Source organism: Ensifer sesbaniae, from assembly GCF_013283665.1.
GTDB classification, from domain to species: Bacteria; Pseudomonadota; Alphaproteobacteria; order Rhizobiales; family Rhizobiaceae; genus Ensifer; species Ensifer sesbaniae.
Genome location: NZ_JABEKU010000001.1, coordinates 3,087,987 through 3,534,006, shown reverse-complemented (window position 1 = coordinate 3,534,006; position 446,020 = coordinate 3,087,987). Strand labels below are relative to the sequence as shown.

The 446,020-nt window shown below is 63.0% G+C and carries 436 protein-coding genes, 5 tRNA genes, 3 pseudogenes and 2 riboswitches (2 of these 446 only partly in view); of the genes and pseudogenes, 239 read left to right on the top strand and 205 right to left on the bottom strand.

Annotated features, from left to right (window positions below):
• The 5 genes from ndvB to BHMPCIPO_RS17205 all read left to right on the top strand — a co-directional run.
• On the top strand, positions 1-2,190 hold the 3' portion of the coding sequence (gene ndvB, locus BHMPCIPO_RS17225; RefSeq protein WP_173517893.1) for a cyclic beta-(1,2)-glucan synthase. Its footprint begins 6,438 nt before the window's first position; the window shows 2,190 of its 8,628 coding nt (coding positions 6,439-8,628); the start codon falls outside the window, past its left edge; it ends in the stop codon at positions 2,188-2,190.
• A 368-nt stretch (positions 2,191-2,558) separates the two neighbouring features.
• The gene (locus BHMPCIPO_RS17220; protein ID WP_173517892.1) at positions 2,559-3,713 is read left to right on the top strand and encodes an OpgC family protein; all 1,155 of its coding nucleotides are present in this window, start codon (positions 2,559-2,561) and stop codon (positions 3,711-3,713) included.
• 176 nt (positions 3,714-3,889) lie between these two features.
• Positions 3,890-4,471 carry a TetR/AcrR family transcriptional regulator gene (locus tag BHMPCIPO_RS17215; protein WP_173517891.1) on the top strand — a complete coding sequence of 194 codons (582 nt, stop codon included), beginning with the start codon at positions 3,890-3,892 and terminating at the stop codon, positions 4,469-4,471.
• Between the two features lie 13 nt (positions 4,472-4,484).
• Entirely contained in the window at positions 4,485-4,751 is a 267-nt protein-coding gene (locus tag BHMPCIPO_RS17210; RefSeq protein WP_173517890.1) for a YciI family protein, read from the top strand.
• 18 nt (positions 4,752-4,769) lie between these two features.
• Entirely contained in the window at positions 4,770-5,375 is a 606-nt protein-coding gene (locus tag BHMPCIPO_RS17205; RefSeq protein ID WP_173517889.1) for a DNA-3-methyladenine glycosylase I, read from the top strand.
• Between the two features lie 66 nt (positions 5,376-5,441).
• On the opposite strand, the gene BHMPCIPO_RS17200 is transcribed toward BHMPCIPO_RS17205, so the two are convergent.
• Positions 5,442-7,199: a glucan ABC transporter ATP-binding protein/ permease gene (locus BHMPCIPO_RS17200; protein WP_173517888.1), complete on the bottom strand. Its 1,758-nt coding sequence runs from the start codon at positions 7,197-7,199 to the stop codon at positions 5,442-5,444.
• Positions 7,200-7,579: 380 nt separating this feature from the next.
• On the opposite strand from BHMPCIPO_RS17200, the gene BHMPCIPO_RS17195 reads away from it, so the two are divergent.
• Positions 7,580-8,320, top strand: coding sequence for a helix-turn-helix transcriptional regulator (locus tag BHMPCIPO_RS17195; RefSeq protein WP_173517887.1), 741 nt, complete (start codon positions 7,580-7,582; stop codon positions 8,318-8,320).
• Positions 8,321-8,438: 118 nt separating this feature from the next.
• A complete protein-coding gene (gene pyc, locus BHMPCIPO_RS17190; RefSeq protein ID WP_173517886.1) occupies positions 8,439-11,897 on the top strand; it encodes a pyruvate carboxylase in 3,459 nt (1,152 codons plus the stop codon).
• 196 nt (positions 11,898-12,093) lie between these two features.
• Here pyc and BHMPCIPO_RS17185 read toward each other — a convergent pair whose 3' ends face one another.
• The 4 genes from BHMPCIPO_RS17185 to BHMPCIPO_RS17170 form a co-directional block, all read right to left on the bottom strand.
• Positions 12,094-12,855 (bottom strand): amino acid ABC transporter ATP-binding protein, encoded by a 762-nt coding sequence (locus tag BHMPCIPO_RS17185; protein ID WP_173517885.1) that lies wholly within the window; start codon positions 12,853-12,855, stop codon positions 12,094-12,096.
• Entirely contained in the window at positions 12,852-13,532 is a 681-nt protein-coding gene (locus tag BHMPCIPO_RS17180) for an amino acid ABC transporter permease (protein WP_173517884.1), read from the bottom strand. The genes BHMPCIPO_RS17185 and BHMPCIPO_RS17180 overlap by 4 nt, the downstream gene beginning before the upstream one ends.
• Before the next feature lie 105 nt (positions 13,533-13,637).
• The gene (locus BHMPCIPO_RS17175) at positions 13,638-14,411 is read right to left on the bottom strand and encodes an amino acid ABC transporter substrate-binding protein (protein ID WP_173517883.1); all 774 of its coding nucleotides are present in this window, start codon (positions 14,409-14,411) and stop codon (positions 13,638-13,640) included.
• A complete protein-coding gene (locus tag BHMPCIPO_RS17170) occupies positions 14,408-14,659 on the bottom strand; it encodes a hypothetical protein (protein WP_173517882.1) in 252 nt (83 codons plus the stop codon). Before BHMPCIPO_RS17170 ends, BHMPCIPO_RS17175 begins: the two co-directional genes overlap by 4 nt.
• Before the next feature lie 24 nt (positions 14,660-14,683).
• On the opposite strand from BHMPCIPO_RS17170, the gene BHMPCIPO_RS17165 reads away from it, so the two are divergent.
• From BHMPCIPO_RS17165 to ispG, 4 genes are all read left to right on the top strand, one after another.
• Entirely contained in the window at positions 14,684-15,466 is a 783-nt protein-coding gene (locus BHMPCIPO_RS17165; protein ID WP_173517881.1) for a DeoR/GlpR family DNA-binding transcription regulator, read from the top strand.
• Positions 15,463-15,849, top strand: coding sequence for a VOC family protein (locus BHMPCIPO_RS17160; protein ID WP_246304339.1), 387 nt, complete (start codon positions 15,463-15,465; stop codon positions 15,847-15,849). Before BHMPCIPO_RS17165 ends, BHMPCIPO_RS17160 begins: the two co-directional genes overlap by 4 nt.
• Before the next feature lie 29 nt (positions 15,850-15,878).
• On the top strand, positions 15,879-17,063 hold the full coding sequence (locus BHMPCIPO_RS17155; RefSeq protein ID WP_173517880.1) for an MFS transporter: 1,185 nt from the start codon (positions 15,879-15,881) through the stop codon (positions 17,061-17,063).
• A gap of 194 nt (positions 17,064-17,257) precedes the next feature.
• Complete coding sequence (gene ispG, locus BHMPCIPO_RS17150) at positions 17,258-18,511, top strand: flavodoxin-dependent (E)-4-hydroxy-3-methylbut-2-enyl-diphosphate synthase (RefSeq protein ID WP_173517879.1); 1,254 nt, start codon at positions 17,258-17,260, stop codon at positions 18,509-18,511.
• A 42-nt stretch (positions 18,512-18,553) separates the two neighbouring features.
• Here the strand turns inward: ispG and BHMPCIPO_RS17145 are convergent, their stop codons facing one another.
• The 3 genes from BHMPCIPO_RS17145 to BHMPCIPO_RS17135 form a co-directional block, all read right to left on the bottom strand.
• Positions 18,554-19,195, bottom strand: a complete 642-nt coding sequence (locus BHMPCIPO_RS17145; RefSeq protein WP_173517878.1) for a LysE family translocator — start codon at positions 19,193-19,195, stop codon at positions 18,554-18,556.
• Between the two features lie 83 nt (positions 19,196-19,278).
• Positions 19,279-20,334 (bottom strand): histidinol-phosphate transaminase, encoded by a 1,056-nt coding sequence (gene hisC / locus BHMPCIPO_RS17140; RefSeq protein WP_173517877.1) that lies wholly within the window; start codon positions 20,332-20,334, stop codon positions 19,279-19,281.
• 4 nt (positions 20,335-20,338) lie between these two features.
• Entirely contained in the window at positions 20,339-21,253 is a 915-nt protein-coding gene (locus tag BHMPCIPO_RS17135) for a polyprenyl synthetase family protein (protein ID WP_173517876.1), read from the bottom strand.
• 178 nt (positions 21,254-21,431) lie between these two features.
• On the opposite strand from BHMPCIPO_RS17135, the gene mtgA reads away from it, so the two are divergent.
• The 5 genes from mtgA to BHMPCIPO_RS17110 all read left to right on the top strand — a co-directional run bounded on the left by mtgA (position 21,432) and on the right by BHMPCIPO_RS17110 (position 24,546).
• Complete coding sequence (gene mtgA / locus BHMPCIPO_RS17130; protein WP_376741664.1) at positions 21,432-22,172, top strand: monofunctional biosynthetic peptidoglycan transglycosylase; 741 nt, start codon at positions 21,432-21,434, stop codon at positions 22,170-22,172.
• Positions 22,173-22,275: 103 nt separating this feature from the next.
• Entirely contained in the window at positions 22,276-23,019 is a 744-nt protein-coding gene (locus BHMPCIPO_RS17125) for a DUF1868 domain-containing protein (protein ID WP_173517875.1), read from the top strand.
• Entirely contained in the window at positions 23,020-23,667 is a 648-nt protein-coding gene (locus tag BHMPCIPO_RS17120) for a glutathione S-transferase family protein (RefSeq protein WP_173517874.1), read from the top strand.
• Between the two features lie 145 nt (positions 23,668-23,812).
• Positions 23,813-23,998: a 50S ribosomal protein L32 gene (gene rpmF / locus BHMPCIPO_RS17115; protein WP_026186748.1), complete on the top strand. Its 186-nt coding sequence runs from the start codon at positions 23,813-23,815 to the stop codon at positions 23,996-23,998.
• 146 nt (positions 23,999-24,144) lie between these two features.
• Positions 24,145-24,546: a hypothetical protein gene (locus tag BHMPCIPO_RS17110; RefSeq protein ID WP_173517873.1), complete on the top strand. Its 402-nt coding sequence runs from the start codon at positions 24,145-24,147 to the stop codon at positions 24,544-24,546.
• Between the two features lie 102 nt (positions 24,547-24,648).
• Here the strand turns inward: BHMPCIPO_RS17110 and phaR are convergent, their stop codons facing one another.
• Positions 24,649-25,227, bottom strand: coding sequence for a polyhydroxyalkanoate synthesis repressor PhaR (gene phaR / locus BHMPCIPO_RS17105; RefSeq protein ID WP_173517872.1), 579 nt, complete (start codon positions 25,225-25,227; stop codon positions 24,649-24,651).
• 224 nt (positions 25,228-25,451) lie between these two features.
• Here phaR and BHMPCIPO_RS17100 point away from each other — a divergent pair, with 224 nt between their 5' ends.
• From BHMPCIPO_RS17100 to BHMPCIPO_RS17065, 8 genes are all read left to right on the top strand, one after another.
• On the top strand, positions 25,452-26,633 hold the full coding sequence (locus tag BHMPCIPO_RS17100) for an acetyl-CoA C-acetyltransferase (RefSeq protein ID WP_173517871.1): 1,182 nt from the start codon (positions 25,452-25,454) through the stop codon (positions 26,631-26,633).
• A gap of 13 nt (positions 26,634-26,646) precedes the next feature.
• Positions 26,647-27,006, top strand: a complete 360-nt coding sequence (locus tag BHMPCIPO_RS17095) for a hypothetical protein (RefSeq protein WP_173517870.1) — start codon at positions 26,647-26,649, stop codon at positions 27,004-27,006.
• A 17-nt stretch (positions 27,007-27,023) separates the two neighbouring features.
• On the top strand, positions 27,024-27,749 hold the full coding sequence (locus tag BHMPCIPO_RS17090) for a beta-ketoacyl-ACP reductase (RefSeq protein WP_173517869.1): 726 nt from the start codon (positions 27,024-27,026) through the stop codon (positions 27,747-27,749).
• A gap of 640 nt (positions 27,750-28,389) precedes the next feature.
• Entirely contained in the window at positions 28,390-31,431 is a 3,042-nt protein-coding gene (locus BHMPCIPO_RS17085; protein ID WP_173517868.1) for a helicase-related protein, read from the top strand.
• 8 nt (positions 31,432-31,439) lie between these two features.
• On the top strand, positions 31,440-31,853 hold the full coding sequence (locus BHMPCIPO_RS17080; RefSeq protein WP_173517867.1) for an Hsp15 family ribosome-associated heat shock protein: 414 nt from the start codon (positions 31,440-31,442) through the stop codon (positions 31,851-31,853).
• 309 nt (positions 31,854-32,162) lie between these two features.
• Positions 32,163-32,501 (top strand): ferredoxin FdxA, encoded by a 339-nt coding sequence (gene fdxA / locus BHMPCIPO_RS17075; RefSeq protein WP_173517866.1) that lies wholly within the window; start codon positions 32,163-32,165, stop codon positions 32,499-32,501.
• Between the two features lie 408 nt (positions 32,502-32,909).
• Positions 32,910-33,479, top strand: coding sequence for a CarD family transcriptional regulator (locus BHMPCIPO_RS17070; protein WP_173517865.1), 570 nt, complete (start codon positions 32,910-32,912; stop codon positions 33,477-33,479).
• A gap of 521 nt (positions 33,480-34,000) precedes the next feature.
• The gene (locus tag BHMPCIPO_RS17065) at positions 34,001-34,867 is read left to right on the top strand and encodes an RNA polymerase factor sigma-32 (RefSeq protein ID WP_057254889.1); all 867 of its coding nucleotides are present in this window, start codon (positions 34,001-34,003) and stop codon (positions 34,865-34,867) included.
• Between the two features lie 334 nt (positions 34,868-35,201).
• Here the strand turns inward: BHMPCIPO_RS17065 and BHMPCIPO_RS17060 are convergent, their stop codons facing one another.
• The 4 genes from BHMPCIPO_RS17060 to thiB form a co-directional block, all read right to left on the bottom strand.
• A complete protein-coding gene (locus tag BHMPCIPO_RS17060) occupies positions 35,202-36,713 on the bottom strand; it encodes a M48 family metalloprotease (RefSeq protein WP_173517864.1) in 1,512 nt (503 codons plus the stop codon).
• A gap of 282 nt (positions 36,714-36,995) precedes the next feature.
• The gene (gene thiQ, locus BHMPCIPO_RS17055; RefSeq protein ID WP_173517863.1) at positions 36,996-37,715 is read right to left on the bottom strand and encodes a thiamine ABC transporter ATP-binding protein; all 720 of its coding nucleotides are present in this window, start codon (positions 37,713-37,715) and stop codon (positions 36,996-36,998) included.
• Positions 37,712-39,340 (bottom strand): thiamine/thiamine pyrophosphate ABC transporter permease ThiP, encoded by a 1,629-nt coding sequence (gene thiP / locus BHMPCIPO_RS17050; protein WP_282439049.1) that lies wholly within the window; start codon positions 39,338-39,340, stop codon positions 37,712-37,714. The genes thiQ and thiP overlap by 4 nt, the downstream gene beginning before the upstream one ends.
• A 7-nt stretch (positions 39,341-39,347) precedes the next feature.
• Positions 39,348-40,358, bottom strand: a complete 1,011-nt coding sequence (gene thiB, locus BHMPCIPO_RS17045) for a thiamine ABC transporter substrate binding subunit (protein ID WP_376741663.1) — start codon at positions 40,356-40,358, stop codon at positions 39,348-39,350.
• A 148-nt stretch (positions 40,359-40,506) separates the two neighbouring features.
• Positions 40,507-40,624, bottom strand: a riboswitch (TPP riboswitch).
• Positions 40,625-40,770: 146 nt separating this feature from the next.
• Between thiB and BHMPCIPO_RS17040 the strand changes: the two genes are divergently transcribed.
• From BHMPCIPO_RS17040 to BHMPCIPO_RS17020, 5 genes are all read left to right on the top strand, one after another.
• Positions 40,771-41,256 (top strand): GNAT family N-acetyltransferase, encoded by a 486-nt coding sequence (locus BHMPCIPO_RS17040; protein WP_173517862.1) that lies wholly within the window; start codon positions 40,771-40,773, stop codon positions 41,254-41,256.
• Between the two features lie 84 nt (positions 41,257-41,340).
• Positions 41,341-41,991 (top strand): thiamine diphosphokinase, encoded by a 651-nt coding sequence (locus tag BHMPCIPO_RS17035; RefSeq protein WP_173517861.1) that lies wholly within the window; start codon positions 41,341-41,343, stop codon positions 41,989-41,991.
• Positions 41,992-41,994: 3 nt separating this feature from the next.
• Positions 41,995-43,824: an ABC-F family ATP-binding cassette domain-containing protein gene (locus BHMPCIPO_RS17030; protein ID WP_173517860.1), complete on the top strand. Its 1,830-nt coding sequence runs from the start codon at positions 41,995-41,997 to the stop codon at positions 43,822-43,824.
• 78 nt (positions 43,825-43,902) lie between these two features.
• The gene (locus BHMPCIPO_RS17025; protein WP_173517859.1) at positions 43,903-44,394 is read left to right on the top strand and encodes a MarR family winged helix-turn-helix transcriptional regulator; all 492 of its coding nucleotides are present in this window, start codon (positions 43,903-43,905) and stop codon (positions 44,392-44,394) included.
• Complete coding sequence (locus BHMPCIPO_RS17020; protein ID WP_246304336.1) at positions 44,391-45,608, top strand: multidrug effflux MFS transporter; 1,218 nt, start codon at positions 44,391-44,393, stop codon at positions 45,606-45,608. The genes BHMPCIPO_RS17025 and BHMPCIPO_RS17020 overlap by 4 nt, the downstream gene beginning before the upstream one ends.
• Positions 45,609-45,664: 56 nt before the next feature.
• Here the strand turns inward: BHMPCIPO_RS17020 and BHMPCIPO_RS17015 are convergent, their stop codons facing one another.
• A complete protein-coding gene (locus BHMPCIPO_RS17015; protein WP_173517858.1) occupies positions 45,665-46,888 on the bottom strand; it encodes an argininosuccinate synthase in 1,224 nt (407 codons plus the stop codon).
• Between the two features lie 170 nt (positions 46,889-47,058).
• On the opposite strand from BHMPCIPO_RS17015, the gene BHMPCIPO_RS17010 reads away from it, so the two are divergent.
• The gene (locus tag BHMPCIPO_RS17010; RefSeq protein ID WP_173517857.1) at positions 47,059-47,700 is read left to right on the top strand and encodes a LysE family translocator; all 642 of its coding nucleotides are present in this window, start codon (positions 47,059-47,061) and stop codon (positions 47,698-47,700) included.
• 258 nt (positions 47,701-47,958) lie between these two features.
• Here the strand turns inward: BHMPCIPO_RS17010 and BHMPCIPO_RS17005 are convergent, their stop codons facing one another.
• From BHMPCIPO_RS17005 to BHMPCIPO_RS16975, 7 genes are all read right to left on the bottom strand, one after another.
• Positions 47,959-48,753 carry an ABC transporter ATP-binding protein gene (locus tag BHMPCIPO_RS17005; protein WP_173517856.1) on the bottom strand — a complete coding sequence of 265 codons (795 nt, stop codon included), beginning with the start codon at positions 48,751-48,753 and terminating at the stop codon, positions 47,959-47,961.
• Positions 48,750-49,628, bottom strand: coding sequence for an ABC transporter permease (locus BHMPCIPO_RS17000; protein ID WP_173517855.1), 879 nt, complete (start codon positions 49,626-49,628; stop codon positions 48,750-48,752). Before BHMPCIPO_RS17000 ends, BHMPCIPO_RS17005 begins: the two co-directional genes overlap by 4 nt.
• 208 nt (positions 49,629-49,836) lie before the next feature.
• Positions 49,837-50,790 (bottom strand): ABC transporter substrate-binding protein, encoded by a 954-nt coding sequence (locus BHMPCIPO_RS16995; protein WP_173517854.1) that lies wholly within the window; start codon positions 50,788-50,790, stop codon positions 49,837-49,839.
• Positions 50,791-50,932: 142 nt separating this feature from the next.
• Positions 50,933-52,117, bottom strand: a complete 1,185-nt coding sequence (gene rlmN / locus BHMPCIPO_RS16990) for a dual-specificity RNA methyltransferase RlmN (RefSeq protein WP_490243275.1) — start codon at positions 52,115-52,117, stop codon at positions 50,933-50,935.
• A 337-nt stretch (positions 52,118-52,454) separates the two neighbouring features.
• The gene (locus tag BHMPCIPO_RS16985) at positions 52,455-52,958 is read right to left on the bottom strand and encodes an invasion associated locus B family protein (RefSeq protein WP_173517852.1); all 504 of its coding nucleotides are present in this window, start codon (positions 52,956-52,958) and stop codon (positions 52,455-52,457) included.
• A 396-nt stretch (positions 52,959-53,354) separates the two neighbouring features.
• Positions 53,355-53,732 carry a YkvA family protein gene (locus BHMPCIPO_RS16980; RefSeq protein WP_173517851.1) on the bottom strand — a complete coding sequence of 126 codons (378 nt, stop codon included), beginning with the start codon at positions 53,730-53,732 and terminating at the stop codon, positions 53,355-53,357.
• A 48-nt stretch (positions 53,733-53,780) separates the two neighbouring features.
• A complete protein-coding gene (locus tag BHMPCIPO_RS16975; RefSeq protein WP_173517850.1) occupies positions 53,781-54,098 on the bottom strand; it encodes a 4a-hydroxytetrahydrobiopterin dehydratase in 318 nt (105 codons plus the stop codon).
• 87 nt (positions 54,099-54,185) lie between these two features.
• Between BHMPCIPO_RS16975 and BHMPCIPO_RS16970 the strand changes: the two genes are divergently transcribed.
• Positions 54,186-54,662: a low molecular weight protein-tyrosine-phosphatase gene (locus BHMPCIPO_RS16970; protein WP_173517849.1), complete on the top strand. Its 477-nt coding sequence runs from the start codon at positions 54,186-54,188 to the stop codon at positions 54,660-54,662.
• On the opposite strand, the gene thpR is transcribed toward BHMPCIPO_RS16970, so the two are convergent.
• Together thpR and BHMPCIPO_RS16960 are read right to left on the bottom strand one after the other, a co-directional pair.
• A complete protein-coding gene (thpR, locus tag BHMPCIPO_RS16965) occupies positions 54,599-55,189 on the bottom strand; it encodes an RNA 2',3'-cyclic phosphodiesterase (RefSeq protein ID WP_173517848.1) in 591 nt (196 codons plus the stop codon). The genes BHMPCIPO_RS16970 and thpR overlap by 64 nt on opposite strands.
• A 114-nt stretch (positions 55,190-55,303) precedes the next feature.
• Positions 55,304-55,945 (bottom strand): arylesterase, encoded by a 642-nt coding sequence (locus BHMPCIPO_RS16960; RefSeq protein ID WP_173517847.1) that lies wholly within the window; start codon positions 55,943-55,945, stop codon positions 55,304-55,306.
• A gap of 65 nt (positions 55,946-56,010) precedes the next feature.
• On the opposite strand from BHMPCIPO_RS16960, the gene BHMPCIPO_RS16955 reads away from it, so the two are divergent.
• The 4 genes from BHMPCIPO_RS16955 to BHMPCIPO_RS16940 all read left to right on the top strand — a co-directional run bounded on the left by BHMPCIPO_RS16955 (position 56,011) and on the right by BHMPCIPO_RS16940 (position 60,926).
• Positions 56,011-56,736, top strand: a complete 726-nt coding sequence (locus BHMPCIPO_RS16955; protein ID WP_173517846.1) for an ABC transporter ATP-binding protein — start codon at positions 56,011-56,013, stop codon at positions 56,734-56,736.
• Positions 56,733-59,285, top strand: coding sequence for an ABC transporter permease (locus tag BHMPCIPO_RS16950; protein WP_173517845.1), 2,553 nt, complete (start codon positions 56,733-56,735; stop codon positions 59,283-59,285). Before BHMPCIPO_RS16955 ends, BHMPCIPO_RS16950 begins: the two co-directional genes overlap by 4 nt.
• 224 nt (positions 59,286-59,509) lie before the next feature.
• Positions 59,510-60,247 (top strand): Bax inhibitor-1/YccA family protein, encoded by a 738-nt coding sequence (locus BHMPCIPO_RS16945; RefSeq protein WP_173517844.1) that lies wholly within the window; start codon positions 59,510-59,512, stop codon positions 60,245-60,247.
• A gap of 121 nt (positions 60,248-60,368) precedes the next feature.
• Positions 60,369-60,926, top strand: a complete 558-nt coding sequence (locus BHMPCIPO_RS16940) for a GNAT family N-acetyltransferase (protein ID WP_173518202.1) — start codon at positions 60,369-60,371, stop codon at positions 60,924-60,926.
• A gap of 223 nt (positions 60,927-61,149) precedes the next feature.
• On the opposite strand, the gene BHMPCIPO_RS16935 is transcribed toward BHMPCIPO_RS16940, so the two are convergent.
• The 3 genes from BHMPCIPO_RS16935 to acnA form a co-directional block, all read right to left on the bottom strand.
• On the bottom strand, positions 61,150-61,554 hold the full coding sequence (locus BHMPCIPO_RS16935) for a DUF2794 domain-containing protein (RefSeq protein WP_065374081.1): 405 nt from the start codon (positions 61,552-61,554) through the stop codon (positions 61,150-61,152).
• A gap of 310 nt (positions 61,555-61,864) precedes the next feature.
• Complete coding sequence (locus BHMPCIPO_RS16930; protein ID WP_173517843.1) at positions 61,865-62,638, bottom strand: DUF1223 domain-containing protein; 774 nt, start codon at positions 62,636-62,638, stop codon at positions 61,865-61,867.
• A gap of 213 nt (positions 62,639-62,851) precedes the next feature.
• Positions 62,852-65,542, bottom strand: coding sequence for an aconitate hydratase AcnA (gene acnA / locus BHMPCIPO_RS16925; protein ID WP_173517842.1), 2,691 nt, complete (start codon positions 65,540-65,542; stop codon positions 62,852-62,854).
• A 269-nt stretch (positions 65,543-65,811) separates the two neighbouring features.
• On the opposite strand from acnA, the gene ccmA reads away from it, so the two are divergent.
• The 5 genes from ccmA to BHMPCIPO_RS16900 all read left to right on the top strand — a co-directional run bounded on the left by ccmA (position 65,812) and on the right by BHMPCIPO_RS16900 (position 68,886).
• Complete coding sequence (gene ccmA, locus BHMPCIPO_RS16920) at positions 65,812-66,462, top strand: heme ABC exporter ATP-binding protein CcmA (RefSeq protein WP_173517841.1); 651 nt, start codon at positions 65,812-65,814, stop codon at positions 66,460-66,462.
• A gap of 51 nt (positions 66,463-66,513) precedes the next feature.
• The gene (gene ccmB, locus BHMPCIPO_RS16915; protein WP_173517840.1) at positions 66,514-67,173 is read left to right on the top strand and encodes a heme exporter protein CcmB; all 660 of its coding nucleotides are present in this window, start codon (positions 66,514-66,516) and stop codon (positions 67,171-67,173) included.
• A 164-nt stretch (positions 67,174-67,337) separates the two neighbouring features.
• The gene (locus BHMPCIPO_RS16910; RefSeq protein WP_173517839.1) at positions 67,338-68,108 is read left to right on the top strand and encodes a heme ABC transporter permease; all 771 of its coding nucleotides are present in this window, start codon (positions 67,338-67,340) and stop codon (positions 68,106-68,108) included.
• Positions 68,105-68,281, top strand: a complete 177-nt coding sequence (ccmD, locus tag BHMPCIPO_RS16905) for a heme exporter protein CcmD (protein WP_173517838.1) — start codon at positions 68,105-68,107, stop codon at positions 68,279-68,281. The genes BHMPCIPO_RS16910 and ccmD overlap by 4 nt, the downstream gene beginning before the upstream one ends.
• A complete protein-coding gene (locus BHMPCIPO_RS16900) occupies positions 68,278-68,886 on the top strand; it encodes a DsbE family thiol:disulfide interchange protein (RefSeq protein ID WP_173517837.1) in 609 nt (202 codons plus the stop codon). Before ccmD ends, BHMPCIPO_RS16900 begins: the two co-directional genes overlap by 4 nt.
• Before the next feature lie 27 nt (positions 68,887-68,913).
• On the opposite strand, the gene BHMPCIPO_RS16895 is transcribed toward BHMPCIPO_RS16900, so the two are convergent.
• From BHMPCIPO_RS16895 to BHMPCIPO_RS16870, 6 genes are all read right to left on the bottom strand, one after another.
• Positions 68,914-69,507: a DUF2585 domain-containing protein gene (locus tag BHMPCIPO_RS16895; RefSeq protein ID WP_173517836.1), complete on the bottom strand. Its 594-nt coding sequence runs from the start codon at positions 69,505-69,507 to the stop codon at positions 68,914-68,916.
• Positions 69,504-70,136, bottom strand: a complete 633-nt coding sequence (locus BHMPCIPO_RS16890; protein WP_173517835.1) for a septation protein A — start codon at positions 70,134-70,136, stop codon at positions 69,504-69,506. The genes BHMPCIPO_RS16895 and BHMPCIPO_RS16890 overlap by 4 nt, the downstream gene beginning before the upstream one ends.
• A gap of 99 nt (positions 70,137-70,235) precedes the next feature.
• Positions 70,236-71,717, bottom strand: a complete 1,482-nt coding sequence (gene ftsY, locus BHMPCIPO_RS16885; RefSeq protein ID WP_446661675.1) for a signal recognition particle-docking protein FtsY — start codon at positions 71,715-71,717, stop codon at positions 70,236-70,238.
• A 321-nt stretch (positions 71,718-72,038) separates the two neighbouring features.
• The gene (gene mtaB / locus BHMPCIPO_RS16880) at positions 72,039-73,313 is read right to left on the bottom strand and encodes a tRNA (N(6)-L-threonylcarbamoyladenosine(37)-C(2))-methylthiotransferase MtaB (RefSeq protein WP_173517833.1); all 1,275 of its coding nucleotides are present in this window, start codon (positions 73,311-73,313) and stop codon (positions 72,039-72,041) included.
• A complete protein-coding gene (dapF, locus tag BHMPCIPO_RS16875) occupies positions 73,310-74,221 on the bottom strand; it encodes a diaminopimelate epimerase (RefSeq protein ID WP_173517832.1) in 912 nt (303 codons plus the stop codon). Before dapF ends, mtaB begins: the two co-directional genes overlap by 4 nt.
• Before the next feature lie 92 nt (positions 74,222-74,313).
• Positions 74,314-75,327 (bottom strand): MBL fold metallo-hydrolase, encoded by a 1,014-nt coding sequence (locus BHMPCIPO_RS16870; RefSeq protein WP_173517831.1) that lies wholly within the window; start codon positions 75,325-75,327, stop codon positions 74,314-74,316.
• A 117-nt stretch (positions 75,328-75,444) separates the two neighbouring features.
• Between BHMPCIPO_RS16870 and BHMPCIPO_RS16865 the strand changes: the two genes are divergently transcribed.
• The 6 genes from BHMPCIPO_RS16865 to trmD all read left to right on the top strand — a co-directional run bounded on the left by BHMPCIPO_RS16865 (position 75,445) and on the right by trmD (position 80,014).
• Complete coding sequence (locus BHMPCIPO_RS16865) at positions 75,445-75,921, top strand: MarR family winged helix-turn-helix transcriptional regulator (protein ID WP_173517830.1); 477 nt, start codon at positions 75,445-75,447, stop codon at positions 75,919-75,921.
• Positions 75,922-76,273: 352 nt separating this feature from the next.
• A complete protein-coding gene (ffh, locus tag BHMPCIPO_RS16860) occupies positions 76,274-77,839 on the top strand; it encodes a signal recognition particle protein (protein WP_173517829.1) in 1,566 nt (521 codons plus the stop codon).
• A 13-nt stretch (positions 77,840-77,852) separates the two neighbouring features.
• Entirely contained in the window at positions 77,853-78,188 is a 336-nt protein-coding gene (locus BHMPCIPO_RS16855) for a chorismate mutase (RefSeq protein WP_057254921.1), read from the top strand.
• 37 nt (positions 78,189-78,225) lie between these two features.
• Positions 78,226-78,600: a 30S ribosomal protein S16 gene (rpsP, locus tag BHMPCIPO_RS16850; protein ID WP_173517828.1), complete on the top strand. Its 375-nt coding sequence runs from the start codon at positions 78,226-78,228 to the stop codon at positions 78,598-78,600.
• A gap of 146 nt (positions 78,601-78,746) precedes the next feature.
• Positions 78,747-79,310, top strand: coding sequence for a ribosome maturation factor RimM (rimM, locus tag BHMPCIPO_RS16845; protein WP_173517827.1), 564 nt, complete (start codon positions 78,747-78,749; stop codon positions 79,308-79,310).
• An 11-nt stretch (positions 79,311-79,321) separates the two neighbouring features.
• The gene (trmD, locus tag BHMPCIPO_RS16840; protein WP_173517826.1) at positions 79,322-80,014 is read left to right on the top strand and encodes a tRNA (guanosine(37)-N1)-methyltransferase TrmD; all 693 of its coding nucleotides are present in this window, start codon (positions 79,322-79,324) and stop codon (positions 80,012-80,014) included.
• Here the strand turns inward: trmD and BHMPCIPO_RS16835 are convergent.
• Positions 79,996-80,742, bottom strand: a complete 747-nt coding sequence (locus tag BHMPCIPO_RS16835) for a sulfite exporter TauE/SafE family protein (protein WP_173517825.1) — start codon at positions 80,740-80,742, stop codon at positions 79,996-79,998. The genes trmD and BHMPCIPO_RS16835 overlap by 19 nt on opposite strands.
• Positions 80,743-81,069: 327 nt before the next feature.
• Between BHMPCIPO_RS16835 and rplS the strand changes: the two genes are divergently transcribed.
• From rplS to BHMPCIPO_RS16810, 6 genes are all read left to right on the top strand, one after another.
• Positions 81,070-81,588 carry a 50S ribosomal protein L19 gene (rplS, locus tag BHMPCIPO_RS16830; RefSeq protein ID WP_173517824.1) on the top strand — a complete coding sequence of 173 codons (519 nt, stop codon included), beginning with the start codon at positions 81,070-81,072 and terminating at the stop codon, positions 81,586-81,588.
• A 125-nt stretch (positions 81,589-81,713) separates the two neighbouring features.
• Positions 81,714-82,523, top strand: coding sequence for a basic amino acid ABC transporter substrate-binding protein (locus tag BHMPCIPO_RS16825; RefSeq protein WP_173517823.1), 810 nt, complete (start codon positions 81,714-81,716; stop codon positions 82,521-82,523).
• Positions 82,524-82,552: 29 nt separating this feature from the next.
• A complete protein-coding gene (locus tag BHMPCIPO_RS16820) occupies positions 82,553-83,350 on the top strand; it encodes an amino acid ABC transporter permease (protein ID WP_210266588.1) in 798 nt (265 codons plus the stop codon).
• A gap of 39 nt (positions 83,351-83,389) precedes the next feature.
• Positions 83,390-83,518, top strand: coding sequence for a hypothetical protein (locus tag BHMPCIPO_RS33470; RefSeq protein ID WP_282439048.1), 129 nt, complete (start codon positions 83,390-83,392; stop codon positions 83,516-83,518).
• Positions 83,519-83,592: 74 nt separating this feature from the next.
• The gene (gene leuC / locus BHMPCIPO_RS16815) at positions 83,593-85,002 is read left to right on the top strand and encodes a 3-isopropylmalate dehydratase large subunit (protein ID WP_173517821.1); all 1,410 of its coding nucleotides are present in this window, start codon (positions 83,593-83,595) and stop codon (positions 85,000-85,002) included.
• A 143-nt stretch (positions 85,003-85,145) separates the two neighbouring features.
• The gene (locus BHMPCIPO_RS16810) at positions 85,146-85,682 is read left to right on the top strand and encodes a SixA phosphatase family protein (RefSeq protein ID WP_173517820.1); all 537 of its coding nucleotides are present in this window, start codon (positions 85,146-85,148) and stop codon (positions 85,680-85,682) included.
• Positions 85,683-85,704: 22 nt separating this feature from the next.
• On the opposite strand, the gene BHMPCIPO_RS16805 is transcribed toward BHMPCIPO_RS16810, so the two are convergent.
• Entirely contained in the window at positions 85,705-86,253 is a 549-nt protein-coding gene (locus BHMPCIPO_RS16805) for a L,D-transpeptidase family protein (RefSeq protein ID WP_173518201.1), read from the bottom strand.
• Positions 86,254-86,396: 143 nt separating this feature from the next.
• Between BHMPCIPO_RS16805 and BHMPCIPO_RS16800 the strand changes: the two genes are divergently transcribed.
• A complete protein-coding gene (locus BHMPCIPO_RS16800) occupies positions 86,397-87,080 on the top strand; it encodes a response regulator transcription factor (RefSeq protein ID WP_034802783.1) in 684 nt (227 codons plus the stop codon).
• Positions 87,081-87,176: 96 nt separating this feature from the next.
• On the top strand, positions 87,177-87,632 hold the full coding sequence (locus BHMPCIPO_RS16795; RefSeq protein WP_173517819.1) for a cyclic nucleotide-binding domain-containing protein: 456 nt from the start codon (positions 87,177-87,179) through the stop codon (positions 87,630-87,632).
• A gap of 133 nt (positions 87,633-87,765) precedes the next feature.
• Here the strand turns inward: BHMPCIPO_RS16795 and BHMPCIPO_RS16790 are convergent, their stop codons facing one another.
• From BHMPCIPO_RS16790 to tesB, 6 genes are all read right to left on the bottom strand, one after another.
• Positions 87,766-88,572 carry an exodeoxyribonuclease III gene (locus tag BHMPCIPO_RS16790; protein ID WP_173517818.1) on the bottom strand — a complete coding sequence of 269 codons (807 nt, stop codon included), beginning with the start codon at positions 88,570-88,572 and terminating at the stop codon, positions 87,766-87,768.
• Positions 88,573-88,768: 196 nt separating this feature from the next.
• A complete protein-coding gene (locus BHMPCIPO_RS16785) occupies positions 88,769-89,431 on the bottom strand; it encodes an outer membrane lipoprotein carrier protein LolA (RefSeq protein WP_246304335.1) in 663 nt (220 codons plus the stop codon).
• A gap of 134 nt (positions 89,432-89,565) precedes the next feature.
• A complete protein-coding gene (locus BHMPCIPO_RS16780; protein ID WP_173517816.1) occupies positions 89,566-92,235 on the bottom strand; it encodes an FtsK/SpoIIIE family DNA translocase in 2,670 nt (889 codons plus the stop codon).
• A gap of 239 nt (positions 92,236-92,474) precedes the next feature.
• Positions 92,475-93,902: an ammonium transporter gene (locus BHMPCIPO_RS16775; protein WP_173517815.1), complete on the bottom strand. Its 1,428-nt coding sequence runs from the start codon at positions 93,900-93,902 to the stop codon at positions 92,475-92,477.
• A gap of 27 nt (positions 93,903-93,929) precedes the next feature.
• Positions 93,930-94,268, bottom strand: coding sequence for a P-II family nitrogen regulator (locus tag BHMPCIPO_RS16770; RefSeq protein ID WP_034802765.1), 339 nt, complete (start codon positions 94,266-94,268; stop codon positions 93,930-93,932).
• Between the two features lie 234 nt (positions 94,269-94,502).
• Positions 94,503-95,387 (bottom strand): acyl-CoA thioesterase II, encoded by an 885-nt coding sequence (gene tesB / locus BHMPCIPO_RS16765; protein WP_173517814.1) that lies wholly within the window; start codon positions 95,385-95,387, stop codon positions 94,503-94,505.
• Between the two features lie 85 nt (positions 95,388-95,472).
• Between tesB and BHMPCIPO_RS16760 the strand changes: the two genes are divergently transcribed.
• Positions 95,473-96,687, top strand: a complete 1,215-nt coding sequence (locus BHMPCIPO_RS16760; protein ID WP_173517813.1) for a ubiquinone biosynthesis hydroxylase — start codon at positions 95,473-95,475, stop codon at positions 96,685-96,687.
• 244 nt (positions 96,688-96,931) lie between these two features.
• Here BHMPCIPO_RS16760 and BHMPCIPO_RS16755 read toward each other — a convergent pair whose 3' ends face one another.
• The 4 genes from BHMPCIPO_RS16755 to BHMPCIPO_RS16740 form a co-directional block, all read right to left on the bottom strand.
• Positions 96,932-97,120: a Trm112 family protein gene (locus BHMPCIPO_RS16755; protein ID WP_043626122.1), complete on the bottom strand. Its 189-nt coding sequence runs from the start codon at positions 97,118-97,120 to the stop codon at positions 96,932-96,934.
• A gap of 15 nt (positions 97,121-97,135) precedes the next feature.
• A complete protein-coding gene (locus BHMPCIPO_RS16750; protein WP_173517812.1) occupies positions 97,136-97,816 on the bottom strand; it encodes an LON peptidase substrate-binding domain-containing protein in 681 nt (226 codons plus the stop codon).
• 191 nt (positions 97,817-98,007) lie between these two features.
• Complete coding sequence (gene trxA, locus BHMPCIPO_RS16745; protein ID WP_173517811.1) at positions 98,008-98,976, bottom strand: thioredoxin; 969 nt, start codon at positions 98,974-98,976, stop codon at positions 98,008-98,010.
• A 58-nt stretch (positions 98,977-99,034) separates the two neighbouring features.
• Positions 99,035-99,544, bottom strand: a complete 510-nt coding sequence (locus tag BHMPCIPO_RS16740; protein ID WP_173517810.1) for a prolyl-tRNA synthetase associated domain-containing protein — start codon at positions 99,542-99,544, stop codon at positions 99,035-99,037.
• Positions 99,545-99,796: 252 nt separating this feature from the next.
• On the opposite strand from BHMPCIPO_RS16740, the gene BHMPCIPO_RS16735 reads away from it, so the two are divergent.
• Positions 99,797-99,871 (top strand) — tRNA-Gly (locus BHMPCIPO_RS16735).
• A 292-nt stretch (positions 99,872-100,163) separates the two neighbouring features.
• Here the strand turns inward: BHMPCIPO_RS16735 and BHMPCIPO_RS16730 are convergent.
• The 9 genes from BHMPCIPO_RS16730 to BHMPCIPO_RS16690 form a co-directional block, all read right to left on the bottom strand.
• Positions 100,164-101,180, bottom strand: a complete 1,017-nt coding sequence (locus tag BHMPCIPO_RS16730) for an aldose epimerase family protein (RefSeq protein WP_173518200.1) — start codon at positions 101,178-101,180, stop codon at positions 100,164-100,166.
• 140 nt (positions 101,181-101,320) lie between these two features.
• Positions 101,321-102,505, bottom strand: coding sequence for a vWA domain-containing protein (locus BHMPCIPO_RS16725; protein ID WP_173517809.1), 1,185 nt, complete (start codon positions 102,503-102,505; stop codon positions 101,321-101,323).
• 9 nt (positions 102,506-102,514) lie between these two features.
• Positions 102,515-103,441, bottom strand: a complete 927-nt coding sequence (metA, locus tag BHMPCIPO_RS16720; protein WP_173517808.1) for a homoserine O-acetyltransferase MetA — start codon at positions 103,439-103,441, stop codon at positions 102,515-102,517.
• 61 nt (positions 103,442-103,502) lie between these two features.
• Positions 103,503-103,580, bottom strand: a riboswitch (SAM riboswitch).
• Between the two features lie 115 nt (positions 103,581-103,695).
• The gene (locus BHMPCIPO_RS16715) at positions 103,696-104,121 is read right to left on the bottom strand and encodes an NUDIX hydrolase (RefSeq protein WP_173517807.1); all 426 of its coding nucleotides are present in this window, start codon (positions 104,119-104,121) and stop codon (positions 103,696-103,698) included.
• The gene (locus BHMPCIPO_RS16710) at positions 104,118-104,957 is read right to left on the bottom strand and encodes an AAA family ATPase (protein WP_173517806.1); all 840 of its coding nucleotides are present in this window, start codon (positions 104,955-104,957) and stop codon (positions 104,118-104,120) included. Before BHMPCIPO_RS16710 ends, BHMPCIPO_RS16715 begins: the two co-directional genes overlap by 4 nt.
• 113 nt (positions 104,958-105,070) lie before the next feature.
• Positions 105,071-105,451 (bottom strand): RidA family protein, encoded by a 381-nt coding sequence (locus tag BHMPCIPO_RS16705; protein ID WP_173517805.1) that lies wholly within the window; start codon positions 105,449-105,451, stop codon positions 105,071-105,073.
• 10 nt (positions 105,452-105,461) lie between these two features.
• Positions 105,462-106,067, bottom strand: coding sequence for a 3-isopropylmalate dehydratase small subunit (gene leuD / locus BHMPCIPO_RS16700; protein ID WP_173517804.1), 606 nt, complete (start codon positions 106,065-106,067; stop codon positions 105,462-105,464).
• Between the two features lie 152 nt (positions 106,068-106,219).
• Positions 106,220-106,651: a VOC family protein gene (locus BHMPCIPO_RS16695; protein WP_173517803.1), complete on the bottom strand. Its 432-nt coding sequence runs from the start codon at positions 106,649-106,651 to the stop codon at positions 106,220-106,222.
• Between the two features lie 204 nt (positions 106,652-106,855).
• Positions 106,856-107,110 (bottom strand): hypothetical protein, encoded by a 255-nt coding sequence (locus tag BHMPCIPO_RS16690; RefSeq protein WP_173517802.1) that lies wholly within the window; start codon positions 107,108-107,110, stop codon positions 106,856-106,858.
• A 125-nt stretch (positions 107,111-107,235) separates the two neighbouring features.
• On the opposite strand from BHMPCIPO_RS16690, the gene BHMPCIPO_RS16685 reads away from it, so the two are divergent.
• Together BHMPCIPO_RS16685 and BHMPCIPO_RS16680 are read left to right on the top strand one after the other, a co-directional pair.
• Positions 107,236-108,141, top strand: coding sequence for an HpcH/HpaI aldolase/citrate lyase family protein (locus BHMPCIPO_RS16685; protein WP_173517801.1), 906 nt, complete (start codon positions 107,236-107,238; stop codon positions 108,139-108,141).
• Positions 108,138-108,344: a DUF1737 domain-containing protein gene (locus BHMPCIPO_RS16680; RefSeq protein ID WP_173517800.1), complete on the top strand. Its 207-nt coding sequence runs from the start codon at positions 108,138-108,140 to the stop codon at positions 108,342-108,344. The genes BHMPCIPO_RS16685 and BHMPCIPO_RS16680 overlap by 4 nt, the downstream gene beginning before the upstream one ends.
• A 272-nt stretch (positions 108,345-108,616) precedes the next feature.
• Here BHMPCIPO_RS16680 and BHMPCIPO_RS16675 read toward each other — a convergent pair whose 3' ends face one another.
• A complete protein-coding gene (locus BHMPCIPO_RS16675; RefSeq protein ID WP_173517799.1) occupies positions 108,617-109,051 on the bottom strand; it encodes a metallopeptidase family protein in 435 nt (144 codons plus the stop codon).
• 170 nt (positions 109,052-109,221) lie between these two features.
• On the opposite strand from BHMPCIPO_RS16675, the gene BHMPCIPO_RS16670 reads away from it, so the two are divergent.
• From BHMPCIPO_RS16670 to bfr, 5 genes are all read left to right on the top strand, one after another.
• Positions 109,222-110,175: an ImuA family protein gene (locus BHMPCIPO_RS16670; protein WP_173517798.1), complete on the top strand. Its 954-nt coding sequence runs from the start codon at positions 109,222-109,224 to the stop codon at positions 110,173-110,175.
• Positions 110,060-111,643: a Y-family DNA polymerase gene (locus tag BHMPCIPO_RS16665; protein WP_246304443.1), complete on the top strand. Its 1,584-nt coding sequence runs from the start codon at positions 110,060-110,062 to the stop codon at positions 111,641-111,643. The genes BHMPCIPO_RS16670 and BHMPCIPO_RS16665 overlap by 116 nt, the downstream gene beginning before the upstream one ends.
• The gene (locus BHMPCIPO_RS16660; RefSeq protein ID WP_173517797.1) at positions 111,640-114,999 is read left to right on the top strand and encodes an error-prone DNA polymerase; all 3,360 of its coding nucleotides are present in this window, start codon (positions 111,640-111,642) and stop codon (positions 114,997-114,999) included. The genes BHMPCIPO_RS16665 and BHMPCIPO_RS16660 overlap by 4 nt, the downstream gene beginning before the upstream one ends.
• A 373-nt stretch (positions 115,000-115,372) precedes the next feature.
• Positions 115,373-115,684 carry a (2Fe-2S)-binding protein gene (locus tag BHMPCIPO_RS16655; RefSeq protein ID WP_173517796.1) on the top strand — a complete coding sequence of 104 codons (312 nt, stop codon included), beginning with the start codon at positions 115,373-115,375 and terminating at the stop codon, positions 115,682-115,684.
• Positions 115,650-116,141, top strand: coding sequence for a bacterioferritin (bfr, locus tag BHMPCIPO_RS16650; RefSeq protein WP_173517795.1), 492 nt, complete (start codon positions 115,650-115,652; stop codon positions 116,139-116,141). The genes BHMPCIPO_RS16655 and bfr overlap by 35 nt, the downstream gene beginning before the upstream one ends.
• Before the next feature lie 238 nt (positions 116,142-116,379).
• Here the strand turns inward: bfr and BHMPCIPO_RS16645 are convergent, their stop codons facing one another.
• The 10 genes from BHMPCIPO_RS16645 to obgE form a co-directional block, all read right to left on the bottom strand.
• Positions 116,380-116,907: an RNA pyrophosphohydrolase gene (locus BHMPCIPO_RS16645; protein ID WP_173517794.1), complete on the bottom strand. Its 528-nt coding sequence runs from the start codon at positions 116,905-116,907 to the stop codon at positions 116,380-116,382.
• A 50-nt stretch (positions 116,908-116,957) separates the two neighbouring features.
• On the bottom strand, positions 116,958-118,166 hold the full coding sequence (locus BHMPCIPO_RS16640; protein WP_173517793.1) for a divergent polysaccharide deacetylase family protein: 1,209 nt from the start codon (positions 118,164-118,166) through the stop codon (positions 116,958-116,960).
• 347 nt (positions 118,167-118,513) lie between these two features.
• Positions 118,514-119,836, bottom strand: coding sequence for a S41 family peptidase (locus BHMPCIPO_RS16635; protein ID WP_173517792.1), 1,323 nt, complete (start codon positions 119,834-119,836; stop codon positions 118,514-118,516).
• Positions 119,826-121,223: a murein hydrolase activator EnvC family protein gene (locus BHMPCIPO_RS16630; RefSeq protein ID WP_173517791.1), complete on the bottom strand. Its 1,398-nt coding sequence runs from the start codon at positions 121,221-121,223 to the stop codon at positions 119,826-119,828. The genes BHMPCIPO_RS16635 and BHMPCIPO_RS16630 overlap by 11 nt, the downstream gene beginning before the upstream one ends.
• A gap of 159 nt (positions 121,224-121,382) precedes the next feature.
• Positions 121,383-121,865 (bottom strand): 23S rRNA (pseudouridine(1915)-N(3))-methyltransferase RlmH, encoded by a 483-nt coding sequence (rlmH, locus tag BHMPCIPO_RS16625; RefSeq protein WP_173517790.1) that lies wholly within the window; start codon positions 121,863-121,865, stop codon positions 121,383-121,385.
• Positions 121,866-122,128: 263 nt separating this feature from the next.
• Positions 122,129-122,575, bottom strand: coding sequence for a ribosome silencing factor (rsfS, locus tag BHMPCIPO_RS16620; protein WP_173518198.1), 447 nt, complete (start codon positions 122,573-122,575; stop codon positions 122,129-122,131).
• 87 nt (positions 122,576-122,662) lie between these two features.
• Positions 122,663-123,250, bottom strand: coding sequence for a nicotinate-nucleotide adenylyltransferase (locus BHMPCIPO_RS16615; protein ID WP_173518197.1), 588 nt, complete (start codon positions 123,248-123,250; stop codon positions 122,663-122,665).
• Between the two features lie 37 nt (positions 123,251-123,287).
• A complete protein-coding gene (locus BHMPCIPO_RS16610; protein WP_173517789.1) occupies positions 123,288-124,571 on the bottom strand; it encodes a glutamate-5-semialdehyde dehydrogenase in 1,284 nt (427 codons plus the stop codon).
• Positions 124,564-125,733, bottom strand: coding sequence for a glutamate 5-kinase (gene proB / locus BHMPCIPO_RS16605; protein ID WP_173517788.1), 1,170 nt, complete (start codon positions 125,731-125,733; stop codon positions 124,564-124,566). The genes BHMPCIPO_RS16610 and proB overlap by 8 nt, the downstream gene beginning before the upstream one ends.
• A 1-nt stretch (position 125,734) precedes the next feature.
• Positions 125,735-126,757, bottom strand: a complete 1,023-nt coding sequence (gene obgE, locus BHMPCIPO_RS16600) for a GTPase ObgE (protein WP_173517787.1) — start codon at positions 126,755-126,757, stop codon at positions 125,735-125,737.
• A gap of 146 nt (positions 126,758-126,903) precedes the next feature.
• On the opposite strand from obgE, the gene BHMPCIPO_RS16595 reads away from it, so the two are divergent.
• Positions 126,904-127,764 carry an endonuclease/exonuclease/phosphatase family protein gene (locus BHMPCIPO_RS16595; protein WP_173517786.1) on the top strand — a complete coding sequence of 287 codons (861 nt, stop codon included), beginning with the start codon at positions 126,904-126,906 and terminating at the stop codon, positions 127,762-127,764.
• Positions 127,765-127,801: 37 nt separating this feature from the next.
• Here the strand turns inward: BHMPCIPO_RS16595 and BHMPCIPO_RS16590 are convergent, their stop codons facing one another.
• The 4 genes from BHMPCIPO_RS16590 to rplU all read right to left on the bottom strand — a co-directional run bounded on the left by BHMPCIPO_RS16590 (position 127,802) and on the right by rplU (position 129,820).
• Positions 127,802-128,386: a GNAT family N-acetyltransferase gene (locus BHMPCIPO_RS16590; protein ID WP_173517785.1), complete on the bottom strand. Its 585-nt coding sequence runs from the start codon at positions 128,384-128,386 to the stop codon at positions 127,802-127,804.
• The gene (locus BHMPCIPO_RS16585; RefSeq protein ID WP_173517784.1) at positions 128,383-129,015 is read right to left on the bottom strand and encodes a GNAT family N-acetyltransferase; all 633 of its coding nucleotides are present in this window, start codon (positions 129,013-129,015) and stop codon (positions 128,383-128,385) included. The genes BHMPCIPO_RS16590 and BHMPCIPO_RS16585 overlap by 4 nt, the downstream gene beginning before the upstream one ends.
• 127 nt (positions 129,016-129,142) lie before the next feature.
• Complete coding sequence (rpmA, locus tag BHMPCIPO_RS16580) at positions 129,143-129,412, bottom strand: 50S ribosomal protein L27 (RefSeq protein ID WP_037470908.1); 270 nt, start codon at positions 129,410-129,412, stop codon at positions 129,143-129,145.
• A 33-nt stretch (positions 129,413-129,445) separates the two neighbouring features.
• Complete coding sequence (rplU, locus tag BHMPCIPO_RS16575) at positions 129,446-129,820, bottom strand: 50S ribosomal protein L21 (protein ID WP_057254969.1); 375 nt, start codon at positions 129,818-129,820, stop codon at positions 129,446-129,448.
• Positions 129,821-130,111: 291 nt separating this feature from the next.
• On the opposite strand from rplU, the gene BHMPCIPO_RS16570 reads away from it, so the two are divergent.
• Positions 130,112-130,201, top strand: a tRNA-Ser gene (locus tag BHMPCIPO_RS16570).
• A 120-nt stretch (positions 130,202-130,321) separates the two neighbouring features.
• Here BHMPCIPO_RS16570 and BHMPCIPO_RS16565 read toward each other — a convergent pair.
• The 4 genes from BHMPCIPO_RS16565 to BHMPCIPO_RS16550 form a co-directional block, all read right to left on the bottom strand.
• Positions 130,322-131,998: a flotillin family protein gene (locus BHMPCIPO_RS16565; protein ID WP_173517783.1), complete on the bottom strand. Its 1,677-nt coding sequence runs from the start codon at positions 131,996-131,998 to the stop codon at positions 130,322-130,324.
• 33 nt (positions 131,999-132,031) lie between these two features.
• The gene (locus BHMPCIPO_RS16560) at positions 132,032-132,661 is read right to left on the bottom strand and encodes an OB-fold-containig protein (protein ID WP_173517782.1); all 630 of its coding nucleotides are present in this window, start codon (positions 132,659-132,661) and stop codon (positions 132,032-132,034) included.
• A gap of 5 nt (positions 132,662-132,666) precedes the next feature.
• The gene (locus BHMPCIPO_RS16555) at positions 132,667-133,800 is read right to left on the bottom strand and encodes a PspA/IM30 family protein (protein ID WP_173517781.1); all 1,134 of its coding nucleotides are present in this window, start codon (positions 133,798-133,800) and stop codon (positions 132,667-132,669) included.
• Between the two features lie 161 nt (positions 133,801-133,961).
• Entirely contained in the window at positions 133,962-134,471 is a 510-nt protein-coding gene (locus BHMPCIPO_RS16550) for a hypothetical protein (RefSeq protein ID WP_173518196.1), read from the bottom strand.
• Positions 134,472-134,875: 404 nt separating this feature from the next.
• On the opposite strand from BHMPCIPO_RS16550, the gene BHMPCIPO_RS16545 reads away from it, so the two are divergent.
• On the top strand, positions 134,876-135,037 hold the full coding sequence (locus BHMPCIPO_RS16545; RefSeq protein WP_173517780.1) for a hypothetical protein: 162 nt from the start codon (positions 134,876-134,878) through the stop codon (positions 135,035-135,037).
• A 199-nt stretch (positions 135,038-135,236) separates the two neighbouring features.
• Here the strand turns inward: BHMPCIPO_RS16545 and BHMPCIPO_RS16540 are convergent, their stop codons facing one another.
• Positions 135,237-136,547: an amidase gene (locus BHMPCIPO_RS16540; RefSeq protein WP_173517779.1), complete on the bottom strand. Its 1,311-nt coding sequence runs from the start codon at positions 136,545-136,547 to the stop codon at positions 135,237-135,239.
• Positions 136,548-136,807: 260 nt separating this feature from the next.
• Here BHMPCIPO_RS16540 and BHMPCIPO_RS16535 point away from each other — a divergent pair, with 260 nt between their 5' ends.
• The 3 genes from BHMPCIPO_RS16535 to BHMPCIPO_RS16525 all read left to right on the top strand — a co-directional run bounded on the left by BHMPCIPO_RS16535 (position 136,808) and on the right by BHMPCIPO_RS16525 (position 141,229).
• Positions 136,808-138,370, top strand: coding sequence for an alkaline phosphatase D family protein (locus BHMPCIPO_RS16535; protein WP_173517778.1), 1,563 nt, complete (start codon positions 136,808-136,810; stop codon positions 138,368-138,370).
• Positions 138,371-138,569: 199 nt separating this feature from the next.
• Positions 138,570-140,396, top strand: coding sequence for a translational GTPase TypA (gene typA / locus BHMPCIPO_RS16530; protein ID WP_173517777.1), 1,827 nt, complete (start codon positions 138,570-138,572; stop codon positions 140,394-140,396).
• A gap of 326 nt (positions 140,397-140,722) precedes the next feature.
• Entirely contained in the window at positions 140,723-141,229 is a 507-nt protein-coding gene (locus BHMPCIPO_RS16525) for a GNAT family N-acetyltransferase (protein WP_173517776.1), read from the top strand.
• Positions 141,230-141,268: 39 nt separating this feature from the next.
• Here BHMPCIPO_RS16525 and BHMPCIPO_RS16520 read toward each other — a convergent pair whose 3' ends face one another.
• Entirely contained in the window at positions 141,269-141,868 is a 600-nt protein-coding gene (locus tag BHMPCIPO_RS16520; RefSeq protein WP_173517775.1) for a hypothetical protein, read from the bottom strand.
• Between the two features lie 158 nt (positions 141,869-142,026).
• On the opposite strand from BHMPCIPO_RS16520, the gene ppa reads away from it, so the two are divergent.
• Positions 142,027-142,560, top strand: a complete 534-nt coding sequence (gene ppa, locus BHMPCIPO_RS16515; protein ID WP_173517774.1) for an inorganic diphosphatase — start codon at positions 142,027-142,029, stop codon at positions 142,558-142,560.
• 57 nt (positions 142,561-142,617) lie between these two features.
• Here ppa and BHMPCIPO_RS16510 read toward each other — a convergent pair whose 3' ends face one another.
• Complete coding sequence (locus BHMPCIPO_RS16510) at positions 142,618-142,935, bottom strand: DUF167 domain-containing protein (RefSeq protein WP_173517773.1); 318 nt, start codon at positions 142,933-142,935, stop codon at positions 142,618-142,620.
• A 2-nt stretch (positions 142,936-142,937) separates the two neighbouring features.
• On the bottom strand, positions 142,938-143,231 hold the full coding sequence (locus tag BHMPCIPO_RS16505; protein ID WP_113535285.1) for a YggT family protein: 294 nt from the start codon (positions 143,229-143,231) through the stop codon (positions 142,938-142,940).
• Between the two features lie 134 nt (positions 143,232-143,365).
• On the opposite strand from BHMPCIPO_RS16505, the gene BHMPCIPO_RS16500 reads away from it, so the two are divergent.
• A complete protein-coding gene (locus BHMPCIPO_RS16500; RefSeq protein ID WP_173517772.1) occupies positions 143,366-144,607 on the top strand; it encodes an MFS transporter in 1,242 nt (413 codons plus the stop codon).
• 29 nt (positions 144,608-144,636) lie between these two features.
• Here the strand turns inward: BHMPCIPO_RS16500 and BHMPCIPO_RS16495 are convergent, their stop codons facing one another.
• The 6 genes from BHMPCIPO_RS16495 to hemC form a co-directional block, all read right to left on the bottom strand.
• Positions 144,637-145,377, bottom strand: coding sequence for a glutamine amidotransferase (locus tag BHMPCIPO_RS16495; protein WP_173517771.1), 741 nt, complete (start codon positions 145,375-145,377; stop codon positions 144,637-144,639).
• A gap of 1 nt (position 145,378) precedes the next feature.
• Positions 145,379-145,858, bottom strand: a complete 480-nt coding sequence (locus BHMPCIPO_RS16490; RefSeq protein ID WP_173517770.1) for a tellurite resistance TerB family protein — start codon at positions 145,856-145,858, stop codon at positions 145,379-145,381.
• A gap of 26 nt (positions 145,859-145,884) precedes the next feature.
• Entirely contained in the window at positions 145,885-147,537 is a 1,653-nt protein-coding gene (locus BHMPCIPO_RS16485; RefSeq protein ID WP_173517769.1) for a heme biosynthesis protein HemY, read from the bottom strand.
• Between the two features lie 11 nt (positions 147,538-147,548).
• Positions 147,549-148,823 carry a COG4223 family protein gene (locus tag BHMPCIPO_RS16480; protein ID WP_173517768.1) on the bottom strand — a complete coding sequence of 425 codons (1,275 nt, stop codon included), beginning with the start codon at positions 148,821-148,823 and terminating at the stop codon, positions 147,549-147,551.
• Between the two features lie 156 nt (positions 148,824-148,979).
• Positions 148,980-149,690, bottom strand: a complete 711-nt coding sequence (locus BHMPCIPO_RS16475) for a uroporphyrinogen-III synthase (protein WP_173517767.1) — start codon at positions 149,688-149,690, stop codon at positions 148,980-148,982.
• Positions 149,691-149,694: 4 nt separating this feature from the next.
• Complete coding sequence (hemC, locus tag BHMPCIPO_RS16470) at positions 149,695-150,624, bottom strand: hydroxymethylbilane synthase (protein ID WP_173517766.1); 930 nt, start codon at positions 150,622-150,624, stop codon at positions 149,695-149,697.
• Positions 150,625-150,698: 74 nt separating this feature from the next.
• Between hemC and tsaD the strand changes: the two genes are divergently transcribed.
• From tsaD to BHMPCIPO_RS16440, 6 genes are all read left to right on the top strand, one after another.
• Positions 150,699-151,793, top strand: coding sequence for a tRNA (adenosine(37)-N6)-threonylcarbamoyltransferase complex transferase subunit TsaD (gene tsaD, locus BHMPCIPO_RS16465; protein WP_173517765.1), 1,095 nt, complete (start codon positions 150,699-150,701; stop codon positions 151,791-151,793).
• 39 nt (positions 151,794-151,832) lie between these two features.
• Positions 151,833-152,816, top strand: a complete 984-nt coding sequence (locus BHMPCIPO_RS16460) for an NAD(P)H-dependent glycerol-3-phosphate dehydrogenase (RefSeq protein WP_173518195.1) — start codon at positions 151,833-151,835, stop codon at positions 152,814-152,816.
• Positions 152,817-152,893: 77 nt separating this feature from the next.
• Complete coding sequence (locus tag BHMPCIPO_RS16455; RefSeq protein ID WP_173517764.1) at positions 152,894-153,187, top strand: YciI-like protein; 294 nt, start codon at positions 152,894-152,896, stop codon at positions 153,185-153,187.
• Between the two features lie 6 nt (positions 153,188-153,193).
• Positions 153,194-153,625 (top strand): EVE domain-containing protein, encoded by a 432-nt coding sequence (locus BHMPCIPO_RS16450; protein ID WP_173517763.1) that lies wholly within the window; start codon positions 153,194-153,196, stop codon positions 153,623-153,625.
• Positions 153,626-153,691: 66 nt separating this feature from the next.
• Entirely contained in the window at positions 153,692-154,357 is a 666-nt protein-coding gene (locus BHMPCIPO_RS16445) for a class I SAM-dependent methyltransferase (RefSeq protein ID WP_173517762.1), read from the top strand.
• Between the two features lie 51 nt (positions 154,358-154,408).
• Positions 154,409-154,822: a DUF1761 domain-containing protein gene (locus tag BHMPCIPO_RS16440; protein WP_173517761.1), complete on the top strand. Its 414-nt coding sequence runs from the start codon at positions 154,409-154,411 to the stop codon at positions 154,820-154,822.
• 20 nt (positions 154,823-154,842) lie between these two features.
• Here the strand turns inward: BHMPCIPO_RS16440 and BHMPCIPO_RS16435 are convergent, their stop codons facing one another.
• A complete protein-coding gene (locus BHMPCIPO_RS16435; RefSeq protein ID WP_173517760.1) occupies positions 154,843-155,649 on the bottom strand; it encodes a hypothetical protein in 807 nt (268 codons plus the stop codon).
• A 305-nt stretch (positions 155,650-155,954) separates the two neighbouring features.
• Here BHMPCIPO_RS16435 and sdhC point away from each other — a divergent pair, with 305 nt between their 5' ends.
• The 17 genes from sdhC (at position 155,955) to lpdA (ending at position 173,724) form a co-directional block, all read left to right on the top strand.
• Positions 155,955-156,347 (top strand): succinate dehydrogenase, cytochrome b556 subunit, encoded by a 393-nt coding sequence (sdhC, locus tag BHMPCIPO_RS16430; RefSeq protein ID WP_173517759.1) that lies wholly within the window; start codon positions 155,955-155,957, stop codon positions 156,345-156,347.
• An 18-nt stretch (positions 156,348-156,365) separates the two neighbouring features.
• Entirely contained in the window at positions 156,366-156,746 is a 381-nt protein-coding gene (gene sdhD, locus BHMPCIPO_RS16425; RefSeq protein WP_173517758.1) for a succinate dehydrogenase, hydrophobic membrane anchor protein, read from the top strand.
• A gap of 7 nt (positions 156,747-156,753) precedes the next feature.
• Entirely contained in the window at positions 156,754-158,595 is a 1,842-nt protein-coding gene (gene sdhA, locus BHMPCIPO_RS16420; RefSeq protein ID WP_173517757.1) for a succinate dehydrogenase flavoprotein subunit, read from the top strand.
• Positions 158,596-158,613: 18 nt separating this feature from the next.
• Positions 158,614-159,393 carry a succinate dehydrogenase iron-sulfur subunit gene (locus BHMPCIPO_RS16415; RefSeq protein ID WP_173517756.1) on the top strand — a complete coding sequence of 260 codons (780 nt, stop codon included), beginning with the start codon at positions 158,614-158,616 and terminating at the stop codon, positions 159,391-159,393.
• 303 nt (positions 159,394-159,696) lie between these two features.
• Positions 159,697-160,242 carry a protease inhibitor Inh/omp19 family protein gene (locus tag BHMPCIPO_RS16410; protein WP_173517755.1) on the top strand — a complete coding sequence of 182 codons (546 nt, stop codon included), beginning with the start codon at positions 159,697-159,699 and terminating at the stop codon, positions 160,240-160,242.
• Between the two features lie 59 nt (positions 160,243-160,301).
• Complete coding sequence (gene zapE, locus BHMPCIPO_RS16405) at positions 160,302-161,456, top strand: cell division protein ZapE (protein WP_173517754.1); 1,155 nt, start codon at positions 160,302-160,304, stop codon at positions 161,454-161,456.
• A 183-nt stretch (positions 161,457-161,639) separates the two neighbouring features.
• Positions 161,640-162,605: a malate dehydrogenase gene (gene mdh / locus BHMPCIPO_RS16400; protein ID WP_173517753.1), complete on the top strand. Its 966-nt coding sequence runs from the start codon at positions 161,640-161,642 to the stop codon at positions 162,603-162,605.
• 112 nt (positions 162,606-162,717) lie between these two features.
• Positions 162,718-163,911: an ADP-forming succinate--CoA ligase subunit beta gene (gene sucC / locus BHMPCIPO_RS16395; protein WP_173517752.1), complete on the top strand. Its 1,194-nt coding sequence runs from the start codon at positions 162,718-162,720 to the stop codon at positions 163,909-163,911.
• Positions 163,912-163,928: 17 nt separating this feature from the next.
• The gene (gene sucD, locus BHMPCIPO_RS16390) at positions 163,929-164,831 is read left to right on the top strand and encodes a succinate--CoA ligase subunit alpha (RefSeq protein WP_173517751.1); all 903 of its coding nucleotides are present in this window, start codon (positions 163,929-163,931) and stop codon (positions 164,829-164,831) included.
• Positions 164,832-165,072: 241 nt separating this feature from the next.
• Positions 165,073-168,069: a 2-oxoglutarate dehydrogenase E1 component gene (locus BHMPCIPO_RS16385; protein ID WP_173517750.1), complete on the top strand. Its 2,997-nt coding sequence runs from the start codon at positions 165,073-165,075 to the stop codon at positions 168,067-168,069.
• Between the two features lie 56 nt (positions 168,070-168,125).
• Complete coding sequence (gene odhB, locus BHMPCIPO_RS16380; protein WP_173517749.1) at positions 168,126-169,361, top strand: 2-oxoglutarate dehydrogenase complex dihydrolipoyllysine-residue succinyltransferase; 1,236 nt, start codon at positions 168,126-168,128, stop codon at positions 169,359-169,361.
• A gap of 155 nt (positions 169,362-169,516) precedes the next feature.
• Positions 169,517-169,930 (top strand): MAPEG family protein, encoded by a 414-nt coding sequence (locus tag BHMPCIPO_RS16375; RefSeq protein WP_173517748.1) that lies wholly within the window; start codon positions 169,517-169,519, stop codon positions 169,928-169,930.
• A gap of 32 nt (positions 169,931-169,962) precedes the next feature.
• Complete coding sequence (locus tag BHMPCIPO_RS16370) at positions 169,963-170,388, top strand: VOC family protein (protein WP_173517747.1); 426 nt, start codon at positions 169,963-169,965, stop codon at positions 170,386-170,388.
• Positions 170,385-171,026 carry a LysE family translocator gene (locus BHMPCIPO_RS16365; RefSeq protein ID WP_173517746.1) on the top strand — a complete coding sequence of 214 codons (642 nt, stop codon included), beginning with the start codon at positions 170,385-170,387 and terminating at the stop codon, positions 171,024-171,026. The genes BHMPCIPO_RS16370 and BHMPCIPO_RS16365 overlap by 4 nt, the downstream gene beginning before the upstream one ends.
• 2 nt (positions 171,027-171,028) lie before the next feature.
• A complete protein-coding gene (locus BHMPCIPO_RS16360; RefSeq protein ID WP_173517745.1) occupies positions 171,029-171,544 on the top strand; it encodes a hypothetical protein in 516 nt (171 codons plus the stop codon).
• Positions 171,541-172,293 (top strand): SDR family oxidoreductase, encoded by a 753-nt coding sequence (locus BHMPCIPO_RS16355; RefSeq protein ID WP_173517744.1) that lies wholly within the window; start codon positions 171,541-171,543, stop codon positions 172,291-172,293. Before BHMPCIPO_RS16360 ends, BHMPCIPO_RS16355 begins: the two co-directional genes overlap by 4 nt.
• A gap of 24 nt (positions 172,294-172,317) precedes the next feature.
• Positions 172,318-173,724: a dihydrolipoyl dehydrogenase gene (lpdA, locus tag BHMPCIPO_RS16350; RefSeq protein WP_173517743.1), complete on the top strand. Its 1,407-nt coding sequence runs from the start codon at positions 172,318-172,320 to the stop codon at positions 173,722-173,724.
• Positions 173,725-173,860: 136 nt separating this feature from the next.
• Here the strand turns inward: lpdA and BHMPCIPO_RS16345 are convergent, their stop codons facing one another.
• Complete coding sequence (locus BHMPCIPO_RS16345; protein WP_173517742.1) at positions 173,861-174,355, bottom strand: acyl-CoA thioesterase; 495 nt, start codon at positions 174,353-174,355, stop codon at positions 173,861-173,863.
• A 222-nt stretch (positions 174,356-174,577) separates the two neighbouring features.
• Between BHMPCIPO_RS16345 and BHMPCIPO_RS16340 the strand changes: the two genes are divergently transcribed.
• Positions 174,578-175,066, top strand: a complete 489-nt coding sequence (locus tag BHMPCIPO_RS16340; protein ID WP_173517741.1) for a DUF2867 domain-containing protein — start codon at positions 174,578-174,580, stop codon at positions 175,064-175,066.
• 27 nt (positions 175,067-175,093) lie between these two features.
• Here the strand turns inward: BHMPCIPO_RS16340 and BHMPCIPO_RS16335 are convergent, their stop codons facing one another.
• The gene (locus tag BHMPCIPO_RS16335; protein WP_173517740.1) at positions 175,094-176,191 is read right to left on the bottom strand and encodes a TraB/GumN family protein; all 1,098 of its coding nucleotides are present in this window, start codon (positions 176,189-176,191) and stop codon (positions 175,094-175,096) included.
• 99 nt (positions 176,192-176,290) lie between these two features.
• Positions 176,291-177,226: a tyrosine recombinase XerC gene (locus BHMPCIPO_RS16330; RefSeq protein ID WP_173517739.1), complete on the bottom strand. Its 936-nt coding sequence runs from the start codon at positions 177,224-177,226 to the stop codon at positions 176,291-176,293.
• 134 nt (positions 177,227-177,360) lie between these two features.
• Between BHMPCIPO_RS16330 and BHMPCIPO_RS16325 the strand changes: the two genes are divergently transcribed.
• Positions 177,361-178,284 carry a lysophospholipid acyltransferase family protein gene (locus BHMPCIPO_RS16325; protein WP_173517738.1) on the top strand — a complete coding sequence of 308 codons (924 nt, stop codon included), beginning with the start codon at positions 177,361-177,363 and terminating at the stop codon, positions 178,282-178,284.
• 62 nt (positions 178,285-178,346) lie between these two features.
• A complete protein-coding gene (locus tag BHMPCIPO_RS16320; protein ID WP_173517737.1) occupies positions 178,347-179,480 on the top strand; it encodes an AAA family ATPase in 1,134 nt (377 codons plus the stop codon).
• Between the two features lie 50 nt (positions 179,481-179,530).
• Here BHMPCIPO_RS16320 and fsa read toward each other — a convergent pair whose 3' ends face one another.
• Entirely contained in the window at positions 179,531-180,184 is a 654-nt protein-coding gene (gene fsa / locus BHMPCIPO_RS16315) for a fructose-6-phosphate aldolase (RefSeq protein WP_173517736.1), read from the bottom strand.
• A gap of 179 nt (positions 180,185-180,363) precedes the next feature.
• Between fsa and BHMPCIPO_RS16310 the strand changes: the two genes are divergently transcribed.
• From BHMPCIPO_RS16310 to BHMPCIPO_RS16275, 8 genes are all read left to right on the top strand, one after another.
• Positions 180,364-182,580: a primosomal protein N' gene (locus BHMPCIPO_RS16310; RefSeq protein ID WP_173517735.1), complete on the top strand. Its 2,217-nt coding sequence runs from the start codon at positions 180,364-180,366 to the stop codon at positions 182,578-182,580.
• Positions 182,581-182,730: 150 nt separating this feature from the next.
• Entirely contained in the window at positions 182,731-183,117 is a 387-nt protein-coding gene (locus BHMPCIPO_RS16305; protein WP_173517734.1) for an AGROH133_08824 family phage infection protein, read from the top strand.
• 258 nt (positions 183,118-183,375) lie between these two features.
• Positions 183,376-183,942: a F0F1 ATP synthase subunit delta gene (locus BHMPCIPO_RS16300; RefSeq protein ID WP_173517733.1), complete on the top strand. Its 567-nt coding sequence runs from the start codon at positions 183,376-183,378 to the stop codon at positions 183,940-183,942.
• A complete protein-coding gene (gene atpA, locus BHMPCIPO_RS16295) occupies positions 183,942-185,471 on the top strand; it encodes a F0F1 ATP synthase subunit alpha (protein ID WP_173517732.1) in 1,530 nt (509 codons plus the stop codon). The genes BHMPCIPO_RS16300 and atpA overlap by 1 nt, the downstream gene beginning before the upstream one ends.
• Positions 185,472-185,498: 27 nt before the next feature.
• Complete coding sequence (locus tag BHMPCIPO_RS16290) at positions 185,499-186,380, top strand: F0F1 ATP synthase subunit gamma (RefSeq protein WP_173517731.1); 882 nt, start codon at positions 185,499-185,501, stop codon at positions 186,378-186,380.
• Positions 186,381-186,404: 24 nt separating this feature from the next.
• Complete coding sequence (gene atpD / locus BHMPCIPO_RS16285; RefSeq protein WP_173517730.1) at positions 186,405-187,922, top strand: F0F1 ATP synthase subunit beta; 1,518 nt, start codon at positions 186,405-186,407, stop codon at positions 187,920-187,922.
• A gap of 117 nt (positions 187,923-188,039) precedes the next feature.
• Positions 188,040-188,441 (top strand): F0F1 ATP synthase subunit epsilon, encoded by a 402-nt coding sequence (locus BHMPCIPO_RS16280; RefSeq protein WP_173517729.1) that lies wholly within the window; start codon positions 188,040-188,042, stop codon positions 188,439-188,441.
• Between the two features lie 281 nt (positions 188,442-188,722).
• Positions 188,723-190,150, top strand: a complete 1,428-nt coding sequence (locus BHMPCIPO_RS16275) for a mannose-1-phosphate guanylyltransferase/mannose-6-phosphate isomerase (RefSeq protein WP_173517728.1) — start codon at positions 188,723-188,725, stop codon at positions 190,148-190,150.
• A gap of 157 nt (positions 190,151-190,307) precedes the next feature.
• Here the strand turns inward: BHMPCIPO_RS16275 and BHMPCIPO_RS16270 are convergent, their stop codons facing one another.
• Positions 190,308-191,411, bottom strand: coding sequence for a saccharopine dehydrogenase family protein (locus tag BHMPCIPO_RS16270; protein ID WP_173517727.1), 1,104 nt, complete (start codon positions 191,409-191,411; stop codon positions 190,308-190,310).
• 125 nt (positions 191,412-191,536) lie between these two features.
• Here BHMPCIPO_RS16270 and BHMPCIPO_RS16265 point away from each other — a divergent pair, with 125 nt between their 5' ends.
• Positions 191,537-191,968 carry an Lrp/AsnC family transcriptional regulator gene (locus tag BHMPCIPO_RS16265; protein ID WP_173517726.1) on the top strand — a complete coding sequence of 144 codons (432 nt, stop codon included), beginning with the start codon at positions 191,537-191,539 and terminating at the stop codon, positions 191,966-191,968.
• Positions 191,969-192,004: 36 nt separating this feature from the next.
• Here the strand turns inward: BHMPCIPO_RS16265 and BHMPCIPO_RS16260 are convergent, their stop codons facing one another.
• Positions 192,005-192,931: a DUF6030 family protein gene (locus BHMPCIPO_RS16260; RefSeq protein WP_246304334.1), complete on the bottom strand. Its 927-nt coding sequence runs from the start codon at positions 192,929-192,931 to the stop codon at positions 192,005-192,007.
• Positions 192,932-193,205: 274 nt separating this feature from the next.
• Between BHMPCIPO_RS16260 and BHMPCIPO_RS16255 the strand changes: the two genes are divergently transcribed.
• Positions 193,206-194,111: an aminoglycoside phosphotransferase family protein gene (locus BHMPCIPO_RS16255; protein ID WP_173517725.1), complete on the top strand. Its 906-nt coding sequence runs from the start codon at positions 193,206-193,208 to the stop codon at positions 194,109-194,111.
• A gap of 327 nt (positions 194,112-194,438) precedes the next feature.
• The gene (locus BHMPCIPO_RS16250) at positions 194,439-195,188 is read left to right on the top strand and encodes a F0F1 ATP synthase subunit A (protein ID WP_173517724.1); all 750 of its coding nucleotides are present in this window, start codon (positions 194,439-194,441) and stop codon (positions 195,186-195,188) included.
• Positions 195,189-195,227: 39 nt separating this feature from the next.
• Here BHMPCIPO_RS16250 and BHMPCIPO_RS16245 read toward each other — a convergent pair whose 3' ends face one another.
• From BHMPCIPO_RS16245 to BHMPCIPO_RS16230, 4 genes are read right to left on the bottom strand one after another with little or no spacing between them, the layout of a single operon-like run.
• Positions 195,228-196,079, bottom strand: a complete 852-nt coding sequence (locus tag BHMPCIPO_RS16245; RefSeq protein WP_173517723.1) for a metal ABC transporter permease — start codon at positions 196,077-196,079, stop codon at positions 195,228-195,230.
• Entirely contained in the window at positions 196,076-196,936 is an 861-nt protein-coding gene (locus BHMPCIPO_RS16240) for a metal ABC transporter permease (protein ID WP_173517722.1), read from the bottom strand. Before BHMPCIPO_RS16240 ends, BHMPCIPO_RS16245 begins: the two co-directional genes overlap by 4 nt.
• Positions 196,933-197,868, bottom strand: coding sequence for a manganese/iron ABC transporter ATP-binding protein (locus tag BHMPCIPO_RS16235; protein WP_173517721.1), 936 nt, complete (start codon positions 197,866-197,868; stop codon positions 196,933-196,935). The genes BHMPCIPO_RS16240 and BHMPCIPO_RS16235 overlap by 4 nt, the downstream gene beginning before the upstream one ends.
• Entirely contained in the window at positions 197,865-198,770 is a 906-nt protein-coding gene (locus BHMPCIPO_RS16230) for a metal ABC transporter substrate-binding protein (RefSeq protein ID WP_173517720.1), read from the bottom strand. Before BHMPCIPO_RS16230 ends, BHMPCIPO_RS16235 begins: the two co-directional genes overlap by 4 nt.
• Before the next feature lie 121 nt (positions 198,771-198,891).
• Here BHMPCIPO_RS16230 and BHMPCIPO_RS16225 point away from each other — a divergent pair, with 121 nt between their 5' ends.
• Positions 198,892-199,320, top strand: a complete 429-nt coding sequence (locus BHMPCIPO_RS16225) for a Fur family transcriptional regulator (protein ID WP_173517719.1) — start codon at positions 198,892-198,894, stop codon at positions 199,318-199,320.
• A 224-nt stretch (positions 199,321-199,544) separates the two neighbouring features.
• On the opposite strand, the gene BHMPCIPO_RS16220 is transcribed toward BHMPCIPO_RS16225, so the two are convergent.
• The gene (locus tag BHMPCIPO_RS16220; protein WP_173517718.1) at positions 199,545-201,029 is read right to left on the bottom strand and encodes a nucleobase:cation symporter-2 family protein; all 1,485 of its coding nucleotides are present in this window, start codon (positions 201,027-201,029) and stop codon (positions 199,545-199,547) included.
• A 297-nt stretch (positions 201,030-201,326) separates the two neighbouring features.
• Here BHMPCIPO_RS16220 and BHMPCIPO_RS16215 point away from each other — a divergent pair, with 297 nt between their 5' ends.
• The gene (locus BHMPCIPO_RS16215; RefSeq protein WP_173517717.1) at positions 201,327-201,782 is read left to right on the top strand and encodes a hypothetical protein; all 456 of its coding nucleotides are present in this window, start codon (positions 201,327-201,329) and stop codon (positions 201,780-201,782) included.
• Positions 201,783-201,896: 114 nt separating this feature from the next.
• On the opposite strand, the gene BHMPCIPO_RS16210 is transcribed toward BHMPCIPO_RS16215, so the two are convergent.
• The 8 genes from BHMPCIPO_RS16210 to BHMPCIPO_RS16175 form a co-directional block, all read right to left on the bottom strand.
• Positions 201,897-203,618, bottom strand: coding sequence for an ABC transporter substrate-binding protein (locus tag BHMPCIPO_RS16210; RefSeq protein ID WP_173517716.1), 1,722 nt, complete (start codon positions 203,616-203,618; stop codon positions 201,897-201,899).
• A gap of 81 nt (positions 203,619-203,699) precedes the next feature.
• A complete protein-coding gene (locus tag BHMPCIPO_RS16205; protein WP_173517715.1) occupies positions 203,700-204,122 on the bottom strand; it encodes a DUF2160 domain-containing protein in 423 nt (140 codons plus the stop codon).
• Positions 204,122-204,940 carry a carbohydrate ABC transporter permease gene (locus BHMPCIPO_RS16200; RefSeq protein ID WP_173517714.1) on the bottom strand — a complete coding sequence of 273 codons (819 nt, stop codon included), beginning with the start codon at positions 204,938-204,940 and terminating at the stop codon, positions 204,122-204,124. The genes BHMPCIPO_RS16205 and BHMPCIPO_RS16200 overlap by 1 nt, the downstream gene beginning before the upstream one ends.
• 22 nt (positions 204,941-204,962) lie before the next feature.
• Complete coding sequence (locus BHMPCIPO_RS16195; protein ID WP_173517713.1) at positions 204,963-205,829, bottom strand: carbohydrate ABC transporter permease; 867 nt, start codon at positions 205,827-205,829, stop codon at positions 204,963-204,965.
• Positions 205,830-205,831: 2 nt separating this feature from the next.
• On the bottom strand, positions 205,832-206,902 hold the full coding sequence (locus tag BHMPCIPO_RS16190) for an ABC transporter ATP-binding protein (RefSeq protein WP_173517712.1): 1,071 nt from the start codon (positions 206,900-206,902) through the stop codon (positions 205,832-205,834).
• A gap of 21 nt (positions 206,903-206,923) precedes the next feature.
• Positions 206,924-207,994: an ABC transporter ATP-binding protein gene (locus BHMPCIPO_RS16185; RefSeq protein ID WP_173517711.1), complete on the bottom strand. Its 1,071-nt coding sequence runs from the start codon at positions 207,992-207,994 to the stop codon at positions 206,924-206,926.
• 138 nt (positions 207,995-208,132) lie between these two features.
• Positions 208,133-209,650, bottom strand: a complete 1,518-nt coding sequence (glpD, locus tag BHMPCIPO_RS16180) for a glycerol-3-phosphate dehydrogenase (RefSeq protein WP_173517710.1) — start codon at positions 209,648-209,650, stop codon at positions 208,133-208,135.
• A 132-nt stretch (positions 209,651-209,782) separates the two neighbouring features.
• Positions 209,783-210,547: a DeoR/GlpR family DNA-binding transcription regulator gene (locus tag BHMPCIPO_RS16175; protein WP_077967971.1), complete on the bottom strand. Its 765-nt coding sequence runs from the start codon at positions 210,545-210,547 to the stop codon at positions 209,783-209,785.
• A 173-nt stretch (positions 210,548-210,720) separates the two neighbouring features.
• Here BHMPCIPO_RS16175 and BHMPCIPO_RS16170 point away from each other — a divergent pair, with 173 nt between their 5' ends.
• The 7 genes from BHMPCIPO_RS16170 to BHMPCIPO_RS16140 all read left to right on the top strand — a co-directional run bounded on the left by BHMPCIPO_RS16170 (position 210,721) and on the right by BHMPCIPO_RS16140 (position 219,253).
• The gene (locus BHMPCIPO_RS16170) at positions 210,721-211,488 is read left to right on the top strand and encodes an SDR family NAD(P)-dependent oxidoreductase (RefSeq protein WP_173517709.1); all 768 of its coding nucleotides are present in this window, start codon (positions 210,721-210,723) and stop codon (positions 211,486-211,488) included.
• A 202-nt stretch (positions 211,489-211,690) separates the two neighbouring features.
• Complete coding sequence (locus tag BHMPCIPO_RS16165; protein WP_173517708.1) at positions 211,691-212,587, top strand: LysR family transcriptional regulator; 897 nt, start codon at positions 211,691-211,693, stop codon at positions 212,585-212,587.
• Positions 212,588-212,767: 180 nt separating this feature from the next.
• Positions 212,768-213,247 carry a formate dehydrogenase subunit gamma gene (locus tag BHMPCIPO_RS16160; protein ID WP_173517707.1) on the top strand — a complete coding sequence of 160 codons (480 nt, stop codon included), beginning with the start codon at positions 212,768-212,770 and terminating at the stop codon, positions 213,245-213,247.
• Positions 213,244-214,800: a formate dehydrogenase beta subunit gene (locus BHMPCIPO_RS16155; protein WP_173517706.1), complete on the top strand. Its 1,557-nt coding sequence runs from the start codon at positions 213,244-213,246 to the stop codon at positions 214,798-214,800. The genes BHMPCIPO_RS16160 and BHMPCIPO_RS16155 overlap by 4 nt, the downstream gene beginning before the upstream one ends.
• A gap of 232 nt (positions 214,801-215,032) precedes the next feature.
• The gene (fdhF, locus tag BHMPCIPO_RS16150; RefSeq protein ID WP_173517705.1) at positions 215,033-217,912 is read left to right on the top strand and encodes a formate dehydrogenase subunit alpha; all 2,880 of its coding nucleotides are present in this window, start codon (positions 215,033-215,035) and stop codon (positions 217,910-217,912) included.
• Between the two features lie 278 nt (positions 217,913-218,190).
• Entirely contained in the window at positions 218,191-219,030 is an 840-nt protein-coding gene (gene fdhD / locus BHMPCIPO_RS16145) for a formate dehydrogenase accessory sulfurtransferase FdhD (RefSeq protein ID WP_173517704.1), read from the top strand.
• Positions 219,020-219,253 (top strand): formate dehydrogenase subunit delta, encoded by a 234-nt coding sequence (locus tag BHMPCIPO_RS16140; RefSeq protein ID WP_173517703.1) that lies wholly within the window; start codon positions 219,020-219,022, stop codon positions 219,251-219,253. Before fdhD ends, BHMPCIPO_RS16140 begins: the two co-directional genes overlap by 11 nt.
• A gap of 559 nt (positions 219,254-219,812) precedes the next feature.
• Here the strand turns inward: BHMPCIPO_RS16140 and BHMPCIPO_RS16135 are convergent.
• The 3 genes from BHMPCIPO_RS16135 to rocF all read right to left on the bottom strand — a co-directional run bounded on the left by BHMPCIPO_RS16135 (position 219,813) and on the right by rocF (position 222,728).
• Positions 219,813-220,292 (bottom strand): chemotaxis protein CheW, encoded by a 480-nt coding sequence (locus BHMPCIPO_RS16135; protein WP_173517702.1) that lies wholly within the window; start codon positions 220,290-220,292, stop codon positions 219,813-219,815.
• A gap of 284 nt (positions 220,293-220,576) precedes the next feature.
• Positions 220,577-221,782: an ornithine--oxo-acid transaminase gene (gene rocD, locus BHMPCIPO_RS16130; RefSeq protein ID WP_173517701.1), complete on the bottom strand. Its 1,206-nt coding sequence runs from the start codon at positions 221,780-221,782 to the stop codon at positions 220,577-220,579.
• A 22-nt stretch (positions 221,783-221,804) separates the two neighbouring features.
• Positions 221,805-222,728, bottom strand: a complete 924-nt coding sequence (gene rocF / locus BHMPCIPO_RS16125) for an arginase (protein WP_173517700.1) — start codon at positions 222,726-222,728, stop codon at positions 221,805-221,807.
• A gap of 155 nt (positions 222,729-222,883) precedes the next feature.
• Between rocF and BHMPCIPO_RS16120 the strand changes: the two genes are divergently transcribed.
• Positions 222,884-223,318, top strand: a complete 435-nt coding sequence (locus BHMPCIPO_RS16120) for an Lrp/AsnC family transcriptional regulator (RefSeq protein WP_173517699.1) — start codon at positions 222,884-222,886, stop codon at positions 223,316-223,318.
• A gap of 110 nt (positions 223,319-223,428) precedes the next feature.
• The gene (locus tag BHMPCIPO_RS16115) at positions 223,429-223,911 is read left to right on the top strand and encodes a VOC family protein (protein WP_173517698.1); all 483 of its coding nucleotides are present in this window, start codon (positions 223,429-223,431) and stop codon (positions 223,909-223,911) included.
• Between the two features lie 66 nt (positions 223,912-223,977).
• Here the strand turns inward: BHMPCIPO_RS16115 and BHMPCIPO_RS16110 are convergent, their stop codons facing one another.
• From BHMPCIPO_RS16110 to BHMPCIPO_RS16085, 6 genes and pseudogenes are all read right to left on the bottom strand, one after another.
• A complete protein-coding gene (locus tag BHMPCIPO_RS16110; RefSeq protein WP_173517697.1) occupies positions 223,978-224,769 on the bottom strand; it encodes an APH(3') family aminoglycoside O-phosphotransferase in 792 nt (263 codons plus the stop codon).
• Between the two features lie 5 nt (positions 224,770-224,774).
• Positions 224,775-224,963, bottom strand: coding sequence for a hypothetical protein (locus BHMPCIPO_RS16105; protein ID WP_173517696.1), 189 nt, complete (start codon positions 224,961-224,963; stop codon positions 224,775-224,777).
• Positions 224,960-227,776 (bottom strand): annotated as a pseudogene (locus tag BHMPCIPO_RS16100) (translocation/assembly module TamB domain-containing protein); the annotation flags it as partial. The pseudogene BHMPCIPO_RS16100 and the gene BHMPCIPO_RS16105, both read right to left, overlap by 4 nt.
• A 1,578-nt stretch (positions 227,777-229,354) precedes the next feature.
• Positions 229,355-231,268, bottom strand: a complete 1,914-nt coding sequence (locus BHMPCIPO_RS16095; RefSeq protein ID WP_173517694.1) for an autotransporter assembly complex protein TamA — start codon at positions 231,266-231,268, stop codon at positions 229,355-229,357.
• 335 nt (positions 231,269-231,603) lie between these two features.
• Positions 231,604-231,966, bottom strand: a complete 363-nt coding sequence (locus BHMPCIPO_RS16090; RefSeq protein ID WP_173517693.1) for an MFS transporter — start codon at positions 231,964-231,966, stop codon at positions 231,604-231,606.
• Between the two features lie 129 nt (positions 231,967-232,095).
• Positions 232,096-232,353: a YMGG-like glycine zipper-containing protein gene (locus BHMPCIPO_RS16085; protein WP_065774087.1), complete on the bottom strand. Its 258-nt coding sequence runs from the start codon at positions 232,351-232,353 to the stop codon at positions 232,096-232,098.
• Between the two features lie 431 nt (positions 232,354-232,784).
• Between BHMPCIPO_RS16085 and BHMPCIPO_RS16080 the strand changes: the two genes are divergently transcribed.
• The 4 genes from BHMPCIPO_RS16080 (at position 232,785) to hemA (ending at position 238,054) form a co-directional block, all read left to right on the top strand.
• Positions 232,785-233,273 (top strand): (2Fe-2S)-binding protein, encoded by a 489-nt coding sequence (locus BHMPCIPO_RS16080; protein WP_173517692.1) that lies wholly within the window; start codon positions 232,785-232,787, stop codon positions 233,271-233,273.
• A gap of 80 nt (positions 233,274-233,353) precedes the next feature.
• Entirely contained in the window at positions 233,354-235,699 is a 2,346-nt protein-coding gene (locus tag BHMPCIPO_RS16075) for a xanthine dehydrogenase family protein molybdopterin-binding subunit (protein ID WP_173517691.1), read from the top strand.
• A gap of 13 nt (positions 235,700-235,712) precedes the next feature.
• Entirely contained in the window at positions 235,713-236,510 is a 798-nt protein-coding gene (locus BHMPCIPO_RS16070; protein ID WP_173517690.1) for an FAD binding domain-containing protein, read from the top strand.
• A gap of 329 nt (positions 236,511-236,839) precedes the next feature.
• Positions 236,840-238,054 (top strand): 5-aminolevulinate synthase, encoded by a 1,215-nt coding sequence (gene hemA, locus BHMPCIPO_RS16065; protein ID WP_173517689.1) that lies wholly within the window; start codon positions 236,840-236,842, stop codon positions 238,052-238,054.
• A gap of 144 nt (positions 238,055-238,198) precedes the next feature.
• Here the strand turns inward: hemA and dxr are convergent, their stop codons facing one another.
• Positions 238,199-239,374 carry a 1-deoxy-D-xylulose-5-phosphate reductoisomerase gene (gene dxr / locus BHMPCIPO_RS16060; protein WP_173517688.1) on the bottom strand — a complete coding sequence of 392 codons (1,176 nt, stop codon included), beginning with the start codon at positions 239,372-239,374 and terminating at the stop codon, positions 238,199-238,201.
• A 324-nt stretch (positions 239,375-239,698) separates the two neighbouring features.
• Between dxr and BHMPCIPO_RS16055 the strand changes: the two genes are divergently transcribed.
• The 3 genes from BHMPCIPO_RS16055 to BHMPCIPO_RS16045 all read left to right on the top strand — a co-directional run bounded on the left by BHMPCIPO_RS16055 (position 239,699) and on the right by BHMPCIPO_RS16045 (position 241,215).
• Positions 239,699-240,421: an META domain-containing protein gene (locus BHMPCIPO_RS16055; RefSeq protein ID WP_173517687.1), complete on the top strand. Its 723-nt coding sequence runs from the start codon at positions 239,699-239,701 to the stop codon at positions 240,419-240,421.
• 139 nt (positions 240,422-240,560) lie between these two features.
• Positions 240,561-240,722, top strand: a complete 162-nt coding sequence (locus BHMPCIPO_RS16050; RefSeq protein ID WP_173517686.1) for a Thivi_2564 family membrane protein — start codon at positions 240,561-240,563, stop codon at positions 240,720-240,722.
• 124 nt (positions 240,723-240,846) lie between these two features.
• Positions 240,847-241,215, top strand: a complete 369-nt coding sequence (locus BHMPCIPO_RS16045) for a VOC family protein (protein WP_173517685.1) — start codon at positions 240,847-240,849, stop codon at positions 241,213-241,215.
• 110 nt (positions 241,216-241,325) lie between these two features.
• On the opposite strand, the gene BHMPCIPO_RS16040 is transcribed toward BHMPCIPO_RS16045, so the two are convergent.
• Entirely contained in the window at positions 241,326-241,685 is a 360-nt protein-coding gene (locus BHMPCIPO_RS16040) for a BA14K family protein (RefSeq protein ID WP_173517684.1), read from the bottom strand.
• A 311-nt stretch (positions 241,686-241,996) separates the two neighbouring features.
• Between BHMPCIPO_RS16040 and BHMPCIPO_RS33675 the strand changes: the two are divergent.
• Positions 241,997-242,107, top strand: a pseudogene (locus BHMPCIPO_RS33675) (LysR family transcriptional regulator); the annotation flags it as partial.
• A gap of 54 nt (positions 242,108-242,161) precedes the next feature.
• Here BHMPCIPO_RS33675 and BHMPCIPO_RS16030 read toward each other — a convergent pair.
• A tRNA-Arg gene (locus tag BHMPCIPO_RS16030) sits at positions 242,162-242,238 on the bottom strand.
• A 228-nt stretch (positions 242,239-242,466) separates the two neighbouring features.
• On the opposite strand from BHMPCIPO_RS16030, the gene BHMPCIPO_RS16025 reads away from it, so the two are divergent.
• From BHMPCIPO_RS16025 to metH, 4 genes are all read left to right on the top strand, one after another.
• Positions 242,467-243,363 (top strand): ROK family protein, encoded by an 897-nt coding sequence (locus tag BHMPCIPO_RS16025; protein WP_173517683.1) that lies wholly within the window; start codon positions 242,467-242,469, stop codon positions 243,361-243,363.
• A gap of 5 nt (positions 243,364-243,368) precedes the next feature.
• Entirely contained in the window at positions 243,369-243,863 is a 495-nt protein-coding gene (locus BHMPCIPO_RS16020) for a heme-degrading domain-containing protein (protein ID WP_173517682.1), read from the top strand.
• Positions 243,864-243,866: 3 nt separating this feature from the next.
• On the top strand, positions 243,867-245,036 hold the full coding sequence (locus BHMPCIPO_RS16015; RefSeq protein WP_173517681.1) for an AGE family epimerase/isomerase: 1,170 nt from the start codon (positions 243,867-243,869) through the stop codon (positions 245,034-245,036).
• A 193-nt stretch (positions 245,037-245,229) separates the two neighbouring features.
• Entirely contained in the window at positions 245,230-249,000 is a 3,771-nt protein-coding gene (metH, locus tag BHMPCIPO_RS16010; RefSeq protein ID WP_173517680.1) for a methionine synthase, read from the top strand.
• Positions 249,001-249,069: 69 nt separating this feature from the next.
• Here metH and BHMPCIPO_RS16005 read toward each other — a convergent pair whose 3' ends face one another.
• Positions 249,070-249,876 (bottom strand): alpha/beta fold hydrolase, encoded by an 807-nt coding sequence (locus tag BHMPCIPO_RS16005; RefSeq protein ID WP_173517679.1) that lies wholly within the window; start codon positions 249,874-249,876, stop codon positions 249,070-249,072.
• A gap of 243 nt (positions 249,877-250,119) precedes the next feature.
• Between BHMPCIPO_RS16005 and BHMPCIPO_RS16000 the strand changes: the two genes are divergently transcribed.
• Positions 250,120-252,333, top strand: a complete 2,214-nt coding sequence (locus BHMPCIPO_RS16000) for an adenylate/guanylate cyclase domain-containing protein (protein WP_173517678.1) — start codon at positions 250,120-250,122, stop codon at positions 252,331-252,333.
• A gap of 29 nt (positions 252,334-252,362) precedes the next feature.
• Here BHMPCIPO_RS16000 and BHMPCIPO_RS15995 read toward each other — a convergent pair whose 3' ends face one another.
• The 8 genes from BHMPCIPO_RS15995 to BHMPCIPO_RS15960 all read right to left on the bottom strand — a co-directional run bounded on the left by BHMPCIPO_RS15995 (position 252,363) and on the right by BHMPCIPO_RS15960 (position 260,926).
• Positions 252,363-252,866 carry a YHS domain-containing (seleno)protein gene (locus BHMPCIPO_RS15995; protein WP_246304332.1) on the bottom strand — a complete coding sequence of 168 codons (504 nt, stop codon included), beginning with the start codon at positions 252,864-252,866 and terminating at the stop codon, positions 252,363-252,365.
• A 29-nt stretch (positions 252,867-252,895) separates the two neighbouring features.
• Complete coding sequence (locus BHMPCIPO_RS15990; protein WP_173517677.1) at positions 252,896-253,486, bottom strand: ankyrin repeat domain-containing protein; 591 nt, start codon at positions 253,484-253,486, stop codon at positions 252,896-252,898.
• Between the two features lie 133 nt (positions 253,487-253,619).
• Positions 253,620-254,279: an aspartate/glutamate racemase family protein gene (locus BHMPCIPO_RS15985; protein ID WP_173517676.1), complete on the bottom strand. Its 660-nt coding sequence runs from the start codon at positions 254,277-254,279 to the stop codon at positions 253,620-253,622.
• Complete coding sequence (locus BHMPCIPO_RS15980; protein WP_173517675.1) at positions 254,276-255,739, bottom strand: MFS transporter; 1,464 nt, start codon at positions 255,737-255,739, stop codon at positions 254,276-254,278. The genes BHMPCIPO_RS15985 and BHMPCIPO_RS15980 overlap by 4 nt, the downstream gene beginning before the upstream one ends.
• A gap of 293 nt (positions 255,740-256,032) precedes the next feature.
• Positions 256,033-256,875, bottom strand: a complete 843-nt coding sequence (locus tag BHMPCIPO_RS15975) for a MurR/RpiR family transcriptional regulator (protein WP_173517674.1) — start codon at positions 256,873-256,875, stop codon at positions 256,033-256,035.
• Positions 256,876-257,008: 133 nt separating this feature from the next.
• On the bottom strand, positions 257,009-257,929 hold the full coding sequence (ppk2, locus tag BHMPCIPO_RS15970) for a polyphosphate kinase 2 (RefSeq protein WP_173517673.1): 921 nt from the start codon (positions 257,927-257,929) through the stop codon (positions 257,009-257,011).
• Between the two features lie 213 nt (positions 257,930-258,142).
• Positions 258,143-259,621, bottom strand: a complete 1,479-nt coding sequence (locus BHMPCIPO_RS15965; RefSeq protein WP_173517672.1) for an aldehyde dehydrogenase family protein — start codon at positions 259,619-259,621, stop codon at positions 258,143-258,145.
• Positions 259,622-259,684: 63 nt separating this feature from the next.
• A complete protein-coding gene (locus BHMPCIPO_RS15960) occupies positions 259,685-260,926 on the bottom strand; it encodes an MFS transporter (protein ID WP_173517671.1) in 1,242 nt (413 codons plus the stop codon).
• A gap of 221 nt (positions 260,927-261,147) precedes the next feature.
• Between BHMPCIPO_RS15960 and BHMPCIPO_RS15955 the strand changes: the two genes are divergently transcribed.
• The gene (locus BHMPCIPO_RS15955) at positions 261,148-261,624 is read left to right on the top strand and encodes a LysR substrate-binding domain-containing protein (RefSeq protein WP_173517670.1); all 477 of its coding nucleotides are present in this window, start codon (positions 261,148-261,150) and stop codon (positions 261,622-261,624) included.
• Between the two features lie 71 nt (positions 261,625-261,695).
• Here the strand turns inward: BHMPCIPO_RS15955 and BHMPCIPO_RS15950 are convergent, their stop codons facing one another.
• The 7 genes from BHMPCIPO_RS15950 to BHMPCIPO_RS15920 all read right to left on the bottom strand — a co-directional run bounded on the left by BHMPCIPO_RS15950 (position 261,696) and on the right by BHMPCIPO_RS15920 (position 269,234).
• Positions 261,696-262,700 (bottom strand): Tim44 domain-containing protein, encoded by a 1,005-nt coding sequence (locus tag BHMPCIPO_RS15950; protein ID WP_173518193.1) that lies wholly within the window; start codon positions 262,698-262,700, stop codon positions 261,696-261,698.
• Between the two features lie 260 nt (positions 262,701-262,960).
• Complete coding sequence (locus BHMPCIPO_RS15945; RefSeq protein WP_173517669.1) at positions 262,961-264,556, bottom strand: GMC family oxidoreductase; 1,596 nt, start codon at positions 264,554-264,556, stop codon at positions 262,961-262,963.
• Positions 264,557-264,649: 93 nt separating this feature from the next.
• The gene (locus BHMPCIPO_RS15940) at positions 264,650-265,645 is read right to left on the bottom strand and encodes a branched-chain amino acid ABC transporter permease (RefSeq protein WP_173517668.1); all 996 of its coding nucleotides are present in this window, start codon (positions 265,643-265,645) and stop codon (positions 264,650-264,652) included.
• Entirely contained in the window at positions 265,638-266,525 is an 888-nt protein-coding gene (locus tag BHMPCIPO_RS15935; protein ID WP_173517667.1) for a branched-chain amino acid ABC transporter permease, read from the bottom strand. Before BHMPCIPO_RS15935 ends, BHMPCIPO_RS15940 begins: the two co-directional genes overlap by 8 nt.
• Positions 266,526-266,528: 3 nt before the next feature.
• A complete protein-coding gene (locus tag BHMPCIPO_RS15930; RefSeq protein ID WP_173517666.1) occupies positions 266,529-267,230 on the bottom strand; it encodes an ABC transporter ATP-binding protein in 702 nt (233 codons plus the stop codon).
• 1 nt (position 267,231) lies between these two features.
• The gene (locus tag BHMPCIPO_RS15925; RefSeq protein WP_173517665.1) at positions 267,232-268,014 is read right to left on the bottom strand and encodes an ABC transporter ATP-binding protein; all 783 of its coding nucleotides are present in this window, start codon (positions 268,012-268,014) and stop codon (positions 267,232-267,234) included.
• A 14-nt stretch (positions 268,015-268,028) separates the two neighbouring features.
• On the bottom strand, positions 268,029-269,234 hold the full coding sequence (locus BHMPCIPO_RS15920) for an ABC transporter substrate-binding protein (protein WP_173517664.1): 1,206 nt from the start codon (positions 269,232-269,234) through the stop codon (positions 268,029-268,031).
• 228 nt (positions 269,235-269,462) lie between these two features.
• Between BHMPCIPO_RS15920 and BHMPCIPO_RS15915 the strand changes: the two genes are divergently transcribed.
• Positions 269,463-270,407, top strand: a complete 945-nt coding sequence (locus tag BHMPCIPO_RS15915; RefSeq protein ID WP_173517663.1) for a LysR family transcriptional regulator — start codon at positions 269,463-269,465, stop codon at positions 270,405-270,407.
• A gap of 663 nt (positions 270,408-271,070) precedes the next feature.
• On the opposite strand, the gene BHMPCIPO_RS15910 is transcribed toward BHMPCIPO_RS15915, so the two are convergent.
• The gene (locus BHMPCIPO_RS15910; RefSeq protein ID WP_173517662.1) at positions 271,071-271,646 is read right to left on the bottom strand and encodes a TetR/AcrR family transcriptional regulator; all 576 of its coding nucleotides are present in this window, start codon (positions 271,644-271,646) and stop codon (positions 271,071-271,073) included.
• A gap of 97 nt (positions 271,647-271,743) precedes the next feature.
• Between BHMPCIPO_RS15910 and BHMPCIPO_RS15905 the strand changes: the two genes are divergently transcribed.
• Positions 271,744-272,532 carry an SDR family NAD(P)-dependent oxidoreductase gene (locus BHMPCIPO_RS15905; RefSeq protein WP_173517661.1) on the top strand — a complete coding sequence of 263 codons (789 nt, stop codon included), beginning with the start codon at positions 271,744-271,746 and terminating at the stop codon, positions 272,530-272,532.
• 249 nt (positions 272,533-272,781) lie between these two features.
• Positions 272,782-273,711: an aldo/keto reductase gene (locus tag BHMPCIPO_RS15900; RefSeq protein ID WP_173517660.1), complete on the top strand. Its 930-nt coding sequence runs from the start codon at positions 272,782-272,784 to the stop codon at positions 273,709-273,711.
• A gap of 187 nt (positions 273,712-273,898) precedes the next feature.
• Here BHMPCIPO_RS15900 and BHMPCIPO_RS15895 read toward each other — a convergent pair whose 3' ends face one another.
• From BHMPCIPO_RS15895 to BHMPCIPO_RS15835, 13 genes are all read right to left on the bottom strand, one after another.
• Entirely contained in the window at positions 273,899-276,460 is a 2,562-nt protein-coding gene (locus tag BHMPCIPO_RS15895) for a GcvT family protein (RefSeq protein WP_173517659.1), read from the bottom strand.
• Positions 276,461-276,797: 337 nt separating this feature from the next.
• Positions 276,798-277,178, bottom strand: a complete 381-nt coding sequence (locus BHMPCIPO_RS15890) for a cytochrome C oxidase subunit IV family protein (protein ID WP_173517658.1) — start codon at positions 277,176-277,178, stop codon at positions 276,798-276,800.
• Positions 277,179-277,187: 9 nt separating this feature from the next.
• Complete coding sequence (locus BHMPCIPO_RS15885) at positions 277,188-277,910, bottom strand: heme-copper oxidase subunit III family protein (protein WP_173517657.1); 723 nt, start codon at positions 277,908-277,910, stop codon at positions 277,188-277,190.
• An 11-nt stretch (positions 277,911-277,921) separates the two neighbouring features.
• The gene (locus tag BHMPCIPO_RS15880; RefSeq protein WP_173517656.1) at positions 277,922-278,626 is read right to left on the bottom strand and encodes a cytochrome c oxidase subunit 3; all 705 of its coding nucleotides are present in this window, start codon (positions 278,624-278,626) and stop codon (positions 277,922-277,924) included.
• Positions 278,623-280,401: a cytochrome c oxidase subunit I gene (gene ctaD, locus BHMPCIPO_RS15875; RefSeq protein WP_173517655.1), complete on the bottom strand. Its 1,779-nt coding sequence runs from the start codon at positions 280,399-280,401 to the stop codon at positions 278,623-278,625. The genes BHMPCIPO_RS15880 and ctaD overlap by 4 nt, the downstream gene beginning before the upstream one ends.
• A gap of 108 nt (positions 280,402-280,509) precedes the next feature.
• Positions 280,510-281,352, bottom strand: a complete 843-nt coding sequence (locus BHMPCIPO_RS15870) for a cytochrome c oxidase subunit II (RefSeq protein ID WP_173517654.1) — start codon at positions 281,350-281,352, stop codon at positions 280,510-280,512.
• Between the two features lie 240 nt (positions 281,353-281,592).
• Positions 281,593-281,979, bottom strand: a complete 387-nt coding sequence (locus BHMPCIPO_RS15865) for a c-type cytochrome (RefSeq protein ID WP_173517653.1) — start codon at positions 281,977-281,979, stop codon at positions 281,593-281,595.
• A gap of 201 nt (positions 281,980-282,180) precedes the next feature.
• Positions 282,181-283,248 carry an ABC transporter ATP-binding protein gene (locus tag BHMPCIPO_RS15860; protein WP_173517652.1) on the bottom strand — a complete coding sequence of 356 codons (1,068 nt, stop codon included), beginning with the start codon at positions 283,246-283,248 and terminating at the stop codon, positions 282,181-282,183.
• 9 nt (positions 283,249-283,257) lie between these two features.
• Entirely contained in the window at positions 283,258-284,091 is an 834-nt protein-coding gene (locus BHMPCIPO_RS15855; RefSeq protein ID WP_173517651.1) for a carbohydrate ABC transporter permease, read from the bottom strand.
• Positions 284,092-284,096: 5 nt separating this feature from the next.
• Positions 284,097-285,032: a carbohydrate ABC transporter permease gene (locus BHMPCIPO_RS15850; RefSeq protein ID WP_173517650.1), complete on the bottom strand. Its 936-nt coding sequence runs from the start codon at positions 285,030-285,032 to the stop codon at positions 284,097-284,099.
• Between the two features lie 96 nt (positions 285,033-285,128).
• On the bottom strand, positions 285,129-286,391 hold the full coding sequence (locus tag BHMPCIPO_RS15845; protein ID WP_173517649.1) for an ABC transporter substrate-binding protein: 1,263 nt from the start codon (positions 286,389-286,391) through the stop codon (positions 285,129-285,131).
• A gap of 68 nt (positions 286,392-286,459) precedes the next feature.
• Positions 286,460-287,632 carry a PLP-dependent transferase gene (locus BHMPCIPO_RS15840; RefSeq protein WP_173517648.1) on the bottom strand — a complete coding sequence of 391 codons (1,173 nt, stop codon included), beginning with the start codon at positions 287,630-287,632 and terminating at the stop codon, positions 286,460-286,462.
• Positions 287,629-288,345 carry a FadR/GntR family transcriptional regulator gene (locus BHMPCIPO_RS15835; RefSeq protein WP_173517647.1) on the bottom strand — a complete coding sequence of 239 codons (717 nt, stop codon included), beginning with the start codon at positions 288,343-288,345 and terminating at the stop codon, positions 287,629-287,631. The genes BHMPCIPO_RS15840 and BHMPCIPO_RS15835 overlap by 4 nt, the downstream gene beginning before the upstream one ends.
• 142 nt (positions 288,346-288,487) lie before the next feature.
• On the opposite strand from BHMPCIPO_RS15835, the gene BHMPCIPO_RS15830 reads away from it, so the two are divergent.
• Positions 288,488-288,745 carry a hypothetical protein gene (locus BHMPCIPO_RS15830; RefSeq protein WP_173517646.1) on the top strand — a complete coding sequence of 86 codons (258 nt, stop codon included), beginning with the start codon at positions 288,488-288,490 and terminating at the stop codon, positions 288,743-288,745.
• Between the two features lie 130 nt (positions 288,746-288,875).
• Here BHMPCIPO_RS15830 and BHMPCIPO_RS15825 read toward each other — a convergent pair whose 3' ends face one another.
• Together BHMPCIPO_RS15825 and BHMPCIPO_RS15820 are read right to left on the bottom strand one after the other, a co-directional pair.
• A complete protein-coding gene (locus BHMPCIPO_RS15825; protein ID WP_173517645.1) occupies positions 288,876-289,979 on the bottom strand; it encodes a M24 family metallopeptidase in 1,104 nt (367 codons plus the stop codon).
• A 330-nt stretch (positions 289,980-290,309) separates the two neighbouring features.
• The gene (locus BHMPCIPO_RS15820) at positions 290,310-291,002 is read right to left on the bottom strand and encodes a GntR family transcriptional regulator (RefSeq protein ID WP_173517644.1); all 693 of its coding nucleotides are present in this window, start codon (positions 291,000-291,002) and stop codon (positions 290,310-290,312) included.
• Positions 291,003-291,177: 175 nt separating this feature from the next.
• Between BHMPCIPO_RS15820 and BHMPCIPO_RS15815 the strand changes: the two genes are divergently transcribed.
• The 4 genes from BHMPCIPO_RS15815 to BHMPCIPO_RS15800 all read left to right on the top strand — a co-directional run bounded on the left by BHMPCIPO_RS15815 (position 291,178) and on the right by BHMPCIPO_RS15800 (position 295,445).
• Positions 291,178-292,545, top strand: a complete 1,368-nt coding sequence (locus tag BHMPCIPO_RS15815; protein ID WP_173517643.1) for a glutamine synthetase family protein — start codon at positions 291,178-291,180, stop codon at positions 292,543-292,545.
• The gene (locus BHMPCIPO_RS15810) at positions 292,542-293,855 is read left to right on the top strand and encodes an NAD(P)/FAD-dependent oxidoreductase (protein WP_173518192.1); all 1,314 of its coding nucleotides are present in this window, start codon (positions 292,542-292,544) and stop codon (positions 293,853-293,855) included. The genes BHMPCIPO_RS15815 and BHMPCIPO_RS15810 overlap by 4 nt, the downstream gene beginning before the upstream one ends.
• A gap of 393 nt (positions 293,856-294,248) precedes the next feature.
• A complete protein-coding gene (locus tag BHMPCIPO_RS15805; protein WP_173517642.1) occupies positions 294,249-295,163 on the top strand; it encodes a transglutaminase-like domain-containing protein in 915 nt (304 codons plus the stop codon).
• Positions 295,164-295,295: 132 nt separating this feature from the next.
• The gene (locus BHMPCIPO_RS15800) at positions 295,296-295,445 is read left to right on the top strand and encodes a hypothetical protein (protein WP_173517641.1); all 150 of its coding nucleotides are present in this window, start codon (positions 295,296-295,298) and stop codon (positions 295,443-295,445) included.
• 13 nt (positions 295,446-295,458) lie between these two features.
• Here BHMPCIPO_RS15800 and BHMPCIPO_RS15795 read toward each other — a convergent pair whose 3' ends face one another.
• Both BHMPCIPO_RS15795 and BHMPCIPO_RS15790 read right to left on the bottom strand, forming a co-directional pair.
• Positions 295,459-295,851: a YybH family protein gene (locus tag BHMPCIPO_RS15795; RefSeq protein ID WP_173517640.1), complete on the bottom strand. Its 393-nt coding sequence runs from the start codon at positions 295,849-295,851 to the stop codon at positions 295,459-295,461.
• Between the two features lie 67 nt (positions 295,852-295,918).
• Positions 295,919-296,536, bottom strand: a complete 618-nt coding sequence (locus BHMPCIPO_RS15790; protein ID WP_173517639.1) for a TetR/AcrR family transcriptional regulator — start codon at positions 296,534-296,536, stop codon at positions 295,919-295,921.
• Between the two features lie 115 nt (positions 296,537-296,651).
• Between BHMPCIPO_RS15790 and BHMPCIPO_RS15785 the strand changes: the two genes are divergently transcribed.
• The 7 genes and pseudogenes from BHMPCIPO_RS15785 to BHMPCIPO_RS15755 all read left to right on the top strand — a co-directional run bounded on the left by BHMPCIPO_RS15785 (position 296,652) and on the right by BHMPCIPO_RS15755 (position 303,839).
• Positions 296,652-297,749: an ABC transporter substrate-binding protein gene (locus BHMPCIPO_RS15785; RefSeq protein ID WP_173517638.1), complete on the top strand. Its 1,098-nt coding sequence runs from the start codon at positions 296,652-296,654 to the stop codon at positions 297,747-297,749.
• A 77-nt stretch (positions 297,750-297,826) separates the two neighbouring features.
• Positions 297,827-298,741, top strand: a complete 915-nt coding sequence (locus BHMPCIPO_RS15780; RefSeq protein ID WP_246304329.1) for an ABC transporter permease — start codon at positions 297,827-297,829, stop codon at positions 298,739-298,741.
• Positions 298,742-298,743: 2 nt separating this feature from the next.
• On the top strand, positions 298,744-299,535 hold the full coding sequence (locus BHMPCIPO_RS15775; protein WP_173517637.1) for an ABC transporter permease: 792 nt from the start codon (positions 298,744-298,746) through the stop codon (positions 299,533-299,535).
• Positions 299,532-300,629 (top strand): ABC transporter ATP-binding protein, encoded by a 1,098-nt coding sequence (locus BHMPCIPO_RS15770; RefSeq protein ID WP_173517636.1) that lies wholly within the window; start codon positions 299,532-299,534, stop codon positions 300,627-300,629. The genes BHMPCIPO_RS15775 and BHMPCIPO_RS15770 overlap by 4 nt, the downstream gene beginning before the upstream one ends.
• Before the next feature lie 4 nt (positions 300,630-300,633).
• Positions 300,634-301,368, top strand: a complete 735-nt coding sequence (locus BHMPCIPO_RS15765; RefSeq protein WP_173517635.1) for an MBL fold metallo-hydrolase — start codon at positions 300,634-300,636, stop codon at positions 301,366-301,368.
• A 16-nt stretch (positions 301,369-301,384) separates the two neighbouring features.
• Positions 301,385-302,818 (top strand): aldehyde dehydrogenase family protein, encoded by a 1,434-nt coding sequence (locus BHMPCIPO_RS15760; protein ID WP_173517634.1) that lies wholly within the window; start codon positions 301,385-301,387, stop codon positions 302,816-302,818.
• 129 nt (positions 302,819-302,947) lie between these two features.
• A pseudogene (locus BHMPCIPO_RS15755) lies at positions 302,948-303,839 on the top strand (DMT family transporter).
• 78 nt (positions 303,840-303,917) lie between these two features.
• On the opposite strand, the gene BHMPCIPO_RS15750 reads toward BHMPCIPO_RS15755, so the two are convergent.
• Both BHMPCIPO_RS15750 and BHMPCIPO_RS15745 read right to left on the bottom strand, forming a co-directional pair.
• Positions 303,918-305,096, bottom strand: a complete 1,179-nt coding sequence (locus BHMPCIPO_RS15750) for an aminotransferase (protein ID WP_173517633.1) — start codon at positions 305,094-305,096, stop codon at positions 303,918-303,920.
• A 74-nt stretch (positions 305,097-305,170) separates the two neighbouring features.
• On the bottom strand, positions 305,171-306,217 hold the full coding sequence (locus tag BHMPCIPO_RS15745) for a LysR substrate-binding domain-containing protein (RefSeq protein ID WP_173517632.1): 1,047 nt from the start codon (positions 306,215-306,217) through the stop codon (positions 305,171-305,173).
• 224 nt (positions 306,218-306,441) lie between these two features.
• On the opposite strand from BHMPCIPO_RS15745, the gene speB reads away from it, so the two are divergent.
• The 11 genes from speB (at position 306,442) to BHMPCIPO_RS15690 (ending at position 316,428) form a co-directional block, all read left to right on the top strand.
• Positions 306,442-307,503: an agmatinase gene (speB, locus tag BHMPCIPO_RS15740; protein ID WP_173517631.1), complete on the top strand. Its 1,062-nt coding sequence runs from the start codon at positions 306,442-306,444 to the stop codon at positions 307,501-307,503.
• 92 nt (positions 307,504-307,595) lie between these two features.
• Positions 307,596-308,390: a transporter substrate-binding domain-containing protein gene (locus BHMPCIPO_RS15735; RefSeq protein ID WP_173517630.1), complete on the top strand. Its 795-nt coding sequence runs from the start codon at positions 307,596-307,598 to the stop codon at positions 308,388-308,390.
• 61 nt (positions 308,391-308,451) lie between these two features.
• A complete protein-coding gene (locus BHMPCIPO_RS15730; RefSeq protein WP_173517629.1) occupies positions 308,452-309,120 on the top strand; it encodes an amino acid ABC transporter permease in 669 nt (222 codons plus the stop codon).
• Positions 309,117-309,764: an amino acid ABC transporter permease gene (locus tag BHMPCIPO_RS15725; RefSeq protein ID WP_173517628.1), complete on the top strand. Its 648-nt coding sequence runs from the start codon at positions 309,117-309,119 to the stop codon at positions 309,762-309,764. Before BHMPCIPO_RS15730 ends, BHMPCIPO_RS15725 begins: the two co-directional genes overlap by 4 nt.
• Positions 309,765-309,837: 73 nt before the next feature.
• Positions 309,838-310,917, top strand: coding sequence for an ABC transporter substrate-binding protein (locus BHMPCIPO_RS15720; protein WP_173517627.1), 1,080 nt, complete (start codon positions 309,838-309,840; stop codon positions 310,915-310,917).
• Positions 310,918-311,041: 124 nt separating this feature from the next.
• Entirely contained in the window at positions 311,042-312,079 is a 1,038-nt protein-coding gene (locus BHMPCIPO_RS15715; RefSeq protein WP_173517626.1) for an ABC transporter ATP-binding protein, read from the top strand.
• Complete coding sequence (locus tag BHMPCIPO_RS15710) at positions 312,076-312,930, top strand: ABC transporter permease (RefSeq protein WP_173517625.1); 855 nt, start codon at positions 312,076-312,078, stop codon at positions 312,928-312,930. The genes BHMPCIPO_RS15715 and BHMPCIPO_RS15710 overlap by 4 nt, the downstream gene beginning before the upstream one ends.
• Positions 312,927-313,727 (top strand): ABC transporter permease, encoded by an 801-nt coding sequence (locus tag BHMPCIPO_RS15705; RefSeq protein ID WP_173517624.1) that lies wholly within the window; start codon positions 312,927-312,929, stop codon positions 313,725-313,727. Before BHMPCIPO_RS15710 ends, BHMPCIPO_RS15705 begins: the two co-directional genes overlap by 4 nt.
• Positions 313,724-314,503 carry a carbon-nitrogen hydrolase family protein gene (locus BHMPCIPO_RS15700; protein ID WP_173517623.1) on the top strand — a complete coding sequence of 260 codons (780 nt, stop codon included), beginning with the start codon at positions 313,724-313,726 and terminating at the stop codon, positions 314,501-314,503. Before BHMPCIPO_RS15705 ends, BHMPCIPO_RS15700 begins: the two co-directional genes overlap by 4 nt.
• Positions 314,504-314,687: 184 nt before the next feature.
• A complete protein-coding gene (locus BHMPCIPO_RS15695; RefSeq protein WP_173517622.1) occupies positions 314,688-315,641 on the top strand; it encodes a ring-cleaving dioxygenase in 954 nt (317 codons plus the stop codon).
• Positions 315,642-315,864: 223 nt separating this feature from the next.
• Positions 315,865-316,428, top strand: a complete 564-nt coding sequence (locus tag BHMPCIPO_RS15690) for an NADPH-dependent FMN reductase (RefSeq protein ID WP_173517621.1) — start codon at positions 315,865-315,867, stop codon at positions 316,426-316,428.
• A gap of 12 nt (positions 316,429-316,440) precedes the next feature.
• Here BHMPCIPO_RS15690 and BHMPCIPO_RS15685 read toward each other — a convergent pair whose 3' ends face one another.
• The 5 genes from BHMPCIPO_RS15685 to cysQ all read right to left on the bottom strand — a co-directional run bounded on the left by BHMPCIPO_RS15685 (position 316,441) and on the right by cysQ (position 320,846).
• Positions 316,441-317,997 (bottom strand): VOC family protein, encoded by a 1,557-nt coding sequence (locus BHMPCIPO_RS15685; RefSeq protein WP_173517620.1) that lies wholly within the window; start codon positions 317,995-317,997, stop codon positions 316,441-316,443.
• A 92-nt stretch (positions 317,998-318,089) separates the two neighbouring features.
• Positions 318,090-318,947 (bottom strand): SDR family NAD(P)-dependent oxidoreductase, encoded by an 858-nt coding sequence (locus BHMPCIPO_RS15680; protein ID WP_173517619.1) that lies wholly within the window; start codon positions 318,945-318,947, stop codon positions 318,090-318,092.
• A gap of 99 nt (positions 318,948-319,046) precedes the next feature.
• On the bottom strand, positions 319,047-319,280 hold the full coding sequence (locus tag BHMPCIPO_RS15675) for a hypothetical protein (protein ID WP_173517618.1): 234 nt from the start codon (positions 319,278-319,280) through the stop codon (positions 319,047-319,049).
• Entirely contained in the window at positions 319,250-319,762 is a 513-nt protein-coding gene (locus tag BHMPCIPO_RS15670; RefSeq protein ID WP_173517617.1) for a Dps family protein, read from the bottom strand. The genes BHMPCIPO_RS15675 and BHMPCIPO_RS15670 overlap by 31 nt, the downstream gene beginning before the upstream one ends.
• Positions 319,763-320,069: 307 nt before the next feature.
• Positions 320,070-320,846, bottom strand: coding sequence for a 3'(2'),5'-bisphosphate nucleotidase CysQ (gene cysQ, locus BHMPCIPO_RS15665; RefSeq protein ID WP_173517616.1), 777 nt, complete (start codon positions 320,844-320,846; stop codon positions 320,070-320,072).
• 230 nt (positions 320,847-321,076) lie between these two features.
• On the opposite strand from cysQ, the gene BHMPCIPO_RS15660 reads away from it, so the two are divergent.
• The 11 genes from BHMPCIPO_RS15660 to BHMPCIPO_RS15610 all read left to right on the top strand — a co-directional run bounded on the left by BHMPCIPO_RS15660 (position 321,077) and on the right by BHMPCIPO_RS15610 (position 334,675).
• Complete coding sequence (locus BHMPCIPO_RS15660; protein ID WP_173517615.1) at positions 321,077-322,327, top strand: sarcosine oxidase subunit beta family protein; 1,251 nt, start codon at positions 321,077-321,079, stop codon at positions 322,325-322,327.
• Between the two features lie 74 nt (positions 322,328-322,401).
• Positions 322,402-322,680 carry a sarcosine oxidase subunit delta gene (locus tag BHMPCIPO_RS15655; RefSeq protein ID WP_173517614.1) on the top strand — a complete coding sequence of 93 codons (279 nt, stop codon included), beginning with the start codon at positions 322,402-322,404 and terminating at the stop codon, positions 322,678-322,680.
• Positions 322,677-325,634, top strand: coding sequence for a sarcosine oxidase subunit alpha family protein (locus tag BHMPCIPO_RS15650; protein ID WP_173517613.1), 2,958 nt, complete (start codon positions 322,677-322,679; stop codon positions 325,632-325,634). The genes BHMPCIPO_RS15655 and BHMPCIPO_RS15650 overlap by 4 nt, the downstream gene beginning before the upstream one ends.
• 10 nt (positions 325,635-325,644) lie before the next feature.
• Positions 325,645-326,199 carry a sarcosine oxidase subunit gamma gene (locus tag BHMPCIPO_RS15645; protein WP_173517612.1) on the top strand — a complete coding sequence of 185 codons (555 nt, stop codon included), beginning with the start codon at positions 325,645-325,647 and terminating at the stop codon, positions 326,197-326,199.
• A gap of 253 nt (positions 326,200-326,452) precedes the next feature.
• Entirely contained in the window at positions 326,453-328,879 is a 2,427-nt protein-coding gene (locus BHMPCIPO_RS15640; RefSeq protein ID WP_173517611.1) for a GcvT family protein, read from the top strand.
• Positions 328,880-329,164: 285 nt separating this feature from the next.
• Positions 329,165-330,067, top strand: coding sequence for a branched-chain amino acid ABC transporter permease (locus tag BHMPCIPO_RS15635; protein ID WP_173517610.1), 903 nt, complete (start codon positions 329,165-329,167; stop codon positions 330,065-330,067).
• A 4-nt stretch (positions 330,068-330,071) separates the two neighbouring features.
• Positions 330,072-331,457, top strand: a complete 1,386-nt coding sequence (gene livM / locus BHMPCIPO_RS15630) for a high-affinity branched-chain amino acid ABC transporter permease LivM (protein ID WP_173517609.1) — start codon at positions 330,072-330,074, stop codon at positions 331,455-331,457.
• Positions 331,457-332,350, top strand: coding sequence for an ABC transporter ATP-binding protein (locus tag BHMPCIPO_RS15625; RefSeq protein ID WP_282439043.1), 894 nt, complete (start codon positions 331,457-331,459; stop codon positions 332,348-332,350). Before livM ends, BHMPCIPO_RS15625 begins: the two co-directional genes overlap by 1 nt.
• On the top strand, positions 332,347-333,072 hold the full coding sequence (locus BHMPCIPO_RS15620; protein WP_173517607.1) for an ABC transporter ATP-binding protein: 726 nt from the start codon (positions 332,347-332,349) through the stop codon (positions 333,070-333,072). The genes BHMPCIPO_RS15625 and BHMPCIPO_RS15620 overlap by 4 nt, the downstream gene beginning before the upstream one ends.
• 24 nt (positions 333,073-333,096) lie before the next feature.
• The gene (locus BHMPCIPO_RS15615; RefSeq protein WP_173517606.1) at positions 333,097-333,441 is read left to right on the top strand and encodes a DUF6867 family protein; all 345 of its coding nucleotides are present in this window, start codon (positions 333,097-333,099) and stop codon (positions 333,439-333,441) included.
• Positions 333,442-333,556: 115 nt separating this feature from the next.
• Positions 333,557-334,675, top strand: coding sequence for a branched-chain amino acid ABC transporter substrate-binding protein (locus tag BHMPCIPO_RS15610; RefSeq protein ID WP_173517605.1), 1,119 nt, complete (start codon positions 333,557-333,559; stop codon positions 334,673-334,675).
• A 190-nt stretch (positions 334,676-334,865) separates the two neighbouring features.
• Here BHMPCIPO_RS15610 and BHMPCIPO_RS15605 read toward each other — a convergent pair whose 3' ends face one another.
• A complete protein-coding gene (locus tag BHMPCIPO_RS15605) occupies positions 334,866-335,156 on the bottom strand; it encodes a hypothetical protein (RefSeq protein WP_173517604.1) in 291 nt (96 codons plus the stop codon).
• Between BHMPCIPO_RS15605 and BHMPCIPO_RS15600 the strand changes: the two genes are divergently transcribed.
• From BHMPCIPO_RS15600 to ureG, 13 genes are all read left to right on the top strand, one after another.
• A complete protein-coding gene (locus tag BHMPCIPO_RS15600; RefSeq protein ID WP_173517603.1) occupies positions 335,149-335,982 on the top strand; it encodes an urease accessory protein UreD in 834 nt (277 codons plus the stop codon). The genes BHMPCIPO_RS15605 and BHMPCIPO_RS15600 overlap by 8 nt on opposite strands.
• Positions 335,983-336,103: 121 nt before the next feature.
• A complete protein-coding gene (locus tag BHMPCIPO_RS15595) occupies positions 336,104-336,406 on the top strand; it encodes an urease subunit gamma (protein ID WP_034794185.1) in 303 nt (100 codons plus the stop codon).
• A 60-nt stretch (positions 336,407-336,466) separates the two neighbouring features.
• Entirely contained in the window at positions 336,467-336,721 is a 255-nt protein-coding gene (locus BHMPCIPO_RS15590; RefSeq protein ID WP_173517602.1) for a DUF1272 domain-containing protein, read from the top strand.
• Positions 336,722-336,731: 10 nt separating this feature from the next.
• Complete coding sequence (locus BHMPCIPO_RS15585) at positions 336,732-337,037, top strand: urease subunit beta (protein WP_173517601.1); 306 nt, start codon at positions 336,732-336,734, stop codon at positions 337,035-337,037.
• Positions 337,034-337,447: a lysozyme inhibitor LprI family protein gene (locus BHMPCIPO_RS15580; protein WP_173517600.1), complete on the top strand. Its 414-nt coding sequence runs from the start codon at positions 337,034-337,036 to the stop codon at positions 337,445-337,447. Before BHMPCIPO_RS15585 ends, BHMPCIPO_RS15580 begins: the two co-directional genes overlap by 4 nt.
• A gap of 3 nt (positions 337,448-337,450) precedes the next feature.
• Complete coding sequence (locus BHMPCIPO_RS15575; RefSeq protein WP_173517599.1) at positions 337,451-338,095, top strand: Urease operon accessory protein; 645 nt, start codon at positions 337,451-337,453, stop codon at positions 338,093-338,095.
• A 3-nt stretch (positions 338,096-338,098) separates the two neighbouring features.
• Positions 338,099-339,811 carry an urease subunit alpha gene (gene ureC / locus BHMPCIPO_RS15570; protein ID WP_173517598.1) on the top strand — a complete coding sequence of 571 codons (1,713 nt, stop codon included), beginning with the start codon at positions 338,099-338,101 and terminating at the stop codon, positions 339,809-339,811.
• A gap of 17 nt (positions 339,812-339,828) precedes the next feature.
• Positions 339,829-340,500, top strand: coding sequence for a TIGR02117 family protein (locus BHMPCIPO_RS15565; protein WP_173517597.1), 672 nt, complete (start codon positions 339,829-339,831; stop codon positions 340,498-340,500).
• Positions 340,501-340,789: 289 nt separating this feature from the next.
• A complete protein-coding gene (locus tag BHMPCIPO_RS15560; RefSeq protein ID WP_173517596.1) occupies positions 340,790-341,329 on the top strand; it encodes a peroxiredoxin in 540 nt (179 codons plus the stop codon).
• Between the two features lie 168 nt (positions 341,330-341,497).
• Positions 341,498-341,794, top strand: a complete 297-nt coding sequence (locus BHMPCIPO_RS15555) for a putative quinol monooxygenase (protein ID WP_173517595.1) — start codon at positions 341,498-341,500, stop codon at positions 341,792-341,794.
• 1 nt (position 341,795) lies between these two features.
• Positions 341,796-342,266, top strand: a complete 471-nt coding sequence (gene ureE, locus BHMPCIPO_RS15550) for an urease accessory protein UreE (protein ID WP_173517594.1) — start codon at positions 341,796-341,798, stop codon at positions 342,264-342,266.
• On the top strand, positions 342,259-342,930 hold the full coding sequence (locus BHMPCIPO_RS15545; protein ID WP_173517593.1) for an urease accessory protein UreF: 672 nt from the start codon (positions 342,259-342,261) through the stop codon (positions 342,928-342,930). Before ureE ends, BHMPCIPO_RS15545 begins: the two co-directional genes overlap by 8 nt.
• Positions 342,931-343,061: 131 nt before the next feature.
• Complete coding sequence (ureG, locus tag BHMPCIPO_RS15540) at positions 343,062-343,673, top strand: urease accessory protein UreG (protein ID WP_173517592.1); 612 nt, start codon at positions 343,062-343,064, stop codon at positions 343,671-343,673.
• Positions 343,674-343,711: 38 nt separating this feature from the next.
• On the opposite strand, the gene BHMPCIPO_RS15535 is transcribed toward ureG, so the two are convergent.
• The 9 genes from BHMPCIPO_RS15535 to BHMPCIPO_RS15495 all read right to left on the bottom strand — a co-directional run bounded on the left by BHMPCIPO_RS15535 (position 343,712) and on the right by BHMPCIPO_RS15495 (position 354,204).
• A complete protein-coding gene (locus BHMPCIPO_RS15535; RefSeq protein WP_173517591.1) occupies positions 343,712-344,392 on the bottom strand; it encodes a Crp/Fnr family transcriptional regulator in 681 nt (226 codons plus the stop codon).
• A gap of 264 nt (positions 344,393-344,656) precedes the next feature.
• On the bottom strand, positions 344,657-347,974 hold the full coding sequence (locus BHMPCIPO_RS15530) for an efflux RND transporter permease subunit (protein WP_173517590.1): 3,318 nt from the start codon (positions 347,972-347,974) through the stop codon (positions 344,657-344,659).
• Between the two features lie 14 nt (positions 347,975-347,988).
• Positions 347,989-349,176, bottom strand: coding sequence for an efflux RND transporter periplasmic adaptor subunit (locus BHMPCIPO_RS15525; RefSeq protein ID WP_173517589.1), 1,188 nt, complete (start codon positions 349,174-349,176; stop codon positions 347,989-347,991).
• A gap of 605 nt (positions 349,177-349,781) precedes the next feature.
• Entirely contained in the window at positions 349,782-350,774 is a 993-nt protein-coding gene (locus BHMPCIPO_RS15520; RefSeq protein ID WP_173517588.1) for an ABC transporter substrate-binding protein, read from the bottom strand.
• A 99-nt stretch (positions 350,775-350,873) separates the two neighbouring features.
• On the bottom strand, positions 350,874-351,743 hold the full coding sequence (locus tag BHMPCIPO_RS15515; RefSeq protein WP_173517587.1) for an ABC transporter permease: 870 nt from the start codon (positions 351,741-351,743) through the stop codon (positions 350,874-350,876).
• Positions 351,740-352,624 (bottom strand): ABC transporter permease, encoded by an 885-nt coding sequence (locus BHMPCIPO_RS15510; protein WP_173517586.1) that lies wholly within the window; start codon positions 352,622-352,624, stop codon positions 351,740-351,742. The genes BHMPCIPO_RS15515 and BHMPCIPO_RS15510 overlap by 4 nt, the downstream gene beginning before the upstream one ends.
• 2 nt (positions 352,625-352,626) lie before the next feature.
• Complete coding sequence (locus tag BHMPCIPO_RS15505; RefSeq protein ID WP_173517585.1) at positions 352,627-352,962, bottom strand: hypothetical protein; 336 nt, start codon at positions 352,960-352,962, stop codon at positions 352,627-352,629.
• A complete protein-coding gene (locus BHMPCIPO_RS15500; RefSeq protein WP_173517584.1) occupies positions 352,959-353,423 on the bottom strand; it encodes a GNAT family N-acetyltransferase in 465 nt (154 codons plus the stop codon). Before BHMPCIPO_RS15500 ends, BHMPCIPO_RS15505 begins: the two co-directional genes overlap by 4 nt.
• Complete coding sequence (locus BHMPCIPO_RS15495) at positions 353,413-354,204, bottom strand: ABC transporter ATP-binding protein (RefSeq protein ID WP_173517583.1); 792 nt, start codon at positions 354,202-354,204, stop codon at positions 353,413-353,415. The genes BHMPCIPO_RS15500 and BHMPCIPO_RS15495 overlap by 11 nt, the downstream gene beginning before the upstream one ends.
• A 121-nt stretch (positions 354,205-354,325) precedes the next feature.
• On the opposite strand from BHMPCIPO_RS15495, the gene BHMPCIPO_RS15490 reads away from it, so the two are divergent.
• Positions 354,326-354,739: a cupin domain-containing protein gene (locus tag BHMPCIPO_RS15490; RefSeq protein ID WP_173517582.1), complete on the top strand. Its 414-nt coding sequence runs from the start codon at positions 354,326-354,328 to the stop codon at positions 354,737-354,739.
• Between the two features lie 93 nt (positions 354,740-354,832).
• Here BHMPCIPO_RS15490 and hydA read toward each other — a convergent pair whose 3' ends face one another.
• Positions 354,833-356,287, bottom strand: coding sequence for a dihydropyrimidinase (gene hydA / locus BHMPCIPO_RS15485; RefSeq protein ID WP_173517581.1), 1,455 nt, complete (start codon positions 356,285-356,287; stop codon positions 354,833-354,835).
• An 81-nt stretch (positions 356,288-356,368) separates the two neighbouring features.
• Positions 356,369-357,619 (bottom strand): Zn-dependent hydrolase, encoded by a 1,251-nt coding sequence (locus BHMPCIPO_RS15480; protein WP_173517580.1) that lies wholly within the window; start codon positions 357,617-357,619, stop codon positions 356,369-356,371.
• Between the two features lie 283 nt (positions 357,620-357,902).
• On the opposite strand from BHMPCIPO_RS15480, the gene rutR reads away from it, so the two are divergent.
• Entirely contained in the window at positions 357,903-358,556 is a 654-nt protein-coding gene (gene rutR / locus BHMPCIPO_RS15475; protein WP_173517579.1) for an HTH-type transcriptional regulator RutR, read from the top strand.
• Between the two features lie 15 nt (positions 358,557-358,571).
• Here rutR and BHMPCIPO_RS15470 read toward each other — a convergent pair whose 3' ends face one another.
• The 3 genes from BHMPCIPO_RS15470 to BHMPCIPO_RS15460 all read right to left on the bottom strand — a co-directional run bounded on the left by BHMPCIPO_RS15470 (position 358,572) and on the right by BHMPCIPO_RS15460 (position 362,467).
• The gene (locus BHMPCIPO_RS15470; protein WP_246304327.1) at positions 358,572-359,501 is read right to left on the bottom strand and encodes a DMT family transporter; all 930 of its coding nucleotides are present in this window, start codon (positions 359,499-359,501) and stop codon (positions 358,572-358,574) included.
• A gap of 37 nt (positions 359,502-359,538) precedes the next feature.
• Positions 359,539-361,215 (bottom strand): adenylate/guanylate cyclase domain-containing protein, encoded by a 1,677-nt coding sequence (locus BHMPCIPO_RS15465; protein WP_173517578.1) that lies wholly within the window; start codon positions 361,213-361,215, stop codon positions 359,539-359,541.
• Positions 361,216-361,567: 352 nt separating this feature from the next.
• The gene (locus BHMPCIPO_RS15460; protein WP_173517577.1) at positions 361,568-362,467 is read right to left on the bottom strand and encodes a LysR family transcriptional regulator; all 900 of its coding nucleotides are present in this window, start codon (positions 362,465-362,467) and stop codon (positions 361,568-361,570) included.
• Positions 362,468-362,573: 106 nt separating this feature from the next.
• Between BHMPCIPO_RS15460 and BHMPCIPO_RS15455 the strand changes: the two genes are divergently transcribed.
• Complete coding sequence (locus tag BHMPCIPO_RS15455) at positions 362,574-363,596, top strand: zinc-dependent alcohol dehydrogenase family protein (protein ID WP_173517576.1); 1,023 nt, start codon at positions 362,574-362,576, stop codon at positions 363,594-363,596.
• A 65-nt stretch (positions 363,597-363,661) separates the two neighbouring features.
• On the opposite strand, the gene preA is transcribed toward BHMPCIPO_RS15455, so the two are convergent.
• Both preA and BHMPCIPO_RS15445 read right to left on the bottom strand, forming a co-directional pair.
• On the bottom strand, positions 363,662-364,975 hold the full coding sequence (gene preA, locus BHMPCIPO_RS15450; RefSeq protein WP_173517575.1) for an NAD-dependent dihydropyrimidine dehydrogenase subunit PreA: 1,314 nt from the start codon (positions 364,973-364,975) through the stop codon (positions 363,662-363,664).
• 19 nt (positions 364,976-364,994) lie between these two features.
• Positions 364,995-366,356, bottom strand: coding sequence for an NAD(P)-dependent oxidoreductase (locus BHMPCIPO_RS15445; RefSeq protein WP_173517574.1), 1,362 nt, complete (start codon positions 366,354-366,356; stop codon positions 364,995-364,997).
• Positions 366,357-366,561: 205 nt separating this feature from the next.
• On the opposite strand from BHMPCIPO_RS15445, the gene BHMPCIPO_RS15440 reads away from it, so the two are divergent.
• From BHMPCIPO_RS15440 to BHMPCIPO_RS15400, 9 genes are all read left to right on the top strand, one after another.
• Complete coding sequence (locus BHMPCIPO_RS15440; RefSeq protein ID WP_173517573.1) at positions 366,562-367,515, top strand: sugar-binding transcriptional regulator; 954 nt, start codon at positions 366,562-366,564, stop codon at positions 367,513-367,515.
• Between the two features lie 198 nt (positions 367,516-367,713).
• Positions 367,714-369,024 carry an ABC transporter substrate-binding protein gene (locus BHMPCIPO_RS15435; protein ID WP_173517572.1) on the top strand — a complete coding sequence of 437 codons (1,311 nt, stop codon included), beginning with the start codon at positions 367,714-367,716 and terminating at the stop codon, positions 369,022-369,024.
• A 147-nt stretch (positions 369,025-369,171) separates the two neighbouring features.
• On the top strand, positions 369,172-370,044 hold the full coding sequence (locus tag BHMPCIPO_RS15430; RefSeq protein ID WP_173517571.1) for a carbohydrate ABC transporter permease: 873 nt from the start codon (positions 369,172-369,174) through the stop codon (positions 370,042-370,044).
• Between the two features lie 5 nt (positions 370,045-370,049).
• Positions 370,050-370,880, top strand: a complete 831-nt coding sequence (locus BHMPCIPO_RS15425; RefSeq protein ID WP_173517570.1) for a carbohydrate ABC transporter permease — start codon at positions 370,050-370,052, stop codon at positions 370,878-370,880.
• 11 nt (positions 370,881-370,891) lie between these two features.
• Positions 370,892-371,893 carry an ABC transporter ATP-binding protein gene (locus BHMPCIPO_RS15420; RefSeq protein ID WP_173517569.1) on the top strand — a complete coding sequence of 334 codons (1,002 nt, stop codon included), beginning with the start codon at positions 370,892-370,894 and terminating at the stop codon, positions 371,891-371,893.
• Positions 371,890-372,663, top strand: a complete 774-nt coding sequence (locus BHMPCIPO_RS15415) for an L-iditol 2-dehydrogenase (RefSeq protein WP_173517568.1) — start codon at positions 371,890-371,892, stop codon at positions 372,661-372,663. Before BHMPCIPO_RS15420 ends, BHMPCIPO_RS15415 begins: the two co-directional genes overlap by 4 nt.
• Before the next feature lie 40 nt (positions 372,664-372,703).
• Positions 372,704-374,188, top strand: coding sequence for a mannitol dehydrogenase family protein (locus tag BHMPCIPO_RS15410; protein ID WP_173517567.1), 1,485 nt, complete (start codon positions 372,704-372,706; stop codon positions 374,186-374,188).
• A gap of 100 nt (positions 374,189-374,288) precedes the next feature.
• Positions 374,289-374,957: an HAD family hydrolase gene (locus BHMPCIPO_RS15405; protein WP_173517566.1), complete on the top strand. Its 669-nt coding sequence runs from the start codon at positions 374,289-374,291 to the stop codon at positions 374,955-374,957.
• A gap of 308 nt (positions 374,958-375,265) precedes the next feature.
• Positions 375,266-376,849, top strand: coding sequence for an FGGY-family carbohydrate kinase (locus BHMPCIPO_RS15400; protein ID WP_173517565.1), 1,584 nt, complete (start codon positions 375,266-375,268; stop codon positions 376,847-376,849).
• 368 nt (positions 376,850-377,217) lie between these two features.
• Here the strand turns inward: BHMPCIPO_RS15400 and BHMPCIPO_RS15395 are convergent, their stop codons facing one another.
• Complete coding sequence (locus BHMPCIPO_RS15395; RefSeq protein WP_173517564.1) at positions 377,218-378,012, bottom strand: response regulator; 795 nt, start codon at positions 378,010-378,012, stop codon at positions 377,218-377,220.
• Positions 378,013-378,149: 137 nt separating this feature from the next.
• Here BHMPCIPO_RS15395 and BHMPCIPO_RS15390 point away from each other — a divergent pair, with 137 nt between their 5' ends.
• The 3 genes from BHMPCIPO_RS15390 (at position 378,150) to BHMPCIPO_RS15380 (ending at position 380,619) form a co-directional block, all read left to right on the top strand.
• Entirely contained in the window at positions 378,150-378,344 is a 195-nt protein-coding gene (locus BHMPCIPO_RS15390; RefSeq protein WP_058320782.1) for a NepR family anti-sigma factor, read from the top strand.
• An 8-nt stretch (positions 378,345-378,352) separates the two neighbouring features.
• On the top strand, positions 378,353-378,907 hold the full coding sequence (locus BHMPCIPO_RS15385; RefSeq protein ID WP_173517563.1) for an RNA polymerase sigma factor: 555 nt from the start codon (positions 378,353-378,355) through the stop codon (positions 378,905-378,907).
• A 209-nt stretch (positions 378,908-379,116) separates the two neighbouring features.
• Positions 379,117-380,619 (top strand): sensor histidine kinase, encoded by a 1,503-nt coding sequence (locus BHMPCIPO_RS15380; RefSeq protein WP_173517562.1) that lies wholly within the window; start codon positions 379,117-379,119, stop codon positions 380,617-380,619.
• A gap of 41 nt (positions 380,620-380,660) precedes the next feature.
• On the opposite strand, the gene BHMPCIPO_RS15375 is transcribed toward BHMPCIPO_RS15380, so the two are convergent.
• The 7 genes from BHMPCIPO_RS15375 to hemP all read right to left on the bottom strand — a co-directional run bounded on the left by BHMPCIPO_RS15375 (position 380,661) and on the right by hemP (position 385,964).
• The gene (locus tag BHMPCIPO_RS15375; protein WP_173517561.1) at positions 380,661-381,092 is read right to left on the bottom strand and encodes a hypothetical protein; all 432 of its coding nucleotides are present in this window, start codon (positions 381,090-381,092) and stop codon (positions 380,661-380,663) included.
• 124 nt (positions 381,093-381,216) lie between these two features.
• On the bottom strand, positions 381,217-381,585 hold the full coding sequence (locus BHMPCIPO_RS15370; RefSeq protein WP_173517560.1) for an ElaB/YgaM/YqjD family protein: 369 nt from the start codon (positions 381,583-381,585) through the stop codon (positions 381,217-381,219).
• A 160-nt stretch (positions 381,586-381,745) separates the two neighbouring features.
• Positions 381,746-382,537, bottom strand: coding sequence for a heme ABC transporter ATP-binding protein (locus BHMPCIPO_RS15365; protein ID WP_173517559.1), 792 nt, complete (start codon positions 382,535-382,537; stop codon positions 381,746-381,748).
• Positions 382,538-382,545: 8 nt separating this feature from the next.
• The gene (locus BHMPCIPO_RS15360) at positions 382,546-383,664 is read right to left on the bottom strand and encodes a FecCD family ABC transporter permease (RefSeq protein ID WP_173517558.1); all 1,119 of its coding nucleotides are present in this window, start codon (positions 383,662-383,664) and stop codon (positions 382,546-382,548) included.
• Positions 383,651-384,601 carry a heme/hemin ABC transporter substrate-binding protein gene (locus BHMPCIPO_RS15355; protein WP_173517557.1) on the bottom strand — a complete coding sequence of 317 codons (951 nt, stop codon included), beginning with the start codon at positions 384,599-384,601 and terminating at the stop codon, positions 383,651-383,653. The genes BHMPCIPO_RS15360 and BHMPCIPO_RS15355 overlap by 14 nt, the downstream gene beginning before the upstream one ends.
• 21 nt (positions 384,602-384,622) lie before the next feature.
• Entirely contained in the window at positions 384,623-385,684 is a 1,062-nt protein-coding gene (locus BHMPCIPO_RS15350; RefSeq protein WP_173517556.1) for a hemin-degrading factor, read from the bottom strand.
• A 10-nt stretch (positions 385,685-385,694) separates the two neighbouring features.
• A complete protein-coding gene (gene hemP, locus BHMPCIPO_RS33815) occupies positions 385,695-385,964 on the bottom strand; it encodes a hemin uptake protein HemP (RefSeq protein WP_173517555.1) in 270 nt (89 codons plus the stop codon).
• Between the two features lie 118 nt (positions 385,965-386,082).
• On the opposite strand from hemP, the gene BHMPCIPO_RS15340 reads away from it, so the two are divergent.
• The 5 genes from BHMPCIPO_RS15340 (at position 386,083) to hmuQ (ending at position 388,847) form a co-directional block, all read left to right on the top strand.
• On the top strand, positions 386,083-386,520 hold the full coding sequence (locus tag BHMPCIPO_RS15340; protein WP_173517554.1) for a hypothetical protein: 438 nt from the start codon (positions 386,083-386,085) through the stop codon (positions 386,518-386,520).
• Between the two features lie 77 nt (positions 386,521-386,597).
• Positions 386,598-387,512: a cell envelope integrity protein TolA gene (gene tolA, locus BHMPCIPO_RS15335; protein ID WP_173517553.1), complete on the top strand. Its 915-nt coding sequence runs from the start codon at positions 386,598-386,600 to the stop codon at positions 387,510-387,512.
• 210 nt (positions 387,513-387,722) lie between these two features.
• Positions 387,723-388,136, top strand: coding sequence for a DUF2325 domain-containing protein (locus BHMPCIPO_RS15330; protein WP_173517552.1), 414 nt, complete (start codon positions 387,723-387,725; stop codon positions 388,134-388,136).
• 28 nt (positions 388,137-388,164) lie between these two features.
• Entirely contained in the window at positions 388,165-388,434 is a 270-nt protein-coding gene (locus BHMPCIPO_RS15325) for a hypothetical protein (RefSeq protein WP_173517551.1), read from the top strand.
• 98 nt (positions 388,435-388,532) lie between these two features.
• Positions 388,533-388,847 carry a heme-degrading protein HmuQ gene (gene hmuQ, locus BHMPCIPO_RS15320; RefSeq protein ID WP_173517550.1) on the top strand — a complete coding sequence of 105 codons (315 nt, stop codon included), beginning with the start codon at positions 388,533-388,535 and terminating at the stop codon, positions 388,845-388,847.
• A gap of 84 nt (positions 388,848-388,931) precedes the next feature.
• Here the strand turns inward: hmuQ and BHMPCIPO_RS15315 are convergent, their stop codons facing one another.
• The 3 genes from BHMPCIPO_RS15315 to BHMPCIPO_RS15305 form a co-directional block, all read right to left on the bottom strand.
• Positions 388,932-389,297, bottom strand: coding sequence for a DUF423 domain-containing protein (locus BHMPCIPO_RS15315; RefSeq protein ID WP_173517549.1), 366 nt, complete (start codon positions 389,295-389,297; stop codon positions 388,932-388,934).
• A 6-nt stretch (positions 389,298-389,303) separates the two neighbouring features.
• Entirely contained in the window at positions 389,304-389,696 is a 393-nt protein-coding gene (locus BHMPCIPO_RS15310) for a group II truncated hemoglobin (RefSeq protein ID WP_173517548.1), read from the bottom strand.
• Positions 389,697-389,905: 209 nt separating this feature from the next.
• Entirely contained in the window at positions 389,906-390,928 is a 1,023-nt protein-coding gene (locus tag BHMPCIPO_RS15305) for a substrate-binding domain-containing protein (protein ID WP_173517547.1), read from the bottom strand.
• Between the two features lie 363 nt (positions 390,929-391,291).
• Between BHMPCIPO_RS15305 and BHMPCIPO_RS15300 the strand changes: the two genes are divergently transcribed.
• The 6 genes from BHMPCIPO_RS15300 (at position 391,292) to BHMPCIPO_RS15275 (ending at position 397,660) form a co-directional block, all read left to right on the top strand.
• Entirely contained in the window at positions 391,292-392,554 is a 1,263-nt protein-coding gene (locus BHMPCIPO_RS15300) for an ABC transporter substrate-binding protein (RefSeq protein WP_173517546.1), read from the top strand.
• A 189-nt stretch (positions 392,555-392,743) separates the two neighbouring features.
• On the top strand, positions 392,744-393,730 hold the full coding sequence (locus tag BHMPCIPO_RS15295; protein WP_173517545.1) for a carbohydrate ABC transporter permease: 987 nt from the start codon (positions 392,744-392,746) through the stop codon (positions 393,728-393,730).
• Entirely contained in the window at positions 393,730-394,560 is an 831-nt protein-coding gene (locus BHMPCIPO_RS15290; protein ID WP_173517544.1) for a carbohydrate ABC transporter permease, read from the top strand. Before BHMPCIPO_RS15295 ends, BHMPCIPO_RS15290 begins: the two co-directional genes overlap by 1 nt.
• A gap of 123 nt (positions 394,561-394,683) precedes the next feature.
• Positions 394,684-395,712, top strand: a complete 1,029-nt coding sequence (locus tag BHMPCIPO_RS15285; protein WP_173517543.1) for an ABC transporter ATP-binding protein — start codon at positions 394,684-394,686, stop codon at positions 395,710-395,712.
• 107 nt (positions 395,713-395,819) lie between these two features.
• The gene (locus tag BHMPCIPO_RS15280; protein WP_173517542.1) at positions 395,820-396,611 is read left to right on the top strand and encodes a ThuA domain-containing protein; all 792 of its coding nucleotides are present in this window, start codon (positions 395,820-395,822) and stop codon (positions 396,609-396,611) included.
• A 5-nt stretch (positions 396,612-396,616) separates the two neighbouring features.
• Positions 396,617-397,660 (top strand): Gfo/Idh/MocA family protein, encoded by a 1,044-nt coding sequence (locus BHMPCIPO_RS15275; RefSeq protein WP_173517541.1) that lies wholly within the window; start codon positions 396,617-396,619, stop codon positions 397,658-397,660.
• 235 nt (positions 397,661-397,895) lie between these two features.
• Here BHMPCIPO_RS15275 and BHMPCIPO_RS15270 read toward each other — a convergent pair whose 3' ends face one another.
• Complete coding sequence (locus BHMPCIPO_RS15270) at positions 397,896-399,095, bottom strand: alpha/beta hydrolase (RefSeq protein ID WP_376741662.1); 1,200 nt, start codon at positions 399,093-399,095, stop codon at positions 397,896-397,898.
• Positions 399,096-399,456: 361 nt separating this feature from the next.
• Here BHMPCIPO_RS15270 and BHMPCIPO_RS15265 point away from each other — a divergent pair, with 361 nt between their 5' ends.
• From BHMPCIPO_RS15265 to BHMPCIPO_RS15240, 6 genes are read left to right on the top strand one after another with little or no spacing between them, the layout of a single operon-like run.
• Complete coding sequence (locus BHMPCIPO_RS15265; RefSeq protein ID WP_173517540.1) at positions 399,457-400,512, top strand: dipeptidase; 1,056 nt, start codon at positions 399,457-399,459, stop codon at positions 400,510-400,512.
• Positions 400,513-400,559: 47 nt separating this feature from the next.
• Entirely contained in the window at positions 400,560-402,200 is a 1,641-nt protein-coding gene (locus tag BHMPCIPO_RS15260) for an ABC transporter substrate-binding protein (RefSeq protein ID WP_173517539.1), read from the top strand.
• Positions 402,201-402,260: 60 nt separating this feature from the next.
• On the top strand, positions 402,261-403,304 hold the full coding sequence (locus BHMPCIPO_RS15255; RefSeq protein ID WP_173518188.1) for an ABC transporter permease: 1,044 nt from the start codon (positions 402,261-402,263) through the stop codon (positions 403,302-403,304).
• The gene (gene nikC, locus BHMPCIPO_RS15250; protein ID WP_173517538.1) at positions 403,301-404,233 is read left to right on the top strand and encodes a nickel transporter permease; all 933 of its coding nucleotides are present in this window, start codon (positions 403,301-403,303) and stop codon (positions 404,231-404,233) included. Before BHMPCIPO_RS15255 ends, nikC begins: the two co-directional genes overlap by 4 nt.
• Positions 404,230-405,063 (top strand): ABC transporter ATP-binding protein, encoded by an 834-nt coding sequence (locus tag BHMPCIPO_RS15245; protein WP_173517537.1) that lies wholly within the window; start codon positions 404,230-404,232, stop codon positions 405,061-405,063. The genes nikC and BHMPCIPO_RS15245 overlap by 4 nt, the downstream gene beginning before the upstream one ends.
• On the top strand, positions 405,060-405,827 hold the full coding sequence (locus BHMPCIPO_RS15240) for an ABC transporter ATP-binding protein (protein ID WP_173517536.1): 768 nt from the start codon (positions 405,060-405,062) through the stop codon (positions 405,825-405,827). Before BHMPCIPO_RS15245 ends, BHMPCIPO_RS15240 begins: the two co-directional genes overlap by 4 nt.
• Before the next feature lie 76 nt (positions 405,828-405,903).
• On the opposite strand, the gene BHMPCIPO_RS15235 is transcribed toward BHMPCIPO_RS15240, so the two are convergent.
• The 4 genes from BHMPCIPO_RS15235 to rfbF all read right to left on the bottom strand — a co-directional run bounded on the left by BHMPCIPO_RS15235 (position 405,904) and on the right by rfbF (position 409,893).
• Positions 405,904-406,641, bottom strand: a complete 738-nt coding sequence (locus BHMPCIPO_RS15235; protein WP_173517535.1) for a glycosyltransferase family 2 protein — start codon at positions 406,639-406,641, stop codon at positions 405,904-405,906.
• Between the two features lie 179 nt (positions 406,642-406,820).
• On the bottom strand, positions 406,821-408,053 hold the full coding sequence (locus tag BHMPCIPO_RS15230; RefSeq protein WP_173517534.1) for a class I SAM-dependent methyltransferase: 1,233 nt from the start codon (positions 408,051-408,053) through the stop codon (positions 406,821-406,823).
• Positions 408,054-408,061: 8 nt separating this feature from the next.
• Positions 408,062-409,129: a CDP-glucose 4,6-dehydratase gene (gene rfbG, locus BHMPCIPO_RS15225; protein ID WP_173517533.1), complete on the bottom strand. Its 1,068-nt coding sequence runs from the start codon at positions 409,127-409,129 to the stop codon at positions 408,062-408,064.
• Positions 409,126-409,893: a glucose-1-phosphate cytidylyltransferase gene (rfbF, locus tag BHMPCIPO_RS15220; protein ID WP_173517532.1), complete on the bottom strand. Its 768-nt coding sequence runs from the start codon at positions 409,891-409,893 to the stop codon at positions 409,126-409,128. Before rfbF ends, rfbG begins: the two co-directional genes overlap by 4 nt.
• 215 nt (positions 409,894-410,108) lie before the next feature.
• On the opposite strand from rfbF, the gene BHMPCIPO_RS15215 reads away from it, so the two are divergent.
• Positions 410,109-411,329 carry a glycosyltransferase family 2 protein gene (locus tag BHMPCIPO_RS15215; RefSeq protein ID WP_173517531.1) on the top strand — a complete coding sequence of 407 codons (1,221 nt, stop codon included), beginning with the start codon at positions 410,109-410,111 and terminating at the stop codon, positions 411,327-411,329.
• A 59-nt stretch (positions 411,330-411,388) separates the two neighbouring features.
• On the opposite strand, the gene BHMPCIPO_RS15210 is transcribed toward BHMPCIPO_RS15215, so the two are convergent.
• Genes BHMPCIPO_RS15210 through BHMPCIPO_RS15180 form a run of 7 tightly spaced genes read right to left on the bottom strand, consistent with a single transcriptional unit; the run spans position 411,389 to position 417,334 of the window.
• A complete protein-coding gene (locus BHMPCIPO_RS15210; protein ID WP_173517530.1) occupies positions 411,389-412,501 on the bottom strand; it encodes a DegT/DnrJ/EryC1/StrS family aminotransferase in 1,113 nt (370 codons plus the stop codon).
• A gap of 15 nt (positions 412,502-412,516) precedes the next feature.
• Positions 412,517-413,227, bottom strand: coding sequence for a metallophosphoesterase family protein (locus tag BHMPCIPO_RS15205; RefSeq protein ID WP_173517529.1), 711 nt, complete (start codon positions 413,225-413,227; stop codon positions 412,517-412,519).
• The gene (locus BHMPCIPO_RS15200) at positions 413,224-414,222 is read right to left on the bottom strand and encodes an ATP-grasp domain-containing protein (RefSeq protein ID WP_173517528.1); all 999 of its coding nucleotides are present in this window, start codon (positions 414,220-414,222) and stop codon (positions 413,224-413,226) included. Before BHMPCIPO_RS15200 ends, BHMPCIPO_RS15205 begins: the two co-directional genes overlap by 4 nt.
• Complete coding sequence (locus tag BHMPCIPO_RS15195) at positions 414,219-415,091, bottom strand: NAD-dependent epimerase/dehydratase family protein (RefSeq protein ID WP_173517527.1); 873 nt, start codon at positions 415,089-415,091, stop codon at positions 414,219-414,221. The genes BHMPCIPO_RS15200 and BHMPCIPO_RS15195 overlap by 4 nt, the downstream gene beginning before the upstream one ends.
• On the bottom strand, positions 415,088-415,813 hold the full coding sequence (locus tag BHMPCIPO_RS15190) for a class I SAM-dependent methyltransferase (protein WP_173517526.1): 726 nt from the start codon (positions 415,811-415,813) through the stop codon (positions 415,088-415,090). The genes BHMPCIPO_RS15195 and BHMPCIPO_RS15190 overlap by 4 nt, the downstream gene beginning before the upstream one ends.
• Positions 415,810-416,523 (bottom strand): WbqC family protein, encoded by a 714-nt coding sequence (locus tag BHMPCIPO_RS15185; RefSeq protein ID WP_173517525.1) that lies wholly within the window; start codon positions 416,521-416,523, stop codon positions 415,810-415,812. Before BHMPCIPO_RS15185 ends, BHMPCIPO_RS15190 begins: the two co-directional genes overlap by 4 nt.
• Before the next feature lie 58 nt (positions 416,524-416,581).
• Entirely contained in the window at positions 416,582-417,334 is a 753-nt protein-coding gene (locus BHMPCIPO_RS15180) for a cephalosporin hydroxylase family protein (RefSeq protein WP_173517524.1), read from the bottom strand.
• A gap of 189 nt (positions 417,335-417,523) precedes the next feature.
• Between BHMPCIPO_RS15180 and rfbC the strand changes: the two genes are divergently transcribed.
• The 4 genes from rfbC to BHMPCIPO_RS15160 all read left to right on the top strand — a co-directional run bounded on the left by rfbC (position 417,524) and on the right by BHMPCIPO_RS15160 (position 420,421).
• Positions 417,524-418,069 carry a dTDP-4-dehydrorhamnose 3,5-epimerase gene (gene rfbC / locus BHMPCIPO_RS15175; protein ID WP_173517523.1) on the top strand — a complete coding sequence of 182 codons (546 nt, stop codon included), beginning with the start codon at positions 417,524-417,526 and terminating at the stop codon, positions 418,067-418,069.
• Between the two features lie 88 nt (positions 418,070-418,157).
• Complete coding sequence (locus BHMPCIPO_RS15170) at positions 418,158-418,628, top strand: aminoacyl-tRNA deacylase (protein ID WP_173518187.1); 471 nt, start codon at positions 418,158-418,160, stop codon at positions 418,626-418,628.
• A 565-nt stretch (positions 418,629-419,193) separates the two neighbouring features.
• Positions 419,194-419,871 carry a L,D-transpeptidase gene (locus BHMPCIPO_RS15165; protein WP_173517522.1) on the top strand — a complete coding sequence of 226 codons (678 nt, stop codon included), beginning with the start codon at positions 419,194-419,196 and terminating at the stop codon, positions 419,869-419,871.
• Positions 419,872-419,884: 13 nt separating this feature from the next.
• Positions 419,885-420,421 (top strand): OmpA family protein, encoded by a 537-nt coding sequence (locus BHMPCIPO_RS15160; RefSeq protein WP_173517521.1) that lies wholly within the window; start codon positions 419,885-419,887, stop codon positions 420,419-420,421.
• A gap of 158 nt (positions 420,422-420,579) precedes the next feature.
• Here BHMPCIPO_RS15160 and BHMPCIPO_RS15155 read toward each other — a convergent pair whose 3' ends face one another.
• Both BHMPCIPO_RS15155 and BHMPCIPO_RS15150 read right to left on the bottom strand, forming a co-directional pair.
• Positions 420,580-421,425 carry an arylamine N-acetyltransferase family protein gene (locus BHMPCIPO_RS15155; RefSeq protein ID WP_173517520.1) on the bottom strand — a complete coding sequence of 282 codons (846 nt, stop codon included), beginning with the start codon at positions 421,423-421,425 and terminating at the stop codon, positions 420,580-420,582.
• A 71-nt stretch (positions 421,426-421,496) separates the two neighbouring features.
• On the bottom strand, positions 421,497-421,973 hold the full coding sequence (locus BHMPCIPO_RS15150; protein ID WP_173517519.1) for a cupin domain-containing protein: 477 nt from the start codon (positions 421,971-421,973) through the stop codon (positions 421,497-421,499).
• A gap of 99 nt (positions 421,974-422,072) precedes the next feature.
• On the opposite strand from BHMPCIPO_RS15150, the gene BHMPCIPO_RS15145 reads away from it, so the two are divergent.
• The 5 genes from BHMPCIPO_RS15145 (at position 422,073) to BHMPCIPO_RS15125 (ending at position 427,543) form a co-directional block, all read left to right on the top strand.
• Positions 422,073-422,972, top strand: a complete 900-nt coding sequence (locus BHMPCIPO_RS15145; protein WP_173517518.1) for a LysR family transcriptional regulator — start codon at positions 422,073-422,075, stop codon at positions 422,970-422,972.
• Between the two features lie 301 nt (positions 422,973-423,273).
• Positions 423,274-425,223 carry an AAA family ATPase gene (locus tag BHMPCIPO_RS15140; protein WP_173517517.1) on the top strand — a complete coding sequence of 650 codons (1,950 nt, stop codon included), beginning with the start codon at positions 423,274-423,276 and terminating at the stop codon, positions 425,221-425,223.
• Complete coding sequence (locus BHMPCIPO_RS15135) at positions 425,220-425,633, top strand: HNH endonuclease signature motif containing protein (protein WP_173517516.1); 414 nt, start codon at positions 425,220-425,222, stop codon at positions 425,631-425,633. Before BHMPCIPO_RS15140 ends, BHMPCIPO_RS15135 begins: the two co-directional genes overlap by 4 nt.
• Positions 425,624-427,261 carry a terminase large subunit gene (locus tag BHMPCIPO_RS15130; protein ID WP_173517515.1) on the top strand — a complete coding sequence of 546 codons (1,638 nt, stop codon included), beginning with the start codon at positions 425,624-425,626 and terminating at the stop codon, positions 427,259-427,261. The genes BHMPCIPO_RS15135 and BHMPCIPO_RS15130 overlap by 10 nt, the downstream gene beginning before the upstream one ends.
• 12 nt (positions 427,262-427,273) lie before the next feature.
• Entirely contained in the window at positions 427,274-427,543 is a 270-nt protein-coding gene (locus BHMPCIPO_RS15125; RefSeq protein WP_173517514.1) for a hypothetical protein, read from the top strand.
• Between the two features lie 184 nt (positions 427,544-427,727).
• Here BHMPCIPO_RS15125 and BHMPCIPO_RS32905 read toward each other — a convergent pair whose 3' ends face one another.
• A complete protein-coding gene (locus tag BHMPCIPO_RS32905; RefSeq protein WP_246304326.1) occupies positions 427,728-428,123 on the bottom strand; it encodes a helix-turn-helix domain-containing protein in 396 nt (131 codons plus the stop codon).
• On the opposite strand from BHMPCIPO_RS32905, the gene BHMPCIPO_RS15115 reads away from it, so the two are divergent.
• The 10 genes from BHMPCIPO_RS15115 (at position 428,122) to BHMPCIPO_RS33665 (ending at position 434,187) form a co-directional block, all read left to right on the top strand.
• Entirely contained in the window at positions 428,122-428,295 is a 174-nt protein-coding gene (locus BHMPCIPO_RS15115; RefSeq protein WP_173517513.1) for a hypothetical protein, read from the top strand. The genes BHMPCIPO_RS32905 and BHMPCIPO_RS15115 overlap by 2 nt on opposite strands.
• A gap of 7 nt (positions 428,296-428,302) precedes the next feature.
• Positions 428,303-428,379, top strand: a tRNA-OTHER gene (locus BHMPCIPO_RS15110).
• Between the two features lie 530 nt (positions 428,380-428,909).
• Entirely contained in the window at positions 428,910-430,022 is a 1,113-nt protein-coding gene (locus BHMPCIPO_RS15105; protein ID WP_173517512.1) for a phage major capsid protein, read from the top strand.
• A complete protein-coding gene (locus tag BHMPCIPO_RS15100) occupies positions 430,022-430,300 on the top strand; it encodes a head-tail connector protein (RefSeq protein ID WP_173517511.1) in 279 nt (92 codons plus the stop codon). Before BHMPCIPO_RS15105 ends, BHMPCIPO_RS15100 begins: the two co-directional genes overlap by 1 nt.
• A complete protein-coding gene (locus BHMPCIPO_RS15095; protein ID WP_173517510.1) occupies positions 430,297-430,824 on the top strand; it encodes an HK97 family phage prohead protease in 528 nt (175 codons plus the stop codon). The genes BHMPCIPO_RS15100 and BHMPCIPO_RS15095 overlap by 4 nt, the downstream gene beginning before the upstream one ends.
• Positions 430,824-432,038, top strand: coding sequence for a phage portal protein (locus BHMPCIPO_RS15090; RefSeq protein WP_173517509.1), 1,215 nt, complete (start codon positions 430,824-430,826; stop codon positions 432,036-432,038). The genes BHMPCIPO_RS15095 and BHMPCIPO_RS15090 overlap by 1 nt, the downstream gene beginning before the upstream one ends.
• Positions 432,035-432,376 carry a head-tail adaptor protein gene (locus BHMPCIPO_RS15085; protein WP_173517508.1) on the top strand — a complete coding sequence of 114 codons (342 nt, stop codon included), beginning with the start codon at positions 432,035-432,037 and terminating at the stop codon, positions 432,374-432,376. The genes BHMPCIPO_RS15090 and BHMPCIPO_RS15085 overlap by 4 nt, the downstream gene beginning before the upstream one ends.
• On the top strand, positions 432,373-432,906 hold the full coding sequence (locus BHMPCIPO_RS15080) for a hypothetical protein (protein ID WP_173517507.1): 534 nt from the start codon (positions 432,373-432,375) through the stop codon (positions 432,904-432,906). Before BHMPCIPO_RS15085 ends, BHMPCIPO_RS15080 begins: the two co-directional genes overlap by 4 nt.
• Positions 432,893-433,147, top strand: a complete 255-nt coding sequence (locus tag BHMPCIPO_RS15075) for a helix-turn-helix transcriptional regulator (RefSeq protein ID WP_173517506.1) — start codon at positions 432,893-432,895, stop codon at positions 433,145-433,147. Before BHMPCIPO_RS15080 ends, BHMPCIPO_RS15075 begins: the two co-directional genes overlap by 14 nt.
• Positions 433,144-434,187, top strand: coding sequence for a tyrosine-type recombinase/integrase (locus BHMPCIPO_RS33665; RefSeq protein WP_173517505.1), 1,044 nt, complete (start codon positions 433,144-433,146; stop codon positions 434,185-434,187). The genes BHMPCIPO_RS15075 and BHMPCIPO_RS33665 overlap by 4 nt, the downstream gene beginning before the upstream one ends.
• 37 nt (positions 434,188-434,224) lie before the next feature.
• Here BHMPCIPO_RS33665 and BHMPCIPO_RS15065 read toward each other — a convergent pair.
• The 4 genes from BHMPCIPO_RS15065 to xylF form a co-directional block, all read right to left on the bottom strand.
• Positions 434,225-434,301: transfer RNA gene (locus BHMPCIPO_RS15065), tRNA-Arg, on the bottom strand.
• Positions 434,302-434,497: 196 nt separating this feature from the next.
• Entirely contained in the window at positions 434,498-435,283 is a 786-nt protein-coding gene (locus tag BHMPCIPO_RS15060; protein WP_173517504.1) for an ATP-binding cassette domain-containing protein, read from the bottom strand.
• Between the two features lie 14 nt (positions 435,284-435,297).
• Positions 435,298-436,623 (bottom strand): sugar ABC transporter permease, encoded by a 1,326-nt coding sequence (locus tag BHMPCIPO_RS15055; protein WP_173517503.1) that lies wholly within the window; start codon positions 436,621-436,623, stop codon positions 435,298-435,300.
• A 226-nt stretch (positions 436,624-436,849) separates the two neighbouring features.
• Entirely contained in the window at positions 436,850-437,887 is a 1,038-nt protein-coding gene (gene xylF / locus BHMPCIPO_RS15050) for a D-xylose ABC transporter substrate-binding protein (protein WP_173517502.1), read from the bottom strand.
• A gap of 346 nt (positions 437,888-438,233) precedes the next feature.
• Here xylF and BHMPCIPO_RS15045 point away from each other — a divergent pair, with 346 nt between their 5' ends.
• Together BHMPCIPO_RS15045 and BHMPCIPO_RS15040 are read left to right on the top strand one after the other, a co-directional pair.
• Complete coding sequence (locus BHMPCIPO_RS15045; protein WP_173517501.1) at positions 438,234-439,448, top strand: ROK family transcriptional regulator; 1,215 nt, start codon at positions 438,234-438,236, stop codon at positions 439,446-439,448.
• 130 nt (positions 439,449-439,578) lie between these two features.
• The gene (locus tag BHMPCIPO_RS15040; protein WP_173517500.1) at positions 439,579-441,939 is read left to right on the top strand and encodes a bifunctional diguanylate cyclase/phosphodiesterase; all 2,361 of its coding nucleotides are present in this window, start codon (positions 439,579-439,581) and stop codon (positions 441,937-441,939) included.
• A 91-nt stretch (positions 441,940-442,030) separates the two neighbouring features.
• Here BHMPCIPO_RS15040 and iolG read toward each other — a convergent pair whose 3' ends face one another.
• On the bottom strand, positions 442,031-443,023 hold the full coding sequence (gene iolG, locus BHMPCIPO_RS15035) for an inositol 2-dehydrogenase (protein WP_173517499.1): 993 nt from the start codon (positions 443,021-443,023) through the stop codon (positions 442,031-442,033).
• Between the two features lie 343 nt (positions 443,024-443,366).
• Between iolG and BHMPCIPO_RS15030 the strand changes: the two genes are divergently transcribed.
• Positions 443,367-443,621 (top strand): hypothetical protein, encoded by a 255-nt coding sequence (locus BHMPCIPO_RS15030; RefSeq protein WP_173517498.1) that lies wholly within the window; start codon positions 443,367-443,369, stop codon positions 443,619-443,621.
• Between the two features lie 3 nt (positions 443,622-443,624).
• On the opposite strand, the gene BHMPCIPO_RS15025 is transcribed toward BHMPCIPO_RS15030, so the two are convergent.
• Together BHMPCIPO_RS15025 and BHMPCIPO_RS15020 are read right to left on the bottom strand one after the other, a co-directional pair.
• Positions 443,625-444,074, bottom strand: coding sequence for a hypothetical protein (locus BHMPCIPO_RS15025; protein WP_173517497.1), 450 nt, complete (start codon positions 444,072-444,074; stop codon positions 443,625-443,627).
• 96 nt (positions 444,075-444,170) lie between these two features.
• Entirely contained in the window at positions 444,171-445,151 is a 981-nt protein-coding gene (locus BHMPCIPO_RS15020) for a LysR family transcriptional regulator (protein WP_173517496.1), read from the bottom strand.
• Positions 445,152-445,439: 288 nt separating this feature from the next.
• On the opposite strand from BHMPCIPO_RS15020, the gene chvE reads away from it, so the two are divergent.
• Positions 445,440-446,020, top strand: the 5' portion of a protein-coding gene (gene chvE / locus BHMPCIPO_RS15015; RefSeq protein ID WP_173517495.1) for a multiple monosaccharide ABC transporter substrate-binding protein. Its footprint extends 487 nt past the window's final position; the window shows 581 of its 1,068 coding nt (coding positions 1-581); it begins with the start codon at positions 445,440-445,442; its stop codon lies off the right edge, out of view.

Below are 446,020 nucleotides of genomic sequence, written 5' to 3'. Positions count from 1 at the left end.
TACCAGTTGACGCCGTGGACGAACGACACGGTCATCAACCGCCCGGGCGAAGCGATCTTCATCCGCGACATGGAGAGTGGTTCGGTATCGACGCCCTATGCGTCGCTCTCGCGTCGCCGCTCCGTCGTCTTCGAAACCGCACATGGGCTCGGCTATTCGAGCTTCCGCAGCACCCAGGACGGCCTCGAGATCGAGGCAACCCATACGGTCCACCGCAGCCTGCCGGCAAAGCTCATCCGGGTCTCGATCCGGAACCGTGCCGCGACGGCACGGCGGTTGAGGCTCTACGGCTATAACGAGTGGGTGCTCGGCAACAACCGCGCCCGTTCGGCACCCTTCATCCTCTCGAAGTGGGACGAGGAGGCAGCCGCATTGGTCGCAACCAACCCCTATAGCATCGACTATGCCGGTCGGTTCGCCTTCTTCACTGTCGATGGCGGCCAGGCCGCCGGCTACACCGCGAGCCGCCGGGAGTTCCTCGGCTCGCTCGGCGGCATCCTCGTGCCGCAGGCGGTGCTTTCGGGCGCCGACCTCTCCGGCTCCGTCGACGTCGATGGCGATCCCTGCGCCGTCGTTGCGTCCGATCTGACGATCGAACCCGGCGCCGAGCGGCAGGTCACCTTCATTCTCGGCGATGCCGACAATGAGGATCAGCTTCGCGCCATCATCGGTGAGCTGCGCGAGACCGCCTTCGATACGGTGCTCGACGCGGCAAAGACGTTCTGGCGCGATTTGACCGATATCGTGAAGGTGGAAACGCCGGATCCGGCTTTCGACGCCATGATCAACCACTGGCTGCCCTACCAGAGCCTCGGTTGCCGCATCATGGCACGCTCCGCCTTCTATCAGGCGAGTGGTGCCTTCGGCTTCCGCGATCAGTTGCAGGACACGCTGGCCTTCCTGATCCACCGGCCGGAGCTTGCCCGGGCGCAGATCCTGAACGCCGCGGCCCGCCAGTTCGTCGAGGGTGACGTGCAGCACTGGTGGCTGCCGGGAACCGGCGCCGGCGTGCGCACGATGATCTCCGACGACGTCGTCTGGCTCGCCCATGCCGTCACGCATTACTGCTCGGTGACGGGCACATCCGACATCCTGTCGGAACAGATCGCCTTCATCAGCGGGCCGGCGCTCGAAGAGGGCCAGCACGACGCCTTCTACAAGCCGGAAATCTCCGAGGAGGTCGGCGACGTCTACGAGCATTGTGCTCGCGCGCTCGATCTCGCGATCAAGCGGACCGGCAAGAACGGCCTGCCGTTGATCCTCGGCGGCGACTGGAACGACGGCATGAACCGGGTCGGCGCTGCCGGCAAGGGCACCAGCACCTGGCTCGGCTGGTTCCTCGCGGGCACCCTGCGTGGCTTCCTCCCTTACGCGCGCGAGCGCAAGGACCAGACCCGCGTCACCCGCTGGGAGTCGCATCTCGAAACCCTGAAGAAGGCGCTCGATACCGCCGGCTGGGACGGCGACTACTATCGTCGCGGTTATTACGACGACGGAACACCGCTCGGCACGAGCGAGGCGCTCGAGTGCCGGATCGATTCGATCGGTCAGTCCTGGAGCGTGCTTTCGGGCGAAGGCGACGAGCAGCGCTCGCTCAAGGCGATGGACGCGGTCATGGCCGAACTCGTTGATCCAGATCAGCACATCGTCCGGCTGTTCACGCCGCCGCTCGAACGGACGTCGCAGGATCCGGGCTACATCAAGGCCTATCCGCCCGGCGTGCGCGAGAATGGCGGGCAATATACCCATGCGGCCACCTGGGTGGCGCTGGCCTTCGCCGAACAGGGCAGGGCCGAAGAGGCCTGGCGCGTCTTCCAGATGCTGAACCCGGTCTCGCATGCCGGAAGCCGGGAGGCGGCGGAGCACTACCGCGTCGAGCCCTATGTCGTCGCCGCCGACATCTATGGCGAAGGCGATCTCGCGGGACGCGGCGGCTGGACCTGGTATACCGGGTCGGCCGGTTGGCTCTATCGCGTCGGCATCGAGGGTATTCTCGGAATCCGCAGGCAGGGCGACAAGCTAGTCATCAGGCCGGTGCTGCCGGCGGCCTGGGATGGCTACTCCGCCGAGGTGACGCTCAACGGCGCGCGGCACAAGATTTCCGTGCAGCGCGACCAGAAAAGTGGCGAGCCGATCGTCAGCATAAACAATAGTGTCACAAAAAACGCGCATGAAGGCATTTTGCTGTAACTGCCGGCACTGAAGACAGGACGAGACCGGCTTTGTTCCCGCAAGGGCAAGGCCGGTTTTTTCTTTGCGGAGGTGTCGGCGGCACGATCTCGACGGGCGGGCGTCGTGCCTTGGAGCGTCGTGCGTTCGGACGAACGCACAAAGGACGCTCTAATACATTGAAGCTAGAGCGTCTTTTCCGCGTCCGGTGACTTCACGTGCGAGCGGGATGCTCTAGATCACCCCAGAGCGGGATGCGGGCGGGAAGCCGCTGCACATCGTCATCTCGCTCTCGTTCATGGTGCCGGGCATCACGCGACAAGGCGAGGTGTCGGTGCCCGTTTCAACAGGGATGGGGCAGGGGCGCCAAATCCTGGAAAACGGAGCGCATGCTGCAAAAGACATTTCAGGATGGCGTCACCCCGACGTCCGTCCGAATGGTTCCCAAGGAGCGTGACACACGCCTCGACGTGTTCAGGGCGCTGTGTCTGCTGACGATCTTCGTCAACCACGTTCCGGGACAGTATCTCGAATATCTGACGCACAAGAACTTCGGCTTTTCCGATTCCGCCGAAGCCTTCGTACTGATCTCCGGCCTGTCGGTCGGGATCGCCTATGGCGGAAAATTCGCCGCCGGCGGACGGCTGGCGACGACGCTGAAAATCTGGCGGCGGGCGCTGGCGCTTTACATCGCCCACATCATGACCAGCATCGTGACGCTGGCGATCTTCGCCGGCGGTGCGATCTATTTCGGCCGGCAGGACTTGATCGGCGAGATCAATATCCGTCCGATGGTGGAGCAGACCGAGCAGGGCATCGTCGCCATGGTGCTCTTGGGACACCAGCTCGGCTACAACAACATCCTGTCTATGTATGCGGCGCTGTTCTTGATGCTGCCGGGAATCCTCTGGCTGAACGGCGTCAGCAAGAAACTGCTGCTATTGCTGTCGGCCGCCCTGTGGCTGGCCGCAGGCATCTTCAAATTCGTGCCGTCGAACTTCCTTGACGAAGGCTATTGGTTCCTCAATCCCTGGTCCTGGCAGTTCCTGTTCGTCATCGGCATCGTCCTGATGACCTTCGTGCGTGGCGGTGGAACGCTGCCGCGATGGCGCTGGCTGTTCGTCCTTTGCTGCGCCTATCTCGCGGTCTCGGCTGTCTGGGTACTGTTCTCCTTCTGGAGCATAGACCTCTCCTTCGGTCTTCCAGCGGTGCTCACCGGCTTCGACAAGACCTTCCTGTCGGGACCGCGGTTGCTGCATGTGCTGGCGCTCGCCTATGTCATCGCCGTGACGCCTCGGATCAGCAACCTTGCCAAACTCGACAGCGATCATCCGCTCGCCGTGGTCGGGCGGCATTCGCTGCCGATCTTCATCTTCGGTACGATTCTGGCGATGTCCGGCCAGGTGCTGCTGTTCGTCACCGGGCGAAATCCGATCTTCGGCAGCTTGTTCGTGCTCGTTGGCATCGGGCTGCATTTCGCCTATGGCTATTATCTCGAATGGCTGCGCGGCATTGCCACGGCGAGGCCGCTGCGGGCGACGTGACCGTTCACCGCCGCTGTCCGCGCCGCTCTTCCCGCGCCGACGCCTCATGGCGTCGGCCGCGAAGCGAAGGACATGCAGTGACCAATGACCCGGCGCCTGCGACCTGTTCGAGCCCCATATTGACGCCCTAGGACAAATGTCCTAATAATTCCGGCCGAACGGAACGTCGCACATCCATGCCAATAGCATCCACTCGCAACCTGATCATCGAAAAGGCGGATGCCCTCTTTTACGAAGGTGGATTCGAGGCCACATCCTTTGCCGACATTGCGACCGCGGTAGGCATCTCGCGCGGGAATTTCTATCATCACTTCAAGACCAAGGACGACATACTCGATGCGGTGATCGTCCTTCGCATGGAGCGCACACGCGCGATGCTCGATGGCTGGCAAGCCGAGGGGGAAGGCCCGCGCGAGCGTATCCTCTCCTTCATCCACATGCTGATTGCCAACCGGGCGAAGATCATGGCCTTTGGCTGCCCGGTCGGGACGCTTTGCTCCGAGCTCGCCAAACTTGATCACGCGGCGCAGAAGCGGGCGACCGAAATCCTCGGCCTGTTCCGCGACTGGCTCGCCGGACAGTTTCATGCCCTCGGTGCCGGCGACCAGGCGGAGGCGCTGGCGCTGCATCTGCTCGCGTGGTCGCAGGGCGTGGCCGTCATGGCAACCGCTTTCCGCGACGAGGCATTCATTTGCAGCGAAGTCGCCGGGATCGAGCGCTGGATGGCGAACGCGACGAGCCTTTCCCACCCCGTTTGACCAAGGAGCACCGATGTTCGTTACCTTCCTGAAATTCGCGGAAAACCGCGCCGCTGCGCCCGAATTCATGGCGGCGCACAATGAGTGGATCGCACGCGGTTTCGCCGATGGCGTGTTCCTTTGCGTGGGATCTCTGCAGCAGGCTGCTGGGGGCGCGATTCTCGCTCATCAGGAAAGCCGGGCGGCCTATGACGCGCGCATAGCGGCCGACCCGTTCGTCGTCCAAGGGATCGTAACCGTTGAAACCTACGAAATCGACCCGGACCGTTGCTGCTCTTGATTTCCTGAAGGCGCCGGCATGAGCGGCAGCGTTATGGGGCTGGACGGCCGTCTTCGGTGCCGCTGGTGTATCGCAGCGCCCGAGTTTCTCGACTACCATGACAAGGAATGGGGCGTTCCGGTCGTGGACGACATCAGGTTGTTCGAGAAGCTTTGCCTCGAAAGCTTCCAATCGGGCCTGAGCTGGCGCACCATCCTCGCCAAACGTGAGAGTTTCCGGGCCGCTTTCGCCGGCTTCGATTTCCGCAAAGTGGCACTGTTCGATGAGGCCGATGTAACGCGGTTGATGGCGGATGCAGGTATCGTCCGGCACCGCGGCAAGATCGAGGCTGTCATCAATAATGCACGACGCGCCTGCGAGCTGGTCGAGGCTGAGGGCTCGCTTGCAGCATTCGTCTGGCGGTTCGAGCCGGTCGATGACGAGGCGCGGCCGCAAAGCCGCTCGACCTCACCTGCCTCGGAGGCATTGTCGAAGGAGCTGCGCAGGCGAGGCTGGAAATTCGTCGGCCCCATCACCGTCTATGCTTTCATGCAGGCGATGGGCCTGGTCAACGACCATGCGGAGGATTGCGTCATGCGATCCGAAGTCGATCGGGCGCGCGCGAATTTGCGTCGTCCGTCGTGACGGCCTTCCACAAAAAAACCCCGGGGTTATCCCGGGGCTTTCGTATCATCTGCAGCGCCTTGCGCCTTACGCGGCCGTATGGCTCATGCGGACGTCTTCGTCCGTCAGGATGCCGCTGGCGCGCAGCAGGGCTGCAAAGCGGCCGTTGCTCTGGCTGAGCTCGTTGAAGCCGCCCATTTCGACGATCCGGCCCTGATCCATGAAGATCACCAGGTCGGCCTCGCGCACCGTCGACAGGCGGTGAGCGATGATGAAGGTCGTGCGGTTCTTGCGCAGCGCATCGATCGCATCCTTGACGCGTGCTTCGGTTTCGACGTCGAGCGCACTGGTCGCCTCGTCGAGCACCAGAATCGGCGCATTCTTGAGGATGGCGCGGGCAATCGCCACACGCTGGCGTTCGCCGCCCGACAGGCGGTTGCCGCGCTCGCCGACGACCGTATCGTAACCATTGGTCCGGCTTTCGATGAAGTCGCATGCGGCTGCGGCTTCGGCCGCCGCCATGACTTCCTCGATCGTTGCGTCGTCACGGCCGAGGCGAATGTTGTCCTGGATCGAGCGGTTCATCAGGCCCGCATCCTGGAAGACTGTGGCGATCGAGCGGCGCAGCGACTTGCGCGTGACCTTCGAGATATCGTTGCCGTCGATCAGGATCTGGCCGTCACGCGGGTCGTGGACGCGCTGCAGCAGGTTGACGAGGGTCGTCTTGCCGGCCCCCGTCGGGCCGACGATGGCGACCGTCTGGCCAGCCTTGGCGGTGAAGGAGACGTTGTGCACGCCCTGGTTCGTGTTGGCAAAGTCGAAGGAGACGTTGCGGAACTCGACTTCACCGACGACGGGCGGCAGTTCGGTCGCACCCGCCGGCTCGTCGCGTTCGCGGACGGCGTCTTCGAGGTTGAAGAAGTCCTCGAGCTTGGCGCGGGCTTCGAAGATCTGCGTCACGAAGGCCTTCATCTGGTCGAGACGGCCGATCAGCAGGTTGGCAAAGCCGATGAAGGCGATGACTTCGCCGACGCCGAGCTCGCCGCGCTGTACCAGCACGGTACCGATGACGAGGATCGCCATCATCGAAATGGTGGAGGCGACGCGGTTCAGCGCGCTCGCCAGCGCCCACCAGTCGAGCACCGGGAACTGGGCGGAGATCAACCGCTCGGTGAACTTCTTCAGTTCGCGGGTTTCAGCCTCGATGCGGTTGTAGCTGTGCACGACCGAGACGTTGCTGATGGCGTCGGAGACGTGGGAGAAGACCGTATGGTAATGGTTCTCGACCGAGGCCTGGCCTTCCTTGGTGCGGGCCATGACAACCTTGCTGATCAGCACGTAGAGCGCGCCGAGCACGACGAGCACGAGCGAGAGGCGCACATCCATTGAAAAGGCGGTCGGAACGAGCAGCATGAGCGCCACGGCAGTCGCCAGGTGCTGGCGCATGAATTCGAGCCAGAGGCCGAAGAGGGTTTCGCAGGCGCGCAGCAGCGTGTGCAGCGCGTTGGACGTGCCGCGCTGGCTATGCCATGCGAGCGGCATGGAAACGATACGGCCGAAGGCTTCCGTCAGCAGCGTGGCGCGGCGGCCATGGGCCAGCCGGTCGGCCTCGCGGGCGACAAGCACGAAGGCGACGGTGTTGAACACGCCGAGACCTGCCCACATGAGCAGCATGGGCGTGACTTCGCCCTTTGACGAAATGGCGTCGATGATGCGCCCGAACAGGACCGGTTCGGCAATCGTGATGATGGCCAGAACGACGTTGGCGAGGACGATCGCCGAGACACGAAACTTGTGAGCCGCAAGATACTGGAGCGCTCTTGCATACACTTGGAACAATGACACTGTCTCACCCCTTCCGGGTACCGGATTTGGTGCCGCAGACTTTCCGCGGCGGATGCACCCGCGTCCTCGATGTACGGTTGGCGGGCCTTGGTCCACCGCAGTACATTCGGGGCCGCGCTGAGACGGTCTTAGGCGGCAAGGGAGGCCGTAGCCGGACATATGGACAGCCACTCGTTTTCCCGTTTCGCTCGTAACCGAAGCTTGGCGAGAATATTCATAGTCTGCTATCTATCGTGCCAACTCCGATTTCTTGCATATTTCGCATAAGACCGGGCGTGGTATGACGGATTATCGCGGGTGCAACATGAATGGTCGCTGAACGGTGCCTTTATGTCCGGATTCGGAAATGCGACCATATGCATCTACCTGGAAGGTGATCCATGAACATTACGCTGCTCGTACAGTTTCTCGCGCTTCTGGAGGAGATGAAGACTCGCGAGGAAATCATTCCGGAATTCGAGCGCCTGCTCGATCGCTGCGGCTTCGACTACTACGGCGTCGTCCGGCAACCGAAGCCGCATGACAATCCGCTGCGGCTGCTGCTCGCCGGTCGCTGGCCGGAAGGCTGGCCGCAGATCTATATCCGCAAGAAATTCGTGGTGATCGATCCGACCATCCGCTATCTCGGCCATGCGCAGCGAGGCTTTCGCTGGCGCGACACGCTGTTTGCCTTCCGCTCCGATCCGCATCGCAAGCGCATGGAAAGCATGATGATCGAGGCCCGCAACCACGGTCTCTACGATGGCTATATCTTCCCGGTGCACGGCCGGCGCGGCCTGCTCGGCAACCTGACGGTCGGTGGTCGTGTCGTCGAACTGAGCCCCGTCGAGATCAGCCTGTTCGATGCCATCGCCAAGCGGCTGTTCTGGAAGCTGCTGGAGCTGTCCGATCCCGAGGTCTCGGCCGAGCTCGGCTCGCGCGTCGAGGTACAGATGACGCGGCGCGAAATGGAAGCGCTGAACTATCTCGCCGACGGCATGACCTCGAACGACATCGGCAAGGTGCTCGACATATCGAGCCACACGGTCGACTGGTACATGAACGGTATCCAGGAGAAACTGAAGGGCAAGAACCGTCATCACGTCGTGGCGATCGCCTTCCGGCTCGGGCTGATCTCGTAAAGTCAAAGGCGTTCGGTTTCCTGTCGCATCTGAAATTGCGCTCTGCTCGGTGACTCGCTAATACTTTATTTCGCGGGTGCAGCATTTCCCGCAATTTCAAGTCATTGAGGAGACCGACTTGCCTATCTCGAAGATCCTTGTTGCCAACCGTTCTGAAATTGCCATCCGCGTTTTCCGCGCTGCAAACGAACTCGGTCTGAAAACGGTCGCGATATGGGCAGAAGAGGACAAACTGGCGCTGCACCGCTTCAAGGCGGACGAAAGTTATCAGATCGGCCGCGGCCCGCACCTTGCCCGTGACCTCGGTCCGATCGAAAGCTACCTGTCGATCGACGAGGTGATCCGCGTCGCCAAGCTTTCCGGCGCCGATGCCATCCATCCGGGCTACGGCCTGCTTTCGGAAAGCCCGGAATTCGTCGATGCCTGTGACGCCGCCGGCATCACCTTCATCGGCCCGCGGCCGGAGACGATGCGCCAGCTCGGCAACAAGGTCGCCGCGCGCAACCTCGCCATTTCCGTCGGCGTGCCCGTCGTGCCGGCCACCGATCCGCTGCCGGACGACGAAAAGGAAATCCACCGTCTTGCCGCCGAGATCGGCTATCCGGTCATGCTCAAGGCCTCCTGGGGCGGCGGCGGCCGCGGCATGCGCGCCATCCGCGACCCGAAGGACCTGATCCGCGAGGTAACCGAAGCCAAGCGCGAGGCGAAGGCCGCCTTCGGCAAGGACGAGGTCTATCTCGAAAAGCTGGTCGAGCGCGCCCGCCACGTCGAAAGCCAGATCCTCGGTGATACCCACGGCAATGTCGTGCATCTCTTCGAGCGCGACTGCTCGATCCAGCGTCGCAACCAGAAGGTCGTCGAGCGCGCGCCGGCGCCCTATCTCTCCGACGCGCAGCGTCAGGAGCTTGCCAATTATTCGCTGAAGATCGCGCGTGCGACCAACTATGTCGGCGCCGGCACGGTCGAGTATCTGATGGATGCCGACACCGGCAAGTTCTACTTCATCGAGGTGAACCCGCGCATCCAGGTCGAACACACCGTCACCGAAGTGGTGACCGGCATCGACATCGTCAAGGCGCAGATCCACATCCTCGACGGCGAGGCGATCGGTACACCGGCATCGGGCGTACCTGACCAGGCGGACATCCACCTCAACGGCCACGCGCTGCAGTGCCGCATCACCACCGAAGATCCGGAGCAGAACTTCATCCCGGACTATGGCCGCATCACCGGCTATCGTTCGGCGGCCGGCTTCGGCATCCGTCTCGACGGCGGCACGGCCTATACCGGCGCCTACATCACCCGCTACTACGATCCGCTGCTGGTCAAGGTCACGGCATCCGGCAGCACGCCGGCGGAAGCGATCAGCCGCATGGACCGGGCGCTGCGCGAATTCCGCATCCGCGGTGTGGCGACCAACCTCACCTTCCTCGAGGCGATCATCGGCCACGAGCAGTTCCGCAATAACACCTACACGACCCGCTTCATCGACACGACGCCGGAACTGTTCCAGCAGGTGAAGCGCCAGGACCGCGCGACGAAGCTCTTGACCTATCTGGCCGACGTCACGGTCAACGGCCATCCGGAGGCAAAGGGCCGCCCGAAGCCGCCGGCGGACGCGGCCAAGCCCGTCGTGCCGTTCATCCAAGGCGAAATTCCCGCCGGTACCAAGCAGAAGCTCGACGAACTCGGCCCGAAGAAGTTCGCCGAGTGGGTGCGCGGTGAAAGCCGGGTGTTCCTGACCGATACGACAATGCGCGACGGTCACCAGTCGCTGCTTGCGACCCGCATGCGCACCCACGACATCGCCCGTGTCGCCGGTACCTATGCCCGCGCGCTGCCGCAGCTCTTCTCGCTGGAATGCTGGGGCGGTGCGACCTTCGACGTTTCCATGCGCTTCCTCACCGAAGATCCCTGGGATCGCCTCGCCCGCATTCGCGAGGACGCGCCGAACCTGCTGCTGCAAATGCTTCTGCGCGGTGCCAACGGCGTCGGCTACAAGAATTACCCGGACAATGTCGTCAAATACTTCGTGCGCCAGGCGGCGAAGGGCGGCATCGACGTCTTCCGCGTCTTCGACTGCCTCAACTGGGTCGACAACATGCGGGTGTCGATGGAGGCCGTTGCCGAAGAGAACCGCATCTGCGAAGCGGCGATCTGCTACACCGGCGATATCCTGAACTCGGCGCGCCCGAAATACGATCTCAAGTATTACACGGCGCTGGCGGCCGAGCTCGAAAAGGCCGGCGCGCACATGATCGCCGTCAAGGACATGGCGGGCCTGTTGAAGCCGGCGGCCGCGCGTGTGCTCTTCAAGGCGCTGCGCGAGGCGACGGATCTGCCGATTCATTTCCATACGCACGACACCTCGGGCATCGCGGCCGCGACCGTCCTTGCTGCCGTCGAAACCGGTGTCGACGTGGTCGATGCGGCGATGGACGCCTTGTCCGGCAACACCTCGCAGCCCTGCCTCGGCTCGATCGTCGAGGCGCTTCGCGGCTCGGAGCGTGATCCGGGGCTCGACCCCGAATGGATCCGTCGCATTTCCTTCTATTGGGAAGCGGTGCGTTACCAGTACGCCGCCTTCGAAAGCGACCTCAAGGGACCGGCATCGGAAGTGTACCTGCACGAAATGCCGGGCGGCCAGTTCACCAACCTCAAGGAGCAGGCGCGTTCGCTCGGCCTCGAAACCAAGTGGCACCGTGTCGCCCAGGCCTATGCCGACGCCAACCAGATGTTCGGCGACATCGTCAAGGTGACGCCGTCCTCGAAGGTCGTCGGCGACATGGCGCTGATGATGGTCTCCCAGGACCTGACCGTCGCCGACGTCGAGAACCCGGCGAAGGACATCGCCTTCCCGGATTCGGTCGTCTCGATGCTGAAGGGCGATCTCGGCCAGCCCCCGGGCGGCTGGCCGGAAGCGCTGCAGAAGAAGGCGCTGAAGGGTGAGAAGCCCTATACCGCCGTTCCGGGCTCGCTGCTGCCGCCGGCCGATCTCGATGCGGAGCGCAAGGCAATCGAGGACAAGCTCGAGCGCAAGGTCGACGACTTCGAGTTCGCTTCCTACCTGATGTATCCGAAGGTCTTCACCGACTATGCGGTCGCCGCCGACACCTACGGTCCGGTCAGCGTCCTGCCGACCCCCGCCTATTTCTACGGGCTCGCGCCGGGCGAGGAGTTGCAGCCGGAGATCGAGAAGGGCAAGTCGCTGGTAATCCTGCACCAGGCGAAGAGCGAGCCGGACGAGAAGGGCATGGTCAAGGTGTTCTTCGAACTGAACGGCCAGCCGCGCCTGATCAAGGTACCGGACCGCAACCGCAGTGCCGCCAGCGCCGTTCGCCGCAAGGCCGAGGGCGGCAATGCAGCCCATCTCGGCGCGCCGATGCCGGGCGTCATCTCGACCGTTGCCGTCAGCGCCGGCCAGGCGGTCAAGGCCGGCGACGTGCTGCTCTCGATCGAGGCGATGAAGATGGAGACGGCGTTGCACGCCGAGAAGGACGGCACGATCGCCGAAGTGCTGGTGCGCGCCGGCGACCAGATCGACGCCAAGGACCTGCTGATCGTCTTCGACGCCTGAGGGCTTCTGCTCCTGTAAACAGAAACGGCCGGGTTTTTGCCCGGCCGTTTTTTGTTTTTGCGAGGTTGCTGTCGAAGTGGTCGGCTCGGCCATCTCTCCGGACTGAACATCAAGCCCGAGGATGACGATCGAGAGGGATGCCGCTTTTCTCCTGCGACCGGACGTGACCGGGCAAACCAGTCGCCTGACCCTGCCGTCAAATCTCGTAATCGTGTGGGGCGCTGAGCGAGGCGATGAACTTCTTGGTGCGTTCGCGTTCGGGGGCCGTGAAGATTGTCTTCGGCGCACCGCTTTCGACGATGACGCCGCCGTCGAGGAAGATCACCTTGTCGGCGACGCGCGAGGCAAGCCTGAGGTCGTGGGTGGCCATCACCATGGTCGTGCCCTCGCGGGCAAGCCGGTTCAGGACCTCGACGACTTCCTCCGCCAGTTCCGGGTCGAGCGCGGAGGTCGGCTCGTCGCAAAGCAGCACGCGCGGCGAAGGTGCAAGCGCGCGGGCGATCGCGACACGTTGCTGCTGGCCGCCCGAAAGCGTCGCCGGCCAGGCATTGGCCTTGTGCGCCATGCCGACCTTTTCCAAGAGTTCCATCGCGCGCGCCTTCGCCCTTTCGATCGGCCATTTCAGCACGGTGACGAGGCCCTCCATGACGTTGCCGAGGGCAGTCTGGTGCGGAAAGAGCTGGAAATTCTGGAATACCATGCCGGTCTGCCGACGCAGCCGCTGGGTCGCCGCCCAGCCGATCTTGTGGCCGGGAGAGAACTCGATCCTCTCGTCGCCGAGGCGGATCGAACCGGAGGTCGGGGTCTCCAAGAGATTGATGCAGCGCAGCAGTGTGCTCTTGCCGCCGCCGGACGGGCCGACCAGCGCCGTCACCGTGCCTTCGGCGAGCGTCACGGAGATATCCTTCAGCACGAGATTGTCGCCGAAGCGCTTTTCGATATGGGAGAGCTCGATCATGCGCGTGCCTCCAGAAAGCCGCCATAGCGGGCGAAACGGCGCTCCAGCCGCACTTGCAGGGCGGAGAGCACGGAGCTCATGGCAAGATAGATCAGCGCCGCCTCGATATAGAGGATCAGCGGCTCGTAAGTGGTGGCGACGATGCGCTGCGCGGTCTGGAACATCTCCGGCACGGTAATCGCCGCGGCAAGCGACGTGTCCTTCACCAGCGAGATGAAGGTGTTCGACAAGGGCGGCACGGCGACGCGGGTCGCCTGCGGCAGGATGGTGCGGCGCATCGCCTGGCTCCAACTCATGCCGATGGAGTAGGCCGCTTCCCATTGCCCGCGCGGCACCGACGAGATGACGGCGCGAATGACTTCGGACGAATAGGCGCCGACGTTCAAGGAGAAGCCGATGAGGGCGGCGGTGAAGGCATCGAGCAGGATGCCGGCGCTGGGGAGCCCGTAGAAGATCACGAAGAGCTGGACGAGCAACGGCGTGCCCCGGATCACCCAGACGTAAAAGCGGGCGATCAAGGAAACCGGTGCCGGCCCGAAGAGACGGGCCACGGCCGTGACGAGGCCGAGGATCAGACCGAAAATGAAGGAAAGCAGGGTCAGCGGGATGGTAAAGGTCAGGCCGGCCCAGAGCAGGGACGGCAGAGATTCCAGCATCAGTGGGAGCCAGGTGGTCAAGGGCGGGCCTTTCAAAAAGCGCGATCCGCCCCGGGGTCCGGAACGGATCGCTTTTCATAGCCGAGTTCGGCCGGCGGAGAAACCGGCCGGAAGGTCTGTCAGACGTTACTTCGAGACGTCGGCGCCGAAGTACTTCTGCGAGATCTTGTCGTAGGTGCCGTCTGCCTTGATCTCGACGAGCGCCTTGTTGATCGCTTCCAGAAGCTCCGGCTCGCCCTTGCGGATGATGATGCCGGAGAAGTCGGCATCGGCCTGCTCGGCAGCAATCTTCACCGGTGCATCGGGCTTCTTCTTCTTGAAGTCGAGGAAGGAGAGGCTGTCGTTGATTGTCGCATCGGCGCGGCCGGTCAGCACGAGCTGGATCGACTGGTCGAAGCCATCGGTGCCGACGAGTTCGGCGCCGGACGCGGTCGCAAGCTTGCCGAAGTTGCTGGTCAGCGACTGGGCCGCCTTCTTGCCCTTGAGATCGGCGAAGTCCTTGATCTCTTCGTTGTCGCTCTTGACGATCAGCACGGCCTTCGAGGCGATGTAGGGCTCGGAGAAGTCGTATTTCTTCTTGCGCTCCTCGGTGATGCCGACCTGGTTGATGACCGTGTCGTAGCGGTTGGCATCGAGGCCGGCGATCAGGCCATCCCACTTGCCTTCGAGGAATTCAGCCTTGACGCCGAGCTTTTCGGCCACCGCCTGGCCGACCTCGACGTCGAAGCCGACGAGCGCGCCGGAGGCGTCGTGATAGGTGAAGGGAGCGTAGGTGCCCTCAGTGCCGATCTTCAGCACACCGGCAGACTTGATCGCATTGAGGTTCTCACCGGCTTCGGCGGAAGCAAGGGCGGCAACCTGCATCAGAGCAGCGGCAAACAGCGTGGGGAGGAGTTTCATCGTGATTTTCCATCTTCTTTCTGGTCCGGCCCGTCGTCCGGATTGAGCGGACAATCGCATAAAAGATCAGCGATCTGAGCATATAAAACACCAATTCCCGAGCGTTTTGATGAAGATTTTTCCTCAAAACGGCGCTGGCTGGGCGCAGAAGGCACGGTTTTCCGGAAATCCCAACCCATTCTGATTTGACTGTCTTGCGCACTTGAAATCGGTTTCAAAAGTCGGTATGCACATTTGTAGCGATTCATGCACGTTTATGCACGATTGATGAAATGTCAGGCGAACTCCTACTTCGTGAGCGAAAGACGCTGATCCAGGAACGGCTGAAAGCCCACGGCCGGGTTCTGGCGGCCGATCTTGCTGCCGAGTTCAACGTCTCCGAGGACACGATCCGCCGCGACCTCAGGGAAATGGCGGCGGCGGGCCTTTGCGAGCGGGTCTATGGCGGCGCGCTTCCGGTCGTTCCCGCAGCGAACTCCACCCTGAGCGAGCGCATTGCCATGGCGCCGGAGCGCAAGGCAGCGCTCGCCCGCGCGGCCGTCGGTATGATCGAGCCGGGCATGACCGTGTTTCTCGATGCGGGGTCGACCAACCTCGCCATCGCGCAACTGATCGAGCCGGACCTGCCGGTCACCGTCGTCACCAATACGCCGCTGATTGCCGCGGCGCTGATGGAAAAAGCAGGCGTCGACCTCATCTTGCTGGGTGGGCCGCTCAACCGGGCGGTCGGTGCGGCGGTCAGCGCGCGGGCACAGCGCGATGCGGAATTGCTCAGACCCGATCTCTGCTTCCTCGGCACCTGCGGCGCCGATGCCGCGGCGGGCCTGACGGCGATCCATTTCGAAGACGCGGAATTCAAGCGGCTGATCGCGTCGCGCAGCCGGCGCCTCGTGGTCGCCATAACCAGCGACAAACTCGGGACGGCGGCCGCGCACGGGATCGTCGACATCGACGACAGGGTGGCGTTGGTGCTGGAGGGAGACGCTCCAGCGGAACACCGTGCTGCATTCGAGGCGATGGGCGCGGACGTCAGGATGGCCGGAGGAACCCGATGATGACGATCGCCCATGTGGCGCTGTGGACCCGGGACCTCGATGCGATCGTCGGCTTCTGGTCGACGTTCTTCGGGGCCGAGGTCGGAGATGTCTATGAAAGTCGGCGGCGGCCGGGCTTTCGTTCGCGCTTCCTGACGCTCGGCGCCGGACCGACGATCGAGATCATGGAGGGCCCCTGGGTTGCGCCGGGCGATCCCAAGGAAGAGCGCACGGGCCTTGCCCATGTGGCGCTTTCACTCGGCAGCGAGCAGGCGGTCGATGCCATGGCCGCGCGCGCTGAAGCCCAGGGCCTGTTGGTGGCAAAGCCGCGCTGGACCGGCGACGGCTTCTACGAGGCGGTTCTGTGTGACCCCGATGGCAATCTGATCGAAATCACAGTTTGAGCCGGACGGTCCGGCACTGAGGCAAGACCATGGACCAACGTTCTCCCACCGCGACCGTCCGTCAGGGCTACATGACCCGCAACCGGCTGGCCGTTTCGCTGCTCTTCCTGATGAACGGCTTCGTCACCGGCAGCTGGGCGCCGAAGATCCCCGAGTTCAAGGACCGGCTCGGCATCAGTGAAAGCGTGCTCGGCCTCCTGATCCTGATGTTCGGCATCGGCTCGTTGGTGCTGATGCCGATTGCCGGTGGCTACATCGCTCGCGTCGGCTCGCAGAAGGTGGTGAAGGTCACGGCGATTATCCTGTCACCCTTGCTTTTGCTCCTTACGCTCGTTCCGAACGTCTGGATGGCGGCCATCGGCATGTTCGTGCTTGGCGGTTTCGTCGGAGCCATGGACGTCGCCATGAACGCCAATGCCGTCGAGGTCGAAAAGTCGATGCGCCGGGCGATCATGTCCTCCTGCCATGCCTATTGGAGCCTTGGCGGCCTGATCGGCGCCGGCATCGGCGGTTTCCTGATGGCGCATTTCGGCGTGCTGCCACATGTCTTCGTCGTCACACTGATCTGCCTGACGCTGATCGCGATTGCCTGGCCGATGATCCTTGCCGACAAGCCGCATCCGGCCGCTGCGAAGGAAAAACTGCGCCTGCCGATGACGCCGCTTCCCTGGCTGATCGGTATCATGGCGCTGTTCTCGATGGTGCCGGAGGGCACGGTTCTCGATTGGGGCGCGCTCTATCTGCGCAACGAGCTCGGCGCCTCGGTGGAGCTCTCCGGCTTCGGCTTCGCCGCCTTCTCCGCCACCATGGCAACCATGCGTTTTGCCGGCGACCTTGTCCGCGATCGTTTCGGCGCCAAGCGAACCTTGCGCATCTGCACGGTGACCGCGCTCATCGGCATGATCCTCGCGGGCATGGCGCCGAACGCCTACATCGCCATTCTCGGCTTCGCCATCGCCGGTATCGGCATTTCAAACATGGTCCCGATCGCCTTTTCGGCCGCCGGCAACATGCCGGGCCTGCAGCCGGGCATCGGTCTCTCGGTCGCGACCTTCATGGGCTATTCGGGCATGCTGTTCGCGCCGTCGGTGATTGGTTTCGTCGGCGAGCACACGGGCTTTGCCATCGTCTTCACCTCGGTGCCGCTGCTCTTCATCGTCGTGCTGCTGCTATCGCACAATGCCGCGCACGCCGATCACGCCAAAGGGCACTAATGATCCATTGAGCCACGGACGAGCGTGTTCTGCGCAAGGCCGCCATCAAATCGCCGTCAGGGCATGATGTCGCCGTTGACAAGCAGGCTTTCCTCATCCACCTGATGGGCGAAAAGCCGGAGCTTGATTAGGGAAAGCGTTGCGGTATCCGTACGCGACCCGCTCCGCCTGAGATGACCCACGAAGAGGCCTTCATGTCTTCCGCCTTCGATTTCGAACCGCAGCCCCGCCGTGCCTCCGTTGCCGTCGATGTCGGCGGTGTCATCGTCGGGGGCGGCGCACCGGTCGTGGTTCAGTCGATGACCAACACCGACACGGCCGATATCGATGCGACCGTGGCCCAGGTGGCCGCTCTCCACAAGGCCGGCTCGGAACTGGTGCGCATCACCGTCGACCGCGACGAAAGTGCTGCCGCGGTGCCGAAGATCCGCGAGCGGCTCGAGCGCCTCGGTCTCGACGTGCCGCTCGTCGGTGACTTCCACTACATCGGCCACAAGCTGCTTGCCGATCATCCGGCCTGCGCCGAGGCGCTGGCGAAGTACCGCATCAATCCGGGCAATGTCGGCTTCAAGGACAAGAAGGACAAGCAGTTCGCCGAGATCGTCGAGATGGCGATCCGCTACGACAAACCAGTGCGCATCGGCGTCAACTGGGGCTCGCTCGACCAGGAACTCCTGACGCGGATGATGGACGAGAACCAGGCGAACGGCTTTCCGCTGACAGCCCAGCAGGTGACGCGCGAAACGATCGTGCAATCGGCGCTGCTGTCGGCCGATCTTGCCGAGGAAATCGGCCTGCCGCGCAACCGCATCATTCTCTCTGCCAAGGTTTCCGGCGTTCAGGATCTGATCGCCGTCTACGCCATGCTGTCGGCCCGCTCCGACCACGCGCTGCATCTCGGCCTCACCGAGGCCGGCATGGGCACCAAGGGCATCGTCGCCTCCTCTGCCTCGCTTGGCATCCTGATGCAGCAGGGCATCGGCGACACGATCCGCATTTCGCTGACGCCGGAACCCGGCGGCGACCGCACCCGCGAGGTGCAGGTGGCGCAGGAACTACTGCAGGTCATGGGCTTCCGCCAATTCATTCCCGTCGTTGCCGCGTGTCCCGGCTGCGGACGCACGACGTCGACCGTGTTCCAGGAACTCGCCCAGAAGATCCAGGACGACATCCGCCGCAACATGCCGGTCTGGCGCGAGAAATATCCCGGCGTCGAGGGCCTGAAGGTCGCGGTCATGGGCTGCATCGTCAACGGTCCCGGTGAAAGCAAACATGCCGATATCGGCATCTCGCTCCCCGGCACCGGCGAAATGCCGGCCGCGCCCGTGTTCATCGATGGCCAGAAGGCAATGACGCTGCGCGGTCCGAACATTGCCGCCGACTTCGAGACGCTCGTTTCCGACTATATCGAGAAGCGTTATGGCCGCGGCCAGGCGGCCGCCGAATAAACGGGCTCGCTCGGGGTAATCCGACGCCGGACGGCCTCGGAGTTAAAGCCGCGACGTCAGCAATTTCAGCCCCGCAAAGGCGAAGAAGCCGGCCATCAGGCTTTCGATCAGCCGCTTGGATCTCAGATAGGCGCGGTGCACCGGCGAAAGCGAGAACACGATCGCGAAGCCGCAGAAGGTCATCAGGCCGAGGACCATGCAGCCGCCTATGAAGGTGGCGGTGATGCCGACGGGCGCCCCCGCGGGCATGCCGAGCGAGACCAGCATGATCCAGGAGAAGATCGCCTTCGGATTGGTCAGGTGGATGCCGAGCCCCTTGAGATAGAGCCGCTTCAACGATGTCTGTACCTTCGCCGCCGGCATGATCGCGCCCCTGTCGCTGCGCATGGCGCCGCGCAGAGCGTTATAGGCGAGCCAGAAGAGATAACAGGCGCCGGCAATCTTCAGGACGATGATCGCCTGGCCATAGGCGCGGATCAGCGCCGAGAGGCCCGACGCTGTCAGCATCGCCCAGGTGTAGCTTCCGGTGAGCACGCCGAAGGCAAGCGCCAGGCCGGCCTTGCGCCCCTGGCTGACCGAGGTGGTGATGATCGCCAGGATCGCCGGTCCCGGTGAGGCGGTCCCGATCAAATAGGCGGTCCAGGCGATGAGCAACTGCGGCAGATAGGGCGTCGGGTCGAACATGCGAAAAAGCTCCGGCTCGGTCGCCGGAGGCTAGATCAGTCCATCGCCTGTTTGAAACGGGGAAATGTCACCGAGACAAGATCTCAGAGGATCTCGTCGAGTGCCTCGACGAGCCGCACACATTCCGCGTCGGTGCCGATGGTGATGCGCAGGAAATCGCCGATGCGCGGCTTGGCGAAGTGGCGCACCAGAACGGCGCGTTCACGCAGCGCCTTCATCAGCGTTTCGCCGTTGTGGCCGGGGTGGCGCGCGAAAACGAAGTTTGCCGATGACGGCAGCACCTCGAAACCACGCTGGGCGAGATCTGCGGTGAGGCGTTCGCGCGAGGCGATGATCTTTCCCCGCGTCTCCTCGAACCAGGCTTCGTCCTCGATCGCGGCGATGGCACCGGCCTGTGCCGGGCGGCCGAGCGGATAGGAGTTGAAGCTGTCCTTCACCCTTTCCAGCGCCTCGATCAGCGGCCGCTGGCCGATGGCGAAGCCGACGCGCAGGCCCGCAAGCGCGCGCGACTTGGAAAAGGTCTGGACGACCAGCAGGTTCTCGTATTTCGAAACCAGCTCCGCTACCGACTGGCCGCCGAAGTCGACATAGGCCTCGTCGATGACGACGGGCTGATCCGGGTGGCTCGCGACGAGCCGCTCTATATCCGAGAGCGGGAGTGCGATGCCGGTCGGCGCGTTCGGGTTCGGCAGGATGATCGCGCCACAGGGGCGATCATAATCGGCGAGATCGATCTCGAAGCGGTCGTTCAGCGGAACCTCGACCGCGTCGATCTCGAAGAGCCGCGCATAGGTCGAATAGAAGCTATAGGAGATGTCCGGATAAAGCAGCGGTGCGTCGTGCTTGAGCAGGCCGGCGAAGATATGTGCCAGCACCTCGTCCGAGCCGTTGCCGACGAAAACTTCCTCGGCCGAAACGCCGAAGCGCGCGGCGATCGCCACTCGGAGCTTCCGCGCCAGCGGATCCGGATAGAGCCGGAGGTCGGCGCTTGCTGCCGCCGCGACCGCGTCGAGCACCTTCTCCGACGGCCCGTAGGGGCATTCATTGGTGTTGAGCTTCGCCAGATTGGCGACGCGCGGCTGCTCGCCCGGAATATAGGGTTTCAGCTTGGAGACGATCGGCGACCAGTACTTGCTCATGTCTCTAGTTCCTGCGGTTGGCGACGAAGCGGGCAGTTTCGACGAGAATGGTGGAGCGCTCGCCATAGGGCGTAAGCAGAGCTTCCGCTTCTGCGACCAGTTGCTCCAGCCGCTCTTCTGCCCAGGCCTGGCCGTGCAGCGCGACGAGCGTGCCCTTGCCGCGGGCGGCGTCCTTGCCGGTTGCCTTGCCCATGGTCGCCGCATCGGCGGTGAGATCGAGCAGGTCGTCGGCAAGCTGGAAGGCAAGGCCGATCTTTTCGCCGAAGCTGCGAAGCCGCGCCCGGTCGTCCTTCGACGCGCCGGCGACAATCGCACCGGCCTCGCAGCCGAAGCGAATGAGGGCGCCCGTCTTCATCGCCTGCAGCGTGACAATGCCGGCCTCGTCGGGGGGCAACTTTTCCGCGGCAAGATCGAGCGCCTGACCACCGGCCATGCCGCCGTGGCCCGCGGCCCGTCCGAGCGCCAGGATCAGTTCCACCTTCTGGGCATCCGTCAGTGGTGTTTCCGGCGCCGCGATGATGTCGAAGGCGAAGGTCAGCAGACTGTCGCCGGCGAGGATCGCCGTCGCCTCGTCGAAGGCCCTGTGCACCGTCGGCTGACCACGCCTGACATCGTCGTCGTCCATCGCCGGCAGGTCGTCATGGACGAGAGAATAGCAATGCACGCATTCGAGCGCCGCGCCGACGCGCAAGGATGCATCGATGCCGCCACCGAGAAGATCGGCACACTCGATCACCAGGAAGGGGCGCAGCCGCTTGCCGCCGTTCAGCACCCCGTGGCGCATGGCGGCGAGCAGGTTTGCCGGCCGGGCGATCTCGTCGACCTCCGTCGTCGTGCCGAGCAGGCGCTCGAGCAAAGCTTCGACGGCGCGGGCATTGCTGGCGAGGCGGCGGGTGAAAGGCGATGTGTCCTGGCTCATGCGCGCTCTTTGGCATGGGCGAAGAGGGCTTTCAACGGGGATTCGTGTCGCAGCGGCGCGCTTTCCCCGGGACAGCCGCGTGCGCACCTTGCCTTTTGCCTGAAAGCCCGTTCAACTTTGCCGGCCCATGCACTAAGAGAAGCGGATGGACAGCGAGGTGAACAGTCAGGCCGTGAACATGGTTCCGGAAGCGCGCGAGGACGGCGAAGTGCCTTCCAGTCGCTGGTCTTCGCTTCGCCGGTCGCTGCGTACGAGGCGCCGCCAGATCGCTTTCGCCGTCGTTGGTTTTGTCGCACTGCCCTATGCGCTGATCGTTCTCTACCTGATCGAGTTCATACATCCGGTCTCGACGCTGATGCTGCGCGACCTCGTCCTGCTTCGCGGCTACGACCGTCAATGGGTCGAATTCGACAATATCGCGCCGGTGCTGGTGCAATCGGTGATGATGTCGGAGGACGGCCAGTTCTGTGTCCATGACGGTGTCGACTGGGGGCAGATGCGCGGCGTGGTGGAGGATGCCCTGGATGGGGAATCGACCCGCGGGGCCAGCACCATCCCGATGCAGACGGTCAAGAACCTCTACCTTTGGAACGGCCGCTCCTTCCTGCGCAAGGGCATGGAACTGCCGTTGGCGATCGCCGCCGATTTCGTCTGGAGCAAGCGGCGGATGATGGAGATCTATCTGAACGTCGCCGAATGGGGCGACGGAATCTACGGTATCGAAGCGGCCGCCCGCCACCACTTCGGGGTTTCTGCGGCCAAGCTGTCGCGGCGGCAGGCCGCGCTGCTCGCGGTTTCGCTGCCCAATCCGAAGGAGCGCAATGCCGGCAAGCCCGGTCGCGGGCTCAAGCGCCTGGCAAATTTGATCGAGCGTCGCGCCAGCCGCTCCGGTGGCTACATCACCTGCCTTTATGATTAGGATCAGACCTTTTCATTGGAAGCCGTCGTCGGGCGATGTCATGTTCGCGTAGTAGAGTTCTGCCATCTGGACCTCTCTCCATTTGAAAGGCCCGATCGCTCCCATGACCTCGATTTCCCCCTCGCTTCTCACCGTTGGCCGCAACGCAAACAATGCACCGCCGAAGCATCTCGGAACCCGCTACGCAACGGATGGCCGTTTCCTGCGTGAACCGGGCAACACGGTCGTTTCCCACGTCACCGCCGGTTCGCCGTCCGAGGCCGCCGTGCTTGCGGTGCGCGATCGACTGATGGCGATGCCCGAGGCGGGCCAGTTCGCCTTCACCCATCCGTCCAGCCTGCATATGACGATCTTTCAGGGTATCATCGAATACCGCCGCAGGCTGCCCTTCTGGCCGACAGACATAGCGCTCGATACGCCGATCGACGTGATGACCGAGCACTATTGCGGGCGGCTCAAGCACTTCGTTCCGCTGGAGCCGTTCCGGGCCCGCGTGACGGACGTCACGCCGACCGGACTCGCGCTCGAAGGCGACAGCGCAGCCGATCGCGCATGCCTCAAGGCCTGGCGCGATGCTTTCGCAGAAGCCTTCGGCTATCGCCATCCGGACCATGACGACTACGCGTTCCACATCACCTACGCCTATGTCATCGACTGGCTCGACGACGCGGCACTGCCGCGCTGGCAGGAGATGTTGGGCGAACAACTCGCCTACCTCAGGGAAAGGGCGCCGGTGATCGAACTCGATCCCCCGGCCTTCTGCTCCTTCGAGGATATGAACCATTTCGAGGAACTGATCGTTTTCTCGGACAGACCCGCAATCAAGGCCAGCAATCAAGGATCCTAAATGACCGGACTTACGCTTTACGTCGGCAACAAGAACTATTCATCCTGGTCGATGCGACCCTGGATGGCGATGACCGCCGCGGGCATCGATTTCGAGGAGGTGGTCATTCCCTTCGATTTTGCGGCCGGCAATCCTGATATCCGCGCCATCTCGCCGACGGGACGCGTGCCGTTGTTGCGGCATGGCGACCTGCTCGTCTGGGAGTCGCTGGCGATCATCGAATATGTCGCCGAGCTCTTTCCCGATGCCGGGCTCTGGCCGGCCGATCGCCAGGCCCGCGCCCGGGCGCGCAGCTATTGCATGGAAATGCTCTCCGGCTTCCGGGCGCTGCGCGGCGCCTGCCCGATGAACATCCGCCGGGGAAAGCGGGCCCTCGAGGTGGATGCAGACGTTCGCGCTGACGTCGCCCGCATCGAGCGGATCTGGAAAGAGGCGCTCGCCCAATCCGGCGGTCCGTTCCTCTTCGGTGCCTTCGGTGCGGCGGATGCGATGTACGCTCCTGTGGTCAACCGCTTCGACGTCTACGATCTCGTTGCGGATCCGGAAATGCTCGGCTACATGCAACGCGTGAAGGCGCATCCCGCCTACCGGAAGTGGGAAGAGGCCGCCCGCGCTGAGCCGTGGGTCGTTCCCGAAGACGAGGTCTGACTCGGTCGAGTCGAAAAATTGCGGCTGGGGACTGGTCAAACGGGAGTTGGCCATGTATAAGCGCGCCAAATTTCCGTGATTGACATCTGTTTGACACGGCCATTTCGGCTGCTGAACAGTGTTTGCCCGATAAGTGGAGAATGAAATGGCTGTACCGAAAAGAAAAACGAGCCCGTCCAAGCGTGGCATGCGCCGTTCCGCTGACGCCCTCAAGGCTCCGACCTACGTCGAAGACAAGAACTCGGGCGAACTGCGCCGTCCGCACCACATCGACCTGAAGACCGGCATGTACCGTGGCCGTCAGGTTCTGACCCCGAAGGAAAACGCATAAGCGTTTCCGTTCGCGGATTAGGTTCAAAGGGCTGGCTCTGCCGGCCCTTTTGTTTTGCGTCTGACATTTTCTCGCTTGGACCCTGTGCTATCAGCAGGAGCCTGACCTGAAGACGCCGCAAGACGCGGCAAAGGAGTTCGTGCCTGATGCTCGCTGCCGTTCCGCTGCTGATCCTGCCTTTCGCCATCTACAATCTCGCGATGATCGGAATGTTTGGCGGTATGGCCGGGCTCAATGCCGAGATGCTGTCGCTATCCATGCTGTCGGGCGCGACCTGGACGATGCGCTTCGGCGACCTTCTGATCGTCGTCGCGCTGTTGCTGCTGTTCGTCGAATTGCTGAAGGCGACCCGCACGAGCACGCGGGCGCTGATGGATCACCTGCTGTCGATGATCCTGTTCATCGCCTTCCTGATCGAATTCCTGCTACTGGCGCCGGCGGCGACCCAGCTCTTCTTCATCCTGATGACGATCAGTTTCATCGATGTCATCGCCGGTTTTGCCGTCTCGATGCGTTCGGCTGGCAGGGACGTGTCGATCGGCCTTTGAAGCGCGTCACGATCCGGGGCGCGGGCTCAATTCAAAAGCATTTTTTGCTGGACGGGAAACGAGGCGGGATCGAACTCACCCGCCTTCACGAGGAAAGCGCGCTCAGCCGAGATTGTCGAGCTTGGTCTGGAGCGCGCGAAGCTGCTCCTTGAGCTCGTCGATATCCTTGGCTTCGGCCTTCTTGCTTTCCTTCACCGGCGGGGCGGTGATGAAGGGCGAGAACATCTGCATCGCCTGATGGAACATCTCGGTGTTGCGACGGACCTGCTCTTCGACAAGTTGCAGCGGCACCTGCAGGTTCTTGCCAAGCGGCGTGTCGCCGAAGGCCTTGTTGATCTGCTCACGCATCTGCGACTGCTGCTCGGTGAAAGCCTGCATCGAGTGCTCGAGATAGCTCGGCACCACCATCTGCATCTGGTCGCCATAGAACGAAATCAGCTGGCGCAGGAAGGAGATCGGCAGAAGCGTGTTGCCGGTCTTGGACTCCTGCTCGAAGATGATCTGCGTCAGCACGGAATGGGTGATGTCCTCTCCGGACTTTGCGTCCTGGACGACGAAATCCTCGCCCTTCTTCACCATCACAGCCAAGTCGTCGAGCGTGACATAGGTGCTGGTCCCGGTGTTGTAGAGCCGCCGGTTCGCGTATTTTTTTATAACGATCTGGCCTTCGTGCTTCGCCATCAGGGTCTCCTCTCACCCATCGTCCCGTCTTTATTGCGTTTTTCAGAGTATCCGCAAAAGAGCGCCGCTGACAATGTCTTTGTGCGTTGCGGCGACGCAAGTGCGAAATCTTGCGGTTGCGTCTTACGTGATGGTTTTGTGGCACCGCATCAAGCCGTTTGACTTGCGTCGCGCGCTTTGCCAGTCTGCTTTCATTAGGCAAGAAAGATCTGAGGAAACGTCCCATGAGCAATCCCTCCATCGTGATCGCCAGCGCCGCCCGCACTGCGGTCGGATCCTTCAACGGTGCATTCGGCAATACGCCGGCGCACGAGATCGGCGCCGCCGTCATCAAGGGCGTACTCGAGCGCGCAGGCGTCGAGGCAGGCGAGGTCGACGAGGTGATCCTCGGCCAGGTGCTGCAGGCCGGCGAGGGCCAGAACCCGGCGCGTCAGGCGGCGATGAAGGCGGGGATCCCTCAGGAAAAGACCGCCTGGGGCATGAACCAGCTCTGCGGTTCGGGCCTTCGCGCCGTGGCGCTCGGCATGCAGCAGATTGCAACCGGTGATGCGGATATCATCGTCGCCGGCGGCATGGAGTCCATGTCGATGGCGCCGCACTGCTCGCATCTGCGCGGCGGCGTGAAGATGGGCGACTTCAAGATGATCGACACGATGATCAAGGACGGCCTAACCGACGCCTTCTACGGCTATCACATGGGCATCACCGCCGAAAACGTCGCCCGCCAGTGGCAGCTCAGCCGCGAGGAGCAGGATGCGTTCGCACTCGCCTCGCAGAACAAGGCCGAAGCGGCACAGAAGGCCGGACGTTTCGCCGACGAGATCATTCCCTTCATCGTCAAGGGCCGCAAGGGCGACGTCACCGTCGACCAGGACGAATATATCCGCCATGGCGCAACGCTCGACCAGATGACGAAGCTGCGTCCGGCCTTCGACAAGGAAGGCACGGTCACCGCCGGTAACGCCTCCGGCCTCAATGACGGCGCCGCCGCCACCCTGCTGATGACCGAAGCGCAGGCTTCCAAGCGCGGCATCCAGCCGCTCGCCCGTATCGTTTCCTGGGCAACGGCCGGCGTCGATCCGCAGGTCATGGGCACCGGCCCGATCCCGGCTTCACGCAAGGCGCTGGCGAAAGCCGGCTGGGCGATCGGCGACGTCGACCTGGTCGAGGCCAACGAGGCTTTCGCCGCTCAGGCCTGCGCGGTCAACAAGGACCTCGGCTGGGATCCGTCGATCGTCAACGTCAATGGCGGCGCGATCGCCATCGGCCATCCGATCGGCGCTTCCGGCGCGCGCGTGCTCAACACCCTGCTCTTCGAAATGAAGCGCCGCAGCGTTTCCAAGGGGCTTGCAACGCTCTGCATCGGCGGCGGCATGGGCGTCGCCATGTGCGTCGAACGGCTCTAGTCGGCTTGGCGGCATGAACAGCGCCAGGCGGGTTCCATTTTCCCTCTTGCTGGCCGGTTCGCCGATCGTTTCCGCACATGCCAGTCCCGGGCCTCTCGACGGGGCGCGGCTGGTTCAGTGCGTGCTGGAACATGCGACCTCGGACGACGAGGCCGTTTTCAAGGACATGATGGTTGCGGCCCTGAACGAAGGCGATGGCGCTTTGAAGGCGTCGCCCGTTCAGCGCAGCAAGCTGATGATGAACCTCGCGCTCACCAGGTGCGAGGCAGGGATGTCTATGCCCGCGACGCCTCAATTCCAGGCTGCCGCCGGGCTCTACGGACGACAGATCGGCGCAAAGCTGATGAACAAGGCCTTTGAGAAACTGAACTGATCAAGTGGGAGGCGTGCATGAGCAGGGTAGCATTGGTCACGGGTGGGTCGCGCGGCATCGGCGCGGCAATTTCCATCGCACTCAAGAATGCCGGCTACAAGGTGGCTGCCAACTATGCCGGCAATGACGAGAAGGCCGGGGCCTTCAAGCAGGAAACCGGTATCCCGGTCTACAAGTGGGACGTTTCCAGCTATCAGGCCTGCGCCGAAGGCATCGCCAAGGTCGAGGCCGATCTTGGCCCGATCGACGTGCTCGTCAACAATGCGGGCATCACCCGCGACGCGATGTTCCACAAGATGACGCCCGAGCAATGGGGCGAGGTGATCGGCACCAACCTTACCGGTCTCTTCAACATGACGCATCCGCTGTGGTCCGCCATGCGCGACCGCGGCTTCGGCCGCGTCATCAACATCTCGTCGATCAACGGCCAGAAGGGCCAGATGGGTCAGGCCAACTATTCGGCCGCCAAGGCCGGCGATCTCGGCTTCACCAAGGCTCTCGCCCAGGAAGGGGCCGCCAAGGGGATCACCGTCAACGCCATCTGCCCGGGCTACATCGGCACGGAAATGGTGCGGGCGGTGCCGGAGAAGGTCCTCAACGAGCGGATCATTCCGCAGATCCCGGTCGGCCGCCTCGGCGAGCCGGAGGAAATCGCCCGCTGCGTCGTGTTCCTGGCTTCCGACGATGCCGGCTTCATCACCGGCTCGACGATTTCGGCGAATGGCGGACAGTTTTTCGTCTGAGCTTGTGATCTCATCAGCGCTTTCGAGCGGCGCCCTTCGGGGCGCCGTTTTCATGTGAGGCTGGGGCAGGGGTGCCTGTTCCTGCCCGCGATCCTGTTGGCGGCGGGCGGCGCAGACACTATATCTTGTGGAGAACAAAAGCGGAATGATGCGCGAGGCACGAGTCGCCATCGGAGGCTCGCGTGTTGGTCGAGGGTGCGCGGTGCGATTCTCATTCTCTCCGTTCGGCGAATCTTCGACGAATTTCGTGAAAAATTTTCCAGGCTTTCCAGAGTCTTGGATTCGGAATCCTTTGATCTGTCTGGCAATGGGACAGCCAGGCGCGCGGCGAGTTGGCGGCTCTAATGCGCGGAATCCGTGCCAGATTCAGCATGTGGTGCAACGTTCGGTGTTGAAATCTATATGTAGTCGTGAACATACAGTGAATCGCAATGAGTCTTCGATTCGTCGCCGATTCGTTCCATGGCTGTTCCTGTCCTCGATGCCGCCGACCACAACAGGTGGTGCAAAGGGCTGGGAGACGCCGGACGATGGTTTTAGTTGTCGGCGCCCCTTGCGTTTGGCTCGGCGCGTGGGCATGTGTTTGCCGCCAGCGTGAAAAGACGCTGCCGTAATTTTGAGAATGCCCGGGATCGATGACGTGTCCGTTCACCCCATGATCCTGAGCGGCCGCGGCGTAACCGCGGTGCTCGGGCCAACCAATACCGGCAAGACGCACTACGCGATCGAACGCATGATCGCGCATGACAGCGGCGTCATAGGCCTGCCGCTGCGCCTCCTGGCGCGCGAGGTCTATACGCGCCTGGTCGAAAAAGTCGGCCATCACAATGTCGCGCTGATCACCGGCGAAGAGAAGATCACGCCGCATCGCGCCCGCTATTCGGTCTGCACCGTCGAAGCGATGCCGCGCGAGACGACTGCATCCTTCGTCGCGATCGACGAGGTGCAGCTCGCCGGCGACCTCGAGCGCGGGCACATCTTTACCGACAGGATCCTGCATCTTAGGGGGCGCGGCGAGACGCTGCTGCTCGGCGCGGGAACGATGCGGCCGATCCTCGAACAGCTTCTGCCCGGCATCACCGTCGTCGAGCGGCCGCGCATGTCGCAGCTTCTCTATGCCGGCTCGAAGAAGATCACGCGCCTGCCGCACCGCTCGGCGATCGTCGCCTTCTCGGCCGACGAGGTCTATGCGATCGCAGAGCTGATCCGCCGCCAGCGCGGCGGCGCCGCCGTCGTTCTCGGCGCGCTTTCGCCGCGCACGCGCAATGCCCAGGTGGCGCTCTATCAAGAAGGCGACGTCGAGTATCTGGTCGCGACCGACGCAATCGGCATGGGTCTCAACCTCGACGTCGACCATGTCGCCTTCGCACAGGACCGCAAGTTCGACGGCTACCAGTTCCGCAACTTGAACCCGGCCGAACTCGCGCAGATCGCCGGGCGTGCCGGCCGTCACCTGCGCGACGGCACGTTCGGGGTGACGGGCCGCGTCGATCCTTTCGACAACGAGCTCGTTCACCGCATCGAGTCGCATGAGTTCGATCCGGTGAAGGTGCTGCAGTGGCGCTCGAAGGCATTCGACTACTCCTCGCTCACCGCCTTGAAGAAGAGTCTCGACGCCGCGCCGACGGTTCCCGGCCTTGCCCGGGCGCTACCTGCGGTAGATCAGCAGGCGTTCGAGCATTTGGCCCGCTACCCGGAGGTCGTCGACATCACGACCAATGCCGAGCGTGTGGAAAAACTATGGGAAGCCTGCGCGCTGCCGGACTATCGGCGCATCACGCCCGTCCAACACGCCGATCTGATCTCGACGATCTACGCGGATCTCGTTCGCCGGGGCACGGTGAACGAGGATTTCATGGCCGAACAGGTCCGGCGTGCCGATCACACGGATGGTGAGATCGACACACTTTCGGCGCGAATCGCGCAGATCAGGACCTGGACCTATGTGTCGAACCGGCCGGGATGGCTGGCCGATCCGACACACTGGCAAGAAAAGACGCGGGAAATTGAAGATCGATTATCCGACGCACTACATGAACGGTTGACGAAACGCTTTGTTGATCGCAGGACATCTGTGCTCATGAAGCGCCTGAGAGAGAATGCTATGCTGGAAGCTGAAATCAGTGTGAATGGTGATGTCTTCGTCGAAGGACACCACGTAGGACAACTAACCGGTTTCCGGTTCGCGCTGGCGACCGGCGGCGACGGCCAGGATGCCAAGGCCGTGCAGGGCGCTGCCCAGAAAGCGCTGGCGCTGGAGTTCGAGGCGCGGGCCGCACGTCTGCACGCTTCCGGCAACAATGACCTGGCGCTGTCCTCCGATGGTCTCGTTCGTTGGCTCGGCGATCCCGTGGCTCGGCTGGCGGCGAGCGACCACGTCATGCGTCCGCGCGTCATCCTGCTGGCCGACGATCAGTTGCAGGCGAACGCCCGCGAGCACGTGCTGGCGCGCATCGAGCGTTTCGTGAACCATCACATCGGCACGGTCTTGAAGCCGCTCGACGACATTTCGCGCGCCGAAGACCTCGAAGGCCTGGCCAAGGGCCTCGCCTTCCAGCTTGTCGAGAACCTCGGCGTGCTCTTCCGCCGCGATGTTGCCGAGGAAGTGAAGTCGCTCGACCAGGACGGCCGCGCTTCGATCCGCAAATACGGCGTTCGCTTCGGCGCCTACCACATCTTCCTGCCGGCGCTCCTGAAGCCGGCTCCGGCCGAGCTCATCACGCTTCTCTGGGCGCTGAAGAATGACGGTCTCGACAAGCCCGGCTATGGCGACCTCATTCCGATGCTCGCTGCCGGCCGCACGTCGGTCGTCACCGATCCGTCCTTCGAGCGGACCTTCTACAAGCTCGCCGGCTTCCGTTTCCTCGGAAAACGCGCCGTGCGCATCGACATCCTCGAGCGCCTGGCCGATCTCATCCGGCCGTTGTTGCAGTGGAAGCCCGGCACGCAGCCGCGCCCGGAAGGCGCCTATGACGGCCGTCGCTTCACCGCGACCACGTCGATGCTTTCGATCCTCGGCGCAACGCCTGATGATATGGAAGAGATCCTGAAGGGCCTCGGTTACCGGGCCGACAGCATCAAGGCCGAGGAGGCCGCAGCCTTCCTCGCCAGCCAGGACGGTGCGCCGGCCGTTGCTGCCGCCGCTTCCGATCCGGCTGCTGCCATCGATGACGCCGACGCTGGTGACGGCTCGGCGGATGCCGAGACCGCCGTCGCGGCACCTGCAGCGGAGACCGAGAAGGCCGAAGGTGACGCCGTCGTCGCGACGAGCGATGCACAGCCAGCGGAAGCCCAGGTTAGCGAGGCCGGGGAACCGGTCGAGGCCAAGCCCGTTCTGCTCTGGCGTCCAGGCACCCGCCAGGATAACCAGCGCCAAGGCGGCGGCCGCCATCAGGGCGACCAGCGTCGCGGCGGCCAGCGCCACGGGCGTGGTCAAGGCCAGGGCGAAGGTCATGAGGGCGGACGCAAGGGCGGCGAGCCGATGCGCGGCAAACGCCACGAGGGCGGCAAGTCGGAAGGCGGGCCGCGACAGGACCGTGGTGACCGTCACGATCGTCACGACCGCGGCGGCAAGCCGGGGCAGGGCAAGTTCGAGGCGCGTCCGCCGCGTCGCGAGAAGCCGGTGGATCCGGATTCGCCCTTCGCCAAGCTTGCGGCGCTCAAGGAGCAGATGAAGAAGTAAGGCAGGTCATGGAAAAACAGCCCACGTCCAACCCGGCATCGCGCCAGCGTCTCGACAAGTGGCTGTTTTTCACGCGGCTGATCAAATCGCGTTCGCTTGCGCAAAAGGCGATCGAGGACGGCCGGGTGGCCGTCAACGAGCAGCGCGTGACGCAGTCGTCGTTTCAGGTCAAGGCGGGGGACGTGCTCCAGCTCGCCCTCGACCGCCGCGAACTGATCGTGCGCGTGCTCGCCCCCGGGGAGCGGCGTGGCCCTTACGAGGAGGCGCGGCTTCTCTATGACGATCTCACGCCCGAACGGCCGAAGGAAAGGCTCTCGGCTTATGATCTCGCCACGCGCGATCGTGGGGCGGGACGCCCGACCAAGAAAGAGCGGCGGGAAACCGATCGGCTGAAACCCGATTTCGATCCACGCGAGGATTGAAGCGCGTCGCGAACTTTCCGATCCGCTCCGTGCGCTTCGAGTTTTTGATTTTTTTTAGCAGGCCGTACCGCAAAACCGCTCCGCACTTTTGCGCGACATGCTTTAGAAAACTCTGCCTTTGCCGCGGCGTTTCGCGCATTGAATATTCTTGCAAAGGGCCCATAAAGCCTTTACCTGACAGACCCACGTTGGGTGCATCGGGTTTGCTTCGGCAGCTATGCGCGCCGGACATTCCTAGCATGCGCGGACGACGAGCATCACCATTGATTGCCGTCTGCCATCAAACGTGAGCATTGGCTGGAGTACCTCATGACGTACGTCGTGACCGACAACTGCATTCGCTGCAAGTATACCGACTGTGTCGAAGTCTGCCCCGTGGATTGCTTCTATGAGGGTGAGAATTTCCTCGTCATTCATCCGGACGAGTGCATCGACTGTGGCGTCTGCGAACCGGAATGTCCTGCCGAAGCGATCAAGCCGGATACGGAGCCGGGCCTTGATATGTGGTTGAAACTGAACGCTGATTTTGCCACGAAGTGGCCGAACATCACCGTCAAGCGCGACCCGTTGCCGGAAGCCAAGGAGATGGACGGCGTCGAAGGCAAGTACGAGAAGTTCTTCTCTGCCGAGCCGGGCCAGGGCGACTGAGACGAACGATCTCCATCGTTCGTCGAGGCTGACGCAGTGAGAGCGACCCAGCGCGCCAAAGCTGGGGAAAACACGCACTGCGCTCGCAGTTGCGAGAATGGTGGCTTGATGGCTGCCATGCAGCAAATTATTGATTTCGGCACTTTTTTGTGATAGGTTCCTTCTACTGATCCACAGAGGGTGTTTTTGCGCGCCCGAAAACCATCACGAAAGCAAACGATCTCCAAAACGCGGTTTCTCCCTATACGCAACATGGCTTTGCTCTGTTGTGACCGCATTTCATGAGGCTGTTTGCATTCCTTGGACGGACCAGGATGTACCCACCCGGCGGTATCCCCGTCTTCCCGGGCCTCACTGACCCGGCCCCGGCCAGAATGGCCGGCGCGAAACAGGGAGTTTTTGAAACGAATGACGACCCAGCAGAAAAAATCTTCGACACGCCAGGGCTTCAAGACCGGTGAATCGATCGTTTATCCGGCCCACGGCGTTGGCCAGATCGTGGCGATCGAAGAGCAGGAAGTCGCCGGCATGAAGCTTGAGCTTTTTGTCATCGATTTCGAGAAGGACAAGATGCGTCTGAAGGTGCCGGTGGCCAAGGCTGTCAGCATCGGCATGCGCAAGCTGTCCGAAACCGATTTCGTCGATCGTGCGTTGAAGGTTGTGCAGGGCAAGGCTCGCGTGAAGCGCACCATGTGGTCGCGCCGCGCCCAGGAATACGATGCCAAGATCAACTCCGGCGACCTGATTTCCATCGCGGAAGTCGTCCGCGATCTTTATCGCGCCGAAAACCAGCCGGAACAGTCCTATTCCGAACGCCAGCTCTATGAGGCTGCCCTTGACCGCATGGCGCGCGAAATCGCTGCCGTGAACAAGATGTCGGAGACCGAAGCCGTGCGCCTCGTCGAGGCCAACCTCAGCAAGGGCCCGAAGCGCGGCAAGGCTATCGAAGAAGACGATACCCAGGACGAAGCTGCGTAAGCGCATTTCGCCCGCATCAGTACCTCGCAAAAAGCCCGGTCGTCGCGCCGGGCTTTTTCTTTGACCGAATGGAACCTTTCGCGCTGACGCGCATTTAGATTAGCCGGCAGGAATGCGCCGCTTTCGCGCCGGGCGATCTTGGTTCTGTGATCCATCACCGTTCAGGTTCGTGACTTCGAAGTTAGGGCGCCGCGTCGTTTCTTCAAGTTCCGACGCCGCGGCTCCGGAGCATCCCGCTTCGAGTGGCATCACTGGAAGCGGAAAAGATGCTCTAGAAACAAAGTGCTGGAGCGACCTTAATGCGTTGACCTGAACGCACGGCGCTCTGGAGCGGGATGAGGAAAAGTGCGAGCGGTTTTCGCCCGCATCCCGCTCTGGCTTATTGGAATCGATTACGATGATGTGGATCGATCCGATCCACATAATCGTGATCTGGACGCCCCTGCTGCCGGACGCCTCATCCGTCCGGCCTTTTGGACTTCACACGCAATGGCGCCCGGGCGCCAGTCACGGAGTGATCGATGAAGACTCTCACTGCAGACCGGCGGATGATCAAGATCGCAATGGAGGCCCCCTATCTCGAGCGCGACGAGGAGCACGCGCTGGCCCAGGCCTGGCGGAACGACCATGATCAGGAAGCCCGCAACAAGATCGCCATGTCCCACATGCGGCTGGTGATCTCGATGGCAGCGAAATTCCGCAATTTCGGCCTGCCGATGGGCGACCTGGTCCAGGAGGGCCATATCGGCCTCCTGGAAGCGGCGGCCCGCTTCGAACCCAGCCGTGAGGTCAGGTTCTCGACCTATGCGACCTGGTGGATCCGGGCATCGATGCAGGATTACGTCCTACGCAATTGGTCGATCGTCCGCGGCGGCACGAGTTCGGCGCAGAAGGCGCTGTTCTTCAACCTGCGGCGCTTGCGCGCGCGTCTTGCCCAGGGCGACAGGCAGCTTACATCGCAGGCTATGCATGAGGAAATCGCCGCGGCGCTTGGCGTCAGCATCGCCGATGTGCAGACCATGGATGCGCGGCTATCCGGCAGCGACACCTCCTTGCAGGCCCCCGTCGGCGGCGCCGATTCCGATGGCGGCGAGCGACTGGATTTCCTGGCCAGCGATGCGCCGCTCCCCGACGAACAGGTCAGCGACATGATCGACGGAGAACGCGCCCGTGTGTGGCTTCGCGATGCGCTCGGTGCCTTGACGGAGAGGGAAATGCGCATCATCCGTGCACGACGGCTGTCGGAGGATGGTGCGACGCTCGAAGAGCTTGGCCTCGATCTCGGCATTTCCAAGGAACGGGTGCGGCAGATCGAAACCCGGGCGCTCGAAAAGCTGAGGGTGGCGCTTGCGACCAAAGCGCCGGCCCTGACCGCGGGCATTCACTGAAGCGCGTCGCGACCTTTCAGCTCCGCTCCCCGCGCTTTAAGTCTCTGAGATTTCGCATGTCGTTATTTGCGCGACATGCTTTGGCAGCCAGCACAGGCACCGCGTAGTGGCTTGGACCCAGTCCGAGGCACTACGCATTCGCTCGCATATCGAAGTCCGACCTACTGCCTGTCTCCTTAATTCGACCTCGATTGAAGGACGAAGACATGCAGCCAGTCAAAGTCCTGCAGCGACCTTTGCGCGTCTGATAAGGCGCGCGGCGCTGTAACAGCGAACGCCTGAGCCTTCCGCAGCACAAGCGCGTGCGAACCCGCCTGCGGTGAGGCGCCGTCGCTTACTCGGAAACGATTTTCACCTTGTCGCCCGGCTTCACCGTCGAGGTGACCTGCATTGCGTTGATCACCCGGAACAGGTCGAGTTTGCGATCCGTCCCCATCATGCGGGCGGAGAGCGTCGCGATCGTCTCGCCGGGCCTTACCGTCACGACCCGGATGCGCAGCGGCTTCAGCGACTGGGCCTCGACCGGCGTCATGCGGCGGAACGAGCTGCGCAATTGGTTCGCGGTCGGCTCGAGTGCGCTCGACCCCTTCGGAACGGCGGTCAGGAAGCGGTAGATGCGGTTGTCGATGCGGATGACGGTGACGTCGAAGTCCCAGCGATCGGCGGAGGCGCGCGCGGTCGCGGCATCGAGGCCGTTGACATTGATCGGCCTGATCGTGTCGGGCTGCAGGCCGGTGACCCAGCCGCTGGCGATATAGTCGGTCAGGCTGCGGCCGCCCGTGTCCGCCACGCCGTCGAAGCGCACGGCGATGTCGCCCGGGCCGGTGGCAAGAACCGCTTCCGCCTTGTTGTCGATCTGGAAGCCGGTCGGCACGTCGAAGCGGATGCCGAGCTGGCCGTGCAGGAAGGTCTGGCCGCGGACATAGCCTTCCTGCGGGCTGTCGCCGTAGAGCAGGCCATCGATGCCGGCGAGGTAGTAGTCGCGGCCGCGATCGCCGCTGGTGCCTTCCGGGCCGAAGGCGCGGGCATGCCGGCGCGCAAGGTCCACACGCTGCGGCGCGTTCGGGTGGCTCGACAGGAAGTCGAGGCTCTGGTCGGATTCCGGGTCGACCGCGGTGAAGCGGCTATAGGCCGCCATCGAATCGAGGAAGCGTGCCGCGGCATAGGGGTCGTAGCCGGCTTCGCCGAGCATGCGCACGCCGATCACGTCCGCCTGGAGTTCCTGGTTGCGCGAAAAGGCCGCAAGCCGAAGCTTGCCGCGGGCGAGCGCCTGCTTGCCGGCAAGATCGGACGACAGCACTTCGGAGACCACGCGACTGGCGATGACTTCCGCTTCCTCGCGCTGTTGGCGTTCGATACCGTGGTTGGCGGTGACGTGCGCCATCTCGTGCGACAGGACGGCTGCCACCTCGGAGGCATCGTTGGCGAGGGCGAGCAGGCCGCGGGTGACGTAGAGATAGCCGCCCGGCAACGCAAAGGCGTTGATTGCCGGCGAATTCAGAATGGTGATGCGGTAGGACTGCTGCGGGTTTTCCGAGACGGCGGTCAGCGCTCCGGCGATGCGGGCGACCAGCCGTTCGGTCTTCGCGTCCTTGTATTCGCCGCCATAGCTTGCAACGATGCGCGGATGTTCGCGCGCGCCCATTTTGGCGCGCGGGTCGTTTTTCTGGACCTCGTCGACAATCTGCGGATTGGACGAAGGCGAAACGGTCGGCTCGTAGGATTGCTCGATCACCGACTGGCATGCGGAGAGAAGCATGGTCGCGAGCAGTGCAACCACGGCGCGTGCACGCAGCCGTCCGCGCTTCGGCGGGAACCGGTCGTGTGTGACTGTCTGCCTCTCCATGCCTCAGCCCGTTTCCCGTCGGTCGCTCCGGAACGACCGCGTTGAAAGTCCTACTTTTTCAGTCCGGCAGCATTGCTCCGCCGCGACTGTTCAGCCCTGGTCTTGCTGTATCTGATTTCAGCGCCACCTGCCTAGTTTGTCTCGGTAGAAATAGTTGCCCCGTGGTATCACGGCAACGGATGCGCGAATATTCGCGCCCGCGGCCGGATATTTCGCGCGTCGCATGGCGTCGCGGTCAAATTGTGGCAATCGGCTGAGGGCGAGGCGAAACTGCACTCTCCTTCACGCGTTGCCAAGAAAACGGTCGATTGCCGCATCGTCGCGCCGCTCCAGGAAGCGGTCGAGCGTATCGTGTGCAATGATACGCCCCTGGTCGAGAAAAAGCACGCTATCGGCCAGAGCCTTCACGTCTTCGGGATGGTGTGTGATCATCAAGATGGTGTTGCCTTCTTCCGCGTGCAGCTCGCGAAGCAGCGTGCGCATGCCGCTGCGCATCCCGGGATCGAGGGCAGCGAAAGGTTCATCCAGCAGGAGGAGGGGGCGGTGCCGCACGAGTGCGCGGGCGAGCGCGACCCGCTGGCGTTCCCCGCCGGAAAGCGTGGACGGCAGTCGTCGTCCGAAGCCTTCAAGCCCAACGCGGCGAAGCGCGTCCTCGATCTTCTTCCGATCTTCGTCCGTCAGGCGAAGTGCGGGATCGATGCCGAGGCCGACATTGGTCGCGACATCGAGATGGGCGAAGAGATTGTTGTCTTGGAAGATCATCGAGACCGGGCGCTCGGAAGGTGTCCGGTTGCCAGCGTTCTCACCGAGGATACGGATCTCGCCGTAGTCGGCATCCTCAAAACCTGCAATGAGGTGGAAGAGCGTCGACTTGCCGGTCCCGGAGGCGCCGGCAACGGCAACGATTCCGCCGGCGGCGATCGTGCAATCGAAGCGCAGCGTGGTCGCTTCGAAACGAACCTCGACATTGCGCAGTTCTATGGCAGCGGTGGGCTCGGTCATGCTTTGCGTCTTTCCGGCCGGCGGACGTCGTCCGCCGTGCCGAGGATGGTGAAGATCAGGCAGAGAAGCCCGAGGAAGAGGGCGAGGCCGGCCGCATCGGCCGTGCGGTAGCTGCCCATACGGCTATAGAGCAGCCAGGGAAGCGTCACCATGTCCTGCGAACCGAAGAGCGCGACGGCACCGAGATCGCCGAGCGACAGCGCCATGGCGAAGGAGAGCGCCATCAGCAACGGTTTGCGAAGGGCGGGAAAGTCGATCCATCGCAGGCGATGAAAGCCGCGGATGCCGAGGCTTGCCACCAGCCGTTCAGAGCGCGCCGTGTGCGTCGCCATAGCCGGCGCCAGGATACGGTGGACGAAGGGGAGCGCCATCAGGGCATTGATCGCCACGACAATGACAGGCGCAAAGCGCGCGACATCACCGAAGGGGCGGAGGAGCAGGAACCAGCCGGCGCTGAGCACGACCGGCGGCACCAGCAGGATGAGCGAGGTGCTGGCGCCGATCATACCGGCAAAGCCGTGCGCCAGCTTTCCGGCATGCCGGGGCGCGGTCATTGTTGCCGCGGCGCGGATCATGACGGCCGCCATGGAAACGGAGGCGAATGCCGAGGCAAGCGCGATCGCAGCACTCGTCATCAGCGCCCGGTGCACGTTCGGGTCCCGGGCGAGCTTGAGGAGATCGGCCTGCAGCCCGGAGACGACCACCGCAACCAGGGGGGCGATGAGGAAGAGCAATGCCAGGACGATCCAGGTGCCATCGTTGAGACGCGCTACGGGTGCCGCGCCATCGAAGCGGCGAACCGTGCGGCCACCGGTCATGCCCTCCTCCGGCTCCGTTGCCAGACGTCTGAGAATGAAAAGCAGGACGCCGGTCATGGCGATCTGCAAGCCGGACAGCGCGATGGCGCGCGGCGGATCGAAATCGAAGCGCAGCGCCTGGTAGATCGCGACCTCGATCGTGCTGGCCGCCGGCCCGCCGCCAAGCGTCAGCACGAGCGTGAAGCTGGTGGCGCAGAGCATGAAGACGAGGCCGGCCACACCCGGCAGCAGGCCGCGAACAACAGGCCATTCGATGAAGCGGAAAAGCGCGTGGGACGCCATGCCGAGATTGGCGGCGCTGCGCCAGTATTCGGCGGGAATGCGCTCGAGACCGGCCAGGAACAGGCGCGCCGCAAGCGGCATGTTGAAGAAGACATGGGCGAGCAGGATGCCGAACAGGCCGTAGATGCTGACCGGCCGCTCAAGACCAAGCCAGCGCAGGCCCGCATTGAGGAACCCTTGGCGTCCCCAGATTTCGATGAGTCCAAGCGCGCCGACGAGAACGGGCAGACCGAGCGGCAGCGCCATCAGCCGCAAGAGCCAGATGCGGCCGAAAAACTGCGGCCGCCGCGCCAGCGCCCGCGCCACCGGTATCGCGAAGAGCACCGATAGCAGCGTGGAAAGGCTTGCCTGCAGCAGCGTGAAGCGGGTGACGCGCCAGATATAGGCGTCGAACAGGGGGCCCTCGCCCGCGCCGCCGGTCTCAGCGAGCAAGGCGGCGATCGCCAGGCCGACGAAGAGCAGGAAGGCGCCGAGGCAAAATGCCCCGGCGGCAACCGTCATGCGGTTTTCGCGAAGCGCGAACAATCCGGCCTCAGTTCTTGCTCATCGCGGCAAGCCACTCGTCGATCCAGGCCTTGCGGTTCTTCGCGACCTCTTCCGACGGCAGCAGCAAGGTCTTTTCCGGAGTGACCAGCTTGTTGAAAGCATCCGGCAGCGGCGCGCTGGTGGCGCCAACCGGCATCATCCAGTTGGTCGTCGGGATGATCGACTGGAACTCCGGCCCGGTCATGAAGCTCAAGAACTGCTTAGCCAGTTCCGGCTCCTTGGCATTCTTGGTCATGCCGGCGACTTCGATCTGGATGTAGTGGCCTTCGGAGAAAGCGGCCGCCTGGTAGCGGTCGGTGTTCTCAGCAACCATGTGGTAGGCGGGCGAGGTGGTATAGGAGAGCACCATCGGCGCTTCGCCCTTGGTGAAGAGGCCATAGGCTTCCGACCAGCCGGGGGTGACCGTCAGGACGCGATCCTTGAGCTTTGCCCAGGCGGCACCCGCCTCATCACCATAGACGGCCTTGACCCAGAGCAGCAGACCGAGGCCGGGCGTCGAGGTGCGCGGGTCCTCGATGACGATCTTCTGCGACGCGTCGCCTTCCACCAGTTCCTTGAGGCTCTTCGGCGGCGTCTTCAGCGTTTCGGTGTCATAGACGACGGCGAAGTGGCCGTAGTCATAGGGCAGGAAGGTATCGTCGGAGAAGTCGCCCGGGACCTTGAGGTCCTTGGCGTCGACCCCGTGCGGCGCGAAGAAGCCGGTTGCCTTGGCTTCCGCCACGAGGTTGGTGTCGAGACCGAGCACGATGTCGGCCTTCGAAGCTTCGCCTTCGAGCTTCAGGCGGGTAAGCAATTCGACGCCATCGGCAACGCCGACATAGTTGACCTTGCACTCGCACGTCTTTTCGAAGGCTTCCGCCACCTTGGCGCCGGGGCCCCATTCGGTGATGAAGCTCTCATAGGTATAGACCGTCAGCGTCTTGTCGGCAGCCGTTGCATAACCAGCGAAAACAAGGCTTGCCGCGGCAGCCAGAGCTAGAGCGCGGAAGCGCTCCAGCTTCTTACTTTTGCGCAATTCCGGACGCAAAACCGCGTCGCACTTTTGCTGGAATTGCTTTAGCCGGCTAATCATTTTGAGCTGTGATGAATTGGACATGCGAAGCACCTCTCCCAATGTTCGTTGTTGCACGGGAAAAGGGCGTATCGGTGCGATCGCGTCTAATCCCTCCGCCGGTATGAGCCGGATCAGGTTCCGCGGGTTGGCGTTTCACGCCTCTCAGCCTTCGGCCGTCATGCGGTCGGAAGGCACCCCGTTAGAGCGCCAAGAGATTTACCGCCACGTTGGTTCCATGGCAAGCGTGTTTGGTGCAAGCCGAGACTGGTGCGGCTCCGGGCATGGCGTCCGCGCTTGCGTAAGCCGGCAGCCGCGTTAAGACAAAAACTGCAGAGAGCCGCGAGGAGGAAATGCCATGCCAGATATGCTCGTTCGACTATATGCCTTGCCGGCGCAGCCCCAGTCGAAGCTTGGCCCGGGCATCCGCATTCGCCGCGCCATGGCGCCCGAGCGCCGCCTGGTCGTCTCCTGGATCGAGAGGACTTTCGGCGCCGGCTGGGGGGGCGAGGCGGAAGCGGCCTTTTCCTCGACCCCGACGCGCATTCATATCGCGGTGCATGACGAGAAGATTGTCGGTTTCGCCTGCTACGACGTGACCGCGCTCGGTTTCTTCGGCCCGACCGGCGTCGACGAAGGCATGCGCGGGCAGGGCATCGGCGAGGCGCTGCTGATCGAAAGCCTGACGGCGATGCGCGAGGCTGGCTACGGTTATGCGGTCATCGGCGGGGTCGGCCCGGCGAAGTTCTATGAGCGGGTGACCGGCGCCATCGAGATTCCGGATTCGACGCCTGGCGTCTATGCCGGCATGCTGTCTCCCGATCTGGTGCCGGATGGCCATTGACGGCTCTCGCAAAATCTTGAGATCCGAGCGTCTTGCAGCTTTCTTCGTTTTCCTTCCGCGGTCCTTTGCGCTATGGGCTTTGCCATGGCTCGATCGACCTTCACCATTCTGCTTGGCGGTGCGCTCACAAGCACCGACCGGCTGACACGCCAGCTCGGCGGAAGCCGCTTCGTCGCGGCTGACGGCGGCATGCGGCACGCCCGTCTGCTCGGCATCGTCCCGGATGTCTGGGTCGGTGATTTCGATTCGACTGAAGACACCCTGCTTTCCGAATTCGCCTCCGTTCCGCGCGAGGCCTATCCGGCGGCAAAGGCGGCCACGGATGGCGAGATCGCCGTCGAGGCTGCCCTGTCGCGTGGTGCCGATAGCTTGATCTTTGCCGGTGCGCTTGGCGGCACCCGCAGCGACCATGCCTTCCTGCACCTGTTGCAGGCGGTCGCCCTTGCCGAGCGCGGGCTTTCGGTGCTGATGACCTCCGGCGAGGAAGAGGCCTATCCGCTGCTTGCCGGTACGCTCGAACTCGACCTGCCGAAGGGTTGCCTCTTTTCGGTCCTGGGATTGACCGAGCTTACCGGTCTTTCGATCGTCAATGCGCGTTACCCGCTCGACGATTTCACCCTGCCGTTCGGCTCGTCCCGAACCGTTTCCAATGTTGCGGAGGGTCCCCTTCGCTTCAGCCTCAAGAGCGGCCGCGCCATCGTGCTTGCCCGCCCCTATGATCTTACCGGAGCCTGAGCCTTGGCGCCCCCCATTCTGAAACTCGACGACATCTTCCTCACCTTCGGCGGCACGCCGCTTCTGGCCGGCGCCAACCTGCAAGTGGAGCCGGGCGATCGGATCTGCCTGGTCGGGCGCAACGGCTCGGGCAAGTCGACGCTGATGAAGATTGCCGCGGGTCTTGCGGAAGCACAGTCGGGCGAAGTGTTCCGCCATCCCTCGGCGACCATTCGCTATCTGCACCAGGCGCCGGATTTCGACGGCTACGACACGGTGCAGGCCTATGCCGAGGCGGGGCTCGGGCCGAGCGACGACCCCTATCGCGTCGCCTATCTGTTGCAGCATCTGGGACTGACCGGCGAAGAAGACCCGAAGCGGCTCTCCGGCGGCGAGGCGCGCCGGGCGGCGCTCGCCCGCGTCATGGCGCCAGAGCCCGATATCCTGCTGCTTGACGAGCCGACCAACCATCTCGACCTGCCGACGATCGAATGGCTGGAAGACGAGCTTACCCGCAGCCGCTCGGCACTGGTGCTGATCTCGCACGACCGGCGCTTCCTGGAGAAGGTATCGACGGCGACCGTCTGGCTCGATCGTGGCCAGTCGCGCCGGCTCGACCGCGGCTTTGCGCATTTCGAAGCGTGGCGTGACGAGGTGCTGGAAGCGGAAGAGCTGGAGCAGCACAAGCTCGGCAAGGCGATCGAACGCGAGGAGCATTGGCTGCGTTACGGCGTGACTGCGCGGCGCAAGCGCAACATGCGCCGTCTCGGCGAACTGCAGACCATGCGGGCGGCCTATCGTGGCCACAAGGGACCGCAGGGGACAGTGCAGGCGACGGTTGCCGATGCCAAGGAATCCGGCAAGCTGGTGATCGAGGCCGAGAAGATCAGCAAGGCCTATGGCGAGCGCACCATCGTTGCACCCTTCTCGATCCGCGTGCATCGCGGCGACCGCATCGGTCTCGTTGGCCCGAATGGTGCCGGCAAGACGACGCTTCTGAAGATTTTGACCGGGCAGATCGAACCGGACAGCGGCACGGTCAAGCTCGGCACCAATCTCGAAATGGCGACGCTCGACCAGAGGCGCGAAGACCTCAATCTGGATGACACGCTGGCACACTACCTGACGGACGGCCGCGGCGATAACCTGCTGGTCAATGGCGAGCAGCGCCACGTCACCGGTTACATGAAGGACTTCCTGTTCCAGCCGGAGCAGGCGCGCACCCCGATCCGCGAACTCTCCGGCGGCGAGCGGGCAAGGCTGATGCTGGCGCGTATCCTGGCGCGGGCGACGAACCTCTTGATCCTCGACGAGCCGACCAACGACCTCGACATCGAGACCCTCGACCTCTTGCAGGAGATCGTCGCCGGCTTTGCCGGAACGGTGATCCTCGTCAGCCACGACCGTGATTTCCTCGACCGCACGGTCACCTCGACGATCGCGCCGTCAAACCCCGAGGAGCCGGACGGCCGCTGGATCGAATATGCCGGCGGCTATTCCGACATGATGGCGCAGCGCAAGGGCGCGATCGAGGAGAAGCGCAGAGCCGAAAGGGTGGAGAAGGCCAAGGCCAACGACACGGCCGCACCCGCCGCCGAAGCGCCAAGGGCCGCCAAAGGCAAGCTTTCCTACAAGCAGAAATTCGCGCTCGAAAACCTGCCGAAGGAGATCGCCAAGGCGCAGGCCGAGGCCGCCAAGCGCGAAGAGAAGATGGCCGACCCCAACCTTTTCACAAAAGACCCAAACGCTTTTGCGAAGCTCGCGCAGGAACTGGAGAAGCTTCGTGCGGATCTGGCCCGCATGGAGGAGGAATGGCTGGAGCTCGAAATGTTGCGTGAGGAGCTCGAAGGCTAAGCCACAACCGGTGGCGCGTTGAACGCTGTCAGGGGATATGATAAGGAAAACTTATTATATCTTTTATGCACGATCCTGATGCCCTTCAAACTCGAATCCGAAACCATTGGAATGCTGCTGACCGACGTCTCGCGCCTGTTGCGTGGGGCTTTCGATCGCAAGGTCAACGCCATGGATCTGGGCATCACCCCCGGCGAGGCGCGCACGCTCATCCAGGTGGCGCTCACCGAAGGCATCAAGCAGGCCGAGATCGCCACCCGCATGGGCATCGAGCCGATGACGCTTTCGGCCTATCTCGATCGGCTGGAGGCGATGGGCCTCGTCGCCCGCGTTCCGGATCCGGCCGACCGCCGCGCCAAGAACGTCGTGATCAGCGACAAGGCCGATCCGCTGCTCACCGAGCTGATGGCCGGGCTGCGGGAGATGATGAACGCCTATACCGCCGGGCTCGACGAGGCGGCGCGTGAACATCTCTGTTCGAACCTGCGCATTCTGCGCGACAATCTGCGCCGCCTCGATCCGTGCCTCGCCGGCAAGGAGACGGGAGAGAAGTCCGGAGACGCTCGATGACGCGCCGCATGAGCGAACGGCGCACGAGCATCATCGGCGCCATGCTGGCGACCATCGGCCCGATCTCGATGTCGATCTACACGCCGGCGATGCCGGAACTGGTGACTGCCTTCGGCAGCACCGAGGCGGTGATCAAGCTCACGCTTTCGGTCTATTTCGCCGGCTTTGCCATGGCGCAGCTTCTGGCCGGGCCGATGTCCGATGCCTTCGGCCGGCGGCCGGCGACGGTGGGTTTCGTCGGCGTCTACATGCTCGGCAGCCTCATTGCCGCCTTTACGCCCTCGGTCGAATGGCTGCTCGCCGGCCGTCTCGTGCAAGGCGTCGGCGCCTCCGTCGGTATGACGGTGGCGCGGGCCATCGTGCGCGACCAGTTCGTCGGCGCGGAATCGGCGCGCATCATGAACCTCATCGGCATCATGCTGGCGATCGGTCCGGCCATCGCGCCGACGATCGGCGGGCTGGCGCTCGCCACCTTCGGCTGGCAGTCGATCTTCTTCCTGCTGGTCGGCTTCGGCCTCATGCTCGCGACCGTCGTGCTTGCCTTCATGCGGGAAACCAGCGTGCCAGACCGGTCGCGGGCGCGTCCTGCGGGGCTCGCGAAGGCCTATGGCGAGCTTGTCCTCAATGCCCGCTTCATCTCTGCGGTCATCGTGCTCGGTGGCTCCGTCGGCGCGCTCTATGCCCAGGCGACGATGCTGCCCTTCATCCTGATTGGCAAGGTCGGCATGACGCCGACGGCCTTTGGCCTCGGCATGATGATGCAGAGCGGCGCCTATTTCTTCGGATCGATCTCGCTGCGCTTCGCCGTGCCCAAGCTAGGCGGCGAGGGGTCGGTGCGCGCGGGGCTTTCGATGCTCGGCCTCGGCGGGCTGATGATGGCGATCTCTGTCCGGGCGATCGAGCCCAGCTACCTCACGATCATGGTGCCGGTCGCCTTCCTCACCTTCGGCATCGCCTTCCTGACGCCGCACATGTCGACGGCGGCACTTTCGTCCTTCCCGCATATCGCCGGCTCCGCTTCGGCGATGATGGGTTTCATCCAAATGACCTGCGGCTTCCTCGGGGGGCTTGCTGCGGCGCTCATCGGCATGCCCACCCTCGCCTTCGGGACGGTCATCCCGTTGATGGTGCTGACAGCGATCTTAAGCTACGTCTGGTTCCTCCGCGCGACGCAGAGGGAAGTGCTTGCCGCCGCACCGTCGCCCGGGGAATAGGGCAACGAAAAGGCCCGCATCGCTGCGGGCCTCGATCGATCCAATCCGGTTAGTCGTCACTGGTTGCGGTTGCGTGCGGCCAGCGTGCGCAGGCGCAGCGCGTTGAGCTTGATGAAACCGGCGGCGTCCTTCTGGTCATAGGCGCCCTGGTCGTCCTCGAAGGTGACCAGCTTGTCGGAATAGAGCGACTTGGCGCTCTCGCGGCCGATCACCATGACATTGCCCTTGTAGAGCTTCAGCGTCACTTCGCCTTCGACATGCTCCTGGCTCTTGTCGATTGCCGCCTGCAGCATCTCGCGTTCCGGCGAGAACCAGAAGCCGTAATAGATCAGCTCGGCATAACGCGGCATCAGCTCGTCCTTGAGGTGAGCGGCGCCGCGGTCGAGCGTAATGCTCTCCATCGCACGGTGGGCGGCGAGCAGGATCGTGCCGCCGGGGGTCTCGTAGACGCCGCGCGACTTCATGCCGACGAAGCGGTTTTCGACGAGGTCGAGGCGGCCGATGCCGTTGTCGCGGCCATATTCGTTGAGCTTGGCAAGGAGGGGCGCCGGCGACAGGCGCACGCCGTTGATCGAGACGGCGTCACCGCGCTCGAAGCCGATCTTGATGACTGTTGCCTTGTCGGGAGCGGCCTCGGGCGAGATCGTGCGCATGTGCACGTATTCCGGTGCTTCCTGGGCCGGATCTTCCAGAACCTTGCCTTCGGAGGAGGAGTGCAGGAGGTTGGCGTCGACGGAGAACGGCGCCTCGCCCTTCTTGTCCTTGGCAACCGGGATCTGGTGCTTCTCGGCGAATTCGAGCAGTTCGGTGCGGCTCTTGAACGACCAGTCGCGCCAGGGGGCGATGATCTTGATATCCGGGTTGAGCGCGTAAGCCGAGAGTTCGAAGCGAACCTGGTCGTTGCCCTTGCCGGTGGCGCCATGGGCGATCGCGTCGGCGCCGGTCTTCCTGGCGATGTCGATCAGGTGCTTGGAGATCAGCGGCCGGGCGATCGAGGTGCCGAGCAGGTAGACGCCCTCATAGACGGCATTGGCGCGGAACATCGGAAAGACGAAATCCTTCACGAATTCCTCGCGGACGTCCTCGATGTAGATCTCCTTGATGCCGAGCATTTCGGCCTTCTTGCGGGCCGGCTCAAGCTCTTCGCCCTGGCCGAGGTCGGCGGTGAAGGTCACCACTTCGGCGCCGAGTTCGGTCTGCAGCCACTTCAGGATGATCGAGGTGTCGAGACCGCCCGAATAGGCGAGAACGACCTTTTTCACGTCTTTATGCGATGCCATGGTTTCTGTCCGTCTGGTCGTGGGAGAGCGGCGATGCCGCGTGCAAATCTGCGGCACTTTAGCCAGAACCTGCGGCGATACAAGCGGAAGAACGCCTGACGGAGCGAATCCGCTGGCAAAAGCACCGGCGCGGGACTAGAGAAGGCGACTGTGCGCCGAGGAGACCGACGATGGACTTCATTCCCAGCCTGCCGACCCTCTTCACCTTTGCGGCCGCGACGCTGCTCTTGGCGGCAACACCCGGCCCGGACATGACGCTTTCGATCAGCCGGGCGCTGGCTCAGGGTAAAAGGGCCGCGCTCTTCGTGGTGCTCGGCACCAGCTTCGGCATCGTCGTGCATACGCTTTTGGTCGCGTTCGGCATCTCGGCGTTGATCACTGCCTCGCCGACCGCCTTCACCATCCTCAAGACCGGTGGTGCCGCCTATCTGCTGTGGCTCGCGGTCCAGGCGGTCCGCTTCGGTTCGAGCATTTCCGTTCAGAAGGTCGAGGTGACGGAAGGCACGGCGCTTGCCAACATCTCCGCCGGCTTCTGGGTGAACCTCTTGAACCCCAAGGTCATCATCTTCTTCATGACCTTCCTGCCGCAGTTCGTCAGCGCCGACGATCCTTCGGTCACCGGCAAGCTTTTGTTCCTCGGCCTCTTCTTCATCGTGATCGGCATGCCGGTCAACATGCTGGTCGTCTTCACCGCCGACTGGCTGGCGTCCTGGCTGCAGCGCAACAAGGGCATCATGCGGGCGCTCGACTTCAGCTTCGCCGGCGTCTTCTCGGTGTTTGCGGTGAAGATCCTCATGACAACGGCGCGGTAAGGCGCGGCGGCCGGATTTGCCCCTCATCTGCCTGCCGGCATCTTCTCCCCGCTCGCGGGGAGAAGAGCGCATGCTGCGCCGATCGGCGCGATACGCGACGTCGGCGGAGCCATCTTAGAAGGGGTGTCGATTGCAGCCTGTGCCGTTGGCTGGCGGGAACCGAGCGATCGCCGCTTGTCTCTTCTCCCCGTGTCCACGGGGAGAAGATGCCGGCAGGCAGATGAGGGGCAAACCCGGATCGGTTCCAGGTAGACCGGCTCAGCCGATCAGCAGCGCGTCGTCGTCGAGCGTCTGGCCGCGGATGCGGCGGAACATGGCGATCAGGTCCTCGACCTGCAATTCCTTGCGGCTGTCGCCGGCGACGTCGAGCACGATCTCGCCGCCGTGCAGCATGATGGTGCGGTGGCCATAGTCGAGCGCCTGGCGCATCGAATGGGTGACCATCATCGTCGTCAGCTTGCGCTCCGAGACGATCTTCTGCGTGAGGTTCATCACGAACTCCGCCATGCCCGGGTCGAGTGCTGCGGTGTGCTCGTCGAGCAGCAGCACTTCCGAACCTGCAAGCGTCGCCATGACTAGCGAAACCGCCTGGCGCTGGCCGCCGGAGAGCAGGTCCATGCGGTCGCCCATGCGGTTTTCAAGTCCGAGATTGAGCTCGGCGATGCGTTCGCGGAAATGCTCGCGGCGCTTGGGCCCGAGCGCCGCGGTGAGGCCGCGCGCTTCGCCGCGCTTGGCGGCGAGCGCCAGGTTTTCCTCGATCGAGAGCGCGCCGCAGCTGCCGGTCAGCGGATCCTGGAAAACGCGGGCGACAAGGCCGGCGCGGGCGGCGGTGCCCTTGCGGGTGACGTCGGTCTTGCCGATTGTCACCTGGCCTGCACTTGGCAGCACGTCGCCGGCGAGAACGCCAAGGAGCGTCGACTTACCGGCGCCGTTGGAGCCGATGACGGTGACGAACGAGCCTTGCTCGATGGTCAGGCTGACGCCGTTCAGTGCCTGCTTCTGCAGCGGCGTGCCCTTGCCGAAGACGACCTGGATGTTCTGGACGCTGATCATGCCGCACCTCCACGACGCAGGCGGGGAAGGATAAGGGCGAAGGTCACGAGCGCGGCCGTCACGAAGTTGAGGTCGGAGGCCTGCAGCCCGAGCATGTCGGTCGACAGCGCCAGCTGGATGGCGATGCGGTAGAGGATCGAGCCGAGCACGCAGCCGATCAGCGCGATCAGGATACCGCGGGCACCGAGCAGCGTCTCGCCGATGATGACGGCCGCGAGACCGACGACGATGGTGCCGACGCCCGAGGTGACGTCGGCAAAGCCGTTGGTCTGAGCAAAGAGCGCGCCGCCGAAGGCGACGAGCGCGTTGGAGATCGCCATGCCGAGATAGATCTGGCGGTTGGTGTCGACCCCCTGTGCGCGGGCCATACGGGCATTGGCGCCGGTGGCGCGCATCGCGAGACCGGCATCGCTTTCGAGGAAGCGCCAGACGACGACGACGGCGATGAGGACGAGCACGCCGATGAACAGCGGACGGACATAGAAATCACGCAGACCGAGGCCGTAGAAGGGCGACAGCATCGTGTCGGCATTGATCAGCGCGACGTTCGGCTTGCCCATGACGCGCAGGTTGACCGAGAAGAGCGCGATCATCGTCAGGATCGAGGCGAGCAGGTTGAGGATCTTGAAGCGCACGTTGAGCATCGCCGTGACGATGCCGGCCACGGCACCGGCGACCATCGCCACGCAGGCGGCAAGCCACGGATTGACGCCGGCGATGATCAGAACGGCGGTGACGGCAGCCCCCAGAGGAAACGATCCATCGACGGTCAGGTCGGGGAAATCGAGTACCCGGAAAGCGAGAAAGACGCCGACGGCAACGAAGGCGTAGACCAGCCCCAGTTCCACGGCTCCCCAGAAAGCGATTAGACTCAACCCCAGACCCTCTTTTCCACGTGTCGCGCTTGGTTGTCCTTATGTGCGCGACGCTCCCGCCTGGCATATTCGCCCGACGGTGGGGCGCCTATGCTGCTTAGAACTTTGGAGCGGCCTCGATATCCCGGGCCTCTCATAGCGAACCGCCCCCGTATGGAACGGAGGCGGGTAAAACGCAACAAACTTGAACCTGAAAAGGCCGAAAGCCTTATTCAACGACGCGCGTTGCGCGCTTTACGACACTTTCCGGGAGGGTGACGCCCATCTTCTCGGCGGCCTTCTTGTTGATCACCAGGTCGGAACCAGCAGCGACCTTCACGGCGATGTCACCCGGGTTTTCGCCCTTGAGGATGCGAACGACGACGTCGCCGGTCTGCTTGCCGACGTCGTAGTAGTTGAAGCCGAGGGCTGCCAGCGAGCCGCGGGCAACGGAGTCCGTGTCGGCGGTGAAGAGTGGCAGCTTGGCTTCCTCGGCAACGGCGACGGCGCCTTCGAGGGCGGAGATGATCGTGTTGTCGGTGGGCACGTAGATCGCATCGGCGCGGCCGACGAGAGCGCGGGCCGCACCCTGGACTTCGGCCGACTTCGTGGCAGCCGACTCTACGACAGTCATGCCGGCCTTTTCGGCTTCGGCCTTGAGCACGGCGAGCAGCGAAACGGAGTTGGCTTCACCGGAATTGTAGAGGTAGCCGATCGACTTGGCGTTCGGCAGGATCTCCTTGATCAGCGCCACGTGCTCGCCGACCGGCGACATGTCCGAGAGGCCGGTGACGTTGCCGCCGGGCTTGTCCATGTCCTTGACGAGCTGCGCGCCGACCGGATCGGAAACGGCGGTGAAGACGACCGGGATGTCGCGGGTCGAGGAGACGACGGCCTGGGCGGACGGCGTCGAGATCGGCACGATCACATTCGGGCCCTCGCCGGCGAACTGGCGGGCGATCTGCGCGGCGGTCGCCGGGTTGCCCTGGGCCGACTCGTAGATGAACTTGAGGTTTTCGCCTTCCTTGTAGCCGGCGGCGGCCAGCGCATCCTTCACACCGTCGCGGGCGGCATCGAGCGCCGGATGCTCGACGATCGCGGTCACGGCGACGGTCACCTCATCGGCACGGGCGGGCAGGGTGAATGCCACCGTAGCGGCAAGGGCGATGAGAAGTGAGCGCATGGGTTGTCCTCCTGAAATGATTTCCGCCTTCTTAGGAAACCGAGGACATGAAATCAATCGATAGGAACTGGATCATTCATCAAAGTTCTTCATCGATTCCCAAGGCTGAAGACCGCGGAGCCTTGTATTGTCTCCCTCGATCTCAGTCTTCACCGTGATTGGCGATCATCATCGCCTCGAAGGCCAGGCGATCGACCTTGCGCATGCGCTCGGATTCGGACTTCAACTGGCCGCAGGCGGCGAGGATGTCACGGCCGCGCGGCGTGCGGATCGGCGAGGCGTAGCCCGCCTGGTTGATGAAGTCGGCGAACTTCTCGATCTGCTCCCAGTCGGAACACTGGTAGTTGGTGCCCGGCCAGGGGTTGAACGGGATCAGGTTGATCTTCGCCGGAACGCCCTTCAGGAGCTTCACCAGTTCCTTGGCGTCTTCCAGGCTGTCGTTGACGTCCTTCAGCATCACATATTCGAAGGTGATGCGGCGGGCGTTCGAAAGTCCCGGATAGGCGCGGCAGGCCTCCATCAGTTCCTTCAGCGGATACTTCTTGTTGATCGGCACCAGCAGGTCGCGCAGGTCGTCGCGCACCGCATGCAGCGAGATCGCCAGCATGACGCCGATTTCCTCGCCGGTGCGGTAGATCTCCGGCACGATGCCGGAGGTCGAAAGCGTGATGCGGCGCTTGGAAAGCGACAGGCCCTCGCCGTCGGACGCGATCAGAAGGGCGGTCTTGACCTCAGCGAAATTGTAGAGCGGCTCGCCCATGCCCATCATGACGATGTTGGTGATCTTGCGGCCCTCGGCCGGCACGATCGCGCCCTGCGGCGTGTCGCGCTCCGGGAAATCGCCGAGGCGGTCGCGCGCGAGCAGCAACTGCGCCAGAATTTCCTCCGCCGTCAGGTTGCGCACCAGCTTCTGCGTGCCGGTGTGACAGAAGGAGCAGGTGAGCGTGCAGCCGACCTGGCTCGAAATGCAGAGCGTGCCGCGGCCTTCCTCGGGAATGTAGACGGTCTCGATCTCCACCGGGCGGCCGGCGCCGCGCGCCGGGAAGCGCAACAGCCACTTGCGGGTGCCGTCGCCGGAGATCTGCTCCTCGACGATTTCCGGCCGGGCGATGGTGAAATGCTGTTTCAGCATCTCGCGCATGTCCTTCGACACGTTCGTCATATGGTCGAAGTCGGAGACGCCGCGCACATAGAGCCAATGCCAGAGCTGGCTGACGCGCATCTTGACCTGGCGCTCCGGCACGCCCCGTTCGACCAGCGCCTTTGCCATGTCCTCGCGCAGGAGGCCGATCAGCGACGGCTTTTCCGCCTGGGGCGTTGCGCGCATCTGCGGCGTCTTGACAATCTCCACCCGGTTCAAAATTTCAGTGGCTGCCATGCTCGTGATGTCCTGTCATACGGCGTGAGGCCGTCCGGAGAGCGGGTCCGGAAATCGTCCTGATGCGCGAATTGAAATCGGTCGAGCCATCGAAAGCGGCCAATCGGGGCGCGGAGGCTCTCAAGTTGGGCCGCGCTTTAGCATTGTTTTGGCCGGGAGTCACGCGGCAGACCCCGGGAACGCAGAAGGCCGGCTTCGCAGCCGGCCCCATGCCTGGTTTTTCGCCTTCAGACGTCACGCAATCGTGTTGCAAGACCGCTGCACAGTTTTGCGCGACATGGCTGGATTACTTGCAGGCCTCGATCTGCTTCAGCGCAGCGGAAATGCCCGAGAGCGAATAGGAATAGGAGGTTGCCGTGCCCTTGCGCGACTTGGCGTTGACCGCCATGGCCTTGCCGTTCTTCATCGCGGCAACGAGCGCCGGTTCTTCCGCCGCGTTTTCGACCCAGGCGGAGTTGCCCTTGGTGAACATCACGAAGGTGCGGCCGTCGATGACGACGTTGACCTTGGAGTTCTCCTGAAGCGGGTAGCCCATCATCGCCTGCGGTTCGTAGCTGATGTTCTGGCCCGGGCGCTGGGATACGAGGAAGAAGATGTCGCCGTGGTCGACGCCGGCCGGGCTCTTTTCCTTCGGAACCGAGAGGACGTAGCAGACCTTGCCGCCGCCGGCATTGTAGGAATAGGCGCCCCAGGCGTTGAACTGCTGGATGCGCGTCGGAGACTGGGCGGCAGCCATGCTGGCGGTTGCCAGAACGAATGCGATTGCGGTTGCGATCTTTCTTACAAACATGAGGTCCTGCCGCTTTTCTTGCTCTTCGATCACCCGAAACAGGTCAGACGGGCGACGCGTCGTCATCATTTGAGTTTGTTTTGACTTAATTCAGGTTACCAAACCGTCAACGATGGTCGAAAACCGCCGGTTTAGCCCCGAAACGGAGCGATTTGCTCCATTGTCCGGCGCCGTTCGACCGGTGATTCGTACCTTCGCCGGACCAAGGATCGATGTCGGATTCGCGGTACTTCGGAATGCTGTTCCGGAAGGATTCCTGCCCAAGCCATTGAATGACGCCGAACGCGCCAAAGCGCGCGACCGACCCCATTCGCATGTCTATGCCACAAAGAATCGGGCAAGAGTTTGACTTTTTGGCGGGAATGGGGCGCCACAACCCAGGAGGCCAATCTCGGTTCAATCTTGCGGAGTGTCGGCAAGGGTCTCGTCAGCCTTGGTGTAGTGCGTTTCCTTGATCTGGCCGCTGATGGCGGCGAAGGCCGCGGTCAGCACCGCGACGTCGTCGGAGAAGCCGACGACAGCCAGCATGTCGGGGATGATATCGATCGGCAGCACGAAATAGGCGAGTGCGGCAAGCAGGATGCCGCGGGTCCGCGTCGGCGTTTGCGGATCGATGGCGCAGTAATAGGCGGCGACGAGGTCGCGGCTGAAGGGGATCTGCCGTGCTGCCCGGCGAAACGTCGGCCAGAAGCGTCGCTTCACACGCTTTTCCCTGCGCTCCTGCTCGGATTCTTCGCCAGGCAAGAGAATTTCACCGATCTTGATGTCGTCCATCGTCCCGCTTCCGCTGTTGCAGCGCTTTCAATATGGGACTTGTGTTCCCTATTTCAAATGATCGGGCATGCGACCCGCTGCCGCCTTGTCCATCCGGGCCGCCAGCTTGAAGTCCAGCTCCGTCAACCCGCCGGCGTCATGGGTCGTCAGGGTCACGTCGACACGGTTGTAGACGTTGAACCATTCCGGATGATGGTTGAGTTTTTCGGCAACGATCGCGCACTCGGTCATGAAACCGAAGGCCTCGACGAAATTCTTGAAGCGGAAGGCCTTCCAGATCGAGTTACCGTCTTCGGCCCTGACCCAGCCCTCCATCTTGTGCAGGTTTTCGGCAATCGTCGCTTCGCCGAGCTTTTCCGCAGTCATCGTCTCTCTCCCTCGCATCCGCCTGTTCTCAGACCGAGCTGTCGCGTATAAGCGTCCGCTGTCTCCAGCCTTTCAAAACTGAATAGCATGAAACCGGTCAGAGTTCTTTTCGTTTGTCTCGGCAATATCTGCCGGTCGCCGCTGGCCGAGGGCGTGCTGTGTGCGTTGGCGGAGCAAAAGGGATTGGCATCGGCGCTGCAGGTGGATTCGGCCGGAACCGGTGCCTGGCACATCGGCGAACCGCCCGACGGCCGCTCGATCCAGGCGGCGCGTCGGCATGGGATCGATATCTCGGCCCAGCGCGGGCGCCAGCTCCGGGCCGAGGATTTCCGGGATTTCGACCTGATCCTCGGCATGGACGAGAACAATGTCCGCACGCTGAAAGGGCTGGCGCCTGAAGGCGCGGCAGGGAAAGTGCATCTTTTCCTGAACTATGCCTCAGGCCGCAGCGAAGACGTGCCGGACCCCTATTACGAAGGCGCGGACGCCTTCGAGGCGCTCTACCAGATGCTGGAGGCCGGATGCTCGTCGTTGCTCGTAAGGCTCGGCGAGCGCACTTCGTGAAGCGGGAAGACCTCCTCCGTGAGGTAAGGCCCGCCACCGACCGAATCGCGCGATGACAGAAGCACGAAGCGCGAGACGGTGAAGAGCGAGGTCATGAAGTTGCCGCGCCCGGAGAGGTATTCGACGACATCCTCGACGCGGCTGGAGCGCAGCCGGGCGAGCGTCACATGCGGTGTGAACTTGCGCGGATCCGGCTGCAGACCGAGCCGCTGGCAGATGCGCTCGATTTCGGCCTGCAGCGCATACATTTCCGGCTGGTTAGTGACCCCGGCCCAGACCGAATGCGGTTTCTTGGAGCCGAAGGCGCCGGTGCCGGTCAATTGAAGCTGGAATTCCGGTCTTTCGATCCGATCGAGCTTGTCGATGATCTCGTCGGCGGTGCGCCAGTCGACGTCACCAATGAAGCGCAAGGTGATGTGGTAGTTCTCCACATCTATCCAGCGAGCTCCGGGAAGTCCTCCGCGCAGCAACGAAAGACTCATTGCTGCATTGCGCGGAATTTCGAGGGCGGTGAATAGTCTCGGCATGGCGAGCTCCCCGAATCTCTTGCAGATGTCTCAGCGAATCACGCATCGAGTCTGCACGCAACTAGTATTTGACACTTACGAATATTAACGTTCTCTTAACTGTGGACGATGTCATCACTCCGTCTTATTCAATGTTGCCAGAAAGCGTTCGACCACGGGCAATGCCTTCTCGACCATCACGCCGACGCCGTCGCCATTGGGATGAATGCCGTCTTCCAGCTTGAGCTTCGCCTCGGTCACCACGCCGTCGAGGAAGAACGGGTAGAGTTCCAGCCCATATTTTTCGGCGAGCTCCGGAAAGATCGGGTTGAAGCGGGCGGCGTAGTCCGCGCCCATGTTCGGCGGCGCCATCATGCCGGCGAGTAGCACCGCTATGCCTCGGTCCTTGAGCCGGGTGATCATCGCCTCGATGTTCTTGCGGGTGGCTTCCGGCGGGATGCCGCGCAGCGCGTCGTTGGCGCCGAGCTCGAGGATCACGCCCTTCGTGCCATCAGGCACAGACCAGTCGATGCGGGCAAGACCGCCGGATGAGGTGTCGCCGGAAACGCCGGCGTTCGCGATCGTCACGTCGAGGCCCTTTTCCTTCAGCGCCTTTTCGAGCCGAGCGGGGAAGGCGTCCTGCGGCGGGAGCTGATAGCCGGCCATCAGGCTGTCGCCGAACCCCACAAGGCTGATCGTCTCGGCACGCGCTGTCGATGATAACGCAATTGTCATCATCAGTGCCAAGAAAACCCGTTGAAATCCTTTTAATGCCATGGGCCTGTTCCTAAATCCCGAATGCCGTTTCTGTTCCCCATTTCGTTCATATAGGGTTGTTTCCCTTGGCCAGCACCATCATCGAACTCAAAAACGCGGATCTGACCCTCGGGGAGGCGGCAGCCTCGGTGCACGTGCTGAAGGGCATGAACCTCACGATCAACGCCGGCCAGTCCGTCGGCATCGTCGGTCCGTCGGGTTCGGGAAAGTCGACCCTGTTGATGGTGCTTGCCGGGCTCGAACGGCTGGATAGCGGCGAAATCGTCATCGACGGCACGCCGTTGCACCGGCTCGACGAGGACCGGGTGGCGGACTTCCGCGGGCGCAACATCGGCATCGTCTTCCAGTCCTTCCACCTCATCCCCAACATGACCGCGCTCGAAAACGTCGCGGTGCCGCTCGAACTCGCCAATGTCGCGGGCGCCTTCGAGATCGCGCGCAAGGAACTCGTCGCCGTCGGCCTCGGCGAGCGGCTCAGCCACTATCCCGGCCAGCTCTCCGGCGGCGAGCAGCAGCGCGTGGCGATCGCTCGCGCCTTGGCGCCTTCGCCGAAACTGCTGATCGCCGACGAGCCGACCGGTAACCTCGACGCCGAGACCGGACGCCAGATCGCCGATCTGCTTTTCGCCGAACAGCGTGACCGCGGCATGACACTCGTTCTCGTGACGCATGATGCGGCTCTTGCCGCACGCTGTGTGCGGCAGGTCCGCGTCCGCTCCGGCGAAATCGTCGCCGGCGGCGAGGCGGAGCCGCTTGTGGTGACGCCGCGCCAGGAGGCGGCTTCGGCATGAACGGCGTGTCACCGGTTCGGCTGCGGCCGCTGCTTGCCCTTCGCCTGGCGCTGCGCGAAATGCGCGGCGGGCTTCGAGGTTTCTACATATTCCTCGCCTGCATCGCGCTCGGCACCGCGGCCATTGCCGGCGTCAATTCGCTGTCGCAATCGATCACCGCGACGATCGCTACGCAGGGGCAGGAACTGCTCGCCGGCGACATCCGCTTCGAGCTCAACAACCGCGTGGCGACGACCGACGAGCGGGCCTATCTCGACACGCTCGGCACCGTTGCGGTTTCCGCCGGCTTGCGCTCGATGGCGCGGTTGCCCGACGGTTCCAACCAGGCGCTGGTCGAAGTGAAGGCGGTCGATGCCGCCTATCCGCTCTACGGCGCACTGGAAAGCGAGCCGAACCGTCCGCTGCGTGAACTGCTGGCGCGCGATGGCGAGACCTTTGGCGCCATCGTGGCACCGCTGCTGCTCGACCGCCTGGGCGTACAGATGGGTGACGAGATCCTTCTCGGCAACGCCAAAATCCGGATCACCGGCACGATCCTGCGCGAGCCGGACGCCTTGTCCGACGGCTTCGGCTTTGCGCCGCGCCTGATGATCTCGGCCGAAGCGCTTGCGGCCAGTGGCCTGGTGCAGACGGGAAGTCTGGTCGAGCACAGCTACAAGGTGAAGGTCGCCGATCCGGCACAGCTTCCGGCCATTCGTGCCGATGCCGAGAAGCGCTTTCCGGCAGCCGGCTGGTCGATCCGCACCAGCGCCAACGCCGCGCCGTCACTGACGGCGAACATCACCCGCTTCTCGCAGTTCCTGACCCTCGTCGGGCTGACGGCGCTGATCGTCGGCGGCGTCGGCGTTGCCAACGCGGTGCGCGCCTATCTCGATCAGAAGCGCAGCGTCATTGCGACCTTCAAGTGCCTGGGTGCTCCTGCCTCGCTGGTGGCGATGATCTATCTGGCGCAGATCCTGATGATCGCCCTGATCGGCATCGTGATCGGCCTGATCCTCGGCATGCTGATCCCCTTTGTCGCAGCGCAGTTCCTCGCCGACCTGTTGCCGATCTCGACCGAGTTTCATCTCTATCCGGGCGCTCTCGGTCTTGCCGCGCTCTTCGGCGTGCTGACGGCGCTGACCTTCGCCATCCTGCCGCTCGGGCGGGCGCGGGCCATTCCGGCCACCGCGCTCTTCCGCCAGCAGGGTTTCGACCCCTCGGGCTTTCCGGCATGGCCCTATTTGCTGGGCGCCGTCGCCTGTCTCGCCGCGCTGGCGGGGCTCGCGATCTGGACGGCCTACGACCGCTATATTTCTCTGGTGTTCCTCGGCGCGATCGCCTTCGCCTTCATTGTCCTGCGCGTCGTCGCGCTGCTGATCGCCTGGCTTGCGCGCCGCAGCCCGCGGGTCAACTCGCCGGCCCTGCGGCTGGCCATCGGCAACATTCACCGCCCTGGTGCGCTCACGCCTTCCGTCGTATTGTCGCTCGGTCTCGGGCTGGCGCTGCTCGTGACACTGGCGCTGATCGACGGCAATCTGCGCCGCGAACTCACCGGCAACATGGCGGAGCGGGCGCCGAACTTCTTCTTCGTCGATATCCAGGGCAGCGAGATCGACGGCTTCCGCTCGGTGCTGAAGCGGACGATCCCGAAGGGCAAGGTCATCGAGGTGCCAATGCTGCGCGGCCGCATCATCGCCTTCAACGGCGAGGACGTGAACAGCCGCAACGTTCCGCCCGGCGGCCAATGGGTACTGCGCGGCGACCGCGGCATCACCTATGCCAAGAACAAGCCCGAGAACTCGACACTGTCCGAGGGTACATGGTGGCCGGCCGACTATAGCGGCGAGCCCCTGGTCTCCTTCTCGGCGGAAGAGGCCGGCGAACTCGGCCTGAAGATCGGCGACACCGTGACCGTCAACGTGCTCGGCCGCAACATTACCGCCAGGATCGCCAATTTCCGCAATGTCGAGTGGGAATCGCTTTCGATCAACTTCGTCATGGTGTTTTCGCCGAATACCTTTGCCGGTGCGCCGCATGCGTGGCTGGCAACGGTCATCGATCCGGAAGCGACGCCGGAAGAAGAGGCTGCGGTGCTGAAAGCCGTCACCAACGCCTATCCGACGATCACCAGCGTGCGTGTGAAGGATGCTCTCGACATCGTGAACGGGCTGCTCGGACAGTTGGCAACGGCGATCCGGGCCGCGGCCGCGGTGGCGCTCGTGGCGTCCGTCCTGGTGCTTGCCGGGGCGCTTGCCGCCGGCAACCGGGCGCGTGTCCATGATGCGGTCGTCCTGAAAACGCTGGGCGCGACGCGCGCGACCCTCATCCGGGCCTTCAGCTACGAATATGCCATTCTCGGCCTTGCAACCGCGGTTTTCGCCCTGTTTGCCGGCGGTGTTGCCGCCTGGTTCGTCGTCAGCCGCATCATGACGCTGCCGTCAAGCTTCCTGCCGGATGTCGCCATCCTGACCGTCGCCGGGGCCCTGGTGATGACCGTTGGCATCGGTCTTGCCGGTACGTGGCGCATTCTCGGGCAGAAGGCGGCGCCGGTTCTGCGCGAGCTCTGAGTGCGTGCAGTTAACCGTAAATCCCCGTCGCGCTTGCCGGAAACGGTCGGATGCGTTCGAATCCAGGGGCTTCGGGTCTTGTACGCAACGGATTTCGGCATCATATTTATCCACAGGCATGCTGGAGCTCCGCAGCGGCGCCTGGGCGTGGAAGCCGGCCTTCCTGAGCGAGACCGTTCGCCGCCCGACACCGTAACTTCCACCGGAGCTTAAATGAGGAAACAATGGCTGATCTGAGAAACTACCAAACCCGAATGTCGCCCGCCGGCGCTCAGGCGGGTGCCGTGATCGATGAAGGCCTTCGTGCTTACATGCTGAAGGTCTACAACCTGATGGCGCTGGGGCTGGCGATCACCGGCGTGGCAGCTTACGGAACCTATGCGCTTGCCGTCTCCAATCCGGCATTCGCCCAACTTATCTACGGTTCGCCTCTGCGGTGGGTCGTGATGCTGGCGCCGCTGGCGATGGTCTTCTTCATGAGCTTCCGCATCAATTCGATGAGCGTCTCCGCAGCGCAGACGGCGTTCTGGATCTACGCTGCCCTGATGGGCCTGTCGCTGTCGTCGATCTTCCTGGTCTTTACCGGCCAGAGCATCGTGCAGACGTTCTTCGTCACGGCCGCGTCGTTCGGCGCCCTGTCGCTTTACGGCTACACGACCAAGAAGGACCTGTCGGGCTTCGGCACGTTTCTGATCATGGGCCTTTTCGGCCTGATCATCGCGTCGATCGTCAACATCTTCCTTGCTTCGTCGGCCCTCGGCTTCGCGATCTCCGTGATCGGTGTGCTGATCTTCGCTGGCCTTACCGCCTATGACACGCAGAAGATCAAGGAAATGTACTACGAAGCCGATGACAGCACCGTTGCTGGCCGCAAGGCGATCATGGGCGCGCTGACGCTCTACCTCGACTTCATCAACCTGTTCATGTTCCTGCTGCAGTTCCTGGGCAACCGGAACAACTGAGCACGAAACGAATGACGGAAAAGGCGGCTTCGGCCGCCTTTTTTGTTGCCCACTTATGTTGATCGCGTCCCGGCTCCGTGGGAGTGAAGGACGATGAAACCTCGAGATGCAGTCTATCGCCATGTCCCTGAGTTTGCGTGACGCCACCTTGGCCGACCTTCCCGTCATCACCGGAATCTACCGCGAATCCGTCCTGAACGGTGTCGCCACCTATGAGATCGTGCCCCCTTCGGAGGCGGAGATGCGAAGCCGCTTCGAGACGATTGTCGGCAACGGTTACCCCTATATGGTCGCATGTAACGCCAGCGGATCGATCATCGGCTATGCCTATGCGTCCGCCTTCCGGACGCGCACGGCCTATCGCTTCCTGGTCGAGGATTCGATCTATCTGGCGCCGGAAGCGCGCGGCAAGGGCGCCGGCAGGGCGTTGCTCGCCGAACTGATCCGTCGCTGCACGGAACTCGGCTTTCGGCAGATGGTCGCGGTGATCGGCGGCGCCCATCCGGCCTCGATCGCGGTGCACCGCTCCCTCGGCTTCGAACTCCAGGGTACGATGAAGGCGACCGGCTTCAAGCATGGCCGCTGGCTCGATACGGCGATCATGCAGCTCGCGCTCGGCGAGGGGCAGGCGAGCGATCCACCGGAAGACGTCTATCCGGACACGCTCTATCAGAGCTGATTGCCGACAGGTCGGACGGCAGGCTCGGCGTGCGCTGCTTGCAGTCAGCCTTGCGTTCGGGCCAAAGCCATTCGCCGGCAGAAACCGCTGCGCATCGCACCGGGCTGCTGATGCAGATCGGGCCTTGAAGCGTATCGCGATCTTTCGGATCGCTTTTTGCGTTTTAAGACCTTGATATTTCGCATGTCGCGCAAAGCCGCTGCGCACATTTGCGCGGCATGCCTCAGGTTTCCACCAGCTTCAGGACCTTGTCGAACACCTTGAGCACTTGGGCGAGCTCGTGGCCGCGTTTCAGGATCGTGCCGTGAATGTTCAGCACGCTATAGGCGCCCTGTTTCGTCGACAGCTTCGGGTTCTTCTCGATCCGGTAGAGCGGCATCTCCCCCGATCGCTTGAACACCGAGAAGACCGCTCGGTCCTTCAGGTGGTCGATGGCGTAGTCCCGCCACTCACCCTCGCCGACCATGCGACCGTAGACCCAGAGGATCTGGTCCAGCTCGCGGCGATGGAAAGTGATGGGGGGAGGGTTCTTGGCGTTCTTGTATTCGTGAAGATCGACAACCACTTCGGAAGTGGTCTCGCGCTGATGGCGCGCCTCGCCTTGCGGCAAATCCGGCTCATCGGTCATCGGCAATCCGGCCTTCTGTTGTGACAGAACGATAACAGTGTGCCTGACGTGAGCCGAAAAGCAAGCCGGAAGCCGTTGGACGATGAGGGCATTTCTTGCCTCTGCCCCATTTCAGTCAAATCGCCGCCCCAATTCACCGCAAAACTCGCGGGCGCTGACGGACAGAGTCGTTGCCACCGTATGTCCGGTCAGGTCGTCATGCTGCGGGAGTTCACCGAACGCAGCCATGGCCGGTTCGGTCCGGTAACTTCGAACCCTCAGCCCCAGCCCCTCGATGCTGCCGGGCCGAACCACCCCCTCGCGCTTCGCGCTAGAGTTTGCCCTGGGGACCGGCGAGCACGGCGGTTGCGCCGACGATCGCGCCCGGCGTCTCCTTGTCCTTCATCGACTGCAAGAGAACGGCACAGCCACCGTTGCCGGGGCGTTCGGTCAGCACCGTTGCAGGAAGGGTGAAGCTTGCCGGTTTTCCATCCCACATGCCGATGGTCTGAATGTCGCGCACGGCATGCCAGTAGGGGATTTCCTTGCCGCTGTTCTCCCCCTTCTCCATCTTCACGACCTTCGCACGGTCGAAATAGACGACGACGACGTTCGCCTTGCCGATGCCGCTGCCGATGTTGATCTGGATCTCTTCGTCCTGGATCTTCGCATCGACGGGTACGGCAAGCCCCTTGCCTTCGGCCTTCATCGTTTCCAGCCGCGTCTTGATCGCCTGAAGGTTGCCGCCGTTGAGATGGTCGCGGCCATTCAGAATGGCCTGGGGCGTATAGACGCCATTGCGACCGAGCATGCGGGCATAGGCATATTGCCGCTCGGTATTTTCCTTGGAGGCGAGCGTGTCGGCCCAGCCGAGATAGTTCCAGTAGTCGACGTGATAGGCGAGCGCCACGACGTCACCGTCATCGACCAGCGTCTTCAGCGCTGCGTCCGCCGGCGGGCAAGAAGAACAGCCCTGGCTGGTGAACAGTTCAACGACGCCTTTGATCACCTGTCCGTCCTGTGCCCCGGCCGGTGCACCAGCGGCTGTGAACAGCCCGAAAGCCAGTGCAAAAGGGCGAATGAAAGAACGGTCTGCGGATGTCATGGCGTCACTTCGTTGGGGCCGTCGGCCTACTCCTTGTGGGGGAGTTAATTACATACGCCGGCCAGGCATCAACGGAAAGTCACGTTGGAGTGAGATCGCGGGTGAGTGCGGCCTTGTTGCGGGCGTCCGGCATTTGGCGGCCAGAGAAGAAAGAGCCGGGGCGCCTTTCGGCGTCCCGGCTCCCATGTTTCACGGCATGTCGACCGCGGCCGATCAGGCGGCCAGGTCGCGCAGAACGGTCTGCAGGATGCCGCCGTTGTTGACGTAGGTCACTTCGTCCAGCGTATCGATGCGGCAGATCAGCGGAACTTCCTTCACGCTGCCGTCGCCATAGGTGATCCTGGCAACGCGCTTCTCGCGCGGCTGGACATTGGCGAGGTTGTCGATGGTGACGACTTCATCGCCCTTGAGGCCCAGCGATTCCCAGGTCGTGCCCTCTTCGAAGACGAAGGGGATGACGCCCATGCCGACGAGGTTCGAGCGGTGGATACGTTCGAAGGACTGCGCGATGACGGCCTTGACGCCCAGCAGGTTGGTGCCCTTCGCGGCCCAGTCACGGGACGAACCGTTGCCGTATTCGACGCCGGCGAAGATGACGAGCGGAACGCCCTCTTCCTTGTACTGCATGGCCGCGTCGTAGATCGACATCTCTTCCTTCGACGGATAGTGGATGGTGTAGCCACCTTCCTTGCCATTCGGGCCGAGCATGTGGTTGCGGATGCGGATGTTGGCAAACGTGCCGCGCATCATCACCTCATGGTTGCCGCGGCGCGTACCGTACTGGTTGAAGTCGGCAACGCCGACGCCATGACCGATGAGGTAGGAGCCAGCCGGCGAAGCGGCCTTGATCGAACCCGCCGGGGAGATGTGGTCGGTGGTGATCTTGTCGCCGAAGAGACCGAGAACGCGAGCGCCCTTGATGTCGGAGATGCCCGAGCCGGCCTTGCCCATGCCGACGAAGTACGGCGGGTTCTGCACATAGGTCGAATCCTCGTCCCATGCGTAGGTCTGCCCGGCCGGAACCTGAACGGCCTGCCAGTTTTCGTCGCCCTTGAAGACGTCCGCGTACTTCGTCGCGTAGAGCTCGCGGGTGACGTACTTGAAGATGAACTCCTGGATTTCCTTCGAGGTCGGCCAGATGTCCTTGAGGAAGACCGGCTTGCCGTCCTTATCTTCGCCGATCGGCTCCTTGGTCAGGTCCTTCTGCACGGAACCCGCGAGCGCGTAGGCGACGACGAGCGGCGGCGAAGCGAGGTAGTTCGCCTGAACGTCAGGAGAGATGCGGCCTTCGAAGTTGCGGTTGCCCGAGAGAACGCCGGCGGCGATCAGGCCCTTGTCGTTGATCGTCTTTGAGATCGGACCCGGCAGCGGTCCGGAGTTGCCGATGCAGGTCGTGCAGCCGAAGCCGACGAGGTTGAAGCCAAGCGCGTCGAGGTCCTTCTGCAGGCCCGACTTGGCGAGGTATTCGCCGACGACCTGCGATCCCGGTGCCAGCGAGGTCTTGACCCAGGGCTTGGACTTCAGGCCCTTGGCAACCGCGTTGCGGGCGAGCAGGCCGGCCGCGATCAGCACCGACGGGTTGGAGGTGTTGGTGCATGAGGTGATCGCGGCGATCGCGACATCGCCATGGCCGAGGTCGTAATCCGTGCCTTCGACGGCATAACGGTTCGAAAGCTGGCCGGGCTTCTTGTAGTCGTTTTCGAGCGCGGTGGCGAAGCCGGAAGCGATGCTTTCGAGCGCGATGCGGCCTTCCGGACGCTTCGGGCCGGCCATCGAGGGAACGACGTCCCCGAGGTCGAGTTCGAGCGTGTCGGTGAAGACGAGATCGGCGCCGTCGCCTTCGCGCCACATGCCTTGCGCCTTGGAGTAGGCTTCGACCAGCGCGATGCGCTGTTCTTCACGGCCGGACATGGTGAGGTAGTTGATGGTTTCGCTGTCGACCGGGAAGAAGCCGCAGGTCGCGCCGTATTCCGGACCCATGTTGCCGATGGTCGCACGGTCGGCGAGCGTCATGTTGTCGAGGCCCGGGCCGAAGAATTCGACGAACTTCGAAACCACGCCCTTCTTGCGCAGCATCTGAACGACCATGAGCACGAGGTCGGTGGCGGTGACGCCCTCTTTCAGCTTGCCGGTCAGCTTGAAGCCGATGACTTCCGGCAGCAGCATGGAGACCGGCTGGCCGAGCATTGCGGCTTCAGCCTCGATACCGCCAACGCCCCAGCCGAGAACGCCGAGGCCGTTGATCATGGTGGTGTGGCTGTCGGTGCCGACGCAGGTATCCGGGTAAGCGGTGATTTCGCCGTCTTCTTCGCGGGTCCAGACCGTCTGGCCCAGATACTCCAGATTGACCTGGTGACAGATGCCGGTGCCGGGCGGAACGACGCGGAAGTTCTTGAACGCCTGCTGGCCCCACTTCAGGAAGCGGTAGCGCTCGCCGTTGCGCTGGTATTCGAGTTCGACGTTGCGGGCAAAGGCGGTCGCCGTGCCGAATTCGTCGACGATGACCGAGTGGTCGATGACGAGGTCGACGGGAACGAGCGGGTTGATCTTCTCCGGGTCGCCGCCGAGCGAGACCATGGCGTCGCGCATGGCAGCGAGGTCGACGACGGCGGGAACGCCAGTGAAGTCCTGCATCAGCACGCGGGCCGGACGATAGGCGATTTCGTTTTCAGCCGTGCCCTTGTCGTTGAGCCAGGCGGCAACGTTCTCGATGTCCTTCTTGGTGACGGAACGGCCGTCTTCGTTGCGCAGCAGGTTCTCGAGCAGAACCTTCATCGAGTAGGGGAGCCTGGACACGCCGGCGAGACCGTTCGCCTCAGCCTTGGGCAGGCTGTAATAGACGTAGTCCACACCGTTGACGGTGAGCGTGGAGCGACAATTGAAGCTGTCTAGGGATTTGGACACTGGATAATACCCCGTTCCGTCTGATCGCCAAAAACTGACGTACGAACGCCCGAGCGCCTGTGAAGCGCAAATTGGGATGCGGGTGCGGCCATTTCCGCTGTCCGTACGTGGAAATTCATTCCATGTTCGGCGCTAGGATGAAATTCACGCCGACCGCTGGCGTGTTGGCCGCCTTATAGATAATTTCTCCAAAACGTGCCAGAGCAACGAAGGTTCAATTGGAACTTTTTTTGCTCTGCGGAACACGCGCGAAGGGAAGACAGATATTCATGCGCCTGCTGGCTGAAGGTTTGAGTGCGAAGCGCGGCGAGGATCTGATTTTTAACGATATTTCCTTTGCGCTTGATACGGGCGAAGCTCTTGTCGTGACGGGTCCGAACGGCTCGGGCAAGTCCACGTTGCTCCGGGTTCTGGCAGGTTTGCTGAGGCCGGAAAGCGGGCACTTGAAACTTGAGAATGGCCCCCCGGAAATAGCCAGTCCCACAGAGGTCAGCCACTATCTCGGTCACCGCAACGCGATGAAGCGCGAACTGACCGTCGCAGAAAATCTTTCCTTTTGGCAGCGTTTCATGGGCGATTCGCCCGGTGGCGATGGCGTCACTCTCCATGAGGCCGTCGAGGCGGTCGGTCTGCCTGACATAGCACACCTGCCCTTCGGCTACCTCTCGGCCGGCCAGCAGCGCCGCATGGCGATGGCGAAGCTGCTCGTCGCCTACCGCCCGATCTGGATTCTCGATGAGCCGACCGCTGCCCTCGACGCCGGCGCCGACCGGCTGTTTGCAGATCTGGTGAAGGCGCATCTTGGCAAGGGCGGCATCGTAGTCGCAGCGACACACCAGCCGCTCGGGCTCGATCAAACGAAGGAATTGCACATGAAGGGCTTCGAGCATCTGGCGGGAGGGCTCTGGCATGATGCGTAGGGGCGTGATGCATAGAAGCCTGTCCGCGCTCGCTGCCGCGAGACTGGCGGCATGATGGCGCTCTTCTTCCGCGATCTGAAGCTGTCGATCCGTGCCGGCGGTGGCGCCATGATCGGCGTACTCTTCTTCATGACCGTGGTGGCGGTCATTCCCTTCGGCGTCGGCCCGGATCTGAACCTGCTTGCGCGCATCGGTCCGGCGATCCTCTGGATCGGCGCGCTGCTTGCCTCGCTGCTCGGCCTCGACCGCCTGTTCCAGGCGGAGCGGGACGACGGTTCCCTCGATCTGATGCTGATGCAGGAGACGCCGCTGCTCTTCACCGTCTTCGTCAAATGCGCGGCCCATTGGGCGGCGACCGGCCTGCCGCTGGTGATCGCTTCGCCTCTGCTCGGTCTCTTCATGAACATGAGCGAGATGGCGATCGGCGCTACCATGCTGACGCTTCTGATCGGCACGCCGGCGATCACCTTCATCGGTGCGGTCGGCGCCGCCGTCGCCGTGTCGCTGCCGCGCGGCGGGCTGCTCGTTTCGATCCTGGTGCTGCCGCTGGCCATCCCGGTTCTGATCTTCGGCGTCAGCGCGGTCTATGCGGCGATCGAGGATCCGGCGCCGTTCCTGCCGCCCTTGATGATCCTCGCGGCGATCACCCTGTTCTTCGCCGTCATCGGGCCGGTTGCCGCCGCAGCCGCACTTCGGCACGCGTCCGATTGACGCAATCGGAACGGATCGGCTGAAACTGTTTGCGGTTTTCCGTCGCACTCGGCGCTAAGTCATTCAGATCGATCACGTTTATGATTGGCGGCCCAAACTGATCGTGATCGGCCGATTGACGGGGATCAATTGCAGCAGAGGGGCTTAAGCGTTAAAGAGCCATCATGAGCGAAAACAGCCTGGCCATCCGCAAATTCAGTGACCTCGCCAACCCGACACGGTTCCTGGCGTTGGCCGACCGTCTGCTGCCTTGGCTTGCCGGCCTGGCGGCGCTGTTCTTCATCGCCGGCCTCTGGCTTTCCTTCACCACCGAAGGCGACTATCAGCAGGGCGAGACGGTGCGCATCATGTATGTGCACGTGCCCGCCGCCTGGTTGTCGATGATGTGTTATTCGGTGATGGCCTTGGCAGCCCTCGGCACGCTCGTCTGGCGCCATCCGCTCGCCGACGTCTCCTCGCGTGCCGCGGCGCCGATCGGCGCCTGTTTCACCTTCCTGGCGCTCGTCACCGGTTCGCTCTGGGGCAAGCCGATGTGGGGCACCTGGTGGGTGTGGGACGCGCGGCTCACTTCGGTCTTCGTGCTGTTCCTGATGTATCTTGGGCTGATGGCGCTCAACCGCGCGATCGACGATCCGGCACGCTCCTCCAAGGTTTCCGCGGTGCTGGTGCTGGTCGGCTTCGTCAACATCCCGATCATCAAGTTCTCGGTCGAATGGTGGAACACGCTGCATCAGCCGGCGAGCGTCATGCGGCTCGACGGGCCGACGATCGATCCGGAGTTCCTGTGGCCGCTGATCGCGATGGCAATCGCGTTCACGCTTCTCTTCTTCACGCTGCACATCGCCGCCATGCGCAACGAAATCCTGCGCCGGCGCGTCACTGCGCTGCGCCGTCTGGCGGCGCGCAGCGCCGGCAGGGGAGCCCGCACGAAATGATGAGCCACGCCGCTTACGTCTTTACGAGCTATGGAATAGCGACGCTGACCGTCCTCGGCCTGATTGCCTGGGTCGTGCTCGATGGGCGCGCGCGTCGGCGTGAGCTCGCCGAGCTGGAAGCGTCCGGCATTCGCCGGCGCTCGGCCGAAGCGGCATCGGGAGAGACACGATGACCAGCACCCCTGCGCCCGGCGGCGAAGAGCGCAAACCCGGCCCCTTGCGTTTCGTGCTCGCGGCACTGCCGCTCATCATCTTCGCCGGGCTTGCGGCGATCTTCTGGAGCCAGCTCAATTCCGGCAAGGATGTGAGCGAGATCCCGTCGGCACTGATCGGCACCAAGGCGCCGAAGCTCGACCTGCCGGCGCTCGAAGGGGCGACCCGCGACGGCCAGCCGATGCCGGCGCTGACCGATGCTGCGATCAAGGGCAAGCTGACGCTCGTCAACGTCTGGGCCTCCTGGTGCGTGCCCTGCCGTCAGGAGCATCCCTTCATCCTCGAACTGTCCAAGGATCCGCGGCTTACCGTCGTCGGCATCAACTACAAGGACCAGAACGAAAACGCCCTGCGCTTCCTCGGCGAACTCGGCAACCCCTTCTCGGCGATCGGCGTCGACCCGCGCGGCAAGGCGGCGATCGATTGGGGTGTCTATGGCATTCCGGAATCCTACCTCGTCGGACCTGATGGTACGATCCTCTACAAGCGCGTCGGTCCGTTCGACGAGAACAGCGTCAAGACCGGCCTGCTGCCGGCGATCGAGAAGGTCGCTGCAGCGGGATGAGGGGCGGAGCCGAAGTCTGACGCCCGCCTAAATCCCCGCCTGCCATTCCCTGATGGCATCGAGCGGCCAGGCCAGCATCAGCACGTTCAGCGTGAGATTGTCGCGGATCAGCCAGCCGGTGAAGAGCTCGAAGACGATGGCGACCGTCACCGTCAGCCAGATGGGCATGCGGGCGGCGAACAGGAAGCCGGCGACCATGGCCAGCGTGTCCATGGTGGAATTGAGGACGCTGTCGCCGAAATAGTCGAGCGAGATGGTTGCCGAGCGATAGCGGTTGATCACCATGGGGGTGTTTTCGGCAATCTCCCAGGCGGATTCGATCACCGTTGCCAGGAAGAGCTTTGCCGACAGCGGCTTGCCGCGCAACAGCAGGTGACCGAGACCGTAGAACAGGAAGCCGTGGATGATGTGGGACGGCGTGTACCAGTCGGCGATGTGCTGCGAGTTGCCGCTGGATTTTACCACGGGCTCAAAGAGTTTGACGTAGCCGCACTCGCAGATCCAGAGACGTCCCATCAGATGCTGGGTAATGATCTGGATGATGAGGACCGCAAAACAGGCGGCCAGCCAGAGGAGTGCGCGACGGTTGCGGCTGTCATTCTCCTCGATAGCGGTGCTCACTCGGCGTGCTCCTGGTCAAGCGAGTGCTTCATGATCAATGGCATCTGGGCGAGCGTGAACAGAATGGTGATCGGCATCGTGCCCCAGACCTTGAAGGCGACCCAGAAATCAGTCGAGAAGGAGCGCCAGACCACCTCGTTGAGCACGGCCAGGAACAGGAAGAACAGGCCCCAGCGCAGCGTCAGTTTGCGCCAGCCGGGTTCGTCGAGCTTGAAGGCGGAGTGGAAGACGTAGCCGAGCAGTGACTTGCCGAAGAGGAGGCCACCGAGCAGGATCGCGCCGAACAGCGTGTTGACGATCGTCGGCTTCATCTTGATGAAGGTGTCGTTCTGCAGCCAGAGCGTCAGCGCGCCGAAGACGAAGACGACGATGCCCGAGATCAGCGGCATCATCGGCAGCGTGCGGGTGAGCATCCAGGAAACGGCGAGCGCAATTGCGGTCGCGGCCATGAAGAGCCCGGTGGCGATGAAGATCGGACCGCCGAGCTCGGCGAGCGTCGGGAAATGCCCGGCCAGCCATTCGCCGCGCGAATTGGCGAAGAAGAAGACCATCAAAGGCCCAAGCTCCAGCACCATCTTGAGCAACGGGCTGACTTCCTTCTGCGGCTTGGTAGCCTCGATCGTCGACATCTGGGGGTCCTGTTTTCGCATGTGCCTGCTGCTCATAACACCAGCTTTGCGGCAAAACCATATCAAGACGGCGGTCTCACGCAAACGCGCAACGCCTCGTCAGGCGGCAACGCCAGCGATCGCTTCGGCAAAATCCTTGGCCTCGAACGGTTCCAGATCGTCGACGCCTTCGCCGACGCCGATGAAATAGACCGGCAGCTTGTGCTTGGCGGAGATGGCGACGAGGATGCCGCCGCGCGCCGTGCCGTCGAGCTTGGTCATGATCAGGCCGCTGACGCCGGCGACGTTGCGGAAAATCTCGACCTGCTGCAGGGCGTTCTGTCCGGTGGTGGCGTCGAGGGTCTGCAGCACGGTATGCGGCGCATCCGGATCGAGCTTGCCGAGCACGCGGACGATCTTTTCGAGCTCGGCCATCAGCTCCGCCTTGTTCTGCAGGCGGCCGGCGGTGTCGATGATCAAGACGTCGGACTTCTTCTCGCGCGCCTGCTGGAAGGCCTCATAGGCAAGGCCGGCCGCATCGGCGCCGAGCTTGGAGGAAACGATGTCGGACTTGGTGCGCTCCGCCCAGATCTTGAGCTGCTCGATCGCCGCGGCGCGGAAGGTGTCGCCGGCGGCGAGCATGACCTTGAGGCCCGCGCCCGAAAGTTTGGCGGCGAGCTTGCCGATCGTCGTGGTCTTGCCGGTGCCGTTGACGCCGACCACCAGGATGACGTGCGGCTTGTGGCTGAGATCCAGCTCCAGCGGCTTGGCGACGGGCGAAAGAACCTTGGTGATCTCGCCGGCCATGATGCGCGAGACGTCCTCGCCGGAAACATCCTTGCCGTAGCGCTCGGAGGCGAGCGTGTCGGTGATGCGCATCGCCGTCTCGACGCCGAGGTCGGCCTGGATCAACAGGTCCTCGAGATCCTGCAGCGTCGCTTCGTCGAGCTTGCGCTTGGTGAACAGGCTGGCGATCTGGCCGGTGAGCTGCGACGAGGTGCGCGCGAGGCCGCGGCGCAGCCGCTGGTACCAGGTGAGCTTTTCCTTCGGCGCGGCGGCCGGCTCTTCCCTGGGTTTGCGTTCGGCGGCCGAGAAGCCCTTGGGGAGGGCGGGGGTGGAGGCTGTCTCGGCTTCACCTGCCTCGATTTGTGCGACGTCGGCCGTCGTTTCCGCGGCGTCGCTCTTTGTGGTCTCTGAGCTTTCTTGGAGGGCTACGGCTTCACCCCCCTCTGCCCTGCCGGGCATCTCCCCCACAGGGGGGGAGATTGCGCTGGGCTCGCTCTCGGCGTCAGGCACAAGCGTTTCGACTGCCGTGATGTCGCTTGCTTCGGTTTCGGCATTGTCCGCAGGTGGCACGGCTTCCGCGGTGCTCTCGGCGGTTTCGGCCTTGTGGGAGGCTACGATGGTTTCTTTGGATTCCGCCGGCTTCTCGGCAGAGATCGTTTCCGCAGCCTCGATGGCTGCAGGCATGTCGTTGGAGGTCGACGCGGTCTCCATCTGATCTCCCCCCTTGTGGGGGAGATGTCCCGAAGGGACAGAGGGGGGTATCGCTGCCTCAGCCTCCACGGGCGCCGTATCGGCCTCGTCACGGGTAAGTTCCATGGCATCGTCGGAGGCGGGGCCACCGGCGGTCTCGATCTCGGCAACGAGCACCGGATCGTCCTCGGAGAGAGGCAGCGTCTCGATGTCGACAGGCGGTTCGAAGGCGGCTTCGGGGCTTTCCTCGACGATCTCTGCCTCGGCGACAGAGGCGGACGGTTCCACTGCCTCAGCATTTGGCACGGGCTGCCGCTCCGCCTCGGGCGAAGAGACAATCGTCTCGTCAGGCACACCTCCCGGCGGCTTCGTTTCCTCCACCGCGCCCTTGCCGAAGGTGAAGATCCTTTTGATGAAACCCATTGCCATTCAGGAATTCCGCATAAATCAGGCCGCAGCCATCTGTTTTACCTGCATCGTCAGATGCTTGCCATTGTGGCCGGTGATCGTGACCGGGACAAGCGCGCGGGCTTTCAGGCCGGCGGCGTCGACGAGCGTGAAGTTTTCGGTATGGGCGAGCCCGTTGTTCTCGACCAGGATCGTCTGTTCGCTGCCGATCATGCCTTCGAGATGCTGCGCGTAAAGCGTTGCGCCGACGGCGCGCAGGCGGGCGGCGCGATCCTTGACGAGGCCGCGATCGAGCTGCGGCATGCGTGCCGCCGGCGTGCCCGGACGCGGGCTATAGGGGAACACATGCAGATGCGCGATGCCGCAATCCTCAGCGAGCCTCGCAGCATTCTCGAACATCTCCTCGGTCTCCGTCGGGAAACCCGCGATCATGTCGGCGCCGAGGCTGATCTCCGGTCGCAGTCGACGGACTTGATCGGCGAAGGCGCGGGCATCGGCGCTCGAATGCCGGCGTTTCATGCGCTTCAGGATCAGGTCGTCGCCATGCTGCAGCGACAGGTGCAGATGCGGCATGAAGCGCGCCTCGTCGGCGATCAGGTCGAAGAGGTGCTTGTCGGCCTCGATTCCGTCGATCGAGGATAGCCGCAGGCGGCGGATCTCCGGCACCTGCTTCAACAGCGTCTTGGCAAGCAGGCCGAGCGTCGGCGTGCCCGGCAGGTCGGCGCCGTAGCTGGTGGCGTCCACACCGGTCAGCACGATCTCGCAGTAGCCTGCTCCGACGAGCTTGCGCGCCTGGTCGACGACGGCACCCATCGGCACGGAGCGGGAATTGCCGCGGCCATAGGGGATGATGCAGAAAGTACAGCGATGGTCGCAGCCGTTCTGCACCTGGATGAAGGCGCGCACGTGGCCGTCGATGTGCTTGACCATCTGCGGTGCCGTGGCGCGCACGCTCATGATGTCGTTGACGCGCAGCTTTTCTTCCGCCGAGACGCCGAAATCGGGCAGGGCGCGATAGGAGGCGCTCTTGAGCTTTTCCTCGTTGCCGAGCACGGCGTCGACCTCGGCCATTCCGGCAAAGGTCTCCTTTTCCGTCTGCGCGGCGCAACCGGTGACGATGATGCGGGCATGCGGATTGTCGCGGCGCGCGCGGCGGATTGCCTGGCGCGCTTGGCGCACCGCCTCGCCGGTGACGGCGCAGGTGTTGACGAGGATGGCGTTGTTCAGCCCCGCCTTCTCGGCTTCCGCCCGCATCACTTCGGATTCGTAGGTATTGAGGCGGCAGCCGAAGGTTATGACCTCGACGCCGCTCAAAGCGCCTGCGCTCCGCTGGCCCCGGTTTCGTCGCGCTGCCAGGTGCCGGTGGAGGGGTTCAGCGTGCCGGACCATTCCCATTCGGCCGGGCCGGTCATGATCACATGATCGTCGCGCTCGCGCCATTCGATCGTCAGCCTAGCCGGAGCAGGGGCGGAAGAGACGTCGATCGTCACCTTTCGGCCGGTGCGACCCGTGCGCGCGGCGCTGACCGCTGCGGCGCAGGCTGCAGAGCCGCAGGCCAGCGTCAGCCCCGCACCCCGTTCCCAGGTGCGGGTGCGCAGCGACGACGGCGAAAGCACCTGTGCCAGCGTGATGTTGGCGCGCTCGGGGAACATCGGATGGTTTTCAAGCAGCGGACCGAAGCGATCGAGATCGAAGGACATCGGATCCTTGTCGACCCAGAAGATCGCATGCGGATTGCCCATCGACATGGCCGAGGGCGAATGCAGGACGGGATTGTCGATGGGGCCGATCTGCAATTCGATGCGGCTCGTATCGGCGAACTCCTCGGCAAGCGGGATCCTGTTCCAGGCAAAGACCGGCTTGCCCATATCGACCGATATCGTGCCGTCCTCATGCTCCGCGGCATTCAGGATGCCGGCGACGGTCTGGAAGGTGAACGCCTTCTTGCCGGTTTCTGCGGCAAGCGCCTGGACGACGCAGCGCGTGCCGTTGCCGCAGGCCTGGGCCATGGAGCCGTCGCAATTGACGATGTCGATCCAGGCGTCGGTGCCGGTCGCCTTCGGGTCGTGGATCGCCATGATCTGGTCGAAGGCCGTCGCCGGGTCGGCATTGAGCGCGATCGCGGCTGCGGGCGTCACCCGATCCTTCCGGCCGCGCATGTCGACGACGAGGATCTTGTTTCCAAGCCCGTTCATTCTGGCGAATTGCACGTTGTCGGTCATGTGGCGATGGTCCAAACCGGCCTGCATCAAGCGAGGCACCCTTCATTCGGGCTGTATATGGCGGAAAAGCCCGGAAATTACCAGTGCCGCCTTCATTCTCCGGCGGATGCGGCAGCAGGCACGTCGAAGACCTCGCCGGGGCGCAGCGGCCGGAAGCGGGAGCGGGCGATGCCGGCCGCATCGAGCGCCCGTTCCAGCGCAAGCCGCGGCTCATCGACACCCTCATCGGTCAGGCGGAACGTGCCCCAGTGGTGGCCGGCGACGTGGGCGGCGGCACAATCGATCATGCCGCGCACCGCTTCTTCCGGGTTCTGGTGCTGGTCCTGCATGAACCAGCGCGGTTCGTAGGAACCGAAGGGCAGGTTGGCGAGGCGGAAGGCGCCGTGTTTTTCACGGGCGGCCCGATAGTTTATGCCGTCGTGAAAGCCGGTGTCGCCGACATGGTAGATCTTGCCGGCCGGCGTCTCCAGGACGAAGGCGGCCCATAGCGCCATGCGCCGGTCGCGTGAGCCGCGGGCCGACCAGTGGTGGCAGGGTTCCGCGTGAATCACGACGTCGTCGCCGCAATCGACCCGATCGTGCCAGTCGACCACCGTTATTTCGGCATCGGGAACGGCGTGGCGGATGATCGTGTCGTTCCCGAGCGGAGTAATGATCCGGGGCGTGTGTTCTTCGTGAAGCGCGGCCAGCGTTTCGACATCGAGATGGTCGTAATGGTTGTGGGTGACCAGCACGATGTCGATCGGCGGAAGATCGTCGAGCTCGATGCCGGGGGCATTGCGGCGCTGCGGGCCGGCAAAGGCGAAGGGGCTGGCGCGATGCGCCCATACGGGATCGGTGAGGATGTTCGTGCCATGCACCTGAATGAGCAGCGTGGCGTGTCCGACCATCGTTACTCTGAGACGCTCGCCTTCGACGCTGAGTTCGGGCTTCGCCTGTGCGAACGGGCTTGGATAGTGCGTCGGCCACCGCACCTTGCCTCGGCCGAATTGCCAGCGCAGAAGGTCGGGTAGCCCGCGCGGCTCCGTTCCGCCGGGATTGAAGAAGCGCGTTCCGTCGAAATGATCGGAGACGGAGCCCTGATAGTATGGATTTCGGATCTTCATCCCTGGCCTTCCGGCGTGTGTCTTTGTTGCATCAAGTGTCGCGCCGGTCGCGTTCGGTTGAAAGGTCAAAGTTTAACAATTTGTTGAAAACAGCAACTGAATTGCTATCGTGATTGCATGCTCGTCCGATTCGATCCGCATCAACGCCTCTACAAGACCCTCAAACTGGTCCGCTCTATCCATCTCAATATGCAGCGTTCGACAGAACATATGCTCGATGGCGCCGGCGTTTCAGTGGCAGAGCGGGCGGTACTCGAACTTTTTTGCGACGAGCCGCTGACGGTGCCGGAAGCGGCACGGCGACTGTCGATGAAGCGACAGTTCGTGCTGCGCGTCGCCATCGGCCTGATGGAAAAACAATTGCTCGAAAAACAGCCGAACCCGGAACATCGCCGCGCCTATCTTTGCGCCCCGACCGTCCCCGGACGTGCCTTGTTCGAGGAAATTCACCGCCGCGAAGTCGAGATGCTGCACGCCATGCTCGGCGACATCAACCAGACCGAGGTGGTGGCGGCGCTTCGGGTGATGACGCGTGTGGCGACGGCTTTCGAGCGTCTAGCCGGCGAATTGGAGACCGACGGAGAAGTGCGCTGACAGCGCTCGTTCCGTCGTGCGGGTATTCATCCTCCGGGAAGGTCCATGGCGGGTCGATGGAATCCGAAACGGCTTCCACGAAATGCCCTCGCCCAAGGCAGAAAGCGCTTCATTGCCCTGCCGTCCTTGACTTTTGCCGCGCTTTCCTGTTTATCCGCCGCAATTCCTTCGCAAGCTCAAGTCTTCGAAGCCGCCGACCGGGTCCCGCAAAGGTATAAAGAGAACCCGGAGGTCACCATCCGACAGCGCGTCGCGCCCTCGGGTGGTTTTTGGCTTTGCGCCTTGTTTTCTTGGCGAGGGAACCCACGTTTCCGGCGAGTTGATCGCCACCGGAAACCAGAAGGAAGTAAGAATGTTCGAGAGCCTCCAGGACCGCCTTGGTTCCATATTGAATGGACTGACCGGCCGCGGCGCATTGTCGGAAGCCGATGTTTCCGCCGCGCTCCGCGAGGTTCGCCGTGCGCTGCTCGAAGCCGACGTCGCGCTCGACGTCGTGCGCTCCTTTACCGAAAAGGTTCGCGAGAAGGCCGTCGGCGCCGAGATCCTGAAGTCGATCAAGCCCGGCCAGATGGTCGTCAAGATCGTCCATGACCAGCTCATCGAGATGCTCGGCTCCGAGGGGGTCACCATCGACCTCAATGCGCCGGCGCCCGTCGTCATCATGATGGTCGGTCTGCAGGGCTCGGGTAAGACGACGACGACAGGCAAGATCGCCAACCGGATGAAGTCGCGGGACAAGAAAAAGGTCCTGATGGCTTCGCTCGACACCCGCCGTCCGGCCGCGCAGGAGCAGCTGCGTCAGCTCGGCGTGCAGACCGGCGTCGACACGCTGCCGATCATTGCCGGCCAGTCGCCGACCGATATCGCCGCGCGCGCCGTCCAGGCTGCCAAGCTCGGCGGTCATGACGTCGTCATCCTCGACACCGCCGGCCGTACCCATATCGACGAGCCGCTGATGATCGAGATGGCGGAGATCAAGCGGAAGTCCAATCCGCATGAAATCCTGCTCGTCGCCGATGCGCTGACTGGTCAGGACGCCGTCAACCTCGCCCGCAACTTCGACGAACGTGTCGGCATCACCGGCCTGGTGCTTACCCGCATGGATGGCGACGGCCGCGGCGGTGCGGCGCTCTCGATGCGCGCCGTCACCGGCAAGCCGATCAAGCTCATCGGTGTCGGCGAGAAGATGGGCGAGCTCGAAGAGTTCCATCCCCGCCGCGTCGCCGACCGCATCCTCGGCATGGGCGACATCGTCTCGCTGGTCGAAAAGGCGGCCGAGAACATCGACGCCGAGAAAGCGGCGGCCATGGCCGCCAAGATGGCCAAGGGCAAGTTCGACCTGAACGACCTCGCCGACCAGCTCAAGCAGATGCAGAAGATGGGCGGCATGGGCGGCATCATGGGCCTGATGCCCGGCATGGCCGGCATGAAGGACAAGATGGCTGCGGCCGGTCTCGACGACACGCTCTTCAAGCGCCAGCTCGCCATCATCTCGTCGATGACCAAGGCCGAGCGCGCCAACCCGGACCTGCTCAAGCATTCGCGCAAGAAGCGCATCGCTAGCGGCTCCGGCACCGATGCCGCCGACATCAACAAGCTTCTGAAGATGCACCGCCAGATGGCGGACATGATGAAGATGATGGGCGGCAAGGGCAAAGGCGGCATGATGAAGCAGATGATGGGCGGCCTTGCCAACAAGATGGGGCTCGGTGGCCTCGGTGGCGGCGGCATGCCTGACCTGTCGAAGCTCGACCCCAAGCAGCTCGAAGCGCTGCAGAAGCAGGCGGAAGCAGCCGGCCTCAAGCCGGGCGGAATGCCGGGCCTTGGCGGCGGTGGCCTGCCGGGTCTCGGCGGCGCCAAGCTTCCGGGCCTCGGTGGCGGCTTCCCCGGCCTTCCCGGCCTGCCGAAGAAGAAGTGAGGATCGGCAAGAGATGATTGATCCCGAAATCAAACAGGAATTGGCGGGCTACCGGCAGTCGATCGACAACATCGATGCCGCGCTCGTCCACATGCTGGCCGAACGCTTCCGCTGCACCCAGGCAGTCGGCGTTCTCAAGGCCAAGCATGATCTGCCGCCGGCCGACCCGGCGCGCGAAGAATACCAGATCGAACGCCTGCGCCGCCTGGCCAAGGATGCCAATCTGGACCCGGATTTCGCCGAGAAGTTCCTGAACTTCATCATCAAGGAAGTCATCCGGCATCATGAAGCCATCGCCGCCGATCGCTCGCATAGCGCGGGCAACGCCGGCACAAACCATTCCGCTTGAACGAAGCGGTCAAGAAAGCCTGCAAGGAGTAACTGAAATGGCACTGAAAATTCGTCTCGCCCGTGGCGGTTCCAAGAAGCGTCCGTACTACCAGATCGTCGTTGCCGACGCCCGCAGCCCGCGCGACGGCCGCTTCCTCGAGAAGATCGGCTCCTGGAACCCGATGCTCGGCAAGGACGACGAAAAGCGCGTCGAGCTCGACGCCGAGCGCGTCGCTCACTGGATCGCCCAGGGCGCCCAGCCGACCGACCGCGTTCTGCGCTTCCTCGACCAGGCTGGCCTGGCAAAGCGCCCGGCTCGCAACAACCCGACCAAGGCCGTTCCGGGCAAGAAGGCTCAGGAGCGCGCTGCCGAAGCCAAGCAGAAGGCTGAAGAAGCCGCTGCTGCCGCTGCAGAAGCTGCCGCGGAATAATAGCCGGCAATCGGTTTGGAGCGGGATCGGCGGTCTTTCGACCGCATCCCTGCTTCGGCTTGCCGTGACATAAGGAAACGGGTGGCATTTCCATGCCGCCCGTTTTCCGTTATGTGCACCGATATATCCCGAAACGGACGCGGACGATGAGCAAACTCGAAAACCCGGTTCTGATGGCGACGATCGGCGCGGCGCAAGGTTTGCGCGGCGAGGTCAGGGTCAAGTCCTTTACCGACGATCCGACGGCGCTCGGCGACTACGGCAACCTGCACAGTGCCGACGGCCGCGTGTTCGAGGTACTGGAAATCCGCGAGGCGAAGAACGTCGTGATCGTGCGCTTCCGCGGCGTCAACGACCGTAACGCCGCCGAGGCGCTCAATGGCCTCGAGCTCTTCATCGAGCGGGACAACCTGCCGGACGAGGATCTCGACGAGGACGAGTTCTTCTATGCCGATCTCGAGGGCTTGGAAGCGATCGACGGCAACGGCACCAGCTATGGCAAGGTCAGTGGCGTATTCGACTTCGGCGCCGGTGATCTCCTGGAGCTGAAGGGGCCGGGCAGGCGCCCGGTGCTGATCCCCTTTACCGAATGGTCGGTGCTGGAGATCGATCTGGAGGCGGGCAGGCTGCTGGTCGATCCGGTTGCCGCCGGTCTTTCCGACGACAAGGACCAGGATTCGGACAATCCGTTTTCCACAAAACGCAAGTGAACGATGCGGCAATGACCTTTCGTGCGACCGTTCTGACGCTCTATCCCGAGATGTTTCCGGGCCATCTCGGCGTTTCCCTCTCGGGCAAGGCACTGGAGCGCGGCCAATGGTCGATCGAGGCGGTGCAGATCCGCGATTTTGCCGAGGACAAGCACCGCACCGTCGACGACACGCCGGCCGGCGGTGGTGCCGGCATGGTGCTGAAGCCCGACGTGCTCGCCCGGGCGATCGACCATGTTTCTGAGGGCGATGATCGCCCGCGGCTGCTGATGAGCCCGCGCGGCCGGCCGCTGACGCAGGCGCGGGTGCGCGAACTTGCCGCCGGTCCCGGTGTCGTCATCGTCTGCGGACGCTTCGAAGGCGTCGACCAGCGGGTGATCGACGCCCGCGGCCTCGAAGAGGTTTCGATCGGCGATTATATTCTTTCCGGCGGCGAGCCGGCGGCGCTGACGCTGCTCGATGCCGTGGTGCGCATCCTGCCCGGCGTCATGGGCAACGAGCTTTCGGGGGTTCATGAAAGTTTCGAAGGCGGGCTGCTCGAGCATCCGCATTATACCCGGCCGCAGGTCTTCGAGGGCCGCGAAATCCCGGCGGTGCTGACCTCGGGCAACCACGGCGCCATTGCCAAGTGGCGCGAGGCGGAGGCGAAGCGCCTCACCGCCGAGCGCAGGCCCGACCTTCTCGATCAGCCCGTGAAGAAATAATAGGCGGCCAGCAGCAGGCCGACGGCGACGACGAGGGCGCGGATGATCGCCTGCGGCACGCGCCTGGCCGCCCAGACGCCGGAGTAACCGCCAAGGGCCGCTCCCGGTACCATGATTGCCGCATGCAGCCAGGAAACGACGCCGCCGGCGGCGAAGACGACGATGGCGATCGCGGCAATCACGATCGAGATGAAGTTCTTGAGCGCGTTCAGCCGGTGGTAGCCGCCACCGGTCGCCAGCCCCAGCACTGCCAGCATCATGATGCCCATGCCGGCGCCGAAGAAGCCGCCATAGACGGAGGTGACGAACTGGGCGCCGATCCCGGCCGGATTGATCGCATGCTCGTCAACGCGCGCCTTGGGCCTCAAGAGCGGCCCGGCGGCGAAGATCGCCGTTGCCGCAAGCAGCAGCCAGGGGACCAGCGCGCGGAAGGAGGCGTTGGAAAGCGAGACGAGAAGCAGCGCACCGCCCAGACCGCCGAGCGCCGAGATCACGCCGAGCAGCATCGCATAGCGGCTGTCGGCGCGGATCTCTTTGGCATAGGCGAGTGCCGAGGTGATATAGCCCGGGAACTGGATGATCGACGAGGTCGCATTGGCGACGATCGGCGAAAGGCCGCCAAGCGTCATCGCGCCGAAGGTCAGGAACGTTCCGCCGCCGGCGATGGCATTGACGATACCGGACAGGAAGCCGGCCGTAAAAAGCATGAGCACTTCGAAGATATGCATGGTCTCCCCCGACCCACCACGCTCGGGATAGCCGGTGGTTGTGACGGCCGCAAGTCCGTTGCATCCGATAATCGCCCGCGCGTGTTTGCGGATTTTCTGATAGAATCATCATGTTCGGCGCGGATCGCCGAGAAAATATGGCTTCCGGGGATGACAAGCCGAACCGATTGGTGTATGTGCCGCCCCGGTTCGGGTTCTGTGCCCGTCGACCAAAACAAAGAATGGCGAATCCGCTCCTGTCGGTTTCCGGCAAGACCTGAAGGCAAGCCCGACAGGTTCATCGAGAGCGCTCTGGCTGTTTCAGAAGAACTTGAAAGGTTTAGACCGATGAACATCATCCAGCAGCTGGAAGCCGAACAGGCCGCCAAGATCGCCGCCAAGCGCACGCTCCCCGAATTCTCCGCAGGCGACACGCTGCGCGTCAACGTCCGCGTCGTCGAAGGCAACCGTACCCGCGTTCAGGCCTATGAAGGCGTCTGCATCGCTCGTTCGGGCGGCGGCATCAACGAAAACTTCACGGTTCGCAAGATCTCCTACGGCGAAGGCGTCGAGCGCGTATTCCCGGTTTACTCTCCGCTCGTCGAGAGCGTCGAAGTGGTTCGCCGCGGTAAGGTCCGTCGCGCCAAGCTCTACTACCTGCGCGATCGTCGCGGCAAGTCGGCTCGTATCGTCGAGAACACCGGCACGCGCGCCCGCAAGCTGAACGAAGCCGAGCGCCAGGCGATTGCCGAGGAAAAGGCACGCATCGAGGCTGAAAAGGTTGCAGCAGCTCAGGCGCTCGCCGCCGAGAAGGCAGCAGCCGAAGCCGCCGAAGCAAAGGCAGCAGCGGAAGCCGCAGCAGAATAAGATTTCAATCTTCTTGGATTGGTGGAAAGGCGGCCTCGGCCGCCTTTCTTTTTTGGTACTATGCGCTTGTCTTTTCGACGGAATTTGTGACATTTTCCGCTGCCACAATTTTCGGGAGCCCTCCAATGACAATCCGTCGCCACGTGCTTGCGGGCATCGCAGCCGCACTTGCCGTTCCTTTCGCATTTTCTGCACCGGCCACTGCCAGCGACCTGCCCGATCTCGGCGGCAAGACGGTCGTCGTCGTCACGGAGAACGCCTACCCGCCGCTGCAGTTCGTCGATCCGAAGACCGGCGAAGCCAAGGGCTGGGAATACGACGCCATGAACGAGATCGCCAAGCGGTTGAATTTCAAGGTCGAATACCAGAACACCAGCTGGGACGCGATGATCCAGGCGGTGCATGACGGCCAGTACCAGATCGGCATGACCGGCATCACCATCAAGGATGACCGCAAGGAGAAGGTCGACTTCTCGGACCCCTATATGCGTTCGCAGCAGTTCATGCTGGTGCGCAGCGATGAAAACCGCTTCAACGACGGCAAGAGCTTCGGCGCCTTTGCCGACGGTCTCGTCGGCGCTCAGCCGGGCACCTCGCCGTTCTACACCGCCGTCTACGAAATGCTTGACGGCAACGAACAGAACCCGCGCATCAAGCTGTTCGAGACCTTCGGTGCGACCGTCCAGGCGCTGAAGGCCGGCGACGTCGACGTGGTGCTGACCGATAGCGTCGCCGCCAAGGGCTATGTCGACTCCTCCGAAGGCAAGCTCAAGGTCGTCGGTGGTCCGCTCGGCACCGAGGATTTCGGCTTCATCTTCCCGAAGGGCTCGGATCTCGTCGCTCCGGTCAACGCCGCGATCAAGGCCTTGAAGGAAGACGGCACCTTCGATGCCCTCGATAAGAAGTGGTTCCTCGAATACAAGATGGGCGGCTGATCTGAGTGGCTGCCCCGCAATCTCCTGATATGTCCGGCAAGGGCGACTATCCCTGGTGGTTGGTCGCCCTTCTCGTGATCGCGGTGGCGCTTGCCGCCGTGATCGTCAGCAATGACATCTTTTCCGAAGTTTTCACCGTCGTCTTCAAGGGCCTCGGCGTTACCGTTTTCGTGACCCTCATGGGGTTCGTGCTGGCGACGACGCTCGGTCTCGGCATCGCGCTGATGGCGCTCTCCGAGCATACGGCGCTGCGGCAGATCGCGCGCTTCTATACCGAAGTCATCCGCGGCGTGCCGATCCTGGTTCTGCTGTTCTACATTGCCTTCGTTGGAGCGCCGGCGCTGGTCGTCGCCGCCAATTTCGTCTGTGCGCCATTGATCGGTGCCGGCTGGATGGACCCGGTCGTCGTGCGCGACATCTCGCTGATGTGGCGCGCAATCATCGCCTTGATGATCGGCTATTCCGCCTTCATCGCCGAGGTGTTCCGGGCCGGCATCCTTTCGGTCGACAAGGGGCAGGTCGAGGCCGCGAAAGCGCTGGGACTTACGCGCTATCAGCGTTTTCGCCTCGTCATCTTCCCGCAGGCGGTCCGCGTGATCCTGCCGCCGCTCGGCAACGACTTCGTCGCCATGGTCAAGGATTCGTCGCTCGTGTCGGTGCTCGGCGTCGCCGACATCACGCAGATGGGCAAGGTCTACGCCTCCGGTTCCTTCCGCTTCTTCGAGACCTACTCGATCGTCGCCTATGTCTATCTGGTGCTGACCATCGGCCTGTCTCTGGCATTGCGGGCGCTGGAGCGGCGGCTGCGACGTGCCGAGCAGCGCTGAGGCCGCTTCCACCGATTGCCGACCTGTCAGAAAATTGATATGAACACGGCCATGGAATCCAAATTCGGATGTCGCGAACAGAAAATTGTCGTGCTGCAGGATCACAAGCGCCTGCCGGCACGCTTCTTTGCGCGCGTCCACGGGGCGCTCACAAGCCGCCTATCCTGATCTCCTGATCAGCGTTTCCGGCCGCCCTGCCGCCGGCTTTCCCTACCTTTTGAAAACTCGATGGATATACCGCCATGAGCGCACCGCGTACCCTCTATGACAAGATCTGGGACGACCACCTGGTCAACGAGCAGGAAGACGGCACCTGTCTTCTCTACATCGATCGTCACCTCGTTCACGAGGTGACGAGCCCGCAGGCCTTCGAGGGCCTGCGGATGGCCGGCCGCCAGGTCCGCGCCCCGGAAAAGACGCTCGCCGTCGTCGACCACAACGTTCCGACGTCGGCCGACCGCCACCTCGGCATCAAGAACGAGGAAAGCCGCATCCAGGTCGAGGCGCTCGCCAAGAACGCCGCCGACTTCGGTGTCGAATACTATTCCGAGAACGACAAGCGCCAGGGCATCGTGCACATCGTCGGCCCGGAGCAGGGCTTCACCCTGCCGGGCATGACCATCGTCTGCGGTGACAGCCACACCTCGACGCACGGCGCCTTCGGTTCGCTGGCCCACGGCATCGGCACCTCCGAGGTCGAGCACGTGCTCGCCACCCAGACGCTGATCCAGAAGAAGGCGAAGAACATGCTGGTGCGCGTCGACGGCCAGCTTCCGCCCGGCGTCACCGCCAAGGACATCATTCTCGCGATCATCGGCGAGATCGGCACCGCCGGCGGCACCGGCCACGTCATCGAATTTGCCGGCGAGGCGATCCGCTCGCTGTCGATGGAAGGCCGCATGACCATCTGCAACATGACGATCGAAGGCGGCGCCCGCGCCGGCCTGATCGCGCCCGACGAGACGACGTTCGCCTATATCAAGGACAAGCCGCGCGCCCCGAAGGGCAAGGCCTGGGATATGGCGCTCGAATACTGGAAGACGCTGCACACGGACGAAGGTGCGCATTATGACCGCGTCGTCGTGCTCGACGCCGCCAACCTGCCGCCGATCGTTTCCTGGGGCTCCTCTCCGGAAGACGTCATTTCGGTTCAGGGCATCGTTCCGAACCCGGACGACATCCAGGAAGAGACCAAGCGGGCCTCCAAGTGGCGCGCGCTCGACTATATGGGCCTGAAGCCGGGCACGAAGATCACCGACATCGCCATCGACCGCGTCTTCATCGGCTCCTGCACCAACGGCCGCATCGAGGACCTCAGGGCCGTCGCCCAGGTCGTCGAAGGCCGCAAGGTCGCCTCGACCGTTTCGGCGATGATCGTTCCGGGCTCGGGCCTGGTGAAGGAACAGGCCGAGGCCGAGGGCCTCGACAAGATCTTCAAGGAAGCCGGATTCGACTGGCGCGAGCCGGGCTGCTCCATGTGCCTGGCGATGAACGACGACCGGCTGAAGCCGGGCGAACGTTGTGCGTCGACGTCGAACCGCAACTTCGAAGGTCGCCAGGGCTTCAAGGGTCGCACGCATCTGGTCTCGCCGGCCATGGCGGCCGCCGCGGCGGTGGCGGGTCACTTCGTCGACATCCGCGAATGGAAATAAGCCGGATTTGAGCTTTTCCGGCGCAAATGGCCGCCCTTCGGGGCGGCCTTTTTTGTCTGCGCGCATTCAAGGCATTCCGCGCGGCTCGGCGAAATGCGCTAAGCTGTCCACTCCTGGCCCGAAGAGCCTTGGGAGGACGACGGATGAGCGACGACCTGCCTGTTCACACCTACTGCCTGATGCTGCTTCGGCATGCCAAGTCCGCCTGGCCGGACGGCGTCGCCGATATCAATCGTCCGCTTGGCGAACGTGGCCGCAAGGCGGCGCCCCGGATGGGCGACTACATGAAGCAGCATAAACTCGTGCCGGAACGCGTCCTCGTCTCGACGGCGAAACGTGCACAGGAGACCTGGCAGTTGGTGGCGGCCGCTTTGCCGTCGGGGATTGCGGTCGAGAATACCCGCGCGATCTACGAAGTGGGGGCGGCGCAGATCCTGAGCGTCCTCCGCGAGACCGATCCGGCCGTCGGGACGCTGCTCGTCGTCGGCCACAATCCCGGGATGGAGGACCTGGCGTTCCAACTCGTCGGTTCCGGCGATGCGGACTTGCGGATGCGTATGGCGGACAAGTTTCCGACGGCTGCCCTTGCCGTGCTCGAATTCGAAGCAACGGGTTGGCGCGAGCTTGCGCCCGGCGGTGCCAAGCTCCGGCGTTTCGTGACGCCCCGGTCGCTGGCCTGACTGACACCAGCCCTGGCCGGTATCAGAGAACCTGGATAACGGTGCCGCGCCGCATATGCGGGATCAGCCGCGACATGGCGGACAGGCTGACCGCGACGCAGCCCTGCGTCGGCTCATAGCCCGGCCGGATCAGGTGGAAGAAGATCGCCGAGCCGGCATTTCGCCGGCGAGCCATAAGGTTCCAGTCCATCACCAGGCAGATGTCATAGAGCCCGTCCTCGCGCATCATTTCCTCATGGCTCGGCGCGAAAGGTGCCGTGACCGGACGATTGTATTGGGCGTGGCCTGACGCGTCGCACCACAGCATGCCCTTGCGCGTGGTCCGCGTCGGCAGCGGCGTCGGCGGCAGGGAGAGCCGATCGCGCCTGACATAACCGCAGATCAGCTTCATTGCGGCGCGCGGGGTGGCGCCGTCACCCTCGCGCTTCAGGCTGGTGATGCCGCTTCGTCCGATCGCCGCCTGCTCGACGCGGCCGTCGAAGCAGACCAGTGCCCGCTTTCGATCGCGCGGCGCCGGGCGAACTGTGATGATGGATTTGGCTGGTCTTTTTCCCGACGTTTTCTTGCGCATCATTCTCACGGATTTTTGCTTTGCCCGTGATTTGGGGGGCACCATAAGCACGGTTGCGAATATAACGATCCAGCAATGCTGGTTCGCTTGCCAACACAGGCATTTGAGCTAGTTTGAAAATGGAAGCAAACAGGAATTGTCCAATGGCGACCCGTACCATTCTTCTTGTCGATGACGACAATGACCTGCGCGAGACATTGGTCGAGCAGCTCTCGCTCTACGAAGAATTCGATCTCATCCAGGAGGCGACCGCCGGCAAGGGCATCCAGACCGCGCGGGCGCAGCAGGTAGATCTGCTGATCATGGACGTCGGCCTACCCGACATGGATGGCCGCGAGGCGGTAAAGCTTCTGCGCAAGGGCGGCTTCAAGGCGCCGATCATCATGCTGACCGGCCACGACACCGATTCGGATACGATCCTCGGGCTGGAAGCCGGCGCCAACGACTATGTGACGAAGCCGTTCCGCTTCGCCGTGCTGCTTGCCCGCATACGCGCGCAGTTGCGCCAGCACGAGCAGAGCGAGGACGCGACCTTCAGCGTCGGGCCCTACACGTTCAAGCCCAGCCAGAAGCTGCTGACGCTTGAGAACGGCCAGAAGATTCGTCTCACCGAGAAGGAAGCGGCGATCATCCGCTACCTCTATCGCGCCGACCAGAAGGTGGTGACGCGCGATGTTCTGCTCGAAGAAGTCTGGGGTTACAATTCCGGCGTCACCACCCATACACTGGAAACCCATGTCTACCGGCTGCGCCAGAAAATCGAGCGGGACCCTTCCAATGCCGAGATTTTGGTGACAGAGAACGGCGGCTACAAGATCGTTCCGTAGCCGGGCTATGCATGGCGCAACCTGCTCCATGCCATGTTCCGTTTTCCGTTATCGCCCTGCCGGTCGGCAGCGACGTGACTTCCGGAGGTTAGCCGCTTGGCGCTCAACGATGATATCGTGCTTCTGTCCAACGTGCCGCTGTTTGCCGATATCAGCGAGGACAAGCTCAGACTGATCGCCTTCGGCGCGGAGCGGCGCCGCATATTCAAGGGGCAGGAACTGTTTCGCGAAGGGGCGCCCGCCGATTGCGCCTATGCGATTGCGAGCGGCAGCCTGTCCTTGTCGAAGGCAGGCGCCGACGGTTCCCTGGCGACGGTTACCACGGTTGGCCGTGGCGCACTTCTGTCGGAACTGGCCCTGATCTCGATGGTCGAACGCAAGTTCACGGCGACCGCCGAGGAAGACAGCGAGGTCATCCGCATCAACCGGCCGCTCTTCCGCCGCATGCTGGAAGAGTATCCGGAAGTGGCGGAGCTCGTCGAAGTGCGCATCCGCGAGAACCTGCAGGCGATGATCCGCCGGGCCGGCGCGCTCGCCGGCCGCTTTGCCTGAGCGCGGGTAAAGGGCTTCTGTCCGTTACCGCCGGTATTTCAGCGAACCGAGCACCGTGCGGCCCTGGCCGAAATAGCAATAACCATCGGTGCAGACCTCTTCGCGGCGGTCGCCGAGATTGGTGACGCTCCGGCTAGATGTCGAAATGGGCGATGACCGGCACGTGGTCGGAGGGACGCTCCCAGCCGCGCGCTTCGCGCAGGATGTCGACGTGCTTCAGCACCGGCGCCAGGTCCGCGGAGGACCAGATGTGGTCGAGCCGGCGGCCGCGGTCGGCAGCCTCCCAGTCCTTCGCGCGGTAGCTCCACCAGGTGTAGAGCTTGGTCGGTGCCGGTGTGTGCTGGCGCATCAGGTCGACCCAGCCGCCGCCGGTCATGACCGTGGTCAGCCCTTCGGTCTCGATCGGCGTGTGGCTGACGATCTTCAAGAGCTGCTTGTGCGACCAGACGTCGTCTTCGAGTGGTGCGATGTTGAGGTCGCCGACGAGGATCGAGGAGATGCCGGCCTCGGCCTCCGCGTGCAGCAGCTTCATCTCCTCGACGAAGTCGAGCTTGTGGCCAAACTTCGGGTTGATGGTGCGGTCCGGCTCGTCGCCGCCCGCCGGAACATAGAAATTGTGCAGCCGGATCTTCTTGCCGCCGGCCTCGAAGACGACCGACAGGTGGCGGGCATCGCCGACGCCGCAATAGTCGCGGCGGTCGCTGAGCTCATGCAGCGGCAGGCGCGAGATCGTTGCCACGCCGTGATAGCCCTTCTGGCCGTGCATCTCGATATGATTGTAGCCGAGCGCCTTCAGGGGCTTGGAAGGGAACTGGTCGTTCGGGCACTTGGTCTCCTGCAGGCAGAGGATGTCCGGCTGCCAGGTCTTCAGGAGATGCTCGACAAGCGGCATGCGCAGGCGAACGGAATTGATGTTCCATGTGGCAACGGAAAGGGCCATTCGTCATTCCCTGATCGGCTGGGGCCGGGCGTTCGCGAAGGAAAGGCCGGCTTGGGATGGATGTTTGACCTGAGCTTTAAGCAGGTCCGACGCGCCGGGACAAGAAATGGGCGAACGGGATCGCACGAAAAAGGCTGCCATCCGGCGGCCGCATGTCCATCATGCCAGCGGTCGGGATGCCGGCGGTTGGATATCTTTAGCCGCCCCGCTTGTTGCGGACCTCGTCATAGGGGATCTGGAAGACCTTGTCGTCCAACGGCATCCCGGTCTGGACATTGAAGATCATGACCGAGGTATCCTTCTTCTGCGCGTCGGTGATCGTCCACTGGCGCAGGTCGTAGGTCTTCGGGTCGAACATCATGGTAATGGTCGAATCGCCGAAGATCGAGCGGTCGCCAAGCACGATGGTGATGAGGTCGGACTCTTCCTTGACGCCGCGCACCATCTTGCCGGTCAGGTCGATCTTCTCGCTGAGCAGCAGGTTGAGCGGCGTCTTCGACAGCGGATAGATGTCCCAGGTCTTGAGCTTCATGTTGCCGATGACCACCGACTTGCCGTCGGCGATGACGCGCATCGGCGAGGGGGCCTCATAGTTGAAGCGGATGCGGCCGGGGCGGCGGATATAGAACTTGCCGCCGGTCTGTTCGCCGCGCGGGCCGAACTGCACGAATTCACCGGCCATGGTCTTCACCGAGGAGAAGTGGTCGGCGATCTTCTGGGCGGCACTCGGCGCCTGCGCGAATGCCTGGGTGAGGTCGAGACCGGTGCCGCCGATGCCGGCAAGCGCCGCAAGCCCGCACACGAAGAGGCGGCGCGAAATCACCGGAGGATTGCGCTCGCCGATTTTGGTCTCTGTCATCTCAGTCTCCTTCATTTACCGATCATCTGGAGCGCAAGTGCGGCGCCTTCAAGGCGCCGTTTCCGAGCTTTGCGGCTTGTGCTCTCACATGACCGTTACTGGTCCGGGGCGTCTGCCCTCGTCTGTCGGCCGCATCAGCGGCCGGTGATTTCCGCTTCGGTCGGAACCAGGATCTCGCGCTTTCCGGCGTGGTTCGCCGGGCCGATGATGCCTTCCTGCTCCATGCGCTCGATCAGCGATGCCGCCCGATTGTAGCCGATCCCGAGGCGGCGCTGCACGTAGGAGGTGGAAGCCTTGCCGTCGCGCAGAACGATCGCGACCGCCTGATCGTAGGGGTCGTCGGAATCGGCGAGGTTGGAGGTGCCGGCCGGTCCGCCGCCCTCACCATCCTCGTCGTCGTCCTCGGTGATGGCATCGAGATACTGCGGCACGCCCTGGGTCTTCAGATAGGCAACGACTTCCTCGACCTCGGTGTCGGAGACGAAGGGACCGTGGACGCGCTGGATGCGGCCGCCACCGGCCATGTAGAGCATGTCGCCCATGCCGAGCAGTTGCTCGGCGCCCTGTTCGCCGAGGATCGTGCGGCTGTCGATCTTCGAGGTGACCTGGAACGAGATGCGGGTCGGGAAGTTGGCCTTGATCGTGCCGGTGATGACGTCGACCGACGGGCGCTGCGTCGCCATGATGACATGGATGCCGGCGGCACGCGCCATCTGGGCGAGGCGCTGGACAGCGCCTTCGATGTCCTTGCCGGCGACCATCATCAAGTCGGCCATTTCGTCGATGATGACGACGATGTAGGGCATCGGCGACAGGTCGAATTCTTCCGTTTCGTACATCGCCTCGCCGGTCTGGCGGTCGAAGCCAGTCTGTACCGTGCGGGTGATCGATTCACCCTTGGCAAGCGCCTGCTCGACGCGGCTGTTGAAACCGTCGATGTTGCGCACGCCGATTTTCGACATCTTCTTGTAGCGCTCTTCCATCTCGCGCACCGTCCACTTCAGCGCGACGACTGCCTTCTTGGGATCGGTCACGACCGGCGAAAGCAGGTGCGGGATGCCGTCATATACGGAGAGTTCGAGCATCTTCGGGTCGATCATGATCAGGCGGCACTGATCCGGGCGCAGCCGATAGAGCAGCGACAGGATCATGGTGTTGATCGCCACCGACTTGCCCGAGCCGGTGGTACCGGCGACGAGCAGATGCGGCATCTTGGCGAGATCGGCAACCACGGGCTCGCCGCCGATCGTCTTGCCGAGCGCCATGGCAAGGCGTGCCTTGGAAGTCTCGAAGTCTCGCGAGCCGATGAGTTCGCGCAGGTAGACGGTTTCGCGCCGCTGGTTCGGCAGTTCGATGCCGATGGCGTTGCGACCCGGAACGACGGCGACGCGGGCAGCGATTGCGCTCATCGATCGGGCGATGTCGTCGGCAAGGCCGATGACACGGGACGATTTGATGCCGGGTGCCGGCTCCAGTTCGTAGAGGGTGACGACCGGACCCGGGCGCACGTGGATGATCTCGCCCTTGACGCCGAAGTCCTCGAGCACGCCTTCGAGCATGCGGGCATTCTGCTCGAGTGCGTCGGGCGACAGCGACGCGTCGCGGCTGACGTTCTTCGGTTCGGCAAGGAAATGCATCGGCGGCAGCGTGAAGTCGCCATCATCCTCGACGAAGGAGCGCTGGGCTTCGCGCTCGATCCGCTGGCCGGCTTTCGGACGGGGCGCCGGCGTTGCCACGCGCGAGCCCGATTTCGGCAGGCCCTGCTTCGGCGGCGCTGCCCGCGGCGCCCAGTCGGATGCCGGATCGTCGTCCTCGTCGTCCGGCAGGATGCCGGCGGGGCGGCGCTCGTCGATGTCGAAGGACGGATCATCGTCCTCACCGTCGGCCATGATCGGCGGGGGCGTGACGATGCGGCGTTCGGAGCGGCCGAGCGAGGGTTCGATGCGGTCGCCGGCAGCCATCGGCTTCGGCCGGACCGGCTCGTTCAGCGTGCCGAACTCGTCATTGTTGAAGTCGTAAGGCTCGTCATACTGGCGCTTGGGCGAACTGCGCGTGCCGCTCATGCCGAAAATACGGCGCACGCGCGCGTGCATCGTGTAGCGCATATGGGCGAAGGAGCCCATCAGCAGGGTGAAGGGACCTTCGCTGTCGTCCTCGTCCAGCTCGTCGCGAACGGTACGCGCCTTGCTCGGCGTCGGTTCGACAACCTCCTCGTCTTCCTCTTCGTCGCTGACGCCGATGAGACCGGCGCTGTAGATCAGGCACCAGGCGGCGGGTGCCGCAAAGATGCAGGCAAGCACGGTCGCGAGCGTGCCGGTCGGGAAGGCCCCGGTGAAGAGTGCGGGAAAACGGAGAATCATGTCGCCGAAGACGCCGCCGAGGCCGTTGGGCAAGGGCCAGGTGATGGGGGCGGGGACGCAGCTCAGCGCCGCACCGGCAAGCACGGAGCCGATGAACCAGACGCCGAGGCGCTTGAAGATCTTGTCGAAGCGCTTGCCGCTGATCAGCACCAGCGCCCAGGCAACGGCCGGCAGCAGCGCGACGACGCTGGCAAGGCCGAAGAATTGCATGAAGATATCGGCAAAGGCCGCACCCGGATAACCAAGCACATTGGTCGGCGCTTCCGACGTGGCATAGGAGAAGCTCGGGTCGGCGACGTTCCATGTCGATAGCGCCGCGACAGCCAGCGCCAATGCGCCGAACAGCGCAAAGCCCGCCAGCGACGCGATCTGTCGCCAAACGAAGGTGGTTAGCACGAACCGGTTGGAACGGCTGTCAAGCGTTGCCGGATTGCTTCTGCTCATATTGCCTGCTGCCCGTGTCGATCTCGAGGGCACATTGCGTGCCATGGAATCAACCTAAGCGGAGTACGGTTAATGCGACATTAACCATGCGTAGTTGCCGCTAAAATAACGGTGAGCTGGGCTTCTGTAGGCGCCGAAAGGAAAAAAGGCCCGGATCTTGCGATCCGGGCCAAAGGCGATCCGCATCAGACGGATCGCGACGGGACTTGGGTGGCGCCGTTTGTGGCGCCACGTTGCACTTAGCTGGCGTGGTAGGCGGCTTCGCCGTGGGACGAGAGGTCGAGGCCCTCGCGTTCGGCTTCGACGGAGACGCGCAGGCCGACGATTGCGTCCACCACCTTGAAGATGATCAACGAACCAATACCGGACCAGACCACGGTGACGAGCACGCCCTTGAGCTGCGACAGGACCTGGGTTGCCGTGCCGGCATAACCGGCGGCGAAATCCGCGGTGGAGTAGTCGACGATGCCTGCGCCGCCGAGGGCCGGATTGACGAGAATGCCCGTGGCGATGGCACCGAGGATGCCGCCGACGCCGTGCACGCCGAAGACGTCGAGGCTGTCGTCGTAGTTGAACTTGTTCTTCACGACGTCGACGAAGAAGTAGCAGACCGGCGAGACGATGAAGCCGAGCACGATCGCACCCATCGGGCCTGCGAAGCCGGCAGCCGGCGTGACGGCGACGAGGCCGGCGACGGCACCGGACGCTGCACCGAGCATCGAGGCCTTGCCGCGGACGAGCGTTTCGACGACGGCCCAGGAGATGATGGCGGCGGCGGTTGCGAGGAAGGTATTGATCATCGCGAGGCCGGCATAGGCGTTGGCCTCGAGGTTGGAGCCGGCATTGAAGCCGAACCAGCCGACCCAGAGCAGCGACGCGCCGACCATGGTGAGCGTCATCGAGTGCGGCGCCATGATTTCCTTCTTATAGCCCGTGCGCTTGCCGAGCAGGATGGCGCCGACGAGACCGGCAATGCCAGCGTTGATGTGAACCACCGTGCCGCCGGCGAAGTCGATCGCGCCGAAGGAGAAGATCAGGCCGGTCGGAGCCGTGTAGGCGCTCGGGCCGCCCCAGAACCAGACCATGTGGGCGATCGGGAAGTAGACGAACGTGACCCAGAGAATGACGAACAGCACGACGGCCGAAAAGCGGATGCGCTCGGCGAAGGCGCCGACGATCAGCGCCGGCGTGATGCAGGCAAAAGTCATCTGGAAGACGACGAAAACATATTCGGGGATGAACACGCCCTTGGAGAAGCTCTCGGCGAGCGTGGTCGTGTCGACGCCGGCCAGGAACATCTTCGACAGGCCGCCGACGAACAGGTTGAGCGAGCCGCCGTCCGTGAAGGCCAGCGAGTAGCCGTAGGTGACCCAGATGATCATGACGATCGCGGTGATCATCAGAACCTGCATCAGCACCGACAGCATGTTCTTGGCGCGCACCAGGCCGCCATAGAAGAGGGCAAGGCCCGGAACGGTCATGAGGAGCACGAGGATGGTGGACAAGAGCATCCAGGTGGTATCGCCCTTGTCGGGAACCGGGACGGCCGCGGCAGCCTCTGTTGCGGCCGGCGCCGCTTCCTGGGCGAAGGCAACAACCGGCGCAAGCAGGGCGGCGGTCAGTGCGCCCAGGCGTCCGAGAGAGGTGGAGAATTTCATTGATGACATCGAGTAGTGCTCCCTGAACGGCGTGATTTACAACGCTTCTGAATCGGTTTCGCCGGTGCGGATGCGCACGGCATGGTCAATGGCGTAGACGAAGATCTTGCCGTCGCCGATCTGGCCGGTCTTGGCGGCTGCAGCGATCGCTTCCACGGCCTTGTCGACGAGCTCCGAGGGGACTGCGATCTCGACCTTCAGTTTCGGTAGGAAGCTCACGGCATATTCGGTGCCGCGGTAGATTTCGGTATGTCCCTTCTGGCGGCCGTAGCCTTTGACTTCGGTTACGGTCAGGCCCTGGATGCCGACAGCAGTGAGGGCTTCGCGAACCTCATCGAGCTTGAACGGCTTGATAATGGCCATCACAATTTTCATCTGGTTTCATCCTTGTTCGCCTCCGGCGGAGGCCGTCTCTCCTTGCTGCGGAGCGCCAGAGCGCCGTGCAACCGGACAATGACATTCAAGGGGCGTGCCAGATTCAGGAGCCTCCGCTAAGATTATGAAAAACAAGAAGAAAAACGAAAGCCGCAGCACGGGTGCTGCGGCGTACTAAAAATTCGTCAATTTAGAAGATCAAAAAATAGGCAGATTATTGAATCTGCCCGTTTTCTATTCAGATGCCTTTTTCCGGATCAACCCTTCCTGGGCGACGGAGGCGATCAGCACGCCGGAACGCGTAAAAAGGCTGCCTCTGGTCATCCCGCGGGCACCATGTGCACTCGGACTGTCCTGGGTATAGAGCAGCCAGTCGTCCATCTTGCAGGGGCGGTGGAACCACATGGCGTGATCGAGGCTTGCGACCTGCAGGTTCCGGTCGAAGACCGAAGTGCCGTGCGCATAGAGCGAGGTGTCGAGCAGGGTCATGTCGGAGAGATAGGCAAGGATGGCCGCCTGGATATGGCGCTCGTCCGGAACCGTGCCGACCGCCTTGACCCAGACGTCCTGGATCGGCTTGCCGTCGTTGCGGGTGAAATAGTGGTGCAGCGAAGCCGGGCGGATCTCGATCGGACGCGGCCGCTCCCAGTAGCGCCGGATCGCTTCCGGCGCGTGGACGAGGAATTTCTCCTTCAGCTCCTGTTCGCCCGGCAAGGTCTCGGGCATCGGCAGCTTCGGCATCTCGATCTGGTGGTCGAAACCGTCCTCGTCGTACTGGAACGAGGCGGACATCGAGAAGATCGCCTTGCCGTGCTGAATGGCGACCACACGGCGGGTGGCGAAGCTCGAGCCGTCGCGGATACGGTCGACCTCGTAGATGATCGGCACCGATGGATCGCCCGGCCGCATGAAATAGGCGTGCAGCGAATGGACGAAGCGGCCGGCGTCGACGGTCCGCTGGGCCGCCACCAGCGCCTGGCCGATGACCTGGCCGCCGAAGACCCGCTGCCAGCCGACCTGCGGGCTCAAGCCCCGGAACAGGTTTTCCTCCAGCTTCTCGAGGTTGAGAATGGCGAGCAGCGCATCCATGGGCGTGGCGGTCTCAGTGGGGCGCGACATTTCGGCTGTCTCCGATGGTAGGAACGTCGATGGCATTGATCTATATAGACATAAAACGATGCTCAAGTGCGACGGGAGAAAGCCGATGCTCGATATCTTGATTGCCGGTGGCGGCTATGTCGGCCTTTCGCTCGCCGTTTCCCTGAAGAAGGCGGCGCCGCATCTCGATGTGATGGTGATCGACGGTGCACCGGAAGGCGCCTGGAAGAAGGACCAGCGCGCCTCGGCGGTGGCGTCGGCTGCCGAACGCATGCTCGACGTGCTCGGGGTCTGGGATCAGATCGCGCCGGAGGCCGAGCCGATCCGCCGGATGGTGATTACCGATTCGAAGGCGGCCGATCCGGTGCGCCCTGTGTTCCTGACCTTCGATGGCGACGGCGGCGATGGCCGGCCCTTCGCCCACATGGTGCCGAACACGGCAATGGTCGGCGCGCTGCGTGGAGCATGCGACGAACTCGGCGTCGTCAATCGCCAGTCGACGATGGTCGAAACCTTCAAAAGCGGCGACCACGCGGTCGACGTCACGCTTGCCGGCGGCGAAAAACTGGAAGCGCGCCTGCTTGTGGCCTGTGACGGCGTGCGCTCCAGGCTGCGCGATGCCGCCGGCATCAAGACGGTCGAATTCGACTACGGCCAGTCCGGCATCGTCACGACGGTCGAGCACGAGCGGCCGCACGACGGCACGGCGGAGGAGCATTTCCTGCCGGCCGGTCCGTTTGCGACGCTGCCGCTCAAGAACAATCGCTCGTCGCTGGTCTGGACCGAGCGCACCGAAGACGCCGAACGGCTGGTCAAGGGCGACGATTTCCTGTTCGAGGAGGAGCTGGAGCGCCGTTTTGGCCACAAGCTCGGACATCTGAAGGTGGTCGGCGGACGACGAGCCTTTCCGCTCGGCCTGACGCTCGCCCGCGATTTCGTCAAGCCGCGCTTCGTCCTTGCCGGCGATGCCGCCCACGGCATCCACCCGATCTCCGGGCAAGGGCTCAATCTCGGCTTCAAGGATGTCGCGGCTCTGGCGGAAACGATCGTCGAGGCTGACCGACTCGGGCTCGACATCGGCTCGCTCGCAGTGCTCGAGCGCTACCAGACCTGGCGACGTTTCGACACCTTCCGCATGGGAGTTACGACCGACGTGCTCAACCGGCTGTTTTCCAACGACATTACCCCGGTCCGTATCGCCCGCGACTTCGGCCTCGGTATCGTCGATCGGTTGCCGTCTCTCAAGAATTTCTTCATCCGCCAGGCCGCCGGCATCGCCGGTGAGGCGGATCCACGGCTATTGTCGGGTCAGCCGATCTGAACACCGACCTTGGGATTGCCCCTCACCCTCTCCCCGCAGGCGGGGAGAGGGGACTCGGCATGTCTTTGCGGCGTCACTTGGTATTCGGCCATCGAACAACAATTGGGCAGGGAACGGTTGCTGCTGAAGTGCAGGAGGTGCAGCGGCGTTCCTTCTCCCTGCTTGCGGGGAGAAGGTGCCGGCAGGCGGATGAGGGGCAACTGCGAAGTCCCGCGTTCGTCAAATCGGCCGAGCCGCCGCGACCTCAATCCTCGATCTTGCGCGCTTCCGAGACCAGCATGATCGGCACGCCATCGCGGATCGGATAGGCGAGGCGGGCCTTTTCCGAGACGAGTTCGTTGGCTTCGGCGTGGTAGCTCAAGCGGCCCTTCGTCAGCGGGCAGACGAGCAGTTCAAGCAGTTTCGGGTCGACCTTGCTGGCGTTGATATCCATTATCCGTCGCTCGCTTCACTGCAGGATGCTGTCCATATCGCCGAAGTCGCGCGCGAGCACGATCTCGGTGATGGCGATCAAGGTTTCCGCGCGTGTCTTGAGGTCGGGTGCTTCGAGCAGCGCCTGTTTTTCCGCAGGGCCATAGGGCGACATCATCGCCATGGAATTGACCAGGGTGCGATTGCTCGCCCGTTCGACGCTTTCCCAGTCGGCCTTGAGCTTGTTGGCTTCGAGATAGGCCTTGAAGGCGGCAAGCAGAGCTGCCCGGTCGACCAGGGTTTCGTCGTCGCGGTTCTCGAGATCGGCGGCAAAGGGGCCAATGCGGAAACGGCGGTAGCCGCGCGTGCCGCTTACCTCCGAAAACAGCCGGAAGCGGCAGACCCCCGTGAGTGAGGTGATGTAGCGGCCATCGCCGGTCTCGGCGAAGGAGGTGATGCGGCCGATGCAACCGACCTCGCAGAGTGCCTGCGTCGGACCGGTGGCGGTCTCGTTGCGGCCCTCGCAGAAGGAGGGCTGCACGATACCGATCAAGCGGTTGCCGGAAAGCGCGTCATCGAGCATGGCGAGATAGCGCGGCTCGAAGATGTTGAGCGGAAGCTGGGCACCGGGAAGCAGCAGCGCACCGGTCAGCGGAAACACCGGAATGATCTCCGGCAAGTCCTGAGGACCGAGGTAGCGTGCATTTCCGACGTGCATTTTCCGATAGACCCTGCAGGTATCCGCTCTTGCCCCGCCGAGGAAGCGTGGTCACCAGACCAAAAGATGGTGCATTCCTTGAAAATCTCAAGAGACGGGCACATCGATCTTCATGGGGGAATGCGGATCGTGATCAGGTGCGCACAAAAAAGGGCACCGACGGCGCCCTATTTTAGGCCAAGCCTGACGGTTCAGGAGAACAGGATCGACGAGAGTTTGCGTCGCGCGGCGACCGTTGCCGGATCCTTCGGCCCCCAGACCTCGAAGAAGGACAGGAGTTCGCGCCGGGCGCCGTCGTCGTCGAAGCCGCGATCGCGCTTCATGATCGTCAGCAGGTGGTCGGCGGCAGCCGTCCGGTCTCCTTCGACATTGCGGATCTTGGCGAGCAGCATCCGCGCCTCGTGATCGTCGGGGTTTGCCGCAAGGCGCCGCTCGAACTCGTCGGGATCGCCGAGCTTGCGCGCTTCCTCGATCTGGTCGAGTTTCTTGCCGATCGCTGCGATGCCTGCGTCCTTGGCGAGATCTTCCGGCAGGCCGGAAAGGGCCTCGCGGGCTTCGGCGAACTGGCCGAGGGCGATCATGCAATCGACCATGCCGGCGATCGCCACGACGTTGTCGGGATCGGCCTGAAGCACGGCGCCGTAGAGGCCGGCGGCGTTCTGGGCGTCGCCGGCATCGAGCAGCGCCTTGGCATCGGTGAGTACGGCTTCGATTTCGGCCTTGCTGTCGTCGACCGCGGGGCCGGCGATCTTTTCGATGAATTGCTTGATCTGGCTTTCCGGCACCGCGCCCATGAAGCCGTCGACCGGTCGTCCGCCGACGAAGGCGATGACGGCGGGGATCGACTGGATGCCGAGCTGGCCGGCGATCGAGGGATGATCGTCGATGTTCATCTTGACGAGCTTGACGCGGCCTGCGGCTTCCGTGACCACCTTTTCGATTACGGGCGTCAGCTGCTTGCAGGGGCCGCACCAGGGTGCCCAGAAATCGACGAGAACCGGCTGCTGGCGGGAGGCGTCGAGCACGTCCTTGGCAAAGTTGGCGGTGGTGGTTTCCTTGATCAGGTCACCATTCGACGCGGCCGCCGGCTGGCCGAAGGAGGCCGAACCCGTCATCTGAGTGCCGAAAGACCCTGCATAGGGATTGTCGCTGCCCGTCATTCTTCTCTCCTCGCCGGCTCGCTGGCCGGCTTTTTGCATTCGCGCCAAAGATCGTATGTCAGCCCGTGACTTTCAAGACAAGCGGTTCGTGTCCGGTCGCTTCCATGAAGCGCAGCAGATCCCTGGATGCGATCGAGGTCGTCGCGTCATTCGAGAGCGGATGGCAGTTGACGATGTCGAACTTCATCAGCTCCTCATCGAGGATGACCTTGACGTTGCCGCCGGTGTCGTTGATCGCGCCGAAGGCGGTCACGGCCCCCGGAATGACGCCCAGATATTCCATCAGCTTTTCCGGCTTGCCGAAAGAGACCCGGCTCGCCGCGCCGATCACCTGGTGAACGGTCTTCAGGTCCACCGTCGCGTGCTCCTCGACGGTGAGGAGGAAATAGTTGTCCTTCTTGTCCTTCACGAAAAGGTTTTTCGTGTGGCCGCCGGGGATCTCGTCACGCAGCGCCACCGATTCGGCGACGGTGAATACCGGCTCGTGGTTCTTGGTTTTATGCTCGATCCCAAGTCCGTCGAGAAAACGAAAGAGGTCTTCGGCGGTCTTCGGCTGTGATTCACTCATGATTCTCATCCCTCGGGCATTCGATTTCGATCCTGCTTTAGGGGAGAAGCCCATCGGGGCGCAATCTCACAGGCGGCGACGATCACCGAAAACGCGGCATTTCCGGGCTTTGCTGGGGGCCTCCAAAAAAATATTCGATTTCTCGTCATTTCCCTGTTGCATTCCAAAATCGCTTAGGCCATATACCGCCCGTCGCCGCAAGACAGCGCCGACGCCACGGTCCACCGACTACCCCCGGGCCGCGGAAAGTGAGCGGGTGTAGCTCAGGGGTAGAGCACAACCTTGCCAAGGTTGGGGTCGGGCGTTCGAATCGCCTCACCCGCTCCAATTTCTCCCAACCATTTCATTTCACAGATTTTTTGGAAATGAGACGGCATCTGCCGTAAGGCACGTTGCACCTCGAGGCCGACCGCAGCGCCGTGCGAACAGGTGCGCTCTGCCGAACACGACGCCGCTCCCTTGGGCCGCTCGTACCCTTCCCTCACTACTGCATGTCTCCTTAAATCGACCTCGATTTAAGGACGAAGACATGCAGCAAATCAAAGTCCTACAGCGACCTTTGCGCGTCTGATAAGACGCGCGGCGCTGTAGAGATCGTCAGCGCCCGTGCAGGTCGCACTCAGCTCTTCATGAAGACGTAATCCGTCTCCTGCCGGCGGGTTTCACCGGGCCTGAGCACAGCACTCGGGAAATCAGGATGGTTGATGGCGTCCGGCCAGATCTGGGTTTCCAGGCAGAAACCGGCGAAGGGGCCGTACCGGCGGCCCTCGAGGCCGGGGACGGGGACGTCGAGCTTTGCGCCGGTATAGAGCTGCACGCCGGGCTCGGTGGTCAGCACTTCGAGCGTGACGCCGGAATTGATGCTGCGGGCCAGCGCCACCGAGTGTTTCGCCATGGGCTCGTTCGAAAGACAGAAATTGTGGTCGTAGGCGATGCGCTCGCCTTCGGTCTGGCAGCGAAGCGGCGTCATTTCCCGGAGATCGAAGGCGGTGCCCTCGACCGCACGGATCTCGCCCGTCGGGATTTGCCGTTCGTCGGTCGGCAGATAGTGGTCGGCTGCGATCATGATGTCGTGGCCGAGCGCGTCGGCGCTACCGTCGAGATTGAAATAGCTGTGCTGGCAGACATTGGCGAGCGTCGGCCGATCGGTCTCGGTTTCATAGACGACGCTCAAAACGCCGCCGGGCTTCAGCGCGTAGGTGCAGGTGACCTGACAATTGCCGGGATAGCCGGCGCGTCCGTCCGGATCGGTGATCACAAGCGTGACGCTGTCGGGCGCCTGGCGGGCGATCGTCCAGTTGCGCTTACCGATATTGTCGCTGCCGCCATGCAGGTGCGTGACGCCCTTCTCGTTCAGTTCGAGCTGATAGGCCTCGCCGTCGAGCGTGAAGCGCCCGTTTCCGATTCGGTTGGCGTAACGTCCGGGCGTGGCGCCGAGATAGGGCGAATGGGCGAGATAGCTTTCGAGGTCGCTGAAACCGAGCACCAGCGGCGGCTCATGGCCTTCCAGCCGCAGATCCTGGATGACAGAGCCCCAGGTCAGCACATGCGCTGTAAGGCCGCCGCCGGAGAGCACCACACGATGGACCGGCTCGCCGGATGGCAGGTGGCCGAAAACTTCCGTGTTCTGATGCATATTCACCGCTGGCTCCCTCTTCGTGACCACAGCAACCTGCGTCATTTCCGAGGATGCGGCAACCGGAAATCTTAGTGCAGAGCCACGGCGACCCTGGCGCGTCTCGAAAGAGGCGCGGCGCTGTAGGATTCGCCGTCATTTCAGCGGGATAGTTGCTTGGTGGCATCCTGCAGGCCAGCGAGCGTCAACGGGAACATCCGCCCTTCGAAGAGCTTTCTCACCATGGCGATCGACTGGGTGTAGCCCCAGTGCTGCTCGGGCACGGGATTGAGCCAGATCGAGCGCGGGAAATGTGCGGTCATGCGCGAGAGCCAGAGCGCGCCGGCCTCGTCGTTCCAATGCTCGACAGAGCCGCCGGGATGGCTGATTTCGTAGGGACTCATCGAGGCGTCGCCGACGAAGATCGCGCGGTAGTCGCCACCGAAGGTGCGCAGCACCTCCGTCGTGCGGGTGATGTCGGCGCGCCGGCGCCGGTTGTCCTTCCACAGCCCCTCGTAGATGCAATTGTGGAAATAGAAATGCTCCATGTGGCGGAATTCGCCGCGGGCGGCAGAGAACAACTCCTCGACGATGCGGATGTGATCGTCCATCGATCCGCCAACATCGAAGAACATCAAAAGCTTCACGGCATTGCGGCGCTCGGGCCGCGTCACCACGTCGAGATAGCCGTGCTCGGCGGTGGCGCGGATCGTGCCGGAAAGGTCGAACTCATCGGCAGCACCCTGGCGCACCCAGCGCCGCAGCCGTTTCAGCGCTACCTTGATGTTGCGGGTGCCGAGTTCGACCGTGTCGTCATAGTCTTTGAACTCGCGCCGGTCCCAGATTTTGACGGCGCGGCGATGGCGCGACTGGTCCTGGCCGATCCTGATGCCTTCGGGATTGTAGCCATAGGCGCCGAAGGGGGAGGTGCCGGCAGTGCCGATCCATTTCGAGCCGCCCTGATGCCGGCCCTGCTGTTCGCGCAGCCGTTGGCGCAGGGTCTCCATCAGCTTGTCGAAACCGCCGAGCGATTCGATCAGGCGCTTTTCTTCCTCGGTCAGGTGTTTTTCCGCGAGTTTGCGCAGCCAATCCTCGGGGATGACGGCCTCTTCGCCCGTCTCCATCGGATTGACCGCCTCCAGCCCGGAAAAGCAGTGCTGAAACACCCGGTCAAAGCGATCGATATGGCGCTCGTCCTTCACCAGCGCCGTGCGCGCCAGGTAGTAGAAGGCTTCGACGTCGAAGGCGGCGATGCCCGCCTCCATCCCCTCGATCAGGGACAGGAATTCCCGGAGCGTCACCGGGACCTTCGCCGCCTTGAGTTCGAGGAAGAAGGGGACGAACATCGCTAAGCCTCAACTTTCTCCGGTGCCGATCTCCGAGAGATCATAGGGCGTCGTCTGGTACATCTCGTTGATCCAGTTGCCGAAGAAGAGATGCGCGTGGCTGCGCCAGCGGTTCTGCGGCGGCAGGGTCGAGTCGTTATGCGGGAAATAGTCGTGCGGCATCTTGATCGGCACGCCGGCGTCCACGTCCCGGAAGTATTCGTCCGACAACGAGGTCGAATCATACTCCACGTGGTTGAACATGTAGAGCCGGTTGCCCTTTTTCTCGTGCACGAGGCAGACGCCCATCTCCTTCGATTCCATCAGGATTTCGAGGCTCGGCACCTTGTCGATGTCGGCGCGTCGGACCTCGGTCCAGCGCGAGACCGGGACGGCGAAGTCGTCGGAGAAGCCGTTGAGATAGACGGAGGAGCGGTTGAGGTTCTGGTGACGGTAGACACCGAAGGCCTTCTCGGCGAGTGGGTATTTCGGCACGCCGTGGAAATGGTAGATCGCCGCCATCGCGCCCCAGCAGACATTGAGCGTCGAGTGCACGTTGGTCGCCGTCCAGTCGAAGATCCGCTTCAGTTCCTCCCAATAGGTGACGTCCTCGTATTCGAGCGTCTCGACCGGCGCGCCGGTGATGATAAAGCCATCGAACTTACGGCCCTTCACCTCGTCCCAGGTCTCATAGAAGGAGAGCAGGTGATCTTCCGAGGTGTTCTTCGCCCGGTGGGCACCGATGCGCACGAGCGACAGTTCCACCTGCAGCGGCGAGGCGCCGATCAGGCGCGCCATCTGGATCTCGGTCTTGATCTTGTTGGGCATGAGGTTCAGCAGCCCGATCTGGAGCGGGCGAATATCCTGACGGATCGCCACGGTCTCGGTCATCACCCGCACGCCCTCATGCACGAGGGTTTCGAAAGCGGGCAGTGTATCGGGAATCTTGATGGGCATGGGCTTCCACTCGATCAATACAAAAAAACCGGCGGCGATTGATCGCGACCGGTCCTCGGAAATCCAACTTTCCTCGGCCCTTTAGCGACTTGTTTAACGTGGCTGCAAGCCGGCCGGCCAAATCACCACGGGGATTTTGATAGCGCGAGTGGGACGCGGGGGTCAAGAAAAACGATTCGGGGTGGGGCTGGCCCCTCATCTCGCTGCCGCGACCTTCTCCCAGGGAGGGTTAGGGGGAGGGCAAATGCGCTGGCCTATAGAAAATCCAGGGCATCCTGCATGCCATACCCCAGTTGATGCCGTGCCTCGTCGATGTCGAGCCAGAAGAAGCGGAAGCGGATCGGAGGGCCGCCGCTATCCGGCGTCATCTCGCGGTGCAGCCACGTCTGCCGTTGCTCGCCGGCAAGGGCGACGTGAAAATAGTGTCGCCGATGGCAGATGGTTCTACCGTCCTTCCAGTAAGAATAGTCCTGCGTGACGAGGTGCACGAGCGGCTGCAATGGCGTAAGCCCGGTCTCCTCGATGAATTCCCGCCGAGCCGCTGCTTGCGGGCTCTCGCCCGGCTCCATCGTGCCGCCGGGCACCTGTAGTTCGATTTCGGGGAAATCCGGCTCGTCGAAGACCAGCAGGCGGTCCTGCCAGGTGGCATAGATCAGGACCTTGTGCGCGTCCGGGCTCATCCGTCGCGACGCGCCATGAAGGCCAGGCGCTCGAAGAGGTGCACGTCCTGCTCGTTCTTCAGAAGCGCGCCGTGCAGCTTCGGCAGCATGGTCTTGGCATCGGCCCTGAGATCGGCCGGATCGACCTCGTCGGCGACGAGCAGCCGGATCCAGTCGAGCGCTTCCGAGGTGGAGGGCTTCTTCTTGAGGCCCGGCACCTGGCGGATGTCGTAGAAAGCGGCAAGAGCTGCCGAAAGCAGCGTCTTGCGGATGCCGGGATAGTGCACCTCGACGATGCGGGCGAGCGTTTCGGCATCGGGAAAGCGGATATAGTGGAAGAAGCAGCGGCGCAGAAATGCGTCCGGCAGTTCCTTCTCGTTGTTGGAGGTGATGATGACGATCGGCCGCTGGCGCGCGCTGATCATCTCGCCGGTCTCGTAGACATGGAATTCCATGCGGTCGAGTTCCTGCAAGAGGTCGTTCGGAAACTCGATGTCGGCCTTGTCGATCTCGTCGATCAAAAGCACCACGCGCCGGTCCGCCTCGAAGGCCTGCCAGAGCTTGCCCTTGCGGATGTAGTTCCTGACCTCGTTGACGCGCTGGTCGCCGAGTTGGCTGTCACGCAGGCGCGACACCGCGTCATATTCGTAGAGGCCCTGCTGCGCCTTGGTGGTCGACTTGACGCTCCATTCGATGAGCTCGAGGCCAAGCGCGGCGGCGATCTGGCGGGCAAGCTCGGTCTTGCCGGTGCCGGGTTCGCCCTTGACGAGCAGCGGCCGCTCCAGCCGGATCGCGGCATTGACGGCGATCATCAAATCCTTGTCGGCGATATAGTCGGTGGTGCCTTCGAATTGCATGGTCGTCTTCCGGTTCAGCATAGGTCTAGCAAAGCGATGCCCATGGACTATCGCATATTGGCTTAATTCGGAATCGATTTGAGAGGAGATGGCGCGGGCAGAAGGGCTCGACGTCAGCCACGAAGGGCGGTGACTTCGATCTCGATCAGCATTTCCGGGCGGATCAGGTCGCAGACGATCATGGTTGCGGCCGGACGGATCTCGCCGAAGACTTCGCCGAAGATGGGGAACACCCGGTCGGCGAAGCTGGCATCGGTGACGTAATAGTGATTGCGCACCACGTCGGAAAGCGAAAAGCCCGCTTCCTTCAACGCGCCTTCGATCGTCCTGAGGCAATTGTGCGCCTGCTCCTCCACCGTCTCCGGCATGGTCATGGTGGCATAGTCGTAGCCGGTCGTGCCGGAGACGAAGCACCAGTCGCCCATCGCGACGGCACGCGAATAGCCTGCCGTCTTTTCGAAGGGCGAACCCGAGGAGATCAGCTTGCGCGCCATGTTGCCCGCTTTAGGCCCAGGGGCGCGATGTGGCGGCCGACTTCTCGAAGCTATCGATGGCGGTTGCCTTTTCCAGCGTCAGGCCGATGTCGTCGAGGCCGTTCAGCAGGCAGTGGCGCTTGAACGCATCGATCTCGAACTTGATCGAGCCGCCGTCCGGGCCAGTGATTTCCTGGGATTCCAGATCGACCGAGAGGATGGCGTTGGAGCCGCGCGAGGCGTCGTCCATCAGCTTGTCGAGGTCGGCCTGGCTGACGACGATCGGCAGGATGCCGTTCTTGAAACAGTTGTTGTAGAAGATGTCGGCAAAGGACGTGGAGATCACGCAGCGGATGCCGAAGTCGAGCAGGGCCCAGGGGGCATGTTCGCGCGAGGAGCCGCAGCCGAAGTTGTCGCCGGCAACGAGGATCTTGGCGTTCTGGTAGGCGGGCTTGTTGAGCACGAAGTCCGGATTGACCGAGCCATCCTCGTTGTAGCGGGCTTCGGCGAAGAGGCCCTTGCCAAGGCCGGTGCGCTTGATCGTCTTCAGGTAATCCTTCGGAATGATCATGTCCGTGTCGATGTTGACGACGGGGAGGGGGGCTGCGACACCGGTGAGCTTGACGAATTTTTCCATAACTTCAGGCCTTCGATTTCAGAAGAATGTTGCGTAGCGTTTAGAGCAGTTCTACGCAGAAATGAAGGAAAATCTCTCCAAACACGCGTCGTCGGGCGGGTGAAAATGCCCGCCCGCCCAAAGTTCCGTCCGGTTTTCGTCCCTGGTAAGGGTCAGCCTGCCTTCACCGGGCTGTTCATCGCCCAGAGAACGCCGAAGGGATCGCGAAGCTGGCCGTAGCGGTCGCCCCAGAACATCACCTCGATCGGCATCACCACCTCGGCGCCGGCGGCAACGGCGCGGTCCCACCAGGCATCGATGTCGTCGACGGTGAGCGTCAGGGTGAAGGCCTGCGGCTTTTCGAGCGGATGGCCGTATTCCGGATAGGCATCGGCCAACATCAGCGAACTGCCGTTGACGTAGAGATGGATGTGCATCGTCCGGCCCTGCTCGTCCACCGGATGGCGGTTGACTTCCTTGGCGCCGAAAGCCCGTGTGTAGAATTCGGCCGCCTTCACAGCGCCATCGACCTGAAGATAGGGCAGAAGCCCGTTCAGGACCGGTGCCGGCTGCTTCGTTTCAGTCTGCTGCGTCTCGATGTCCATGTCGTCCTCCATTCTGTTCGAAGAGCCAGGACCGTGCTGGCCTGTCTCAAGGACGGGGATAACGCGCCTGATCCGACAGGAAGGTGGAAAAAATTTCGCAGTCTGGGGAGCCGTGGCTTTTCACAGGAAGCAATGGCCGGCGAGCCGATCATCGATCGGCCCGGGTCACCACAGCCTGTGAGGATCGATCCCGATCGCTGGGGATCAGAGGTCGATGATTGTGCCGCGGCCGTCGTTCCAGATGCGCATCTCGCGCTGGCCATGGGCGGCGCCTGCGGCGGCCGGGCGCGTGGTGGCGCGGCCTGGCTTGAGGTTCAGACGGGCGGCAATGGCGCTGCCGATCACGACGACGGCGGCCATGCCGGCCAGTGCCAGCGCCAGCGAAGCGGTCAGAACAAAGGCCGCGAACGTGATGGTCAAGGCTGCGGCCGTAAAGAGGACAGAGCGAATGCTTTGCATAATCGTCACCTTTCTGGGTGCGATGTGGTGGTTCGCAGCTGCGCTTGCAAGGGGTGGCTCTTATGAAAGGGTGCGGCGGCTCGCCTCGTCTTGCGGAACGAAGGAAAGGCGGGCACAACTGAAACATGAACAAATCGATCGAACATCACCCCGTGCGCCTGCGCCGCTCGGTGCTCTCGGTGCCGGCCGACAATGCCCGTGCACTTGCCAAGGTCGCTGAACTCGCGGCGGACGCTGCGATCTTCGATCTCGAGGATGCGGTTGCGCCCGAGCGCAAGGTGGAAGCGCGCGAGGCGCTGGTGCAGTTTCTGACAGCGAGCCGACCGGATTGCGAAATCATCATCCGCATCAATGCGATCGGCTCCGACTTCGGTCAAGGTGACCTCGCTGCGGCACTTTCTGCCAACCCGGACGCCATTTTACTGCCGAAGGTCGAAAGCCCGGCGGATATCCAGGCGGCGGCCGACTGGCTGGCCGAGAACGATGCGCCGGAGACGCTGCGTCTCTGGGCGATGATCGAGACGCCGCGCGGCGTCATCAACGCGCCTCTTATCGCCGAGGCCGGCCGCACCTTCGGCGGGCGGCTCGATTGCTTCGTCGTCGGCCTCAACGATCTGCGCAAGGAGACCGGCGTACCGGATCGTCCGGGCCGGCCCCATCTCGTCCCCTGGCTGATGCAGATCCTGCTGGCAGCGCGGGGCGGTGGGCTCGACGTCATCGACGCCGTGTTCAACGATTTCCGCGATGCGGCGGGCTTCGACGAGGAATGCCGGCAGGGCCGCGACATGGGCTATGACGGCAAGATGCTGATCCATCCGGTCCAGATCGGCCCGGCGAACGAGCGCTTCGGCGTGGAGCAGGTCGCCGTCGACGAGGCGCGCGCGATCATCGCCGCCTTCGCGGCTCCGGAAAACACCGGCAAGGGCGTCATCAATCTCAACGGACGCATGGTCGAGCGACTGCACCTCGACCAGGCCGTGACGCTTGCCGCCAAGGCGGACCTTATCGAGAAACGAAAGGCAAGATCTTGAAACTCTACCGCTTCCTGACCGGCCCCGACGACGCCTCCTTCTGCCACAAGGTGACGGCGGCGCTGAACCAGGGCTGGAGCCTGCACGGCTCGCCCACCTATGCCTTCAATGCCGACACCCAGCACATGCAGTGTGGCCAGGCGGTGGTCAAGGAGGTCGAGGGCAAGGATTACACGCCTGATATGAAGCTTTCGGAGCAGTAGCCGTGGCAGCCATCAGCGTCAGGGATTGCCCCTCTCCTCGGGTTTAACCCGAGGACTAACCCTCTCGCCGCAGGTGGGGAGAGGGACGTGCCCGTTTCGCATTGTCAGGAAAAATCGACGGGGGCTCTTGTTGAAGCGAGCGGGTGCCGCACGCCCCCTTCGCCCCAGAACGTGCCGGCAGGCGGATGAGAGGCAAAATGGCGGGCGGGTGTACTCTCTGAAGTAACGCAATTCCGGACGGAAAACCGCTTCACAGTTTTCCTGGAATTGCTCTAACCGCCGACGTGCTCGACGCTGGCCTCGATCCGCTCCATGTCGTCGTCGGAAAGGCCGAAATGGTGGCCGATCTCGTGTATCAGGACATGGGTGATGATGTCGCCCAGCGTCTCCTCGTTCTCTGCCCAATAATCGATGATCGGGCGGCGATAGAGCGTGATCCGGTTGGGGAACTGGCCGGTTTCCATGGTGAAGCGTTCGCCGATGCCGCGGCCTTCGAAGAGGCCGAGCAGGTCGAAGGGCGTTTCCAGCGCCATGTCCTCGAAAACGTCGTCGCTCGGGAAGTCGGCGACCTCGATGATGAGGTCGGTCGTCAGCTGGCGGAACTCCTGCGGCAGGTGGCCATAGGCTTCCAGCGCGAGCTGTTCGAAAGTGGTAAGCGTCGGTGCGTGGCGTTCCCGCCAATCATCGGTGTGGTCAATGCTGGCCATAGGCACTCCTTGTTGCCCTCCATATAACGATTTTGCCTTTGTTTTTCGAGTGTTGAATTCCGCGGACACAGGGGCAGGAATAAATTCTTAGAATTGGCTGTTGACTCATTTGGGAAGCTCTGGAATCAATTAGAACATAACGTGAACATTTATGATGGGAGTTGACCGTCATGGCCGACAAAGCCGTGCAGCGGGAGACGGTACTTTCGCTCCGAGAGACCATAGCCAGGATCGAAAACCGTCGACTTCCGGGCGTCGTGCGTGCCGCCAAGGCGGCTGACCCCGGCGGCTTCCGTCAGCGCGAGGAAGATGAATCCGGCCGCAAGGCGCTTGCGCTCGGGGTTCCGGATCTGGACGCGCTTCTCGAAGGCGGCCTGCCGCTCGAAGGCATGACGGAAATCCGCAATGCCGAGACGCGTGATGCTGGTGCTGCCGCCGGTTTTGCCGCCGCACTCGGTGTGCTCTGCCAGCAGGCGCGCCTGGAAAAGGGCGAGACGGCAGCTCCCGTTCTCTGGATCAGCCAGTCGATGGCCTCCAACGAAGCGGGCATGCCCTATGGGCTCGGTCTGAAAGCTTACGGGCTCGATGTGCGCGGCCTCGTCTTCAGCCTGCCACGCACGGTGAAGGATGCGCTCTGGATCGCTGAAGCCGCGCTTTCCGTCCCAAGCTTCTGTGCCGTCATCCTGGAAATTCGCGGCAATCCCGCAGCCCTGGCGCTTAGTGAAAGCCGGCGCCTGCATGTCCGCTCGCGGGCGGGCCACGTTCCTCTTCTGCTCCTGCGCCAGTCCGGACACGAGGAGGCCAGCAGCGCCTTCTTTCGCCTCCTCGTCGAGCCGGCGCCGGCGCGAGAGCGCCCCCTGCCGGATGGATCGATGCTTCGCGGCAGCATCGGCCATCCCGTCTTTCACGTCATTGCCGAGAAGAGCAGGGCTCCTGCGCCGCTCGGCTTCTTCCTGGAGTGGAATCCCCATGACCGCCGTTTTTACCCCGTCGAGCCCCTACCAGCCGCTGCTGCGGCAGATCCAGAACCAGCGCATTCTGTCGCTCGCCTTTCCGCATCTTCCGGCCGATCGGGTCGCCCGCAAGCGCTGGGGGAACTCGTGGCTTTCCCGCGGGCGTCCTGAGCATCCGCCCGTCGTCTTCGCCGATAAGGTGAAGAGTGCGATGCGTCTCGTCGCGCTCGACGGTTATGCCGAGAAGCGTGGGTTTCACATTGGCCAGGGGGTTGCCGAGGCTCGGGCCATGTGTCCCGAGATCGACGTGCTGCCGGCCGATCCCGCCGCCGACCGGGCTCTGCTCGAGGGCCTTGCCGATTGGTGTTGCCGCTATACGCCGCTGGTCGCGCTCGATGGCGACAGTGGCCTCTTTCTCGACATCACCGGCTGCGCCCATCTTCTCGGTGGGGAAAAGGCGCTTCTCGACGATCTGCTTGCCCGCCTCTTCCATCTGGGGGTCGAGGCCCGCGCGGCGATCTCCTCCTCCGCCGGGCTTTCCTGGGCGGTGGCGCGCTTCGGGTCCGAAGGCATCATTGCCCCGGATGAGGCCACACGGGTGCTGGCGCCGCTGCCGATGGCGGCGCTCCGGCTGCCGCGGGAGACGATCGAAACGCTTGGCCGGGTCGGGCTCAAGCAGGTCGGGGACATCCTCGAAGCGCCGCGTGCGCCGCTTGCCCGCCGGTTCGGCGCGATCCTGCTTCTGCGTCTCGATCAGGCGCTCGGGCGGGAGGACGAACCTTTGTCGCCACGGCTGCCCGTCGCCGCCCTTTCGGTCGAGCGCCGTCTCGGCGAGCCGGTCCAGGGCGAAGACGATATTTTAGGCCTGACGGAAGAGTTGGCGTTGCGGCTGAAGCCGGAACTGGAAAAGCGCGGGCAAGGCGGACGACTGTTCGAGCTTCTGCTCTTTCGCGTCGACGGTGCGGTCTTCCGCATCGCCGCCGGCACATCCTCGCCGCTCAACGAGCCGCGGCGTGTCGCCGGTCTTTTCCGCGAGCGGCTGCAGGCGGTGCATGAGGATCTCGACGCCGGCTTCGGCTTCGAAATCCTCAGGCTCTCGGTGCCGAAGAGCGAAAAATACGAGGTGATGCAGGAGGATTTTTCCGGCACGCCGGATCGCGAGCGGCCGCTGGCGGCCTTTGCCGATCGGGTCATGGCGCGGTTCGGCGCGGAGAGCCTGCTGGTCCCGGCTCTCTCGGAAAGCCATGTGCCGGAGCGGGCAGCGACTTTCCGTCCGCTCACGGATCTGGCGCTGATCGGCAAGACCGAGGAGCCGGGGGAAAACATTCCCGCGCCCCTGCTTGCCGCTGCGGCCCGGCCACAGCGGCTCTTTCCAAGCCCCGAGCCGGTGGAGGCCGTGGCCGAGGTGCCGGAGGGGCCGCCGAGAAGCTTCCGCTGGCGCCGCACGTTGCATCGCATCGCGCGCGCCGAAGGACCGGAACGGATTGCCGGCGAATGGTGGCTCGATGGCGAGCCGGCGATGGAGCGCGACTATTTCCGGGTGGAAGATGAGCGCGGCCGGCGGTTCTGGCTGTTTCGCGAGGGCCATTACGGGGCTGCCACCCCGCCCCGCTGGTTCATGCATGGAGTCTTCGCATGAGCGGTGCCATTCCCTATTTCGAGATCGGCGCCTGGTCGAATTTCTCCTTCCTCGAAGGCGCCTCCCATCCGGGCGAGATGGTCGTTGCGGCAAGCCGCCTCGGCATTGGTGGCCTTGGTATTGCCGACCGCAATACGGTGGCAGGCGTGGTGCGCGCTCATGCGCAGGCCAAGGTGGAGAAATATGCCTTCCAGCCCGGTGCGCGGCTCTCCTTTGCCGAAGATCTGCCTGACGTGCTTGCCTATCCCTTAAATCGCCGCGGCTGGGGCAATCTCTGCCGGATGCTGAGCGCCGGAAACCTGCGCGCCAAAAAGGGCACCTGCACACTCTACGAAGCCGATCTCGTCGAATGGGGCGAGGACCTCTTGCTTGCCGTGCTGCCCGATCCGGTGATCGGCGCGCCGGAGGCAACCCTGCTTGCCGATTTCCTCAAGCGGCTGAAACCGCATTTTGCCGATCGGCTCTATCTGGCGCTGGTGCCGCGTTATGACGGCTTCGACCAGCTTGCCTTTGCCGGACTTGCGACCATCGCCCGCCATGCGGCGGTGAAGCCCGTCGCCACCAACAGTCCGCTGTTCCATGCCGCCGCCCGGCGGCCGCTCGCCGATGTCGTCACCGCCATCCGTGAGCATGTGACCATTGCCACGGCCGGCTACCGGCTGCATGCCAATGCCGAACGGCATCTGAAGACACCTGAGGAAATGACGCGCATCTTCCGCGACTACCCGGAAGCGATCGCCAATACCGGGCATTTCTTTGGGAGATTGAAGTTCTCGCTGTCTGAACTCGAATATCAATATCCGGACGAGAGCATTCCGGGCGAGACGCCGACTGAGACCTTGCGGCGGCTGACGATGGAGGGCGCGCGCGAGCGGTATCCTGAAGGTATTCCGGAGAAGGTTTCAACGCAGATCGAGTACGAGCTCGAGCTGATCGCGGGCAAACGCTACGAGCCCTATTTCCTGACGGTGCGCAATATCATGCAGTTTGCGCGCAGCGTTCCTATCCTGTGTCAGGGCCGCGGGTCGGCGGCAAACTCCACCGTCTGCTATTGCCTGGGCATTACCGAGGTCGATCCATGTGAGACCACCCTGCTCTTCGATCGCTTCCTTTCGACCGAGCGTGACGAGCCGCCGGACATCGACGTCGATTTCGAGCATGAGAAGCGGGAAGAGGTGATCCAGCACATCTACCGCACCTACGGCAAGGAACATGCGGGGCTGACGGCCGCCGTCATCAGCTATCGGGCGCGCTCGGCCGGCCGCGAGACCGCCAAGGCTTTCGGCTTTTCCGAGGACGTGCAGTCGGCGCTCGCCGGCTCGGTCTGGGGCTGGTCGGTCGCCGATCTTTCCGAGCGTGAGGCGCAGGCTGCCGGTCTCGATACGAAGGACTCGACGACGGTGAAGGTGCTCGATTATGCCACCGAACTGATGAGCTTCCCGCGCCATCTCTCCCAGCATGTCGGTGGGTTCGTCATCACCCGCGACCGGCTCGACGAGGTGGTGCCGATCATGAACACGGCAATGCCCGATCGCTACATGATCGAGTGGGACAAGGACGACCTCGACACGCTGAAGATCCTGAAGATCGACGTGCTGGCGCTCGGCATGCTCACCTGCATTGCCCGGGCCTTCGCGCTGCTCGACCGGCATTACGGCGAGAAGAGAACGCTGCATCAGCTCTTCAAGGACGACCAGAAGGACGTCTACGACATGATCTGCCGGGCCGATACGATCGGTGTCTTCCAGATCGAAAGCCGGGCACAGATGAGCATGCTGCCGCGGCTGAAACCGCGCGTCTTCTATGATCTCGTCATCGAGGTGGCGATCGTCCGGCCCGGGCCGATCCAGGGCAACATGGTGCATCCCTATCTGAAGCGACGGGAACAGCATGCTTTGAAGATTCCCATCGAATATCCGAGCCCCGAACTAAAGGTGGTTCTGGAGCGAACGCTCGGCGTGCCTTTGTTCCAGGAGCAGGCGATGCAGATCGCCATCACGGCCGCCGGCTTCTCGCCGAGCGAGGCTGACCGGCTACGGCGCGCCATGGCGACCTTCAAGCGCACCGGCACCATCCATACCTTCCACGAGAAGATGATCGAAGGCATGGTCAAGAATGGCTATGACAGGGATTTTGCCGAGCGTTGTTTCAAGCAGATCGAAGGTTTCGGCGAATATGGTTTTCCCGAGAGCCATGCCGCGTCCTTCGCGCTTCTGGTCTATGTCTCCTCCTGGCTCAAGACCTATTATCCCGATGTCTTCTGCGCGGCGCTCCTGAACTCGCAGCCGATGGGGTTCTATGCGCCCGGGCAATTGGTGCGCGATGCAAGGGAGCATGGTGTCCGGGTACGGCCCGTCGATATCAACCATTCGGTCTGGGATGCCGATCTTGAAGAAGGAAGCCTCAATCGCGGCGCCATAGAGCCGCGCCATCGCGAGATGGAGGACGTGATCAAGACGGACAAGGCCATGCGCCTCGGCTTCAACTCGATCAAGGGCCTGAACCAAAAGGAGATGGAGGATAAGCTCGTTGCCAACCGCGGCGCCGGCTACCGGACAGTCCGCGATCTCTGGCTGCGCTCCGGCCTCTCCCGTTCCGCGCTCGAAAGGCTTGCGGACGCGGATGCCTTCCGCTCGATCGGGCTCGATCGGCGCAAGGCGCTCTGGGCGGTAAAGGCCTTGGACGAAAAGAGTGCCGCCGAACGGCTGCCGCTCTTCGACCGGGCGGCGAGGGAAGAGTTGCGGCCGGAGCCGGCGATGATCCTGCCGGAGATGCTGCCGGGCGAGCAGGTCATCAACGACTATCGCTATCTCTCCTTCTCGCTCAAGGCGCATCCGGTCTCCTTCCTGCGGGCGGCGCTTTCCGAGCAGGGCATCGTCACCAGCCGCACGCTTGCGACGGCCCCGGTCGGACGGCGGATAACGGTCGCCGGGCTGGTGCTCGTCCGCCAGCGCCCGGGCTCCGCCAAGGGCGTGATCTTCATGACGATCGAGGACGAGACCGGCGTCGCCAATGCGATCGTCTGGCCGAAGGTGTTCGCGACCTATCGGCCGGTGGTCATGGGGGCGCGCCTCGTCAAGATCCGCGGCCGGCTGCAGCGCGAAAGCAGCGTCATCCATGTGGTCGCCGAACACATCGAGGACATCACGCCGATGCTGGGATTGCTGCGTGCAGAGGTGAGACGGTTCGGCGCGAACGACCGTGCCGATGAAACGCTGAGACCGACCGGCGACGCGCGCGAGAAGAAAGCGCAGGGCGATCTACGCTTGGCGAGGGCGCGGCGTTCCGGCAGCAGTCCGGAGCAGACGACGGCCGAGGTGGCGGACGTGATGCCGAAGGGGCGCAATTTCCATTGAGGACAGGGCTCGGATCCCGGCCGCCGCACAGGGCAGCCGGATGGGCTTTCCGATAAAATGGGCAGGTCATCTGACGCGCGGATCGGGACGGTCCGCATCACCATTCGGCAAAGGCTACAGTCGGCGCGCTCGACGAAAGCGGTCTGATAGTGTGTAAAAATGTCGCAGTCGGCGTGCGGCAAGATCGACTTAAGGTCTGCAAGAATAGTCGTTCATATTTCTCTAAAATTTTGAAAAGACGAAGCTTTTTATCAAGTTTAGAGTCGTTCTAATCGACCTGCAACTTCCGCTCGCGGAGTTTTTAGTTGACACTAAATGTCCTGTTTTGCTTTAAGCGCTGACACAGGGCGTTGCGTACGACAGGCGAGACGAAATGCTGGTTTGCAGCTGCAATTTCATCACGGAAAAAGAGATCGAAGACACGATTGTCGGCCTCCTCGACGAGGACTGTTGGCAGCTGATCGTGCCGGCGAAAGTCTATCACGCGATGGAAAAACGCGGCCGTTGCTGCGGCTGCTTCCCGAATGTCGTCGACATCATCATCCGCACCACCGAGCAATATCACGCGCACCGCGACTCGACGGACGCCGAGATATTTGATTTCATGACCCGCCTCAGACAATTCCACGAAGAGAACCGGAGGGCGGACATTGAAAGGCGACAAAAAGGTCATCGAGCAGCTTAACGAAGCGCTTTATCTCGAACTCGGTGCCGTCAACCAATACTGGCTGCATTACCGCCTCCTCGAAGACTGGGGTTACACGCTTCTCGCCAAGAAGGAGCGCGCGGAATCCATCGAGGAGATGCAGCATGCCGACAAGCTCGTCGCGCGCATCATCTTCCTTGAAGGCCACCCCAACCTGCAGACGGTTGCGCCGCTACGCATCGGCCAGAACGTCAAGGAAGTGCTGAAGGCTGACCTCGCCGGCGAATACGACGCCCGCACCGCCTACAAGAAATCACGCGACATCTGTCACGCCGCCGGGGACTATGTCTCCATGAAGCTCTTCGAAGAACTGCTCGCCGACGAAGAGGGCCACATCGACTTCCTGGAAACCCAGCTCGATCTGCTCGACAAGATCGGCGAAGAAAGATACGGCCAGCTCAATGCGGCACCGGCCAACGAGGCCGAAGCCGACTGAGTTCGGCGCAGCTTTCCAAAGGCAAAGGCCGGCGACATCGCCGGCCTTTTTCGTCTGTGAGAGACGAACTCTCGCTTGGGTCCTTTGAAATTACGCAATTCCGAACGCAAAACCGCTTCACGCTTTTCCCGGAATTGTCTTAAGCGCGTCGCGATCCTTCAGACTTGCCGCTCGCGCTTCAAGTTCTTGATATTCCCTCGCTTCCGCAAAACCGCTGCGCACTCTTGCGCGACGTCCTTCAGGGCGCGAGATGCGCGAATGCGGTGACGACCTCCTCATAGACCTTGCGCTTGAACGGCACGATCAGTTCCGGCAGTTCGCGCATCGGCTTCCACTCCCAGGCGTCGAACTCCGGATCGTGTCCGCCCGGCGGCGGGTTGATGGCGATTTCGTCCTCCTCGCCCTCGAAGCGAAAGGCATACCAGCGCTGCGTCTGGCCGCGATACTTGCCCTTGAGGCCGATGCCGATCAGATGCTCTGGCAAATCGTAGTTGATCCAGTCAGGCGCTTCCGCGAGCAGCGAGACTGTCTTCATGCCGGTTTCTTCGTAGAGCTCGCGATAGGCGGCCTTCAACGGATCCTCGTTCTTGTCGATGCCGCCCTGCGGCATCTGCCAGCGCTGCGGCGAGCCGTCATATTCGGAATTGCCGACGGCGATCCGGTGCCCGGCCCAGACGAGGCCTGCGCGGTTCAGCACCATGACTCCGACACAGGGGCGATAGGGAAGGTCCTCCGCTCTGAGTTTCTTGCCCTTTTCCTTGCTCATCGGCTGCCTCTTCTTTTCAATCGCAAATCATTCTGTCGGATGGCTGTAAGCTAGTTCTGTTGCGGATCCTTGACGAGCGCGGAAACGCCGACGATCTCGATACCGCGTCCCTGTGCCTCGCCGATCCAGGAGGCAATCGCACCGACGCTTTCGTCGAAGGCGGAAGCGACGCCGATGGCGGTGCCATTGCGGCGCGCAATCCGCTCCAGTTCGTCAAGCTTCTTCAGGATCGCGCTGCGGCTGAGCTCCGTGTCGAGCGTCAGGTCGGCAAAGCCGTGCGGTACGTCGAAGGCATCGGCGAGCTTGCCCGAGAGCGATTGCGCCGACGTTCCGTCGTCGAGGAACAGCAGGCCGCGCTTGCCGAGATCGCGCATCACCGGTTCCAGCGCGTCGGCGTCCGACAGGAAGCGACCACCGAGATAGTTCATGATGCCGGTGTAATTGGTGATCTCGGCGAGGTTCCGGTGCAGCTCCATCAGGTTCTTCTTGGCGCCGAGGCCGACGCGCAACGCGTTGGGCCCAGGATCGTTCGCCGGATAGTCGAAGGGCTCCATCGGTATCTGCAGCAGGATCTCATGGCCGCTTCGGCGCGCCTCCTGCATCCAGCGCTGCAGGCTGTTTCCGGCCGTGGCAAAGCCCAGCGTCACTTCGGCCGGCAGGTCGCGGATCGCCTTCTGGGTGCCGGTCTGGCTGAGGCCGAGGCCGCCGACGACCAGCGCGATGCGCGTGCCGCGCGCGCCGGACCAGGGCCGTGCATATTGATCCATGGAGCGCAGACCGTCCGGACCGATGATCGGCAAACGTCCGGCTGGGCTGTCTTCCAGGAGATCGTCGTTGGGTATGGCCGCCATCCGCGGATCCTGGCCGCGGATCGGACCGACATTGATCAGGGCCGGGCCCTTGCCGTCGCGGCTGCGCGGTGAAAACTTGGTAACGGTAGAGCCGTCATCGGTGAGCGTGTGTTCGACGTCGGCGCCGGAATAGGCGGTCCCTGGCTCCATCGTTCCGCCCGCACCGGACTGGCCATTTGCCGCTTTCGCTGGCTTCTCGGCGGCGCCCTTGGCGCTCTCGGTTGCTGCCGTTTCAGGCTGGCCCCGCTTCAGTCCGTCCGGCGCAAGCGTGCCCCATAGCGACAGTCCGACAATCGACGCAATACAAATACCAAGAAAAGAGAGCCCGAGCATCCGTCGGGGATCGCGCCTCGCCGCTGGCTTCACCCGCCGGTTCTGGCCCAGGGGGGCATTGAGATCAGTTCCCAAACGGAGCCTCGGTCGATCTGTGCGATGTTGCCGCTCCTGCATGCCTGCTTTGATCATGGTCGATCAAAGGACAAACATGCAGCAATTCAAGGCGCTGCAGCGGCTTTGCGCGTCTGACAGGACGTGCGGCGCTCTAGAGCAAGGCGGCGTTGAGACGCTTCGCAATTCCTCTCCGAGCGCACCGGTGCCTGAGAATCAGCGGCCGCGGCAGCGTCCTTACCCCTATAATTTAGCTGTGTCGCGTTGACCAGTGAGTCTGCTTCCGGCGGAGCGGATGCGCTCGGCTGAAATGCAGAGCGCCGCGTGTTCGTTCGAACACGCGGCGCTCTCATTCCATGCTCGCAGGCTTACTTCTTGAGCTGAGCCTGTTCCGGATTGGCCGGGAAGGCCGGATCCGTCTTCTTGCCGCGCAAGAGGTCGAGCGCGTAGTTGAGCTGCAGGTCGTCCTTCGTCTCCGGCGGCACATAGGCGACCGAGCCCGATCCTTCTTCGGTCTCGCTCTGGCCCTGGATGTGGCCGCGCAGGTCGGACTCGCCCTGGGCCTCGACCTTACCGAGCAGTTCCGGCGGCAGCGGCTGTTCGACCTTGATGTCGGGCGAGATGCCCGTGCCCTGGATCGATTTGCCTGATGGCGTGTAGTAGAGCGCCGTCGTCAGACGCAAGGCACCGGCTTCGCCGAGCGGGATGATCGTCTGGACCGAACCCTTGCCGAAGGAGCGGGTACCGAGCACGGTCGCGCGCTTCAGGTCCTGCAGGGCACCGGCGACGATTTCCGACGCGGAGGCCGAACCGCCGTTGACGAGCACGATGACCGGCTTGCCATCGGTCAAGTCGCCGGGCGTCGCGTTGAAGCGGCGGGTCTCGTCCGGGTTGCGGCCGCGGGTCGAAACGACCTCGCCACGCTCCAGGAAGGCGTCGGAGACGTTGATCGCCTGGTCGAGCAGACCGCCCGGGTTGAGACGCAGGTCGAGGACGTAGCCCTTGAGCTTGTCGGCCGGCACTTCGGCCTTGATCTTCTCGATGCCCTTCTTCAGGTCGTCAAAGGTCTTCTCGGTGAAGGAGATGACACGCAGATAGCCGACGTCGCCTTCGGTGCGGAACTTGACGGCGCGAACGGCGATGACGTCGCGCACGATCGTCAGTTCGATCGGCTTTTCCGCGCCCTTGCGCAGGATGGTCAGCTTGATGGGCGTACCGACCGCGCCGCGCATCTTCTCCACGGCGTCTTCAAGCTTCAGGCCGCGAACGTCCTGGCCGTCGATCTTCGAGATGAAGTCGCCGGCAAGCACACCGGCGCGTGCGGCCGGCGTGTCGTCGATCGGGCTCGTGACCTTGACGAGATCGTCCTCCATGGTGACTTCGATGCCGAGGCCGCCGAACTCACCGCGGGTCTGGGTGCGCATGTCCTCGGCATCGGCCGAGTTCATGTAGCTGGAATGCGGATCGAGCGAGGAGAGCATGCCGTTGATGGCATTCTCGATCAGCTTGTCGTCCTGCGGCGGCGTCACGTACTGCGCGCGTACGCGCTCGAAGACGTCGCCGAAAATTGCCAGTTCGCGATAGGTCGAGGTGTTGGCCGCGACAGCCGGAACGACAGCCGAATAAACCACGCCCATCGCGGTCGCGCCCATCAGCGCCCCGACCAGAACAAGTGAAGCCCTACGTATCATTTCGCGCCTTTCCAACCTCTGCTGCGGTCCACCACGGTCGGGAATCAACCGGTTTCCCGTCTTTCCGGAATTCAATGTAAAGCGTCGGCCGGTCTGTTTCCAGCGCCAAGGCCGCAGCGCTCGCCACTCTTTTTGCGCCCATCGTCGCCAATGGTTCACCGGCCACGACGAACTGCCCGGGCTGTACGCCCACCCTCTCCATCCCCGACAGCACGACGTGATAGCCGTCGCCCGGGTTGAGAATGATCATCTGCCCATAACTGCGGAAATTGCCTGCATAGACGATCCAGCCATCTGACGGCGCAGTCACCAGCGCGCCCGGATTGGTTTCCAACATGATCCCTTGCAGGGAGTGCCCCGTGCCATCTGCATCGCCGAATTTGCGCAACAGCGATCCCGCAGCCGGATAGGCAAGCTTGTTCCTCAGCTCCGAAAACACATATGCGGGGGTAATGCGGTTTTTGTCGGGCACGGCATTGCGAGCCAATTCACGCGCCGCCTCGCGCTCGGCCTCGCTCATGCGCCGGCGCTCTTCCTCCTGCGCGCGGGCCGCTTCCGCGGCGTCGCGAACGGAGGCGATCTGGCTTTCGAGCGAGCCGATCAGACCTTGAAGATTGGTGGCCTGGGCGGCAAGTTCCTGCGCCTTGCGCTGTTCGGCGGCAAGTTCGCTGGCGCTCGACTGGCGTAGTTTCTCTTTTTCGGCGACCAGCATCGACATGCGGCGCTCTTCTTCGAGATTGGCCGTCATCGCTGCGGTCAACTCTTCACGCTGCCGGTCGATGCCGGCGCGGATGTCCGAGAGCGCCTTGAGGTCCGCCACCAGGTTTTCAGTTTCCTTGCGCAGACCCGGCACGACGGCGCCGAGCAGAATCGCGCTTCGCACCGAGGCCAGCGCGTCCTCCGGCGTCACCAGGATCGCCGGCGGCGGGTTGCGCCCCATTCGCTGCAGCGCGGCGAGAACCTCGGCAAGCACCCCGCGGCGCGCGTGCAGCGACTTGCGGACAGCATCCTCCTTGGTTCGCAGGTCACTCAGTTTCCTTTCGCCGTCGACGATCTGTTGCTCAAGACCCTGCCGCTTCTTGGCGGAATCGACAATTGCGGCGCGCAGCGTCTCGTTGGTCTTGTCGATCTCGGCGATGGTTTCGCTCAGCGCGTTGGCACGCTCCTGCGACAGCGTAATGGTCTTCGAAAGTGCGTCGAGTTCGCTGCGCGTGCTGTTGCGGCGAAGGGTGAGGTCGGCGGCAGGATCCGGCGGACCCTGTTCCTGGCCGGCCATCGTGGCGCCGGGTGGCGTGGCTTCCTGGGCGCCTGCCGGCAGGCCGATCGCAAGCGCGACCGCAAGCGTCGCCGCCTTGCGGCCAAGCCGCCCTGCGTCGCCTCTTCCCATGCTGAAAACGCTGGCCCTGCCTCGGCGCGTCATCGGTTCGCGTGCGTCCATCCGAAAAATATGAAGAAAAAACCTAATCTGATTTGGCGCGCGCGACCAAGCATATTCTCGTTATCGCTGCGTGTGCTGCGCCAGGAGTACGGACGAAGAACCCGCGCGTTAGACGCGATGGTACGGGTGCCCGGAGAGAATGGTGACGGCGCGGTAGAGCTGTTCGGCGATCAGGATACGGACGAGCTGGTGCGGCCAGGTCATCTTTCCGAGATTGAGCACGGCATCGGCGCGGGCGTGAAGGCTCGGGTCGAGGCCATCGGCGCCGCCGATCGCAATCATCAGGTCGCGCTTGCCGCTGTCGCGGAACGTGCCGAGCAGCGATGCAAAGCCGTCTGAATCCAGCGCCTTGCCGCGTTCGTCGAGAAGCACGAGCAGGCTGCCATCGGCGAGTGCCTTCTCGAGTTGGGAGGCTTCCTCCCGCTTGCGCGTGTCGGCGTTCGAGGCACGGCTTTCGTTGACTTCGACGACACGGGAAAGCTCGAGGCCGATCGCCGGGCCGGCCTTGGAAAAACGATCGAGATAGCGGGCCGCGAGATCCTTTTCCGGCCCCGCCTTGAGGCGGCCGACTGCGAATAAGCCGATACGCATGACCTTTTCCGTCCTCGCTTGCGCTGCACCGCGCACTGCATAGTTCCTGAAATCGGGTCGATTCAAGGAGAATTCTATGCAGCGTTCATGGAGCCTTGCAGCGTCGTTGCGCGCCTTGTCCGGTTAACGGCCCTGAAGGTCACGATCAGTCGCAACAAACTTCCGGCTGAAAGCGCCGCTCAAGACGGCGACAGCCCTTCAAATTCATGCATGACCGCAACTCGGCTCGTCCGGCATTCAGTTGCGCGGCGACCCGGTCGGTCTCAATGCAGGGTGCCGTCCTCGATCTCAGGAGCTGCCCACATCTTCTCGATGTTGTAGAACTCCCGGATCTCCGGCCGGAAAATGTGAACGATCACATCACCGGTGTCGATCAGCACCCAATCACCGCCTTCCAGACCTTCGACACGGGCGTTGCCAAAGCCCCCGTCTTTGAGGTCGGTCGTCAGGTGATCGGCAATGGCCATCACATGCCTGTTCGATCGCCCGGAGACCACGACCATGAAGTCTCCCAGCGCCGACTTTCCGGCAATGTTGATGCTGACGATATCTTCTGCCTTCGAGTCCTCTAGGCTTTCGAGGACCAGTTGAAGCGCACGGACAGCGGCTTCGTCGCTCGATCCCGTGCTGCGCGGGAATGCGGAAACCGCATATCCCTTGGCGTGTGCTGTTGTCAGGGTCTTTCCTTTCCATATGAACAGAACAGGCACTTTCGATTCGAACAAAGATCGAACCGTCCATGAATTTAGGCATCAAACCGTAGCGGTTTCAAGACAGCAGATCTGATTCCCAGGAAATCATACTCCGCCCGCAGCCCGAAGCGCGGTCGAGCTCATCGACGAGCGCGGTCCGTGAATGAAGGTCCAGGCGGGAGCTGCGTGATAGGCGAGGCGGCGTGCGTCGTCCTCGTCGATGCGCGCCTGGTCGAAGGTCTTGGCCATGCGCGAGGAGAGGTAGGCGAGCGTCGAACCCGGCCGGTCGATGACGGCGATCGGGAAGGTGCGGGCGATCTTCTGCCAGTTCTGCCAGCGGTGAAAGTTCTTCAGGTTATCGGCGCCCATGATCCAGACGAAGCGAATGTCGCGATTGCGGGCGCGCACGATCTCCAGCGTGCGGGCCGTATAGCTCTGCCCGAGCGCCTGTTCGAAGGCCGTCACCTTGATGCGGGGGTTGCGCGCGATCGTTTCGCTCATGGCGATGCGGTCGGCGAGCGGCGCCAGATCGTTGTGGTCCTTGAGCGGGTTGCCGGGCGTCACCATCCACCAGAGCTGGTCGAGCCCGAGCCGCTGGATGGCCGTATCGGCCACCAGCACATGGCCCTGATGCGGCGGGTTGAAGGATCCACCGAAGAGGCCGACCACCATGCCGCTTTCGACATGGGGCATGCGCAGGTAGCGGGCGTTCACCTTGCCCGCCGTCACCTCAGGGCCTGACCTGTCCAGCACCGCGCACCCGATACTTGAAGGATGTCAACTGCTCGACGCCGACGGGGCCGCGCGCATGCATCTTGCCGGTGGCAATGCCGATCTCGCCGCCCATGCCGAACTCGCCGCCATCTGCAAACTGCGTCGAGGCGTTGTGCAGCAGGATCGCGGAATCGATCTCCGAGAAGAAACGTTCGACCACCGCAGGATCCTCGGCGATCACCGCTTCCGTATGCGCCGAAGACCAGGTGCAGATGTGTTCGATGGCGCCGGAAATGCCGTCGACCAGCTTCACCGAGATGATGGCGTCGAGATACTCCGTCGCCCAGTCCTCATCGGTTGCGGCCTTCAGTCCGTCGACAGACCCTGCGAGTTCATCCGACACCCGCACTTCGCAGCCGGCCGCAAGCAGGGCGCTCAGCAGCGGCTTGGCCAGCCGCTCGACGTCGTTGCGGTCGATCAGCAGCGTTTCGGCCGCGCCGCAGATGCCGGTGCGACGCATCTTGGCGTTGACGACGATCTTTTCCGCCATGGCAAGGTCGGCCGAGGCGTCGACATAGATGTGGCAGAGGCCCTCGAGATGAGCGAAGACCGGCACGCGCGCCTCGCTCTGGACGCGGGCGACGAGGCTCTTGCCGCCGCGCGGGACGATGACGTCGATGGTGCCGCCGAGCCCGGAAAGCATGGCGCCGACGGCGGCGCGATCGGCGACCGGCACCATCTGGATGGCGTGTTCGGGCAGGCCGGCGGCCTTCAGCCCTTCGACGAGGCAGGCGTGGATCGCGCGCGAGGAATGGAAGCTGTCGGAGCCGCCGCGCAGGATCACGGCATTGCCCGCCTTGAGGCAGAGCGCGCCGGCGTCGGCGGTTACGTTCGGCCGGCTTTCATAGATGACGCCGATGACGCCGAGCGGCGTGCGCACGCGCTCGATATGCAAGCCGTTCGGCCGGTCCCATTCGGCGATCACGTCGCCGACCGGATCCTTGAACTCGGCAATCGCGCGAATGCCGTTCGCCATGTCGCGGATGCGGCCTTCGGTGAGCGTCAGGCGGTCGATGAAGGCACTGGCGACGCCGGTCTTGCGGGCGTTTTCGAGGTCGATCGCATTGGCGGCGAGGATCTCGTCCTTGCGCGCAAGGATGGCGTCGGCCATGGCGATCAAGGCGGCGTGCTTGCGTTCGGCGCTGGCGACGGCAAGCGGACGGCTGGCGGCCTTGGCTCGGCGGCCGATCTCCAGCATGACGCTTTCGACGTCGTCCTTGTTCTTCACCTCGTCAAGCATGGACCTCATCCTTCCGGCTGCCCTCGTCTTGGGCGCGTTTTCCGGTCATCACCATATCATCGCGGTGCACCATGGCGGCGCGGCCGGCATAGCCGAGGATCGCGGCGATCTCGGCCGATTTCTTGCCGGCGATCTGGCGAGCCTCGTCGGCGTCGTAGCCGGCGAGGCCGCGGGCGATCTCGCGGCCCGATACGCCAAGAATGGCGATCGTGTCGCCGCGGCTGAAGCTGCCGGTGACGTTGCGGACACCGGCCGGCAGCAGGCTCTTGCCCGAGCGCAGCGCCTCTTCGGCGCCGGCGTCGACGCTGAGCGTTCCGGCCGGCAGCAATTGCCCGGCGATCCAGGTCTTGCGCGCGGTCACCGGCGAACCGGACGGGGCAAACCAGGAGGAGCGGGCGCCTTCCTCGATCGCGGCGAGCGGATGGTTCGGCTTGCCGGAAGCGATGATCATGGCGCAGCCCGCGGTCGTCGCGATCTTGCCGGCATCGATCTTGGTGCGCATGCCGCCGCGTGAAAGCTCGGAGGCCGCACCGCCGGCCATCGCTTCGATTTCGGGCGTGATCTCGGCGATCGTTTCCAGGAAGCGGGCGTTCGGGTCGAGATGCGGCGGGGCGGTGTAGAGCCCGTCGATATCGGAGAGCAGCACCAGCAGGTCGGCGCCGACCATGGTGGCGACGCGGGCGGCGAGGCGATCATTGTCGCCATAGCGGATTTCCGTGGTTGCCACGGTGTCGTTCTCGTTGATGATCGGCACGGCACCGAGCTTCAGCAACTGGTTGATCGTTGCGCGGGCATTGAGATAGCGGCGGCGCTCCTCGGTATCGCCGAGGGTCAGCAGCACCTGGCCGGCAACGATGGCGTCGGTCGAAAGGCTCTCCGACCAGGCGCGCGCCAGCGCGATCTGGCCGACGGCGGCGGCCGCCTGGCTTTCTTCCAGCTTCAGCGCGCCGGACGGCAGCTTCAGCACCGTGCGACCGAGCGCGATTGCGCCTGACGAAACGACCAGCACCTCGACGCCTTTGGCCTTGAGGCCGGCGATATCGGCGCACATCGCGTCGAGCCAGGATTTCTTCAGCCCTGTCGCGCGATCGACGAGGAGTGCCGAGCCAATCTTGATGACGACCCGGCGATACTTCAGGAGCGGCTTGCGGGTCTTGGTCATCTCAGACGTTCTCCTCGCCGGACTCTTCGCCTGCCTTCGCAGCGACGATGACGCCACGAAGGGCCCTCAGCGCTTCGGTCATGCCCTTGCCGACGGCGGCGGAGAGCAAGAGCGGCGGCGAGCCGCAGGCCTTCGCCAGAGCCTTGCTCTTTGCCTTCAACTCGTCCTCGTCCAGCACGTCGATCTGCGACAGCGCCACGATCTGCGGCTTGTCCTCAAGGCCGCCGCCATAGGCTTCGAGCTCGTGTTTCACCGTCCTGTAGGCCTTGGCGACATCTTCTTCCTGGGCCGAAACCAGGTGCAGCAGCACGCGGGTGCGCTCGACATGGCCGAGGAAGCGGTCGCCGATGCCGACGCCTTCATGCGCCCCTTCGATCAGGCCCGGGATGTCGGCGATGATGAACTCGTTGCCGTCGATGGTGGCGACGCCGAGATTGGGATGCAGCGTCGTGAAGGGATAGTTGGCGATCTTCGGACGCGCGCGGGTGCAGGCGGCGAGGAAGGTCGACTTGCCGGCATTCGGCAGGCCGACGAGGCCGGCGTCGGCGATCAGCTTCAGCCGCAGCCAGAGGGTCTTCTCGTCGCCTTCGAGGCCCGGATTGGCCCAGTTCGGCGCCTGATTGGTGGACGACTTGAAATGCGCGTTGCCGAAGCCGCCATTGCCGCCGGCGGCTAGCCGGTAGCGCTGGCCCTCGGCCACCATGTCGACGATCAGGGTCTCGTTGTCTTCCTCGAAGATCTGCGTGCCGACCGGTACCTTCAGCGTCACGTCGTCGCCGCCGGCGCCGGTGCGGTTGCGGCCCATGCCATGCTGGCCGGTCTTGGCCTTGAAGTGCTGCTGGTAGCGGAAGTCGATCAGCGTGTTGAGACCGTTGACGGCCTCCACCCAGACGTCGCCGCCGCGACCGCCATCGCCGCCGTCCGGTCCGCCGAATTCGATGAACTTCTCGCGCCGGAACGAGACGGCGCCTGCGCCGCCGTCGCCGGAGCGGATATAGACTTTCGTTTCGTCGAGAAATTTCATTGGGCTGCCATCTGTTCGGTAAAGGTGCGCGGTCTTAGTTCATGGTGAGAGCGGGATGCGGGCGGAAAACCGCATACACTTTTCCTCATCCCGCTTTATTTTGCCGCCATCGATATAGGCGGTTTATTCGGAGGTCAAAGAATATCGTGCGGTTTGTCAGCTACAACATCCAATACGGCATCGGTCTCGACGGCCGCTTCGATCCCGAAAGGATCGCGGCCTCGATCGGGGACGCCGATATCATCGCGCTGCAGGAAGTGACGCGCGGCTTCCACCGCAACGATCACGTCGATCTCGTCGCTCGCTTCGGAAAGCTGTTCCCGGGTCATTTCGCGGTCTTTCACGCGCCTTGCGACATCGACATCGGCTCGGCGATCGAAGACGGGCGGGCCGTCAGCCGCCGCTTTCAATTCGGCAACATGATCCTGTCGCGCTGGCCGATCCTTTCGACGCGGCCGATCCCCCTGCCGCGCACCCGCACGATCAGCCCGATGAACCTGCAGCGCGGTGCGACCGAAGCGTTGATCGCGACGCCCGGCGGTCCGCTCCGGGTCTATTCCGTACATCTCGACCATGTGCTGCCGGCAGAGCGCATCGCCCAGATCCGCTATCTCAAGGACCGGCTGCTCGGCTATCCGCTCGAAGGCGGCGCAATCACCGGGGCGGCCGATTTCGGCCTGGCCGAGCCGCCGCATCCGGAAGACTTCGTCGTCATGGGCGATTTCAACATGGAGCCCGAGACGCCGGAATACAACACCATGGTCGGTTCGCGCGACGCCTACTACGGTCGCTCGCTGCGGCTCGAGAACCCGGTCGATGCGCTCGCCCATCTCGGTCGGCTGACGCCGGAAAGCTACAGCTGGATTCATCCCGAAAACCCCGAAAGACGCATGCATCTCGACTATTGTTTCCTGAGCGCCGGCCTTGTTTCGCGGCTGACGGACGCCTGGATTGACTATGACGCCAAGGGCTCCGACCACCTGCCTGTCGGCTTCACGCTCGCATGATAAATCCCCCGCGAAGTGAGCTTCGCGGGGGTGTCTTTCAATGTGGTCGACGCAGATCGGCAGCGGTCAGCCGCGTTTCGATATGCGCGACCATGGCATTGCGGGCGAGTGCGTAGACCTGGCTGCAGCCGGTGATCTGGAACCCGATCTTCTCCTGCACCTTCAGCGAGCTCGGATTGTCGGCAAAGACGCCCGAATGCAGCGTCGTTTCCGGCATGCGGCGCAAGAAGCGTTCGACCGCCGCATAGGTCGCTTCGGAGGCAAAGCCCTTGCCCCAGTAGAACCGGTTTAGCCAGTAGCCGACATGCCATTGGCCGTGCCGGAGCTCGATGCCGACACAGCCGATATGCACGTCGTCGCCCGTGGTGACGGCGAAGGTCCAGTCGGGCGTCAGCCCCGAGGTCTGCGCGGTCAACCAGTCGAGCGCATCCTGCAGATCGTAAGGCGCCGGCACGCGCGCCAGCATGCGCGCCACCTGGAAATCGCCGAGCGACTGGGCGATCGCCTCGGCGTCATCTCGCCGGTGCGGGCGCAGGATGAGGCGCTTCGTCTCGATGACCGGGCAGGGGCCCGGACCGGGGCGGGCGACGAGCCGCTGGCGTTCGGAAACGAGCGCGTTCATCGCATGCCTCCCCAGCTTCTCAAGGAGACCCAGGTCTTGCGGTCGAGCCGGTACCACTCGACGGCGATCGAGCCGCCGAGCGCCAGGCTGCCGACCATGCCGCTGCCCTGGAACTGGAAGCCGCACTTCTGGATGACCCGGCGGGACGCCAGATTCATGACCCGGCAGCGCGCATCGATCTGGTCGATGTCGCGGGTGCGGAAGGCCATGTCGGTCAGGACCTGGGCGGCCTCGGTGGCAAAACCCTGGTTCCAGTAAGGCTCGCCCAGCCAGTAGCCGAGTTCCGCCGTCTTGCCGTCCGGATGCGGCTCGATACCGCAGCAACCGAGAAATGCGCCGTTGTCCGCCTTGGTAATCGCGTAGACGCACTTGCCAATCGTGCCGGCTTTCGCGCGTCGCACGAAGTCGGCGGCATCGGCCGTCGTGTACGGGTGCGGCATGCGCGAGACCATGGTCGCGACATTGGCATTGTTGGCAAGATGGGCAAGGGCGTCGATATCGTCTTCATGAGGGGCGCGCAGAACGAGCCTGGGTGACAACAATATCGGGCAATCGGTCCTTGACCGTTGGGGCCTCAGCCTCTGCTCGGGAGACCGGGATTGGTCTTCCCTCAACAACTCGGTTTGCATGGTTTCCTCCAGAAACGAAAAAGGGGAGTTGGGTCTTGCCCCATCTCCCCTTTTCAAGTCTGGCCTGGAACCATCAGGTGCGTCAGCCGGGTCGATGAGACGCCGGCTGTTTTAGAGCGCTACCGGCTTATTCCGCTGCTTCGGCTTTCGGCATTACAGACACGTACACGCGGCCATTGGCCTTCGTACGGAAGTCCACGTTGCCGGCCGTAAGTGCAAAAATCGTGTGGTCCTTACCGAGGCCGACATTGGCGCCCGGATGCCACTTCGTGCCGCGCTGGCGCACGATGATGTTGCCTGCAACGACGTTTTCGCCGCCGAACTTCTTCACGCCAAGGCGCTTGGACTCAGAATCGCGACCGTTACGCGACGAACCGCCAGCTTTTTTGTGTGCCATTGGTGTTCTCCTTTAAACCTTAGATCCAGGAACTCAGTTTGCAGCGGCTTCGGCGGCAGCTTCGGTCTTCTTCGAAGCCTTCTTCGCCTTGCCACCGGCAGCAGCGATGTCCAGGATGCGGACGGTCGTCTGGTGCTGGCGGTGACCGCGCGAGCGCTTGGAGTTCTGGCGGCGACGCTTCTTGAAGGCGATGACCTTCTTGGCGCGGCCCTGTTCCACAACTTCAGCGCTGACAACGGCGCCTTCGACAAACGGAGCACCGATGGTTGCATCGGCGCCGACGCCGACCATCAGGATCTCGGTGAATTCGATCTTGTCGCCTGCAACGCCTTCCAGCTTTTCGATGGTGAGGACGTCGTTGGCGGCCACGCGGTACTGCTTACCGCCGGTCTTGATGACTGCGAACATTCTTTATCCTTTCATGTTCGATCCGGCTCTTTGCCCAAGGACAAGGCCGTCTTTTTGTCAGTCGACAGGTAAAGTGGAGACTTATAGGTTTCCACCAGTGAAAGGGCGCAAATCACACCCGATGCGGAGCAGCCAGGCCACACCACTTCATTGCGCGGATTACGGGAATCGCGCGTGTGTGTCAAGGCGAAAGCAACAGGGCCGTTACATATTCTTCAAACAGGCACTTGCCAGCACCCGAATCTGCCGCTATGAACCCGACCGCGCTCACCGAGCGCCAACCAGTTATGCGGAGAGGTGGCAGAGTGGTTGAATGCACCGCACTCGAAATGCGGCATAGGTGCAAGCCTATCGGGGGTTCGAATCCCCCCCTCTCCGCCAGACTCTTCTTTTATCTCGCCACAGTATGATGTCACGGGGCAGCCCCACTTTGGGGGGGCGGTCTTGCACGACGTTTGATCCCCGGCCCCTCGCAAGGCCAAGGATCGGATCCGTCCTGCATCACTTCTTCGGTGATTTCTCCGCGGGCGTTGGAGCGGCCTGCAGGTCGCCGAGGAGCGACGAAATGGCGTTTTCGCCGTTGAAGCCGGCTTCCTTCAAGAGTTGATCGAGCACCGGTTTATTGGCCTGGTAGGCGAGCAATTGACCCGCCAGGCCGTCGCCGAGTCCGATTCCGTTGGTGGTGCCTTCGCCGCTGGCTCCGCGTCCCAGCAGGCCGCCGGTGTCGAAGATGCGGATGTCGGAGATCTTCTCGATCGGCTTGACCGCCTCGGCCAGCGCTTCGGGAATGATGCGGATGCGTTCGCGCAGGATTTCGAACTCGATGATCGCAGAACTCAGCTTGTTGCGGGCTTCGTTGAGCAGCGCTTCGCTTTCCGCTGCGGCCTTGCCGGTTTCGAGCACGCCCTTGGCCTTGATGATCGCGGCGTCGGCCTCGGCGGTGGCAAGCGTCTTGATCGCATCGGCCTGGTCGAGGGCCGCCTGCTTTTCGGCTTCGGCGCCGACGGTCACGGCCGTTGCTTCAGTTTCGGCATTCTTGCGCGCGTCGATGACGGCGATCTGGCGTTCACGTTCGGCGATTTCCACGGCCTTTGCGGTTTCTACCTTTTCTTCCGCGGCAATCGCCAGCGCACGGGCGGTTTCAGCCTTGGCCTTGGCTTCCGATTCCTCTCGGCTCTTGTTGGCGACGGCAATGGCGCTTTCCTGGGAAACGATCTGCAGGTCGCGCTTGGCTTCCGTGTCGCGCTGCTGCACGGCGCGGGTGGCATCGATGTTGGCGCTTTCACGCGCTTGCTTGGCGAGCGCTTCGCGTTCAGCGATCGCCTGTTCGGCGGCGATGCGGGCCTCTTCCTCGGCGCGCTTGGCCGCCTGTTCCTGCTGCGCGGTTTCGGCGCGCGTGGCGGCCGATTTGTTGGCGATGTCGCGTTCCTGGTTCAGTTCCGCCTCGCGCTTGGTGCGCTCGATGGTCAGCGATTGCTGACGGGCTTCCAGGTCTTTCTGAGCGATGGCGACTTCGGTGTCGCGCACGATCTCGTTGCGCTCTTTCTTGCGGCCCTCGGTGATGCGGGTCAGCGCCGCAAGACCATGGGCGTCGAAGAAGTTGTTGGCATTGAAATGCTTGATATCCGTCTGGTCGAGACGGGTGAGCGAAACGGATTCGAGTTCGAGACCGTTCGATTGCAGGTCGGCACCGACCGCCTCCTGCACCGCCTTGACGAAATCCATGCGCTGTTCCTGCAGCGCGTCGAGGCTCATGGTGGCGGCGACGGAGCGCAGACCGTCGACGAACTTCGCCTCGATCAGCACGCGCAACTGCTCCGCATCATTGGTGCGGTCGCCAAGCGTCTGGGCCGCAAGCGCGATCGAGGAGGCATCGGGCTTCACGCGGACATAGAATTCCGCGCCGATATCCACGCGCATACGATCCTTGGTGATCAGCGCGTCGCCCTCGCCGCGGCGAACCTCGAGGCGAAGCGTCTTCAGGTTGACGCGGGCGATCGAGTGGAAGATCGGAAGCACGATGGAGCCTCCGTCGAGGACCACCTTCTGGCCGCCGAGGCCGGTGCGCACATAGGCTTCGTCGCGGCTCGAGCGGGTATAGAGCGATGCAAGAACAAAGCCGATGCCGAGGATCAGGACAATGCCGATGCCGGCCGGCACCAAGAGTTCGTAAAACATGGTTGCTCCGTGAGGATGAAGGATCGGGGAGAATTAAGGATTGGGCGGCGTCAAAAGGTCTGACGGCGCGGATATCGCAATGAAAATGTCGGAAACGCGATCGACGACGAGGACCTGTGCGCCGATGGCGATCGGTTGCTCGTTACGGGCGGCCCGTGCGCGCAGCACATGCCAGTTGCCGTGGCGATCCTTCAGGCGGATGCGTCCCGGCAGGCCCTGGTCCAGCGGACCGACCGTGACTTCGCCGCTGCGGCCGACGAAATCGCCGAGATCGACGACATAGCTTTCGTCACGCGGGACGATCTTCGCCACCCACCGGCTCGACGTGCGGACGGCGGGGAACGAGAGCGCAAGCGCCGGCAGGGCTGCTGCAAGCGCCGGCAACGGCACCCACAAGGCTCCTGCCACCGCCTGAATGACAAAACCGGTCATAGCGAAGAGGCCGAGGAAAAGCATCAGCAGAACAAGCAGCGGCACGCCACCGACATTGAACCAGGACATCAGGCCGCCCAGCGCGTTGTGGTCGTCCAGCCAGGCCTTGTCGATCGCCTCGCCCAGCGAAAAACCGAGCAGCAGGCAGAGGATCTCTATGCCGGTGAAGGCGGTCAGCATCACCGCTGCAATCGCGAATGGCAGGGATTCTGGAGCGAGGAAGAACTGCATGGGCGTCAGTGCTGCTTTGCCTTGAACTCAGCCAAGCGCGCCTCGATGGCCCTGTCGCGATGCAGGCGGTCGAGCTCGTCCAGTACGGCACTGTTGCTGTGTTCTCCGCCCGGAACGCCCGTTGCGCGGGAGACGGCGGCGGCGGCACGGGCGGCACCTTCCACGGGGCTCGCTTTTGCCAGGCCGGGCGCTTTGCTCTCGGGGAACTGGGCGATGCTGCGCTTGAGATCGGCAAGCCGCGCTTCGGCTTCGCGGCGGGTGGCAAGCACCGCCTGCAGCGCCTGCTGGCCCTCTTCGAGATCGGTGCGGGCGCCGGCCAGAGCCTTGTCCAGCGCGGCAAGTTGCGATTCCAGATCGATCTGGCGCGCGACACCGGCCTTGGCAAGGTCCTCGCGGGCGGCGGAGATCGCGGTCCGGATTTTTTCGTCCAGTTTCTCGAGATCGGCGCCGATTTCGTCGCGGCGGCTGAGGATGCGATATTCCTCGGCGCGCGCCTGGCCGATATCGACCCGAGCCTCTTCGGCGGCCGCGTCGATTTCGCGGAGCGCCTGTTCGACGATCACGATCTTGTTGCTGCCTTCCGCCTTGTCGATGGCGGCATTGGCGAGGCCTGCGATCAAGCGGCCCATGCGGGAGAGGATGCCTTCATTCGTCATCGTTTTCTTCTCCGTTCGGTCGGAATGCGTGGTGACGCCGATGTGGATCTGGTAGCCGCCGTTTTGTGCAGCGAGCTGGGCGGCGAAGATATTCAAGGTGCCGGGCGAATAGCCGGCGACATCGTATGGGATCGCGACGCGACCGCGCACGGTGGCAACGGTCAGGTCCGACGGGCCCTTGAGCGTAAAAAGCTTGTCGTCCAGAGGCAGCCTGTCGGCGCTGGCCACCTGTCCCCGGTTCGCCGCGAAATCGCGCAGGCCCAGCGTGACCATCCGCGCCGGAAGCCCCGTGCGCTCCCGGACTGTTTCGTAAGCAAGCTCGTGCAGCGTTACGAGATTGGCCCCCGCCTTTTGACCAGCGAGTTCATTGAGCATTGCCAGCATGTTGGCGTAAGCAACGAAGGTTTCCTCCAGAGCGTGCCTGGCCTCCTCGTCAGGCGCGAGATCGTAACACAAGATCGACGTGTGGTTGCTCTGAGCCATAAACAATTACATAAAGCACCGCTTTTGTGCTTTCAAGGATCAGCTCAGTTTTAGGTTGCAATTTTCTTACGTTGAACGCGACTACGGTTTCAGCGCTTGCAAAGCGGGACGGAACCAGCAGAGGCGGGTGACATCGGAAGCGCGAAAATCGCCCGGCGAAATCAATCCCCCTTGTTGTCCCGCAACCAAATCTCCAGCGCCGCAATCACCGACAGCCGCAGGCTTGCGCCCTTGGACAAGGCGTGGGTGAGGGACATGTCGTCGCCTGCGAAACCCATCTCGGCCATGATGTCGTTCGCGCGCATCCGGCGGCGGTTCATGACGGTGCGGATTTCGGCGATCGCTTCGGGAAGCAGGTAGCGGCCGCTGGCGATGGCGGAGGGCTGGTGCGCTGCGCGTGGCGGATCGATTTCAACCGGTGTCGTGGCCAGTTTCACGGCGTCGTTGCTGCTCAGCCAGTTCAGGAAAGCCTCGCGTTCGGCGGGGCTTGCCTTGGTCCAGGAATTCTTGAGCTTGTCGAGACGGGTGCGCTCGTCCTTGAGCCCGGCCGCGACGAGCGCCTTGCGCAGCGACGGGATGCGGCCGGAGAGCAGGTCCGCATGGATCTCAGGGAAATCGAGCTTCAGGCGCTGCATGTCACCGGTTTCGTCGCGCTTGGTTTTCTTCGACATGCTCATTCCCGCGTCGTTCGTCCAGGCCGTTTCAGCGGAAACGTCCCGTCTCCGCAGCCGTGTAAATAAGGCGAAGGGGCGCTTTCGCGTTTCTGGCGCAGCGGCGCGGATCAAGCAGCGTGCCTGAGCCGAGCTGATCTCGTCCAAGCCTCCGCCGCGCTCCGCGCTTCTGCGCGACATGCTCTAGCGTGGTCGATCGCCCGGCGCGAGCGAAATAGCCCACTATCCTCTGTCCTTTGCGGACCATTGCCGATAGAACCGGGATCGAAGCGGTGCTGCGGCGCGATATCCGATCGGTATGTTCGCTCGACGCCTTGACGTCATGCATCCAGCTTTACGCAAGTCCCTTCGCCTATCGTCACCTCAATGGCCGGGATGTGACACGGCGAATGAAGGACAATGATATGTCAAAGGATATCGAACATTACCGCGACCCATCCGATTCGATGGTCGCCCTCTATCTCGCCAACAACGACGGCGACGAACTCACCGATGCCCTGGTTGCCGCGCTTGAAGACGCGTTCCGAATTCTGCGCGACGAGATCTCCGGCGAGACGATGCACTGAAGCGGTGACGCATCCGGAAGCGTCAGCGCCAAGCGGCGTAGGCGTGCTTCGGTGGGCTCGCATTGACCACAGCGGATAAGGGGTTGTAGGGGTCCGCTTGGGTAAGCCCCCCTTGCTAACGGATGCGCTGGCTCAGGCCACCGGCCAAGCCAGGCTGCTCACAGGCCGGGGCGCCGTTGCATAGCGATCGCCTGCCACGTCAGTTATTCCGCAGCAGCGCCTCCACCGAAAGCGCGGCCGTCAGCACGGCCGCATCCGTTCCATTCTGCCCCACCAGCATCATGCCGGCCGGGCGCAAGAGGCCCGGCATCGGCAGCGTGATGGCGTTCAGGTCGAACTGGTTGGCGATCTGGCAATTGCGCAGCAACAGATCCTCCACGCGGTTGTATTCCGCCCGGTCCGCTTCGACGCTTGCGATCGGCACGGCGGCGATCGGCGTCGTCGGCAGCGCGATGAGATCGTAGGGCGAAAGCCGCTCGTCCATTGCGGCGGCGAGCCCGCGCCGTGTTTCCAGCAAGGCGGCGATGGCCGCATCGGGTACGGTGAGACGGCGCCGAAGCGGGAGCTTGACCCTGTCGTCGACGGGGGCCGCGGCGTCATTCAGCCAGCCGGCATGGATGCGGCTTGCCTCCATGCCGGCGATCGAGCCGATCCTGGTTGCTTCGCCGAGCTTCTCGATCAGGTCCTCTAGCGTGAAGTCGACGATTTCGGCGCCGGCCTTGGCCAACCGGTCGAGGCTTGCCGAGAAAGCATCGGCGATTTCGGGCGAGAGGTCTTCGAGCAGCCTTCCCCGGGGAAGGCCGATGCGAAGCCCTGCAATCGGGCGGGCGACGGGCGGTTTCGGTTGCTCGCCGGCGATCACGGCGTCAGCCATCGCGCAATCGGCAACCGTTCGCGCAAGCGGCCCGAGCGAATCGAGGACGGGCGACAGCGGAAAGGCGCCGGCGAGCGGGATGCGGCTGGCGGTCGGCTTGAAGCCGACGATGCCGTTCAGTGCCGCAGGGATGCGTATGGAGCCGCCGGTGTCGGAACCGATGGCGATGTCGCAGGTGCCTTCGGCAGCCGAAACCCCGGCGCCGGAAGATGAGCCGCCGGGGATGAGGCTCTCGTTGGTGGCGTTGCCGGGCACCGGGTAGTGCGGATTGAGGCCGACCGCGGTGAAGGCGAACTCGGTCATGTGGGTCTTGCCGATGATCACGGCACCGGCAGCGCGCAGTCGCTGGACGACGAGGGCATCTTTCTCGGCCGGGACCGCATTGCGGCGGATGATGGAGCCGGCAAGCGTCGGTTCGCCCGCAATGTCGAACAGGTCCTTGATCGAAACGATCTTGCCGTCGAGCGGACCAAGGCTCGCGCCGTCCCGTCGGCGTCGGTCGGAGGCATCGGCTTCCGCGCGGGCATTTTCCGCACAGAGGCGTACGAAGGCTTTTTCTTCGCGCCGGCGATCGTTGAGCCGGCTCAGGATCTGTTCCAGGCGGTCGCGGGCGGGAGCGTTGGCGAAGTGAGACACGATGATGACCTGTCGATTTGGTGTCGCGGCGCGGCGGCGTGAGGCGGGATCGTTGCCCGGATTCGCAGTGCGGTCAGGCGTTCTTCTTTGATAGCAGCATTGGCGGCGAAAGCCATTGCTGCGATGCCGATGAGATGGTCTCGACCTTCACCGAACTGTCGCCAAATCGTTCAAATAGTTTCATGCGGCTGTTACGTCGCTGACATCGGCATGACCAAAGGTCCGGCACGCGCGGTCGCGCTGCCGAATCGGAGGTCTGTTTGGCCGATATCCTCAAGACGCTTTCCCGGCGTTCTTTCCTGCTTTCCGCCGGTGCCGCGGGGTTCGTCGCCTCATCCGGCCTTGCAACACCCTTCTATGCCAGAGGCTACGGCCGACCGGAGTTCATTCACGGCGTGCAATCGGGCGATGTCGATACATCCTCCGGCATGATCTGGACACGAGTGGATCGACCGTCGCGCGTGTCGGTCGAATATTCGACGACCGAGAGCTTCGCCAATTCGGTTCGGCTTGCCGATCTCACGGCGACGCCCCAAACCGATTGCGCGGTCAAGTGTTCGCTCGACGGGCTGCTGCCGGACCAGGATATCTTCTACCGTTTCACCGCCACCGATCTTTATGATGTCAATCGTGTCTCCGAGCCGGTGGTCGGCCAGTTTCGCACCGCCCCTTTGCGCAAGCGCTCGGTCCGGTTTGTCTGGTCCGGCGATACCGCGGGCCAGGGCTGGGGCATCGACGATATCGGTATGAAGACTTATTCGACCATGCGGCTGCACGAGCCGGATTTCTTCATTCATTCCGGCGATACGATCTATGCCGACAATCCCATCCCCGACGAGGTCCCGCTTCGCGATGGCGGCGTCTGGAAGAACCGGGTGGTCACGCATGAGAAGCGCGACGTGGCGCGCACGCTGGAAGAATATCGCGGCCAATGGAAATACAACCTGCTCGACGAGCATGTCCGGCAGCTGAATGCCGTCTGCCCCACCTTCTATCAGTGGGATGACCATGAGGTCCTGAACAACTGGTCGGCCTCGACCGATCTTCGCGACGATCCGCGCTATCCGGAAAAGGATGTCGCCGTCTATGCCGAGCGGGCGGCGCGGGCGTTCAACGAAATGACGCCGATCCGCACGCCGGCGACGCAGCCCGGACGCATCTTCCGCAAGGTCGGTTACGGGCCGCTGCTCGACGTGTTCTTCGTCGATCTCAGGTCCTATCGCGGCGCCAACCAGGGCGAGGGCGGCGGCGCGCTGTTCGGCTGGCGGCAGGCGGACTGGCTGAAGCGCGAACTTGCCGCCTCGCGCGCGGTCTGGAAGGTGATCGCCTGCGACATGCCTGTTGGACTCGTCGTCTGGGACGATTATGCCAACAGGCGCGGTTCGGACGCGATCGCCAATGGCGACAATGGTGCGCCTCAGGGACGTGAGCGCGAATTCGCCGATCTCCTCACCTTCATCCGCGACAATGGCATCAACAACCTCGTCTGGCTGACGGCGGACGTGCACTACACCGCCGCGCATCGCTACGATCCCGAACGCGCTGCCTTCAAGGACTTCACGCCCTTCTGGGAGTTCGTGTCGGGGCCGCTTCATTCCGGCACCTATGGGCCGAAGGAACTCGACATGACCTTCGGGCCGGAGGTCCGCTTCATCAAGGCGTCCGGCGGCGGCATCGACAGCAACCTGCCGCCATCGGCCGGTCTGCAGTTCTTCGGCATCGTCGATATCAACGGCCAGACGGAGCAGATGACGGTCCGTTTGATGGACCGGCAGGACCAGGAACTCTGGCGGGTGACGCTCGATCCGGCCGCGATTGCATGACGAATCTGGTCCGGGTCGGCCGCTTCCCAAACCCTGTTTGCGAGACCCCCGGCGGGTGCAAACCCATGGCCTACCGGCATTTGAACGCGGCGCTCGTGCGCGCGCCCCCTTTCGCAATCGCAAAAAAACCTGTATGAGCGCGACCATTGAAAAAGCGGCGTGGCCCATCGGGGCTTGCCCTGAACCTCCGAGACGAAAAATGAGCATTCGTAACATCGCGATTATCGCGCACGTCGACCATGGGAAAACGACCCTTGTTGACGAGCTCCTGAAGCAGTCGGGCTCGTTCCGCGAAAACCAGCGCGTTGCCGAACGCGTCATGGACTCGAACGACCTCGAAAAAGAGCGCGGTATCACCATTCTTGCCAAGGCGACTTCGGTCGAATGGAAGGGAACCCGCATCAACATCGTCGACACCCCCGGCCACGCCGACTTCGGCGGTGAAGTCGAGCGCATCCTGTCGATGGTGGACGGCGCCATCGTTCTCGTCGACGCTTCCGAAGGCCCGATGCCGCAGACGAAGTTCGTCGTCGGCAAGGCGCTGAAGGTCGGCCTGAAGCCGATTGTCGCGATCAACAAGATCGACCGTCCGGACGGCCGCCACGAGGAAGTCATCAACGAGGTCTTCGACCTCTTCGCCAATCTCGACGCCTCCGACGAGCAGCTCGACTTCCCGATCCTCTACGGTTCGGGTCGCGATGGCTGGATGAACGTCGCTCCCGAAGGTCCGAAGGACCAGGGCATGGCGCCGCTACTCGATCTCGTCCTGAAGCACGTGCCGGAGCCGACGGTTGCCGACGGCCCGTTCCGCATGATCGGAACGATCCTCGAAGCCAACCCCTTCCTCGGCCGCATCATCACCGGCCGCGTTCACTCAGGCTCGGTCAAGCCGAACCAGGCCGTCAAGGTCCTCGGTCAGGACGGCAAGCTGCTCGAATCCGGCCGTATCTCGAAGATTCTTGCCTTCCGCGGCATCGAGCGTCAGCCGATCGAAGAGGCCCAGGCAGGCGACATCGTCGCGATTGCCGGCCTCACCAAGGGCACCGTCGCCGATACCTTCTGCGACCCGTCGGTCACCGAAGCACTGACCGCCCAGCCGATCGACCCGCCGACCGTCACCATGTCCTTCATCGTCAACGATAGTCCGCTTGCCGGCACCGAAGGCGACAAGGTCACGAGCCGCGTCATCCGTGACCGCCTGTTCAAGGAAGCGGAAGGCAACGTCGCGCTGAAGATCGAAGAATCGTCCGAGAAGGATTCGTTCTTCGTCTCCGGCCGCGGCGAATTGCAGCTCGCGGTCCTGATCGAGACCATGCGCCGCGAAGGCTTCGAACTGGCCGTGTCGCGTCCGCGCGTCGTCATGCACAAGGACGACAACGGCCAGCTGCTCGAGCCGATCGAAGAAGTGGTCATCGACGTCGACGAAGAGCATTCCGGCGTCGTCGTGCAGAAGATGTCGGAGCGCAAGGCCGAAATGGTCGAGCTGCGTCCGTCCGGCGGTAACCGCGTCCGCCTGGTGTTCTTCGCGCCGACCCGCGGCCTCATCGGCTACCAGTCGGAACTTCTGACCGACACCCGCGGCACGGCGATCATGAACCGCCTGTTCCACGACTACCAGCCTTACAAGGGTGAGATCGGCGGCCGCGTGAACGGCGTTCTCCTGTCGAACGACGCCGGCGAATCGGTTGCCTACGCGATGTTCAACCTGGAAGACCGCGGCCCGATGATCATCGACGCCGGCGAGAAGGTCTATGCCGGCATGATCATCGGCATCCACACCCGCGACAATGATCTGGAAGTGAACGTGCTGAAGGGCAAGAAGCTCACCAACATGCGCGCCGCCGGCAAGGACGAAGCCGTTCGCCTGACGCCGCCGATCCGCATGACGCTCGAGCGCGCGCTCTCCTGGATCCAGGACGATGAACTCGTCGAAGTGACGCCGAAGTCGATCCGCCTGCGCAAGCTGCATCTCGACCCGAACGAGCGCAAGCGCTTCGAAAAGGCCCGCACCGCCGGCGCTGCGTAAAGGAAGAATGCCCCTCATCCGCCTGCCGGCACCTTCTCCCCGCAGACGGGGAGAAGGGAAATGCCGCGCTCGCTCAAGTCCCCTCTCCCCGCTTGCGGGGACAGGGCCAGGGTGAGGGGCAGTCCCATGCTGCGACTTCGTCGACTATGAAACCCCGGAGCGATCCGGGGTTTTTTGCTGTGTGTGCCACGGATGGGCGACTTGCGGATAAAGTTAAAAAGGCGTTAACCTTCCACAGGGAGCCGTTAAAGTTGCCTGTGGGTTAACGCTGGCCGGCAACCGGGCGGGATTCCTGTTCGCCCTGTGTGCGTTTAGAGTCGCGAGTCATGAAGACTGTTTCGATCGAGGTCCGGCCTGGAGAGCCGCAGGAAGCGGCGGCGATTGCCGACGTGCACCGCGTTTCGTGGTTGCAGGCCTATGGCGGTCTCATTCCCCATCGTCCGCTGGTTCAGATGGTCAACCGCCGCGATGAAGTGTGGTGGCGCAAAGCGACGCGCGGGCCGGCGACGCTGCTCGTCGTTGACGTTGCCGGAACCATTGCCGGCTATGCAACGCTCGGCCTTAGCCGCGCCAAGGCGCTGCCGCAGGAAGGCGAGATCTACGAGATCTATCTCAGGCCGGAATATCAGGGAATCGGTCTCGGACGCATCCTCTTCGGCGAAGCCAAGAGCCTGTTGCGTTCGCTCGGCTGCCGCGGCCTCGTCGTCTGGTGCCTCGAGGACAGCGAACACGCCTACCAGTTCTTCCAGGGCGCCGGCGGCACCGATATTGCCGAAGGCATGGAAGACTTCGGCGACAAGCACCTGAAGAAGGTCGGCTTCGTCTGGAACTGATCCGCTCCGCCCTGCGGACAACCCCCTGAAATCGAGGGCTTATTCCGGCAGCTGATTGTTGGGCTCGGCCGCCTTGTCGCCGCGCGTGCCGTGATAGCTGGCCTTGTCGATGCCGCAGCGGAAGGTCGGCGCCACTTCGTCGGCGATCTTGCGGGCAAGGGCGTTCGGATCGGGATTGGCAAGCGCATCGACATAGCCGGCGACGCAGCCCTTGCCGTCATCCTTCTGCGCGACCTTGGAGACGACGAGGACCTGGCCCTGAAGCGCGGGGACCGAGGCGCCCGAGGCGTCCGCGTTCTCGATAAACCAGCGCAAGATCGTCGCGACCGGGGTGCCGCCCCTGGCAATCCGCCACTCCACCGTCGTGCCGGTATGGTTGAACGGGATGAAGCTCTCGAAGGCATCGTCGGCGTAGCGCTGGTTCAGGTGGCCGAAGGAGACGCTCTGGCGGATGTCGGCTTCCTTGAACCGAACAGGGTAATCGGCGTGCCCGGGGCAGGTCATCAGCACATACATGCCTTCCTCTTCCTCGATCGTCTTGCACTTGTCACGGCCGATGTCGATGTAGACGCTCTCATTGACCGTCACCGGTCCGGCGGACAACAAGACCAGCGCCACGACTGCAACCTTTCCGTTCATCGTCATCTCCCTCGAACGAGATTTGGGCACTCCAGCAAGACGTTTCGCGAAGACAAAACGAGCGGTTGAATCTGCGCTACGGACGAAAGTTATGTTGCATCGCGGCATGTTTCCCTTTATCCGACGGGCACACTTCTCAACTGACCCTGGAGTAGTCCATGCGCATCGACGCGATTTCCATCGGAAAGAATCCACCAGAAGATGTCAACGTCATCGTTGAAGTTCCCGTCGGCGGCCATCCGATCAAGTACGAGATGGACAAGGAAGCCGGCACGCTGGTCGTCGACCGCTTCCTCTACACGCCGATGACCTATCCGGGCAATTACGGCTTCGTGCCGCATACGCTCTCGGACGACGGCGACCCGATCGACGTTCTGATCTGCAACACCCGTCCGCTGGTTCCCGGCTGCGTCATCAACGTCCGCCCGATCGGCGTGATGATGATGGAAGACAATTCCGGCCAGGATGAAAAGATCATCGCCGTGCCGTCGTCGCACCTGACCAAGCGTTACGACAAGGTTGTCGAATACACCGACCTGCCGGAAATCACGCTCAAGCAGATCGAGCATTTCTTCGAGCACTACAAGGATCTGGAGCCCGGCAAGTGGGTGAAGATCTTCGGCTGGAAGGATGCTTCCACCGCCAGGCAGCTGATCAAGGAAGCCGTCGAGCGCGCCAAGGGCGCCAAGTAAGCTTCGAGCGGCGCAGTTCCGGATGGAAGACCGCTTCAGAGTTTTCCTGGAACTGCGCTACCGACCGACAAGTTCTGCAAGTCGTCTGAAAATGTCCTCCGGGTCGCCATCGATCCGGAGGATTTTTTTACGCTGCGTATCGCCTGAAATGAGGGAGAGCTTGCTCTTGGCAAGGCCGAGCTTCTTCGCGAGAAAGGCAATCAGCGCCTGGTTGGCCTTGCCTTTCTCCGGAACCGCGCTGACACGCACTTTCAGATGTTCTTCTCCGTCGGCGGCCGCTTCCAGGCCATCAATGGCATCGCGACCGCCGTTCGGCGTCAAGCGTACCGTCAGGCGAACGTGGTCGCCATGCGCGGTGAAGGCCGGGTTGGCCATCGTCAGCCAAGCAGCGCCTGTGCGATCGTCGTGTTCAGGAAGAGCTGGATGAAATAGAGGATCACCAGCACCACCAGGGGCGACAGGTCCACGCCGCCCATGTCGGGCAGCACACGGCGGATCGGGCGATAGAGCGGCTCGGTCAGCTGGTAGAGCGAGCGGCCGATCATGTTGATCGCCTGATTGTTCACGTTGATGACGTTGAACGCGTAGAGCCAGGAAAAGATGGCCGACGCGATGACCAGAAACCACGCGATGTTGATGATGAAGTTCAAGGTGCCGATAACAGCAAGCATGCCGGTCTCCAAATCGTTATTGACAGACATGTAGACATTGAGACCTAAACGAGCAAGTACGCCGGTTTATCGGGCGCGATCATGTTTAACGTGAGAACGCGTGATAACCGACCCTCAGCAGGAGTCTCTTCCGCATGTCCGCCGTTCATGCCTCGCATCGTTTTGCCGCCTTTCGGCATGTCGGCTATCGCCGTTATTTCTTCTCGCGGTTCCTGGCTTATTTCGCCATCCAGATCATCTCGGTCGCCGTCGGTTGGCAGATCTATGATCTCACCCGCGATCCCTTCGATCTCGGCCTGATCGGCCTCTTCCAGTTTCTGCCGTCCCTGGTGCTGATCCTCGTTACCGGCGCAGCTGCGGACCGCTACAACCGGCGCATGATCATGGGGATCTGCATGGTCGTCAGCACGCTCTGCGCGACGGTATTGCTGTTGCTGACCATATCCGGCTTGTTTTCACCTTGGCCGGTCTATGCGGTCCTGATCGTCTTCGGCATCGAACGCGCCTTCCTGGCGCCCGCGTCGCAGTCGCTGGCGCCCAACCTCGTGCCGCCCGAAGATCTGCCCAATGCGATTGCCTGGAATTCCACGTCCTGGCAAACGGCGATGATCGTCGGTCCGGTTGCCGGCGGCCTGATCTATGCGCTCGGCGCCGTTGCGCCCTATGCCGTCGGCGTCTGCTTCTTTCTGGCCTCGGCGCTGATGGTTTTCGCGATCCCGAAACCGGCAGCGCGCACGCAAGCCGCGGCCCAGAGCTGGGAGACGATCACCGCAGGTTTCCGCTATATCAAGGCGGAGAAGGTGGTCCTCGGCGCGATATCGCTCGATCTCTTCGCCGTGCTGCTCGGCGGTGCGGTCGCGCTGATGCCGGTCTTTGCCCGCGACATTCTCGATCTCGGTCCCTGGGGTCTCGGCCTCCTGCGCGCCGCTCCCGGCATCGGTGCCGTCAGCATGGCGGTCTGGCTGGCGGCGCACCCGATCCGCCACCGCGCCGGCTTCTACATGTTCACCGGGGTGGCGCTCTTCGGGCTCGGCACCGTTGTCTTCGGTCTTTCGGCGACGCCCTGGATCTCGATCGCCGCGCTCGTCGTCATGGGCGCTGCGGACATGATCTCGGTCTATGTGCGTGAAATCCTGATCACGCTCTGGACGCCGGACGAGCTGCGCGGCCGGGTCAACGCCGTCAACATGGTCTTCATCGGTGCATCCAACGAGCTCGGCGAATTCCGCGCCGGCATGATGGCATCCGGCTTCGGCGCCGTTTTTGCGGTGGTCTTCGGCGGCATGGGAACGCTGCTCGTGTCCGGGCTCTGGGCGCTCGGTTTCCCGCAATTGCGCAGGATCGACACGCTGGACGTGCCCGATCACCACAAGTAGCGGGCACACGGCGCAAGGGGCAGGCCGCTTTACGCTTTTGTCGGATTTGATTTCGGCCGCTCGTCGCGCAGGAAGATCAGTTCCAGGAAGTTTTCCATCCAGGTGCGCAGCGGCCCGTCGTGCTGCATGCGGCCGTCGAGATGCGCCTTGCCCACCTGGGCGCCCGGCATCTCGAAGCGGTGGGCGCCGTGCACCACCCAGCGGTGCATCATGGCGCGGGTCAGTTCGCCGTGGAACTGAATGCCCCAGGCATTGTCGCCGTAGCGGAACGCCTGGTTGGGATAGGTGTCGCCGGTCGCCAGCAGTTCGGCGCCGGCGGGCAGGTCGAAACCTTCGCGGTGGAAATGGTAGACCATGGCCGGCCAGTCCATCAGCGCCTTGCCGGCTTCGGTCGCGATGAGCGGATACCAACCGATCTCGGTCATGCCTTCATGATGCGGCGCCACGGAGCCACCGAGATTGCGCGCCAGCATCTGGGCACCGAGGCAAATGCCGAGATAGGGCTTGTTCTCCCTGAGCGGCACGGACAGCCAGTCGATCTCGCGGCGAACGAACTCTTCCTCGTCATTGGCGCTCATCGGGCCGCCGAAGATGATCGTGCCGCTGTGATGTTCCAGTGTCGGCGGCAGGTCATCGCCGAGCGCCGGCCGACGGATGTCGAGCCGAAAGCCCTTCTGCTCCAGGATCTGGCCGACACGGCCGGCGCTCGACCGCTCCTGATGCAGGATGATCAGGATCGGCTTTCGGGCGCTGGTGTCCGGCATCGGCATTTCAGTTTTCCTGTTGCGGCTCGGCTTCGACGGTGTCGCTTCTCGCCGCAGCCACCTGCCGCTGCAGCACCCGATCGCGACCGGAGACGCCGAGCAGATCGGCGATCCGCCAGATCACGTGGTCTTCCATCTCGCTGCGCTCGCCGTCGGCATAGACGATATCCCAGAGCATGCCGACGAGTTCGATCCGCTGTTCTTCCGAGAGGTGGCGCTTGATCTCGGCGGTGAACTGGTAGAAGTCGATCGCCTCGCTTTCCGCAGTCTCCCCCGCTTCGATCAGCGCGGCAAGCGAGGCATCGTCGAGCTTGTAGTGTTTCTTGATGACTGACCGCATCTTGCGCCGTTCGGACGCGAGGATCCGGCCATCGGCTTCCATCACCTGGAAACAGAGGGCGATGACGGCCACGCGCGGATCGCCATGCTCTATCCGCGTCGCCGGGCCGGTCAGGCCGTCGAGAAACGTTCGTAAGCGTTCAAGCATATATTTCGCCACAACCCCATGAGAGTTCAAAACAGTCGGAAACCAGTCTTTTCCGGCGCCCTCTCGCCGGCGGCCGGATCGCGCACGCCGGGATCATCCGGCGGACGGCCGAAGAAAGGATCGGGTATACGCTCGCCGTTGGTAACCTCTTCCTTCTCCGTCTTCTTGACCGGAGCCTTGTCGGCTATCGGCTCGGATGGCTTGCGCTCCGTAACCTTGATCGGCTGCGGTTCCGGGCTTGCCTCCTCCCGTTCGGCTTCGAGGATGACGGGCGCTTCGCCACGGCGGGCTGCGGGTGCCGGTTCATGCGCATGCGGCTCCACCGCCACCGGCGGCAGGCTGCGGATCGCCGCGTCGGCATTCGATTGCTCGTGGTCGACGGTCGCCGAAAGCGTATGCGGCGGCGCCTTCCATTCGAACGCATCGAGCCGCCCGCTGACCGGCGAGACCGGCAGCCAGGTCGGTGACGTCACGCCGTCGGCCGTCCAGGCCGGGTCGCGCGGGCTGCGCAGCGCCTGCGCCATCCAGTGGCGGATGCGGCCCTCGTCGCCGGTATCCGCCTCTTCGATATCGGCGAGCAGCAGGAAGATGCTCTCGGTCGGGTCGAGCCTGGCGGCGGCCTCCGCCTTGGTACGGGCGAGAAGCAGTTCGCGCGCTTCGAGCGCGGCTTCGGCGACGGCAGCCATGGCCACGGCATTGTTGGGCTTGAGGGCTTCGAGCTTGCGCGCCCGTTTCAGGCGGTCGACGGCGGTGTCGCCGCCGCGGGCGCGCACATAGAGCCGCGCCACGTCCGGATGCGGCTCGTGCTTCCAGTTCTTTTCGAGGATCGAGGCCCCCTTGCGCAGGTTGTCCTCGCGAAACAGTGCCTTGGCGGCGGTCAGCGCCGCCGGCACCAGATGTTCGTCGAGCTTCAGCGCGGCGAGCGCATCGTCTCGCGCCGCCTTCACGTCGCCATCGAGCCTGGTCATCGCTCGAGCGGTCAAAAGCACCGCCTTCTTGCGGTCGGCTTCCTTGCGCTCGACCACATGGGCCGCGCGGCTCTGGTCGAGGAGACGCAAAGCATCGTCCCACTGTCCGGCCTGGCTCTGGCTGTCGAGCGTCGCGAGCGCTGCCCAGGGCAAATGTGGTGCCTTCTCGGCGGCGCGTTCGGCATATTGCCGGGCGGCCTCGTGCGCGCCGAGGCGCTTGGCTTCGAGATAGAGGCCACGGAGCCCGAGCTCGCGGGTCTCCGGATCGTCGGCCATCAGTTCGAACTTGCGGCGCGCATCGTCGTACTTGCCTTCGATGAGGGCGGTCTGCGCTTCGAGCAGATGGATCAGCGGCTCCTGGTCGGCGCTGATCAATCCGCGGGTGCGGGCGGTCATCTTGCGGGCGAGGTTGGCATCGCCGGCGCCGGCGGCGATCAGGCCGGTCGAAAGCGCCTGGTAGCCACGGTCGCGCTTGCGGGCGCGGAAATAGCGGGTGACGGTGTGCGGCGAGAGCCAGATGGTACGTATCAGCCAGACGGCGATCAGCACCGCGGCGATCAGCGAGATCAGGAGTGACGCAGCGCGCATCAGGCTCATCTCGATGAGCTGACCCTGCCAGATCAGCGAAAGTTCACCCGGTCGGTCCGCGAGCCACGCGAAGCCGAGGCCGAGACCGAGCACGATCAGGATGAAAATCAGAATGCGGATCATATCTGGTACCCTCAGCCCTCTGTGCTTGGCTTTGCCATCGTCGCGGCGACGGCGGCATCGATCGCGGCTTCGACACGCAAACGCTGGTCGAGCTTGGCCTTGAAGGTCTCGCCCGCCGGCTTGGCGGCATCCGGCAGGCCATCCCATTCCAGAGCGGCGCCCTTGAGATCGCCGTTGTTCAGCTTGTCCTCGATGCGGGCGATGACGGCTTCGGGCGTTTCACCCTCGACACTGCCGACGGGGCGCACGCGAATGCCGGACATGGCGCTGGACACCAGCCGGTCGAAGATGCCCTCATTCGGATCGGGCTGATTGAGGGCGTCGAGCATGGCGTCGGCGGTTTTCGGGAATTCGCGGCGCAGCTCGGTGCGGGTCGGCACGCCGACCTGGGCATCCTTAGCCAGAGCGGCGACGGCGGGCTCTCCCGGTGCGATGCTGCGCAGGGCATCGAGTTCGGCAAGGAAGGGACCGCCGCGATCGATTGCCGACTTCAGCGCCGTGACCGCGACCGCCTTGGCCATCTGGATGTCGTTGACCGGCTCGCTGAGCTTCTGCTCGGCAGATTCGATGCGGTTCGTGAGCTCGGCCTTCTCGGCGGTTGCCGTCTGTTGCGCATCGGCAAGCGCCGTCTTCAGGCCTGCAAGCTCCTTGGTGAGCGTGTCGATCTCCGCCTTCAGCGTTTCGACCTCGGAGCTGGGCGCCCCGTTCGTGCCGGGTTGGGAGGCAGACTGCTCCAGGGCTGCGACACGGGTTTCGAGCGCCGTGTTGTCGACGACTGCTGCGGACGTCGGCAGTGCTGCGATCTGGTCGCGCAGCGCCTGCAGTTCACCGGAGATGTTCTGCTCGATGCCGGAAGCGCCACGATCGGGGCCAAGTCCGGGGACGATGCCCGCATATTGCAGGCCGCCGAAGCCGAGCAGCGTCACGAGGCCGCCGACGATGCCGGCCGCAAGCGCGCCAGAGTTCGATACCGGTTTCTGCCGCAGCGTCGGCTCCGGCTCATGTGCCGCGTGGGGCGGCTCTTCGGCGAAGACGGCTGCGGCCGCATCGGCACGCTGCTCCTCGATCTCTTCTTCCAGACGCGATCCGGCGGCGCTGTCGTCGCTGCTGTCCGTTGCCGTGTCATCCGCCTCCGCGTCGCTTGCCGGGCTTGCGGCTGCAACGTCCGTCACCGTCTCGCGGCTGGCTTCGGCCTCCGATTCCGCAACGGTTTTTTCCGCTTCGAGGTCGATCGTCAGCGGTTCCTTCTCGGACTTCGAGCGGCGCGGCGGGTTTTCCGATACCATGGTGACCTCTTCCCGTTGGTGCCTGTCGGCTCTTCTCTCAAACCTAGTCAGCCGGACCGGTGAGGGAAAGCCCCTCCGTTCCGATTTTGACCGAATCGGCGTCGGACTAGCGCGGAATGCGGGCGGAAAACCGGCCACACATCTCCTCACCCCAATTTAGAGCAATCTAAAAAGGTTTTCTTCATCGGGCTTTGCGGCAATCTGCGACATGACGTTGCCCGGCAGCGCCCCGGCAACGGCAGCGCTCAGGCAAAGGTAGCGCGGGGCGAAGGACGCAGCGTCCAAACCGGCCTCCGACAGCAATGTCGTGAGCCGTCGAGCCGTCTCCCGCGAATAGAGCAGGACGGCGTCGGGCCGGCCGGCCTGCGCGAGATCGTGCAACGCGCCGGGCGCGTGCGCGATCGGTTCCATGCGATAGCATTCGACCGCTCTATGTTCGACGCCGTGCTGGCGGAGCGTGCGTTCGAGACCGTCGGAGCGAGGCGAACCGGTCAGGTAGAGGAGGGGCTGTTTCGGCAAGGTGCCGGCCGAAACGATCAGCCCGGCCAGCGCTTCGCCGGTGCCGTCGCCGACGCGGATATCGGTGAAGCCAAGCTCCCCTGCCGCCCGTGCGGTCGCTTCGCCGACGCAGAAGCACGGGGTTTTCAGATGCTTTTCCATTTCACTGCCCAGCGCTGCGAGCACCCGAACGGCTTCGGCGCTGGTCAGGACGATGGCGGCAAATGGTTGTTCGAGCGCCGCCGTGGCAACGGCCGTGAGATGTTTGGCCCGCATCAACGGCAGGAGGATCGGCTGGTGGCCGGCAGCCTCCAGCCGGCGTGCCGTCGCCTCGGCGGCGGGAAGCGGCCGGGTGACGAGCACGCGCATCGGCTCAGGTCCAGCTTGCAAAAAAGCCCGGACCGGCCTTGGCGCGGATTTCCACGCCGGCCTTCTTGCCGAGCGCTTCGGCGTCGGTGGCCTTGCCTTCGATCGTGACGCGATGATGAGTCTGGCCGTCGGGCGTGAGGATCATGCCGGAAAATTTGAGATGGGTGCCATCAGAGGTGGCGAGACCGGCGATCGGCGTGCGGCAGGAACCGTCGAGCGTTGCCAGGAAACCGCGCTCGCAGGCGACCGCCTCGTGCGTGCGCGGATCGTCGATCGCGGCGAGCAGATCGTTGATGCGGCTGTCGCCGATCCGGCTCTCGATGCAGATCGCGCCTTGTGCTGGGGCCGGCGGGAAATCCTTGGGGTCGAGCAGTTCGGTCACGACGTCGGTCATGCCGAGCCGCTTCAGGCCGGCATAGGCGAGCAGCGTGGCGTCCACCTGGCCCTCGGCGAGCTTTCGCAGCCGTGTTTCCACCTGGCCGCGATAGGTGATGACGTTGAGATCCGGGCGCAGCCGGCGGATCAGCGCCTGGCGGCGCAGCGACGAGGAGCCGACGGTCGCGCCTTCGGGCAGTTCCATCAGCTTGCGCGCCGTGCGGCCGATGAAGGCGTCGCGGATATCCTCGCGCGGCAGGAAGGCGGAAAGACAGAGCCCGTCCGGCAGCTTAGTCGGCATGTCCTTGGACGAATGCACGGCAAAATCAAGCTCGCCCGACAGCAACTGCTGTTCGATCTCTTCGGTGAACAGGCCCTTGCCGCCGATCTCGGCGAGCGAGCGGTCGGTGATGCGGTCGCCCTTGGTCGAGAGGATCACGACCTCGAACATTTCCGGCGCCAGGCCATGCGCCGCTGCGAGCCGATCGCGCGTTTCATGGGCTTGAGCGAGCGCCAGCGGGCTGCCGCGCGTGCCGATCCGTAAAGGTTTTGTTTGCATCAAAGGCTATCCATTGTTACCGGAGTTCCGTGTACCCACCTTTCGGTGCGACCGCAATCTTTGAGTATACTCTGATGTCTCCGCCCCTGCGCATCCTCGGCATAGAAACAAGCTGCGACGAAACCGCCGCTTCCGTCATTTTGCGCGATTCCGACGGCAAGGGCCACATTCTCGGGGACGTCGTTCTCAGCCAGCTGGAAGAGCACAGCGCCTATGGCGGCGTGGTTCCGGAGATCGCAGCGCGCGCCCATGTCGAGGCGCTCGATACGCTGATCGAGGAAGCGCTGCTGCGCGCAGGTGTGACGCTTTCGGACATCGATGCCATAGCTGCGACAAGTGGTCCCGGTCTGATCGGCGGCTTGATCGTCGGGCTGATGACCGGCAAGGCGATCGCGCGGGCGACGGGCAAACCGCTCTACGCCGTCAACCATCTCGAAGGCCACGCGCTGACGGCGCGGCTGACCGACGGGCTCTCCTTCCCCTATCTGATGCTGCTCGTCTCCGGCGGCCACACGCAGCTCATCCTCGTCAAGGGCGTCGGCGAATACGAGCGCTGGGGCACGACGATCGACGATGCGCTCGGCGAGGCTTTCGACAAGACGGCGAAACTGCTCGGCCTGCCCTATCCGGGAGGCCCGGCGGTGGAGCGTGCGGCACTTGCCGGCAACCCCGAACGTTTCGATTTTCCACGCCCGCTCGTCGGTGACGCGAGGCTCGATTTCTCGTTTTCGGGTCTGAAGACGGCGGTGCGCCAGGCGGCGCAATCGCTGGAGCCGGTGACGGATGAGGACATCGCCGATATCTGCGCTTCCTTCCAGCGTGCGATTTCGCGCACGCTCAAGGATCGCGTCGGTCGCGGGCTGAAGCGTTTCAAGGCGGAGCATGCCGGCGTGGCGCGCCCGGCGCTGGTGGTTGCCGGCGGCGTTGCCGCCAACCAGGTGCTGCGCTCGACGCTGCAGACCCTGTGCGCCCAATTCGGTTTCGAGTTTATCGCGCCGCCGCTTTCGCTCTGCACCGACAATGCCGCGATGATCGCCTGGGCCGGTGCGGAACGCCTGGCGGCGGGCATGGCGGCCGATGGCCTCGACGTCGCGCCGCGCTCGCGCTGGCCGCTCGATGCCCAGGCACAGGCACTGCTTGGCTCTGGCAAACGCGGCGCCAAGGCATGATGCAGAATGTGACGGATAGAGATGAACGATAATTCCAAGATCGGGCCGAAGATCGTCGTCGTCGGTGCCGGCGCCTTTGGCACCGCGCTCGCAGCGGTTGCGGCCTCGGCCGCAGGCAGCGACGTGACGTTGCTCGCCCGCCGCCAGGAGACCGTAGCGGCGTGCCAAAGCACCGGTCGCAACGAGGAGCACCTGCCGGGCATCGACCTGCCTGCAGCGCTGAAACATACGGCCGACGTCTCCGTTCTGGCCGATGCCGAGGTCGTTCTTTTCGCCATGCCGTCTCAGGCGCATCGCGATGCGGCGCGGCAATATGGCCCGCAGATCAATGTCGCCGCCACGATCGTCACCTGTGCCAAGGGCATGGAGCAGGCAACCGGCCGGTTGCTGACCGATGTCCTGTCGGAGGAATTGCCCGGCCGTTCGATTGGCGTGCTCTCGGGTCCCGGTTTTGCCGCCGACATCGCCAAGGGGCTGCCGACTGCGATGGTGATCGCTGCGGCCGATGCCCAAACGGCGACCATGCTGGCGGAGGTGCTTTCAGGCCCGACCTTCCGTCTCTACCCGTCGGAGGATCGCATCGGCGTCCAGCTCGGCGGTGCGCTCAAGAACGTGCTGGCGATTGCCTGCGGCATCGTCGAGGGTGCAGGTCTCGGCGATTCCGCCCGCGCGGCGCTGATATCGCGCGGCCTTGCCGAGATGTCGCGCTTCATTGCCGCAGAGGGTGGCGAGGCCGATACGGTGCGCGGGCTTTCCGGCCTCGGCGATCTCGTGCTGACGGCCACCAGCCACCAGTCGCGCAACCTGCGCTTCGGCATCGCGCTCGGCAAGAACGGCCGCGCCGATGGGCGCAAGGGCGAACTGGTCGAAGGGGCGTTTGCTGCCTCGGTCGCCGCCCGTGTCGCCCATGATCTCGGGGTTGAAATGCCGATTACCGAAGCGGTGGCGGCGATCATCGACGGCAAGCTCGATGTCCGCACCGCTCTCGAACAATTGATGACACGCCCGATTACCCAGGAATAATCCGGCAGCGGGATGAGGAAAAGTGTAAGGCGGTTTCCGCTTGCATCCCGCGCCAAACGACAACACCAGGAGGAAGCATGCTCTTCGCACTTCATTGCACCGACCACCCAGGCGCGCTGCAGCTTCGGCTCGATACCCGCCCCGATCACGTCGCCTATCTCAATGATCTCAACGCCAAGGGCATCCTGAAAATGGCAGGCCCGTTCCTCGGCGACGACGGCAAGCCGACCGGCAGCCTGGTGATCGTCAAGGCCGAGACCATCGGCGAAGCCCGTGCTTTCGCCGAAGCGGATCCCTATGCCAAGGCGGGTCTTTTCTCCAAGGTCGAGATCAAGGCCTTCAACTGGGTCTTCAACAATCCGGAGGCTTGAGCGGCGATGGCGCACTGGCTCTACAAGTCCGAACCATTCAAATGGTCCTGGCAGATGCAGAAGGATGCGGGCGCCAAGGGCACCGAGTGGACCGGTGTGCGCAACTATCAGGCGCGCAACAACATGCGGGCGATGCAGATCGGCGACAAGGGCTTCTTCTATCACTCGAACGAGGGCCTGGAGATCGTCGGCATCACCGAGGTCTCGGCGCTTTCGCACCCGGATTCGACCGCAGAGGGTGACGCCCGCTGGGACTGCGTCGAGATCCGCGCGGTGATGGACATGCCGCGTCCGGTGACGCTGAAGGAAATCAAGGAAAACCCGAAGCTCGCCAAGATGTCGCTCGTCACCTCCATGCGCCTGTCGGTGCAGCCGGTGACCGAGGACGAATGGATCGAGGTCTGCCGTATGGGCGGGCTCGACAATCCGCCGCGGTAGTTTGTTTTTCCGCATGATTGGTCCGACACCGGTTCCCCGCCTTTCGGATCACGCTTGGAGAGTTGTTTGAAGACCGATCCGGAAAGCTTCATTCTCGCCAATACCGGTGTGCTCTCGCCGCCGCACGTGCCGGAGGTCCGCCTGCATCTGGCAACCGAGGCGCATGAGCTCTGGCTGAAGACCGAGGAGGAATTGCAGGAGATTGGCCTGCCGCCGCCGTTCTGGGCCTTTGCCTGGGCCGGAGGGCAGGGGCTTGCGCGCTATATCCTCGATCATCCGGAGGTGGTGCGCGGCAGGCAGGTCGTCGATTTCGCCTCCGGCTCCGGTCTGGTGGCGATCGCCGCGATGAAGGCCGGCGCGGCCTCGGTTCTCGCTGCCGATATCGATCCCTGGGCGGAAACGGCGGTCCGGCTCAATGCCGATCTCAACGGCGTCACGCTTTCCTATACGGGCGAGGACGTGACCGGCCGCGACCTTCGGGCCGATGTCTGCCTCGCCGGCGACGTCTTCTACGACAAGGCTTTCGCCGACCGGCTGAAGCCGTGGTTTTCGGAAATGGCGGCAAAAGGCGTGACGGTGATCGTCGGCGATCCCGGCCGTGCCTATTGCCCGCGCGAGATGATGACGCCGCTTGCGACTTACGAGGTTCCCGTGACGCGCGCACTGGAAGACAGCGAGATCAAGCGCACGACCGTCTGGCGCTTCGGGGCTGCCGCGGACACGGACGGTTGACAGCCCAAAGGCCTTCGATTCCAATCCCTCAAAAAAACAAGGGGATCGGACATGGCATTTGCGGGCATGAACTATCTGGCGGTGCTGATGGCCGCCATCGCGGCTTTCATCATTGGCGCGGTCTATTACGGCGTTCTCGGCAAGCCCTGGATGAAGGCAGCGCGCATCGATCCCGCAAGCGCGCAGATGTCGCCCGTACTCTTCGCCATTTCCTTCGCCTCGGAACTGGTGATGGCGACCATGGTCGCCGGCGTCGTCGGCCATCTCGGTCCGGACGAGGTGACGCTCGTCAACGGCATCGCCTCGGGCTTCTTCCTCTGGCTCGGCTTCGTCGCCACAACCCTCGTCGTCAACCATCGCTATCAGGGTTTCGGCTGGGACCTGTCGCTGATCGACGGGGTACACTGGCTGCTCGTGCTTCTGGCGATGGGCGCCATCATCGGCGCCATGGGCGTGACGGGCTGATTCGGCCGGAAGCGCTGCGGCTACCGCCGGATCACGCAGACGCCGTGTTCATAGGCGCAGGAGCCGTTCATCGTTTGCGGCGTGACATTGATGATCTTGCCGCGTTTCGCCTGCGGTGGCGGCGCGTACTCGCCGCCGTCGGCATAGCCGTAATCGCCTTCCTGGTTGAAATAGATGCCGTTGCCGAGGTCGACATAGGCGGAAATGCCGCCGACATAGGTGCCGATGCCCGGGATCATGTCCGGATACTCATCGCCGCCATAGTAGCTCGGGCGGTAGTCGCGGCGCTGGCCACCGGATGTCCAGATCTCGCGCCCCGCCCGGTCGCGAACCCACCCGCCGCCGGTTCCCCAGTGTTCGGCATAGGCACCGCGATAGGGACGGTATTGCGGGAGGAGAACATGCCGCGTGCGTGTCTCGACTTCCGGCAGGCCATCGGCGATGCGTGGGCGACCGTCGTGGCGGCGGCCCCCGGAGGTCCAGATGTCATTGCCTGCCCTGTCACGAACCCATCCGCCGCGATGTTCCCAGCGCCCGGCATAGTGGCCCGGGTAGGGGCGATATCGGGGGAGCCGAACATGCCGGGTGCGCGTGTTCACTTCCGGCAGCCCATTGTTGGCCATCCAGTCGCGACGCGGCATGTGATTGCGGTTCCAGCCGCTGCGATAGCCTGAGCGGTCCGAATACATGCGGATATGGTTGGTGCGCGTCTGAAAGCCGCGTGCTCCGCCCCAGTCGCGGGCCTCCAAGGGGATGCAGGTCGTGGCGATGGCCAGGCCGGCGAGCGCTAGCACTTTGGTCGCATGGATTGCCCTGAACAGAGTCATTCTGTTCGCCCTCCGGATGACGCTTAACAAATCGTTAAGATCACCTTGGGCCACTTTCGCCGGAAAGTCACGGAATTGCTTGGCTTTTTGCTGGTATCGTTAACGGATGCCCATGTCTCCGGCAGGCAGAAAAATGGCGCAATTCGTCTAATCGATTAAATTGATTTTGCACCGCAAACACACTTGTCGTTAAGCATTATGGTGATTAAAGGTCCGAATGACTGAATTGCGCACAATCAGGTGCGATACCGGACTAAAATCGTCCAGTTTCTTGGGCGAAAATCCGGGCATTCCGTGAGGTTCCGATGACGAATGTCACAAGAAGCCGGCCACTCTCGCCGCATCTTCAAATCTATAAACCGATCCCGACGATGGTGATGTCCATTGTGCACCGCATCACCGGCGGCGCGCTCTACTTCGGCACCATCCTCGTTGCCTGGTGGCTGATCGCCGCCGCATCGGGTGCGGCCTACTACGACTGGGTTAGCTGGCTGTTCGGCACGCTGATCGGCAAGCTGGTGCTCTTCGGTTACACCTGGGCCCTGGTGCACCACATGCTCGGAGGCTTGCGCCACTTCGTCTGGGATCTCGGCTACGGCTACGAGAAGCACTTCGCCACGAAGATGGCCAAGGCGACGATCATCTGTTCGGTGGCGCTCACGCTGCTGATCTGGGTGGTCGGCTATCTCGTCCGCTAACTGAGAGGAAAGACACCCATGGATATGCGCACACCTCTCGCCAAGGTCCGCGGTCTCGGTTCCGCCAAGGAAGGCACCGATCACTTCTGGCGCCAGCGCCTGACGGCGGTCGCCAACGTTCCGCTCCTGATCTTCTTCGTCATCTTCCTCGTTCGCTACGCAGGCGCCCCTCACGCGGATGTCGTCGCCGCGCTTGCGAACCCCTTCGTCGCGGTCGTCATGGCCCTCGTCGTGCTCTCGGGCCTGATCCACATGCGTCTCGGCATGCAGGTGATCATCGAGGACTACGTGCATGGCGAAGGCATGAAGATCGCCCTTCTCATGCTCAATACGTTTTTCCCGATCGCGGTTGGCGGGCTCTGTCTCTTCGCCATCCTGAAGATCGCTTTTGCAGGGTAATTTCGCCATGGCATCGAACAATTCACCTGCTGCAAACGGCAAGGCCTACCAATATGTCGATCACGCCTTCGACGTCGTCGTCGTCGGCGCCGGCGGCGCGGGCTTGCGCGCGACCCTCGGTATGGCCGAACAGGGTCTGAAAACCGCCTGCATCACCAAGGTCTTCCCGACCCGCTCGCACACGGTTGCCGCCCAGGGCGGCATCGCCGCCTCGCTGCAGAACATGACGCCGGACAGCTGGCAGTGGCACCTCTACGACACCGTCAAGGGTTCCGACTGGCTCGGCGACGTCGACGCCATGCAGTACCTCGCCATGGAAGCGCCGAAGGCGGTCTATGAACTCGAGCATTACGGCGTGCCGTTCTCGCGCAACGCGGAAGGCAAGATCTACCAGCGGCCCTTCGGCGGCCACATGCAGAACTACGGCGAAGGCCCGCCGGTTCAGCGCACCTGCGCTGCCGCCGACCGTACCGGCCACGCGATCCTGCACACGCTCTACGGCCAGTCTCTCAGGAACAATGCCGAATTCTTCATCGAGTATTTCGCGCTCGACCTGATCATGTCGGATGATGGCCGCTGCACCGGCGTCGTCGCCTGGAACCTCGACGATGGCACGATCCATCGTTTCGCCGCCAAGATGGTGGTGCTGGCGACCGGCGGCTACGGCCGTGCCTACTTCTCGGCGACCTCGGCACATACCTGCACGGGCGACGGCGGCGGCATGATCGCGCGCGCCGGCCTGCCGCTGCAGGACATGGAATTCGTCCAGTTCCACCCGACCGGCATCTACGGCGCGGGCTGCCTGATCACCGAAGGCGCACGCGGCGAAGGCGGCTACCTCGTCAACTCCGAAGGCGAGCGCTTCATGGAGCGCTATGCGCCCTCGGCCAAGGACCTTGCCTCGCGTGACGTCGTCTCGCGCTGCATGACGATGGAAATCCGCGAAGGCCGCGGCGTCGGCAAGAACAAGGACCACATCTTCCTGCATCTCGACCACCTGGATCCGGCCGTGCTGCACGAGCGCCTGCCGGGCATCTCGGAATCGGCGAAGATCTTCGCCGGCGTCGACGTGACGCGCGAGCCGATCCCGGTTCTGCCGACGGTGCACTACAACATGGGCGGCGTGCCGACCAACTATTGGGGCGAAGTCCTGAACGCCGACGGCCAGAATCCGGAACGCGTCGCGCCCGGCCTGATGGCGGTGGGCGAAGCCGGCTGCGCCTCGGTGCACGGCGCCAACCGTCTCGGCTCCAACTCGCTGATCGACCTCGTCGTCTTCGGCCGTGCCGCCGCCATCCGCGCCGGCCAGGTGATCGACCGCAACGAGGCGATACCGGAACTCAACAAGGCCGCCTGCGACCGGATCATGGACCGCTTCGACCGCCTGCGTAACGCCAATGGCGGCACGCCGACGGCGGCGCTGCGCGAAAAGATGCAGCGCGCCATGCAGGAAGACGCAGCCGTGTTCCGCACCCAGGAATCGCTGGAATCGGGCTGCAAGCGCATCTCGGCGATCTGGAAGGAACTTCCCGACATCAAGGTCACCGACCGCTCGATGATCTGGAACTCCGACCTCGTCGAGACGCTGGAACTCGAAAACCTCATGGCCAATGCCATCACGACGATCTATGGCGCGGAAGCGCGCAAGGAGAGCCGTGGTTCGCACGCCCGCGAGGACTTCACCGAGGGCCCGCTCGGCGGCCGCGACGACGTCAACTGGCGCAAGCATACGCTCGCCTGGGTCAACGAGGCCGGCGACGTCAAGCTCGACTATCGCCCTGTCCATACCGACCTGATCGCCGACGGCATCGATCCCAAGAAGATCGCGCCGAAGGCGCGCGTCTACTGATCTTGAGGAATAAGCCACATGGTTGAACTCGCTCTCCCCAAGAACTCGCAGATGACGGAAGGCAAGGTCTGGCCGAAGCCTCAGGGCGCGACCAACGTTCGCGAATACCGCATCTATCGCTGGAACCCGGATGACGGCGCCAATCCGCGCATCGATACCTTCTATATCGATATCGACGATTGCGGCCCGATGGTGCTCGACGGTCTGCTCTACATCAAGAACAAGATCGATCCGACGCTGACGCTGCGCCGCTCCTGCCGCGAAGGCATCTGCGGTTCCTGCGCGATGAACATCGACGGCACCAACACGCTCGCCTGTACCAAGGGCATGGACGAGATCAAGGGCGCGGTGAAGGTCTATCCGCTGCCGCACATGCCTGTTGTCAAGGACCTGGTGCCGGATCTGACGAACTTCTACGCCCAGCACCGCTCGATCGAGCCGTGGCTGAAGACGGTGTCGCCGACGCCGGCCAAGGAATGGAAGCAGAGCCATGAGGATCGCCTGAAACTCGATGGCCTCTACGAGTGCATTCTGTGCGCCTGCTGCTCGACCTCCTGTCCGAGCTATTGGTGGAACGGCGACCGTTACCTCGGTCCGGCGGTTCTGCTGCAGGCCTATCGCTGGCTGATCGACAGCCGCGACGAAGCGACCGGCGAGCGTCTCGACAATCTCGAGGACCCCTTCCGCCTCTACCGCTGCCACACGATCATGAACTGCGCGCAGGCCTGTCCGAAGGGCCTGAACCCGGCTAAGGCGATCGGCGAAATCAAGAAGATGCTGGTCGAGCGCCGCCTCTGATCGACAGGCAGAATTCGATTGCGAAAGCGGCGGGTCCCGGGCCCGCCGCTTTCATTTCGACATGTTGGCCGGCGGTGCCGGTCGAGCAATCCGCGATTGCGGGACGCAAATCAACAGATCGTCGCTCGCGACCTCGAGTTGAGGCCATGTGGCGCGGGCTGGCTTGCACTTTGGCCAGACGTTTCAATCCTGCAACAGATCGGCAGGAATCGTCGTCCCTTGATTTGGCCGGTGGATTTGCTGTATTTCGGCCTATATTATCGCGTTGCATCATGGTTCGCGGACACGAACAGGAGTAGGGATATGCGGGTTTTTCATGCGGCGGCGGGGCTGGCAGTTGTGCTTGCGCTGACCGGATGCCAGCGGACGTCGATGGGCGGTTTCAGTTCCCAGGATGCTTCACCCGCTCCCATTCAGGCCGCACCGGTTCCCTCGGTTTCGTCGAACCAGCTTCCGGCGCCGACCGGAAACACCTCGCAATTCCCGGCTGCACCGACGAGCGGGACCATGACGCCCGGCACGGTTCAGCAGCCTGGCACGCAGGTCGCTGCCACGGCGGGCGGCGGACTTGACGTCACCAAGGAGTCGATGGTCGGCAACTGGCGCGTATCGAGCGCCGGCAGCTCCTGCGACATGTTCCTGACGCTTACCAATCTCGGCTCCGGCTCGCGCGGCGGCACGCGCGGCTGCGCCGGCGAGCTGACGACCATGGGGTCCTGGGAAGTGGCCGGCAAGCAAGTGGTTCTCAAGGACCGCAGCGGCAATGCCATCGCCCGTCTCTACAAGACGGCCGATGCCCGTTTCGACGGCTCGACCAATGGCGGCCAGCCGGTCAGCCTCAGCCGCTGACGCTTTTTCAGCCCGGTCTCGCGCCGGGCTTTTGTTTTCCGGCCCATCTCGGGTGAGACGTGCTCAATCCTGACGACAGCATCTACCGCAAGCTCGAAACTCTCGTTGAGAGCGGCGAGCGCAAGCGCGACCCCGCACAGTTTACGATTGCGCGGCGTTTCGACCATCTTTCCGCAGAGCTGCTGGCCAGCCGTCCGTCGCGCAAGACCAATGCGCTCGGCTGGCTGTTCGCCTCACGCAAGAAGGACCATGCGCCGGTCAAGGGCCTCTACATCCATGGCGGCGTCGGGCGCGGCAAGACCATGCTGATGGATCTGTTCTTCGATACCGTGCCGATCCAGCGCAAACGTCGGGCGCATTTCCATGAGTTCATGGCCGACGTGCACGAGCGCATCTACAGGCACCGCCAGAAGCTCAAGAACGGCGAGACGAAGCAGGCCGATCCAATCCCGCCCGTCGCCTCGGAGCTTTTCGGCGAGGCGCGGCTGCTCTGCTTCGACGAGTTCTCGGTTACCGATATCGCCGATGCGATGATCCTTGGGCGGCTGTTCGGCGAGCTCTTCTCGAAGGGCTGCGTCCTGGTCGCGACGTCGAATGTGGCGCCTGACGATCTCTATCGCGACGGTCTCAATCGCGGCCTGTTCCTGCCCTTCATCGATCTCCTGAAGGCCAATGCCGAGGTCATCTCCCTCGACACGGACACCGACTACCGCCTGACGAAGACGGACGGCAGCCCGGTCTGGCTTTCGCCGCTCGACGCCGAAGCGGATGCCGCGATGGCGCGGGCCTGGATCCAGGAGACCGGCAACGCCCTGGCCGGACCCGCCGAGGTGCCGCGCAAGGGTCGCAAGATCCATGTGCCGGTCGCCTCCGGAAAGAGCGCCCGCTTTACCTTCGCCGATCTTTGCCAGCAGCCGCTCGGCGCGGCGGACTATTTGGCTATCCTCGAACGCTATACGACGATCTTCGTCGATCACGTGCCGCATCTGGGTCCCCACATGCGCAACGAGACCAAGCGCTTCATCCTCCTGGTGGACACGCTCTATGATCACGGCGCCCGCCTTTTCGCTTCGGCCGTGGCCGAACCGCAGGGCCTTTTGACCCTGAAGAAGGGTACCGAGGGCTTCGAATTCGACCGCACGGTTTCGCGCCTGATCGAGATGCAAAGCGAGGAATATGCCGCCGCGCACCCCGCCAATACTGCTGTTCCATGACACAGTTGTGACGCAAATTCTTACGTTTACGTAAGAAATTTATGATCTAACCGATTGAAATTACTTCACTCGAAAGTATCGATTGATATTTTACCGTTTGCCGTTTAATGGCTTCCGGCGAAGGTTTGGCGTTTGCCGCGTTTCAGGCCTCGATCATATTGGGATCACAAAGGAAGCACTTTCATGGCGCGCAACAAGATCGCACTTATCGGTTCAGGGATGATTGGTGGTACGCTGGCGCATCTCGCCGGCCTGAAGGAACTGGGCGACATCGTCCTCTTCGACATCGCCGACGGCATCCCGCAGGGCAAGGGCCTCGACATCGCCCAGTCCTCCCCGGTCGAAGGCTTCGACGCCAACCTTACCGGCGCCAGCGACTATTCGGCAATCGAAGGTGCTGACGTCTGCATCGTCACCGCCGGCGTTCCGCGCAAGCCCGGCATGAGCCGCGACGATCTGCTCGGCATCAACCTCAAGGTCATGGAACAGGTCGGCGCCGGCATCAAGAAGTACGCTCCGAACGCCTTCGTCATCTGCATCACCAACCCGCTCGACGCCATGGTCTGGGCGCTGCAGAAGTTCTCGGGCCTGCCTAAGAACAAGGTCGTCGGCATGGCCGGCGTTCTCGATAGCTCGCGCTTCCGCCTGTTCCTGTCCCAGGAATTCAACGTTTCGGTCCAGGACGTCACCGCCTTCGTGCTCGGCGGCCACGGCGACACCATGGTGCCGCTCGCCCGCTACTCGACCGTTGCCGGCATCCCGCTGACCGACCTCGTTCAGATGGGTTGGGTCACCAAGGAGCGCCTCGAAGAAATCATCCAGCGCACCCGTGACGGCGGCGCCGAAATCGTCGGCCTGCTGAAGACCGGCTCGGCCTACTACGCCCCGGCCGCCTCGGCGATCGAAATGGCCGAAGCCTACCTCAAGGACAAGAAGCGCGTCCTGCCCTGCGCCGCGCACCTGACCGGCCAGTACGGCGTCAAGGACATGTATGTCGGCGTTCCGACCGTTATCGGCGCCGGTGGCGTCGAGCGCATCATCGAGATCGATCTCAACAAGACCGAGAAGGAAGCTTTCGACAAGTCGGTCGCTTCGGTCGCCGGTCTTTGCGAAGCCTGCATCGGCATTGCGCCGAGCCTGAAGCAGTAATCGCATCCGGTTGAGCGGACGCCAGATCCGCTCAACTTCTTTGTTTTTGCCGCATTTGTGTGAGGGCAGGTGTTTCACCTGCCTGCGGAATGCTCCAGACAGGAAAAACACCATGAACATTCATGAATATCAGGCCAAGGCTCTCCTGAAGAGCTATGGCGCACCGGTCGCGGAAGGCGTCGCGATCTTCTCCGCCGACGAAGCCGAGGCTGCTGCCAAGTCGCTTCCGGGCCCGCTCTACGTCGTCAAGAGCCAGATCCATGCCGGCGGCCGCGGCAAGGGCAAGTTCAAGGAACTCTCTGCCGACGCCAAGGGCGGCGTTCGTCTTGCCTTCTCGGTCGATGAAGCCAAGGCTCATGCGAAGGAAATGCTCGGCAATACGCTCGTCACCGCGCAGACCGGCCCTGCCGGCAAGCAGGTGAACCGCCTCTACATCGAGGACGGCGCCGACATCGATCGCGAACTCTATCTTTCGCTGCTCGTTGACCGCTCGGTCGGCCAGATCGCCTTCGTCGTTTCGACGGAAGGCGGCATGGACATCGAGGCCGTTGCGCATGACACCCCGGAAAAGATCGTCAACGTCGCGATCAACCCGGAAGCTGGCGTCACCGCCACTGATCTCGCCAAGCTCACCTCGGCCCTGAAGCTCGAAAGCGAAGCCAAGGCTGACGCCGAAAAGCTCTTCCCGATCCTCTACAAGGCTTTTGTCGAGAAGGACATGAGCCTGCTCGAGATCAACCCGCTGATCGTCATGAAGAACGGCCGCATGCGCGTTCTCGATGCCAAGGTCTCGTTCGACGGTAACGCCCTGTTCCGCCACGACGACATCAGGGCGCTGCGCGACGAAACCGAAGAAGACGCCAAGGAACTCGAGGCCTCCAAGTGGGACCTCGCCTATGTGGCGCTCGACGGCAACATCGGCTGCATGGTCAACGGCGCAGGCCTTGCCATGGCGACGATGGACATCATCAAGCTCTACGGCAAGGAGCCGGCGAACTTCTGCGACGTCGGCGGCGGCGCCGGCAAGGAGAAGGTCGCGGCAGCCTTCAAGATCATCACGGCCGATCCGAAGGTCGAGGGTATCCTCGTCAACATCTTCGGCGGCATCATGAAGTGCGATGTCATCGCTGAAGGTGTCGTTGCGGCCGTGCAGGAAGTCGGCCTCAAGGTTCCGCTGGTCGTTCGTCTCGAAGGCACGAATGTCGAGCTTGGCAAGAAGATCCTGAATGAATCCGGCCTGGCGATCACCGCCGCCGACGATCTGGATGACGCTGCCAAGAAGATCGTCGCCGCGATCAACGGCTAACTGAAGGACCAGACCACATGTCGATTCTCGTCAATAAGAACACCAAGGTCCTCGTTCAGGGCCTGACCGGCAAGACCGGCACCTTCCATACCGAACAGGCGCTTGCCTATTACGGCACGCAGATGGTCGGCGGCATTCACCCGAAGAAGGGCGGCGAAACCTGGACCGGCTCCAAGGGCGAAACCCTGCCGATCTTCGCCTCGGTTGCCGAAGGCCGTGAAAAGACCGGTGCGGACGCATCCGTGATCTATGTTCCGCCGGCAGGTGCTGCGGACGCGATCATCGAGGCGATCGATGCGGAAATCCCGTTCATCACCTGCATTACCGAAGGTATCCCGGTTGCCGACATGGTGCGCGTCAAGGCTCGTCTCGACCGCTCCAAGTCGCGCCTGCTCGGCCCGAACTGCCCCGGTATCCTGACGCCGGAAGAATGCAAGATCGGCATCATGCCGGGCTCGATCTTCCGCAAGGGTTCGGTCGGCATCGTCTCGCGCTCCGGCACGCTGACCTATGAAGCCGTGTTCCAGACCTCCAACGAAGGCCTCGGCCAGACGACGGCCGTCGGCATCGGCGGCGACCCGGTCAAGGGCACCGAGTTCATCGACGTGCTGGAGATGTTCCTGGCCGACGAGGCCACGACCTCGATCATCATGATCGGCGAAATCGGCGGCTCGGCCGAAGAGGATGCGGCGCAGTTCCTCATCGACGAGGCCAAGAAGGGCCGCAAGAAGCCGATGGCCGGCTTCATCGCGGGCCGTACCGCGCCGAAGGGCCGCACCATGGGTCACGCCGGCGCCGTCGTTTCCGGCGGCAAGGGCGATGCGGAATCCAAGATCGCTGCGATGGAGCAGGCCGGCATCCGCTTGTCGCCGTCGCCGGCCCGCCTCGGCAAGACGCTGGTCGAAGTCCTCAAGGGCTGATCTCAAACCGTTTGTCCGGGCCGGCCGATCCGGCCCGGACAATCTGCCTGCCGCGAGTTTCCTTGGCTGATTGAAGATCAGGACACGCGGCAACTTAGTGCCACGGTGATCCCGGCGCGTCCTTTCGATGCGTGGTGCCGTAGGAACAGCAGGCGCCTGCGCGCCGAACGAACATGAACGACCGGGATACCCGGCAACCCAACTTCAGTCAGGAGGCGGACAGAAACGTCCGCGTGAGACCATGACAAGGCAAGAGGCCAACGAGCAATTCCAGCTCACTTCGTTTCTGGACGGCGCCAATGCCGCCTATATCGAGCAGCTCCAAGCACGCTATGAAACGGACCCGGCGTCCGTGTCGGCCGAATGGCAGGCCTTCTTCAAGGCGCTCGCCGATCGGCCGGAAGATGTCGTGAAGGCAGCCAAGGGCGCCTCCTGGAAAAAGAACAACTGGCCGATCCCGGCCAATGGCGAACTCGTCTCCGCGCTCGATGGCGACTGGGGTACGGTCGAAAAGGTCATCGAAAAGAAGGTCAAGGCGAAGGTTGAGGAAGCCGCCGCTGCCGCCGGTGTTGCCGTCAGTGCGGCCGACATCCATCAGGCGACGCGCGACTCCGTCCGTGCCATCATGATGATCCGCGCCTATCGCGCCCGCGGCCACCTGCATGCCAAGCTCGACCCGCTCGGCCTTGCTGCCCCGGTCGAGGATTACAACGAGCTTTCGCCCTCGAACTACGGCTTCGAGGACAAGGATCTCGACCGCAAGATCTTCATCGACAACGTGCTCGGCCTCGAATACGCGACCATCCGCGAGATGGTCGAAATCCTCGAGCGCACCTATTGCTCGACGATCGGCGTCGAGTTCATGCACATGTCGAACCCGGACGAGAAGGCCTGGATCCAGGAACGCATCGAAGGGCCGGACAAGGGCGTCGAATTCACCCCTGAAGGCAAGAAAGCGATCCTGCAGAAGCTGATCGAGGCCGAAGGCTTCGAGCAGTTCATCGACGTCAAGTACAAGGGCACCAAGCGCTTCGGTCTCGATGGCGGCGAGTCCGTCATCCCGGCGCTCGAGCAGATCATCAAGCGCGGCGGCCAGGAAGGCCTCAAGGAAATCGTGCTCGGCATGGCCCACCGCGGCCGCCTGAACGTGCTTTCCCAGGTCATGGCCAAGCCGCACCGCGCCATCTTCCACGAGTTCAAGGGCGGCTCCTACGCGCCTGACGACGTCGAAGGTTCGGGCGACGTGAAGTACCACCTCGGCGCTTCCTCCGACCGCGAGTTCGACGGCAACAAGGTTCACCTGTCGCTGACGGCGAACCCCTCGCACCTCGAAATCGTCAACCCTGTTGTCATGGGCAAGGCACGCGCCAAGCAGGACCAGATGGCGACCGTCTTCGAGGGCGACATTATTCCGCTGCGCGAGCGCTCCAAGGTCATGCCGCTTCTGCTGCATGGTGACGCCGCCTTTGCCGGCCAGGGCGTGATCGCCGAAATCCTCGGCCTTTCGGGCCTGCGCGGCCACCGCGTTGCCGGTACCGTTCACTTCATCATCAACAACCAGATCGGCTTCACCACCAATCCGGCCTTCTCGCGTTCGTCGCCCTATCCGTCCGACGTCGCCAAGATGATCGAAGCGCCGATCTTCCACGTCAACGGCGACGATCCGGAAGGCGTCGTCTATGCGGCCAAGATCGCGACCGAGTTCCGGATGAAGTTCCACAAGCCGGTCGTCATCGACATGTTCTGCTACCGGCGCTTCGGCCACAACGAAGGCGACGAGCCGGCGTTCACCCAGCCGAAGATGTACAAGGTCATTCGCGCCCACAAGACGGTCGTCCAGCTCTATTCGGAACGACTGATCGGCGAAGGCCTGATCTCCGAAGGCGAAGTCGAGAAGATGAAGGCCGATTGGCGCGCCCACCTCGAGCAGGAGTTCGAGGCCGGCCAGTCCTACAAGCCGAACAAGGCCGACTGGCTCGATGGCGCCTGGTCTGGCCTGCGCTCGGCCGACAACCAGGACGAACAGCGCCGCGGCAAGACCTCGGTGCCGATGAAGCAGCTCAAGGAAGTCGGCCGCAAGATCTCGGAGATCCCGGCAGGCTTCAACGCGCACCGCACCATCCAGCGCTTCATGGAAAACCGCGCCAACATGATCCAGACCGGCGAGGGCATCGACTGGGCAATGGCCGAAGCGCTCGCCTTTGGTACGCTCGTCACCGAAGGCACCAAGATCCGTCTTTCGGGTCAGGACTGCGAGCGCGGCACCTTCTCGCAGCGCCATTCGGTGCTCTACGATCAGCAGACCGAAGAGCGCTACATTCCGCTCGCGAACCTGTCGCCGACACAGGCCCGCTACGAAGTCATCAACTCGATGCTCTCCGAAGAGGCGGTTCTCGGCTTCGAATACGGCTACTCGCTCGCCCGCCCGAACGCGCTGACGCTCTGGGAAGCCCAGTTCGGCGACTTCGCCAACGGTGCACAGGTCGTCTTCGACCAGTTCATCTCGTCGGGCGAACGCAAGTGGCTGCGCATGTCGGGTCTCGTCTGCCTGCTGCCGCACGGCTATGAGGGCCAGGGTCCGGAGCACTCCTCCGCCCGCCTCGAACGCTTCCTGCAGCTCTGCGCCGAAGACAACATGCAGGTCGCCAACGTCACGACGCCGGCGAACTACTTCCACATCCTGCGCCGCCAGGTGAAGCGCGATTTCCGCAAGCCGCTGATCCTGATGACGCCGAAGTCGCTGCTGCGCCACAAGCGGGCGATCTCCAGCCTGTCGGAAATGGCCGGAGAGAGCTCGTTCCACCGCCTGCTGTGGGACGACGCCGAAGTCATCAAGGATGGTCCGATCAAGCTGCAGAAGGACTCGAAGATCCGTCGCGTCGTGCTCTGCTCGGGCAAGGTCTACTACGACCTGCTGGAAGAGCGCGAAAAGCGCGGCATCGACGACGTCTACCTGCTGCGCGTCGAGCAGCTCTATCCGTTCCCGGCCAAGGCGCTCATCAACGAGCTCAGCCGCTTCCGCAATGCGGAGATGGTCTGGTGCCAGGAAGAGCCGAAGAACATGGGCGCATGGTCGTTCATCGACCCCTATCTCGAATGGGTTCTCGCCCATATCGACGCCAAGTATCAGCGCGTGCGCTACACCGGCCGTCCGGCCGCCGCCTCGCCGGCGACGGGCCTGATGTCGAAGCACCTGGCGCAGCTTGCCGCTTTCCTCGAGGACGCGCTGGGGGGCTGATGCTCCCCTCGCTCTGAGCCAACAGAAACAGATATCTGATCAACGGAACAAAAATCATGGCAACAGAAATCCGCGTTCCCACCCTTGGTGAATCCGTCAGCGAAGCGACCGTCGGCACCTGGTTCAAGAAGGTCGGCGATGCCATCAAGGCCGACGAACCCCTGCTCGAACTCGAAACCGACAAGGTGACGATCGAAGTGCCGGCCCCTGCTGCCGGCACGCTTTCCGAAATCGTCGCGCAGGCCGGCGAGACCGTCGGTCTCGGCGCACTGCTCGGCCAGATCGCCGCCGGTGACGGCGCTGCCACAGCAGCAGCAGCCCCGGCTGCCGCGCCTGAGAAGAAGGCCGAACCGGCTGCTGCTGCCCCGGCCGTTGCTGCGGCTCCCGCCGCCTCGTCGATGCCGCCGGCACCGGCTGCCGCCAAGCTGCTCGCCGAAAACAACCTCTCGGCCGACCAGGTCGACGGTTCTGGCAAGCGTGGCCAAGTGCTGAAGGGTGACGTGCTTGCCGCCGTCGCCAAGGGCATCTCGACGCCGGTCGCCGCAGAGCCGGCCAAGGTCCAGGCCCGTGCGCCGTCAACGGCCGAAGACGCCGTTCGCGAAGAGCGCGTCAAGATGACCCGCCTGCGCCAGACGATCGCACGCCGCCTCAAGGATGCGCAGAACACCGCCGCCATGCTGACCACCTACAACGAGGTGGACATGAGCGCGGTCATGTCGCTGCGCAACAAGTACAAGGACATCTTCGAGAAGAAGCATGGCGTGAAGCTCGGCTTCATGGGCTTCTTCACCAAGGCCGTCACCCACGCGCTGAAGGAAATCCCGGCCGTCAACGCCGAGATCGACGGCACCGACATCATCTACAAGAACTACTGCCACATCGGCGTCGCCGTCGGCACGGACAAGGGTCTTGTCGTTCCGATCGTACGTGATGCCGACCAGATGTCGATCGCCGAAATCGAGAAGGACATCGGCCGCCTTGGCAAGGCTGCGCGTGATGGCGCGCTGTCGATGGCCGACATGCAGGGCGGCACCTTCACGATCTCCAACGGCGGCGTCTATGGTTCGCTGATGTCTTCGCCGATCCTGAACGCCCCGCAGTCGGGCATTCTCGGCATGCACAAGATCCAGGACCGTCCGGTCGCCATCGGCGGCCAGGTCGTCATTCGCCCGATGATGTACCTCGCGCTCTCCTACGATCACCGCATCGTCGACGGCAAGGAAGCCGTGACCTTCCTCGTCCGCGTCAAGGAAAGCCTTGAGGATCCGGAGCGTCTGGTTCTCGATCTCTAATCTTGGCAATGGACGCGGGCGCCTCTGCGCGCCCGCGTCTCTCCTCATGTCGGTCGGAGACGGCGAATGATGGTTCGTCGCCGCCTTTGCCGAAGAGACCTGCCCCGGCGGGGCCGTGATACCGATCTGGATTGATCCTGAGATTGCGAGGGTTGATGGAAGCCGCGGCAGCGTCGACTGAAATCTGGGTGCTCGGCTGGAGCGTCGTGCTGCTGATCGTCCACATCCTGGTGCAGGGGCTGTCGCTCGACCTCGCCGGCGATCTCGGCGTCAAGTACCTGCTCGGACCTCGTGATCAGCAGCGCGTTTCGAAGAGCATCGTGGCGGGACGTCTCCTGCGGGCGCTTCGCAACATGCTGGAAACCTATCCTGCCTTCGTTGCCCTTGCGCTTGCATTGGCGGTGACTGGGAAGACCGGCGGCCTCGGTGCCATCGGCGCCTTAACCTGGATTTTGGCACGGGTGGCCTACATCATCCTCTACGTGGCAGGCGTTCCCGTATTGCGCTCCATCGTCTGGTTCGTGTCGATCATTGCACTGTTGCTGATGGTCGTCCGGCTCATGGCATAGCATCCCTGCGGCAAGGCAAGAGGAGACTGGGCATGGCATTCGAACCCAATATACCGCCGATCCAGGTGCATCTCTGCGTCAAGGATGGCATGGCGGCGATTGCTTTCTACGAGAAGGCCTTCGGCGCCCAACACACCTTTTGCCAGTTGGCGGAGGATCGCAAGCGCGTGATGCATTCCAATCTCGTGCTCTTCGGCGGCGAGATCATGCTGCACGACGAATTTCCCGAATTCGGATCGAGCGTGCTTTCACCGAAGACGGTCGGCGGCGCAAGTGTGGCCATCAACGTCAACCTGCCGGAGGCTGCCGATGTCGACGCGGCCTATGACAGGGCGATTGCCGCAGGGGCATCGACAGTGCTGGAGCCGCAGGATACCTTCTGGCACGCACGCTACGCGCGCATCCAGGATCCCTTCGGCCACGTCTGGGCCTTCAACGCACCGGTCGCAAAACCATGAGCCAATACCTCCTTGAACTTGCCTCGCTGATGGCGATCTTCGCCTTCGCCATCGTCTCGCCCGGCGCCGACCTCGCCATGGTCATGCGCCAGTCGATCGTGCATGGCCGCCGCCCGGCCATCATCACATCCTTCGGCATCGGTACGTCGCTGATGTTCCATGTCACCTATACGATCCTTGGCCTCGGGCTGATCATTTCGCAGTCGATCTACCTGTTCAACATCGTCAAATGGTGCGGCGTCGCTTACCTGATCTATATCGGCATCAAGGCGCTGCGCGCCGGTCAGACGGAGATCAAGGTCGAGCGCGCGGAAGGCGCTGAGCCCGCCAAGAGCCAGTCGGCCGCAAAGGCCTTCGGCCTCGGCTTCGCCGCCAACGCGCTCAACCCGAAGCCGGTGTTCTTCTTCCTGTCGATCTTCTCGACCGTCGTCAGCGCCCACACGCCGATTCTCATCAAGTTCGGCTACGGTCTGGTCATGGCCTCCTGCCTGATCCTCTGGTTCGTCGGCGTCAGTCTGTTCATGACGACGCCGCGTATGCGCGCCGCCTTCACCCGCGCCAGCAAGTGGATCGACCGCATGAGCGGCGTGGTCTTCATCGCCCTCGGCCTCAAGCTCGCGACGGAGAAGGCCGCCTGATCATGGTTCCCGGTCGTTTCGTTCCGACATTGTTTGGCTCGGCTCTGTTCGGCCTTGCACTCGCCGCACCGGCAACCGCTGCCGACTGCAAGCAGTCGCATGCGATCTATGGCGATCGCGACGGCGGCTACGAACTGCGTTTCGAACCGGTCAGCTCGGCAAGCGCGGCGACCAGCAACCACTTCAAGGTGGTGGTGCTGAAAGCCGGCCTGCTGCTCGACGGCATCGTGATGCCGGCAGGCGAGCCGGAGCGCGCGACGGGGCTGATCATGCACAACTGCCCGGAGGGGGACGCGACCGGTGAGGAGCTGCGCGCCTGCACCGTCTGGCAGGGCGTCGTCTACGCGATAAACAGGGCCGGAGCGGTCAGCGAGATCCCGGCTGAGACCGAGCCTGCGGCCGAGCAACTGCTGCTTCCCGATTTCGGCCCGTCGCTCAGGGCGTCCAGCGCCTGGGGCAAGGGCAAGGCGGAGGCCGACAGCTGGGATTCCTTCACCCTCAAGGGATGCGCCGCATGAGCGTGCGCCCCGTTCTCCTCGTGACCGGCGGCAGCCGCGGCATCGGCGCGGCGATCTGCCTCGGCGCCGCCAAGGCCGGCTGGCGCGTCGCCGTCAACTATGCGAGCAACCGCAAGGCCACCGATGCTGTCGTCGGCGCGATCGAGCGGGCAGGCGGTTCGGCGATTGCGGTTCAGGGCGATGTCGGCTCTGAAGCGGATATCCAGGCGATGTTTGCCGCCGTCGATGCGGCGTTCGGCCGCCTCGACGGCCTCGTCAACAATGCCGGCATCGTCGGGCCGACCGAGCGGGTGGATGAAATGTCCGTCGACCGGCTGGAGCGCATGTTCCGCATCAACGTCACCGGTTCCATTCGCTGTGCGGCGGAAGCGGTCCGGCGCATGTCGACGCGCTATGGCCACCAGGGCGGCGCCATTGTCAACATCTCCTCGGTCGCCGCGGTGCTCGGCTCGCCGGGGCAATATGTCGACTATGCCGCGTCGAAGGGCGCTATCGACACCTTTACCGTCGGCCTTGCGCGCGAGGTCGCGACCGAGGGCATTCGCGTCAACGCGATACGCCCCGGCATCATCGATACCGAGATCCACGCCTCCGGCGGTCTGCCTGACCGGGCACGCGATCTCGCTTCCACCATTCCCGTTCAGCGACCCGGCACCGCCGAGGAAGTCGCTGACGCGGTTCTCTACCTCCTGTCGGACAAGGCGACTTATGTGACGGGAGCAATTCTCAATGTCAGCGGCGGGCGGTAACCGCCCTGAAGGAAGGATATTCTAATGGCTTATGATCTCATCGTTATCGGCAGCGGCCCCGGCGGCTATGTCTGCGCCATCAAGGCGGCCCAGCTCGGCCTGAAGGTGGCCGTCGTCGAGAAGCGCGCGACCTATGGCGGCACCTGCCTCAACATCGGCTGCATTCCGTCGAAGGCGCTGCTGCATGCTTCCGAGATGTTCCACCAGGTCGCTCACGGCGTGGACGCGCTCGGCGTCGAAGTCGTCGCGCCGAAGCTGAACCTCGAAAAGATGATGGCTCACAAGGACGCGACCGTTAAGTCGAACGTCGATGGCGTTTCGTTCCTGTTCAAGAAGAACAAGATCGACGGCATCCAGGGCACCGGCAGAGTGCTCGGCCAGGGCAAGGTTTCGGTCACCAACGACAAGGGTGAGGAGCAGATCCTCGAAGCCAAGAACATCGTGATCGCCACCGGCTCCGACGTGGCAGGCATCCCGGGCGTAAAGGTCGACATCGATGAGAAGGTGATCATCTCATCCACCGGCGGCATCGCGCTTGAAAAGGTTCCGGCGAGCATGATCGTTGTCGGCGGCGGCGTCATCGGCCTCGAGCTCGGCTCGGTCTGGGCCCGCCTCGGCGCCAAGGTCACGGTCGTCGAATATCTCGATACCCTCCTCGGCGGCATGGACGGCGAAGTTGCCAAGCAGTTCCAGCGCATGCTTGCCAAGCAGGGCATGGACATCAAGCTCGGCGCCAAGGTGACCGGCGTCGTCAAGGACGGCAAGGGCGCCAAGGTGACCTTCGAGCCGGTCAAGGGCGGCGAGGCCGTGACGCTCGACGCCGATGTCGTGCTGATCGCCACCGGTCGCAAGCCCTACACCGATGGCCTCGGCCTGGACAAGGCCGGCGTCGTCATGGACCAGCGCGGTCGCGTCGAGATCGACCATCACTACCAGACCAGCGTTGCCGGCATCTACGCGATCGGCGACGTGGTGCGCGGCCCGATGCTCGCCCACAAGGCCGAGGATGAAGGTGTCGCCGTTGCGGAAATCCTGGCAGGCCAGGCCGGCCACGTGAACTATGACGTCATCCCGAGCGTGGTCTACACCCAGCCGGAAGTTGCCTCCGTCGGCAAGACCGAGGAAGAGCTGAAAGCCGCAGGCGTTGCCTACAAGGTCGGCAAGTTCCCCTTCACCGCCAATGGCCGTGCGCGCGCGATGCTTGCCACCGACGGTTTCGTGAAGATCCTCGCCGACAAGGAAACCGACCGGGTTCTCGGCGGCCATATCGTCGGCTTCGGCGCCGGCGAGATGATCCACGAGATCGCCGTGCTGATGGAATTCGGCGGCTCGTCCGAAGACCTCGGCCGCACCTGCCATGCGCATCCGACCATGTCGGAAGCGGTCAAGGAAGCGGCACTGTCGACCTTCTTCAAGCCGATCCATATGTGATGATTTTGCGGGGGCTGCGGCGAGCGGCCCCCTCATTCCGGCCGCGCGTTTCGGCTCGCCGGCTGCCGTTGCAGACCTATGCCGAGTCGGCGCGCACTGACATTGCCGCCACGAACGTCGTCCGATGCCGGCGATCCTACTCCTCAGAAGCAGACCGGACCGCGTGGAAGCGCTCCTCGAATTCGCGCCTGAGGCTGCGTCGCGCCTCGGCCGCGCGCTGCCGTTGCTTACGGTCGGCCGTGTCCGTGACGAGCGGAGGAACGGGCGTCGGGCTGCCATCGGCATCGACCGCGACCATGGTGAAATAGCAGGAATTGGTGTGGCGGCGCTCGCCGCTGCGGATGTTCTCGGCCTCGACCCGGATGCCGATTTCCATCGAGGTGCGGCCGGCATGGTTGACCGCGGCGCGGAAGGTGACGAGCTCGCCGACGTGAATGGGTTGGCGGAAGATCACCTGATCGACCGAGAGCGTCACCGCATATTGCTGCGAATAGCGCGAAGCGCAGGAAAACGCCACGCGGTCGAGGAGGTTGAGCAGCGCGCCGCCATGGACCTTGCCGCTGAAATTCGCCATGTCCGGCGTCATCAGGACGACCATCTCGAGCTCGCGCGGGTCGTGGCTGGGTTCCATAGTATGTCTCCTTGATGCGATTGGCGGCGTCTTGACAGAGTTATGCAGCTTGTCGCCGCGAAGGGAAGAGCGCGCAAGCTCGTGGCCCTGGGGCGGGAGACGACGAGGTGTGACGATTGGCCCGAGGGGCTGCGACAAGCGGCGGTCTGTGCGGCGACGATCAGGGGCGCGATCATGTTTCTCGCTTCAGATGACCAGTATCGCGGGGCGCAAGGAGGGACCATGAAACCGAGAGCCGTGGCCGTTTCGCTGCCGAACCGGCATCTGCCGGAGGCCGATTGGGCCGACCGTTTCGAGCTCGCCCTTGACGGCAAGGGTGTGACCGCCGCGGAAGCGGCCGAACGTTCGCTTGGCCGCTCGCCACGATGGATTCGCGAGCTGTTGCGCCTGCGCAATCGCATGGTGTCCCTCGTCGGCTTGAAATCGGCAGCGCCGAGGCCCGGCCGTTTCGGCCTGGTCGGGGCGTTTCCGGTGCTGTCGAAGACCGACGATGAAGTGGTGCTCGGCTTTGATGACAGGCATCTCGATTTCCGCATCATCGTCGATGTCAGGGCAGGGTCCGCGGTCAATCAGATCGTCGGCGTCACCACGCTCGTTCGGCGGCACAATACACTCGGTTGGGTTTACCTCGCGGCGGTCATACCGTTTCACAAGGTGATCGTGCCGACGCTGCTCGCCGGCGTTGCCGGTCCAGGCGGCATGATTGGCTGATCAGGCTTCGGCTTGAACGCCCGCCAGTCAGTTGGCGCGCGTTAGAGTGAAACCCTGGGCACGCAGGAGTTCCACGAGGCCCTCCTTGCCCGGAAGGTGCAGCGCCCCGACAGCCATGAATGCACCTCCGTCCTTCAGGATCGGTTCGGCGCGCGTCGCCATCGTCCTGTTGCGCTCGACGATGATGCGCTGTTCGAAATCGGCATAACCGAAATCCTCGCTGGAGGTCGTGTCAACGGCCTTCATCATCGGCATGATCATGCCGGTGTCGCCCGCGAGATAGAGATCGGTCATGGTCGCGAAGACGTCGTCGATCGTCTTGCCGAGCGCCAGCGTCTCGATGAGGGCGCGCAGATGCAGTTCGGTCGGCAGCGAATCCATCGCCGAGAGCTGTTCGATCAGCGTCTCCAGCCCCTTGAGCGTCTTGCCCTGGCCGACGGCATCCTCGGCGATCTTCTTGTCGAGGAAGGAGGCGCCCGCCGCCTTTCGGGTGATCTCGCAGGCAGGCAATGCCACGAAGCTCGCGATCATCCATGGTTTCATGCGCGCAACCAGCGTCAGCGGAATGCCGCGTGCCTTGAGACCCGCTTCGAGCTGCTCACGGTCAGCGGGCTTCAGGAAATCGGCGATCGTCTTGTTGTCCGGGAACATGGTGAGGTCGGGCCGCATCAGGATCGCGGCGGCCGATTTCTTTTCGTCGATGATCTCGTCCGATTCGACGATGACGGTCGAGGCTGCCTCGAAGGCGCCCGGCGCCTCGGACGGCAAAGCCAGCACGCGCGGATCGGTGACGTGCATGGTGCCGAGCAGCCAGGAGGGCGCGATACCGTCCTTCTCGATCTTCCAGAAGATGCCCTTGCCGTTCGGCACGGCGGCGGCCTCCGCTTCGAGCGCGGCGAATTTTGCCGGGTCCGACTTGGCAAGCGCGGTCAGGACGTTCGAACCGCCGCATTCCCCATCCTGGACGGCGTCCTGGGCATCGGCTTCGGCGACGAAGAAGAGGGCAGCGACAAGGCAAGCCGCAAGGGCGACGTGCAGCAGGGCGATCAGCCACAGCGTGCCGTCAGTAATCCGCGCAAGCAGGTTGCGGTGCAGGTTTCGATCAGGTCTCGCAAAGGCTGTCATCATTCTTCCCCGACGGACGGACGGTCGCTGCTGAACCCTAGGCCCGGGCCGGTCACGGCTTCCTTAAAGGGCATGGTTAATCCAAGGTTTCGCCGAAAATCAGGCGCGCGGATGAGCACGATCATAGATTTCCAGAAGCCTTGCGGAATCGACGCCGGTATAGACCTGCGTCGTCGACAGACTGGCGTGGCCGAGCAGCTCCTGAATGGTCCGCAGATCGCCGCCGCCGGCCAGGAGATGGGTGGCGAAGGAGTGGCGCAGGGCGTGCGGCGTTGCCGTGTCCGGCAGGCCGAGGGCGCCACGCAGCTTCTGCATCTCGCGCTGGATGATCGCCGGCTGCAGCTTGGCGCCGCGCGCTCCGCGGAACAACGGCTCATCGGCCGCGGGCCGGTAGGGGCAGAGCTTGATATAGGCGGTGACGGCGTCACGTGCAGCCTGAATCAGCGGCACGAGCCGCGTCTTGCCGCCCTTGCCGACGATGCGCAGCGACGAGGGCGCGCCGGCGAAATCGCCCGATGTCAACCCGAGCGCTTCGGAAATGCGCAGGCCGCAGCCATAGAGCAGGGTCAGCACCGCGGCATTGCGCGCCGCAATCCAAGGCTCCTCGGCAAGCTGCGCCTGCGAGGTCACGACGTTGAGCGCTTCACGATCGGTCAGCGGTTTCGGCAGGGATTTCGGCTGCTTCGGCGAGCGCACCGCGGTTGCGCCCGCCGCATTGGCGAGGCCATTGCGTTCGAGGAAGCGGAGGAACGAGCGCAGCCCCGCGAGCCCGCGGCCGAGCGTTCGTGCGCCCGCGCCACCCTTGCGGCGCTGGGCGAGGAAGCCGCGCAGATCCGCGGGCCGCAGCGTTCGGATGTCGGAGAGCCGCGGCGGCCCGGCCAGATGCCCGGTCAGGAACGTCAGGAACTGGCGGGTGTCGCGCTCATAGGCCTCGACGGTGTTGTCCGAGAGGCGGCGCTCTCGCATGAGTCCATCGAGCCAACGTTGGCGTTCGGCAAGGAGTTCCGGATGGCCGATGACGAGGAGCTCGTTCATTGTCGCTTCCCAAGTTGGTCCATCGGCGACAATGCCCTGACGCATCTTATGTTTTTGCTAATGCGCCCTTGGAATCTGTCATCCTTCGATCATATAGAATTGCGATGGTCAGCCGGAAAGAATCGGATGGGACTATGGCGGGACGGGATTCGGTGAACGGATTCGCGCATTTTGCTGAAGTAATCGCCCTGGTCTCACAGGGGCAGCCTGGTCACATCGTCGACACCCTGATTGCCGAGCGCGGGCAGCGCATCGTCAAGAGTCCGCTATGGCCGCTGATGCGGCCTTTTCTCTACACGTTGCTGAACTACCGCAAGGCGCATGAATTCGCCGATGCGGTTGCCAACATGCCGGGCTTTCAGGCCTTCGAACATCTGAGTTCGCTGCTCTCGCTGGAGGTGCGGGTCGACCGGGCCGAACGCATTCCGGCCAAGGGCGGCTTCCTGCTCGTCAGCAACCATCCGACCGGCATTGCCGACGGAATCGCGGTCTTCGACCTGCTCAAGGAACGGCGGCCGGACATGATGTTCTTTGCCAATCGCGACGCCATCCGCGTCAATCCGCGCTTCGTCGAGATGGTCATCCCGGTCGAATGGCGCGAGGAACACAAGAGCAAGCTGAAGGCTCGCGAGACGCTGCAGGTGACCAACCGGGCGATCGGCGAGGGCAAGGCGACGGTGCTGTTTCCCTCCGGTCGCATCGCCTATTGGGCCGACGGGTGCCTCAACGAGCGGCCGTGGAAGACCTCTGCGGTGGGCTTTGCGCGCAAATACGGCTTGCCGATCCTGCCGGTGCACATGAGCGCCCGCAATTCCGGCCTGTTCTACTGGTTCGCCAAATGGTCGACGGAACTGCGCGACATGACCGTGTTCCACGAGTTGCTCAACAAGAAGGGCGATCTCTTCGATTTCCGCATTGGCAACCTGATCCCGCCGGAGGCGCTGGAAGGCGAGTCTGGCGAGGTGACGAAGGCGCTCGAGCGGCACACGGTCTTCGATCTCGCAGTGGACGCGGACGCGGCGTTCGAGCCCAGGCTGCAAATGGCGGCTGGGCTCTAGCGACCAGCCGCGCCATGTCTGGCGGCTTCACGCCGTGCGGCGGATCGGCTAGGTCAGAAGCCATGCTGCTTCGATCCATGTTTGCCGAAAACTATCGTTCGCTGAAGTCGATCCGCATGGATCTGACCGGGGTCAACCTGTTCATCGGCGAGAACGGCGTCGGCAAGTCCAATCTCTATCGGGCGCTTCAACTCGTGCAGGCTGCGACACGCGGCACGCTGGCGCGCGAGATCGCCGAAGAGGGCGGCATGTCGTCGGCGCTCTGGAGTGGCCGTCGGCGCGCCGACAAGCCGGCGCGCATCCGGCTCGAAACCGAGCTTCTGGACGAGGAGCGGGCGATCACCTTCCGCTACCGGATCGAGGCAGGGCTGCGTCCGCCGTTGGCAGCCGCAGGCTTTGCCTATGAACCCCAGGTCAAGGAAGAGGAACTGACGGTCGAAACCGGCCGCCGGCCGGTGACGATGATGAAGCGGTCCGGGCCCGGCATCTTCGTGCGCGGCGAGCGCGGACGCATGGAAGACTATCCCGAACAGGCGCTGACATCGGAGACGGCGATCTCGCTGCTCGGCGACGCCGGCCATTATCCCGAGGTCGGCACCTTTCGTCGCGCGGTCGATCAGTGGCGGTTCTTCCACGGCTTCCGGACCGATCGCGATTCGCCCTTGCGGTCGCCTTGCCTCGCCGTCACGGCGCCGATGCTCGACGAGACGGGCGTCAACATGGCCGCGGTCTTCGCGACGCTTCGGCACACGCGTCAGGATACGGTCGATCTCGACCGCGCCATCGCCGATGCCTTCGGCGGCGCCCATCTCGATGTTCCCGATCCCGGCCAGTTCGCCGAATTCTCGCTGGTCTTTCCGGATTTTCCGAACCGGCCGTTTTCGCCGCGCGAGCTTTCCGACGGGCAGATGCGCTTCCTGGCCTTGGCGGCGGCGCTGCTTTCCTATCGCCGCCCCCGCTTCATTGCGCTGAACGAGCCGGAAACGAGCCTGCACCCGGACATGCTGCCGGCGCTTGCCGACATGATCGCCAGCGCCTCGCGCGAAAGCCAGATCTGGATCGTCACCCATTCGGAGCGGCTGGCGGAAGAGGTGCGCCAGCGCTGCGGCATTCGTCCGCGGCGGGTAATCCGCAAGGACAGCGCCACCTGGATCGACGGCATGCGGCTGACGGGGCTGATGGGCGACGATGAGTAGGCAACAAAAAACCCCGCGTCGCTGCGGGGTTTCTGGTCGCTCCTGAATGATCAGGCGATCTTCTGGCCGGTCTTGGCCCAGTCGGCCAGGAACATCTCCAGACCCTTGTCAGTCAGCGGGTGCTTGACCAGGGCCTTCAGCGTTGCCGGCGGCGCAGTGACGACGTCGGCGCCGATGAGGGCGGCTTCCTTGACGTGGTTCACGGTGCGGATCGAGGCTGCGAGGATCTCGGTCTCATAGCCGTAGTTGTCGAAGATGTGGCGGATTTCGCGGATCAGGTCCATGCCGTCGAAGGCGATGTCGTCGAGACGGCCGACGAAGGGCGAAACGAAGGTCGCGCCGGCCTTGGCTGCGAGCAGGGCCTGGTTGGCCGAGAAGCACAGCGTCACGTTGGTCTGGTGGCCGTCCGAGGTCAGCGCCTTGCAGGCCTTGAGGCCGTCGAGCGTCAGCGGCAGCTTGATGCAGATGTTGTCGGCGATCTTCGAGAGAACGGCCGCTTCCTTCATCATCTCGGCGTATTCGGTTGCAGTCACTTCAGCCGAAACCGGGCCTTCGACGATCGAGCAGATTTCCTTGGTGACTTCCGTGATGTCGCGGCCCGACTTCAGGATCAGCGACGGGTTGGTGGTGACGCCGTCGAGGAGGCCGAGATCGTTCAGCTCACGGATTTCCTTGACGTCGGCGGTATCAACGAAAAATTTCATGGAGTCACTCCCTTGGGGCACGATTGCCGTTCGGGCGCATATCTACCGGGGAGGAATTCCGTTGGCAGAGATCGCGCGCGTTGAAACTCTGGTGGAACCGTGACAAACCCTGCGCCGGCAAGGCTGCGGTTCGCAGCGCAGTTTTCTTTAACCGAAACACGTGGCAAGGTCACGGCAAAATGACTCGCGATTCAACCGATTTATTCGGCGATTTGCTCGGGCCTGTTCCGGGCCGTCGCGTCGTGCCGGTCCTGGTGCCCATGCCGGCGCCGAAAGCCTATTCCTATGGGGTTCCTGATGGCATGGCGGTGGAGCCGGGCTCGATCGTGCAGGTGCCCCTCGGGCCGCGCCTCGTCGTCGGCGTCGTCTGGGATGGTGATGACGATGGCTCCGTCGACCCGAAGAAGCTCAAATCAATCGAGAAGGTTTTCGACTGCCCGCCGCTGACGCGGGATATGCGGACCTTTCTCGATTGGGTTGCCGCCTATACCGTCACGCCGCCGGGGCTCGTCGCGCGCATGGCCCTCCGGGCGCCGGCGGCCTTCGATCCGGAGCCGATGGTCGAGGCCCTGCGCCTTACCGAGATGCGGCCGGAGCGCATGACGGCGGCGCGCGAGCGCGTGATTGCCGCCGCCAGCGACGGCTTCTCCTGGACGCGCTCGGGGCTCGCGCACGCGGCCGGTACCTCGTCGAGCGTGATCGACGGGCTGACCCAGCAAGGCGTCTTCGAGACCGTATTCATGCCGCCGCCGCCGGTCGTCGCCTTGCCCGATCCCGATTTCGTCGCCCCCCGGCTCGAAGGCGCCCAGAAGGACGCCGCCGCCGACCTCCTGGCAGCGGTGGAGGAGGGCGGCTTCTCGGTGTCCTTGATCGACGGCATCACCGGGTCCGGCAAGACCGAGGTCTATTTCGAGGCGATCGCGGCGACGCTTCGGGCGGGCAAGCAGGTTCTGATCCTGCTGCCGGAGATCGCGCTCACGTCGAGTTTTCTCGAGCGCTTCCAGGATCGTTTCGGCGCGAAGCCTGCGGAGTGGCATTCGGACCTCGCGCCGCGCACGCGTGAAAAGGTCTGGCGTCAGGTGACGACCGGCACGGTGCGTGTCGTTGCCGGCGCCCGCTCCGCGCTGTTCCTGCCCTTCGAGGACCTGGGTCTCATCATCGTCGACGAAGAGCACGACCCGGCCTACAAGCAGGAGGACCGCGTCTTCTACAATGCGCGCGACATGGCGGTCGTGCGCGGCCGCATCACCGGCTTTCCGGTCGTACTCGTCTCGGCGACGCCTTCGGTCGAAAGCCGGGTCAATGGCGAGGTCGGCCGCTACAAGCCGATCCATCTACCGACGCGTTTCGGCGATGCGGCGCTGCCGCGGCTCGGCTTGGTCGACATGCGCCAGCATCCGCCGGCGCGCGGCGGGTTCCTGTCGCCTGTCCTCATCAACCAGATCGGCAAGGCCGTCGAGCGCGGCGAGCAGGCGCTGCTCTTCCTAAATCGCCGCGGCTATGCGCCGCTGACGCTCTGCCGTGTCTGCGGTCATCGCTTCCAGTGCCCGGATTGTGCGAGCTGGCTGGTCGAGCACCGCTTCCGCGGCCAGATCCAGTGCCACCATTGCGGCTACTCGGAGAAGACGCCGGAAGCCTGCCCGGAATGCGGTACGCTCGATCACCTGGTTGCCTGCGGTCCCGGTGTCGAGCGCATCGCCGAGGAGGTGGAGCGGCATTTTCCCGAGGCACGCACCATCGTGCTGTCCTCGGACCTGATGGGCGTCAAGCGCCTGCGACTGGAACTCGACGCCATTGCCCGCGGCGAAGCCGACATCGTCATAGGCACGCAGCTCGTCGCCAAGGGGCACAATTTTCCGCTGATGACGCTGGTCGGTATCGTCGATGCCGATCTCGGCCTGGCGAACGGCGATCCGCGTGCGGCGGAGCGGACTTTCCAATTGCTCTCGCAGGTCACGGGTCGTGCGGGGCGAACCGGTCTCAAGAGCCTTGGCCTCTTACAGACCTACCAGCCGCAGCACCCGGTGATGCAGGCGATCGTTTCGGGCGATGCCGACGCCTTCTACGAGCGCGAGATCGCCGAGCGGGAGAAGGCGCTGCTGCCGCCCTTCGGTCGACTCGCGTCGCTGATCGTCTCAGCCGATACGCGGCAGGATGCCGAGGGCCATGCGCGCGGCTTGCGCATGGCCGCGCCTCGGACCGATGGCATTACGATCCTCGGCCCGGCGGAAGCCCCGCTGGCGCTGATCCGCGGTCGGCATCGCTTCCGCCTGCTGGTGCATGGCCGGCGCAACAGCGACATGCAGGCCTTCGTCAAGGCGATGATCGCCGCCGGCCCGAAGGAACGCGGCTCGATCAGCGTCCAACTCGACATCGATCCCCAAAGCTTCCTGTAAATCCAAGTTTCCTGTGATCGTCGTTGCTATGAGACGGCAGGCGATTCACAACCAGCGCGACATGCGCTAGAGGTCAGAAGTGCTTCGCTTCGGGCGGCCAGCCAGCCGAAGGCGAAACGACATGACAACGGCTCATCTGCGGGAACGGGCATGGAGTTCTATATTCCGACGGAAACCGGCGAATTTCTCGCCTTCTGCGCTGCTGCGGCCGCGGCGCTGATCGGCGTCGTGATGCTGTTTGCGCCGCGGCTTACCTTTCGCGCGGCTGGCATCGGCATCGCCGAGGGGCGGCGCGGCGGCTATGCCGAGGCGCGTTCCACCATGGGTGGCATGCATGTCGGGCTCGGGCTTGCCGCCATTCTGCTGGCGCAGCCGATGGTCTATCTTGCCGTCGGAGCGGCCTTTGCGCTTGCCGCCTTCGGCCGCATCCTCTCGATGATGAGTGACAATGGTGGCACGGTCTACAACTGGCTGGCGCTCTTCATTCAGGCGGCACTCGCCATCCTTCCGCTCGCCTACGTCTTCGGCATGATCTGATCGTGCCCGCGGGCCATTCCGCGATTCACGGTGCAAGAAACGGATTTACGGCAAAATTCGGCCGAAGGTGGCCGACTTATGCCGCATTCCTGCCGTTCGCGTGTTGCGAGTCCAAACATCCTATGCTAGACGAACCGCGAATTGCGGGGGAAGTGGGTCGCCAGGCCTCGATATCCTGCAAGTTATTGCAGCAAATTCAAGAAGTTAAGTTGACGGCTCAACGCCAGCTCGGTTCTTGGATGAAATTGAGAGAAGCTTGTGCCCGTGGCAGACACATCCCAGCTTATTTCCGGTGTTGCAGAAAGATATGCGTCCTCGCTTTTTGAACTCGCGCTTAGCGCCGGTTCCGTCGAGGCAGTCGGCGCGGATCTTACCCGTGTCCAGGCCCTGATCGACGGCAGCGATGATCTGAAGCGGCTGATCGTAAGCCCGGTCTTTTCTGCAGACGACCAGTTCAAGGCCATTTCGGCAGTTGCCGAGAAGGCTGGCATCTCCGGGCTCGTCGGCAACTTCCTCAAGGTCGTTGCCCGCAATCGCCGCCTCTTCGCGCTGCCGGGCATGATCAAGGCGTTCCGCCTGATCGCTGCGCGCCATCGTGGCGAAATCTCCGCCGACGTCACGTCGGCCCATGCGCTCACCGCAGCGCAGGAAACTGAATTGAAGGCGACTCTGAAAAGCGTCACCGGCAAAGACGTGGCGGTCAACGTCACCGTCGACCCGTCTATTCTTGGAGGTCTGATCGTCAAGGTCGGGTCCCGCCAGATTGACACCTCCCTTCGCACCAAACTCTCTACCCTTAAGCTTGCACTGAAAGAGGTCGGCTGATGGATATCCGCGCCGCGGAAATTTCCGCAATTCTCAAAGATCAGATCAAAAATTTCGGCCAGGAAGCAGAAGTCTCCGAAGTCGGTCAGGTGCTTTCCGTCGGTGACGGTATTGCCCGCGTCTACGGCCTCGACAATGTTCAGGCAGGCGAAATGGTCGAATTCCCGGGTGGAATTCGCGGCATGGCGCTGAACCTCGAAGCCGACAACGTCGGTGTCGTTATCTTCGGTTCGGACCGTGACATCAAGGAAGGCGACACCGTCAAGCGGACTGGCGCCATCGTGGACGTCCCGGTTGGTCCGGAGCTGCTCGGCCGCGTCGTCGACGCGCTCGGCAACCCGATCGACGGCAAGGGCCCGATCAATGCCAAGCAGCGCGCCCGCGTTGACGTCAAGGCTCCGGGCATCATTCCGCGCAAGTCGGTGCATGAGCCGATGTCGACCGGCCTCAAGGCCATCGACGCGCTGATCCCGGTCGGTCGTGGCCAGCGCGAGCTCGTCATCGGCGACCGCCAGACCGGCAAGACCGCGATCATCCTCGACACCTTCCTCAACCAGAAGCCGATCCACGACAACGGCCCGGACGCCGACAAGCTGTTCTGCGTCTACGTCGCTATCGGTCAGAAGCGTTCGACGGTTGCCCAGTTCGTGAAGGTTCTGGAAGAGCGCGGCGCCCTGCAGTACTCGATCGTCGTTGCCGCAACGGCTTCCGATCCGGCTCCGATGCAGTACCTCGCGCCGTTCGCCGGCTGCGCCATGGGTGAATACTTCCGTGACAACGGCAAGCACGCTCTCATTGGTTACGACGACCTGTCCAAGCAGGCCGTTGCCTACCGTCAGATGTCGCTGCTGCTGCGTCGCCCGCCGGGCCGCGAAGCCTATCCGGGCGACGTTTTCTACCTGCACTCCCGCCTGCTCGAGCGCGCTGCAAAGCTGAACGACGACATGGGCGCTGGCTCGCTGACGGCTCTGCCGGTCATCGAAACGCAGGGTAACGACGTTTCGGCGTTCATCCCGACCAACGTGATCTCGATCACCGACGGCCAGATCTTCCTCGAAACCGACCTGTTCTACCAGGGTATCCGTCCGGCCGTTAACGTCGGTCTGTCGGTATCGCGCGTCGGCTCGTCGGCCCAGATCAAGGCGATGAAGCAGGTCGCGGGCTCGATCAAGGGTGAACTGGCTCAGTACCGCGAAATGGCGGCCTTCGCTCAGTTCGGCTCGGACCTCGATGCCGCAACCCAGCGCCTCCTGAACCGTGGTGCACGCCTGACCGAACTCCTGAAGCAGCCGCAGTTCTCGCCGCTGAAGACGGAAGAGCAGGTCGCGGTGATCTTCGCCGGCGTCAACGGCTACCTCGACAAGCTTCCGGTCGCCCAGGTCGGCAAGTTCGAACAGGGTCTGCTTTCCTACATGCGTTCGGAAGGCAAGGACGTTCTGGAAACCATCCGCAAGGAAAAGGCGATCTCGGACGACACCAAGGCAAAGCTCAAGGCAGCAATCGACAGCTTCGCCAAGTCTTTCGCCTGAGCGGATTTCATTTAGGACGGACAACGGATGCCTTCACTTAAGGATCTGAAAAACCGGATCGCCTCCGTCAAGGCGACGCAGAAGATCACCAAGGCGATGAAGATGGTCGCCGCGGCGAAGCTTCGGCGTGCGCAGGAGGCGGCCGAGGCCGCCCGGCCTTACTCGCAGCGCATGGCTGCCGTTCTCACCAACATCGCCCAGGCGGTTGGTGCGGACGACACCGCGCCTGCGCTGATGACCGGGACCGGTAAGGACGATACGCACCTTCTGGTCGTCTGCACGGCTGAACGCGGCCTTTGTGGCGGCTTCAACTCGCAGATCGCCCGCCATGCCCGCGACCACGTTCGCAAGCTGCTTGCAGCCGGCAAGACGGTCAAGATTATCTGCGTCGGCAAGAAGGGCTTCGATATCCTGCGTCGCGAATATGCGTCGCTGATCATCGATCGTGTCGATCTGCGTGAAGTCAAGAAGATCGGCTTCGAGAACGCCGATCAGATCGGTCACAAGGTCATCGGGCTCTTCGAAAAGGGCGAGTTCGATATCTGCACGCTGTTCTACTCCGAGTTCAAGTCCGTTATTTCGCAGGTTCCGACTGCGCAGCAGTTGATCCCGGCTTCGGCGGCGCCGGTTGCCGCCGACGCATCGGACGCTTCGGCCGTCTACGAATACGAGCCGGACGCGGGCGCCATCCTCACCGATCTCATTCCCCGCAACATCTCCGTGCAGATCTTTAGGGCTCTGCTGGAAAACGTTGCCGGCGAAATGGGCGCGAAGATGAGCGCGATGGACAATGCGACGCGCAATGCTGGTGAGATGATCAACAAGCTGACGCTGAACTACAACCGTCAGCGTCAGGCGCAGATCACCAAGGAACTCATTGAAATCATCTCGGGCGCGGAAGCGCTCTAAGGTCACGAGAAGAGGGTAAGAATTATGGCTAAGGCAGCTACCCCGAAAGAAACCGTAGCGGAGAAGAAGCCCGCTGCACCGAGGAAGGCAGCTTCCGCCAAGACCGCAGCAGTTGCCGCAACCGGCGCTGTGGGTCGTGTAACGCAGGTCATCGGCGCCGTCGTCGACGTCGCGTTCGAAGAAGGCCAGCTTCCGCAGATCCTGAACGCGCTGGAAACCGACAACAACGGCAACCGCCTCGTTCTCGAAGTCGCGCAGCACCTCGGCGAAAACTCCGTCCGCACGATCGCCATGGACTCGACCGAAGGTCTGGTTCGCGGCCAGTCGGTCACCGACACTGGCGGCCCGATCTCGGTTCCGGTCGGAGACGAAACGCTCGGCCGTATCATGAACGTCATCGGCGAGCCGGTTGACGAAGCCGGTCCGCTGGTCACGTCCGCAAAGCGCGCAATCCACCAGGACGCTCCGGCCTATGTCGAACAGTCGACGGAAGCCCAGATCCTCGTCACCGGCATCAAGGTCGTCGACCTTCTCGCTCCTTACGCAAAGGGCGGCAAGATCGGCCTCTTCGGCGGTGCAGGCGTCGGCAAGACCGTTCTCATCATGGAACTGATCAACAACGTCGCCAAGGCACACGGTGGTTACTCGGTGTTCGCAGGCGTGGGTGAACGTACCCGCGAAGGCAACGACCTCTACCACGAAATGATCGAGTCCGGCGTTAACAAGCACGGCGGCGGCGAAGGCTCCAAGGCTGCGCTCGTTTACGGCCAGATGAACGAACCGCCGGGCGCACGCGCACGTGTTGCTCTGACCGGTCTGACGATCGCTGAAGACTTCCGCGACAAGGGCCAGGACGTTCTGTTCTTCGTCGACAACATCTTCCGCTTCACCCAGGCTGGCTCGGAAGTGTCGGCTCTGCTCGGCCGTATTCCTTCGGCCGTGGGTTACCAGCCGACGCTGGCGACCGACATGGGCGCGATGCAGGAACGCATCACCACCACGACCAAGGGCTCGATCACCTCGGTTCAGGCCATCTACGTTCCGGCCGACGACTTGACCGACCCGGCGCCGGCAACCTCGTTCGCGCACCTTGACGCGACGACCGTTCTGTCGCGCTCGATCGCTGAAAAGGGCATCTACCCGGCCGTTGACCCGCTCGACTCCACGTCGCGCATGCTCGACCCGATGATCGTCGGCGAAGACCACTACGAAGTCGCTCGTAAGGTCCAGGGCACGCTGCAGCGCTACAAGGCGCTCCAGGACATCATCGCCATCCTGGGCATGGACGAACTGTCTGAAGAAGACAAGCTGGCCGTTGCCCGCGCTCGCAAGATCGAACGCTTCCTGTCGCAGCCGTTCTTCGTCGCCGAAGTCTTCACCGGCTCGCCGGGCAAGCTCGTCGCCCTCGAAGACACGATCAAGGGCTTCAAGGGCCTCGTCGATGGCGAGTACGACCACCTGCCGGAAGCTGCCTTCTACATGGTCGGCTCGATCGAAGAAGCGATCGAAAAGGCCAAGAAGCTGGCTGCAGAAGCCGCTTGATAGCGCTGTTAAGCCTCGGCGCGACGGCGCGCCGAGGCTTTCATCCTGCCTTTTCAGAGGGCAGGGAAGACATGCACAGCCGCCTTCGGGTGGCGCGCCCACGAGAAGTGAATGGTCATGGCCGATTTCAACTTTGAGCTTGTTTCCCCCGAGCGCCTCCTCCTCTCCGAAAAAGTGACGGAAGTCGTCATTCCGGCGACCGAGGGCGAGATGACCGTGATGGCCAATCACGCTCCGACGATGACGACGGTCAAGCCCGGCGTGGTCACGGTGAAGACGGCTGACGGCAAGACCGAGCGCTTTGCCGTGTTCGGCGGCTTTGCCGACATTCTGCCGACCGGCTGCACGCTTCTGGCCGAGTCCGCCGTCCACGTCGACGAACTCGACCGTACGATCCTTGAAAACCGCATCGAAGCGGTTCGTGCCGAGCTGGAAGGCGCCGGAGACGAGAAGAAGACCCGTCTCGAACAGTTCGTTGCCGAGCTGACGAAGCTTGGCGAGATCGTGATCCCAGCTTGAAAGGGACACCCGGAAGGGTAACCGATTTGAAAAGGCCCGCCTTCTGAAATGGCCCCGAAAGCTGGACATCCGCTTTCGGGGTTTTTTATTGGTCGCCGGGCCTTGCCGCAATCGCTTCTCTTCAGTTAGAGCGATGTGCGGGCAGCGGCACATTCATCGTCATCCCGCCTAAGCTCCTTACGTCGGCGAATGGCTTGCCCGGATCGGCGCTTTGGCTATTCTTCGTCAGAAGCCCTCAATTGGTCCCGGAACGTTCAGCTCGAAGAGGAAGAGGCGCCGGCATGACGTCAAAGATTGTTCCGGTGATCATGGCTGGCGGACGGGGTACGCGCCTGTGGCCGCTCTCTCGCGCCGCTGCGCCGAAGCAATTCCTGCAAATCCTCTCCGATCGCTCGTTGTTTCAGCAGGCGCTGGAGCGCGTTCGCGACGCCAGCCAGTTCGAGCCGGCCATCGTCGTCACCAACAGCGACTTTCGCTTCATCGTCGCGGAGCAGGCTCGGGCGATCGACGTTCACCTGGGCGACATCCTGCTTGAGCCGATGGCCCGCAACACCGCACCGGCGCTGGCTGCTGCGGCTTTCCAGGTTCTCGCCCGCTACGGCAAGGGCGCCATCATGCAGGTCCTTGCCTCCGACCACGAGATCGATGCCGGCGAGGTCTACAGGGATTGCATCATCAGGGCGCACCAGGCCGCAAGTCACGGCGAGCTGGTGACCTTCGGCATCACGCCGACGGAACCCGCCACCGGCTACGGCTATATCGAGTGTGGCGAGGAGTTGACGGCGGGCACGAACCGTGTGGCTCGTTTCGTCGAGAAGCCGGACCGTGCGAAAGCCGAAGCGATGCTCGTAACCGGGCGCTACCTCTGGAACTCCGGCATGTTCATGCTGCCGGTAAATCCCTTTCTCGACGAAATGAAGCGGCACGCGCCGCAGGTCTGGGAAGCGACGAAGCTCGCACTGGAAGGGGCACAGAAGGATCTCGATTTCACGCGCCTGGATGCGGCGAGCTTTGCGACTGCGCCCGAGATCTCCGTCGATTATGCGGTGTTTGAAAAGACCGAGCGGGCAGCCGTGGTACCGTCTTCCTTCCTCTGGTCCGATCTCGGCAGCTGGGATGCCGTTTGGAAGACGGGAGAAAAGGACGGTGACGGCAATGTCGTCACAGACAAGGCGACGGTGTCGAACACGCGCAATTCGCTGGTCTTGTCGCGCGACATCCACCTTGCGGTTCAAGGGCTGGACGATGTCGCCGTCATTGCCGGCGAGGATGCCGTCTATGTCGGACGGCTGGCCGATAGCCAGAGCGTGGGTTCTATCGTCAAGACACTGGCGAAGTCGCCGCAGACGACGGTCCTGACCGAGGTTCACCCGACCTCCTATCGTCCTTGGGGGGCGGTCGCCGCCATATCGGACGGAGAACGTTTTGCCGTCAAACGGCTGCGCGTGAATCCCGGCAAGAAGATCTCGCTGCAGAAGCATCATCATCGGGCAGAACATTGGATCGTGGTGCGCGGCACGGCGGAGATCACGATGGCCGGAGAAACGCGAATGCTGCACGAGAACGAGTCGGCCTACATCCCGCCGGGAATCGTGCATCGGCTTCATAATCCGGGCAAGATTCCGCTGGAACTGATCGAAGTGCGGACCGGTTCCTATCTCGGAGAAGACGACATCGTCCGCATCGAGGACGAATTCGGGCGAAGCTAAGGTCCCTTGAAACATGTCGCGCAAGGGCGCGTCGCGCTTTTGCGATACCGGCAAATGACTGGACGACATGAAAAAAGCCCGGGCGGAGCCGGGCTTTGCGTAGGTGAGAGCGGAATATCTACCCCGCTCCAAATCTGGCACGCTTCAAGCTGAAGGATCAGCCGGCGACGCGCTCGGTTTCGCTCTTCTGAGCGTAGTAGTGGCCGAAGCGGTTTGCGAGGAAGGTGTCGAGGCTGATGTCTTCCTGGCGGACAAAGCCCTTCGAGGCGATCTTGCCTTCGGCGAGCAGGTCGAGCACGGCGCAGATGCTGCCTGCCGTTGTGATCTGGATACCGCTCTGCATGCGGCCGGCAACGACGCCGCTATAGACCTTGTTGGCGTAGGTTTCCTGGATCAGGCGGCCGTCGCGGAAGCCCGAAACGGTGACGAAGATCACGACGACGTCCTGGGTCGTGGTCGGCAGCGCGTTCTCGAAGATATCCTTGAGGACTTCGCGACGGTGACGCAGGCCGAGGTCATTGAGGAGCGCCTTCATGATCGCGGCGTGGCCCGGATAGCGGATCGTCTTATAGTTGAGCGTCCGGACCTTGCCCTTCAGCGATTCACAGAGGGTGCCGAGGCCGCCCGAGGTGTTGAAGGCTTCGTAGGTGACGCCGTCGAGCGAAAATTCTTCGCGCTCTTCCATGGCGGGCACTTCGATGAGGTTGCCTTCGACGATCGCCTCGCAGGGCTCGATGTATTCGTTGATGACGCCGTCGGTGCTCCAGGTCAGGTTATAGTTCAGAGCGTTCGACGGATACTGCGGCAGGGCGCCGACGCGCATGCGCACGTTTTCCAGCGTCTCAAAGCGGCTGGCGAGATCGTTGGCGACGATCGAGATGAAGCCCGGTGCGAGGCCGCACTGCGGGATGAAGGCGGTGTTCGCCTTGGCAGCGATCGCCTTGACCTGGCGGGTGGATTCGACGTCTTCGGTAAGGTCGAGATAATGAATGCCGGCTTCGGCAGCGGCTTCGGCGATCGCCACCGTCAGGTGGAACGGAGCGGCGCTGAGCACGGCGAACTTGCCGGAGAGAAGGGCGACGAGCGCCTTCTTGTCGCTGATGTCGACGGTTGCCGTCGTGATCGCGGCATGCTTTTCGATCTGCTCCAGCTGCTCGGCGCTGCGGTCGGCGACACAGACGCTGTAGTCGCCGGTGTGGGCGAGCATGCGAGCGATGGTGGAGCCGATCTTGCCTGCTCCGATGACGACGATATTCTTCATTCTTTCCCCCAGGGTATGAGAACTGTTTCTGTCTCTATTGTCGGGGGAAGGGTTGTTGATGTGAAGCTCTGAAACGACTAAATCGCCTGTAGATATTCGGCAGATTGCCAAACCGGACCGACGAAATGCAAGTTACGGACAAGGATCGGGAGCTCCTCGCCATCCTCAGCGAAAACGCCCGCATGCCGACCGCGACGATCGCGCGGAGGCTCGGCCTGTCGCGTACGACGGTGCAGGCGAGGATCGAGCGGTTGGAGCGTGAGGGCATCATCACCGGCTATGGCGTGCGCCTGTCGGAGAGCTACGAGAAAGGGCTGGTCAAGGCGCATGTGCTCATCACCATCGCGCCGCGCGCGCTCTCCCGCGTCACCCCTGAACTCAGCGCGATCCGTGAAATCCAGACGCTGCATTCCGTCAGCGGCAGTTTCGACCTCATCGCCGTGGTCGCGGCGACGTCGATCAGCGAACTCGATCTTCTGATCGATCGCATCGGCGAAATCGATGGCGTCGACCGGACGTTATCTTCGATTATCCTGTCGACCCGGATCGATCGGTAGGTCGTTGCTTTCCGTGAACCTTGCGCGACAGGATCGTCATGGCGTGCGGTTGGCGGCGGGCTTTTCACCGGCGCTGGTATCGGTCGCCGGTTCCGTGCCATCCGGCACTTCCGCCGGCACGTTCCATTCCGTGGGGCCCTTGACGAAGCTGCGTTGACTGGCATCGCCATAGGCGAGCCATTTGCTCCGGTCGAAGTAGAGCTCGGCAATGCTCTTCGGCCGGGCGCGGGGCGGCTGGTTCGCAAGGAAATTGTAGCGTGGCGTCACCTCGTCGGACTCGCGCTTGAACTGGACGCGGCTGCCGAAACGCTTGAGGTCGAATTCCTTCAGAGCCTGCATCTGCAGCGTGACGCTGGCCGCGTCGGCCCAGCGCACATGGTCGAGAAATACGGAGGCCGCCCGTGCTGCTGCGGTGGTCACGGCCTGGCGGTCCTCGGGGCGTTCGATGTTGAGCTTGACGCGGAAGGAGGTGATTTCCTCTTCGCCGCTGCCCTTGACGAAGATGAAGATCGACGAGGGTTTGTCCTCGCCCGGACGCGGGAAGGAGACGAGCGATGAACATTCCCACTGGCCGCGTTCGCCGGCACCGGCTTTCCATTCGAGTTCGCGGAAGCCGGCGTCACGCAATTCATCGCAGAGCGCCTTGGGATCGCTGCGGATCACGCGCAGGAATTGCTGCTCCGGCGTCTGCAGATCCTGGAAGGTCCAGGCGGGCAGGGCGATGCGCGGCGGTTCGCGCCTTGCCGGTTTGTCGGCCGCTGGTTCGGAGGGCTCGCTCCTCTCGAGGAATGTCGTCGGCAGGCCCAATGCGACGAGAACTTTCCTGAGGTTGCGCTGCTCGTTGGCGAGCAGGGCCGTCGCGAGAATAGCGGTGACGATCAGAACGAGGGCCACAAGAAAGAAGCGCAGTCCAGTCCGGCCGGCGGGCCTTTGAGCCGGCGTCTTGCCACGGGACGTGCTCATGCCACCTCGCCTGCCCGGCGGGGCGCGATGAGGCGCGGCGCCTCCTGCAAAAGGTGAACGGTCGGCCGGGCTTCCATGGTCTCGGGTTATCAACGGGTCTGGGCCCTCTTCATCCCCGAAATCCGTCGCGGCGGCAATATGCAACCGCCGATATCGGCAAAGGACTATTGCATCTCGGCACAACGCGCCGCTGAACGGGGAGCGCGGTGGAACTAAGAAGTTGAAATCCAGGGGCGATCACATAGCTTGGCGCAAATATCGAATGGGATGCGCCATGGCAGTTTCGAGTTCAGCCGAGCTTGTGATCGACGCGTCGCTGGTACGGCGGCTGATTGCGACACAGTTTCCGCAATGGTCGGATCTCGAGGTGCGCCCCGTCGAACCCGGCGGTTGGGACAACCGAACCTTCCGGCTCGGCGACCGGATGACCGTGCGCCTGCCGAGCGCCGAGCATTACGTGGCGCAGGTGGAGAAGGAGCACCACTGGCTGCCGCGGCTGGCGCCGCACCTGCCGTTGCCCATTCCCGTGCCCCTGGCCAAGGGCACGCCCGGCGAAGGCTTTCCCTGGCGCTGGTCGGTCTACCGCTGGCTTCCGGGCGAGACATTGGCGGTGGAACGGGTCACGGATCTTCGCGACGTGGCGAAGGATCTCACGCGGTTTCTGCGCGCCATGCGGCAGGCGGATACGGCCGGCGGGCCCTTGCCCGGCGACCACAATTTCCATCGTGGCGGCCCGCCAGGCTTCTATGACGCGCAGACGCGCCAGGCGCTCACGCTGCTCGAGGGCGAGGTCGACACGGCGGCGGCCAGGGAGGCGTGGGAAGCCGCCCTTGCTGCACCGTTCGAGGGGATGCCCGTCTGGTTTCACGGCGATATCGCCTGGGGCAACCTGCTGGTCGAGCACGGTCGCTTAAGCGCCGTCATCGATTTCGGCACCTCGGGCGTCGGCGATCCGGCCTGCGATCTCGCGATAGCCTGGACGTTCTTCCACGGCGACAGTCGCGACGTCTTCCGCGATGGCATGGCACTCGATCGCGGCGCCTGGGCGCGCGGGCGGGGCTGGACGCTGTGGAAGGCGCTAATCGTTCTTGCCGGCATGACCGGCGCGCCCGCAAGCGAGAGGGCAAAGCAGCGCGCGGTGATCGAAGACGTGCTTATGGATCATCGCCGCTACGGCTGAGGCCGGTTGCGCATCGGACAGGCGCCAGCCTGACCGGGCGGCAAGTTGCCTCCGGCTCGGGCGCACGCAGGACGGCCTACGTCGCTGCTTCGCATGGGGACGGCCCCACTATCTCGACCGAGATACTGGCGTCGATCGCATCATGCAGCCCCAAAACCCGCGGCACGTCCACGTGACCTTCCTCCTCCTGGAACAGCCCGATCAATCCATCGGAAGCGTTCGCTTCGTGGAACGATCTCGGTCGTCGACGCTTATCCAACACATTGACGCGTCGGTGGCCGCCGCCGCGTGCCGCCGATGTTTCGTCACCAATGCACGAGGTTGATGATGGCTGGACCCATCGAACAATTCGAGATCAAGTCGCTCCTTCCGATCGCCGAGGTCGGCGGCCACCAGATCAGCTTTACCAACTCGGCCGCCTACATGGTGCTGACCGTCGCGATCGCCAGCCTCTTCCTGATCCTGTCAACGCGAAGACACGGCCTCGTGCCGAACCGGGCGCAGGCGGCGGCCGAGATCCTCTATGAGTTTGCGGCCAAGACGCTCCGCGACAATGCCGGCGAGAAGGGCATGCGCTTCTTCCCGCTGGTCTTCTCGCTGTTCATGTTCATTCTGGTCGCCAATGTGATCGGCACGTTCCCCTATGCCTTCACGGTGACGAGCCATATCGCCGTGACCTTTGCGCTGGCGATGCTCGTGTTCCTGACGGTCACGCTCTTTGGTATCTACCGGCACGGCTTCGGCTTCCTGCGACTGTTCATGCCGGCGGGCGTGCCATTGATTCTGGCGCCGATCATCATCCCGATCGAGGTGGTCTCCTACCTCGCGCGCCCCGTCAGCCACTCGGTTCGTCTGTTCGCGGTCATGCTGGCCGGCCACATCACCCTCGAGGTTTTCGCCGGCTTCGTCGTGGGGCTCAGTGGCCTCGGGGCACTCGGGATCCTGGCCGCGGTCATGCCGCTGATGATGACGGCGGCGCTGACCGGGCTCGAACTGCTGATGGCGCTCATCCAGGCCTATATCTTCACCATGCTGACCTGCATGTATCTCAACGACGCGCTCCATCCGAGCCATTGAGAGCAGGCAAGGCGGCTCCCTGCAACGGGAGCCGCGTTGTCACTCGGCCGTCGTTCGCCGCGCTTCGATCCGGTAGGTCCGCCAGGATGACCAGGCGAAGGCGAGCAGGAACATTGCGGTCATCAGGAGCACGATAGTCGGCGCGGGTGCGCTGTCGATGAAGAAGGAGAGGTAGACCCCGCAGAAGGAGGCCGTCATCGCTATGAACACGGCGACGACGAGCATCGCGCCCATGGTGCGGGTGATCAAGAAAGCGATGGCGCCGGGCGCGATCAGCATGGCGATGGCAAGAATCAGCCCTACCGCCTTCAGCGCGCCGACGATCGTCAGCGACAGGATCGCGAGCAGCCCGTAATGCAGCCAGTTGACCGGAAGGCCGACGGCCTTGGCCTGGGCGGGATCGAAGGCGTGCAGCAGGAAATCGCGCCATTTAACGGCGAGAATGCCAGTGGCGACCAGGGCGATCACGCCGGTTTCGACAATGTCCGGCCAGCCGACGCCGAGCATGTCGCCGAAGAGGATATGGTCGAGGTGCACGTCGCTTTGGATCTTGGTGTAGAGCACCAGCCCGAAGCCGAACATGCCGGAGAAGACCACGCCCATCACCGTGTCCTGCTTGATGCGGCTGTTCTCCTTGAGATAGCCGGTCAGAAGCGCGCAGGACATGCCGGCTGCGAAAGCGCCGACGGCGAGCGGCAGGCCGACGATGTAGGAGATCACGACGCCGGGGAAGACCGCGTGCGAAATCGCGTCGCCCATCAGCGACCAGCCCTTCAGCACCAGGAAGCAGGAAAGCATCGCCGTCGGGATAGCCACCAGCACCGAGATCAACAGCGCGTTGCGCATGAACTCGAATTCGAAGACGGCAAGCAGCATGTCGAGCGAGATCATCGGCCAACCTCCGCCGGTTCGGCACCACGTCGGCGCGCGGCGAGAAGCCCGTGCTTCGGCGCGAAGACGAAGGCCCCAAGGAAGATCAGGGTCTGCAGCACGATGATGATGCCGCCGGTGGCGCCATCGAGGAAGTAGCTGAAATAGGCGCCGAAGAAGCTCGTGAGCGCCCCGATCGCGACGCTGATCAGGATCAGCCGCGGAAAACGATCCGTCAACAGATAGGCCGTGGCGCCGGGCGTCACCACCATGGCGATCACGAGGAAGGCGCCGACGGTCTGCAGTGCTGCGACGGTGCAGGCCGAAAGCAGCGTGAAGAACAGCACCTTGAGGAAAGTGGTGGGAATGCCGATCGAGCGGGCGTGGCTCTCGTCGAAGAAGGTCACCATCAGGTCCTTCCACTTCGCCGTCAGGATGATGAGCGAGACGATGCCGATGATGGCAAGCTGCAGCGTGTCGGCGGGCGTGATCGCCAGGATGTTGCCAAGCACGATCGTCTGGATGTTCACGGAGGTCGGCGACAGCGACACCATGAAGAGCCCGAGGCCGAAGAAGGAGGTGAAGATCAGGCCGATGATCGTGTCTTCCTTCAGTCGGGTGCGCTGACTGAGAAACAGCATGGCGCCCGCCGCAAGCGCGCCGGAGAAAAAGGCGCCGATGGAAAACGGCAGGCCGAGCAAGTAGGCGCCGGCGACACCGGGGACGATCGAGTGCGAAAGGGCGTCACCGATCAGCGACCAGCCCTTGAGCATCAGGTAGGAGGAAAGAAAGGCACAGACGGCGCCGACCAGCGCGCTCACCCACATGGCGTTGAGCATGTAGCCATAGGTGAATGGTTCCAGGAGTGTGGCGGTCATTTGCCGTTCGACTCCGCGTCCGTTTCGGGTTTTGCCGGCTGCGCCACCATGCGGTCCTTGTCGCCATACATGACCAGCGGGCGCTCGTCGTCGGTGATGACGGCAAGCTGCCGCGGGTCGGCATCGTCGTGCAGGTTTTCGCCGCCGAGCACGAAATGCCGGAGCACGCCGCCGAAGGCCAGTTCGAGGTTTTCGCGGGTGAAGGTGGTTTCGGTCGGGCCGTAGGCGAGCACGGTGTTCTTTAAGAGCACCGTGCGGTCGCAGAATTCCGGCACGCTGCCGAGATTGTGGGTCGAGACCAGCATGACCCGGCCCTCGTCGCGAAGGCCGATCAGGAGGCGAATGATCGCGTCCTCGGTCTTGACGTCGACCCCGGTGAAGGGTTCGTCCAGCAGGATGACCTTGCCATCCTGGGCAAGGGCGCGCGCCAGGAAGACGCGCTTCTTCTGGCCGCCGGAAAGCTCGCCGATCTGGCGCTTGCGGTAGTCGCTCATGCCGACCCGGGCAAGTGCCGCCTCGACCGCCGCGTGGTCGGCCTTCTTCGGGACGCGCAGCATGTTCATGTGACCGTAGCGGCCCATCATGACGACGTCCTCGACCAGAACCGGGAAGTTCCAGTCGACCTCTTCGGCCTGCGGCACATAGGCGACGAGGTTCTTCCTGAGCGCTTCCGGAACGGAGCGCCCAAGGATCGAGATCTCGCCGCGCGACAGACGGGCAAACCCCATGATCGCCTTGAACAGAGTGGACTTGCCGCTGCCGTTGACGCCGACGAGCGCCGTGATGGTGCCCGTCGGGATCTCGAAGGTGGCGTCGCGCAGGGCGCGCAGCCCGTTGCGGTAGGTGACGGTGGCGCCTGAGACGCGGATGCCGCTGCCTTGCTCGCCTGATATCGGCGGCTGGCCGGTGCGGGGCTTCACCTGGAGGTTCATTGCGAGAGGCCCTTGGCGATGGTTTCCGATGTGACGCGCAGCAGATCGATATAGGTCGGAACCGGGCCGTCCGCCTCGCTCAAGGAATCAACGTAGAGCACGCCGCCGTATTTTGCACCGGTCTCGCGCGCCACCTGCTCGGCCGGATCGGGCGAGATGGTGCTCTCGGAGAAGACAACCGGAATGTGGTTGGCACGGACCGCGTCGATGACCTTGCGGACCTGCTGCGGGGTGCCCTGCTGGTCGGCATTGATGGGCCAGAGGTAAAGCTCCCTCATGCCGAAATCGCTGATCAGGTAGCTGAAGGCGCCTTCGCTCGAGACCAGCCAGCGCTTGTCCTCGGGGATCTTGGCGATCTCGGCACGGATCGGCGCAATGGTCGCCTCGATCTTCTGCTTGTAGGCCTCGGCATTGGCCTTGTAAGTCTCGGCATTGGCGGGATCGTACTTCACGAAGGCATCACGGATGTTGTCGACATAGATCAGCGCGGCCGACGGCGACATCCAGGCATGCGGGTTGGGCTTGCCGGTGTACGGGCCCTCGGCAATGCCCATGGGTTCCACGCCAGTCGAGACGACGACGCCCGGTACGGCGTCGAAATTCTGGAAGAACTTCTCGAACCAGCGTTCCAGGTTCAGGCCGTTCCACAGGATCAGCTTGGCGTCATGCGCCTTCAGGATGTCGCGCGGGGTCGGCTGGTAGTTGTGGATCTCGGCACCCGGTTTGGTGATCGACTCGACGATGGCCGCGTCGCCCGCGACGTTTTTTGCCATGTCGGCAATGACCGTGAAGGTCGTCACTGCCTTGAACTTTTCCTGCGCCGAGCTGGTGCCCGGAGCGAGCGCGATGGCTGTCAGGGCAGCTGCCGCTGCCAGGATCGCGCGCCTCGTCTGATCGATCATTCACTACTCCCAGATGTTGACGCCCACAGGAGTAGGCGAATGGTTTGCATAAGTCAATGCAAATGAGAAGCATTCGCAACTAGCTATTTTCAAAACCGGTGCCCTTGGCTAGTGTACGACCATGAAACAGAACAAGAATCGTGTCGAAGAACTGGAAGGCGTCTTGCGGGATGGCGGCGTGCGTGTGACGCGTCAGCGCTCCGCAATCCTGAAGATTCTCGCCACCGCCGAAGACCATCCGGATGCAAACGAACTGCATCGCCGGGCGAAGGAGATCGACGCCACCGTCTCGCTTTCGACCGTCTACCGGACGCTGTCGGCGCTCGAACAGCAGGGCGTGGTGCATCGCCACGCCTTTGAAAGCGCCACCGCCCGTTTCGAGACCGCCGACGCGCCACATCACGATCATCTGATCGACATCGATACCGGTGCGGTCATCGAGTTCCGCTCCGACAAGATCGAGCAACTGCAAGCGGAGATTGCCGCCGAGCTTGGCTACGATCTCGTGCGGCACCGCCTCGAGCTCTACTGCCGCAAGCGCAAGGACTGAGCCAAGCTCGTTGGGGCCGCGCTACGTCTCCTGTTGCCTTCAACGGAAAGAAAGTCAGCCGCGAGCCGCGACGGCGGAACTGCGCCACCGTGCCGGTACGGTCATGGCGGCAACGCCGACGATGACGCAACCGAGGCTTCGGTGGCGGTCGAAGTATCGAAATGTGCATGAGACGACAGAGCCCCGGCCACCTTTCAGGGGCCGGGGTAGATGTTTTCGGCCTCTCAGTGGCCGTCGGCGAGCTTGGCCGCATCGACGGAGGCGGATCTTTCAAAGCTCAGCCCATTGAAGAAGGCGTTGAGCATCACCGCGGAGATCGAGGCAAGCACGATGCCGGACTCGATGATCGGATGGATCGCATGCGGCAGCCACATCAGGTAGTTCGGCGCAATCAGCGGGATCAGGCCGAAGCCGACCGAGACGGCGACGACGAAGAGGTTGTTGCGCGACGACTTGAAGTCGACCGTCGAAAGGATGCGCACGCCGGTTGCTGCCACCATGCCGAACATCACCAGACCGGCGCCGCCGAGCACGAAGGTCGGTACCGCTTCGACCAGCGCGCCCATCTTCGGGATCAGGCCGAGCGCGATCATGATGACGCCGCCCATCACGCAGACATAGCGGCTCTTCACGCCGGTGACGCCGACGAGGCCGACATTCTGCGAGAAGCTCGTATAGGGGAAGGTGTTGAACAGGCCACCGATCATGGTGCCGAGGCCATCGACCCTAAGGCCCGCGGTCAATTGTTGCTGCGACACCTCGCGGTTGGTCATTTCACCGAGTGCCAGGAACATGCCGGTCGATTCGATCATGACCACGATCATCACCAGCGACATGGTGGCGATCAGAACCGGATCGAAGATCGGCATGCCGAAGCGCAATGGCGTGACCACGGCGAACCAGCCGGCATCCGCCACCCGGTCGAAATGCATCATGCCAAGGGCCGTGGCGACGACACAGCCGACGACGACACCGGTCAGCACTGCGATGTTGCTGATCAGCCCGCGACCGAAGCGCGCGATCACGAGAATGGAGACGAGCACGAAGGCGGCAAGGGCGATATGGCTCGGCTCCGCATAGAGCGGGTTCGGCACGGTGGCGCCGAGCACCAGACCATCAGGAACGGCAGGTCCGCCGGCGGCGGCAGCCTTCTTCAATTCGGCCAGCCATTCGGCATGGGTCGGATCGACGAGCTTCGGCGCCGTCGGCCCGAAGGGATTGCCGAAGATCCAGTTCACGCCCACGCGCATCAGCGAGACGCCGATGACGAGGATGATGGTGCCGGTGACGACAGGCGGGAAGAACTTGAGCAACCTGCCCATCAGCGGCGCGAGCAGGAGTGCGACGAGGCCGGCCCCGATGATGGCGCCGAAAATCATGCGCGCCCCTTCCTGCCCGGGCGTCATCGCCGCCATCGAAACCATCGGGCCGACGGACGCGAAAGTAACGCCCATCATGACCGGAAGGCGGATGCCGATGCCGCGGCCGAGGCCAAGCGACTGGATGATGGTGACGATGCCGCAGACGAACAGGTCGGCCGAGATCAGAAAAGCGACGTCCTGAGGGCTGAGCTGCAGCGCTCGGCCGACGATCAGCGGCACCGCGACGGCACCGCCATACATGACAAGAACATGCTGGATCCCGAGGGTCGCGAGCCTGCCCACCGGCAGCTTCTCGTCCACCGGGTGTATGCTGGAAACGTCGCTCATGGTTCCTCCTCCCATCACGTCGACCAGTCCGGCTCCCCCGTCCTCCAACAGGGGAATGCAATTTTTCCGTGTCGAGGCAGAATGTCGCAAGTATCGCCAGAACGAAAACACTTTCTGGAATCCGGGGGAAATCCGCCAAGACGCACGGAGGTCGGAACGCGTGTTGCGAGGTCTGAGCGCTTGCCCGAGGCGGCCTGACGAATCCAAAGACCATGCAACCTAGCCGCAATGCGAAGCGTCGATGGTTTCTGCGCCGATGCGAATGCTTCGGCGTCGTTCGTTTGGGGACCACGATCAATGGTATCTTGGAGACAGGCCTTCCGGCATTTGGCCGCTATGCTGTTCACGCTCGCCTTCGCCCTTCTGCCGGCTGTTGCGCGGGCCAGCGGCGCTACCTTTCCGGGACAGTGGCAGCAGGTGGCGTCGGGAACGCACGCATGCGAGACCTGCTGGGTCGAAATCAGGCGGAACGGTCCTGTCCTGAAGGTGACGGGCAAGGACGGATGGTTCGCGGTGGTCCATCTCGGGCGCGCCGGAGGCGGCTATAGCGCCGAGGGGATCGGCCGGTGGAGCGAGGGCGGCGACAGTCACTATCGCGGCCAGCCCTTCGACATCCGGATCGCGATTGTCGACAAGCATCTCTACATGGACATGACCGTGCGGATGGACGATGGCTCGACACGGACAGTCAGGGCGATCTTCGACAAGCGCCGGTCCGAGAAGTCCAGGCGCTTGCGACTGGCGCGCATGTAGGTCGCGGCCACTTTTCCGAGATGTGCCGACCAAGAAAAACCGGGGCCGTTGCCGACCCCGGTGCCGCATCTCCTGAAGAGAAGAGGCCGCCCGTCTTGCGGGCGGCCCCGTTTTTTACTGCTGCCAGCTCTTGACCAGATCGTCGTAGTTGACGGTCTGCGGCTTTTCCTTCTCGTTCTCGACCTTCAGCTGCGGAGCGAGGTTGCCCTTGGAAACGGCGTCCTGGTTCCAGTATTCGAGATCGTGCTCTTCAGCGAGCTTCGGACCGATGTCGCCCTGGACGCCTGAGCGTTCGAGACGGGAGAGAACCTTCTCCTGCTCGGCGCACAGCGAGTCCATGGCTTCCTGGGCGGTCTTCGCACCCGAGGAGGCATCGCCGATCGCCTGCCACCAAAGCTGGGCCAGCTTCGGATAGTCAGGAACGTTCGTGCCGGTCGGCGACCACTGCAGGCGGGCCGGCGAACGGTAGAACTCGATCAGACCGCCGAGCTTCGGAGCGCGGTCGGTGAAGCTCTTGTGGTCGAGTGTCGACTGGCGGATGAAGGTGAGGCCAACATGGCTCTTCTTCACGTCGACGGTCTTCGAGGTTACGAACTGCGCATAGAGCCATGCGGCCTTGGCGCGATCGTCGGGGGTGGACTTCAGCAGCGTCCAGGAACCGGCGTCCTGGTAACCGAGCTTCATGCCGTCCTTCCAGTAGACGCCGTGCGGGCTCGGAGCGAAACGCCACTTCGGCGTACCGTCTTCGTTGACCACAGGCAGACCAGCCTTGACGAAGTCGGCGGTAAACGCCGTGTAGGTGAACATCTGCTGGGCGATTTCACCCTGCGACGGAACCGGGCCGGACTCCGAGAAGGTCATGCCCTGGGCGGCAGCCGGTGCATAGGCCTTCATCCAGTCGAGATACTTCTGGATCGAGTAGACCGCGGCAGGGCCGTTGGTGTCGCCGCCACGGGCAACACAGGAGCCGACCGGACGCGAATTCTCGTCGACCTTGATGCCCCACTCGTCGACGGGCTTGCCGTTCGGGATGCCCTTGTCGCCGTTGCCGGCCATCGACAGCCAGGCGTCGGTGAAGCGCCAGCCAAGCGACGGGTCCTTCTTGCCGTAGTCCATGTGGCCATAAACCTTCTTGCCGTCGACTTCGCGACCGGTGAAGAACTCGGCGATGTCTTCGTAAGCGGACCAGTTGACCGGAACGCCGAGGTCGTAGCCGTACTTCGCCTTGAAGTCCGCCTTGTTCTTCTCGTCGTTGAACCAGTCGTAGCGGAACCAGTAGAGGTTCGCGAACTGCTGATCGGGAAGCTGGTAGAGCTTGCCGTCCGGCGCGGTCGTGAAGGACTTGCCGATGAAGTCGTCGATGTCGATGTTCGGGTTGGTGACGTCCTTGCCTTCATTGGCCATGAAGTCGGTCAGGCTGCGGGCCTGCTGGTAGCGCCAATGGGTGCCGATCAGGTCCGAGTCGTTGATGTAGGCGTCGTAGACGTTTTCGCCCGACTGCATCTGCGTCTGCAGCTTTTCGACGACGTCGCCTTCGCCGATCAGGTCGTGGGTGATCTTGATGCCGGTGATGTCGGAGAAGGCCTTGGCGAGAACCTTCGATTCGTATTCATGGGTGGTGATCGTTTCGGAAACGACCTTGATCTCCATGCCGGCGAAGGGCTTGGCCGCATCGACGAACCACTGCATTTCGGCTTCTTGGGCCGCGCGGTCGAGTGACGACATGTCGCCGATCTCGCTGTCGAGGAACTTCTTCGCCTCGTCCATGCCGGCGAATGCCGTGCCGGTAAAGGCCAGCAGCATTGCTGCCGTCGTAGTCAAAAGATGCCGTCGCATAATTCCCTCCCTTAGGTTTGCGAGTGCGGTTCTTTAGGTTTTGACGGGCCGCTACCCAGCGGCCCGTCAAATCGGTTCGCCTCAGACGTAGCGGAAGACGCCGACGGCATAGACCAGGGAGAGCGCGAGCGCCCACCACAGGTTCTGTCCGCCGACGAAGCCGAGCCATGCAAGGTGAATGAAGGCGCTGCCGAGCAATGACACGAAGAGGCGATCGCCCCGCGTGGTCTCGAAGCGCAGGATGCCGACGCGCGGATTGCCGCCCGGCGAGGCATATTCCCAGACTGCCATCATCGACAGCAGTGCGAAGATGGTGAGGAAGAACATGGCCGACGGGAACGACCAGGCCATCCAGCCGCCGGCGACCAGCGGCGCGAACCAGTCGCGCGCGCCGTCCTTGATCGGCAGCATGCTCATGAGCAGCCCGGCGACGGCGGCATAGACGACGAGAACGGCGGCGAAGGGCAGTTGCCAACGGGCCTTGCGATTGGGTTGAGCGGTCATCATACCCTCCCGAGGGCAAAGCCCTTGGCGATGTAGTTGCGAACGAAATAGATCACGAGCGCGCCCGGAATGATGGTGAGCACGCCGGCAGCGGCCAGCACGCCCCAGTCGAGGCCCGAGGCGGAAACCGTGCGGGTCATGGTGGCAGCGATCGGCTTCGCGTCGGTGGTCGTCAGCGTGCGGGCAAGCAGGAGTTCGACCCAGGAGAACATGAAGCAGAAGAAGGCGGCGACACCGATGCCAGAGGCGATCAGCGGCATGAAGATCTTCACGAAGAAGCGCGGGAACGAGTAGCCGTCGATATAGGCGGTTTCGTCGATTTCCTTCGGCACTCCCGACATGAAACCTTCCAGGATCCAGACGGCGAGCGGCACGTTGAACAGGCAGTGGGCGAGTGCCACGGCGATGTGCGTGTCGATCAGGCCGAAAGCCGAATAGAGCTGGAAGAAGGGCAGCGCGAAGACCGCGGGCGGCGCCATGCGGTTGGTCAACAGCCAGAAGAACAGGTGCTTGTCGCCGAGGAAGCGGTAGCGCGAGAAGGCGTAGGCCGCCGGCAGCGCTGCCGTCACCGAGATCACCGTGTTCATGACGACGTAGATGATCGAGTTGATGTAGCCGTTGTACCAGGACGGATCGGTGAAGATCACCTGGTAGTTCCGGAGCGTCGGGTTCTGCGGCCAGAGCGAGAAGGTGCTGAGGATCTCGCTCGTCTCCTTGAAGCTCATGTTGACGAGCCAGTAGATCGGCAGCAGCAGGAAGACGATGTAGATCGTCGGCACCAGCCAGGAAAGGCGTTCGGTAAGCGGTTGTGTCTGCATGTTGGTTCTCCTCCCGCTCACGTCAGCCTTGCGCGTCGCTCGTGGTCATCACGGTGTAGAAGATCCACGAGAGCAGCAGGATGATGAGGAAGTAGATGATCGATAGCGCTGCCGCCGGACCGAGGTCGAACTGGCCAATGGCCGTCTTGACGAGGTCGATCGACAGGAAGGTGGTGGAGTTGCCCGGGCCGCCGCCGGTGACGACGAAGGGCTCGGTATAGATCATGAAACTGTCCATGAAGCGCAGCAGGAAGGCGATCAGGAGCACGCGCTTCATCTTCGGCAACTGGATGTAGCGGAACACCGACCAGCGCGAGGCGCCGTCGATCTTGGCCGCCTGGTAGTAGGCGTCGGGGATCGAGACGAGGCCGGCATAGCAGAGCAGCACGACGAGGCTCGTCCAGTGCCAGACGTCCATGACGATCAGCGTCACCCAGGCGGCGACGGGGTTCTGCACGTAGTTGTAGTTGATGCCCATGCCTTCGAGCGTGCGGCCGAGCAGGCCGATGTCGACGCGGCCGAAGACCTGCCAGATGGTGCCGACGACATTCCACGGGATCAGCAGCGGCAATGCCATCAGGACGAGGCAGACCGGCACGCCGAGACCCTTCTTCGGCATGTTGAGCGCGATGATGATGCCGAGCGGGATTTCGATCGCGAGAATGATCGCCGAGAAGATCAGGTTGCGGGTGAGCGCATCCCAGAACCGGTCGGACGTCAGCACCTGGACGTACCAGTCGGTGCCGGCCCAGAAGAACTCGTTGTTGCCGAAGGTGTCCTGGACGGAATAGTTGACGACGGTCATCAGCGGGATGACGGCCGAGAAGGCGACCAGCACGAGGACCGGCAGCACCATGAACCAGGCCTTGTTGTTCCAGGTTTTCTCCATGGTCAGGCCTCCTCGCCGACGCGCCAGGAATCGGCGTAGATGTTGATGGCTTTCGGATCGAAGCGGACGCGCGGATCGGCGGGGATCTCGCCGTCCTCGTCGACGATGATCGAGATCGGCTGATCGGCGAAGCGGGCGCGTACGATCTTGTGGCGGCCGATGTCCTCGACCTTGGTGATTGCGACCGGCATGCCCTCGCGGCCGATCGAAACGAATTCCGGGCGGATGCCGAGCTCGGTCTTGGCGCCGGCCTTGACCTTGGGCAGGAAGTTCAAGGCCACATGTTCGCCGCCGACGGTGGCGGTGTTGCCGTCGAGATTGACCGGCAGCACGTTCATGCCCGGCGAACCGATGAAGTAGCCGACGAAGGTATGGCGCGGACGCTCGAAGAGCTCGGCCGGCGTGCCGATCTGGACGATCTGGCCGTCATACATGACGACGACCTTGTCGGCGAAGGTCAGTGCCTCGGTCTGGTCGTGGGTGACGTAGACCATGGTGAAGCCGAACTGCTTGTGCAGCCGCTTGATCTGCGAACGCAGCACCCACTTCATTTCCGGATCGATGACGGTGAGCGGCTCGTCGAACAGGATGGCGCTGACGTCATTGCGCACGAGGCCGCGGCCGAGCGAGATCTTCTGCTTCTGGTCGGCGGTAAGCCCGCGGGCGGTCTTCTTCGCCCAGCCGCCGAGACCGATCATTTCGATCGTTTCCTTGACGCGGCGGTCGACCTCGGCTTCCGGCACGTGCCGGTTGCGCAACGGGAAGGCCAGATTGTCGTAGACGGTCATCGTGTCGTAGATCACCGGGAACTGGAACACCTGGGCGATGTTGCGTTCCTGGGTGGAGAGATGCGTCACGTCCTTGCCGTCGAAGAGGATGCGCCCTTCCGACGGGTTGATCAGGCCGGAGATGATGTTGAGCAGCGTGGTCTTGCCGCAGCCGGACGGGCCGAGCAGTGCATAGGCGCCGCCGTCGTTCCATTCGTGATGCACTTCCTTCAGCGCGTAGTCGTTTTCCGACTTCGGTTTGGCGCCGTAGGCGTGGCGGATATGTTCCAGGTTGATGCGTGCCATGTTTTCCTCCCAGCGCCTCCTTTAGGCTGCGCCGCCGATGGCGCGTCCATCAGGCCCGAAGGCCATGAGATGGCGGGTGTCGACGAAGACCTCGAGGGTCGCGTCCGGTTCGATGTCGTGAACGCCCGGCGCCAGCATGACCCAGCGCGCATTGGCGAAGCCGACGTGAATGAAGCTTTCCGAGCCGGCGATCTCCGAGATCGCCGTCTTGACCGTAAGCGCGTTGCCGCCGCCGTTCGGCCGGTCGAAGGAGATGTGGTGCGGCTGGAAGGCGACGGTGCAGGGACCGTCGCCAATCGCCGTCAGATGCGTCGGCACGGCGAGCACGGACTTGCCGTCGAGCGTGAAGGCCGAGCCGGTCTTGACGAGTTCGATCGTGTTCAGCGGCGGGTCGGCGAAGGTGCGGGCGGTGATGAGATCGATCGGACGACGGTAGACGTCGATCGTCTTGCCGAACTGGGTGACGCGACCCTGGCTGAGGGCTGCCGTATTGCCGCCGAGCAGCAACGCTTCCGATGGCTCGGTGGTGGCATAGACGAAGATGGCGCCGGACGCGGCGAAGATCTTCGGCAGTTCCTCGCGCAGTTCCTCGCGCAGCTTGTAGTCGAGATTGGCGAGCGGTTCGTCGAGCAGCACGAGATCGGCATTCTTGACGATGGCGCGCGCCAGCGCGGTGCGCTGCTGCTGCCCGCCCGAGAGGTTCAGGGGCGTACGGTCGAGATAGGGCGTCAGCTTCAGGAGCTCGGCTGCCTTGCGGACTTCGCGGTCAATGGTGGCGGTATCGGCGCCGCTGATGCGCATCGGCGAGGCGATGTTCTCATAGACGGTCATCGCCGGGTAGTTGATGAACTGCTGGTAGACCATGGCGACGGAGCGCTTCTGCACCGGCAGGCCGGTGACGTCGGTACCGTCGAAGATCAGCGAGCCGGAGGCGGGCTTGTCGAGACCGGCCATCAGCCGCATCAGCGACGTCTTGCCGGAAAGGGTCGGGCCGAGCAGCACATTGAGCGACCCCCTCTCCAGCACCAGGTCGGTCGGGTAGATATGCGTCTCCCCGCCCACGACCTTGGATATCTTCTTCATTTCAAGCATTGAATTCTCCACCCAGCCATCGGCAGTCCAGAGCGTTTCCACGCCGGCGCGGAAACGCTCTACCTCATCGTCTTTCGCATTTCCGGACGCAGAACCGCTGCGCGCTTTTGCTGGAAATGCTCTTGAATGCGAGCGTTTTCAGGCGGCTGCGTTGGCCGCGCCCCGCATGTACTCCTCCAGTGCTGCCGCCTCGCCGGGCGTCAGCTTCAATCCCAGTTTCGTCCGGCGCCACAGCACGTCCTCGGCGTGCCGCGCCCATTCCTTGGTCATCAGCCACCTGACCTCGGCCTCGTAGAGATCCGCGCCGAAATGGTGGCCGAGTGCGGCCTCGCTCGAAGCAGAGCCGAGGAGCGCGGCGGCGCGTGTGCCGTAGAGGCGCACCAGGCGTCGCGCGTGTGCCGGCGCAAGGAAGGGATACTGCTCTTGCAGCCTTGCGACTTCGTCGGCATAGCCCTGGGCAGGAAAATCGCCGCCCGGCAGCCTCGAGCCGGCGGTCCATTTCGATCCCTTGACGCCGATTGCCTCGCCGATCTTCTCGAGCGCGGATTCGCCGAGCCGGCGGTAGGTCGTGAGCTTGCCGCCGAAGACGTTGAGCAGCGGCGCCGCACCCTTGTCGCCCTCGACCCGCAGCACGTAGTCGCGGGTTGCCTCCTGCGCCTTGCTGGCGCCGTCGTCATAGAGGGGGCGCACGGCGGAGTAGGTCCAGACGATGTCGTCCTTCGTCACCGGCTCCAGGAAATATTCGCTTGCGGCCTTGCAGAGATAACCGACCTCGGCGTCGCTGATGCGGACATCGGCCGGGTTGCCGGTGTAGTCGCGATCGGTGGTGCCGATCAGGGTAAAGTCTTCTTCATAGGGGATGGCGAACATGATGCGGCCATCCGGGTTCTGGAAGAAATAGGCGCGCGGGTCGTCGAACTTTTTCTTCACGACGATGTGGCTGCCCTGGACGAGGCGGACATTGTGAACGTCGTTCTTGCCGAGCGCGCCGGAAAGCACCGTGTCGACCCAGGGGCCGGCCGCATTGATGAGCATGCGGGCCCGGAGGGTCTTGCGTTCGCCGCTCGTCTGGTCTTCGGTCTCGACGGTCCAGAGCGCGCCATTGCGCCGTGCCGAGACGACGCGGGTGCGGGCCATGATCAGGGCGCCGCGGTCGGCGGCGTCGCGGGCGTTCAATAGGACGAGGCGGGCGTCGTTGACCCAGCCGTCGGAATATTCGAACGCCTTGTTGAACAGGCGCTTCAGCGGCTTGCCGGCCGGATCGCGGTTCATGTCCAGCGTCGCCGTCGGCGGCAAGAGCTTGCGGCCGCCGATGTGATCATAAAGGAAGAGGCCGAGGCGGATGAGCCAGGCCGGACGCAGGCCGCCCTTATGGTACGGCAGCACGAAACGCATCGGCCAGATGACGTGCGGCGCCATCGCCCAGAGCACTTCCCGCTCCATCAGCGCCTCGCGCACGAGGCGGAACTCATAATGCTCGAGATAGCGCAGGCCGCCATGAATGAGCTTGGTGGAGCCGGAAGAGGTGCCGGAAGCGAAATCGTTCATTTCGGCCAAGGCGACCGAATATCCGCGGCCGACCGCGTCGCGCGCGATACCGCATCCGTTGATGCCGCCGCCGATGACGAAGACGTCGTAGATTGTCTGCTCTGACACTGTCTGTTTCCCCTCCACTTTTCGCGGCGCACAAATTGATGCGTCAGCGAAAGTGAAATCAGTTAAAACGAAAACATATCGAATGTCAAACGAATGCTCCCCGAATCTTTAGGGGTGCCTAAGCCTCCCGTCTCAGGCGTCGGTTTCGATCAGCCGAACGTCCTGTTCGGCGCAGATTTTCCTGACGTTTTCGAGCGTGCAGCGATCGGTGATGAAGGTCTGAACCTGCGAGATATGACCGATGCGGACCGGCGCGGTTCTTTCGAACTTGGTCGAGTCGGAAACGAGGATGACATGGCGCGCATTGGCGATGATTGCCTGTGCGACCTTCACTTCGCGGAAATCGAAATCGAGAAGCGCGCCGTCATGGTCGATTGCCGAGGCGCCGATGACGGCAAAATCGACCTTGAACTGCTTGATGAAGTCGACGGCGGCTTCGCCAACGATGCCGCCATCGGAACCACGCACGACGCCGCCGGTGATCACCACCTCGATCGAGGGGAAGACGCGTAAGCGATTGGCGACATTTATATTGTTGGTGATGACCATCAGTTCCTTGTGGTCGAGAAGGGCCTCGCCCACGGCCTCGGTCGTCGTGCCGATATTGATGAACAGCGAGGCATTGTCGGGAATGAGTTCGGCGGCGGCCTTGCCGATTGCCTGTTTCTCTGGCGCTGCGATCTGGCGGCGGGCATCGTATTTGACGTTTTCCTTGCCGCTCGGGAAAATCGCGCCGCCGTGGATGCGGTTCAAAACCTTGGCGTCGCAAAGGTCGTTCAGGTCCTTTCGGATGGTTTGCGGCGTGACGGAAAAGCGCTGGGCCAGCTCCTCCACGAGCACGCGACCCTCGCTCTTTGCCAGTTCCAGGATCTCCGCCTGCCGACCCGTCAGATACATTCCATCCTCCCTATTTTCGTTTTGTTTCATAATATGCAAAAACGAAAGTCGCGCAATTTCATAAATTGGCGTTTATCGTGAAACCGGTTTCGCCATGGTTTAAAATGCGGGAGCGCGTTGCATTCGTTTCGGCGATGGGCGACGCTGCCCTGAGGAGCGAAGAGGGGAAAGACATGTTTCATCCGGCCTTGTTCAAGGGAATGACCGTCGTCGTCACCGGGGCCGGGCGCGGCATCGGGCTGGAGGTCGCGCGGCAATTCCTGGACTGCGGCGCGCGCGTGCTCGTCCATGCCGGCCGGTCTATCGGCGAGCTGCCCGACTTTCTCGAATCGGCGGCGACCGAGGGGCGGGCGCATGTGGTGACGGCGGATTTTCTGGCGCCGGATGGCGTCGAGAGTTTGGCCGAGGTGGTGCGGAGCCGGTTCGAAAGCGTCGATATCCTCATCAACAATGCCGGCACAATGGTCGGCCGTTTCCCCGCGGCGGAGCTTACCGACGAGCAATACCAGACCGTCGTCCAGCTCAACCAGACAGCGGTCGTCGAGATGACGCGGGCGATGCTGCCATTGCTGCGGAAGGGCACGCATCCGGCGATCGTCAATACCGTGTCGATCTCGGCGGTCACGGGCGGCAGTGCCGGCTCCTCGATCTATTCGGCCACCAAGGCTTTCGTCGCCACCTATTCCAAGGCGCTGGCGCGCGAGCTCGCGCCCGAGGGCATCCGGGTCAACTGCGTTTCGCCCGGCACGATCACCACCGACTTTCATCAACGTTATTCGTCGCCGGAAAAGCTGGAGGCGACCCGCAAGACCATTCCGCTCGGCCGGCTGGGAACGGCGGAGGATTGCGCACCGGCCTACCTTTTCCTCGCCTCGCATGTGCTGTCGGGTTACATCACGGGCCAGGTGCTGGAGGTGAATGGCGGGCAATTGATCGCTTGAGTATGTGTTTGCGGTCGCATTCGCCCCTCATCCCCCTGCCGGGACCTTCTCCCCGCAGGCGGGGAGAAGGGGCAAGCTGCACCGTTTGAACCATCGTTAATGCCGCCTGCGGCACGTCCCCTCTCGCCGCACGCGGGGAGAGGGCCAGGGTGAGGGGCGAACCCGTTAGGGTGAGGGGCAGGGCAGTCCCCGAAGGGTAGACATGATCGATAAGCTGGAAATGTTCCTCGTTCTCGCGCGCGAACGGCACTTCGGCCGCGCGGCGGAGGAGTGTGGGGTGACGCAGCCGACGTTGTCGGCCGCCATTCGTCAGCTCGAGGATCAGCTCGGCGTCATGCTCGTCAGCCGCGGTTCGCGTTTCCGAGGACTGACGCCCGAGGGACAGCGGGTGCTCGAATGGGCGCGCCGCATCGTCGGAGATACCCGGACGATGCGGGAGGAGATGCGGGCGGCGCGCAAGGGTCTTTCCGGCCATATCCGCCTGGCGGCGGTGCCGACGACGCTTGCCATGGTGCCGATGATCACCGCGCCCTTCCAGGAAAAGCACCCCGACGTCACCTTCTCCGTGCTGTCGACGACATCGGTGCAGGTCCTGGCGCTGCTCGAAAATCTCGAGATCGACGCCGGATTGACCTATCTGGAGAACGAACCGCTCGGCCGCGTGACCAGCGTTCCCCTCCAGGTCGAGCGTTACCACCTCGTCACCGCTGCCGGGACGCCGCTTTCGGAGCGGGAAAGCGTGACCTGGAAAGAGGTTAGCGACGTTCGGCTTTGTCTATTGACGGCCGACATGCAGAACCGCCGCATCATCAACCAGCATTTTTCGGAAGCCGGCGCCGTTGCCAGTCCGACGCTCGAATCAAACTCGATGATAGTACTTTTTTCGCATGTACGCACCGGTCGCTGGGCCAGCATCATGCCGTTCAACGTCGCGAAATCATTCGGTTTTCATGAGGACATCCGGATGATTCCGATCGTCGATCCGGATGCCCGCCACACGGTTGGCCTGGTGGCGACGCATCGCGAGCCGTTTACGCCACTCGTCTCGGCTCTGCTGCATGAGGCGCGCATTCTCGGCGAGCGAAATCAGGTTCAATAGATTTTTTCTATCGATCGACGGAACAGCGTTATTGACCCATTGGGGCATAAGCGCGAAGCTTTTTTAATCATGGCCGGAGACCGCCGGGGAACGGCCTCCTTGAGACAAGTGAAATGTCGGCTGGGCCGGTTGCCCGTTTCGGGTGCCGCCATCCTAGCCCACGAGCCGGGAGGGCTCCCGTTGAATATCCATCAGCCGCGCGCCGATATCGCGGAAACCACGCTCGCCATCGTCGAGGAGCTGAAGGGGCTCGAAGGGCCGCTGCTTCCGATCCTGCACGGGATCCAGGAAGAGTTCGGCTATGTGCCGCAGGAATGTCTGCCGCTGATTGCGCGCGAGCTCAACCTGTCGCGCGCCGAAGTCTATGGGGTGATGACCTTCTACCATGACTTCCGGGAGCATCCGGCCGGGCGCCACGTGCTGAAGCTCTGTCGTGCCGAGGCCTGCCAGTCGATGGGTGGAGATCAGCTTGCCGAGCGGGCAAAGCGGCTGCTCGGCATCGACTTTCACCAGACGACGCCGGACGGCGCGGTGACGCTGGAGCCGGTCTACTGCCTCGGGCTCTGTTCCTGCGCACCCTCCGCCATGCTCGACGGAGAGGTGCATGCCCGGGTCGATGCCGCCGAACTGGAAGTGCTCGTTCAGGAGGCGCGTCGATGACGGTGAAGATCTATATCCCGCGGGACGCGGCCGCCGTGGCGCTCGGCGCCGAGAAGGTCGTGACGGCGATGAGCGAGGCGATCGCTTCGCGCGGTCTCGATGCGGTGATCGTGCGCAATGGTTCGCGTGGCATGCACTGGCTGGAACCGCTGGTCGAAGTGGAGACGGCCGAGGGCCGGATTGCCTATGGCCCGATCAAGGCGCGCGACGTTGCCTCGCTCCTCGATGCCGGCCTGCTGGACGGCGGTGATCACGCGCTCTGTCTCGGCAAGACCGAGGAGATCCCCTTTCTCAAGCAGCAGACGCGGCTGACCTTTGCCCGCTGCGGCATCATCGATCCCCTGTCGCTCGACGATTACCAGGCCCATGGCGGGCTTGCGGGTCTGCGCAATGCCATCGCGCTGACACCTCAAGGTATCGTTGCGCAGGTGACCGAGAGCGGGCTTCGCGGCCGCGGCGGCGCCGGCTTCCCGACCGGCATCAAGTGGAAGACGGTTCTCGATGCTGCGGGTGACCGCAAATACATCGTCTGCAACGCCGACGAGGGCGACAGCGGCACCTTTGCCGACCGAATGATCATGGAGGGTGATCCCTTCGTGCTGATCGAGGGCATGGCAATTGCCGGGATCGCGACCGGCGCCACCAAGGGCTTCATCTATACCCGCTCCGAATACCCGCATGCGATCACGGTGATGGCAGAGGCGATCGAGATCGCGCGCAAGGCGGGCGTGCTCGGACCCTCGGTGCTCGGGTCGGGCCGGGCCTTCGACATGGAGGTGCGCACCGGCGCCGGCGCCTATGTCTGCGGCGAGGAAACCGCGCTGTTGAACAGCCTCGAAGGCAAACGCGGCATCGTCCGCGCCAAGCCGCCGCTTCCGGCCCATAAGGGCCTCTTCGACTGTCCGACCGTCATCAACAACGTGATTTCGCTCGCCTCGGTGCCCATTATCATGGACAAGGGCGCAGCCTTCTACCGCGACTTCGGCATGGGCCGATCGCGCGGCACGATCCCGATCCAGATCGCCGGCAATGTCAAACATGCCGGTCTGTTTGAAACCGCCTTCGGCCTGGCGCTGGGTGAAATCGTCGATCAGATCGGCGGCGGCACGGCGAGCGGCCGGCCGGTGAAAGCGGTACAGGTCGGCGGTCCGCTCGGCGCCTACTTCCCGCGGGCGCTGTTCGACACGCCGTTCGACTACGAGGCCTTTGCCGCGCGTGACGGCCTCATCGGCCATGCCGGCATCGTCGTCTTCGACGACACGGTCGACATGCTGCACCAGGCGCGTTTCGCCATGGAATTCTGCGCCGTCGAAAGCTGCGGCAAGTGCACACCCTGCCGCATCGGCTCGACCCGCGGCGTCGAGGTCGCCGACAAGATCGCCGCCGGCATCGAGCCGGAGAAGAACCGCGAACTGCTTGCCGATCTCTGCAACACTATGAAGTTCGGGTCGCTCTGTGCGCTCGGCGGCTTTACGCCTTATCCCGTGATGAGCGCCATGACCCATTTCCCGGATGATTTTAAGCCGGCGCCGGCGGTGGAGGCTGCGGAATGATTGTGTTGGAGCAGTTCACCCCCCTCTGGCCTGCCGGCCATCTCCCCCACACGGGGGGAGATCGACCCGCGGCTGACCTTTCGCCCCGGCAGGAACGGTTCCGCAGGCCGAACGTTTCAATCGTTATGCAACGCGCGCCACATCTTTTCTCCCCCCTTGTGGGGGAGATGGCCGGCAGGCCAGAGGGGGGTAACGCCGCCCTCTTGAACGCATCTTCTCTGGAGGCCCGCTAATGTCCCTCATTCATGAAATTGACTTCGGCACTCCCGCTTCCAAGTCCGAAAAGCTGGTGACGCTGACGATCGATGGCCGCGAGGTCACGGTGCCCGAGGGTACCTCGATCATGCGCGCGGCGATGGATGCGGGCATCGAGGTGCCGAAGCTCTGCGCCTCCGACATGATGGATGCCTTCGGTTCCTGCCGGCTCTGTCTCGTCGAGATCAAGGGACGCGCCGGCATGCCGGCCTCCTGCACCACGCCGGTGGCGGCCGGCATCGAAGTCTCCACCCAGACGCCGCGGCTGAAGGACGTTCGCCGCGGGGTGATGGAACTCTACATCTCCGACCACCCGCTCGACTGTCTGACCTGTGCAGCCAATGGCGATTGTGAACTGCAGGACATGGCCGGCGCCGTGGGGCTGCGCGACGTGCGCTACGGCTACGACGGCGAGAACCACGTCACCGCCCGCAACAATGGCGAAATCAACGCCAAGTGGATGCCCAAGGACGAGTCCAATCCCTATTTTACCTATGATCCGGCGAAATGCATCGTCTGCTCGCGCTGCGTGCGCGCCTGCGAGGAAGTGCAGGGCACCTTTGCGCTGACGATCGGCGGCCGCGGATTCGACAGCCGCGTTTCGGCCGGCATGGCGGAAGACTTCATGTCGTCGGAATGCGTTTCCTGCGGCGCCTGCGTGCAGGCCTGCCCGACGGCGACGCTGACGGAGAAATCGGTCATCGAGATCGGCCAGCCGGAGCATTCCGTCGTCACCACCTGCGCCTATTGCGGCGTCGGCTGCTCGTTCAAGGCGGAAATGCGCGGCGAGGAACTGGTGCGCATGGTGCCGTGGAAGGACGGCCAGGCGAACCGCGGCCATTCCTGCGTCAAGGGCCGCTTCGCCTATGGCTATTCCAACCACAAGGACCGCATCCTCAATCCGATGATCCGCGAGAAGGTCACCGATCCCTGGCGTGAGGTCACCTGGGAGGAGGCCTATGCGCATGTCGCGGCCGAGTTCCGGCGGATCCAGTACCAATACGGCCGCGATTCCGTCGGCGGCATCACCTCGTCGCGCTGCACCAACGAAGAGACCTATCTGGTGCAGAAGCTGGTGCGTGCCGGCTTCGGCAACAACAATGTCGATACCTGCGCCCGTGTCTGCCATTCGCCGACCGGCTACGGCCTTGGACAGGCCTTCGGCACCTCGGCCGGCACGCAGAACTTCGACAGCGTCGAATACACCGACGTCGCCGTCGTCATCGGCGCCAACCCGACGGACGGCCATCCGGTCTTCGCGTCACGGCTGAAGAAGCGGCTGCGCGAGGGCGCCAAGCTGATCGTCATCGATCCCAGGCGCACCGACATCGTGCGCTCGCCGCATATCGAAGCCGCTTACCACCTGCCGCTGCAGCCGGGCACCAATGTCGCGGTCCTGACGGCGATGGCGCATGTGATCGTCACCGAAGGCCTCGCCGACGAGACGTTCATTCGCGAGCGCTGCGATTGGTCGGAATACGAGGATTGGGCAGCCTTCGTCGCCGAGCCCTATCACAGCCCCGAAGCAACCGAAGCCTATACCGGGGTGCCGGCCGCGCTCGTGCGTGGCGCGGCGCGGCTCTATGCCACCGGCGGCAACGGTGCGATCTATTACGGCCTCGGCGTCACCGAGCACAGCCAGGGATCGACGACGGTCATGGCGATCGCCAACCTCGCCATGGTCACCGGCAATATCGGCCGGCCGGGCGTCGGCGTGAATCCGCTGCGCGGCCAGAACAACGTGCAGGGCTCCTGCGACATGGGTTCGTTCCCGCACGAACTGCCGGGCTACCGCCATATCTCCGACGATGCGACCCGCGAAACCTTCGAGAAGCTCTGGGGCGTCGAGATTTCCAGCGAGCCTGGCCTGCGCATCCCCAACATGCTCGATGCCGCCGTCGACGGCACCTTCAAGGCCCTCTACATCCAGGGCGAGGACATCCTGCAGTCGGATCCGGACACCAAGCATGTGGCCGCCGGTCTCGCCGCGATGGAATGTGTCGTCGTGCACGACCTGTTCCTCAACGAAACCGCGAACTATGCCCATGTCTTCTTGCCGGGCTCGACCTTCCTGGAGAAGGACGGCACCTTCACCAATGCCGAGCGCCGGATCAACCGGGTGCGCAAGGTGATGACGCCGAAGAACGGCTATGCCGACTGGGAGGTGACGCAGAAGCTCGCCCAGGCGATGGGGCTCAATTGGAACTATCGCCACCCGTCCGAGATCATGGACGAGATTGCCGCGACGACGCCGAGCTTCGCGCTGGTCTCCTACGACTATCTCGAAAAGATGGGCTCGGTGCAGTGGCCCTGCAACGAGGCGCATCCCGAGGGTTCGCCGATCATGCATGTCGACGGCTTCGTGCGCGGCAAGGGCAAGTTCATCCGCACCGAATATGTCGCGACCGACGAGCGCACCGGCCCGCGCTTCCCGCTGCTGCTCACCACCGGCCGTATCCTCAGCCAGTACAACGTCGGCGCCCAGACGCGGCGCACGGACAATGTCGCCTGGCACGCGGAGGACCGGCTGGAGATCCATCCACACGATGCCGAACAGCGCGGCATCCGCGATGGCGACTGGGTGCGGCTTGCCAGCCGCTCGGGCGAGACGACCCTGCGCTCGCTGATCACCGACCGCGTGGCGCCCGGCGTCGTCTACACCACCTTCCACCACCCGTCGACGCAGGCGAACGTCATCACGACAGACTTCTCCGATTGGGCCACCAACTGCCCGGAATACAAGGTGACGGCGGTGCAGGTGATGCCGTCGAACGGTCCGTCCGACTGGCAGGTGGACTACGACGAGCAGGCCCGCCAGTCGCGCCGGATTGCCGGCAAGCTGGAGGCGGCGGAGTAACGAGCCATGGCGTTGTGCGCGTGGAACTTACCCCCCTCTGCCCTGCCGGGCATCTCCCCCACAAGGGGGGAGATCGCGGAGGCGAGCGCTCGCTCCACGATTGGCGGTGAGCGTCAGGCGATCTCCGCGCGCGACCTTGCGAATGCCGCCAACTTGAGACCGAGCCCGAGCGCTTTCCCCATGTTGATCTCCCCCCTTGTGGGGGAGATGCCCGGCAGGGCAGAGGGGGGTAGCCCGCTCTCAGCAAAGCGAGGGGGCGCCGACGCCCCGACGAACGAATGACCAGGTTCAAGACATCGACAACCGTTCCCGAGGTTGCCCGTCGCAACGGCACGCTGCGGGAGGGTTCCCGAGCCGTACCGGAGGAAACGCCTGTCGCCTTTACCTATGGCGGCTCGACCCATGCGGTGATGATGGCGACGCCCGGCGATCTCGAGGATTTCGCCGTCGGCTTCAGTCTGACCGAGGGCATCATCACGGATCCCGGCCAGATCGAAGCGGTCGAGATCGTGGCCGAGACGGTCGCGGACAATCTCGGCATCGACCTGCAGATTACGCTTCGCGACGAGGAGAACGATATGCTCCGCCGGCGTCGCCGGCATATGGCTGGCCCGGTCGGCTGCGGCCTGTGCGGCATCGAATCGATCGAACAGGCGGTCCGGCCGACGCCGGACGTTTCCCATTCGAAGCTGACGCTGTCGCAGGAGGATGTGGTCTCGGCCGTGGCCTTGCTCAACGGCCAGCAGCCGCTGCATGTCGAGACGCGTGCCGTGCACGGTGCCGCCTTCTATGTGCCTGGGCGCGGCCTGATCGCCGTGCGCGAGGACGTCGGCCGGCACAATGCGCTCGACAAGCTGGTGGGTGCTGCCGCGCGCGCCGGCTTCAAGGGCAGCGAAGGCGCAGTCGTCGTCACCAGCCGTGTGTCCGTCGAGATGGTGCAGAAAACGGCGGTGGTCGGCAGTCCCGTGATCATCGCCATTTCGGCGCCGACGGCGCTTGCCATCCGCACGGCGGAAGCCGCAGGCATGACGTTGATTGCGCTGGTGCGCGGCGACGAATTCGAAATTTTCACCCATGCCGAACGCATCAAGTCCGGAGCTGTCGCCGATGTCGCATGACAACACCAACGCCAAACTGATCTACATGGCGAACCAGATCGCCACCTTCTTCAAAAGCCAGCCGCAGGACGAAGCGGCCCAGGGCGTTGCCACCCATATCAACAAATATTGGGAGCCGCGCATGCGGCGCAAATTGTTCGAGCATATCGACAATGGCGGCGAGGGGCTGACGCCGCTGGTGCTGGAAGCGGCGCCGAAGATCAAGCGCCCGGAAGCTGCCTAGCTGCTGTCATCACCCGAAGGTTCTCCGACCGGGTGCTTTTCGAAGCTACCTCATCTGAAAAGATTTAAGGGAAGGCGGCTACCGGTCGCCGCCTTCCCCATTCCCGAGCGCGGGGTGCAGGGATGTGCGCTCAGAAATTCTGCCAGCCGCTCGTTGTTCAAGCCGACTCGTACGTGCTGTCGACAGGGTTTGCGGGGCCAAAAGCGGCGCAACTCTCTGGACGAGGACATAGGCCGGATTGCCAAAAAAATGTCTGGTCCGTTCTACGGCCGTCCCTTCCGGGCCAGCGGCTTCGTGCTTCGTAGGGAGAGTTCGAACTACCGGGCTTCATGCCCAAGGCGCCGTGTTTCTGCAATCTATGTTAGTGGTATGACTATTAAGCAGGTGTTAAAATAGAAATTATCAAATCTTAGTTGTGAAAAGTTGTATACTACCTAGGAGTTGAATTAGATTGTCCTGTTTTGGTCGCCCCTCAAGTAACTCCGGTATCCCCGCCAAAAGGAAAGGCCCCCTCGCCGTTGGGCGAGGGGGCCCTCGAATTGCAGGCCGGCGCGTATGATCAGGCGGCCATTTCCTCGACGTCGCGTTCCTTGAACATTCGCGCGAGGTTGAGGAAGCAGATCATGCCGTTCTCGTTGGCGATGATGCCTTCGGCAAAGCTCTTGTCGAAGGATGCAGTCACTTCCGGCACCGGTTGCACCTGGCTGCCCTGGACGGTGAGGATGTCGGAGACCCGGTCGACGACGAGGCCGATCACCATGTTGTGCACTTCGGCGACGACGATGGCGCTGCGTTCGTTGGCCGTCGTCGATTTCATGCCGAGCTTGTGGGCGAGGTCGATGATCGGGATCACCGTGCCGCGCAGGTTCATGACGCCGATCACTTCCGGCGGCGAATGCGGAATGGGGGTGGAGGGTGCCCAGCCGCGGATTTCGCGGATCGTTGTCGTCTTGACGCAGAATTCCTGATCGTGGAGGCGGAACGCAATGATCTCCAGCGTCTCGCCGTCGAAACCGGCCGTCCTGATTGTGTTGGTCATCGAAGGTCCTTCCAGCTTTCCGGTCGACGCCTATGGACGCGACACCGCCAAACTCGAGATATCTCCGCATGACTGCCGACGACGGGAGCGCGGCGATGGTCCGTTGGGGAGAGATCCTTACAGTCCGCCGATCACATCCGGCGGGGCGCAGCTGCATCATGCGCGGAAGAACCGCTTTGCGCTTTGGGAAGGCACTATAGGCCCGGATTCGTTAAGACTTGCTTTTGCAAGTGCTCACGAACCAATCCGCCCCGAGGTTGGCCCGGGGCGGAGGATTGAAAAGGTCAGGCGGAGGCGAGGACTGCCGCGAAGTGCTCTACGGCCCAATCCACCTGGTCGGCGGTGATGACGAGCGGCGGTGCGATGCGAATGGTGTCGCCATGGGTGTCTTTGGCGAGAATGCCGCGCTCCTTCAGCGCCTCGCAGTATTTGCGGGCGCCGCCGGCCTCCGGTACCAGCTCCACCGCCAGCATCAGGCCGCGACCGCGCACTTCCTTGATGATGTTAGAGCGGATGTCGGTGAGGCCCTTCTGGAAGCGCTCGCCCATCCGTGCCGAATTCTCGATCATGCCTTCTTCAGTCAGCGCCTTAAGCGCCGCGCGGGCAATGGCGCAGGCGAGCGGGTTGCCGCCGAAGGTGGAGCCATGCTGGCCGGGCTTCAGGACACCCAGCACTTCCGTATTGGAAAGCACGGCGGAGACCGGGTAGAACCCGCCTGAAAGAGCCTTGCCGATCAGCGTCACGTCGGCCTCGATGCCTTCGTGCTCTTCCGCGAGCAGTTTGCCGGTGCGGCCGAGCCCGGTCTGGATCTCGTCGAGGATCAGCGTGACGCCATGCTTGGTGCAGAGTTCGCGGACGGCGGTGAAGTAGCCAGCCGGCGGAACGATGACGCCGGCTTCGCCCTGGATCGGCTCGACGAGGAAGGCAACGGTGTTCTCGGTGATTGCGGCCCGGAAGGCCTCGATGTCACCGAACGGCACGACCTTGAAGCCCGGTGCGAAGGGGCCGAAGCCGGTGCGGGCGTCCGGATCGGTCGAGAAGCCGACGATGCCCATGGTGCGGCCGTGGAAGTTATTGGCGCAGACGATGATCTCCGCCTTGTTATCGGCGACGCCCTTGACCTCGTAGCCCCACTTGCGCACCGCCTTGACGGCGGTTTCGACGGCTTCGGCGCCGGAGTTCATCGGCAGCACCTTGTGCGAGCCGGTCAACGCCGCGATCTCTTCGTAGAAATGCGCGAGCTGGTCGTTGCGGAAGGCGCGGGAGGTGAGCGTCAGCTTCTGCGCCTGCTCCATCATCGCCTTCAGGATCTTCGGATGGCAGTGGCCCTGATTGACGGCGGAATAGGCAGAGAGGCAATCGAGATAGCGATTGCCCTCCATGTCCCAGACATAGACGCCCTCGCCGCGCGAGAGCACCACGTCGAGCGGCTTGTAATTATGCGCGCCGAGCCGGTATTCGGTTTCGATCAGGGCTGCCGTCGTATTCATGCATTGTCCTCCGTTTGTCATCTCAGGCGCTGCGGGTCGGCCGGTCGAGCACGCGGCGGCCGAAGAGGCTCGCCGTCAGTTCGACCAGGATGCGCGCGCTCTTGCCGCGGTCGTCGAGGAAGGGATTGAGCTCGACGACATCGAGCGAGGAAACCAGCCCGCTTTCCCAGAGCATTTCCATGATCAGGTGCGCTTCGCGGAAGGTGGCGCCGCCGGGAACGGTGGTGCCGACGCCCGGCGCGAGTTCCGGGTCCATGAAGTCGACATCGAGGCTGACATGCAGCAGGCCGTTGGCGGCACGAACCTCTTCGAGGATCTGGCGCATGATGTGGGCCATGCCGAGTTCGTCGACGGCGCGCATGTCATAGACGCGTACGCCATGCTCGGCGATTTCTTCGCGCTCGCGATCATCGACGGAGCGGATGCCGACCTGGAAGACCTTGTTCGGATCGACGAAGGGGCGGTCGGCCGGCAGGATCGGGGCGAATTCCGCTTCGCCACAGAAATAGGCGACCGGCATGCCGTGCATGTTGCCCGAAGGCGAGGTCGACGGGGAGTTGAAGTCGGCGTGGGCGTCGAGCCAGAGTACGAAGAGCGGCCGGCCGACTTCGGCGGCGTAACGCGCCATGCCCGAGACGCTGCCCATGGAGAGCGCGTGGTCGCCGCCGAGGATGATCGGGAAATAGCCCTTGCGAACCGTGTCGTGCACGGAGTCATGCAGCGCGCGGGCGAAGGCGGCGACGGTCTGCAGATTGTTGGCGCCCGGGTGGTTGGCGAGGTCGCGGGCCGGCAGCGGCTTGACGTCGCCTTCGTCGTGAACCGTGTGGCCGAGGTCGCGCAGCACCGTGTCGATGCCGGCGATGCGCAGCGCCGTCGGCCCCATGGCCGCGCCGCGTCGTCCAGAACCTTCTTCGATGGGTGCGCCAATCAGCGTGATGGTCGTCATATCCGCCCGATTCCTTCTCAAGATAATTCCGTGTGTTCCCGGTTGGGATCGCGCGGATTATGGCCAAAATGCGTGTCAGCAAAAAGATGGAAAACTGCCGATTAGTGAGATAGAATCGACAGATTGATAAGCATCATTTTACAAAGTGACAGGCAATGGATGATCTCGATCAGGCACTGATCAGCGCCTTGCGCCAGAATGCGCGCATTCCCGTTTCGACGCTATCGGAAATGACCGGCGTCTCGCGCGCGACCGTTGCCGCCCGCATCGACAGGCTCGTCGCCAATGGCACGATTGCCGCCTTTACCATCCGCACCGGCGCGGAAATTCCGGCCTCAGGGGTCCGCGCCGTGGTGATGATCGAAGTCCACGGAAAGATGGCCGATCGTGTTGCCGAGCAATTGCGCGGCCTGCCGCAGGTCCGCGCATTGCACAGCACCAATGGCCGCTGGGACTTCATCGCCGAGCTCGAGGATCGCGACCTCGTCTCCTTCGACGAAACGCTGCGGCGCATCCGCCTGATCGACGGCATCACCGTCACGGAGACCAATATCCTGTTGAAAACCAGCAAGATGACCGGCGCCTTCTGAGCGGTTGGCTCTGCTCTGGCGGATGACGAAATCGCGTCCGGGGTCGAATTGTTCTTGCTTTGTTCCAATATTTCGCTATCATGTGCGCCTCACCCAAGATGGAGGATGTCATGGTTGCCAATGGCGGCAGGCTTGCCGATCGGCAGATCTGTGTGAAGCTGTTTGTCAGGCATGGCGACGAGGATCGCGCCATCGCCTTTTATCGCGAGGCGCTCGGCGCCGAGCTTTTGCAGCGGCATGAATGGCCGAGCGGGATCCTGACGAGCGCGGATTTGCGGATCGGGGAATCGGTCTTCCGGATTGCCGGGGCCAACCCGCGTCGTGATGCGGAACCCAAGCTTGGGGGGCCGCGCTCGCCGCATGCGCTCGGCACCACGGCGGTGATCCTGGAACTGCACGTGCGGGATGTCGATCGTGTCATCGGCCGGGCGATTGGTGCCGGTGCCAGCCTCCGGAACCCGGCCGAAACCTTGTCGACGGGCGATCGTGTCGGTGCCTTCATCGATCCCTTCGGCCATATCTGGGCGCTGTTCAATGCCATTGAGGACGCCGACATCGTCGATCTGAGCATCGAGGCCCGCAACGCCGCCTGAGGCGTTGCGGGCCTTTCGCTAAATTGCTGTCTGGTTGGGCGGAATATGTTGGTCGCAGCGCGGCAATCAGAAGAACTCGTCGAGCAGGCAGTAGAAGTCGCGTTTGTCGGGATCGTCCTCGTTGATGCCGTAGGCTGTCAGAAACGGCTCAACCCATTCCTCGCCGAGATTGTTGGTGATGCTGCGGCAGGCAAGGGCGATGTCTTGGTAGCGATCGGCGACGCCCAGCCGGCCGCAATCGATGAATCCGGAAAGCCGGCCGTTGTTCTCGATGATGTTCGGCAGGCAGGCGTCACCGTGGGTGACGACGCGCGTGCCGGTCGAGGGCACGCGGGCTTGCAGCTCGGCAAAGAGATCGACCGCCGTCCGGCCGAGCCGCGTTTCATCGAAATCGTCTTCATCGACAAGGCCGGCTTCGGTGCGCGTTCTCGCAAGGGCGATCCGCTTGTCGATCCGGTGATCGAAAGGGCAGCCGGAGACATCCAGCGCATGCAAGCGTTTCAGGGCGTCCGCCAGGATGGTGATCCGGTCCCTTGGCGATCGCGTCGTGGATGCGAGGTCCGTGCCCTCGACGGCCTGCAGCAGCAGCCAGTTCGTTTCCGTTTCGAAGGCGCGGGCGACCACCCGCGGGCACGGCATGCCCTGAGACGCCAGCCAATCGAGCCGCGCCGCTTCGTCGACGAATTCGCCGAACGGGCCGGCAACCTCGATCTTCAGCACCAGCATCGGACGATCCGGCGCCTGCAGCAGAAAGATGCTCGAGTCCGACTGTCCGAGCGTGTCCCGGTTCCAGTCATAACCCGCAACGAGCGGCAGGAAATTGTCGGGCAATTCGAGATGCGGTTTTTGGGAAGACAAGACGATCACCTGAAAAATGAATGAAGCAAATTGGCCGTGATGACGGCCGACGCCGATGTTGGTTCGCCGCGGCGGCAGTTCCACAGGTGATGCGCGCGTTCACGCGGCTCAGGATCGCATTCGGTCCGCAGGCCGTATTTTGACTTGATCAGACGGTCGTCGAGGAGCGCGCCGCCAGACAAGTCGCCGCTCAATACTCCTTCTCGAAGAAGATGCCGCCCGCTGCGGAGCCGTCGCCGGCGGCTGAGCCCTTGAGCTTCACGCCCTTGCCGACATCGAGATTGATGACCGCCTTGCTGGAGGAGGAATCGGAACCCTGCTGCAGTTCGATATAGGTCCGGTCGTTGAGATACTTGCCTGCCCGCACCGAGGCGCCGCCCTTCTCGTCGGTGGTGACGTCGAGGTCGTCGACGCCGAGCTTGTTGCGCAGGCCATCAAGCAGCGACGTCGAGCCACCGCCGGCAAGCTGGCTGACGGCGGATGCGAGCTGGGCGATCTGGAAGGCCGAGAGGTTCGACAGCGACCGGTTGAAGATGAGCTGCGCCAGGATCTCGTCCTGCGGCAGCGCCGGCGATGACGAAAAGCCGATCTGCGGATTGTTGGCGAGGCCCGAGACCGAAACGGTGATCGTCGTCGCGCCGACGCTCGAAGTTGCCTTCAGATCCAGTGTCGGGATGAGATCGCCGCCGAAGCCGATCTTGCCTTCGGTGAACGTCAGGCGCTTGCCGAGGATTTCCAGCCGGCCGCGGCGCATTTCGAAGCCGCCGGATACGATCGGCTGCACCGCCGTGCCACGGATCGTCAGGTCGCCGCCGAGTTCGGCGTCGATGCCGCGGCCGCGCACGAAGACCTGGTTGGCACTGACGCCGAGATCGAAGGCGATGATGCCGCTGGCATTGGCGCCGGCTGCCGGCACCTCGTCCTTGCGCAGGTCCCTGACCATCTTCTGCACCTTGGCGGGCGCATTCTTGTGCTTGATGTCGATTGCCGAGAGCGAGGTCGGCAGCTTCTCGGGAATGGTGATCGACGCCTTGCGGATCGTCACCTTGCCGCCGAGCGTCGGGGTCGCGACCAGCGGACCGGTCAGCGTCATTTCGCCGGCGAGATTGGCGTTGAACAGCGTACCGTCGACGTAAGTGGCATTGTTCAGGCGGATTGTCAGGTTGGCCGGGAAACCGGAGCCGGGAACCGTGCCGACGGTGCCGGTCGCCTCGATCGAGCCGCCGGTCGCGAGATTGGCCGAGAGCTTCGAGATCGTCGCCTGCTTGCCGTCGAGCGCGACATTCGCCGTGAGGTCGTTGAGCGCCAGGTTGCGGCGCACGTCGACGAGCCGGCCGCCAGCGGTGGTGACGGTGCCGGCGATTTGCGGCGCCTTGGCGGAGCCGGAAATCGCAAGGTCGATGCCCGCCTGGCCCGTCAGCGTGAAGCCTTTTTCCGCCATTAGGTTGGCAATGAGGGCAAAGGGCAGGTTGCCGTTGAACTTCATCGCGATCGGCATGTTGCCGCCGATGTCGACATTGCCGCCGCCCTTGAAGGAAAGGCCGCCGGCGCCCGAAAGCGTCGTGTCGAGCGTTACCTTGTTGTTGACGAACTTGCCGTCGGCGGCGATGTCGAAGGCGGCGACCCCGGCCGTGCGTGCCGCGGCGAGCGAGGCACCGGACCACTTGAGGCCGTAGGTGACAACAGGCGCGGATGCTGCGCCATCGACATCGACGGTGCCGGCAATCGTGCCCTCGGCGCCGAGGTCCGGCGCGAAGGCGTTGACCAACGCCGCCGGTAGCGCGTTGAGCTTCGCAGCGATGTCGAGTTTTTCGCCGGCGATGCCGTTGACGGCGATGGTCCCCTTCGATGCCTGGATCGTCAGCGCGTTGAGACGGGCGACGCGGTTTTCGATGGCGATGACCGTCGGCTGGGCCAGCTTCAGCGGGATGCCCTTCGGCGTCGCGCCAAAGGATGCGAGCCGAATTTCCGTGCGTCCCTTCGCACTCGTGAGATCGCCGTTGGCCGTGAGCGGACCTCCGTCATATTTACCGTCGATCGAGAAGCCGGTGCGTCCGGCCTGCTGCTGGAAATCGACGGCGAGACCGGCGACGCGGTTCGGCCCTTGCGCGATCGTCTCGGCGCGCACGCTGCCTTTGATGGCAAGGGCGGCGACATCGGAGATCGTGATATCGGCGGTCGGCTTGGCAATCGTCAGGGCGTCGCGCTTGATGCCGCTGCCGCCGGCCTTGACGACGACGGAGGTGATGCCGTTTGTGGTCTTGATTGCGGCCGACCCGTTGAGATCGCCCGAAGCCTTCTGTCCGGCCATGGCGGCCAAAAGGCCGAGATCGGGCAGGTTGAAATCGATCGTGCCGTCCGGCTTGAAGTCCGGGGTGAAACTGATCGCACCGGTCAGCTTGTTCTCGCCGATCCGGGCTTCGAGCACGGGGATCGCGGTGCGCCCGTCCTTTGAGACGACGTCGGCCTTGACGTCGATTGCCTGGCCGTCGAGCGCGCCGGTGGCGGTCAGGCTCGCTTGCGGGCTTGATGGGTTGGCCTTCGCGTCGGCCTTGATCGTAAGATCGCTGAGCGTGCGTCCGGCAAGCGTGGCGCCGCTCGAGGTCAGTTCGGCCTTGATGCCGAGTTCGGCGAGTGGACCGGTCACCGCCGCCGTGAAATCAGCCTCGCCCTTGGCATCGGCCAGGAGTTTGCCGAGATCGGGCAACTTTCCCCTGAGATCGGTCATCAGCTGACCCTGAGCCAGGGCGACGGTACCGGCTGCTTCGATCGTGCTCGATTTGAGCTCGAGGCCCTCCACGGAAACGTCGCCGTCGCTCGTCGTCTTTACTTCCCCGGCAAGCGCGATGGTGCCGTCGAACTTCGCTGCAGCGGCCGGCGGCAGGGCTCCCGGAACGGCAAAGAGCTTGAACGCAGCGGCGACGGTGTTTTCTTCACGCGAGAAGGCGCCCGTAAGCGCGCCGCCAATGCCGGGGCTTTCGATCGTCACCGGATCGAAGCCTATGCTCTCCTTCGTCACCGCGAGGCTGGCGTCAACCTTCATCGGCGCCTGCACCAGCCGGGCGAGGTTGGCGTCGTTGAAGCCGGCTTCGCCCACTTCGAGCACGGTCTTCACGGGACCGGACTGGGCCTGGAGGTTGAAGCCGTCGCTGCGGGCTGACATTTTGACGGAACCGAGCGCAACATCCGGCAGAGTGACCGAGGCGACGTCGGCGGCGAGATCGAGGATTGCCGCTTGCGCGTCGCCGATCAGCGACAGGTTGACGGCGTTGATCTTTGCCTGCGCCTCACCCTTCTGCAGCGGCCAGCGGAAGTCGATCGCGCCGTTGGTGCCGGCAAGCCGGGCCTGCAGATTGTTGTCGCCCTTGCTGTCGAAGGTGCCGAAGGCGCCGAAGGTGAGCGCGCCGGTCGCGATCTGCCCCTTGTCGACGCGCACCATGCCCTGGCTGTTGAACGCGGCGGCAACGTCGATGCTGGTCTCATCCTCGAACATCGGACGCAGGGCCGGCGGCATCAGCGAACCGAAGCCGCCGCCGCCGGTGACGGTGAGCCGGTGCATGCCATCCGGTGTCTGGACGTGGCGACCGTCGAGCTTGAGGATCTCGCTGCCGTCGAGCGCAGCCGTTGCCGTGCCGGCCCAATCGGAAAGCGGTCCCTGACCGGTCAGCTTGATGTTGACCGCAGGTTTGTTGGGCAGGCGAAGCAACTTCGCCAACACACCGTTGCTGGGCTCGTCCACGGTCGCTTCGAGCTTCAGCTCGTTGCCCGCCGGATTGAAGACGATATCGGCGATGGCCCGCGCTTCCGGCCGATCGCGCTGGGCGGCGGTCAGGCCAAGGGCGATGCTCTCGTTGGTCGCATTGATCTTGCCGCTGGCCGTCAGGAACTGGTCCTCGCCAGCGATCGCCTTGCCGATGACGATTTCCTTGAGATCGATCGCGTCGATCTTGACGTCGACGGGAAGTACGAAGGTCGAGCGCACTTCCTTCGTCTCGGTCGAGGGGATCGGCAGGCGTTCGACACGCACCGAGCCGGCGGAGATCGCAGCGGCGTCGAAGCGGAAGGAGAGGAGGGCCGCCGGCGACCAGTTGAGCTTGAGGTCGCGAATCTCCGCATAGACGCCCTGGCCGTCGAAGAGCGTGATGCTTCCCGCCGCAAATTCACCCGTCAGCAGCGCACTCGGATCGGCGATCCGCACGATCTGGTCAGGCGTTGCCGCATATTTCTCGATTGCCCAGGCGACGAGCCGTGCGCCGGGGGTCGTGAAGCCCACGAAGGCGACGAGAAGGAGGGCAACGACCGCAATCACGCCAAGCACACGAAGGCCATAGCGCAGCGTCGCGCGAAGGAAGCGGACGACCTGATTCATGTTCTACCCATAGCGCAAGTTGCGCTGCAGCGGAATCGCCGCCGGGCGAAACTATCATCGGATGAGGGCAATTTGCGGAACCTGCTGCATAATTCCTCAGATCGGCATCGATTTGAGGAATTATGCAGCAGATCTAAAGTGTTAGCGACCTTAGCGCGTCTTGAAAGACGCGCGGCGCCGTAGGGGTGACCCGCTCCGAATCACCCACATCAGGAATCAGAAGGATTGGCCGATACCGGCATAAATCCCGTATTTCGTGCCGCCGGGGTATTTGTTCAGCGGTACGGCGAAGTCGAGACGGATGGGGCCGAAGGGCGTGGCATAGCGCAAGCCGATGCCGGCGCCGGCGCGAATATCGGAGAAATCCGGCGTCGTTTTCGCCGAGACGGTGCCGGCATCGATAAACGGAACCACGCCGATCGTGTCGGTGATCGCGATGCGGGCTTCGAGCGAGGCGTTGACATAGGAGCGCCCGCCGGTCTCCCTGTTTTCGGAGTTGCGCGGGCCGATCTCCTGGTAGGAGTAGCCGCGCACCGAGCCGCCGCCGCCGAGATAGAAGCGACGGTTCGCCGGGATATCCTCGAGCCCGCCGCCGCCGACGAGCACGCCGGCGCCAATCTTGCCGGCGAGGACGAAACGCTTCTCGTCGCCGAGCGCATGGTAGCCCGATGCCGACGCTTCGAAAGACGAGAAGAAGGTCTGTCCCTTGATCTCGTAGCTCGGCTTGGCGTTGATCATCGCCCGGTAGCCTTCGGTCGCGTTCAGCTTGTCGTTGCGGGTGTCGCGCACATATTCGAGTGGAATGGCGGCGGTCAGGTAGGAATTCGAGCCAAAGGCGTCGTCGATATTGGCCCAGCTCAGCTCGCCGCCCCCCGAGACGGTGTCGGTCGGCGAGAGTTCGAATGTCGCACCGGCCGCACCCGTCAGGATCTTGGCACGGTAGGCGTCCGGATCCTGGATGTTGGCCTTGACGCTGGCAGTAAACGTCGAGGCGGGGCCGAAGGCGCCGGGCTTGGCGAAGAGGATGCCGACCGAATAGTCGAGCTTGTCCAGTTCCTTCGTCTCGCCGATGCGGTCGACCGAGCCTTCGATGCGCAGCGATTCCGCCCGCCCGAAGAGATTGCGGTGTCCCCAATAGCCCGAAAGGCCGAGACCGTCGGTGGTCGAAACCTGGGCGCCGAAGCCGAAATACTTATGCTTGCCCTCGGAGACCTCGATCTTCATCGGGATCGACCCATCGGGCGAAAGCGCGTTGGCTTCCTTGATCGTCACGCTCGAGAACACGCCGAGTTGGCGCAGGCGCTCGGATGCCCTGCGGATATTCTCGGGCGAATAGGGGCGGCCCTCATTGAGGCGCGAATAGTCGCGCACGAAGGCGGGATCGACGGTCTTGGTTCCCGACACGCTGACATCGCCGACAGGCGCGACCGGCCCGCCGCTTGCGCCGATGACGACGTCGACGGTGGAATTGGCGTGATTGGCGACGGCGCTGCGTTCGGTAAGCTTGGCGAGCGGCCGGCCCTGCTCGCGCAGGTCGTTCACGACCTTTTCGCCAGCCTTGATGATCAGGGTCGAATCGGCGCGTGCGCCGGCCGGCAGGCCGTAGTCATCTGGATTGAAGCCGACCGCATCGCCTTCGAACTTGACGGAACCGACCGTAAAGGCGGGGCCGGGCGTGACGGTGACGGTTACCGGGATTGCCTGCCCATCGGGGAAGGCGGGATCCGGCGGCAGGCTGTCGATGTCCTGGCCGTTGATGCGAATTGCCACGGTGCCGCCGTAGCGGGCTTTTTCGTAAAGGGCTGCGAGTAGACGGTCGCGATCGTCGCGGGCGCGGATGGCAAGGCCAAGATCGCCGGACACGGGCTTTTCCTGGCCCTGGACGAGTTGCGAGCTGTTTTCCAGCGCTTCCTTCAGTTCCTTGTCGTCGGTGCCGGCATCGAAGGTAAGCGTGTAGTTGACCGGGTCGATGACCGGCGCTTCCTCTTCGTCGCTTTCGAAGAACTTCATGCCGAAGAGCTTGAAGGCGTGGGCGCTTTTGACAGAAATCGGGCCGAGCGCAAACGAGAAGGCGACTGCAAGCGCAGTTGCGGCCTTCCAGTACGCAATACTCGACCGTGGTGGGGACATTCGCTTCCGCATCCCGTCTTCAGGCGACCCAATACAAACTGCCTGCATATGCGGCCGGGTCACTATTGCATGCCTAAGGTTTTCCATCTGTTAACGATGACCGCCGGCCGCATCCACCCCTGATGCCGATTTTCGGTGGCGATTTGCTGGAAAAAGCTTCGAAATGTTGTCGGCGCATCACAACCATAGGCTCCGAACGGACGGTTGCCAGCCAGGGTTTCCGACGATTTTGTCGGGCGCTTGGCTGGCTTTGTTCGCGGTCCACCAGGGTTAGGCTGCTTCCGGCTGTGCGCGCAACTGCGGTACGCGGGGGGCTATGATGACGAGAAACTGGATCAGGAAACCCGCGGCGGCGACCGCCAGGCATAGCTCGACGCCGAAGCGCGTGGCGACGACGGCCCGAGCGCTGCACCGATCGGCCGCGCTCCGAACGTGGCCGTGGTGATGAAGGCGGAAACCTGGCCAAGCATGGCATTTGGCGTGACGGTCTGTCGCAGGGTGAGGGTTGCGATCGACCAGAGCACCGGGCCGGCGCCGAACAGAAAGAAGCTAACCGCGGCGAGGATACCGGACGGTACCCAGATCGTCGAAAGCATCACCGCGGCCGCCGCCAGGCCGCCGAGAGGACCAAGCGCGATCATTGCGCCGAACGAAATACGGCGCGCAATGGCGGGCGCGGCGAATGCACCGACCATCATGCCGGCGCCGTAAATGCCAAGGGTGATGCGCCGGAACGAAAAACCCCCTCAGGGCGTCGGCCATGAGGGGGTAAACGAATCCTGCGGTGGGCTTGCGCTACGCCGAAGGATGATCGCCTTCGCTACGCCTTAGCGCGGGCAGGCGTCGATGTAGCGGCGGCCGTAGCGGTCGCGGTAGTAGCACTGTCCCGGCTGTTCGCTGACATGGCCGATGACTGCGCCGGAAACGCCGCCGATGGCTGCGCCGACCGCTGCGCCACGGACGTCGCCGGTGATCGCGCCGCCGATGATCGCGCCGGAAACGGCACCGATGCCGGCGCCCTTTTCCGTCTGGGTGCAGCTTGCGACCGACAGGGCGACCAGCACAAGTGCGATGGCTTTCTTCATGTTGTCCTCTCCGATCTCTACGGATCTTAGCCTTTGCTCAATCCGTCCCTTGGATGATGGCGGAGCCGAGATCATCCCGCTCCACCTGAACTTGCAGTTCGGAAAATACGCGGTCCCGATTTAAAGTCTACGGGAGACCTGCGGTTTCTTCCGGCGCGCAAGATAATGATATCGTTCCTGAACGGGACATGAAGGCGCAGTTCCCCGCGATACAACCGGCGTGGAAAAATTTTGTCGTTCGGCGGGCGGTAGCGGTTGCGGCATTCCAAAAAAAGACAAATGATACAAACAAGCCTACGAAATCCGGGAGGAATGGATTCGTGGGCGACGGGCATCGATATCAGTTGGCGCGTACCCCTAGTCGCGTGAACCATCTCACCCGACTTTTCGGCCGCGCTCGTGTTGGCATTGACCGACCCCGGAGGAGCGAAATGGCGAAAGTGACAATGACGGTCAACGGCCGTCAGGTGAGTGGTCATTGCGACGACCGCACATTGCTGGTGCAATTCATACGCGAAAATCTTGGACTGACGGGCACCCATGTCGGCTGCGACACCTCGCAGTGCGGCGCCTGCGTCATCCACATGGATGGAAAGTCGGTCAAGAGCTGTTCCATCCTCGCCGCGCAGGCGGACGGATCCACGATCACCACCATCGAAGGGCTGGCGGCCGACGGCGAACTCCACCCGGTGCAAGCGGCGTTCAAGGCCAATCACGGCCTGCAATGCGGCTTCTGCACGCCGGGCATGGTGATGACGGCCGTCGACATGATCCGCCGACACCAGGGGCAACTGGACGAGGCGACGGTTCGAGCCGAACTCGAAGGCAACATCTGTCGCTGCACCGGCTACCACAATATCGTCAAGGCGATCCTTGCTGCTGCCGCCGAGATGAGCGGCGCACGCGTGGCTGCAGAATAGCGGCCGGACGGGGGCGAAAAGAGCGTCGCCCTGCATGTCATCGAAGGACTGTCGCTGGAAATCTCGGGAGGAGATCGGCAATGGGAGTTGAAGGCATTGGCGCGCGGGTGGCGCGCAAGGAAGACAAGCGGTTCCTGACCGGCAAGGGCCGCTATACGGACGACATGTCCGTGCCGGGCATGAAATATGCGGTGTTCGTGCGCAGCCCGCATGCGCACGCCAAAATCCTCAAAGTGGACGCATCCGCAGCCAAGGGCATGCCTGGCGTCATCGACGTGCTCGACGGCAAGCAGCTTCTTGCCGACGGAATCGGCAACCTGATCTGCGGCTGGATGATCCACTCCAAGGACGGAACGCCGATGAAGATGGGCGCCTGGCGACCGCTTGCGCACGAGACGGTGCGCTATGTCGGCGATGCCGTGGCGATCGTCGTGGCCGACAGCGTGGCCGAGGCCCGCGACGCGGCCGAGGCGGTCGTGGTCGATTACCAGGAGCTTCCTGTCGTGACCGATGCGACCAAGGCGCTGGAGCCAGGCCAGCCGCAGCTTCACCCGGAGGCGGCCAACAACCTGATCTTCGATTGGGAACTCGGCGATGCGGCCGCGACCGACAAGGCGATCGCTGAGGCGGCGCATGTCACCGAGATCGAGATCCACAACAACCGGCTTTCGCCCAACCCAATGGAGCCGCGCGCCACGCTCGGCATCTATGACAACGGCGACGATCACTATACTTGCTACACGACCAGCCAGAACCCCCATGTGGCGCGGCTGGTGATGAGTGCCTTCTATAACGTCGCGCCGGAAAACAAGCTCCGCGTCATCGCCCCCGATGTCGGCGGCGGCTTCGGCTCGAAGATCTACATCTATCCGGAGGAGATCGTCTGTCTCTGGGCTTCGAAGCGCACGGGCGTCCCGGTCAAATGGACCTCCGATCGCACCGAGGCCTTCCTGACCGACGCGCATGGCCGCGACCACGTATCGAAGGTGAAGATGGCATTCGACGCCAACAACCGCATCATCGGGCTCAAGGTCGATACGATCGCCAATCTCGGCGCCTATATGTCGCTCTTCTCTTCGGCGGTGCCGACCTATCTCTATGCGACGCTGCTTTCCGGGCAATATGACATCCCGGCGATCCATGCCAATGTCCGCACCGTCTACACCAACACCGCGCCGGTGGATGCCTATCGCGGCGCCGGACGGCCGGAGGCGACCTATCTGCTCGAGCGCACGATGGAGACGGCGGCACGCGAACTCGGCGTCTCGCCGGCGGAACTGCGGCGGGTCAATTTCATCCGCTCCTTCCCGCACCAGACGCCTGTCATCATGAACTACGACGCGGGCGACTACGAGGCCTCGCTCGATGCGGCGATGAAGGCGGCCGACTGGAACGGCTTTGCCGCCCGCAAGGCGGATGCCGAAAGCCGCGGCATGAAGCGCGGCATCGGGATGAGTTGCTACATCGAGGCCTGCGGCATTGCGCCGTCGGCGGCAGTGGGTTCGCTCGGCGCCGGCGTCGGTCTCTGGGAATCGGCCGAAGTCCGCGTCAATGCGGTCGGCACGATCGAGGTGCTGACCGGGTCGCACAGCCATGGCCAGGGCCACGAGACGACCTTTGCCCAGCTCGTCGCCGACCGCTTCGGGGTGCCCCTCGACAGTGTCAACATCGTGCATGGCGATACCGACAAGGTGCAGATGGGCATGGGCACCTATGGCTCCCGCTCCGGTGCCGTCGGCATGTCGGCCGTCGTCAAGGCGCTCGACAAGGTCGAGGCCAAGGCAAAGAAGATCGCCGCGCATCTGATGGAAGCGGACGAAAGCGACATCGTCATCGAGAACGGCGAGCTGAAAGTCGCCGGCACCGACAAGGCCGTGCCCTGGTTCCAGATGGCCCTTGCCGCCTATACCGCCCACAATCTGCCCGCCGGCATGGAGCCGGGGCTGAAGGAAGGGGCCTTCTACGACCCCGCCAACTTCACCTTCCCGGCCGGCTGCTACATCTGCGAGGTGGAGGTCGATCCCGAGACGGGACAGACCAAGATCATCCAGTTCGTCGCCGCCGACGACTTCGGCAACATCATCAATCCGATGATCGTCGAGGGGCAGGTGCACGGCGGGCTGGCGCAGGGCATCGGCCAGGCGCTGCTCGAAGGGGTGCACTACGATGCCTCGGGCCAGCTTCTGACGGCGAGCTATATGGACTACGCCATGCCGCGCGCCGACGACCTGCCGTCGTTCCAGGTCTCGACCTCGAACACACCCTGCCCGAACAATCCGCTGGGCATCAAGGGCTGCGGCGAGGCCGGCGCCATCGGCTCTCCACCGGCGCTGATCAATGCGATCACCGACGCTATCGGCAACAACGCGCTCACCATGCCGGCGACACCGCAGAAGGTGTGGGCGGCGGCGCAAGCGGCCAACTGATCGGAGGATACCCATGTACGAGACCCAATATCACCGGGCGTCCTCGGTTCAGGATGCCGTCAAGCAAATGGAAGCGGCGGGCGAAGGCAAATATGTCGCCGGCGGCATGACGCTGATCCCGACGATGAAGCAGCGGCTGGCCGCACCGAGCGACCTGATCGATCTCCGCCACATCGGCGAGATGCAGGGCATCACGGTCTCCGGCCGGTCGGTGCGGATCGGCGCGGCGACGACCCATCATGACGTGGCCTCGTCGGCGGCGCTCAAAGCCGTCTGTCCGGCGCTCTGCAGCCTTGCCGGCCATATCGGCGATCCGCATGTGCGGCACATGGGCACGATCGGCGGTTCCATCGCCAACAACGACCCGGCCGCCGACTATCCGGCGGCGATGCTGGCGCTCGGCGCGACAATCGTGACCAACAGGCGCGAGATCGCGGCTGACGACTTCTTCACCGGCCTGTTCGAGACGGCGCTGGAAGGCAGCGAGATCGTCACCGCCATCACCTTCGATGCGCCGGCTCAGGCTGCCTACCAGAAGTTCGCCAACCCGGCGTCGCGCTATGCGATGGCCGGTGTGTTCGTCGCGCGACGCGACGATGGCGACGTCCGGGTGGCCGTTACCGGAGCGGGAGCGAACGGCGTGTTCCGGCATGGCGATATGGAAGCGGCGCTCGTTGCCAACTGGTCGCCGGATGCGCTGAGCAATGTCAGCATCGATGCCTCGGAGCTGCTCTCCGACATTCATGCGGACGCGGCCTACCGCGCCAATCTGGTGAAGGTCATGGCCAAGCGCGCCGTGGCAGCGGCCTGACCGGCATGGGGTATCGTCAAACAGCAAAAAAAGGGACGGCTTCGGTCGTCCTTTTTTCATCCTTGCTTGACTTCGATCAAGCTTGAAGAGATGAACATGCGCTAAGGCTCTCTTTGGAATGTTTCAAAACTAGGGCTCTCCGGGTTGAAACGGTTTCAGTGAAAGCAACGAAGATGCTTCGGCCCGAAAATGCTAGATCATCCCGGATGCATTCATTGGACGGGCAGCGCTTCAGGGGCCTTTTGCCGCAGGTGGCAAATGCCGAGCATTCCGAGGTTGACCCCAGGTCGCTTTGAATCAAGAAAAGCGATCGGGCACTGGAGAAAATGATGGATTTCGAGAATTTCTTTAAGAACGAGCTGGACGGGCTGCATCAGGAAGGCCGCTACCGGGTTTTCGCAGACCTCGCCCGTCATCGCGGCAACTTCCCGAAGGCAGCGCGCCATACGGCCGATGGCGTCCAGGAAGTCACCGTCTGGTGTTCGAACGACTATCTCGGCATGGGCCAGCATCCTGTTGTCACCGAGGCGATGAAGCGCGCCATCGACGAATGCGGTGCCGGCGCCGGCGGCACCCGTAACATCTCCGGTACCAACCACTACCACGTCCTGCTCGAACGCGAGCTCGCAGACCTGCACGGCAAGGAATCGGCGCTGCTGTTTACCTCGGGCTATGTGTCCAACTGGGCAGCACTTGGTACGCTCTGTTCCAAGATTCCCGGTGTCATCGTCTTCTCGGACGCCGGGAATCACGCTTCGATGATCGAGGGGATCCGTCACTCCAAGTGCGAACGCGTCATCTTCAAGCACAATTCGGTCGCTGACCTCGAAGCCAAGCTCGCCGCCGCCGATCCGCGCGCGCCGAAGATCATTGCTTTCGAGTCCGTCTATTCGATGGACGGCGACATCGCGCCGATCAAGGAATTCTGCGATCTTGCCGACAAGTACGGCGCCATGACCTATCTCGACGAAGTGCATGCCGTCGGCATGTACGGTCCGCGCGGCGGCGGCATTGCCGAGCGCGAAGGCCTGATGCACCGGCTGACGGTTATCGAAGGCACGCTCGGCAAGGCCTTCGGCGTGATGGGCGGCTACATCGCCGGCTCGGCCGCGCTCTGCGACTTCATCCGCTCGTTTGCGTCCGGCTTCATCTTCACGACGGCGCTGCCGCCGACGCTTGCTGCCGGTGCGCTTGCCTCGATCCGTCACCTGAAGGAAAGCCAGGTCGAACGCTTCGCGCACCAGGAGCGCGTGCGTCGTCTGCGTTCGCTGCTCGACCAGCGCGGTATTCCGCACATGCCGAACCCCAGCCATATCGTGCCGGTCATGGTCGGGGACGCGGCCAAGTGCAAGTGGATCTCCGACCTGCTGCTCGACAATTTCGGCGTCTACGTGCAGCCGATCAACTATCCGACGGTGCCGAAGAAGACCGAGCGGCTGCGCATCACGCCGACGCCGCTGCACTCGGATGCCGACATCGATCACCTCGTCGGCGCCCTGCATTCGCTGTGGTCGCGCTGTGCGCTGGCAAGGGCGGTTGCGTAAGCTTCGGCTTATCTTTCGAGAGATCTGCCTCTCAGCCTAACTCTCCTCGTTTGCGGGGAGAGGTTGCCGGCAGGCGGATGAGGGGCTTCCCTCACCGCGCGGATGCGGGGCGAAGAGCCTAATGAACCTGCAGGGTAAACCTGACTATTGAATGAGCCCGGCCGCCAGTTGCCGGGCTTTTTCGTCTGCGGCGAAAACGTCGTCCATTGTTGTCGCCGCCGGCAGGTCGGCGAGCGCGTCCATGACCTTTTCGACGATCTCCGCCATGGCGAGAAATCCGGTGCGCCCGGCGATAAAGGCGTCGAGTGCCGTTTCCTTGGCACCGTTGAGCACCGCCCCCTGCACGCCGCCCTCGACCATGGCGCGGCGCGCCAGGCGGATCGCCGGAAAGCGCACTTCGTCCGGTGCTTCGAAATCGAGGCGCGACAGCTTGGCGAAATCGAGCCGCTCGATCGGCAGGCTGCAGCGGCTGGGATAGGAAAGCGCATAGCCGATGGCGGTGCGCATGTCCGGGCAGCCGAGCTGCGCCAGCACCGAGCCGTCCGTGTAGCCGACCATCGAATGGATCACCGACTGCGGGTGCACGATCACTTCGACCTGTTCCGGCTTGAGAGCGAAGAGGTGCTTCGCCTCGATCATCTCCAGCGCCTTGTTAAACATCGAGGCGCTGTCGATCGAGATCTTCAGTCCCATCGACCAGTTCGGATGGGCGCGCGCGACATCGGCGGTCACGTGGCGCATCTCCTCGAGCGACTTGGTGCGGAACGGGCCGCCCGAGGCCGTCAGGATGATGCGCTCGACGGCGTGGCGCTGCTGTTCCTCGAGCACCTGGAAAATGGCGTTGTGTTCGCTGTCGACGGGCAACAATCGTCCGCCGCCCTTCTTCACCGCCTCGATGAAGAGGCTGCCGGCGGAAACCAGGCACTCCTTGTTGGCGAGCGCAATGTCGGCGCCGCGGCGGGCGGCGGCGAGGGTGGGGGCAAGACCGGCATTGCCGACAATGGCCGCCATCACCCAATCCGCGTCGCGTTCGGCCGCTTCGATCAGGCCGCTCCTGCCGGCGGCGACGGCAATGCCGGTGCCGGCAAGCGCCGCTTTCAGGTTTTCGTATTGGCTCTCATTGGCGGTGACGGCGAGCTCCGCCCCGGCCTTCACCGCCTGTTCGGCGAGCAGGGGAATGTTGCCATTGCCGGTGACGGCGACGACTTCGAAGCGCTCGCGACCGCCAAGACGCTCGATGACGTCGAGCGTGTTGGTGCCGATCGAACCGGTCGACCCGAGGATCGTCAGTCGGCGCTTCGCATTGTCGCGGGATGCCATGCCAATACCCATGTTCTTCTTTTTCGGAGGGGATGCGCGAGGCGGCTTTCGTCGCGAGCGTAGCGCATGATCTTCGCCAGATCGATCCGAACTTTTATATTGTATGTTGTGCGCTTCAGCGCCGCGCGTCTTATCAGACGCGCAAAGGTCGCTGTAGCTCTTTGATTTGCTGCATGTCTTTGTCCTTAAATCGAAGTCGATTTAAGGAGACATGCAGTAGGCTCTACAGGCGAATTCCGCCGGCAACAAGGGCGCGGTCTTCAATCCGTCTCGTCCAGGGTCTAAGAATCGGACTGCTTGAGTCGACGCCCGAAGGAGCTCGCGATGCTGAAAGTCATTACCGCCGTTTCCTGCGCCTGCGTGACGATCGAGATGGCCTCGATGCAGCCGGTTGCCGCCGAAGACGTGCCGCAGCAGCTCGTCGGCACCTGGCTTGCCGAAGACATCGGTGGCGGCGGCGTGGTCGACGATCTGCAGTCGACGCTCGAAATCCGCGAGGACGGCACCTTTGGCGGCATGGCCGGCTGCAACCATTTCACCGGTACCTTCAGTCTGTCGGGCACGAAGATCACCTTCGGACCGGCCGCATCGACACGCAAGATGTGCGTGCCGGCGGCGATGACCCAGGAGCAGAAATTCCTCGAGGCGCTCCGCAGCGAACTCTCCTGGACCGTCGAGGGATCGAAGCTCGTTCTCGTCAAGGCGGAAGGCGCGACCGCCATGAAGCTCGCATTGATGACCGCCGGCTCTCAGGGCGCCGATGTGACGATCCGCGTGCCCGGCGCCGATGCCGTGGATCGGCAAGCGGTTCGCTACGATTGCGGCGGCAAGGCCCTCGAGGCGCAGTATATCAATGCGGGCGCCGTATCCCTGGTGACCTTTACGATCGACGGCACCTTCGTCGTGGCTTCGAACGTGATCTCCGGCTCCGGCGCCCAATATGCCGGCGGGCAATATATCTGGTGGACCGAGGGCGACGAGGCGACGCTTTTCGACGTGACGAAGGGCGAGAATGATCAGGGCATCGCCTGCAAGCCCGCTCCCTGACGCCTTTTTTACCTGCCTTCCCGAGCCGGTTGGCACAACCCGGCTAAAGACGTTGCCGGGCAACTCGGAACCTTTGCCCTCGCTCCATAGTTACAATCCCGGCGCTGTCGCGCTGTCGTTGTGAAAAGGGAGTTGATCCATGGGGCTGCTTATCGGAATCCTGATTACATTCCTCGTCATTGTGTTGGTGCTCTATCTCGTCCAGCGGCTGCCGCTCGACGCACGCGCCAAGCAGATCGTCCAGACCATCGTGATCATCATCGGCATCGTCTCTCTGTTGAAATACCTCGCCGTCTTCTGACGCGCCGCCTTCCAGCCAGAGGCCGGTTCAATGGACCGGTCGCCTGTCGCTATGCGCTCCATGCTGACAAAAGCTGACAGCAGCTTCGACTAGGTTCCGGTCATCAGAAGAAGGAGATCCGAAGATGCTGTCACCGAACCTTGTCCTGCTCTATGTCGACGACCCGGCAAAAAGCGCCCTGTTCTATGCCGATCTGCTCGGGCGCGAACCCGTTGCTTCCTTTCCTGCCTATGTCGCCTTCGGACTCGAAAACGGCCTGACCTTCAGCCTCTGGTCTACCCAGGCGAGGGACTTCGTCTCGTCCGGCACCGGCCATCGCTCGGAAATCGCCTTCATGGTGAAGGATGACGCGGAAGTCGAGCGCCTCTATGCGGATTGGCGCCGGCGCGGAATGGCAATCGAGCAGGAGCTGAAGACTGCCGTGTTTGGTCGCACTTTCGTCGCTCTCGATCCGGACGGCCATCGGCTGCGTGTCTGCCGGCCGGACGATTGAGCCGTCACCGAGTAGCGGCGGTCACCCGCAGCCAGGAATGATTTCAGCACGATCAGCCCCCCTGCCGAAAGCAGGGCGATCGGCACCCTACGAGGCGGCAGCAGTATGTATCACCAATTCGAGTTCGAGTGGCGGTGATAGTGCCGCCTTGGCGGGGCGCTCAAAGCGCCGCCGAGGATCGCACCAACGGCGAAGCCGCCGATAAATGCGCCAATATCGCTGTGATGATGCCGGTGGTGATAGCGACGATACCGATAGTAGTCGTCGTAGTCTTCGTCGTAGTAGCGACGGTCGTATCGCCATCCATCTTCATCATCGTCATCGTAGTACCACTGGCGATGACGATGGGTGACCTGTTCGACATTCGATAGGCCCGCCTTCAGTGGACTGACCGACGGGAATGCCTGTACCGGGTCCACGCTGGAGAGGGCCGTTGCCAGCGAAAGCGCAATAATAGCCAGCGTTTTCATGAGCTTTCACCATTCTCCCTTCTGCAAGGAAAATGATCGAGAGCCCATTTTGTGCCGTCTCCGGCAGCCGGTAACGATTTCGTGAATAGAGATCCTGCGGCTCCCCGAGGAAAGGGCAGTCGCAGCCTGGCGGGGAACGCCGCCGAACCCAACAAAAAAGGTCGGGGCGACCCGACCTTCCTCATCACCGTCAACCGATGCCAGTTCATCCGTGGTCATCGGCGAGGTGTAAGTTTCTACTAGCGGCCGTTCGTGACAGGCACATGACGCGCATGCGTCTTTTTCCCGGTCGCTCGGCGGCATCGGAATTCTTGGCCGACCTGAACGCCATCGCGGTCTTCGTCGCCGTTGCCCGATTTGAGAGTTTCGGCCGGCGAATGCCGGTATCTACTCTCTGCCGCAAGGTGACGGCACTCGAGGAGCTTGACGGTTCAGGGGGCTGCTACAGCCAGTATTATCTGGACAAATACTTGAGATGGTGATCCCGGCGCGATTCGAACGCGCGACCCCCAGATTAGGAATCTGGTGCTCTATCCTGCTGAGCTACGGGACCACTCGGATAGCACCCATACAAAAGCATGAGGTTTTCGCCAAGTGTTTTTGCGTGGCAGCGCCCGGAAATGCGAGACAGCCGCCCCTTGCGTGCGCACCGTCCGATCCTCGCTTCAGGTCACCGGATGGGGCTGGTCTTTCAGGTCTTCCGAATGCTAAGCAAGGCGGGCGCTGGCGGGAGGAAAGCCGGCGCTCCCCTTGAGACCTTCATCAGAGACCTGATCCAGATATGTTCATCGGAATAGATTGGGGCGGCACGAAAATGGAAGTCATCGCGCTCGGCCGCGATGGCGAAACGCGCGCCCGTCATCGCCTCGCGACCCCGACGAGCGGCTACGACGACTGCATCCGCGCCGTTCTCGATCTCGTTGCCGCCGCCGAGCAGACTGCCGGCGAAAAGGGCTCGATCGGCATCGGCATTCCCGGCAGCCCCAATCCGCGTACCGGCATCGTGCGCAACTCCAACGCGGTGCTGATCAACGGCAAACCGCTCGGCCGCGACCTCGAAACCGCACTCGGACGGCCGGTGCGGCTGGCCAACGACGCCAATTGCCTGGCGGTTTCGGAGGCGGTCGACGGCGCCGGCAAGGACGCACATGTGGTCTTCGGGGTCATCGTCGGCACCGGCCATGGCGGGGGGCTGGCGATCGACAAGAAGGTGCATGCCGGATACCAGGGCGTTGCCGCCGAAATCGGCCATTATCCGCTGCCCTGGATGACGAAGGACGAGTATCCCGGCCACAGGTGCTGGTGCGGCAAGCAGGGCTGCCTCGACATGTATGCCTGCGGCACCGGCGTCGAACTCGACTACCGGCTCACGACAGGCACCGAACGGCGCGGGCGCGACATCATCGACGCGAAACGGGCGGGCGACCCGGTGGCAACGGGCGTGTATGAACGCTTCGTCGACCGGCTGGCGCGGAGCCTGGCGCTGCTCACCAACATCGTCGACCCCGATGTCTTCGTGCTTGGCGGCGGCATGTCGAATGTCGACGAGATCTATGCCGACGTGCCGCCGCGCGTGGTCAACTATCTCTTCGGCGACACGTTCGAGACGCCTGTTCGTAAGGCCCTGCATGGTGACAGCTCCGGCGTGCGCGGCGCGGCCTGGCTCTGGAAGGATTGATTCCCATGAACATCGACAAGGATCTGGCCCGCATCGCGCGGCAGGAACAGGAATTGCAGTTCGAGCGTTTCGACCTCGAAACGGCCTGGGAACTCGGCTCGCGGCTGCGCAAGATGGCGGTCGAACGCAAGCTCGGCGTGGTGATCGACGTCACGCTGTTCTCGATGCAGGTATTCTACGCAGCGCTCGACGGCGCGACGCCGGACAATCCGAACTGGGTGCGCCGCAAGCGCAACACCGTGTTCCGGCTGTTCAAGAGCAGCTATGCCACCGGTCGCGAACTCGCGAAGGCGCAAACCAATCTGCAGGCCAAGCTTGGGCTGTCGGACGCCGACTATGCCGCGCATGGCGGCAGCTTTCCAATCGTCGTCAAGGGTACAGGCTGCATCGGTGCCGTCACGGTTTCCGGGCTGCCGCAGCGCGAGGACCACAACATGGTGGTCGAGGCGCTCGCGATCTTGCTCGGCAAGGATCATGACGGCTTGAAGCTCGAGGACTGAGTGTTGGCAGACGATATCTTTTCTCAGTCTCGTGTTCTCTCGCAGTGGCTGGCCGACAAGGCCCTGCCGCTCTGGCGCGAGGCGGGTGTCGATGCCGCCGGCGGTTTCGTCGAGACGATCGATATGGCCGGTGAGCCGACCCGCGCCAACCGGCGTGCGCGGGTGCAGCCGCGGCAGGTCTATTGCTTCGCGGAAGCTGGCCGGCGCGGATGGAGTGGTGACTGGCGCGGTGCAGCCGAAGGCGGACTTGCCTATTTCGATCGCGTCTTCAAGCAGCCGAGCGGCTTTTATGGCGCGCTCGCCGATGCCGATGGCAACCTGCTCGACCCGTCGTTTGATCTCTACAACCAGGCCTTCACCCTGTTGGCCTTCGCCTATCTCGCCGAGGTCGTGCCGGCACGCAAGGCCGAAATGACCGAACGCAGCAACGACCTTCGATCCCGGATCGAAGCTCACGCCAAGCATCCGGTCGCGGGTTTCGAGGAAGACAATCCTCCGCGTCTGCCGCTCTGTTCCAACCCCCATATGCATCTCTTCGAGGCCTGCCTCGCCAGCGAGATCGTGGACGGATTCGATCAGGTCGCCTGGGCCAATCTCGCCGACGAGATTGCGGACCTGGCGATGGATCATTTCATCGACGCCGAGACCGGCGTTCTGCGTGAGTTCTTCGATCACGACTGGGCGCCCTTTGCCGGCGACAAGGGCCGGATCGTCGAGCCCGGCCATCTGTTCGAATGGGCCTGGCTGCTGCTGCGCTGGGCGGAGCGCCGCGGCAGCGCCGAGGCGATCGTCAAGGCGCGGCGGCTGTTCGATATCGGCGAGGCGCACGGCATCTGCCCGAACCGCAACGTGGCGATCATGACGCTGCTTGACGATCTCTCGGTGGCCGATCCGATTGCACGGCTCTGGCCGCAGACCGAGTGGCTGAAAGCGTCGATCCGCTTCGCGGCACTCACCAATGGCGTTGAGCGAGAGCGTTACCTCGCTTCGGCCGCCCGGGCGGCGGCGGCACTTCGGGCGTTCCTGGAGACGCCGGTTGCGGGCCTCTGGCGCGACAAGCAGAAGGCCGACGGCAGCTTCGTCGAGGAACCGGCACCGGCGAGCAGCTTCTATCATATCCTCTGCGCCATCTACGAATCGGAAGATTGCCTACAGCGCCTCGCGTCTTATTAGACGCGAGAAGGCCGCTGTAGCACTTTGCAGCGGCGCGGCTCTGAACCGCCCTACCGATGTGGCCCGTCGCAATCGCGGCGGGCCATTTTCTTTTTGTGGCGGGCAAATGTGATCGCGCCATATGTTGACATAAAGATATCTTTATGTGATTGACTCGTTTATTGTTTGTCGTTTTCAGAACGGGAGATTTCCCATGTCCGCCATCGGCGCCCTTTTCGGTGACGTTTCCTCCAAGCCGGAGGGCTCCGAGATCAAGCGGGCGCTCGCCCAAGCGGCGCGCGAACGCATCCTGATCATGGATGGCGCGATGGGCACGGAGATCCAGCAGCTCGGCTTCGTCGAGCAGCATTTCCGCGGCGACCGATTCGGCGGCTGCGCCTGTCACCAGCAGGGCAACAACGACCTTCTGACGCTGACGCAGCCGAAGGCGATCGAGGACATCCACTACGCCTATGCGATCGCCGGCGCCGACATCCTCGAAACCAACACCTTCTCCTCGACCCGCATCGCCCAGGCCGACTACGGCATGGAGGACATGGTCTATGAGCTCAACCGCGACGGCGCCCGGCTGGCGCGCCGTGCCGCCAAGCGCGCCGAGGCCGAGGACGGCCGCCGCCGTTTCGTCGCCGGCGCGCTCGGACCGACCAACCGCACGGCGTCGATCTCGCCCGACGTCAACAATCCCGGCTATCGCGCCGTCACCTTCGACGACTTGCGTATTGCCTATGCCGAACAGATCCGCGGGTTGATCGATGGCGGCGCCGACATCATCCTGATCGAGACGATCTTCGACACGCTGAACGCCAAGGCCGCGATCTTCGCAACCAAGGAAGTGTTCGCCGAAAAGGGCGTCGATCTGCCTGTGATGATCTCCGGCACGATCACCGATCTCTCCGGCCGCACGCTTTCCGGCCAGACGCCGACCGCCTTCTGGCATTCGGTGCGCCACGCCGAGCCCTTCACCATCGGGCTCAACTGCGCGCTCGGCGCCAATGCCATGCGTGCCCATATTGACGAGCTCTCCGGTGTCGCCGACACCTTCGTCTGCGCCTATCCCAATGCCGGCCTGCCGAACGAGTTCGGCCAGTATGACGAGACGCCGGAGCAGATGGCAGCGCAGGTGGAAGCCTTCGCGCGTGACGGTCTCGTCAATATCGTCGGCGGCTGCTGCGGTTCGACGCCGGCCCATATCAGCGCCATCGCGAGAGCCGTTGCCAAGCATCGCCCGCGCGCGATCCCCAAGGTCGAGCCGCTGATGCGGCTTTCCGGGCTGGAGCCCTTCACGCTGACTTCGGACATTCCCTTCGTCAATGTCGGCGAGCGCACCAACGTCACCGGATCGGCCAAGTTCCGCAAGCTGATCACCGCCGGCGACTATTCGGCAGCGCTCGACGTCGCGCGTGACCAAGTGGCGAACGGCGCCCAGATCATCGACGTCAACATGGACGAGGGCCTGATCGATTCGAAGCAGGCGATGGTCGAGTTCCTGAACCTCGTCGCCTCCGAGCCGGACATTGCCCGGGTGCCTGTCATGATCGATTCGTCGAAATGGGAGGTGATCGAGGCGGGCTTGAAATGCGTGCAGGGCAAGCCGCTGGTCAATTCGATCTCGATGAAGGAAGGCGAAGAGGCTTTCCTGCATCACGCCAGGCTCTGCCGCGCCTATGGCGCGGCCGTCGTCATCATGGCCTTCGATGAAGCCGGCCAGGCCGACACCAAGGCGCGCAAGGTCGAGATCTGCACCCGTGCCTACAAGCTCCTGACGGAGGAGGCGGGTTTCCCGCCCGAGGACATCATCTTCGACCCGAACATCTTCGCGGTGGCGACCGGCATCGAGGAGCACAACAATTACGGCGTCGACTTCATCGAAGCGACGCGCGAGATCATTGCCACCCTGCCGCATGTGCATGTGTCGGGCGGCGTCTCCAACCTCTCCTTCTCGTTCCGCGGCAACGAGCCGGTGCGCGAGGCGATGCATGCGGTCTTCCTCTACCACGCCATCCAGGCGGGCATGGACATGGGTATCGTCAATGCCGGCCAGCTCGCCGTCTATGACGCGATCGATCCGGAACTGCGCGAGGCCTGCGAGGACGTGGTGCTCAACCGCCGCGCCGATTCGACCGAGCGCATGCTGGAAATCGCCGAGCGTTATCGCGGGCAGGGCGGCGCACAGGGCCGCGAGAAGGATCTTTCCTGGCGCGCGTGGTCGGTGGAGAAACGCCTCGAACATGCGCTGGTCAACGGCATCACCGAATACATCGAAATGGATACGGAGGAAGCGCGCCTTGCCGCCGCGCGGCCGCTGCATGTCATCGAAGGTCCGCTGATGGCCGGCATGAACGTCGTCGGCGACCTCTTCGGCTCGGGCAAGATGTTCCTGCCGCAGGTGGTGAAATCCGCCCGCGTGATGAAGCAGGCGGTCGCCGTGCTGCTGCCGCACATGGAGGCGGAGAAGCTTGCCAATGGCGGCGGAGCGCGGGAAAGCGCCGGCAAGATCCTGATGGCGACGGTCAAGGGCGACGTGCATGACATCGGCAAGAACATCGTCGGCGTCGTGCTTGCCTGCAACAATTACGAGATCATTGATCTCGGCGTCATGGTGCCCTCGGCGAAGATCCTCGAAGTGGCGCGTGAGCAGAAGGTCGACATCATCGGGCTTTCGGGCCTGATCACCCCGTCGCTGGACGAGATGGTGCATGTCGCCTCCGAACTCGAACGCGAGGGTTTCGACGTGCCGCTGCTGATCGGCGGCGCGACCACCAGCCGTGTCCATACGGCGGTCAAGATCAATCCGCGCTATGATCGCGGCCAGACGGTCTATGTCACCGATGCCAGCCGCGCCGTCGGCGTCGTCTCGAGCCTGTTGTCGCCGGAAGCGCGGGGTAACTACATGGAGACGGTCCGAGCGGAATACCGCAAGGTCGCCGAGGTGCATGCCCGCAACGAAGCGGAAAAGCGCCGTCTGCCGCTGTCGCAGGCCCGCGCCAACCAGCACAAAGTCGACTGGGCGAGCTACCAGGCAAAGACGCCGTCCTTCCTCGGCACGCGCGTGTTTGAAAGCTGGGATCTCGCAGAACTCGCCCATTACATCGACTGGACCCCGTTCTTCCAGACTTGGGAGCTGAAGGGCGTCTATCCGAAGATCCTGGAGGACGAGGCGCAGGGTGCCGCCGCCCGGCAATTGTTCGACGATGCCCAGGCGATGCTTGCGAAAATCGTCGAGGAGAAATGGTTCGCACCGAAGGCCGTCGTCGGTTTCTGGCCGGCGGGAACGGTCGGCGACGACATCCGGCTGTTCACCGATGAAGACCGGACGTCTGAGCTCGCGACCTTCTTCACGCTGCGCCAGCAACTGACGAAGCGCGACGGCCGCCCGAACGTGGCGCTTTCCGATTTCGTCGCCCCGGCGGCCAGCGGTTCCAATGACTATGTCGGCGGCTTCGTCGTCACCGCCGGGATCGAGGAAGTCGCGATTGCCGAGCGTTTCGAGCGCGCCAACGATGACTATTCGTCGATCCTGGTCAAGGCGCTGGCCGACCGCTTCGCCGAGGCCTTTGCCGAGCGCCTGCACGAATATGTGCGCAAGGAACTCTGGGGTTATGCGGCCGACGAGGCTTTCACGCCTGAGGAACTGATCGGCGAGCCCTATGCCGGCATCCGGCCGGCGCCCGGCTATCCGGCGCAGCCCGATCATACGGAAAAGGCGACGCTCTTCCGGCTGCTCGATGCGGAAGCTGCGATCGGCGTCAGCCTGACGGAAAGCTATGCGATGTGGCCGGGATCGTCGGTTTCCGGCCTCTACGTCGGTCATCCCGAAGCCTATTACTTCGGTGTCGCCAAGGTCGAGCGCGATCAGGTCGAGGATTATGCCGAGCGCAAGCGCATGCCGATCCGCGAGGTCGAGCGTTGGCTTTCGCCGATCCTCAACTATGTGCCGATGCCGGAGTCCGAGGCGGCCGAGTAACCGTGGCCGGCGGGGAAGGTGGGTCGAGACCGGCCCGCCCCATCCGGTAGTCAGGCGATCGGGGCAGGATTAACCCGGCAGCTTTGCCAGGAATGCGTTGAGGACCGCATTGAATCGGTCCGGCCGCTGCAGCGGTGCGAAATGGCTGACGCCGGGAAGCAGGATGAATTCGGCGCCGGGAATGCTGCGGGCGAGATAGTCAGAATGCTCGCGCTTGATGAACTCGTCATTCTCGCTCTGAACGATCGCGACCGGGACGCGGATCCTGCCGAGGTCCTCGGCCGTGTAGTTCGGCTCGGTCCTTTGCATCTCGCTGACGGCGTCGACGAAGGCGCCGAAATCGTCAGGTGTTGCCGACAATTGCCTGTAGTCGCTCGAATGGCGGCCGAAGCAGCGGTCGAGGATCGGGCTCGGTTCGATCTCCCTGGTTCCGCTCGGGTCCATGTTGCAGGCGAAGAAGAAGACGCCGGCGGCACGCTCCGGCGCCATCGAGGCGAGAACGAGCGCAATGCAGGCGCCGTCGCTCCAGCCGGCAAAGGCGGCCGTCTCGATCTGCAGCCTGTCCATGACGGCGAGCACGTCCGACGCCATCAATTCATAGCTATAGGGTCGGGTATCGCGGGTGCTGCGGCCGTGGCCGCGGCTGTCGATTAGGATGACGCGGCGACCGGCCTCCAGCAGTGCCGGGACCTGGTAGCCCCAGTTGCCGCTGTGGCCAAGGCCGCCGTGCAACAGGATCACCGGTGCGCCCTTGCCATAGGTCGCATACCAGATGCTTGCGCCGTTCCGCGCGACGTGGCCCTCGGCCGCTGCGGCCGGCAGGGGCGCTGCGCCATTCTCGGCGAACGCGGCGAGGTCGTCGTCCCGGAACTCCATGCACTCGGTCTCCCGCGCTTGATTCGCGACGCGGGAAGCTTAGTTCACCGGCTGGGACTCGGGAAAGTGCGATCTTGCCGTCGCCGGCTCTCGATCGGACATGTCGGCCCTGGCGGGTGGTTGGTGCAGTAGGTTACGGTTACGGCGTTGAGCAGGTGTCCTGCCGGTGTGCGCCGATGGCGCTGTTTGCCAAGCTGCGGTAACATCTGCCCTTGGGGTACATCGTACGTTGAGAGCTCGTCGATGGAGCGCCGTCTCGCTGCCGTCCTGATTGCGGATGTCGTCGGCTACAGCCGCCTGAGCCGACTCGACGAGGAAGGGACGCGCCTTCGCTTCCAGTCGGACCTGTGCACCATTCTCGAGCCGCTCTTTCGTGAGCATCACGGACGGCTGGTGAAGACGATGGGCGACGGTCTGCTCGTCGAATTCCGCAGCGTCGTCGACGCAGCGCAATGCGCGATCGATATCCAGAAACACAAGGCGGCGGCGGAGGATGAGCGGGGGCCTGACGGCGAGCGGCTCGATTTCCGCATCGGCATCAATCTCGGCGACATCATCGTCGAGGGCGACGACATCCACGGCGACGGCGTCAACATCGCCGACCGGGTGCAGGGGCTGGCCCATCCGGGCGGCATTGCGATATCGGGCACCGCCTACGACCAGATCAGCTCCAAGCTGAAGGTCGGATTTGCATCGCTGGGGTGGCAACCGGTGAAGGGCATCGGCGAGCCGATCCGTGTCTACCGCGTGCTCCTCGAACCCGAAGCCGCAGGCAAGACTTTTGGCGAGAAAAAGGGGCGAGCCGCCCGCCAGAGCGTGGCGATCGGTTTGGCCGCGCTTGTGCTGGCGGCAGCGATCGCCTGGTGGCAGCCCTGGACGCTGATCTCGTCGATAGATTCCGCGCAGCGCTTCGCCTACCCCCTGTCGGACCAGCCTTCCGTCGCGGTGCTGCCCTTCATCAATGTCAGCGGCGACAGTGGTCACGATCACCTGGCCGAAGGCCTGACCGACGATCTCATCACCGAATTGTCGAAGGTCTCCGGGCTCTTCGTCATCGCCCGGCATTCGGTATTTGCGCTGAGGGGCAATGCCACCAAGATCCAGGACGTCGCCGCCGAACTCGGCGTGCGCTATGTGCTGGAAGGCACGCTGCAACGCACCGACCAGCGCCTGCGCATCAACGTCAAGCTCATCGACGCGGCGAGCGGGCTGTCGTTGTGGGCGGAGCGCTACGACCGGCAGTATGCCGATCTCTTTGCCGTCCAGGACGACGTGATCGGCAAGATCATTGCCGCGCTCGAGGTCAAGCTCAGCGAGGGCGAGCGTGACCAACTGGCGCGCATCCCCACGGACAATCTCGAGGCCTATGACAACTACATGCGCGCCGAGCAGCAGGGCCTTATCTGGCGCGATGTCGAGACCAATCGTCAGACGCTCGCCTTCTACCAACGGGCGATCGACCTCGATCCCGATTTTGCCGATGCTCATGCCGGCATAGCCCGGGTCGCGGTCGATGTCTGGCGCAACGACTACAATTATCTCTGGTCCGCGGCCGTGGCGCGCAAGATCGCCTATGATGCGGCCGGGCAGGCTCTGAAGCTCGACGCCAACAATGCGCGCGCCCACACGGTCTTGGCGCTGCTTCAGCTCGTCGATGGACGCGCTTCCGAGGCAAGGCAATCGGCGCTGCGCGCGGTCTCAGTTCAGCCCAACGATGCCGAAGCGCTCGCCAATCTGGCGCTGGTTCTTGTCCAGACCGGCGAACATCAGCAGGCGATCGAGGACATCGAGCGGGCGCTGAGGCTCGACCCTTCGCCGTCGTCCACCCTGGAACTCATGGCAGGCATCGTCTACTACACGGCGCGCCGCCTCGAACGGGCGATCCCACTGATCGAATCGGCACGCGAGGAACTGCCGAAAGCCGAAGCGGTGCGGGAGTACCTGATATCGGCCTATGCCCAGCGCGGCGATCAGGCGAGCGCTGCGGCGGAAGCAGCAGAACTCTTGAAGCTCTTCCCGGACAGCAACCTGACCTATTACAGCTATCTCTATGACTATTGGCGCGAGGAGGATCTCCATCGGCATCTCTTCGGGCTGCGCACCGCGGGTATCCCCGAATGGCCCTTCGGTTTCGTTGGTTCCCCCAGCGATCGGCTCGGTCCGGCGGAACTGCAGCAATTGACCAACGACAAGACCTGGGTCGGCACGCACAAGAACGGCACGAGCTTCGCCCAGTTCTTCGACAAGGCCGGCAACACCGCCTATCGCAGCAGCAATACGAGCATCACCGGTCGTATCGAAGTGAAGGGCAATCAGCTTTGCGAGAAATACGAAGGGTACTTTCTGGATCGCATGGTCTGCGGCTACGTCTACCGCAATACGGCAAACGGCCAGCGCAGCGCCGACTATATCAACGTCACACCGCAGGCGCTGAAGTTCTTTTCGATCCAGCAATGATGCCGATCATGTCCTGATTGGCAACGCAATCAGGGCGAGGGCTTCATCCAGTTGATCGACGTCTTCTCCGTGAGCAGCGTCTGCTCGACCTCGGACCAGTGCTTGCGTGAATCGACCACTTTGGCCGGGTTCTTCTCGAAGCCATCGGCTGCGCCCGGATCGTAGCTTAAGTAGAGTTTGCCCTCGATAATGCGCCAGGCTTTCGGGTCGATGTTGGTCGTCACGGTGCCGAAGGAGACGCCGTCGGCACAATAGCCGCCATATTGCGGTGCATAGCGGGTCGGCTCCTTCATGAACTGGTCACGGTGCTCGGCGCTGGCGAATTGCCAGGTGGCGCCGAGCCAGCGATAGGTGAATTCCGGCGATCCTTCGACCGCCTTGTTCTCGGTGAAATAGGCGACCGGATCATACCCCTTGATCGCCACGTCGCCGAAATAGCCGGTGTTGACGGGCTCCTCCGCGCGCGTTGCGCCGGTGAATGCAAGGAATATCGCCGTCGCCGCGATCGCGGCCGCTATCGGAAATCGAGACATGCCATGTCCTCCGTTGCCGGATGTATTCGTCATTGTCGTTTTGTGCATTCGCCATAGAGCCAATCGCCGACGAGATCGGCTTTCTGGCAGGTGGCTCCCGCCTTCAGGAGAAGCTCGGCGGCCGGCCAGTGCGAGCGCCATCCCGCCTGTGTCAGCGGCGTGTAGCCGTTGCGTTCCTTGACCTCGATGTCGGCCTTGTTGGTCAGCAGGAAGGCGACGATCTCGGCGTGGCCCTCTTCGGCTGCTGCGTGCAGCGGCGACATCTTGTAGAAGTTGGCGACGTCGTTGACGGCAGCCCCCTTGGCGACGAGCAGCTTGGCGGTTTCGAGATTGCCGCCATAGGCGGCGGCGTGCAGCGCCGTCAGGCCGCCCTTGTTGCGGATCTCGATGTCGCATCCGCGATCGATGAGGAGAGCGACGACCTCGGTGCGTCCCTTGAGCGCGGCGATCAGCAACGCCGGCTCGCCGGCCGCATCGGGCTCGGCTATGTCGGTTCCCTGGTCGAGCAGTTGTTTGACGCGTGCGGTATCGCCCTCCCTTGCCGCGTCATGCAAGGGGCCCGCCATGGCTGCCGCGGCAAAGAAGGCCACGGCGGCGAGCGGAGCAAGAAGAGATTTCATCGCGCAACCTCCGCCCCAGCTTCGGTCTCGCCCAATTGGAAAGAGCAAAAATACCACGGGGCAGGCGGCGGAAACAGGCGTTACCGCTGCCGGATCCATAATCCTTTTGGGTGTCTGCGATGATGAATGCCTGTCAGGCGGCGACCCGCATCAGGTCGAGCATGCGGTCGATGGCGCTCGGGATGGGCGCGATAATCGGCGTCGAGAACAGCGGCTGGAGCTGTTCGGCCGCCTGGCCCAGCGGACCGCCGCCGATGATGACGGCTTCGGCGCCATCCAGTTCGACACACTGGCGGACGGCGTCGCCGAGGGCGTCCAGCAGGCGTTCCGGGTGGGCGGAGAGCGCCAGCGGATCGCCGGATGTGCAGCGGATGCCGGTATATTGCTCCCAGACGCCGAGATCGCGGGCGCGGTCGTCGATTGCCTGGATCAATTCCGGCGTCGTGGTGGCGACGCCGAACTTGCGGCCGTCCTGCGAGGCCTCGATCATCGAGGCCTCGCAGATGCCGATCACGGGGATCGCGAGGCGATGCTTGAGGGCGGCAAGGCCGGGATCGCCGAAGGCGCTGACGACAATGCCGAGGCACCCGGCCTCATGTTTTTCGCCGATCTCGACGACCTCGGCAGCGGCCGCATCCAGCTGCTCGGGTGTCACGATCATCGGCGGGTTCCGCATGGCCGTGGCGACTGCCACGGCCACGCGTCCTGATGCGGCCCGGCGTGCGATGGCGACCATCATGTCGCTGGTGGCACGCGAACTGTTCGGGTTGATCAGAAGGATATGTGCGCTCACGTTCTCAGTTCCACGCCGACGTTGATTTCAGAAGTGCCAGCCTTTGCGAGGTCGGCGTCCGCCGGCTGGGTCAAGTCTTCCATCGACATGCCGTAGGTCTCGGGTCCGAGCTGGATGCAGAAGGCGAAGACCGCATACATGCCGGCGGCGAGACCGAAGACCCCGACCATGCCGTAGGTGTCGAACAGCGCTCCGGCGATGGTGGGAATGAAGGAACCTGCGGCCGAGCCGGTTGCCAGGATCAGCGCCACGCCGAAGGCGCGGATGCGGGTCGGGAAGAGTTCGGGAGCATAGATCCAGATCGAGGTGTTGAGCAGCAGCACGAAGAACTGGAAGATCGCGCCGAAGAGCAACACCAGATAGATGTTGGCGCCGAGATAGGCGATCGAGACGGCCGCAAGGCAGGCGCAGGCGGCACCAAGGGTCAGCACCTTCTTGCGCGGGAAATAGTAGCCGAACATCGATGCGGCGATGGCGCCGAGCACGCTGCCGCTCTGGATGATCATGCTGTAGAGCAGGCTGCCCTGCAGCGTGTAGCCCATGGACACGAAGATGATCGGCATCAGCGTCAGTACCGAAAGCTGGGCGCCGTAGCTCATCAGGATCGCGATGGCGACCGGAATGGTGCGGCCGATGAAGGGCGCGCGGAAGAGTTCCTTCCAATCGCTCTTGGCCGGTTCCTCATCCTTCAGGTGGTCCTTGGTCAGATATTCCTGAACCTTGAGATTGCGCGGCCGCAACGAGCCGGAGGCAAGGATCGAAAGCACCCTGTTGGCCTCGTCGATCTTGCCCTGCGAGGCGAGAAAGCGCGGTGTTTCCGGCACCAGGCGGCGGTAGAAGACGACGAGCAGGGCCGGCAGGGCGAGCGAGGCGAAGAGCCAGCGCCAGCTGTTTTCACCCGGGAAGAGGGTGAAGATCATCAGGCCGAAGGCAGGCGCCAGGAAATTGCCGAAACCGCCGGCGCCGACATTGACGAGGCCGGCTGCCGTGCCGCGGAATTTTGGCGAGCAGAACTCCGACAGCATGGTTACCGCCGTAGAAATCTCGCCACCGACGCCGAAGCCGACGATGGCGCGGGCGAAGCAGAGCGTCGCGAAATTCGGCGCCATGGCGCAGGCGGCCGAGCCGATGGTGAAGAGCAGCAGATTGATCGTCAACATCACGCGCCGGCCGTAACGGTCGCCGAGGATGCCGGAGAGCAGGCGCCCGAGGGCGGCGCTGCCGAAGGTGATGGTGTTGAGGAAACCGATGTCGGTTCCGGTAAGGCCCCAGTGCTCCTTCAGGATCGGGCCGGCGACGCCGATGGTGTTCTGCTCGAAGCTGTCGAACAGGCAGCCGATGAGGACAAGCGCAAGGATCTGTTTGTGGGCGCCGGTGACGCCGATCTTGGTGAAGGCTGATTCCAACTGTCTGATGACCGGCGATGACCTGCCGGAAGGCACCATATTTTCCGCTGCCATGGTTCGTTCCCCTTTATGGCTTAACAACGTGAAAATGTGAAAACCAAGTTTCATAAAAACTACATCATGAAATCCTGGTTTCATAGAAGATTCTATGATGCGCTGCGAAAGGACCAGGCCGCTTCGTGACGCAATCGACGGAATGCAGATTTCGTGCCATTTTGCGAGAAACTGTGGTTTCTCGTTTTGTGTCAAAGCCTTGGCGGCAAGTTGCCTTTGCGTGCGTGGCTGAAACTCAGATTTCTCGTGCGCAAAAAATATTCTGGCGTTTCAAGCAAATGCCCAATCGACGCTCACAATTCCTCAAGTGCATCGTTGATGGCTTCGATACCGCGGAGCCGATTTCGACCGGACGTGCCGGCGATTTCGATGCATCGCGTCGTCAGGAGATGGCAGAGCGCCATGACTGAGACGTGATTGAAGAGGGGGCCTGGCGCCAGCGTCTGGCAGCGGAAATGCCATTCCGCCTGATTGAGGAAGGGCACACCCTCGTCGGTGATATAGAGCAGCCGTGCGCCGGCCTTTTCCAGCTGTGCGAGCAATGGCTCCATCAGGGAAACGCGTCGACGCAGGCCGAAGAGGATGACGACATCGTCGCGGTCGATGCTGACCAGATGCTCGCCCAGCGTCTGGCCGCCACCGGGAATGGCCGAGATGTTCTCGATTACCTGCGTCATCTGCCACTGCAGATAGGTGGCGAAGGAATGGCTGGCGCGAAACCCGATGACCCAGACCTTGCGGGCGCCGAGAATGGTGGTTGCCGCTGCCGTCACCTGGGTCTCGGAGATGGCGAGGAACGTCGCCTCGATGTTGGCGACCCCTTGCGCCACATGCGAGGAAAGCGACTGCTCGCCGCCGCTGTCGGTGGCGGTGGCCAGGAAGAGGCGCGAACCGGTCTGCTTGTCGGCGCGGGCATGGCGGCGCGCCTCCTCGTAATTCTCGTAGCCGAGGCGCTGGATGAAGCGCGAGACGGTCGCCTTCGACACATGCGCCAGCGCCGCCAGTTCCTGGGCCGAGTAGCTCGCGATCTCGCCGGGAAAATCGCAGAGAAAGTCGCCCAGCCGCCGTTCGGCAGGATGCAGTTCCGGCAGCACCTGGCGGACGCGCGTGAGGAAGGAGCGTTCTTTGGGGCTCATGTCGATTCCATGAAACTGTCGTTTCACGGCAATCTCTGATTTTCGCGGCGATATTGCAAGCGAGGCGGGCGGGCGCCGCCTCGCTTTCAACTGCGGCCGGGGCGGCGGCGCAAGCGCCACTGCGCCCACGGCGTCAGTATTTCGCGGGCACGTAGAGTTCCGGCGGCAGCACCTTGCGCTCGTAGTCCGGGTTGAAGACGCGCTCGGGCAGGGTGATTTCCTCGTGCGGCACCTCCTCGTACGGGATCTGCGTCAGAAGGTGGTCGATACAGTTCAGCCGGGCACGTTTCTTGTCGTTGCCTTCGACGATATGCCAGGGCGCTTCGGGGATGTTGGTGCGGGCGAAGGTCTCTTCCTTGGCCTTGGTATAGCTTTCCCAGCGCACCCGCGACTGCAGGTCCATCGGTGAGAGCTTCCACTGTTTCAGGGGATCGTGGATGCGCACCAGGAAGCGCATCTGCTGCTCTTCGTCGGTGATCGAGAACCAGTACTTGACGAGCCGGATGCCCGAGCGGACCAGCATGCGCTCGAATTCCGGAACGTCGTTGAAGAACTGCTCGACCTGGTCTTCGGTGGCGAAGCCCATGACCCGCTCGACGCCGGAGCGGTTGTACCAGGAGCGGTCGAAGAGCACGATCTCGCCGCCGGCCGGCAGGTGCGGCACGTAGCGCTGGAAGTACCATTGCGTCTTTTCACGGTCGGAGGGTGCCGGCAGCGCGGCGACGCGCACGACGCGCGGATTGAGCCTCTGGGTGATGCGCTTGATTACGCCGCCCTTGCCGGCGGAATCGCGCCCCTCGAAGATCACCACCACTTTTTCCTTGTGGTAGACCACCCAGTCCTGAAGCTTGATGAGCTCGGCCTGCAGCCGCAGCAGCGTACGGAAGTAATCGATGCGCGGGATCGATGGCGGGTGGTTCTTGCGGTAGATCTTGCGGATCTCTTCGGAGAGCGCAGGTTCGGAAAGCTCGAGTTCGTAGTCTTCGTCCAGCGTGTCGGCCAGTTCCGCCTCCAGCCAGTCGTGCATTTCGATCCCGTCGTTCGATCTGTTCATCTGACCCTCCGAATACAGCGCGTCCGGTGGCAGCTTTGTGCTACTATCGCCCCTGCATGTTTCCTTAAAGTGTCTCCCATTTGAGGAAACATGCAGTATTTCAAAGTGCTACAGCGACCTTAGCGCGTCCAAGAGACGCGCGGCGCTGTAGTCGGCTTATTTCACGGTCGCATGAAGGGAATTTGACGCCGGGCTTTCGCGCGCCGATTGTCCCTATTCCTTGAGATACCAGCCCCACGGTTCGTCGGCGTCGAAGCTGGTGATCTGCTTGGTCTCGAGATAGTTCGAAAGGCCCCAGCGGCCGAGTTCGCGGCCGATGCCCGACTGCTTGTAGCCGCCCCAGGGAGCCTCGGTGAAGGTCGGCTGCGAGCAATTGATCCAGACGATGCCGGCGCGAAAGGCGCGGGCCACACGCTCGCAGCGTTCCCTGTCGGCCGACATGACCGCCGCCGCCAGCCCGAAGCGGCTGTCATTGGCCATTCGGATTGCATCCGCCTCCTCGCGGAACGGCTTGACGCAAACGACCGGGCCAAAAATCTCCTCGCGCCAGACGAAGCTGTCCTCGCGCATGTCGGTGAGCACGGTCGGCTCGAGGAAATAGCCGCTGTTGAGGCCGGGCGGGCGGCGGCCGCCGGCGGCGACCGTGGCACCGTCCTGGCGGGCGCGGTCGATGGCGCCGAGGACCTTGTCATACTGACCCTGGGAAACGATCGGCCCGAGGAGCGTGCCGTTCTCGAGGCCGTTGCCGATGGTGATCTTCGCGGCCTCCTCGCACAGGCGTTTGACGACCGCCTCGTAGATCTCTTCCTCGACGAGTACGCGCGAGGTCGCCGAACAGACCTGGCCCTGGTTCCAGAAGATGCCGAACATGATCCATTCGACGGCCTTGTCGATGTCGCTGTCGGCAAAGACGACGAAGGGCGATTTACCGCCAAGCTCGAGGCTGACATTCTTGATGTCTTGGGCGCCGGCCATCATCACCTTGCGGCCGGTCACGACAGAGCCGGTGAAGGCGAGCTTGTCGAGCAACGGATGCTCGGTGAGCGGCTGGCCGGCGTCCGCGCCGGTGCCGGTAACGATGTTGAGCACACCGGGGGGCAGGCCGACTTCCTCGGCGATGACGCCGAGTTCCAGCGCCGTCAGCGGCGTCAGTTCCGAGGGCTTGAGCACGATGGTGCAGCCGGCGGCCAGCGCCGGCGCCACCTTCCAGGAGACCATCAGCAGCGGGTAGTTCCAGGGGGTGATCGCACCGACGACGCCGAGCGGTTCGCGCACGGCGCGTGCAGTGAAGCGGCTGTCGCCGACGGCGATCGTCTCCTCCGGATTGGCGTCCATTTCCTCGGCAAGGCCGGCATAGTAGCGGAAGCAGCCGGCGGCATCGTCGATGTCCCAGAGTGCTTCCGGCAGCGGCTTGCCGTTGTCGGTGACCTCGAGCCGCGCCAGCGCGTGGCGCTTCTCCTCGATCTTTGCGGCGATCGCCCGAAGGAAAGCAGCGCGCTCGGTACCCGCTAGCTTCGGCCAGGGGCCGCTGTCGAAGGCAATCCGGGCAGCCTTCGCCGCCCGGTCCACATCCTCGTAGGTTGCTGCCGGCGCACGGTGGATGACCTCCTCCGTCGCCGGGTTGACCACGTCGAGCGTGCCGCCGCGCCGCGGCTTTTCCCATTTACCGTCGATGAACAACCGGTCCTGCATGCCATACCCCTTTTTAGCCCGGACCGAGTATGGCCAGACTAAGCCGATCGCGCCAGCCGCAAGTTACGGCCGCCGTTGATCTTTTTGGCTCGGTGCGGCCATCTGGCGGTCCGCGATCCTCCCTCGCCATCCGAGGAAGGGCAGGACCGGCAGGACGGTACAGGCACTGGCAAACAGCCAGAATTGCCCGAGGGACATGAACCCGCTCGTATGCATCGCTCCAGACAGCACGCCGATGGCAAGGCTCAAGTCCATCAGCGGCAGGGTGAGAGCGTAGAACACCGTCTGGCGCTCCAGAGACAGGCATCGCTGCACCAGGGTGAAGTAGGCCGCGAAGGCGACCATCTCCGGTATGCCGCCGATAATCAAAAGCGCCATGGCCGTACCGTGGTTGGGCGCGAAGATCAGTGCGAAGGTCGAGATGCCCTCGAGCAGGCTTGCGACGAGATAGGCAATCAGCAGTGTGCCCATATCGTTCAGCGCCCTTGCCAGCCGGTTTGAGACGAGGGCGCCGAGGAGGGCGCCCAAACCTTGGGCGCCGAGCAGAACGGTCCACATCTCCGGCCCGAGGTGAAACTGGTCGCGGTTGAGCCAGAACAGGAACGGCTGCAGCGCGCCAAGCGAAACCATGTAACCAAGGGCCGGGAGGAGCAGAGCCCAGAGCAGCGGATTGTCGCGCATGATCGCGATTGCCTCCTGCCGGAAATTCAGCGTGCCGGAGACCGACGGCGCGCGGGGCGGCTGGTTGCCGGCATGGCGCAGCAGGAGACTTGCCGCGACGACATGGGCGAGCGTCAGGGCGAAAAGGGTAGTCGAAATAGAGGTTGCCGCCGCTGCGATGCCAGTTGCCGGCGGGCCGAAGATCTTGGCGAAGCGGTCGATGGCCTGAAAGGCTGTATTGGCTTCCATGTTGCGGCCGGGCGGAACGGATGCGGCGCGAAGCGCAAGCAGGCCTGGCGCGATCACCGTATCTGCAAGGCCGATGAGGATGACGATGGCTTGGAACGTCATCGCATCCGGCGCAAGCGCCAGACCAGGGATCGCTGCCGCAATGCCCGCGATTGCGCAGAGGACGGGAATGCGTGGGCCCGTGCTTCGGATGAGCGCAGTGGCAAGCGGCGCAAACAGGAGGCGCGGCAGAAGGCGAAGCACCAGGCTGCCGATCAGTTCCGCGCCGGCGCCGAAGCGTGCCGCGACGATGAGCGGCAAGGCGGCAACGAGCATCCAGGAGCCGAAGGAATGAACGACGAGAACGAGGCTGATGCGCCGAAAGGCGGCTGAGCCCCAAAGGTTTGACGTGGTCATGACGAGCCCGAGAGCAGGCAGTCGATCCGGGTACCTCTTTCAAAAGAGGGGTGGGCGGATCGATGCGAACGAAATCTGTCCGCTCAGTTGGCGGACGGTTTTGGGCTCACAACTGCAAGCCCCGCCTTGCGGGGCAAATCAGGCCATCAAATGGGGTTCGCTCGACATGATCAGCCATCTACCATGCGCGCTTCTCGTGTGACAAGCGCGCAACACGGCGGTTGTGGCCGCCGCGTCGGTTTTCGGATGTCCTGCCATCGCGTTTCGAGGAACATTTCGCCTGCCTGGCAGATGGCGCCAGCCTTGGTGGTGAAAAGACGATGGATCTCACGGCCTATCTGGAGCGGCCGCACATTCTCGTCTCGCTGCGCGGCGATGCCGGCAACGAAATCGACCTGGCGCTGGCGGCCGCGGGACACAAGCGCCGCATCGCGCTGGCGCTGCCCCATTGGAGTGCGGCGCCTGGGCTCGTGCGCGGAACCGACCTGGTGCTGACGGTGGCGCGTCGCATCTTGCCGCAAGACGCGAAGATCGGATCATTGGTCGTCTTCGAGCCGCCCTTCGCCATCCTACCCTTTGCTTTTCGGCAGATCTGGCACCGGCGACGCGACGGCGACCCCGGCCATCGCTGGCTCCGGGATTTGATTACCCACATCCTCGCGCCGCCGGAGGCGCCTTCGGCCAGCGCGCCGTCCTGAAAAGCGTGATCCTGAAAATGAAAAGGCCCGGTCGGCGGTGCCGACCGGGCCTCTCGTGGATCTTTTTCGCGTCAGTCGTGGCTGACGCCCTGGATTGCCGAAACCTGCCATTCCGCACCGGGCTTGCGCACGAAGGTCCAGAGCTCGACCGCTTCGGTCAGATTGTCCGGATCGCCGCTGATCACCTTGCCGGTGGCACGGTCGCGCATCACGTCGATGCTCTCGTAACGCATCGCAACGGTCGCGTAGTCGGTCCCGTTTTCAGACCAGGCTTCGGCGACATCGCCCTGGACGAGATGCACGTCGCGCACATCGTTCTTGACGCCGCTCGTCGCGTTGTCGCTGAGTTCTTCGGCCAGATAGGACATGGCCTCCGGCGTCGTCAGCCGACGCAATGCGCCGTAGTCCTCCGCGGCGTAGGCCGCCTGCACGTCCTTCAGCATCTTTTCGAACTGGTCGAGGTCAGACTGCTGGACGCCGATTTCATCGGCGGGACCGTCAGTAACCGGCGCCGGCGCCGGTGTTGCAGCCGGGCGCACATTTGCCTGACCACCCGCCTGGCCGCCGCCGATGCTCGGGATCTTGAACGAGGGCGCGCCGGCCGAGGACGGCTGACCCGACGAACGCTCGGCCGGGCCGGCATAGGCCGTTTGCTGGCCGCGGCCGAAGAAACGCATCGCGAGCATGATCAGGCCGCCGATCAGAAGCATCTGCACGATCAGGCCGAGGAAGCCTGCGGCGCCGCCGAGACCGTTGCCCATCAACATGCCGATCAGGCCGCCGACCATCAGGCCAACGAGCAGCGATCCGCCGAAGCCGTTGAAGAAGCCGGGACGCCTGTTCGGCTGGTTAGCGGTGGTCGGGCGCGTTTGGCCGGCCGCCGGGTTGGTCGTGGTCGGGCCGGCGTCCTGGCGCGGCGTCATCGAACGGTCGATCGGCGCGGCGTTGGTCGGCGCGGTACGGGTGACGGGCGGCTGCGAGAAGGTGCGGGTACCGCGGCTGCCGAAGCCGCCGCCCGAACGCCGCGCTTCGGCGACGTCCACAACGGTCAGCGCGACGGTCAAGCCGATCGCCATCATTGCCAGAGCTCGTCCAAAACGCCCAAATCGCTGCATTGCTATCAAAACCCCTAATCTTGCTTGGGCCCAAAACTGAGCCATCGGCATCCGATATAGGGGCTCAGACCCTGAGATTTAAGCTTTCCGCATCGCTTTTCGGCCAGTTTACCGTTATCCGCCGCCGCTCCCTTTGCTGAATCCGATCTGGAAACAGCACCTTGGGGTTCGATGCGACGCGTTTCCTGATGCAACCGCTGCACGCTTTGGCTGGATTTGCTCTATCGATTGGCCGCCAGGATCATCGTCGCCGCCTTTTCGGCGATCATGATCGTCGGCGAGTTGGTGTTGCCCGAAGTGATCGTCGGCATGATCGAGGCATCGGCGATGCGCAATCCCCTAAGACCGCGAAAGCGCAGTTCCGGATCGACGACGCTTTCCGGATCGGCACCCATGCGGCACGTGCCAACCGGGTGGAAGATCGTCGTGCCGATATCGCCGGCCGCACGTTTCAGATCGTCCTCGGACTCATAGGAGGGACCCGGCTTGAACTCGACCGGATTGAAACGGGCGAAGGAGGGCTGCTTGACGATCCGCCGCGTCAGCCGGATGGCGCTGACGGCGACGTTGCGATCGGCTTCGGCGGTCAGATAGCGCGGCCGGATGTCCGGTGCGGCGGCGAAGTCCGGACCTTTCAGGTGCACCGAGCCGCGGCTTTCGGGCCGCAGATTGCAGACGCTGGCGGTGATCGCCGGGAAGGAATGAACCGGTTCGCCGAACTTGTCGAGCGACACCGGCTGCACGTGATATTGCAGGTCGGGCGTTTCCTTCTCCGGGCCGGACCTGGTGAAGATGCCGAGCTGGCTCGGCGCCATTGCCATCGGTCCGGAGCGCCTGAGCAGATATTCAAGCCCGATCGACGCCTTGCCGAAAAGCGAGTTCGCCTTCTCGTTGAGGGTAGGCACGCCGGTGACCTTGTAGGCCATACGGAGCTGAAGGTGATCCTGCAGGTTTTCGCCGACGCCCGCGCGTTCGTGACGAAGCTCGATGCCGTTTGCCTGCAGCACGTCGCCGCGGCCGATGCCTGAGAGTTCGAGGATGTGGGGCGAACCGATCGCGCCGGCGGAAAGCACGGTTTCGCGGCTGGCGCGGGCGCGCTTGACCGTGCCGTCGTGCTGGAACTCGACGCCGGCGATGCGGTCACCCTCGATGATCAGCTTGCGCACATGCGCCTTGGTGAGAACCGTCAGGTTGCCGCACTTCTGCGCCGGGCGAAGAAATGCCTTTGCCGTGTTCCAGCGGATGCCGGAGCGCTGGTTGACGTCGAAATAGCCGGAGCCTTCATTGCTGCCGCGGTTGAAATCCGGCGTTTCGGGAATGCCGGCTTCGGAGGCTGCCTTCTGGAAAGCATCGAGAACCGCCCAGCGCACGCGGGCCTTCTCCACCCGCCATTCGCCGCCGGCCCCGTGCATCTCATTGGCGCCCTGATAGTGGTCCTCCGATTTACGGAAGAGCGGCAACACATCGTCCCAACCCCAACCGGTGCAGCCGAGCTGGCGCCAATGGTCGTAGTCCCGGGCCTGGCCGCGCATGTAGATCATGCCGTTGATCGACGAGCAGCCGCCGAGCACCTTGCCGCGGGGATAGCCGAGCGAGCGGCCGTTGAGGCCTTCTTCGGCGGCCGTGGTGAAGCACCAGTCGGTGCGCGGATTGTTGATGCAATAGAGATAGCCGACCGGAATATGGATCCAGTGATAGTTGTCGCGGCCGCCGGCCTCCAGCAGCAGCACGCGATGCCCTCGGTTTTCGGAAAGGCGGTTGGCAAGCACGCAGCCGGCGCTACCCGCTCCGACGACGATGTAGTCGAACGTGTCCATGGGTTCTCTCTCGATATTCGGGGCTCGATCCGTCAGTGATCGGGATCGGGCGGTGGCTTCTTCCCGGCCGCGGCGCGGGCGAGAAGAGTCCAGCTACTGTCTGTGTTCAAAACCGAGTTTGCGGCCGAGCCGCGAATTATAGAACTCGCCGACGATGCCGCGACGGAAAACCAGCACGCAGACCATGAAGACGAGGCCGGTGATGATCGTCACCGGGAATTCCGAGGTCGCGAGATAATTCTGCAGCGTCACCACCAGCCCGGCGCCGAAGAGCGGGCCGATCAGCGTGCCGATCCCGCCGAGCAGCGTCATCAGGATCACTTCGCCGGACATCTGCCAGCCGACGTCCGTGAGCGTCGCGAACTGGAAGACCAGCGCCTTGACGCCGCCGGCAAGGCCCGTCAGCGCCGCCGACATGACGAAGGCGGCGAGCTTGTAGTTGCGCACGGAATAGCCGAGCGACACGGCGCGCGTCTCGTTCTCGCGGATCGATTTCAGGATCATGCCGAAGGGCGAATGGATGATGCGCCAGATGATGGCGACACCGATGACGAAGACGCCGAGCACGAAATAGTACATGTTCGTCGACTGGCTAAGATCGATGAAGCCGAAGAGGTGGCCGCGCGGCACGGACTGGATGCCGTCCTCGCCCTTGGTGAATTCCGCCTGCAGGCAGAAGAAATAGAACATCTGCGCCAGCGCCAGCGTGATCATGGCGAAGTAGATGCCCTGCCGGCGGATCGCCAGATAACCGACGATCAGGCCGAGCGCCGCCGCGCCGACGACGCCGACGAGGATGCCGAGCTCCGGCGGCAGGCCCCATTCCTTGACCGCGTGTGCGGTAAAATAGGCCGCGCCGCCGAAGAAGGCCGCATGGCCGAAGGAGAGCAGGCCGGTATAGCCGAGCAGCAGGTTGAAGGCGCAGGCAAAGAGCGCGAAGCAGAGGAGCTTCATCAGGAAGACGGGATAGAAGAACAGAGGCGCCAATATGAGGAGTGCCAATCCTATTCCCAGGAACAGGGTCTGGGTGACGATCGGGCTCTTTTCCTTCGGTTTTTCGATGTCGAGTGTCAGTGTCATATCAAGCATCCCGGCCGAAGAGGCCTGCCGGCCGTATCATGAGAACGATGGCCATGATCACGAAGATCACGATGTTGGAGGCCTCCGGATAGAAGACCTTGGTCAATCCCTCGGCGACACCGAGCAGGTAACCGGTGACGATCGCGCCCATGATCGAGCCCATGCCGCCGACCACCACCACCGCGAAGACGACGATGATGATGTTCGAGCCCATGAGGGGCGAAACCTGGTAGATCGGCGCGGCGAGCACGCCGGCAAGAGCCGCAAGGCCAGCCCCCAGCGCATAGGTCAGCGTCAGCAGGAACGGCACGTTGATGCCGAAGGATTGCACCAGGACCGGGTTTTCGGTGGCGGCGCGCAGATAGGAGCCGAGCTTGGTTTTCTCGATCACCAGCCAGGTGCCGATGCAGACGATCAGCGAAAAGACGATCACCCAGCCGCGATAGATGGGCAGGAACATGAAGCCGAGATTGGTGCCGCCGGCAAGCGCCGCTGGCGTCGCATAGGGCTGGCCGGATGCGCCGTAGAGGTAGCGGAAGGTGCCTTCGATGGTCAGCGCCAGGCCGAAGGTGAAGAGCAGGCCGTAGAGCGGATCCAGCGTATAGAGCCGCCGCAGCATGGTGCGCTCGATGACCGCGCCGACGAGACCGACGGCGACGGGTGCCACGATCAGCGCCGACCAGTAGCCGATGCCGAAATGCGACAGCAGCATCCAGGCGAAGAAGGCGCCGAGCATATATTGCGCACCATGGGCGAAGTTGATGACCCGCAGGAGGCCGAAGATGATCGCCAGGCCGAGGCTCAAAAGCGCATAGAACGAGCCGTTGATCAGTCCGATCAACAGTTGCCCGAGAAAGGCTTGCATGGGAATTCCGAAGATCGTGCTCATGGTTCAGACTCCCAGCACATCATGCAGCATGTCCATGCGGGTCGCGAGTTCCGCGACCGGGAATTCGCCGACCATCTGGCCATGATCCATCAGGTAGAAGCGGTCGGCGACCTTGCTGGCGAAGCGGAAGTTCTGTTCGACCAGAAGCACGGTCATGCCGCGCTGCTTCAGGGTTTTCAGCACGTCGCCGATGCGCTGGACGATGACTGGGGCAAGTCCTTCGGTCGGCTCGTCGAGCAGCATCATGCGAACGCCGGTGCGCAGGATGCGGGCGATCGCCAGCATCTGCTGTTCGCCGCCGGAAAGCTTCGTGCCGGGGCTGCTGCGGCGTTCGTAGAGGTTCGGGAAAAGCTCGAAGATCTCGTCGATCGTCAGGCCGCCCTTGGCGACCGCCGGCGGCAGCAGCAGGTTTTCATGGACCGAAAGGGTCGAGAAGATGCCGCGCTCCTCGGGGATGAAACCGAGGCCGCGATGGGCGACCCGGTGCAGCGGCACTTTCATCAGGTCTTCGCCGGCAAAGCTGATCTCGCCCTTGCGCTTGCGCACGATGCCCATGATCGAGCGCAGCGTCGTCGTCTTGCCGACGCCGTTGCGACCGAGAAGGGTGACCATCTCGCCTTCGCCGACCGTCAGGTCGACGCCGTGCAGGATATGGCTTTCGCCGTACCAGGCATTGAGGCCGGAAACTTTCAGGAGCGGTCTCATGTCAGGCCTCCTCGGTGCCCATGTAGGCGGTGCGCACGCGCGGATCCGCCGACACCTTCGCATAGTCGCCTTCGGCCAGGATCTCGCCGCGCTGGAGCACGGTGACGTGGTGGCAGAGCGTCGAGACGACGGAGAGATTGTGCTCGACCATCAGCACGGCGCGTTCGCGCGCGACCTCGCGGATGATCTCGGCGACCATGCCGACATCCTCGTGGCCCATGCCGGCCATCGGCTCGTCGAGCAGCAGCACCTTGGGATCGAGTGCCAGGGTCGTGGCGATCTCCAGCACGCGCTTGCGGCCATAGGAAAGGTCGGCGGCAACGGCGTTGCGCTCGCGCTCCAGGCCGACCGATCGGATCAACTGATCGGCCTTGGCATTGAGGCCGTCGAGCGCCGAGATCGGTTTCCAGAACTGGGTCGCAAGTCCGTTCGGCCGCTGCAGCGCGACGCGCACATTGTCGAGCACCGTCAGGTGCGGAAAGACGGCGGAGATCTGGAATGAGCGCACCAGGCCCATGCGCGCCACTTTGTCCGGCGCCGTGCGGGTGATGTCCTCGCCGAGCAGCGTGATCGTGCCGTCGCTCGGCTGCAGGAACTTGGTCAACAGGTTGAAGACCGTCGTCTTGCCGGCGCCGTTCGGACCGATCAGCGCATGCACGCGCGCATGATGGACGTCGAGATTGACGTTGTTGACGGCGGTGAAGCCGCCAAAGTCACGGCGCAGACCGCGGGCGGACAGAACCACCCGCGGCGCGCCATTCGGTTCGCTGACCGGTGCGCTCATTGCGATCGGACCGCTTACGACTTCACCAGGTCGCAGCCGCTCTTGGCCGGATCGATGAAGGCTTCCGCTCCCGGAATGGTGGCAAGAACCTTGAAATAGTCCCAGGGTTCCTTGCTTTCGTCCGGCTTCTTCACTTCCAAGAGGTACATGTCATGGATCATGCGGCCGTTCTCGGCGACATTGCCGTTCTCGGCGAAGATGTCGTTGACCGGCAGCGCATGCAATTCCCTGGCAACGGCGTCGGCGTCGTCGGTGCCGGCCTTCTCGATCGCCTTCAGATAGGAGAACACGGCCGAATAGGTGCCGGCATGGACCATGTTCGGCATTTTGCCGGTGCGCTCCATGAAGCGCTTGCCGAATTTGGCGCTCTCCTCGTTGCGGTTCCAGTAGAAGCCTTCGGTGAGCGTCAGCCCCTGGGCAGCTTCCAGGCCGAGGCCATGGACTTCGGCGAGCGTGAAGAGCAGCGCGGCGAGGCGCTGGCCGCCCTGGACGATGCCGAATTCGGCCGCCTGCTTGATGGCGTTCGAGGTGTCGAGACCGGCATTGGCAAGACCGATCACCTTGGCGCCGGAAGATTGCGCCTGCAGCAGGAAGGAAGAGAAATCCGTGGTTGCCAGCGGATGACGGACGGAGCCGACCACCGTGCCGCCGTTTTCCTTGACGTAGTTGCTGGTGTTCTCCTCGAGCGAATAGCCGAAGGCATAGTCGGCGGTCAGGAAGAACCAGCTGTCGCCGCCCTGCTTGACGAGCGCGCCGCCGGTGCCGACCGCAAGCGCGTGCGTGTCGTAGGCCCAGTGGAAGCCGTAGGGCGAGCACTGCTTGCCGGTGAGCTCGGTGGTCGCGGCGCCGGTGTTGATGGTGATCTTCTTTTTCTCCTTCGACAGCGCCTGCACGGCAAGGCCGACCGAAGAACTGGTCAACTCCATGATGCTGTCGACCTGTTCGGTATCGTACCATTGGCGGGCGATGTTGGAGGCGATGTCGGCCTTGTTCTGGTGGTCGGCGGTGATGACTTCCACCGGCACGCCGAGCACCTTGCCGCCGAAATCCTCGACCGCCATCAGCGCCGCTTCGTAGGAGGACTTGCCACCGAAGTCGGCATAGACGCCGGACTGGTCGTTCAGAATGCCGATCTTGACCTTGCCGTCGGATGCGTCGGCGAAAGCGGCCGTGCTGCTGGCGAGCATTGCCGCCAAGGTTACGATCAGTTTCTTCGTCATCTTGTCCTCCTCCAGAGACGTAGCCGTCGCGTGAAAATACGCGCGGGTTCCGGCGCGCCAGTTGGCGATGCCGGATCGTTCATTTCGTTCTGTTCATATTTGGCCAGACAAGCTCCTCAGTTGTCGGCTCTGGTCGTTACAATCCGGAAAAAAACGCTTGGATGCAAGCGGCCCGAACCGTAAATTGCAAACAGGATCTGTTCATTTTCGAACAGATGGGGAGTGGCGATGAATCCGAATTTCACCTGGGACGATCTGCAGTTCTTTCTCGCGGTGGCCCGCACCGGGCAACTGTCGACGGCGGCGCGGCGGTTGAGGACCAGCCACGCCACCGTTTCCCGGCGTATCGATCGCCTGGAGTTCGCCCTCAAGGTGAAACTGTTCGAGCGCAATCCGCGCGGTTACGTGTTGACCAGCATGGGGCAGCGCTTCATCGAAACCGCCGAGCGCATCGAACGCGAGACCGAACAATTGCAGCTCGACATCAATGACGGCCTGACGGCGCAGCGCGGCGTCGTCAGGCTGAGCACGCTCGAAGGTTTCGGTAACTTCTTCCTGGCCGACCGGCTGGCGGATTTTGCGGCGAGCTACCCGAATGTCTCGTTGGAACTGGTGGCGATCCAGCAGATCATGTCGCTATCGCGCAAGGAAGCGGACATCCAGGTGGCGCTGACGGCGCCGAAAGCCGGCCCTTACCATTCCGAGGTGCTGACCCCCTATACGCTGCATGTCTACGGCGCACGCAGCTACCTTGCGAAGCATGCGCCGATCAAAGGTCGCAACGATCTCGCGGCGCACCGTTTCGTCGGCTATATCGAGGACATGATCTTCGCGCCCGGTCTCGACTATCTCGGGGAACTGCAGCCGGGGTTGCGGGCGCATTTCCAGAGTTCGAGTATTTTGACGCAGCTGAAAGCGGTGCGGCAGGGGCTCGGTCTCTGTGTGCTGCCGCACTTCATGGCCCGGGAAGAGCCGGACCTTGAAATCGTCCTGCCGGAGGAGATCGAGCTCAAGCGCACCTATTGGATGGTCTGCCATCGGGATCTGGTGGCGGTGCCACGGGTGAAGGCGGTACGGGAGTTCCTGATGCAGACCGCCCGGGAGAACCGGGGGTATTTCACCCGTGAAGCGACGCCAGTGATGACGGGCCCTCGACGCCCGTCGTGGCCGTAAGTCGTGCTGGACGATGACGAGATGGCGCGAGCCGGTGATTTGCTTGTCAAAAGCCGGCGTCCCGGGTCCTCAAAATCGAGAGAGATTATCAACAGTCGAAATTATTCTTTAGAATCAGGATGTTGTCGAATTTTGAAGTTTTTTTGAAAATGTCTGTTGACGTGTGAGAGGGGGTGGGTCTATAAGCCCGATCACTGACCGGTTTTTTGACAATTGAATAATGAGAAAGAGAAACGTGGGCGGCGGAGCTCGCGAGGAACCTTAAGGGGTTCTTCGGAAAGAGACTTTGGCGGTCACGTTTATCAAGAGACAACACTACATTTTCTGGGCTCAGATGCCTTTCGCCGATCCTTTGGATCGACGGGAGCTGAGCCGGCCATACGGCGCGCTGTGAAGCGTGTAGGATGGTTGAGGAAGATGGGTGTGAGTTCTCGTCGATTCAGAGACGTGATTTAAGCCAATGATTGAATTCTCAACTTGAGAGTTTGATCCTGGCTCAGAACGAACGCTGTCGTCAGGCTCATAACCTGAAGGCCGCAGGTTCAAATCCTGCCCCCGCAACCAAAGTCCAATACATACATAGAGCCCGCAAGGTGAAAGCCTGCGGGCTTTCGACGTTTAAAGGGCTGCAAAAAAAGGGCGAGGGACAAGATACATTGCGTATCAGGCAATGCCGGCGGTCGTAGTCCCTTGGTGATCCCGCGCCGAAAGCCAGGTGCAGGTCTCCGCGAGGATCTCGTTGGACAGGGCAGGATCGTCGGCCATTCGGGCCAGGATCAGCGCGCCCACCATGGCAGACCAGGTTCCGATCGCGGCGCGGCGCCGATGTGCTTCGTCTGGGCCGGGTGCTACTTTGCTGAGGCGCGCGAATTGCCGCCTGAGTCCCGCGGTCATTTCGGCGCGCGCTTCCGCTGGTTGACGGATGACTTCCGATGCCAGAGCGGCAACCGGACAGCCATGGCCGAAATCGTCGCGATGCTCCGGGGAAAGATAACGGCTCGCAACAGTCGCCAGGTCCACGGACAGAGGCTCACCCTCACCTTGCAGTTCGGCCAGCGTCTGGGCAATCAGATCGTCCTTGGATTTGAAATAGCCGTAGAAGCCGCCATGGGTGAGACCGGCCGACTTCATCACATCCGTCACCGTGACGGACTCGAAACCACGCTCCCGGAACAGCCGACCGGCGGCCTCCAGAATGGTTCGCTTATTCTCTTCAACCTGCTGTCGGCTCACGCGCATCATCGTCTCCCAAAATTTCCTTTGACTTTATACATGACGTCCATCATATATCCAAATACATGATGATCATCATGTATAAAACAAAGGAGCACACTCGATGAGCAAGAAGCCTGCAGTCCTCGTAACCGGTGCTTCCACCGGTATCGGCGCCGTCTATGCGGAGCGATTTGCGCGCCGCGGTCACGATCTCATTCTCGTCGCCCGCAATGCCGTTCGCATGGCAGCGCTTGCCGAGCGCTTGCGGAGCGAAACCGGTGTCGATGTGGACGTCGTTCCCGCCGACCTGACGGACGAGCAGGATCTGGCCAAGGTCGAGCAGCGCCTGAGAGAAGACGGTCGCATCGGTGTTCTGGTCAACAATGCCGGCACATCGATCCCGCGCGACTTCCTGCAGCAGAAGAGCGAAGACATTTCGAAGCTGATCGCGCTCAACGTCACGGCCGTCACCAGGCTCGCGCATGCTGCGGCACCTCGTTTTGCCGAGAAGGGGGACGGGGCGATCATCAACATTGCCTCGGTCGTTGGCCTTGCTCCGGAGATGGGCGCCACCGTCTATGGCGCGACCAAGGCCTTCGTGCTGTTTCTTTCCCAGGGGTTGAACGTCGAACTGGCAGGAAAGGGCGTCTATGTGCAGGCGGTCCTGCCGGCGGCGACACGCACCGAGATCTGGGATCACGCGGGCGTCGATGTCGAGACGCTTGCGGGCGTGATGGAGGTTGGTGATCTCGTCGACGCAGCCTTGGTCGGTTTCGGCCGGCGCGAGTTGGTGACGATCCCGCCGCTGCCGGACGCGGGCCAGTGGAATGGGTTCGACGCTGCGCGCCAGGCAATGCTCCCGAATTTCGCACAGTCCGAACCGGCTGAGCGTTATCGCTCTGCTGCATGATCAGATGGCGGGACCGGGAGCCGACGACCCTGTCGGCTCCCACGACGATAGGACAGCAAGGCGCTGGCCAGGCGGCCAGCGCCTTGCTGCCTTATCACCCGCCGTACCACCGTCGACAATGTCCGGACGTTTGCCAAGCGCCCCCGGACTGGTAGAGATTGAGGGGCAAGAATCGCCCTTTCAGGCCGTTTGTGGCTGCGGTCGGGGATTCCGCCTTCAAAACGACGTCGATGATACGAGCGCAAATCGATGAAAAAGTTCAACCTGGGAACAACCGATCTCCCCGTTTCATCCGCCGTTCTCGGCCTGATGCGGATCGCCGATCTCAGCGACGATGCCATTCGCCGTCTCTATGGCAAGGCGCGCGACGTCGGCATCAACGTCTTCGATCACGCCGATATCTACGGCGCTGAACTGCACGCCTGCGAGCGCCGCTTCGGCGACGCGCTCCAACTGAAGCCGGCCGAGCGCGAACAGATCGTCGTCCAGAGCAAATGCGGGATCCGGCGCGGTTACTTCGATTTCTCCCGCGATCATATCCTCCAGTCGGTCGACCGGTCGCTCGCGGCACTGAAGACCGATTACCTCGATCTTCTGTTGCTGCATCGGCCGGATGCGCTGGTCGAGCCCGAGGAGGTGGCGGACGCCTTCGACAAGCTGCAGGCGGCCGGCAAGGTCAGGCATTTCGGCGTGTCCAACCACACGCCACGGCAGATCGATCTCTTGAAGACGGCCGTGCGCCAGCCGCTGGTCGCCAATCAGATTCAGCTCAGCATTGCGCACGCCCCGTCCGTTGCCTTCGGCATCGCTGCGAACATGGCGGGCCTGGAGCAGTCGATCGATCGCGACGGCGAGGTCGTCGTCTATTCGCGGATCAACCGCATGACACTGCAAGCCTGGTCGCCGTTCCAGCAGGGCTTTTTCGGTGGCGTCTTCGTCGGCGATGAGACCAATTACCCGGAGCTCAACCGTGTGCTGGACGAACTCTCCGGGAAATATGCCGTGTCGCCGTCGGCCATCGCTTTTGCCTGGATTGCCCGGCATCCGGCCAACATTCAGGTGGTCTTGGGAACGACGAGTCCTGAGCGGCTGGCAGACATCGTGCCCGGAGCCGACATCACCCTGTCGCGCGAGGACTGGTATCGCCTTTTCACCGCCGCAGGCCACGTGCTCCCCTGACATCCATCTTGCTGCTAAGCACATACGAAAGGGCCCGCTCGGATGTGAGCGGGCCTTTGGCTTTTGGGCGTAACGCGCTACAGCGTCGCGCGTCTTATGAGACGCGCAAAGGTCACTGTAGCACTTTGATTTGCTGCATGTCTTTGTCCTTAAATCGAGGTCGATTTAAGGAGACATGCATAGTGGATCAGGTGCGCGGCTTCAGGTTCTCGGGATCGTAGAGCGGCTTGTAGCCGACACCCACGACTTCGACCGGATAGGTCTCGGCGAAATACTCGACATTCAGCTTGCGGCCGACCTGGCAATGGGACCAGGGCAGATAGGCAAGCGCGATGTTCTTGCCGATCGTGGGCCCAAAAGCGATGGAGGTGGTGTAGGAGCGACGGCCGAGTTCGTCGATCAGAACCTTGCCGGTTTCCGGGTCCATAACCGGCAAGTTACCGACCGGGTAGCGCTTCACGCCATTCCTGTCGGTGTTGTCAGTCATGACGAGCGTGCAGAGCATGGCGGGCTGGTGCTCGCGCGCCTTGTACTCCAGGTGCTTTGCCTTGCCGCGGAAGTCCACGTCCTTGACCTTCGGACGGGCAAGGTCGGCCTCGATGAGGTTGTACTGGGTGAGAAGATCGGCGTTCTGCAGGCGCAGGCTCTTTTCCATGCGGCGCGAGTTCGCATAGGTTTCGACGCCGAAGGCCATGACGCCGGTGGCGCGCAGCGCGTCCCAAACGGCGAGGCCATCTTCGTACTTCATGTGCAGTTCCCAGCCCTGTTCGCCGACATAGGAGATGCGGAAGGCCGTGACCTTTTTGCCGGCGATCTCGATCGGCTTGATCGCGGCGAAGGGGAAGTTCTCGATATCGAGGCCGGCCGGATCGGCAACCACCTTCTTCAGCGTTTCGCGGGCGTTGGGCCCCCAGATGCCGATGGTGATGAACTTCTCCGAAACGTCGGTGATGGTGACGTCGAGGCCGCGATCTTCCGCGACGCGGCGCATGTAGTGGAAGTCGCGCGGCCCGGCATCGGCGCCGTTCACGAGGCGGCAGCGGTCGGCCATGCGGAAGACGGTGAAGTCGGCCCGCACCATGCCCTCGTCATCGAGGAAGTGGGTGTAGATGCCCTTGCCGATGTTGCCGTCGCCACCGATCTTGGCGGCGCAAAGCCACTCGAGCAGCTCGACATGGTCAGGACCCTCGATATCGACCATATGGAAGTGCGACAGGTTGACGATGCCGCAATCCTCGCTCATCGCCAGATGTTCGGCGTTGGAAACGCGCCAGAAGTGGCGGCTGTCCCACTCGTTCTCGCGCACCGGGACGCGGTCACCGTATTTTTCCAGCAGGTGCTCGTTGGCGGCGTAGCCATGGGCGCGCTCCCAGCCGCCGAGTTCCATGAAGTAGCCGCCGAGCTCCTTCTCGCGCTCGTAGAAGGGCGAGCGCTTGACGTTGCGGCCGGTGGCATAGGGCTCGCGCGTGTGGACGGCCGGGAAGTAGATCTTCTGCGCCGCCTCGAAGCAGCGGCCCTCGATGAACTTCTCCTCGAGCTGGTGCGGATAGAAGCGGGAATAGTCGATCGAGGCATGGTCGATCTCGGTGCGGCCGTCGGTCATCCAGTCGGCGATCAGCTTGCCGTAGCCGGGGCCGTCCTTCACCCAGATGGCGACGCAGTACCAGAGGCCGCGCACCTTCTGGCTCTCACCGCAGGAGGGGCCGCCGGCGGCCGATACTTGCAGCAGGCCGTTGAAGGAGTGGCTCTCGTTATAGCCGAGTTCGCCGAGGATCGGCGTCAGTTCCATGGCGCGCTCGAGCGGCTCGATGATCTGCTCCATCTCCAGGTCGCGCTGCGAGGGCGACAGGCGTGCCTCGTGCTTTTCGAGGATGTCGCGCGGATGGCAGAGGCGGGGATTGGTGGTCTCGTAATAGCCCCACTCGATCTGGCCGCCTTCGGTGGTCTTCGGGTCGCCGGTGTCGCGCATATAGGCCGAGTTGCCCTGGTCGCGCAGCAGCGGGAAGCCGATTTCCTTGCCGGTGCCTTCGAATTCGTTGTACGGGCCGAAGAAGGTGAGCGGATGGTCGACCGGCATGACCGGAAGGTCTTCGCCGACCATTTCGGCAATGAGGCGGCCCCAGATGCCGGCGCAGACGACGACGTGGTCGGCCATGATGGTGCCGCGATGGGTGACGACACCCTTGATACGGCCGTTCTCGACGATGAGCGACTTTGCCGGGGTGTTGCCGAAGACCTGCAGCTTGCCGGACTTTTCCGCCGCATCGACCAGCTTGCCTGCAACCGTCTGCGAGCGCGGGATGACGAGGCCGGCATCCGGGTCGAACATGCCGCCCATCACCTGGTCTTCCTCGATCAGCGGGAACATCTTCTTGATCTCGGCCGGCGAGACATAGTGTGCGCGGGTGCCGAAGGCCTTGGCGGAGGAAAGCTTGCGCTTGATCTCTTCCATCCAGACGTCGTCGCCGGTGCGGGCGACTTCCAGGCCGCCGATGCGGGCGTAGTGGCCCATCTTCTCGAAGAAGTCGATCGAATACTGCGTCGTCCAAACCGACAGATAATCGTGGCTGGTCGTGTAGCAGAAGTCGGAGGCGTGTGCCGTCGAACCGATATCGGTCGGGACGCCGGATTTGTCGATACCGACGATATCATCCCAGCCGCGCTCGATCAGGTGGTGCGCGATCGAGGCACCCACGATGCCACCCAGCCCGATGATTACGACCTTCGCCTTTTGCGGAAACTCTGCCATTGATTGCGACCCTAGTTGGATTGGATGCCGGATTTTAGGGCTTGATCCGCCGTGACTAGAGCCTGTCTACGACATTATCATCAAACTGCACGACCAGAGCCGGGCAATTTGTGGATGGCGAAACGAGAGCTGTTGAGACGGTCATGCCACTGATTTCGTGAGAAAAAGCGCCCGCCGGCGCGAATGGGACTTTTCCACCATACAGCAAAATCGAGCGCATTCGAATGCGTCATCGCAGTGCGTCGATCATGTCGGTTTGAGATCGGAATGATCACTACAGCCGCACTGAAGCAATGGACGTTCAACGGCGCCACCTTTCGGTTGGCGCCGTTTGCGGTCACGGTGCGGCGCCGAAGAAGGCGAGGCGGGTGAAGAGCACGTAGTGCGATTCCGAAACCATGAGCGCCACGAGCACGAGCACCAGCAGGGGCGGCAGCAGGATCGCATAGATCAGCGCCAGCCGCTCCCAGGCCATGTGCATGAAGATCGCCACGATGAGCCCGGCCTTCAACACCATGAAGATCAGGATCAGGGACCATCTGAGATAGCCCTGCAGCCCGAGATAGTCGACGAGATAGGAGAAGGTGCTGAGCACGAAGAGCAGCAGCCAGACCACCAGGTAGAGCCCGATCGGGTGCTGCTGGTGTTCATGCGCTGGCGCCTGCACCTGCGCCTGAGCTTGCGGTACCGTGCCGGTGTGTGCCGTCGTCTCTGCCATGGCCATGCCTCACCACAGATAGAAGAACGCGAAAATGAAGACCCAGACGAGGTCGACGAAGTGCCAGTAGAGGCCGGTGATCTCGACGATCTCGTATTGTCCCTTGCGGCTCGTGAAGAAGCCGCGCCTGCCGGTGTCGAAGTCGCCGCGCCAGACCTTGCGGGCAATGATCAGCAGGAAGATGACGCCGATGGTGACGTGCGTGCCGTGGAACCCGGTGATCATGAAAAAAGTCGAGCCGAACTGGGCCGCTCCCCAAGGATTGCCCCATGGTCGCACACCCTCGGTGATCAGCTTCGTCCATTCGAAGGCCTGCATGCCGACGAAGGTGGCGCCGAAGAGGGCGGTCAGCAGCATGAGAAGCGCGGTCTTCTTGCGGTCGCGGCGATAGCCGAAGTTGACGGCCATCGCCATGGTTCCGCTGGAGGAGATCAGGATGAAGGTCATGATGGCGATGAGGATCAGCGGCACGTCGGTACCGCCGATGTGCAGCGCGAACACCTCGCTCGGATTGGGCCAGGGAACGGCGGTCGACATGCGCGCCGACATGTAGGCGATGAGGAAGCAGCCGAAGATGAAAGTGTCGCTGAGGAGAAAGATCCACATCATGGCCTTGCCCCAGGAGACGTTCTTGAACGCCCGCTGATCGGAGGCCCAGTCCGCGGCAAGGCCGGCAAGGCCGGTCGGGCGATGGAGCGGTTGTCTCACAGGCGAATGTGTCTCGGCGGACATGCCACGGCTCCTCAAGTCAAGAGTTGCCGGCAGAGCTCGACGAAATCATTGGCCCAGCCGGAAAAGAGCGCGAAAAGCACCAGCCAAACGGCCAGCATGAAATGCCAATAGGTGGCGCAAAGCGTGATCGACAGCACGGCCTTTTCGCCCATCGGGCCGGTACGCGTCTTAACGATCACCCGGGTAAGCGCGAACAGGCCGCCGAGGATGTGGAGGCCATGCATGCCAGATATCATGTAGAAAAAGCTGTTGGCCGGATTGTCGGCGAGCAGATAGCCGGCATCGCTGAGTTCGCGCCAAGCGAAGACCTGGCCGGCGAGGAAGGCCAGCCCCGCGGCAAGGGCGGCGATCAGTGCCGTGCGGCTCGTGTCGTCCTGGTGACGCTCGGCCGTCACCCCTGCTGCGTGGAGCAGCAGGCTGCCGAGCCCGAGGATGGCGGTGTTGAGCCAGAGGATCCGGGGCATCGGCGTCGACCACCAGTCGGTGGATGCCATGCGCATGAAATAGGCGCTCATGAAGAGGGAGAAGAGGGCTGCGACGACCGCGAGGAAGACGCCAAGGCCGATCTTCGCGGGCGGGATCGAAGGCCGATCGTGCGGGCGGAGATCGTAGGTGTGGCCGACCTCTAGCCACGGCTTGGAGAAGAGCCGCTGCCGGCTGAGCCACCAGCCAGCGATCGTGAGGATCACCACCAGGAAGATGAGGGCGACGTTCATGAGGCTCCCTCCGGCGCAAGGCCGGCCGAACCCGGCTGGTTCTGCGGAATGAAGTCTTCGGGCGCCCCGGGAACGCTGTAGTCATAGGCCCAGCGATAGACGACCGGCAGTTCCTTGCCCCAGTTGCCGTGACGCGGCGGCGTTTCCGGCGTCTGCCATTCGAGCGTCGTCGCCCGCCAGGGATTGCCGCCGGCCTCGCGACCATGGCGGATGCTCCAGACGAGATTGAACAGGAAGATGATCTGCGCGGCGCCGACCACCAAAACCATGATGGTGATGAATTCGTTGAGCGTATGGGCAGAGGCCGGGACGAAGGCGGTTTCGCCCATTTCATAGTAACGGCGGGGAACGCCGATCAGGCCGAGATAGTGCATCGGAAAGAAGATCAGATAGGCGCCGATGAAGGTGACCCAGAAATGCAGATGCCCCATTAGGCCGTTGAGCATCCTGCCGGTGATCTTCGGATACCAGTGATAGATCGCGCCGAAGATGACGAGGATCGGCGCGACGCCCATGACCATGTGGAAATGGGCGACGACGAACATCGTGTCGGAGAGCGGCACGTCGACGACGACGTTGCCGAGGAACAGGCCTGTCAGCCCGCCATTGACGAAAGTGACGATGAAGGCGAGTGCAAAGAGCATCGGCAGGGTCAGGTGGATGTCACCGCGCCAGAGCGTCAGCACCCAATTGTAGACCTTGATCGCCGTCGGCACGGCGATGATCAAGGTCGTCGTGGCGAAGAAAAAGCCGAAATAGGGGTTCATGCCGCTGACATACATGTGGTGCGCCCAGACGATGAACGAGAGCGCGCCGATGATGACGATCGCCCAGACCATCATGCGGTAGCCGAAGATGTTCTTGCGGGCATGGGTGCTGATGAGATCGGAGACGATGCCGAAGGCAGGCAGCGCGACGATATAGACCTCGGGATGGCCGAAGAACCAGAAGAGGTGCTGGAACAGGATCGGGCTGCCGCCACCGTGCTGCAACTGCTCTCCCATCTCGACGATCGCCGGCATGAAGAAGCTGGTGCCGAGCACGCGGTCGAAGAGCATCATGACGCAGGCGACGAAGAGGGCGGGAAAGGCAAGCAGGGCCATGACCGTTGCCGTGAAGATGCCCCAGACGGTGAGCGGCATGCGCATCAGCGTCATGCCGCGCGCGCGGCCCTGAAGCACGGTCACGACATAGTTGAGGCCGCCCATGGTGAAGCCGATGATGAAGAGAATGAGGGACGAGAGCATCAGGATGATGCCCCAGTCCTTGCCGCCGGGTGTGCCCGAAAGCACTGCCTGTGGCGGATAGAGCGTCCAGCCCGCCCCGGTCGGTCCACCGGGCGCGAAGAAGCTCGCGACGAGCACGAGCACGGCGAGCAGATAGAGCCAGTAGCTCAGCATGTTGGCATAGGGAAAGACCATGTCGCGCGCGCCCAGCATCAGCGGGATCAGGTAGTTGCCGAAGCCGCCGAGGAAAAGCGCGGTCAGAAGGTAGATCACCATGATCATGCCGTGCATGGTGATGAACTGATAGTAACGATCCGCGTCGATGAAGGCGAAGGCACCGGGAAAGCCGAGCTGCAGCCGCATCAGCCAGGAAAGCACCAGGGCGACCATGCCGATGGCAATGGCGGTCGACGCATATTGTATGGCGATGATCTTCGCGTCCTGGCTGAAGACGTAGCGTGTCCACCAGCTATGGGGATGGTAGAGCTCCACGTCCTCCACTTCCGCGGGGCCAATCGGTTCGCCCGTACCTGACCGAATGTCGACCATATGCGAGAACCTCCCAACACCGGGTCATTTCAACGAAATGATCCAACGCTTTGAACATGCAATTCCGGATGGTGAACCGCGGAATTGTTCTCGCCGTCGGCGCGCGTCCTACTGCGCCGCCGCGGCGTTTTCTGCCTGTGCCGTTTGCTTCGTCTCTGTTGCTGCCATCATCTGCGAAAACGTCTGCTGGCTCGAAAGCCAGGTTTGGTAGTCGGCGGCATTGTCGACGACGACCGTGCCGCGCATCTGCGGATGCCCGGTCCCGCATAGTTCGGCACAGAGCACCTCGAAGGTGCCGGTGCGCGTCGGCGTCAGCCAGAAATAGGTGACCATGCCCGGCACCATGTCCATCTTGGCGCGGAACTCCGGTACGTAGAAATCGTGCAGAACGTCGACGGAGCGCAGCAGGATCTTGACCGGCTTTCCGACTTCCAGATGCAGTTCGCCGCCTTCGATGATGACATCGTCCAGGGCTGCCGCATCGTTGCGATTGAGGCCGAGCGAATTCTCCGGGGTGACGTCGCGCGTTTCGGAGGTTCCGAGCTTGCCGTCGGCGCCGGGCAAGCGGAAGCTCCACAACCATTGCTGGCCGACGACCTCGACCTCTGCAGCACCGCTTGGCACGGTGACGAACTGATGCCAGACGAAAAGGCCTGGTGTCAGCATGGCGGCGACGCCAAGCGTCGTGCCGCCGGCGAGCCATCCTTCGAGCTTCCGGTTTTCCGGTTCATAGGCCGCCCGGTTTCCCGGGCGATGGCGAAAACGGAGAACACAATAGGCCATGAAGAGCACCACGGCGACGAAGACGACGCCGGTGATCCAGAAGGTGATGATCAGCGTATTGTCGATGTAATTCCAGTTGGACGCGATCGGCGTCCACCACCATGGGCTCAACAGATGGAACAACACCGACCCGACGGCCAACAAAACCAGAATAACTACCACGGCCATTTCTGTCCCTCCTCGCCGCTGCCGGCTGTGGGCATGAATACGCAATCCGTAGAGCCTGCTGCATGTTTCCTTTAATCGTAGCCGATCAAAGGACAAAAACATGCAGGAATTCAAAGTTCTACAGCGACCTTTGCGCGTCTGATAAGACGCGTGGCGCTGTACTGCAATTATTGCACGAACGCAAAATAGTCGCAATTCGCCGTCTCGCCATGGGCGGCGCTTGCTTCTAATCTTTCTCGGCTACTGCGAATACTGCTTGAGATAGGCGATGAGGTTGGAGATTTCCGTGTCGTCCTTCAGTCCGGCAAAGGCCATCTTGGTGCCCTTCACCTTGGCCTTGGGGTTTTTGAGATAGTCGCGCAGCGTTGCCTCATCCCAGACAAGGCCGCCCTTACCGGCTTCGACCATTGCCTTGGAATAACTGAAATCGGGATGCGTGCCGGCGGTCCGCCCCAGCACGTGATTGAGCGAAGGGCCGACCTTGTTGGTATCGCTGTCGGCGATATGGCAGGTGGCGCATTTCTTGAACACGGTCTCGCCGGCGGCGGCATCGCCCTCTTGCGCGAGGGCAGCGATCGGACAGAGCGAAGTTGTCGAAAAGGCAAGGGCAACAACAAAATTTCGCATGACACTTCCTCAAAATCGCCGGGCGCAGGCAAGGAAGGCTATCGTCAGTTCGTCGTCTTGGCGGTGCTTGCTTCTCTCAATTGGCGCCACGGGCGGTTGATACTTGCGACATTGAAACGGTACGCCTCGCTTTGTGGAAGTCAACCGCCGCAGCCGACCGTTCGCCGGCTGCGCCTAAATTTTCACCAGAGGGATCGGCCGTCAGACGCGATTGCCGGCGGCGTTGAAGAAATGCAATCGCTCGACCGGCAGCCGTACGGGAAGCGAACCCGAGGCATTCAGGAACCTGCGGTCGTTTGTGAACGCCTTGAAGCCGGAGCGGCCGAAGGAGAGATGCAGGATGATGCCGAAGCCGGTCGGCTCGACCAGGTCGACGGTGGCCTTGAGCGCATCCGGTGCTTCCGCGCCGATTTCCACATGCTCCGGGCGGATGCCGAGGGTCGCCCGGGCGCCGTCGGTCAAGGCGGGATGCGGCTGTGCGGGGATGACAACGCCGCCTTCCGTTTCGAAGCGCGGGGCGGTGCCGTTCAGGTAGGTGCCCTCGAAGAAGTTCATTCCGGGCGAACCGATGAAGCCGGCGACGAAGAGGTTGGCCGGCCGGTCATAAAGATCGAGCGGGCTGCCGACCTGCTGCACGAAGCCGCCGTTCATGGCAACGATCCGGTCGGCAAGCGTCATCGCCTCGATCTGGTCATGGGTGACGTAGATCGAGGTCGCGCCGAGATCCTTGTGCAACTTCTTGATCTCGGCGCGCATCTGCTCGCGCAAGCGGGCGTCAAGATTCGAGAGCGGCTCGTCGAACAGGAACGCCTTCGGCTCGCGCACGATGGCGCGCCCCATGGCGACGCGCTGGCGCTGGCCGCCGGAAAGCGCGCGGGGCCGGCGTTCGAGCAGCGGATCGAGGCCGAGCTTGGCGGCCGCACTGGAGACGATGCTCGCGATCTTCTCCTTGGCGGTCTTCCGGAGCCTCAGGCTGTAGCTCATGTTCTTGGCGACCGACATGTGCGGGTAGAGCGCATAGGACTGGAACACCATGGCGATGTCGCGGTCTTTCGGCGCCAGCTCGTTGACGCGTCTTCCCGCGATGCGGATTTCGCCCGAGGTCACGCTTTCAAGGCCGGCGATCATGCGCAACAGCGTGGACTTGCCGCAGCCGGACGGGCCGACCAGCACGACGAATTCGCCGTCGCCGATCTTCAGGTCGACATCGTGCAGGACCGGGTGGATGCCGTAGGATTTCTGGATGTTGGCGATATCGATGGAAGCCATGGGTAATCCTCAGCCTTTGACCGCGCCGGCCGTGAGGCCCTGGACGAGATAACGTTGAATGAGCAGGAAGAAGAGGCAGGCGGGGATGAGCGCAAGCACACCGGCGGCCATCATCTGCCCGAAGTCGACAGAGAACTTCGACACGAACGACAATAGTCCGACGGGGAAGGTCGCCTGGTCGTTGCCGGAGATCAGCATCAGCGAGAACAGGAGCTCGCTCCAGGCGGCGGTGAAGACGAAGCCGAGCGTCGCGGCGATGCCTGGCAGCGTCAGCGGCAGGATGATCTGGCGGAAGGCGACGAACTGCGTCGCGCCGTCGATCATCGCCGCCTCTTCCAGATCCTTCGGAATGCCGTCGAAGAAGGACTGCATCAGGAAGGTGGCGAAGGGCACGTTGAAGGCGGTGTAGACGATGACGAGGCCGGTCAGGCTGTTGGTGAGGCCGAGCGGCGACAGGATCTTGAAGATCGGCGCCACCAGCATCACCAGCGGGAACATCTGCGTCAGAAGCATCAGCGCCACCAGCCAGTACTTGCCGCGGAAGTTGAAGCGCGACAGGGCATAGCCGGAGAGCGAGGCGAGGATGGTGACGATGACGGCCGTCGAGCCGGAGACGATCAGGCTGTTCCTGAAGAACACCGGAAAGGCGCTGTGGCGCAGCACGAAATCGAAATGTTCGAGGCTGGCGTGCGACGGCCAGAGCCTGATGCCTTCGGAATAGAGCAGGTCGTTCGGGGTGACTGCGACCTTCAGCAGCCAATAGAGCGGGAAGAGCGCGAAGGCGATATAGGCGAGGATTGCCAGCCGGTGCGCGATCGTGAGGAAGAGAGGTTTGGCGCGCATTGGTCTCAATCCTTGCTCAAGAGCCACTGCCGCAGGATGACGATCAGCATCGAATAGGCGAGCAGCAGTGCCAGAAGCACCAGCGCGATCGCCGAGGCGTAGCCGAAATCCAGCCGCTTGAAGGCCTGGGTGAAGATATAGCTGGCGACAATCTGGGTGCGGTCGGCCGGTCCGCCATTGGTCATGACGATGATCAGGTCGGCGAAATTGGAGATCCACACCGTGCGCAGCAGAATGGTGATGGCGATCGTCGGCGCAAGGAAGGGAAGCGTGATCGAAAGGAACCGCTGCACCGGGCCGGCGCCATCGATGCTCGCGGCCTCATAGAGATCGCGGGGGATAGCCTGGAGGGCGGCAAGAAGCGTGATCGCGAAGAAGGGAATGCCCCACCAGACATTGGCGACGATCGGGCCCCACATGGCAAGCTGGGGATCGGAGAGAATGTTGCTCGGCCCGCTCATGATGCCGAGGCCGAAGAGCCAGTGCGGCAGCGGACCGACGACCGGATTGAACAGCCAGGCCCAGTTGAGGCCGGCGAGGAAGCTCGGCACCGCCCAGGGCAGGAAGACGAGGGCCTGTGCCAGGCCGCGGCCATAGAAGGGCTTGTCGAGCAGCAGCGCCAGAATCAGGCCGAAGACGAATTGAAGGAGAACCGAGGCGCCGGTCCACCAGAGCGTGTTGCGCAGTGCCCTGTAGAAGGCCTGGTCCTCGGAGAGTGCCCGGAAATGATCGAGACCGACATAGGCACCGGAGAACGGGTTCAGGAGCTGGATGTCGCGAAAGGCGTAGGAGACGCCGAGCACCAGCGGCACCAACATGACCGTAACGATCAGGATCAGCGCCGGCGCGCTATAGAGATAGGGCGCGGCGCCATCGGCGATGCGCTTCATCAACGGCGTCCTGCTTTTGGGCAGGCCGCTTTGGCGGGCGACATAGTCCATCGATCGAATTTTCCCCTGTGCGGCCGCCGGTTGTTCGAGCGTGCCTATTTTCACGAATGAAAGGCCGGCGGCGGCAAGCCGCCGCCGGCCACAGGCTTACTTCTTGCTGGCCAGGAACTTCTGCTGTGCCTTGGTCAGGTAGTCCGCCCACTGGTTGGCAAGTTCCTCCGGCGTGATGTCGCCGAGCAGAGCTTCCTGGGTGGTCTTGATGGCGAGCGAATCCTTGAAGAAGGCGAATTCTTCGAGGTAGGTCGGCATGACCGTCAGCACGACGTCCTTGTCGGCGAGCTCGTCGAACCAGCCCTTGAACTGCGGGCTTGCATAGAAGGGGTCCTTCTCGGCCGACTTGTGCACCGGCAGCGCGCCGGTGCGCTTGTTCCACTCGATGTTGCCTTCCGGTCCTTCGAGCGTCTCGATCAGCTTCCAGGAGAGGTCCTTGTTCTGGCTGGCGGAGAGCATCGACCAGCCGGCGAAGCCGATGGTGGTGAAAGCCTTGCCGCTCGGGCCCTTCGGCATGGTGGTGACGCCGAAATCGTCGGGCTTCATGCGCTCGGCAATGGCGATCAGCGCGTCCGGATCCTGGTCGAGGAAGGCGCAGGTGCCGCTGTAGAAACCGGCGACAATTTCGTTGAAGCCCCAGTTTACGCTGTCCTTTGGAGCCAAACCCTTCTTGTAGAGGTCGATGACCCAGGTCAGGCCCTTGACCCAGCCTTCGCTGTTCATGGTCGAGGTGCCGTCCTCGTTGAAGAACTTGTTGCTCCCGGCCATGGTGGCGCCGAACATCACCCAGCCATTGAGGCCGCCAGGACCGCCGCGCAGGCAGTAGCCGGATTTGCCCGGAAGCTTGGAGACGGCTTCGGATGCCTTGACGAAATCGTCCATGGTCTTCGGCGGCTCGCTGACGCCGGCTTCCGACAAGAGCTTCTTGTTGTAGAACATCGCCCGCAGATAGAAGCCGTAGGGCAGCATATAGGCGGTATCGTTGACGTCACGGCCGAGTTCGAGCGCGCGTTCGGTGAGGCCGCCGGTGTGTTCCCACTTGGCGAGGTAGGGCTCGAGGCTTTCGAGCATGCCGTTGTTGGCGTAGAGCGACAGCCAGGTGTCGGGCATTTCCATCACGTCGGGCAGCTCGCCGGCGGAGACCATGGTGGCGAATTTCTGGAAGGCTTCGCCCCAGGGCAGCGAGATGATCTCGACCGTCGTGCCGGGGTTGGCCGCCTCGAACTTGGCGACGATCGACTTCAGCGTCTCGGTGCGCTCGGGGCTGGTGATCACCTCGACGAGCTTCAGCTTGGTGTCGGCGAGTGCGCTCCCGGCCATGAGGCTGGCGAGAAGCGTGGCAGTGATCAGTTTTTTCATGTCTGTTCCCTCTTTTCTTCGTTGGTTTGGTTCATAGTGGGGAGAGCGGGATCCGCATCCCGCTCCTGTCAGCCAGTCGAAGCGACGGCGAGCGCCGCCTCGATATCGCTCCAGAGGGCCTCCGTTCCCTCCAGGCCGACATGGAGCCGTACCGACCGCGGCGAAATGCCGAAGGCGGCCGCGGAATTGGGTTGAGCTTTCTGCGACAGCACGACTTCGCCCGGCACGATGAGGCTTTCATGTCCGCCCCAGGAAACGCCGAGCTTGAAGAGTTCGAGATGGTCCGCGAAACGCCTGACGTCGACGCCCTCGCGGAAGATGAAGGAGAACAGGCCCGAGGTGCCGGAAAGGCCTGGAGGCAGCGTGTTGCCGAGGCCGGGATGGCAGACCGTTTCGACCAGCGGATGGGCCTGCAGCCGCCGCGCGACTTCAAGCGCCGAGCGCTCATGCGACTTCATGCGGATCGGCAGGGTGCGCAGGCCGCGGATCAAGAGCCAAGCGTCGAAGGGCGAGAGCTTGCCGCCGAGATAGGGATAGGCCTCGGAGCGGATGCGGCCGATCAGTTCCTTCGATCCGGCGACGACACCGGCGACGACGTCCGAGTGGCCACTGAGATATTTGGACGCCGAATGGATGACGAGGTCGACGCCGAGCGAGATCGGCTGCTGGAAGATCGGACTTGCCCAACTGTTGTCGATCGCTGTGATGATGCCCTGGTCCTTGGCGAGGCGGGTAAGTGCGGCGACGTCATGGGTGTCCATCACCCAGCTCGTCGGGCTCTCCATGTAGAAGAGCTTGGCGCCGGGCAGGGCCTTCGCGACCGCTTCCTCGTCGCGGCCGTCGACATAGGTCACCTCGATCTTCATGCGCTTCAGATGCGTGCCGAACAGGCGGAAGGCATCGGGATAGACGTGGTTGACGGCGACGATGCGGTCGCCCGGCTCGACGAAGGAAAGCACGGTCGAGGAGATCGCCGACATGCCGCTGGCAAAACCGATCGCGTCCTCGCCGCCTTCGAGTTTCGCCAGCATCTCCTCGAACATGCGTACTGTCGGGTTGAGGCCGCGGGTATAGATCGGCCGCACGCGCTCACCCCGGTAGGAGGCGACCATGTCGTCGTAATCCTTGAAGGTGAAGAGCGAGGTCTGCACGATCGGCGGCACGACGGCATCGAAGGCGTGGCCTTCGTCATGCGCGACGATCAGCGAGGCGTGGTCGAACGGATCGAGGCCGTTGGTCATTTGGACATTTCCTTGATGTCTTCCTCGACGATCGCGAGGATTTTCAGCGTTTCTTCGCGCGCGGTGTCTGGATCTTGAGCCGCGATCGCGTTGAAGAGGGTGCGGTGGAAGGGGAAGGAGCGGCGGGCGAAGTCCGACCGGTCGAACGGTTCTTCCCAGAAGCGCTCGAAGGCCTCGCGCATCTGTTCGAGAAGCTGGCGGAACAGCGGATTGTGGGTGGCATCATAGATCGCCAGGTGAAAGGCGAGGTCTTCCGGACCCGAGGTGCCCTTGGCGATATGCACCCGCTCCATCTCGTTGAGCTTCGTTTCGATGATCTTCAGGTCTTCGTCGGTGCGTCGGCGGGCGGCGACCATGTTCGCCTCGACCTCGATGCCGCGGCGGACCTCGAGCGTCATCAAGAGCACGTCGCGCAGATGCGCGGCGTCGAGCGTGAGCGGCATATGGACGGTGGCGCCGGAGATCGTGCGCAAGAGATAGGTGCCGCTGCCCTTGCGTGCCTCCACGACGCCGAGCGCCTGGAAGTGGCGGATGACTTCGCGAATGGTGGAGCGGCCGACGGCCAGAGCCGTCATCAGCTCCCGTTCTGCCGGCAGGCGTTCGCCGGGTTTCAGGCCCGATTGTTCGATGTAGTCAGCCAACGCAGCAATGACCTGCTGGGCCCGGTCGGCCGGGGGCAGGGGCATCAGCGCCGCTCTTGCCGGTTCACTCATTCGGCTTCCTCCCAGAGGCCAAATTGGTCTGACATCTGAGCACTATGATCACGGCGGCGGTGGTCGTCAAGCGGGAACTGATAGACGCGCAGGTGTTGACCGCGCCCGCTCCCGGCGTAGACATGGAGGTAAGGAGCTGGTGATGATGAAATCGGAATGTTGGTTCGTGATTGCAGCCGTGTTCGGCGCGTTCTTCATCGTGGTGACGATCGCGGGCGAGGCCGAAGCACAGATGCGCACCAGAAAGGGCGAGTATTACGAGGGAATCCAGCGCAAGCCCTATGGCCATTACTGGATATGGCCGCCGGTCGAGCAGCGGGAGCCAGTCTATGGTCCTCGCCGCGGCAAGGAGGGTGCCGGAAGCGCGATGCCGAAGCCGCGCAAGCGACCGACCCAGTAGCCAGGCCGGCAGGGGAATAGGGCAAAGAAGAGCGGCGCCCGAAGGCGCCGCGAATTTCGTCAGCTCATTCCGTGTTCCGAAAAGTCGCGATTCCGACGGAAAACCGTTTCACACTTTTCCTGGAAGAGCCTTAGACCTTGGCGACGTGCACGTCGCGGGAGAGCGAGGAAAGAACCTCCGGCCCGTCTTCGCGCAGGATGACGATATCCTCGAGGCGGATGCCGAAGCGGCCGGGCAGGTAGATGCCGGGCTCGATCGAGAAGACCATGCCCTCTTCCAGCACGGTTTCCGAGGTTGCGGTGATGTAGGGCGGCTCATGGCCGTCGATGCCCATGCCGTGACCGGTGCGGTGCACGAAGTATTCGCCATAGCCCGCATCGCTGATCACCTTGCGGGCCGCAGCATCCACGTCCTTGGCGAGCACGCCGGGGCGCGCGGCTTTCATTGCCGCCTGCACGGCCTTTTCGACGATGGTGTGGATCTGGCCGTACCCCTCGGGCGCGCGGCCGACGATCGCCATGCGGGTGATGTCGCTCGGGAAGCCCTGCTTGCGGCCGCCGATATCGATCACGACGGCATCGCCTTCCTCGATCACCCGCTCGCTTGCCGAGTGATGCGGGAAAGCGCCGTTGCCGCCGGCGCCGACGATCCAGAAGGCCGGTGCCGCGCCTTCGGAGGAGAAATGCCCGCGGATTTCGGCTGCCAGTTCCTTCTCGGTCATGCCGGGACGGATCTTGGAAAACGCCGCCTGCATGGCGCGGTCGGCGATGCCGGCGTTCATCTTCAGGAGTTCGTATTCGGTTTTGTCCTTGCGCATGCGAAGGCTGCCAAGCGTTGCCGGCGTGAACTCGCGGGCGGTATCTTCCGGCAGGGCATCGATCAGCAGCAGCGCGAAATCGGCACGCATGGTTTCGTCGAGCACGACGCGGCCGGGCTTTTCGGCACCGATATCGGCGAGCGCCGCCGTCAGGGCAGCGGCCGGGCCCTCGTCATCGGCCCAGTTGTGGAAAGCGATGTCGGTGTGTTCGCGTGTGCCTTCGGCGTTGAGCGCCGGCATCAGGAAAGCCTCCCTTTCCGGGCCGATCAACAGCAGGCAGGGCCGCTCGTCCGGATGCGGATGGTAGCCGATCAGCCAATCCATGTGCGATCCGGGCGCCAATGCGATGAGACCGACATCGTTTTCGGCCATCTTGCGGCGGAGCGCGGCAAAACGGGCCTTGGTGAGTTCCGTCATGGGGTTTCCTGTCTTGTTGGAGGCAATGGGATGCCGAACGTCATTCACGTCGCTGGCCGACGGACGGGTGGAGGACAGCGCCGACCGGTTCGGCGCGAAGTGTGTCTATGAGGAATGCTCGAGGCCGGTGCAGGTGTTGCCCCGGGATACGGATCTCTGGCTCTTCAAGCGGTCTCCTCCCCCTCGAATGCACGCGCACAGGCTCGGAAAGCTGATCGCTTCCCGGCGCTATGCATTTGTATTTGCAAGACTTTGGTGCCGTGCTCCGGCATTGTCAATATAGAATTTTAGTCACACTAAAATTTGTGGATCTGCGGTGCCGGCGGCAGGTCAGGCGGCCAATCGCAGGAGACGCGCGACCGCCTGCTGGTCAAAGCCGCCGATGCCCTCCCTGATATCGGCAGCGATCGCATCGGCGACGGCCTCTTCGTCGCGCCGCCGAAGTGCCTCGATCGCTTCACGATGCCGGTCCACCACATAGAGTTCGGTGACGTGTTCCATGGCAATCCCGAGGATGGGGCCAAGCTGCAGCCAGACGCTTTCGATCAGCGGCATGGCGACCGGATCGGGGTTGGCCGTGTAGATCTTGCGGTGAAATGCCTGGTTGGCGATCAGTGCGGCCACCTTGTCGCCCCTGCGGATTTCCGTCTCGATACTGTCGTCGATTGCCGTGATATTTTCGATCTGGCGCTCGGAAAGATGGGCGACGGCCCGGCGGGCCGCATGGCTTTCGAGCGCGATGCGCAGCGAGATCAACTCCTCGAACCGGGCGGGCGTAATGTGCGGCACGACGATGCGGCGGTTTTCCAGGAACTGCAGCGCGCCGATCGAGGTCAACTGGCGCAGCGCCTCGCGCACGGGCGTCGGGCTGCTTTCGAGCGCTTCGGCAAGGCCGCGGATGGTGACAGAAGTGCCGGGCCGGAAGGCGCCAACCATGATCGCCTGGCGCAACCGGTTGAAGGCGTAGTCGTGCGTGGTCATGCCGTCGGGTCGCGCAAGTGGCGGCAAAACAAGGGGTTTCAAGTGTGCATGTCCTTCTGCCTAGTACACGGTGGGAGCGGGATGCGAGCGGAGAGCCGCATACACTTGCCGACGCCTCGCTCTACGTCACACGCCTGATAGCATTGCTCATGCTTGACTCCAACTCCTGAACTATGTCAACTTTCTGAAAATGTGATCACAAAAAGAGATTTGCGATATGTCGCTCGACGCGGAAGACCCCAGCGCATTCAAGGCATGGCTCGAGCAGAACGGGCCGATCGAGAGCATTCAAGCCGTCGTCTGCGACCTCAACGGCATCATGCGCGGCAAACGCGTTCCCGTGGAGCAGGCGGCGAAGGTCTTGGGCGGCGGCATCCGCATGCCGCTCTCGATCGTTGGCGTCGACGTCTGGGGTGAGGACATCATCAACAGCGAGCAGGTGTTTGCGAGCGGCGACCGCGACGGCATCTGCGGCGTCACCGGCCGCGGAGCGCTGCCGGTCAACTGGACCTCGCGGCCGAGCGCGCTGGTGCCGCTCTGGCTACAGCTCGAGGACGGCAAGCCGTTCCTTGCCGATCCGCGCCAGGCGCTGGCGGCGGTCGTGCGCGAATATCAGGAACTCGGCCTGCGCCCCGTCGTTGCGACCGAGTTGGAGTTCTACCTGATCGATCCGGAGCCGGACAGCGCGGTGCCGCCGATCTCGCCCTATACCGGCAAGCGGCTCGATTCCGACGCGATCCTCTCGATCGACGAGCTCGACGATTTCGGTGAGTTCTTCTCCGACGTCTACAAGGAGTGCGCCCGGCAGAACGTACCGGCGGACGCAGCGATCGCCGAGAACGGCATCGGCCAGTTCGAGATCAACCTGTTGCACACCGACGATCCGCTGAAGGCGGCCGACGACGCCATTTTCTTCAAGCGCATCGTCAAGGGTGTGGCGCGCAAGCACGGGCTTGCCGCCACCTTCATGGCGAAACCTTACGGCACGCGTTCGGGCAACGGCATGCACATCCATTTCAGCCTGCTCGACGAGGAGGGCAACAACGTCTTCAACGACGGCAGCGACGAAGGTTCGCCGGTGCTGAAGCACGCCGTTGCCGGCCTCTTGCGCGGCATGGCAGAGACGACCCTGCTTTTTGCGCCGCATTTCAATTCCTATCGGCGGCTGAGGCCCGACACGCATGCGCCCACGGCCGTCTGCTGGGGATACGAGAACCGCACATCGGCGATCCGCATTCCCGGCGGCAACCCCAATGCGCGCCGTATCGAACATCGTGTCGCCGGCGCGGATGCCAATCCCTATCTCGTTATCGCCGCGATCCTCGGCGCCGCACTCGTCGGCATCCGCAACAAGTGGAAGCCGCCGGCGCCGGTTTCGGGGCGCGCCTATTCAGCGGAGAAACTGTCCAAAATTCCCGCCGATTGGGGGCAAGCGGTCGATACCTTCGAGGCAGGACCGATTGCCGCCGAGATCTTCGACCCCGTGCTGCGCTCGATGCTGATCGCCTGCAAGCGCCAGGAGATCGCCGGCTTTGCCGAGCAGGTCACGGATTACGAATTCAGCGCCTATCTGGAAATCGTCTGATGCTTACCAAACAGAAATCCTATGCCGGCGACGGCAGCTATCCGACCAGCTACTACGCCGCTTCCCGCAATATCATCCGCACACCGGTCCGGCTTAAGGGTCGCGTCGAGACCGACATCTGCGTCGTCGGTGCCGGTTATTCCGGCCTGTCGACGGCGATCCATCTTGCCGAGAAGGGCTACAAGGTCGTCGTCGTCGAGGGCGCGCAGGTCGGCTGGGGGGCGTCGGGCCGCAATGGCGGCCAGGTCGTCAACGGCCTCAACGCCAGCCTGTCGACCATCCAGCGCCGCTACGGCGAGGATGCGGCGCGCTTCATCGGCGGGCTGGTGCAGGAGGGCGGCAAGATCATCCGCCGCCTCGTCAGCCAGTATCAGATCGACTGCGACCTGAAGCCGGGCAACATCTATGCCGCCTATACGCCTGCGCATATGAAGGAGCTCGAAGCCAAGCAGGCGCTCTGGCGCAAATACGGCATGGACGACCACCAGCTTCTCGACCGCGAAGCGCTCCGCAAGCTCGTCAAATCGGATGCCTATTGCGGCGGCATGCTCGATACGACCGGCGGCCACATGCATCCGCTCAATCTCGTGCTCGGCGAGGCGCGCGCATTCGAAAGCATCGGCGGGACCATCTATGAACAGTCGCCGGTGACGCGGGTCGACCACGAGGCGTCTCGGCCGACCGTCTACACTCAGAACGGCGAGGTTTCGGCGCGCATCGTCGTGCTTTGCGGCAATGCCTATCTCGGCGACGCGGTGCCGAAGCTCGTCTCGCGGGTTATGCCGGTCTCGACGCAGATAATCACGACGGCGCCGCTCGGCGAGGAACTGGCGCACGCGCTGATTCCGAGCGACATGTGCGTCGAGGACGTGCGTTACATCCTCGATTATTTCCGCCTCTCTGCCGACAAGCGGATGATCTTCGGCGGCGGCACCGTCTATGGCGGCACCGATCCGGCCGATGTGGTTGCGAAGCTCAAACCCAATCTCGAAAAGGTGTTCCCAGAGCTCAAGGGCGTGAAGATCGACTATGCCTGGAGCGGCAACTTCGCGCTCTCCTTCACCCGCGTGCCGCAGATGGGCCGGATCGGCTCCAATACCTACTTCGCCCACGGCTACAGTGGCCACGGCGTCACCGGTTCGCACCTTTTCGGCCGCACGCTCGCCGAGGCGATCGATGGCGACACCACGCGCTACGACGTCTTCGCGAAACTGCCCTGGTATCCATTCCCGGGCGGGCGGATGTTCCGCGCGCAATATTCGACGATCGGTTCCTGGTGGTACCAGTTCAAGGATGCGGTCGGATTGTAAGGCGAAAGACCGACGCCCCGCGAAGGAGTGGCTTGCCAGGAAGGCGCGCCCTTTGCGCGCGAGTCGGACAGTCGATTTCCCGCGGAGCGCAATTTCGCGTCGCCGGTCGTTGCGCTACTATCAAGCCTCTACTGCATGTTTCCTTAAATCGTCGCCGATTTAAGGAGAGAAACATGCAGCGATTCAAAGTGCTACAGCGACCTTTGCGCGTCTGAGAAGACGCGCGTCGCTGTAGGGCATCGGCCCGTCGGCTGGATGGGCCCGTTGCATCTTTGGCATGTGGCCAGTCCTTGGGAGTGACCGCATGCCAACGGATACCAAGGAGGGCCCGCATTCCCGCGGGCAAGGCAGGCGGGGAGCATTTGACTCCCGGTTGATCCTGGGAGGTCTCAGATGTTCGTGCGCTTTGGCTATGAGATCGGCATACGCTGTCCGCAACCGACTCCGATGATGACCTATCTTTCCGTAGTGCCCGAGCGGCGACGGACCCTTCGCCGCGAACATGGCCCGGTGTCTTCACCGCTGGTGAAGATGGAGCAGATCACTGATCCGCATGGCAACAATTGTCTGCGGATGACGGTGCCTGAAGGCGACTTCAAGCTGTCCTATGATGCAGTCATCGAGGACGATGGCAGGCTCGATGCCTCCGATCCGCTGGCCGAGGCGGTGCCGGTCGAAAATCTGCCGGCAGCGTGGCTGCCCTATCTCGCGGCGAGCCGCTATTGCGAAACGGACCGGCTTGGCGCGCTCGCCTGGCGGCTGTTTGGCGACGTGCCGCCGGGCTGGCAGCGCGTCCAGGCGATTTGCGACTATGTGCATGAGCGGCTCGTGTTCAGTTACGGCTATGCGCAGGCAATGCGAACGGCGCTCGAAGCCCATGAGGATCGCCTTGGCGTCAGCCGCGACTATGCGCATCTGGCGATAACCTTCTGCCGCTGCATGAACATGCCGGCGCGCTATGTGAACGGCTACATGGCCGATATCCCGGAGAGCGACAATCCGGCGCCGATGGACTTCAACGCCTGGTTCGAGGTCTTTCTCAGTGACCGGTGGCATACGTTCGACGCCAAGAACAACCAGCGGCGGGCGGGGCGCATTGCGGTGGCCCGCGGGCGCGACGCGGCGGATATTCCGCTGATCCAGACTTTCGGCAAGCATGAGCTGACGGCCTTCACCGTCTGGACCTGCGTCGAGACGGACAGCGCGCTGACGCGCTCGCATCGTGCCTCCGACGTTTCGCTGTTGACCCCGTGGTTCAGCGAGACCTGGTCGAAACATCTGCAGGAGCGCAAGCGCAACCGGCATTGAAGGCGCCGGTGTCGAACCGATTTTTTTACGGTTTGCGCCAATTGCGGAAAATAATATCTACAAACTCAATGGAGAATATAGGAGAACAAGACAGTCGATGGGCGCTGGCCCGCGCATGAACGGAGAGACGCGATGAACGCTGCTAAACCGATGGTCCAGTCCCGATACACGCTTTATGCAACCGCACCTCAGCGCCGGCCGCTTGTCCACCTAGTTCCGCACGCGATCGCCATCCTTGCCGCCTTTTCCTTTGTCAGCGCCATTGTCTTTGGCGCCATCTGATCTCCCGCCGTTATCAGCCGAGCCGCGACAGATGCTCGTGCACGGCAATCCATTCGCCTGAAGATTCCCGTTGGAACACGATCGTTTCCCGCTCGTCGGCGGTCGCGGGCTTGCCATTGAACTCCAGCTCGGTGTCGACGCGGTGCGTGAAGACTGCGACATTGCCGATCACCTGGACATGCCGCTCGCTCGACCGGCAGGCGCGCACGCGAAAACCATCCCGCTTCTCCCAAAGCGACCATTCCGCCTCGTATTCCGCCCGGCTCAAGAGTGGCCGGTTGAGTGTGTGGAAGATGAAGGTGGCGTTGGGCGCGAAGGCTGAGAAATAGGCGACACGGTCGTGCTGCGCAAAGGCGGCAACCAGCCCGTCGGCGGCGGCGAGCACCGACTGTTCGAGATCTTGCATCCGATTCCCTTTGTTTTTCCGCGGAGCGAGGTTCGCTCCGGTTCGTGTTCTCGTGAGGCGAGCGGGCTCAGCGTGCGGCGATCAGCGTCGCCAGCGGCCGGTTCTGACGGGAAACGCGCGCCTTCAGGTCGTCGAGCGACATCGTCTCGCGCTTGGCGAACTCAGTGAACATCATGTTGAGATTGTTGAAGAACATCTCGCCGACCGCTTCGACATCGACATCAATGGCGACGACTCCTTTGGCCTTCAGCTTGAGGATGAGGGTCGAGATCTGTTCGCAGAGCCGGCGATCGAGTTCGGTGTAGCGTTTGCTGAACGGGCTTTCCGGCTGCTGGATGGCGATCGCCATGGCCGTGCGCCACATCTCCTTGCTGAGATAATAGAGCGAGTGGTCGTAATATTCGCCGATCAGCGCATCGAGCGCGCCCATGACGGAGGCGGGCGGATTGTCGACGATCGAGCGACCCGCGGCAAGCACTTCCTCGACTTCCATCGACACGGTGGCGAGCAGGATGTCGCCCTTGTTTTCATAGTAGTTGTAGAAGGTTCCGACCGAGATCTCGGCGCGCTCGGCAATGTCCTCGATGCGCGCGCTGTCATAGCCGACCTCGCGAAAAAGCGCGGCGGCGGCGTCGAGAATACGCCGGTTCCGATCGGCCTTTTGCCGTGCGCGCAGTCCCGTCATCTGATGTTTCCCCGAATTATGAATTGGTTCAAAATTGAGATTGACTTAAAAAATGAATTCATTCAATCTTTTTTTGAAGACGCCGGAACGAGCGTCAAAACAAGAGGGCAACAGCATGATGCAGTCAGTTCGTGACGGTGCGCGCCTGCGCCGTTTTTTCTCCTCCACGGCGGCCATCGCCATCGCCGCGCTGTCGACGGCCGCAGCGCCCGCGCCGGCTTTTGCCCAGGAAGAGCTCAACGCGCTCGTCTGGTGCGACCACACCGATCCGGTACTGCTGGAACCATTCGAGAAGGCCAACGACGTCAAGGTGAACGTCAAGGTCTATGAGGGCACCGGGGCGGGGCTCTCGATCCTCGACCAATCGCAGCCGGGCGACTGGGATGTGCTCGTCATCGATGGCGTCGACGTTCATCGTGCTATCGACCTCGACCTGCTCGCCGAAATGCCGGCAGATGGGCTGCCGACCGCCGACATCTTCCCGGAAGTGCGCATGGAGGCGAACAACACCAAGGACGGCAAGATCTACGCCGTCACCGAGAAGTTCGGCTACAACACGATTTCCTACGACAAGACCAAGGTCGACCCGAAGGACATGCAGGACCTGTCGATCATCTGGTCGGACAAGTACAAGGGCCGCATCGCGCTCTATGATTATTACCTGCCGATGATCGGTCTCGTCGGCCTCGGGCTCGGCAAGAAGACCGCCGAACTCAGCGAAGCGGACATGCCGGCGATCAAGGAAAAGCTGGCGGCGATGCGCGCCGTGTCGAAGCAGGTGAGCGACGTCGTCTCCTCGCAGACGGCGCTTGCGACCGGCGAGGTCGACATTCTCGTCGGCGGCGGCGAGTGGATCACCGCCGTTCTCTCCGCCGACAAGCCGAGCCTCGACTGGACCATTCCCGAACAGGGCGCGGTACGCTGGGCGCAGTCGATCGGCGTGATGAAGGATTCGACCAAGCAGGACCTGGCGCTGAAATTCGTGCAGTACATCCTGAGCCCCGAGGGCCAGGCACGGCTTGCCACCTCTTCCTGCTACTGGGCGATGCCGGCCAATGCCAGGGCGGACGAGCACCTCACCGACCAGCAGAAGGCGGCGCTGCGCTTCGACCAGCAGGCGGAATATCTGAAGAAGACGCAGCTTTACCCGATCCCGTCGGCCGAACTCGACCAGCAGTTCCAGGATGCCTGGACCGAAATGCTGCAGCAGTAATCATGGATGCGGGCGCGATTAACGCCGCGCCCGCCTGATCTTCGTTGTGAGCCGCTGCGGCGGCGCGGGGGCAAATCATGCCCGCAACCCTTGAGCCCGGGATAGCCATGGCAGACGCCGGAACCTTGAGATCAGCGACAGCGCTCGAAGACGCGGACCGACGCAAGGCTTGGGGCTTCGTCGCGCCGGCGCTTTTGTGGACCTTGGCCTTCTTCGTCGTGCCTTTTGCCTTCATGGCTGCCATGAGCCTCTGGAAGCGGGAAGGGCGGGATCTCGTCCGCATCTGGAACTTCGACAACTACGTGCGTTTCTTCTCCGAGAACGCGTTGTTCCAAGGGCTCGTCAATTCGCTCGAAATCACCGTGATCGTCACCGTGATTTCGGTGCTGCTCGCCTATCCGCTGGCCTGGATCATCGCCGAGCGCGTGCCGAAGCGGCTGCAGCGCCTGGCACTGATCCTGGCGATCCTGCCGTTCTGGACCTCCTATGTGGTGCGCTCCTATTCCTGGCTGCTGGTCTTGTCGAAGAACGGCGTCATTAACCAGATGTTCATGAGCATCGGGCTGATTTCCGAGCCGCTGGAGCTGGCCAGTACCCGCACGGCGACGGTTATCGGTTTCGTGCATTTCTTCGTCATGCTCTTGACGCTGACGATCTATTCCAACCTGATCCAGCTATCGCCGAACTACCGCCGCGCGGCCGCCGATCTCGGCGCCAATGCCTTCCAGACCTTCTGGCACGTGGTGCTGCCGCTGACGCTCCCCGGCATCATGACAGGCGCCTTCCTCACCTTCGTGCTCTGCATTGGCGACTACGTCACGCCACAGATCCTCGGCGGCAACAACGAGCTGGTGCTGCCGCAGATCATCATGCTGCAGCTCGGGCGCCGGGCGGATTTCCCGATGGCTGCCGCATTGTCGATCGTGCTGATGCTGGCCGTCACCTTCGCCTACGTGGCCTGCGCCCGCTGGCTGAAGATCGAGAGGGCCTGACGATGCTGCGCCGGATCTTCGCAAACGTTCTCTCCTGGACCTACCTCGTCCTCGTCTACGCCTTCATCTTCCTGCCGGTCGCCGTGCTGGTGCTCTTCTCCTTCCAGGATGGCCGCCTGCCGGTGCCGCCCTTCAATGGGTTCTCGCCGCAATGGTACGAGGCGGTCTTCGTCGACCGCAAGCTGATGGCAGCACTCGGCAATTCGCTCATCGTCGCGCTCGTCTCCTCCGTCATCTCGGTACTGCTCGGCTTCCTTGCCGCCTATGCGCTGGCGCGCTACAAGCTGCCGGGCTCGGCGCTGCAGCGGGGACTGCTGATCGCGCCGATGACGGTCAGCTACCTGATCATCGCGCTCGGCCTGCTGTCGCTCATGAACGCGCTCCATATCCCGCTGTCGCTGATGACGGTCGGCATCGGCCATGTAGTGATCAACCTGCCGCTCTGCTTTGCCATCATCTATGCTTCGATGGGCGATCATCACATCAATATCGAGCGGGCGGCGCGCGACCTCGGCGCCAGCGATTTCAAGGTGATGGCGCTGGTGACCGCGCCGATGCTGATGCCCTCGATCCTCGCCGCCTTCTTCCTCTCCGTCACCTTCAGCTGGGACGAGTTCATCATCGCCTTCCTGCTGTCGCGCTTCGACGTGACTCTGCCGGTTGAGATCTGGAGCATGCTACGCTCCGGCCTCAACCCCAAGACCAATGCCATCGGCTCGCTGGTGTTTCTAGCCTCGGTGGCCGTGCTGCTCATCCTCGAGCTTTCCCTGTTCGGAAGGACGAAAAAGTCATGACCGCTCCCGTCTCGATCGAAACCGTCAGCAAGATCTTCGGTGCCTTCACGGCCCTCGACGCGGTCTCGCTCGATATCCGCGCCGGCGAATTCATCGTGCTGCTCGGACCTTCCGGCTGCGGCAAGACCACGTTGCTCTCGATCCTCGGCGGCTTCCTGTCGCCGACTTCCGGTCGCGTAACGATCGGCGGGCAGGACATGACCTACGTTGTTCCGTCGAAGCGCCCGACGACGACGATGTTCCAGGACTATGCGCTGTTTCCGCATATGCGCCTCGTCGACAATGTCGGCTTCGGGCTCAGGATGCGCGGCCTTGCCAGGGCCGAGCGTGACGAGAAGGCGCTCGGTTTCCTCGATCTCGTCGGGCTGAAGGCGTCCGCCGGCAAGAGGCCGCACGAGCTTTCCGGCGGTCAGCGCCAGCGCGTGGCGCTTGCCCGCGCGCTTGCCGTCGATCCCGACGTGCTGCTTCTCGACGAGCCGCTCGGCGCGCTGGACCTGAAACTCCGCCGCCAGATGCAGGACGAGCTGAAGGCGATCCAGAAGCGCGTCGGCACGACCTTCGTGCACGTCACTCACGACCAGGAAGAGGCGATGGCGATCGCCGACCGCATCGTGGTGATGAACCAGGGGCGGATCGAGGATTTCGGTCCGCCGTCGCAGATCTACATGCGGCCGCGCTCGCTGTTTTCGGCGGGATTCATGGGCGAGGTCAATTTCGTTTCGGGGCGCGTCGCGGCGGCGGATGCGAGTTCCGCCAAGGTCGAAACCGCGCTCGGCAGCCTGGCGCTTCCGGCTGATAATTTCACTGCATCCGCGCCGAAGGCCGGCGACCGCATCACGCTCACCATCCGTCCGGAGCATTTCCGCGCTGACGATCGGGCGGAAGGGCCGACCGTGACGCTCGGCGAAGCGCGCGTTGCGGGCAGCGCCTTCTTCGGCACGCATTATCGCTGCCATCTGCAGCCATGCGCCACGGATACCCGAGCCCTAGTCGCTCATCTGCCGCAATCGGCAAGCGTGCGCGAGGGTGAGATCGTGCCGCTTGCCGTGCGCGCCGCCGACGTCGTAGCCTTGCCCGCCACAGGACATGCGTAGCGCGATGCGGAGAATTGCCCCTCAGGACTGGTACCGGGTGAGACGGCTCGACGACGATGTCACCGCCATCGACGAGCCCTATATCCAGGAATTCTATCGCTGCAACATCTGGCATGTGCGCGGCCGCGACCGCGACATGCTCGTCGATAGCGGCATGGGCGTCGTGTCGCTCAGAGAATGGGTGCCGCTCGTCACCGAGCGTGCCCTGACCGCCGTCGCCAGTCACACCCATTTCGATCACATCGGCTGCCATCACGAATTCGACTGCCGCTGTGTGCATGCTGCCGAGGCGGATCTTCTGGCGCACCCGACGCGCAAGAATACGCTCGCCGATCCCTATGTCGCCGACGAGATCTTCGACGCGCTGCCGCCCGAACCCTATGCTTCCACCACCTATGCGGTAAAGGCGGCGCCGGCGACGCGGCTCTTGGAAGATGGCGACCACATCGATCTCGGCGACCGGGTCTTCGAGGTCATCCACACGCCCGGCCATTCGCCCGGCGGTATTGCGCTTTTCGAGGCGAAGACCGGTATCCTGTTCTCCGGCGATATCCTCTACGATGGGCCGCTGATCGAGGACACCTATCATTCCAATGCCGGCGACTATCTGGCGTCGATGGAACGCCTGCTTACGATCCCCGCACGTATCGTTCACGGCGGACATTTTCCGAGCTTTTCCGGCGAGCGCTACAGAGCGCTGATCCGCGACTGGCTTGCTGAAAAACAAAAGACAAACTGACGGGAAGGAGGAGCGAATGCTCGACAAACGCAAGTTCTACATCAACGGCGCCTGGGTGGATCCGGTCGTTGCCAACGACCTGGAGGTCTTGAACCCCGCGACTGAAAAGCCTGTTGCGGTGATCTCGATGGGCACCGCCGAGGATATCGATCGCGCGGTAGCCGCCGCCAAGAAGGCCTTTGCAGCCTATAGCCAAACAAGCGTCGAGGAGCGGCTGGCGCTGCTCGAAAAACTGCTCGCCGTCTACAAGCGCCGCTACGACGAGATGGTCGACACGATCACCATGGAACTCGGTGCGCCGAAGACTATGACCCGCGAGCAGCAGGCCGATGTCGGCGTCGGTCACCTCCAGGGCTTCATCGACGCGCTGAAGCGTCTGAAGACCCGCGACCGGCTGCCGAACGGCGACGTGATCCTGCGCGAGCCGATCGGTGTCTGCGGGCTGATCACACCCTGGAACTGGCCGATCAACCAGATCGCCCTGAAGGTGGTGCCGGCGCTGGCGACCGGCTCGACCTGCATCCTGAAGCCGAGCGAATTCACGCCGCTGAACGCCATGCTCTATGCGGAGATGGTGCATGAGGCGGGCTTCCCGGCCGGTGTCTTCAACCTCGTCAATGGCGACGGCATCCATGCCGGTGCCGCACTGTCGAAGCATCCCGACATCGACATGATGTCGTTCACCGGCTCGACCCGCGCCGGCATCGCCGTCAGCAAGGATGCGGCCGAGACCGTCAAGCGCGTGACGCTCGAGCTTGGCGGCAAGTCGCCGAACATCGTCTTTGCCGATGCCGATCTCGAAGATCGCGTCACCGGCAGCGTGCTGGAATGCTTCAACAATTCCGGCCAGTCCTGCGATGCCCCGACCCGCATGCTGGTGGAGCGCAGCGTCTACGACAAGGTGGTCGAGATCGCCAAGCGCGTCGGCAAAGAGGCGAAGGTGGGCGATCCGACCAAGGAAGGCAGCCATATCGGCCCGCTCGTCAGCCATATCCAGTTCGGCCGGGTGCAGGCGCTGATCGAGGCGGGTATCGCCGAAGGTGCGCGTCTTCTCGTCGGCGGTGCCGGCAAGCCCGAAGGCTTCGAGACCGGTTACTTCGTCAAGCCGACGATTTTTGCCGACGTCAACAACGACATGCGCATCGCTCGCGAAGAGGTTTTCGGTCCGGTGCTTGCGATCATTCCCTTCGACACCGAGGAGGAAGCGATCGCGATCGCCAACGACACCAACTACGGTCTTGCTGCCTATGTGCAGACGGGCGACCCGAAGCGCGCGGAGCGCGTCGCCGCGCGCCTGCGCGCCGGCATGGTGCACATCAACGGCGGGCCGCACCGTTATGGCAGCCCGTTCGGTGGCTACAAGCAGTCGGGCAATGGCCGCGAAGGCGGTATCTTCGGGCTCGAGGACTTCCTCGAAGTGAAGACCATCCACGTTCCGGACGCCACCTGAGCAAGGCATAACGCCCCTTGAAAGGCGGCCGTCGCAACCCGCGGCGGCCGTTTTTCTTTCAGGCCTCGACGCACAAGGACTGTCGCTGGCTGCCTGCATCTGCCCGCCTCAGACGACGCTCCTTTCCGGATGCCTCCCGTGACCCACGCACATCATTCCTCCGCCCACAATCGCGTCGCCATGGCGGCATTCCTCATCGGCGGCGCTGCGATCGGTGGCTCGCCAATCTTCGTGCGGCTGTCGGAGGTGGGGCCGCTGGCGACCGCCTTCTGGCGCGTCGCGCTGGCCTTGATCCCGCTGCTCGCCTGGACCTGGTTCCGTCCTGAGGGTGCTGGCGGGCGGCGACCGGAAAAGCTGTCGGAATATGCGCTCTTGATCCTGCCCGGCGTATTTCTCGCGATCGATCTCGGCGCCTGGCACTATGCGCTGACCAAGACATCCGTCGCCAACGCCACGCTTCTCGCCAATCTCCGTTTTTGTGACGCTTGCGAGTTGGCTGCTGTTTCGCGCGCGGATCAGCGCCATTTTTGCGATCGGCCTCACAACGGCAGTCGCGGGCGTGGTGATCCTCAAGGGCGGGCCGATGGCGCTCGGCGAGGGTAATCTACTGGGCGACGGCATCGCCGTCGTCGCGGCCATGTTCTATGCCGGCTATATCCTGGCGATCGGCCGGCTGCGCAGCCTGTTCAGCACTGTGCGCATCATGATCTGGAGTACGGCCTCGGCGGCGATCTGCATGCTGCCGATGGCAGTGCTCTTCGAGCCGTCGCTTTTGCCGCCGACCGCCTTCGGCTGGGCGATGCTCTTCGGCCTCGCCTTCGTCAGCCATGCCGGCGGGCAGGTGGCGATCACCTATGCGCTCGCCTATTTGCCGCCCGCCTTTTCGTCGCTGACCCTGCTCTTGCAGCCGGTCGTGGCGGCGATCCTGGCCTGGATCCTGCTTGCCGAGCCGGTCGGGCTGATGCAGGCGATCGGCGGGGCGATCGTCCTTCTCGGCATCCTGATCGCGCGGCGAGGATAACGCCGCGCGCTTTCTTCAGAGCAATTCCAGAAAAAGTGTGAAACGGTTTTCCGTCCGGAATTGGGCTACCTCAAAGTCTTAAAGGCCCGGCGGCGTGAAGTTCGCCAGCCGCTCTTCGAGCTTGCGGATCGTTTCGGCATCCGCATTGGCGAAGGCGAAGCGCAGGTAGTTTTCCTGGCCTTCGCCGAAATAGTCGCCCGGCAGGCAGACGACGCCGGCGAGCTTTGCGAGCTTCTCCGCGATGAACTGGGAATCGATATCCGGGAAGGGGTGGCGGACATAGGCGAAATAGGCGCCGACCGCCTGCAGCTTCCACTTCGGCAGGCGGCCCATCACCTCCCTCAGTGCGTCGGCGCGGGCGGCGATCTCGGCGCGGTTCGTCTGGCGCCAGTCGGCAAGCGCCGGAATTGCTTTGGCAACGGCGGCCTGGGCGGAGCGCGGCGCGCAGATCTGCAGGTTGTCCATGATCTTCGCCACCTGTTCGATCACGGCCGGGCCGGCGGTGATCGCGCCCAGGCGATGACCCGGGATGCAGAAGGACTTGGAGAAGCTGTAGAGGCCGATGAAGCTCTCCTGCCAGCCTTCGCCCGCAAGCAGGCCATGCGGCGCGGCAGAGGCATCAGGCAGGAAGTCGCGATAGGTCTCGTCGAGGATCAGCCAGACGCCCTTGGCGCGGCAGGCCGCGTGAATGCGGGCAAGCAGTTCCGGGGGATAGACAGCGCCGGTCGGGTTGTTGGGCGAAACCAGCGCGAGTGCGCGGATGCCGGGGCGAAGCGCTGCGGCAATTGCATCGACCTCGGGCAGGAAGCCGGCGCCGGCGTCGCAGGGCACGAGTTCGACGTTGATGCCGAGCATCGAAAGCGTCGTTTCCTGGTTGAAGTAATAGGGGTTGGTCATCAGGACCGTATCGCCCGCGCCGGCGATCGCCATCGCCGCGCAGATGAAGGCCTGGTTGCAGCCCGAGGTGACGTGGATATTGTCGGCCGTGACCGCCGCGCCGTAGAGCGCTGCCACATGGGCGGCATAGGCGTCACGCAGTACCGCTTCGCCCTCGATCGCGCCGTAGCCGGTATAGGCGGTGGAGGCGGCCGCCTCGCCGAGCCAGGCCAGCATGTTCGGATGGGCAGGGTAGCCGGGCACCGCCTGCGACAGGTCGATCAACGGGCCACGAGAGCCGTCGTAGGATTTCGCCCAGGCCAGCACCGAGGGCACGGGCGGCGGCGAGAGCTTTTCGACGAGCGGGTTGAAATGCGGCATGGCGGATGTTCCTGCGTTAGATAGTTTCAAGCGGGATGCGGGCGGAAAACCGTATACGCTTTTCCTCATCCCGCTTAGGCCTTGGCTCTACGTTTCTGTGGGCGATCGGGGCGGCGGGCACGGCTCGGCGCCGAGACCGGCTGAAAGCCGTCGGTCCCCGATTTACGATCTGCCGGCTCGGATTTCGAGGTACGGCTGCGAATAATTGTGCGTGCCGAGGTCTGGAGTTCGGGCATCGGGTCGTTTTCGAGCGCCGCGAACATCCAGTCGATGAAGATGCGCACGATCGGGGCTGCCAACACTTCGTTGCGGCAGGCGACGAAGAAGGCGTCGTTGGCAGGCACCGTCAGGTCGAAGGGCGCGATCAGTTCGCCGCGCGCGATCAGGCTGCCGGCGGTGATCGTGTCGCCGAGCGCCACGCCCTGGTTGTGCAGCGCCGCTTCGGTCGAGAGCCGCGCGTCGCTCATGAAATGCTGCCGGCCGCGCTGCAGGTCGCTGGCGTCGGCCGCAGCGAGCCAGGTGTTCCACTCGCGACCATCGTCGCCATGCAGCATCACGTGATCGCGCAGGTCCCGCACCGAACGCAGCGGCCGCATGTTGAGGAGCGTCGGGCTGACGACCGGGAACAGTTCCAGCCGGCTCCAGAGCTTGGCCCAGGCGCCCGACCAATTGCCGTCGCCATAGATCACGCAGACGTCGACATCGGGCGAATGCAGATAGGCGTCGTCATTGGAGGCGATCAGCGTCAAGCGTACGTCCGGATACTGCTCGGTGAAGAGGTGCAGCCGCGGGATCAGCCAGAAGGAAAGGAGAGCGGGGACGCAGGTTATCCGGAGTTCACCGCTCGTCGTCGGCCGCGTCATTGCCGCGGTCGCCGCGGCGATCTCGGCGAAGGCATGAGTCACCGCCGGCAGCAGCAATGCGCCCTGTGGCGTGAGCTTCAGCCGCTTGCCGCCGCGCTCGAAGAGGGCTGCCTTGACCGAGAGTTCCAGCGCGCGGATCTGATGGCTGATCGCGCCGTGGGTGACGTTCAGTTCGCGTGCAGCCGCCGACACGGAGCCCCGCCGCGCCGTCGCTTCGAAGGCGCGCAAGGGGTTGAGCGGTGGCAGGCGGCTGGACAAGGCGGCGGGTTCCGGCGAGGTTTGGTTGTGTGAGTTTTTCTCACACGAAACGCTATAACAATGTCAATTGATTTTCCAGAGGAATTGCCGCCTAATATTCATCAACGAAGGCGAAAAAGCCTGGGGAACATGATCGCGCCGGACGAACCGGCTTCATCCGCAGTGAGATATCTGTGGCGCTTTTCAGCGCATGCCCGGGCTATGGATGACGGAGGACTGCACCAATGGCTTGGGACGAGAACAAGCTTGCCGAACTGAAGGCGAAATACGGCGAGAGCCATGGCGGCGAACTGTTCGATCCGACCTTCCGCAAGGTTGCCGACAAGATCTTCAACAAGAGCGGCACGCGCCTTGCGCCCTATTCCGGCATCCCGACCTTCCTGACCGCGCCGCACATGCCTGTTGATGCGGATAACCCGGATTTCGGCAATCTGCAGGTGGCGATCGTCGGCATCCCCATGGATCTCGGCGTCACCAACCGGCCGGGCTCGCGTTTCGGACCGCGGGCGCTGCGTGCCATCGAGCGTATCGGCCCCTACAACCACGTGCTCGGCTGCACGCCGGTGCAGGAACTCCGCGTCGCGGATATCGGCGACGTGCCGTTCCAGAGCCGCTACCGGCTGGAGCTCAGCCATGAGGATATCGAGAAGCGCATCAACCAGATCGTCGATGCCGGCGTGCTGCCGCTCTCGGTCGGCGGTGACCACTCGATCACGCATCCGATCCTGAAGGCAGTCGGCAAGAAGCGTCCGGTCGGCATGATCCACATCGATGCGCACTGCGATACCGGCGGCGCCTACGACCTGACCAAGTTCCACCACGGCGGCCCGTTCCGCAACGCGGTGCTCGACGGTGTGCTCGACCCGACCCGCGTGGTGCAGATCGGCATTCGCGGCTCGGCCGAATATCTCTGGGAGTTCTCCTACGAGTCCGGCATGACCGTCATCCACGCCGAAGAAGTGACCGGCCTCGGCATTCCCGCGATCATCGAAAAGGCGAAGAAGATCGTCGGCGACGGCCCGACCTATCTCTCCTTCGATATCGACAGCCTCGATCCGTCCTTCGCGCCGGGCACCGGCACGCCGGAAGTGGGCGGCCTTACGACCCGCGAAGTGCTGGAACTGATCCGTGGCCTCAAGGGCATCAACCTCGTCGGCGGCGACGTCGTCGAAGTGGCGCCGCAGTATGACTCGACCACCAACACGGCCCATGCCGGCGCCCAGGTGCTCTTCGAAATCCTGAGCCTCATGGTCTTCAGCCCGGCGATCACGGGCAGGTCTGCCTGAGGCTTGGCAAAAGGTTCGTCGGCTGCCGGACCGGAAACGGCGGCCGACCACCAGACATCACAATCACAAAGCTTCCGGGTAGGGGAATAACCATGACGATCCAAACAAAACTGAAGACAGCATTGGCCGCCGCCCTGATGCTGGGGGCTGCTGCCGGCATCGCCAAGGCCGATGCGCTCGCCGACATCAAGTCCGCCGGCCAGATCAATGTCGGCATCTTCTCCGACTTCCCGCCCTTCTCCTCGGCCAGCGCCGACATGAGCATCAAGGGCTACGACGTCGACGTGGCCCAGCGGATCGCCGACGATCTCGGCGTCAAGCTGAACCTCGTCAGCGTCACCGGCCAGAACCGCATTCCCTATCTCAACGACAAGCGCGTCGACATTCTGATGAGCGTCGGCTTTTCCAAGGAGCGCGCCGAGGTGATCGACTTCGCCGCCGCTTACGCGCCTTATTACATCGCCGTCATCGGTCCGGCGGAACTCAAGGTCGCCGGCAAGGAAGACCTCGCGGAGAAGACCATTGCGGTCAACCGCGGCACGCTGGAGGATACCTCGCTCACCGAGGCGGCGCCCACCAATGCCGACATCCAGCGTTTCGACAACTACAATGCGGTGATCCAGGCCTTCATCTCCGGCCAGACCCAGCTGATGGTCGTCGGCAACGACGTCGGCGCCCAGGTGCTGGCCCGCCAGGAAGCCCTGAAGCCGGAGCAGAAGTTCCAGCTCCTGACCTCGCCGTCACATATCGGCCTCAACAAGAACGAAGAGGGCTTGAAGAAGGCGGTCAATGACGTCGTCGCCAAGATGCTGGCCGACGGCAAGCTGAATGCGAGCTCCGAAGCCTGGCTGAAGACGCCGCTCAACCCCGAGAACCTCAAGGACTAAGAGAGCTTGATGGAGGCGGGGAGCAACGCTCTCCGCTTCTCTCTTGAGGAAGGTTGCGATAATGGGTTACGGCCTCAGCTTCGGTTGGCTCAAGGACGCCGCGGGTGCGATCGCCCATGGTGCGGCCACGACCGTATTCCTGATTGCCTGCACGACGGTGCTCGGTGTCCTGATCAGCATTCTCTTTGCCGCCGGCCGCCGCAGCCGCTACGGCGTCTTGCGCCAAGCGGTGGCCGTCTATGTCGAAGTCATCCGCAACACGCCGTTCCTGGTGCAATTGTTCTTCATCTTTTTCGGCCTACCGAGCCTCGGCATCCGGCTCGATCCGATCGTCGCGGCGATCCTGGCTATGACGCTCAACATGGCGGCCTACACGACGGAGATCGTCGGCGCCGGGCTCGACGCGGTGCCGAAGGGGCAGAGCGAGGCGGCCTACGCGCTCGGGCTCAAACCGCGCCAGGTCTTCGTCAAGATCATCCTGCCGCAGGCGCTGAAGGTGATCTTTCCGGCGCTCACCAGCCAGGTCATCATCATGATGCTGGAATCGGCCGTTGTCTCGCAGATCGCGGTGCGGGAGCTTGCGCATGAGGCGGATCTTCTGCAGGCGCGCACCTTCCGGTCCTTCGAGACCTACTTCGTCGTCACGCTGATCTATCTTGGCCTGTCGATGGCGATGCGACGGCTCTTCGTTGCCGGTGGTCGGCAGGTGCTCGGAGCCGGCGTGTCATGATCGAATTCACCTTCTGGGACATCCTGCGCAACCTGATCTTCGCCACACGCTGGACGGTGCTTTTGTCGATCGTCGCCTTCGTGGGCGGGGCCGCGGTGGGACTCGCCATCCTGGCGGCCCGCATCGCCGAACGCCCGTGGCTGCGCCGATTCGGTTCCGGCTACATCGCGCTCTTCCAGGGCACGCCGCTTTTGATGCAGCTCTTCCTGATGTTCTTCGGTCTGCCGATGCTCGGCTTCCGCATCGAACCCTGGACGGCGGCGGCACTCGGGCTCACCTTGTATGCCAGTGCCTATCTCGCCGAGATCTGGCGCGGCGGGGTGGAGGCACTGCCGCGCGGCCAATGGGATGCCGGCGCGAGCCTCGGTTTGCACCGGTTTCAGGAACTGCGCCTCGTCATCCTGCCGCAGGCCTTCGCCATCACCCGGCCAGCGGCGGTCGGGTTCCTCGTGCAGTTGATCAAGAGCACGGCGCTCACCTCGATCATCGGCTTCGAGGAGCTTCTCAGAACCGCCAATGCGATCAATAATGCGACCTTCGAACCTTTCACGGTCTATGGGCTGGTCGCGGTCATCTTCTTCGTGCTGTGTTATCCGCTGACGCAATATGCACGGATGCTGGAGCGCAAAACACCCGCGCACTGAGACTGAAAATATGCAAGAAATCAAACAGAACAGGGAACAAGGCGGATCACCGCCGGAACAAAGGAGACTGATGATGATCACCACTTCCATCAAGCGGCGGACGCTGCTCGGCGCCGGTCTTGCCGGCGCCTCCATGCTGGCGATGCCGTCGATCCTCAGGGCGCAGGACAAGTCGCTGAAGGTCGGCGTCTATGGCGGCTACTTCAAGGATTCCTTCGACAAGAACATCTTCCCGGAATTCACCAAGGCGACCGGTATCGCGATCGAATCGATCGCCGAGCCGACCGGTGAAGCCTGGCTCGTCCAGCTCGAACAGGCCGCTCGCGCCGGCCAGGCACCGGCCGATGTCTCGATGATGTCGCAGGTGGCGATGCTGAAAGGCCAGGCGACGGACCTCTGGACGCCGATCGACACCGCCAAGATCAAGAACGCCTCGAACCTGCTCGATCGTTTCGTCAACAAATATCCTGACGGACGCATCGCCGGCATCGGAGCGGTCTCCTGGTACATCACGCTGGTGACCAACACCGACGTCTACAAGGAAGCGCCGACCTCCTGGTCCGCCTTCTGGGATCCGGCAAACGCCGACAAGCTCGGCCTGCTGGCGCTCGTCTCCAACTCGTTCCTGCTCGAAGTGACGGCCAAGACCTTCATGGGCGGCACCAACGCGCTCGATACGGAAGAGGGTCTGTTGAAGGCGTTCGAGAAGCTCGCCGAAGTCAAGCCGAACGTCCGGCTCTGGTACCGCGACGAAGCGCAGTTCGAGCAGTCGCTGAAGTCGGGCGAAATCCCGATGGGCCAGTATTATCATGACGTGACCGGCCTTGCCGCCGCCGACGGCCATCCGGTGCGCTCGACCTTCCCGAAGGAAGGCGGCATCCAGGATTCCGGTTGCTGGGCGCTGTCGCGCGCCTCGCAGAAGTCGGAAGAGGCCCATATCTTCATCGACTACATGTGCCAGCCCTCGATCCAGGCGACGCTGTCGCGTAAGGTCGGAACGTCGCCGACCGTCAAGCGCGAGGTTACGGATCTGACCGACAAGGAATTCGCATCCGTTTCGTCCGACATCGAGCCGATCATTCCGCGCTACGATCTCTACCAGACGAAATCGGATTGGCTGAACCAGAAGTGGACCGAGCTGATCGTCGGCTGAGCTTGACCGACGCCCTTCCTTGATCTTCAGGGAAGAACTGAACCCAACGACGGGGAGCGGCTGCCGGCCGCTTCCCGCCTGAACCCTCCCATGAGCAGGAGGGGACCATCCTCGCGGAGAAACAATGTCCGGACTTGCCCTTCAAAACGTCGTCAAGGAATTCGGAGCCTTCAGGGCCGTCAACAATGTCGACCTGACCGTGCCGCACGGCACCTTCGTCTGCATGCTCGGACCTTCCGGCTGCGGCAAGACCACGCTGCTCCGGATGATCGCCGGCCTCGACCTGCCGACGGACGGCGCGATCCGGCTCGACGGCGAGGACATCACCCGCGTCCCGACGCACAAGCGCAATCTCGGCATGGTGTTCCAGTCGCTGGCGCTGTTTCCGCATCTGACCGTCGGCGAGAACATCGCCTATCCCTTGCGCATCCGCGGGAAAGCCAAGGAAGAACAGAAGAAGCGCGTCGACGAACTTCTGGCGATGATCCATCTCTCCGGCTACGCCGATCGTCCCGTCGCCAAGCTCTCGGGCGGCCAGCGTCAGCGCGTGGCGATCGCACGCGCCTTGTCGATCTCGCCGAAACTCTTCCTGCTCGACGAGCCGCTCTCGGCGCTCGATGCGAAGCTGCGTGAGGCGATGCAGGTGGAACTGCGCCAGCTTCAGCAGAAGCTCGGCATCACCACCATCGTCGTCACCCACGACCAGCGCGAAGCGATGACCATGGCCGACACCGTCGTCGTCATGAACGGCGGCGAGATCCGCCAAGCGGCGTCGCCGATCGAGATCTATCGCCGACCGGCCGACAGTTTCGTCGCCGACTTCATCGGCCAGACGAACCTCCTCGATGTTCAGGCCGACAGCGCTGGCGGCGCCGCGGTGCTCGGCCACGTGGTGCCCGGCCTCGTCCTGCCGGCAGGGGCCAGCAAGGGCACGCTTTCGGTGCGCCCGGAAGACGTGCATCTGACCGCGCCCGGCGCCGGTGCGCTCACCGGCAAGGTCACGTTCGTGCGCGATCTCGGCGGCACGATCGAGACCTTCGTCGACATTGCCGGCCGCCAGATCGTCGCCGTCTCCACGCCGCGCGAGCGGCCGGAAGTCACCGTCGGCCAGGAAGTCGGCATCGCGCTCACCCCCGACGTCTGCGTGGTGCTGAAGAAATGAGACGCGAACCACCCCAGACTCCCGGCGATTACGCGCCGCTTCTCTTTCCGGCGGCGATGCTCACCATCTTCTTCGTCGTGCCCTTCGGCACGATGATCGCCGTCAGTTTCTTCCAGCGCCAGCAGGGCGGCTTCTATACGCCGGCCTTCGTCTTCGACAACTATGCCCGCTTCCTCTCGGCCTTTTTCGGCGGGGTGCTCGGCTTCTCGCTGATGCTTGCGATCACGGTCGCGATCTGCTGCGTCGTGCTCGCCTTGCCCTTCACCTATATGCTGACGCGCATGTCGCGGAAGGTGCAGGTGGTCTGGCTGGTGGCGCTGCTGTCGATCCTGTCGCTCTCGGAAGTCATTATCGGCTTTGCCTGGTCGACGCTGTTCTCGCGCACCGCCGGGATCACCAACATCCTCGTCGCCCTCGGCATCATGGCCGAAGCCAAGGCCCTGACGCCGAGTTTTGGGGCGGTTTTGACCGGCATGGTCTATCAGGCCTTCCCCTATACGGTGCTGGTGCTCTTCCCGGCGCTTGTCCGTCTCGATCCGACGTTGACGGAAGCGGCCCGCACGCTCGGTGCCTCGCCGCTGAAGGCGTTTTTCACCGTGGTCGTGCCGGCGCTTCGCAACACCATCACCGCCACCTTGATCATGGTCTTCATCTTCGCGCTCGGCTCCTATCTGTTGCCGCAGCTTCTCGGCCGGCCGCAGCACTGGACGCTGTCGGTGCTGATTACCGACCAGGCGATCTACCAGTCGAACATGCCGTTCGCTGCCGCCATGGCCGTGTTCCTGGTGCTCGTCACGCTCGGCCTCGTAGCGCTCACTGTGATTGCCGGACGCAAGGGAGAAGCGGCATGACCTCGATCTTCCGCAGGGCCTATTTCTTCGCGATCGGCCTGTTCCTGTCATTGCCGCTGATCGTGGTTGCCGGCGTCTCGGTCAATCAGAAACAGACGCTCGCCTTTCCGCCGCAGGGCTTTTCGCTCTCCTGGTATGGCGAGATCTTCCTCAATCCGGAATGGCGCAACGCGCTCTTCGCATCGGTGACGCTGGCGGTGCTTTCGGCAGCACTTGCGGTGGCGATCGCGCTGCCGCTCTCCTGGTTCCTGTGGCGACGTATCGCGCCCTGGGCGAATATCTTCCAGCTTCTCGGCGTCGCGCCCTTCACGCTGCCGCCGGTCATCACCGCGCTCGGCATGCTCACCTTCTGGGCGACGGTCGGTTCCTACGGCCAGCCTTGGACGGCGGTGGTCAGCCACGCGATCTTTTTCGTCACACTGCCGCTGGTGACGCTGTCGCTGGGCTTCACCTCGATCGACCGTTCCCTCGTCGAGGCAGCCTCGACCATGGGAGCCGACGAGCGCACCATCTTCCGCACCGTCGTGCTGCCGCTGATCCTGCCTTACATCGTTTCCGGTTATGCCTTCGCCTTCGTGCTGTCGCTCAACGAATACATCGTTGCCTACATGACCGTCGGCTTCACCGTGGAGACGCTGCCGATCAAGATCTTCAATGCGCTTCGCTACGGCTACACGCCGACCATGGCGTCTGTGACGGTTCTCTTCGTCACGACAGCCGCGGTGATCTTCGGCCTTGTCGCCCGCTTCGGCGACCTGCCAAAGCTGCTTGGCGCCATGTCAACGGACGGAAAATGATGAAGCTCGCCGCCCTTCAGATGCAATCGGCGCCGGGAGACGTCGCCGCCAATCTCGATCGTATCGCGGGCGCCGCGGCGGAAGCCGCGACACGAGGGGCGACGCTGTTGCTGACGCCCGAACTCGGCATCACTGGCTACGGCGCCGGAGAGGCACTGGCGACGATCGCCGAAGCGCCGGACGGTGCGATCGTAACGCGGCTCAAGGCGATCTCGTCTGAGACCGGCATCGCCCTTATCGCCGGCTTTGCCGAACGCGACGGGAGCGATGTCTATAACAGCGCCGTCTATGTCGATGGCGATGCGGCGCCGGTCGTCTACCGCAAGTCTCACCTCTACGGCGATTACGAGCGCTCGATCTTCAAGGCGCCCCCACCCGAGACCAAGCTGTTCGTGCATCGCGGCGTCACCTGCGGCATGCTGATCTGCTACGACGTCGAGTTTCCGGAGAACGTCCGGCGGCTGGCGCTGGCCGGTGCCGAGGCCGTGCTGGTACCGACGGCGCTGCCGGCGGGCTGGTCCGGTTCCTTCATCGCAGAGCACATGATCCAGACACGGGCCTTCGAGAACCAGGTTTTCGTCGCCTACATCAACCATCACGGCTCGGATCCGCTGTTCTCCTTCGCCGGGCTGTCGCGCATCGCCGCTCCCGACGGCCAGCTTCTCGCCAAGGCCGATGCCGGTCACGAGACCTTGCTGATCGTGGATATCGATCCCCAAGCCTATGCGATCTCTCGCCTCGAAAACACGTATCTCGGCGATCTGAACCGGCGCTGAAACTGCGCCGGTTGGCCGTGCGGGCTTGGCTCCGGCCGCTTCGAAATCGATGCAGGTTCAGGAACAAAGTCGCCGGGCGATTGTTCACTTGGCGGGAACGTTCCGTTCTTTGTTGATCCACTGTCGGAAACGATACGGCATCCCATATTGTGCTCAACAGTAATGCCACGCATTGGAGGCAATCATGAGCTTGCAACTGACCGGGATCCATCACCTGACGGCGATCACCGCCAACGCCCCGGAGAACCTGCGTTTCTACACCGAGACGCTCGGCCTGCGGCTGGTCAAGAAGACCGTCAACCAGGATGATACCACCGCCTACCATCTCTTCTATGCCGACGGGCGCGCAACGCCCGGAACGGACCTGACCTTCTTCGACTGGCCGGTTGGGCCGGAGGGCCGCGGCACGCACAGCATCTCGCGCACGGGCCTGAGGGTCGGCAGCGTCGAGAGCGTGCGCTGGTGGAAGCAGCGTTTCGACGACCTCGAGGTCACGGCCGGTGAGATCGCGGAGATTGATGGACGCGTCTCGCTCGACTTCGAAGACGGCGAAGGCCAGCGCTTCCGGCTGATCGACGACGGTGGGCTTGAGCCCTCGCATCCGTGGGAGAAAAGCCCGGTTCCAGCCGAGCACCAGATCAAGGGCCTCGGGCCGATCACCATCAGCGTGCCCGACATCACCAACACGCAGTTGGTCCTGACCCATGTGATGAACATGAGTGAGGCCCGCGCCTATCCGTCACCGGATGGTCAAGGTGAGGTCCATGTTTTCACCATGGGCGCGGGCGGTCCCGCGGCCGAACTGCACGTCGCGGTCCAGCCGGGCCTGGCGATTGCTCGGCAGGGCGCCGGTGCCGTGCACCACGTCGCCTTCCGGGCGCCCGATAACGCGGCACTGACGGAATGGACGGAGCGGCTCAACGGTTTCCGCCTGCCGTCGAGCGGCGAAGTCGAACGTTACTACTTCCGCTCGCTCTATTTCCGCGAGCCGAATGGCGTTCTCTTCGAGATCGCGACCGACGGGCCCGGTTTCGCGGTTGACGAACCGATGGAAACGCTGGGTGAAAGCCTGTCGCTGCCGCCGTTCCTGGAGCCGAAGCGGGCTCAGATCGAAGCGCGGTTGAAGCCACTGGTCTAACAATTTGGCTCGAGCGACAAGCCGGGGATTCTTCCCCGGCTTACTTGTGTCTATCCCTCTGATCCTGTTGGACATCGTCTTCGAGCGGACCCATCATGGCGCCTGCTGCGTTATGCGTCTGAGCACGAGGAGGAAGAGTGTGTCCCGATTTCCGCCCGCATCCCGCCCTCACGTATCGAGGCGCACCCGCAAGGACCCCGCAGAGTAGGAAGGATCAAATCTCATGACGAAAATCCTCGGCATATCCGGGAGCCTGCGCAAGGCCTCGTTCAACACTGGCCTCATGCGGTCGGCTGCGGAGAACGTGCCGGATGGCGTCGATTTCGACACCGCGACCCTGCACGGGATTCCGCTCTATGACGCCGATATCGAGACGGAAAGCGGTATTCCCGACGCCGTGACGGTGCTTAAGCAAAAGGTGATGGCCGCCGATGGTGTCATCCTGTTCACGCCGGAATACAACAACTCTATCCCCGGCGTGTTCAAGAACGCGATCGATTGGCTGAGTCGCCCGTCTGCCGATATCGCCAAGGTGTTTCGCGGCCGTCCCTTCGCGCTCGCCGGCGCGTCGCCTGGCAATTTCGGCACCATCCTCAGCCAGAACGCCTGGCTGCCGGTCATGCGCACGCTCGGTGCCGAACTCTGGTCGGGCAAGCGGCTGATGTTGCCGAGGGCGGAGACGCTTTTCGATGCGAACGGGACCCTGACAGATGAGGGCGCGCGCGATCGGCTCACCGCCTTCGTCAAGGCGTTCGCCGACTTTGCGGGTGCGGGGAAAGGAGCCTGAGGCGAAGCCCCCTCAGAGCCCCTTGTCCTCCAGCCATTGCTGGATGGCCGCAATATCCGAAGCGCCGATTTCGTGCCCCATGTCGAGTTCAGCCGCCGTCAGGTCCGCGCCCGTGCGTGACAGCTCCGCCTTCAGCCGGGGCGCGAATTCTCCATAGCTGTCGTGCTTGCCCGTGAGCAACAGCACCTTCGTCCCAGTAAGATCCGGCGGCGGCACGTCGTCGATGACGAGCATCGAGCGCATCAGCACGACGTTGCGGATGAGGCCGGGATGTAACAGCATCAGTGCCACCAGCAGGTTGGCGCCGTTGGAATAGCCGATGAAGACGGTCTTCTCGAGATCGATCCGGTAGCCGTCCGCAGCCCCTTCGACGAAGGCGGCGAAGGCGTCGGCCTCCGCGCGCACGTCCTTCTGGTCGAAGGTCGTCGGCGAATAGCGCCGGAACCAGCGCGGCATGCCTTCTTCGTTCGCCCGGCCGCGAATGCCGACCAGCGTCGCTTGCCTGTCGACCTGGTGGGCGAGGTGGAGAAGCTGTGTCTCGTTGGCGCCGCTGCCGTGAAGCAGCATGAAGGTGCGGTCATCCAGCACGTCAGGATGATAGAAGCGGTGCACGAAGGGCAGGTCGCGCTCCGTTAGCCGCGGTTCTCCCGGCAGCGCGAATTGCGGCATGGCGAGCAGCATCTCTTCCCTCGCGGCGCCGAAATGCGCGGGGACGAAAAGCTCGGTGCCGAGCGTTTCCTTGGGTTCGTCGACGGTGAAGCCGGGCACGTCGCTTGCCAGTTCGTAGAGCGAGCCGCCCGGCTCGCGCACATAGAGCGAATAGAAGTATTTGCGGTCATGCGCATTGATGGCCCCGGCACCATCGCGCTGCAGCTCGTCGCGCACCCGTTCCACCGCTGCCCGATCGGGAGCGCGGAAGGCGATGTGATCGATCGTTCCGGTGCCGGGCGCCGACGTCCAGAAGCCGGTCGCGTCGCGTACGTCGATGACGTCGCCGGAGGCGGAGGTGAGGCGACGGATCGTGTCGCTGGAGGCGGTCTCGCTGTAACCGAAATGCGTTTTCAGGAAGCGAACGGACTCTTCCGGTCTTTCTGTGAGGATCGTGGCGCCGCGCAGGCGTCGGATCGCATCTTCCTCCGGGATGTCGCGCGTGTTCCGGGGGGCGGTGGCCAAAACCGCCTCGGTGCCGACGAGCTTGACGATGACACCGTCCGGATCCTTGAGCCGCAGTACCGGTTCGCCGAACTCCTGCGACGGCCCCGAGGTGGCGATGTTGAATTGCAGCGCCCGGGTTAGCCAGAAGCCGATGCTCTCCGGCCGGATCGCGAAGGCGATTTCGCTTGGCTGGCTGTGACCGACCCGGCCACGGCCGCCATCCTCCCACATCAGGAACGTGACGAGCGATCCGGGTGAGCCCTCGGCATCGCCATAGAAGAGGTGCAACTGGTTGGCATCCTCGTAGCCGCCGGTCCGCTTGACGAGCCGCAAGCCCAGGAAGCCGACATAGAAATCGACGTTTGCCTGAACCTTCCGGGCGATCAGAGTGATGTGGTGGATGCCGCTCGTCATTGTCGGTCCCTCGTTGGTATGCGCTCACAAAACACGAGACGGAGCGCCGGCGCCAGAAGCGCTGCGGAGAACGCTGTGTTTACGCGCGAGGATCAGTCGCGGTCCTTTTCCAGGAATGCCTTGAAGGCATCCGCGTGGTCCGGATGCCAGCGCGACAGCGGCGGCCGGTTCTCGACGATATCGCCGGCGGCCCACAGGATACGGCGCTCGTCGGTGGGGCGGGGGACGTCGTTGTCGGGGCAGAGAATGTAGAAGTCGCCGCGCGCCAGGCTTTCCATCATGAAGTCGACGGTCTGCTCCGGCGTCCAGGCGCCGGCCGGCTTTTCGCTGCGGCCCTGGGCCGTCAGCCCGGTATAGACGAAGCCGGGGATCAGGAGATGGGCGTGGACCTGGCTTCCGGCGGTGTTGCGCAACTCATGCTCGAGCGCCTCGGTGAAGACCTTCACGCCCGCCTTCGAGACATTGTAGGCCGGGTCGCCCGGCGGCGTGGTGATGCCTTGCTTCGAGCCGGTGTTGATGATGACGGCCGGTTTGCCGTGCGCGATCATGCCCGCTGCGAAAACGCGAGAACCGTTGATGACGCCCCAAAGGTTGACGCTAAGCGTCGCTTCCCAGGCAGCCAATGGACCGAGGATCGCGCTGCCGGGCTGGATGCCGGCATTGTTCATCAGCACATGCACCTCGCCGAACCGCTGACGCACGCCGCGTTCGAGTGCTTCCAGGTCTTCGAGCCGCGACACGTCGGTCGGCATTGCCACGATGTGTTGCACTCGATCGGGGGAGGCGGCAGCGACTTCGGCCGCCGCCTTGTCGAGCTTATCGCCGGCGAGATCGGCGAGCACGACGCGCATGCCGAGCGAGGCGAAGTGACGAGCGGCGGCCAGACCGATGCCGGAGGCGGCGCCGGTGATGACGGCAAGATTGTTGGGGGCGAAGGCAGGATGCGACATGACGGAACTCCTGTGGCGGGATCGCGTGCAAGACATAGGGCGCCGCAGACGACCTGTCCATTGGCGTTCCCGGAACCTGCTCCTGAAAACCATGTGTTTTCAAGCCTGTCCCTTGCGCAAGCTCGACCAATTCTGCGCCTTCACAAAGGAGGAACTTGCGTTCGTATCGCAATTCAAGACCGAGTCGACGGCGGCAAAACCATCGTCGTCGAAGGCGCGCACGGCGCCCACCTGCTGAAGGGCCGGGAACGTTTCTTTCCGATGCAGCGCCGTCGCCGCATCGATGCCAGGCGCCGAAAGGATCAGGCCGCAACGATAGCCCGCAGCATCCATAGCGCTTTTTCGTGAAATTCGAGGCGCTCGGACAGCATGTCGGTGGTGACGAGGTCGCCGTTCTCGTCGGCCTTGGTGCCGGCCTCGCGCATGCGGCGCGCCGCCGCCTCGTGATCGGCAATCAGGTCCGCCACCATTTCGGCCGCGGTCGTATGACTGACCGAGGCTGCGCTGGGCGCGAAAGTCTTCGCTTCGGCAAGTTTTGTCGGGGCGAGATGGCCAAGAGCACGGATGCGTTCGGCGATGATGTCGGTCGCCTTGAACAACGCATTGTAGTGTTCTTCGGTCAGTTCGTGCAGCGGCTTGAACAGTGGGCCAACTACATTCCAATGGTAGATGTGGCTCTTGATCACCAGCTTGTAAGTTTCGGCCAGGATGTCGGAAAGCGCTGCGGCCATGTGTTGGCGATAGGGCTTGGTCAGACCGATGTCGAATTCCTCGTCCCTGACCTTGGGCTTCAGCACGGCGGCTGTCTGTTTCATTCTCCTGCTCCAGTTCTGTCTTTGAAAACGTCGAGCGGATGCGGCAGTGTCCGGCCGCCTATGTTGAACGCCGTGGCGGGGCGGTTGTTCCGGCCGCATAGGCGGCCGTCACATGCCTTTTAGCCGAATGCCAGGGTAGGGCAGGGAGACGGCGTGACCGCCCAGCGCGCGCAGAAAACAGGCCCCGACCACGTCGCGGTTCCAACCGGACGCGGAGAGGATCGGGGCAGCGTTACCTCAAAGTGAAATATGGAGTGACCGCGGAAGGGCGGCGCGCCGACACCGGCTCCGTCGAAGAAAGAAGCGATCAGGGCTTGCCGCGCGAGACGAACCAGGGGTTGGCGAAGTCGCTTTCGTTCTTCTGGTTGCGCTTGCCGTAGGTGAGCGGTGCACCGTCCATCGTCAGTGTTTCGCCGCCGGCTGCCCGAAGGATGGCATCGCCCGCGGCCGTGTCCCATTCCATCGTGCGGCTGAAGCGTGGATAGACGTCGGCGAGACCCTCGGCGAGAAGGCAGAACTTCAGGGACGAACCGACCGTCCTATAGTCGACGATGCCGTGCTCGGCGAGGTAGGCGATCGTTTCGGCGCTGTTGTGCGAACGGCTCGCGAGCCCCACCATGCGATCGCCGCAACTGCGGCAGCCAATGACGGTTTCATTGTCGAGGTGGAAGGTCTCGTCGACGACCGCCTTTACTGCCTTGCCGTGGTGGGCGGCGTAGAGGATGCCGAGTGCCGGGGCATAGACGACGCCGGCCACGGGCGCGCCGTTCTCGATCAGCGCGATATTGACGGTAAAGTCGTCATGCCGGCCGATGAACTCCTTCGTACCATCGAGGGGATCGACCAGGAAGAAGGACCTGCCGGATATATCAGGCACGAAACCGGCGGCGACCGCTTCCTCGGCGACAACGGGAATCTCCGGAAAGGCGCGGGCGAGATCCGCGAGGATGATGCGCTCGGCGCAGGCGTCGGCGTCGGTGACCGGCGAACAGTCCGGCTTGTAGGTGACCTCCGGGCCAGCGTTATAGATGTCGAGAATGGCCCGACCCGCTGATATCGCCGATTGTTGCAGTATCTCCAGCATTTGCCCTTACTTTCCGTCCGTCATCAGCCTCATAACATATCGGGAACAGGAAGGTAGTCATGCTTTGGCGGTAGGCGCATTCCATTCGCGACAATCATCGATTCGTTCCGTCGGGCAGCCAGCCGCATGATGAGCCGGCGAAGGGTTTTTTGCCCCTGCGAGACGCTTGTGTCTTTGCTTCCGCCGCGCGGCTGTGCAAATGTGCCGATGCAACTGAACTGGATGCCTTCATGCGTTATTCCGCCTTCTCGCTTGTCAGGAACGCCCTTTCCGGAAACCTGAATTGGAAGCCGCAATGGCGCCAGCCGCAACCGAAACCGCACTATGACGTCATCATCGTCGGCGGCGGTGGACATGGCCTTTCGACGGCCTATTACCTTGCCAAGGAATTCGGCGTGAAGAACGTCGCCGTTCTGGAGAAGGGCTATCTCGGTTCGGGCAATGTTGGCCGCAACACGACGATCGTGCGCTCCAACTACATGCTGCCCGGCAACGAGCCTTTCTACGAGTTCTCGATGAAGCTCTGGGAGGGGCTGGAGCAGGATCTCAACTATAATGTGATGCTGTCGCAGCGCGGCGTCATCATGCTTTATCACAGCGACGGCCAGCGCGACGCCTATGTCCGGCGCGGCAACGCGATGTGGATGGAGGGGGTGGCGGCCGAACTCATCGAGCGTGCGCAGTTGAAGAAGATGATCCCCTTCCTCAATTACGATCACGCTCGCTATCCGATCCTTGGCGGCCTGTTGCAGCGGCGCGCCGGCACCGCGAGACATGATGCGGTCGCCTGGGGCTACGCCCGTGGCGCCGACCGGCACGGCGTCGACATCATCGAACATTGCGAAGTGACCGGCATCCGCCGTGAAAACGGCGTCGTCACCGGCGTCGAAACGAGCAAGGGCTTCATCGGCTGCGGCAAGCTGGCGCTGGCGGCAGCCGGAAATTCGTCGCGGGTCGGCGAGATGGCGGGTCTCAAGCTGCCGCTCGAAAGCCATGTGCTGCAGGCCTTCGTCACCGAGGGGCTGAAGCCCTGCATCGATCACGTGATCGTCTATGGCGGCGGCCACTTCTACATCTCGCAATCGGACAAGGGCGGCCTCGTCTTCGGTGCCGAAATCGACGGCTATTCCTCCTACGCCCAGCGCGGCAACCTCGCGACCGCCGAGCACGTGATGGAGGAGGGGGTGGCGATGATCCCCGGCCTGTCGCGGGTGCGGGTGCTGCGCGCCTGGGGCGGCGTCATGGACATGAGCATGGACGGATCGCCGATCATCGACCGTACCTCGATCGACAATCTCTACCTGAACTGCGGCTGGTGCTATGGCGGCTTCAAGGCGACGCCGGCTTCCGGCTATTGCTTCGCCCACCTGATCGCCAGGAACGACACCCACCCGGTGGCGCGCGCCTTGAGGCTCGATCGCTTCGCCCGCGGCTATGCCGTCGACGAGGCCGGCGCCGGCCCACAACCCAATCTTCACTGACAGCACGTGGCCGACCCGCCGGCCCGCATGGAATGAACAGGAAGCCGAACCGCGGCTTCAGGACACGGAAGACGATGGCAAGCCTGATTACCTGCCCGCATTGCGGGGTCCGACCGAAGGAAGAGTTTGCGATCCGCGGCGACGCGTCGCGCGGCCGCCCGGAACCGATGGATTCGGATGAAGCCTGGCACGACTACGTCTATGTGCGCGCCAATCCGCGCGGCCGCACCTTCGAGCATTGGCATCACATCGCCGGCTGTCGACGCTTCCTCGTGGTCGAGCGCGATACGGCCACCCATGAGGTCTATTCCGTCGTCGATGCGGTGGAGTTTCTGCAGAGGGCCGAGCGATGACCGGCTATCGTCTTTCCTCCGGTGGCCTCGTCGATCGCAGCCAGTCGTTGAGCTTCACCTTCGAAGGCCGACCGCTGCGCGGCTTTGCCGGCGATACGCTCGCCTCGGCGCTGCTTGCCAATGATCAACTGCTCGTCGGCCGCAGCTTCAAGTACCATCGGCCGCGCGGCATCGTCAGCGCCGGACCCTCCGAGCCGAACGCGCTCGTTACCATCGGTTCCGGTGCGCGCACCGATGCAAACACCAAGGCGACGGTCGCCGAACTCTACGGCGGGCTCACGGCCAATAGCCAGAACCGCTGGCCCTCGCTCGGCTTCGATGTCGGTGCCGTCAGCGGCCTGCTGTCGCCGTTCCTCGGCGCCGGCTTCTACTACAAGACCTTCATGTGGCCGAAGCAATTCTGGGAGCGCGTCTACGAGCCCTTCATCCGCCGCGCCGCCGGCCTCGGCCGGGCCGTGCTGGAGCCTGACCCGGAGACCTACGAGAAGTCCTGGGCGTTCTGCGATCTGCTCGTCGTCGGTGCCGGTCCGTCCGGCCTGATGGCGGCGCTGACGGCCGGCCGTGCCGGGCTGCGCGTCATCGTCGCGGACGAGGATTTCCGGCTCGGCGGTTCCCTGCTTTCAACCACCGAGACCATCGACGGCGGCGCGGCTTCGGTCTTTGCCGATCGTGCAGTTGCAGAGTTGCAATCGCTGCCGAACGTCACGCTGCTTTCGCGCACCACCGTTTTCGGCTGGTACGACGACAATGTCTTCGGGGCAGTCGAACGCGTGCAGAAACATGTCGCCGAACCGTCATCGAAGCATGTGAGCGAGCGCGTCTGGCGCATCGTTGCCAAGCGCGCGCTGCTTGCCACCGGTGCCGAGGAACGGCCGCTGGTCTTTGGCGGAAACGATCGCCCCGGCGTGATGATGGCCGGTGCCATGACCACCTATGCCGAACGCTACGGTGTCGCAGCGGGCAAGTCGGTCGCGATCTTCACCAGTGGCAGCGCCGGCTATCGCACGGCGCGGGCGCTTTCTGCGAAAGGCGTCGCGATTGCGGCGATCGTCGATGCCCGGGCGGAATCCGGTGATCGGGCGCCCGATGGCATCAGGGTCATCCGCTCGGCCTCGATCGTCGATACCAAGGGCAGGCAACGCCTCAAGGGCATCGTCGTCGAACGCTCCGGTTTCGAGGAACTGATCGCCTGTGATGCGGTCGGCATGTCCGGCGGCTGGAGCCCGGTCGTGCATCTTGCGTGCCAGCGCGGTGCCAAGCCTATCTGGTCGGAGGAATTGCAGGCGTTTACTGCCCCCGATGTCGGTGGTGGCCTTCGTCCCGTCGGCGCTGCCAATGGCGTCTTTACGCTCGCCGGCTGCCTATCTGATGGCGCGGAAAAGGCCGCAGCAGTGGCGGCGGAACTCGGTTTAAACGTCACGCCGGCCGCACCACCCGTCGTCGATGGCGAGGAGACCTCTTCCTTTGTCGCGCTCTGGTACGTGCCGGGCGCCAAGTCGAAGGCCTTCGTCGACTTCCAGAACGACGTGCATGCGAAGGATCTCGGCCTCGCGCTGCGCGAAGGCTTCGGCCATGTGGAACATGCCAAGCGCTATACGACCAACGGCATGGCGACCGACCAGGGCAAGCTTTCCAACATCAATGCCGTCGGCATTCTCGCCGGCATGCGTGGCGTCAGCCCGGCCGAGGTCGGCACAACGACCTTCCGGCCTTTCTACACGCCGGTCTCCTTCGGCGCACTTGCGGGCGCGGCGCGCGACGAACATGCGGTGCCGGCACGGAAATCGCCGCTGCACGGCTGGGCGACGAAAAACGGTGCGACCTTCGTCGAGGCAGGGCTTTGGTACCGCTCTGCCTGGTTCCCGCGCGCCGGCGAGAAGACCTGGCGCGAAAGCGTCGATCGCGAAGTGCTGAACGTACGCGCCAATGTCGGCCTCTGCGACGTCTCGACGCTCGGCAAGATCGAGGTTTTCGGTCCGGACGCCGCGGAGTTCCTCAACCGGCTCTATTGCAACCCGGTCTTGAAACTGCCCGTCGGCAAGGCGCGCTATGGCCTGATGCTGCGCGAAGACGGCTTCGTGTTCGACGACGGCACGGTGAGCCGGTTCGATGAGGAGCATTTCTTCGTGACCACGACGACGGCGATGGCCGGTCCGGTGATGGCCCATATGGAATATTGTGCCCAGGCGCTCTGGCCGGAGCTTGAGGTCCGGTTCACCTCGTCGACAGACCAATGGGCGCAGATGGCGGTCGCCGGTCCGAAGGCGCCCGCGGTATTGCAGCAGATCGTCGATGGCGACATTTCCGACGACGCATTTCCGTTCCTTTCCGCCCGGAAGATCGTTCTGAAAAGCGGCGTTTCCGCGCGGCTCTTCCGCATCTCCTTCTCCGGGGAGCTCGCCTTCGAGCTGGCAGTGCCGGCGGGTTACGGCGAGGCGGTCGCGGACCAGATCATGGAGGCCGGCCGGCCGCACGATATCTGTGCCTATGGCGTCGAAGCGCTCAATGTGCTGCGGCTGGAGAAAGGGTTGCTGACGCATGCCGAATTCGATGGCCGCGTGACGCCCGACGACGCCGGCCTCGGTCGCATGCTGTCGATGCAGAAGGCCGACTTCATCGGCAAGCGCCTGTCGGCGCGCTACGGGTTGACCGCGGCCGACCGCATGCAGCTCGTCGGCTTGAAGCCGGTCGATGCCGACAAGGATATGCGTGCCGGTGCCCATCTCCTGAAGGAGGGAACGAAGCCCTCGACGCTGAACGATCAGGGCTGGGTGAGCTCGGCCGGCTTCTCGCCGGTCCTGGGGCACGCCATCGCGCTTGCCTTCCTGAAATCCGGGCGCGAGCGCTATGGCGAGAAGGTCATCGTTTTTGACAAACTGCGTGATCAGGAGATCGTCGCCGAGGTCTGCGATCCGGTCTTCGTCGATCCGCAAAACATGAAGCTGAAGGCCTGAGGAGGCGGGGATGGTTCGCGACTACAACAACCGCCACGCTTTGGAGCAGAAGTTGCGTTCTGCACCGACGCCTCCAGCGGCCGATCACCTGATGGTCGGCCATTGGCGCACGATCGCGACGGTTCTCGCCCGCACCGGGCAGGAAGAGGCGGTGCGGCAGGCGATTGCTTCGGTACCCGAGCTGTCGCTCCGTTTCTCAGGTCCCGGGGAATGGCTGGTGGTTTCGGAGGTGGAGGCGCCGAGCGGACTGATGCGGCACCTAGAAGAGCTGTGCGGTGGGCGGGCCTATGTCGTCGATCAAAGCGACGGACGCGCCGTCTTCCGCCTTGCCGGCCCGAATGCGCGCAGCATCCTCGCCAAGGGCATCGGCCTCGATCTGCATCCTGCCGTTTTTGCGCTCGGGGGCAGTGCCAACGTGCTGTGCGGCCACATCCCGGTCAATCTCGCCCGGACGGACGAAAATGCGTTCGAACTGATCGTGGCGCGAAGCTACGCGGAATCGCTGTTCGACGACCTGATGCGGATGGGGCGGGCGTTCGATCTCACGGCCGCCTTTTCGGACTGAACCGGCTTCCAGCGATAGGCTGAAAACAAATGCGGCATGATATGCCGCAAACGGGTCGCCCATCCGCCAGCAAACGGCGGAAATGGACAAGCGTCCTTCGCAGTCGTGTCTTTATCGCCGCCGCCTTTCTGACTAGGCTGCCATCATTCGCTGCCTGAGCTTCCATGGCGGAAGGCAAGCGGCCGCCGTGCCTGATTTTTCCTGACAATTTGGCCATGCCTCCGGCAGGAGCATGGAAAGACGGAGTGTACGCATGAAAAGCCATGCCAAGGTCGTCGTTATCGGAGGCGGTGTCGTCGGTTGTTCGGTGCTTTATCACCTGACGAAGTTCGGCTGGGCCGATGCTGTTCTGCTCGAACGATCGGAGCTGACCTCCGGCTCCACCTGGCACGCGGCCGGCGGCATGCACACGATCAACGGCGACCCGAACGTCGCCAAGCTGCAGAAATACACGGTCGAGCTCTATAAGGAGATCCAGGAATTCTCCGGTCAGGATGTCGGCCTGCACATGACGTCGGGCATGATGCTGGCAGCCACCAAGGAGCGCTTCGACTGGATGAAGTCGATCCTCGCCAAGGGCCGCTATATGGGGCTCGAGGCCGAGCTGCTGACGCCCAGGGAAGCGCATGACCTGATGCCGCTGCTCGATCCTGACCAGTTCGTCGGCGCGGTCTTCGATCCGGTCGAGGGCCATCTCGATCCCTACGGCACGACCCATGCCTATGCCAAATCGGCGAAGAAGAACGGTGCAGAAATCTATCTGCACACCAAGGTCGAGGATCTGGTGCAGCGGGAGGACGGCTCCTGGCGCGTGATCACCAACCAGGGCGAGGTTATCGCCGAGCATGTCGTCAATGCCGCCGGGCTCTGGGCGCGTGAAGTGGGGCGCATGCTCGGCCTCGAGCTGCCTGTGCTCGCCATGGAGCACATGTATCTCATCACCGAAGATATGCCCGAGGTCATCGAGTTCAACCGGACGCGCGGCAAGGAACTGATGCATTGCGTCGATTTCGACGGCGAGATCTATCTGCGCCAGGAACGCAACGGCATGCTGATGGGCACCTATGAGAAGGCATGCCGCCCCTGGTCGCCGGTGACGACCCCCTGGGACTTCGGCCATGAGCTGCTGGCCGAGGATATCGATCGCATTTCGCCGGAGCTCGAAGTCGGCTTCCGGCATTTTCCGGCCTTCAACCGGGCCGGCATCAGGAAGATCATCAACGGCCCCTTCACCTTCTCGCCGGATGGCAATCCGCTGGTCGGTCCCGTGCGGGGCTTGCGGAACTTCTGGTCGGCCTGCGCCGTCATGGCCGGCTTCAGCCAGGGCGGCGGTGTCGGCCTGGCGCTTGCCAACTGGATGATCCATGGCGATCCCGGTTTCGACGTCTTTGCCATGGACGTCGCCCGCTACGGCGATTTTGCCACACTCGCCTATACCAATGCCAAGGTGCGCGAAAACTATTCGCGCCGCTTCTCGATCCGCTATCCGAACGAGGAGTTGCCGGGCGCGCGGCCGCTGCTGACGTCGCCGATCTACGACAGGCTGAAGGCGGCCGGCGCCGTTTTCGGCGCGTCCTACGGTCTCGAAACGCCGCTGTGGTTCGCACCCGAAGGGGTAGAGGATGCCTTTTCCTGGCGGCGCTCGACGGATTTCGAGACGGTTGGAGCGGAGGCGCGCGCCGTGCGTGAGGGCGTCGGCCTGATGGAGACTTCGGGCTTTGCCAAATATGCGATCACCGGCAAGGGCGCCGAGGCCTGGCTCGACCGGATGCTTGCCTGCCGCATCCCGCAGGCGGGACGCATGACGCTGGCGCCGATGCTGAAGGAGGACGGCAAGCTGATCGGCGACTTCACGCTGGCAAATCTCGGGGAGGGGGATTTCCTGCTCGTCGGCTCCGGCATCGCCGAGGACTACCACATGCGCTGGTTCGAGGCGCATCTGCCTTTGGACGGCTCGGTTTCGCTGAAGCCGCTGAAGCTGGAACTGGTCGGCCTGTCGATCGCAGGGCCGAAGGCGCGCGAGGTGCTTGCCAGCCTCACCCATCTCGACGTCTCGGACTCCGCCTTTCCGTTCCTGGATATCCGCCGGATGGACCTCGGCATGGCACCCGTCATCATCGGCCGCGTCAGCTATACCGGCGATCTCGGCTACGAGATCTGGATGAAGCCGGAGTATCAGCGCTATCTCTTCGAGCTCCTGATGGAGAAGGGGGCGTCGTCCGGGATCAGATTGTTCGGCCTCAGGGCGCTGAACGCATTGCGGGTCGAGAAGTCCTTCGGCAGCTGGGCGCGCGAGTATCGACCGCTTTACGGTCCGGTCGAGGCCGGCCTTGGTCGCTTCGTCGCAACCGGCAAGGAGGCCGATTTCATCGGCAAGGCGGCGGCGACCAAGGAGAAGACCGACGGCGGCGTGCTGCGTCTCAGGACCTTCGTCCTCGAGGCGAGGGATGCCGACGTCATCGGCGACGAACCGATCTATCTCGACGGTGTCGTGCGCGGCTGGGTGACGTCGGGCGGCTATGCGCATACGAGCGGCGTCTCGGTGGCGATGGGTTACGTGCCGAAGGAGATCGCCGACCGCAGCGACGGCTGGTCGATCGAACTCCTGGGCGAGATCCTGCCGGCGCGCATGCAGCCGAATCCCTTGTTCGACGCAAGCGGTCAACGGATGCGCACTTGAGCGGTGGGGCGGCCGCTGGTCCGGCCAGTTCGTAGCCAGACCTCCGCAGGTCTCACGGCATTTACGACCAAAGTTGATGATTTTGCGGGCGAAAGCTGCGGACGGTTTGATTTTTCTGGCTTTAAAAGCGTCAAATCGATTTTATCGAGGAAGATTTTGCCGAAGTCGCGTTTTTTAGCTTTCCTTTTCGTTTGAAAGAGGTATGGAATCGAACAAACACGGCGCTCACAAGAGCTCAAAAAACAAAGAGACCAGACCTTAGGGATTTGGTCCAGGGGAAGATTGATGGAGTATTTCGTCCAGCAGCTCGTCAACGGGCTGACTCTTGGGTCTATTTATGGTATGATCGCAATTGGTTATACCATGGTCTACGGCATCATTGGCATGATCAACTTCGCCCACGGCGATATCTTCATGCTCGGCGGTTTCGCCGCTTTGATTGTCTTTCTGATTCTCACTTCATTTATAGCAGGCGTGCCGGTTGTACTTGCGCTTTTGCTGATGATGATCGTGGCGATGCTCGCGGCGTCGCTGTGGAACTGGACGATCGAGCGAGTGGCGTATCGTCCGCTGCGCGGGTCGTTCCGGCTGGCGCCGCTGATTACCGCGATCGGCATGTCGATCGTCTTGTCGAATTTCATCCAGGTGACGCAGGGGCCGCGCAACAAGCCGATCCCGCCGCTCGTCTCGTCCGTCTATGACGTGTTCGGCATCGCCATTTCGCTGAAGCAGATCATCATTATCATCATCACCGCGATCCTGCTTTCCGTCTTCTGGTACATCGTCAACAGGACGCCGCTTGGTCGTGCTCAGCGCGCCACCGAGCAGGATCGCAAGATGGCGGCCCTGCTTGGCGTCGATGTCGACCGAACGATCTCCGTGACCTTCATCATGGGCGCCGCACTCGCTGCTGTCGCGGGAACCATGTACCTGATGTATTACGGCGTGGTCGTTTTTACCGACGGCTTCGTCCCCGGGGTCAAGGCATTCACCGCCGCCGTTCTCGGAGGCATTGGCTCGCTGCCGGGCGCTGTATTGGGCGGACTTCTGATCGGCCTGATCGAGTCTCTATGGTCGGCCTACTTCACCATCGACTACAAGGACGTTGCGACCTTCTCCATTCTCGCAATCGTCCTGATCTTCAAGCCGTCGGGTATTCTCGGACGACCGGAAGTCGAGAAGGTATAATTCAATGGCAAACATTGCTTCTACAACTGCAAGCGCCGGCACCGAGGTGACGGCGCGGGCCCTGCGCGAGTCTGTCTTCGCGGGCCTCATCACGCTCGGACTGTTCGTCCTCTTCGTCGGCCTCAAGACCGACCAGAACATCCGCAACGAACTGATCCTGACCCAGCGTTGGGGCCTGTTGGCGATCTTCGTGATCATTGCCATGGTTGGCCGCTTCCTCATGGTCGCCTACGTCCAGCCGTGGCTTGCCCGGCGAAAGGCTGCAAAGGCGGCAGCGCCGGAAGTCGCCAAGGAAGAGAGCTTCTTCAGCCGCAATTTTTCGAGGATTGCGATCGTTGCCTTGATCCTTTATCCGCCGGTCATCGTCGCGCTCTTCGGTATTCAGGGCTCGCTGAAATGGGTGGACAATTTCGGCATCCAGATCCTGATCTATGTGATGCTCGCCTGGGGGCTCAACATCGTCGTCGGCCTCGCCGGCCTGCTCGACCTTGGTTACGTCGCTTTCTATGCGGTCGGTGCCTATTCCTACGCGCTGCTGTCGACCTATTTCGGCTTGTCCTTCTGGGTGCTGTTGCCGGTCGCCGGCCTGCTCGCCGCCTGCTGGGGCTTGGTCCTCGGCTTCCCGGTGCTGCGCCTGCGCGGTGACTATCTGGCGATCGTCACGCTCGCCTTCGGCGAAATCATCCGACTGGTGCTCATCAACTGGACCGAGGTCACCAAAGGCACCTTCGGCGTGTCCGGCATTGCCAAGGCGACGCTGTTCGGCATCAAGTTCGATGCCTCAAAGGATGGCTTTGCCGCATTGATGGGCCTGCCGATCTCGTCGGTCTACTACAAGATCTTCCTGTTTTACCTGATCCTCGGTCTTTGCTTGATCACGGCCTTCGTGACAATCCGCATGCGTCGGATGCCGATCGGCCGCGCCTGGGAAGCGCTGCGCGAAGATGAGATCGCCTGCAAGTCGCTCGGCATCAACACGGTCACCACCAAGCTGACGGCTTTCGCCATGGGCGCCATGTTCGGCGGCATCGCCGGGTCCTTCTTCGCGGTACGCCAGGGCTTCGTGTCACCCGAATCGTTCGTGTTCCTCGAATCGGCGGTGATCCTCGCGATCGTCGTGCTCGGCGGCATGGGATCGCTGACCGGCATTGCGGTCGCGGCGGTCGTCATGATCGGCGGCACCGAAATCCTGCGTGAGCTCGCCTTCCTGAAGGTCATCTTCGGACCGAACTTCACACCGGAACTCTACCGCATGCTGATCTTTGGCCTGGCCATGGTCGTCGTCATGGTCTGGAAGCCGCGCGGCTTCGTCGGATCGCGTGAACCGACCGCGTTCCTGCGCGAACGAAAGGCCGTCTCCGGCAGCTTTACCAAGGAAGGGCATGGCTGATGGCCCTCGAGACCACGACGATGACAATGACACAAGACCCAATTCTCAAGGTTGAGCACCTGTCGATGCGCTTTGGCGGTCTGATGGCGATCAACGACTTCTCCTTCGAGGCCCATCGCGGCGACATCACCGCGCTGATCGGCCCGAACGGAGCAGGCAAGACGACGGTGTTCAACTGCATCACCGGCTTCTACAAGCCGACGATGGGTATGATCACGATGAAGCAGCGGTCCGGGAAGGAGTATCTCCTGGAGCGGCTGCCGGACTTCGAGATCACCAAGCATGCGAAGGTGGCGCGCACGTTCCAGAACATCCGGATGTTCTCCGGCATGACCGTGCTCGAAAACCTCTTAGTCGCCCAGCACAACAAGCTGATGCTGGCATCGGGCTATACCGTGCTCGGGCTCCTTGGATTCCCCGCCTATCGGCAGGCCTCCAGGGAGGCGACCGAGCTCGCCAAGCATTGGCTCGAAAAGGCGTCGCTGATCGACCGGGCCGACGACCCGGCCGGGGACCTGCCCTATGGCGCGCAGCGGCGGTTGGAGATTGCCCGTGCCATGTGCACGGGACCGGAGCTGCTTTGCCTCGATGAGCCTGCGGCCGGCCTCAATCCGCGCGAATCGCATGCCCTCAATGAACTGTTGCAGGGCATCCGCCGTGACACCGGCACGTCCATCCTGCTGATCGAGCACGACATGTCCGTGGTCATGGAGATATCGGACCATGTCGTCGTGCTCGAATATGGACAGAAGATTTCCGACGGCACCCCGGATTTCGTCAAGAACGATCCAAAGGTCATCGCGGCCTATCTGGGTGTCGAGGATGAAGAGGTTGAAGAGGTGATCGAGCAAATCGAGGAAATCGAAGGCGGGCAGGGAGGCACCAAGCAATGACTGCGCCGCTGCTGCAAGTGAAAGCCGTCGAAACCTACTACGGCAACATTCGGGCGCTGAGCGGCGTCGACGTCGAGGTCCATCGCGGCGAAATCGTTTCGCTGATCGGTGCCAACGGTGCGGGCAAGTCGACCTTGATGATGACGATCTGCGGCAGTCCGCAGGCGCGCACCGGCACCGTGATGTTCGACGGTCATGACATCACGCGCCTGCCGACCCACGAAATCGCACGCATGAGGATTGCTCAGTCGCCGGAAGGCCGCCGCATCTTCCCGCGCATGACCGTATTCGAAAACCTGCAGATGGGCGCGAGCCTCGACAACCTCAAGCATTTCGACGAGGACGTGGAAAAGATCTTCAGGCTTTTTCCGCGACTGAAGGAGCGTCAGGCGCAACGCGGCGGAACGCTGTCGGGCGGCGAGCAGCAGATGCTGTCGATCGGCCGCGCGCTGATGGCCCGCCCGAAGCTTCTGCTTCTCGACGAGCCGTCGCTGGGTCTCGCGCCGCTGATCGTCAAGGGCATCTTCGAAGCGATCAAGAAACTCAACAAGGAGGAGGGCCTGACGGTGTTCCTCGTCGAGCAGAACGCCTTTGGGGCGCTCAAGCTTTCGGATCGCGCCTACGTGCTGGTCAACGGCCGGGTGACGATGAGCGGCACCGGCAAGGACCTGCTGGCGAACCCGGAAGTTCGCGCGGCCTATCTCGAAGGCGGCCGTCATTGACGGGCTGCATCTGGAGCAAGTGACATGCAGGGAATTCTCTACGAAGAACCGTCGATCTGGCAGTTTTTTTTCATCAGCTGCGTGATGGGCGGTTGGACCGCCTGGCGAACCGGCAAGAGCGTTGCCGAAAGCTGGCAGGGCGTGCCACGGCTGCTGCTCTACGTGGCGTTGCTGGGGCTGGCGATCCGTTTCGTGCATCACGCCCTCTTTGGCGGCACGATGTTCAGCCTGCAATACTATATCGTGGACACGGTCGTGCTTTTGTTGTTTGCTACCGCAGGTTTCCGGTACTATCGGACCAAGCAAATGACCAAAATCTACTACTGGCTCTACGAGAAGGTTTCGCCCTTCTCTTGGAAGACCAAATAAAGGGAACAGCGCGTGCCGGTCCGCCGCGGCCGGTGCGAAGGAAACACCGGCGCAACTATGGTGGGCATTGCGCAGGTTGATAACGAGACCCGCTCGAATATTTGGGAGTAACAAGATGAAAAAATCTCTTCTGTCGGCCGTTGCGCTGACGGCTATGGTTGCCTTCAGCGGCACCGCCTGGGCCGATATTCTCGTTGGTGTCGCCGGCCCGCTGACTGGCCCGAACGCAGCCTTCGGTGCACAGCTCCAGAAAGGTGCCGAACAGGCCGCTGCCGACATCAACGCGGCTGGCGGTATCAACGGGGAACAGATCAAGCTTGTGCTCGGCGACGACGTTTCGGACCCGAAGCAGGGCATTTCGGTCGCCAACAAGTTCGTTGCTGACGGCGTGAAGTTCGTCGTTGGTCACTTCAACTCAGGCGTGTCGATCCCGGCATCGGAAGTCTACGCCGAAAACGGCATCCTGGAGATCACGCCTTCTGCGACCAACCCGCAGTTCACTGAGCGCGGCCTGTGGAACACCTTCCGCACCTGCGGCCGTGACGACCAGCAGGGCGCCGTTGCCGGCGCGTACCTCGCCGCCAACTTCAAGGATGCCAAGATCGCCGTCGTTCACGACAAGACGCCCTATGGTCAGGGCCTTGCCGACGAAACCAAGAAGGCGATGAATGAAGCTGGCCTCACCGAGGCCCTCTATGAAGGTGTCAACATCGGCGACAAGGACTTCTCCGCACTGATCGCCAAGATGAAGGAAGCCGGCGTTTCGGTCGTCTACTGGGGCGGCCTGCACACCGAGGCTGGCCTGATCATGCGCCAGATGAAGGACCAGGGCCTCAAGGCAACCATGATGTCCGGCGACGGTATCGTTTCCAACGAACTGGCCTCGATCGCCGGCGACGCCGTCGACGGCACGCTGATGACGTTCGCTCCGGATCCGCGCAAGAACCCGGCCGCCAAGGAACTCGTCGAAAAGTTCCGCGCAGCCGGCTTTGAACCGGAAGCCTACACCCTCTACTCCTATGCCGCTCTTCAGGTCATCGCCGAAGCCGCGAAGGCTTCCGGCGGCAACGACCCGCAGGCCGTTGCCGAAGCCATCAAGGCAAAGGGTCCGTTCAAGACCGCAATCGGCGAACTCGGCTACAACGAAAAGGGCGACATCACCCGCCCGGACTACGTCATGTACACTTGGAAGAAGGGCGACGACGGCAAGTTCACCTACTTCCAGAACGAGTAGTTCTGATTTCGGACATTGCGTCCGCTTTGTCAGGCCCGGCGAGCGATCGCCGGGCTTTTCTGTAGGCAAAGCAACCTCCACCTCTGGTCGAGGCTATGGGTTTTCGTGATAAGTGTTTCGCCTGTCGAGATGGCTGTCGCGTCGCGCCGTTTCGTGCTCTCTCTCTCTCTCTCTCTCTCTCTCTCTCTCTCTAATCTGTTCCGGAAGCGGCCATGAGCTCGAAACCCTGCATTCTCGTCACCCGTCGGTCGTCAACGTCGCCGCTTTCTTCGGAGTCGCCGGATCGGATAGCGTAAGCGGCTGCCTGTTTTTCGCGCAGCGCTTGCACGGAAATGCAGCGTTCTGACGATTTTCTTTGCAAAACAATAACTTGACTTGTCATGCCGCGATGCGGACGATAGCGCGAAGGCAAGGCGATCTGCCCAACGGGGTGCAGCGCCCAGGGACTGAAGGACACCGCACGGTGGTCGAGGATGAACAAGGCAGCAAGCATCGCTCCGCAACGGGCCTGGGGTAAGGGCCGGCTGGTCGCCAAGACGGCGCTCGGCCAGAGTCGCATTGCCGAACTCTACCAGGAAGGCTGCGCCAAGATCCGCCTGCCGAAGACCTTCGATGCCTCCATGGAGGCCGTGCTCATCAATTCATCCGGCGGCCTCACCGGCGGCGACCGCATCGTTTGGGAAGTGGCGGCAGGGGCGGGAACCGATGTGACGGTGACGACGCAGGCCTGTGAGAAGATCTACAAGGCAAGCGCCGATACGGTCGCGGTGGCCACGCGTATCGAGGTTGCCGCCGGCGCCCGCGTCGACTGGCTGCCGCAGGAAACGATCCTTTTCGACCATGCCTCGCTGTCGCGTTCGCTGGACGTGGAACTTGCCGCGGACGCGACGTTCCTGGCGGTGGAGGCGGTTCTTCTTGGCCGCAAGGCGATGGGGGAGGTGGTGCATGCCGGGCTCTTTCGTGATCGCTGGCGCGTCCGCGTCGAGGGCAAGTTGCTGCATGCGGACAATCTGGCGCTTTCCGGAGAGATCGCCAGCCTCGGTCAGCGACGGGCGGTGCTCGATGGCGCGTCCGCCTTTGCCACGCTCCTCTATGTCGGTCCCGATTGTGAGCCCTTGTTGCCGCGTCTCCGGTCGCTCCTTGACGGCGAGGCTGGCGCTGGCATCAGCCATTTCCAGGTCGATGGCCGCGACAAGCTGGTTGCCCGCTTCGTGGCGCCGGATGGGTTCGCGCTCAGAAAAATCCTCATCCCCATCATTTCGCACTTGCGCAAGCAGAAGACAGTGCCGAAAGTCTGGGTTCTCTAGGTCATTTCATATTTTTATTGAAACTGTGAAATGATCTAACACATTGAAACTCTGTAATTCCTGACGGAAACCCGCTCCGCAGATTTCCTGGAATTGCTTCACGAACAACCGGTGGCGACGCATGAATCTTACTCCGCGCGAAAAGGACAAATTGCTGATTTCCATGGCGGCGATGGTCGCGCGCCGACGCCTGGAGCGCGGCGTGAAACTCAACCATCCGGAGGCGATCGCGCTGATCACCGATTTCGTCGTCGAAGGCGCGCGCGACGGGCGCTCGGTTGCCGAACTGATGGAGGCGGGCGCCCAGGTGCTGACGCGCGATCAGGTGATGGAGGGTATCCCCGAGATGATCCACGACATCCAGATCGAAGCGACGTTTCCCGACGGCACCAAGCTCGTCACCGTTCACGAACCGATCCGCTAGACGAAGGAAACACGGCCCTTTCGGTCGTATCCGTCCAACCCATGATCTCAGGAGGCAAGCATGCTGGCTTTGCGCCCCAATTGCGAGTGCTGCGACAAGGACCTGCCGCCGGATAGCCGCGAGGCGATGATCTGCACGTTCGAGTGCACCTTCTGCGTGGATTGTGTCGATGGAAAGCTCGGCGGCGCCTGCCCGAATTGCGGCGGCGAATTCATGCGGCGGCCGGTGCGCCCGGCAGCCCTGCTTGAAAAATATCCGGCCTCCACCGAGCGGGTGCTGAAGCCTGAGGGCTGCGCCGGTGCGAAGGCGGCTTGAGGAGAGAACCATGATCCCAGGAGAAATCATCGCGGGTGCCGGAGAGATCGAGCTCAATGCCGGTCTCGACACGACAACCATCGAGGTGGCCAATACCGGTGACCGCCCGATCCAGGTCGGCAGCCACTACCATTTCGCCGAAACCAACGCCGGACTGCAGTTTGACCGGAAGGCCGCCTATGGCAGACGACTGGACATTCCGGCCGGCACGGCCGTTCGTTTCGAGCCGGGGCAGACGCGCCAGGTGACGCTGATCCCCCTTTCCGGCAAGCGCGAGGTCTACGGCTTCCGCCAGCAGGTGATGGGCAAGCTATGAGAGCAGTGGTTCCGGTCCTCGGCTTGCTTCTCATTTCCGCGGCTTCCGCGCCGGCTCAGGAACCGCCGAAAGTGGATTGTGCGAACGCAACCGCGCAGCTGGATCTGAATATGTGCGCCGATCAGGAATACCAGGCGGCGGATGCTGAACTGAACAGGATCTACAAGCAGGCGATGACGGCAGTGCAAGCGATCGACTCCGATCTGGAGGGCGCCGAGGTCGGAGCTGTCGAGGCGTTGAAAAAGGCCCAGCGCGCCTGGATCGGTTACCGCGACGGCCAATGTGAACTGGCCGGCTTCCAAGCGCGAGGCGGCCAGGCGGAGCCTATGCTGGTTTCGGGCTGCCTTACAGACCTGACGCAAAAGCGCACCGCCGAATTGAAAGAATTCCTCGAAAATCAAGGAAACTGACCCGTGCAAGGGCGCCGCATCATCATGATCGTGGGTAATGGCGAAGTGCCTGACGGCGCTGGCGCGACGATCGATGCAGCCGATCTTGTCGTCCGTTTCAATGATTGCCGTTCCGTCGGTTCCGGTGGCCGCAAGACCGATATCGTCGCCGTCTGCAACACCGGGCGCCCCGGGCTTGCCATGCTCGGCGGCGGCCGCTGGAAGACGAGTTCGGCGGTGCGTAAGGCGCGCGAAATCTGGTGCGTCCGCACTGGTGCGAAGTTTGCCGCGATGCGGGCCACCCTGGCGAAAACGCATCCGGACCTCGATGATTTCTGTGACGATTACACCGTCGGTTTCGAGAGTTTCAGCCGTTCGACCAACCGCGGTTTTCGCATCGTCCCCGCCGCGGTGCATGAGCAACTGGACCATGACCTCGCCCGCTTCTCACCGGATCCCTACGTCGTTCCGTCCAGCGGCCTGGTCGTCATTGCCGATATCCTGTCCAATGTCGCGACAGCCGATGACGACGTCGTGCTCGCCGGCTTCGGCCATGTCGGGTGGCAATGGCATCCCTTTGCTGCCGAGCGCCGCTATGTCGATGCCCTGGCAGCAAGAGGCCGCCTTCGCCGCCTCCATCCACTTTCTTCTTCGTCCCAAGGAGCCTGAACCATGCCCTACAAGATGTCGCGCGCGGCCTATGCCGCCATGTTCGGTCCGACGGTCGGTGACAAGGTGCGGCTTGCGGACACCGAACTCTTCATCGAGGTCGAGAAGGACTTCACCACCTATGGCGAGGAGGTGAAATTCGGCGGCGGCAAGGTCATTCGCGACGGCATGGGGCAGAGCCAGGTGACCCGTGCCGAGGGCGCCGTCGATACGGTCATCACCAATGCGCTGATCGTCGACCATTGGGGCATCGTCAAGGCCGATATCGGCCTTAAGGACGGGCGCATCGCCGGGATCGGCAAGGCCGGCAACCCGGATTCCCAGCCGGGCGTGACCATCATCGTCGGTCCCGGGACCGAGGTGATTGCGGGCGAAGGCAAGATCGTCACCGCCGGCGGCATGGACAGCCACATCCACTTCATCTGCCCACAGCAGATCGAGGAGGCCCTGGTCAGCGGGCTTACCTGCATGCTGGGCGGTGGCGCCGGTCCGGGGCATGGCACGCTTGCCACCACCTGCACGTCCGGCCCGTGGCATCTCGCCCGCATGATCGAGGCGGCCGATGGTTTTCCGATGAACATCGCCTTTGCCGGGAAGGGCAATGCCTCGCGGCCGGGCGCATTGGTCGAGATGGTGCTTGCCGGGGCCACCTCGCTGAAGCTGCACGAGGACTGGGGCTCGACGCCGGCGGCGATCGATTGCTGCCTGGGTGTGGCCGACGAATACGACGTGCAGGTGATGATCCACACCGACACGCTGAACGAGAGCGGTTTCGTCGAGGATACGATCGCGGCGATCAAGGGCCGCACGATCCATGCCTTCCACACGGAAGGCGCCGGCGGCGGCCACGCGCCCGACATCATCAAGATCTGCGGCCAGCCGAACGTCATTCCGTCGTCGACCAACCCGACGCGGCCCTACACCAGGAACACGCTGGCCGAGCATCTCGACATGCTGATGGTCTGCCACCACCTGTCGCCGTCGATCCCCGAAGACATCGCCTTTGCCGAGAGCCGCATTCGCAAGGAAACGATTGCGGCCGAGGACATCCTGCACGATATCGGCGCGTTTTCGATCATCTCCTCCGACAGCCAAGCCATGGGCCGCGTCGGCGAAGTGGCGATCCGCACCTGGCAGACGGCCGACAAAATGAAGCGCCAGCGCGGGCCCTTGCCGCAGGAAACCGGCGACAACGACAATTTCCGGGTAAAGCGCTATATCGCCAAATACACGATCAACCCGGCGATCGCCCACGGTCTCAGCCACGAGATCGGTTCGCTGGAGGTCGGCAAGCGCGCCGATCTCGTCATCTGGAACCCGGCCTTTTTCGGCGTGAAGCCGGACTTCGTGCTGCTCGGCGGTTCGATCGCCATGGCGCCGATGGGCGACCCGAACGCCTCCATCCCGACGCCTCAGCCGGTGCACTACCGGCCGATGTTTGCCGCTTACGGCAAAAACCGCACGAGCTCCTCCGTCACCTTCGTGTCGCAGGCTTCGCTGGATGCCGGGCTTGCCGCCAAGCTTGGCGTCGCCAAGCAATTCGTGGCCGTCAGGAACACCCGTGGCGGCATCGGCAAGGCGTCGATGATCCATAACAGCCTGACGCCGCATATCGAGGTCGATCCGGAGACCTATGAAGTACGCGCCGACGGCGAGTTGCTGACCTGTGAGCCGGCGACGATCGTGCCGATGGCGCAGCGCTACTTCCTGTTCTGAGCGAGCAGGAACCGAGCATGAAGCGCGGCCTGAAATGGGCTTTCATCGGCCTGCTGGCGGCGGTGCTGGCGCTTGTTCTCGGAACCCTCCTGCCGCGGCCGCTTTTGCCGGCATCCGCCGTCGCGGCGGGAGCAGGGGGTACGCGCATCCTGGTGCTCTCGGGTCCGATCCACACGGATATCGCCGTGCCCTTGACCGAGGAAACGAGGGCCCGGTTCGGCTTCATCGAGCCTGCCGGCGTACCGATTGCCCATCCTCAGGCACAATGGTTGATCTTCGGCTGGGGCGGGCGTTCCTTCTATCTGGAAACGCCGACCTGGTCGGAGCTGAAGACCATACCGGTCTTCAGGGCGCTGACGCTCGACCGCTCGGTGATGCATGTGGATGTCGCCGGCCGGATCGCCGAACCGCAAGCGTCCGTCGCCGGCTTCGAGCTGGACGCGGCAGGGTACGAGCGGCTGCTTGCTTTCATTGCCGAGAGCTTTACGGGTGACGCCGGGGCTGCCGTCCCGATTGACGGCTTTTCCTACAATGGCAACGACCGCTTCTTCGAAGCGGAGGGCAGTTTCAATGCGCTTTTCGGCTGCAACACCTGGACGGCGCGGGCACTGCGCGAAGCAGGCTTGAGAACAGGCTTGTGGAACCCGATCCCGCCGAGCCTCGGACTGTCGTTGCGCATCCACAATTGAGGCCTCGTGGGATGAGCAGAAGCCATGCGGCTCTTGCATGGCTGCCATGCCCGCATGTGAATCGGGGCGTTTCGTGCTGCGCCGCAGCGCAAGATCGGATAGGAAAGCGGCTAACCTTTTCTCGGTTGCCAGCAATCCTCCCAAGACCTGCCGACCGAGAGCCGCTGGAGCGGGATGAGGAAAAGTGCTTGCGGTTTTCCGCCCCCATCCCGCTCTGACTTATGAGATGCGATCACGTTCATGATTGGGTCAATCCGACCCAAATCATCGTGATCTGAAGGAGATGACGATGCTTGGCAGAAAAGTACCCGCTGTAACGTTCCGCACCCGCGTTCGCGACGAAGCCGTTGGCGGCCCCAACCCGTTCCGCTGGGAGGACGTGTCCACCGACGATTATTTCGCCGGCAAGCGCGTCGTGCTGTTCTCGCTGCCCGGCGCCTTCACGCCGACCTGCTCGACCTATCAGCTCCCGGACTTCGAAAAGCTGGCCGCCGATTTCCGCGCTGAAGGCATCGACGAGATCTATTGCATCTCGGTCAACGACGCCTTCGTCATGAATGCCTGGGGCAAGTCCCAGAACCTCGAGAACGTCAAGCTGATCCCGGATGGTTCGGGTGAATTCACCCGCAAGATGGGTATGCTTGTCGCCAAGGACAATCTCGGCTTCGGCATGCGCTCCTGGCGCTACGCCGCCGTCGTCAACAACGGCGTCGTCGAGCAGTGGTTCGAGGAAGAAGGTTACTCCGACAATTGCGACAGCGACCCCTATGGCGTTTCCTCGCCGCAGAACATTCTTGAGACGCTGAAGTCACAGAAACTTGCTGCGTGATGGCAGGGGCGTACCGTTCCTGATTTGAGAAAGCCCGAGGATCGGATCCGGTCGTCGGGCTTTTTCTTGTCCGATGCGAGCGGGGCAGACCTTGAAAAGCGGCCCCCACGACTGGCGTCGAGGCTTTTTCTTGCTAGACTAGCGCATAGAAAAGATATCGAGGGTTCAATGGTTTACGTTATCGCCCACCTGACCGCGCATCCGGGCAAAGGAGATGAAGTCGTGTCGCTGGCAGCACCACTGATCGAGGCTGCGCGGTGCGAGGCCGGCTGCATCACCTATGACTTTTACCGCAAGCCGGCCGACCCCGATGCCCTGGTGTTCGTCGAGACCTGGCAGAGCAAGGCGGCCGTCGATGCGCATTTCGAGGAGCCGCATCTGAAAGCCTTCCAGGCGGCGATGGCGGACCTGCTGGTCGAGGCGCGCATCGAGCTCGTGACGCCGGAAAAGGTCGAGGTGCTCTGAGATGCCGTATCGTTCGACGGAAGTTCTCTCGCCGGGGCCGGGCGACAAGACGCCGCTCCACAGCGTAACGCTGGCGCACGACGCGCGGCACCTGCGGCGCAAGCTCCTGCATCTCGAAAACGACGACGTGGTGATGCTGGACCTCAGGGAACCGGTGATGCTCGCCGACGGCGATCTCCTGGTGCTCGACGGTGGCGGCTATATCCGGATCGTTGCCGCGCCGGAGGCGCTTTACGAAATCCGCCCGCGCGACCCGCTGCATCTCATCGAGCTCGCCTGGCATCTCGGCAATCGCCATCTGCCGGCGCAGATCGAGGCGAAGCGCATTCTGATTGCCCGTGATCCGGTCATCCGCCAGATGCTCGAAGGTTTGGGCGCGGAGGTGAGCGAGGTTTCGGAACCCTTCCAGCCGATGCGCGGCGCCTACCACGCCGGCGGTCACAACCACGGCCACGGCCATCACCATGGCTGAACGGGCCGATACGCAGGCGCTGCTGCGGCTTGCGACCTGGCTGTCCCCGGCCTTCCCGGTCGGTGCTTTCTCCTATTCCAGCGGGCTCGAACAGGCGGTCCATGATCGTTTGGTCACGGACGCGGTGGAGCTTCGCTCCTGGCTGGAGACGGTCATTTGCCACGGCTCCGGCTGGAACGATGCCCTGCTTCTTGCCGAAAGCTATCGAGCCTCCGGTGATGCTCCCCGGCTGGCTGCGGCCGCAGAACTTGCCGAAGCCCTGGCGGGAAGCCGCGAGCGGCATACGGAAACCATGTTGCAGGGCCAGGCGTTTCTGGCGGCTGCGCGGTCGTGGCCGCACCTGGTCTTCGATGCCCTCAGCGAGACCGTCGCCTATCCGGTGGCCGTCGGTGCCGTTGCCGGTGGTCATCAGACTGGTCTCGAGCCCGCGCTTGCCGCCTTTCTCAATGCTTCCGTTTCAAACGCCGTTTCGGTGGCGATCCGCTGCGGCGTCACCGGCCAGCGCGATGGCATGGGCGTCATCGCAGCGCTCGAGCCGGTCATCGCGGCGACGGCAAGTAAGGCCGCAACCGCCTCGCTAGACGATCTTGGCTCGGCCACGATCATCGCCGATATTTCGGCATTGAGACACGAAACCCTGCATTCGCGGCTCTTCCGCTCCTAGATCATTTCACTGTTTCACAGTAACAGTGAAATGATCTAACCTTTTGAAATTACGCAATTCCGGACGGGAAACCGTTTCACACTTTTCCTGGAATTGCTCTTAGGAAGAGATCGCCTCGAAAGGACATCCAGATGACATCGAAGAACGGTCCCCTTCGCGTCGGCATCGGCGGGCCGGTGGGCTCGGGCAAGACGGCGCTGACCGACAAGCTCTGCAAGGCGATGCGGGAGAAGTACTCCGTCGCCGTCGTCACCAACGACATCTATACCAAGGAAGATGCAGAGGCTCTGGTGCGCATGCAGGCGCTGCCGTCCGAGCGCATCGTCGGCGTGGAAACCGGGGGCTGCCCGCATACGGCGATCCGCGAGGACGCCACGATCAATCTGCAGGCAATCGCTGACCTCAACCGGCGCATACCCGATCTCGACATCGTCTTCATCGAATCCGGCGGCGACAATCTCGCGGCGACCTTTTCGCCTGATCTTGCCGATCTGACGATCTATGTCATCTCCGTCTGCCAGGGCGAGGAGATCCCGCGAAAGGGCGGCCCGGGCATCACCAAATCGGATCTGCTTGTCATCAACAAGAAGGATCTCGCTCCCTATGTCGGGGCCGATCTCGACCTGATGCAGCGGGATGCGACGCGGATGCGTGCGGAAAAGCCCTTCGTCTTCACCGACATGAAACGCGGCGACGGCGTCAACCGGATCGTTGATTTCCTGGCGCTGCACGGCGGGCTGTGACGCTCCCAGGCTGGTGACAGCCGAACCTCGTCGGCGCGTCAGAATCGTTCGAGCGCCTGCCGGTCGTGGATTTCGATGACGCGGCCCTTGACCGTGACGCCCGAGCGGCGGAGTGCGGAGAAGGCGCGCGACAGCGCTTCCGGCGCCAGGCCCAGCTTGCCGGCCAGCACATTCTTCTGGAAGGGCAGGCGGAAGGAAAAGTTCGTGATGCCGTCCGGGCAGTTGCCGAGAATATAGCTTGCTACCCGCTGTGGCGCCGTCAGCAGCCGGTCTTCGGCCAGGCAATCCTCGGCCATTTGCGCGTGCCGGCAGAGAAGCTGCATCAGCGCGTCGGCGATTTCAGGTGTCTGCTCGGCGAGCTTGCGCAGCTTGCGGCTGTCGATCCTTGCAAGCATCGTCGTCTCGATCGTCTGGGCGTTGGCGGTGGCGCGGTTTCCGAGGAACATGGCGCTTTCGCCGAAAAGCTCACCTTTCGGAAACACGGCGATATCCGCCTCGCGTCCGTCCTTGCCCAGCCGGTAGAGACGGACCAGGCCGGAAAGAACGAAGAAAACGTGATCGAGCGGCTCGCCATGGCCAAAGAGGATGTCGTGCTCTTCGTGGGTGGAAACGACCACATCGTCCAGAATTGCGTTCGTTGCCGCCAAGGGCAGCTTCTCGAAGAAGCAAGAACCGAGCAGCACAGCCCTATCGTTCGAGTTCAATCGCAACGTCTTCATTACACCCGTCCTGAGCAAGATCCAGATGCAAGGTAATAAAGCTTGGCGGAAGGCGGTTTGACCTCGATCAAATAAAATCGACAAAAAGCCCGCGCTTGCAGGGCGCGGGCTCGTACTTGGATTGTGACAGTTGCGGGCGAAGCGCCGGTTCGGCCACTACAGCGCTGCGCGTCTTATGAGACGCGTAGAGGTCGCTGTAGCACTTTGATTTGCTGCATGTCTTTGTCCTTAAATCGAGGTCGATTTAAGGAGACATGCAGTAGCCTATTCGGCGGCGAGCGCCGGATGGTTGATGACCTTGCTGCCGGATCGTCCCTTGGTCTGGTCCGACTCCAGCGTCTTCAGCCGATCTTCCAGGCCTTCGATCGTCTTGCTCTGCTCCTGGACCAGGCCCGTCAGGGTCCCGCGATCGAGCGGCAGGTTCTCCTCGTCCTTCTGGCCGACGAAACGGCCGAAGATGCGGGCGAGCAGCCGCGAGAGGTCGTCCATGATCAGGAAGAACGACGGGACGATCACAAGGCTCAGCACCGTCGAGACGATGATGCCGCCGATCACGGCAATTGCCATCGGGGCGCGGAACGAGCCGCCTTCGCCGACGCCGAGCGCGGAGGGGAGCATGCCCGCCGACATGGCGATCGAGGTCATGATGATCGGGCGGGCGCGCTTGCGCCCGGCCTCGATCATCGCGAGCTGACGGTCCATGCCGTGGTGCATCATCTCGATGCCGAAGTCGACGAGCAGGATCGCGTTCTTGGTGACGATGCCCATCAGCATCAGGATACCGATCAGCACCGGCATCGACAGCGCGTTCTGCGTCAGGATCAGAGCGGCGGCGACGCCGCCGATGGCAAGCGGCAGCGAGAACAGAATGGTGAACGGCTGGATCACGTCCTTGAAGAGCAGGATCAGCACCACCAGCACCAGCATCAGGCCAAGCAGCATGGCATTGCCGAAGCTCTGCTGCATCTCCGCCTGAACCTCGGCGTCGCCGCTTTCGAGGAACTGCACGGATTTGGGCAGCTCGGCCTGACCGGCGATCTGCTTGAAGCGGTCCGAGGCGGTGTTGAGCGCGACGCCGATCGGCAGGTCCGCGCCGAGCGAGACGACGCGGTTACGGTCGTAGCGCTTAATCGAGCTCGGGCCTTCCGAATAGTTGATGTCGGCAACGCTCGACAGCGGCACGGTGGCACCCGCTGCCGTCGTGATCTTGAGGTTGCGGATCGCCGCGATATCAGTGCGGAAATCGCGGTTGATCTGCACGCGGATCGGGATCAGCCGTCCGTCGAGCGCGATCTTGGTGAGCGCCGCGTCGATATCGCCGATGGTGGCGACGCGGATGACCTCCGAGATCTGCGCCGTGGTGATGCCGAGGCGCGACATCTGTTCGTCACGCGGGCGGATCTGCAGTTCCGGACGGGGGAGCGCCCCATCCGGGCTGACATTGGCGAGCAGCGGATCGCTGCGCAGCTTCGCTTCCAGGATCGCGACGCCCTGGTCGAGATCGGCCTCGTTGTTGGAGAGCAGGTTAAACGCAAGGTCGCGCTGGCCGCGGTCGTTGAGCTTGATGACCCTCACGTCCGGTATGTCGCGGACGCGGGCGAAGATTTCCTTTTCGATCTCCGACTGCGGGACGATGCGGCCGGCGGGGGTCATCTTCGGCAGGTAAGGGCCGATCAGCGGCGCGCGGCCGATGACGTCGTTGACGACCTTGTTCAAGAGCGAATGGTCGAGCTTTTTCAGAAGCACAGTGACGGTGGCGCGGCGCAGTTCCAGATCGCCTTTCGGCGAGGCGCCGCCGAGGACGAAAATGTTGTCGACCCCATCGATACCCTTGATCCGGTTGTAGATCTCCGTCGTGGTCCGGTCGGTGTCCTCGAGCATGGCATCCGGCGGCAGCTCGATCGACAGGCTGACGCGCGAAGCGTCTTCCGGCGGCAGGAAGCTGCCGGGCACATAGAGGATCAGTGCAAAGACGGAGCCGACCGAGAAGGCGATTGCGGCAAGCAGCGTCAGGTAACGCGTGTACCAATGTTTGGTCGTGACCTGCACGAGGCGCGTGTAGTTGCGCATCATGAAGCCGTCTTTGTTGTGGTGGTCGGGGCCCGCGTCCGAAGCACGCATCAGATAGGCGGCCATCACGGGCGTGATCAGGCGGGCGACGAGCAGCGAGAAGAACACTGCGACGGCAACCGTCAGGCCGAACTGGATGAAATACTGGCCAGGAATGCCCGGCATGAAGGACACGGGCACGAAGACCGCAATGATCGTGAAGGTCGTCGCGATAACCGCCAGGCCGATCTCATCCGCCGCCTCGATCGCGGCCCGATAGGGCGACTTGCCCATATGGATGTGCCGCTCGATGTTCTCGATCTCGACGATCGCGTCATCGACGAGGATACCGGTCGCAAGCGTCATCGCCAGGAAGCTGACGAGGTTCAGCGAGAAGCCGAGCAGGTCCATGACCCAGAAGGTCGGGATCGCCGACAGCGGCAGCGCAACGGCCGAGATCAGCGTGGCGCGCCAGTTGCGCAGAAAGAGCATGACGACGATGACGGCGAGCAGCGCGCCTTCCATCAGCGTGTGCAGTGCCGCTTCGTAGTTGCCGTAGGTAAAGTAGACGGAATCGTCGACCATCTCGATGGTGACGTCGGGGTTCGCCGCACGGATCTTGTCGAGCGACTTGGCGACCGTCTCGGCGACGCTGACCTCGCTGGCGCCCTTGGCGCGGAAGACCGCGAAGGTCACGCCGGGATTGCCGTTGAAGCGCGAGAAGGAGCGCGGCTCCTCATAGGTGTCGGTGACCGTGCCGAGATCGGAGAGGCGCACGAAGCGACCGCTCGGCACCGAGATCATCGTATTGGCGAGCTGGTTGACGTTGCGGGTGTCGCCGAGGGTGCGGATCGCCTGCTCGCTGCCGCCGACCTGGCCGCGGCCGGAGCCGAGGTCCATGTTCATGCGGCGAAGCTGGCCGTTGACGTCGGCGGCGGTGATGCCGAGCGAATTCAGCTTGTCGTCGTTGAGTTCGATCCGAACCTCGCGGTCGGCGCCGCCATAGCGGTCGACACGGCCGATGCCCTTCTTGCCCTGGATCTCGCGCTTGATGACGTCATCGACGAACCAGGAGAGCTCTTCCAGCGACATGCCGGGCGCGGAGACGGAGAAGGTCTGGATCGCCTGGCCTTCGACGTCGACCTTGGAGACAATCGGTTCCTCGATCGAGGTGGGGAGATCGCTGCGGATGCGGTCGATTGCGTCCTTGACGTCCTGCACCGCCTGGGTCGTCGGCACTTCCATGCGGAAGATGACCGCGGTCGTCGATGTGCCGTCGTTGATCGTCGACTCGATGTGGTCGACGCCGGTGACGCTCGCGACCGCGTCCTCGATTTCCTTGGTGACCTGCGTTTCGAGCTCGGCCGGTGATGCGCCGCTCTGCGTCACGTTGATCGAGACGATCGGCACGTCGATATTGGGGAAGCGGGTGATCGGCAGCGATTCGAAGGACTGATAGCCGAGCACCATCAGAACGACGAAGGCAAGGATCGGCGCGATCGGATTGCGTATGGACCAGGCTGAGAAGTTCATGGTCACGGTTCCTGTCAGTTGGTCGCTGATGCAGCGGACTTGACGGGGTTGATGTGGTCGCCGTCGCGGACATAGGCTCCGGCCCTCGCCACCACTTCTTCGCCGGCCTTCAGGCCTTCGAGGACTTCGATGAACTTGCCGTCGGAAATCCCTGTCTTGACCGGCAGGATGCGGATGACGCCGTTTTCGACCTTGCGGACGATCGTGCGGCCGTTCTCATTGGTAACGGCCGTTTGCGGCAGGACCACTGCCTGCTTCTGTTCGGCGGTGATCAGAGCGCTCGCATACATGCCGGCGCGTGCCTTCTCGGTGGCCGTCAGGCTGATGAAGACGGTTCCAAGGCGGCTGACGGGATCGACGGTCGGCGCGATCAGGCGGATCGTGCCCTCGACCTTGGTGTTGCCGCCGGCGAGCGTCACGGTTGCCGGCTGGCCGACAGCGAGCTTGATGATATCGGCTTCGGCGACGTCGGCCTTCATCTCGATCGCGCCATCGCGGATCATGGCGAAGAGTGGCTCGCTATTGCCGGTGGCGATCGCGCCGACCTTGGCGTTCTTGGCGGAGATCACGCCGGCGACAGGCGCCTTGACCTCGGTACGGGCGAGGCGAAGGTCGATGTCGTCGATCTGGGCTTCGGCCACCTTGATGTCGGCATTGGCAACGGCGACGGCCTGCTCGGCGGAGAGGACGCGTGCGTGGGTCGCGATCGCGAGCGCCCGCACCCGGTCCGCCTCGGCCGTCGAAACGGTGCCGTTCTTGGAGAGTTCGGCGGCGCGGTCGCTGACCCGCTTGGCCTCATCGGCGTTCGCCCTGGTTTCGCTGAGTTGTGCGTTCAACTGAGCAAGCCCGGCTTCCGCCTTGGCAAGCGACGCTTCGAGTTCGCTCTTCTGCAGGCGAAGCGCGTCGTCGTTCAGGACCACGAGCACGCTGCCGGCTTCCACCTCGTCGCCGACATCGACATTGAGTGTGCGGATGGAGAGGCCGTCGACCATCGGGGCGACATAGACCTGCTCGACGGCCTGGATGGTGCCGGTCGCAACGACGCGGTCGCTGATCGACTGGTCGACCGCCGAGGTGACGACGATGGACGGGAGGCTTTGTGTCGGCTTCGCTTCTATCGCGTCCTCCGCTCCGGCAACGGAAAGCGAACCAAAGGTCATCGCAGCGCACAGGCTGAGAATAGGCAGTACTTTTTGAGCCATCGGCTTCATAGTCCCGGCAATGAAAACAACTTTGAGCGGATCACAGCTCGAGGCAGGATCCACGGGCAATCAGGCGATTTTATCACGCGGACATCGCGCCCCGGCTGATCGCGCGGGGACAGGAGACTGCGCTTTTCCTCATTTCGCGCTCCGCGTGTACGGTATCAGACCGTAGACGCCGGCGGAACTGGGACCGGTTACCGCAGGCAATGCATCGGGAAAAGTACGTCCTCCGCCATGCCTGCCTCCAACAAACATCGGGGCCTATGTAATCTCGGCTCTTGACGCTTACAAGAGCGCACGAAGCGATGGTGCCTCAATATTCAAGCTGTTCTGCGGTTATGGTTGCGATCTTGACACGATCTTGACAATAGCAAGCAAGGGTAGCGCCGTTGTCAGCCGGGTTACCACCCCCACGCCCGGTATCTGGCGGCAACATGGCGGATGCGAACGGCCGCCCGCTGCATGTTTCCTTAAATCCTGACCGATCTGAGGATAAGAACATGCAGCAGCGACCTTCGTGCGTCTGGGAAGACGCGCGGCGCTGCAGAAACGGAAGAGGGCCGCACGATCGTGCGACCCTCTTCTGACCTTTTGGCGATCGCCTATTTCAGTGCGGCATCGGTGATCTCATGCGTCCAGGCGCCTTCCGGCTCCTTGGAGATCACGGGATCGGAACCGCCGGCAAGCAGCGACTGCACCGTGCGCTTGTAGTCGGCCTCGTCGAGCGCGCCGCTGGAGCCCGATGTCAGTTTCGCCACTTCGCCCATCATGCGCTTCTGGTGCTTTTCCGTCTGCGCGCCGGTGGAGTCGTTTTCGAGAACGATATCCGCAGCTTCGTCCGGGTTCTCCTCGGCGTACTTCCAGCCCTTCATCGAGGCGCGCACGAACTTGACCATCTTCTCCTTGAAGGCGGCGTCCTTGAGCTTGTCTTCGAGCACATAGAGGCCGTCTTCGAGCGTTGCCACGCCCTGGTCTTCATATTTGAAGGTGACCAGGTCCTCCGGCTTGATGCCGGCATCGATGACCTGCCAATATTCGTTATAGGTCATGGTCGAGATGCAGGCGGCCTGCTTCTGGATCAACGGATCGACGTTGAAGCCCTGCTTCAGGACGGTGACGCCGTTCGGGCCGCCATCGGTCGGGATCTTCAGCTGCGACATCCAGGAGAGGAACGGGTATTCGTTGCCGAAGAACCAGACGCCGAGTGTCTGGCCCTTGAACTTGTCAGGGCTGGTGACGCCGGTTTCCTTGAGGCAGGTGAGCATCATGCCCGATTTCTTGAAGGGCTGGGCGATGTTGACGAGCGGCACGCCCTTTTCGCGGGTGGCAAGGGCTGAGGGCATCCAGTCGACGATCACATCGGCGCCGCCGCCGGCGATCACCTGTGCGGGTGCGATATCAGGACCGCCGGGCTTGATCTCGACGTCAAGGCCCTCCTCTTCGTAGAAGCCCTTGTCCTTGGCGACGTAGTAGCCGGCGAACTGCGCCTGGGTCACCCACTTCAGCTGCAGCGTCACCTTGTCAGCGGCTTCGGCCTGGAACGCTGCAAGCGAAAAGACGCCTGCGGCGAGAAGCGATGCAAGTCTTTTGTTCATGTCAGTTCCCTCTTGTTTTTGCTTCATTTTCTTTCAACTGCGCAATTCCGGACGGAAAACCGTTTCACACTTTTCCTGGAACTGCTCAGGCAGTATGCGTCAGGCGCGCCCTCCGCGGATGGAAGGATGCCAGAAGGTGACGGCACGCTCGATGAGCGCGACCACCCCGTAGAAGGCGGAGCCGGCGACGGCCGCAACGGCGATCTCGGCCCAGACCATGTCGACATTCATGCGTCCCACTTCCGTGGAAATCCGGAACCCCATGCCGACGATGGGGGTCCCGAAGAACTCGGCGACGATGGCGCCGATCAGCGCCAGCGTCGAATTGATCTTCAGCGCGTTGAAGATGAACGGCCAGGCGGCCGGCAGGCGCAGCTTGACGAGCGTCTGCCACCAGGACGCCGCATAGGTGCGCATCAGGTCGCGCTCCATGTGGCTGGCGGCGGCAAGGCCGGCAACGGTGTTCACCAGCATCGGGAAGAAGGTCATGATGACGACGACCGCGACCTTCGATTGCCAGTCGAAGCCGAACCACATGACCATGATCGGCGCCACGCCGATGACGGGGAGGGCGGAGACGAAGTTGCCGAGCGGCAGCAGGCCCTTCTGCAGGAAGGGCGAGCGGTCGATGAGGATCGCGACGGCGAAGCCGAGGCCGCAGCCGAGCGCGTAGCCTGACAGCACGGCCTTCAGGAAGGTCTGGCGGAAATCGGCACCGAGCGTCGGCAGCGAGTTGATCAGCTTGTGCCAGATCATCGAGGGCGCCGGCAGCAGCACCGATGGCACGGAGAAGCCGCGCACGATGCCTTCCCAGAGGACAAGGATGGTGACGCCGAAGATCAGCGGCACGGCAAAGCGCGCAGCACTCTTGGCGGCTTCGCTCTGGAAGGTTTGGCGCACCAGCCATTCGTTGAAAGCCCAGGCGGTGAGCCAGAAGATGATCGCGGCCGCAAGGATGGGAAGGTTCATGGCTTGGCTCCCATGCGCTTAAGGACGGCCGTGTGGGCGAAGCCGACGATCATGACGAGGACTGCGGCGAGTGCTGCCGCCATGAACAGCGCCGCCCAGATCTGCACCGTCTGTCCGTAATAGGAGCCGGCGAGCAGGCGGGCGCCGAGGCCGGCGACGGCGCCGGTCGGCAGTTCGCCAACGATGGCGCCGACCAGCGAGATGGCGACGGCAACCTTCAGCGAGGTGAAGAGATAGGGCATCGACGACGGCCAGCGGAGCTTCCAGAAGGTCTGCGCCGAGGAGGCGTTGTAGGTGTGCATCAGGTCGAGCTGGATCGTCTCCGGGCTCCTTAGCCCCTTCACCATGCCGACGACCACAGGGAAGAAGGAGAGGTAGGTGGAGATCAGCGCCTTCGGCAGCAGGCCGGAAATGCCGACGGCATTGAGCACGACGATGATCATCGGCGCGATGGCGAGGATCGGGATCGTCTGGCTGGCGATCACCCAGGGCATCAGCGAACGGTCCATCGCGCGGTTGTGCACGATCCCGACGGCGAGCAGGATGCCGAGAGCCGCGCCGATGCCGAAGCCGAGCAGGGTCGCCGAAAGCGTGATCCAGGCGTGGTAGATGAGGCTGCGTTTCGAGGTGATCGCCTTGTTGACAGTCGTATTCCAGATCTCGGCGATCACCTGGTGCGGCGCCGGCAGCACCGGGCGTTCCTGCGCCATGGTGTTGCGCACGATCTCGGAGAAGGTGATCTCGGTGCCGGCGCGTGCAGCCGTGTCACGCTCGAAGGGCGCGTTCAGGAACACGGCGGCGACGTACCAGAGTGCGATCAGCAGCACGATGACGGTGCCAACCGGCAGCAGTTTGTCCCTGAGGAAGCTTGGTTCCTGCATCGTCACGCCTTTCCGCTTGCCGGGATCATCATCAGGCCCATCGCGGCGATGCCGAGAGCGACACCGGCCGCCTGTGTGAGGCTCAGCCTTTCACCGAAGACGGCAAAAGCGATGATGTTGACGAGCACGAGTTGCACCACGGCCGAGAGCGAGATCGCAAGGCCAAGGCCGCCATCGCGCATCAGCTTCACCATGATGATGTTGCCGATCATGTAGAGCCCGAGCGCAAGGCCGAGCATGCCGAGATGGTCGTTCGAGACATAGGCGCGAGAGGCCGTCGCGCCCCCGAGGAAGATCGTCGTTGCGAACAGCAGCCAGAGGCCATAGGCGAGGTTCATGCCTGCATCTCCCGGGCTCGCCAGCGATAGAGGATATCCGGCAGTTGCTCTTCGTTGTCGCCATCGGTGCGGCTGACCGCCTGAAAACCCTGGCGCTCGTAGAAGCGCTGGGCTTCACGATTATGTTCGAAGGTCCAGAGACTGAGCTCGTCAGGAGACAGTGCCTTCGCGGCCTCGATCAGTCGGGTGCCAATGCCTGAGCCCCGATGCGATGCATCGATATAGAGCGCGGTGACGTGGTTGTCGGCGGCGAGCGAAAGGAAGCCGGCAATGGTGCCGTCATTTTCCGCCAGCAGCACCGTGCGTTCGGCAAAGACCGTATCGGCGTAGAACCGCTCGACGTCGGCATGATCGTGCACGCGCGGCATCCACGGCGTTGCGTCGATCCAGCGGTTGAGGATGCCGGCGCAGGCGGTCATGTCGCCCCGCTCGGCCCGGCGGATCTCGACGCTATTCGTCATAGCTGTGTCCTGCGCGCAGGCCCTCGCGAACGCGGTGGGCGATTTCCAGAAACTCCGGCGTTTCGCGGATGCCGAGCGGCCGTTCGCGCGGCAGCGGCGACTCGATCACGTCGGTCACCCGACCGGGGCGCGGGCTCATCACCACGATCTTGGTGGAGAGATAGACCGCTTCCGGGATCGAATGGGTGACGAAACAGATCGTCTTGTTGGTGCGGGCCCAGAGCTTCAGCAACTGTTCGTTCAGGTGGTCGCGCACGATCTCGTCCAGCGCGCCGAAGGGCTCGTCCATCAACAGGAGATCGGCGTCGAAGGCGAGCGCTCGGGCGATCGATGCGCGCTGCTGCATGCCGCCGGAGAGCTGCCAGGGATATTTCTTGCCGAAGCCCGAGAGATTGACGAGTTCGAGCGTGCGCTCGATGCGCGCTTTCTTCTCTTCCTTGGAATAGCCCATGATCTCCAGCGGCAGGGCGATGTTGTTCTCGATCGTGCGCCAGGGATAGAGCGCTGCCGCCTGGAACACGTAGCCATAGGCGCGTTGCTTGCGTGCTTCTTCCGGTGTCATGCCGTTGACGCTGATCCTGCCGGAGGTCGCCTTTTCGAGATCGGCGATGACCCTGAGGAACGTCGTCTTGCCGCAGCCGGACGGGCCGATGAAGGAAACGAAATCGCCCTTGGCAACGTCCAGGTTGACGCCGGTCAGCGCATTGACCGGCCCGTCGGCGGTTTCGAAAGTCAGGCAGAGGTCCCGGGCCGAAACCACGGATGCGGTGTTGGACGTCATCGGCAAATACTCATTCTGGCTGGTCTGTGTCAGACTGCTATCCGGACCGGCAACATGCAATCGCGGATTTGGGTGCGAAGCCGTTTGTTGCTGGTTTTTCAGGGAATTCTGGAGAACGTTCATGTCTCGATCATCCAATCCGGGCTGTCGCGTGGTTCGTCCTGAAGGCATCACGGCCGGCCAGCAGGGGCTCAACTATTTTGAGGGCATCGCGGCCGAGACCGTCGGTGCGATCGGGCTCTGCATGCATATCGTCACGATCCCGCCCGGCGCGCGGGCCAAGGCGCACCTGCATGAGAGCCACGAGACGGCGATCTACGTGCTTTCGGGCGAGGCCTGGACCTGGTTCGGCGAGCGGCTGGAGGAATCCGTCGTCGCGCGCGCCGGCGACATGGTCTACATCCCCGCCGGCATGCCGCATCTGCCGGAGAACCGATCGAGCGAAGCCTGCACGGCGGTCATTGCGCGCACGGACCCGAACCAGCGGGAAAGCCTCGTGCTGCTGCCCGAGCTGGACGCGCTCGTGCCCGCCTGACGCAACCCGCGCCGAAGCGCCCCACCGGCCTGGCGGGACATGTCCGGTGGGACAGAGCGGCGCGAAGAAGTGCAGGCCGCGAAACATGAGGCCTCAGACGCCGGTGGCCGGAATGCCGGTGCGCTGGACGGCGCGGGGCGCGGTGACTTCCTTCCAGGTGGAAAGGGCGGAGCTGACCGCCGGGAAGGGATCGCGGCGGACGAATTCGCCGTGGCCTTCGCGGGTCTTGATCGTGCCTTCCTCGATCGCGACGACGCCGCGGGTCAGCGTGTAGCGTGGCAGGCCCTTCACCTCCTTGCCCTCGAAGACGTTGTAATCGATCGCCGATTGCTGGCTCTTGGCGGAGATCGTCTTCGAGCGGTTCGGATCCCAGACAACGAGGTCGGCATCGGCGCCGACGAGGATCGCGCCCTTCTTCGGGTAGATGTTGAGGATCTTGGCGATGTTGGTCGAGGTGACCGCCACGAACTCGTTCATGGTGATGCGGCCGGTATTGACGCCATGGGTCCAGAGCATCGGCATGCGGTCTTCGAGGCCGCCGGTGCCGTTCGGGATCTTGGTAAAGTCGCCGACGCCGAAGCGCTTCTGCTCGGATGTGAAGGCGCAATGGTCGGTCGCCACCACCTGCAGCGAGCCCGAGGCAAGGCCGGCCCAGAGACTGTCCTGGTGCAGCTTGTTGCGGAAGGGCGGCGACATCACGCGGCGGGCCGCATGGTCCCAGTCCTTGTTGAAGTATTCGCTTTCGTCGAGCGTCAGGTGCTGGATCAGCGGCTCGCCGAAGACGCGCATGCCCTTGGCGCGGGCACGGCGGATCGCTTCATGCGCCTGCTCGCAGGAGGTATGCACGATGTAGACGGGGCAGCCCGCCATGTCGGCGATCATGATCGCGCGGTTGGTCGCTTCGCCCTCGACTTCGGCCGGCCGCGAATAGGCATGCGCTTCCGGCCCATTGTTGCCTTCGGCCAGCAGCTTCGCCTGGAGCTGGGCAACGACGTCGCCGTTTTCGGCATGCACGAGCGGCAGCGCGCCGAGTGCTGCGCAGCGCTGGAAGGACGAGAACATCTCGTCGTCATCGACCATCAGCGCGCCCTTGTAGGCCATGAAGTGCTTGAAGGTGTTAATGCCCTTGTCCTTGACGATGGTCTCCATCTCGTTGAAGACCTGCTCGCTCCACCAGGTGATCGCCATGTGGAAGGAATAGTCGCAATTGGCGCGGGTGGACTTGTTGTCCCACATGGTAAGCGCTTCGAGCAGCGACTGGTTGGGCGAGGGGAGCGCGAAATCAACCACCATGGTCGTGCCGCCGGCGAGGGCCGCGCGCGTGCCGCTTTCGAAATCGTCGGAGGAGTAGGTGCCCATGAAGGGCATTTCGAGGTGCGTGTGCGGGTCGATGCCGCCGGGCATGACATAGCAGCCGCTCGCATCCAGCGTTTCGTCACCCGAGAGGTTCGGCCCGATCTCGACGACCCTGCCGCCCTCGACCTTGACGTCGGCCTTGTAGGTCAGGTCGGCCGTGACGATGGTTCCACCCTTGATGACAGTGCTCATGGTTCTTGATCCCCGCGATTGCGCTTCCGGCGCCTACAGCGCCGCCACGAAAAGGGCGGAACTTTCGTCCCGCCCGCAAACTCACTCGACGATTTCGGCCGTTTCGACGACGGCGTGGAAGAGGACGTCAGCGCCGGCGCTGGCCCACTCCCTGGAGATGTCCTCCGCCTCGTTGTGGCTCAAGCCTCCGACGCAGGGGCACATGATCATCGTCGTCGGCGCCACCTTGGCGGCCCAGCAGGCATCGTGGCCGGCGCCCGAGATGATGTCCATATGGCTATAGCCGAGATGTTCGGCGGCGTTGCGCACGGCGCTCACCAGCTTCGGATCGAAGGTTACCGGCTCGAAATGGCCGATCGCCTCGATGGAACAGCCGACACCGAGCGGTTCGGTGATCTTTGGCGCTTCGGCCTCGATCTTGGCTCGCATGCGGTCGAGCTTGGCCTTGTCGGGCGAACGGATATCGACGGTGAAGACCACCTTGCCCGGCAGCACGTTGCGGGAATTGGGAGAGAAGATCACCTGGCCGACACCGCCGACGGCGCCCGGTTGGTTCTCCATGGCGACGCCCTGGACCATTTCCATGATGCGGGCCATGGCAAGGCCGGCATTGACGCGCATGTTCATCGGGGTGGAGCCGGTATGGGCCTCGCGGCCGGTCAGCGTGAATTCCAGCCACCACAGGCCCTGACAGTGGGTGACGACGCCGATATCCTTGCCCTCGGCCTCGAGAATCGGGCCCTGTTCGATGTGGTATTCGAAATAGGCGTGCATCCTGCGGGCGCCGACCTCCTCATCGCCGACCCAGCCGATGCGCTTCAATTCCTCGCCGAAGGTTTTTCCCTCCGGATCCTTGCGGCCGTAGGCGAACTCCTGGGTGTGGACGCCGGCAAAGACGCCGGAGGCAAGCATCGCCGGCGCGAAGCGCGCGCCTTCCTCGTTCGTCCAATTGGTGACGACGACCGGGTGCTTGGTCTTGATGCCGAGGTCGTTCATCGAGCGTACGACTTCGAGGCCGGAAAGCACGCCGAGCACGCCGTCGAACTTGCCGCCGGTCGGCTGCGTGTCGAGATGCGAACCGACATAGACGGGGAGCGCTTCCGGGTCGGTGCCGGGCCGGGTGAAGAACATGTTGCCCATGCTGTCGACGCCCATGGAGAGGCCAGCCTTCTCGCACCAGGACTCGAACAACCGGCGCCCTTCGGCGTCGGCGTCGGTCAGCGTCTGACGGTTGTTGCCGCCGGCGACACCAGGGCCGATCTTGGCCATTTCCATAAGTGAATCCCACAGGCGGTCGGCATTGACGCGCATGTTTTCGCCAGGTGCAGCCACGGCGCTCTCCTCATCTTTTCAGGGCTTTGCCTCGATCGGCGTGCCCTCCTGTTCCCGTGGGTCAAATCCAGGCTTGGTTTTTTCTGGTGCCCTTCGATCAGCCGTTGCCTTTGGCGGCGAACTGGCTGATAATTTGACCGGTTGGTAAACATTACAACTTCCGTTGCGGCACTCAAGCCGGAAAAACAAAAAAACGAAGTTGTTGCCCAAGAAGATGGCGGGACCAGAAATTGGGCAGACCGGTTCCTGCGCGACGTGCGCGCGGGCATCGCCAGGGGGACAGATGGTATTACCGAGAGCGGCGAAGACCCAGAGGCGGACACGAATCCAGGAGGAGAAGGAAGAGCGCATCCTGGAAGCCGCGCTCGAAGTCTTCTCGGCCAACGGTTTCCGCGGCGCGACGGTCGACCAGATCGCCGAAGTCGCGGGCATGTCGAAGCCGAACCTGCTCTATTATTTCCGCACCAAGGAAGCGATGCACCGGGCCCTGATCGACCGGGTGCTCGATACCTGGCTCGACCCCTTGCGCGAGTTCAATGCCGAGGGAAATCCGGTCGCCGAAATCCGCAGCTACATCCGGCGCAAGCTCGAAATGGCGCGCGACTATCCGCGTGAAAGCCGGCTCTTCGCCAACGAGGTGCTGCAGGGCGCGCCGCATATCGAGGACGAACTCAAGGGGCCGTTGAAGGCGCTGGTCGACGAGAAGGCGGAGGTGATCCGCGCCTGGGCCAAGGCCGGCAAGATCGCCAAATGCGACCCCTACCACCTGATCTTCGCGATCTGGTCGACCACCCAGCATTATGCCGACTTCGACGTGCAGGTGCGCGCCGTGCTCGGCCAGGGCAATGCCGGCGAGGGACGGTTCGAAGATGCGGCTCGCTTTCTCGAACGGTTGTTCGTCGACGGGCTGCAGGTGAGCGAGCAGCCGGCGGCCTGAGCCGCTTTCTTATTTTCAATCGGGCAGCAGCGCCATCAACAGCAGGCCGCAGGCGGTGGTGAGTGCGCCGGCGAGAACCGGCAGGCTGGTCCAGCCGTGGCCGAGCAGGCCTTCGAGCAGGATGATGAAGCTCGGCGTCAGATAGCCATAACCGAGCACTTTGGACGCCGGCAGCCGCATCGAGGCGTATTGCAGCAGCAGGAAGGTGATCGCGGTGGTGACCACCGCGAGATAGAGGACGGCGATCCAGACGACCGCAGGCAGGCTTGCAAAGTCCGTGGTGACGAGGCCGACGCCGCCAGGAACCAGCAGCCAGGGCACGGTGAACACCGCAACCCACAAGCCGAAGGCGAAGGGGCTCTCCTCGCGGCCGAACTTACGGATCAGCGGCACATAGACCGCGTGGCAGACGACGCCGACGAAGAAGATCAACTCGCCCCGGCCGATATCGAAGGCAAGGATCGCCTGGATATTGGCACGGAAGATCACCCAGACGGCGCCGAGTGCCGCAATGATGAGGCCGGCAAGCACGCCCGGACGCGTGCGCTGGCCGAGGAGCAGATAGGCGAAGCCGGCGCTCAGCAACGGCATCAGCGTGAAGACCGCGCCTGTCGAAACCGGATTGGTGAATTCCAGCGCCTTGAACATCGTCAGCATGTAGACGGCGATCAGGCCGCCGAGGATGAGGAAGCGCCACCACTGTTTCGGGAAATGGAAAGGCACCCGCGCATAGCCGAAGGTCATCAGCCCCAGCACGACGACGGTGAGCAGGTAGCGCCAGAGCGTCAGCGGGCCGGCGCCCATGTGCTGGGTCGCAAGGCCGCCGAAGGAAAAGGAACCGGCAATCAGAATGGCGAAGGTCAGCATCGCCAGATGTGCCCGGAGCTTCTCGATGCCTTTCGCGTGAACCTGATGAGCCGTTTTCGGGGACACGTCCTGCTTCATTCGAGCTTCCGGGAGGTGTGAGGGCGAGGATCCCAACCTAAGCGTTCGATGGCGCTGGTTGCAAGGCCGCGGAGATGCGAGCGGCGTCCGCGACGATCCAGGTTTCGAGCGTCGCCTGGCGGCCGCGCAGGCTGATGTCCAGCCGTTCGTGTCCTTCGATCACGAGACCCGCGCGGTTGACGAGTTCGGCGGAAACGGCGAGTTGCGCGTCGTGCTCCTTGGCGAGGCCCTCGAGCCGGCTGGCGGTGTTGATCGTATCGCCGACGGCGGTCAGCGAGGTTGCCTGACCGTAGCCGATCTCGCCAATGATGGCGGGGCCGGCATGCAGCCCCATGGCGATGCGCAGCGGCTCGTCGAGTTCGCCGCGGAAGGTCTGGTTGAGCGTCTCGATACCCCTGGATATCCGCACGGCGGCAGCGAGCGACTGCCGGCAGGCCTCGGTGTAGGAACTCTTGAGGCCGAAGATCGCAAGCGCGCCGTCGCCGATGAACTTGTCGACCACCCCGCCGGAATCCTCGATCGCTTCGCCGACCATCTCGAAGTAGCGGTTGAGCAGGAACACGGTGTCGAAGGGCAGCTTGTGTTCGGCAATGCTGGTGAAGCCGCGCAGATCGCAGAACAGCACGGCAATCCGCCGCTCCCGACCTTCGCCGCCCTCGCGCCCGAGCTGCTTCTTGATGCCGAGACTGTCGCTGTCGAGGATCGGCACGACGGTCACGTTGTGCACAGGGCGGAACTGGCAGGCGAGACGGACATTGTCGGGCGCGCCGATCCGGGTCAGCGTCGCAAGCTCGGCGTCCTCAGGGGCAGGCTGGTCTTCCAATCCCTGGATGACGCGCACGCGGCAGGTCGAGCAACGCCCCCGGCCGCCGCAGACCGAGACGTGTGGAATACCTGCGGCGCGGCTCGCTTCGAGCACGCTGAAACCGAGATTGACGGTTGCGACCCGGCCATCGGGATAGCGGACGCGAATGCGGCCGCCCTTCGGCATGGCGCGCAACAGGAAGGTGCCGCCGATCAGCCCGCTGAAGCCGAGATAGAGACCGAGGCGGATATCCTCGAGAAGCGTGAGATCGACTGCCGGCCTCGTGTAGGCCCTGTCGCCGTAGCCGCCATGTTCGGCATAATCGCTCTCGATCGATCGGGCGCCGCTGACGAAGCCGAGCAGCGCGAAGATCGGCACGAGGATTGCGACCGTGTAGAGCAGGATTTCATAGCGCGGGAACCAGGTCCGGCCGCGCATCCAGAACCAGGCGCCGAGGCAGCCATGGCCCCAGACGAGCAGCAGGGCGACCGATTGTCTGGTGGCATTGACCGAGTTCGACCAGAGCAACCGCAGCATGTTCGGATAATCGGCATCGACACCGGTCAGCAGTGGTTCGACGCGCGCGGCGCTGACGTGGCCTATCAGCAGGAAGGGCAGGCAGAGACCGAAGACGATCTTCAGCGCTTCGCGCGCGGGCATCCTCAGCGTCTGGCGGCGATAGATGCTTTCGAGCGCCATGGCGAAATGCAGAAGCAGGGCGCCATAGAGCAGCACCGTGCCGGGCACGCTGTGCCAGATCAGGTTGAAACCCTTGCGCGCGGTCTCCATCGCCTCGATGGAGATCAGGCCGAGCGAATGATTGAAGAAGTGCGCCACCACGAACGAACCGAGTATGGCCCCGGAGACGAGGTGGATTCGCTTGCGTCGGTTGGCCGAAATGATCGTCAAACAGCAGGTCCGGCTCTGCCGGAGTGTCGTCCGGCCGCAGTGTCAAAACCGTCGGAACATGCGCAGTGGTCCCTGATCGAACGCGTCGCGCACTCCGGATGAGAACTCCCTTATTATCCAGATCGCGCGGGCCGACAACTTACCATTTTTACACAATCTGTTTCGTTTTCGTGTCCTGTTCGTTATCGGCGGAGAACGCTATTCAGCGGGATTCGGCTGCCGGAGCCCGACCGGGCCGCCTTCGTGATCGTAGAGGCGGGCGAGGTGGCCGTTGGCTCCGGGATGCCGAACGGCTTTTGGCGGTGGACTTGCGGTGGCAATGCCGGAATGAGTTGCACTCGTTTCGTTGCCGTCATTCCATCATGGCAGGCAAGCGCGCGGCAAGCGTATCGATGAGCAGACGCAGCTTCGGCGGCATGTACTGGGTTTTCGGCCAGACGGCATAGGTGCCGTAGGACAGCGCCGGCGCGTCGGTGAGGATCCGCACCAGCGAGCCGGAGGCGATGCGATTGCCGACGAGCCAGCACGGCAGCCAGGCGATGCCGAAGCCGTCAGCCGCCGCATCGGCGATCGACGTCAGGTCGTCGAGCCGCAGCCGCGCCGGCGGTGTGATGGTCCGCACCTGACCGGCCTTTACCGGAAAGGACCAGGCGAGCGGCTGCCCGCTGCGCCGATAGAGGATCGCCTGATGCGACATCAGGTCATCGATCGTTTTGGGCGTGCCGTTTGCTTCAAGATAGGCCGGAGCGGCGCACACGGTCATGCTCTGGTCGGCAAGCTTGCGCATCATCAATTCCGGTTCGCCAGGCAGTGGACCGGTGCGGATGGCAAGATCGAACCCGTCCTCGACAAGGTCGACGTTGCGATCGCTGAAGTTGAGGTCGAATTCCAGGCGCGGATGCAGCCGCAGCAGTTCCGACAGCAGCGGCATGATGCATTGGCGGCCGAAATGCACGGGCATCGACAGGCGCAGACGGCCCTGGATCTCCTGTTTTCCGGATTCCAGCAGCGCCTCGCCGGCCCGGATCTCGCTGAGCGCCCTCAGGCAGTTTTCATAGAAAAGTTGGCCCTCGTCGGTGAGGCTCTGCGTCCGGGTGGTGCGATGAAACAGGCGAACGCCCAGCCTCTGTTCCAGCTTGGCAACGGTCTTTCCGACCGCCGAACGCGACAGGTTGAGCCTTTCGGCGGCGGCAGAAAACCCGCCGGCGTCGGCCGCTTCCACGAACACCGAGACCCCGTTCAGGTAGCTCATCTTTGTATCCTCTGTGGAACCAATATGGCGAAATCTTATCGCAACTGGAGAGGAAAATTCAACGCTATGATTTCTTCATCAGATCAAACCGATGAAAGGAAAGACCATGGCAAGACTGATGAAGGCGTGGACCATCGACGCGTTCGGCGCTTCGAACCTGAGGGTCACCGAGCGGCGCGTTCCTGAGGCAGGTCCCGGCGAGGTGCTGGTTCGCACGACCGCCCTGTCGCTCAACTACCGCGACAAGCTGGTGCTCGAAAACGGCATGGGCATGCCGCTCGTCTTCCCCTTCGTGCCGGGATCCGACATGACCGGCGTGGTCGAGGCGGTCGGCCGGGGGGTGACCCGCTTCCAGCCCGGCGATCGCGTGATTTCCGTCTTTGATCCCACCTGGATCGACGGTCAGAAACCGGGGACTGCCCGCCATCCGACCTCGTTTGCGCTCGGCGGCCTCAACCCGGGCGTTGCTTCCGAATATGTCGCCTTCCCGAAAGATTGGTTCGTGAAGGCACCCGAGAGCCTCGACGATGGCGAGGCGAGCACCTTGCCCTGCGCCGGGGTGACCGCCTGGTTCGCGCTGGTCGAGAAGGGTCACCTGAAGGCCGGCGATCGCGTCGTGGTGCAGGGGACCGGCGGTGTTTCACTGTTCGGCCTGCAGATCGCCAAGGCCCATGGGGCCGAAGTCATCGTGACCTCGGCCAGTCAGGAGAAGCTCGAGCGCGCCCTCGCTCTCGGCGCCGACCATGGCATTGATCGCGTGAAAGAGGACTGGGCAGAGCGTGTTCTTGGGATCACCGCCGATCACGGCGCCGACCACATCCTCGAGCTTGCCGGCGGCGCCAATCTCGGCAAGTCGCTGCAGGCGGTGGCCGTGCAGGGGCGGATCTCGGTGATCGGCGTGCTCGAAGGCGGCGAGATCTCGGCGCCGGCACCGTTCGTGCTGCTGAAGTCGCCGGTCATTCAGGGCATCGGCGTCGGCCATCGCCGGGCGTTGGAGGATCTGGTCGGCGCCATCGACCGGACGGGCATCAAGCCGGTCATCGATGCCCGCTACCGGTTCGCAGAGTTGCGCGAGGCGCTGGCGCATCTCGACCGTGGGCCGTTCGGAAAGGTGGTCGTCGAGTTCTGACCTCGCAACGGAATACGCCGCCGGATTTTTAGGTCCGGCGGCGCTCGATTGGTTGGACCGAGACCTTACTCGGCCGCCTGGCGGGCCATCGGGTTGTTCGGGTGGGTCGTCCAGTTGGCGTAGTTCGGATCAACCGGCTTGCCGGTGCGCTGGTCGATCGTGCCGGCCGGCAGCTCTTCCATGGTGATGCAGTTCTCGACGGGACAGACGTTGACGCAGAGATTGCAGCCGACGCACTCGTCCTCCATCACCTCGAAGTGGCGCACGCCGTTGACGAACTGGGTGATTGCCTGGTGCGAGGTGTCCTCGCAGGCGATGTGGCAGCGACCGCACTTGATGCAGGCATCCTGGTCGATCTTCGCCTTGGCGACGTAGTTGAGGTTCAGATACTGCCAGTCGGTGACATTCGGAACCGCACGACCGGTGATGTCGTCGAGCGTGCGGTGGCCCTTGGCATCCATCCAGTCGGAGAGGCCGGAGATCATCTCCTGGACGATCTTGAAGCCGTAGGTCATGGCGGCGGTGCAGACCTGGACGTTGCCGGCGCCAAGCACCAGGAATTCGGCCGCGTCGCGCCAGGTGGTGACCCCGCCGATGCCCGAGATCGGCAGGCCGTAGGTTTCCGGATCGCGGGCGATCTCGGCGACCATGTTGAGCGCGATCGGCTTCACCGCCGGGCCGCAATAGCCGCCGTGGGTTCCCTTGCCGCCAACCGTCGGGTTCGGGGCGAAGTTGTCGAGATCGACGGAGACGATCGAGTTGATCGTGTTGATCAGCGACACGGCGTCGGTTCCACCCGCCTTGGCGGCACGTGCGGGCTTGCGGATGTCAGTGATGTTCGGCGTCAGCTTGGTGATGACGGGCATGCGGGTGTACTGCTTGCACCAGCGCACGACCATCTCGATGTACTCTGGCACCTGTCCGACCGCCGAGCCCATGCCGCGCTCGGACATGCCGTGCGGACAGCCGAAGTTGAGTTCGATGCCGTCGGCGCCGGTATCCTCGACGAGCGGCAGGATCGCCTTCCATGCCTCTTCCTCACAGGGCACCATGATCGAGGCGATCAGTGCCCGGTCCGGCCAGTTCATTTTCACCTGCTTCATCTCGCGCAGGTTCACATAGAGGTCGCGGTCGGTGATGAGCTCGATGTTGTTCAAGCCCAGCAGCCGGCGGTCGGCGCCCCAGATCGCGCCGTAGCGCGGTCCGTTGACGTTGACGACGGGCGGTCCTTCCTCGCCGAGCGTCTTCCAGACGACGCCGCCCCAGCCCGCCTTGAAGGCGCGCTCGACGTTATAGGCCTTGTCCGTGGGCGGGGCGGATGCCAGCCAGAACGGGTTCGGGGATTTGATGCCGACGAAGTTGTTGCGAAGATCAGCCATTGGTTTCTCCTCCCGATCCTTAGGCAACTGCGCTCGCGCGCGGCGCGGCCGCGGCGAAGGCCCGGTTGATCGATTCAGCGGCATCGCGGCCCATGGCAACGGCCGAGACCGTCAGGTCTTCGCCGCCCAGCACGCAGTCGCCGCCGGCCCAGACGTTGTCGATCGAGGTTCGCCCTTCGGCATCAGTGACGATACGGCCGCCTTCGAGCTTCAGGGCGCCGAGGCCGCTTCCGAGGAAGCTCTGGCCGATCGCCTTGAAGATCTGGTCGGCGGCAATGATACCGGTTTCGCCCGTCGCCGTCAGCTTTCCGTCTTCGAGCGTCGTGTACTCCAGCTCGATGCCGGCGACCTTGCCGTCCTTCTCGGCAATGCGCTTCGGCTGCAGCCAGTGGCGGATGGTGACGCCCTTGGAGGCGGCCAGATCCTGCTCGAACTCGGAAGCGTTCATGTGCTCCTTGCCGCGACGATAGCAGATCGTCACCTCTTCGGCGCCGAGCAGTTTCGCCTGGACCGCCGCGTCGATCGCGGTCATGCCGCCGCCGAGAACGACGACGCGGCGGCCGACCGGGATATCGGCCTTGGTCTTCGACTGGCGAAGGGCCGCGATGAAATCGACGGCGTCCTCGACGCCCTCCGCATTTTCGCCTTCGAGGCGCAGCGCGTTGACGCCGGCAAGGCCGAGACCGAGGAAGACGGCGTCATATTGTTCCTGAAGTTCGGCGAGGGTGAAATCGCGGCCGAGTGCCTGGCCATTGCGCACCTCGATGCCGCCGATCGACAGCACGTAGTCGACTTCCTTCTGGGCGAAGTCGTCGACCGACTTGTAGGCGGCAATGCCGTATTCATTGAGGCCACCCGATTTCGGGCGGGCGTCGTAGATCACGACGTCGTGGCCCTTGACGGCGAGCCGATGGGCGGCCGCAAGGCCTGCCGGGCCGGCGCCGATGACGGCGACCTTGCGGCCGGAGGAGGCGGCGCGGGTGTAGAACTGCTTGTTCTCCTTCATCGCCACGTCGGTCGCATAGCGCTGCAGGCGGCCGATCTCGACCGGGCGCTCCTCGGCGGTGTTGCGAACGCATGCCTGTTCGCAGAGCGTTTCGGTGGGACAGACGCGGGCGCACATGCCGCCCAGGATGTTCTGGTCGAAGATCGTCTTGGCGGAGCCGATCGGGTTGCCCGTCGATATCTGCCGAATGAACAGCGGGATATCGATGGAGGTGGGACAGGCCGTCATGCACGGTGCATCATGACAGAAGTAACAGCGGTCGGAAGCGACGAGGGCCTCGTGCTTGTCGAGCGGCGGATGGAGGTCGGAGAAATTGCTCTCGTACTCCCCGAGCGGCAGGCGGCCGCCGAGGATCCCAGATTGTGTCGTTCCCATTTTTGGCTCCCAATGTTTTCTCAGGATGATGGAACGGTAACACGCTTTATTTTTTTATCAAACGGTAAAATTTTGAAGTCGAACAACCTCGAAACCCTTGAGATCAGGGCGTTTGAGGAGGCTCGCCGGCCGGTTGTTCCGACGCTTTGTTTGACAGGGTGGGGCAAATAGTGGCAGCAAATCAAGGGGGAAGGAGAACAAGGATATGGCGCGCAGGGGCGAGGCGAACAACAGGCTGGATGATGCTGCCCGCGCGGGCTGGCTGTACTATGTTGCCGGCCGCACCCAGGACGAGATCGCCGCGATCATGGGGATTTCGCGCCAGTCGGCGCAGCGGCTCGTTTCGCTGGCAATGGCGGAGCGCTTGATCAAGGTCAGGCTCGATCACCCGATCGCCGCCTGCCTGGAAGCGGCCGCGGGCCTGCGGGACAAATACGGGCTGAAACAGGTGGAGGTGGTGCCAAGCGATCCCGGTTCGACCTCGACAACCGTCGGCATTGCCGAGGCCGGGGCGGCCGAAATCGAGCGTTGGCTGAAATCGCCGGAGCCGCAGGTGCTGGCGATCGGCACCGGCCGCACGCTGAAGGCGGCGGTCGATCAGTTGCCGCCGATGGAATGTCCGCAGCACCGCATCGTTTCGCTCACCGGCAATATCGGCCTCGACGGTTCGGCCGCCTATTACAACGTCATTTTCAGCATGGCCGATGCGGTCAAGGCGCGGCATTTTCCGATGCCGTTGCCGGTTCTTGCCTCCTCGCCGGAGGAGAGGGAAGTGCTGCACAGCCAGAGCCTGGTGCAGGTGGCGCTGAGGCTCGGGGCAGAAGCCAATGTCGCCTTCGTCGGCGTCGGCGAACTCGGCCCGGATGCACCGCTCTGCCAGGACGGGTTCCTGGCGCAGGACGAAATGGCTGAGCTCACCAAGGCTGGCGCTGCCGGCGAGATCTGCGGCTGGATGTTCGACCATGACGGCGCATTGCTTTCGGGAAGCTTCAACGAGCGCGTCGCGTCGGTGCCGCTTCCATCACGGGACAAGGCATCGGTCATCGGCCTCGCCAAGGGGCGGCGCAAATACGAAGCGCTGAGAGCGGCCGTGAAAGGCGGAATCATCAACGGCCTCATCACCGATGAGGCGACGGCGAGCTATCTACTCAACGCCTGATCGCAATACGAAACGTTTGAAAAGGCCGGCCGATGCGCCGGCCTTTCGCTTTTGCGTAAAGAAAAAATCGGCAATCAAAACAGCCCTCTAATGTTTCTGTGTGCGACGCAGCAACGATTGCGCATTGACATTTTGCCACGAGAGGTGAGTAATTGCTCACGAGCGAGGCAAATGCTCAAATCTTCTGGGAGGAAGTCGATGAACTTGAAAACTTTCCTGCTGGGCACGTGCTCGGCAGTTGCGCTGTCGGGTCTGGCCCAAGCAGAAACCCTGACGATCGCGACCGTGAACAACGGCGACATGATCCGGATGCAGAAGCTGACGGAGGATTTCACGTCCAAGAATCCGGACATTCAACTCGAGTGGGTAACGCTCGAGGAAAACGTGCTGCGCCAACGCGTGACGACCGATATCGCCACCAAGGGCGGCCAGTACGACATCATGACGATCGGCACCTATGAAGTGCCGATCTGGGCGAAACAGGGCTGGCTGCTGCCGCTCGAAAATCTCGGCGCCGACTACGATGTCGACGATCTCCTGCCGGCGATCCGCTCCGGTCTCACCATCGACGGCAAGCTCTATGCCGCGCCGTTCTACGGCGAAAGCTCGATGGTGATGTATCGCAAGGACCTGTTCGAGAAGGCGGGGCTGACGATGCCCGACGCGCCGACCTGGGACTTCATCGCGGACGCCGCGCGCAAGATCACCGACAAAGGCAACGAGGTCTACGGCATCTGCCTGCGCGGCAAGGCAGGCTGGGGCGAGAACATGGCCTTCCTGACGGCGACCGCGAACGCCTTCGGCGCTCGCTGGTTCGACGAGAACTGGAAGCCGCAGTTCGACCAGCCGGAATGGAAGAACGCGCTCGACTTCTACGTCAAGCTGATGAACGACGCTGGCCCGCCCGGCGCTTCCTCCAACGGCTTCAACGAGAACCTGTCGCTGTTCCAGACCGGCAAGTGCGGGATGTGGATCGATGCGACGGTGGCCGCGTCCTTCGTCACCAACCCGAAGGAATCGACGGTTGCCGACAAGGTCGGCTTCGCGCTCGCTCCGGACACTGGGCTCGGCAAGCGCGGCAACTGGCTCTGGGCCTGGAACCTCGCAATCCCCGCAGGCTCGCAGAAGGCCGCTTCGGCCGAGAAGTTCATCGCCTGGGCAACCGGCAAGGACTATCTGAAGCTGGTCGCTGAAAAGGAAGGCTGGGCAAACGTTCCTCCGGGCACGCGCACCTCGCTCTACGCAAACCCCGAGTACCAGAAGGCGGCGCCGTTCGCGAAGATGACGCTCGACTCGATCAACGCGGCTGACCCGAAGAACCCGGCTGTGAAGCCCGTTCCCTATGTCGGCGTGCAGTTCGTGGCGATCCCGGAATTCCAGGGTCTCGGCACGGCGGTCGGCCAGCAGTTCTCGGCAGCGCTTGCCGGGCAGATGAGCGTCGACCAGGCGCTTGCCAGTGCCCAGCAGCTCACCGAGCGTGAGATGACGAAGGCCGGCTACATCAAATAGGGCTCCCAAGGGCCCGGGGTGCTGGCCGCAAATGGCCGGCGCCCCGGTAATTCTCCTTCAGGTCTGTGCCTGGAGGCAGGCGCCTGACAAGCCCGCGCCTGGTCCGAGCTCTCGAAACAGCGTTGAATTCCATCATTGGGGGACGCCATGGCGACCTTGCACACCCGCTCCGCCGCGCGGCTGATGATCGCGCCCTCGGTGCTTCTGCTTCTGGCCTGGATGATCGTTCCCCTGGCCTTGACCATCTATTTCTCGTTCCTGCGCTACAATCTGTTGATGCCGGGAATGGAAGAGTTCGCCGGCTTCTCGAACTACAGCTACTTCCTCACCGATCCCGCCTTCTTCCAGGCGATTTTCAACACGCTCGCGATCGTGCTCGGCGTGCTGTTCATCACCGTGATCGGCGGCATCGCGCTGGCGCTGCTGCTCGACCAGCCGATGTTCGGGCAGGGGATCGTGCGCATCCTTGTCATCGCACCCTTCCTGATCATGCCGACGGTGGCGGCGCTCGTCTGGAAGAACATGTTCATGAACCCGGTCAATGGGCTCTTTGCCTGGGTTGCCAAGCTTTTCGGGCTGCAGCCATTCGACTTCCTCGCCAACGCGCCGCTGCTGTCGGTGATCCTCATCGTCGCCTGGCAATGGCTGCCCTTTGCGACGCTGATCCTGCTGACGGCGCTGCAGTCGCTCGACGAGGAGCAGAAGGAAGCGGCGCAGATGGACGGCGCCGGCGCCTGGAGCCGTTTCATCTATCTGGTGCTGCCGCATCTTTCCCGCGCGATCACGGTCGTCATCCTCATCCAGACGATCTTCCTGCTTTCGGTCTTCGCCGAAATCCTGGTGACCACCAATGGCGGGCCGGGCACGCAAAGCACCAACCTGACATTCCTCGTCTATGCGCAGGCACTGCTGCAGTTCGACGTGGGCGGTGCCTCCGCCGGCGGCATCATCGCAGTCATCCTCGCCAACATCGTCGCATTCTTCCTGATGCGCATGATCGGCAAGACGCTGGAGGCTTGAGAACCATGGCACGCAACGTCTCAACCCGACGCAAGGTGGTCGTCACGGTCGTGGCCTGGACGATCGGGATCCTGATCTTCTTCCCGATCCTCTGGACGTTCCTGACGAGTTTCAAGAGCGAGGCCGAAGCGATCGCTTCGCCGCCGTCCTTGCTGTTCTTCGACTGGACGACGGAAAATTACTTCGAGGTGCAGAGCCGCTCGAATTATTTCCGCCACTTCATGAACTCGGTCGTCGTCTCCTTCGGGTCGACGCTGATCGGCCTCGTCATCGCCATTCCGTCCGCCTGGGCGATGGCGTTCTCGCCGACCAAGCGCACCAAGGACGTCCTGATGTGGATGCTCTCCACCAAGATGATGCCGTCGGTCGGCGTGCTGGTGCCGATGTATCTGATGTTCCGCAACACCGGCCTGCTCGACACCCGCACCGGCTTGGTGATCGTGCTGACGCTGATCAACCTGCCGATCATCATCTGGATGCTCTACACCTACTTCAAGGAGATTCCGGGCGAGATCCTGGAGGCCGCGCGCATGGACGGCGCCTCGCTCTCCAAGGAGATCATCTACGTGCTGACGCCGATGGCGATTCCAGGCATCGCCTCGACGCTGCTACTCAACATCATCCTCGCCTGGAACGAGGCGTTCTGGACGCTGAACCTCAGCGCCGCGAAAGCCGCGCCGCTGACGGCCTTCATCGCCTCCTATTCGAGCCCCGAAGGCCTGTTCTACGCCAAGCTCTCGGCCGCCTCGACCATGGCGATCGCCCCCATCCTCATACTCGGCTGGTTCTCGCAGAAGCAGCTCGTACGCGGCCTCACCTTCGGCGCGGTCAAATAAGGGATACGACAATGGGAAGCATTACACTCAGCAAGGTTTCGAAGGTTTTCGGCGCCCATGCCGTCATCCCCTCGATCGACCTCGACATCAACAATGGCGAGTTCGTCGTCTTCGTCGGGCCGTCCGGATGCGGAAAGTCGACGCTGCTCAGGCTGATCGCCGGCCTGGAAGACGTCAGTGACGGCGACATCGTCATCGACGGCAAAAACGCCACCGAACTGCCGCCGGCCCAGAGGGGTCTCTCGATGGTGTTCCAGTCCTATGCGCTCTATCCGCATATGAGCGTGCGCTCGAATATCGCCTTTCCCCTGAAGATGGCGGGCGAGGACAAGGCCGTCATCGACAAGAAGGTGGCGGATGCCGCCCGCGTGCTCAACCTCACTGATTATCTCGACCGCAAGCCGCGCCAGCTTTCCGGCGGCCAGCGCCAGCGTGTCGCGATCGGCCGGGCGATCGTGCGCCAGCCGAAGGCCTTTCTGTTCGACGAGCCGCTGTCGAACCTCGATGCGGCGCTGCGCGTCAACATGCGGCTGGAAATCAGCCAGCTGCACCAGGATCTGAAGACGACGATGATCTACGTCACCCACGACCAGGTGGAGGCCATGACCATGGCCGACAAGATCGTGGTGCTGAATCGCGGTCGCATCGAACAGGTCGGTTCGCCGCTCGAGCTCTATCACAAGCCGGACAACCTGTTCGTCGCCGGCTTCATCGGCTCGCCGCGCATGAACTTCGTAAACGGTGCCGCAGCGGCCGCCCATCAGGCGCACACGATGGGCATCCGCCCCGAACACCTGGCGCTTTCCAAGGACAGCGGCGCCTGGCAGGGCACGGTCGGTGTTGCCGAACACCTCGGCTCCGATACGTTCCTGCATGTCAATGTCGACGGCATCGGCACGGTGACGGCGCGGGTCAGCGGCGATTTCGCCGTGACCCATGGCGATCGCGTGTTCCTGACGCCGGATCCGCAGCGCGTCCACAGATTCGACGACAAGGGGCTGGCAATCCGATGAGACGGCTCGAAGGAAAGAGGGCGCTGATCACCGGGTCTGCGCGGGGGATCGGCCGTGCCTTCGCCGAGGCCTATGTCCGCGAAGGTGCGACGGTCGCGATCGCCGACATCAACATCGATCGGGCGCGGCAGACGGCCTCCGAGATCGGTGCGGGCGCTTACGCGGTCGAGATGGACGTGACACAGCAGGCATCGATCGATGCGGCGATCGCAGCGGTCGTCAGCCAAACCGGCGGGCTCGACATCCTCGTCAACAATGCCGCACTCTTCGACCTCGCGCCGATCGTCGAGATCACCCGCGAAAGCTATGACCGGCTGTTTTCGATCAATGTCGCCGGCACCTTGTTCACCCTGCAGGCGGCGGCAAAGCAGATGATCGCGCAAGGCCGGGGCGGCAAGATCATCAACATGGCGAGCCAGGCGGGACGCCGCGGCGAAGCGCTGGTCGCGATCTATTGCGCCACGAAGGCGGCGGTCATCAGCCTTACCCAGTCGGCCGGACTCAACCTCATCAAGCATCGCATCAACGTCAACGCGATCGCGCCCGGCGTGGTCGATGGCGAGCACTGGGACGGTGTCGATGCGCTGTTTGCCAAATACGAGAACCGCCCGCTCGGCGAAAAGAAGAGACTGGTCGGCGCCGCGGTGCCCTTCGGCCGGATGGGAACGGCCGAGGACCTGACCGGAATGGCGATCTTCCTCGCCTCGGCGGAGAGCGACTACGTCGTCTCGCAGACCTACAACGTCGACGGCGGCAACTGGATGAGCTGAGCCTGTGCACGCAGGCAAGGCCTCGAAAGGATACGAGACCATGACGACCAAACTCTCACTTGCCGCCCTCGACACGATCAAGGCCAAGACCGGCGTGCCGAACTACGACCGGTCGCAACTGACGGCGGGTATCGTGCATTTCGGCGTCGGCAACTTCCACAGGGCGCACCAGGCCGTCTATCTCGATGATCTCTTCAATGCCGGACACGATCTGGACTGGGCCATCATCGGTGCCGGGGTTCTTCCTTCCGATGCAACGATGCGCGCCAAGCTTGCGGCGCAGGATTTCCTGACGACCGTGGTGGAGCAGGACAACAACCGCACCGGGGCTCATGTCACCGGCGCGATGATCGACTATCTCGAGCCCGGCGACATCCGGGCGATCGTTGCGAAGCTCACCGATCCGGCGATCCGCATCGTGTCGCTGACCATCACCGAAGGCGGCTATTTCATCGATCCGGCCTCGGGCGTGTTCAACCCGACCCATCCATCCATCGTTGCCGACGCGCAGAGTCCGGCGGCCCCGAAAACGGTGTTCGGGCTGATTGTTGCCGGGCTGAAAGCGCGCAGGGACAAGAACGTTCCGCCCTTCACCGTGATGTCCTGCGACAATATTCCGGGCAATGGCGAGGTCACGCATGCGGCGGTCGCGGGGCTCGCGCGGCTCTTCGACCCGGCCTTCGCCGATTGGATCGACGCCAATGTCGCTTTCCCGAACGGTATGGTCGACCGGATCACGCCGGCGACCGGCGCTCGCGAGATCGGCATCGTTGCCGATGAATACGGCATCGAAGATGCCTGGCCGGTGTTCTGCGAGGAATTCAAGCAATGGGTGCTGGAGGATCATTTCCCACTCGGCCGCCCGGCGCTGGAGAAGGTGGGCGTCCAGTTCGTGCCTGACGTGGCGCCCTACGAGCACATGAAGATCCGCATCCTCAACGGCGGTCATGCGGCGATCGCCTATCCAGCCGCCTTGCTCGATATCCATTTCGTGCATGAGGCGATGGAGGAACCGCTGATCCGCGCCTTCCTTGCCAAGCTCGAACATGACGAGATCATCCCTGTCATCCCGCCGGTGCCGAACACCGATCTCGGTGACTATTACAGGCTGATCGAGACACGCTTCTCCAATCCCAAGATCGGCGACACGATCCCGCGCCTGGCGCAGGACGGCTCCAACCGGCAGCCGAAATTCATCCTGCCTTCGACCGCCGACCGGCTGGAGCGCGGCGAGGATGTCGTGGGCCTCTCGCTCGTTTCGGCGCTGTGGTGCCGCTATTTCGCCGGCACGTCGGATAGCGGCAAGGCGATCGTCTTCAATGACCAGAGTGCCGACCGGCTGAACAAGGCAGCACTTGCCGCCAAGGACGATCCGATGGCCTTCCTGGCGCTCGGCGACATCTTCGGCGATGTCGCGCGCTCCGATCTCTTCCGCCGCCGCTTCGCTCATGCATTGAAAACCCTCTGGGAAAAGGGTACGCGCGCTACGCTCCAGCTTTATCTGGACGACAAGCTTACCGCATAATTTCCTGGATCGGATTCGATGCAGGGATGAATTATGCGCCAATTCAAAGCGTTACGGCGACCCTTGCGTGGTGCGCGTCGCTGTAAGGGGTAGGGGTGTTATGGCGGATGCGGCGTCCGGGCTGGTGATCTTCGATTGCGACGGGGTGCTCGTCGATAGCGAGCCGATTTCGCTGGAAGTGCTGGTGGACGTGCTCTCGGCCGCCGGTGTTTCGATGACCACCGAGGAGGCGACGGAACGCTTTCTCGGGCGCAGCCTGAAAAGCATGTCGGCGATCCTGCACGACGAATACGGGCTCGCCACCGACGACGTGTTCCTCGAGGGCATGCGCCTTCGTCTCTACGATCGCTTTCGTTCGGAACTGCAGCCAATTGCAGGCATTCGCGAAGCGGTCGAGGGCCTCGAGGGCGCGTGCTGTGTCGCCTCGTCCAGCCAGCCGGAACGCATCCGCCTGTCGCTGACCGTCACCGGCCTCATCGATCTCTTCGAGCCCAACATCTTCTCCGCCACCATGGTCAAACACGGCAAGCCGGCGCCTGATCTCTTCCTGCATGCGAGCCGCGAAATGGGTTTCGCCCCCAAGGATTGCGTCGTCGTCGAGGACAGTCCGGCGGGCATCGAAGCGGCGAAGGCGGCGGGCATGCGGGTCTTCGCCTTTGCCGGCGGCAGCCACGCGCGCACGGACAAGCATCGGCAAAGTCTCTCCGACCTCAGCCCCGACGTGCTGTTTGACGACATGGGCGAATTGTTACAGTTTGTCGGCCGATAGCAGGGACGGAACTACAGCGCCGCGCGTCCTATGAGACGCGCAAAGGTCGCTGTAGCATTTTGAAGTGCTGCATGTTTTGTCCTTTAATCGGCGGCGATCAAAGGAAACATGCAGTAGAGCGGGGTGAGGAGAATGTGTGCGGATTCCGCCCATATCCCACTCGAACTTATGACAATCGATCACGGTTTGATTTTGGGTCGATCCAACCGAAAACCACCGTGATCTAACCTTTTGAAATTAAGCAATTCCGGACGGAAAACCGTTTCACACTTTTCCTGGAATTGCTCTAGGGGGCGAGACATTCATTGATGCGTGAATTCGTCGTTGCGGTCGATGTCGGCACCGGCAGTGCGCGCGCCGGTATCTTTGACCGAAAAGGTACGCTGCTTGCGCGTGCCGACTTGCCGATCGCCATGAACCGGCCGGAAGAAAACCATGCCGAGCATGACTCCGAGGATATCTGGCGCGCCGTCTGCGGCGCGGTCAAGGCGGCCAAGGATAGGGCTGGTATCGCCGCGCAAGACGTTGCGGCGATCGGTTTCGACGCCACTTGCTCGTTGGTGGTGCGCGACCGGGACGGCAAGCCGCTTTCCGTCAACCGCAAGGGCGAGGCACGCTGGGACACGATCGTCTGGCTCGACCATCGGGCGCTGGCAGAGGCTGACTTCTGCACGGCCACCGGTCACCCGGTGCTCGACTTTTCCGGCCGGGTCATGTCGCCGGAAATGGAAATGCCGAAGCTGATGTGGCTGAAGCGCAATCTGCCAGAGCAATGGCAGAAGGCCGGCTTCTTCTTCGATCTCGCCGACTATCTCTCCTGGCGGGCGACCGGAAGTGCTGCGCGCTCGCGCTGCACTTTGACGGCAAAATGGAACTATCTGGCGCATGAGACGCGTGGCTGGCAGCCCGACTATCTCTCAAGGATCGGGCTCGAGGATCTCATCGAACGCGGCGGTCTGCCGGAAGAGAGCTTGCCGATCGGAAGTTCGGTCGGCCACTTGAATGCAGCGGCGGCGGCCGAGCTCGGACTGGACGAAGGCTGCCAGGTGGCGCCGGGCCTGATCGACGCCTATGCCGGTGCGCTCGGCGTCGTTGGCGGGTTCGTCGGTGCGCCGGAAAAGCTCGAAAGGCAACTGGCGCTGATTGCCGGCACGTCGAGCTGCATCGTCGCCTTCTCCAGGGACATGAAGCCCGGCTTCGGCATGTGGGGCCCCTATTACGAAGCGGTTCTTCCCGGCGCCTGGCTGATCGAAGGCGGGCAATCGGCGACCGGCGCGCTGCTCGATCATATCGTGCGGCTGCATGGCGGCGGTCTCGAGCCGACCGCCGAGACGCATGGCCGGATCATCGCCCGCGTCCAGGAACTGCGGGCGGAGCAGGGGACCGCTTTTGCCGATCGCCTGCATGTGCTTCCCGATTTCCATGGCAACCGCTCGCCGCTTGCCGATCCGCACGGGCTCGGCGTTATCAGCGGCTTGCCGCTCGATTCCTCCTTCGATGCGCTCTGCCGGCTTTATTGGCGCACCTGCGTTGCGATCGCACTCGGCATCCGTCACATCCTGGAGATGATGCGCGAAGTCGGCTATCAGCTCGACACGCTGCACGTTACCGGCGGCCACGTGCGCAACGCGCTTTTGATGGAGCTCTATTGCGATGCGACCGGCTGCCGCGTGGTGGCGCCGCAGGCGCCGGACGCGGTGCTGCTGGGTACGGCGATGGCGGCGGCCGTTGCCGGCGGCATCCATCAGGACCTCGCGGCCGCGGGCACGGCAATGGCGTCGGACGGACATGAGCGCGCGCCGGATGCAAGCGTTCGCGCCACCTATGACCGCGATTACCGTCGGTTCCTGGCGCTCTACCGCCACCGTGACGAACTCGACAAGATGCTATGAGTCGGTAGGCGAAACAGCCAGCGCAAGCGCATGGAACCTTTTGCCGCGTCGCGCATTTTGTTTGCGACCGGACGGTGGCGCGCATAGCCCCCAATGCCGCGCCGGAGGCAGACCGCCGGCCTACAACTCACACTCCCCGAGTGAGTTGCACATACCAGCCAGTGCCTTCCCTCGGCACTGGCTGTCGTGTGTTTGGGGGGTAATCGAAGAACGGGTGTCCGCCCAAGTACGATGCCGCAGGCGCAGGCTTGTGAGCAGGTGCTGCTGCCAAGGTCGATTGCGGGAAAGGTGGAGGTGTTGTCCCGAAGGGTGCCGTCCAGCAAAGGGTGGTCATTTCGCCGTTTCGGGAACGGCGAAATGACCCGTGCTCAGGCCGCCGCCTTGGTCGATTCGTTGAAGAACAGCGCTTGGCTGATCAGTGCCTTGACCATGTCCGGGTTGAAGGGCTTGGTGACGAGGAAGGTCGGTTCCGGCCGTTCGCCGGTCAGCAGCCGTTCCGGGAAGGCGGTGATGAAGATCACCGGAATGGCGCTCGTCTTCAGGATGTCGTTGACGGCGTCGATGCCCGAGCTGCCGTCGGCGAGCTGGATGTCGGCAAGCACCATGCTTGGCCGGGTCTTCTTGTAAAGGGCGATCGCTTCGTCGCGCGTCCGGGCGATGCCGGTGACGCGATGGCCGAGGCTCTCGACCATCTGCTCGATGTCGATGGCGATCAGCGGTTCGTCCTCGATGATCATGATATCGGTCGCGACCTGCCGCGAGATTTCCTGCGAGGCGCGGTCGAGCAGGGCGCCGACCTTATCGGTGGAGACGTCGAGCACTTCGGCGGCTTCCTCGGGACGGAAACCTTCGACCGAGACGAGCAGGAAGGCCTGGCGGGCAAGGGGCGAGACCGTTGCGAGATTGATCGACGCACGCTGTTCCCAGGCAAAAGGCGAGACCGGCTCGGGCACGAGGACGGACGAGGAACCGAAAAGTGAAGTGAAGAGTCGGAACAGGCCGACGCGGTCATTGCTTGCTTCCGGGAAAATCGACGTGTCGGCGATCAGCGCTTCGAGAACGGCAGCGACATAGGCGTCGCCGGATGTCTGCGAGCCGGTCAGCGCGCGTGAGTAACGGCGCAGATACGGCAGAAGCGGTGCGATCCGCGTGGACAATGTCATAGGGGGAACTCCCTCGAATATCTTTCTACGGTGACGTTGCGAGAACGCCGGACGTAAAAAAAGGTTCCCCAAGGGGAACATTTCAATTTTCCGCCGCGTTATGGCGGCTATGGACACTCGAAGGCGACAGTTTGACAATGAAATATAAGACAGGGGCAGGGCGGACTACCGGCACGACCTTATGGACAGAAGATCCAAACGCGCAGATCGCAGCAAAGCTGAAAGCGCTTTATCAGTCCGTGCAGGAAGAGGCGATACCCGCGCGTTTTCTCGATCTTCTGGAAAAACTCGACGCGGCCGAGCAGCAGTCGGCACTGCAGGGCAGGGAGTAAGTGCCAGAATGTCGTCCGAAAAGAATGATTTCAAGCGAGAGATGCTTGCCGCCTTGCCGAGCCTGCGCGCCTTCGCCATGTCGTTGATCGGCCGCCACGACCGCGCCGACGACCTCGTCCAGGACACGATCATGAAGGCCTGGGCGAAGCAGGACCATTTCGAGATGGGCACCAATATGAAGGCCTGGCTCTTCACGATCCTGCGCAACGAGCTCTACAGCCAGATGCGCAAGCGTGGGCGCGAGGTGCAGGACACCGACGGGCACTTCACCGAGTCGCTGGCCCATCATCCCGAGCAATACGGATCTCTCGACCTGCAGGACTTCCGGCGCGCGCTCGATATGCTGCCGCCGGACCAGCGCGAAGCGATCATCCTGGTCGGCGCTTCCGGCTTCTCCTACGAGGAGGCGGCGACGATCTGCGGCTGCGCTCTAGGTACGATCAAGAGCCGGGTGAACCGCGCGCGTCAGCGGCTGCAGGACATCCTCCAGGTGAAGGGTGAAAACGACTATGGACCTGACGAAACCTCGGCTCCGGTCACGTCGCGCGCCTTCGTCTCCTGAGGGAAGAAATTCGGGCCGGATACCGTTGCAAAAGCGGCGGCGTCCTGCTTTCACTGGCGGCTGGGGCCCGAGGGGATAGGCGGTGACGGCTGATATCGACTGACGAATGCGCAGTCGTGACGACATTGGGTCGAGACGCTCCAAATCGAGCGGGATGCGGTTGACCCCGGCGGCTTCCTCATCTCGTTCAGATTGAGAATTGAGACCGTATGCACGTGAGGACAGAGAAAACGGATCCGCCTGTGACGAGGCTGCTCGACGCGCCCGAGCGTCTTGGCGTCCTGCATGCGACCGTGCCTGACATGGCCGTTCCGGACCGGGACTTCGACGGGATCGCCGAAATCGCTGCCGGGCTTTTCGACGCACAGGTCGCACTGGTGACGCTGATCGACCGCCAATGGCAGTGGTTCAAGGCAGCCGTCGGCACCGATGAGACCCGTGCCCCAGCCGAAGACGCATTTTGTGCGCATGTAGCCGCTGCGGCCGATTCAAGCCTCGTCGTCCTCGATGCCTCGACCGATCCGCGGTTCGCGCGCCATAGGCAGGTCAAGGGGCCGCCATTCCTGCGCTTCTATGCCGGCGCGCCGATCATGCTCGACGGGCAGGCGGTGGGCACGGTTTGCGTGCTCGACGACAAGCCGCGCGCTGACGTATCGCAATCGCTCATCCACCAATTGCGCCGGCTTGCCGCGCTCGCAGCCTCGCTCTTCAAGGTCAAGGACGAGGCCCGTCGACGCGCGTTGAAGGAGGCGGCATTGTCGCGCGAGGAGCAGCGGCACGCGATGGCGCTGGAAGCGGCCAACATCGGCAGCTGGCTTTGGGATATCCGCTCGGGTGCGATTGCCGGCAACAGCGCCTTGAAACGCATGTTCGGACTTTCGGCCGACAGCTCGGTTGGCGCCCGGGACATCTTCGGCGCGATCCACGTCGACGATCGCGGCGCGACTTTCGCCAAGCTTCGCCAGGCGATGAAGGCCGACGACGAATATGACGGTATGTTCCGTATCGGCGACACGGGACGCTGGCTGCTCGGCCGCGGCCGCGTGCACGATCGGGACACCAAGGGCAATCCGCTGACGTTCATCGGCGTGACGATCGATGTCACCGACCAGCAAGCTTCGGCGCAGCGCACCCGGCTCCTGCTGAAGGAACTCAATCACCGGGTCAAGAACACGCTCGCCATGCTGCAATCGCTCGCGCGCCAGACGCTTCGCCAGACGAGCGATCCGGCCGAATTCATGACCGCGTTTGCCGGTCGCTTGCAGGCGATCTCCGAGGCGCATGGTCTGCTTTCCGATCACGAGTGGGGCACGATCCGGCTTGCCGACCTGATCGCCAAGCAACTGCTGCCGCATGTGAGCGCCTATGCGGACCAGATCGAACTGCATAAGGACGAAGTGTCGCTCGGTCCCGACCAGGCGGTCGGTCTCGGGCTGGTGCTGCACGAACTTGCAACCAACGCCGTGAAATACGGATCGCTTTCAGTGCCGAAAGGCAAGGTCGTGTTGACGGCACGCAACGTCGTCGAAGACGGTGACACCGTCCTTCATCTTACCTGGAGCGAGGTTGGCGGGCCGCCGGTGCTTGAGCCCAAGCGGCGCGGCTTCGGCTCCATCCTGATCGAGCGCAGCCTCGACAAGGTGCTGGGCAGTTCGGTGAAGGTCGAGTATCTCCCCGCCGGTGTCACGGCGCTTATCCGGTTGCCGCTCTGACGGGATCGCGCCCGCCGATTAAGACGACGACTGGCTGTGCATCAATCGTCGTGTTTGCGTCCACGCCGCTTGCCGGTTCCCAAGAGAGCGCCGACTGCGAGAGCGATGGCGACGGCAAGAAGCGGCTGCTTGCGCAGGATGCCGGCTACTGCGAGCAGCGTCAGATTGGTCTGCATCTGCGTGCGGCGGCGGCGTTCTTCCTGAAGACGACGGTCCCGGTTCTGCAGGGCGATGAGGATGGCAATAAACACCAGGGCGGTGACGACCAGCGCCCCGGCGATTGCCGCTGCGGCCGCGACCGGGGAGTAGCGAACACTCAGAAACAGAAAGGTGGCTGCGAGGGCGAAGACGTAGGCGGTGACGAGCAACAGCCCTATGACACTCCATAGGGCTGCGTTGCGCTTCACACGAGAGGCGGTGGCGCCGATGTCGGCGGCCAAGAGGCTGGCGAGGGCGGCCGTCAATGATCCCATGCGTTACTCCCCGTCGTGCTCGACTCTGATAGGTTGGGGCGAGATACCGGTGGAAAAGCTACATGCCTTTCCTCATCTCGAACTGCGAGCTGTTGCCCGCAGGTCCAGTTCGACCGATTGCAAGTCAGCGACGAAGCAGCGCCGCCACGGCGAGCCCGATCAGGGCAGCCGCGCCGAGCGTGGCGACGGGATGCTCGCGAACAGCATGGCGGACCTGCTTTTCTGTGCCGGCATAGCGGTCGCGAAGCTCGGCCAGCAGGTCTTCGCCGCTTGCCAGCAAATCGCTGATGCCGGCTTCGGCCTGTTCACGGGCATCCTGCACCTTGCCGCGCGCCTGCTTTGAGGCGGCCAATCCGCGATCGGCGAGCAAGGCGACGAGCGTTGCGACATCGCTCCGCAACTCGCCCAGTTGTTCCTCGATGGAGAGATCGGCGAGCTTGCCGTTGCTTTTGGTCGATCGCGAGCCCGAACCGGAGAAGAGGCCTAGCGCCATGATGAATACTTCCTTTCACGCCTGCGCCGGCCGCGAGCGGTCGGCGCTGTCTGATGGAACCGGTGGGCACAACCAGAGACCCTTTCCGGCGCTTCGGGAGAACAACGCACAAGTGCAGAAATTGTTTCGTGAAAACTTGACCTTGGCCGATCGAACGCGGTCAGAGCGATGCAGTCTGCGGCAGGACGAAAGGCACGTGCGGTGACGGCGCAACACCCACCTGCATGCGGCAGCCGAAAACGGCTTCCATCGTCTCGTCGGTCAGAACCTCGCGGGGGGCACCGTTGGCGCGGACCTTGCCGGCCTTCATCATCACCATATGGTCCGCGAACATGGCCGTGAGATTGAGGTCATGCATCACGGCGACGACCCCGCCGCCGCGTTCGCAGAACTTGCGGGCGAGCTGCATGATCCCCAGTTGGTGGCGGATATCGAGGCTCGACACGGGTTCGTCGAGAAGCAGGTAGCGCGGCTCGCCGTCGATCACCGGATCGGAGATCTGGCAGAGGACGCGGGCAAGCTGCACGCGCTGCTGCTCGCCGCCCGACAATTCCTGGTAGAAGCGCCCGGCAAAGCCCGCGAGATCCACCGCTTCCAACGCCTCGGCCGTGACGCGGTCGTGCGCGGCGGGATCCGCATTGGCACCGGCGGCAAGGCCCAACCTCACCACTTCGCGCACGGTGAAGGGGAAGGAAATGACCGTCGACTGAGGCAGCACGCCGCGCATCAGCGCGAGTTCCCACGGCTTCAGCCCGCTGAGGTCGCGGCCGTTGATGCGGATCGCTCCGCTCGACGGCGAAAGCTCGCCGGAGATCGCCTTCAGCGTCGTGGTCTTGCCGGAGCCGTTCGGTCCGACGATGGCGGTCAATGCGCCCGGCAAAGCCTCGAGGAATACGCCATGGATGACGGGTCGCCCGCCGAGTCGGACGGAGAGATTGGAGACGTTGATCATGGTTTCCTTCAGAGTCCCATGTTCGAACGGCCGCGCAGCAGGATCCAGAGGAAGAACGGCGCGCCGATGAAGGCGGTGACGATGCCGATCGGCAGTTCTGCCGGAGAAACGATGGTGCGGGCGATCATGTCGGCGAGGATCAACAGGGTGCCGCCGAGCAGCGCCGAGGCGGGCAGCAGGTAGCGATGATCGGGGCCGATGACGAGGCGCAGCAGGTGCGGAACGACAATGCCGACGAAGCCGATGCCGCCGCTGACGGCAACGGATGCGCCGGTTGCCGCCGCGACGCTGACGATCGCGATGTTCTTCAGGCGCTGGACGGGAATGCCCATGTGGAAGGCGACCGCTTCGCCGAGCGTGATGGCATTCAGTCCGCGCGCCAGGAAGGGGGTCACCGCGAGCGAAGCGAGGATGATCGGCGCTGCGGCCAGGATTTTCGTCCAGTTGGCCCCCGCTAACGAGCCGAGCCCCCAGAAGGTGAGGTCGCGCAGTTGCTTGTCGTCGGCTCTGAAGACGAGAATACCGGTGATCGCGCCGGTCAGCGCGCCGAGCGCGATACCGGCGAGCAACAGGGTGGCGATCGACGTCTGGCCGCCGCGGGTGGCGATGCGGTAGAGCAGCAGCGTCGTGACGAGGCCGCCGACGAAGGCTGCGACCGGCAGCGCATAGAATCCGAACAGCGCGAAGAGCGGCCCGAAGGCGGCGGTGCCGAGCACGATCAGCAGCACGGCGCCAAGGCTCGCGCCCGAGGAGACGCCGACGAGACCGGGATCTGCCAGGGGGTTGCGGAAAAGACCCTGCATGACGACGCCGGAAACGGCGAGCGAAGCGCCGACGAGCAGGCCGAGCACGGCGCGCGGCAGGCGGATATCGAGGATGATGATGCGGTCGCGGATGCTTAAGCCCTGATCGGCCCCGCCGACCAGCCAGCGCCAGACATTGGCGAGCGATGCATCGGCAGCACCGGTCATGATCGAGCCGACGAAGGTTGCGACGGCAACCGCGATCAGGACGACGATCACCAGACGCGCCAGCCGCGAGCGGTTGCCCGCGCGCCATTCGTTGCGGATATCGGCGGCGAAAGCGGTCAGGCGCATGCCGCGGTCCACCGCCTCACTGCGAGGCATTGGCCTTCTTCCCGTAAATGGCGGCATTCAGTTCGCGCACGGCGCTTGCCGTACGGGGGCCGAAGCCGAGCAGGTGCAGGCCGTCCATGCGGATCAGCGCCTTGTTCTTGGCGGCAGGCGTGAGGCTCAGCGCCGGCAGGGCGAAAAGTTCGTCTGCCTTGGCGGAATGTTCGCCGCCGCGGTCCATCATCAGGACGATATCGGGCTTGGCCTCGATGATCGCCTCGTCGGTCAGCGCCTTGTAGCCGGGGAATGTCCCCACCGCGTTGACGGCGCCCGCAAGCTCGATGATGCCGTTGGCGGCGGTGCCTTGCCCCGATGCCATGACTTTTCCGCCCTGCGTGCTCAGGATGAAAAGCACGCGCTTGCGTTCGCCTTCCGCACGGGCGGCACTCTCGGAAACTGCCGCATCGAGATCGGCTTCGACACGCGTTGCCAGGATTTCAGCCTTTTCCTCGACACCCAGGAAAGCACCGACGGCGCGGATCTTCGAGGGGATGCCGGCCTTGTCGAAGGTCTCGGGCACGCTGGTAAAGGCGATGTTCGCTTCCTTCAGCACCGCCAGCGCCTCCGGCGGGCCGCTGCCTTCGATGGCGATGATCGCGCTCGGGTTGGCGGCGATGATGCCTTCCGGTGCCAGCTGGCGCATGTAGCCGACATCGGGAAGCCTCTTTGCCGCTTCGGGATAGGTGCTGGTGGAATCGCGGCCGACGAGACGGCCTGCCTCGCCGAGCGCATAGATGATCTCGGTGATCGCTCCGCCGACGGAAACGACGCGCGAGACGTCGGCTTTCTGTATCTCCTCGGCCACCGCCGGCCGGATGAAGGAGGGGGCGCCGGGTGCGACCGCCGGCAGCAGGAAGGGTGCCGACAGGGCGAAGGCGGTAAGCACCAGTTCCCGGCGGCGAAGGCGACGGAAGTCGAGACCGTTGATCATCGAAGTGTTCCTATCCTGTTCTCAGGCGGCGACCGTCGTGTCGAGACGCGGCAGGCCTTCGGCGATCGAACGCCATTCCGGACGTTCGGCGAGACCTTCTTTCCGCTTGCCGAAGAACTGGATGATCATCTCGCCCTTGGCGTCGAGCGCCTCGATCGAGGTGACATGGCCGTCGGCCGTCGGCTTGCGTACGGCCCAGAGTTCGGCGATGTGGTCGGTGCGCAGGTGCAGGTGGAAGGTCGGGTCCATGACGTTGAGCCAGGGGCCCATCGGCGCGATCTTGGCGATCGGACCGGAATGGATCTGGATCATGCCGCGATTGCCGACAAAGCACATGATCGGCAGTTCGATCTCGGCGCTGGAACGCATCATGGCTTCGATGCTGGAGGGATCGAGCTGCCAGGCGAAATCCTCGCCGATGTTGCTGAGCGCCTGGCGGCGGCCGATCTTCAGCTTGCGCAGCATGCCGTGGAACTGATGCGTGTCGGTCATCTTCGTCCAGCGGTCACGCAGTTCGGTAACATCGACGACGGTCTCCGGCCTGTCATCGGTGGCATGCACGCTGGCGTCGGCGGCGAATTCCTGCGACTGGTCGTCAAGGCGGAAATCCGCGACGATCTTGTCATAGGCTGCCACATTCGACTCTGGGCGCAGATGCACCTTGTGCACGGCATTGCCCCACTTGTCGAAGAACTGCAGGCTCTTGCGCGCTTCACCCTGCTCGTCGGTTTTGGTCACGGCGAAGGCATGCGCCCAGGCGCTCGGGAAAACCCGGAGGTCAATCTCACCGCCGAGCACGATGCTTGCCATCTCGCCGGTGGTGATCTTCTCGTAGATCCCGATCTTTTCGTGGACCGCACTTTCGTTGCGGGTCAAAGCCATGACTTCGCCGAGTTCCTCGACGCGCGAAAGGAAACGGTTGGCATCGGCATCGATGCGCACGGCGGTCAGCCCGCATTCGGCAGCGACGAGAGCGGCTTCGGAAACACCGAGCTGGGCTGCGATATCACGCTCGCGCATCTTCGGGTTCTCGGCGCGGTAGGCGCGGATTTCGGAAGGAGTGGGGCGGAGGCTCTCGGTCATTTTCATCTGCCTATTTGTTCAGGATCAGTTTGCCTTGGCGGGTGATCTTCATGCGGTAGATCGCACCGTCGTGGGAAATGAGGATCTCGTTTTCGCTGCCGAAAAGTTCGCGACTTTCGATTATCCGTTGCGCCCGCCCGGCCTGGATCGGCGGCTCGGATGGGCGCGCAAGGTCATTGTCGTTGGTCACTGCGTTGGCCGTTTCGAGAGGGCAGGCCGCGCTGTTTTTCCAGCATTTCCTGCCGTGCAATTCGTTTACTATCTTGACTTCATTACTCATATTTATTTATGGACGCAATACCGGACTTTAGCACTCAAGTTAATTATTGCCGGCTTGTGGACAAGGGCGTGCGGGCCTCGTTCGGTGGCTCGCTGCAACCCTTTGGAGTGATGTCGTCATGAAGTTTTCCAGCCTTCCGATTGTTTCCATTGCTCTTGCAGCCCTCATCGCTGCGACCAATGCCAACGCGCAGGAGGCTGTGCCCGCCGGTGGGCTGACGATCGAGTTGAACGACGTCGCCCCGTCGCAGAAGGGCTGCAAGCTCACCTTCGTTGCCGGTAACGCCTTTGCGCAGTCGCTGAGCAAGGTTTCCTTCGAATTCGTGATCTTCGACCAGAAGGGGCTGGTCGAGCGCATGGCGGTGCTCGACTTCCGCGATCTTCCCGCCGGCAAGACCAAGGTTCGCCAATTCGATCTCCCCGGCACCAGCTGCGATGCGGTGAAGAGCCTGCTGATCAACGACGCGCCGGCCTGTGTCCGCGACGGCGTGCAGCCGGGCGCCTGCATGAGCGGGATCAAGACCGGCTCGAAATCGGCGGTGGAACTCAAGGGCTGAGCGAAGAGGGGCTGATTGAAACCGCTTCCTAGGGAGCGTGGGTTTGCGCCGCCCGGTGCGGCGAAGGTAAGGCTGTCATGAAGCGTATCGTCATCTGGACTGGGGCCGCGATCATCTCGCTTGCAACGCATGGCGTTGTTCTTGCCACCCTGTTCGCATCTTCGCCGCCGGAGGACGAATCGACGCTCATGATCGGCGGTACGGCGACGGAAGTTGCCGTTCTCGGCGACGCGTTTTCCGAAACGCTGCAGGCAGGTGATCCCTCCGAGATCGTCGAGCCGATTGAAGACGTTCCCGACGAGGTGAAGCCGGAGGAGCTTATGCCGGTCGAGGACCTGACTTCGACCACACCGGAAATCGCTGCGGAAGAACCGCACGATCTGACGGCGACCGAGGCCGACGTCATCCTGCCGGCCGAAGAGATGCCGACCCTCGAGGTTGCCGAAGCCATGGTCACCGCAAGCGTTGCGCCGGTCGAACCCGTCGTGCCGGAAGAAAAGCCCGAGACCGTGGAGCCGAAGAAGCCGCAGGTGGAAAAACCTGAACCGAAGAAGGAACCGGTCAAGAAAAAGAAGGTTACCCGCAAGAAGGCCGGTGACAAGGGTGCGCAGAAGCAGACCCAGGTCAAGGGCCACGCGGACGGCGATATCAATGGTGCTTCCACGGCCGCCACTGGCCAGGGACGGGCAGCGTCGGTTGTCGGGAATGCCGGCGAGGAAAACTACAAGGGCAAGGTCCGCTCAAAGGTCCAGCGCGCTTTCCTCAGGAAGACCCGCGGGATCCGCAGTGACGAAGGCGATACAGCGACCGTTACGTTCGTCGTCGCCGCGAATGGAGGTCTGGCAGGGGTCAATCTCGTTCGCAGCTCCGGATCGGACCGTCTCGACAAGGCGGCCCTGGATTCGGTCCGCAGCGCAGCACCCTTCGCCGCCATCCCGGCCGGTTCCGGTAAGAGCAGCTGGAGCTTTACCGTCCCGATGTCCGTAAACTGACAGGCGGACGCGCCGTTTCCTGCCTCGGGCGAAGAGCTGATTTTTTCTCGAAAAATATGATTACAAAACTCATGTTTATACTTTACTCGGATTATCAAGTTTAATAGGTTGCGGCCGTCACGCAGCCGAAGGGCGTGTGTCGAGATGATGTCCCGATGCGACCGGCTGCCCATGAAGGCCCTTGTCGCACGATCAGACGGAGAGGATTGCATGCGCGGCAAGCGTCACCAGAATGCGGCGAAGAATGGCAAGGGTCGTTCGGGTTCGGAAGCGACCGAGGCACGCCAGGAGGCTGGCAAGGCAACGCTCGAAGGGCGCAGTTTCCTCTATGTCGGCGGCCGCGATTGTCAGGTGGCGCATCTGCGCGAAATCGCCAGCTCCTTCGGCGCCGAGCTGCTCCACCATGACGGCGGCCTGCGCGAGGCCGTCTCGCGGATCGATCGGGTGCTGCCGTCGGTCGACTGCGTCTTCTGCCCGATCGACTGCATCAGCCATGACGCATGTCTTCGCGTGAAGACCGGCTGCAAGAAGTGGGGCAAGGCCTTCGTGCCGCTGCGCAACGGCTCGAAATCGAGCCTGGAGCGCGCGCTTCAGGACCTGACCACCAGCCGCGACGAGCGGTAATCCTCCCAAGACAAGACGAGAGTTTGCAATGAACGAAGAACGTCCTGACCTCGCCATGATGATCGGCCTGCACAAGCTGGCGGTACAGAACGGCGATGGCCTGGTGCCGGAGCTCTACGAGATCCTGACGCGCCGCGCGCGCACGCTGGAAGAAACCACCAACGTCGCGGAGTTCCCAAGCTGGCAGGCGCGACCGCCGGTTCGCGATCCTCTCGGCCTTGCGGAGCCCAAGGAAGGAACTATTCTCGCCTTTCCGCGGGCCGCAAACGATGCCACCCGGAAAAAAGAAAGGGCCTGAGAGCAAGGCCAGGAAAAGTGCGATTTCCGTCCGGGATTGCGCCGTTTCAAAGAGCCGGGTCGCTTCGCAGTCGGCGAAAGGGACCTACGGAGACCAAGATGTACGTTGCCATGAACCGTTTTCGTATCGCCATCGGCCAGGAAGAGGCTTTCGAGGCTGTGTGGAAGGGCCGCGAATCCAGTCTTTCGGAAATGCCGGGCTTCGTTTCCTTCCATCTGCTCCGTGGCGACAGCGTGCCGGAAGAGGGCTATACGCTCTTCGTCTCGAACTCGGTCTGGAAGGACAGGGGTTCGTTCTCGGCCTGGACGAAATCGGAAAACTTCCGGGCTGCGCACCGGAGTGCCGGCGACAACAAGGCGATGTATCTCGGTCCGCCGAAATTCGAAGGTTTCACTGCCGTCGAAGGTGCCTGATCCGCGCCGCGCCGGCTTGGTCCCTGATATCGCCTGTCATTCGCCTCCTGGATGGACCCGTCCGGGAGGCGCATTGCTTCTGAGCTAGGCCTTTCGCGGCAGGAAGGCGCCGAGCGAAACGGCGAGCCAGCCCGCCATGATCGTCGTGCCGCCGAGGGGCGCCGACATCGGGAACAGGCCGTGGCCCGAGGCATGGCGCATGGCGAGATCCGCCGAGAACAGCGCCGTTCCCGCGGCGATCAGCAAGGCCGCAGCAGGAGCCGTGCGAAAGCTCGGCCAGGCTGCGTAGAGCGCGACCAGAGCAGGCGCGTGCGCCAGGCACATCGCGGAAATGCCGGCGAGCAGTCTCGGATCGTTGCCGTGCGAGGCCGCGGCCGCGCTGACAACGCCGGTCAGCCCCATCAGCCCGGCAACAAAAAGCGTGGTTGCGCGAAATCCGCTCTGCGACATATCACGTCATTCCTTGTTCTGCATATGAAGGGCGAGGCGGGTGATCGGCTCGAGAATGATCTGCCTGAGTTGCGGATGGGCGATCGTTTCCTCAAGCGCACGGGTGAAGCAGAGCAGCCATTCGTCCCGTTCCGCAGGGCCGATTTCGGCGACGAAATGGCGACGGCGCAGCATCGGGTGGCCGCGCTTCTCGACATAGATTGGCGGTCCGCCAAGCCAGCCGGTCAGGTACTCGTAGAACTTCTCCTCGCTGCCCGAAAGGTCGGGCGGATGCACGGCGCGGCATCGTGCCGCTTCCGGCAGCGTGTCCATCAACTCATAGAAGCGGCGCGTCAGCGCGCGAACCGTCGGGTCGCCGCCGATCGCTTCGTAAAGGGTGGTGGTTTCGGTTTCCGCCATGCTCGCGTCCTTCATTCCCGGCGGTCCTAGCGCGCGGCATCCGGTCCGACAACGGTTTTCCTGGCAACGGCTTTGCGGCGTTTCATCGCGGCCGGCCGGTGTCCCTTACGGCCGTTCGCGCCCGGGTCTCATCATGGCCGTGGTGGTGGTGGTGGGCCTCAACCCCTTTTCCAAGCCCGCCTTCCTTTGGGACTGTCAAAAGCCGGTCCTCACGCATCCTCGGGCGGCGGTGCTGTCGATTCCCGCAGGATCAGTTCGACCGGCCAGAGTTCATGAACCTCCTCGGTTGGCCTGCCGGAGAGAAGCTGCAGCACGAGGTCGGCCGAGCGTGCGCCGGCAGCGCGCATCGAAGACCGTGTCGCCGAGAGCGACGGCACCATGTTTTCCGCGGTCAGGTAGGGGAAGACGTCGTCATGGGCGATCACCGAAACCTCGCGGCCGATCTCCAGCCCCATGGACCGGGCCGCTCTGTAGATGCCGAGGGCGGTCATCATCGAGCCGGCGACGAAGGCGGTTGGCCGCGGCGTCTGCTCCAGGAAGGAGCGTGCGAAGCGGAAGCCCAGTTCATCGGTGAAATTGCCGTGGGCGACGAGACGCGGATCGAACGGAATGCCGCGCGCCTGCAGCGCGTCGCGATAGCCCTTGTCGCGGTGGAGCGAGAAGGTTCGTCCCTTCCGTCCGTTGATCATGGCGATGCGGCGATGGCCGAGATCGATGAGATGCGAGGTCGCCCGGCGGATCGCGCCTTCGTTGTCGATGTCGAGCCAAGCATGCGGCACGTCGATATCGGATCGACCGTGGACGAGGAAGGGCATGCCGAGCTTGTGGAGGAGCGCAATGCGTTCGTCGTTCGGTTCGGGCGAATGCACGATAACCGCATCGACGCGGCCACTGACGGCGAGCCGGCTATAAAGCTGGATTTCGCCCTTGGGATCCTTGTCATCGATCGGGCTGACGAGGATGTCGATATCCTCGGTGCCGAGCCGCTCGGCCAGCCCGCCCATGAACTCGGAGAAGTGAAATTCCCCCGATCGTCCCATGACGACGCCAATGGCGCCGGCGCGACCGGTGGCGAGCCTCACGGCATTGATGTTCGGACGATAGCCAAGGCGCGATGCCTCTTCGGCCACGCGTTTGCGTGTCTTTTCGCTGACCTCTGGGTAACCGCTCAGCGCCCGGCTGACGGTGGTTGGCGAAAGGCCCAGTTGCTGTGCGAACTCCCTCAGTTTCATTCGGTATGCGTTTCCTCAGCCTAACCCCGGTCCCAGAAATATACACCTTCCCCGTCGGTAACAATCAGTTTGTCGGGGCAGTCCCCTGCCTTGCATCCGAACAGTGTTTTGCCAAACCGTTTTAAATTATCGCTGTTCCCCTTGGATTTTATGGGTCGCCGCCCCTGCGTGCAGAATTCCCTCTCATTTTTATAAGCTATTGAAAATCAACAACTATATTCTAAAACTCGTCGCAATTCGACTTTTTCCAATGCATGGATTGACAGTTTTTTCGTCTTCTGCCAACTTTTTCCGATCCAAACCGCTTTCGATTTTGCTGAGGAGCTTTCGGGCGGTGGAGGGGAACAGGAGGAGTCGACCATCATGAGAACCATGCTCAATGCCCTGAGTTTTTGCGCCGCGATCATTGCAGCCGGGACGGCCAGCGCCGCCGAGCTTTCGCTCGCCGCCAACACGACCGGCAAGAACGTCAATTTCATCCGCGAGCAGCTCGACATCTTCGAGAAGCAGACGGGACACAAGGTGAGCCTGGTCACCATGCCGCCGTCGAGCAGCGAGCAGTTCAGCCAGTACCGGCTGTGGCTTGCCGCCGGAAACAAGGATGTCGACGTCTACCAGACCGATGTCGTCTGGGCGCCGCAGTTGGCCGATCAGTTCGTCGATCTGACGGAAGCAACCAAGGACGTTGTCGGTCAGCACTTCCCGTCGATCATTGCCTCGCAGACGGTCAACGGCCGTCTCGTGGCCCTGCCGGCCTTCACCGATGCGCCGGCGCTGTATTACCGCAAGGACCTCCTGGAAAAGTACGGCAAGACGCCGCCGAAGACCTGGGACGAGCTGGCGGCGACCGCCAAGGAAATCCAGGAGAAGGAACGCGCCGCTGGCCAGGGAGATCTTTGGGGCTACGTCTTCCAGGGCAACGCCTATGAAGGGCTGACCTGCAACGCGCTCGAATGGATCAAGTCGTCAGGCGGTGGCCAGATCGTCGAGCCCGATGGCACGATCTCGATCAACAACGAGAAGGCGGCCGCTGCGATCGACCGCGTCAAGGAATGGATCGGCGCGATTTCTCCGCAGGGCGTGCTCGCCTACCAGGAGGAAGAGTCGCGTGGTGTCTGGCAGACGGGCAATGCCGTCTTCATGCGCAACTGGCCCTATGCCTACGCGCTCGGCAATGGCGACGACAGCGCGGTGAAGGGCAAGTTCGCCGTGGCTCCGCTGCCGACGGCGACCGATGGCGACCAACCGTCCTCGACGCTCGGTGGCTGGAACCTTGCCGTCTCCAAATATTCCGACGACCAGGAAGCAGCGATCGCGCTCGTCAAGTTCCTCGCGTCCCCCGAGGTGCAGAAGCAGCGGGCCATCCAGCTCTCCAACCTTCCGACGGTTGCCGCTCTCTACGACGATGCGGAGGTCGCCAAGGCGCAGCCGTTCATGCCGGCCTGGAAGCCGATCTTCCAAAGCGCCGTACCGCGGCCGTCGGCTGTTACCAAGGTCAAGTACAACGAGGTTTCGGCCAAGTTCTGGAATGCCGTCCACAACACGCTGTCTGGCAACGGCACGGCCGCGGAAAACCTCGAACTGCTCGAAGTCGAACTCACGAACATGAAAGGCGATAGCTGGTGATCCTCCCGGGGGCGAGGGGAGTGCCTTCGGGCCTTCCCTCGCTCCACCGAGCCACCGCCGACGACGCGCTCTTTGAACCAGGTAATTCCGGACGCGATACCGTTTCACGCCGTGATTTGCCGAGAGCAGCGTCGTTCCTCTCGGGCCAACCGTCCGGCCGCGCGCCGAACGGCAAGGGTGAGTATAGACATGACCGATCTTTCACTCGCAGATCCCCCTTCCGCATTGGGACAACAGGCAGGGATCCGTTCAGATCTCAACGCCAGCCGCGTTCGTTCCGCCTGGATCTTTCTCGCGCCAACCTTGCTGGTGCTCGCGCTCGTCGCCGGCTGGCCGTTGCTGCGCACCATCTATTTCAGCTTCACCAACGCGTCGCTGACCAACCTCGAAGGCGCCGAGTTCGTCGGCTTCAAGAACTATCTGAGCTGGATCACGCTGAAGAGCGGGCGCACGGTCTATAACGGCCTGCTCGCCGATCCCGCCTGGTGGAACGCCGTCTGGAACACGCTGAAGTTCTCGGCGATCTCCGTCACCATCGAGACGGTGCTGGGCCTCGTCGTCGCCCTGGTGCTGAACGCCAATTTCCCAGGCCGCGGTCTGGTGCGGGCGGCGATCCTCATCCCCTGGGCCATTCCCACCATCGTTTCCGCCAAGATGTGGGCCTGGATGCTCAACGACCAGTTCGGCATCTTGAACGACCTTCTGCTCGGCCTCGGGCTGATCAGCCAGAAGATCGCCTGGACTGCCAATCCGGAGACGGCGATGGTTGCGGTGCTGATCGTCGACGTCTGGAAGACGACGCCCTTCATGGCGCTCTTGATCCTTGCCGGCCTCCAGATGGTGCCCTCCGATATCTACGAGGCGGCCAAGATCGACGGGGTCCATCCGCTGAAGGTGTTCTGGCGGCTGACGCTGCCTCTGATTCGGCCGGCGCTGATGGTCGCGGTGATCTTCCGCATGCTCGATGCCCTGCGCATCTTCGATCTCATCTATGTGCTGACGCCCAACAACGCCCAGACGAAGACCATGTCGGTGCTGGCGCGCGAGAACCTGTTCGACTTCGACAAGTTCGCCTACGGCGCAACCGCCTCGACGATGCTGTTCCTGATCATCGCGGCGATCACCGTCGCCTACATGTGGTTCGGCCGCGTCAATCTCGAAGGAGGAGAACGCTGATGGTCGCCACCTTAGCCAAGCGCACGGCGTTCTACGCCCTCGTCGCCGCCATCATCGTCATGGCCGTCTTTCCGTTCTATTACGCCGTGCTGACGAGCTTCAAATCCGGAACGGCGCTCTTCCAGGTCGATTACTGGCCGACCGAGATTTCCTTCGAAAACTACGCCGGGGTCGTGTCGAGCAGCGGCTTCCTGCGCAACCTCGCCAACTCGCTGCTGGTCGCAACGATCGTCGTCGCCGTGTCGCTGCTGCTGGCCGTCACCGCTGCCTACGCGTTGGCGCGGGTGCGGTTCCGCGGACGGGGGCTCTTGCTCCTGACGATCCTGTCGGTGTCGATGTTTCCGCAGATCGCCGTGCTTGCCGGTCTGTTCGAACTCATCCGCAGTGTCGGGATCTTCAACACGCCCTTAGCGCTGATCTTCTCCTACATGATCTTCACGCTGCCCTTCACGGTATGGGTGTTCACCACCTTCATGCGCGATCTGCCGGTGGAGATCGAGGAGGCGGCGATCGTCGATGGCGCCACGCCCTGGGTGATCATCACGCGCGTTTTCATGCCGCTGATGTGGCCGGCGCTGGTGACGACGGGGCTGCTCGCCTTCATCGCCGCCTGGAACGAGTTCCTGTTCGCACTGACCTTCACGTCGTCCGATAGCCAGCGCACCGTCCCGGTCGCGATCGCGCTGCTTTCGGGGAGCAGCCAATACGAAATCCCGTGGGGCAACATCATGGCCGCATCGATCATTGTCACCGTGCCGCTGGTGATCCTCGTCCTGATCTTTCAGCGGCGGATCATTTCCGGGCTCACGGCCGGTGGCGTCAAAGGATAGAGCGGGGTGAGGAAAAGTGTGTGCGGTTTTCCGCCCGCATCCCGCTCTAACCCATTAGAATCGATCACGTTTATTGTTTTGGGTCGGCCCGACCCAAAACAATCGTGATCTAAGGAGGAAAACATGGCAGAACTTCAATTGCGCAACATCCGCAAGTCCTTCGGCGCCTTCGAGGTCATCAAGGGCGTCAGCATGGATATCCGGGCGGGTGAGTTCATGGTCTTCGTCGGGCCGTCCGGTTGCGGCAAGTCCACGCTGCTGCGCTTGATCGCCGGGCTTGAGGACATTTCTTCGGGCACGCTCTCCTTCGACGGGCAGGTGGTCAACCAATTGACGCCGTCGAAGCGCGGCATCGCGATGGTGTTCCAGTCCTATGCGCTCTACCCGCACATGACCGTCTTCGAGAACATGTCCTTCGGCATGCAGCTTGCGGGCAAGGACAAGGAACAATGCCGGAAACGCGTGGAGGCGGCAGCCGAGATGCTGCAGCTGACCCCCTATCTCAAGCGGCTTCCCCGTCAGCTCTCCGGCGGCCAGCGGCAGCGCGTCGCGATCGGCCGGGCGATCGTGCGCGACCCCAAGATCTTCCTGTTCGACGAACCGCTCTCCAATCTCGATGCGGCGCTCCGGGTGGCGACCCGGATCGAGATCGCCAAACTGCATCGCAGCATGCACAAGACGACGATGATCTATGTCACCCACGACCAGGTCGAGGCGATGACACTGGCCGATCGCATTTGCGTGCTACGGGATGGTCGGGTCGAACAGATCGGCACGCCGCTCGAGCTCTACGAGAGCCCGAACTCGGTGTTCGTCGCCGGCTTCATCGGCTCGCCGAAGATGAACTTTCTCACCGGCGCTCTTGCCGCTCCCTACGATGCACACACGATCGGCATCCGGGCCGAACATCTGGAGATCAGGGCAGGGGATGGCAAGTGGTCGGGCACGGTGGTGCATTCCGAAATGCTGGGATCCGACAGCTATATCTATCTCGACATCGGCGCTGCTGAACCGGTCATCGTCCGGGAAGGCGGCACCTCGCTTCACCGGCCGGGCGAGACAGTGCAGATCTCGCCGGTCGGCGACAACATCCACCGCTTCGATGCGGAGGGGCAGGCCTTGGGTCGCATGCCGATGAAAGGGGCGGCCTGACAAACCCTGATGAACAACGAGGCAGTCTTGAGCTTCGGGGCCGCAAATTCCCGGCGGCCCCATCTATCGTACGACGACAGGCCCGCAACGGGCAAAACGCAAGGAGAATGACCGTGCCTATCAGAACAGTCGTTTGGGGCGAAAACATCCACGAGCAGACCAACGAGGTGGTCCGCAGCATCTATCCGAACGGGATGCACAACACGATCGCAGCGGCGCTGAACACGGAAAGCGCGATCGAAGCGACGACCGCGACGCTGCAGGAGCCGGAGCACGGGCTCAGCGTCGAGCGTCTGGCCAATACCGACGTGCTCCTGTGGTGGGGCCACAAGGACCACGGCGCCGTCAGCGACGAGGTGGTCGAGCGGGTCGCCAAGCGCGTCTGGGAGGGCATGGGCCTGATCGTGCTGCATTCCGGCCATTTCTCCAAGATCTTCAAGCGCCTGATGGGAACACCCTGCGCGCTGAAGTGGCGTGAGGCCGGTGAACGCGAGCGCGTCTGGGCGATCAACCCGCGCCATCCGATTGCCGAGGGGCTCGAAGAGAATTTCGTGCTCGAGAACGAGGAAATGTATGGCGAGCAGTTCTCGGTTCCCGAGCCGCTCGAAACCGTGTTCATCTCCTGGTTTGCCGGCGGTGAAGTGTTCCGTTCGGGTCTCACCTGGCGTCGCGGCGCCGGTAACATCTTCTATTTCCGCCCCGGCCATGAGACCTACCCGACCTATCATGACGCCAATGTGCAGAGGGTGCTGCGCAATTCGGTGAAGTGGGCCTACAACGCCGACAATCGCTACACGGCGATCCATGATGCGCCGAACGTGCCGGTCGAAAAGGCGCTGGAGCCGATCGTCGAACGTGGGCCGAAGCTGCACCAGGCCGGCGAAGCAGGATATAGGTGAGAACGATGCGTCTTCTTGTTGTTGGAACCGGCGGCATGGCGAACAGCCATGCCCAGGCCTTTGCCAAGATCGAAGGCGTCGAAATGGTTGGCGCCGTCGATGTCGATCCGTCGCGCGCCCGTGCCTTTGCCGAGAAGCACGGGATCGCCGAGGCCTTCACGTCGCTCGACGAGGCGATCGCCTGGGGAAAGTTCGATGCGGCGACGAACGTGACGCCGGACAAGGCGCATCACCCGACGACGCTGGCATTGCTGGCGGCCGGCAAGCACGTGCTCTGCGAGAAACCGCTCGCCGAGAACTACGCCAAGGCGGCGGAGATGGCGGAGGCGGCCGAGCGCTCTGGCTTGGTGACGATGGTCAACCTCACCTATCGCAATGTCGCGCCGCTGCAGAAGGCGCGGGCGATGGTGCTCGCTGGCGAGGTCGGCCAGTTGCGCCATCTCGAGGCCTCCTATCTGCAGAGCTGGCTCGTCTCCAAGGCCTGGGGCGATTGGGCGACGGAATCGCAATGGCTGTGGCGGCTCTCGACCAAGCACGGCTCGAATGGCGTGCTCGGCGATGTCGGCATTCATATCCTCGATTTCGCCGGTTATGGCGCGGGCACGGATGCCGCCCGGATCTTCGCCCGTCTCAAGACCTTCGACAAGGCGCCCGGCAACCGCATCGGTGAGTATGACCTCGACGCCAATGACAGCTTCGTCATGACGGCGGAATTCGGCAACGGCGCCATGGGCGTCATCCATGCCAGCCGCTGGGCGACGGGACATCTGAACGAACTGCGGCTGAGGCTGCACGGCGACAAGGGCGCGCTCGAAGTGGTGCACACACCCGATGACTCCACGCTGCGCGCCTGCCTTGGCGCCGATGTCGAAACCGCCACCTGGCGCGATGTCGATGCGGGCACCGTTCCGACCAACTACCAGCGGTTCGTGGCGGCCGTGCGCGAGGGCAGGGCTGAGGAGCCGGGCTTCCGCCATGCGGCAAACCTGCAGAAGGTGCTCGACCTGGCCATGGAGACGGAAGCCGGACGACGCGAACTCGCGGTTTGACGCACTGGTAGTGCGGGCGGCGTAACCATTGCCACCCGCTGCCTTGTTCAAGGGCTGATTTCAGCTCCCTGAAAGCCCATTCGGCGATCCGTGTTTGACAGCACGGATCGCCGAATGCGGTACTGGACCCCGCGTTTTCTGAGGCACGCTAGGGCCGTTGTAACACCCTGAACTGCTGCATAATATCGCCCTCGATCGATTCCGATTTGACGATTTATGCAACAGGGTCCGCGCGTCAGGGTGTTACCGTTGCGCCGACGGTGTTTTCCACCGACTGGCCGAGACGTCGTACTTGCTCGTCGTAGTTCTTGCGGGTGTTGGGGTCGAAAATCATGATCGGCGTCGAGACCGCGAGGCTCGCCGCGTTGCCGACGGTCTGCGTGGCGCCGAGCGTGACGGCGCCCAGGCGTTCGCCAAGCCCGACATCGGAATCGGTCACGGTCTGGCCCGCGATCAGGCGGTTGCCGAGCAGGCGCACGACTTCCGGACTTTCGGCGAACTTGCCATGGTTCAGCTTGTCGCCGCCCTTCAGCGCCGTCAGGTCGATGACGCTGATGCCGGCCTTTTCCAGTTGCGTGCGGTAAGGCTCAGCGGTCGGATCGATCTGCCCAAGGCGGTCGGCATTGCCGGAAATGCGCCTGGACAAGGTCAGCGCCCGGTCGTCGCGCGACACGAATAGCGTGAACTTCGGCCGCTTGTCGCCCATGGCGCGGATCTGCTGGCCGAAGACATCGACGTCGAGATCGGGCGAAGCCAGGATGACGTCGGTGATCTTGGGCGCGATGCGTTTGTCGCGGATCGCCATCTGGCGCAGAGCCTCGACCGTCAGCCACGAGCCCATGGAGTGGGCCATGACGGTAATTTCACTGACCTGGGGGTTGCTCGAGGCACGTCGAAGCAGTTCCTCCAGCGCATCCCGCGAATAGTTGGTGCTTTCCTTGTCGTAATTGTAGTCGAAGATGCTGGCGCGCGAGGGCCAGGTGAAGATGACCGGGGCGACGTCCGTGCCGGAATCGTGCACGATCTGGGCAAAGCGGTAGACGGCATCTTCGTAGCGATTGTTGAACCCGTGCACGAAGATCAGCACACGACGGCTCTTCGGCAGGTTACCCTTCAGCCAGCTTTGGACGTCGTTGCCCTGATGCAGCGGCGTGACGCTGACCGTGGAAAAGTCGCGCTCCGGATTGGCCGGGAGCTTCTTCGGCCATTGCACTTGGCCGACTTCGCGGTTCTTTTCCGGTGGGATGGAAACGACGATTTCCGTCAGGGAAAGCTGGTCTGACCGTTCGCCGCTGAAAAGCACGCCCGGTTCCGCCGTGGGGGCGCGTGTTGTCGCGACCATCAGGTCGACTTCGGAGGCGCCACCCGTCGTGCCCGAAGGAACGAGCACGCCCACCGGACGACCGGCACAGGCAGCGAGGGTTACGGCAAGCAGGAGCGTGGCGGCGACGCGGCTCCAATGCCCTTCCGAACCTGCCAGTGAAAACGGACGCAGCAACCAAACCCCCAGTACCGCATCATGCGGTGCGACATCCCGGCCATCGGGACCAAGCTATTTCCTTGCATTAGAAACGGCAGATTTTCATCCCTTGATCGATATTGCGCACCTGTTGCCGCTGTGTTTGACGGAGAGATTGCGGCAATCATGCAACATTTCGCTACAGGCAGGCCTGGGTAAAACCCCCTGATATTCATTGAAAAGGCTTTGGCCTTTCAATAGCATCGCCACGACTTTCTCCCGGACACGGCGGTAAACGGCCTGTTCGATCTCCTTGAAATGATGAGGGAATTCAGGAATGCAGGCGGTTTTCGATGGCCATAACGACGTGCTTCTGCGCCTGTGGCAGAACGCCCGGAAGGGGTCCGACCCGGTCCGCGAATTCGTCGACGGTATCGGCGAGGGCCATATCGATGCGCCACGCGCCAGGGCGGGCGGCCTCATCGGCGGCCTTTCGGCGATCTACGTGCCCTCGGGCGATCTGATCCTGCAGCCGCCGGATGAAAACGGCCACTATGAAACGCCGCTTTCGGCGCCTCTCGAACACTTGCCGTCGCTGGCCGTCGCCATGCAGCTCGCAGACATCGCCGTTCGGCTCGACCGGGCAGGGGCGTGGAAGCTCTGCCGCTCGACTGGCGAGATCCGCCGTGCAGTCGAGGCCGGTGTCTTCGCTTCCGTCCTGCATATGGAAGGCTGCGAGGCGATCGGCGCCGATCTTTCGGCACTTGAAACCTTCCATGCCGCCGGGCTGCGCTCGCTCGGGCCGGTCTGGAGTCGCCACAACGTCTTCGGCCATGGCGTGCCGTTCTCCTATCCGAAGTCGCCGGATACGGCGCCCGGCTTGACCGGGGCGGGTTTTGAACTGGTGCGCGCCTGCAATCGCCTCGGCATCCTCATCGACCTCGCGCACATCACCGAGCAGGGTTTCTGGGACGTCGCGAAGACGACAGATCAGCCGCTGGTCGCCAGCCATTCGAACGCGCATGCGCTGACGCCGGCTGCGCGCAACCTCACCGACAGGCAACTCGACGCCGTCAGGGAAAGCAAGGGCCTCGTCGGCCTCAACTATGCGACGACGATGCTGCGCGCCGATGGCCAGGAGAATGCGGCGACACCGCTTTCCGACATGGTTCGCCATGTCGACTACATGGTCGAGCGCATGGGCATCGAATGCGTGGCGCTCGGATCGGATTTCGATGGTGCGACGATCCCCGAGGGGATCGCCGACGCAGCCGGTAACCAGGCGCTCGTTGCCGCGTTGAGAGGTGCCGGATATGGTGACGCCGAACTGGCAAAGATATGCCGGGAGAACTGGTGGAGAGTTCTGGGACAGGCTTGGCACGAGGCCGCCTGAACCATGAAGAAGGGGCCCAAAAGGGCGCAAACGAGGGAACTGCAAAAATGATGCACAAGCTCAATGGACGTCTTCGCCTTCTGACCGCTTCGGCGGCGCTGGCCATGGTCATGGCCGCCACCGCGCCGGCCTTCGCCGAAACGCCGAAGGACACGCTGGTCGAAGCCTTTGCGATCGACGACGTCATTTCGATGGATCCGGGCGAAGCCTTCGAGCTGACCGCCGCCGAAATCACCGGCAACACCTACAGCATGCTGGTGCGCCTCGACATCAACGATACCTCCAAGGTCGTCGGCGATCTCGCCGAGAGCTGGACCGTGTCCGACGATGGCCTGACCTACACCTTCAAACTCAAGTCCGGCCTGAAGTTTGCCTCCGGCAACCCGGTGACCGCGGAAGACGTGGCCTGGTCATTCGAGCGCGCCGTGAAGCTGGACAAGAGCCCGGCGTTCATCCTTACCCAGTTCGGCCTTACCGGCGACAACGTCACCGAAAAGGCGAAGGCAACGGACGAGCAGACCTTCGTCTTCACCGTCGACCAGCCCTATGCGCCGAGCTTCGTGCTCAACTGCCTGACGGCGACCGTCGCCGCCGTGCTCGACAAGAAGCTCGTTCTCGAACACGCCAAGGCAGTAACCCCAAGCGACGACTTCAAGTACGACAACGACTTTGGCAACGAATGGCTGAAGACCGGCTATGCCGGCTCCGGTCCGTTCAAGCTGCGCGAATGGCGCGCCAACGAGGTCATCGTTCTCGAACGCAACGACAACTACTATGGCGAACAGGCAAAGCTCGCCCGCGTCATCTATCGCCACATGAAGGAAAGCTCCGGCCAGCGCCTGGCGCTCGAAGCCGGTGACATCGACGTTGCCCGCAACCTTGAGCCCGGCGATCTCGATGCCGTGTCGAAGAATGCCGATCTTGCCGCCACCAGCGCGCCCAAGGGCACGGTCTACTACATCAGCCTCAACCAGAAGAACGCCAACCTCGCCAAGCCCGAGGTGCGCGAGGCCTTCAAGTACCTGGTCGACTATGATGCGCTCGGCTCGACCATCATCAAGGGTATCGGCGAAATCCACCAGAGCTTCCTGCCGAAGGGCGTACTCGGCGCTCTCGGCGAGAACCCCTACAAGCTCGACGTCGCCAAGGCGAAGGAACTGCTCGCAAAGGCCGGCCTTGCCGACGGCTTCACCGTCACCATGGACGTTCGCAACGGCCAGCCGGTCACCGGCATTGCCGAATCCTTCCAGCAGACGCTCGGCCAGGCCGGCGTGAAGCTCGAAATCATCCCTGGCGACGGCAAGCAGACGCTGACGAAGTATCGTGCCCGTAACCACGACATGTACATCGGCCAGTGGGGCATGGACTATTTCGATCCGAACTCGAATGCGGAAACCTTCACCAGCAACCCCGACAATTCCGACGAAGGCAAGAACAAGACGCTTGCCTGGCGCAATGCCTGGGATGTTCCGGAGCTGACAAAGAAGACCAAGGAAGCTCTCCTCGAGCGTGACGGTGCCAAGCGCGCCGAGACCTACAAGGAGCTGCAGAAGACGGTGCTCAACGAAAGCCCCTTCGTCATCATCTTCCAGCAGACCGAAGTCGCCGGCTACCGCGGCAACGTCAAGGGCCTGAAGCTTGGCCCGAGCTTCGACACCAACTTCGTCGCCGGTATCACAAAAGAATAGGCCGTCTCGAAGGAATAAACCGAAAGGATCGTTCCCTTGAGCATGAGCGGAACAGAGACAGTGGGTGGGCGCAAACGCGCCCGTCCCGGCAAGATCGTTGCAGCCGTGCTGCGCTTTCTTGTCGTTGTCGTCACGACATATCTCGGCCTTCTGGCCGTCACCTTCTTCATCGGCCGGGTAATCCCGATCGATCCGGTTCTCGCCGTCCTCGGCGACCGGGCGCCGACGCACGTCGTCGAAAGGACGCGCGAGGCGATGGGGCTGAACCTGCCCCTCTACCAACAATTCTTCATCTATGTCCGCCAGGCGCTGACCGGTGAGTTCGGCGTTTCGGTGCTGACGACCAATCCGGTTATGACCGACATTCGCCGTGTGTTTCCCGCGACGATGGAGCTTGCGACGCTCGGCACGCTCATCGGCGCGCTGATTGGCGTGCCGCTCGGCGTGCTTGCCGCCGTGAAGCGCGGCAGCATCGCCGACCAGATCGTGCGCGTCATCGGCCTCGTCGGCTATTCGGTGCCGATCTTCTGGCTGGCGCTCCTGTCGCTGCTCGTCTTCTATGCGCGGCTGAAGTGGGTCGCCTATCCGGGCCGCATCGATATCGTGTTCGAATACACGTTCACCCCCATTACCGGCTTTTATCTCCTGGATTCGCTCTGGCAGCGGCAATGGGACGTCTTCTTCGACGTGTTCCGCCACATCATCCTGCCGGCCGCGCTGCTCGGCTACTTCTCGCTCGCCTATATCAGCCGCATGACGCGCAGCTTCATGCTCAACGAACTGCAGCAGGAATACATCGTCGCGGCGCGCGCCAAGGGATTGTCCGAGACCCGGATCATCTGGGGACATGCACTGCGCAACGCGGCGGTACCGCTCGTGACCGTGATTGCGCTCTCCTATGCCGGCCTGCTCGAAGGCTCGGTGCTGACCGAAACCGTCTTCGCCTGGCCGGGCCTAGGCCTCTACATCACCAACTCGCTGCAGAATGCCGACATGAACGCCGTCCTCGGTGGCACCATCGTCATCGGCTCGGTCTTCATCGGTATCAATCTGCTGTCCGATCTTCTCTACCGGACACTCGACCCGAGGACGCGTCAGCGATGAGCACCATTACCGAAACACGTCCGATGACGCGCCGCGAATGGCTGCTGTCCGATCGCCCGCAGTCGCGCACCCAGGCCCGTCTCGGCCGCGCCTACATGACCTGGCAGCGCTTTGCCGCCAACAGGCTCGCCGTTCTCGGCCTCATCATCCTGTTGGCGCTGGTCTTCGTTGCGGCCTTCGCCGATTTCCTGGCGCCGCATTCCCCCTATCTCGGCGATCTCGCCAATGCCCGGCTGCTGCCGCCCGGAAGCCCCGGCTACCTGCTCGGCACCGACGATCTCGGCCGCGACATCCTCTCGCGGCTGATCCATGGGTCGCGGCTGACGCTCGCCGTCGTGTTGCTCGTTGCAATCATCGCGGCACCCATCGGCCTGATCGTCGGTGCCGTCGCCGGCTATGCGGGCGGTTGGGTCGATGCGGTGCTGATGCGTATCACCGATATCTTCCTGGCCTTCCCGAAGCTGGTCCTGGCGCTCGCCTTCGTTGCGGCACTCGGCCCGGGCATCGAGAATGCGGTCATCGCGATCGCCATCACCTCCTGGCCGCCCTATGCGCGTATCGCCCGCGCCGAGACACTGACGGTGCGCAACTCCGACTATATCGCCGCCGTGCAACTGATGGGCGCGTCGCCCATTCGCATCGTCTTCCGTCACGTGATGCCGATGTGCATGTCGTCGCTGATCGTGCGCGTCACGCTCGACATGGCCGGCATCATCCTGACCGCGGCCGGCCTCGGCTTCCTCGGCCTTGGCGCACAGCCGCCGCTGCCGGAATGGGGCGCGATGATTGCTTCGGGCCGCCGCTTCATCCTCGACCAATGGTGGGTGGCAACCATGCCCGGCATCGCCATCCTCATCGTCAGCCTCGGCTTCAACCTGCTTGGCGACGGCCTGCGCGATGCGCTCGATCCCCGGGAGAGCGGCCAATGAGTGCGCTCCTGACCGTTGAAAACCTCAAGGTTTCGTTCCCGACCCGCACCGGCCTCGTCGAAGCGGTGCGCGGCGTCTCCTTCACGCTCGGCCGCGAACGCCTCGGCATCGTCGGCGAAAGCGGTTCCGGCAAGTCGCAGACGGGCCGTGCCATCATGGGGCTGACGCCTGGTCATGCGCAGGTGACGGCAAAGCAGCTGTCCTTTGACGGGATCGATCTGCTCTCCGCTTCCCCGAAGGTCCGCCGGGATCTCAGGGGCAAACGGATCGCCATGATCCTGCAGGATCCGAAGTATTCGCTGAACCCGGTCATGAGCATCGGCCGGCAGATCGTCGAGACGCTGCGGCAGCATGAAAACGTCAGCCGGGCGGAAGCCCGGGAGAGGGCGCTCGACATGCTGGCGGCCGTGCAGATCCGCGATCCGAAGCGCGTCTATGATCTCTATCCGCACGAGGTTTCGGGCGGCATGGGGCAGCGCGCGATGATCGCCATGATGCTGGTTGCCGGGCCGGAACTCCTGATTGCCGACGAACCGACATCGGCGCTCGACGTGACGGTACAGCTCGAAGTGCTTGGTATCCTCGACAAGCTCGTTGCCGAGCGCGGCATGGGCCTGATCTTCGTATCGCACGACCTGCGCCTGGTCTCGTCCTTCTGTGACCGGGTCATCGTCATGTATGCCGGCAGGATCGTCGAGGAACTGGCGGCATCCGAACTCGCCAACGCCAGGCATCCCTATACCCAAGGTTTGCTGAACTGCATGCCGGCGATCGGGTCCGATCGCCATCCCCTGCCGGTTCTCGACCGCAAGCCGGAGTGGGCTCAATGACATCAGCCGTTTCCGTCTCGAACCTCTCCGTCACCTATGACGACTTCAAGGCGCTGAACGACGTCAGCGTCGAGATCGCGCCGGGCGAGTCCTTCGGGCTCGTCGGCGAATCCGGGTCGGGCAAGTCGACGCTGCTGCGGGCGATTGCCGGTCTGGCGCCGGTCACGGCCGGCACCATCCGGGTTCATGACCGCGCGCTGCAGGGGGCCAAGCGTGACAAGGCCTTCTATCGCGCCGTGCAGATGGTCTTCCAGGATCCCTACGGTTCGCTGCACCCGCGCCAGACGATCGACCGGCAATTGCTGGAACCCCTGGCGATCCACGGCGTGGCCGACGGCGAACGCCGCATCCTGAAGGCGCTTGACGAGGTCGGTCTCGGATCCGGGTTCCGGTTCCGCTATCCGCACCAGCTCTCGGGCGGTCAGCGCCAGCGGGTCGCGATCGCCCGCGCGCTGATCCTCGAGCCATCGATCCTGTTGCTCGACGAGCCGACCTCGGCGCTCGACGCCTCGGTGCAGGCGGAGGTCCTGAACCTGCTGGAACAGGTCAGGCGCAACCACAAGCTCACCTTCATCATGGTCAGCCACGACCTCGGCGTCGTCACCCATATGTGCGACCGGCTGGCGGTCATGCAGGGCGGGCGTGTCGTGGAGCGCCTGTCCTCGGCGGATCTCGTCGCCGGGCGGATCGGTGAGGACTACACGCGCAGCCTGATGGTCGCGAGCAAGGGCTTCCAGCGCAAGGACGTAGCCGCGACCGCGTGACGAGACTGCTGCAAGCGGGGCGGTCGTCCCGCTTGGATGCTTTTCGTCGCAAGGAACGGCGCTAAGTCCGGTCCATTTAGGCGCTTTGCCGCCAGACCGAGGTCGAGTCGGTGATCACCTTTTGGATGCGGCGCTGCTCACGCCATTCTCGTCCCATGTCCTTGATGACCGGGCGCGCCTCCGGCGAGAAGATATAGTTCCGGGAGCGGGCGACGTAGGCTTCCATTGCGGGGTTCACGCCCGAATAGAACTGCTTCTCCGGATCGCGGGAGAGATCCATCAGGCCGGCGCAGTGCCGCGCAAATCCACCACGCAGGATGGACGGAGACGTCGTGAATTTCGGGAAGGTGCGGAACAGCGGGATCTTGATCCCGAGCAGACGCGCATACTCGTTTCGCCGATGGAAATGCCCCTTGCGTCGGATATCCCAGTTCTGGTCCGCGGTGTGGAACGACACCTGGGTGATCGCCGGATCGGCGAAGGGCGCCAGCAATTCCTCGCCCATGTCCCTCAAGGCAATCCAATCGTCTTCGAGATGGAAGACATAGTCGGCGCTGGTCGCCGACCAGAGTCTCGCGACGGCCGCGCAGAAGCCGGGGCTTTCCGGCTGGAAGACGACCCCGTCGGGGAAGTGGCTGCGGAAGATCTCGACGCAGGCACCGTGATCGGCCGTCGATCCGAAGACCGGGTCAAGATTGAGATAGGCTTCGCCTAGTTCAAGGTTGCTGAAAATTCTCTCCCGGAAACTGGCAAGCGTCTGAGCAAGCAGATCCGGGCGCCGAGTGGCGACAAGGCATAGGTCAAAGGTAGACATGGCACCTTCCTAGGCGCTTTGTTTACAACCGTCAATACCCACGCTGCCGCTGAATTTGACGCTGATTTCGGCTATTTTGGGGCAAAAGCGTTTCAGTGCGATAGTTTTTTGATTTTCGTTACTTAGCGAAAGTGCCAGGCGGAAAAGACGTCGACATCTCTTAGCGCCCGGCTCCCTGATCAGAGGATCTGAACTTCCGGAATTGCAACGACAAATTGCCCGCCCCAGGCGCGGATCGCGGCATTGTCGGCGACAATTTCGTCCGTGAGATTCCATGGCAGGATCACGAGATAATCGGGCTTCGCCACTTGCAGATGGGCCGGTGCGTGCACCGGAATGTGGGTGCCCGGCAACAGCTTGCCCTGTTTCAAGTCGTTGCGGTCGACTGCGAAGGCAATCTCGCCCGGCTTCACGCCGCAGACATTGAGGAAGGTGTTTCCCTTGGCCGCGGCGCCATAGGCGGCCACCGTCTTGCCTTCGGCCTTGGCGCGCGCCAGGAACTCCCGAAATCCTTTGCAGACGGCGGCGATCCGGTCATCGAAGGCGGCGTAGGTTTCCATCCGCATCAGGCCGGCAGCGGCTTCCTTTTCGCGGACGGCGGCGAGCCTTTCGGTCGCTTCGCGCGTCCCGGAGGCAAGCTGGGCAAACACGCGCAGCGAGCCGCCGTGGGTGGCGAGTTCCTCCACGTCGAACACCTTCAGGCCGGAGCTTTCGAAGATGCGTTCGACGGCAGCCAGCGACAGGTAGGAATAGTGTTCATGATAGATCGTGTCGAACTGCACGCCTTCCATGAGGCGCAGCAGATGCGGGAACTCGAACGTCGCCACGCCATCAGGTTTCAGCAGGATGGCGAAGCCGGCGACGAAATCCGCGATATCGGGAACATGCGCCAGCACGTTGTTGGCCGCGGTGAGATCGGCGCGGATACCGCGGTTGACGAGCGCTGTCGCGGTTTCCCGACCGAAGAAGGCGACCTCGGTCGGAACCTTGCGGTCTTCGGCGATCCGCGCCGCATTGGCGGCGGGCTCGACGCCGAGAACGGGCACGCCCTTGGCGACGAAGTATTGCAGCAGGTAGCCGTCGTTGGAGGCGATCTCGACGACCTGCGACAAGCCCCCAAGTCCAAAGCGCTCGCTCATGGTGTCGGCGTAGCGGCGAGCGTGCTCCAGCCAGCTGCTCGAGAACGAGGAGAGATAGGCGTAACCGTCCGTAAAGATCTCGTCCGCCGGCACAGTCTCGGTCGTCTGCACCAGCAGGCATTCGGAACAGACCATCGCCTTCAGCGGGAACGAGCGTTCACGCGCGATGGCTTCCTCGGTCGGCTCCAGGAACGAGTTCGACCAGGGCGTCGATCCCAGGTCAGCGACGACGGTCGCGAGCGGCGTCGCGCAGAAACGGCAGTTGTGGGACATTGAAGTCGTTAGCCTCTCATGAATGCGTCGATTTGGCCGAGCGTCAGGTCGCGGGCGGAGCCGCCGCGACGCCAGCTATCATACCAGTGCGCCGTCCAGGCGATCGCCTGATCCTGCGAGAGCCTGGCGGTCCAGGACAAGGTTTTCAGCGCGAGCGCGGGATCGAGGCCGAGCGTCTGCATCTCGCGGGGTTGATCCGCCGACGAGTTGTCGCGCCATTGCGTCGGCAGGCCCATGGCGGCCTGGATCGCGCCGGCGACATCGCGCACGGGAATCTGCCGTTCTGCGGGGGAGGGGCCAAAATTCAGCGCGGCAGCTTCGGTTTGGCCCTCGTGCAGGGCCTCGGCATAGACGAAATAGCCGTTGAGGCAATCGAGCACATGCTGCCACGGCCGCGTCGCCATCGGGCTGCGGATATCGAGCATCTCGCCCGACAGCGCGGCACGGACGATGTCGGGGACCAGCCGGTCGACCGAGAAGTCTCCACCGCCCAGCACGTTGCCGCCGCGGGCGGTCGCCACACGGATGCCGCGCTCGCGCAGGAACGAATCGCGCCAGGTGGAGACGACCAGCTCGCAAGCGGCCTTGGAGCCGGAATAGGGGTCATGGCCGCCGAGCATGGCCTCTTCCGGAAAATGCCGGCCGCTTTCGTCGTTGCGGTAGACCTTGTCGGTGGTCACGACAACGATCGTCTTGAGAGCCGGCGCCGCGCGGGCGGCCTCCAGCAGCCGCACGGTTCCCATGACGTTGACGTCGAAGGTTTCGGCCGGCGTCCGGTAGCTTTCGCGCACCAGCGGCTGGGCCGCCATATGCAGCACGATTTCCGGGTCGAACTGTCGCATGGCCGTCGCGAGCGTATCGCCGTCGCGGATATCGCTCAAATGTTCGCCTGCGATTTCGCCAGGCCCGAGCAGGGCGTGCAGGGATGGCTCCGCGGCAGGCGGCAAGGCGTAGCCGGCAACGCGGGCGCCCATTCGAGCCAGCCAGAGCCGCGCCCAGCTTCCCTTGAAACCGGTGTGCCCGGTCAGAAGCACGCGCTTGCCGGCCCAGAAGGCGGGATCGGCCAGCCGGCTCATGACCAGACTTTCCAGGGCGCCGAGCCGTTTTGCCAGAGCTCTTCGAGCTGGTTCTTGTCGCGCAACGTATCCATCGGTCGCCAGAAGCCGTCATGCGGGAAGGCCATCAACTGGCCATCGCGGGCCAGGCCCTCGAGCGGCGTTGTCTCGAACGAGGTGTGGTCGCCCTCGATGCGATCGAGCACGGCCCTGTTGAGGACGAAGAAGCCGCCATTGATGCGGCTGTTGTCGCCGGCGGGCTTCTCGATGAAGCTTTGAACCCGTCCGTCGCTGACGGCGAGGGCGCCATAACGGCCCGGCGGAACCACGCTGGTCACGGTCGCTTCGCGGCCGTGGCTGCGATGGAAATCGGTAAGCGCCTTGATGTCGATGTCGGCAACGCCATCGCCATAGGTGAGGCAGAAAGTATCCCCCAGATGGTCGGCGACGCGCTTCAGGCGTCCGCCGGTCATGGAATCCGTGCCGGTGTCGACGAGCGTCACGCGCCACGGCTCTGCCTTGTTGGAATGAAAGAGCGTCTCGCCGGTCGCCATGTCATAGGTGACGTCGGATGAATGCAGGATGTAGTTGGAGAAGTATTCCTTGATCATATAGCCGCGGTAGCCGAGGCAGATCACGAAATCCGAGAAGCCGTAGTGGCTGTAGATCTTCATGATATGCCAGAGGATCGGCCGCCCGCCGATTTCGATCATCGGCTTGGGTCTCAGATGACTCTCTTCCGAGATGCGCGTGCCGTAACCACCGGCAAGTATGACGACCTTCATGCTCTCTTCCCGCTGTCGCTAGATGCCCATGCAAGGATACCGGGCGGATTGACAACGTTGGCAGCTTCGACCAGAAGTCTATCGGTTCCAGGCACGGGTAGTTATGGCTGAGCATTGAAGCATTTCCCGATTCTGTGCAATCGCGATCAGAATATTCGCTGGTCTATATATGAATATATGCGCACGTACATGACAATCTCGACAAGACCATCACCGTGACGCAAGATTCCGCCTCCCCGGTCTTTTCCGTTGTCATTCCGACGCGCAATCGGCCGGATATCCTGGTCGATGCTGTAGCGAGCGTACTCGAGCAGACCTTTTCCGACCTCGAGCTCATCGTCTCGGACAATTCGCAGTCCGCTGACAGCGAACTCACCCAGGTTGCTCTTGATCAGTTTCGGTCCGACCCTCGCTTTCGCTATATTCGTCCCGACCTTAACTTGCCGATGGTCGATCACTGGGAGTGGGCACTTACCCACGCGAGAGGCCGATATGTCGGTGTCGTCACCGATCGAATGGCGCTGCGTCTCTATGCGCTTGAAGAGGTCTATACGGCGATAGAACGGACCAAGGCGGCAACTGTCGGCTACGCGACGGCGAACGCGCGAGAACTCCCGGGATATCGCGGCCTACGGCGTGGACATGGGGGCGTCGCCACGCGAGAGATCGCGACTGCGGACAAGCTACAGCAGTTTGCGCGCGGCGATTGGCCCAAGGACACGCCGCGGATGCTGAATTCCTTCACGCATCGGGATTTGCTCGCCTCTCTCCGGGAGCGCTATGGCACTGTTTTTACGGGTATATCGCCGGACTATGCCTTCGCGTTCCGAACGCTCGAAGCGTTGAACAGCTACGTGTACATCGACTTTCCATTGCTGGTGACACAGGGAGAAGCGCGGAGCAACGGCAACGCGCTGACGATCGGCGCCGTCACACAAGAGACCACGGACTTCCGGCGGCGGATGCTGGAGGAACAGGGGGAGTGGCTAAAATATGGACCGATGCCGGGCGATACCAGCGTGCTCCTAAACGGCATCTTGCGTGAATATGCGCTGGCTGCGGAACAGAGCCGGTCCAGCCGATTCCCTCAAATTGAACCCGCAGATTTCTATCGGGGGGCGATGAGCCAGGCCGCGGGTTGGGCGCGCAAGGCGATGCTTCCGCCGGGCGTCGTGAGTGCGCTCGACGAGTATCGGGTAACACACGGTCTGAACCCGATCGCGCTGCCGCACCCGAAGCCGCGGGTTCGGCGCTGTGTGAACCTAGTCGCCGGCGGGAAGATGGGGCCGTTGCCATTGCGGCGGACGATCGCGTCCCTGAGGCTTTCGATCGAGCGCGGCCTCATGAAACTCGGCATAGGTTCGCATTTCGCCGGCCGGACGTTGAGAGATGTCATCCGACAGGACCTGCGCCTTCGTCAACGCGAAGGCAAGTAGCGATGGTATCACCGCGGCTCATGGCAGCGGCGCTTGGACATTTCTTTGGAAACTCGGACTCAGGCGGTAGCGCAGTCGCGCAACACCTGCACGACCCGGCCGATCTCTTCGGCCGTCATGTCGTGATAGCTCGGCAGATTGATCGCCCGGCCGGGAAGGTCATAGGCAACGGTGTTTTCCGGCACGCTTTCGAAGGGTGGCAGCGAGCTCAGCGGCCAGAAGAAAACGCGGGCGTCGATGTTCTCGGCGGCGAAAGCACCCTGCAGTTTTTCCCGCGTGACGTCGGTTTCCGGCGCGAAAACGACCGTCGGCATCCAGAAGCCGTTCTTCGTATCCGCCGGTTCCGGGTTCATGGAAATGGCGTTCACGCCCGCGAGTTGTTCCTGATAGGCGTAGAAGATCTCGCGCTTGCGCTCGACCAGTTCGTTCACGCGTTCGATCTGGGCGAGACCCACGGCCGCCTGCAGGTTCGACATCTTATATTTGAAACCGACCTCGTCCGGCCAGAACTGCTTCTTTTGTCCGCGCGCCCGGCCGTGATTGGAAAGAGTCAGCACCTTTTCGTAGAGCTTGCTGTCGCTGGTGACGAACATGCCGCCTTCGCCGGTCGTCACGGTCTTGGTGCCGTGGAACGAAAATGCACCGAAGGCGCCGAGCGAGCCGGCCTTGCGTCCGCGCCATTCCGATCCGAGTGCTTCGGCTGCGTCCTCGACAACGGGGATGTCGTGCCGCGCGCCGATTGCGAGCAGGCGGTCCATGTCGCAGAGATTGCCGTAGATGTGCACGGCGATGATCGCCTTGGTCTTCGGCGTGATCGCCGCCGCCGCTTTCTCGGGATCGATGCACCAGCTGTCGGGGAGCACATCGACAAAGACAGGCTTTGCTCCGAGGTGGACGATCGGGGCGGCGGATGCGGTCCAGTTCGTGTCGGCGAGAATGACTTCATCGCCCGGCCCGACGCCGAGGGCGGCAAGGCCCATGTGCAGCGCGCCGGTGCAGCTTGACGTCGAGATCGCATGGGTGACGCCGAGATGGGCGGCAAAGGCGGCCTCGAAGCGGTTGATGTAGTCGTAGCAGCGCTCGCCCCAGCCGTTCGCCGCTGCGTCGGTGGCATAGGCGACTTCGCGTTCGGTGATTGAGGGCTTGGTGTAGAGGATGCGAGGTTTCGTCATGTGGGCTGCCTGTGCTCAAGCCGATCGGTCGTTGGTTGCCTCTGCAGCAACGATCTTGTCAATCCGGCCGCCGATCTGCGCGCCGAGATAGAGGTTCTCGTAATAGCGGTCCGGGAAGCCGGCCTGCCGCATATGATGGGCAGTCCGGTCGATGTCATAGGGGACGCGATGGAGCTCGATACCTGCCTCGGAAAGCGTCGCGAAAGCGGCGCGCGGGTCGCCGTCGCGCGGCTGCCCGACCGAGCCGGGATTGCAGAAAGACTTGCTTCCGATCTCCAGACGGACCTGCACATGGGTATGCCCGGCGAACAGCCGTTCGCACCCGTCGGGGAACTGCGCTTCCGAGATCTTGTAGAGATATTCGTCTATCGGATCCTGCCAACTGCCGTGGACGAAGTAGGTCGATCCGTCGATGACATAGGATCGCGATCCGCCGAGCCAGGCGCGTTGATCGGCCGAGATGACGCCTCTCTGGTACTCGATGATGTCGTTGACCATCTTCGATCGCGGGCAGCCTTCGCCGCTGACGATGTAATGGTCGTGATTGCCCATGATGTTCACAATGCCGCGTGCTTTCAGCGCGTCGATGCACTCGCCCGGTTGGGCGTAGTATCCGACGACGTCACCAAGCGAAAGCACTGAGCTGCAGCCGAGTTCGTCGATGCGTGCGAGTACTGCCTGCAGGGCAGGAAGGTTGCCGTGAATGTCGGAAATGATGGCGATCATAGGACGACCAGATCTTCTGAGTAGCGCCAGGCACGGCCCGTTTTGATCTCCGGTGCCTCGGGTTTTTTCCCGTATGCGTAATAGTCGAGGGCCATCGCCGCCTCGTTGTAGCCGAAGGCTGCGCGCAGTGACGTACTGCTCGAGAAGCGGGGATTGATTTCGAGCAGATAGGGGGTCGTGCCCTCTAGCCGGAACTGATAGTTCGTCGGCCCAAGCGGCTTGAAGTGTTCGGCAAGCTGCTGAACCGCTTTCGTGATGACGGGAGCATCGACGACCTCGGCATATTGCGTGTTGCCGGCGACCGACAATCTCCGACGGAAGATGATCGGCGGCAGCATCGTGCCGTCGCCGAGGCCAAATGCACCGACGGTGTATTCTTGATCGTCCGTGCCGACACGTTTTTGAATGAGGAAATCGTCGGCGCTCTTGTGCGTCCAGTAGTCGAAATCCGCCTTGTCACGAAGCAGCACGATGCCTCGTGAGCCATTTCCGCGGCGGGGCTTCAAGAGCAACGGCAAGGGGCCCAGTTCGCGTTCGCAGTCGGCAAGGTTCCGGTTGAGCGTACTCGGGATTGCCGGAAGTCCGGCCTGCAACAGGGCCGTGCCCATGTCCCATTTGTCCTGAGCGAGGGCAATCAGATGGGCCGTGTTCAGCGCTATCCGCGTCGCTATCGTGTCGAACACGGCGCGGTGTTCGTTGAAAAACAGAACATCGTGCTCCAGGCCAGGCAGCACCACCGCGACGTCTTCGCGCTGCAGCAGATCCAGCCAGAAATCGAGATACTCCGGTGAGGCCTCGTCGCAGGCCGGCTTGGCGACGAAATGGTCGCACCAATGCCGGCCGATGCCATCGGCGTCCCGATCGACGCCGACGATGCGGATCGGGGTATCCAGCTTTCGCAGCGATGCGGCGATCCCTTGGCCGATGATCGCGCCGACTGCCGTTACGACAACCGTGATCGTCCGTTGCGGCTGCTTGTCGGCTTTGTCCATCATTTCACGTCCATTGGTCCGAAGGCGCTGGCCGTACCGGCATCCCGGATGCCGCTGATGCCTTCGTGCATTGTGGCCAAGGAGAGCTTCCCCAACGTCGTCAGCGTCCCCTCCGCTGCGGGGGTGTCAACAGGCCGGAAGGACGTCTTTTCCGGTGCGACTTCGACCGCTCCGCCACGACCGAACACGTCGTAAGCGATATCGGCGATATCACGGTAGCTCAAGGGATCGGGGTGAACTGCCGCATGGACACCCGACAGCCCTTTTTGCGCCGCACGTATCATCAGATCTGCGGCATCGCGTACATGGAGGAAGTTTTGAGAACCCCGCGAATCCGGCATCCGAATGGTCGCACCACGAGAGGCGTAGGCGATGATCCGGCCGAACCACGGCTGATGGGCGCAGCATCGCCCTTCGGTATCGTACAGTTGTGACAGTCGAAGGCTGCAGAAGAGCTTGCCCTGCTTTTGCAACTGCCAGCTCAACAGCTGCTCGGCCAGAGCTTTGGTGAGCCCATAGGATGTGAACCGGTCTCGGTTCAGGTTTTCATAGGACCAGATTGAGCCGGCATAGACCAAGGCTCTTGCATTCAGCCGAAGGACGAGTTCGGCAACGCCCAGGGAGCTCGTGGTGTTCGTTGCGTAGTTCTGCCTCAGGCCGGCATCGCTGTCGTCGCCAAAGCTCGAGGCGCAATGGAAGACGATATCGGCGGACGCGCCGGAGGTGCCGGCGAGAGCGCCTTCCAGGTCAAAGAAGAGATCGTCCTCGGACGAGCGCCCGACGCTCAGCGTTTCAATGCCGCACGCTCGAAGCTGTGCAACCACATGACTCCCAAGCATCGATCGTGCGCCGATGACGGCCGCCTTCTTCATGTCGGCTCGGCTTCCATCAAAAGGCCGACGCACAGATCCGGGAATTCGATGCCGACCTGCAGCATGGCCTGCAAATTGGCCTGGAAATCGGGCAGCGTCTGTAGCACCGGCAGCGGCAGCGGTTTCAGGTAGATGCCTTCCTCATGCACGACCCGGAACCCATGGTTTTGCAACTCGCTGCGGAACGTGTCGCGGCAGTATTGGCGCTTGTGTCCAAGGGCGAGATCGTTGGCGTTCAGGCTATAGATGTCATCGATCTTGCCGAGCTCCAGGCCGAGCCGGCGGTTCAGGGATTTTGCATTCGGCACGGCAGCAAAGAGCCGGCCGCCGGGCTTGAGGAAGCGCTTGAAGCGATCCAGCACATAGCCGGGATCGTCCACGTGCTCGAGGATGAAGCCCATCACGATGACGTCGAAGCGCTCGTCGGTGTCGAAGTTCTCGAAATAGGAGAAAACGATTTCGCCGGCGAAATCGGGGCTCTTCTCCTTGAAGAGGTCGATCACCAGCTGCGATCCTTCGACGATCACATGACGCTCGCAAACCGCGTTGAAGAGATGCGGGGTGTAGCCGTGACCGATGCCAAGGTCCAGCAATGAATGGCAGGACCCGAAGCGCTTGACCACACGCTGCGGATACCAGTTGAGGATCAGGTCGTTTTCAATGGCGGTCGGCGCATTCGGAAGGTATTCCGATGCGACGGCATCCAGGTTCTCGGAGGTCATTGCGTAAATTCCTTCCAATCGATCGCTCCCGACCGCACGACACTTGCACCTTCCGGCCCACAATTGGCAACAAGATCCAGGCCGGTAACATAAGGGGTGAATTCGCCATAGAGTTGCGGATAGGGGGTGAGCTCGTAGCTCATGTAGCGCACGTTGATGCCGTTGCGCTCGAAGAGTTCGTGGTCGAGATAGTTTTTTGCCCCGTGGCCCGTGACGTAGATGCTGCCGTCGAGCCGGGTGACGATATCGTAAAGCCGCTGGCTACCCGAGCCGCCGATGCCGAGCGCGCGCGCGTTCAAGAACTCCGGGGCCGGGAGATCGAAATAGCGCACGAGCTCGAGGATCGAATGACGGGCAAGCTCGGCCAATGTCGGCGCATTCCGATTAAAGACCTTGTCCACGATCTTCAGCATGTCGTCGCGGAATGGGGCCTTCTGGTAGGCGTGCTGCAGGACCTTTCGGTGCTTGCTTCGCCAGTCTTCGCGGTCATCGATGACGACCTCGTCGATCAGGTCGCCCTGGTGATGATCCCGCAACGGAACCGTGATCCAATTCCGGCCGCCGCTGGTCTTCACCTGCACCCTGTTAAAGAAGCCCCGGGCAAACTGAACGTCGTCGTAGTGCACAAAGACATCCGCCAGGCGGACCTGTTCGAGCAGTCCAACCCAAGGGAAATACATAGATTGCGAGACAACGATGGTGCGGTCCATAAGCTGTTCGTTCGTTACCTTGCCGTGGGGATAGTTTCCTTGGCCCTGGTTGCCGGCGTCAGGCGCTGACGCATTTCAGATAGCCGCGCGGCGAGCTTGAAAGCACGAGCTTGCCGTTCAATGCCTCGTCGGCCTCAAAGCGGGTCGTCTCTTCCATGTAAGCCGTGAGCGCCGCGTAGGGCTCGTCGCCGGCGCGCCAGATTTTTGAGCGCTTGGTGGGGGTCTGCGATGCGTCGGCCCAGCCGAGAACCGTATCCGCCACCACCATGTACTGGCCTTCGGTGACGAGCGGGCCGTAGGCGCGCAATTCGTCCAGCACGTGGTCGCGGCTGTGGTCGCTGTCGAGCACCACCATGACCGAGGCGCCCTCCGGGATTTCGGCCTTCACCTTCGCCAGCGTTTCGGCCGTCGTCGACGGGCCCTCGATCAGCGTGATACGCGAGGACATCGGGTGCTTTTCGATCGAGTCGCGATTGTGGGCGCGGATGTCGATGTCGACGCCGATGACCCTGCCCTTGCCGATCAGTTGCAGCATCGCGGCCATGAAGATCACCGATCCGCCACGGGCGACGCCCGTTTCGATGATGACGTCCGGCTTGGTGTTCCAGATGACCTCCTGGGTTGCCATGACATCGGCCGGCATCTGGATGATCGGCACGCCCATGAACGACCAGAGGTAGGAATAGTCATATTTGTCGAGCGTCACCAGCGTGTCGAGAGACTGGCGAAAGGCGGCGTCGTCCTTGCCGAGCGCGAGCGCCATTTCCTTCTTGTGAGCCTCGAATGCGAGACGATCGTCTGCTACTGCCATAACTGCTGATGCCCTTTTTCGGATACAATCCACCAATATGCCGGAGGTCGCGATTCGCGATCTGGCAGCCTCGTCGATTCGTAATCGCTTTCCTGTGAACGCTTTCATGTCGGCAATTGCAAATACGGTCAAGGCCGGTTTCTTAAGGGGGAAAAGAGAGGGCGTCTCGCTCGCTCGTGGAAGTTTCAAATGTCGCGCTTCAACCGAGTTCCCACACCCCTCGCGGGTCTCATTGTCGTCGAACGTCAGCGCTTTGGCGATGATCGCGGCTTCTTTTCGCGCTTCTTCTGCCGCGAGGAACTTGCCGATTTTGGCGCAGAGGGTTCGATCGCGCAGATCAATCACACATTGACGCGGGCGGCAGGCACGGTTCGCGGCATGCATTTCCAGCGGGCGCCGCACGACGAGACGAAGTTTGTCTCTTGTCTTGCCGGCACGATCTTCGATGTTGCCGTCGACATGCGGCCGGACTCCCCGACCTACCTCCAATGGCATGGCGAGGTGCTGAGCGCGGAAAACGGGAGATCGATGATGATCCCCGGTGGTTTCGCGCATGGGTTCCAGACGCTTTGCGCCGACTGCGAGTTGATCTACCTGCACGACAAGCCCTATGCGCCGCAGGCCGAAGGCGGCCTCAATGCCCTGGATCCAAGGCTGGGGATCGCCTGGCCTTTGCCGGTCGCGCAGATGTCGGCGCGCGATCAGGCTTTCTCCATGCTCAAGGCTGAGCGCTGACTGCCGCACGCTGACCATCGTTGACTTCATGGTGGATGGGTGGACAATGACCTTTCCGCGCCACCACGAGAGAGAAGGGGTGTCGACGATGACGATCGCCAGAAAACTTCAAGACTATATCGATGATGCGGGTGTTGCCTATGACACCGTCGCCCATCATCGTACTTCCACCACCAGCCAGACTGCGAGAGCGGCGCATGTACCCGGCAACAGGCTTGCCAAATCCGTGGTCGTCCACCACGAGATGGGCTACGTGCTCGCCGTTGTGCCGAGCACGCACCGGGTTGAACTCTCCACCTTGCAGGACGTGATGGACCGGCGCCTCGGTCTCGCTTCGGAGGAGGAGGTCTGCAACCTCTTCGCCGATTGCGATATCGGCGCGGTGCCGCCCATCGGTTCGGCCTATGACGTGCCGGTGTTGCTCGACGAAAGTCTGGGCGACGTAAACGACGTCTACTTCGAGGGCGGCGACCACAAGACGCTGGTGCACATGAGCGGGTCGAACTTCCGCAACCTGATGAAGGGTGCGCAGATCGCTCGCTTCAGCCACCCGGCGTAACGGCCGCGCAGTGGTGAATTGCCAAGACCGGCGGTTCGCCGGCGGCGGCGTTCGTGCGCGCGAATCGCTTGGACCGGAAATGATGGCCAACCGATGGTGAGCATGGGCGCGCTGGAACGCTACCTGTCGGGCCTATCGGAGCGGCGGCGGGGGAACTCGGACCGCGCCGGCCATCGAGCCGATTGCGGGCAACGTGATTGGCAAGCGTTGCATCGGCTCCACGAGGCCGCGACGGCGATCTTCGCCTAAATGTAATCCGCCGATGTCGTGAAATTCGACAATAACCAGCGTGCCGTTGTTGCGAATGCCGAGTAGAGCCAATCGACTATGGCGCATTCGCAAACGTCACGTTCCGGTATTGTTCACTGGGTGGCCGCTCCGGTGACAAATCCCATGTTCTAGACCTGCAGAGCATGCAAAATCGTCCGATGGTCTGCAGCTATCGGCAAAACAATCCTTGCGAAATAGTCACTGAAAGAATCGGTATCTGACAATTTTCCGTTGTGACAAATGAAAAATCTGCTTTACTGCGCCTCGCTGCTTGGCTTTTCGGGGGATATTGCCGATGGAGTGTACCCGCAGGGATATTATGCTTGGTGGTTTGGCGCTGCTCGGCGCCGGCGCGGTCCAGAAGCCGGCCTTTGCCGCAGCGACGTCCTATTTTGCCGGCCCGGCTGTCGACAATGGCGTGACCTATCGAAGCACGAATTTCGCCAAGATCGACAGGAAATGGCAGCGCCAGGTCGTCAAGTATTTCAGCAGCGAGCCGATCGGCACCGTGGTCGTCGATACCAGGCACCATTTTCTCTACCTGATCATGGAGAACAAAACGGCCATCCGCTATGGCGTCGGCGTCGGGCGCGAGGGCTTCAAATGGTATGGCCGCGCCACGATCGACCGCAAATCGCTCTGGCCGCGGTGGACGCCGCCGCCGGAGATGCGGGAGCGCCACCCCGAACTGCCTGAATTCGTCGACGGCGGCTCGCCGAAGAACCCGCTTGGCCCGCGCGCAATGTACCTGCTTCGCGATGGCGTCGATACCGGCTATCGCTTCCACGGTACGCTGGAGCCGGGCAGCATCGGCAAGGATGCTTCCAGCGGTTGCATCCGCATGTTCAACGAAGATGCGATCGATCTTTATCAGCGGTGCCCGATCGGCACAGCCGTGCAGGTCCTGCCGCATATTGCCGACAAGGCCCCCGAGGTCAGCCAAGCAACCCCGGTCGCAAATCCGGTCGAATAGGAAAATCACCCTGATGCCCGCTATGCCCGGATATACGAGGCCGCTTTCTGTTGCGGCCATTCTGCTGACCTTGACCGCCTGCAGCACCACCGAGATTGCCGCGGTCGAAGAACCGGCCGTGGCGCCGATGACCGGACAAACCGACGATCCGGCGCCCGGTTTCGAAACGGTTGCCGCTGGCAGCGAAGAGGACTTCATCCTCAATGTCGGCCGCCGGACCTACTTCACGCAGGACTCGGCCACGCTCGATTCCGTCGCCAAGGCAACGTTGGACAAGCAGGCCATCTGGCTGAACAGCAATCCGCGCTGGCTCGTCAAGCTGCAGGGCTTTTCCGACGATTCCGGTTCCGCGTCGAAGATGGCGACGCTGTCGCAGCAACGCGCCGATGCGGTCATGGCCTATCTCAGCTCGAAAGGCGTGGACCCGAACCGCATGTGGGCCAAGGGCTACGGCAATGACCGCGAGGTCCGCGACTGCACGGAGCGCTCCTGCAAGGTACAGAACCGCCGCGTCGTCTCCAATCTACGCACCGAGCGCGACGCGATCTGATCGCGCGCCGGACGGGTCGGTCTTGTAGGCTCCGGCGGGAGCCTGATCAGTGAAACCTGCGACAACGGCAAGAGCCGTGTTCAGTGCGAAACCGATACAGAATGCGACTATACGAAGCATGGATGTTTCCTTGAAACCATCGTGTTGAAAGGGGCTATTCAGGCCGCCTTATCGCGGCCAATCGCCTGGATCTTGTCCCAGATGTCTCCGGGGCGGGGAACGTCGAGGTCGAACACTATTTCGAACATGTCCGCGAGATGGTCCGCGCTTGTAATGCGCCGCTCGCTAACGCCGTTGGGCGTGACCGTGCGCAAGCGGTCGTTCTGCAGGGCGACATAGCCGTCGGCGGTATGACGCAGGACCGCCAACGCATTCGTGAACGGTGACCCGGGATCGCCCATCAACCAGCCCTGCGTGGCGGCCATGGCGGCCTCGTCGCTGTGGTCGGCCCGGAAATCGAAGCTGCGCGCGATGCCATGCGCGTGATTGTTGAAGCGCAACCAGCCGTCCTCCGTCGGCATGATCGAAAAATCGAAACCGCGCTGGCTGATCGGTCCGACGGCAAGCGGCACGGGTTCGATGATGGCATCGGCCACGCCGACCTCGGCGAGATAGGCGCGGTCGAGATCGACACGCAGGGTCAGGTGATTGCCGATGGCGATGTCGCCCAGTTTTTCACGATCAACGCCACCGCAAAGGCGGGTCACCCGGAAACCGAGCGCATCGAGCGCTGCGCCGAAGAGACCGTTCATCTCGTAGCACCAGCCGCCGCGCCTGCCCTTCACCATCTTGGCGAAGGCGGATGCCGGGATGACCGAGGACGGCCATCCCATGAAGGCATCCAGCGCCTCCCAGCTGAAGGTCATCAGGTGAGCGCGGTGCAGTTTCGACAGGCTGTGCAGGTCGAGAGAAGATGGCCGCTCGACGCCGATCCTTGCGAGATAGGCGTCCAGCTGGGCGGCTGTCAGGGTCATTGCGTTTTCGTTTGAAGGCATGCGTGTCATCCTTCGGTCTCCTTTCGATGGACCGTTGTTGCGGTTCTCGGTGCTGTGGTTCAGGGCGGGCAGTCGCTGGATCAGGCGACCTTGCGATCCTTGCCGGGGCGATCTTCGTCGGGCAGGAAGGTCAGGCCGAAATCCATTGCGACGGCGGCGATCTGCTCGGGCGTTTCAGGCTTGCAGAGCTCGATGATCGGAAAGAAGCTCTCGAACCCGCCCGGTGTTACGACGACCATCAGATGGCCTTCCGTCTCTCCAATGTTCCGGAAGCGATGCGGCACGCCGCGCGGCAGCGCGATGCAGCCCCCCTCTGCCAGTTCGACGTAGTCGCCGGCACACCAGAAGCCGAAGCAGCCGGACAGCACGCGGAAGAACTCGTCCTCGCGCTCATGCACATGAAGCGGCGGTCCCTCTCCGGGCGGCACGATGGCCTCAAGCATGCCCAGCGCGCCGCCTGTATTGGCCGCCATCATGCGTATGATGTGTTTGCCGAACGCCATTGCCGGCGTTCCATGGCCGGGCGGTGATGCCGCCGCATAGGTGAATGTCTTCATGTCGGGTCTCCATCTGCTTGAGGACACCCATCGATTACTTTGTGCCGCGTCTCATGATAAGATCGATGAATTGACATCATTGAGTGGATAATCGCTCTCGTGAAAACGCTCGATCCGCTTGACGGGATTGCCGCCTTTCTGTCGGTTTCCACGCATCTCAGTTTCTCCAAGGCGGCGGACGAGCTCGGCATGTCGCGCGCGACGGTGGGGGCGCAGGTGAGGCAGCTTGAGGATCGCCTCGGCATCCGCCTCTTCCAGAGATCGACGCGCAAGGTCGCCCTGACCGAGGCGGGCGCTGCCTACCGGGAAGCGCTCTCGGGAATCCTGCCGCAGATAAGGGAGGCCGAACGGGCGGCAACCTCGTTCCAGAAGGAAGCCGTCGGGCGATTGCGGGTGTCCGCGCCGCCCGATCTCGGGCATCTGGTGATCGTCCCGGCGGTTTCGGAGTTCCTCAAGCTGAACCCGGCTGTGTCCATCGAACTCGACCTGTCGCATCGGGCCGTAAACCTGATCGAGGATGGCTTCGACCTTGCAATTCGAGGGCGCCTTTCGGTCGATATCAATCTCATCACCCGGCAACTGGCGACATCGTCAATCATGATTTGCGCTTCGCCCGCTTACATTGCCGAACATGGTGCACCGGAGACGCCGCATGACCTCGCACACCACTCCTGTCTCCACTTTGCCGAACTGAGATGGGGTCGGATCTGGCCGTTCAGCAGGAACGGTGAGGAGTATCGCATTCCGATCGTGCCCCGGCTGGAACTCAATCACAGCCTTGGCCTGCGCGACGCCGCCTTGCTGGGAGTCGGTATCGTTCTCCTGCCCGATTTTATCGTCGGCGAAGACCTCAGACAGGGCAGGTTGATACGTCTCCTTCCCGACTGGGATATCAGCACGATACAACTGCAAGCGGTCTATCCGGCTAATCGCCATATCGCGGTGAAGGTCCGACGCTTCGTCTCGTTCCTGGCGGGAGTACTGCGGCCGGAGCGATGAGATATGTCGGCGAAGCGTGTGATAATCGCGTTCGGGGTGCGTTTGACTGATAAATCAATGACTTCAAGGGGAAAATGGCGCACCCGACAGGAATGCAACGAGCGTTCCGAATCAATGGGTTAGAGCTACTAACCCTCCCAAAACGTCCCATTGTTTCTTCATGCGTTTTTCCGATTTCTCCTAACCTCGGAGAGATCGCATCAAATGGAAAAGCCGCCGCGATTGCAGTCGCGAACGGCTTTGGTATTCATCAACACCACGACTATAGCTTCTCGGACTCCTCGGTTCAAGAGGTGGCCGCATGAACGTGGCGCAATCCGTATTCGAAGCCGTCGGCGGCAAGCGCTTTGCCGACATGGACACGTCTGGTAACAAGGTCTGCATTCCCGGTCCCGGTCATGGCAAGGACGACCGCTCGCTTTCCGTCCTGAACGACGCCAGCAACCCTGACGGGTTCGTCGTCAATTCGTTCGCAGGCGATGACGCTGCTGAATGCCGCGACCATGTGCGACGCCTCGCAGGTCTGCCAGATTGGAAGCCGACGCCTCGCTCTGATCGTCCGACCGATCCCCAGTTCGTTTATCGTGATCAGCACGGCCAGCCCTACCTGCGCGTGACGAAGGTTCATAAGCCGACGGGCAAGAGCTTCTATCAGCACAGCTGGAACGGCAGGGAATGGGCGAAGGGTGCGCAACAGGTCCGCATCCCCTACCGCCTGCCGGAAGTGATCGCGGCTGATACCGTCTACATCTGCGAAGGTGAGAAGGATTGCGACCGTCTGGCCGATCTGGGCCTCGTGGCGACCACGGCACCGGAAGGCGCGGGAAAATGGCGACCGGAGTTGAACCAGTGGTTCACCGGAAAGCAGGTCATCATTCTCGCTGACAACGATAAGCCAGGGCGTGAACATGCTGATCAAGTAGAGGGGGCCTTGCGGGGGATTGCCGCTTCCGTTCGATCGGTCCATTTCCCGATGCTGCCCGAGAAGGGCGACGTGTCCGACTATCTAGACACCGGCAAAGGCAAGGCCGATCTGCTGGCGCACATTGCCGGCCAGACGGTCAAGGCCGATCCGAAGCGCCCTGTCATCGGGACCGCTGCCGCGCTCAAGAAGATGATCTTTGCGCCGATCAGGTACATTGTGCCGGGGTATATCGCCGAAGGCTGCACACTGTTGGCAGGGCGACCGAAGCTCGGCAAGTCTTGGATGGTCATGGAGATGGCGCTTGCCGTTGCTCGTGGCGGAACCTGTCTCGGCGGTATCCAGTGCGAGCAGGGCGACGTGCTGATGCTGGCGCTTGAAGACAATCAGCGCCGCCTGCATTCCCGCATCAAGAAGCTGATGCCGCCGCTGATCCCGACCGCATGGCCGGAATCGTTCCACTACTCGACTGAATGGCCACGAGCGAACGATGGCGGGCTTGCCTACATCAATGAATGGCTGGACCAGCATCAGAACGCGCGTCTGATCATCGTGGACGTCCTAGCGCAGTTCCGCCCGATCCGCAGCGGCAAGGACCAGCTGTATGATGGGGACTACCGCGCAATCAAGGATCTGCAAGAGATCGCCTCCAAGCGCAACGTCGCAATCGTTATCGTGCATCACACGCGCAAGTCCCAGTCCGAAAGTGGCGACCCCTTCGAAACGGTCTCCGGCTCGCTCGGCCTGTCTGGCGCTGCCGACACTACGCTCGTGCTCGACCGCAACAGCAACGGCTGCACCCTGTATGGCCGTGGCCGCGATATCGAGGAAATCGAGAGCGCCGTGACGTTCGACAAGACGACTGCGAAGTGGATCGTTCAGGGCAATGTTACCGAAGTTCGCCGATCTGATGAGCGCGGTAACATCTTGGATGCACTCCGCCATGCGGGTGAAGCCATGTCCCCGAATGATCTCGTGGTTGTTACCGGTATGAAGAGCGGTAACATTCGGCGGCTGCTCTTGAAGATGGTCGAGGCCGGGGAAGTCCAGAAATCAGGGCGTGGCAGCTACATTCATCCCGACTTCGTTGTTACCGACGCTCACACCCCTACCACTGGTAACAACGGTAACAAGGTAACAATGGACTATGAAGGGCAGGACGAGACTGAGGATGATGATGGTGTTGTTACCGTTGTTACCGATGTTACCGCCCCCCTGCACCATGAACCGGTAACAACCCCTCTGACGAATATGTATCAGCAGATGAAGGATGGTGAGGACGATGACTTCGAACCGCCTGCCTTCCTTCGTCGCGGAGGTGAAGCATGACCGCTTGGCCATACGGTACACCACAGTGGCGCGGTCTCCGCGCTGCTAAGCTCTCGGTCCAGCCTCTCTGCGAAGCCTGCCTTCGCCGGGAGGTCGTGGAGGAGGCCAAGGTCGTTGACCACATCATCGCGATAGCCAAGGGCGGCGATCCTTTCCCGCCCTTGGCCGGTCTCATGTCGATGTGTGAGCCGTGCCACAACGCGAAGACGAACGCCAAGGACCATCCCAATGCATCCGGCTTCAGGCGCGCGCTCAAGGGCTATGACGTGGATGGCAACCCGATCGATCCAGAGGGATGGGAAACGGGGGCCTTCGCAGGACGGCCGATCGACGGCCAGGTACCGGCGGGGGAGACGAACAAAGACTTAGTTTTGATTTTGCCTAACCGGGAGGCCAACCGATGGGTCTAAGGGGACCAGGCGCGAAGCCCAAAAAGACCCTGATCGCGGCCAACAGCAACCTTCGCGAAGAGCTTCCATGGGAGGCTGAAGGCCTCGACAGGCTGGAGCGTGTCATCGCCTTCATGGAGGACATGCCAGTCACACAAGGCAAGCTGGCCGGCACGAAGATGAAACTTCGCGATTGGCAGATTGAGCAGTTTCTCGAGCCGATCTTCACGGAGGATGACGAGGGCAAGCGGCGCGTTCGCACGGCCGCCCTCTCTATGGGCCGCAAAAACGGGAAAACTGGAATCTCGGCAGCTTTGGCCCTCTGCTTCCTCGTGGGTCCAGAAGCTGAAGAGCGAGGCGAGATCTATTTTTGCGCCATGGATAAGGCGCAGGCGGCAAAGGCATGGGCAGAATGCAAGGCCATGTTGGAGGCGCACCCAGAGCTTTCGCAGCGGGTGAACATCATCCGGTTCTCTAAGGAGATCGAAGTCCTCGACGGTCAGGGCAAGGGATCGGTCCTGAAGGCTCTGTCAGCCGACGCGGACTCCAAGCTCGGATTGTCGCCTTCATTCGTTCTCTGCGACGAGATCGGATATTGGCCGAAGCGTGACCTGTTCGACGCGATGGACTCCGCCCTCGGCGCACGTGATGAGCCGCTGATCGTTGCCATCTCGACGCAGGCCAAGGACGACACGCACTTCTTCTCCGAAATGATCGATTACGGCTTGAAGATCAGAGACGGCGAAGTCGAGGACGACTCCTTCCACCTGGCCATTTTCTCGGCCAGCATGGATGATGATCCGTGGGATCCAGCAACGTGGGAGAAGGCAAACCCCGCCCTCGGCGACTTCCTCTCCTATGAGCAGGTCGAGCGCATGGCGATGCAGGCGCAGCGCATACCGTCGAAGGAGGCCGATTTCCGCAACAAGGTCTTGAACCAGCGGATTGACGGCACTGTGCGCTTTATTGCGGCGAGGGAGTGGAACGACTGCAACCTTGGTCCGATCGATGACAAGGAACTGGAGGGGCGTGAATGCTTCGGGGCCTTGGACTTATCGGCTGCGCGGGATTTGACTTGTTTCGTTCTCGTGTTCCCCGAAGAGGATGGCCGCTACACGGTCTTGCCGCGGTTCTTCCTCCCGGAGTTCGACATCGAGGGCAAGAGCGACACCGATCGCGTTCCATATAATGTCTGGGCGAAGCAGGCAGACGCACGGCTGACCCTGCTTCCTGGCAAGGTGATCGATCCCGCCCTCGTGGCCGAATACATCGCCGACGAGGCCGCCCGCTTCGACATCAAGGAAATCGCCTTCGACCGTTGGCGCATTGAGGATCTGAAGCGCGAGCTTGAAAAGCTATCGGTCGAACTACCGCTCGTGCCGTTCGGGCAGGGCTACAAGGACATGTCTCCGGCCGTGGACGTTCTTGAGGTGACGGTCGCGCAGCAGAAGCTGAACCATGCTGGAAATCAGTTGATGCGCATGTGTGCTGCCAATGCCGTCGTGACGGTCGATCCAGCGGGGGCGCGCAAGCTGGATAAGAGTAAGGCCAGCGGACGTATAGATGGACTTGTCGCGCTCGCCATGGGGTTGCAAATTGCATCGCGGCACGAGCCGGAATCACTGCCAGCGTGCCTGCTGGCGGCATAACAGGAGATGGGAATGTTTGAAGTTGGATGCAGCTACAACATAGTAATGCTGGAGACTGGCGATAACTATGAGGGCAAATGGGCGACCTATGAAAGCTCCATGGTCTATGAGGTCGGTGCGGTCGACGGCACTCTCGTGAAGCTCCTTGGGCCGGATTGGTCGAGGGAGGAATTCGAGGACTTTCTTCCGCCAGGAACGGATAGAAACGCGCCTCGGGATGAAACTATCCTGAATACGGCCAGCATGTTCTTTGTTCGGGCTGAGAAAGTCCACAAGTCCTAATTGCGACAATATGGCAACACCCTGCCGTCATCTTCTGGCGGCGGGGCAACTTTTTTCGGCGAAAAGTGACCTTTTATGGCTTCTCGTGGAGAGTATATATAGAGGGGTGTCGCATAGCGTCACATTGAGGCATGCCTCAAGCGCCTCCAAGTTTGTAATAAGGGGAGGCATTGCTCCTTGCCCCTCATGGCCTGGCGATCTTCACACCCGTTCCGTTGATGAACTCGATACCGGCCGCCTCAAGCGCTGTCCGCATCGCTGCGGTAGCGTCTATCGATACAGATCTTCGTTCCTTCTCAAAATCGACCACGGTGGACAGGCCGAGTCCTGCGGCTGTCGCCAACTGCGGTTGCGTCCAGTCAAGCAGCGCTCTGGCTGCGCGGCATTGCGAAGGTTTCATAGCGATCAACATTTTCTGTTGACACGCGAAGCGCGTGTGATAAATCAATAGAAAATGTTGATACCTAATATCGATGACGAGCGCAACGAGGTGCCCTGAAATGATCCATGCTACGGTTAATGGTCCACTACCGCTGAAGCCATCCGATCTTGAGGATCCGATCTGCGGGTTGCTGAACATGACCCGCATCGCTGTTTCGCACATCGAGGGCGTCGTTAACTTCGAGCACAGCATCGGCCATCTCTCGGACGATGAGGCGAATGGAGTGATCTTCGCGCTCTACGAGGTCCAATCAAGGGCGCAGGATCTGAGGAACAAGTTCTATTGGGCCGTGCACGGCGAGCCTCTCTAGCAGTTTCGCCCTCGTACCGTCGCAGGCCTTCTATCCTGACAGACGTAATGGATGATGCAGGTTCGACCCCTGCCGAGGGCTCCAAGTCACCAATGGCCAGCGCGACCACCACCTCGCCCTACACGTCGAGCGCGCTGGCCGGTCTTTTTCTATCAAGCCCTTGTCGGTCTTCATTCATCCGCCTATATACAACTTTGTTGGCGCGGATCACAATTTACGTTGAATGTCAAGAAATATCTTGACAAAAATGTAAAAATTTGCTACCATACAAAAATAGAAGAAATGGCGATTCGCCATGGATGCGGGACAACCGCTGATAGCCGCCGGAGACGGCAACGGGGACTGCGCAAGAGCGCAACAATAGGAAGGCGCCGATTTGGCCGCTACCTGTGAGGGGAATTCAATCTGAAGGTTTTTAGCCTGGCACCCATACGGTGACCGGGCTTTTCGGCATTTCCGCGCTTGTGCGGGAATAACCTCGACCGATTGGCGAGGAAAGCAACGGGGATGGTGACCGCCTGAGAAACGAAACCAAACCCATCAACTGTCTTTCGAAAGGACACACTTTGAACGTACATCACTTGAATGAACAGCGCGCCGGGAAAATTGCAGAGATGAAGGCTGCTGTCAACAACGCCGAAGCCTTCGACAAACTCGAAGCTGAAGTCCGCGCGCTCGACAAGGATATCAAGCGTGCCGCAACGCTCGCCGAGTTCGAGCGCCAGGCTGACGCAGAACCGGACGCTTCCAAGGTACGCGAACTGCGCAGTTACTCGGTTGCCAAGGCCATCCGCGAGGGCGCTGCTGGCACGCTGACGGGCGTCGAGCGCGAACAGCATGACGAACTGAGCAAGGGCCGCGAGGCGCGTGGTGTCATGGTCCCGACTTCCATGATCCTTGAGAACCGCGCCATGACGGTAGGCGGTTCGGCCGGCAATACGGTTGCAACCAATCTCGGCGGCCTGATCGATCGCCTTCGTCCGACTCTCGCAGTGCAGGGCATGGGCGCCACGGTCATCTCTGGCCTGACCGGCAACTTCGACCTTCCGCGCCTGACCTCTGGTCCCACTTCCTCGTGGGTAGCCGAAGACGGCGCATCGACGGCCTCTGACGCGACCTTCGACAAGGTGGCCATGTCGCCGAAGACCGTCACCGGCGAAATGTACCTCTCCCGCCGCCTGACGCTTCAGAACAGCGTTGCGATCGAAGATCTGCTTCGCCGTGACCTCGGCTTCGTACTGGCGCAGGCGCTGGACGCTGCGGCGATCAAGGGCAACGGTTCGGCCAACGAGCCCGACGGCATCATGGCGGTCATCGCCGAAGATGGCACGACCTCGACCGAGATCACCGATATCGCCGCCGATCTGATTGCGGCGCTTGAGATCGACGACGTGATGGGTACGGGCGCGTTCCTGACCAATCCGAAGCTTATGGCGCTTGTCCGCAAGCTGAAGGATACGACCGACCGCAATATCCCGGCTTCGGAGATCTTCCACCAGAAGTCCGTCACCACGACCACGCAGGTGAAGACGATCACTGGCACCCCCAACAAGGAGCCGCTGATTTACGGTCACTGGAATGATCTGGTCATCGGCTACTGGTCTGGCGTCGATATCCTCGCGAATCCGTATTCGGACGCATCCAAGGGCGGTCTGCGACTGCACGCCTTCCTTGATGCTGACGTTGCTGTTCGCCACGTTGAAAGCTTCGCCTGGAAGGGCGTCTAATGTCAGAGGTCGACCTCGCTGACGCCAAGGCGCATCTCCGCATCACCTTTGCTACGGATGACGCGTACATCACTGGGCTGATCGAGGCGGCTGAGGACTACGTGGAATCGGTGGGGGTGGCATTCGCCACTCCCATTCAACCCGCCGTCCGTCATGCCGTGCTGCTGATCGTTTCCCACTTCTTCAACAACCGCGAAGCCGTCACCACGGCCGGCATTGCTGCCATGCCGTTCGGCGTGAACGCATTGCTTCAGCCCTTCCGGGAGCAAAGCCTATGACCATTGAGAAGCGTATCGCGACGGAAATTCGCGCAGAGGGCCGCAAGCTGACCGGCTATGCCGCGACGTTCAACACCGAAACCCGGATCCTCGATTTCCATGAGAAGATCGCGCCAGGCGCGTTCGCCGCTTCCCTGCGCTCCAATCCCGACATTCTCGCCCTCGTGGATCATGATCCATCGCGCGTCCTGGCGAGGACCAAGAGCGGCACCCTGCGCCTCTCTGAGGATGAACGTGGCCTGAAGTTCGAACTGGACGTTCCCGACACCAGTGCCGGCCGTGACGTGCTGGCACTGGCCGCGAGGGGCGATCTGGGCGGCATGAGCTTCGGCTTCACGGTCCCGGATGGCGGCGACAGTTGGGCCGGAGACAAGCGCGAACTGCGCAACGTCGTCCTGCACGAGATCAGTGTGGTCCAGTCCTTCCCGGCATATGGCGGCACCAGCGTGCAGGCTCGCTCTCGCCAGCGTCGGACGGATGCTGATCGTCGCATTGCTCTGCTGGAACTGGAGGGCGTTCGCTAATGTGGCCCTTTTCGAAGCAAGAGAAGCGGATCGCGACCAGCGATCCTTTCCTCGGCGAGTTCCTTGGAGCGCGCTGGCAGGGGCGAGCTGATATCGAGAAGGCGAGCGGTCATGCGGTCGCCCATCGCTGCATCTCTGTCATCGCCGAAAACCTCGCATCGGTCCCGTTGAAGGTCTATCGCAAGACGGCAGATGGCGGCCGGGAAGCCGCTACCGATCATCCGCTCTATGCGGTCCTGCATGACCAGGCTTCGGCAACCCTGACCGCCTTCGAGGCGCGGGAATGGCTGCTGGCATCGGCACTGACCTACGGCAACGGCTACGCCAAGATCGAGCGAAACGGGCGCGGCCAGGTCACCGGCCTTTCCCCTCTCGTGGCTGGCTCTGTCACGGTCGAGAAGCTGACCACTGGCAGACTGCGGTATAAGTACGCAAAGTCTGACGGTGGCACGGAAACTCTTCTGCAGGACGACGTTCTGCACGTTCGATATCGGACCAAGGACGGCATTCTGGGCATGTCGCCGATCCAGATTGCTAGTGCAGCGTTCGGCCTTGCTTTGGCGCAACAGGATCAGGCAGGGGCGGCTGCTGAAAACGCCTTCCGTCCTGCCGGCGCGCTTGTGTTCCCCGACAAGCTGGCGGCCGGCACCGGTCCAGGCAGCAAAGAGAACGTCATCACCAAGTTCAAGGAAAGGTTCCTCGGCCAGTTGAAGGCCAACGAGGTCATGGTCTTGGACGGTGGGGCGAAGTTCGAGACGTTCCAGTTTTCGAGCAAGGATTCGGAATTTCTCGAGAGCCGGAAGCTGAGCAACCTTGATATCTGCCGAGTGTACGGCGTCCCGCCGTCGGTCGCAGGCATCACCGATGATGCGACCTACAGCAACATCGGCGAGGAGAGCCGCGCGCTAGTCATGCGGTGCCTGGCACCATGGGCCAAGCGTGTCGAGATGGCCATGACGATCCAGTTGCTTTCGCCGGATGCGCGCAAGACGCTCTTTATTGAGCATGACCTGGCGGGCCTCATGAGGGGCGATCTGGTCAGCCGCTACAACGCTTACCGCGTAGGCCGCGAGGGCGGATGGCTGAGTGCGAACGAGATCCGCGCCTTCGAGAACATGAGCAAGATTGCAGATGGCGACAGCTATGTGCAGCCGCTCAATATGGGGATCGTCGGCGCCAACGACAACCGCGCGAAGGTCGAGGACCAGGTATGACCGGCGCGGGCGACCTTCGGGAAGTTATCGAGATGCAGTTCCGGACCCTCGTGGATGACGGCTTCGGAAATGAGCAGGCTGGACCGTGGGAAACGGTCTGGTCTGCACCGGCCCGCATCCAAATCTTGAGGGGCACAGAGACGGTCATGGCGGGCCGTCTCGGCGGCACGCAGACGGTAGCGATCAACATGAGGTGGCAACCCGACTTCGCCACTGTGAGCAGCGCCTGGCGGGCGAAGAACGGCCGCACAGGAGAAGTCTACAACATCAGATCAATCGAGCCGGATGAGCGGAAAGCGTTCGTCAACATGCTCACAGAAACAGGAGTCGCAACGTGACCTTCAACACCAAAATCCGCGGAATGCGGCTGTTCATCAACGACGATGGCACCCGCGCGTACAAGACCCTGGCAATGGCTGAGGTCTTCATTCCTGAGCTTCACATGACGCTCCATGACGTTCGGCTGACATGGTCACCTGATCGTGGCTTCGTTGCTCATTCGCCTTCCTCGCCCCGCCTGGCGGATCGACCGTTGATCCAGTGGTTTCATCGGGGAGCGTTCGCACGCGATCTGACGGAGAAACTGCGCGACATGTTCGAGCGTATGGGTGGCGAGATGCCAGAAGAGCCGACCGTGAAGCAACAGACCGGCCTCAATGCCGCAAGGCGATTTGCTGAGAAGCCGGTTCGCCGCGATCATGTCACCGGCAAGACGATCGGCGCCGATCCATTCGAGCAACCGATTGAGCGGATCGTGGTCCCGGCAACGTTTCACGTCCATGAGGACGCGAGCGATACAGAAGCTGTCGAGGGCCTTGCCCGTACCCTGAGCGTCGAGCATCGGGAGGCCGCGCGTGTCCTCGGCTGATTTCGTCCCTCGTGGCCTCCGCCGCGAAGATGCAGCCCGCTATATCGGGATCAGCCCGACCCTGTTTGACCGCAAGCGGAAGGAGGGCGCAATCCCTCCGCCGCGTGACATTTTCGGGGTGATGATCTGGGATCGACATGACCTCGATTCCCTTTTCGCCAAGCCCGTCTATACTGCGGCTAACGATAACAATTCCAGCTATTGGGATAAGGTGTGCGGCTTCGAAAACCAAAGTACGTGAACGTCTATCAGGACCGTCACGACACACAGCGTATCTATTATAGAGAGCCGGGAAAGCCACAGGTGGCTTTGCCTGGCCCTTTGTATTCTGAAGAGTTCTGGATCGCGTACCACCGGGCCAAGGCGGCCGAACCGGTATCGGCCGGAAAGCCTCCGGTTGCCGGATCGATGGGCGCAGCCATACAGGGCTACTATCGCAGCGCCGAGTTCGCCCAGCTGGCGGACTCGAGCAAGCAGGTCTATCGCCGCATCCTCGATGCCTTCGCGAAAGAGCATGGTCATGCGCCGATTGCGGGGATCCAGACGAAGCACATCAACGTGCTGATCGACGGGAAGGCAGAGACGCCGGCCGCTGCGAACATCCTTCGGAAAAGGCTGTCATCGGTTTTCGAGTATGCCAAGTCAGTCGGGATGATCCAGGTCAATCCAGCGAAAGAAGCGAAGCGGATCAAGACGAAGTCCAAGGGCTACCGGAGTTGGACCGAAGCCGACATCGCCGCATATCGCGAGAAGTGGAAGGAAGGTCAGCCGGAGCGGATCGCCATGGAGGTGCTTCTGCATACCGGCTTGCGCCGGTCTGATGCTGTCCGTCTGGGATGGCAGCATATCGTCGACGATGCCTTCGTGATCAACACCAAGAAGTCACAGGAGATCGTGGAGCTTCATATCCCGCTGCACAGCGATCTAGCGTTCCTCTTCGATCTGCCACGAGGGAGAGAGACGTTCATATCGACGGTCTACGGCTCCGCCAGATCGGAGAAGGCTTTCACGAACTGGCTGCGGGAAGCGGCCCATGCTGCTGGACTGCCGTCGAACTCTTCCCCTCATGGCCTCCGAAAAGCAGCCTGCCGGCGTCTTGCCGAATCAGGATGCACCGCTCTGGAGATCATGTCGATCACCGGTCACCGGGATATCAAAGAGATAGAGAGGTACACGAAAGCAGCCGAAATGAAGCGATTGAGCCGTGCCGCTATGGCCAAATCGGAGCAATCGTTTATCATCAAATTGCCTAACCCAAACGATGGGTTAGTGGAATCCTAGTCTTAAAGCCTTGATTTCATGAAAGGAAATCTAGAAATGGCGCACCCGACAGGATTCGAACCTGTGACCTTTGGAATCGGAATCCAACACTCTATCCAGCTGAGCTACGGGTGCATCCGTCGGCGGCAGGGCCGCCGAAGCAGGCTGTGAAGCGGTTCATAGCTTAGCTTTGGCGCCGCATCAATGGTGAAAAGGTGGAGTTCGCAGGGGAATTTGCCGTTGTTGCTGAAAATGCAACTGCTTGCCCTGCCTCTGCCGGTCGGCAAGGTGCTCGGCGGCGGACCGGTGAGGCGCGCCGCCGAGGATTGCTTCAGGCGACCTGCATCGCGCCAGGGCCGGGGATGGCCTTCGGCGGTACCTTGCCCATGATGATCATGCCGAGCACCTCGTCCTTGGTCACGTCCTCGGTGCGGGCCTCGCCGACGACCTGGCCGTTTTTCATCACCGACACGCGGTCGGCGAGGTCGAAGACGTCGTGGATGTCGTGGCTGATCAGGAAGATGCCGATGCCTTCGCGCTTCAACTGCTTGATGAGGTCGCCGACCTGGGCGGTTTCCTGCGGCCCGAGGGCGGCCGTCGGCTCGTCCATGATCAGGATGCGGGCGTCGAAGAGAATTGCGCGCGCGATCGCCACCGATTGCCGCTGGCCGCCGGAAAGCGCCTTCACCGGTTCCTTGAAGCGCTGGAAGTTGGGATTGAGGCGTCCCATGACTTCGCGGGCCTTGGCCTCCATCGCCACGTCGTCGAGCGTGCCCCAGGGAGTCCTGAGCTCACGGCCGAGATAGAGATTGGCGGCGGCATCGACATTGTCGGCGACGGCGAGCGTCTGGTAGATCGTCTCGATGCCGTATTTCTTGGCGTCGCGCGGGTTGTTGATGTCGGCGGGCTCGCCATTGATCAGGATCTCGCCGGCATCGCGTTTGTAGGCGCCGGAAAGGATCTTGATCAGGGTCGACTTGCCGGCGCCGTTGTGGCCGAGCAGGGCCACGACCTCACCGGGGTAGAGGTCGACGGAGGCGTTGTCCACCGCGTGGATGCCGCCGAAGGAGATGGAAATGTTCTTCATTTCCACGAGCGGAGTGCGTTGGTCTTTCATGGTCGACCTCCTTCTTACTTGGCGCGGGCGCGGTAGATGGTGTCGAGCCAGACGGCAACGACCAGAACCACACCGACGACGATGCGCTGGAATGGCGAGTCGATCCCCAAGAGCACCATGCCCGACTGTAGTGATTGCATGACGAGTGCGCCGATCATGGCGCCGGCGATCGTGCCGACACCGCCGGCGAGCGAGGTGCCGCCGATGACTGCGGCGGCGATCGTGTAGAGTTCGTCGAGTTCGCCCTGCGCGTTGGTTGCCGCGTTGAGGCGGGCGGTCGAGATCGCCGCGGCGATGGCGCAGAGAATGCCCATCAGCGTGAAGATCTTGACGGTGACCCAGCGGGTCTTGATGCCGGCGAGTTCCGCAGCCTCAGGGTTGCCGCCGAGCGCGAAGACATAGCGGCCGAAGCGGAGCCGTGTGGCGATAAAGGTCATGACGATGCCGACGGCGACGGCGACGAGCACGGGGATGGCGATACCGTGCGGGATCTGCAGGCCGCCTTCGGGCCAGGCGATGCCGTTGGCGTCGGCATATTTGCGGGCGATGTTGGTCGGCCAGTAGTAGCTGTTGGCGACAGTGATCGCGCCGAGGACCAGGATACAGCCTAGGATCGCCAGGAAATACTCCGCCCAGACCGGACGCAGCGGGAAACGGAAGCGCTTGCGCTGCTTGCGCGAATTGAGGATGGCGGCGACGATGGCGATGCAGGCGAGGATGCCGACGATCCAGCTTGCCGTGGCGCCGATCGAGCCCTCGGTGCCGCCGCCCATCAGGCGGAAGGTGGTGTTCATCGGCGCGACCGTCTGGCCGCTGGTCACGAACCAGGTGGCGCCGCGCCAGACGAGCAGGCCGCCGAGCGTGACGATGAACGCCGGCACGTTGAGGAAGGCGACGATCGAGCCCTGGAGCGCGCCGATGGCGGCGCCGACGGCGATGCCGCTCAAAAGCGTGATGATCCAGATGGCCGGATGCTCGAGGCCGAGATATTGCGGCAGGAACTTCACCTGCATGACGCCCATAACCATGCCGCAGAAGCCGAGCACGGAGCCGACGGAGAGGTCGATGTTGCGGGTGACGATGATCAGCACCATGCCGGTCGCCATCACGGCGACGGAGGAGGTCTGGACCGTCAGGTTCCACAGGTTGCGCGGCGTCAGGAACAGGCCGCCGGTCATAATCTGGAAGCCGACCCAGATGATGACGAGCGCGCCGACCATGCCGAGCAGTCGGGTGTCGATTTCGGTGGCGCGGAAGAAGCGCTTCACCGGGTTTTCGTCCGCTGTGCGGGCGCGATTCGCTTGTGCGCCCTGCGTGTTGCCTTGTGTGATGTCGGCCATGGACGTGCCTTCCCCCACTTTTTGTGTTGATGTCGCCGCGTCAGATGGCACCAGGAGCCGGGATCGACGCGACAAGTCCGGTGCGACGGCAGAGATCGAGCGTTTCGTTGCGTTGCGCCGGTCGCGCGGGCGGCATTGTCCGCTCGGTGCGTACCTTGCGCAAGCGCCGCAACGGGTTGCGTTGCGGCGCTTGTCTGACGTCAGCGCTCAGTTCTGCTGATGCGGTTTACTTGCAAGCCGCGACGTCGCCCTTGACGCCCTGGCAGGCTTCCGCCTTGGAGATCCAGCCCGCGTCGATGACGACGTTCAGGTTGTCCTTGGTGATCGGCAGCGGTGCGAGGAAGACCGACTGCATGGCCACGCCCTTCGGTCCGCCGTTGAAGGTGGTGACGCCGGCGATTTCTTCCATCTTCTTGCCGCCGGCAAGATCGACGGCGACTTCTGCAGCGCGCTTGCCGAGTTCGCGGGAGTCCTTCCAGACCGAGACGGTCTGCGTGCCCAAGGCAACACGGTTCAGTGCCGCCTTGTCGGCATCCTGACCGGAGACCGGGACCGAGCCGGCGAGGCCCTGTGCATCGAGAGCCGCGATCGAGCCGCCCGCCGTACCGTCGTTGGAAGCGACGACTGCGTCGACCTTGTTGTCGTTGGCGGTCAGGAACTGCTCCATGTTCTTCTGGGCGTTCTCCGGCTTCCAGCCGTCCGTATAGGCTTCGCCGACATTCTTGATCTTGCCGGCGTCGACGGCTTCCTTCAGCACTTCCATTTGTCCGGAGAAGAGGAAGTCGGCGTTCGGATCGGCCGAGGAACCCTTGATGAAGACGTAGTTGCCTTCCGGCTTCACCTTGAACACTTCGCGGGCCTGCATGCGGCCGACTTCCTTGTTGTCGAAGGTGATGTAGAAGGCGGCCGGGTTTTCGATCAGGCGGTCGTAGCCGACGACCGGAATGCCTTCGGCGGCGGCCTTTTCGATGGCCGGGCCGATGGCGTCGCTGTCCTGGGCCAGCACGATCAGTGCATTGGCGCCCTGGGCGATCAGCGACTCGATATCGGTCAGCTGCTTGGCTGCGGACGACTGCGCGTCGGCGGAGATGTACTTGTCACCGGACGCTTCCAGTGCGGCCTTGATGGCGGCTTCGTCGGTTTTCCAGCGCTCTTCCTGGAAGTTGGACCAGGAGACGCCGACGACCAAGTCCTTCGCCTGGGCAACGGAATGCAGGGAAACGATGACGGCAACCCCTGCCATCAGCTTCAAAACGGATTTCATTTCATCCTCCCGAGTGAGGGCCGGCCGAGCGTGCGAACCTCCCGCACCATCCCCCGCCAGCCTTGAATGCTGTCGGAGATCGCGCCGCCACATCGTGCGGAATTATTTTCTCGACAGTCGAGAAAATGAATGTCATGGATTTTGGAGGCTGTCAACACGGCGTGAATGCGGTGGTTGCGGCATCAACAAAGTGCTTCGCGAGCGGTCTCGTGCGTTGTTTCCCGACCGTCGGGAAAATCGGTGCCACAAGGCTGTCGACAAGGCTGTCGGCGCCTTGTCTTGCCGTTCAACAGATGCTTTGGGAGGGGCATGTGTTCGAAGGATCTGCCACTGACAGGGACGTCTCATGCTGACAAAGTCCAGCACTGAGCTCGTGCGTCAGCAGAACAGCGCGCTGGTCCTTGCGGCGCTCAGGCGTGCCGGCAATCTCTCCCATACGGAAATTTCTGCCGAGACGGGGCTTGCCTCGGCGACCGTTTCCGTGATCACCGCGGAACTGGAGAAGGCCGGGGTGCTCGCCAAGGCGGAGCAACAGGTTCAGGGCGGGCGAGGGCGGCCCCGTGTCCTCTTCACGCCGCGGCGCGACTACGGCCACCTCGTGGTCGTCAGGATCTCCTCCGACATCGTGCAATATTCGCTGATCGATTATGGCGGCACGCTTCTCGACCGGTTCGACGAAACGCGAAACCACGGCGAGCGCGGCACGGTTCCTTTCGCCCGTGCATTCGTGGATGCGCTCGAACGCCTGCTGCAGCGTTCGAGGCTGGAGCGGGATCGGGTGCTCGCCGTTTCGATCAGCAGCAAGGGCCTGGTCGACAGCGCGGCGGCGCGGCTTTTGTGGTCGCCGGTCTTCGGCCGGGAAGAGCTGGATTTCGCCGCGTTGCTTGCGCCGCAGTGGCGCGCGAAAGTCATGCTCAGCAACGAGACGCTGCTGGTCGCCCAGGCGCTCGCCGCCCAGGCCGAGCGCAAGCCGGAGGGCGGGTTCAGGGCGCTTGCGGCGATCTCGCTCGGCCACAGCATCGGCCTCGGCGTCGCCCGCAAGAGCCAGAGCGGGGACATGGATGTCAGCGCGCCCAACTTCGGCCACATGCTGCATGCGCCGTCGGCCGGCCTGTGCCGTTGCGGTGCCTATGGCTGCATCGAGGCGGCGGCCGGTTTCTATGGGATTCTGCGTGCCGCGTTCGAGGTGCCGGCGGATACCATCCCCGCCAAATTCGTTCCCGTCGCCGAGCTCGACAAGATTGCCGCCAGTGCGCGGCAGGGGCACCGCATGGCCGGTTATGCATTCCGCCAGGCGGGCATCGCGCTCGGCAACGGCATCTCGCGCATGCTGAGCCTTTATGAACGCATGCCCGTCCACGTCACCGGCCCCGGCATCCGCTACTTCGATCTCATGCTGCCGGGTATCGAGGAGGGACTCGCCCAATCGATGCAGGTTCGTCTCCAGGGCGCTCCCGAAATATCGGTCGTGCCGGACGAGCAACGCCTCGTCTTCGAGGGGCATCTGGAGCGGGCGCTGGGCGCGATCGATGCCGATATCGCCACCACCGGCCTTTCGTGATGACCGGCTGAAGCGCATCGCCCGGCGTGACCATTTTTGGGCTTGTGCCGAAGGCGAACGCCTTTTGGTAATACAATTTACAGTTATTTAGCGACTCCTTGTCAATGTGGCCGTGACGCGGGAGACGTCTATGTTTTCAGTGATTGCATGCATACGCGACGATCATGACTGGCGGCTCATCGTGGCCGCCGCGATCGTCTGCCTGGCTGGCAGCGTTGCAACGATGTTGCTACTGCTGCGTGCCGAGCGAAGCGAAGGCGGCCAGCGCAGCCTCTGGGTCGCCGCCAGCGGCCTTGCCTGCGGTTTCGGCGTCTGGTCGACGCACTTCATCGCGATGTTGGCCTATGACGGTGGCGTGCCGGTTGCTTACGGTCTCTGGGGCACCGCCCTGTCGATGGTCGTAGCCATAGCCGCGTCGTGGATCGCTTTCACAATCTGCCTCAGTGGTGGTTCGCGTCTCTCGATGTGCTGCGGCGGTTTCGTGCTTGGTGCCGGCGTTGCGGCGATGCATTTCACCGGCATGCAGGCGATCGAGATCCACGGGCACATAGCCTATGATCTGCGAGCGACTGGTTCGGCGGTCGTCGCCGGAATGCTGCTGGCGGGCGCTGCGCTCTACGCTTTTCATGTCCTGCGCAGCATGCGGCGGTTGGTCGTCTCCTCACTGCTGCTGGTGCTTGCGATCTGTGCCTTGCACTTCACGTCGATGAGCGGCGTGACGCTGGTGCCAGAGGCCAGTGTCGCCGTCGCCGATACCATTCATCCCGCCTGGCTCGCCGGTGGCGTCATCGCCGCCTCGACCACATTGATCGTGCTCGCCTTCGGCGCGCTCTTCGTCGATCGGCACCTGACCGATCTCCGAGGGCTCGCCAACGCCTCGCTCGAAGGCATGGCGATCGTTTTCGATGGCGTCATCGTCGAAGCCAATGAGCGGTTTTCCGGCCTCACCGGTCGACCGCTTGCGGACCTGTCCGGGCGTCGCCCGTCCGAGATCTTCGTCTTCGGCGAGGAGGGGCTGGAGGGACACAAGCGCGGGGACGGTCCCGGCGAGATCGACCTTTTGAATGCCGACGGGCGCACCATCCCCGTGGAGTTCATGTGTCGGACGATCGAGTATCGTGAACGCGAATGCGAAGTGATCTTCGTGCGCGACTTGAGGGCAAGGAAGGAAGCCGAGCGCACCATCGAGCATCTGGCCCATCACGATGCGCTCACCGACTTGCCGAACCGCGCCTTCTTCGACCGCAGGCTGGCCCAGACGCTGGCGGCGGCTTCTGCGCGAGGCGAGGAACTCGCGATCCTCTGCCTCGACCTCGACCGCTTCAAGGCGGTCAACGATATCTTCGGCCACGGCGAAGGTGACCGTATCCTGCGCAAGGTTGCCGACATCCTGCGGGCGGCTGCCGGAGAGCAGGACACGATCGCCCGTCTCGGCGGTGACGAATTCGCAATCATTCAGGTGGGCGGCAGGCAGCCGCAGGCGGCGCGCCTGGTGACGGACCGTATCCTGGCGCTGTTTGCCGCGGAAATGGATACCAATCGCGACCCGACCGCCGTCGGTGTCAGCATCGGCGCCGCGCTTTACCCGACCGACGGGCAGACCGCAGATCAGTTGCGCAACAACGCCGACACGGCGCTCTACCGCGCCAAGCAGAGTGGCAAGGGTATCGCCTGTTTCTTCGACCGGGAAATGGATGAAGCGGTTCGCACCCGCCGGCAGATCGAAAACGACCTGCGCCATGCGGTGCTTCGACGCCAGTTCTTTCTCGAGTACCAGCCGATGGTCGAGGTTCAGAGCGACAGGATCATCGGCTACGAGGCACTTCTGCGCTGGAGCCATCCGCAGCGTGGGCTGATCGGACCCGACGTGTTCATCCCGATCGCAGAGGAAAGCGGCTCGATCATCCAGATCGGCGAGTGGGTGCTGGAGCAGGCTTGCACGGAAGCGGCAAAATGGAATGAACCGCTGCCGATTTCCGTCAACATTTCGCCGGTCCAGTTCCTGCTGCCCAATCTCTTCGACCAGGTCGCCAGCATCTTGCGCCGGACCGGCCTCGATCCCTGGCGGCTGGAACTCGAAATCACCGAGGCGGCGCTGATGCACAATCGCGAGGACGTGCTGGCGGTACTGGTTCGCCTGCGTATCCTCGGCGTCAGGATCGTCATGGACGATTTCGGCACCGGACATTCGTCGTTGAGCAACCTGCAGACCTTCCCCTTCGACAAGCTGAAGATCGATTGCAGCTTCACTGCCGCCCTCGAAAAGGATCCTTCGGCGCAGGCGATCGTCCGGGCGATCATCGCGCTCGGCCACAGCCTCAAGCTGGCAGTCGTGACCGAAGGCGTCGAGACCGAACGACAACGGCAGATCCTGGCGGAGGAAGGCTGCCTGCAGATACAAGGATTTCTTTCCGGGCGGCCGGGTGCTGCGCCCAGCACCGGCCGGGAAGCGCCACGATGGGCGAAGGTGCCGGCTTGCGCCGAAGGCTGAGACGCCTGGAGCGCCGACTTGCCGCGTGCGGGTGCAAAAAAAGGCCGGGCACGCGGCGCCCGGCCTTTTTGCTTGCTTGGGAGGCGAAGTTCTAAGCCACGCTGATCTGGCGCTTTTCGACAACCGACTTTACGGCTGCGTCGGCGAGCGCCAGTGCGGCAAGGCCGTCCTTGCCGGAAGGCGTGATTTCCGCGCCCTTTTCGATCGCGGCGATGAAGCTCTCGATCTCGTTGGCATAGGCTTCGGTATAGCGGGTCATGAAGAAGTCGTGCAGCGGCGGGCGGGTGTAGCCATCGCCGTTGGCGATCTCGATCGACACCGGCCGCTGGTTCTCAGCCGAAACGGCGCCCTTCGAGCCGTGCACTTCGATGCGCTGGTCGTAGCCATAGGTGGCGCGACGGGAGTTGGAGATGATGGCCTGCTTGCCGGATGCCGTCTGCAGGATCACCGAGACGCTGTCATAGTCGCCGGCTTCGCCGATCGCCGTGTCGACGAGAACGGCGGCGGTTGCTGTCACCGAGACCGGCTCCTCACCGAGCAGGAAGCGGGCCATGTCGAAGTCGTGGATGGTCATGTCGCGGAAGATGCCGCCCGAACGCTTGATGTAGTCGACCGGCGGGGCGCCGGGATCGCGCGAGGTGATCGTCACCATCTCGACGTCGCCGATCTTGCCGGCGTCGATCGCCTGCTTGACGGCCATGAAATGCGGGTCGAAGCGGCGGTTGAAGCCGACCATCAGCTTGGCCTTGGTTTCGTTGACCACCTTGAGGCAGGCCCTGACGCGCTCGACGTCGAGATCGACGGGCTTTTCGCAGAAGATGGCCTTGCCGGCGCGGGCGAAACGCTCGATCAGGTCGGCATGGGTGTCGGTCGGGGTGCAGATGACGACGGCATCGATGTCCTTGGCGGCTTCGATCGCCTCGATGGTGCGCACGTCGCAGCCATACTGCTTGGCGATGGCTTCGGCAGCGGCGGGGAAGGCATCGGCAACGGCAACGAGCACGGCGTCCGGATTGCCGCTGACGGCTTTCGCGTGAACCTTGCCGATGCGACCGGCGCCCAGAAGACCAAATCTGACTGTCATCTCTGTTTCTCTCGAAGTCCGGTTCGCGACCGGGAAGGGGCGTGATGATCGGCGCTCATCGCGCAAAGGCGCCGCGGAAAACCGTTTCCGCGAATGGGTCGAAAAGTTGCCACGAAAGATCGCGCGTTGGAACGCTGCGCCGACGCCTCTCCCTTGGTACCTCCGTTGTCCGTTCGGCCACCCAATCCCGCACAATCGGAATGAAACGGCCGATACGCACATTTTCGGAATTTTTATTCCATTTTGTGCTTTCCCGTCAAGGGGCGTTCGTGGTCCCGGGCTTGCCGTTGTGGGCGAACTTCTCGTAAATGGAGCACTCGAGATAAGGCTGCCAGAGGATAGAATGCTCAAGTTCATCGACCCGGACCACCCCTTTTACCGCCCGCTGTGGATCCGTCTGCTGATCGTTCTCTTCTGCGCCGTGTGGACGGTGGTCGAGTTCCTTGGCGAGCAGACGCTTTGGGGCATGATCTTCCTGGCGATCACCGCCTACGCCTCGGCGGCGCTGCTGATCTTCTACAGGCCGAGCGAGAAGGGCGAGGCAAAGGCCGGGGGCGAGGAGCAGGACAAGGGCGACGAGGGCGGCCCCACCGGCTGAGAATCAGGGGGGCGGACTGTTCGCACGCACCTGCCGAGAGGCTTCGTCGATCAGCATGTTGGCGAGTTTCATCCGCACGGTCGCATTGGCGCGAAAGGCGGCCGGCAGCCGGTCCGGGTGGTTCAGGGCAGCGAATGCCCGCCGCTTCGCAGCAAGCGTCACGTGCGTTTCGTCGTCTGCAAGCGCCAGTTCCTCGGCGACCTCCGCAAGGCTCGTGCGGCTGAGAAAGTCGGGCATGACGGGCGGGGGCGGCGGGTCCACGAAAGACGCGTCGAGATAGGCGCGCTCGACCGCGCCGAAGGAAGCCAGGCCAATGCTCTCGGCGGCAAAGCTGCTGCCGAACGCCGGGGCATAGGGCGTGGCGACACGCGTCGCTTCGGCCGGTGCAGGTTCGCTATCCTCTTCCTCTTTCAGCCGCTCGAGCACCGACTGAAAGACTGACATTCCAAACATGACGCCTCCAATGGAGGCGCACCATGGCAGCCGGAGATTATCCCGGGCTGATCATTCGATGATGCGGGGCTGATCACTTTGATCATGCCGGGCGGGTCATGCTCGTCCCTGCTTCAGGATGAGGTCGTAGAGCAGTTTGGCGCTTGGCGGCAGTGCGCGTCCCTCCGCCGTGATCAGCCCGTAGGGCTTGATGCGGATCGGGATTTCGGTCTTGAGGATGCGGATTTCTCCGGCCGGCGTACGATTGCCGGCAATCAGGTTGGCGACGTCGAGCGCCACCGGCGCGATCGCATTGGTGTTGCGCACGATGGACAGCGTCAGGATGATCGACGAGGTGTTGATCACGGTTGCCGGCAGCCTGACGCCGGCGGACACGAAGCTGTCCTCGACCGCGCGTCTGAGCAGCGTGCCCGGCGGCTGGAACACCCAGTCATAGGAGGGCAGGTCCTCGGCGCCGACCACGGGCTTGTCGAGCAGCGGATGGCCGTCACGCACGATCAGGCAGACCTCCTCGTAGCCGATTTCCACCATGTTGAAGAGCCGCGGCGGCTGGTCGTCGGGGATGCGCCCGATGATGAAGTCGTGCCGCGCGGCGAGCAGTTCCCTCGCCAGCACGTTGCTGTTTTCGATCTGGACGTTGATTTCGATGCCGGGATAGGCGGTGATCACCTGGCGAATTGCGGGGACCGCGAGGTTGAGCGCCGGGCCGGTGACCGAGCCCAGTGAGACCGAGCCGCCGCTGCCGGTCTTGAGTTCGCTGATTTCGCGGGAGGCCTCCCGAAGCTCTAGAAAGATGGTGCGCGCGCGCCGCGCCAGCGCCTCGCCATAGGGCGTCAGTTCGACGCCGCGGGCGACGCGTTCGCAGACCGGCGCCTTCAGCATAGTCTCGATTTCCGACAGCATGCGCGAGGCCGCCGGCTGCGAGATTCCAAGGGCTTCGGCCGCGGCGCTGATGCGCCGGTGATCGTCGATCGCGAGAATCAGTCGCAGGTGGCTGATCTTCAGGCCGGAACGGAAGAGCGCCGAATCGAAGAGTTCGCCGGTCGTGCCGGCGGTGCCGGGCTTCTGGTCGCGCATTCTCAGCCTCCTTCATTTTCCCCTTGGTTTTCAAGGATTTTCAAAAATCACACTGTTTGCAGGTGCTATATCATTTTTGGTATGCATTCAAAGCGATATTGTATTTGACAGTTATATGTTTTGATTCCAGTTTTCACCCATGTGCCAGCGCATGTGGGAGCATGCGAGGCGGGGAGGCCTCTCCTTCACCTTGATCCGCAGCCAGGGACGAAGATCTCGGGCGGTGGATTACTGCGCATAGACGGAAAGGCTCTGCCTGCCGGCTTCAACTTTTTTGGGAGAGAACTGATGAAATTGATGACTTCGCTTCTCGCAGCCGCTGCGATTTCGATCGCGTCCTTCGCTGCGCCGGTATTTGCGCAGGACAAGGGCACGGTCGGCATTTCCATGCCGACGAAGACGTCGACCCGCTGGATTTCCGACGGCGAGACGATGGAGAAGCTGTTCAAGGAAGCCGGCTACACCCCGGACCTGCAGTTCGCTGACGACGACATTCCGAACCAGCTCGCCCAGATCGAGAACATGGTGACCAAGGGTGCCAAGGTTCTCGTCATCGGCGCCATCGACGGCACGACGCTTTCCGACATCCTGCAGAAGGCCCATGACGCAGGCGTCAAGGTTATTGCCTATGACCGTCTGATCCGCGACTCGGGCAACGTCGACTACTACGCCACCTTCGACAACTTCCAGGTCGGCGTGCAGCAGGCGACGTCGCTGGTCCAGGGCCTCAAGCTCGACGGTGCGACCGAGCCCAAGAACATCGAGCTCTTCGGTGGTTCGCCGGACGACAACAACGCCTTCTTCTTCTATGACGGCGCGATGTCGGTCCTGCAGCCGCTGATCGACAGCGGCAAGATCGTCGTCAAGTC

Bases quoted from the DNA above. Each gene is read 5' to 3' on its own strand.
- BHMPCIPO_RS17220 (WP_173517892.1), top strand. From the start codon at position 2,559: ATGCTGCAAAAGACATTTCAGGATGGCGTCACCCCGACGTCCGTCCGA.
- BHMPCIPO_RS17215 (WP_173517891.1), top strand. From the start codon at position 3,890: ATGCCAATAGCATCCACTCGCAACCTGATCATCGAAAAGGCGGATGCC.
- BHMPCIPO_RS17210 (WP_173517890.1), top strand. From the start codon at position 4,485: ATGTTCGTTACCTTCCTGAAATTCGCGGAAAACCGCGCCGCTGCGCCC.
- BHMPCIPO_RS17205 (WP_173517889.1), top strand. From the start codon at position 4,770: ATGAGCGGCAGCGTTATGGGGCTGGACGGCCGTCTTCGGTGCCGCTGG.
- BHMPCIPO_RS17195 (WP_173517887.1), top strand. From the start codon at position 7,580: ATGAACATTACGCTGCTCGTACAGTTTCTCGCGCTTCTGGAGGAGATG.
- BHMPCIPO_RS17185 (WP_173517885.1), bottom strand. From the start codon at position 12,855: ATGATCGAGCTCTCCCATATCGAAAAGCGCTTCGGCGACAATCTCGTG.
- BHMPCIPO_RS17175 (WP_173517883.1), bottom strand. From the start codon at position 14,411: ATGAAACTCCTCCCCACGCTGTTTGCCGCTGCTCTGATGCAGGTTGCC.
- BHMPCIPO_RS17170 (WP_173517882.1), bottom strand. From the start codon at position 14,659: ATGAATCGCTACAAATGTGCATACCGACTTTTGAAACCGATTTCAAGT.
- BHMPCIPO_RS17165 (WP_173517881.1), top strand. From the start codon at position 14,684: ATGTCAGGCGAACTCCTACTTCGTGAGCGAAAGACGCTGATCCAGGAA.
- BHMPCIPO_RS17160 (WP_246304339.1), top strand. From the start codon at position 15,463: ATGATGACGATCGCCCATGTGGCGCTGTGGACCCGGGACCTCGATGCG.
- BHMPCIPO_RS17155 (WP_173517880.1), top strand. From the start codon at position 15,879: ATGGACCAACGTTCTCCCACCGCGACCGTCCGTCAGGGCTACATGACC.
- ispG (WP_173517879.1), top strand. From the start codon at position 17,258: ATGTCTTCCGCCTTCGATTTCGAACCGCAGCCCCGCCGTGCCTCCGTT.
- BHMPCIPO_RS17145 (WP_173517878.1), bottom strand. From the start codon at position 19,195: ATGTTCGACCCGACGCCCTATCTGCCGCAGTTGCTCATCGCCTGGACC.
- hisC (WP_173517877.1), bottom strand. From the start codon at position 20,334: ATGAGCAAGTACTGGTCGCCGATCGTCTCCAAGCTGAAACCCTATATT.
- BHMPCIPO_RS17135 (WP_173517876.1), bottom strand. From the start codon at position 21,253: ATGAGCCAGGACACATCGCCTTTCACCCGCCGCCTCGCCAGCAATGCC.
- mtgA (WP_376741664.1), top strand. From the start codon at position 21,432: ATGGTTCCGGAAGCGCGCGAGGACGGCGAAGTGCCTTCCAGTCGCTGG.
- BHMPCIPO_RS17125 (WP_173517875.1), top strand. From the start codon at position 22,276: ATGACCTCGATTTCCCCCTCGCTTCTCACCGTTGGCCGCAACGCAAAC.
- BHMPCIPO_RS17120 (WP_173517874.1), top strand. From the start codon at position 23,020: ATGACCGGACTTACGCTTTACGTCGGCAACAAGAACTATTCATCCTGG.
- rpmF (WP_026186748.1), top strand. From the start codon at position 23,813: ATGGCTGTACCGAAAAGAAAAACGAGCCCGTCCAAGCGTGGCATGCGC.
- BHMPCIPO_RS17110 (WP_173517873.1), top strand. From the start codon at position 24,145: ATGCTCGCTGCCGTTCCGCTGCTGATCCTGCCTTTCGCCATCTACAAT.
- phaR (WP_173517872.1), bottom strand. From the start codon at position 25,227: ATGGCGAAGCACGAAGGCCAGATCGTTATAAAAAAATACGCGAACCGG.
- BHMPCIPO_RS17100 (WP_173517871.1), top strand. From the start codon at position 25,452: ATGAGCAATCCCTCCATCGTGATCGCCAGCGCCGCCCGCACTGCGGTC.
- BHMPCIPO_RS17095 (WP_173517870.1), top strand. From the start codon at position 26,647: ATGAACAGCGCCAGGCGGGTTCCATTTTCCCTCTTGCTGGCCGGTTCG.
- BHMPCIPO_RS17090 (WP_173517869.1), top strand. From the start codon at position 27,024: ATGAGCAGGGTAGCATTGGTCACGGGTGGGTCGCGCGGCATCGGCGCG.
- BHMPCIPO_RS17080 (WP_173517867.1), top strand. From the start codon at position 31,440: ATGGAAAAACAGCCCACGTCCAACCCGGCATCGCGCCAGCGTCTCGAC.
- fdxA (WP_173517866.1), top strand. From the start codon at position 32,163: ATGACGTACGTCGTGACCGACAACTGCATTCGCTGCAAGTATACCGAC.
- BHMPCIPO_RS17070 (WP_173517865.1), top strand. From the start codon at position 32,910: ATGACGACCCAGCAGAAAAAATCTTCGACACGCCAGGGCTTCAAGACC.
- BHMPCIPO_RS17065 (WP_057254889.1), top strand. From the start codon at position 34,001: ATGAAGACTCTCACTGCAGACCGGCGGATGATCAAGATCGCAATGGAG.
- BHMPCIPO_RS17060 (WP_173517864.1), bottom strand. From the start codon at position 36,713: ATGGAGAGGCAGACAGTCACACACGACCGGTTCCCGCCGAAGCGCGGA.
- thiQ (WP_173517863.1), bottom strand. From the start codon at position 37,715: ATGACCGAGCCCACCGCTGCCATAGAACTGCGCAATGTCGAGGTTCGT.
- BHMPCIPO_RS17040 (WP_173517862.1), top strand. From the start codon at position 40,771: ATGCCAGATATGCTCGTTCGACTATATGCCTTGCCGGCGCAGCCCCAG.
- BHMPCIPO_RS17035 (WP_173517861.1), top strand. From the start codon at position 41,341: ATGGCTCGATCGACCTTCACCATTCTGCTTGGCGGTGCGCTCACAAGC.
- BHMPCIPO_RS17025 (WP_173517859.1), top strand. From the start codon at position 43,903: ATGCCCTTCAAACTCGAATCCGAAACCATTGGAATGCTGCTGACCGAC.
- BHMPCIPO_RS17020 (WP_246304336.1), top strand. From the start codon at position 44,391: ATGACGCGCCGCATGAGCGAACGGCGCACGAGCATCATCGGCGCCATG.
- BHMPCIPO_RS17015 (WP_173517858.1), bottom strand. From the start codon at position 46,888: ATGGCATCGCATAAAGACGTGAAAAAGGTCGTTCTCGCCTATTCGGGC.
- BHMPCIPO_RS17010 (WP_173517857.1), top strand. From the start codon at position 47,059: ATGGACTTCATTCCCAGCCTGCCGACCCTCTTCACCTTTGCGGCCGCG.
- BHMPCIPO_RS17005 (WP_173517856.1), bottom strand. From the start codon at position 48,753: ATGATCAGCGTCCAGAACATCCAGGTCGTCTTCGGCAAGGGCACGCCG.
- BHMPCIPO_RS16995 (WP_173517854.1), bottom strand. From the start codon at position 50,790: ATGCGCTCACTTCTCATCGCCCTTGCCGCTACGGTGGCATTCACCCTG.
- rlmN (WP_490243275.1), bottom strand. From the start codon at position 52,117: ATGCGCGCAACGCCCCAGGCGGAAAAGCCGTCGCTGATCGGCCTCCTG.
- BHMPCIPO_RS16985 (WP_173517852.1), bottom strand. From the start codon at position 52,958: ATGTTTGTAAGAAAGATCGCAACCGCAATCGCATTCGTTCTGGCAACC.
- BHMPCIPO_RS16980 (WP_173517851.1), bottom strand. From the start codon at position 53,732: ATGGACGACATCAAGATCGGTGAAATTCTCTTGCCTGGCGAAGAATCC.
- BHMPCIPO_RS16975 (WP_173517850.1), bottom strand. From the start codon at position 54,098: ATGACTGCGGAAAAGCTCGGCGAAGCGACGATTGCCGAAAACCTGCAC.
- BHMPCIPO_RS16970 (WP_173517849.1), top strand. From the start codon at position 54,186: ATGAAACCGGTCAGAGTTCTTTTCGTTTGTCTCGGCAATATCTGCCGG.
- thpR (WP_173517848.1), bottom strand. From the start codon at position 55,189: ATGCCGAGACTATTCACCGCCCTCGAAATTCCGCGCAATGCAGCAATG.
- BHMPCIPO_RS16960 (WP_173517847.1), bottom strand. From the start codon at position 55,945: ATGGCATTAAAAGGATTTCAACGGGTTTTCTTGGCACTGATGATGACA.
- BHMPCIPO_RS16950 (WP_173517845.1), top strand. From the start codon at position 56,733: ATGAACGGCGTGTCACCGGTTCGGCTGCGGCCGCTGCTTGCCCTTCGC.
- BHMPCIPO_RS16945 (WP_173517844.1), top strand. From the start codon at position 59,510: ATGGCTGATCTGAGAAACTACCAAACCCGAATGTCGCCCGCCGGCGCT.
- BHMPCIPO_RS16940 (WP_173518202.1), top strand. From the start codon at position 60,369: ATGTCCCTGAGTTTGCGTGACGCCACCTTGGCCGACCTTCCCGTCATC.
- BHMPCIPO_RS16935 (WP_065374081.1), bottom strand. From the start codon at position 61,554: ATGACCGATGAGCCGGATTTGCCGCAAGGCGAGGCGCGCCATCAGCGC.
- BHMPCIPO_RS16930 (WP_173517843.1), bottom strand. From the start codon at position 62,638: ATGACATCCGCAGACCGTTCTTTCATTCGCCCTTTTGCACTGGCTTTC.
- ccmA (WP_173517841.1), top strand. From the start codon at position 65,812: ATGCGCCTGCTGGCTGAAGGTTTGAGTGCGAAGCGCGGCGAGGATCTG.
- ccmB (WP_173517840.1), top strand. From the start codon at position 66,514: ATGATGGCGCTCTTCTTCCGCGATCTGAAGCTGTCGATCCGTGCCGGC.
- BHMPCIPO_RS16910 (WP_173517839.1), top strand. From the start codon at position 67,338: ATGAGCGAAAACAGCCTGGCCATCCGCAAATTCAGTGACCTCGCCAAC.
- ccmD (WP_173517838.1), top strand. From the start codon at position 68,105: ATGATGAGCCACGCCGCTTACGTCTTTACGAGCTATGGAATAGCGACG.
- BHMPCIPO_RS16900 (WP_173517837.1), top strand. From the start codon at position 68,278: ATGACCAGCACCCCTGCGCCCGGCGGCGAAGAGCGCAAACCCGGCCCC.
- BHMPCIPO_RS16890 (WP_173517835.1), bottom strand. From the start codon at position 70,136: ATGTCGACGATCGAGGCTACCAAGCCGCAGAAGGAAGTCAGCCCGTTG.
- ftsY (WP_446661675.1), bottom strand. From the start codon at position 71,717: ATGGAACTTACCCGTGACGAGGCCGATACGGCGCCCGTGGAGGCTGAG.
- dapF (WP_173517832.1), bottom strand. From the start codon at position 74,221: ATGACCGACAACGTGCAATTCGCCAGAATGAACGGGCTTGGAAACAAG.
- BHMPCIPO_RS16870 (WP_173517831.1), bottom strand. From the start codon at position 75,327: ATGAAGATCCGAAATCCATACTATCAGGGCTCCGTCTCCGATCATTTC.
- BHMPCIPO_RS16865 (WP_173517830.1), top strand. From the start codon at position 75,445: ATGCTCGTCCGATTCGATCCGCATCAACGCCTCTACAAGACCCTCAAA.
- ffh (WP_173517829.1), top strand. From the start codon at position 76,274: ATGTTCGAGAGCCTCCAGGACCGCCTTGGTTCCATATTGAATGGACTG.
- BHMPCIPO_RS16855 (WP_057254921.1), top strand. From the start codon at position 77,853: ATGATTGATCCCGAAATCAAACAGGAATTGGCGGGCTACCGGCAGTCG.
- rpsP (WP_173517828.1), top strand. From the start codon at position 78,226: ATGGCACTGAAAATTCGTCTCGCCCGTGGCGGTTCCAAGAAGCGTCCG.
- rimM (WP_173517827.1), top strand. From the start codon at position 78,747: ATGAGCAAACTCGAAAACCCGGTTCTGATGGCGACGATCGGCGCGGCG.
- trmD (WP_173517826.1), top strand. From the start codon at position 79,322: ATGACCTTTCGTGCGACCGTTCTGACGCTCTATCCCGAGATGTTTCCG.
- BHMPCIPO_RS16835 (WP_173517825.1), bottom strand. From the start codon at position 80,742: ATGCATATCTTCGAAGTGCTCATGCTTTTTACGGCCGGCTTCCTGTCC.
- rplS (WP_173517824.1), top strand. From the start codon at position 81,070: ATGAACATCATCCAGCAGCTGGAAGCCGAACAGGCCGCCAAGATCGCC.
- BHMPCIPO_RS16825 (WP_173517823.1), top strand. From the start codon at position 81,714: ATGACAATCCGTCGCCACGTGCTTGCGGGCATCGCAGCCGCACTTGCC.
- BHMPCIPO_RS16820 (WP_210266588.1), top strand. From the start codon at position 82,553: ATGTCCGGCAAGGGCGACTATCCCTGGTGGTTGGTCGCCCTTCTCGTG.
- BHMPCIPO_RS33470 (WP_282439048.1), top strand. From the start codon at position 83,390: ATGAACACGGCCATGGAATCCAAATTCGGATGTCGCGAACAGAAAATT.
- leuC (WP_173517821.1), top strand. From the start codon at position 83,593: ATGAGCGCACCGCGTACCCTCTATGACAAGATCTGGGACGACCACCTG.
- BHMPCIPO_RS16810 (WP_173517820.1), top strand. From the start codon at position 85,146: ATGAGCGACGACCTGCCTGTTCACACCTACTGCCTGATGCTGCTTCGG.
- BHMPCIPO_RS16805 (WP_173518201.1), bottom strand. From the start codon at position 86,253: ATGCGCAAGAAAACGTCGGGAAAAAGACCAGCCAAATCCATCATCACA.
- BHMPCIPO_RS16800 (WP_034802783.1), top strand. From the start codon at position 86,397: ATGGCGACCCGTACCATTCTTCTTGTCGATGACGACAATGACCTGCGC.
- BHMPCIPO_RS16790 (WP_173517818.1), bottom strand. From the start codon at position 88,572: ATGGCCCTTTCCGTTGCCACATGGAACATCAATTCCGTTCGCCTGCGC.
- BHMPCIPO_RS16785 (WP_246304335.1), bottom strand. From the start codon at position 89,431: ATGACAGAGACCAAAATCGGCGAGCGCAATCCTCCGGTGATTTCGCGC.
- BHMPCIPO_RS16780 (WP_173517816.1), bottom strand. From the start codon at position 92,235: ATGAGCAGAAGCAATCCGGCAACGCTTGACAGCCGTTCCAACCGGTTC.
- BHMPCIPO_RS16775 (WP_173517815.1), bottom strand. From the start codon at position 93,902: ATGTCATCAATGAAATTCTCCACCTCTCTCGGACGCCTGGGCGCACTG.
- BHMPCIPO_RS16770 (WP_034802765.1), bottom strand. From the start codon at position 94,268: ATGAAAATTGTGATGGCCATTATCAAGCCGTTCAAGCTCGATGAGGTT.
- tesB (WP_173517814.1), bottom strand. From the start codon at position 95,387: ATGTCGCGCCCCACTGAGACCGCCACGCCCATGGATGCGCTGCTCGCC.
- BHMPCIPO_RS16760 (WP_173517813.1), top strand. From the start codon at position 95,473: ATGCTCGATATCTTGATTGCCGGTGGCGGCTATGTCGGCCTTTCGCTC.
- BHMPCIPO_RS16755 (WP_043626122.1), bottom strand. From the start codon at position 97,120: ATGGATATCAACGCCAGCAAGGTCGACCCGAAACTGCTTGAACTGCTC.
- BHMPCIPO_RS16750 (WP_173517812.1), bottom strand. From the start codon at position 97,816: ATGCACGTCGGAAATGCACGCTACCTCGGTCCTCAGGACTTGCCGGAG.
- trxA (WP_173517811.1), bottom strand. From the start codon at position 98,976: ATGACGGGCAGCGACAATCCCTATGCAGGGTCTTTCGGCACTCAGATG.
- BHMPCIPO_RS16740 (WP_173517810.1), bottom strand. From the start codon at position 99,544: ATGAGTGAATCACAGCCGAAGACCGCCGAAGACCTCTTTCGTTTTCTC.
- BHMPCIPO_RS16730 (WP_173518200.1), bottom strand. From the start codon at position 101,180: ATGCATCAGAACACGGAAGTTTTCGGCCACCTGCCATCCGGCGAGCCG.
- BHMPCIPO_RS16725 (WP_173517809.1), bottom strand. From the start codon at position 102,505: ATGTTCGTCCCCTTCTTCCTCGAACTCAAGGCGGCGAAGGTCCCGGTG.
- metA (WP_173517808.1), bottom strand. From the start codon at position 103,441: ATGCCCATCAAGATTCCCGATACACTGCCCGCTTTCGAAACCCTCGTG.
- BHMPCIPO_RS16715 (WP_173517807.1), bottom strand. From the start codon at position 104,121: ATGAGCCCGGACGCGCACAAGGTCCTGATCTATGCCACCTGGCAGGAC.
- BHMPCIPO_RS16710 (WP_173517806.1), bottom strand. From the start codon at position 104,957: ATGCAATTCGAAGGCACCACCGACTATATCGCCGACAAGGATTTGATG.
- BHMPCIPO_RS16705 (WP_173517805.1), bottom strand. From the start codon at position 105,451: ATGGCGCGCAAGCTGATCTCCTCGGGTTCGCCCTTCGAAAAGACGGCA.
- leuD (WP_173517804.1), bottom strand. From the start codon at position 106,067: ATGGAAAAATTCGTCAAGCTCACCGGTGTCGCAGCCCCCCTCCCCGTC.
- BHMPCIPO_RS16695 (WP_173517803.1), bottom strand. From the start codon at position 106,651: ATGGACATCGAGACGCAGCAGACTGAAACGAAGCAGCCGGCACCGGTC.
- BHMPCIPO_RS16690 (WP_173517802.1), bottom strand. From the start codon at position 107,110: ATGCAAAGCATTCGCTCTGTCCTCTTTACGGCCGCAGCCTTGACCATC.
- BHMPCIPO_RS16685 (WP_173517801.1), top strand. From the start codon at position 107,236: ATGAACAAATCGATCGAACATCACCCCGTGCGCCTGCGCCGCTCGGTG.
- BHMPCIPO_RS16675 (WP_173517799.1), bottom strand. From the start codon at position 109,051: ATGGCCAGCATTGACCACACCGATGATTGGCGGGAACGCCACGCACCG.
- BHMPCIPO_RS16670 (WP_173517798.1), top strand. From the start codon at position 109,222: ATGGCCGACAAAGCCGTGCAGCGGGAGACGGTACTTTCGCTCCGAGAG.
- BHMPCIPO_RS16660 (WP_173517797.1), top strand. From the start codon at position 111,640: ATGAGCGGTGCCATTCCCTATTTCGAGATCGGCGCCTGGTCGAATTTC.
- BHMPCIPO_RS16655 (WP_173517796.1), top strand. From the start codon at position 115,373: ATGCTGGTTTGCAGCTGCAATTTCATCACGGAAAAAGAGATCGAAGAC.
- BHMPCIPO_RS16645 (WP_173517794.1), bottom strand. From the start codon at position 116,907: ATGAGCAAGGAAAAGGGCAAGAAACTCAGAGCGGAGGACCTTCCCTAT.
- BHMPCIPO_RS16635 (WP_173517792.1), bottom strand. From the start codon at position 119,836: ATGATACGTAGGGCTTCACTTGTTCTGGTCGGGGCGCTGATGGGCGCG.
- BHMPCIPO_RS16630 (WP_173517791.1), bottom strand. From the start codon at position 121,223: ATGGGAAGAGGCGACGCAGGGCGGCTTGGCCGCAAGGCGGCGACGCTT.
- rlmH (WP_173517790.1), bottom strand. From the start codon at position 121,865: ATGCGTATCGGCTTATTCGCAGTCGGCCGCCTCAAGGCGGGGCCGGAA.
- BHMPCIPO_RS16615 (WP_173518197.1), bottom strand. From the start codon at position 123,250: ATGCCCCATGTCGAAAGCGGCATGGTGGTCGGCCTCTTCGGTGGATCC.
- BHMPCIPO_RS16610 (WP_173517789.1), bottom strand. From the start codon at position 124,571: ATGCTTGACGAGGTGAAGAACAAGGACGACGTCGAAAGCGTCATGCTG.
- proB (WP_173517788.1), bottom strand. From the start codon at position 125,733: ATGACCAAGACCCGCAAGCCGCTCCTGAAGTATCGCCGGGTCGTCATC.
- obgE (WP_173517787.1), bottom strand. From the start codon at position 126,757: ATGAAATTTCTCGACGAAACGAAAGTCTATATCCGCTCCGGCGACGGC.
- BHMPCIPO_RS16590 (WP_173517785.1), bottom strand. From the start codon at position 128,386: ATGAACGCGCTCGTTTCCGAACGCCAGCGGCTCGTCGCCCGCCCCGGT.
- BHMPCIPO_RS16585 (WP_173517784.1), bottom strand. From the start codon at position 129,015: ATGCAAACCGAGTTGTTGAGGGAAGACCAATCCCGGTCTCCCGAGCAG.
- rpmA (WP_037470908.1), bottom strand. From the start codon at position 129,412: ATGGCACACAAAAAAGCTGGCGGTTCGTCGCGTAACGGTCGCGATTCT.
- rplU (WP_057254969.1), bottom strand. From the start codon at position 129,820: ATGTTCGCAGTCATCAAGACCGGCGGTAAGCAGTACCGCGTGGCCGCC.
- BHMPCIPO_RS16565 (WP_173517783.1), bottom strand. From the start codon at position 131,998: ATGTTTTACGAACTCTTGGTGCCGGCCGGCATCGGCATTGTCCTGATC.
- BHMPCIPO_RS16560 (WP_173517782.1), bottom strand. From the start codon at position 132,661: ATGCAGTTCTTCCTCGCTCCAGAATCCCTGCCATTCGCGATTGCAGCG.
- BHMPCIPO_RS16555 (WP_173517781.1), bottom strand. From the start codon at position 133,800: ATGGCTCAGAGCAACCACACGTCGATCTTGTGTTACGATCTCGCGCCT.
- BHMPCIPO_RS16550 (WP_173518196.1), bottom strand. From the start codon at position 134,471: ATGTCGAAGAAAACCAAGCGCGACGAAACCGGTGACATGCAGCGCCTG.
- BHMPCIPO_RS16545 (WP_173517780.1), top strand. From the start codon at position 134,876: ATGTCAAAGGATATCGAACATTACCGCGACCCATCCGATTCGATGGTC.
- typA (WP_173517777.1), top strand. From the start codon at position 138,570: ATGAGCATTCGTAACATCGCGATTATCGCGCACGTCGACCATGGGAAA.
- BHMPCIPO_RS16525 (WP_173517776.1), top strand. From the start codon at position 140,723: ATGAAGACTGTTTCGATCGAGGTCCGGCCTGGAGAGCCGCAGGAAGCG.
- BHMPCIPO_RS16520 (WP_173517775.1), bottom strand. From the start codon at position 141,868: ATGAACGGAAAGGTTGCAGTCGTGGCGCTGGTCTTGTTGTCCGCCGGA.
- ppa (WP_173517774.1), top strand. From the start codon at position 142,027: ATGCGCATCGACGCGATTTCCATCGGAAAGAATCCACCAGAAGATGTC.
- BHMPCIPO_RS16510 (WP_173517773.1), bottom strand. From the start codon at position 142,935: ATGGCCAACCCGGCCTTCACCGCGCATGGCGACCACGTTCGCCTGACG.
- BHMPCIPO_RS16505 (WP_113535285.1), bottom strand. From the start codon at position 143,231: ATGCTTGCTGTTATCGGCACCTTGAACTTCATCATCAACATCGCGTGG.
- BHMPCIPO_RS16500 (WP_173517772.1), top strand. From the start codon at position 143,366: ATGTCCGCCGTTCATGCCTCGCATCGTTTTGCCGCCTTTCGGCATGTC.
- BHMPCIPO_RS16495 (WP_173517771.1), bottom strand. From the start codon at position 145,377: ATGCCGATGCCGGACACCAGCGCCCGAAAGCCGATCCTGATCATCCTG.
- BHMPCIPO_RS16490 (WP_173517770.1), bottom strand. From the start codon at position 145,858: ATGCTTGAACGCTTACGAACGTTTCTCGACGGCCTGACCGGCCCGGCG.
- BHMPCIPO_RS16485 (WP_173517769.1), bottom strand. From the start codon at position 147,537: ATGATCCGCATTCTGATTTTCATCCTGATCGTGCTCGGTCTCGGCCTC.
- BHMPCIPO_RS16480 (WP_173517768.1), bottom strand. From the start codon at position 148,823: ATGGTATCGGAAAACCCGCCGCGCCGCTCGAAGTCCGAGAAGGAACCG.
- BHMPCIPO_RS16475 (WP_173517767.1), bottom strand. From the start codon at position 149,690: ATGCGCGTGCTCGTCACCCGGCCGCTTCCCGCCGCCGAGGCGACGGCA.
- hemC (WP_173517766.1), bottom strand. From the start codon at position 150,624: ATGCAAACAAAACCTTTACGGATCGGCACGCGCGGCAGCCCGCTGGCG.
- tsaD (WP_173517765.1), top strand. From the start codon at position 150,699: ATGTCTCCGCCCCTGCGCATCCTCGGCATAGAAACAAGCTGCGACGAA.
- BHMPCIPO_RS16455 (WP_173517764.1), top strand. From the start codon at position 152,894: ATGCTCTTCGCACTTCATTGCACCGACCACCCAGGCGCGCTGCAGCTT.
- BHMPCIPO_RS16450 (WP_173517763.1), top strand. From the start codon at position 153,194: ATGGCGCACTGGCTCTACAAGTCCGAACCATTCAAATGGTCCTGGCAG.
- BHMPCIPO_RS16440 (WP_173517761.1), top strand. From the start codon at position 154,409: ATGGCATTTGCGGGCATGAACTATCTGGCGGTGCTGATGGCCGCCATC.
- BHMPCIPO_RS16435 (WP_173517760.1), bottom strand. From the start codon at position 155,649: ATGACTCTGTTCAGGGCAATCCATGCGACCAAAGTGCTAGCGCTCGCC.
- sdhC (WP_173517759.1), top strand. From the start codon at position 155,955: ATGACGAATGTCACAAGAAGCCGGCCACTCTCGCCGCATCTTCAAATC.
- sdhD (WP_173517758.1), top strand. From the start codon at position 156,366: ATGGATATGCGCACACCTCTCGCCAAGGTCCGCGGTCTCGGTTCCGCC.
- sdhA (WP_173517757.1), top strand. From the start codon at position 156,754: ATGGCATCGAACAATTCACCTGCTGCAAACGGCAAGGCCTACCAATAT.
- BHMPCIPO_RS16415 (WP_173517756.1), top strand. From the start codon at position 158,614: ATGGTTGAACTCGCTCTCCCCAAGAACTCGCAGATGACGGAAGGCAAG.
- BHMPCIPO_RS16410 (WP_173517755.1), top strand. From the start codon at position 159,697: ATGCGGGTTTTTCATGCGGCGGCGGGGCTGGCAGTTGTGCTTGCGCTG.
- mdh (WP_173517753.1), top strand. From the start codon at position 161,640: ATGGCGCGCAACAAGATCGCACTTATCGGTTCAGGGATGATTGGTGGT.
- sucC (WP_173517752.1), top strand. From the start codon at position 162,718: ATGAACATTCATGAATATCAGGCCAAGGCTCTCCTGAAGAGCTATGGC.
- sucD (WP_173517751.1), top strand. From the start codon at position 163,929: ATGTCGATTCTCGTCAATAAGAACACCAAGGTCCTCGTTCAGGGCCTG.
- BHMPCIPO_RS16385 (WP_173517750.1), top strand. From the start codon at position 165,073: ATGACAAGGCAAGAGGCCAACGAGCAATTCCAGCTCACTTCGTTTCTG.
- odhB (WP_173517749.1), top strand. From the start codon at position 168,126: ATGGCAACAGAAATCCGCGTTCCCACCCTTGGTGAATCCGTCAGCGAA.
- BHMPCIPO_RS16375 (WP_173517748.1), top strand. From the start codon at position 169,517: ATGGAAGCCGCGGCAGCGTCGACTGAAATCTGGGTGCTCGGCTGGAGC.
- BHMPCIPO_RS16370 (WP_173517747.1), top strand. From the start codon at position 169,963: ATGGCATTCGAACCCAATATACCGCCGATCCAGGTGCATCTCTGCGTC.
- BHMPCIPO_RS16365 (WP_173517746.1), top strand. From the start codon at position 170,385: ATGAGCCAATACCTCCTTGAACTTGCCTCGCTGATGGCGATCTTCGCC.
- BHMPCIPO_RS16360 (WP_173517745.1), top strand. From the start codon at position 171,029: ATGGTTCCCGGTCGTTTCGTTCCGACATTGTTTGGCTCGGCTCTGTTC.
- BHMPCIPO_RS16355 (WP_173517744.1), top strand. From the start codon at position 171,541: ATGAGCGTGCGCCCCGTTCTCCTCGTGACCGGCGGCAGCCGCGGCATC.
- lpdA (WP_173517743.1), top strand. From the start codon at position 172,318: ATGGCTTATGATCTCATCGTTATCGGCAGCGGCCCCGGCGGCTATGTC.
- BHMPCIPO_RS16345 (WP_173517742.1), bottom strand. From the start codon at position 174,355: ATGGAACCCAGCCACGACCCGCGCGAGCTCGAGATGGTCGTCCTGATG.
- BHMPCIPO_RS16340 (WP_173517741.1), top strand. From the start codon at position 174,578: ATGAAACCGAGAGCCGTGGCCGTTTCGCTGCCGAACCGGCATCTGCCG.
- BHMPCIPO_RS16335 (WP_173517740.1), bottom strand. From the start codon at position 176,191: ATGACAGCCTTTGCGAGACCTGATCGAAACCTGCACCGCAACCTGCTT.
- BHMPCIPO_RS16330 (WP_173517739.1), bottom strand. From the start codon at position 177,226: ATGAACGAGCTCCTCGTCATCGGCCATCCGGAACTCCTTGCCGAACGC.
- BHMPCIPO_RS16325 (WP_173517738.1), top strand. From the start codon at position 177,361: ATGGCGGGACGGGATTCGGTGAACGGATTCGCGCATTTTGCTGAAGTA.
- BHMPCIPO_RS16320 (WP_173517737.1), top strand. From the start codon at position 178,347: ATGCTGCTTCGATCCATGTTTGCCGAAAACTATCGTTCGCTGAAGTCG.
- fsa (WP_173517736.1), bottom strand. From the start codon at position 180,184: ATGAAATTTTTCGTTGATACCGCCGACGTCAAGGAAATCCGTGAGCTG.
- BHMPCIPO_RS16310 (WP_173517735.1), top strand. From the start codon at position 180,364: ATGACTCGCGATTCAACCGATTTATTCGGCGATTTGCTCGGGCCTGTT.
- BHMPCIPO_RS16305 (WP_173517734.1), top strand. From the start codon at position 182,731: ATGGAGTTCTATATTCCGACGGAAACCGGCGAATTTCTCGCCTTCTGC.
- atpA (WP_173517732.1), top strand. From the start codon at position 183,942: ATGGATATCCGCGCCGCGGAAATTTCCGCAATTCTCAAAGATCAGATC.
- BHMPCIPO_RS16290 (WP_173517731.1), top strand. From the start codon at position 185,499: ATGCCTTCACTTAAGGATCTGAAAAACCGGATCGCCTCCGTCAAGGCG.
- atpD (WP_173517730.1), top strand. From the start codon at position 186,405: ATGGCTAAGGCAGCTACCCCGAAAGAAACCGTAGCGGAGAAGAAGCCC.
- BHMPCIPO_RS16280 (WP_173517729.1), top strand. From the start codon at position 188,040: ATGGCCGATTTCAACTTTGAGCTTGTTTCCCCCGAGCGCCTCCTCCTC.
- BHMPCIPO_RS16275 (WP_173517728.1), top strand. From the start codon at position 188,723: ATGACGTCAAAGATTGTTCCGGTGATCATGGCTGGCGGACGGGGTACG.
- BHMPCIPO_RS16270 (WP_173517727.1), bottom strand. From the start codon at position 191,411: ATGAAGAATATCGTCGTCATCGGAGCAGGCAAGATCGGCTCCACCATC.
- BHMPCIPO_RS16265 (WP_173517726.1), top strand. From the start codon at position 191,537: ATGCAAGTTACGGACAAGGATCGGGAGCTCCTCGCCATCCTCAGCGAA.
- BHMPCIPO_RS16260 (WP_246304334.1), bottom strand. From the start codon at position 192,931: ATGAGCACGTCCCGTGGCAAGACGCCGGCTCAAAGGCCCGCCGGCCGG.
- BHMPCIPO_RS16255 (WP_173517725.1), top strand. From the start codon at position 193,206: ATGGCAGTTTCGAGTTCAGCCGAGCTTGTGATCGACGCGTCGCTGGTA.
- BHMPCIPO_RS16250 (WP_173517724.1), top strand. From the start codon at position 194,439: ATGGCTGGACCCATCGAACAATTCGAGATCAAGTCGCTCCTTCCGATC.
- BHMPCIPO_RS16245 (WP_173517723.1), bottom strand. From the start codon at position 196,079: ATGATCTCGCTCGACATGCTGCTTGCCGTCTTCGAATTCGAGTTCATG.
- BHMPCIPO_RS16240 (WP_173517722.1), bottom strand. From the start codon at position 196,936: ATGACCGCCACACTCCTGGAACCATTCACCTATGGCTACATGCTCAAC.
- BHMPCIPO_RS16235 (WP_173517721.1), bottom strand. From the start codon at position 197,868: ATGAACCTCCAGGTGAAGCCCCGCACCGGCCAGCCGCCGATATCAGGC.
- BHMPCIPO_RS16230 (WP_173517720.1), bottom strand. From the start codon at position 198,770: ATGATCGATCAGACGAGGCGCGCGATCCTGGCAGCGGCAGCTGCCCTG.
- BHMPCIPO_RS16225 (WP_173517719.1), top strand. From the start codon at position 198,892: ATGAAACAGAACAAGAATCGTGTCGAAGAACTGGAAGGCGTCTTGCGG.
- BHMPCIPO_RS16220 (WP_173517718.1), bottom strand. From the start codon at position 201,029: ATGAGCGACGTTTCCAGCATACACCCGGTGGACGAGAAGCTGCCGGTG.
- BHMPCIPO_RS16215 (WP_173517717.1), top strand. From the start codon at position 201,327: ATGGTATCTTGGAGACAGGCCTTCCGGCATTTGGCCGCTATGCTGTTC.
- BHMPCIPO_RS16210 (WP_173517716.1), bottom strand. From the start codon at position 203,618: ATGCGACGGCATCTTTTGACTACGACGGCAGCAATGCTGCTGGCCTTT.
- BHMPCIPO_RS16205 (WP_173517715.1), bottom strand. From the start codon at position 204,122: ATGACCGCTCAACCCAATCGCAAGGCCCGTTGGCAACTGCCCTTCGCC.
- BHMPCIPO_RS16200 (WP_173517714.1), bottom strand. From the start codon at position 204,940: ATGCAGACACAACCGCTTACCGAACGCCTTTCCTGGCTGGTGCCGACG.
- BHMPCIPO_RS16195 (WP_173517713.1), bottom strand. From the start codon at position 205,829: ATGGAGAAAACCTGGAACAACAAGGCCTGGTTCATGGTGCTGCCGGTC.
- BHMPCIPO_RS16190 (WP_173517712.1), bottom strand. From the start codon at position 206,902: ATGGCACGCATCAACCTGGAACATATCCGCCACGCCTACGGCGCCAAA.
- BHMPCIPO_RS16185 (WP_173517711.1), bottom strand. From the start codon at position 207,994: ATGCTTGAAATGAAGAAGATATCCAAGGTCGTGGGCGGGGAGACGCAT.
- BHMPCIPO_RS16175 (WP_077967971.1), bottom strand. From the start codon at position 210,547: ATGTATCTGACGGGTCGGCAGGCGGAGATCCTGGAACTGGCAAAGAGC.
- BHMPCIPO_RS16170 (WP_173517709.1), top strand. From the start codon at position 210,721: ATGTTTCATCCGGCCTTGTTCAAGGGAATGACCGTCGTCGTCACCGGG.
- BHMPCIPO_RS16165 (WP_173517708.1), top strand. From the start codon at position 211,691: ATGATCGATAAGCTGGAAATGTTCCTCGTTCTCGCGCGCGAACGGCAC.
- BHMPCIPO_RS16155 (WP_173517706.1), top strand. From the start codon at position 213,244: ATGACGGTGAAGATCTATATCCCGCGGGACGCGGCCGCCGTGGCGCTC.
- fdhF (WP_173517705.1), top strand. From the start codon at position 215,033: ATGTCCCTCATTCATGAAATTGACTTCGGCACTCCCGCTTCCAAGTCC.
- fdhD (WP_173517704.1), top strand. From the start codon at position 218,191: ATGACCAGGTTCAAGACATCGACAACCGTTCCCGAGGTTGCCCGTCGC.
- BHMPCIPO_RS16140 (WP_173517703.1), top strand. From the start codon at position 219,020: ATGTCGCATGACAACACCAACGCCAAACTGATCTACATGGCGAACCAG.
- BHMPCIPO_RS16135 (WP_173517702.1), bottom strand. From the start codon at position 220,292: ATGACCAACACAATCAGGACGGCCGGTTTCGACGGCGAGACGCTGGAG.
- rocD (WP_173517701.1), bottom strand. From the start codon at position 221,782: ATGAATACGACGGCAGCCCTGATCGAAACCGAATACCGGCTCGGCGCG.
- rocF (WP_173517700.1), bottom strand. From the start codon at position 222,728: ATGACGACCATCACGCTGATTGGCGCACCCATCGAAGAAGGTTCTGGA.
- BHMPCIPO_RS16120 (WP_173517699.1), top strand. From the start codon at position 222,884: ATGGATGATCTCGATCAGGCACTGATCAGCGCCTTGCGCCAGAATGCG.
- BHMPCIPO_RS16115 (WP_173517698.1), top strand. From the start codon at position 223,429: ATGGTTGCCAATGGCGGCAGGCTTGCCGATCGGCAGATCTGTGTGAAG.
- BHMPCIPO_RS16095 (WP_173517694.1), bottom strand. From the start codon at position 231,268: ATGTCCCCACCACGGTCGAGTATTGCGTACTGGAAGGCCGCAACTGCG.
- BHMPCIPO_RS16090 (WP_173517693.1), bottom strand. From the start codon at position 231,966: ATGATGGTCGGTGCATTCGCCGCGCCCGCCATTGCGCGCCGTATTTCG.
- BHMPCIPO_RS16085 (WP_065774087.1), bottom strand. From the start codon at position 232,353: ATGAAGAAAGCCATCGCACTTGTGCTGGTCGCCCTGTCGGTCGCAAGC.
- BHMPCIPO_RS16080 (WP_173517692.1), top strand. From the start codon at position 232,785: ATGGCGAAAGTGACAATGACGGTCAACGGCCGTCAGGTGAGTGGTCAT.
- BHMPCIPO_RS16075 (WP_173517691.1), top strand. From the start codon at position 233,354: ATGGGAGTTGAAGGCATTGGCGCGCGGGTGGCGCGCAAGGAAGACAAG.
- BHMPCIPO_RS16070 (WP_173517690.1), top strand. From the start codon at position 235,713: ATGTACGAGACCCAATATCACCGGGCGTCCTCGGTTCAGGATGCCGTC.
- hemA (WP_173517689.1), top strand. From the start codon at position 236,840: ATGGATTTCGAGAATTTCTTTAAGAACGAGCTGGACGGGCTGCATCAG.
- dxr (WP_173517688.1), bottom strand. From the start codon at position 239,374: ATGGCATCCCGCGACAATGCGAAGCGCCGACTGACGATCCTCGGGTCG.
- BHMPCIPO_RS16055 (WP_173517687.1), top strand. From the start codon at position 239,699: ATGCTGAAAGTCATTACCGCCGTTTCCTGCGCCTGCGTGACGATCGAG.
- BHMPCIPO_RS16050 (WP_173517686.1), top strand. From the start codon at position 240,561: ATGGGGCTGCTTATCGGAATCCTGATTACATTCCTCGTCATTGTGTTG.
- BHMPCIPO_RS16045 (WP_173517685.1), top strand. From the start codon at position 240,847: ATGCTGTCACCGAACCTTGTCCTGCTCTATGTCGACGACCCGGCAAAA.
- BHMPCIPO_RS16040 (WP_173517684.1), bottom strand. From the start codon at position 241,685: ATGAAAACGCTGGCTATTATTGCGCTTTCGCTGGCAACGGCCCTCTCC.
- BHMPCIPO_RS16025 (WP_173517683.1), top strand. From the start codon at position 242,467: ATGTTCATCGGAATAGATTGGGGCGGCACGAAAATGGAAGTCATCGCG.
- BHMPCIPO_RS16020 (WP_173517682.1), top strand. From the start codon at position 243,369: ATGAACATCGACAAGGATCTGGCCCGCATCGCGCGGCAGGAACAGGAA.
- metH (WP_173517680.1), top strand. From the start codon at position 245,230: ATGTCCGCCATCGGCGCCCTTTTCGGTGACGTTTCCTCCAAGCCGGAG.
- BHMPCIPO_RS16005 (WP_173517679.1), bottom strand. From the start codon at position 249,876: ATGGAGTTCCGGGACGACGACCTCGCCGCGTTCGCCGAGAATGGCGCA.
- BHMPCIPO_RS16000 (WP_173517678.1), top strand. From the start codon at position 250,120: ATGGAGCGCCGTCTCGCTGCCGTCCTGATTGCGGATGTCGTCGGCTAC.
- BHMPCIPO_RS15995 (WP_246304332.1), bottom strand. From the start codon at position 252,866: ATGTCTCGATTTCCGATAGCGGCCGCGATCGCGGCGACGGCGATATTC.
- BHMPCIPO_RS15990 (WP_173517677.1), bottom strand. From the start codon at position 253,486: ATGAAATCTCTTCTTGCTCCGCTCGCCGCCGTGGCCTTCTTTGCCGCG.
- BHMPCIPO_RS15980 (WP_173517675.1), bottom strand. From the start codon at position 255,739: ATGGCAGCGGAAAATATGGTGCCTTCCGGCAGGTCATCGCCGGTCATC.
- BHMPCIPO_RS15975 (WP_173517674.1), bottom strand. From the start codon at position 256,875: ATGAGCCCCAAAGAACGCTCCTTCCTCACGCGCGTCCGCCAGGTGCTG.
- ppk2 (WP_173517673.1), bottom strand. From the start codon at position 257,929: ATGAACAGATCGAACGACGGGATCGAAATGCACGACTGGCTGGAGGCG.
- BHMPCIPO_RS15965 (WP_173517672.1), bottom strand. From the start codon at position 259,621: ATGCAGGACCGGTTGTTCATCGACGGTAAATGGGAAAAGCCGCGGCGC.
- BHMPCIPO_RS15960 (WP_173517671.1), bottom strand. From the start codon at position 260,926: ATGACCACGTCAAACCTTTGGGGCTCAGCCGCCTTTCGGCGCATCAGC.
- BHMPCIPO_RS15950 (WP_173518193.1), bottom strand. From the start codon at position 262,700: ATGGCGATCGGCTTGACCGTCGCGCTGACCGTTGTGGACGTCGCCGAA.
- BHMPCIPO_RS15945 (WP_173517669.1), bottom strand. From the start codon at position 264,556: ATGGACACGTTCGACTACATCGTCGTCGGAGCGGGTAGCGCCGGCTGC.
- BHMPCIPO_RS15940 (WP_173517668.1), bottom strand. From the start codon at position 265,645: ATGCTTGATATGACACTGACACTCGACATCGAAAAACCGAAGGAAAAG.
- BHMPCIPO_RS15935 (WP_173517667.1), bottom strand. From the start codon at position 266,525: ATGAGCACGATCTTCGGAATTCCCATGCAAGCCTTTCTCGGGCAACTG.
- BHMPCIPO_RS15930 (WP_173517666.1), bottom strand. From the start codon at position 267,230: ATGAGACCGCTCCTGAAAGTTTCCGGCCTCAATGCCTGGTACGGCGAA.
- BHMPCIPO_RS15925 (WP_173517665.1), bottom strand. From the start codon at position 268,014: ATGAGCGCACCGGTCAGCGAACCGAATGGCGCGCCGCGGGTGGTTCTG.
- BHMPCIPO_RS15920 (WP_173517664.1), bottom strand. From the start codon at position 269,234: ATGACGAAGAAACTGATCGTAACCTTGGCGGCAATGCTCGCCAGCAGC.
- BHMPCIPO_RS15915 (WP_173517663.1), top strand. From the start codon at position 269,463: ATGAATCCGAATTTCACCTGGGACGATCTGCAGTTCTTTCTCGCGGTG.
- BHMPCIPO_RS15910 (WP_173517662.1), bottom strand. From the start codon at position 271,646: ATGCGCGTGAGCCGACAGCAGGTTGAAGAGAATAAGCGAACCATTCTG.
- BHMPCIPO_RS15905 (WP_173517661.1), top strand. From the start codon at position 271,744: ATGAGCAAGAAGCCTGCAGTCCTCGTAACCGGTGCTTCCACCGGTATC.
- BHMPCIPO_RS15900 (WP_173517660.1), top strand. From the start codon at position 272,782: ATGAAAAAGTTCAACCTGGGAACAACCGATCTCCCCGTTTCATCCGCC.
- BHMPCIPO_RS15895 (WP_173517659.1), bottom strand. From the start codon at position 276,460: ATGGCAGAGTTTCCGCAAAAGGCGAAGGTCGTAATCATCGGGCTGGGT.
- BHMPCIPO_RS15890 (WP_173517658.1), bottom strand. From the start codon at position 277,178: ATGGCAGAGACGACGGCACACACCGGCACGGTACCGCAAGCTCAGGCG.
- BHMPCIPO_RS15885 (WP_173517657.1), bottom strand. From the start codon at position 277,910: ATGTCCGCCGAGACACATTCGCCTGTGAGACAACCGCTCCATCGCCCG.
- BHMPCIPO_RS15880 (WP_173517656.1), bottom strand. From the start codon at position 278,626: ATGAACGTCGCCCTCATCTTCCTGGTGGTGATCCTCACGATCGCTGGC.
- ctaD (WP_173517655.1), bottom strand. From the start codon at position 280,401: ATGGTCGACATTCGGTCAGGTACGGGCGAACCGATTGGCCCCGCGGAA.
- BHMPCIPO_RS15870 (WP_173517654.1), bottom strand. From the start codon at position 281,352: ATGGCCGTGGTAGTTATTCTGGTTTTGTTGGCCGTCGGGTCGGTGTTG.
- BHMPCIPO_RS15865 (WP_173517653.1), bottom strand. From the start codon at position 281,979: ATGCGAAATTTTGTTGTTGCCCTTGCCTTTTCGACAACTTCGCTCTGT.
- BHMPCIPO_RS15860 (WP_173517652.1), bottom strand. From the start codon at position 283,248: ATGGCTTCCATCGATATCGCCAACATCCAGAAATCCTACGGCATCCAC.
- BHMPCIPO_RS15855 (WP_173517651.1), bottom strand. From the start codon at position 284,091: ATGCGCGCCAAACCTCTCTTCCTCACGATCGCGCACCGGCTGGCAATC.
- BHMPCIPO_RS15850 (WP_173517650.1), bottom strand. From the start codon at position 285,032: ATGGACTATGTCGCCCGCCAAAGCGGCCTGCCCAAAAGCAGGACGCCG.
- BHMPCIPO_RS15845 (WP_173517649.1), bottom strand. From the start codon at position 286,391: ATGAAAAAACTGATCACTGCCACGCTTCTCGCCAGCCTCATGGCCGGG.
- BHMPCIPO_RS15840 (WP_173517648.1), bottom strand. From the start codon at position 287,632: ATGACCAACGGCCTCGATCCGTTCGACCACGCCTCGCTGATCGTCGCG.
- BHMPCIPO_RS15835 (WP_173517647.1), bottom strand. From the start codon at position 288,345: ATGAGTGAACCGGCAAGAGCGGCGCTGATGCCCCTGCCCCCGGCCGAC.
- BHMPCIPO_RS15830 (WP_173517646.1), top strand. From the start codon at position 288,488: ATGATGAAATCGGAATGTTGGTTCGTGATTGCAGCCGTGTTCGGCGCG.
- BHMPCIPO_RS15825 (WP_173517645.1), bottom strand. From the start codon at position 289,979: ATGACGGAACTCACCAAGGCCCGTTTTGCCGCGCTCCGCCGCAAGATG.
- BHMPCIPO_RS15815 (WP_173517643.1), top strand. From the start codon at position 291,178: ATGTCGCTCGACGCGGAAGACCCCAGCGCATTCAAGGCATGGCTCGAG.
- BHMPCIPO_RS15805 (WP_173517642.1), top strand. From the start codon at position 294,249: ATGTTCGTGCGCTTTGGCTATGAGATCGGCATACGCTGTCCGCAACCG.
- BHMPCIPO_RS15800 (WP_173517641.1), top strand. From the start codon at position 295,296: ATGAACGCTGCTAAACCGATGGTCCAGTCCCGATACACGCTTTATGCA.
- BHMPCIPO_RS15795 (WP_173517640.1), bottom strand. From the start codon at position 295,851: ATGCAAGATCTCGAACAGTCGGTGCTCGCCGCCGCCGACGGGCTGGTT.
- BHMPCIPO_RS15790 (WP_173517639.1), bottom strand. From the start codon at position 296,536: ATGACGGGACTGCGCGCACGGCAAAAGGCCGATCGGAACCGGCGTATT.
- BHMPCIPO_RS15785 (WP_173517638.1), top strand. From the start codon at position 296,652: ATGATGCAGTCAGTTCGTGACGGTGCGCGCCTGCGCCGTTTTTTCTCC.
- BHMPCIPO_RS15780 (WP_246304329.1), top strand. From the start codon at position 297,827: ATGCCCGCAACCCTTGAGCCCGGGATAGCCATGGCAGACGCCGGAACC.
- BHMPCIPO_RS15775 (WP_173517637.1), top strand. From the start codon at position 298,744: ATGCTGCGCCGGATCTTCGCAAACGTTCTCTCCTGGACCTACCTCGTC.
- BHMPCIPO_RS15770 (WP_173517636.1), top strand. From the start codon at position 299,532: ATGACCGCTCCCGTCTCGATCGAAACCGTCAGCAAGATCTTCGGTGCC.
- BHMPCIPO_RS15765 (WP_173517635.1), top strand. From the start codon at position 300,634: ATGCGGAGAATTGCCCCTCAGGACTGGTACCGGGTGAGACGGCTCGAC.
- BHMPCIPO_RS15760 (WP_173517634.1), top strand. From the start codon at position 301,385: ATGCTCGACAAACGCAAGTTCTACATCAACGGCGCCTGGGTGGATCCG.
- BHMPCIPO_RS15750 (WP_173517633.1), bottom strand. From the start codon at position 305,096: ATGCCGCATTTCAACCCGCTCGTCGAAAAGCTCTCGCCGCCGCCCGTG.
- speB (WP_173517631.1), top strand. From the start codon at position 306,442: ATGGCTTGGGACGAGAACAAGCTTGCCGAACTGAAGGCGAAATACGGC.
- BHMPCIPO_RS15735 (WP_173517630.1), top strand. From the start codon at position 307,596: ATGACGATCCAAACAAAACTGAAGACAGCATTGGCCGCCGCCCTGATG.
- BHMPCIPO_RS15730 (WP_173517629.1), top strand. From the start codon at position 308,452: ATGGGTTACGGCCTCAGCTTCGGTTGGCTCAAGGACGCCGCGGGTGCG.
- BHMPCIPO_RS15725 (WP_173517628.1), top strand. From the start codon at position 309,117: ATGATCGAATTCACCTTCTGGGACATCCTGCGCAACCTGATCTTCGCC.
- BHMPCIPO_RS15720 (WP_173517627.1), top strand. From the start codon at position 309,838: ATGATCACCACTTCCATCAAGCGGCGGACGCTGCTCGGCGCCGGTCTT.
- BHMPCIPO_RS15715 (WP_173517626.1), top strand. From the start codon at position 311,042: ATGTCCGGACTTGCCCTTCAAAACGTCGTCAAGGAATTCGGAGCCTTC.
- BHMPCIPO_RS15710 (WP_173517625.1), top strand. From the start codon at position 312,076: ATGAGACGCGAACCACCCCAGACTCCCGGCGATTACGCGCCGCTTCTC.
- BHMPCIPO_RS15705 (WP_173517624.1), top strand. From the start codon at position 312,927: ATGACCTCGATCTTCCGCAGGGCCTATTTCTTCGCGATCGGCCTGTTC.
- BHMPCIPO_RS15700 (WP_173517623.1), top strand. From the start codon at position 313,724: ATGATGAAGCTCGCCGCCCTTCAGATGCAATCGGCGCCGGGAGACGTC.
- BHMPCIPO_RS15695 (WP_173517622.1), top strand. From the start codon at position 314,688: ATGAGCTTGCAACTGACCGGGATCCATCACCTGACGGCGATCACCGCC.
- BHMPCIPO_RS15690 (WP_173517621.1), top strand. From the start codon at position 315,865: ATGACGAAAATCCTCGGCATATCCGGGAGCCTGCGCAAGGCCTCGTTC.
- BHMPCIPO_RS15685 (WP_173517620.1), bottom strand. From the start codon at position 317,997: ATGACGAGCGGCATCCACCACATCACTCTGATCGCCCGGAAGGTTCAG.
- BHMPCIPO_RS15680 (WP_173517619.1), bottom strand. From the start codon at position 318,947: ATGTCGCATCCTGCCTTCGCCCCCAACAATCTTGCCGTCATCACCGGC.
- BHMPCIPO_RS15675 (WP_173517618.1), bottom strand. From the start codon at position 319,280: ATGGATGCTGCGGGCTATCGTTGCGGCCTGATCCTTTCGGCGCCTGGC.
- BHMPCIPO_RS15670 (WP_173517617.1), bottom strand. From the start codon at position 319,762: ATGAAACAGACAGCCGCCGTGCTGAAGCCCAAGGTCAGGGACGAGGAA.
- cysQ (WP_173517616.1), bottom strand. From the start codon at position 320,846: ATGCTGGAGATACTGCAACAATCGGCGATATCAGCGGGTCGGGCCATT.
- BHMPCIPO_RS15660 (WP_173517615.1), top strand. From the start codon at position 321,077: ATGCGTTATTCCGCCTTCTCGCTTGTCAGGAACGCCCTTTCCGGAAAC.
- BHMPCIPO_RS15655 (WP_173517614.1), top strand. From the start codon at position 322,402: ATGGCAAGCCTGATTACCTGCCCGCATTGCGGGGTCCGACCGAAGGAA.
- BHMPCIPO_RS15650 (WP_173517613.1), top strand. From the start codon at position 322,677: ATGACCGGCTATCGTCTTTCCTCCGGTGGCCTCGTCGATCGCAGCCAG.
- BHMPCIPO_RS15645 (WP_173517612.1), top strand. From the start codon at position 325,645: ATGGTTCGCGACTACAACAACCGCCACGCTTTGGAGCAGAAGTTGCGT.
- BHMPCIPO_RS15640 (WP_173517611.1), top strand. From the start codon at position 326,453: ATGAAAAGCCATGCCAAGGTCGTCGTTATCGGAGGCGGTGTCGTCGGT.
- BHMPCIPO_RS15635 (WP_173517610.1), top strand. From the start codon at position 329,165: ATGGAGTATTTCGTCCAGCAGCTCGTCAACGGGCTGACTCTTGGGTCT.
- livM (WP_173517609.1), top strand. From the start codon at position 330,072: ATGGCAAACATTGCTTCTACAACTGCAAGCGCCGGCACCGAGGTGACG.
- BHMPCIPO_RS15625 (WP_282439043.1), top strand. From the start codon at position 331,457: ATGGCCCTCGAGACCACGACGATGACAATGACACAAGACCCAATTCTC.
- BHMPCIPO_RS15620 (WP_173517607.1), top strand. From the start codon at position 332,347: ATGACTGCGCCGCTGCTGCAAGTGAAAGCCGTCGAAACCTACTACGGC.
- BHMPCIPO_RS15615 (WP_173517606.1), top strand. From the start codon at position 333,097: ATGCAGGGAATTCTCTACGAAGAACCGTCGATCTGGCAGTTTTTTTTC.
- BHMPCIPO_RS15610 (WP_173517605.1), top strand. From the start codon at position 333,557: ATGAAAAAATCTCTTCTGTCGGCCGTTGCGCTGACGGCTATGGTTGCC.
- BHMPCIPO_RS15600 (WP_173517603.1), top strand. From the start codon at position 335,149: ATGAACAAGGCAGCAAGCATCGCTCCGCAACGGGCCTGGGGTAAGGGC.
- BHMPCIPO_RS15595 (WP_034794185.1), top strand. From the start codon at position 336,104: ATGAATCTTACTCCGCGCGAAAAGGACAAATTGCTGATTTCCATGGCG.
- BHMPCIPO_RS15590 (WP_173517602.1), top strand. From the start codon at position 336,467: ATGCTGGCTTTGCGCCCCAATTGCGAGTGCTGCGACAAGGACCTGCCG.
- BHMPCIPO_RS15585 (WP_173517601.1), top strand. From the start codon at position 336,732: ATGATCCCAGGAGAAATCATCGCGGGTGCCGGAGAGATCGAGCTCAAT.
- BHMPCIPO_RS15580 (WP_173517600.1), top strand. From the start codon at position 337,034: ATGAGAGCAGTGGTTCCGGTCCTCGGCTTGCTTCTCATTTCCGCGGCT.
- ureC (WP_173517598.1), top strand. From the start codon at position 338,099: ATGCCCTACAAGATGTCGCGCGCGGCCTATGCCGCCATGTTCGGTCCG.
- BHMPCIPO_RS15565 (WP_173517597.1), top strand. From the start codon at position 339,829: ATGAAGCGCGGCCTGAAATGGGCTTTCATCGGCCTGCTGGCGGCGGTG.
- BHMPCIPO_RS15560 (WP_173517596.1), top strand. From the start codon at position 340,790: ATGCTTGGCAGAAAAGTACCCGCTGTAACGTTCCGCACCCGCGTTCGC.
- BHMPCIPO_RS15555 (WP_173517595.1), top strand. From the start codon at position 341,498: ATGGTTTACGTTATCGCCCACCTGACCGCGCATCCGGGCAAAGGAGAT.
- ureE (WP_173517594.1), top strand. From the start codon at position 341,796: ATGCCGTATCGTTCGACGGAAGTTCTCTCGCCGGGGCCGGGCGACAAG.
- BHMPCIPO_RS15545 (WP_173517593.1), top strand. From the start codon at position 342,259: ATGGCTGAACGGGCCGATACGCAGGCGCTGCTGCGGCTTGCGACCTGG.
- ureG (WP_173517592.1), top strand. From the start codon at position 343,062: ATGACATCGAAGAACGGTCCCCTTCGCGTCGGCATCGGCGGGCCGGTG.
- BHMPCIPO_RS15535 (WP_173517591.1), bottom strand. From the start codon at position 344,392: ATGAAGACGTTGCGATTGAACTCGAACGATAGGGCTGTGCTGCTCGGT.
- BHMPCIPO_RS15530 (WP_173517590.1), bottom strand. From the start codon at position 347,974: ATGAACTTCTCAGCCTGGTCCATACGCAATCCGATCGCGCCGATCCTT.
- BHMPCIPO_RS15525 (WP_173517589.1), bottom strand. From the start codon at position 349,176: ATGGCTCAAAAAGTACTGCCTATTCTCAGCCTGTGCGCTGCGATGACC.
- BHMPCIPO_RS15520 (WP_173517588.1), bottom strand. From the start codon at position 350,774: ATGAACAAAAGACTTGCATCGCTTCTCGCCGCAGGCGTCTTTTCGCTT.
- BHMPCIPO_RS15515 (WP_173517587.1), bottom strand. From the start codon at position 351,743: ATGAACCTTCCCATCCTTGCGGCCGCGATCATCTTCTGGCTCACCGCC.
- BHMPCIPO_RS15510 (WP_173517586.1), bottom strand. From the start codon at position 352,624: ATGCAGGAACCAAGCTTCCTCAGGGACAAACTGCTGCCGGTTGGCACC.
- BHMPCIPO_RS15505 (WP_173517585.1), bottom strand. From the start codon at position 352,962: ATGAACCTCGCCTATGGCCTCTGGCTGCTGTTCGCAACGACGATCTTC.
- BHMPCIPO_RS15500 (WP_173517584.1), bottom strand. From the start codon at position 353,423: ATGACGAATAGCGTCGAGATCCGCCGGGCCGAGCGGGGCGACATGACC.
- BHMPCIPO_RS15495 (WP_173517583.1), bottom strand. From the start codon at position 354,204: ATGACGTCCAACACCGCATCCGTGGTTTCGGCCCGGGACCTCTGCCTG.
- BHMPCIPO_RS15490 (WP_173517582.1), top strand. From the start codon at position 354,326: ATGTCTCGATCATCCAATCCGGGCTGTCGCGTGGTTCGTCCTGAAGGC.
- hydA (WP_173517581.1), bottom strand. From the start codon at position 356,287: ATGAGCACTGTCATCAAGGGTGGAACCATCGTCACGGCCGACCTGACC.
- rutR (WP_173517579.1), top strand. From the start codon at position 357,903: ATGGTATTACCGAGAGCGGCGAAGACCCAGAGGCGGACACGAATCCAG.
- BHMPCIPO_RS15470 (WP_246304327.1), bottom strand. From the start codon at position 359,501: ATGAAGCAGGACGTGTCCCCGAAAACGGCTCATCAGGTTCACGCGAAA.
- BHMPCIPO_RS15460 (WP_173517577.1), bottom strand. From the start codon at position 362,467: ATGAGCTACCTGAACGGGGTCTCGGTGTTCGTGGAAGCGGCCGACGCC.
- BHMPCIPO_RS15455 (WP_173517576.1), top strand. From the start codon at position 362,574: ATGGCAAGACTGATGAAGGCGTGGACCATCGACGCGTTCGGCGCTTCG.
- preA (WP_173517575.1), bottom strand. From the start codon at position 364,975: ATGGCTGATCTTCGCAACAACTTCGTCGGCATCAAATCCCCGAACCCG.
- BHMPCIPO_RS15445 (WP_173517574.1), bottom strand. From the start codon at position 366,356: ATGGGAACGACACAATCTGGGATCCTCGGCGGCCGCCTGCCGCTCGGG.
- BHMPCIPO_RS15440 (WP_173517573.1), top strand. From the start codon at position 366,562: ATGGCGCGCAGGGGCGAGGCGAACAACAGGCTGGATGATGCTGCCCGC.
- BHMPCIPO_RS15435 (WP_173517572.1), top strand. From the start codon at position 367,714: ATGAACTTGAAAACTTTCCTGCTGGGCACGTGCTCGGCAGTTGCGCTG.
- BHMPCIPO_RS15430 (WP_173517571.1), top strand. From the start codon at position 369,172: ATGGCGACCTTGCACACCCGCTCCGCCGCGCGGCTGATGATCGCGCCC.
- BHMPCIPO_RS15425 (WP_173517570.1), top strand. From the start codon at position 370,050: ATGGCACGCAACGTCTCAACCCGACGCAAGGTGGTCGTCACGGTCGTG.
- BHMPCIPO_RS15420 (WP_173517569.1), top strand. From the start codon at position 370,892: ATGGGAAGCATTACACTCAGCAAGGTTTCGAAGGTTTTCGGCGCCCAT.
- BHMPCIPO_RS15415 (WP_173517568.1), top strand. From the start codon at position 371,890: ATGAGACGGCTCGAAGGAAAGAGGGCGCTGATCACCGGGTCTGCGCGG.
- BHMPCIPO_RS15410 (WP_173517567.1), top strand. From the start codon at position 372,704: ATGACGACCAAACTCTCACTTGCCGCCCTCGACACGATCAAGGCCAAG.
- BHMPCIPO_RS15405 (WP_173517566.1), top strand. From the start codon at position 374,289: ATGGCGGATGCGGCGTCCGGGCTGGTGATCTTCGATTGCGACGGGGTG.
- BHMPCIPO_RS15400 (WP_173517565.1), top strand. From the start codon at position 375,266: ATGCGTGAATTCGTCGTTGCGGTCGATGTCGGCACCGGCAGTGCGCGC.
- BHMPCIPO_RS15395 (WP_173517564.1), bottom strand. From the start codon at position 378,012: ATGACATTGTCCACGCGGATCGCACCGCTTCTGCCGTATCTGCGCCGT.
- BHMPCIPO_RS15390 (WP_058320782.1), top strand. From the start codon at position 378,150: ATGAAATATAAGACAGGGGCAGGGCGGACTACCGGCACGACCTTATGG.
- BHMPCIPO_RS15385 (WP_173517563.1), top strand. From the start codon at position 378,353: ATGTCGTCCGAAAAGAATGATTTCAAGCGAGAGATGCTTGCCGCCTTG.
- BHMPCIPO_RS15380 (WP_173517562.1), top strand. From the start codon at position 379,117: ATGCACGTGAGGACAGAGAAAACGGATCCGCCTGTGACGAGGCTGCTC.
- BHMPCIPO_RS15375 (WP_173517561.1), bottom strand. From the start codon at position 381,092: ATGGGATCATTGACGGCCGCCCTCGCCAGCCTCTTGGCCGCCGACATC.
- BHMPCIPO_RS15370 (WP_173517560.1), bottom strand. From the start codon at position 381,585: ATGGCGCTAGGCCTCTTCTCCGGTTCGGGCTCGCGATCGACCAAAAGC.
- BHMPCIPO_RS15365 (WP_173517559.1), bottom strand. From the start codon at position 382,537: ATGATCAACGTCTCCAATCTCTCCGTCCGACTCGGCGGGCGACCCGTC.
- BHMPCIPO_RS15360 (WP_173517558.1), bottom strand. From the start codon at position 383,664: ATGCCTCGCAGTGAGGCGGTGGACCGCGGCATGCGCCTGACCGCTTTC.
- BHMPCIPO_RS15355 (WP_173517557.1), bottom strand. From the start codon at position 384,601: ATGATCAACGGTCTCGACTTCCGTCGCCTTCGCCGCCGGGAACTGGTG.
- BHMPCIPO_RS15350 (WP_173517556.1), bottom strand. From the start codon at position 385,684: ATGACCGAGAGCCTCCGCCCCACTCCTTCCGAAATCCGCGCCTACCGC.
- hemP (WP_173517555.1), bottom strand. From the start codon at position 385,964: ATGAGTAATGAAGTCAAGATAGTAAACGAATTGCACGGCAGGAAATGC.
- BHMPCIPO_RS15340 (WP_173517554.1), top strand. From the start codon at position 386,083: ATGAAGTTTTCCAGCCTTCCGATTGTTTCCATTGCTCTTGCAGCCCTC.
- tolA (WP_173517553.1), top strand. From the start codon at position 386,598: ATGAAGCGTATCGTCATCTGGACTGGGGCCGCGATCATCTCGCTTGCA.
- BHMPCIPO_RS15330 (WP_173517552.1), top strand. From the start codon at position 387,723: ATGCGCGGCAAGCGTCACCAGAATGCGGCGAAGAATGGCAAGGGTCGT.
- BHMPCIPO_RS15325 (WP_173517551.1), top strand. From the start codon at position 388,165: ATGAACGAAGAACGTCCTGACCTCGCCATGATGATCGGCCTGCACAAG.
- hmuQ (WP_173517550.1), top strand. From the start codon at position 388,533: ATGTACGTTGCCATGAACCGTTTTCGTATCGCCATCGGCCAGGAAGAG.
- BHMPCIPO_RS15315 (WP_173517549.1), bottom strand. From the start codon at position 389,297: ATGTCGCAGAGCGGATTTCGCGCAACCACGCTTTTTGTTGCCGGGCTG.
- BHMPCIPO_RS15310 (WP_173517548.1), bottom strand. From the start codon at position 389,696: ATGGCGGAAACCGAAACCACCACCCTTTACGAAGCGATCGGCGGCGAC.
- BHMPCIPO_RS15305 (WP_173517547.1), bottom strand. From the start codon at position 390,928: ATGAAACTGAGGGAGTTCGCACAGCAACTGGGCCTTTCGCCAACCACC.
- BHMPCIPO_RS15300 (WP_173517546.1), top strand. From the start codon at position 391,292: ATGAGAACCATGCTCAATGCCCTGAGTTTTTGCGCCGCGATCATTGCA.
- BHMPCIPO_RS15295 (WP_173517545.1), top strand. From the start codon at position 392,744: ATGACCGATCTTTCACTCGCAGATCCCCCTTCCGCATTGGGACAACAG.
- BHMPCIPO_RS15290 (WP_173517544.1), top strand. From the start codon at position 393,730: ATGGTCGCCACCTTAGCCAAGCGCACGGCGTTCTACGCCCTCGTCGCC.
- BHMPCIPO_RS15285 (WP_173517543.1), top strand. From the start codon at position 394,684: ATGGCAGAACTTCAATTGCGCAACATCCGCAAGTCCTTCGGCGCCTTC.
- BHMPCIPO_RS15280 (WP_173517542.1), top strand. From the start codon at position 395,820: ATGACCGTGCCTATCAGAACAGTCGTTTGGGGCGAAAACATCCACGAG.
- BHMPCIPO_RS15275 (WP_173517541.1), top strand. From the start codon at position 396,617: ATGCGTCTTCTTGTTGTTGGAACCGGCGGCATGGCGAACAGCCATGCC.
- BHMPCIPO_RS15265 (WP_173517540.1), top strand. From the start codon at position 399,457: ATGCAGGCGGTTTTCGATGGCCATAACGACGTGCTTCTGCGCCTGTGG.
- BHMPCIPO_RS15260 (WP_173517539.1), top strand. From the start codon at position 400,560: ATGATGCACAAGCTCAATGGACGTCTTCGCCTTCTGACCGCTTCGGCG.
- nikC (WP_173517538.1), top strand. From the start codon at position 403,301: ATGAGCACCATTACCGAAACACGTCCGATGACGCGCCGCGAATGGCTG.
- BHMPCIPO_RS15245 (WP_173517537.1), top strand. From the start codon at position 404,230: ATGAGTGCGCTCCTGACCGTTGAAAACCTCAAGGTTTCGTTCCCGACC.
- BHMPCIPO_RS15240 (WP_173517536.1), top strand. From the start codon at position 405,060: ATGACATCAGCCGTTTCCGTCTCGAACCTCTCCGTCACCTATGACGAC.
- BHMPCIPO_RS15235 (WP_173517535.1), bottom strand. From the start codon at position 406,641: ATGTCTACCTTTGACCTATGCCTTGTCGCCACTCGGCGCCCGGATCTG.
- BHMPCIPO_RS15230 (WP_173517534.1), bottom strand. From the start codon at position 408,053: ATGTCCCACAACTGCCGTTTCTGCGCGACGCCGCTCGCGACCGTCGTC.
- rfbG (WP_173517533.1), bottom strand. From the start codon at position 409,129: ATGAGCCGGCTGGCCGATCCCGCCTTCTGGGCCGGCAAGCGCGTGCTT.
- rfbF (WP_173517532.1), bottom strand. From the start codon at position 409,893: ATGAAGGTCGTCATACTTGCCGGTGGTTACGGCACGCGCATCTCGGAA.
- BHMPCIPO_RS15210 (WP_173517530.1), bottom strand. From the start codon at position 412,501: ATGACGAAACCTCGCATCCTCTACACCAAGCCCTCAATCACCGAACGC.
- BHMPCIPO_RS15205 (WP_173517529.1), bottom strand. From the start codon at position 413,227: ATGATCGCCATCATTTCCGACATTCACGGCAACCTTCCTGCCCTGCAG.
- BHMPCIPO_RS15200 (WP_173517528.1), bottom strand. From the start codon at position 414,222: ATGATGGACAAAGCCGACAAGCAGCCGCAACGGACGATCACGGTTGTC.
- BHMPCIPO_RS15195 (WP_173517527.1), bottom strand. From the start codon at position 415,091: ATGAAGAAGGCGGCCGTCATCGGCGCACGATCGATGCTTGGGAGTCAT.
- BHMPCIPO_RS15190 (WP_173517526.1), bottom strand. From the start codon at position 415,813: ATGACCTCCGAGAACCTGGATGCCGTCGCATCGGAATACCTTCCGAAT.
- BHMPCIPO_RS15185 (WP_173517525.1), bottom strand. From the start codon at position 416,523: ATGGACCGCACCATCGTTGTCTCGCAATCTATGTATTTCCCTTGGGTT.
- BHMPCIPO_RS15180 (WP_173517524.1), bottom strand. From the start codon at position 417,334: ATGGCAGTAGCAGACGATCGTCTCGCATTCGAGGCTCACAAGAAGGAA.
- rfbC (WP_173517523.1), top strand. From the start codon at position 417,524: ATGTCGCGCTTCAACCGAGTTCCCACACCCCTCGCGGGTCTCATTGTC.
- BHMPCIPO_RS15170 (WP_173518187.1), top strand. From the start codon at position 418,158: ATGACGATCGCCAGAAAACTTCAAGACTATATCGATGATGCGGGTGTT.
- BHMPCIPO_RS15165 (WP_173517522.1), top strand. From the start codon at position 419,194: ATGGAGTGTACCCGCAGGGATATTATGCTTGGTGGTTTGGCGCTGCTC.
- BHMPCIPO_RS15160 (WP_173517521.1), top strand. From the start codon at position 419,885: ATGCCCGCTATGCCCGGATATACGAGGCCGCTTTCTGTTGCGGCCATT.
- BHMPCIPO_RS15155 (WP_173517520.1), bottom strand. From the start codon at position 421,425: ATGACACGCATGCCTTCAAACGAAAACGCAATGACCCTGACAGCCGCC.
- BHMPCIPO_RS15150 (WP_173517519.1), bottom strand. From the start codon at position 421,973: ATGAAGACATTCACCTATGCGGCGGCATCACCGCCCGGCCATGGAACG.
- BHMPCIPO_RS15140 (WP_173517517.1), top strand. From the start codon at position 423,274: ATGAACGTGGCGCAATCCGTATTCGAAGCCGTCGGCGGCAAGCGCTTT.
- BHMPCIPO_RS15135 (WP_173517516.1), top strand. From the start codon at position 425,220: ATGACCGCTTGGCCATACGGTACACCACAGTGGCGCGGTCTCCGCGCT.
- BHMPCIPO_RS15130 (WP_173517515.1), top strand. From the start codon at position 425,624: ATGGGTCTAAGGGGACCAGGCGCGAAGCCCAAAAAGACCCTGATCGCG.
- BHMPCIPO_RS15125 (WP_173517514.1), top strand. From the start codon at position 427,274: ATGTTTGAAGTTGGATGCAGCTACAACATAGTAATGCTGGAGACTGGC.
- BHMPCIPO_RS15115 (WP_173517513.1), top strand. From the start codon at position 428,122: ATGACCCGCATCGCTGTTTCGCACATCGAGGGCGTCGTTAACTTCGAG.
- BHMPCIPO_RS32905 (WP_246304326.1), bottom strand. From the start codon at position 428,123: ATGTTCAGCAACCCGCAGATCGGATCCTCAAGATCGGATGGCTTCAGC.
- BHMPCIPO_RS15105 (WP_173517512.1), top strand. From the start codon at position 428,910: ATGAAGGCTGCTGTCAACAACGCCGAAGCCTTCGACAAACTCGAAGCT.
- BHMPCIPO_RS15100 (WP_173517511.1), top strand. From the start codon at position 430,022: ATGTCAGAGGTCGACCTCGCTGACGCCAAGGCGCATCTCCGCATCACC.
- BHMPCIPO_RS15095 (WP_173517510.1), top strand. From the start codon at position 430,297: ATGACCATTGAGAAGCGTATCGCGACGGAAATTCGCGCAGAGGGCCGC.
- BHMPCIPO_RS15090 (WP_173517509.1), top strand. From the start codon at position 430,824: ATGTGGCCCTTTTCGAAGCAAGAGAAGCGGATCGCGACCAGCGATCCT.
- BHMPCIPO_RS15085 (WP_173517508.1), top strand. From the start codon at position 432,035: ATGACCGGCGCGGGCGACCTTCGGGAAGTTATCGAGATGCAGTTCCGG.
- BHMPCIPO_RS15060 (WP_173517504.1), bottom strand. From the start codon at position 435,283: ATGAAAGACCAACGCACTCCGCTCGTGGAAATGAAGAACATTTCCATC.
- BHMPCIPO_RS15055 (WP_173517503.1), bottom strand. From the start codon at position 436,623: ATGGCCGACATCACACAAGGCAACACGCAGGGCGCACAAGCGAATCGC.
- xylF (WP_173517502.1), bottom strand. From the start codon at position 437,887: ATGAAATCCGTTTTGAAGCTGATGGCAGGGGTTGCCGTCATCGTTTCC.
- BHMPCIPO_RS15045 (WP_173517501.1), top strand. From the start codon at position 438,234: ATGCTGACAAAGTCCAGCACTGAGCTCGTGCGTCAGCAGAACAGCGCG.
- BHMPCIPO_RS15040 (WP_173517500.1), top strand. From the start codon at position 439,579: ATGTTTTCAGTGATTGCATGCATACGCGACGATCATGACTGGCGGCTC.
- iolG (WP_173517499.1), bottom strand. From the start codon at position 443,023: ATGACAGTCAGATTTGGTCTTCTGGGCGCCGGTCGCATCGGCAAGGTT.
- BHMPCIPO_RS15030 (WP_173517498.1), top strand. From the start codon at position 443,367: ATGCTCAAGTTCATCGACCCGGACCACCCCTTTTACCGCCCGCTGTGG.
- BHMPCIPO_RS15025 (WP_173517497.1), bottom strand. From the start codon at position 444,074: ATGTTTGGAATGTCAGTCTTTCAGTCGGTGCTCGAGCGGCTGAAAGAG.
- BHMPCIPO_RS15020 (WP_173517496.1), bottom strand. From the start codon at position 445,151: ATGCGCGACCAGAAGCCCGGCACCGCCGGCACGACCGGCGAACTCTTC.